This window comes from Leifsonia sp. Root112D2, from assembly GCF_001424905.1.
GTDB lineage: Bacteria > Actinomycetota > Actinomycetes > Actinomycetales > Microbacteriaceae > Root112D2.
The window spans coordinates 675,233-1,136,605 of the sequence record NZ_LMCU01000001.1; the positions used below are offsets into that span (position 1 = coordinate 675,233).

Sequence of the window (461,373 nt, forward strand, 5' to 3'; positions counted from 1 at the left end):
CTCCAACGACATCCTGCTGTGCCATGTCGACGAGACCGAACGCCGCGACCTCTACCGACTCCTCCGCAAACTCGTCGAACCCGACGAGGAAATCACGGAACCCACACACAATCGCGGTTTCCGAACTCGTGATCTGGTCGGGCATCTTCTCCGAGTGAGCCAGGCGCGGGCCACCGCCCTCTGGAGCCGCGAACTGCAGAACGGCCTAACCTCCACTCAATTCGCCGTCTTGCACGTCCTCGCCATNTCTCCGAGTGAGCCAGGCGCGGGCCACCGCCCTCTGGAGCCGCGAACTGCAGAACGGCCTAACCTCCACTCAATTCGCCGTCTTGCACGTCCTCGCCATGCAAGACGGCATCGATCAGACCCGACTGCGACTGCGCGCCTCCCTGGACCGGTCAACCGCAGGCGACCTCATCCAACGCCTCGTCGAACGCGGCTGGATCACCCGAGTTCGCGACACCTCGGACACCCGCCGCAACAACCTCTTCCTCACTGATGCCGGCCGCGAGTTCTACCGCGATTCCGTCTCTCCAGCCCTCCGCTCCAACGACATCCTGCTGTGCCATGTCGACGAGACCGAACGCCGCGACCTCTACCGACTCCTCCGCAAACTCGTCGAACCCGACGAGGAAATCACGGAACCTCCAACGACATCCTGCTGTGCCATGTCGACGAGACCGAACGCCGCGACCTCTACCGACTCCTCCGCAAACTCGTCGAACCCGACGAGGAAATCACGGATTGGACGTCGGCAACGAAGGCGGCGCCCTCCTGACCGGATCAGTACTCGCCTGGTGGGAGACCGACACGCTTCAATAGTCGACCTGGGATGCCCGCGAATTGACGAGCCATCTGCTCGGCGGTCTCGCGCAGCCTCTCCTTCGGCACAACCGCGTGGAGCAGACCGAAGGCCATCGCCTGCTCGGCGTCGATCCGCGCGCCGGTGGCGAGGAGGTACCGCGCCCGCTGCTCGCCGACTGCCCTCACCAGGGTGGCAACGGCGCGTGAGTCGGGCCGGACACCGAGTTGCAGCTCCGGCAGCCAGAACTCGGCATCCGGGGAACCCACTCGCACGGAGCAGGCTGCGGTGAGGAATGCCGCGCGTCCGACCGCCGGCCCGTTGATGGCCGCAACGATGGGGATGCGGGAGCACGCCACCACGCGGTGCAGCCTGTCCATTCCGCGCAGGTAAGCGATCCGCGAGCGCGGAGGAACCGCCTCCAACTCGACGAGATCCTGCCCCGAGGAGAAGACCTCACCCTCCGCCACGACCAACAAGGCACCGATCTCAGGGGTGGTGCCCGCTTTCTCGAGCTCCCGGCTGATCGTCTCGACCGTGGTCGCGTCGATCGCGTTTCGAACTTCTGGACGGTCGAAGGTCACGATCGCAACTCCGTCCCGGTGAGCGACGTGGGGCGAAACGGCCATCAGGCGTCGGTCGACGACACCAACAACCGATCAAGGAGCACGCCCCATCCCGGCGTAACAGGCGAGCGACCGATCTGGTCCAAGAAACCCCAGAGGCTTGCAGCGATGTTGCTGACGACCGGCACCCCATAGCGCTGCTCGACCTGCTCGATGGCCGGGAGGACGAACCAGGCCCCGCCTCCGAGAACGAGGCAGTCGACCGGATCGCCTGTTCCCAGCGCGCCGTCCGCCAGCTCGAGGGCGATGCGAAAACCCTCCTCCGGCTGCAAAGCGACGACCTGCTGAGCGGTGTGGGGCAGCGCAAAGTCGCGGACGACCTCGATCCCGCCGTCGACGAGATGCTCCCTCACCCCGGCGACGACGTCGGGAGACCACTTCGTCGCGAGGGCGACCCGACGAGCGCCCAGCGCTCGCACGGCCATGACGGTGTCCTCCGCGTCGGAGATCACCGGGATGCCGAAATGCTCGGTTGCCTGCGCACAGAGCTCATGGACGAATGCCGGCGGTGCGGATGTCGTCACCGGCAGTCCGCCGATGACGATCCGATCGACACGCCGCTCAGCGAGGAACTCCATCGCCGGCCAAGCGGACTCGAGGGCTCGTTCCCCGTCGGCGCGCGAAAATGCGGCAAGAACGCCCGGGTACCCGACCATGTTGACCTCAAGGCCGCAGACGGAGTAGAAGGCATGATGCACACCGTCGGCGACACCGACGGGTAGGACGTATCCGAGTTGCTGCTCGGGAATACCTGGAATCATCTAACTCTCCCTCCGATTACCATCAGTATACGGATTATCTCTGGAAACGCAGCTAAGGCAGCTAGACGAAGACGGTCGTGTGGTTGCCATGCCGGATGATCCGGTCGTCTGAATGCCAGCGCACCGCCCGCGTCAGCACCGCACGCTCGACATCGGCGCCGCGTGCCTGCAGCTCGGCGACGGTGTCGGCGTGCGTCACGCGCACGACGTCCTGCTCGATGATGGGGCCTTCATCGAGCCCCTTCGTGACGTAGTGCGCCGTCGCGCCGATCAGTTTCACCCCGCGATCCTTCGCCTTCGCATACGGAGCGGCGCCGATGAATGCGGGGAGAAAGGAGTGGTGGATGTTGATGATCGGCGCCCCGACCGCCTCGATGAAGTCCTCCGAGATAATCTGCATGTACCGCGCCAATACCACGAAGTCGACAGCGTCGGTCAGCAGCTTGAGGCTCTCCGCCTCGGCCGCAGACTTGTCGGGGCCTTGCGACGGCACGTGGAAGAACGGGATACCGAACTGCTCCACCTCCGGCTGCAAATCGGTGTGGTTCGAGATCACCATCGGGATATCGACCAGCAACTCGCCGCGGCGATGCCTCCAGAGCAGGTCGACCAGGCAGTGATCGGTCTTCGACGCGAAGATCGCCATCCTTTTCGGCACTGCGCGGTCGAGCACGGTGACCGAGAGTTCGAAACCATCCGCCAGCTTGGCGTTCAGCATCTGTTCCAGCTCGGGGATCGCGCGGCTCGCCCCCGGCAGATGGATGACCGTGCGCTGGAAGAAGTTGCCGCCCTCCGCATCGTCGCTATACTGATCGAGCGAGACGATGTTCGCACCGAAGGACGTCAGCACCTGGGTGATCGTCGAGAGGATGGCCGGCTGGTCACGACCCGAGACCAGCAGCACCGCCTGGTCGACCGGCAGTCGGCTCCTGTCGGCTTCGATCGGCATCAGGTGCGCTCCCGCTCGAAGCTGGTGATCCACTCCTGTGTCGCGCGAAGACCGCCAAAAGTGTAGAAGTGCAGCTTGATCTCGCCGTGCGAGGACTCGAGACGCCGGTCGAGCTCGCGGATGAAACGATCCGGTCCCGCAGTCCCCACCAGATTGGTGAGCGAGAAACCGTACTTCTTGGCGATGCCGGCGCTCGAGGCGACGCCGAAGCGTGATGCGTAGCTGATGAGGCGCTTGATGCCGGCCGGGCCGGGAACGCCGATGCGGATGGGCAGCTCGATGCCGCGCCCGCGCACCGCCTCGATCCAGGTGATCACCGCATCGACATCGAAACCAAACTGGGTGATGATCGTACCGGGCAGTCCCGCTACGTCGAGCGCCGCTGACTTGCTCTCGATGGCTTCCCAGAGCAGGGTGCTCGAAATGTCCGGGTGGCCCTCGGGGTAGCCGCTGATGCTGACGTGCTCGCAGCCGAATTGCTGCAGCAAGCCGGTCCGGATGACCTGCAGCGAGTCGGAGTATGGTCCTTCCGGAGTCGACGGGTCGCCGCCGACGACGAAGACGTTACGCACGACCCCATCGGACTGCAGCGCGCCGAGGAACTCCTCGAGTATCTCCTGCGACGCGAGGCGACGTACCGAGATATGCGGCACGGGGGTGAATCCCGATTCTTTGACCGCGCGCGGCGGTGAGTCGCATCCGCAGGTTCTCGTTGCCGAGGAAGGTCACGTTAATGCGCGTGCCGGTGGGGATGAACTCACGGGCTTCGTCGAGCCTCTCGACATCTTTCCCGGTCATCTCCAACGAGTAGTCCGACAGGACGGTGAGCGTCATGATCCGAGGCCTCCTGGCCCTCGATGCGGTGTGCTCAGAGCAGCACCGACACCGACTTCGACTGGGTGTAGCTGATCAACTCGTCGATGCCCTCTTCGGCGCCGAGGCCGGAATCCTTCCAGCCGCCGTAGGGCAGGCCAAGGTAATGCGGACCGGCGCCGTTGATCCACACGAAACCCGTCTCGAGGGCACGCGCCACGTGGTGGGCGGTGCGGATGTCGTTGGTGAATACGCTGCCGGTGAGGCCGTAGTCCACGCTATTCGCGATGCGGATCGCCTCGGCCTCGTCGGTCCAGCGCAGCACCGAGACGACGGGGCCGAAGATCTCCTCGCAGGCCACGGGCCAATCGGGCGCGACGCGGTCGAGGAAGGTCGGCTGGATGAACAGTCCACCGCCTTCGCTATCGACCTTGGCTCCGCCCGTGACGAGTTGCGCACCTTGAGCAATAGCGCCGTCGATATAGCCGAGCGCCCGCTCGAACTGCTTGCGGTTCACCATCGTGCCCTGCACGGCAGCCGGGTCGAGCGGCGAGAGGAACTGCCGTCCACGCAGCTGATCGGCGATATGACCCAGCACCTCGTCGGCGATGTCCTCGTGCACGATGAGTCGCGACGTGGACCCGCAGGACTGGCCCGACCATGTGAAGTTCATGCCCATGATCGCGCCGCGCGCGACCTCCACCGGGTCCGCATCCGGGAAGGCGATGAGGGCGTTCTTGCCGCCCAGTTCGAGCGTGATGTTCTTGACGCCGACCTCTGCGGCCGAGCGCTGGATGGCGCGGCCGACCACGTCGCTGCCGGTGAAGCCGATGCGGCGCACGAGCGGGTGGCGCACCAGCGCGTTGGGTACCTCCGGTCCGTCGCCGACCACCACCGAAACCAGGCCCCGGGGCAGCATCTGGTCGCACAACTCGCCGAGCATGAGAGCCGACAGCGGCGTCGCCTCAGCCGGCTTGAGCACCACGGCATTGCCGGCGGCCAGTGGCGCCGCGATCTTGCTCGCGGCGAAGAGGAAGGGGTGGTTGAAGGGGACGATCTTCACGACCACACCGAAGGGGTAACGCTCGGTGAAGTGGAAGTTCTGGGTGGACCGCACCGTGAAGCCCTTGGCCTCCATGCCGAGCCCGGCGAAGTAGCGCAGGGCCTCGACGGCCATCGTGACGTCGAGCTGCATGATGCCGATCGGGGCGCCGCCATCGATGGCATCGAGCAAGGCGAAGTCGAGCGCCCGCTCCTCGATCGCGTCGGCCAGGGCCATCATCTTCGCCGCACGCGATAGGACGGGCTCGCGAGCCCAGGCCTCCGCCGGGCCGCACGCCGCCTCGACGGCCCGCGCGGCATCCGCCGTGGCGCCGTCCGGAACCTGGGCGATCTCGCGCTCGCCATAGGGCGTGGTCAGGGTGTAGATGGCGCCCGTGACGGCGGGTACGCCGACTCCGCCGATGCTCAGCCGCCACTCCCGATCCAGGAGATCGGCGACGCGTGCCTCATTGTCGGCAAGGGTTCTCGGTCCGGTATTCATCCCGTCTTCTCCTTCGATCTTCTCCTTCGACAACGCCGAGAGCATATGTGCACGGAGAGATCTTCTCCCTACCCGACCACGCCGGCACGCCTGCGTCACGCGGATTCTGACAGGTGGAACCTGCGTCGTCGTACTTCTCTACTTCTCGACGTAGTGGCCACTGGCGCAGCTCAACTTCTGCTACACCTTCCGGCGCAGCTCCATATGCGCGATCAGCCGCGAGCCCGCTCGGGGATGCCACGCTCCCGATAGTCGGCGAGCACATCCTCCCAGGGGATCACACCGTTCGCGCGCGCCCAGACCGTCCACTCCTACTCGAGCTCGGTGACGAGGTCGGGCTTCTCCGCCGATCTGTCGCGCGTCTCCCCGCGACCTGCTTCGACGTCGTAGAGCTCCCACGCTCCGAGCGCCTCACGGACCAGCTTCCATGGTTCGCGGCGAATCGCCGCGTTGCCGATGTGCTCCCAGAAGAGCGCGGCGTGATCACGCGGCGGCAGCGTCTCGGTCTGGCGCAGATCGAGCTCGGCCTGCCGCTCGAAGCGTGCGGCACGGCGTGCGCGAAGTACAGGAAGAACAGCAATCCGGCGCCGGCCGAGCGCCGCACGAAGTTGACGGCATAGTCCGAGATGTCATCAGTGAAATAGTAGCCAGCGCCGGCATAGCTCTCGGTAGGGACCTGCTCCTCCCCGCGCATGAGGCGTGGCTGGAAGTAGCTGCCGCATCCGGGGAGAGATGCCACTTGCCGACGAGGGCAGTCGTGTATCCCCTCTCCTTGAGCCGCTCCGCCAAGTTCGGCGCCGCGGTGTTGAGGGCGCTGCGGTAGCCGTGCGGCCGATCGTCATTCGTGAGGATTCTTACGCCAACCGAGTGCGGGTACCTCCCCGTAAGGAGCGATGCCCGCGACGGACTGCAGCGCGGGGCAGACCCTCTGTGCCGGGTGAACTCATTGTTCGCGAGTCGTCGGTACGGCAGGCCGCAGTGCGGGCGTCTGCACGCTGATCGGAGCAGATTGTCGTCGCCGGCGTTCGGCCTACGGACATCGACGAATTTCTTGAGAGGCCGTGCAGCGGGGTGTCGGCTAGCCGGCCGCGCAGCGCCGCTAAAATTGGTGTATGTCCAACGAGCCGGCTTCTGACTGGGCCAGGCTACAGATGTTCGAAATACTTGCTGCGGAGTTTTTCGCTGTCGATGATGCTCTGCACTTCCCGAGTTTGAGTGAAGTGACCAGCGATAGCGAGAACTCAGCGGCACATTGGCTGCAATTCCTTCGAGTGGCGATGCTGCGAAAGTTCGACGCCAAGTGTGATCAAGTGCAGCTTTACAGGGTAGCCGGTGGTCTGCGGGCCTGCAGGCTCACGGACGACCCGGGTCTAGACAACGCAGCCGCAGCCATAGAGTAACAATTCAGCCAGTTCAGCGACGATGAAGCGACTTCGTGGAAGGCCCTTCTATCTTCGGGCGGATCCGACGCGTTCGACGACATGATCTACTGACGACTCCTCCATGCCGACGCAGATAAGTTCATGCGAACGGAGGCGATGCCCGGCGCCGACAAGCGACTCTCACTCTTCATTGGCGCGGCCTCCCTCCAAAAGGCCCTGGAGCTAGCGCTCTACAACGTAAGAGTATGCGTGGCGAACGGTTGGGTGGCTGTGCAACACGACGAATGGGAGGCCGGCGATCGCCGCTATCTTTCCGAAGCATCCATGGCCGCCCTCAGCGCCCTGAACACCCCCACGGACAAGCCCATCGAGGAGGTGATTTCGCTCCCAGAACTTGTCACGGCATAATCAAACCAACTGACCCGCACGGTGTCGAGAAACTCCACACTCAACGGGACGTGACCGGTTCTCAAGGTCGGGCACGAAGACGCCTATCGTCTGCGTCCGGCCAAGTGACAGGTTGCGCGCAGTAGCGCTCGGATTGAAGTCGAGCTCGTCAATCGCATTTCGCACCTGCTTGACTATCTCAGGATTCACCGTCGGATAACCGTTCAGAACGCGCGAAACGGTCGCCTTTGAGGCTCCAGCCAGCATGGCGACCTGAAGGATGGTCGCTGGCCGTTCACCAGACGGATTGCTGACCACTTTCTCCCCTACGCGGCGACGGTTCGGACCGTGACGGTCTTTCAAGGCCAGGACCAGCGTGCTGAATACGTCCGGACTGAGCCAGTTCTCACTGTCGAAATCGGGAAGCCGGTGACATCCCGGGAGAGCAAACTACGACGTTTCCCCGTCCACCAACTGCGAAGCGAGAGTCATCGGCGCGAGGACAGCTCCGCGTCGATTGCCGCGAATTCGGCTCGACCCAGATCGAGCTCAGTTGCGGCCGCGGAATCGACGGCCGACTCCGCCCTCCGGGTACCCACGATCGGGATAATTGTCGGCGAGAGGGCTAGCATCCATGCGAGCGCAATCCGCTGCACCGAGACTTTGCGATTGTCGGCCGCAGCAGCGAGCGCTGGTGAGAGTTCGCCCAGTGATCCAGATCGACTCGAACCGCCTAGAGGAGAGTATGCTAGGTAAGTCACGCCCGTGCGATCGCATTCGGCCACCATTGGCGAGTCATCGGTCTTGTGTGGAGAGAATTCATTCTGGACTGAGACGATGGCGCCCACCGACTGCGCGGCTCGCAGTTGTTGCGCGTTCACGTTCGAGACACCGATCATCCGGATCTTTCCCTCCTGTTGAAGTTCAACCAGGGTCTGCATGCTCTCTTCGATCGGTGTCGACGGGTCGGGGTGATGAAGTTGATACAGGCCGATGCGTTCTACTCGAAGGTGACGGAGGCTTGCTTCGCAGTGTGCTCGCAATGTTCTCGGGCGACCGTCGACAGGGAAGTCGCTAGGACCGGCCCGAAAGTGGCCGCCTTTCGTCGCCACGAGGACCTCGTCGCGCAGCGGATGCCCGGCGAGTGCCCGGGCCACGACATCCTCATTGTGGGATTCGTCAACCAACGTGGTGTAGGCGCGAGCGGTGTCGATCAAGCGGATGCCTGCATCCAGCGCTGCGTGGATCGTACGAATCGATTGATCGACGTCGAGGTGATCCGTTATAGACCAGTGGACCCCACCGAGTCCGATTGCGCTTACGGGCGTATCGCCCACGTGGCGTGTTTTCATTGCTTGGTTGCTCCTCATGATTCGTGGTTCGTGACTGGGGATAATTCGATGTCGTGCGCTCGGCGTCAACCCTGCCGATGATCATCGGGATAGACAACGCCGATCTGCGAGCGGATCTGGTCCATGGTTCGCATTATCTGGAGCGTCTCCAGTAGCGGCATCGCAGGGCTCTCGACTAGGCCGGCGCGCACGCAGCGGGCGACTTCATGTGCCTGATAGCGGAGTCCCTGTCCGATGCGCGTGTAGCCGTGTCTTTCCGTGCGGCCATCGGGCCAAATCACGCTGAACGACGATGGCACGTAGAACTTTCCATCGATCTCGACCCGGGCCTCGGTCCCGATGATCGCCGCGCGGTTCGTACCCTTGGCCTCGAGCGATGTCGTCAGAACAGCCTGACTCCCGTTGGCGTGGCTGAGAACCGCAGAGGTCTGCGAATCGACTCCGTTCGTTAGGCAGCCCACAGCTGCGATCTGCGAGGGCGACCCGAGCACCATTGAAGCGAACGAGACACAATAGACTCCGAGATCGAGGAGGGCCCCACCAGCTCGTAGAGGATCGAAGATGCGCTGGGATCCGTCTTCGACCCGGTCCGCGTGGTCAACGATCACTGTACGGACATCACCGAGGCCTCCAGCGCTTAGAAGCATTCGAAGATCCACGATGTGCGGAACAAACCGTGTCCACATCGCCTCCATCAAGAACACGCCGCCCTTCTGAGCCGCGGAAATGACGTCGAAAGCTTGTTCCGCGTTCACCGTGAACGGCTTCTCGACCAGTGTCGGTTTCCCTGACTGCAGAGCTAGGAGCGTCACATCGTGGTGTGCGCTCTGAATCGTTGCGATGTACACGGCGTCGATATCCGGATCGGCGAGAAGTTCGCCGTACGTGCCATAAGAGCGAGGAACACCGTGCGCTGCGGCGAACCGCGAGGCGTCTGCAGTATCTCGAGAAGCGACAGCAACGAGATCTGCATCTTCCAACAGCGCCAAGTCCTTAGCGAATTCGGCTGCGATGTAGCCGGTCCCCAGAATTCCCCATCGGAAGGGGGTATCGGTTTTGCCGGGCTGAGTCATCTCACTCCTTCAGGCTCGTCTCTCGTATCCGCCCGCGAACTGCAGCTGGAAGTGCGCCGACCGCTTCGACCAGGGCGTCGTAAGTAGCATTGACAGATTCATCGACAACCTTGCGTGCGGGATCATCGTCATGCCATTTCACGACCTCACGGGCGCCGATCCACAATGGCGTGCTGACCGAAAATCCTAGGACTAGAGCCTTGATCTTGGTGTTGTCGAACACGACCGAGTCCGATTTGGTGCCGAGCAGGGACTCCGCCAGCAATGGATCCACAGCGGCTATCGTTTCGGATGCGATGTGGACGATACGAGGCTCCTCGACTCCCGCAGCCGCACCGAAGATGCGGTAGATCTGATCCCACGTAAGCAGTTCGTCCGACGTGATGTGGAAGGTATCCCCGACCGCCTGAGGATTCCCGAGTAGCCCGACGAACGCTCGGGCGAAATCAAGGTGATAGGTCATCGTCCACAATGACGTGCCATCGCCATGGACGACGACCTCTTTGCCGCGCCTCATTCTGTCGATCTCGGTCCACCCTGCAAGCAACGGTACTGAGGTGTGGTCGTACGTGTGCAATGGCCGCACAATTGTTATCGGAAAGCCGGTGCGTCGATATTCTCCGACCAGGAAATCTTCGCAAGCGATCTTGTTCTGTGCGTACTTCCAACGAGGATTCTGCAATGGTGTCGACTCGGTGATCGGCTGGCGACGCGGTGGCGTCTGGTATGCTGATGCGGTGCTGATGAACACGTACTGCCCGATCCGGCCAGCAAAGTGTTCTACCATCGCCTCGACATGTTCAGGAAGAAAGGCCTGAAAGTCCACGACTACGTCGAATGTTCGATTCCGAAGCGCTCGATCAATCTCCGTGCGGTCGTGTACGTCTGCCGTGAGAAGCTCGGCCCCATCTGGCAGCGGCCGTTTCGTATTCAGTCCTCGGTTAAGGATCGTCACCTCGTCGCCTCTAGCTATGGCGAACCTGCAGCACGCCGTGCTCACTATGCCGGTGCCACCGACGAACAGAACTTTCATCAGGCCGGCGTCAACTCGTCGACCACACGGCGCGGTGCCTCAGCGCGGAGGCTTTCGCTCAAGGTCGCGACTCGTTCGCCATCAAGCAGCATGTACACCGGATAGCCGAAGTCGGTGGATCGGTAGAACTCCTTCAGCTTGTCTGCGAGAGCATCCAACTCCTGAACAGTGCGGGACCATCGTTCGACGAAGCGGGACTCGACCGGCTGACCAGCGCGATCCTGATCCACCAGATGACGCGTGAGGAATACTCCCTGCACCGACAGCTGGAAGATCTGAACGTAGCGACGGAACAGATCCCATGCCTCCACCAATTTGGCCGCCCCGAAGGAAGACAACGCTGGATGACCGATCGCCAGCCGTCTCCCTAAAGCTATGACCTCCCTCATCGCCTCATCTTCCGATTCCACGATTCCCCAGACGTTCGTCGCGTCGGAGGAGAGGGCATCTCTCGCTGTCGGATCCCAATCCATCAGCCCGTCCTTGACCTCGCCAACCCATACTGCGTCGGCCATGCTTACCGGTACGCAGCTCGACTCGGAGAAGACACAGTCGTTGACGAATAGGGAGCGAGAGATTATGGGCCAGGTCCTCCCAATGATCTCCTGTGCCCAACCGGCGAGATCATCGATGTCCGCGTCGCTGGCTCCCGGAGCGACGATCGTTTGTTCCTCGAGCCAGTTCCGATAGATGCTTCGATCCGTTGTCGAAAGATCGCGGGAGAGAGCGGCGCCGCCGGCCACATTGATCCAATTGAGTGTGTCGAAGGCGGTGTGACCCTCCAAGCCCTCCCAGTCAGTGCGGAACATGACACCGGTTGCACCTCGATCGCGGCCATACTGCATCCGTTTCCGCATGTCATCGAGCATCACACTGGCGCCGATACCCCACCCGTAGAACTGGCCCATGCAGTCGATCTCGATCCATTGATCGTGATCACCGACGGCGCCGATCCTAGGGTTGTTGGGAAAAGTCGGATAGTAATCGTGCGGAGTATTCTTCAGCGCGATCACGATGTCAGAGGGCAGATCGACCACGGCGTCGACCATGGCCGTTTGATCGCTCGATGTGAAGGTGAAATCTCTGACGATGAGCCTTTTGCCCGCCGCACTCAGCGGCTCGTGGATGGCGGTCAGGATGTTCTGATACCACTGCGCTGGCGTCATCACCTTGCAGTCATCGCACTCGCACTTGTTTGCGGCAATCGATACTCTGCTTTCGGCTGTGGCGGGAGCGACGATGAGACCGGCGAGCCCTGGGCACTCGACCATCAATTCCTCGTATTTGACGCGCACGAATTCCGGCCAGAACGGATGGCTCGCACAAAGTCGGCCATTCTTGATCACCTCAGGGTGTATCTCCGGGATGGTGTCATCGAAGTAGATCTCTTTGTTCTCGAGATAGACCTTCAGCCCGCGCTGTGCTGCCTGATCGATGAGGCGGTTGACGTATGTGCGTGCACGGCATGGCCGATCTGCTCGCTTGGGAGCGACGAAGGCGCGCACGTAGGAGTCACGGTAGCGTTCAAGGTTGTTCGAGTACTTCTCGCCACCCGCCCCGAAGTACTCTCCGGGGTAGACAATCAGATCGACGATGTCGTTGCGGTGCAGGACAATGCCCGTCATGTTGTGGGACGCCGCGAAATCCAGCGCGAACTGCATGTGCTGGTGGTCCCATGCGTAGTTGCTGTGCACCTCAAGCAGACGCTCATCGAACATTTGATACCTTTCCTCGTGCCGTAGCTGTGTCGAAGTTGTCATTGCGATAAGAGTTGACGGGCCTGCCATCGGAACGCGAGCTGGTACACACTGTCATCCTTTGATCCCCTGAGCAGCGATGCCTTGAACAAAGAATCTCTGCAGCGCGAAGAAGACGATGAGGACCGGAATTACCGAGAGAAGAGACATGGCCATGATCGGCCCGATGCTGAGATCGGAGCTGTTGCCCAGGTTTGCCAGCGCCAGGGCCAACGTGTACTTGCTCTGATCATGAAGGAAGAGCAGGGGAAAGAGTAGATCGTTCCAGGCCCAGAAGAACTGGAAGATCACATTTGTCACGAGTGCGGGTTTGACCAACGGTATGACCACCTGTCGGAAGATCCTGAACTCCGAGCAGCCGTCCATTCGAGCTGCATCGAGCAACTCGTCCGGGACCGTACGCACATACTGAGTCATCAGGAATGTGCCGAAAGTCGCACCGACGCCTGGGAGGATTACGCTGGCGTAGCTGTTGACGAGACCCACGGAATTGAACATCTGATACAGGGGCACCATGCGAATCTGGTCGGGCACCATCATTGCGGCGAGCACCAGGACGAAGAGCACCTTCTGACCACGGAATCGGTATTTGCCAAATCCGAAGCCGGCGAGGGCATTGATGATGACAGTCAACATCACCCGGAACACAGTGACGACTGACGTGTTGACGTAATACTCGAGGAACCCGCCCTGATTCCATCCTGTGATGAAGTTGTCGAGCGTCGGATGCATCGGGATCAATGAGGGCATCTTCGCGTAGATCTCGCTCATGGGCTGGAACGCCATCGAGATCATCCAAAGAATTGGGAACATCATGATCAGTCCACCGATGATTAGCACGATCAGTGTCAGGTGCTTACGCGTCCCTTCGATGAGCCTCATTGTCAGCGGTGGGCGTACCCGCTGAATCGGCATGGCTTTCTGCGCCGCGACCTCGGCGATTGCTGCCTGGCTCATATCAATCGTCTTCCTTGCCCATTAGCCGCTGCATGATCAAGGTCACCACGAGGATTCCCGCGAAGAGAACACAAGCCACCGCGGCCGCATAGCTCAACGAGGAGTCAGCGAACGCCTTGATGAAGATGTACAGAACCATCACGTAGGAGGCGTCACCCGGTCCTCCTCCAGTCATCACGTAGATGCTCTCGAAGACGCGGAACGACGCGATGGTGCAGAGGATCACAACGAGCATGGTGATGGGTCGTAGGCCGGGCAATGTTATATGCACGAACTGCTGCCACGACGACGCGCCGTCGACTCGAGCCGCTTCGTATCTTTCGAGCGGGATTCCTTGCAAACCGGCCAGATAGATCACCATGTAGTAGCCCAGACCCGCCCAGATCCCGACGATCGCGAGCGACGGGATCGTCATGTTCGGGTCGAGAAGCCAGCCGGACGTCGGCAGCCCGAACGTCTGCAGGATCGTGTTCAGGATTCCGTTGTTGGTTTGATACATCTGCCGCCACACCAACCCGCTGACCGACCACGACAGCAGGTAGGGCATGACGTACATAGCTCGCAACACACCCTTGAACCGCCGAACCTTGTTCATGCCGGTCGCGATGAGCAGGCTGAGAACAACCGTTATCGGCACGAGAAGGATCGTGTAGTAGACGGTGTTGCGTACGGATGCCAGAAACGCCTCGTCGTGAATGAGTGCGGCGTAATTGGCACCCCCGATGAAACGATTGGTCCCATCGTCGCTGGTAAAACTGAGCACGATGTTCTCGATCAGCGGGTAGATCGCAAACAACAGAACGACAACAATATTCGGTGCAACGAACAGATAGGGGGCGATGCCGCTCGAACGAAGCGGGCGTCGTCGCCTGACCGGCCTGGTGATCGTCAAGATGCAGCCTTGGCAGCCACTAACACCTTGTTCATATTGTCGGCTGCGGCCTTGGGGGTCTCGCTGAATATCACCGCCGACTGCAATTCGCGAAGCAGCCCGGTCTTTGCCGCCCCGTACATCGGGGTCAGGAACTGTTCTGCAACAATCGGATCAAGATACTTCTTCACCTGAGTACTGAAGACGGCTAGCACATCCGAGATCGACGAATGAGTGGTCTTCAGGTCATCGCGGGGGAGCAGACTGGCGACGGCCGTCGTGTAGATCTGCATCTGGTCAGGTCGTGAGGCGAACAGGATGAAGTTTGCAGCGTGTTCGGCATTCTTGCCTTTAAAAGCGATGAGGTCACCGCCCCCGTTCACAGTGGTGGCCTTGACCTTCCTGGGCAGGAAGGTGGCGCCCCACTTGAAGTTCCTGACCTGCGCCGCAAGCGCGGGCGCCATGTCGGAGCCTGCGGAGAGCCAGATGCCTACTTGCCCGGACTCGAACAAGGTCAATGGATTGACGGTTCCTTCGATCACGCCGGGAGCCGCCAGTTTCTGCTTGTACAGATCGACTGTCCACTCCAATGCTCCGACGCCTGCAGCATTGTTGATGTCAGGATTCCCCTTGGCATCCAAAAGGCTTCCACCGTTCTGGAAGAGAAACGGGATCCAGCCATCGAAGCTGGGTTTCTCGAACATTAAGCCGTTGGTAACTCCGCCTTCGGCTTGAACCTTCTTTGCCGCGGCGACCAGCTGGTCCCATGTCCACGGCTCATCGTTGACGCCGGGAGCCTTGATGCCGGCCTTCTGCAGCGCCGTCTTGTTGTAGATAACGGCACGCACGGAATCGGCCATCGGGACACCCGCGATCGTGCCGTGCGGCCTGTCGATCTTGGTTCGTTTCTCATCGAAATGAGCGAAGAAGTCCTTGGGCAGATAGGGCGTCAGATCTGCGTAGTATCCCTTGGCCGCATAGGTCGGGATGATGGGCAATGGCATCATCGCGAGGTCAGGCGGGTCACCGGCCGCCATGCGAGTTTCGAGCTGCTGATAGAACAGATTCTGCGCGAGCGACTGGATTTTGACAGTACTTCCCGGGTTCGCCTTCTCATAGTTGGCGGCGATCGTGAGCATGGCCTGCTTCTCGGTGTTAGACGAGTACTGGTCCATGATCGTCAGGGTACCGGTGGAGCCCCCCTTGGTGCTCACGGCGGTCGAGGTGGCCCTTATGGTTGGGCCGCTCGAGCACGCCGCGAGAGTGAGCCCGATGACGCCGAGGCCTCCGGCCGTCAAGAATCCGCGGCGGCTCAATGCGGATGAAGAACTGCTGAATGTAATCGGAGCGCGGGGTGATGGCGACTCTGACATAGGAACCCCTTTCATTGATTTTGGACGCAACAGACGATCCGGATGATCGAGGCTGCAATTACACAAACGATCTGAATATTTACTAGGGACTACTTCAACGCATCGGGTCTATTTCACTGCTGAGTATTACTTCTCCTTCGCTTCGCCGGTAGAGCCGCGGACCAGCAGACTCGTTGGAAGTTCTCGATGCATTTGCGCGGCAGAGTCTGGCTGAGTCAGCAGATCCAAGAGAAGATCAACGGAAGCACGGCCGGCTCGCTCGATGGGCAGCGCCACGGTCGTCAGTGTGGGGCTGCCCATCGTGGAGAAGAGCAGGTCATCGTTACCCACAACGCTGATATCCGTGGGCACCGCGATTCCCCGTTCGAAAAGGCGACGCAGGATCCCCATCGCCATCAGGTCGTTGTAGGCCAGCACTGCGGTCGCCTGCGAAGCGAGCACGAGATCGGCCGCAGCTATGCCGCTCTCAAAGCGCGGAACGAAGGGACCGAACTCCAACAACTCGAGGCCCGTCTCTTCCACCGCGATTTTGACACCCCGAAGCCGTTGTCCCTGCGACCAGGAGGCCTCAGGTCCGCCCGCCCAGGCTAAGGTCCGGTGTCCGAGAGAGCGCAGATGCATCGTGGCTTGTCGAGCCCCTTCTTCGTCATCGAACACCACGGACGGGATGCCATCAGCGGCACGGTTCACCATGACCAAGGGAATCTCTTTGGCCAATTCGTGAAGGTCTCTCTCGGACATTCGCGGCGAGCAGAGAATCATCCCATCGACTTGACCGGTCAGTTCGCCTATCAACTCGGCCTCAGCATTACCGTCCTCGTCTGAATCCGAGACGATCGCCGAGTATCCGCCTGCGCGGGCGCGGGACTGTATTCCCTTCACCATGCTGGCAAAGAACGGGTTCCCCAAGTCCGGAACGATGATTCCGATAATGCTGGTGCGCCCGGTGATCAATCCACGCGCAGCACGGTTGAGTCGGTAACCCAGTCGATCGGCGGCCTGCCGAACGGCCTCCGCCGTCTGAGGATTGACTATCTTCGGCGATGACAGGGCACGAGAGACGGTGGCGGGGGACACGCTAGCCGCCTTTGCCACGTCTCTCATCGTTACTGCCATAACACCCCCCCCTCATCGCGGTGCGGTGACGCTACCAGTGAGCGTCTTCACCCGGCTTCAAATCGGAATAGGGTGCCTTGAAAAGAGACGCTACCAGTCATGATGAATCTCTGCAAACGTTTTGCTTATATTTGTTATGGGCCTCGTAGCCGTAAGAAGATTGTCCGTAAAATACCCGTAGTCAGTCGAATTTGGGTAATGAATACGGTTTCATATGTACGGGTTCTCCATCTTGGCATCCTTGACGGATGGTCGTGAACCGTGCTGCTGGGCGTGAATATCCGCGGTCGTATGCGCAGATGCGTGCGTGGTTTGACGAGGACTGGAAGTGTCTGGATTATCCTGGATCCACCGATGCGGGGTGGGTTGGGGGGTCACGGCGCGTTAAACGGAGAATGCCTTTCTCATCAGGGAAAATGGAGTTTGTCTAGAACAACACTCGTCTGAAACGAAAGGCATCTCGCAGATGCAAGTTTCTCACGCCGCCAAGGCTGCTTTCGCGTCATTCGATGACCCCAATCTTGTGACGTCCGCCGGGCTGCTCCCGATCATGCGGCTCGCCGAGAAAGCCGGCCTTCGGACCCTCGCCGACCGATGGCTGAGCGTCCCGACGGACAAGGGCGCCAACACAGGGTTGAAAGTCGAGTTGATCGTTGCCGGAATGGTGGCCGGGGCGGACTCGATCGATCCCCTGGCGGTGCTGCGTCACTGCGGCATGAACCGGGTCTTCACTTCCTGTTATGCCCCGTCGACGTTGGGATCGTTCCTGAGGTCGTTCACTTTCGGTCACGTCCGGCAACTCGACGCTGTTGCGAGCCGTCTGCTGGTGAATCTCGCCGGTGAAGCGCCGATCGTTCCGGCCGCACCGGAGGGCGGGTTGGTGTTCGTGGATGTCGATGACACTTTTCAATCGAGGTCCACGGGCACCAGAAACAGGATGCCGGGTTCGGCTACTCCGGCGTCCGAGGCATCAACGCTCTGATCGCGACCGTCTCGACCGAGACCACGGCCCAGGTGATCATCGCCCAACGGTTGCGGAAAGGAGCATCTGGATCGCCCAGAGGTGCCGCTCGAATCGTTGCGGACGCCCTGAAAACCGTGACCCGCCTCCCTGGCATGCCCGCAGCACCGGTGGCGCTGCGGGCGGACTCCGCCTACTACGGGCACGCGGCTATCAATGCGGCCCTCAACGTCGGCGCTGATGTGTCGGTCACTGCCCGGCAAGACCCCGCCGTGAAACGCGCCATCGGCACAATCCCGGACTCTGCGTGGCAGAAGATCAAGTACACGAACGCTATCTTCGACCCCGCCACCGGCACCTGGGTTTCCGACGCGGAGGTCGCCGAGGTTCCCTTCACCGCGTTCACCTCCCGGGCCAGGAAGGATCACGTTCACGGTCGCCTCGTCGTCAGGCGCATCTCGGAACTCAACAAAACCAAGCTCTCCCAGCCGGCCCTCTTTGACACGCACCGGTTCCAAGCCTTCTTCACCACCACCGCTCTCGACACGCTCACCGCGGATCAGTTACACCGTCGGCATGCGATCATCGAGCAGGTCCACGCGGACTTGAAGGGTTCGGCCCTCGGGCACCTGCCCTCGGGCCGGTTCACCGCGAACGCGGCCTGGCTTGTTCTCGCGGTCATCGCGTTCAACCTCACCCGCACTGCCGCCACCATCACCGGGCCAGCGCTCAAGTCGGCGACGACCGCGACGATCCGCCGGAAACTGATCACTATCCCCGCGCGGGTCGCGTCTTCCGGACGACGCATCACGTTGCACCTGCCCCGCGCCTGGCCCTGGGAGGCCGCCTGGACAACCCTTTTCAGCCACGCCCTCGCGCCCCCACAAGGCTGAGCACCCCGACCGACCAGCCGACAAGGCGCGAGCAGGAACACACCGTGGAACACCCAGGGCAGCGAGGCCCACGGCTCCGCCGCGCCCATCAAGCACCACCAGCTCAAACAGGGATCGACGGCCCCTCACCCGAAAACATCGGTGGATTCAGGCTTAGCCTGGATCCACCGGTCGGCTTGAGTGGGAGTGGTGGCCCGCGTTTGATCTGAGCTTTCTGTTGGCGGGCATGATGGTGCTTCCGGCCTTGCTGCCGGTGATGTTCCTGGTCCGGTCGTGCCGTGTGGCTGGGTGGTCAGATGGTCGCTGTTCGGGGCGGCCCGCAGGCGGCCGCGAATAGTGTGTTCCATCCGGTTTCCCAGGGCCAACGCTCGGGCAGGTGCAGCACGATTCTTCTGGCCGAGGTCGAGAGGCGTGCCGGGATGTTGATGAGTTTGCGGCGGATGGTGCTGCTGCGCGCTTTGCCCAGCTCGGTGCCGGCGAGAGTGCCGATGGCGCGGGAGAGGTTGAACGCGATCGTCGCCAGCACGAGCCAGGCCGCGTTCGCGGTGAAGATCCCGGAGGGCAGGTGTGCCAACGCGGAGTTTTTCAAATCGGCGTTGACCTGTTCGATGACGGCATGCCCGCGGTGCGTTTTGTCCGCCGTGACCGTGTCCAATTCGCTGGTGGTGAAGAAGGCGTGGAAGCGGTGGGTGTCGAACAGGGTGGGTTGCCCGTCGCCGTCGAACGGGTTCAGTTCCGGGATCCGCCTGACGATCAGGCGTCCCGTGATGCGTTCGCTGGTCTTGCGTGAGCTGAACGCCGTGAACGGTATCTCGGCGACCTCGGCGCAGGAGATCCAGGTTCCGGTCGCCTCGTCCCGGATCGCGTCCGTGTAGTCGATCGTCGTCCAGGCATCGTCGGGGATGGTGGTGATGGCCCGTTTCACGGCCGGGTCCATCCGGGCGGTGATCGATACTTTCGCGCCAGCATGGTGCGCCGCGGAAACGACCGCGTGGCCATAGAACGCACTGTCAGCGCGCAAGAGTACGAGCCCCGACGCGGACGCGGAGCGCACCCGGCGGATGGTGGCGAGGATGTCGCCGACGAACTTCCCTGCCCCGCGCGGGGATCCGGTCGCGCCTTTGCGGAGCCGGGAGCCGATGATCACCGGCGCGGACGTTGTCGTGGAGAGGATGCCGAGCAACGCGTTCAACCCGCGCACTCCGGAATAGCCGTATCCGGATCCCTGCTTCTGGTAACCGTGGACTTCCTTGATCGTGTCGTCGATATCCACCAGGGCATACTCGTCGATCCCGGCTGCGATCGGAGCTGCCGCGGCGACGTTGACCAACCATCGGCAGGCGACCGCGTCGAGCTGGCGGACATGGCCGAAGGTGAACGCCCGCAGGAACGAGCCGAGCGTCGATGGCGCATACGTCCCGACGAACACCTTCTTCATCCCGCCGTGGCGCAGGATGGCCATGTCGTCGATGGAATCGGCTCCGGCCAGCATCCCCGCGACCAGAGCGGTGACCTTCAGCCCGGCGTTCGCGCCGAAGTAGCCGGGCAAGCCCAGGTGCTTGTTCGCCAGATCGCCGAGCCCGGTGTTCGCCGCCAACGCCATCGCCGGGACGAGCCCGGCGGCCGACACGAGATTCGTTTCCTCGAAGGTCGCTGACGGGGACGCGGATCTATGGAAAAGTTGCATCTACGAGATGTCCTCTTGGGATGGTCAATAGTTGTTGTGGTAACCACTATTTTTCCTGATCAACAGGACATTCTCTGTTTAACGCGCCGCTCCCGACCCAAGCCGACCGGTGGATCGAGGCTGAGCCTTATCCCTCTGAGTTCCGTGACGACGTGGTGCGTGTCGCGCGCAGCCGTGAGCCTGGAGTCACGATCGAGCAGATCGCGAAAGACTTCGGCGTTCATACGATGACGTTGCAGAAGTGGTTGCAGCGCGCGGCGGTGGACGACGGGACCAAGCCTGGCCAGTCCCGGGCCGAGTCCGGGGAGAACCGTGAGCTGCGCAAGCGAGTCCGGCTTCTCGAGCAAGAGAACGAGGTCCTGCGGCGGGCGGCGGCGTATCTGTCGCAGGCGAACTTGCCGGGAAAAGGTTCTACCCGCTCGTGACAGAGCTCGCCGCATCGGGGATCCCCGTGACGGCGATGTGTCGGGTTCTCAAGCTCTCTCGCCAGCCCTACTACCGGTGGCTCGCAAACCCCATCACCACCAGCGAGATCGTGGAGGCATATCGCGCGAACGCGCTATTTGACGCTCACAAGGACGACCCGGAGTTCGGGCACCGACTCCTCGCGGACGAGGCCCGCGACGCGGGAGAGGCGATGGCGGACCGCACCGCGTGGCGGATCACGTCGGGGAACCAGTGGTGGTCCGTGTTCGGGAAGAAGCGGGGTAAGAGCGGCAAGAAGCCGGGAGCTGCGGTTCACGATGATCTCTGCACCGTGACCGACGAGAACGGCCGGGTGAGGCATGAGTTCACGGCCTCCGGGCCGAACGAGTTGTGGCTGACGGACATCACCGAACACAAGACCGCGGAGGGCAAGCTCTATCTCTGCGCGATCAAGGATGTGTTCGGGAACAAGATCGTCGGGTACTCGATCGACTCGCGGATGAAGTCAAGTTTGGCCGTCCGAGCGCTCAAGAACGCTGTTCAGATGCGTGGTGAGGTTGCCGGCTGCGTGATTCACAGCGATCGTGGGTCGCAATTTCGAAGGCGGAAGTTCCTGCGCGCTCTGGCCTGCCACCGCCTGGTCGGATCCATGGGTCGAGTTGCCTCGTGCGGAGACAACGCGGCCATGGAATCGTTCTTCGCCCTGTTGCAGAAGAACGTCCTCGACCGCCGCTCCTGGACCCCCCGCGAGCAGCTGCGCATCGCGATCGTGACCTGGATCGAAAGGACCTATCACCGTCGCCGCCGGCAGGCCGCTCTGGGCCGTTTGACGCCAGTCGAATTCGAGGTCATCATGAACACGACCGTCGCACTGGCGGCGTGACTACAACCTGTCACCTAACCGTGCAGCAGACCCGTTTGACCGAAGTTGTCGGTCGTCAGGATGGTCAGCGGTTGCTCGCCTGTCCACTCGATCCCGATACGCACGTCGTATTCGTCGTTGTCGGTCGTTTCTGCGGTCGCGCGGACGAGTCCCATGAAGTCGGCGATGGCACATTCGATCCCCGACGATTGAACCTGCGATCCGTCAAAGTAGTTATCGCTGCTCATGCGATGTCCTCCCACCGCGGCTGCGAGAGTGACGGAACCATCGTGGTGAATGCTCAGTCCCGCTTCCTTCCACGTTGATCGCTCGCCGGTCGCGGTATTGATCGCGACCCATCGCCGCAGGCCCGGTCGAGGGTTGTGCCTTTCCACGCTCTCCAGCAGATGAACGCCGCCTCGACCCGCGTAGGTAAGGCCAGTCCTTCGGTCTTGGACAGCACATCACGGGCCTCGTCACGGGTCAGTCGATTCCGGAACCGGGGAAGACGAGGATGGGCAACGGCGATCAGCCAAGCGTGCTTGTCCGAGTCGCGGCCGCCTGCGGCTTCGGCGGACAGGTTGTCCAGGGCTTCGGCGGCGTGGCGTCGCTCATCGAATCGTGCCCGATACATCGCCTCGATCTGGCGCTCCTTCATCCACACGGTGTCCGAGCCGTTGCGCACAGGCGCGCCGAAGAAGTCATTCCTGTAGATCAAATGCGGGCCGTCGACGCTCGCCGGAATCTCGACCACTATGGCACGCTTGCCCTGGCCTCCGAGCCGATGCACGTTCAGTCCGAACACCGGCGGGGAGATGGCGGTGATCGCGGCGCTACGTAGCGACCGCTCGCACGCCTCATCGAACTCGCCGACATCGACCCGCTCCGACGCGGCCTTCTGCGTCTCTCGGACGCCGAAAACGATGACCCCTCCTCCGCTGTTCGCCATCGCGGCAACATCCTTCGGAAAGTCCGTTAGCGGCAGCCCTTTCGCAGGCGGCAGCTCAGACTTCCAATCCAAGTCGTTCGCCTCCAAAACGCCGTCGCTCACCGCCGTGTCAAGCAGTTCATCGGTCAATGGCCCCGGCACGATCCCGATGGCGCGATGCAGTGCAGTGAATGTCATGCTCCAAGCGTAGGGATGCGCAACAACAACGGGCTTGCGTCAGCTGACACAGCTACGGGAACGTTCCGGCCGCCGCGGGAAGCAGCTATCGGGGCCGAGAGGGGCATTCAGCAAGTTCAATTAAGCACGCTGCCAACAATGGGTACCGGCCGCGCCGCCAACGAGCTGAAGGTCCGGGCGCAGCCAATGAGCCTCACCGACGACGTGCTCGACCCCGCGCATCACCCCATCTACCGGCCGGCGGACCCACTGCCGATGCGGCGTGGGAGCGGTTTCCGGAGGCGGTGATCACGCAGGATGGTGAGGCGATCACCCAGGCCGACCGGGCCATGCCTGCGCAGTTGACGTCGGTGGGCGGCGACCCGGGACGGGTTTGTCGACCTGCCACCGACAAAATGCGAGGCGAGCCGAATTCTGATTTTATCCCACGCGAGCAAAGACGGGCAGATAAGAGGGCCTCTCGAGCGAAGAAGAGGTCGAAGACGAATTCCTAAGCACAACGCCTAAGAGCGATGCACGCAGGCACTCTTCGAGTGTGCGCGCCTCCAGCGCGCCAAAAGTAGCGCGCGACGGGAACGTGTGTATGTGCGAGGTGGTGTGGCTCGATGGAAACGAGGGAAGGCTTCCCAAGGGGTGAAGCAGGCGATCGCGTACGCCTTCGGCGGGGTTTGCGATTCGACGCTAACCGCGAAGACTGCGAACGGTGTACTCGCGGCCGCGGGGTATGCGGATGCGATGATGACCCGCTACATCGTCGAGAACGGCGCCATCCGCGACGATCTCCTCTCCCGCACCCAGTTGCAGGACTGGGTCGACGGACTCGACCCGCTGACCGGTGAACGCCGCGGCTACGACCTCGAGTCTCCTGTCGCGGATCTCGTCTTGGATGCGACGATCAACGCGCCAAAGTCGTTCTCGATCGCGGCCATGCTCGATGGCGAGTTGAACGTGGCGTATGAGGATCTGCAGGACCGGTTGCGGGATCGGATCATCAAGCTGTGGCAGACGGAGCTGAACGCTCGGCGCGGGAAAGGCGGAAGCATTCGGGAAGACCTTGCCCGGGTCGAGGTGGTGGAGTTGAAGCATGAGCGGTCCCGGTCGTTGGATCCGCACAAGCATCGTCACCTGTGGTTGAACGTCAAAGTGAAAGGCGTTGACGGCAAGTGGTCGAACGTGGACACCCGGGTTGCTTTGCGGTTTCAGAACGTGATCAACGCCGAAGGCGACCTCGCCTCCCGCACCGACCCGGCGTGGATCACCGCCCTCGCGGCCAAGGGGTTCACCCTCAACAGCCAGGGTGAGATCGAGCAGCTCGAGAAGTTGGTGCGACCGCTGTCGAAGCGGTCCGCGCAGATTGAGGCGAACAAGGCTGTCCGAACCCAATGGTGGAAGAGCCAGTACTCTGGTCAGGAGCCGTCGCGGGATGTGCTGAACCAGATTGACCGGTGGGCATGGGCACAAGGCCGACCGAACAAGCCCGGAGAACTGGACGAGGACGTTTGGCAGAACACGATCGTGACCGAGATTGCGGCCGTTGACTCAACCGTGGCCAACCAGAACCGGGCCCCTGTCCGGCCAACGCCGGTGGCGCTGTCGGCGGTTGACCGAGAGTTAGTGGCCGCGAAAGCGGTCGTGGACGCCGATCGCCGGTCAACCGGCACCGGTGGCAGATTCTCGGTGTTCGATGTCCGCGCCGGCGTCCTCCGCGCCCTCGCCGCATCCGGAGTCATGGCCGAACGCGAAGACCTGGCCGACTTGGTGGACACGCTTACGGATGCGGCAATCTCGACTCACACGGTCAATCTGCTGGATGAGACTGACAGCCCACAGCATGTGAAACGGTTGATGGCCACCAGCACTGCGATCGCAAAAGTATCGCTTGCCCGCCAACTCGAGGCTATGCCGGACACCGGTGCTGGTTTGGCCGAGGCGAAGATCGAACGACTCGCCAAGATCATCGAACCGGATCGGATGCTGGACAGCGGTCAAAGGTTGGGTGCGGCAGCGATCGCCGGAACCCAACCTTTGGTGACGATCTCAGGTGCGGCCGGTGCCGGGAAGACGACCATGCTGAAGGTCGCGTCCGCTGCTCTGCGTGGTGGGGGACGACAAATGATCATCGTCGCCCCGACGAAGAAGGCGTCATCGGTCGCTGGACGGGAGACAGATAGCAAAGCATCATCGCTTCACCAGCTACTACACGAATACGGATGGCGGTGGAATGCCAATACCGCTGGGCAACCCGTCTGGACAAGGCTGAATATCGGCGAAACCGATCCGATTTCAGGGATCACGTATTCAGGTCCGCGCCATACACGGCTCCGCTCAGGCGACCGGATCGTGGTCGACGAGGCTGGCATGCTCGAGCTCGAGGCCGCCAACGCATTGGTCACCCTCGCGCGACAAACCGGGACCGGTATCGCGGTGGTCGGCGACGAGTACCAAGCCATGCCCGTCGGGCATTCCGGCGCGATGGCGGCGATGAAACGCCGCTCAGGAACATACGTCGAACTAACGAATATCCACCGCTTCAAAGATGCCGACTGGGCAAAGCTAACGCTCGAACTCCGCAACGCTAATGGCGCAGAGGCAGCGTGGATGGTGGCAAACAAGCTGATATCGACGACTCATGTCGAATTGAGCTCGGATAGCGAATCCGCCGAAAAGCTTATGGTCGACCACTGGTTCGAGACGACTGGTAAGAGCGAAACGATCGCTCTGGTGACAGCTACCAATGAACAAGCCCAGACTGTGAGCGAAGCGATACAACGGCGGCGAATCGAATCCGGTGCGATCAAGGCGGACCGTATAGCGGTTGGAAGAGATAGCCAGCCGTTACACGAAGGCGATGTCGTCCAGACCCGACGTAATCAATCGTCGTCCGGAGTCCAAAACCGACAGCTCTGGACCGTCAAGCGCATAGACGACGCGGGTCTTGTGCTGGCGTCGACAACCGACACGGGGGATTTGCACCGCGTCGACCGTCGATACGCCGCTGAGAACGTCCAGCTTGGGTATGCGACTACCGTATACGGGATTCAGGGCGAAACCACGGACCGCTCGATTGTCGGACCTGGCGTGGATGCGGCCGGACTGTACGTCGGGTTGACACGAGGACGCGCGGACAATCGTGTTGTCGTGGTGAGTCCGAGCGTGAACGCGGCACGAAATGATCTCGTCGACATGATGTGCCGTGGCACGGTCGAGGATTCAATTGACGCGTCGAGAATTGCAGCGCGATTCGACTTGGCGCGAAGCGCACGCCAAACTGCCGCGATCCACCATCCCGAACGGCGGCAGAATTCGAACACGCTTCAGTAGTACCTCTAGTGAATCGGCTCCCGATCTCGTACGAACCGGCGGCCGACGGGCGTGCGTCCAGAGATCGAGCGATTCCGCGCCTCATATTGAATCACCGCGACGCCCTTTTCCTCGGCAAGGCGTTGTGCTTCGCCCGCGCACCCGCCTGAAATGAAAATAAGCGGCCGTCGACCATCAGAAGCCGTGAGCGCTATCGCCCTCAGAACGAGATTCGTCTCCAGATTTCCACGTCGGTTGTCTACCCAGCTCAAATATCGCGCGCTGTACAAGTCACAGGCGTGTACCTCTTGGGTGGCGCTCACGACAGTGTCCGGTTCACCGAGATAAACCATCCACTCGCGGCACAGCTCGACTGCTTCGATGTCCGAGACACCGTATGGCCTGGCAGCAGGAGGCTCCCTATACATCCTTCAATTGTGCGCTTAGACCGGGTCGACAGGTGTGGATGGCCGCCCCCTGCAAGTACCAAAACGTTGGAGTTCTTCGAACGCGCGTGATAAATTCGGGGAATGGCCTTCCTCCGCTGCCGTCGGAATGGAAGCCTTCTCCGAATGAACGGATGAGAATGATCGAGGAACCACCGCAGTCCAGCGAACAGGTCTGGCGACGCGCAGCCGAACTATTTCGGAACCGGCTTCCGGCGGGATGGGTCCTCGAGACGCTCGACGAAGCTAGCGATCTGCCCGCGCAGCGGCCCGACTTCACGGCCCTGCTCACAGCACCCGACGGGAGCACCGTCTATCTTTCGATCGAGACGAAACGAACCATCGAGAGGCGTGATCTCGGGCGCATAGGAGACGTGATCCAGCAACAGGCTGCCTCTATGAAAACCAACACGGCTGGCGTCCTTGTAGCGCGCTACCTCTCTCCCCCAGTGCGCGCAGAACTCACACAGCTTGGCCTCTCCTACATCGATGCGACCGGCAACATGCGGATCTCGCTGGATGCCCCAGCCCTCTACATAGGTGACCGTGGCGCCGACAACGACCCGTGGAGAGGAGCCGGCAGGCCGCGGGGAAGCCTCAAAGGAGCGCCCGCCGCGCGCGTGGTTCGAACTCTCCTCGACAATGCCCGCCCGTGGCGCATAACCGAGCTTGTGAGCGCAGCGGGCGCCTCTGTCGGTGCCACTTATCGGGTTGTCAATTACCTCGAGGCTGAGGATCTCATTTCGCGCAGTGACGTGGCCGGAGACGTCATAGTCAAGGACTGGCAAAAGCTCCTTCGAGAATGGAGCACCGACTACAACACCCTCCAAGAAAACCAGGTTCGCCAATATATCGAGCCTCGAGGGCTCGAGAGCTTTCTTGCGCGGCTATCGACTTCTGCAGATATTCGTTACGCGGTGACGGGATCCGTCGCTGCTGCGAACTGGGCACCCTACGCACCGTCGCGATCCGCATTCGTCTACGTAAACAACGCCGAAATGGCGGAAGAGGAGTGGGGATTGCGTCGCACCGAGGCGGCCGCAAACATCGTTCTCATTGAACCGAAGTCGTCGAAGGACATTGTGTTCGCGAACACCGTCCGGAACGAAAACGGAGTCGCATTGGCCGCTCCCGCGCAAGTAGCCGTGGATCTCATGAATGGACCCGGCCGAAATCCGGCAGAGGCGGAAGAGCTCTTGACATGGATGGCGGACAACGAGAAAGGGTGGCGCAAATGATCGACGACCAGGTTGTGCGCGCGCGTCGGGCGCTACTTGATGCGCTCGAGGCGCTAGGTGTACTGGGTCATGAGGTTGGTGACACTCGTTTGATGGGTGTCGTTCCGATGCCTGTGTGGATGCGTTCAGTGTTGTAGTAGTTGAGCCAGGGGTCAAGGGCTGCTGCTCGTTCCTGGTTGCTGGTGAAGGGTTGTCGGTAGGCCCATTCGGTGGCGAGTGTGCGGTTGAGGCGTTCGATCTTGCCGTTGGTCCAAGGGCAGTGGGGCTTGATGAAGCGCTGCTGTGCGCCGAGTTGGGCGACCGCTGCCTTGAAAGCTGCAGATTTCCGGTAGGCGAAGGCGTTATCGGAGATGACTCTCTCGATCTTCGGTATCCCGACGGAGGCGAAGAACTCTGCGGCCCGCAGGAGCACTCCGGCTGCTGTGGTTCCTTTTTCGTCGGGATGGATCTCGGCATAAGCCAGGCGCGTGTGGTCGTCGATGACGCCATGGACGTAGTCGAAGCCGACGCGACCATGGCCGGTTTCGTGATTGCGGCGGTTTTGCTCAGGGTCACCTCGCCAGCCTCCTCCGTCAGGGATGCGGCCGAGTTTCTTCACGTCGACATGGACCAGTTCTCCCGGTCGCTCTCGTTCGTAACGGGCAGCAGTGGCGCGTGAGGAACGGATGAGCTGCCCGGTGACCGGATCGCACCAGGCCAGAGGGGGAACGTGATACCGGGCCAGGATCCGTGACACCGTCCTGGTCGGCACCCCGGTGGCAAGCGCGATCCGGAACGAGCCGGCCCTCAACTGCTTGCGAGCAGCGAGCACTTGCTCTTCGTGTTCCAGGCTTGTGCGTCGAGGGCACGAATGAGGTCGGGAGGATCTTTCTCTCAACCCGTCGATGCCGGAATGCCGATATCGGTGCAGCCAGCGATGAGCGCACTGTCTCGAGATCCCGAGCTCTTTAGCGACGTGAGAGACAGGCCTGTTATCCACAACAACACGGTGGATGAGGATAACTTTCCCGCGAATAGTCAATGGCGCATTAGCGTGACCCATGAGAACCTCCGGTGACTTGAGAAGATGTCAGATATCTCCACTAAGCCCGGAGGTTCTCGCTATTCGCAAGCCCTAAAGTGTCACCAACGTCATGGCCAAGTACAGCTAGGCCCGCATCGGAACGCAATCATTCTGGTTGGCGCCCAGGCTATCTACCTCCACACGGGCATGGCAGAGGTCGCGCTCGCGGAATTCACCACTGACGCCGATCTCGTGATCGACTCCCGCGAACTCAGCGACGCCCCACTCGTCGAGGCAGCTATGAAGGCGGGCAGATTCCTTCATCCGGTGGACCGCAACCCTGGGGTATGGGTATCACGGGACGGGGTACAAGTGGATCTCATGGTGCCGGCGGCCATTGCTGGCACCGGGAGGCGTGGCGTAGATGCGCCGCCTCACGACCGGACCTCGATGCGGAAAAGTATCGGCCTGGAGGCTGCCTTGGTTGACAACTCAGAAATGGAGATTGGCGCGTTTGACCCGAACGACGCTCGACGCTTCGGAGTCCTGGTAGCGGGCCCGGCTGCCCTCTTGGTGGCAAAACTTCACAAGCTCCACGAGCGAATCGACGAGGCTCGCGCAGTCGAGAACAAAGACGCGCACGACATCTACCGAATATTGGTAGCGATCAACACGGAAGAGCTCGCCTCCGAAATCCAGCGTCTCCTTGGTGACGATCTCAGTGCGAGTGTCACCGCAGACGCATGTCGGTTCCTGACCGAACTGTTCAGTGCTGGCCCAGACGCAGCGGGCTCAACAATGGCAGGCGCAGCGGAGTTCGGGATCGGCAGCCCTGAGCTCGTGGCGCAGTCGGTGAGCTTGCTCGCCGCGGATCTTGACGCGCAGCTCGCGGCCGGATGATTGGCGAGGCCGCATCATGCACACCAGCGCGTGCACCTCGCGGCCATGCATGTTCTTTGATGAAATGGAGCGTGTGGCGCTATCTCGACTAACGCCATCCTGACAGAATTTTGTGGGAGCAAAATATGGGCTCAATCACTGCATACAACTCGGCTTCTGGAAAGCGTTATCGAGTCCGCTATCGAAAGCCCGATCACAGTCAGACGCAGAAACGCGGATTTCGGACGAAGAGAGATGCTGAGCTCTACCTCGCTGACGTCGAGCTGAAAAAGGCGACGGGCGACTTCGTGGATGCCTCGACATCCAAGGAGACAATCTCATCCTTGGGCCAACAGTGGCTGTCGACGCAGACGCAGTTGAAACCATCCTCCCTTCGCCCAGTCGAAATCGCGTGGCGCCTTTACGTTCAGCCTGCATGGGGAGGCTATCCAGTCGGCCAAATTCGACACAGCGACGTGCAGTCTTGGATCTCTGAGCTTTCGAAGGATCGCTCAGCGACTACCGTCCTGAGAATTTATGGCGCCCTCGCGGCAATTCTCGATGTCGCCGTCCGCGATCGCCGCATCCGAGCGAACCCAGCCCGTGAAATCAACCTCCCGCGAAAGCTCAGGAAAGAACACGTCTATCTCTCCCATAGCGATATCGAGACCCTCGCTAACAACTCCGGAGAACATGCCACCCTCATCTTCGTGCTTGCGTACACCGGCCTCAGATGGGGCGAGGCCACCGGGCTCCGTGTGCGCGATATCGACCTCGAGCGACGCCGCATCAACGTCAGCGTCAATGCCGTAGAGGTCGGCACTGAGATCGTTGTGGGAACTCCGAAGTCATACAAACGACGAGCGGTTGCGTTCCCTCGGTTCATCGCCACGATGCTGGCAAATCAATGCGCCGACAAGACCCCGGACAGCCTCGTCTTCCCGGCGGCGGACGGCGACTATCTTCGACGAGCAACACGAGGCACCCGAACCTGGTTCAAGTCCGCTCTCAACGCCTCGCACCTCTCGCCAATGACAATTCACGATCTACGGCACACTGCGGCGAGCCTGGCAATCAGTGCCGGAGCGAACGTCAAGGCAGTCCAACGGATGCTTGGCCACGCGTCCGCGGCCATGACACTCGATGTATACACCGACCTCTTCGACGATGACATTGACACCGTCGCCGACGCCCTGGATGACGCCAAAGCCGAATCAATTGTGGCCAAAATGTGGCCAAATGAATGATTTGACGAAACCCTGCGGGCCCCGATCCCAGTAAAACAAAGGGAACTGAGACAATAATTACTGCGGAGGGCGTGGGATTCGAACCCACGAGACATCTCTGCCCACCAGTTTTCAAGACTGGCTCCATCGGCCGCTCGGACAGCCCTCCCGGCGCAGCGCACGCATCCGGAGCCGAACAGGCTGGATGCGCGCGAGTTGCGCGCCGCACGATTCTAGCCGACCCGGATCACAATCCGAGGAGCGCGGCTATTCGATGGTTGGCGAGGCGATGGTGATGACCGCACGGTCGAAGTCCATCAAGCCGGAGACGACGGGCGCGATGGTCTCAACCCACTCGGGGTTCTGGTAGATCGCCTCGTACTTGCGCTCCCGATCCGACTCGTCCTGGAATGAGCGAATCCAGATGTAGGCGTTCTCGTCGGTCTGGTCCAGGAGGGAAGCTGTGACCTCGACGCCGCGAGCTTGGACGAAGGGGATCACAACTCGGTCCATGTACTTGGCGAGTTCGGCACGCTTGCCCGGGTGCGCGATGTACCGGCGAATCTCGACGACTGCGCCGTTCACTTGGCGACCTCGATGACGATCTTGCCCTGGGTGCGTCCGGTCGCACCGGCGTCCTGCGCGGCCCCGGCCTGCTCGAGGGGGAACGTCTTGTCGACGACGACACGAAGCTTGCCGGCGTCGATCAGCTCAGCGATCGACACGAGCGCGGCGTGGTCCGGCTCGACGAGGAACCCAGTCGCACGGACACCGCGCGCCGTTGCTGCGGCAGCGACCTCCGGGCCGACGCCGGCGGGAATGCCGACAAAGATGCCGCCCGGCTTCACGACCTCGATGGAGCGCAGGTTCGTCTGGTCCGCGGCGCCCACCAGGTCGATGACGACATCGACATCCTCAACTTGCTCCTCGAAGCGTGTGGAGCGATAGTCGACGAACTCGTGCACCCCGAGCGAACGGAGGAACTCCTCGCGAACGGCGCTCCCGGTACCGATCACATACGCGCCGCGGGCGGCGGCAATCTGGACTGCGAGGTGACCCACGCCACCGGCGGCGGCGTGGATGAGCACACGCTGCCCGGGCTGCACGTCCGCCGTGTCGACGAGCGCCTGCCACGCGGTGAGCGCGGCAAGGGGCAGCGCCGCCGCCGCGATGTGCCCGATCGACCGGGGCTTGCGGGCGAAGTGGCGCGACGGTGCCGTCACGTAGTCGGCGTAGGCACCGGCGGCGCGGGGAAACCACGGCATCCCATAGACCTCGTCTCCAGGCGCCACGGTGGTGACGCCGAAGCCGACCGCGTCGACCACGCCCGAGACATCCCAGCCCATGCCGATCGGCGGCCCCCCGAGGACGCCCGCCATACCGCCACCCTCGCGGGTCTTCCAATCCACCGGATTGACCCCGGCGGCGTGCACGCGCACACGAATCTCGGTTGGCAGGGGCTCGGGCACCGGCTCCTCTGTGAGCTGCAGCACCGAGGAGTCGCCGTACGCGTTCAGTCGGATTGCTCGCATGAAGTTCTGGGTCATCGTGTTCTCCTTCCGGACGGTGTCTCCGCCCGACGACCACGACCATATACTTTCGGTAGTGGTTACCCGCAAGGGCGTCTACTTACGAATAGATACCAGGAGCGCGGATGGAAGCCTGCCCGACCGGGAAACACCACGATCACAACGTCTACGAGGCGGAGTGTCCGTGCCGATCACTTCTCGAACTGCTGGCGAACAAGTGGACCGCGCTCGCCATCGGCGGGCTCGAGGCGGGCCCGATGCGATTCGGCGCCCTCAAGCACTTGCTGTCCAACGTGAGCCCGAAGATGCTCGCACAGACGCTACGACGCCTCGAGGACTCCGACCTCGTGACTCGCACCGTCTATCCGTCCGTCCCCGCGCACGTCGAGTACGAGCTCACCGACCTCGGTCGCAGCGTGGCGGAGCCGCTGCGGAGTCTGCGGGTCTGGGTCGAGCACCACCTCGACGACGTCATCGGTCACGACCGCGAACGGGACCTGTCGCTGCTCGAGGGCTGAGCACCGTGTGCGGGGCAATGGTTTCGAGAGGGCCCCCCTTCGTCGGACCTTCTCGGCAATGGAGTTAACCGCTGTAGGCCTTGGAGCAGGTGTACTGGTTCGCGGTCTGGCCGTGCACGTCGCTCGGCAGTTCGACTCCGCTTGCCGGTGTCGTGGGCACCGCCGTCGACGTCGAGCTCGGCGGGGTTGTCGCCGCGGGCGCGTTCGGGTTGGCTTCCGAGCCGACGCCGGTGTCGCCGGTGAGCTTCAGCGGGGTGTCGGTGGAGAGCGCGGAGAACAGCTGCTGCGCAGCATCCGTCGTCGGGAGCACCTCGCCGCCACCGTCGATGTAGTGGTTCGGATACTGAATGAAGAGCACATCGTTGAGGTTGATGTTCTTCAGCGCGAAAGCCATCGACGCCAGAGTGGTGGCATCGAGCGAGTCTGAGAGCGTCATGTTGCTCACGGCCGCCTTGGCCAGCCCGAACACTTTGGCGGGGTTGGCGAGCGTGTCGGCGCTCTTGATGGTGCGCACGAGAGAAGAGAGGAAGACCTGCTGGTTGCTGATGCGGCCCAGGTCGCTGCCGTCGCCCACGCCGTGGCGGGTGCGCAGAAACTCCAGCGCCTGCATGCCCTTGAGCGTGTGCTCGCCGGCCGTCAGGTGCAGGCTCGTGTACGGATCGTCAATCGCGCCGGCCACGCACACGGGCACTCCACCGACGGCGTTCGACATCTCGACGACACCGTTGAACTCGATCATGGCCGCGTAGGGAATGGTCATCCCGGTGAGCTGCTGAACCGTGAGCACCGAACAGGAGAGCCCACCATAGGTGAGCGTGGTGTTCATCTTCTGCCCGCTCATGGCGCTGTACGAGCCGCCCTTGCCGTCGGGGCATGACGGAATAGGAACGATCATGTCCCTCGGAAAGCTGACCACCGTAGCGGCCTTGTGGTCTTTCGACACGTGCAGCAGCATGGTCACGTCGTTGAGTCCGAGCCCCGAGCTGTCTGCGGTGCTGCCGTAGCCATCGCCCTGGCCGGTGCGGGTATCCGTGCCGACGAGAAGCATGTTGAAAGCGCCGTCGATGGCGCCGACCTGCGGAATCGGATTACCCTTCGCGTCAACCAGATGCACGGCCTTCTTGCCGCTCGATGCGACATCCCACACGGCATACGCAGCAACGCAGGTGGCACTCACGAGCAGCACGCCGACAGCCGCGGCAAGCAGCTTGAACAGGGTGCGAGCAGGGCCGATTCGGCGCAGACGGCCGTGGCGCGCTATCGCACCCGCGGCGGGGCGTGCACCGTGTCTCGCCTCCCGGCGTGGTCGCAGCTCGCTCATTCACTCCCTCTCATACACGGTCACGCAACGTGCAGGAACGTCACGTGTTGCACGGGTCCAGACTCGCCGCGCAGGCTTTCTAGAGTGACAGCGGATGCTGGCAAGCTGCTGAGCGGCAGATTACAGAGTAGCGAGAACGCGTGCAACGCCATCGTCATCGACCGAGGCCGTGACTTCCGTTGCCGCGGCAGCCACGTCATCCGGTGCCTGCCCCATGGCCACCGCCCGCCCGACCGCACCCGCCCAGCGCAGCATGTCGATGTCGTTGCGCCCGTCGCCCACGGCCATCACGTCGGCGAGGGGAATGTCGAGCCAGCCGCGCACCCGCTCGAGTGCGGTGGCCTTGTTCACGCCGTCGGGCGCGATGTCGAGCCAGGCCGTCCAGCCGATCGAGTAGCTCACCTTGTGCAGTCCCATGCGCTCCACGACGGCGAGAAACTCCTCCTCATCGTGCTGCGGAGAAACAACGACAACGCGTGTGGCCGGATGCTCGGCCAGCTGTTCGAACGACACCATGCGGGCGTTCGTCAGCTCCCAGTCGGTCATGCCGTCGGTGTACCGGCGAAAGCCGGTGGCATCCTCCACCATGAAACTGCCGGTGGGCAGGTGCGGTCGGATGGTTTCGAGCACCTCGGTGGGATCAAACGTCTCGACGTAGAAGCGTTCGTATCCGTCGGGCTGCGACGGGTTCTTCTTCATGGTGAGCGCGCCGTTCGCACACACGACGTACTCGGGGTTCAGCTCGAAGCGCTGCAGAATCGGACCGGCCGTCTCCCAACTGCGCCCGGTGGCCAGCGTGACCTCGTGGCCGAGCGACTGCGCGCGACCGACGGCGTCGAGTACCGCATCGCCGATGCTCTCGTCTTCATGGATGAGGGTGCCATCGACGTCAAGCGCGATGAGCATGCGGTTCTGCGGGCTCACCTCAGGGCACCGGTTCCAGTCGCTCGAGACCACCCAGGTAGGGGCGCAGCACCTCGGGAACCGTCACCGAGCCATCCGCCTGCTGGTGGGTCTCGAGTATCGCGACGATCCAGCGCGTGGTGGCCAGCGTGCCGTTGAGGGTGGCGACCGGCGCGGTCTTACCCCCCTCGACCCGGGAGCGGGTGTCGAGGCGACGCGCCTGAAAGGTCGTGCAGTTGGAGGTGGAGGTGAGCTCGCGGAACGCGTTCTGCGTGGGAACCCAAGCCTCGACGTCGAACTTGCGGGCCGCACTCGAGCCGAGGTCGCCGGCTGCCACATCTATCACGCGATAGTGCAGGCCGAGCGATTGCAGCATCTTCTCCTGCAGGGCGACGAGCCTGTCGTGCTCCGCCTCAGCGTTCTCGGGAAGCGTGTAGACGAACATCTCCAGCTTGTTGAACTGGTGCACCCGAATGATGCCCCGGGTGTCTTTGCCGCCCGATCCCGCCTCGCGTCGGTAGCACGTCGACCAGCCGGCGTACCGCAGCGGCCCACCGGTGAGGTCGAGGATCTCGTCGGCGTGGTAGCCGGCGAGCGCCACCTCGCTCGTGCCCGTGAGGTAGAGGTCGTCGCCCGGAAGGTAGTAGATCTCGTCGGAGTGCTCGCCGAGAAAACCGGTGCCCTGCATGATCTCGGGCTTGACCAGGGTGGGCGTGATGAGCGGCGTGAAGCCCGCCTCGAGCGCGGTGTCGAGGGCCAGGTTCATGAGAGCAATCTCGAGTCGCGCCCCGACGCCCCGCAAGAAGTAGAAGCGAGCGCCGGAGACCTTCGCGCCGCGGGACATGTCGATGGCCTGCAGCAGCTCGCCGATCTCCAGGTGATCGCGCGGCTCGAAGTCGAATGTGGGCTTCTCGCCGACCGTGCGCAGGGTGACGAAGTTCTCCTCACCGCCGGCCGGCACGCCGTCGATGATGGGGTTGCCGATGCGTCGAATGGCCTCGCCGAAGCGTTGCTCGGCCTCGCTCGAGAGCTGCTGGGCCTCCTTCACCCGCGCCGCAAGCTGCTGCGCCTGGGCGACGAGCTCCTTCTTCTGCTCTTTCGGAGCCGCGGCCACCTGCTTGCCGAAGAGGTTCTGTTCGGCGCGCAACGCTTCGAACGCGGTGATGGCGGAGCGACGCTCGGTGTCGGCGACCAGGGCATCGTCGACGAACTGTACGGAGTCGCCGCGGGCCTCCTGGGAGCGCCTGATCTTCTCGGGGTCTTCACGCAGCAGAACGGGATCGATCACCGTGCCAGTCTAGGGCGCACGCAGCTTCGTCGTTCGAACGACGGATGCCGCGAGCTCGAGACGCGCGGTACGGTGAGTCTCGTGAGCGCAGACACCGCAGCATCCGGCCGCCATGCGGCAGTCGTCTACAACCCGGTCAAGGTCGACGTGAAGAGACTGCGCTCGGCCGTGGAGCGGGCATCCGTCAACGCCGGCTGGGGGCCCACCGAATGGCTCGAGACGACACTGGATGACCCGGGACAGCAGGTGAGTCGGCGCGCGCTCGACGGCGGCGCATCCGTCGTTATCGCGGCGGGAGGCGACGGCACCGTTCGAGCGGTCGCCGAGGCCGTGCGCGGCTCCGGAGTGCCGCTCGCGTTGGTGCCGGCCGGCACCGGAAACCTGCTCGCCCGCAATCTGGACCTTCCGCTGAACAGCCTGGAGGCATCCGCTCATCTGGCGTTCGAGGGCGTCGAGCGCACCATCGACATCGGGGTGGCAACGCTGACGCCGGTCGATGACGGCGACGACGAGGAACACTGTTTTCTCGTGATGGCCGGCCTCGGCCTCGACGCGGCCATGATCGCCAACACCAGCTCGAGCCTGAAAGCCAAGGTGGGCTGGCTCGCCTATGTCGACGGAACGGTGCGCTCGCTGCCGACGCTCACCAAAGTCAAGGTTCGCTATTCGATAGGGGATGCACCGGAACGCACGGCGCACGTCAGCACCATACTTATTGCCAACTGCGGATCGCTGCCCGGCAACATCGAGCTGATTCCCGACGCCAAGATTGACGACGGCCTGCTCGACATTGCCGTGCTGCAGCCCAAGACTCTGCTGGGCTGGCTGATGATCTGGCGCAAGGTCACCTGGGAAAACCGGGTTCTGCGGCGCACCGCGCTGGGCCGCAGCATCATCAAGTTCTCGGGCACGGACAAGCGCAGCACCATGACCTACCTGCGCGGTGAGACCGTGCGCCTGGCCGTCGACGAGGTGCAGCCGTTCGAACTCGACGGCGACGCGTTCGGCGAGGTCACCGGCGTGACGCTCTCGGTGGATGCCGGCGGGCTGGTCGTGAAGGTGGCTGCTGCGCCAATTGACTTTGTCAAGTGAGTTAATTAAGCTGGGCGGGCGGTCGAGCGCACGATGACCGACCTTTCGATCGATGAGGATTCTGCCACCCATGCCGCACTTCGACTGGATCACGCCCAGCCTCCGACTGACATTCTCGATGGATGCCGACGCGCCGGTGGCGCTCGCGTCGATACGCCCGAGCTCGTCCGGCGCGCTCGGTGCTATCGATCCGCTGTTGCTGCAACCGCTCGTCGAGATCTCCACGATTGGACATGGGCGTTTCCCGGGCGGATTTCGCCATGTGGACACCACGCTGGGCGCCGCGTTACGCCTCGTCGACCACAGGGAGACCGTTGTTGAGGGAGTGCACGAGCTGCGCATCCGTCAGCTGCACGCCGGCACCGGATTGATTGTGGTGAGTGTGTTGCGCGCCCATGCCGAGGTGGCCGGGTTCCAGAGCTGGACCGAGGTGAGAAACGCGGGAGGAGCACCGGTGACGCTCGACTCCGTTTCGTCATTCGCAACCGGGGCCTTTCTAATCGACACGAGTGCAACGGTCGACGATTTCGATCTCGTGCACGGCGACAACGACTGGGTTGCCGAGAGCCGCTGGCAGAGAAAGCCGCTGCGTGACGTCGGGCTGGCCCGCATCGACCGCGAACTGCAGCACCACCCACCACGCAGCCGGTGTTCCATTTCGAACCGCGGCTCTTGGTCTACTGGAGAGAAGCTCCCGACCGGCGTGCTGCTGGCACGCGATCAGCCGTATGCGCTCGCCTGGCAGATCGAACACAACGGCCCGTGGACCTACGAACTCGGAGAAAGGCGTCACGGCGCGTATCTGCTGCTCAGCGGGCCGACCGACCAGGAACACCACTGGTCCAGGCAACTCGCGCTCGGCGACACCTTCACCTCGGTGCCAGCATCCGTCGCTGTGGCCGCGGGCGGTCTCGAGGACGCATTCGCCGTGCTCACCGAGCAGCGCCGCGCCATCCGTCACCGGCGCGAGGCGGATCGCGCGTTGCCGGTGATCTTCAACGACTACATGAACACCCTCATGGGCGATCCGACCACCGAGAAACTGCTGCCGCTCATCGACGCGGCTGCTGCGGCGGGAGCCGACTACTTCTGCATCGACGCCGGCTGGTACGCGGAGGGATCCTGGTGGGATTCCGTGGGCGAGTGGCAGCCCGTGGCGCGCCGATTCCCGGCCGGCATCACCGAGGTCATCGAGCACATTCGCGCGCGCGGAATGGTGGCGGGGCTGTGGCTCGAGCCCGAGGTCATCGGCATCAACTCGCCGCTGGCTCGCACCCTCCCCGATGACGCGTTCTTCTCCCGGGGTGGCGTGCGAGTTGCCGAACACGGCAGGCACCTGCTCGACCTGCGCTCGCCCTCCGCGCTCGCGCACGTCAACGAGGTGGTCGATCGACTCGTCTGCGACTACGGCGTCGGCTTCTTCAAGATGGACTACAACACCATGACCGGCCCCGGTACGGATGCCACGGGCGGCTCACCTGGAGACGGTCTGCTCGAGCACAACCGCGCAGTGCTTGACTGGCTCGATGACGTGCAGGTGCGGCATCCGCATCTGCTCATCGAAAACTGCGCATCCGGTGCCATGCGCATGGACTACGCGATGATGAGCCGGCTGCACCTGCAGTCAACCTCCGACCAGCAGGACCCGGTGAAGTATGCGCCCATCGCGGCCGCCGCACCCGCCTCACTGCTGCCGGAGCAGGCCGGCAACTGGGCGTATCCACAAACCGGCATGGATGCCGAGCTGCTCACCTTCTCGCTCGCCAATGCCGTGCTCGGCCGCATGTATCTCTCGGGGTACCTGAACCGCATGAGCGAGGCCGAGGTGGCGGTGGTGCGCGAGGCCGTGCGTGCGCAGAAGACAGTGCTCACCGACATCGAACGCAGCCATGCCGTCTGGCCGCTCGGCCTGCCCGGCTGGGAGGACCCGTGGCTGGCCATGGGCCTGGGCGTTGCCGACGGCGCGCTGCGCCTCACCGTCTGGCGCCGACCGGGTGCCGAGGCGAGCGTGGTGCTGCCGCTGCCCACCCTGCGGGGCGAAGCGATTGAGATCGAGCCGTTCTTTCCCGCCGCGCAGCAGGGCTGGGCGTGGAGCTGGGATGCCACCGCGGGCGAGCTCACACTCACCGCCACCGTCGCGGCACCGACCGCGCGCGTTTTCTCCATCAACCGTCACTGATCCGCGCACGCCGCGTTCATTTCCGAGAGGCACATGTACCCCTTCATGACCGAGAAGAATCTGACCCCTGTTGCATGGCCGAGCGATGGCATCGCCTTCGGCGGAGACTATAACCCCGAACAATGGTCGGCAGAGACCGTGCGCGAAGACATGAAACTCATGCGCGAGGCCGGTGTGAACCTCGTGACGCTCGGCGTGTTCTCCTGGGTGGTCTACGAACCGACGGAGGGCCGCTTCGACTTCAGCTGGCTCGACGGCATGCTCGACCTGCTGCACGAGAACGGCATACGCGTCGATCTCGGCACTCCCACGGCCGCCGTGCCGATGTGGCTGCACCGCCTGCACCCGGAGATTCTGCCGCAGGATACTCTCGGGCATCCGCTCGCCCCCGGCGGGCGCCTCGGCTTCTGCCCGTCCTCGCCCATCTACCGTCGCTTTGCGCTGCGCGTTGTGGAGCGGCTGGCCGAGCACGTCGCGGGCCACCCGGCGATAGCCATGTGGCATATCAGCAACGAACTCGGCGGCGGCAATGCCCGCTGCCACTGCCCCGTCTCCACCGAACACTTCCAACGCTGGGTGCAGCGCAAATACGGCAGCATCGAGGCCGTCAACGCCGCGTGGGGCATGACCTTCTGGGGCAATAGCTACTCCTCGTTTGAAGAGATCGTGACGCCGGGCGGCATCACGGCACATAATCCGGGCCATCTACTCGACTTCGAGCGCTTCTCCTCGGATGCCCTGCTCGAGCAGTACCGCGCCGAACGCCAGGTGCTCAAGCGGCACACCCCCGCGCTGCCCGTCACGACAAACTTCATGGTCGGCATGGGGCCGGATGTCGTCGACTACACGCGCTGGGCGCCCGAGATGGACATCGTGGCCAACGACCACTACACGTACGGCCTCGACCCACTGCGCCATCAGGACATCGCCTTCTCCGGGGACCGCATGCGGGGCATGAGCGACGGCGGCCCGTGGATGCTGATGGAGCACGCCGCGAGCGCGCCCAGCTGGCACCCCATCAACCTGGCCAAGAAGCCCGGCGAGCTCACCCGTCACGCCTTCGCACATCTGGCGCGTGGCTCCAACAGCGTCATGTACTTTCAGTGGCGGGCCTCGAAGTCGGGAACCGAGCAGTTCCACTCGGCCATGCTTCCGCACGCCGGCAGTGACACGCGAGCCTTCGCGAGCATCCAGCAGCTGGGTTCTCAACTGGCGCGGCTGGGCGCCTTGACCGACACCATCGTCACCGGGGCGCAGGTCGCGTTTCTGCACGACAACGAGGCGGGCTGGGCGTTGCGCAGCGGCCTCAAACCCATCAACAATCCTCCGTATGCCGCCACGGCGCGTGCGCTGCACAACGCACTCTTCGAGAAGAACGTCACGGTCGACGTTGTGGCCCCGTGGGCGCCGCTGCACGGGTACGCACTGGTCGTCGTGCCCGGCCTGTTCCTGGCTTCCGATGAGACCGCACAGGCAGTGACCGACTACGCGAAGGCCGGCGGCACGGTGCTCATCACCTGGTTCTCCGGCATTGTCGACCCCAGCAACACCGTGCGCACCGGTGGCTACCCCGGTGCGTTCCGCGAACTGCTCGGCGCACGCGGCGAGGAGTTCGTTCCGCTTGCCGAGGGCACGAGCGTCACGCTCGACAACGGCTGGCGGGCCGAGCGCTGGAGCGAACTCGTGCACGCCGACTCCGCCGACGTCATCGCGCGCTATGCCGACGGCGACCTCGCCGGGTTCCCCGCGATCACGCGACGCACCCTGCCCTCGGGCGGCGCGGCCTGGTACCTCTCGACCGATCTGGTCGGTGACGGCCTGCGCGAGTTCACCGAGCATCTGCTGGCGGATGCCGGAGTGCGGAGCGTGTGCGCGACGTCGGCCGGAGTCGAGGCCGTGCGGCGGGCATCCGACACCACCTCGTACCTGTTTCTCATCAACCACGGCGAGGCGGAGGGCTGGGCCGAGGCGAGCGGAACCGATCTGCTCACCGGCACCCGTCACGAATCACGCGTGACGGTGCCCGCTGGCGGCGTGGCGGTCGTTCAGGAAGTCTGAACTGTCAAGAGAGCCGAGCAGTCGGAAGCCGCGGTCAGACCACGGCGGCCGGCGCCTGAATGACGGCCCCGTCGGCCGAACTCCACTCGCCCGTGTAATGGTTGTACGTGACGGCGTTGTCGAGCTTCGCGCGGTCGACAGGGGCTGAGGCGACAATCTTGCCTGAGCTCTCCGGGTCGGGTGCGGCGAGCGCGAGCAGCTTCGTGTACGGATGCTGCGGGTTGAGAATCACGTCATCCGCTGGCCCCCGCTCGACGATGCGACCGTGGTACATGACCAGGATCTCATCGGAAAAGTGCCTCGCCGTCGCCAGATCGTGCGTGATGTACAGCACGGCGAGATTGTCTTCGCGCTGCAGCCGCCCCATCAGGTTGAGCACCTCCAGCCGAATGGAGACGTCGAGCATCGAGACGGGTTCGTCGGCGACAAGCACCTGCGCGCCTGGCGCCAGCGCGCGCGCGATGGCTACCCGCTGCCGCTGGCCGCCAGAGAGCTCGTGCGGGCGTCGCGCTGCCATCGCCTCTGCTGGCTCGAGATTGACGCGTCTCAGCATCTGCAGCACGCGCTCGTGGGTCTGCGCCGCACCCTTCGTGCGGTGATGGATCAGCAGCGGCCGGGCGATGTGGTGCTCGATCGAGTGGAACGGGTTGAGCGAGGCAAACGGATCCTGGAAGACCATCTGCACGTGACGCCGATAGATGGATCCGCCTACCCTGGCGCCATCGTCGAGGGTGACGTTGATCTCGCCGGAGGTCGGCTTCTCGAGGCGCGCCAGCATGCGGGCGATGGTCGACTTGCCCGATCCGGATTCGCCGACGAGCGCGACGGTTCGCCCCGGCAGCAGGTCGAACGACACCCGATCGACGGCCTTGAGCGTGGTGCGCTTCAGCCCCTGGCGAAGCGTGAAGTTCTTACTGAGGTTCTTGACCTCGATACTGGTCATTTCGTCTCCACCTCATCGTTCGATTCGCCAGTGCGAATGAAGTCTCCGCGCTCTCCGGTCAGGCTCGGGAAGGCACGAAGGAGTTTCTTCGTGTACGGATGCTGCGGCGACTCATAGAGCTTTCTCGCCTCGCTCATCTCCACGATCTCGCCCTTGAGCATGATCGCTATCCTGTCGCTGATCTCCAGCAGCAGGGGAAGGTCGTGCGTGATGAAGATCACGGCGAAGTTGAGTTCGTCGCGCAGACGCACGATCTCGCGCAGAATATCGCGCTGCACGACGACATCGAGTGCCGTCGTGGGCTCATCCATGATCATCACCTGGGGCTCGAGCAGCAGCGCCATGGCTATCATGACCCGCTGGCGCATTCCGCCGGAGAGTTCGTGCGGAAAAGAGCTCAGGCGCGAGCGGTCGACGCCGACGCGTTCCAGCACATCCCCCGCGAGCGCGCGACGCTCGCGTTTGCCCAACTCGGGTCGGTGTGTGGTCAGCACGTCCTCGAGCTGAGCACGAATGGAGATGACCGGGTTCAGGGCGTTCATCGCGCCCTGGAACACCATGGAGAGCTTGTCCCATCGGAATGCCCTCAGCTGCTCCTCTCCGAGGTTCAGCAGGTCGATGTCGGTTCCGTCCCTGTCGTGAAAGACAACGGTTCCGGATGCGATGCGCGCCGGCGGCTTGTGCAGCCGGTTGATGGCGTAGGCGAGCGTGGTCTTGCCGCATCCGGATTCACCGGCGAGACCGAGGATCTCCCCGGGCGCGAGCGACAGGGAGACATCGTGAACGGCGGTGACGGGGCTCTCAACCTCGTAGACGACCGTGAGATTCTCAACGGCGAGCACGGGCTTGCGCGGCGCGACAGCAGCAGGCGATTCGGCGGCGTTCGTAATCACAGTCATGATGCGTTCCTCAGCGCGCGCTTGTTGCGCTTGCGATACAGCCGAACGTTCTTCAGCTTGGGGTTGATGATCTCGTCGATGCTGAAGTTGATCAGCGCGAGTCCGCAGCCGAACAGGGCGATGATCAGGCCCGGCGGAATGAACCACCACCACGCCTGCAACTGCAGGGCGAACCCATTCTGGGCATAGAAGAGCATGGTGCCGAGCGTGGAGGAATCGGCCGCGCCGAGACCCAGGAACGACAGGCCAGCCTCTGAGAGGATGGCGGCTATCACGGCGAACACGAACTGTGAGGCGAGCACCGGCAGCAGGTTCGGCAGAATCTCCACGGCGATCACCCGCGGCGATCTCTCCCCGGCCACGCGAGCGGCAGCCACATAGTCCCGGTTGCGGATCGAGAGTGTCTGCGCGCGCAGAACGCGAGAGGATGCCGCCCATCCGGTGATTGCCAGCACGACAGCGATAGTCCAGAGCCCACGCTGTTCCTTCGGCACAAACCCCGAGATGACGATGACCAGCGGCAGTCCGGGTATGACGAGGAAGACGTTGGAGAACAGGGAGAAGGCCTCGTCTGTGACGCCCCCGGAATAGGCACCGAAGATGCCGAAGAACGCGGAGAGGATCGTGGCGAGAACGCCGACGATCAGGCCGATCTCCAGCGAGCCGCGCGTGGAGTATGCAAGCTGCGCAAGCACATCCTGGCCGGTCTGGGTCGTGCCGAGAAGATGGGCGCCCGACGGTGCCGCCAGACCGGCGTTGCTGATGGTGGAGGGGTTCTGAACGAGCAATGGGCCTATCAGGCCGAAGAGCACAACCAAACCGGTGAGTATCAGTCCGATCATGAGGGCCGGCGTGAGGCTGGGCAGCATCGCGCGCCACGCCGAGCGAGGCTTCTTCGCCAACGTCGCGGTCTGCGCCGCCATCGCGGAGGTGTCCTCCGCGACGGACGGCTCGGTCGTGGGGGTCAGATTGGTCATCGTCTTCCTCCGTTCGAGGCGCTCAACTCTTGGCCCGCGTTCGCGGATCGATGACACCGTAGAAGATGTCAACAATGAGGTTCGCGCCGAGCACAGCCAGGGTGATGTACAGGAAGATTCCCTGCATCAGGGCATAGTCGTTGTTCTGCACGGCCGAGAGCAGCTTCGAACCGATTCCCGGGTACGAGAAGACCTGCTCCGTGACGATGGAGCCGGAGACAACGAATCCGAGCGAGATGGCAAACCCGGCGACGGAGGGCAGAACGGCGTTGCGCGCGGCATAGTTGCGCATGATGCGGCGATTGGTCAGTCCCTTCGCCTGCGCGGTGAGAATGTAGTCCTCCGACAGCGTCGAGACCATCATGTTGCGCATGCCGAGCACCCACCCACCGATGGATGCGAGCACGATCGTCAACGCCGGCAGGAAACCGTATTGCACGGCGGAGAAGATGAAGTCCCAGCTCCATCCTGGATTGAGCGCCACGTCGTATCCGCCCTGGGCGGGGAAGAGATGCACAACTGTCGCGAGCAGGTAGACCAAGATCAGGGCGAGCCAGAAATAGGGCACGGATGCCAGCAGGGTCGTTGCCGGCACGAGCGAGTCGAGCCAGCTGCCAGGCTTCCAGCCGACTATCGCCCCCAGTCCGACGCCGAGGACGAAAGAGATGATGGTGGCGAGGCCCACCAGCACGATGGTCCACATCAGTGAAGTGTTGATGACGTCGAGCACCTTGGTGGGGAAGTAGGTGACCGAGACGCCGAGATCGCCGTGGAACACGTTGACCAGATAGCCCCAGTACTGCGCGATGAGGGGTTCCTTGGTGTCACCGCCAAGGAGGATTTCGTAGGAGTGGCGAGCGGCCGGAGATGCTATCCCGCCATGCTGCTGGAGCTTGGCCAGCAGAATGTCGACCGGGTTGCCGGGCAGAAGCCGTGGAATCAGGAAGTTCAGGGTCAGGGCCGCCCACAGGGCGACCAGGTAGAACCCCAGCTTCCGCACGAAGTAGTTCACGAATTCCTGCCTGTCGTCTCTACGAAATCCTCCTCGAACATGGTGGCTACTTACCGGTGGGTGTCAGCGCCTTGAATATCTCCGAATTGTCCGGTGACGCCCAAATGGCGGGGAACCCGTACAAGTTGTCGAGTGTCGGCCATCCGGTGAACTTCGTTGCGTTGAACTCGCTCGTCGTACCACCGGTGACCACCGGAATGTACGGCATGTTCTCGACGATCTTCTTCTGGATGATGTCGAACTGCGCCTGACGGGCGGCCTTGTCCTTGGGGTTCGTTGCCGCCAGCGTCTTCAGCGCTGCATCGACGGCTGGGTCGCTGTAGCGCGCAACGTTCAGTGAGACCGAGGTGCCCACCTTGGCCGTGTTCGCCGTGCTGAAGTAGTTCGAGTACAGGTAGTACGGGTCGGATGCCGGGCCCTGACCGAGCGAGTCGATCGCCAGCTGGAATGTTCCCTTGCCCTTAGTGTCCGTCCACTCGTTCCAGGAGGACTGAGCGGAGGTCAGCTTGATGCCGACCTTCTTGAGCTGCTGGGCCATGACGCTGATGGAGGTGATGTAGTCGGTCCAACCGCTGACAACCTGAACCGCCAAGGAGAGCTGCTTGCCGTTCTTCGCGTAGTAGCCGTCGGAACCTTTAACCCAGCCATCGCCCTCGAGCAGGGACGTCGCTGTGCTGTCATCCGCAGTCATCGGTGCCACGCTCTGCGGAATATCCTTGGAGATGAGATCCTTCTGCGTGGTCGTCAACGCGAACGTCGGCGAGATCTCGCCGGAGGTCTTGTTGAGTGCCAGGGTGTCAATCTGCGTGCGATCAAGCGCCGCGTAAATGGCCTTGCGCACATTGACGTCGGTCTGCGGTCCTGTGCAGCCCAAGGCCGGGTTCGAGCAGGTAATCAGCACGACCTGGTTGGCCTTGACGGTGATTGCCTTGTAGCCCGGGTAGGTCTTCGACACATTGGGAATGTCCGGAACGGGGCCGGTCTGCCAGTCGATGGTCTTCGCGGCGAGCCCCTGCACTCCGGCCTGATTGCCCGACAGCGAGAGGAAGCGAATGGCCTTCACCTTCGGCGCGCCGCCCCAGTACGTGGCGTTGGCAGTGAGTGTGTATGCCTGCGGCTTGAAGTTGCTGAGCACATAGGCGCCGGTTCCGACCGGCTTCGACATCACATCCGTGGTGGGGTTGACGCTCTTCCACAGGTGCTCAGGAACGATCGGGATGCGACCGAGAACGTTGGGGCCGTTGAGGAACGCGGCAGCCGGGAACGCGATAGTGAGATGCGTGTCGTCCTTCACCGTTACCGTGCCGTTGTAGCCGGTGGTGTTGATGGCCGGCGTCTTCTTCACCATGTCGAGCGTGAACGCGACGTCCTTCGCAGTGAACGGTTTGCCGTCCGACCATTTCACACCGGAGCGGGTCGTCAGCGACAGCTCGGTGCCGGCGTCGTTCCACTTGTAGTCGGTGGCCAGTAACGGCTTGTAGGCATTGCTGTTGACGTTCGTGACGAAGAACAGCGACTCGAAGATCGTGCCGATTCCGCCGATCTGCGAGGGAGAAAACGGGTTGAAGTTGATCTGATAGTCGCCGGCCTGGCCAGTGAACGCGAGCAGAGTGTTCGAGGCTGTCACGGCATTCGATCCGCCGTTTGCCTTGTCGCCGCCGCCTGATGGTGTGCAGCCCACGAGGGTTACCGCCGCGAGTGCCGCTGTGATGGCGAGGGCCACCCTGCGACCTTTCTTGCTGCTGAGGAACATCCTTGATCCTTCCATGATGCCGGTCGTCTGGGATCGGCTGCCTTATGCAAAGCGCGACCGAGCTGATCTGCCCGAGCCATTCAACATTCTTACCGGAGTAAATTAAGCTAGTCAAGTTTCTTTTCAGACTCGCCGCGCCCGCTAGACTCTGGCGTGAGTTGGAGAACGAAAGTGGCCTCATGAAACCCGCACCCTCGGCACTGAGCCGTCTCCGCACGCGAGGAGTCGTGCTGGACCTCATTCGTTCGGCCCGAACCATCAGCCGCGTTGAGCTCGTCGACGGCGCGGGCCTGACCGGCGCCACCATCACCAACGTGGTGCGGGAGCTGATCGATGACGGCCTCGTCATCGAGGTCGGACGCGGTGCGTCGACCGGCGGCAAACCGCGCACCCTACTGGAACTCAATGCGAGCGCCCGATACGCGGTGGGCGTTCAACTGGATCGCGGCAGCGCCGTCGTCGTGGTGCTCGACCTGGCCGGTCAGCTTGTCGCGCGCACGGCACTCGGAGGCTCGGGAACCCGGTCGCCCCACGATTACCTGCTCGTCGTCGCCGAGCATGTCAACGCCCTTCTCGCGACGACGGGCATCGATCGCGAGAAGATCATCGGCATCGGTCTGGTCAGTCACGGCCCGCAGGACCGCACCGAGGGCCGACTCCAGATCGATGCGCCGACCGCGGACTGGCTGAACTATCCGCTGGTCGCCGACCTTGAAGAGATCCTGCACCTGCCTGTGCTCCTCGACAACGACGCCACTGCTGCCGCCATTGGAGAGTTCTGGCTCGGCGGCGTGCATCCGGCGAGCACCTATGGGTCAATTTATATGGCCAGCGGCATCGGCGGCGGCGTCGTTGTTGCGGGAGAGGCGTATCGCGGCGCCTCGTCGAACGGCGTGGAAATCGGGCACATTTCGCTGGATGTCAATGGCGAACTCTGCGGATGCGGCAACCGGGGTTGCGTGGAGGGGTTTGCCGGGCCGCCGGCCACAATCGACGCAGCACAGGCGGTACCCGGTCTCGCCGCACGTCTGGGCCTCACGGGCGACAGGGACAATACGGTCGCCGACTTCGCCCGTATCGGCCGGGCCGCGGCATCCGGTGACGGCGAGGCGCACGCGCTCATCGAGACATCCGCCCGCTATCTCGGACATGCCGCCGTCACGCTGGCGAACCTCTTTGATCTCGACCGCATCGTTCTCGCCGGTCCCAGCTTCACGACAGCCGGTTCCATCTATCTGCGTGGCGTGCAGGCAGAACTGGAGAAGGCAGCCTTCATTCGCCGCGTACGGCCGGTGACCGCGATGCTCTCCGCCAGCGGGGCCAATGCCGCGGCGGTCGGCGGCGCCGTGTTGGTACTCAAGAGCGAACTGACACCGATGAGTCGCCAACAGCCCGACGGTCGCGCCCTGAACTACACCTTCAGCTGAGCTCTCGCACCCGGCTCAGCAGGCTCAGCGTCGAGACGCTGTCGTGCCCCGCTCAATGAAATGTGAGGGGGGCGCCTGCAGAATCGTCTCCGGATCACCCGTGATGACGGCAAGAAGCGATCGAGCCGCGAGAGCGCCAAGCGAGTGCACATCGCTGCTCATCGCCGACAGAGGCGGCACCGCGAGCCTGCACAGGGTCGAGTCGTCCCACGCGAGAAGGGAGAGCTGGCCGGGCACATCGATCTTCAGCTCATAGGCCACCCCGAGACCCGCGACGGCCATCACATCGTTGTCGTAGATGATCGCGGTCGGCGGGTCGTCGTGGTCCAGCAGTGCCCGAGTTGCGCTCTCGCCACTCTCCTCGGTGTAGTCGCCCTCAATGTTTCGTCCCGATACGCCGATATCGGCCGTCGCCGCCTCAAACGCCTGCGTGCGCAGCCGCGTGTGAAAGAGATGTTGAGGCCCGGAGACACGGTCGATCCTGGTGTGCCCCATGGCCCGCAGGCGCGTGACGGCATCGAGCATCGCACCATAGTTGTCGACCCGTATTGCAGAGACGCCCGGCGGCAAGGCTGGCTCTCCGAGAACAAGGGTAGGAATCTTCAGTTCATGCAGAAGTGCGGGGCGGGTGTCGTCGTCAATCAGGTCGCCCACGATGACTCCGGCTACCTGCGCGGATGCCGCCCAGCGCTCATAGCTCTCGACTTCTTTCTCCAACGTGGGAACGATCTGCAGCAGCACAGAGCGGCGCTGGAGCGAGAGCACCTCCTCCATGCCTGCAATGAACTCCGCGTAGAAGGGCTCGATTCCGAGCATGCGGGGAGAGCGGCGAAGGATGAGCCCCACCGGGGTCATCGCGGAATTCGCATCGTCATCGTCTGCACGTGCCACTGATGAAGTATCCCGCACATTCGTCACCGTCACGGCGCTACCTCCATGAGCGAGCCATCACGGGCAGCAGATCGTTCGCCGACCGCAACACGAGGGGGTGGATGAAAGCCTCGGGATTCAGAGCCTCCTCGCTGGTAACCCGCAATCGTGTGCTCTCCCCCGGCAGCAGTGTGACCAGGCCCTTGTCAACCCGTGCGCGTGAATCGGCCCTGTCGGCCTGCAGGAAGATGTCGCGCGCATACGACGACGCCGTGACCTCCACGAGGTACCCACCATCGACGGCGGAGGCGGTGGCGGTGAGCGCCTCGGCATCGAGGCCCTGGTTGACGACCTCGGCGAAATCGAATGTCGCACGGGCGAAGTCGCTTTCCGCGCCGTCTGCGCCGGTGACCTCGGCGACCAGCACCTCGCCGGCCGCATCATCCGTTGCTGCGACATCGGATGCGATGGCCACGGTGCTCTCGCCGCGTGCCGCCACCTCGAGGTGCAGGCTCTGCTCTGCCACGACGCTGCCATCGAAACGCAGTCGACGCACACGCACCTGGCCGCCGAAGGCATCCGCCGTGTCGTTGAGAAGAACGAGCGAGAGCCCGTCGGGCCGCGGCTGAATGGTGGCCAGTCGAGGGCTGTAGACGTCGCGCAGGGCATACCAGAGCGGCTTGCGGTGCTCGGCAAAGTCGACGGCTGCCCACGAGATCACCGGCCAGTTGTCGTTGAGCTGCCACACGATGGTGCCCATGTTGTGCGGGGCGAGGGAGCGGAAGTGCTCGATGCCGAAGCGCAGGGCGTGGGCCTGGTTGAGCTGAGTGGCCCAGTGCCAGTCGTCAATCGAGCGCGGCTCGGGAAGATGGCCGCGCATGCCGCGCTCCAGCTTGAGGTTGCCGTCGTGGGCCTTCTGATGCACGAGCATCTGCGACCCGTACGGCTCGAGCGGCTCGTCGTGCACCACCGCGGCGAGCGTCGACCACGCGGGTGGCGCCTGAAAACCGAACTCGGAGACGAAGCGCGGCGTGTAGTCGCGGTAGGCCGAGTAGTCGCGCTCGTTCCAGACATCCCAGATGTGCATGGTGCCGTTGTGCTGATCGTTCGGGTGCAGGTACTCGCCGAACGAATAGGGACTTGCCGGCGAGTACGGGCGCGTCGGGTCCAACTCGGCGAGCAGATCGGGAAGCAGCTGGCGATAGTAACCGTTGCCCCAGGTGCGGCCTTCGAGTCGAGAACGCCAGCCCCACTCCACGTAGCCCCAGATGTTCTCGTTGTTGCCGTTCCAGATGGCCAGCGAGGGGTGAGGGCTCAGACGCGCGATGTTGTCACGCGCCTCGGCCTCCACCTCCTCGGCCAGCCACTCCTCCTCCGCATAGGCGGCGCAGGCGAAGAGAAAGTCCTGCCAGACGAGAATTCCCTGCTCGTCGCACTCGTTGTAGAAGTCGTCGGACTCGTAGATTCCGCCGCCCCACACGCGCAGCAGGTTCATGTTGGCCTCGGTGGCGTCGGCGATGCGGCGCGCATACCGCGCGCGATCCAGACGGGTCAGAAAGGCGTGCTCGGGAATCCAGTTGGCGCCGCGCACCTGAACGGCCTCGCCGTTCACGCGTACGACGAACGGCGTACCCGCCTCGTCGGGCCGGGTGTCGACCTCGATGGTGCGAAAGCCGATGCGGCCGGACCATTCGTCTTCTGCCGAGCCCGTGGCGATACGCACCGACGCCTCGTACAGCGGCTGCTCGCCGTGCCCTCGTGGCCACCAGAGGCGCGCATCCGGCACCCGAACGACGGCCGTGGCCACAGTCTGGCCGGCCTCAATGCGAGCGGATGCGAGAACACCGTCGACCGTCGCCGTCACCTCGACGACGCGCCCGGCCGACGCATCGTCGCGCTGCACCTCGACGTGGGCGTTGAGCACTCCCGTCGAGAAATCCACATCGACGAGTGGGCGCACCGAGGCGACGCGCACGCCCGACCAGCTCTCCAGGAAGATCGGCTTCCAGATGCCGCTCGTGGCGACATCGATACCCCAGTCCCAGCCGAAGTTGGCCGCCATCTTGCGCAGGGCGTTGTAGGGGTGGTGATTGGTGTGCGGAAGCTCTCCGTGCTCTTCGGAACGCGCCTCGGCGGCATCCACCGGCGCCTCGAAGGTGATGACGAGGTGGTTCGTTCCCTCGGCGAGGGCGGCCCGCACGTCGAAGCGGTAGCCGCGATGCTGGTTCTGCGTGTGACCGACGAGCACGCCGTTGAGCTCGATCGTGCTGACGGTGTCGAGCCCCTGGGCGACAAGATCATGCCGACTCGATCCGTCGTCACGCCAGTCGAAGTCGACCTCATATCGCCAGCTCGTGTTACCGATCCACTGCTGCGCCGCTTCGTTGTCGGCATCGAATGGGGCGTCGATGAGGCCGGCATCGAGAAGATCGGTGTGCGCGCATCCGGGAACGGTCGCATGAATGCTGCGGCCGACGATCTCGGGGGGAACGGGGCCGTGCACGGCCATCACCGTCCAGCCATCGGCCGGAAATTCGAATGTGTTCGCAGACACTGGCAACCCTTCGCGTACGCGGAGACTCGAGCACGCGGATCGCCTGTGAGGAGAACGTGTCGAAATCTTTATTAGCTGACTTTATTAAGCCGCTGTTCTCTAAGCTATCCGAAGAGGGACGAAAGGAGCAACATGGGAAATCCACGCATTTCTCTCGCGACGGCGACCAGCCGTGGCCTCGTCCTGGACATGATTCGAACGCTGGGGCCGATCAGCAGGGTTGAACTCGCGGAACGCACCGGGCTCACGCAGGCGACCATGTCGAACGTTGCCCGTCAGTTGCTCGACGATGAGCTCGTCATCGAGGCCGGCCGCAGTGATTCCACCGGAGGAAAGCCACGGGTGCTGCTCGGCATCAACCCGACCGCACGATTCGCCGTCGGAGTGCAGGTGGGCGCTGACACCCTCACGTATGTGGTGGCGAACCTGGGGGGCGCCATCGTCGGGCGCACCCGCACGGGCGGTGCCGGCGAACGCGAACCCGCCGCGATGGTGCAGGCCATCGCGACCCGAATCGATCGTCTGCTGCAGAGCCTCGGCGTGGATCTGCACCGAGTGATGGGCATCGGTATCGTCGCGCCCGGGCCACTGGATCTCGAGAACGGAAGCATCCTGGCCCCACCGACGCTGGGAGCGTGGAAGAACTATCCACTGCGCTCGAAGCTCTCCGAACTCACCGGACTGCCTGTCGCACTCGACAACGACGCGACGGCCGCCGCCGTCGGCGAATTCTGGAGCGGGAAGATCGGCACCTCCGCAGCGCACTGCACCGTGTACATGGGGGCAGGGATCGGCGCGGGGATCGTGCTCGGCGGCTCTGTGTATCGGGGCGCCAGTTCCAATGCGGGAGAGCTCGGCCAGATGAGTCTGCACGCGCGCACGGGCGGTGAGCGGCGAACCGTGGAAGAGTTGGCCGGCCCGAAAGCCATCGTCGAACAGGCCAGGATCGCGCTCGGACTGGGCCGAGAGAGCAGCATCAGGCTCTCATCTGACACCAACCCATTCATCGCTTTCGAGAACATTGCCACTGCTGCCGTGCGTGGCGACAGGCTGGCCCGCGAACTATTGATCAGCTCGGCTGAGTACCTGGCCGACGCGCTCGTGGCCATGGCGAACCTGCTCGATCTCGATTCGATTGTTCTCGCCGGGCCGTCATTCTCTACGGCCGGAACGCTCTATCTCCGCATCATCCAGCGACGACTCGACGAGGAATTCTTCGCGCGGGCCAAGCACTCGGTGACGGTACAGCTCTCGGTGCAATCGGCCGATGCCGCCGCCGTGGGGGCAGCATCCCTGATTCTGCAGCAGCAGCTCGCGCCACGACAGCTCGGCCTGCCGAGCCTCGTCGGCGTCGCCACGTAACGTCCGCCGTTACTCCGCAGCGATGTGCACGAGTGCCGCGTGCTCGGGCTGCAGGGGCGGGGCCTGGATACCGACGGCTGCGAGCATCCGGCCGGTGAGCACGACGCCATCGCCCCCCTGCCAGCTCGGGGCGTTGCTCTTCGTGGTCAGCGCCGCTCGCGGGCCGACCGCGCTCACCCGGTAGCGACGATCCGCCTCGAGCCCGGGAATGCGCACGAAGCCGGGCGGCCAGGTCGACGGGCGGCTGAGCAGCGCGAGGCAGAAGAGCGCCTCGCTTGCATCCGCCGCCACAACCCCGTGAGCCCACAGCTCGTCGACCGGGTGGTCGATGCGCACCGTCGTGCCGGTGTGCAACAGGGGGCGAAAGCGCTTGTAGAGCGCGACCCACTCGGCCAGCTCGGCGCGCTCGGCATCCGTGATCTTCGCGATGTTCCACTCGATGCCGAAGTGCCCGAACAACGCCGTCGCGGCTCGGAACGACAGCTCGTGCGTGCGCCCGGTGGTGTGTGAGTGCGTGCTGCCGACGTGGCTGCCGATCAGTTCGGCGGGCAGCAGCTGGCCGGTCCAGCGCAGAATCTGCTGGCGCTCGAGCGGATCGATGCAGTCGCTCGCCCACACCCGGTCGGTGTGTTCGAGCACGCCGAGATCCACGCGGGCGCCGCCCGATGAGCAGGACTCGATCTCGAGCCGCGGATGCTCGGCCTTCAGCGCCGCAAGCAGCCGGTAGACCGCGAGCGTCTGCTCGTGTACCCCCGCCCGATGCGTGACCGTGGAGCCGGCGTCCACCAGATCGCGATTGTGGTCCCACTTGATGAAATCGATGTCGTATTCGGTGACGAGCCCCGAGATCGCGGCGCGAATGTACTCCCACGCCTCAGGAATACCGAGGTTCAGCACCTGCTGCTGCCGGGCTTCGAGCGGCATGCGGCCGCCCGTCTGCATGATCCACTCCGGATGCGCGCGCGCCAGCTCCGAATCCGGGTTCACCATCTCCGGTTCGAACCACAGCCCGAACTGCATGCCGAGTTGCTTCACGCGGTTCACGAGCGGATGCAGCCCCTCCGGCCAGACATCCGTATCGACGCTCCAGTCCCCCAGCCCCGCATCGTCGCTGCGGCGCCCCAGGAACCAGCCGTCGTCGAGCACGTAGCGCTCGACGCCCACCTCGGCGGCGCGCTCGGCGAGCTCAAGCAGGGTCGGCAGATCGTGGTGAAAGTACACCGCCTCCCAGGTGTTGAGCACGACCGGGCGCTCGCTTGTCGGGTGGTTGGGCCGCTGCCGCAGGTAGTCGTGAAAGCGCGTCGCCTGCGCATCCAATCCGTCGCCGTATGCGAAGAACAGCCACGGGGTCGCATACTCCTCGCCAGGGGCGAGACTCACCTCACCGGGCAGCAGCAGCTCGCCGCCCCACAGCAGCGTTCTGCCGTTCGTCGCACGTTCGAGCGCGCTCACGTGGTTGCCACTGAAGCCCACGTGCAGGCCCCACGTCTCGCCGGCGCGAAAGCCGAAACCGCCGGCTCCCGCGGTGAGCACGGTGGCGGCATCCGCCCCGGTGCGCCCGCGCCGATTCTCGCGCAGGTGTGTTCCCACGGTGATGGCGCGGCGCTGCGGCACGCGCTCCTTCGCCCAGCGGCCCGCCTGGTCGAGAATCTCGGTCGCGGCCTGCGGCACGGGCAGCGCGAGCGACAGTCGGCCGAGTGCGTAGTCGCCCCCGCCGGTGTTGCGCAGCGTGGCGCGCGCCATCACGAGGCCCGAATCGGTCAGCCGAAGCTCGGTTGTGAGGGCTAGACCGGCCGCAGCATCGATAGCGCGCGCTGTGATGGTGCGCGAGACGGCATCCGTCTCGTAGCTGGTGTCGGTGAAGAGGGTGGACCAGTCATCGCCGGCACGGTGGCCCTCAAGGCCGGGGGTACCCATCCAGCCGGCGCTGCCCTCCGGCAGCACGCTCACCTGCACGGGCACGTCGACCGAGTTGTCGAGCAGCGGCACCGCACCGGATGCCAGCGCCTGCACCTCGGCATCGCTCACGTCACCGAGGTCGGCGCCCCAGTGCAGCACCGTCGGTAGCCCGTGCGCGGGCAGCTCGAGCACGAGACTCACCCCGGCGGCGCGCAAATGGGAAATGGTGGATGGCGCCGTCGTCATGTGTGCTCCCGAGTGAGGTCTGCTCGGTGTCGCGCTTCGATGCGGCCGAGTCGAACGCCACTATATTAGGTCACTGATGTAACTCGCTCGCGGCCGCGCCAGCGGATGCTGAGGCAGATCACGGCGCGTTCGCATGCCGCCCTCTCCCGGGCGTGGGTGCGCTGCGATACCGGGGTGATCTGCGGGCGCGGCGTCAGCGGCGCGAGCGGCGCCAGCGGACGGCGTGAGCGAAGACGAGGCCGGCGATGCAGGCCAGGGCGATTGTCGACAGGGCCGGCGCGACACGCATGGCCAGCTGTGCGAGCACGACAGTGAACGGCGGATGTCCGTTGACTGCAAAAGGGGCGGCGGTCATCGCCTGGTAGATGCACGCGGCGACGGCGAGCGCAAGAAACAATGCCGCCACAGGGATCAGCACCCGCTCGAGCGCCGTCATCACCCGTTCTGCTCTCGCCGTGACCTCCAGCGTGAACCGGCGAGGAACACCAGGCCTGCGAGAATGGCTAGTCCCACGGTGATCAGCGGCCCCGCCAGAACATAGCTGACATTCTGCATGATCATCGACGACACCCCCGGTGCGCTAAAGCCGTTCTGTCCGGAAAGTGAGCTATAGGTGGTCGTCCCCTCGATGCCGATGCCGCCGATTACGAAGAGCACGCCCATGACGCCGAGGGCGTACGCGTATGGATTGGTTCTCAGTGGCGGCCGGCCGTCTCGCAGAGGTGCGGCGGCTATTTCGGTGCCGCAGGCATCCGTGCCAGCGTCGTCGAGGTCGAGGTCGGTCTCGCTTCGAGGCGGGACGGATGAGTGTGCCTCACGCGCGACCGGATCCTGCGTCATAGGCACTGCCGCGGCCGGCGCCTGCTCGCTTGGACCCGCGGGCTCGGATGCGGCCCCTCGACGCCTCGGATCCTCGGCAGCCGGGCCTTGATACCCCCGCTGAAACGCCGGATCGTAACGGGGGTCGATGTCCTTCTCGTCTTTGTCGGCCACGCTGCCTCCTGTTCGTACCGCTCGTATCGCTCGCCTCGTCGCTGTCGATTCGTGCTCAGTCGACGGGAAGTGCCTCGCCGCGCAGAGAGGCCAGCCACTCGCGCGCTTCGGTGAACACCTCGTTGCGGTAGCGCTGGTCGAATTCGACCGCAACGCCATCCGCGCGCGGATACGATCCAAGAAAAATGACCTTGGGGCTGAAACGCCGCAGCCCCAGTAGTGCATCGGCGACCCGCTCATCCGCGAGGTGACCGTCGATGTCGATGACGAAGCGGTACCGTCCGAGTGCGTCGCCAATGGGCCGCGATTCGATGAGGCTCATGTTGACGCCACGGGTCGAGAACTGCTCAAGCAGGCCAAGCAACGTGCCCGCAACGTCGTCGGGCAACTCGACAATGATGCTGGTCTTGTCTGCCCCGGTCGGTGCGTCGACGGTGCCGGTGCGCGCCACAAGAACGAAGCGGGTCATGGCGTTGGCGTTGTCGGCGATGCCGTCGGCGAGTACCACGAGCTCGTGGCGGTCGACGATGCTCGGTGGGGCGATGGCGGCATCCGCGTGGCCACCCGGCGCCTGCGGGTCGCCGAGCGCGGCGGCCGCAGCGACATTGCTGGAGGCGGGAACGTGTTCGTGAGCCGGCAGCGTCGCATCCAGCCACCGATGGCACTGTGCATAAGCCACCGGATGCGCGTTGATGACCCTCACATCGGCCAGCGCCGTGCCCGGTCGTGCCACCAGCACGAAACTCACCGGCACCAGATACTCGCCAACAATGCGCAGATTCGGGATGTTCGCAAGCGCGTCCTGCGCGACCGAAACACCGCCCTCGATCGAGTTCTCGATGGCGATCATGGCAGCAACGCTGCGCCCATCCACCACGTCGGCGAGCGCCTCGCCCACGTTGTTGACGGGCCGCCAGGTCTTGCCAGCCGCCTCGGGCACCTGTGCGAGCGCGGCCTCGGTGAACGTGCCGGACGGCCCCAGAAAGCTGTAGGTGTTCGCGGCGTCCGTGCTGATCTCCATGCCCAGAAGCTTAAGGCACCCCACGAACGCCCTGCGGCTCAGCGCGCGGGCTGTTGTATGCCGAGAGCTCGCGCAAGATCATATTTAGAGGCCTCGTCGGAACCGGGCTCCACCGTGTAGGTGATGATCCGCAGATCTTTCCCGATCGTGGTGTACACGTCGCAGTCGACGGTGATTGGACCGACGATTGGATGCAGGAAGGTCTTCTCCTCCGACCGTTGCGCGACGGAGGTGCCCTCCAACCAAAGTTCTTCGAAGCGGTCGATACGGCGCAACCGTTGTAGAAGCTGCTGAACGGAGCGGTCCTTGGGATACCGCAGCGTCGCGTTTCGCATATCCGTCACGAGCGCGCGCTCGAAACGTTCGATGTACGCCGCACTCATCAGCACATTGGGCGCTGTTCCGGTGAACTGGGCCTCGATGAGGTTGTAGCCGCGCGGCGGTTGCCCGAGCAGGGCCTGCCAGGACGCGTTCACGGTGAGCAGGGACCAATGCGCCGTATAGACGCCGATCGCAACATCGGGAGCGCGCAGGAGAAGCCGCTGCACGCTTCGCGGAATATGGGTTGGCACGTTCGTCGGCAATGGGATCGGCAGACCCGCCGCCTGGAACAGCTGATCGCGTTCTTCGTCGGACAGCTGTAATGCGCGGGCCAACGCGCCGGCGACCTGCACCGACGGATTTTGGGAGCGGCCTTGCTCAAGTCGAACGAGATAGTCCACGGACAGCCCTGCCAGCATCGCCACCTCCTCCCGACGGAGGCCCGTCAGTCGGGCGGACACCGCAGGAAGACCCACGGTCGCGGGCTTCAAACGGGCGCGCCACATGGTCAAGAGGTTGCTGAGTTCGCCACGGTCGGTCATGGCTCCAGTGTGCAGGAGGCCTCGCAATGGCGACTGGTGCCGGGAGTCCTACCCACATTCTCTCGACCGCCGCGATGCTGGTCACATCCACCGAGAAAGGCAACCCATCATGGCTGAAATCTTCACCGTCGAGTACTCCTACCCGACCGATACCACCCTTCAGGACGAGCACCGTCCCGCTCACCTGGCCTACTTGCGAGAGCGTCTGGAACAGGGCGAACTCCTGGTTTCCGGGCCGCGGGGCGAACACGAGGCTCCCGGCGGGCTCCTCATCTACAAGGTCGAGGACCGCGCCAGCATCGACAACATCGTCGACAACGATCCCTTCGTCGTCAACAACGTTGTCGTGCACAAGCGCGTGCACAATTGGCGTCCCATCGTCGGACCGGCATCATCCGCATTCGCTGACTAAGTCTCGGCCTCGCCGCGTTGCAGCGGCGGCGGGGATCACAATCCTTCGCCGCCGCTGAATCCTTCGCACATTCCCCATCCACCTCGAACGATCGGACTCCTCCCGTGCGACCACCTCGCCACAAATTCGCCCTCATCAACTGGCTAGCCGTGTACCCACTCATCACGCTGATTCTCTGGTTGCTGCTCCCGCTCTTGACCGAGTACCCGCTGTGGATTACTACTCTCATCGTGTCTCTCATCCTCGTGCCGCTGATGAACTTCCTTGTGATGCCCCTCCTGCTGAGTCTGTTCGCACCGTGGCTTACCGATCGAACAAGCGCAAAGGGCAGACCAGACGCTCAAGGGCGGCAGGTCGGTGCCAGACTGGGGGAATGAACGATCGCGCGGGAACCCAGGCACAGGCATCCGATCTGATCGATGTGGAGGCGCTCGTTCGGGCGTATTACGAGCTGAAACCGGATGTGAGCGTGCCCGCGCAGCGCGTGGTCTTCGGCACGTCGGGGCATCGCGGTAGCAGCTTCAACACGGCGTTCAATGAAAACCACATCGCCGCAACCACGCAGGCGATTGTGGAGTATCGCGCGTCGCAGGGCATCACGGGGCCGCTGTTTCTGGGCGCAGACACGCACGCACTCAGCGCACCCGCGATGACCACGGCGCTCGAGGTGCTCGTGGGCAACGGGGTGCGCGTGCTGGTCGACGAGTTCGGCGACTTCGTGCCGACGCCGGCGCTGTCGCACGCGATCATCACCTACAACCGCGGCAAGAGCCTCGACGGTGATCGACACGGCGCCGATCTGGCCGACGGCATCGTCGTGACGCCCAGCCACAACCCGCCCGCGGATGGCGGCTTCAAGTACAACCCACCTCACGGCGGCCCGGCCGATAGCGACGCGACGGGCTGGATCGCGAAGCGCGCCAACGAGCTCATCGAAGGCGGGATGCACGAGGTCACGATGAGCGAACCGAGCGCCGTTGAGACATATGACTTTCGCGGAATATATGTAGACGACCTCGAGAACATCATCGACATCGACGCAATCAAGGCCAGCGGCATCCGCATCGGGGCAGACCCGCTCGGGGGCGCGAGCGTGAGCTACTGGGCAGCGATCCGCGACCGCTACGGCCTCGACCTCGAAGTCGTGAACCCCGCCGTCGATCCGCAGTGGGCGTTCATGACTCTCGACTGGGACGGCAAGATTCGCATGGATCCCTCGAGCCCGTCAGCCATGGCATCCGTGCTGAAGCGCAAGGACGACTTCGACATTCTCACCGGCAACGACGCGGATGCCGACCGGCACGGCATCGTGACGCCTGACGGCGGTCTCATGAACCCCAACCACTACCTGGCCGTGGCCATCGACTACCTCTACCGCAACCGCACCGGCTGGCGTTCGGATGCCGCGATCGGTAAGACCCTCGTCTCCTCCTCGATCATCGACCGGGTGGCCGAGTCGCTCGGCCGCCGCCTCTGGGAGGTGCCGGTCGGATTCAAGTGGTTCGTTCCCGGCCTCATCGACGGCTCGGTCGGTTTCGGCGGAGAGGAGAGTGCCGGCGCAAGCTTTCTGCGCAAGGACGGCACCGTGTGGACCACCGATAAAGACGGCATCCTGCTCGCGCTGCTCGCGAGCGAGATTCGCGCGGTCACGGGCAAGAGTCCGAGTGCTCTCTACCGCGAACTCACCGAGCAGTTCGGTGACCCCGTTTACGAGCGGGTGGATGCCGCGGCCAGCCCCGAACAGAAGGCCGCGCTCGGCAAGCTCGACGGCGACGCGATCGAGGCAGGCGAGTTGGCGGGCGACGCCATTACCGCGAAACTCAGCCGCGCACCCGGAAACGATGCAGCCGTCGGCGGCGTGAAAGTGGTCACCGAGAATGCATGGTTCGCGGCCCGGCCCAGCGGCACCGAAGATGTCTATAAGATCTACGCGGAATCGTTCGTGGGCCTCGACCACCTGCACCAGGTGCAGGCCGAGGCAAGGTCGATTGTCGACGGCGCGCTCGGAGCGTGAGCTCAGCCCGCGTAGCCGCCGCCCGTGATGCCGAAGAACTCCTCGAGCGTCTCTACGCCACGGCGATGCATCTCGGCCGCGAGCTCCGTGCCGATGTAGCGGTAGTGCCACGGCTCGAAGGTGTACCCCGTGACCTGCTCCTTGTCTGAGGGATACCGCAGCAGAAAACCGTACTGCCAGGCGTTCGCCGCCAGCCATGTGCCCTGTGCGGTGCCGGCGAAGCACGCATCCAGCGAGCAGTTCGCGGGCAACGCGCTTAGATCGACCACCAGACCCGTCTGATGTTCGCTGAATCCGGGGCGGGCCGTGTCTGTATCGGCGGATGCTCGCCCGTATGCCGCGACGTTCTGGTTGTATACAGCGACCTGGGTCGAATAAGAGCGGTACCCGCTCTGCAATTGAAACCGCAGGCCGGCCGTTTGGCGCGCGGCCGCGAGCATCCTGCTGAGAGCGGTGGCAGCCTCTGCCCGCACCGGCTGCCCGTTCACGTTGTGGATATCAGGGTCGACGAGGTCACTCGGCGCGTAGTCGACCGGGATGAGTGGATGCTTCTTGTTCACGATCACCCAGATGCTTGCGGGGTCGATTCTCGAGTGAGCGTTCATGGGGAACGGTGGCGGCCCCGGGGGCGCCGACGGCGTGGCCGACGGCGGCGGCCCGGCCGTGTGCACGACAGCGGCAGCCGTAGAGCTGTCGGGCGCCGTCGGTACGGTTGTCGTGCATCCGGTCAGAACGACGGCGAGCAGCGCGGCGAGAACAAGGCTGCGACGTCGCGGTGGGGGCACGGCTCACAGCCTAGGGGTAATGACTGCGTGAGCCACGGCCCCTGCGTCGGCGAGGTGCGTTACTTCGTCAGGTGCCAGAAGTGCATGGCGCCGCCGGGGTGCTGCACGGTGAGCGTGTTGTCGAGATCGCGGTAGTCGTAGTCGTCGTTGTGGCTGGCGAACTCGACCTTGATCTTTCCGTCGACGTGTTTGATGGCGGTGACGACCTGCACGTGGTCGCGATCGCCGTCGCCATCCCAGTCGAAGATGCCGATGTCACCGAGCGCCACCTTGTCGCGCTGATCGGAGGAGAGCCGCACGAGTCCGAGCGTCTTGGCGTTCGCCGCGAAGTAGTCATCCATCGCCGGCACGTAGCCCCACTGCGGGCTCCATGAGCCCGCCGCGTCGTGGTTGTACCAGGTGTCGTTCATCTTCCAGCCGCGAGCGATGAGTGTCTGGCTCACGAAATTGGCGCAGTCGCCCCCGACTGAGTTCAGGTCTCCGTAGGCGGCCGTGTTGTAGTTCTTCCAGTACGTCAGGGCGTACGCGAGCTGCTTCGCTACCGGCGTCGTTGCCGTGTAGGTGTAGGGCTTCGCGGCCGTAGCGATTGACTTGCCAGCCTTGTCGAGAAGCGTGACCTTCACCGAGGCGGGCTGGTAGTTGGCGGCCGCTGGCGCCTTCACGACAACCTTCTGATCGTTCGAGGACTTCGCAACAGGGGCCACCGCGGCGCCGAAACTGACCGACGCCACCTCCTCGAGTCCTTTGCCCTTGATCGTGACGGATGCGCCGCCGGTCACGCTGCCGATCGCGGAGGTGAGTGTCGCACTGGAGCCCGTGACTGCCGCATCTGTCGAGGGACTGGCCGTGCAGCCGGTCAGCACGAGCGCGGCGGTGAATGTCGAGGCGAGAGCGAGCACAAACGGCCGGCGGAGCGCAGAGCGGGAACGGAACGGCATGAATCACTTTCACTTCGGCACGGACTTCTCAACCAGCGACGATACGCCGCGTTTCAAGGACGACGCTGAGAACGCACCGTCGACGAACATCTCCAGGGGTGCGCGCTCTCGCGCAGGCCACAGGCGCCCCTGTTCGCCTGTGGCGAACCCGGGAAAATGTTCGGCGCCACGGCGTTGTCTATGACACTCAAGGGGTGTAAATTTGCACTCTGCGCAAGATTTTGCGTTGAGCCCACACCGCCGTGACGCCGGTGATCGCGGCGCCATTCCAACACTTTTGAGGTCGCATGTCTAGCGAAAACTCCGCACAAACAGCACCGGGTTCCGGCGCGATTGCCAATGTCGTCATGAACCACCGGCAGATCCTGTTCGTGATCTTCGGCCTGATGGCCGGCATGTTCCTTTCGGCGCTCGATCAGACCGTCGTGGGAACGGCCATCCGCACCATCGGTGACGATCTGCACGGCCTGAGTCTGCAGGCGTGGGTGACCACCGCATATCTGATCGTCTCGACGATCTCGACACCGATCTACGGCAAGCTCTCCGACATCTTCGGACGGCGCCCCCTCTTCATCTTCGCGATAGTCATCTTCATCGTCGGATCCGTGCTGTCGAGCTTCTCGACATCCATGATTGAGCTCGCGGGCTTCCGCGCCCTCCAGGGTCTGGGCGCCGGCGGCCTGATGTCGATGCCGCTCGCGATCATGGGCGACATGCTCGCCCCGCGTGAGCGGGCGAAGTATCAGGGATACTTTCTGGCGGTGTTCGGCGTTTCGAGCGTGATCGGCCCGCTGATCGGTGGCCTGTTCTCGGGTACCGATCAGATTCTGTGGATCGCCGGCTGGCGCTGGGTGTTCCTCATCAATGTGCCCATCGGCATCGCCGCTCTCGCGATGGTCATGCGCTTCCTGCACCTTCCCAAGGTCGATCGGCACTCGGTGCGCATCGACTGGTGGGGGGCCGCCGCGGTCATCGTGGCCCTCGTGCCGCTTCTGCTTGTGGCCGAAGAGGGACAGACCTGGGGCTGGACGAGCCCGCTGGCCATCGGAAGTTACGTGGTCGGCGTGGTCGGTGTGATCGCGTTCATCCTCATCGAGATCCGCATGAAGGATGACGCGCTGATCCCGATCAAGCTGTTCCGCTCCTCGACGTTCTCGATGGCCACGATCATCGGCGTGCTCGTCGGATTCGGCATGTTCGGCGCCATGATGACGATTCCGCTCTACCTGCAGATCGTGCTCGGCTCGACGCCGACCGAGAGCGGCTTCCAGATGCTGCCGATGATTCTGGGACTGATGATCGCCTCGATCGGAAGCGGCCAGTTGATCGCTCGCACCGGTAAATACCGCATGTTCCCGATCCTCGGCACCGGTCTGATGTCGGCTGGATTCCTCTATCTCACCTTCCTCAGGTATGACTCGTCATTCTGGTTCGTGGCGGGTGGAATGCTGCTGATAGGCCTCGGCCTCGGCCAGCTCATGCAGACTCTGACCATCGCGAGCCAGAACTCGGTGGGCCTGCGCGACATGGGTGTGGCGACGAGTGCGTCGACATTCTTCCGCCAGATCGGTGGAACGCTGGGCACGGCCGTCATGCTGTCGCTGCTCTTCACGATCATGCCGCTGAACATCCAGAGTTCGCTCACCGACAGCTCGAGCCTCAAGAGTGCGCTGAATGCGGCCATGACCCCCTCTGTGGCCAGCGATCCCGGCAACGCGAAGATCATGAAACTGATCTACAGCAAGCTGGTGACCCCCATCGAAAAGGGTGCCCAGGAGGCAGCGCACGCCGCAGGCGTGAAGAAGCTGGTCGCCACCGGAGTCCCGCAGGCCACGGCCGAGACGAGCGTTCCAGCACAGCCGCTCGACTTTTCCGACCAGGGCGTGCGCAGCCAGGTGATCGATCAGGTCGCCCCCGCTATCGCGAAGAACCTCAAGGAAGCGAAGGGCACCTCGTCGGTCGGTGGCAGCAGCGCGATCAACGACACGTCGTTCCTGAACGGTGCGGACCCGCGCCTGACGAAGCCGTTCCTGACCGGGTTCACCGCGTCGTCGATCGCCATCTACTGGCTCGCGCTCATGGTGGTGATATTGGCCTTCGTGCTCGCGCTGTTCTTCAAGACGCCGCCACTGCGCGCCAAATCAGCCTTGCAGGAGGCCGCCGATCAGCATGCCCAGAACACGGCAGACGCCGAGGTGGCTGCCGAGCGGGAGTCTGTGCTGCAGATGCAGAGCTCGGCAGACCGCATGGGCACTCTCATGGAACCGGGCACCCACACCTCGGAGATACCGGCGCAGGACCCGCACCCTCTCTCCTAGAGATGCTCGCACCGCTTCTCCCGTGAGGGGCAAGTTTTGGCCCCAGATTTCGCGATCTGACGGGCCAAAGCTTGCCCCTCACCGCATGCGCTCCGACTCGTGGTGGGACCGAGAGCGAGGTCACGATTTGGTCACGGGCGGGCGACGGATGCGCGCGAGTCGCGCGAATTCACGCGGCCCGAGGGCGGCATCCGCTGCTCGACGCGTCACGGAGACGCTCGCCCACTTGACAAGCACCCTTCGACATCCATAGTCTCTGTCTCAATCCGTGAGAGCGCTCTCACGTTCACAAATGAGAGCGCTCCCACGGCCTGACCATTCTGTCCACGCACACAAGGGAGTGACCGTGAAGCTTTCACGACGCACCACCGTTGCCGCCGTCGTAGCCGGCGCAGCATCCTTTGCCCTGATCGCCTCCGGATGCGCAAGCACCAGCGGTGACGGCGGCTCAGGCAATTCCAACGAGAAGATCACGCTGACCGTCACGACGTTCGGCACCATGGGTCTCGACGACAACTACAAGGCGTACGAGAAGCTTCACCCGAACATCACGATCAAGGCGACGAACATCGACACCGGTGACAATGCCAAGACCGACTGGCAGACCAAGCAGGCTGCCGGCGCCGGACTTCCCGACGTTCAGGCCGTGGAAGAGGGCTGGCTGAGCGCGGTCATGCAGGTCTCCGACCAGTTCCAGGATCTGCGCGACTACGGCATCGACAAGATCAAGGACCGCTGGGTCGACTGGAAGGTCGGGCAGGTCACCGCCAAGAACGGCGCCATCATCGGCTACGGCACCGACATCGGCCCGGAGGGCCTGTGCTACAACACCAAGCTGTTCGCCGCGGCAGGACTGCCCAGCGACCGTGACGGCGTAGCCAAGCTCTTCGGCGGAGACGACGCCACCTGGGACGACTACTTCAAGGTCGGTCAGGAGTACAAGGACAAGACGGGCAAGGCGTTCTACGACCAGTCCGGCTTCATCTGGAACTCCATGGTGAACCAGCAGAGTCAGGGGTACTACACCTCTGACGGCAAGCTCAACGTCGAGAACAACTCGACGCTGAAGAGCCTATGGGGCAAGCTCGCGACGGCTACCGCCAACGGCCAGTCCTCGAACCAGACCCAGTGGGACTGGGGCAAGGGCAAGGCATTCCTCGACGGCAGCTTCGCCACGATGGTCTGCCCCGGCTGGATGCTCGGCAACGTCAAGGGCAGCGTGACACAGGGCGGCGGTGACTCCACCAGCGGTTGGGACTTCGCCAACGTCTTCCCCGGCGGCCCGGCCAACTGGGGCGGCAGCTTCCTGACCGTTCCCAAGCAGTCGAAGCACCCGAAGCAGGCTGCAGCACTGGCCGCATGGCTCACGGAGCCTGCCCAGCAGGTGAAGGCATTCCAGGCCGCCGGCGTGTTCCCGAGCACGATCAAGGCGCAGAGTGACCCCGGTGTGACCGGCCCGAACGAGCTGTCGAAGTTCTTCAACGACGCCCCGATCGGTGCGACTCTCGCGGCTCGCGCCAAGGGTGTCGTCGCTCAGTACAAGGGCCCGGATGACTCCGTCATCCAGTCCCAGGTATTCGGCCCCGCCGTGCAGTCGATCGACTCCAAGAAGGCGAACGGCGACAAGGCGTGGGCAAACGCCATGAAGCTGCTGAATCAGCTCGTCGTCAACAAGTAACACCAATGTGAGGTCCTCGGGGGCACCCACCCCCGAGGACCTCACCCTCGCAGGAGAGCAGCATGACCACCACACTCACCCCACCGAAGCAGGCGGCACCGCCCGCCGGTCGCGCGGGACGCAACGACGGGCTCACGTTCAAGCACCGCCTCGGCCGGCTCGATGTGAAGTATTCGCCGTACGTCTACGTTGCGCCGTTCTTCGTGCTGTTCGGCCTCATCGGGCTCTTTCCGCTCGTCTACACCTTCGTCGTCTCGCTGAACAAGTGGAACCTGCTCACCGGGCCGGGTGCATGGATCGGCCTCGACAACTACGCGGCAGAGCTCGTCGATCCGTTCTTCTGGAACTCGCTGTTCAACACGATGAGCATCTTCCTGCTCTCCGCCATCCCGCAGCTCATCGCCGCCACGTTCATCGCCGCGATTCTCGACCAGAACATTCGCTCCAAGACCTTCTGGCGCATGAGCATCCTGCTGCCATATGTCGTCACACCGGTGGCCGTCACGCTCATCTTCTCCAGCGCGTTCGACGAGAAGTACGGTCTCATCAACAACTTCCTCACCGCGTTCCACATCGACCCTGTCATGTGGAAGACCGAGGTCTTTCCCTCGCACATCGCCATCGCCACTATGGTCAACTGGCGCTGGACCGGCTACAACGCACTGATTCTGCTCGCGGCCATGCAGGCCGTGCCGCGTGACGTGCACGAGTCTGCGGCTCTGGACGGCGCCGGCTCGTTCCGTCGCTTCTTCTCGATAACGCTGCCGAGCATCCGCCCCACCATGATCTTCGTGATCATCACGGCCACGATCGGCGGACTGCAGATCTTCACCGAGCCCAAGCTGTTCAACGCCACCAGCGCGACACCGGGCGGGCCACAGCGGCAATACCAGACCACCGTGCTCTACCTGTGGGACATGGCGTTCAATCGCCAAAACTTCGGCAAGGCATCCGCCATCGCCTGGCTGTTGTTCATTCTGATTGTGCTGATCGGTTTACTCAACTTCTGGATCTCCAGACGCATCGCCGGCACCGAGGCCCGCGTGAGCCGAAGGCGCACCGCACGGCGACTCACGGCCCACAATGCCGAAAGAGCCGCGAATGCGGCATCCACCGCGGTCGGCATCGGTCATCTCACCGACCGACCAAACGCAAACGCCCCCGAGGCCGGCGACACCCCGGAGAGGAAATCATGAGCGCCACCACCACGGAACGCCCAACGACCGCAACACCCAGCGCGCCAGTGAAGTCGAAGGCGCCCCGCCGCAGGTCGATGGGCATCGATCGCCGACCCGGCTGGTTCACCTATGCCGTTCTCATCGTGATCTTCGTCGGCGGCGCGTTTCCGCTGTGGTGGTCGTACGTCGCCGGCAGCAGCCCGAGCTCAGTGCTCAGCGCCCAGTGGCCCCCGCTGCTACCCGGCGGACTGTTCTGGAAGAACGTCGGCGAGGTCCTCGACACCGTGCCGTTCTGGCTCGCGCTGGGCAACAGCATCATCGTCTCGACCATCATCACCGTCTCCGTCGTCTTCTTCTCGACACTGGCCGGTTACGCCTTCGCGAAGCTCAAGTTCCGCGGGCGCGAGGGGCTCATGGTATTCGTCATCGCGACGCTCGCGGTGCCCACGCAGCTCGGCATCATCCCCCTGTTCATGGTGATGAAGCAGTTCGGCTGGACGGGAACCCTCGGCGCCGTCATTATTCCGACGCTCGTGACCGCGTTCGGCGTATTCTTCATGCGCCAGTACCTGGTCGACGTGATTCCTGATGAGCTCATCGAGGCCGCCCGGGTCGATGGCGCCAACATGATTCGCACGTTCTGGCACGTGGGCATGCCCGCCGCGCGCCCCGCCATGGCCATCCTCTCGCTCTTCACCTTCATGACGGCGTGGACCGACTACCTGTGGCCGCTGCTCGTCGTTCCGCAGAATCCCACCCTGCAGGTGGCGCTCAGCCAGCTGCAGTCGGCCAAATACGTGGACTACTCGATTGTGCTTGCCGGCGCGGTGATGGCCACGATTCCGTTGCTCGTTCTGTTCATTCTCGCGGGCAGGCAGCTTGTCTCCGGCATCATGGCGGGCGCGGTGAAGGGCTGATGGCCGCTGCGCACAACCCCCTCGACGAGATGACGTGGCCGCCCGGCTTTCTCTGGGGCTCGGCTACCGCCGCCGCACAGATCGAGGGCGCCGCCCACGAGGACGGCAAGGAAGATTCCATCTGGGACCACTTCGCTCTTCTGCCCGGTGCGGTCGCCAGCGGCGACACCCCCGAGAAGGCGGTCGACCACTACCACCGGATGCCGGCCGACGTGGCTCTCATGAAGAGTCTCGGTCTGGACTCCTACCGCTTCTCCACAAGCTGGGCACGGGTGAAGCCGGGTGATCGCACGGTGAACGCCGCGGGGCTGGACTTCTACAGTCGGCTCGTCGACGAGTTGCTGGCTGCAGGCATCCTGCCGTGGCTCACGCTCTATCACTGGGATCTGCCGCAGGCGCTCGAGGAGCGTGGCGGCTGGGCCAACCGCGACACCGCCTACCGCTTCGTCGACTATGCCAACGCGATCTACGACGCACTCGGCGACCGCGTTCGCCACTGGACGACGTTCAATGAACCACTCTGCTCCTCGCTCATCGCCTACGCGGCCGGCGAGCACGCACCCGGGCGCCGTGAGCCGGATGCCGCCCTCGCGGCGGTGCACCACCAGCACCTCGCGCACGGCCTCACGGTGGCCTCACTGCGTGACCGCTCCGCATCCGAATCGACGTCACTCGAGCTGGGCATCACGCTCAACCTCACCAACGCGGTGCCGAATGACCCGAGCGACCCGGTGGACATTGAGGCCGCACGCCGCATCGATGCGCTCTGGAACCGCATGTACCTGGACCCGATCCTGCGCGGCGCGTACCCCGACGATCTGCTCGCGGATGTCGCCGGGCTCGGACTGGCCGAGGTGATTCGCGACGGCGACCTGGCCGTCATCGCCCAGCCGATCGACTTTCTGGGCGTGAATCACTACCACGACGACAACGTGAGCGGGCACCCGGCACCGGCCGACGCGCCGGTCGGCCTGCAGCCCACCGAACGCCCGAAGAGCTCGCCATTCGTGGGCAGCGAGTACGTCACGTTCCCGCCGCGCGACTTGCTACTCACGGCAATGGGCTGGGAGGTCAACCCCGGCGGACTGCGCACGCTGCTGACGCGACTCGGCGATGAGTACACGAATCTGCCACCTCTATATGTCACCGAAAACGGCGCGGCGTACGACGACGAGGTGTCGGCGGACGGCGCCGTGCACGATGCCGAGCGCACCGCGTACATTCTCGATCACATCCGGGCAACCGGTGAGGCGATAACCGATGGGGCGGATGTTCGCGGCTACTTCGTGTGGTCGCTGCTCGACAATTTCGAGTGGGCCTGGGGATACAACAAGCGCTTCGGAATCGTGCGGGTCGACTACGACAGCCAGCTGCGCACCGTGAAGGACAGCGGGCTCGAGTATGCGCGCGTCATCGCGACCGTGAAGCGCCGCGCTGGCGAGATTGCAGAGAATTGGGCCGGGACCGACTCCGTGACCGCCTAGCATGGAGGTCGTGACACAGAGCGGTACACAATGAAGGTGGAAGCGCGCCATAACGCCGTCGTGCCGACGCTGGAGATGGTGGCCGCACGCGCCGGCGTCTCCCGGGCGACGGTCTCCCGGGTCGTCAACGGTTCCCCCAAGGTGACCGCCGAGGTGGTCGAGACGGTGACGGCGGCGATCGCCGAACTCAACTATGTGCCGAACCGCGCGGCCCGCTCTCTCGCGAGCCGGCGCACGCAGGTTGTGGCGCTGGTGGTGCCTGAGAGCACCGCGCGCGTCTTCGCCGACCCGTTTCTGGCATCCATCGTTCAGGGCGTCGCACTCAACCTTGCCGAGACCGATTACACGCTGAACATGGTGATAGCCAGCGAGTTGAACCCCGACAAGACGAGGCGTTATCTGATGGGCGGCAACGTCGACGGAGCGCTGATCGTCTCACACCACAGTGGCGACCATTCCTATGCACGGCTCAGCGAGTCGCTGCCGATCGTCTTCGGCGGGCGGCCGCTCACCGAGAGCGAGCAGACCAGCTACTTCGTGGATGCCGACAACACGGCGGGTGCGATACTCGCCACCGAGCACCTCATCGACCGCGGGCGGCGGGCCATCGCCACGATCGCCGGTCCGCAAGACAAGGCACCGGGCGTCGACCGTCTCTCGGGCTGGCGCACGACGATGGAGACACACGGCCTCGATCAGTCGATCGTCGAGTACGGCGACTTCTCCCCCACCTCGGGCACCGCCGCGATGCATCGGCTGCTGGCACGCGGCGTGCCGATCGACGCGGTATTTGCGGCCAACGACCAGATGGCTGCGGGCGCGTACATGGCCATTCGCGAGGCCGGGCTGCGCATTCCACAGGACATCGCCATCGTCGGCTTCGACGACGACTACTTCGGCCTCACCGCCACCCCGCCGTTGACCACCGTGCACCAGCCGTCCATCGGGCTCGGTGTCGCGATGGCCGAGGCGCTCGTGAAACTCATCGAAGGCAAGGACGTCGCGCACGTGATGATGCTGCCGACCGAGCTGGTGGTGCGTCACTCCAGCTGAAGACCACCGGACCGCGTCACCGCAGCCAGCGGAAGAGGCGCGTGCCCGCCCACGCGAGGGCGAAGCCGATGGCTGCTATTGCCGCGACACCGCCTGCGTAGGCGATGAACAGGTGCGAGGTGGTGTCTGCGGTGTCACTGGCCGTGACAACGAAGCCGATGGCGGCGACGATTGCGCAGGCCACGGCGAGCCAGGCGAGCCAGGGCATCCGGATGCCCGACTGCCGTTCGGCACGCGCCGAACGCGAACCCACGAGCGCGAATCCTGCCGCGCACCCCCAGAATCCCACCACGAGCAGCGCGGCTATCACGTCGCTCGGGCGATGCCACTGGTTGACAAGCGTGGCGGCGCCGGCGGTGACCGAGAAGACGGAGCCGATCACGGCGACAAGAGGGCGCATGCGGGGTGAGCACACGAGAAAGACCGCGAGTGCAGCGGATGCCGCGGCCGTGGTGTGACCGGACGGCAGCGAGTTGCTGAGACCCTCGGCCACACCGCGATCGGGGCGGCTGAGCACGAGATATTTCAAGAGCTGCGTACTCGCATTGGCGGCGACAGCCGCCACGACCGCGGCGATGAAAACCGTTCCGTTACGCCGCACTATCGCCACGACCACCGTGATGGCCAGCGCCAGCCCGACCGAGAGGGCGGGCAACGCGTCGAGCAGCCAGCGGGCCGCGTCGATGAGGCCGCCACGCCAGGCCGCGGCTCCGGTGAAGGCGCGTTCGTCGATGACCTGCCCGAGATGCGTGGTGACGAAGAGCAGGTAGACGCCGGCGAATGCGACCGCAAGAATGAGCGCGCCGCCGACGAACGGGGCGCGTTTCGGAGTGCTCACGCTACGCATAGGTCACCCAGCTTCTCACGCGTTGGTGGGGGGAGACTCCACGTCGGCTGTGCTGCCGGTGTGCTCCTCGATGAAAGCGACATCGAGGCTGGCACGCTTGCCGAATCGCGTGCGCATGACCGCAACCGCCTCGTCATTGCGGTCGATCAGCACGAAGCGACGGCCGAGCGCTCCGGCGACCGCCCCCGTCGTGCCGCTGCCCGCGAAGAAGTCAAGAACCCAGTCCCCCTCCCGGCTGGATGCCTGCACGATGCGCCGCAGCACCCCTTCCGGCTTCTGGGTAGGGTAGCCGGTCTTCTCGCGACCGGTGGGTGAGACGATCGTGTGCCACCAGACATCCGTGGGCAGCTTGCCGCGCGCCGCCTTCTCGGCGGTGACCAGCCCCGGTGCCATGTACGGTTCACGATCGACGGTCGTTGAGTCGAAGTAGTAGCCGCGCTCGTTCTTCACATAGACGAGAATCGTGTCGTGCTTGGTGGGCCAGCGGCTCTTCGATTTGGCACCGTAGTCGTAGGCCCAGATGATCTCGTTGAGAAAGTTCTCGCGACCGAACAGCGCGTCGAGCAGCACCTTGGCGTAGTGCGCCTCGCGATAGTCGAGGTGCAGGTAGAGCGTGCCGTCGTCGGTGAGCAGCCGCCAGGCTTCGATCAGGCGCGGCTCGAGGAACTCCCAATAGTCCTCGAAACGGTCGTCGTAGCGCAGCAGGTCGCCCTTGATGCGCTCGTAGCTCTGGCCCTTGAACCCTGTGATAGAGCCGGATGCGTGCTGCGCCCCGTTCTCGCTGCGCACGTGCGTCGTGCTTTGCCTGGCCTGCGAACGACCCGTGTTGAACGGCGGGTCGAGGTAGATGACGGTGAAGGATGCGTCGGGCAGCGCAGGCAGAATCGCGAGGTTGTCGGCATGAATGACGGTGTTGGGCGAATCCGGAGTCCACGCAGCGCCCATGCTCACTATTCTGTCAGCGCCGCGGGTGGGCAGCGGCACTCACCGTGGAATAGGCGAGGCCGCGAGAGACGAGAGCCATGCCAGGGTTCCTTCGGTCATCCAGCTGGGCGTGCCGAGCGAGTGCACGTAGTCGAGGTCATCCTGAACCTCGTGAGCGCGCCGCGCGGCGTGAGCGTGACTGCCCGTGACCAGTCGCTCGACAAGGTCGGCACCGTGCGGGCCGAGCTCCTGGGCCATCTGATCGCGGATCCAGTCTTCATCGTCGGCGGCGCGCCCCGCGGCGACGCTCTCCAGGACGACGCTGGCCAGGCCCTTCATGAAGACGCTGCGCAGCAGCTTGCGAGCGGCCGCGACCCCGGCCTCGCCGGGAATGGCCTCGACCGGCACGCCAAGGGGGGCGACGAGATCACGAAAACGTTCCGAACCCGGGCCACTCGCCATCAGCGAGGTGCCGCTGCCGGAGCGGGGCACGGGTGCGAGCACCGCGACATCGACAAAGGGGATGCCCGCTGCCGCCGCAGCCCGCGCGAGCGTCTGCTTGGCCGCGGGCGAGGAGGTGTTGAAGTCGGCGAAGACCGTGCCGGCGCTCAGGCGCGGCAGCGCCTCGGCCGCCACCCCCGCTGCGGCATCGGCGCCGACAAGGCTGATGACCACGTCGGCGTTCTCCACGGCTTCGGCCAGCGCGGTGGACTGTGTGAAGAGCGGATTCGCGGTGTCGACGAAGGGATCATAGCCGCGCACCACGGCGCCAGCCTCACTGAGCCCGGTCGCGTAGAGCGTTCCCGCCTCGCCGAGTCCCAGGACTGTGAGGGTGATCATCCGCCGTCTCCATTGTCAACAATATTGTCAATCATTTACCGTACAGAATCTACTCTTCTCCTGCGGCGTACGCTCAATCCATGGCAACAACCGTGAGCAACGAGCCCGAGAACGACCGCTACGTCGTCAGCCGCGACGGCGATCTGCTCGGGCGCGCCGAGTATCGCGTCGACGGTGACACCATCACCTTCACGCACACCGAAATCGATCCAGAGCGCCGCGAGCGCGGACTCGCGAGCCAGCTGGTGCAGGAGGCGCTCGATGACGTGCGCGCGGCATCCGATCGCCGCGTCGTGGCCGAGTGCCCCTACGTCGCGAAGTGGATCGACGAGCATCCGGAGTATCAGGACCTGCTGACGCGTTAGCCCGCTGCAGCTTGCGCGCCGACGCGCGCAGTCAAGGCGTCGCGCACCGAGGCCCACGATCGCAGAATCTCGGCGACGGCGGGATCGGTCTCGGCGGCAATGGCCTCACCGTGCCAGGCAGCGAGAGCATCGTCGATGAGAACCCGCTCTCCCGTTCGTGCTGCCGTCACTGCCGCCTCCACCATGGCGAGGCTCATGATGTTCTCGTGAATCTCCCCCATCGGGGCCACGCCGGTGCGCAACGCCGTCACGAAGTCCGCGAGCGAGCCCGCGATGCTCTCACCCGGAGGAACCGGTGAGGCGATCCGCTGCGTCTCGCCATCACCCGCGACCGGTGCATGATCACCGTCCCAGAGCGCCGTACCGTTCTCGCCGCTGAGACGCCATTCTCCGTTCCAGGATGTCTGCAGCCCCGCACTCGCCCAGCTCGCGTTGTAGAGAAAGCGCGAGCCATCGCTCATCGTGAAGTTGACCGCTGCCGCCGCATCGCCTGCGAAAGCGCTCCACACCGGGTTGAACTCCTCAGCGACGACGGAGACGGGGTCGGTTCCCAGAAGGAAGCGCACGCTGTCGAAAGGGTGGATCGCCATATCGAGCAGGAGCGGGTGATCCATCTCCTCTCGGAACCCTCCGAAGCGCGGGTCGCGGAAGAAGCCCACGTTGACAATTCCCACCGCCCCGAGGGTTCCTGCCAGGTACTTCAGGGCGAAGATATTCTCGTCGTACCTCCTGGACTGACTCACGACGAAGAGCTGGTTGCTCAGCTCGGCGGCCGCAGCCAGCGAGAGAGCCTCACTGACCGTGGCGGCCGCCGGTTTCTCCCCGATGACAGCGAAGCCCGCTGCGAGGGCCGCGGTCGTCACGGGATGGTGGGCCGCGGGGATGGTGACGTTGATCACGGCATCCGCACCGACCCGTCGAGCGAGGGCGACGGCGTCCCCTGCGCTCGCACATTCCTCGAGTTGCAGCTCGGCGACAGCACGTTCCGCTGCGGCCTCGACGACGTCGGCAACGCCCACAAGACGCACATCGGAGTTGCGCGTCGCGTTCTGCATCCACTGGCGGCCCATGGCGCCTGCGCCGGCGATCACGACTCGGATCGGCTCGGCGCCGGTCAGTGTTCTGAACCCGCTCACGCGTTGGCCCCGTGCTCCTCGAACCAGCCCTGCGGGTATCGGTTCAACGTGGGGATAGCCCGTGGCTTCTCACCCGGGTCGGTCCACCGCACCGCATTCGCCAGGACCCGCCGCACATCCTTGTGGAAATATACCGGGTAGTCCTGATCGCCCGGGCTGAAGAAGAAGATTCGTCCGTTGCCGCGGATGAATGTGCATCCGCTGCGAAAGACCTCGCCACCGGAGAACGAACTGATGAACACCAGTTCGTCCGGTACCGGAATGTCGAAGAATTCCCCGTACATTTCCTGCTCGGGAATCACTATCGGGTTGGGAACGCCTTCGGCAATCGGATGGTTGGGGTTCACCGTCCACACCAGCTCACGATCGGCCTCGTTGCGCCATTTCAGGGTGCACGTCGTGCCCATCAGCGACATGAAGATCTTCGACCAGTGCCCGGAGTGCAGCACCACGAGCCCCATTCCGCTGAGCACATGCGCCTTGACACGTGCGACGACCTCGTCGGACACCTCCTGGTGCGCCACGTGCCCCCACCAGAGCACGACATCGGTTTCGGCAAGCACCTCTTCGGTGAGCCCGTGCTCGGGCTCATCGACACTCGCGGTACGGATGCTCAATGGCCCGTCGAACTGCTCCTCGAGTCCCTCGACGATCGCCTGGGCCATCCCGTCGGGATAGATCTTCTGAACCGTAACGTCATCCTGCTCGTGACGCCCCTCCATCCAGACAAGAACCCGGATCGTGCGTTCAGCTGCTTCAGCCATTGCTCATTTCTTTCTTCGTGATGCGGGGTGGTTCAGGGTTGTGCCGGCCGCAATGTCCTTGTGGGCGAAGATCAGGAAGATCACCGTCGGGATCGAGGCAAGCACGGCCCCGCCAACTACCCAGAGGTTACGGAACGCGGTTCAGCCAGGCATCCGTTGCGAACTTCTCGGTGACGAGCGTCTCGGCCTTGGCGTACTCGTCGTCGGTGATGTCACCGGGGGTCGCTCCGTAGAGACCCGTGAACGTCGCCTTCATGCGGTCGATGATCTCGGCGCGGCTCAGCCCCGTCTGGCTGCGCAGCGGATCCACGCGCTTGGCCGCGCTCGTGATGCCCTTGTCGCTGATCTTCTCGCGCCCGATACGCAGTACCTCGACTAGCTTCTGGCCGTCCATGTCGTAGCTCATGGTCACGTGGTGCAGCACCGCGCCGTTGCCGAAGCGCTTCTGTGCAGCGCCGCCGATCTTGCCGGCGGGGCTGGCGATGTCGTTGAGCGGCACGTAGACGGCGTCGATGCCCAGCGACTTGAGGGCCTCGATAACCCATTCGTCGAGGTAGGCGTAACTTTCGGCGAAGGTCATGCCCTGCACCAGTTCGGCGGGTGCGTAGATCGAGTAGGTGACCACCGAGCCCTTCTCCATCATCATGGCGCCGCCGCCGGAGATGCGGCGCACGACCTCGAAGCCGTACTTGGCGGCCCCCTCGGGGTCGACCTCGTTCTTCACGGACTGGAAACTGCCGATGACGACGGCCGACTCGTCCCATTCCCAGATGCGCAGGGTGGGCTTGCGGCGGCCCTCCCCTACCTCGTTGGCGAGAACCTCGTCCAGGGCGAGATGGGTGGCGGGAGACACAGCCTTGCTGTGCACGAGCTGCCAGTCGTAGTCGCGCCAGCTGGTGGCCCGCGAGAGGGCGCGTCGCACCGTGACGGCGACCGCCTCGGGCGAGAAGCCGAGAAGTGCGGCATCCGGGGGCAACGCAGAACGCACGGCCTTGGCGATGGCGGTGGCATCGGATGCCTCGGGCAGGCCGTTCACGGCCCTGTCGATGGCCTCGAGCGCGGTATCCGGTTCGAGGAAGAAGTCGCCCGCGAGGCGAAAGTTGGCGATGACGCCGTCGACCACATCAAGATCGACCACGACGAGTTTGCCGCCGGGCACCTTGTATTCACCATGCATGCCTTAAGCCTATTGCTCTCGCCCTCCTCCCCCCTGCTACTCCTGTTCCTCGCCCAGCCCCTCGCCCCCGTGCGCATAACTCATGCAATTTGACGGCGGCGCTACCCGGATGCCCGCGATTCCGCGGATCGGTACCGACGGCATCCGCAAATTGCATGAGTTATGCGCACGGGGCGGGCGGGAAGGCGGGGCGGCCGGGGAGAAGATCAGGGGCGGGGCGGGAAGCGGGCGTCGAGCCAGGCGACGAGATCGGCGATGACCTCGTCGCGGTTGGTCTCGTTGTAGATTTCGTGACGGGCACCCTCGTAGACCTGCAGCGTCACATCCGTGAGCCCGGAGCGGCTGCGATACGACTCGGCGAGTCGCTCGTTGCTGCGGATGCCGCCCACCGGGTCGTCTGCGCCCACTTGAATGAGCAGCGGCAGCCTCGCGGGCAGCCCTCGCGCGGGTCGGCCCAGGATGCGCAGGGTGTCGGCAGGCCCGAACAGCTTGGCGAGCGGAGTCAGCGTCGTAAGCGCGTCGTCCACGAAGCCCTGCGCAACCGCCGGATCGCGACTCAGCCACTCGGCACCGGTCGTGCCCAGATGCTTGTGCCGCGCGTTCAGGTCGCCGCTGTTGAGCGAGCCGACCATGCGGTACGCGCTGCCCGAGAGCACCACGGCGGCGTAGTCGGCGGCGTGCCGGTTGACCACCATCTGCGCCATGAAAGAGCCCCAGCTGTGCCCGATCAAGACGAGCGGGGCATCCGGATGCTGCGCCCGAATGATCTCGCTGAACTGGTGCACGTCGCGAACCGCGGCCCGCAGGCCGCCCACGCCGAGCCTGCCCAGCCGGGACGCGTCGCCACCCCACTGGTCGAGGCCGGTCTGGCCGTGCCCACGATGGTCGTCGGCGTAGACCGTGTAACCGGCGGTGTTCAGCGCCTCGGCAACGTGAGCGTAACGCCGCGCGTGCTCTCCCACTCCGTGCGCGATCTGCACAATGGCACGCGGATGCTCGACCGGCCACACGTAGTAGCTGATGGCGACGCCGTCTTCATCGGTGAATTGGGGCACACCGCGATTCTGCCACGCCGCGGCAAGGACGCTGGTTGAGAAGCCGTCGAGGAACGAGGCGGCGTCTCGAAACCTGCGCTTCGAGCCATGACCAATTTACTTAGGGAGGCTAATTTGCTAGGCTAACTAAATATGACGAACGATGCAGATGAGCCGGGTGCGACGCCCATCACGGAACTCAGCATCAACCTGCGCATCGGCGTGTCCCGCCTCAGCCGCCGCATCCGCGCCGAGAAGGCCGCCGAAGACATCAGCGACACCCAATACACGGCGCTCACACTTCTCTTTCGAGACGGCCCGCACACCATCGGGGAGCTGAGCGACGCCGAACGTGTGAAGCCGCCGTCGATGAACCGCACCGTCAACTGTCTGGTCGATGCCGGCTATGCCGAGCGCACCAGCGCCCCGGATGACGGCCGCAAGGTCGTCGTTCAGGCCACCGCGACCGGCCGCGCGCTCGTCACCGAGACCCGACGCAGACGCAACGCCTGGCTGGTCGGCCGGCTGGAAGAACTGACACCGGAGCAACGCGACATGCTCACCGAGGCGGCCGTGATCATCCGGGAACTCGCCGACTCATGAGTTCGATGTTTCGCTCCCTGACCGGCCACAACTATCGCCTGTGGGTGGGAGGGTCGCTCGTCTCGAGCGTCGGCACCTGGATGCAGCGCACCGCCCAGGACTGGCTGGTACTGACCGAACTCACCCACAACGACGCGATAGCCGTCGGCACGGTGATGGCGCTGCAGTTCGGGCCCCAGATCGTTCTTCTTCCGGTGACGGGCTATGTCGCCGACCACTTCGACCGCCGCAAGATTCTCATGACGACGCAGGCGAGCATGGGCACTCTCGGGCTGCTGCTCGGGCTGCTCACCGTGACGGGCGTCGTGCAGCTGTGGCACGTCTACCTTTTCGCGCTGCTGCTCGGATGCGTCGCAGCATTCGATGCACCGGCCAGACAGGTGTTCGTCTCCGCCCTCGTGGACACCCCGAACCTGCCCAACGCGGTTGCACTGAACTCGGCGACATTCAACATCGCGCGCCTGATCGGCCCCGCCGTCGCCGGCCTGCTGATCGCGGCGGTCGGCACGGGCTGGGTGTTCCTCATCAATGCCGCCACCTTCGGCGCGGTACTCACCTCGCTGATGCTGCTGCGCAAAAATGAGCTGCACTATTCGTCGCGCTCCAAACGCGGCAAGGGCAACCTGACCGAGGGTTTCCGCTACATACGCAAGCGGCCAGACATCATCGCAATTCTGGTGATGATCTTCATCGTCGGCACCTTCGGGCTGAACTTCCCGATCTTCACCTCAACCATGGCGAGCATCACCTTCCATAAGGGCGCGGGCGAGTTCGGGCTGCTCTCCTCGATCATGGCGATAGGCTCGGTGGCCGGTGCACTGCTCGCCGCCCGCCGCGAAAGGCCGCGGGTGAGCCTGCTGTTCGCCTCGGCTACGCTGTTCGGCATCGGCTGCGCGGTCTCGGCGATCATGCCCACCTACTGGAGCTTCGCCTTCTCGCTCGTGATCATGGGCATCGCGGCGCAGACCCTGATGACCACGGCGAACGCGACCGTGCAGATCTCGACAGCCCCCGAGGTGCGCGGGCGGATCATGGCGATCTACATGGCGATCTTCATGGGCGGCACCCCCATCGGCGCACCCATCGTGGGCTGGGTCGCGAACACTCTCGGGCCCCGCTGGGGCCTTGGCGTCGGGGCAATGAGCGGATTCGCGGCCGCGATCGTGGGCCTGATCTACCTGGTGAAATACCGCAATCTGCGCCTGCGCTTCGTGGGTCGCCGCCTGCTGCTCACCCTCGGCGACCGCGAAGAGGCGAGCGAGGATCTCGCCGCAGACGAGGCCGCGGCGACCCGGGGGTGAAGCGAGCGCTGCGTAAATCCTCGACCTTTTCAACCAGCGAGCGCAGCGTCGTACACTGCACGAAGCCGGGGAGCAATGCGCTCGGCCATCAACGCGTACCCCTCCTGGTTAGGATGCAATCCATCGGGCATAAGTTTTGGGTCATCCTCTAACGAGAATAGATCGCGTCCATCGATGAGGTGAGTAGCGTCGTCTCCGGAGCTCTGAAGCGCCTGAACCGCGTGAACGACCACGCCCCGCACCCCATCGAGGGTCAGGCCGACATTGTTCGGAGTAGACTCCCGCGTACCCGAAAAGATCGGGCTGATTACGGCGATTGGAATGGTCGGCTGACGCTCCCGAATCCGGTCAATGAATCCCACCAAACGCGGCCCGAGAGTACGTCTCGACAGCGATGCTGCGCCATAGATGTTGATTCCGATGCAAAGGGAAATCATCTCCCCCTTCGTGTCGCGGAGGTGCCGCGCAACGACATCGTCCAGGTGACACTCACTGCCGAATCCCAAACACGTGAGGTCCCAGGCGTTTTTACGCGCAACCAATGCTGGCCATGTCTCAGATGGCCCATCAGCTGTACGACACTGCGTAATGGAGCTTCCATACGAAAGCCATCGGGGCCGCTGCTCACCGTTGCTCCTCACCGAGCTGGCGTCAGACAGAGAAAAAAGACCGACTGAGGTCATTCCGAACTGTGGCCACCAAATAGCAACCAGATGTTCCCCCTCAGGCAGCGTCAGCTCGAAGAGGTTGCTACCTTCGAGGATTTGTTGCCGAATTGCCCTTACTCCGTCAACCTCGACATCGACGGGTGAGGAATCGACGCTGCCCACCATCTCGATCTGGATCCCGCGAGCATCGGTAACGAATTCACACCGCACGCCCGTCGACATGCCAGCGCGGAATTTCAAACCCTCAGCGAGCTGAAGTTCAACGCTCTCCGGTGGCAACCGCCAGGGCACGACATATCGCCCATCTGAGGAAGGCACAAGTCGGGCCATCCCCCGCCACCCGAGCTCTGGGGCGTCCGGACGCAGAACAAGCACCCGCTCAGCCTTTGACAGCACCGGCACTCAAACCCTGAACAAGGAACTTCTGCACATAGGCAAAGAGAATCACCACAGGAACGATTGCAATGACTCCACCCGCAGCCAGGGCACCAAAATCTACACCGTATTCACCGATCAAATAGCTGAGGCCCACCGGCACGGTGAAGAGGCTCTGATCGTTAAGGAACATGAGCGCGAAGAGAAAGACATTCCATGCTTCGATGAATGCAAACGATCCGATCGCCACAATCGCAGGCCGCAGGAGAGGAAGTACTACAGCACAAAACCCACGAATCCGAGAGCATCCATCGATCCAAGCCGCTTCTTCCAACTCGATCGGGACATTTCGGATGAAGCCAGCCATCAGGATTAGTGACAACGGCAGCTGAAACACCGAAACAACGATAATGAGACCCCAGAGGCTGTTGATGAGATTCAACGTATTCAACACTTGGAATAGCGGAATCAGCATCATCGCGCCGGGCACGAACTGCGTGCAGAGCAGCACGATGAGAAGCACAGTCTTACCGCGGAAGGCAAACCTTGCCAGAGCATATCCCCCAAGCACAGAAAGCACGCTGGTGATGAAGAGTGCGGCAATTGCAACGTAAACACTGTTAACGAAATAGATCCCAAAGCCTGAACCGTTCCAGACGGTCGCGAAATGGTCCAGCGTGAAGGGAATGGGGAGCAGCGAAGTTGAACCGTTTGCGCGGAAGGCGAAGAGAAAAAGCCAATAGAACGGGATGAGCGTGAAGAGAAGGAGGAGCGCGGCGGGGACGAGGATCAGAGCGCGACCAATATGGTCCTTCCTCTTCTTGACTCGCGGACCCTGCCTCTCCGCTGCGGCTCTCGGCCGCTCCACGATGACCGTCATTATGCGTCCTTCCCGAACTTACTGAAGAAGAGGTATGCGAGCGAGAAGAACAAAAGGATAAAGAACGCCAGCACAGTAAGCGCTGAACCGTAGCCGAAATCCTTGGCTGAGATCGCGAGGTTTGCAACGTACAACGGCAAGGTTGTCGTCGAGCCGCCCGGGCCGCCTCCAGTCAACGTGTACAACAGGTCCACATTGTTGAACTCCCAAACTGCCCGCAGCAGAGTGGTCAAAATAATCGCGCTCTTAAGATGCGGAAGCGTTATATGGAGGAAACGTTGTAAGCGACTCGCACCATCGACATGTGCCGCCTCATAGAGATCTTTCGACGCCGACTGGAGATCGGCAAGAATAAGGATGGCGAAGAAGGGAATCCCCTTCCATAGCTCAGCGACTATTGCTCCCCAGAAGGCGCCCTCCGGCGAGGAGAGGATGCTAGTTCCGTAGTCGACCAAACCCGCGTCCGCAAAATAGTGCGTCCATCCTGAGATCGGGTTGTAGATCAGGATCCAGATCGTCGTCGTGAGCACTCCCGAAACTGCCCAAGGTGAGAACGACAGTGCGCGTACCAGTCCGCGCCCCTTGAATGCCTCGTTAATCACGAGCGCGAGGATGAGGCCAAGAATGAGTTGTAACCCGACCTCGACGACCACCCACCGTCCCGTGAAGAGAAGCGTGCTCCCAACTTCAGGGTCGGCGAGTAGCCGCTGAAAATTCTCTAGACCAGCGAATCCGTTGTCCCACGGCTTCGTGACGTTGTAATTCTGGAGGCTGTAATAGAAGACGCTGCCGACCGGGTAGACAAGGAACACCATGATCAACACAACGGTCGGCCCCACGAGAAGGTAGGGCACGATGCGCTGTCTGCGAAGCGCCCAGCGCACAGGCTTCCTGAGAGTATTCGATGTCATAGTCTTTTCGCTTCCGCCACACGCTCGAGCAGTGGTCAGTGTTGACGGGCTTTATAGCTTGCTTGGGCGTCATCGATCAACTTTGCCCATGTATTCATGAGATCTTTGGCACTCGCTTTACCGAGCAAGACCTTCTGGAAAAGTGGATCGATCTTGGTGTCCATGATGCTCGCCCAGTCCGGGAGGTAGACCGGCGCCGAGACGAACACGGTTTTCGGATCGTTGAAGAGCTTAAGCGCGACATCCACTGCGGGCTGTGCCGGTGACCAGCCCGCAACTTGGACATCCTTATTCGCAGGTATGCCGCCAGCCTGTTCAGCCAACTTGCTGTCGTTCTTGGTCTGAAGCGTGAACTCTAGGAACTTCCACGCTGCATCTTGATGCGACGAGGACTTGAAGATTCCCATACTTGGCAAGAAGGCCGACGGCACAATCACACTTGGCGCTCCGTCTTTGGATTTCGGAAGCGGCAGCGCCTTGATCTGCGAATCGTTAAAGGTCTGAATCAGTGTCGGATAAGAGCCGAGATTGTGCTGCATCATCGCGACCTTTCCTCCCTGGAATTCAGCCTGCATCTCGGGATAGCCGTTCGTCACATCTGCGCTGGGCGTGTTCTTGCCATACAGCGACACAAACCGTTCAAGGGCTGCAATGTTCTTCGGATCGTTCAGGGTCGACTTGCCTGAAGAATTGAAAAAGGAGGTGACCCCCGACGCCGTATACAAATCTGGAAGCAACTGATAGGGAGCCCCAGCGCCACCCCTCATCGTGAAGCCATATTCACCCTTCTTCGAGTTTGTCAACGCACTCGCCGCGCTGTAGAACTCGTCCCATGTCGCCGGCGGGGTCACACCTGCAGCCTCGAACAATTGCGGTCGATACCAAAGGATGTCCGGAACATAATGGGTCGGAAGGGCGTACAGCTTTCCATCGGAAACATAGCCGCGGGTCGTATCCAGGAAATTCGTACGGATCTGATCAGATACAGAGCTGTCCTTCAGATACTTGTCGAGCGGTACCAGCGCATTCTGGGCATAGTAGTTCGGCACATTTCCTCGAGGTAGCACGCCGAGGTCGGGAGCCGAATGCGTCGCTATCGCATTGTTGAATTTCTGCTCGCCTGTGTCTTGGGGCAACCCGACATACTTCACCGTGATGTCTGGGTTGACCTTCTCGAAGTCCGAGATGATCTGCTTCCAGACCACCGTTCTTTCCGGAATCGCATTGCCATCCCAAAAGGTGAGTTCGGTTTTACTGTTCGATGATGATCCCGCGGCGCAGGAACTCAGCAGGGCTGCTGCCGTCACCGCGGTGAGAAGCGCTCCAATAATCTTCGTTGATTTCATTGCTGTCTCTTTCTTTTTGTTCGTACGTCAAGTTGTTAAGTCGCCTACCATGTTGCGACAGTGTGGGAGTCGATGTAGTCGAAGTCATAGTCGTCGCCGAGTCCTGGCTGAGACGACATAGCCACATTCCCGTCACGATCCACGGGATCGATAATCGAGTTCAGATGAGGAGGTACTTCGTCGAAGTCGTAGTGCGGGTGCAGTAAGCCACGCTCATACCAACGCCCGTTGAGCATGGCACCGAGAATCGCGAGATTTCCTGATCCACCACCGTGTATTTCGCAGTCCATCCCAAAAGCCTCCGCGACATGAACACTCTTCATGGTCGGCCCGATGCCTCCGCCGGTGGAAGCGCCTGCGCGGAGAATGTCACAAGCGCCGCTCACCGCCCATTCCGCACGCACATGGAATTTGCCGAATGCCGTTTCCGGGCCGATGACAGGAATTTCGAGTTGGTCAGCAAGCCATTTGTATGACTGCATCGAAGCCTCATCCATCGGCTCCTCATACCAGGTGAAGCCCAGATCCTGAATGGCCTTGCCAAGGTACAGGGCGTCCACTCGGCTGTACCAATGGTTGGCATCAAGCATGAGGGGCACATCGGGACCAACCGCTTCCCGTACCGCCGCACATGCCGCAACGTCCATCTTCACGTCTGGCGCGAATGAGATCGGAGGCATCCAAGTGTGCAACTTGATTGCCCGATAGCCCTGTTCAACCAACTGCACGGCAAAATCACCGTATTCGCCGGGCGTACTGAGCCCACCTCTGACATCATCGCCGCACATCGTGCTCGCGTAGACAGGCACTTTGTCACGGGCTCCGCCAAGCAGTTTCCAAACGGGGAGATTCAACTTTCTTCCCGCGAGATCCCACAGCGCCTGTTCCACCGTGCTTAGCGTCCGGTCGAGCAATGCCCCTACCGCACCTCGCTGCTCCCGAGCCATTCGCTGCCAGAGCTTTTCCCGATCAAATGGGTCTTCACCCACGATGATTGGCTTCACGTAGTGCTCGATCAGCGAGCGCTCCACCGCGAAGCCAGGAGCAGCGAGGCAATATCCAGCCGCCCCATCACTGTCGGTGATAGCGAGCAGCGCGGCCGTCGCAGCTCGGGCCGGCCCGGGATGCACGTGGCCATCGCTATCAACGAATGTCTTCGACACAGTCTCAAATTCTGTGACCGTCACATCGGTAATCATCGAGCTCACAGCAGGTTCTCCATCGCTATCTCGTCAGCAGTTTCCATATCATCCTCGATCAACCGCAGTGGCGAACCGACCCGAGGAGGACCGACATCCACGTGAGAGGTCCAGACGCACGGATACAGGTCGTCTAATCGGATCGGCGGCCGTGACTACGTATGCTCACCATAGAGACGACGACCAATGCTCGTCCAAGATTTATTTTGGATACTTCGATACCTAAATTGGATCAATTGACGAGGTCGCCCGCACCGATCCTGCTATTCTCCGAGCATCGTGTACTCACTTGATCAACTTCGCGGGTTCGTGGCCGTCGCCGAAGAACTGCACTTCCGCCGTGCAGCTGAGCGCCTCAACATGACGCAGCCGCCACTGAGTCGGCAGATTCAGAAGCTCGAGCAGGACATCCAGGTGAAGCTGTTCGAGCGGGATGCGAGGAGGGTCACGTTGACCCCGGCCGGCGCCGCGTTCCTTGAGGATGCCCGGCGGCTCCTCCAGCTGGCGGCCAGCGCACCCGACCTCGCCAAGCGCATCGCCGAGGGCGCGGCCGGAACCGTGCGGATCGGCTTCACTGGCGCATCCACGTATGCGGTACTCGGACCCCTGCTGAACCTGCTCGGCGCCCGACTGCCGGATATCAACATCGACCTCAGCGAACTCGTCACCTCCGAACAGCTCGAGGCGCTGGCCGGCGGAACCATCGATCTGGGCTTCGCTCGTCCCCCTTTCGACGCCGAGCTCTACGACTCGATGCTCATTCAGCAGGAAGCACTGGTGGTGGCCATGCCCACGACCCATCGCCTCGCCGAGCTGACGCGCCCCCTCACCGGCGAAGACCTCAGCAACGAGAATTTCATCACGCACTCCCCGATCAAGGCGAAGTACTTCTACGATCTGACGGCGTCCGTGCTGTCGACCCACGTGCGAACGGTGCACACGGTGACCCAGGTGCTCACCATGGTTCTGCTCGTGGCCGCACACCGCGGCATCGCGGTGGTGCCGGCATCCGCCAGCACACTCGGCGTCGACGGACTGCATTTCGCCCCGCTGCACACAGCCAACCCGAAGCCCGTCGAACTGCATGCGATCTGGCCGCGCGGCTCGCGAAATCCGGCGCTGCACAAGGTGCGGGCACTTCTGGGAGAAATCCTTGTTGATGCCGACTAGGTATCAAATCATCCAATAATAATCTTGGACGCGCATCGCTCGGGGTTTCTAGGCTGGCCCCACCTACACGATCGCGCGCCGCACATCCTGTGACCTGGGCGCCCCAGATAAGGATGTTGTTGCATGGCTCTTTTCAGCCCGACCGAGCTTGCCGAGAAGTTGAAAAGCGGCCTGCTGTCCTTTCCGGTCACCCATTTCGACGCCGCGTTGGACTTCGACGAGGCTCGCTATCGCGAACACCTTGCGTGGCAGTCCCAGTTCAACATTGCCGGACTGTTCGCCGCCGGCGGCACGGGTGAGGGCTTCTCGCTCAGCTCGTCTGAGATCGACACGGTGCTGCGGGTTGCGGTGTCGGAGGTGGGAGACCGCGCCCCCGTCGTCGCCCCGGCCACCGGGTCCATGGTGCAGGCGGTCGAGCAGGCCAAGGCGGCCGAGGCTGCGGGGGCCGCCGGGGTGCTCCTCTTTCCGCCCTACCTCACCGAAGCCGGCCAACGCGGTCTTGTCGCCCGCGCGGATGCCGTCTGCGCGGCGACCAATCTCGGCGTCGTGATCTACAACCGCGCGAACGGCGTCTTGAACGACACCTCGGTTGCCATTCTCGCCGAGCGCCGACCGAACTTCATCGCCCTGAAAGACGGGATGGGCAACATCGAGAAGCTCGCCCGCATCTACGCGCGCGTCGGTGAGCGCCTCGTCTACATCGGTGGCCTGCCGACGGCCGAAACCTTCGCGCTTCCGTTGTTGCAGCTCGGCCTGAGCACATACTCCTCGGCCATTTTCAACTTCGTTCCCGAGTTCGCCCTCGGCTTCTATGACGATGTGCTCGCTCAGGATCGCGAGGCGGTCTATCGAAAACTGAACGATTTCGTGATTCCCTACCTGAACATCCGTGATCGCATGAAAGGGTACGCCGTCTCGATTGTGAAGGCTGGGCTGACCGTGACTGGCCGCAACGGAGGACCCGTGCGGCCGCCCCTGCAGGATCTCACCGAGAGGGACCTTGCAGACCTGGAAGAGCTCGTGAATCGCTCGACACATCTGGCGGCCACCACCCCGACGCTCACATCCGCCACGACAGCATAGGAGTGCCATGATCTCCCTCCACGAAGCAACAGCCGGCGCCGCACAGGCGGCGGCAGCAGCGGCCGCTGCCGACGACGAGACCCGCGCACGCTGGCTCGAGGCACTAGCCGATGCGCTCGACGCCAACGCCGGTGAACTCGTGGGCCTGGCGGATGAGGAGTCGCATCTCGGCGCGCCGCGGCTCGGTGGCGAGGTCGCCCGAACCACCGGCCAGCTGAGACTGTTCGCCGGTGTCGTGCGCGAGGGCTCCTACCTGGAGGCGGTCATCGACCACGCGGATGCGACGGCCACACCGCCGCGGCCCGATCTGCGTCGCATGCTTCGACCGATCGGCCCCGTCGCCGTCTTCAGCGCCTCCAACTTTCCTTTCGCGTTCTCGGTGCTCGGCGGCGATACCGCCTCGGCACTCGCCGTCGGATGCCCGGTGGTCGTGAAGGCGCACTCCGGGCATCCGCGACTGTCGGCCCGCGTCGGGGCACTCGCCAGCCAGGCCCTCGACGCCGCCGGCGCCCCTCGGGGGCTGCTCTCTGTGATCGAGGGAAGGCAGGCCGGAATCGATCTCGTGCAAAGCCCGACCATCAAGGCCGTAGGTTTCACCGGTTCGCTGAGCGGGGGCCGCGCACTCTACAATTTGGCCGCGGCGCGAGACGAGCCCATTCCCTTCTACGGCGAGCTCGGCAGCATTAATCCGGTGGTGATCACCGCCCGTGCCGCAACCGAACGCGGGCACATTCTCGCGGAGGGCCTGGTCGGCTCATTCACTCTCGGCGTCGGCCAGTTCTGCACGAAGCCCGGCGTCGTCTTCTACCCGGCGCACTCGGGTTTCGACGAACGGGTGATCCAGGCCCTCGGCGAGCGCCCCGAAGCGCGAATGCTCACCGAGCACATGGCGGATGCCTTCGACAGCGGCAGCAGCACGCTCGGCTCGCACCCCGATGTGGACGTTCTGGTGCAGACATCCGTCACCGCTGACACTGCAAGCCCCGCGCTCTACCGCACGAGCGCCCAAGCCGTCTCGCGCGACCCCGCAACCCTCCTGGAGGAGGTCTTCGGTCCGGCCGCACTGCTCGTCTCCTATGCCGACGACGCGGAGCTCGACGCCGCGCTCGATGCGATCACGGGCACTCTCACCGCAACGCTGCACTCGCAGCCCGACGAGAACGTCACCGACCTCGTCGACAAGCTCACCGCGCTGGCCGGACGGGTGCTTTTCGAAGGCTGGCCGACCGGCGTGGCCGTCACCTGGTCGCAGCAGCACGGCGGACCGTGGCCCGCCACGACGAGCCTGCACACCTCCGTGGGCGCCACCGCCGTTCGCCGCTTTCTACGCCCGGTCGCCTGGCAGGATGCGCCGGAGCGGTACCTGCCCATCGCCCTTCGGGACGAGAATGGGCTGGGGATACCGCGCCGCGTCGACGGTCGCCTGCAACTACCGAGGGGTTGAGACAACCGCCATGCGGATAACGGACCTGATCATCACACCCATCGCGTTCAGAAGCTAGTCCGCTCGTTCACCGACGCCGAGTTGGCGAGAGCCGCGTGCGACGGAGTAGACCTCATCGTCCACCTGGGCGGCCACAGCAAGGAACAGTAGTGGGGCGAGATCGGTTCCGACAACACACGCGGCTGGGTGGATCTGCAGCCGGGCCGCGACATCGGGTATTTTCCCGAGGACGACGCTGAGATTCTCGCGCCGCGCAGCGTCATCGATGCGGCGACCGACACCGTCACGGGCGCTGGGACACGCGAGCGCCACGCCGGTCCGCTGATCGGCCCGGACTTTCCCTGGGCCCCCGGTGCATCCCCGAAGGGTGACGGCTCTCTGACGCCCCATCGAAATGCCCAGTATGGATCCGTCCAAATGCTCAATACAAACTTATCCAAATGCTCAGTTTGGTGTCGTCCACCGGGTGTCTAGGGAACGCCCGCCGTCGAGGCCCGCACGACCAGCTCCGGCTGGAACACCACGTGCTCGTGGGCGAAGTCACCCTCCGAGGCCGCCTCGCGCAGCAGCAGGTCGACGGCCGTCGAGCCGATCAGCTCGCTCGGCTGACGAATCGACGATAGCGGCACGACCGACGACGAGGCGAACGCGATGTCGTCGTAGCCGATCAGGGCGATGTCCTGCGGCACCCGAATATCGCTCAGCATTATCAGACCCTGCAGCAGACCGACGGCGAGCAGATCATTGGCAGCGAAGATCGCATCCGGTCGGTCCTTCTCGGCCCTGGCACGCATCGCTTCACCGACGGCGCGCCCCTGCAGCACCGTGAGCGACTCCGTCTCGATCAGCTCGAGCGTGACATCCGGATGCTCCGCGACAGCCCGCCGGGCGCCCTCCAGTCGGTCGGCGACCTGACGGATGCCGTGCGGCCCTCCGACGAAGGCGATACGCGTGCGACCGGTTTCGATCAGGTGGGCGACGGCCATATGCCCGCCCGCCACGTCGTCGACGGCCACGGAGGAGAAGAGCGAGTTCTCGGCCTGCCTGTCGACCAGCACCGTTGGCGTGCCGCGTTCTCGCAGTCGTTCCAGTCGCGCCGTGGCGTCGCCGACCGGGGTGATCAGCAGGCCGGCGACCCGCTGCTCCTCGAACAGATCGAGATAGGACGCCTCGCGCGCGGCATCCTCGTCGCTGTTGCCCAGCAGTACGGCCAGTCCGTCTTTCAGGGCGCGCGCCTCCGCGCCCCGGGCGAGGTCGGTGAAGAAGGGGTTCGCGGCGTCGAGAACGACCAGGCCGATGCTGCGGCTGCGACCGGCGCGAAGCTGCCTGGCCGCGTCGTTGCGCACGAATCCCAGCTGCTCGATGGCGTCGCGCACGCGCGTGACCGTGGCGTCGGCCACCTTGTCGGGCCGGTTGAGAACGTTCGACACCGTACCGACGGAGACCCCGGCAAGAGCGGCGACCTCACGAACACTCACCGTCACCGTCGCTCCGTTTCGCTCAGACCCGATTCGCTGCCCACGCATGACGGGCGAACGTGCACCTCATTGTAAGGATTCAGCCACGATCCGCATAACGGCGCCCGCCTTCACCACCGTTGACGGCGTTTCTCGCAATATGATACGTTTCAGCTCATACTGGCCGTCACCACGGATGCGACCCGCACGTCTGGACATTCTGCTCGCGCACCGCTAGACAGAGCCTTCAGCGTTGAAAGGGCGACACAGGTGGCAGATCAGTCCGAAGCCTCCCCGGCGCCGGTCCATCTTCGGGCAGATGGCCTCACCCCGTCGAGCCCTCGATCCCGGATGCTCAGCATCATCAGCGTCGACCGACCACGCCTGTCCTGGGTGGTTCCGCTGGTCAGAAACGGCCAGGAGCAATCCGGCTACCAGGTGGTGGCCTCGTCGCACGAGCACCCGAGCGAGGATCCCGAGCTCTGGGACAGCGGGATGGTCGATTCGCCGGAAAACACCGGGATCGCCTGGAACGGCGGTGCGATTCCCCCGCACACCCGCGTCTGGTGGACAGTGCGCATTCGCGACGAGAAAGGAACGATCTCCGAGTGGGCGCCGGCCGTGCCCATCGACAGCGCCGCCTACTCCCGGGCCGACTGGAACGCGGAATGGATCAGCATGCCGCCGACCCATGCGGCCCACATTGACGTGACCCCCGCAGACTCCCCCGTGGCCTCGGCGCGCCTCTCGATCGCCGGGTGGGGTCCCGCGCGACTATCGGTGAACGAAACCGTCATCAACCCCGACGAACTCGATCCCACCGATTCGTCGCTGGCTCGTGCCACCGCCCGAACATACGACGTGACCGAACTCGTCGCCGCCGCGACAGCCCCGTTCGCCGTCTCGATCGTGGCATCGCTTGGCCACTACCGGCTGGTGCTCGATCGGCCGCGCGTGCTGGCCGAACTGCGCGTGCAGCTCGCCAACGGGGAGGAACGCGTGGTCGGCACATCCGGTGAGTGGAGCAGCTCCCCGAGCAGCCTGGTCACCGATGAGCCGTTCTACCTCGAGGAGCACGACCCGACCGCGCTGTCGTCGAGTCTCCAGCAGACTCCCGTCACCGTCGTTCCTCACGACGCCACACCCCCCTCGCCCTCGATCGTCGTTCCCAACGTCGGGCCGCCGGTGCGTGTCGTGCGAACCGTCACCGGTGCGCTGATCGGGGAGCCTGCCGTCGGCATCCGCGTGTTCGATCTGGGCGAGAACGTGGCCGGGCGCGTGGCGCTCGAGCTCGACGGCGTCTCAGTGGGGCAGCGCATCACCTCGATTCAGGGCGAGAAGCTCACGGCAGACGGCCGGGTGGACACAAGCAACATCAGGCTGCCCGACGACAGCGAGCGGGAGCGGCAGGTGTTCGCCGTCGTCTGCGACCGCGGGCACCTCGTCGCGAGCCCCTGGTTCGCGGTTCACGGCTTTCGCTACGTCGAGGTCGCCGGGCTCGATGATCGCTCGACGGTGACACCACCGACAACAGCAACAGTGACGGTATCTGCCCGCGTTCTGCATTCCGACGTCGATCGGGTGGGCACGCTGACCACGAGCGTCGCCGAGCTGGACCGGCTCGTCGATTACGCCGTGCGCACCCAGCTCAACAACACTCACGGCCTTCCGGAGGACTGCCCGACGCGCGAGCAGGGCGGGTGGACGGGGGATGCCTCGGTCTCGGCAGAGGCCGCGCTCGCCCACCTCGACATGGCGGGCGTCTACCGCAACTGGCTTGCCGATGTTGCGCTCGATGCCGGCGACGACGGTGACATACCGGGCATCTCGCCCCAACTGCAGGGCGCCCTGGGGCGGCAACCCGCCGATCCGGTCTGGGGATCGGCCATCACGGAGATTCCCTGGCAGCTCTGGCAGAACACCGGGGAGACCTGGCCGATCGAACCGCTGCTGCCGACGATGCGACGCTGGGCCGACTGGCAACTCTCCACGCTCGTCGACGGGGTGGTCAGAAACGCCGCCATCAGCTTCGGCGCCGACTGGCTCGCCCTCGAGCAGACGCCGCCGGTCATTCTCCAGACCGGGACTGTCGTCGTCTCCCTGCGCGCCCTGGCCGACCTCGAGCAGGCGCTCGGCAACGCGGATGCGGCTGCAGAGCGCCGCTCGCAGGCGGATGCTGTCGTCGCGGCAGCGAGAGAACAGTTGCGCGACCCCGTTGAAGGTATCTGGGGTAACGACTCCCAGGGATCGAGCGCGGTAGCGCTCGTCTCAGGTCTCGCCGACACGGGCGACGTCGAGAGACTGCGCGCTCGCCTGGGTGCGGCGGTGCACGAACGGGGAGACCGGCTCGCGAGCGGATTCTCCGCGACGAAGGCCGTCGTCCGAGCCCTCGCGGACGCGGATGGCGGCTCGAGCCTGCTTGCCGCGGTGCGACAACGCGAGCAGCCCGGAATCGGCGCCATGCTCGTCGACGGCCCCGGAACGTTCTGGGAGACCTGGTGGATCGACGACGAGAACGTCGGCGTCGCCTCGCTCGACCACATCGGCCTCGGCGGGCCGTTCGCCGCGTGGGTGTGGCGGGACGTTGCAGGTCTTCGCATACTCGAGCCGGGCTTCCGGCGATTCGCCCTCGATCCAAGGCTGCTGTCGGCGGTGACGAGCACGGAGTTCAGCAGAGAGACCGCTCGCGGCACGATCGCCGCATCCTGGCGCCTGGCCGATGGCGTCTACCGCGCCGAGCTCACCGTGCCGGTGGGCAGCATCGCCGAGCTGAGCTGCCCCGGATCCAACGACGCCGTACTCGATGGCCTTCACGCTGAGACCCACACGGATGCCTCCGGCCGACGGTTCGTCGCGGTGGAATCCGGGCGGCATGTCCTCACTGTCCACCACCGCGAGCCCGACGCGGCAGCCGCTCCCACTCGACCACCCGCGAAGCGAGTGGACGTCGGGGAGGTGTGGCTTTCTGACGGAAACACCAGCCACTGGATTCCGCGCAACAGCGAGATCACCGTCTCCGTGGCCGACACCGACGTCATCTGCGCTCCTGTCTTTCACGAGCCCATCCCCGCACCGACGCTCGATGTCAGCATCCCTGACTTCGCACCGGATACGACGCAGTGGCTCGTTCTCGAGCCTGACCCCGACCATCACGGCGTGCTCGACCTCAGCGCGGCATCGTTCGCCTTCGCGAGCTTCGACACCGATAATTCGGAAATCGTCGGTCGCGCGGTGCGCATCGTGATGCGACTCACGAGCGTGGACGGCGAGTATCGCGAGGCGATAGCGCGGCCGCTCCCCATCGCGTGGAATCGCGTGGCGGTCGAACTGGCCGACTGGCCGGGGCGATCCGCCGTGACCGAGGTGAGCGTCGGCATCCGCTGGACGGACGAACTCGATACCGCGCTCGGACCACCCGTGCCACTGCCTCCCGCGCCGCGCCGATTCTCGTTCCGCCTCGGCCGGATCGGGTGGACGAGCGCCCCACGAACATGGTGATGATGAGAGAACTCGACGAGATAATTCGCCGTCGCTGGGACAGCGACGTCGTCACCGCGAGCGATCCTCGACGGCAATCGGTGCAGTCGATAGACCTGCCGTTTCCCTACGTCGCTGGCGCGGCCCCGACCTCGCCCGACTGGTACACGACGATGTTCAACTGGGACACCTACTTCACGAATCTCGCCCTCATGGTTCACGGCCGCTTCGATCTCGTCAGGGGCCACATCGAGAACTATCTCGCCATGATCGAGCGATTCGGCTACATGCCGAATGGCAATGAGGTTCCACTCGCCACACGATCACAGGTCCCGCTGTTTCCGGACAGCATCCTGCGCTACATCGACGCGACGGGGGACGACGATCTGCTTGTGCGCTCATATCCCCTGCTCGTGCGCGAGTACACGGGGTACTGGCTGGCGGATCACCACGCCACCCCGACGGGCCTCGTGACCAACCGTGATCTCGGCGACCCCACGCTCGACCCGAGGCTCGCCGCCGAGGCGGAGACCGGCCTGGACTGGACGACCCAGTTCGACGGCGACATCACCGCGACCAACCCGGTCATGACCAACGCGGCGCTCGTGATGTATGCGCGAGTTCTCGCCGAGCTGGCCGACCGGCTGGGTCGCGGTGGCGAGCGAGCCGCCTGGCTGGCGGATGCCGCCGAGCGGTCGGAGCGCATCCGGCAGTATTGCTGGAGCGAGAAGCGCGGCCACTTTCTCGACTACAACTTCGTGACGGGTGAGCACGTCTCTGTTCTGGGCGCGACGTCATATTGGGCGATGCTCGCGGGCGTTGCGACCCCCGAGCAGGCTCGGCGGATGGTCGAAGGGCTCGACCTGCTGCTGCGTGAGCACGGCCTCGCATGCACCGAGGAGTCGTTGCCCTCCCCCGGGTTGTTCGAGCTCGAGTATGCCGACCTCCAATGGACGTATCCCGCCGGCTGGCCGCCGCTGCACATCACCGCGTGCTGGGCGCTCGATCGATACGGCTTCTCGAGCGAATCGGACCGGATCGCCGAACGTATCCTTGCCACCATCCAGCGCAACTACGACGTCACCGGCGAGACGTACGAGAAATACAACGTCGTGGATGGTTCGCTCGTGCTGCCCAATAGCCGTTACGGCACCATCACACTGCACGGCTGGACGAGTTCCACCGTTGTGCTGCTCGGGCGCAAGCTTGCACAGGGCGTCGGAATCGACGAGTTGCTCACCACGGTGCACAAATGAGTGTTTCCCCATGACCGTATCTGATCGTCCGATCCAGCTGGGGCTCGCCGTTCCGATGTTCGCCGCCCCCGGCATTCCGAACCTTCGCACACCCAGCGTCGAGCGGCTCGACTGGCCGCAGACGCTCGAGGCCATTCGTTCGGCCGAGGCACTCGGTTACGATTCCGCATGGTTCTCCGACCATCTCTTTCACGGGCGCGATGGCGAGTTCCTGGAGAGCTGGACGACGCTCGCGGCCTCAGCGGGCGCAACGACACGCATCCGGCTGGTGAACAATCACCTCGGGATCGGCTTTCGCGCCGCGCCGCTCATTGCGAAGATGGCGGCGACCGTCGACGTGATATCGAACGGCCGCTTCGAGCTGTTCGTCTCCCACGGGATGCGCGAGCGGGAGCACACGAGCTACGGCTTTGACTGGCAACCGGATGTCGACCGACGGATCGCGAGACTGGCCGAGGCGACCGGGGTGATTCGCGAGCTGTGGACCGGCCGGCCCGTCGACCACGATGGCGAGTTCTACCAGCTGCGCGGCGCGTTGAGCACTCCGGTGCCCACCCACGACATTCCGATCTGGCTCGGCGGCCCCCTCAGCGAGTCGGTCGTCGAACTGATCGCTGCGAGCGCGGACGGGTGGAACGCGCTGCCCGCATCGCTGAGCGACTATGCCTCACAGGCCGCGCGCATCGACGCGGCGTGCGTTGCCATCGGACGGGACCCCCGAGCGCTGCGCCGCAGCCTCGAGACCCAGGTGCTCGTGCTCGACGACGCCTCTGAATGGGACGAATGGATGCTGCGCTGGGCCGCGCTGCGCGAGAAGGCGCCCCTCGGCTTTGCGACCTCGGACATGTTCCCGAACGGAACGGCCATCGACGATCCGGACACGTTCAGGACCGCCTGTTTCGACAACTTCATCATCGGCACCCGGGATGAGGTGGCGGCGAAGCTCGCCGCCTATCGTGAGCTCGGCGTCGATGAGGTCGTGTGCTGGTTCATGGATTGGCCGCTGGGCAACTCGCTACGATCCCTGGCCGAGGATATCCGGCCGATGCTGGATCGCGCGTAGAGGAATCGAAACGTTTCAGATAGCATGACTGCATCATCGATATTCGCGAGGAGGCGACGGTGCGAAAGCTTGGCATCGCTCTGGTGGGAGCGGGCTTCATGGGCACTCGTCACATTCACGGGTACGCGGCGCTCCACGCGGCCGGAATAGCGAAGGCCGACGTTGTAGCGATTCTCGATCTCGACCGGGGAGTGGCGGAGCGCGCAGCTGACGAGGCGGAGCAGCTGCTCGGCAGGCGGCCAGCGGTGTACACCGAGTTGGCGGAGCTGCTCCGCGATCCGGCGGTCGAAGCCGTCGACATCGTCACCGACCCCCGAACCCACCATTCCATTGCGATTGCGGCGATGGAGGCCGGGCGCCACGTTCTGTGTGAGAAGCCGCTGGCGCTCACGATCCGCACCGCCAGGGCGATGATCGATGCTGCCGAGCGCACGGGCACCATCCTGGCAACCGGCGAGAACTATCGGCGCGGCGGCGCGAACCGTCTCGCCCGCGCCGTGCTCGATGCCGGACTTCTCGGCACCGTTCATCTCATGCGCGAGGTGCGCATCGGGGGCGACAGCACAGTCATCATCAGCAAGTGGCGTCACATGAAGGCGAGCGGCGCGATAGGGCTCGACATGGCCATCCACTATGCGGACATCATCGAGTATCTGCTCGGTCCTGTCGAGCGGGTGTGGGGGCGGGGCATCATTGCAGAGCCGCTGCGCTACCCGGCTGACGGCAGCGATGCGATAGTGCCGGATGGCGAAGACTCGATCATCGCCTCGATGCGCACGCGTTCGGATGTCGATGTGCAGCTCGCGTATCTGCCTTCCGGCCCCGGCACCCGCTTCAGCGAGCGCACCGTGCACGGCACCGAGGGCTCGATGTCGATCCCGCCCGACCGCACCGACGGCGACGTCGTCGTCACGCTGGGAGACCGGGTGCTCAGCGGGCCGGAACTCGTCGAGGCCGTCGGCGATCACCTGCAGCTCTCGCCGGCGACCGTCGCGGTTCTCGGCCCGGACGGAACCGGCGGCAAGGGCGCATCCTGGTCGGTCGTCGACTCCGGCTACCTCGCCGTGGAGATCGACGACTTCGCCGATGCTGTGCTGTCATCTCGTCAACCGGAGGTCGATGGAACAGGCGGCATTCGCGCCCTCGCGGTGGTGCTCGCTGTCTTGGAATCGGGCGTGAGCGGGCGCGAAGTCACGGTCGACGAGGTGCTCGATGGCACGGTGCACGCCTATCAGGACTCCATCGATGCGACGCTGGCGGCGAGTTCACGATGACCGCGTTGCCGACAGGTCCACTCTCGCTTGGGCAGCCCCTGCGCTTTCACCAGACCGCCTTCGTCGTGCGCGATCTCGACGCCGCCGTGCGTCAGTGGGCGGATGAACTCGGCATCGGCCCCTGGAGCGTGTTCACGATGCGTCCCCCGCAGTTGCACGACACCGTGTATCACGGCGAGTCGGTGCCCTTCGGCATCCGGCACGCGCTGGCGTGGAGCGGCGAGGTTCAGTTCGAACTCGTCGAACCACTCGAGGGCCCCAGTATCTTCGCCGACCAGCTCGAATCGATCGGCGAAGGCCCCAACCACATCGGGGTGGTCGTCGAGGATCACGCCGCCGCGAGCGCAAACGTCTTCGAGCGCGGCTTCGTGCCGCTGCAGAGCGCACGATTCGGCGCAAGCGAAGACGGGCTGTTCGCCTACTTTCAGCCGCCGGGCATCTCCACCATCGTCGAACTCATCCACCCGCCGAGCGTGCGCTTCGCACCCGATTACATCTACCCGTAAGAGCTGACATGACCGAGTCAATGTGCATCGCGCAGGTGGAGACCTTCGCCTCGAACACCTCCGTCTTCGTGCGCCTCACGACCGAATCCGGCCTGACCGGCATCGGCGAATCGACAGCCTTCGCGTTTCCCCTGGCCGTCGTCGAGGTCGTCAAGGCGCTCAGCGACTACCTGGTGGGAGCCGACGGCATGGATGTCGAGGCCCACTGGCTGCGCATGTATCGTGCGCTGGGCTGGCGCGGCATCACCCTCGGCGGCGCAATCAGCGCGATAGACCAGGCCCTGTGGGACCTGCGCGGCAAGCGCTTTGAGGAGCCGGTGTGGCAGCTGCTCGGCGGCCGCTCACGCACCGGAGTTCGCGCCATGAAGGTCGTGCCGACCGGCACGACCGAGGAGGTCGTGGCCGGCGCACTCGCCGCCCAGAATGCCGGATACACGGCCATCAAGGTTCTGCTGTTCCAGCACGAGCACCACGGCATGCGGCACGCCGAGCGCACGGCAGACCTGGTGGCGCGCTTCGCCGCCATCCGCGACGCCGTCGGTGACCGGATGGATGTCGGCATCGAGCTGCACAGAAACATGCAGCCGGGCAATTCGATAGCTCTCATCACCGAACTCGCGAAATACCGGCCCCTCTTCGTCGAGGACCCGATCCCCCCGGACAGCGCCATAGCCTTCGGCGAGGTGTCGGCGAAAGTGACCGTTCCCATGGCCGCGGGAGAACGCAACACCACAATCTACGAGTTCCGCGAATACATCGAGCACGCAGGCATCTCCTTCATCCGCCCGGATGTCGGCATCGCCGGCGGCTTCACCCACGTGCGCAAGATCTGCGCGATGGCCGAGGCGCACCACATGGGTGTGATCCCGCATTGCGTGCCATCCGGAGCCGTGGCGACAATGGCTCATGTGCATCTGGGCATCACGATTCCCAACTGGGAAGTGCAGGAACACGTGGAGCAGAATGTGGAGCCCATCCGTTCGATGGTCGAGCAGATCACCCCGCTGATCGACGGCTATCTCTACCCCTTCGACGCTCCAGGGCTCGGCATGGCACTGAACGACGCGGCGCTCGAGGGCGCCCCGGTTGGAGTGTTCCCCATCGCACCCGCCCTGCGCGAGGACGGATCGGTGGCGTACCGATGACCAAACTCAGGGTGGGAATCGCCTGCAGCCCCGAGCTGCGCAACCACTATCTCGGCCCCGTCGACCTCGCCCGCCTCGACGCGATAGCCGAGGTCGGCATCGCCGACTTCGATGTGCCGGGCGACACCTGGGGCCAGATCGCGGTGGTGCCCGAGTTCGAGCAGCGCCTCGCCGCGTTCGCCGCCGACAAAGATGTTCTGCTCGTGTTCCACGGAGCTCCGCGTGTGACGGAGCGGGTATTCGCCGCGGCACCGAAACTCAGGATCGTCGGCGACATCGAGGGCGACCGATTCGCCGGCCGCATCGACGTGGCCGCCGCCCACGCCGCCGGGGTGCTCGTTGTGGACACGACCCACGCCTCGTCGTGGCCCGTCGCCGAGTGGGCGCTGGCCCTCATGCTGATCGGACTGCGCCAGAACGCCCGCTTTCGCCAGATCATCGCGGGGCAGTACATGAGCCAGCAGGACTATCGGGCCCGCCCGCCCGGCCGCGAGCTGACCGGCAAGACGGTCGGACTCATCGGCTACGGGCATATCGGATGGCGGTTGCGCGAGTTTCTGATTCCCTTCCAGTGCCCGATCATCGCGCACGACCCATACGCACCCCGTGAACTCGCCGACGCACAGGGCGTCGACTTCGCCTCGCTGGCGACGGTGATGGGATGCGATGTGGTGGTCTGCCTTGCTCCGGCGACAGCGCAGACCACCGGCATGGTCGGTGAGGCGGAACTGGCCCTGTTGCGTGAGGACGCGGTCTTCGTCAACGTGTCCCGCGGCACCGTCGTCGACGTCGACGCGCTCATCGCGCGCGCGGAGCGCGGCGACGCCTGGTTCGGGCTCGACGCACACGACCCCGAGCCGATTGCCGTGGGCTCGCCCCTGCGCGGTATGTCGAATGTATTCCTCTCGCCGCATATAGCCGGAGTCACCGCCGAGGCGCAGCCCCGCTTCTTCGCCCTCATGGTCGATGAGTTGCTGCGTTTCGCCTCCGGTCTGGAACCGCGCGCGCAGATCACCGATCGGGTCGTAGCGGGCCGGGGAGGCAGCTGAGATGCTCTTCGACTCGCACTGCCACGCCTGGAGCCGCTGGCCGTATGACACCGCTGTGCCGGATGCGGAAAGCCGGGGAAGCATCGAGGCCCTGCTCTACGAGATGGATACGCACGGCGTCGAACGCGCGGCCGTCGTGTGCGCCCGTATCGGCGGCGGGCGCGGAGGTGACGGATTCGGCAACGACGACAACAACGAGTACGTCGCGCGATTCGCAGCGGCGCATCCGGACCGGATCACAGCCGTGCTCGACGTCGATTGCGTCTGGCGCCCCGAGCACCACAGCTCGGGTGCCGCCGGCCGGCTCATGGCCTCCGTCGAGCGCAGCAACGCCATCGCCTTCACCCACTACGTGAGCGCGCAGAACGACGGGTGGTTTCGCAGCGATGATGCCGGCGAGTTCTTCCGGGCGGCCGCCGATGCCGGCCTCATCGCGTCGCTGGCCGTCTCGGCACCCTGGTTCGACGATCTCCGATCCGTCGCGGCGGCGAACCCCACCCTGCCGATCCTGATCCACCACCTGGGGCAACCGTCGTCGAGCGCTGAACTCGACGGGCTGCTCGCGCTCGCCGCGATGCCGAACATCGGCGTGAAGGCCTCCGGCTTCAACTACAACGCGAGCAGGAACTGGGACTTTCCCTACCCGGAATCGCAGGCGATCTTCCGTTCGATCGTCGACGGTTTCGGAGCAGAACGGTTGTACTGGGGCAGCGATTTTCCCGCCTCGCGCGACCAGCTCAGCTACCGGCAGTCGATCGAGGTTGTGCGCTCGCACGCAGACTTTCTCGAGCCAGACCAGCTCACCGGCATCCTGGGCGGCAATCTCGCTGCGCTCATCGCGCAACCCCGGCTGGCCACGCGGCCCCCCACCACAGACACGGCCACAAACACGAGCACAGACCCGACCGCAACAACCCCCAACAGGAAAGTGACAGAACCATGACCTCAGCCCTGATCGCCCGTTACCACGTCGTCCCCGGAAACGCGGCACGGGTGGAAGACGCCCTGCGCGCCATGGCAGAACGCGTGAAGGCCGATGAACCGGCCTGCCTGATCTACAACGCGAACGTCGACCCGGACAACGAGAACCTCTACTGCCTCTACGAGGTGTACACCGACGAGGATGCCGTCGCAGCGCACCGCGAGACACCGCACTTCAAGGAGTTCATCGAGTCGATCATCGTGCCCGTGCTCGAGAAGCGGGAGCGTGAGCTGTACCGCCAGGTCATCGGATGAGACTCGTCTCCTTCGAGACAGCCGGCGACCAGGGTCGCAGCGCCCATCTGGGCGCGCTCGTCTCGGGCGATGCCGACGGCGGCGAGCTCATCGATCTGACCGCCGCGACACGCGCGCTGCTCGCCTCCGAGGCGATAACGGCCGAGGGCGTGCATCGCATAGCGGATGCCCTGGTGCCGGCTTCCCTGCTCGGTCTCATCGAGGGTGGCGCCCGTTCGCGCGACCTGGCAGACCAGGCCGTGGCGGCGACGCTCGAGCGCGGCTGGGAGAGCGATGCCGGCGGAGCACGCATCCGCTACGCCGCGAACGAGGTCACGCATCTGCCCGCCATCATGAACCCGCCCCTGCTGCGCGATTTCATGGCATTCGAGAAGCACCTCGTGAACGTCTTCCCCACGCTCGGACGGGAGATTCCGGAGGAGTGGTATCGCCGGCCGGTCTATTACAAGGGCAATCCCTCTGCCATCGGCGCCCACGGCCAGACCGTGGCCATTCCGTCGTATGCCGATCGGCTGGATCTCGAGTTCGAGTTCGCCGCGATCGTGGGGCGTGCCGGGGTCGACATCGCCGAAGAGGATGCCCGTGCGCACATCTTCGGTTACACCGTGTACAACGACTTCTCGGCCCGGGAGATTCAATCGGCCGAGATGACCGTGGGCCTCGGCCCCGCGAAGGGCAAGGACTTTCTCGCCGGGCACGTACTGGGCCCCGTGGTCGTGACAGCGGATGAACTGGGCGATCCATACGCCCTCGACATGGCCGCGCACATCAACGGCGAGCAGTGGACCAGCGGATCGACCTCCGACATGCACTGGCGCTTCGAGCAGATGATCGCCTATGCCTCCCGCGACGAACGGGTGCGGGCCGGCGAGGTCTTCGGCTCGGGCACCGTCGGTGACGGTTCGGGTGCCGAACAGGGCAAATGGCTCGAGGCCGGCGACGTCGTCGAGCTCAGCATCGAGGGAATCGGAACACTGCGCAATCGCGTCGTCGCGACGCGCGAGGCACACTGGGAGTGAGAGCCCACCACCGAACGAGAACGCAAGAAGAGAGACATCATGAGCATCGACACCGCAGCCACCGCGCACAAGGCGTCCGGCGAACTGCACGCCGTCGTCGATCCGAGCGACGGCTCGACCATCGAGCAGATTCCCGTTTCGAGCGAGGCCGATTGCGATGCGGCCGTCGAGAGCGCAGCGGCCGCCTTCCCTGCGTTCGCGGCCTCGTCGCCACGCGCTCGGGGAGAGATGCTGCGCAAGGCATATGAGCTGATGACCGCCGAAAGCGAGCAGTTCGCGCGCCTGGTCTCACGCGAGAACGGCAAGATCCTGGCCGACGCGCGCGCCGAAGTGGCCTACGCGGCGGAGTTCTTCCGCTGGTTCTCCGAGGAGGCTGTGCGAGTCGCAGGCGACTTCCGGCTGGCGCCCAACGGCGACAAGACCATCGTCGTCACGCACGAGCCCGTCGGGGTTTCCCTGCTCATCACACCCTGGAATTTTCCGGCGGCGATGGCCACCCGCAAGATCGGCCCGGCGATCGCGGCCGGCTGCACGGTCATCCTGAAGCCGGCGATGGAGACGCCGCTGACGGCGCTCGCCATCGTCGATCTGCTCGCGCGAGCCGGTGTCCCCGATGGGGTTGTCACGATAGTGACGCCGTCGCCGGCGGGGCCGGCGGTGTCCCGGATGCTGCGCGACTCCCGGGTGCGCAACCTCTCCTTCACCGGCTCCACCGAGGTCGGCAGACTGCTGCTGAAGCAGGCTTCCGACAGGGTCATCCGCACGTCGATGGAGCTCGGCGGCAATGCACCGTTCATCGTGCTCGACGATGCCGATCTCGACGAGGCCGTCGACGGGGCGATGGTGGCGAAGCTTCGCAACGGCGGTGCGGCCTGCACCGCCGCCAACCGGTTCTACGTCTCACGGCCGATCGCCGCGGAGTTCTCCGAACGCCTGAGCGAGAGGATGTCGGCGCTACTCATGGCGCCCGGACTGACGGAGGGTGCGGGCCTGGGTGCCAGCGTGTCGATGGGCGAGCGGGACAAGATCGCGGAGCTTGTGGACGCATCCGTCGCCGCCGGTGCACAGCTGCTCACCGGCGGCGCCACACCCGACGGTCCTGGGGCGTTCTATCCGGCGACCGTGCTGAGGCTCGATCGCGACAACCCGATTCTGGCGCAGGAGATCTTCGGCCCTGTGGCGCCGGTGGTGACCGTGGACTCGGATGACGAGGCGATAGCCCTGGCGAACGCCTCTGAGTTCGGGCTCATCTCCTACGTCTTCTCGGGCCAGCTCGCGCGAGCGATGCGGGTGGCACGATCTCTCGAGTCGGGCATGGTGGCGATCAACAAGGGCGTCATCTCCGATCCGGCCGCGCCGTTCGGCGGCTACAAGCAAAGCGGGCTGGGACGCGAGGGCGGATTTGCCGGAATCCACGAGTTCCTCGAGAGCAAATACATCGGCGTCGACATCTGACGGTCGCCGACCGTCGGGCAATCGTGATCTGAAAGCCGCGATTTCCCATTGACATCGGAAGGGAGCAATGTCACACTCGGTACATTCTGAAACGTATCAGAATGCACCGAACCACCGAGCCACACCGCTCGGGAAAGGAATCCACTGGGATTCCATCTGCAATTACATCGACACAACCGAACGACAAATGGAAGGGTTGACATCGTGGTCACCAAAAAACGCCTCATCACCCGGATCGCAGCAGTGTCCGTCGCGGCGCTGCTCACAGCGAGTTTCGCCGCGTGCACCAGCAGCAATGGAAGCAGCGGTGGCACAGACGCCAAAGCGGGCAAGAACATCCTGATCGGCATGAACTCGGGCCTGGTTCCGCAGTTCGAGCGGTATGCGAAGGAGTTCGAGAAGACCCACAAGGGCTTCAAGGTCACCGTGAAGGCGGTGCCAGACGCTCAGCCGGAATACATCCAGCAGCTCGTCACCCAGGGACTCAGCAAGTCCCTGCCCGACATCATCTTCAACTACGACACGCTGAACCAGACGCTCAACGCGAACCACCTGCTCTACGACATCAAGCCGTGGCTCGATGAGGGTCACGACGGACTCAAGGCTTCCGCCTTCATTCCGGCCTTCCTCGACCAGTACAAGGTGGGCAAAACCATCACCGGCCTCCCGGTGAGTGCAGATACCAGCGTCGTCACCGTGCACACGGCGCTCTTCGAGAAGTACGGCGTTCCCGTTCCGACGGCCGACTGGACCACCGACGACATGTACGCCGCGGCGAAGGCGATCACCGAGAAGTCCGGCGGAAAGGTGTACGGCATCAAGACGCCGATCGGCGACGGCAGCGCCGTCTTCACCTTCTACCCGACACTGGTCGCCTACGGGAGCAACCTCTACGACCCCGACACGAAGAAGTTCATCTTCGCGAACGAGGGCGGCCTCAAGGCCTGGAAGGAAGTCCTTCTCCCGTACACGGAGAAGTTCGGCACGCCGTACTCGCTTGCGACCAACAACACCCTGTTCGAGAGCAACCAGGATGCGATGGGAGTCGGCTCAACGGCCGGCGTCGCGGGTCTGCGGGTGAAGATGAAGGACGCCTGGGATGTTCTTCCTGCACCGACGGTGAACGGCAAGTCGGGCACCGGCGGTGGTTCATACTCGCTCTCCATCAGCGCGAAGTCGGACAACAAAGAGGGCGCATACCAGTTCATGGCGTGGTTCTACTCGACCGATGGCGGCCTGAAGGCCGCACAGCCCGACGGCGTCATCCCCCCCACCAAGGAGGGCATCGACAGCGGCGCCTGGCTGACCGAGGCACCCCCGGTTCCGCCGAGCTTCGTCGCGACCATCAAGGCATCCGTTCCGAAGGCCATCCTGCCGAACACCATCCCGGATGACGTGCAGCCGAAGGTCGTGCCCGCCCTGCAGACCGCACTCCAGCAGGTGGTGCTCAAGGGCGTGTCGATTGAGAAGGCGTACACGGCCGCGCAGGACCAGCTGAACGCTCTGCTGAAGTAGGAGCATCTTGACCGTCCTCGAGACCAAGCGGGGTGCCGACGCCACGCGCCGGCACCCCCGGTCATCACCTCGCAAAAAGTCCAAGTATCGCAAAGCCGATGCAGCGTCGGCCTGGCTGCTGCTCGCCCCGGTTCTCGTCCTCTTCATTCTGTTCATCATCATTCCCACCATCGTGGGCATCGGGATGAGCTTCTACGAGTGGAACTTCTTCGACACTCCCACCTTCGTCGGCTTGGCGAACTTCGCGAAGCTCGCCACCGATTCGGCGGCGTGGAACTCCCTGGGAGTCACCCTGCTCTTCGTGGTCCTCGGCGTCGTTCCGACAATCGCCATCGGCTTCATGCTGGCCGTTCTGATCAACGCGAACATGCCCGGCGTCGGCATTCTGCGGGTGCTCTACTTCGTGCCCGTCGTGCTCTCCGTCGCCGTCTCCGCGGTGCTCTGGGCCTTCATCTACGACCCTCGGCAGGGGCCGATCGGGTCGCTGCTGCGCCTATTGGGCCTGCCCCCCGTTGACATCCTCAACGACAGCACACTGGCCCTGCCGGCGCTGGTGCTCATGATGATCTGGCTGGCCCTGCCGATCGTGATCATCCTGTACCTTGCCGGGCTGCAGCGCGTTCCCGAGGACATCTACTCGGCCGCTGCCCTCGATGGCGCAGGCCCGTGGCGCACGCTGTGGCAGATCACCTGGCCGAACGTGGCATCCACGACCTTCGTGGTGGCGATTCTCCAAATCGTCAACTACGTGGCCAGCTCTCTCGACGTATCACTGATCATGACCAACGGCGGGCCACTCGGCGCGACGACCGCCCTCAGCCTCTACGCGTACCGGCAGGCCTTCTCCAACCAGGATGTCGGCTACGCCAGCGTGCTCTCCGTGGTCCAGATGGTCATCATCGTCGCCGTCATCGGCTTCAGCCGCCTCATGACCAGGAGACTCTCACGATGAAACCCGCCCGTTTACGCATTGGCCGCTACTCGACGATCATCCTGCTCGGCCTGGTCATCGCCTTCCCGATGCTGTATCTGCTCTCGGGTTCACTGATGTCGTTCAGCGACATTGCGCAGTATCCGCCGAGGCTCTTCCCGACCACGCCGATCTGGGACAACTTCGTGCAGGCCTGGAGCTATCTCACCCCACGAACGATTTTCAACACCTTCGCCTTCGTTGGCAGCGTTCTGCTCATCCAGCTGGCCATCTGCCTGCCGGCGGGGTTCGCGCTGTCGAAGATCAGGTTCCGCGGCTCCAACATCGTGTTCGGACTCTTCCTCGTGCCCGTGCTGCTGCCGACCAACCTGCTCCTGATCCCGACATTCGTTGTCACCCTGCAGCTCGGGCTCGTCGGCACGTTCCTGGGACTGGTCCTTCCGATCGCCGGGCAGGCATCGGTGGGAGTGCTGCTGTTCCGACAGTTCTTCTCCACGCTTCCCGATGGCCTGATCGAGGCGGCGCGGGTCGACGGCGCCAACTGGTTCCGAACGTTCTACAGCATCGCTTTACCACTGGCGCGACCGATCATCGCGGCGTACTCGGTCGTCACCTTTCTCACCGCCTGGAATCTCTACATCTGGCCGCTGCTCGTCGCGCCGGGAGAGCAGACCAAGGTGCTGACGCTCGCGCTCGCGCCGCTCGCCACGACGCAGTTCTCGAACATCTCGCCATCCGTCGGATTCGCCGCCGCCGTCATCGCGATGGTGCCCGTGCTTGTCGTCTTCGTGGTGTTCCAGAAGTGGTTCACCCGCGGTATCGCCGGCACAGGACTCGAGTAGGCGGCACGATGAACAGGGACTCCGCGCAGGACGCGGTGCGTGCCGGCGTGCGCATCGATGGCCCGATCCGGTTCGAACAGTCGAACCCGTCGGATCGGATGCCACCAGGGCACCCCCCGGTCACCTTCGTCGGTGTTCCCCGCCCCCGGCTCAGTTGGCGCATCGACAGCGCTCCCAGCGGATGGCGACAACGCGGTGCCGAAATCGAGGCGAGCTATCCAGACGGCAGCACCGTCGTCGTGCCGCTGGAAGGCGACGGGCAGATTCTCGTCGATTGGCCGTTCACGCCGCTCGGCTCGCGAGACCGGGCAGTGCTGCGGGTGCGCGTCTCCGGCACGAACGGCTGGAGCTCCTGGAGCCCGAGCGCCGCCGTTGAGGCCTCCCTGCTGCACCCCGCCGACTGGTCGGCACACTGGATCACCCCGGTCGCCGGTGCGGACTCCGCTGATCCGGCGCCACTTCTGGCAACCACCTTCGCGGTGGACCCCGGCCTCCTGCGCGCCCGATTGCACGTGACGGCGCTCGGCATCGTGGTGCCACACCTCAACGGCGAGCGGGTGTCGGAGGATCACTTCACCCCGGGGTGGACGACGTACGACAAGCTCATCCGCTTTCGCAGCTACGACGTGAGGGCGCTGCTGGGCGAGGGCGAGAACGAGCTCAGCGCGCTGCTGGGCAACGGCTGGTATCGCGGACGTATCGCTTCGCTGCCCATCCACCGCGCCCAGAGCTACGGCGACAGGCTCGGCCTGCTCGCCCAACTCGAGCTCGAATACGCCGACGGCCGGCGCGTCACGATCGGCACAGACGAGAACTGGCGAACGGCGCCGTCGCGCATTCTCGCCAACGACTTCTACGACGGCCAGACGACAGAACTGCGGATGCCCGCCCGGCCACCGCTTCAGGCCCCCGTCGAGCGGCTCCACGCCGAAGTCGGCCGGCTCGATCTTGCCGTCGCGCCGCCCGTTCGCGAACTCGAGGCGATAGCCCCTGTCACCCTTCTCGACGGCTCCCCCGCCGTCATCGCCGACTTCGGCCGCAACCTCGTCGGCTGGGTGCGCCTGCGCGTCACGGCGCCCGCCGGAACGACGGTGACCATTCGTCACGCGGAAGTTCTGGATGGCGGCGCGCTCTCGATCCGCCCGCTGCGCTCCGCCGAGGCGACCGACCGCTACATACTGGCAGGGCACGCCGGTGAACTGCTCGAGCCGGTCTTCACCTACCACGGCTTCCGCTACGCGGAGATCTCCGGCCTGCCTCCCGAGGCGATAGTCGAGCTCGAAGCCGTTTCCCTCGGCAGCGCGCTGACACGCACCGGCTGGTTCGAGTGCTCCGACCCGGCGCTGTCGCAGCTGCATCAGAACGTCGTCAACAGCATGATCGGCAACTTTCTCGATGTTCCCACGGACTGCCCGCAGCGCGATGAGCGTCTGGGCTGGACCGGCGACATTCAGGTGTTCGCACCGACGGCATCCACGCTCTTCGATGTCTCCTCCTTCCTCGGAGGATGGCTCGAGTCGCTCGCTCTCGACCAGTTGCCCGATGGCACGGTGCCCGCCGTGGTGCCGCGGGTCTTTCCCGAGGAGACCACTCTCGCCGGCTGGGGAGACGCCGCCGTCGTCGTGCCGTGGGTGCTGTACCAGCGCTACGGTGACACCGGAGTGCTTCGGCGGCAGTATGCCAGCATGGTGGCCTGGGTCGAACGCGTACGCATTCTCGCCGGCCCCGAACTGCTCTGGCGCGGCGGTCAGCAACTGGGCGATTGGCTCGACCCGCTTGCCCCGCCGAACGATCCTGCCGCCGCTCAAGCCGATCCGGACGTTGTGGCCACCGCCTATTTCTTTCACTCGGTGGATCTGCTCTCGCAGAGCGCCGCGGCACTCGGCCTCGGTGATGACGAACGGCGCTACGCGACGCTGGCCGAACGCATCCGCTCTGCATTCTCTGCCGCGTACGTGCACGATGACGGACGCATCACGAGCGACTGCCAGACCGTGTACGCGATGGCGCTGGCCTGGGAGATGATCGACGACGCGGCGGTTCGATCGCGCTCCGGTGAGCGCCTGGCCGAACTCGTCGAGTCGCAGGGCTTCACCGTGGCGACGGGTTTTCTCGGAACGCCGGTCGTGCTGCTTGCGCTGAGCCTGGCCGGCCGCACCGATGACGCCTATCGCATGCTGACGACGCGCGCCTTCCCGAGCTGGCTCTACGCCGTGGACCTCGGCGCAACGACGATCTGGGAGCGCTGGGACAGCCTGCTTCCCGATGGTTCGGTCAATCCCGGGGAAATGACCTCGTTCAATCACTATGCCTTCGGTGCCGTGGCGAATTGGATGCACCGCACGATAGGCGGGCTGACCTCGCTCGCGCCCGCGTGCCGCACGGTGCGGGTGGCTCCGGTGCCCGGCGCGGGCCTCACGAGCGCTGTGATGAGCTACGACTCGCCCTACGGTCGCATCACCGCCGGGTGGAAGCTGGTCGAGCGCCGATTCGAGCTCGAGCTGCGCGTGCCGGTCGGCGTGACGGCGACGGTGGAACTGCCGGACGGCGCTGTCATCTCCGCCGTCGAACACGGCAGCTACAGCTACGCGACAGAAGTGGATGCCGCGGCACCCGCGGCGTGACGGCCCGACAGCCGAATAGCGGGCTCGACGAGCGAGCGCCGGTATGCTGCACCATATCCCCATGATCAATCTGGCACCCATCACATGAGAACCAACGTAGGCATCCGCGACGTCGCCCGTGCCGCCGGCGTGTCCGTGGGCACGGTCTCGAACGTGCTGAACTACCCGGACCAGGTGAGTGCGAAGACACTGGCCAAGGTGCAGCAGACCATGCAGTCCCTGGGCTTCGTGCGCAACGATCTCGCCCGCCAGCTTCGCATGGGCAGCGGCACGGCGATCGGCTTCGTCGTCGTGAACGTGGCCAACCCGTTCTTCGCCGATCTCGCCCACGAACTCGAGGCGGCGGCCGAGGAGGCCGGTCACACGGTCGTGCTCGGCTCCAGTGACCAGAACGCCGACCGCGAACAGCGCTACATCGATCTGTTCGACGAGCAGCGCGTGCGCGGACTGCTCATCGTTCCGCAGCAGGGTCTCACGCCACGGCTCAGCCGCTTGCGCGCGAGCGGCACTCCTGTGGTTCTCTTCGACGGCAACATCGATTCGAGCGAGGTGTGCTCGGTCGGGCTCGACGGCGAGGCGGGCGGATACATGGCGGTGCGGCACCTCGTCGACGAGGGCAGGCGACGACTGGTGGTCGCCGGTGGCCCGCTCACCCAGATCGGCGACCGCCTCTCCGGGGCATCCCGTGCCGCGCAGGAAACGCCGGGCGTGACGCTCTCCATCATCGAGACGGATGACCTCACGGTCGAAGAGGGAAGGCACGTCGCCGAGCGCATTCTGGCGATGCCCGCCGAACATCGACCGGATGCCGTCTTCGCCGCGAACGACCTGCTCGCCATCGGCCTGGTGCAGGCCCTCATCCTCGACCGAACGCTCTCGATTCCGCGGGATATCGCGGTGGTCGGTTACGACGACATCGACTTCGCGGCATCCACCGTCGTGCCGCTGAGCACCATTCGCCAGCCGCGGGAATCCCTGGCCCGTGCCGCGCTCGAATTGCTCGAGCAGGAGGTCGCCGGCGAGGAGCACCACACGCACGGCCGGCACCTGCTCAAGCCTGAACTGATCGTGCGCGCGAGCAGCAGCTAGCGCTCCCTCCCGAGGGTGTCGCGAAAGGTTTCCGTAAGCGAGCGCTGCTGCATCGCATCCAGTCGATCGGTCAGAGGAGCAAAGACGAGGCGCACATCGTGCTGCACCTTCTCGGCCAGTTCGTGCCCCGCATCCGTCATGAAGACGTCGACGGCCCGCTTGTCCTCGGTATTGCGGGTGCGCGCGACCAGGCCGCGCCGCTCGGCCCTCTCAATAAGGCCGGAAAGAGTGGACTTGTCCAGCCCCAGATAGTCCGCCAACTGGGCCATGCGCAGTCGGCGATCCCGCAGAATTCCAAGTACGCGCAACTGGGTGAGCGAGAGATCGTGCTCCGCCGCGATTCGGGTGAACGCGCCCATGGCCACGAATGTGCCCTGGCCCAGCGCGTCAATGAGGGCGGTCTGCGCGGCAGCGGACTCATCGTTATCACGGTCTGAGTGCTGCGGATGCCTGCTCGACGTCATGACGCCCAGTCTAGCTTGACATAGTTTGTTATACCAACTAATAATAGGTGGTAATACAAACCAATCTTGAGGAGACGTCATGCACGCGGCCGTTGTCACATCATTTTCTGCTCCACCTCGCTTCGCCGAGGTCGCGGAACCCATCGCCAGCCGCGAAGGGGAAGAGGTCGTGGAGGTTCTCGCCGCGGCGCTGTATCCCCTGGTTCGCTCGAAGGCGAACGGCTCGCACTACACCAGCACGCGCGACCTCCCGCTGGTGCCGGGGATGGACGCGGTGGTGCGCGATGCCCAGGGGCAGCTCCGATACGCGGTGCTCGACGACACCGTTCTGGGAACGATGGCCGAGCGCACCGTCATTGATATGGACCGCAGTGTCGTGCTTCCCGAGCATGTCGATCCGATAGCCGTCGCCGCGGGCATGAATCCCGTCATGTCGTCGTGGGTGGCACTGCGGCGTCGCATCGATCCGCAACCGGCACGACGCATCCTCGTTCTGGGTGCGACAGGAAATGCCGGCCGCATGGCCGTGCAGGTCGCCAAGCGCTTCGGTGCGTCACAGGTGATTGCGGCCGGTCGAAACCAAGCCCTCCTCAACGAGTTGAGCGCGCTTGGCGCCGACGTCACCACCACACTCGACGAGCTCGCTGTCGCGGCCGATGTCGACATCGTGCTCGACTATCTCTGGGGCGAGCCGACCGTGAGCGCCCTGCGAGCCATGATTCCGCAGAGAACAGCTCGCAGCGCACCGTTGACGTGGATTCAGATCGGCTCTGTCGCCGGCCAAGACGCCGCAATTCCGTCGGCTGCGCTGCGATCCACGCAACTCCAGTTCCTCGGCAGCGGCATGGGATCCGTTGCCGGACACGTCTTTGCCGAAGAGCTTCCGGCGATCGCCCAGGCGATCACCGACGGAGAATTCGACATTCGAACGCGAGTCGTGCCACTCGCCGAGGTCGAAACGGCGTGGGCACAGAGCGAGACCGGGTCCGCTGCCGAGAGGATCGTGTTCGTGCCGTGAGTGCACTAGCCGTACTGAGCTGGCCGTTGTTAATGCCACGGGTATGCCCATGGGCGGCTGGCGCTAGCCGTGCGGGCAGGGGCGCGCGGCACACCGCCCGCGCGTGCCCGCACGACGAGCGCGACTGGCAGAGACGCACACGCCGGGACGCACACGAGCGCGGCTCCGACCGGCGGTCACATGCCGAGGCTCTCGCCGCCGTCGACGTAGAGGTCGTGCAGGCTGATGTGCGCCGCCTTCTCCGAGAGCAGAAACTCGATGGCATTCGCCACATCCTGCGGCTGCGCCACCCGGCCATCAGGGATGCGCGGGCGCCAGGCCTCCAGCTCGCCCTCCCACAGCTGGATTCCCGTATGGTCGGCGGCAAGTTCGGCCATCATCGGGCTCTGCGTCGGTCCGGGAGCCACGAAGTTGATGCGAACGCCCTGCTCACGCACCTCGAGTCCGAGCACGCGCATGGCCTGCCGCATGCCGGCCTTCGACGCGCTGTACGCGGCCTGGCGCAGTCGCGGCATGCGCGCCGCGATCGAGCCGATGGCCACTATCGCGCCGCCGCCCGATTCGATCATCGCCGCCGAATACTGGCGCGCAACATCGTAGGCACCCACGAGATTGATGCTGAGGATGCGCGTGAACTCGGCAGACTCCAGCTCGAGTGACGGCCCGGCAGAGAACGCTCCGGCAACTATCGCGAGCCGCCGCGTTCCCGGCGTCGCCGCCACGAGTGCCGCGACGGACTCCGGGTTCGTCACGTCGACGCCGTGGGCCCTCGCCTCGGCACCGCTCGCCGTGAGCTCAGCGGCCAGCTCGGCCGCGGCATCCGCACGTATATCGGCGAGAACAACGGGGCCGGATCGCGCCAGCGTGCGCGCGACCTCCGCGCCGATTCCCTGTGCTGCTCCGACGATGACGGTGAGTGGCAACTGCGCCATGGGGTGCTCCTAACTCGTCTCAATCTCGCCGCGACGAACCTCGACCGGTCGATGCTCGGCCGCCGAGGTGTATGCGGCTTCAATAAGGGAGACGGATGCCGCGGCGACATCCGCCGGTGCCGGGTTGGTGGCCTCACCCCGCACGAGACGCACAAACGCCGGCACCGGCGCAGACCGCGCATATGCGGGCAGCTCGGACGCATTCTCGATGTGACGGATGCCGCCCCCTGCCTCAAACAGCCACGCCTCGGCCTTGAGCAGATCGTGTTCGAGAACAGCGCGCGTGCCGTGATAGCGAATGCGGTGACGAACCGGCGAGCCCTCCGGCGTGGTGCCCGTGGAGGTGGCGGTGCCGATCGTGCCCCCGTCGAGGCGGAAGGTCAGCGCGTTGACGACGTCGACCGTCAGGCCGCGATTGTGCATGTAAGCGAACACCTCCTCCGCCTGCTTTCCGGTGTTCCAGAGCAGGCTTCCGAGAAGGTGGGTCAGCTGGGTCTGCCCCTGGCCTCCGCCGGAGAGCAGCGGATTCGAATACGTCGTTCCGTGCGGCTTGCTCGCGTCGTCCAGTTGGGCGGAGAGCGGGTCCACCGTGCTGAACAGCCCCTCGGTCTCGGAGGAGAACTCGGCATTGACGCACACGAGCTCGCCGATCTCGCCCGCCACCACCTCCCGCACTTGCGAAGCGGTCGCCGCGTATTGATAGGTGAGGCCGACCGACAGGATGCGATTCAGATCGCGGGCGAGCTGCACCAGCGCCCACGCATCCTCGGCCGTGGTGGTCATCGGTTTCTCCACCAGCACGTCGACCCCGGCGCGCAGCAGGGCTTCGACGACGGGCCGATGTGTCGTGTGCGGAGTGGCGACGACCGCACAGTCGATGTCGACAGCGGCGAGCATCTCCGCGACGTCGGTGAAGGCGGCGGGCGCGCCGAACTCGCGCGCCGCCGCATCCGCACGCGCGGCATCCGGGTCGCAGACCGCCACGAACTCGATTTGCGGATGCGCCGCCAGCGCAGGCAGGTGCGCCGCGTGCGCCCACCACCCGGCCCCGACCATCGCGAAGCGAAGCCGCGTGCTCACGCGTAATCCTCGAGCTGCTCACGCTTCACCGGACGCACCAGTTCGAATTCCGGGTTCAGCTCGAGCCCGAAGCCGGGAGCCGTGGTCGGCGCAATACGACCGTTGACCGGCAGCGGTTCGCCGGTGAGCAGCGGCCCCTGGAACGGCACGATGGTGTCGCCCATGCCCACCATCACCGGGAACTCCACGAACGTCGTCTCCCGGTACGCACTCAGAAAGTGGTAGCTGTAGACGCCCCCGACGTGAGGGATGATGCGCTTTCCGTACGCCGAGGCCACGGCGGCGATACGTTTCATTTCGGTGATGCCACCGCACCACATGGGGTCGGGCTGAATGATGTCGACGCCGGCCTCACACAGCAGCCGAAAGCCCGCTGCCGTGTACTCGTGTTCGCCCGTATTCAGCGTCATGGATGCGGGCATGCGGCGACGCAGTTCGGCGTGCCCCGCGTAGTCGTCCGGCCGCAGCGGCTCCTCGAGCCAGCGGAACCCGAGGGGCTCGACCGCCTGCGCGAGCCGCACCGCGTAGTCGACGTTGAGAGACATCCAGCAGTCGAAGTAGAGCGGAAAGTCATCGCCGACCGCCTCGCGGGCACGCGTGGCCCGCTCGACATTGCGCCGGAACCCCTCCTCGCCCTCGCTCGGCCCGTACGTCAGGGGCAGCTTGGCTCCGTAGAAGCCGAGCTTCTCGATCGGTCCGGCAAGCGGGCCGGTGGCGTACATCGGGATGTCGGCGCACGTCGGGCCGCCGAGCAGCTCGAAGACCGGCTGGCCCGACAGGCGCCCGTGCAGATCCCAGATCGCATTGTCGACGGCGGATATCGCGTGCAGCACGACGCCCTTGCGGCCGTAGGCCAGGGTGCTGGCGAACATGCGATCGGCTATCGTCTCGTGCGCGTATGCCGACTGGCCCTCCACGATGTCGGCCAGGTGGAGTTCGATGATCGCGGCGGCGGCGACACCGCCGTTGGTCATGCCGATGCCGATCTCACCGGATGCGCTCTCGACCTTCACGATGACGGTGCGGCCGGAGTCACGACCGGTCGCCGAGGGGCGGTCGTCGCGAAACTCCGGATACTTCGTCATGGGGTTGGCGACCTTGCCGCGGCGCCAGTCTCGAACATCCTCCGGGGCATCCGGTACCGGCTCGCGGGCGCGCTTCGGGGATGTCACTACGAAAGCTGTGACAGAAACGACGGTGTCTTTGTCTGTGCCGGGCATTGTTCTCAGGCTCCTCTGCGTGTGGTGATCGTGTGTTTGTACCAGTCGAACGATTTCTTCGGCGTTCGCACCAGCGTCTGCGGGTCGACGCGCACGAGTCCGTACTTCATGGTGAAGGCGGCGCCCCATTCGTAGTTGTCAAGGAGGCTCCACAGGTAGTAGCCCCGCACATCCGCCCCCTCGTCGATTGCGACGGAGATCCAGTGCAGAAACCCGTCGACATAGGCGATGCGCTCATCGTCGTCGAGCGAGTTCGCCGACTCCAATGACGGGGCGTCGGGAAGACCGTTCTCGGTGATGAAGATCGGCCCGCGCCAGCCATAGTCGTCGCGAACCATCTCGATGGCCTCGTAGACCGCGCGCGGATAGAACTCCGCCCCGCTCTCCAGAAAGTTGCCGCCCGGCTGCGGATGACTCTCCGCCCAGGAACCGGGTTCCTGCTGCGTCGAGTCCACGACCACCCGCGAGTAGACGTTGAGGCCGAGGTAGTCGATAGGCGATTCGATGAGCTGCTGGTCCTCCGGCTCGATCTGCGGGAATGTGCCGGCCTTCTCCAGACGACTCCTCAGCCGGTCGCTGTAGCCGCCGCCACGTAGCGTGTCGAGAAAAAACCTGAAGCCGTCGTCTTCACCTTCGTCGGCGAGCGCCCGGTCTTCTGCCGAATCCGTGAGCGGCTGCCGCTTCCAGATGTCGAGAACTATCCCTATCTGGCTGTCGGCGTCGGACGCCGCACGAAATGCCTGCACACTCGTGCCGTGCGCGAGCATCGCGTTGTGCATCGCCTGCCTGCCAAGCTTCTCGTCGCGCAGCCCAGGCGCGAAGGCGCCGAGCGCGTATCCAACCCAGAGTGCAATCGGCTCATTCAGCGTCGACCACTGCTTCACGCGATCACCGAAGAGCCCGAATGAGGTGGCGGAGTATTCGCCGAACCACGCTGCTACATCGCGGTTGGGCCAGCCGCCGCGATCCTCGAGCGCCTGCGGCAGATCCCAGTGATAGAGGGTCACATTCGGCCGGATGCCTGCGGCAAGAAGGTCATCGATGAGCCGGTTGTAGAAGTCGACACCCTTCTGGTTGACGGCGCCGACGCCGTCGGGGATGAGCCGTGACCAGCTCAGCGAGAACCGGTAGCTGTCGATGCCCAGTTCCTTCATCAGCGCGATGTCTTCGGGATACCGGTGGTAGTGATCGCAGGCGATATCGCCGGGCATATCGCCGCGGGTGTTGCCCGGGGTCTGGCTGAAGGTATCCCAGATCGAGGGGCCCTTGCCGTCCTCGTTCCACGCGCCTTCGATCTGGAACGCGCTGGTCGCGACGCCGAATTCAAAGTCGGGCGGCAGCAGGAGTTCGGCCATTGAATCCATCTCTCGGGAGCGTTCGGTAGTAACGTTGGATGAATCGTTTCATAGATGCTGTCGCTTGTATAGCATCCGTTTGCTCTACGAAGAAGGTCACATGAGCGCATCCGATCGCCAACGCGTCTGCTTCCAGCTGCAGGTCAAGCCCGAGCGACTCGCCGAATATCGCGTGCGGCACGCATCCGTGTGGCCGGAGATGCTGCGTGCGCTCAAGAGTGCCGACTGGAACAACTACTCGATCTTCGTGCGCGACGACGGCCTGCTCATCGGCTATTTCGAGACGCGCGACCTGGCCGCCGCGCAGAGCGCCATGGCCGCAACCGAGGTGAACGCACGCTGGCAGGAAGAGATGGCCGACTTCTTCGACGACCTCGAGGGCGCCCCGGACGAGGGATTCCTGCAGCTCACGCCGATCTTCAACCTCGAGGATCAACTCGAGTCGCTGGAGAGCTGAAGGGTAGAACGGTAAGGATTCGGTCACGATCGGCGCGCACGACATGAACGCGTTGGCGATCTGTGAACTGTGTATTAGATTGCTCTAACCATCGTCGTTAAATCGATTCAAGCCGCACGTCATTTCGACGTCTCGATAACTCGAAGAAGAGCAGCCAGGCCCCTCAATGTCGACCAGCCCCGAAGCCACAGCACCGCCGGCCCTTGAGCTGCGGTCCGTCGCCAAGTCGTTCGGCTCTGTCGTCGCCCTCACCTCGGCGAACCTGACGGTGCACATGAACTCCATCCACGCGCTGGTCGGCGAGAACGGTGCGGGCAAGTCCACGCTCGTCAAGATCGTCGCCGGGCTCTACCAGCGGGACTCCGGCGATTTTCTGTTCCGTGGAGAATCCGTCGATTTCCGCACCACGGCCGAAGCCAAGGCCGCCGGAATCGCCGTGATCTACCAGGAGCCGACGCTCTTTCCCGATCTCAGCGTCACCGAAAACATCTTCATGGGCCGCCAGCCTACCGACCGACTGGGGCGCATCGACCGCAAGGCGATGCGCGCCGAGGCGAACGAGATCTTTGCCCGCCTCGCCGTGCGCATCGATCCCGACCGGCCCGCAGAGGGCCTGTCGATCGCCGACCAGCAGATCATCGAGATCGTCAAGGCCATCTCGCTCGACGCACGGTTGCTCGTCATGGACGAGCCGACCGCGGCCCTGAGTGGCGTCGAGGTCGAGCGCCTCTTCGCCGTGGCCCGCAGCCTGCGTGACGAGGGTCGGGCCATCGTCTTCATCTCGCACCGCTTCGACGAGGTCTTCGCGCTCTGCGACACGATCACGGTTATGCGTGACGGCCAGTACATCTCGACGGATGCCATCGAGACGGTCACCGAAGACGAGATAGTTCGCCGTATGGTCGGCCGCGATGTGACAGACCTGTTTCCCAAGGAGGAAGCGCAGATCGGCGAGACGCTGCTCACCGTGGAGAACCTCACCTCGGCGGGCGTGTTCCACGACGTGAGCTTCACGGTGCGTTCCGGTGAGATCCTCGCCCTGGCGGGCCTCGTCGGCGCGGGCCGCAGCGAGATAGCGCGCGCCATCTTCGGCGTCGATCCATACGACAGCGGTCGGGTGCAACTGAATGGGCGCACCGTGCCCGGGCGCAATCCCGCCGCCGCGATGGATGCCGGACTCGCGCTGGTTCCCGAGGACCGGCGCAAACAGGGGCTGGTGCTCGAGACATCTGTCGCCCGCAATTCGACGCTGGCCATTCGCAACAAGCTGGCCGCCTTCGGTTTTCTGCGATCGGCGACCGAGAACGAGGCCGCCCGCGTCTGGGCGAGCCGCCTGCAGTTGAAGTCCAGCGCCCTCGACACCGAGGCTGGCACGCTCAGCGGCGGCAACCAGCAGAAGGTCGTGCTCGGCAAGTGGCTGGCCACCGATCCCAAGGTGCTCATCATCGATGAGCCCACCCGCGGCATCGATGTCGGCACGAAGGCCGAGGTTCACAGGCTCATCTCCCAGCTGGCCGGTCGCGGCATGGGCATCCTGATGATCTCGTCCGAGCTGCCCGAGGTGCTCGGGATGGCCGACCGCATCCTGGTGGTGCGCGAGGGCCGCATCACGGCCGAGATCGACCGTGCGGATGCCACTGCCGAATCCGTCATGTATGCCGCCACCCACGCACAAGGAGCGGCACGATGACCGCCGTCCCCACTCCCGGTCGCGGCGGCGCCGTCGGCCGCGTGCTGAACCGCTTCCTGCACTCGCGCGAGATCGGCATCCTCGCCGCCCTGGTCATCGTGGTGATCATCACGACGATCGTGAACCCGTCATTCCTGTTCAGCAGCGACGGATTCCGCGACCTGCTGCTCACCCCGTCGATTCTCGTGCTGGTGGCCGTCGGCCAGGCCATTGTCATCATCACCCGCAGCGTGGACCTCTCGGTTGGCTCGGTCGTGGGGCTGACCGCGTATCTCGCCGGTCGTTTGTTCGTGGATGTGCACGGCATCCCGATCGTCGTGGTGTTCATTGCCTGCATCGTCTTCGGCGGCGTGCTCGGTCTCGTGAATGGGCTGCTCGTCGCGTACGGCAAGGTTCCCGCTCTGGTGATCACGCTCGGAACGCTGTATGCCTACCGCGGCATCAATGTGCTCTGGGCGGGCAGCAGCCGCGTCAACGCATCCGATATGCCCGACCAATTCCTCGGCCTCGGCACCGGTTCGTTCCTGTACATCCCCTTTCTGGCCATCATCGCCCTGGTCGTCGTGCTCGCCACCGGCTGGTATCTGCGCAATCGCCGCGGCGGTCGCGAGTTCTACGCCATCGGATCCGACCCCGCCGCCGCCGAGTTGTACGGGCTGAAGGTCACCCAGCGCATCCTCGTGGCCTTCGTGCTCTCCGGCGCCCTCGCCGGCTTGGCCGGGCTGTTGTTCGCCGCGCGCTACGGCACGATCGACTCGCAGACCGGCACCGGGCTTGAGTTGCAGGCCGTCGGCGCGGCGGTCATCGGTGGTGTCGCGATCTTCGGCGGCAGCGGCAGCGTCTACGGCGCGGCCATCGGCGCCATGCTGCTGCTCACGATCAACCGCGCCCTTCCCATTCTCGGCATCCCGGACTTCTGGCAGCAGGCCGTGGTGGGCGTGTTGATCATCGGTGCGATTGTGCTCGACCGGGTGCTTGCCCTGCGCGTATCCAAACGGCTCATCACCGAACGAGATACCAGCAGCGATACCGTCTCCGTCACGGCGGGAGGAGAGCGATGACCGCCCTCGATTCGGCGCGCCCCGTGACGGCGAAGGCGATGCCCAGCTATTCCCGACCCGCGTGGCGGCGGGCGCTGCTCTCGCGAGAGAGCGCCGTGATCGCCGCTCTGATCATCGTCGCGGTCGGCGCATCCATCATGGTCCCCAACTTCGGCACGACGACCACCCTCGGGTTCCTGCTGCTCGATGCCACGCCGATTCTCATGATCGCGCTGCCGATGACCCTCGTGATCGTCACCGGGGAGATCGACCTCTCGGTCGCCAGCACCATCGGACTCAGCAGCGTGATGTTCGGCCTGCTCACCCAGGCCGGGCTTCCCGTACTGGTTGCACTCGTCGTCTGCCTGCTCGTCGGGCTCGTCGCGGGCGCCATCAACGGCTTCCTGGTGACCGTGGCTGGCCTGCCGTCGCTGGCGGTCACCATCGGAACGCTGGCGCTGTTTCGCGGCATCGCCGTCGGCCTGCTGGGAACCACGGCCATCACCGACTTTCCGTTCTTCTGGCAGAACCTGGTGCAGTCGCGCTTCGGCACCACCGGCATCCCGGTGATCATGGTCGTTGTGGCAGTGCTCGTGGTGATCTTTGCCGCTCTCCTCCACTTCACGCCGTTTGGGCGCGGGCTCTTCGCCCTGGGCCTGAGCAAGGATGCCGCGCGCTTCTCGGGCGTCAAGGTCAATCGCGCCAAGTTCATCGCTTTTCTGCTCACCGGCCTGGTCTCCGCTCTGGCCGGCGTGTACTGGACGCTGCGTTACGGCAGCGCCCGGGGTGATAACGCGAACGGCCTCGAGCTCTCCATCATCGCCGCGGTGCTCCTCGGCGGGGTCTCGATCTTCGGTGGCAAGGGCGCACTGCACGGTGTGATCGGCGGAGTGCTGCTCATCGGCGTGCTGCAGAGCGCCCTGCGCCTGGCGAACGTCAGCTCGGATGCCATCAACATCGTCACCGGTGCGCTGCTCGTGCTGTCGGTGCTCTCCCCCAGGATCATCGCCTGGTTCAAGACGGCCTTCGGCCCGCGACGCGCGCGGCGAAGATGACCGGCCCCATGCACCGGGGCGATTCCTGCAACACCGGGTCTTCCGACTCATCATCCACAGAAAGGAAGAACAAAGATGTCACTTCACAAGATCGGGCGTAAGGGCGTTAATCGCGCCCTCAGCCTCAGCGCGGGCGTGCTCGCGTTCGCGCTCATTGCCACCGGATGCTCCGCGGGAGGCGGCAGCGGCGACGGCGGCTCCACGAAGCCGGGCGGCGACAAGAACTACAAGATCGCCTTCCTGCCCAAGAACCTCGGCAACCCGTACTTCGACACCTCGGACAAGGGCGGCAAGGAGGCCGTCGAGAAGTTCGGCGGCACCTATTCCGAGGTTGGCCCGTCGACGGCAACCGCCGACGCGCAGGTGAGCTACATCAACACGCTCACCCAGCAGGGTGTCGGAGCCATCGTGCTCTCGGCGAACGATCCCACGGCACTCGGCAGCGCGCTCACGCAGGCACGCTCAGCGGGTACGAAGATCGTCACCTTCGACTCCGACACCGACGCCAAGTACCGCGACGTCTTCGTCAATCAGGCATCCTCGGAGGGCATCGCCAAGGTGCAGGTCGACCTGATCACCAAGCAGATCGGTGACGCGGGCGACATCGCCATTCTCTCCGCCTCGGCCAACGCGACGAACCAGAATGCCTGGATCGAGCTCATGAAGAAGGACCTCGCTGCCAACCACCCCAACGTGAAGCTCGTCGACACGGTGTACGGCAACGATGATGACCAGACCTCCTTCGACAAGACGGCGGCACTGCTGCAGAAGTACCCGAACCTGAAGGGCATCGTCTCGCCTACCACGGTCGGTATCGCCGCGGCGGCACGCTACCTCTCGACGTCGCAGTACAAGGGCAAGGTCGCGCTGACCGGTCTCGGCACGCCGAACCAGATGCGCAAGTTCGTCACGAACGGCACGGTCACCGCGTTCGCGCTGTGGAACCCGGCCGACCTCGGCTACCTCGCCGCCTACACGGCGAAGGCCCTGATCGACGGAACCATCACGGGCAAGGACGGCGACAAGTTCACCGCCGGCAAGCTCGGCGACTACACCGTGGGGAAGGACGGCACTGTACTGCTCGGCGACCCGTTCACCTTCGACAAGTCCAACATCGAGAAGTTCAACTTCTAAGCGAACCGCAAGGAGAGGGGCTGATCGACGTGACGCGTCGGTCGGCCCCTCGCCTGTGTAACCCTCGCCTGCCCGCTCACAGATGCGGCCCCATCACCATGTATGGATTGACCTGCCGCCCAATCCGCTCTATATTGATTGAAACGATTCACGACGTCCGCTCGATTCCCACAGATTCGATTCACACAGAGAAGTGACAGCATCATGACGACCTTCGCCTCCATCACCCCGCTGCTCGAGCAGCAGGCCATCGAACTCCCGTCCTGGGCTTTCGGCAACTCGGGCACGCGATTCAGGGTGTTCGGCACTCCGGGCACGCCTCGCACCCCGCAGGAGAAAATCGCGGATGCCGCCCAGGTGAACACCTACACCGGCCTGTCCCCGACGGTTGCCCTGCACATTCCGTGGGACAAGGTCGACGACTACGCGGCGCTCGGGGCGTTCGCGAAGGATCACGGCGTCGCCCTCGGCACTGTCAACAGCAACACGTTCCAGGACGACGATTACAAGTTCGGCAGCCTCACGCATTCCGACCCGCGCATTCGTCAGAAGGCCATCGACCACCACTTCGAGTGCATTGACATCATGGGCGAGACCGGGTCGCGTGACCTGAAGATCTGGCTGGCGGATGGCACGAACTATCCCGGCCAGGACGACATCCGTGCCCGCCAGGATCGCCTGGCCGAGTCACTCGCCACGATCTATGCGCGCATCGGTGAGAGCCAGCGCCTGGTGCTGGAATACAAGTTCTTCGAGCCCGCTTTTTACCACACCGATGTTCCCGACTGGGGAACCTCCTACGCGCAGGTCGCGGCCCTCGGCGAGCGCGCACTGGTCTGCCTCGACACCGGCCACCACGCGCCCGGCACAAACATCGAGTTCATCGTGGCCCAGCTACTGCGCCTCGGCAAGCTCGGTTCCTTCGACTTCAACAGCCGCTTCTACGCCGACGACGACCTCATCGTCGGTGCGGCCGACCCGTTCCAGCTGTTCCGTATCCTCTACGAGGTCATCCGCGGCGGCGGCTACGGCACCGACTCGGGCGTGGCCTTCATGCTCGACCAGTGCCACAACATCGAGAAGAAGATTCCCGGCCAGATTCGCTCCGTGCTCAACGTGCAGGAGATGACCGCGCGCGCCCTGCTCGTCGACACCGAGGCCCTCAAGGCCGCGCAGGCGGAAGGCGACGTGCTGGGTGCCAACGGCATTCTCATGGATGCCTTCTACACGGATGTGCGCGGCCCGCTTGCCGAGTGGCGCGAGTCTCGCGGACTGCAGGGCGACCCGATGGCCGCATACGCGGCATCCGGCTACCAGGAGAAGGTCGAGGCCGACCGCGTCGGCGGCACCCAGGCGGGATGGGGAGCGTGACCGACGAGGTCTCGGTCACCGACCGCACGATTGCGGGCCCGCACGGAGAGGTTCCCGTGCGTATCTACCGCGGCGCGGCATCCGCCGAGCCGACGGCACCTGGTCTCGTCTGGGTGCACGGCGGCGCCTTCATGGGCGGCGACCTTGACATGCCCGAGGCCGACTGGGTCGCCCGCCAACTCGCCGAACGAGGCATCCGCGTCATGTCGGTGTTCTACCGCTTGGCGTCACTGCTCGACTTCGGCAACCCGGATGCGACGCCGCCGACCGAAGGCGTGCATTTTCCCGTCGCATCCGACGAGATCGTTGCCGCGTTCCATTGGACTCTCGAGCACGCGAACGAGCTGGGCATCGACGCGGCTCTTCTCTCGCTCGGCGGCGCGAGCGCGGGCGCGAACCTCTCGGCCGGAGCCTCGCTGCGCCTGCGCGATGCCGGTGGCGTGCAGCCCCATACGGTGCTGCTGGCCTATCCGGTCGTTCATGCGCGGCTGCCCGAACCCAGCCGCGAACTTGCCGAGAAGATCGCGGCGCTGCCGCCGGAGGCATCGTTCCCACCCGAGCTCACGCTCGCGATGAACCTCAACTATGTCGGCGACGAGACGCAGCTGGCCAATCCCTACGCGTTCCCCGGCGGCCACGCGCTGCAGGGGCTGCCGCCGACGTTCATCCTGAATTCCGATCACGACAGCCTGCGCTCCTCGGGCGAGGCATACGCGAGCGAACTCGCAGCGGCCGGCGTCGACGTGCTCGTACTTCGCGAAGATGGCACCCGTCACGGCCACCTCAATGACCCGCAGAACCCGGCGGCCGCGCTCAGCATCGAGCGCATGTCGGCCTGGCTGCACCCCAATCCACTCGTCGGCCACCAGCACACCGACGCCGCACCCGCCACCGAGCAGAAAGCATCCTCATGACGAATTCGACCGCTGCAGAACTGATTGCCCGATCGAACCGGCTGGGCGCCGACGCGCGCAACACCAACTATGCCGGGGGCAACACCTCGGCCAAGGGCAGCGAGACCGACCCGGTGACGGGCGAGCCCGTGGAGCTGCTGTGGGTGAAGGGCTCAGGCGGCGACCTCGGCACCCTCACCGAGGGTGGCCTGGCCGTGCTGCGCCTCGACCGGCTGCGCGCGCTCGTGGATGTGTACCCCGGCCTTGAGCGCGAGGACGAGATGGTCGCGGCCTTCGACTACACCCTGCACGGCAAGGGCGGGGCCGCCCCCTCAATCGACACGGCCATGCACGCCCTGGTGGATGCGGCGCACGTCGACCACCTGCACCCGGATTCGGGCATCGCGTTCGCCACGGCGGCCGACGGCGAGGCGCTGACGGCGAAGGCATTCGGCGGCAAGGTCGTGTGGGTGCCCTGGCGCCGCCCCGGTTTCCAGCTCGGGCTCGACATCGCCGAGATCAAGGCGGCGAATCCGCATGCGATCGGCTGCATTCTCGGCGGCCACGGCATCACCGCGTGGGGCGACAGCAGCGCGGAGGCCGAGGCCAACTCGCTGTGGATCATCGAGACCGCCGCGGCGTACATTGCCGAGCACGGCCGGTCGGAGCCGTTTGGCCCGGCACTCGAGGGCTACGCGCCGCTCGCGCAGGCCGAGCGCCTGGCGAAGGCTGCCGCGCTGGCTCCCGCCATCCGGGGACTGGTTTCGACAGACAAGGCGCAGGTAGGCCACTTCACCGACGCGGATGTCGTGCTCGACTTTCTCGCGAGCGCCGAGCACCCGAGACTTGCAGCGCTCGGCACCAGCTGCCCCGACCATTTTCTGCGCACCAAGGTGAAGCCGCTCGTGCTCGACCTGCCGGGGGATGCCTCGATCGAGGATTCGATAGCGCGGCTCGAGGAGCTGCATGAGGCATATCGGGTGGACTACCAGGGCTACTACGACCGCAACGCGACGGCGGATTCTCCCGCGATGCGCGGCGCCGACCCGGCGATCGTGCTGATTCCGGGCGTGGGCATGTTCAGCTATGGCGCCAACAAGCAGACCGCGCGCGTGGCCGGCGAGTTCTACATCAACGCCATCAACGTGATGCGCGGCGCCGAGGCCATCTCCACTTACGCTCCCATCGACGAGGCGGAGAAGTTCCGCATCGAATACTGGGCACTCGAGGAGGCCAAGCTGCAGCGCATGCCCAAGCCGAAGCCGCTCGCGACGCGCGTCGCGCTGGTGACGGGTGCGGCATCCGGAATCGGCAAGGCCATCGCCACCCGGCTGGCCGCCGAGGGCGCCTGCGTCGTCATCGCCGACCTCGATGCGGCCAAGGCGCAAGCCGCCGCGGCCGAACTCGGCAACAGCGATGTCGCGATAGGCATCCAGGCCAACGTCACCAACGAGGCCCAGGTGCAGGCCGCGATCGATGCCACCGTGCTCGCCTTCGGCGGCCTCGACCTGGTCGTCAACAACGCCGGACTGTCACTGTCGAAGTCGCTGCTGGAGACCACCGTCGCGGACTGGGACCTGCAGCACAACGTGATGGCCAAGGGCTCGTTCCTGGTCTCGCGCGCCGCCGCCCGCGTCTTGATCGACCAGAAACTCGGCGGCGACATCATCTACATCTCGTCAAAGAACTCGGTCTTCGCCGGCCCGAACAACATCGCCTACTCGGCCACAAAGGCCGACCAGGCCCACCAGGTGCGCCTGCTCGCGGCCGAACTGGGTGAGTATGGCGTGAAGGTCAACGGCATCAACCCGGATGGCGTCGTGCGCGGCTCCGGCATCTTCGCCGGCGGCTGGGGCGCCAAGCGCGCCGCCGTCTACGGCGTGCCCGAGGAGGAGCTCGGCGCCTACTACGCCCAGCGCACCCTGCTCAAGCGCGAGGTGCTGCCCGAAAACGTGGCCAACGCGGTCTTCGTGCTCTGCACGAGCGACCTCTCCCACACGACGGGCCTGCACATCCCCGTCGACGCCGGCGTCGCCGCCGCCTTCCTGCGATGACGGGCACGGTCGCGGCCGTCGACCTGGGGGCCACGAGCGGACGGGTCATGCTCGGCCACGTTGGGCCGGGCGAGTTGCGACTTGAGGCGGTGCATCGCTTTGCGAACACCCCCGTGCACACGGTGGACGGCCTGCACTGGAACATTCTCGAGCTCTACCGCTCGGTCATCGAAGGACTTGGCCAGGCCGCCCGCCGCTCCCCCGGACTGGCCAGCGTCGGCATCGACTCCTGGGCCGTCGACTACGGTCTGCTGCGCGGCGACCGTCTGCTCGGCGCCCCTTTGCACTACCGTGACGCGCGCACCGCGACCGGCGTCGCATCCATTCATGAGCGGATGCCATTCACCGAGCTCTACGCCGAGAACGGCCTGCAGTTCCTCCCCTTCAACACCCTCTACCAGTTCGAGGCCGAGCGGCTGAGCGGCATGCTCGAGCTGGCCGATCAGGCGCTGCTCGTGCCCGACCTCATTGCCTTCTGGCTGAGCGGTGCCCGGGTTGCGGAGAGCACCAACGCCTCGACGACGGGCCTGCTCACGCTCGGCGGCGAGCCCCGGTGGAACGACGCCCTGATCGAACGTCTGGGACTGCCGCGCGGCATCCTGCCACCGCTTGTTCAGCCCGGCGAGCGCATCGGCACGCTGTTGCCGCACGTTGCGGATGCGACGGGGCTGGATGCCGCGACCCCGGTCGTCGCTGTCGGCTCGCACGACACCGCGTCGGCCGTCGTTGCGGTTCCCATGACAGATGCGGATGCCGCGTACATCTCTTGCGGCACGTGGGGGCTTGTGGGTGTCGAGCTCGAGCATCCGGTTCGCACTGAGGCCAGCCGCGCGGCCAACTTCACCAACGAGGGCGGCGTCGACGGACGCGTGCGCTTTCTGCATAACGTGATGGGCACCTGGTTGCTGAGCGAGTCGGTGCGCACCTGGCAGAAGAGCGACCCCAGCGTCGAGCTGCTTCCGTTGGTGGCGGCGGCAGAGGCGGTGAGCACTGCGGTCGCGGTCTTCGACGCCAACGATCCGCGCTTCCTCGAGCCGGGCGACATGCCGGCTCGCATCGCCGCGTGGTGTGTCGAGCACGATCAGCCGGTTCCGCAGAGCCCGGCGGAGTGTGTGCGCAGCATCATCGAGAGCCTTGCCGAGGCGTTCTCGGATGCCGTGCACACCGCATCCGCTCTCTCGAACAAGACGGTGCGCACGATTCACATCGTGGGCGGCGGCTCACAGAACGCGCTGCTCTGCCAGCTGACGGCCGACCGCTCGGGGCTGCCCGTGCTGGCCGGCCCCGTCGAGGCGACCGCTCTGGGCAATGTGCTCGTGCAGGCGCGCGCCGCTGGCCTCATCTCGGGCGACCTCGAGTCACTGCGCGCCCTCGTCGCCGCAAGCATCGAGCCGCTGCACTACGCCCCCCACCCCCGCTAGCGCGTCGCTCCCTACGCGCCCACGCCCCCACTCGCCGTCGCTCCCGTGTCGCTCCCGTCGCTCCCCTCGCCCCGTCGCTTCCGCCCCTCAGCGAAAAGTGGATGCGTGAGGTGAGCCCCCAACGCAGCGCACCCCTCAGCGAAAACCTGACACGCGGAAGACCTCGCTCAGAGCGGCGGGCCGGGCTGCACGCATCCGCATGACTCGCGGTGCTGAATTGTCGGCTCGAGCCGACGGTGACGGGGGGCCATTGTGCGGTCGCCGAGCCGCTCGAGCAGCATCGAGACGGCTTGCGAGCCGAGCGCATCCACCGGCTGCGAGATGGCGGTGAGGCGCGGATGAAAGAGGTCGGCCCACGCGAAGTCGTCGAAGCACGCGATGGCGATGTCCCGAGGCACCTCTAGGCCGCGCTGCCGCAGGGCGCCCATACCGCCGATCGTCACCTGGTTGTTGCCCATGATGATGGCGGTCGGCGGTAGCGACAGCTCCAGCAGCGATGAGATGGCCCGCGTCATGGCCTCCGGCGATCCGCCGTCGCCCACCTGCACGAGCTCGGAGTCGTCTTCCAGGCCGTTGCGCTTCATGCCCGTGCGGTAGCCCTCGAGCCGCTCGATCGTGGTGGTGAGGTGCGGGTTGCTCGTGATGGTCGCGATGCGGGTGTGCCCGATCTGTGCGAAATGATCGACGAGCCTGGCGTTCGGTTCGTCGTTGACCACGCCGATCGCATCCACACCGGGCCGCAGTTCGGCGGGAACCCGGTCGATGAGCACCGTGGGGATCGCGCGCTTGGCCATCCTTTCCAGCATCGCTCCCGGATCGGCCGAGGGCGCCACGATCATGGCATCCACGCGGTGCGAGAGCAGATCGCTGATGGCCCGCTTCTCGCGCACCGGGTCGTCGTGCGTGTCCGCCAAGAGCAGCGAGTAGCCCGCATCGGTCACGTTGCGTTCGATGGCGTGCACGAGGTCGCCGAAGTACGGGTTCGAGATGGCCGACATCGCCAGGCCTATCGTCTCCGTCGTTCCGGTGCGCAGCGAGCGCGCGATGCCGTCGCCCGAATACCCTGTCGCCTCGATCGCCGCGAGCACGGCGCGCTCGGTTTCGGGCTGCACCTTGCGGGTCTTGTTGAGCACGTGAGAGACGGTGGTCGCCGAGACATTCGCCACGCGGGCGACATCCGCCATCGTTACCACCGCACGCACCTCGCCGTCAGGGACGCGCTCGCGTCAGTCTCATCGCCAGTGCCATCGTATGGCGCAGTCATCCCCGCGCCGCACCGGTCATGATCGCCACAGCGTCGGTCATCGAGTGCGACTGCGGCGTGATGGTGGCCGCCCGCTTGCCCAGCCGCTGAATGTGGATGCGATCGGCCACCTCGAAAACCTGCGGCATGTTGTGGCTGATCAGAATCACGGGAATGCCGGTGTCGCGCAGCCTTCTGACCAGTTCGAGCACCTGACCGGATTCGCGCACGCCGAGCGCCGCGGTCGGCTCGTCGAGCACTACGATCTTCGAGCCGAATGCTGCCGCACGAGCCACCGCGACGGCCTGGCGCTGTCCACCGGAGAGATTCTCGACCGGCACCGTCACGTCCTGCAGCGTCGAGATGCCCAACGTGATCAGCTCGGCCTTTGCGCGTTTGCGCATTCCGGCGGTGTCCATCATGCGAAAGACCGAGCCGAGAATGCCGGGGCGGCGTTCCTCGCGCCCGAGATAGAGATTGGATGCGACGTCCAGCGCCGGTGACACTGCCAGGTTCTGGTAGACGGTCTCGATTCCTGCCTCGCGCGCATCCTGCGGTCGCCTGAAGTTCACCTTCTTGCCGTCGAGCAGAATCTCGCCCTCGTCGGGAACCTCGGCGCCCGTGAGGCACTTGACGAGCGTGGACTTGCCCGCGCCGTTGTCTCCGATGATGGCGAGCACCTCACCGGGGTAGAGCTCGAGGCTCACCCCGTCAAGGCCGACGACGCGGCCGTAGGTCTTGACGAGTCGTTTGGCCTGCAGAATGGGCTGGCGGGTCTCGGCGGGTGCGCCGCCAGAGACGGTCGAGTCGATGACGGTCATTTGCGTACCTTTCGAATCCACTGGTCCAGGGAGACAGCGACGATGATGAGGATGCCGACGGCGAGCGTCTGGTAGAGCACGTCGAGTCCGGCAAGCGCGAGCCCGTTGCGGAAGACGCCGACGATGAGGGCACCGAGCAGGGAGCCCCAGATGGTGCCGCGCCCGCCGAAGAGGCTGGTGCCGCCGATGACGACGGCGGTGATGGAGTCGAGGTTGATGTCGGTTCCCGCGTTCGGGCTGGCAGCATCCGCTCGCCCGATTTGAATCCAGGCGCCGACGGCGATGATGGCGCCCGCTGTCACGTAGACGCTCATGAGCACGCGGTTCACGCTGATGCCGGCCAGTCGCGCCGCCTCGGGGTCGTCACCGACCGCGTAGACGTGCCTGCCCCAGGCGGTGGTGTTCAGAATGAACGCCAGCACGATGTAGAGCACGAGCATCATCACCACGCCGTAGGTGATGTTGACCCCGCCGACACTGAAGGTGGTGCCGGTGCCGGTGATGAGATCCGGAATGCTCTGGCCCGTCACCGAGGCGCTGTTCGAGTACAGCAGCGTAAGCGCCAGAAAGATGCTCAGAGTGCCCAGTGTGACGATGAATGGTGGAAGTTTCAGCCGGGTGACGAGCACGCCGTTGAGGGCGCCTGCGGCGAGACCCACAACGAGACCGATCAGCAGCGCGAGTATGGCGGGCACGTTATTCTGACTGGCCGTCTGGGCCATCACCATCGAGACGAGCACCATAATGGCGCCCACCGAGAGGTCGATGCCCGCGGTCAGGATGACGAGTGTCTGTGCGATGGCGAGCGTTCCCACCACGGCGACCTGCTGGGTGATGAGCGAGAGGTTGTTCGCGTAGAAGAACCTCGGGTTAAGCAGGCCGAACACGATGATCGCCACGATGATCACGATGCCCGGGCTGAGCGCCGGGTACTTGTGCAGCATCTGGCGCACACGGCCCAGCGGTGTCTGCCGGTCGAGGAACTCGGTGGCGAGATCCAGTTGGTTGGTGGGCGGGTTCGCTTCAGTACTCTGCTGACTCACGATGATCTCCTGAACGGCTGTGTTCTGTTCACAGTATGACGGGGTGGCGCGGGCACCGGGGCTCACGCCACCCCTTCATCTCTTCGGTCTTACTTGCCCCAGCAGATCTTCGAGCCTTCGGCGCTCGTGATGCTCTTGAGCCCGTCGACGCTCTTGTCGGTGACCAGCTGCGATCCGGTGTTGAAGAAGTCGAGACCATCGGATGTCTTCGGCTTCTCACCCGTCTTGGCAAGCTTCACGATCGCGGCCATTCCGAGCTCCGCCATCTTCGACGGGTACTGCTGGCTGGTCGCGCCGAAGATGCCCTCCCCGACCTCCTTGACGCCGGTGCAGCCACCGTCGATGGTCACCAGCAGCGTGCCCTTTTCCTTGCCAGCGGCCTGCAGCGCCTGGTATGCCCCATACGCGGCCGGCTCGTTGATGGCGTAGACCACGTTGATGTTCGGGTTCTTCGACAGCAGCGTCTCCATCGCGGTGCGGGCATCCGCCTGGTCACCGTTGGAGGCCTGGCTGCCTGCTATCACGTAGTCGCCACCCATACCACCGGTGTATTTGCCGGTCTTGGCCTCGTCGCCGTTCTTGTTCGGGTCGCCGAGCGGAATACCCATGCCCTTGAGGAATCCCTGGTCGCGGTCGTAGTCGACGCTCGCCACCTGGTTGTCGAACAGGTCGACCAGACCGATAATGGCTTTCTTGCCATCGAGCTGCGCGGCGGTCCACTTGCCGATCGCCACCCCCGCGGCACGGTTGTCGGTGGCGAAGGTGATGTCGACGGCATCCGCGGGGTTCGGCGCCGTGTCGAGCGCGATCACGTAGATGCCTGCCTTGCGCGCCTTGGCGATGGCCGAGTTGACGGTCTCGTCGGTCGGCGTGATGAGAATGCCCTTGTCGCCGCGCGAGATCGAGTCCTCGATCGCCTGAATCTGGGTGGTGGCGTCGCCGTCCTTCTTGCCAGCGGCCAGCGTGAGCTTCACGCCGTCCTTCTTCGCTGCGGCCTTGGCGGCGTCATCCATGGCGACGAAGTAGGGGTTGGTGGTCGTCTTCACGATGAGCGAGATGCCGACCTCGCCGGAACCGCCACCCGTGCCGCCCGAGGAACCGGAGTCGGGCTGGCACCCGGTGAAGGCGAGCGCGGCGACGGCCGCGATGGAACCGGCTGCGAGCAGCCGCTTCGACAGAGAGCGTGGTGCCGTGAATTTCATCAGTGGATCTCCTTTGATCGGCAGGGTACGTAATTGGGTACTTCGAGTAGGAAAGCACAAAAGCTTCCGTTTCGCAATCGTATGCGCATACGATTGCGTACCGATATGATTTCGTTGCAGGCCGTCATCACGTCGCGCACAACCGACGCAGCCCCAGGGAGCCCACCAGTGACAACGCAGTCTCGGATCTCATCCGCGCAGATTCCCGATCTGGTCGATCAGATTCGTCGTCGCGCCGAGGAATCGGGCATCCGACAGATCATCGGCATCGTCGGCGCTCCCGGCGCAGGCAAGTCGACCCTGGCCGATCTCATCGGAGCGCAGCTCGGTCCCCAGAACTGCGCCGTCGTGCCCATGGATGGCTTTCACCTGGCCAACGCGGTCATCGAGGGAACGCCGCTGCAATCCCGCAAGGGCGCCATCGACACCTTCGACGTCGGCGGCTACCTCTCGCTGCTCGCCCGCCTGCGAGCGAACGACGAGCCGGTCGTGTACGCGCCGTCATACCGGCGGGGCCTGGAGGAGCCGCTGGCGGCATCCATCGCGGTGCCGCAGTCGACGATGTTCGTGCTCACGGAGGGCAATTACCTGCTCGCCGATGAGCAGCCGTGGAATCGCATCCGAGGGCTTCTCGACGAGACGTGGTTCATCGATCGTGGTCGGGATGCCCGCATCGCCCAGCTCATCGGGCGCCACATGGAGTTCGGAATGGATGCGGCGCGCGCCGCAGAATGGGCGAACGGTTCGGACGAGGTCAACGCCCGCCTCGTGGAATCGACGCGCGAGCGCGCCGACCACGTGATCAGGCTGTAGGGGCCAAAGTTCGCCCCTCAACGAACATCAGGCCTCCGGAGCGACCCGTGAGCTCAGGACAGGCGGATGTTCGAAGCTGCCCACTGAGCGCGCTACTCCGTTCATAACTCAGGCTATTTGCGCGCCCGCAAGTGGCGAGCTCCGTGTTGGCGGGGGCGGGATCGACCCCTGCGCGCAAACAGCCTGAGTTATGCGCACATCACCTCGCCGCGGGGGGTATAGGCTGTGGTCAGACCACATCAACGACGACGAGCGGCACGGAGGCAGCGGATGGCGGACACCAGACGCGCCTGGGAGGTCGTGCTCGAGACCATCGAGACCGAACTGCTCAGCGGGCGCCTCAAGCCGGGCGATCATCTGCCGCCCGAGCGCACCCTTGCCGCCGATCTGAGGGTCGGCCGCTCTTCGGTGCGCGAGGCGATCCGTGTGCTCGAGGTGCTCGGTCTGGTGCGCACCGCCACCGGATCGGGGCCACACTCCGGCGCGATCATCGTGGCCACGCCCTCCGGCGGCATGAGCGCGCTCATGCGCCTGCAGGTCGCCGCCCAGGGATTCCCCGTGGCCGATGTGGTGCGCACCCGCCTGCTTCTCGAGACGGCGGTGGCCGCGGATCTCGCCGAGCGCGCCGACGCGAGCGGCGCATCCGCTGAGCTGGAAGCGGCCACTCAGCTGCTCGACGCCATGGATTCCCCCTCTCTCACGCAGCCTGAGTTTCTTGCGCTCGACGCGCAGTTCCATGTGGCGCTGGCGGAGGCATCCGAAAATCAGGTGGTCACGGCCATGATGGCGGGCCTGCGCAATTCGATCGAGGGCTACGTGCTGGCCGGTGCCCCCGCGCTGCCCGACTGGGACGCGACGGTCACGCGCCTGCGCCACGAGCACCGTGGCATCCTGTCGGCGATCGAAGCGGCGGATGTCGCACTCGCCCGCACGCGCATCCACGACCACATCACCGGCTACTACGCCGAGTCACACCTGACCGGCCCCTCCGCCCATCCCCTCTCGCTCCCTGAGACGACGTGAATCGACCGTCACGAGACTGACGACGGTCGATTCACGTCGTCTCACCCCCAAAGACATCCACACACCGAGGCAACAAAAAGTAAGGAAGAACCATGGTTGAGAGACGATTCCCCAAGGTGCGCGATCTCGCGCCGCTCATGAAGTTCAAGGCGCCCGAACTCAACGCGAAGAAGCGGCGGCTGGATGCTGCGCTCACCATCTACGACCTGCGCGCGATCGCGAAGCGGCGCACCCCCACCGCGGCCTTCGACTACACCGAGGGTGCCGCCGAGGCGGAGATCTCGCTGGCCCGCGCACGGCAGGCGTTCGAAGACATCCAGTTCAATCCGTCGATTCTGCGCGACGTGTCGAAGGTCGACACGAGCCGCGAGGTGCTCGGCGGGCCCACCGCGCTGCCATTCGGCATCGCGCCCACCGGCTTCACCCGCATGATGCAGACCGAGGGTGAGATCGCGGGAGCATCGGCGGCAGCCGCCGCGGGCATCCCGTTCTCGCTGTCGACCATGGGCACCGCGGCAATCGAAGATGTGAAGGCCGCGAATCCCACGGGGCGCAACTGGTTCCAGCTCTACATGTGGAAGGACCGCGACCGTTCGATGGCCCTCGTCGACCGCGCGGCGAAGGCCGGATTCGACACCCTGCTCGTGACCGTCGACGTGCCCGTGGCCGGCGCCCGCCTGCGTGACAAGCGCAACGGCATGTCCATTCCGCCGGCGCTGACGCCGAAGACGGTTATCAACGCCATCCCCCGCCCCGAATGGTGGATCAATTTTCTCACCACCGAGCCGCTCGCCTTCGCGAGCCTCGACCGCTGGAGCGGCACCGTCGGCGAACTGCTCGACAACATGTTCGACCCCACCGTCACCTTCGAAGACCTCGCCTGGATCAAGACCCAGTGGCCCGGCAAGATCGTCGTCAAAGGCGTGCAGAACCTCGACGATGCGCGCAAGCTCGCCGCCATGGGCGTCGACGGCATCATCCTCTCCAACCACGGCGGCCGCCAACTCGACCGCGCCCCCATCCCGTTCCACCTGCTTCCGGATGCCGTGCGCGAGGTCGGCGCCGACACCGAGATTCTGCTCGACACCGGCATCATGAGCGGCGCAGACATCGTGGCCTCGATAGCGCTCGGCGCCCGATTCACGCTCGTGGGCCGCGCCTATCTCTACGGCCTCATGGCGGGGGGCCGCGAGGGCGTCGACCGCACCATCCAGATTCTCGGCGACCAGGTGGCGCGCACCATGCGCCTGCTCGGCGTGGCCACGCTCGATGAGCTCACGCCGGCGCACGTGACGCAGCTGGCACGGCTCACGCCGATTGCCCGCACCGTGACGGATGCCGCCGCCGCGGCTCCCACGCGCGCCGCAGCATCCGCTCGTCGCGCCCCCGCACAGGCTGCTGCCGCGGCCGCGCCCGCGAAGGCGCCTGCCGCGAAGACGCCTTCCTCGAAGGCGCCTTCCTCGAAGACTGCCCCGGCAAAGACTGCGCCCGCGAAGGCCACGCCCACAAAGACGGCTGCCACGAAGGCCGCGCCGCGCACCCGCGCACCGCGCGCATCCGCAGCCCCCAAGAAGTAGCTCACCGGGCCAGATCACCCCGGTTTCGCAGAGCACCCACGCCTCAACGAGGGTGCGCCGCGAAACCGGGGTGATCTGCGTTAGAGCGCCGCCGGTCGCGCCGCCTGCAGCGCCACGTAGTCGCGGTGCATGGATGTCTGCGACAAGGCCGAGTAGACGAAGAACCCCGTGAGGTTCTGCCAGCCGGCCGTCCAGGTGAGGCGCGAGGCGATCTGCCAGATCGGCAGCTGCGGGTCGGATTCGAGTAGCTGGGCCACCTCCCGGGAGCGCCGCAGATGGTGCTCGGCCGATTGGTTGGCCCTGTCGGCCAGGCCAGCGAAGCGGTAGCCGTGCCCGGGTAGCGCCTCGTGGGCGGGGTACCGGCTGATGCGCTCGAGGCCGTCAAGGTAGTCGCTCAGGGCGTTGGAGGCGGTCGGGCCGCCGAGCCCCAGCCCCGGATGCATCGTTGGCAGCAGGTGATCGCCGGTGAACATGATCGACCGCGCGTCGTCTCGCAGGCAGATGCTGCCGTGCGTGTGGCCGGGCGTCCACATCACCGTCAGATCGAAGCCCGGGATGTCCAGCCTGTCGCCGTCGGCGACCGTCGTATCGCAGACGATGGAGGGTGCGGCAGGGGCGCTGCCGGCGAATTGCGCGAATTCGCCGCGCCGAGCATCCGGAACCTGCCAGTCGTCCAGTTGGCGCGCCAGCGATTCTTCACTCCAGCGAGTCAGGTGCTGCGCGTCGAGCGCATCCTGTTCCGCGTGGTGCAACGCGAGCGGGGCGCCGGTGGCCTCACGCATGCGGCCGGCCATGGCCAGGTGATCCGGATGCAGGTGGGTCGCAACAATGGACCTCACGTCGCGCAACTGCGCGGCCATGGTGGCAAGCGCGGAGACGAACAGCTGCCAGTTGTCGTCGGTCTCCCAGCCGGGGTCGATGACGTGAATGCCGCCATCGGCATCCTTCAGCAGGTACTGAAAGGAGTACGGGATGTGCCCGCGGGGCATCGGCACGGCCAGAGCGAAGACATCATCGCGAAGCTGCTCGAGTGGCGGCACCGATCCATTCTTCGACGCCTCGAATTGTGCGGTGCTCGTGGGTTCCACAGCTTCGACCGTACACGGCGGCGGTGTGCCCGTGCGTTACGCCGTGTGACTCGGCCGTTGGCGGGCGCGCGACGCGTTCATAGGGTGGGAGAACATCCGTAGCCGCATGAAGAAAGGCCCACCATCGTGTCTCTCACCGACGTCACCACCGCATCCGTTCCCGCCGTCAGCGCAGAGGAACGAGCAACCCGATTGACTGAGGCGGGCGCGGCGTGGGGCGAGCGCATCACCGCGAACCCGGCGAGCGCGCAGCTCACGTACACGGTCAAGGGCCAGGGCGAGGGCTCGGTGGCCAGCACCATCACGGCCGGCAAGCACAGCTTCACCGTCGACGAGCCGGCCGCCCTTGCGGGCGATGACGTGGCGGCAAGCCCCGTGGAGTTCGCGCTCGGTGCGCTCATCTCCTGCCAGATCGTTGTCTACCGTCTCTACGCGCAGAACCTCGGAATCGAGATCGACTCGATCACCGCGAAGGCCGAGGGCGACCTGGATGTGAAGGGCCTGTTCGGCATCGACGCCTCGGTGCGCCCCGGCTTCTCCGCTATTCGGCTGGCCATCAACGTGACCGGCCCCGAGAGCGACGAGCGCTACGCAGAACTGCACGCCGCGGTCGACGCGCACTGCCCCGTGCTCGACCTGTTCGCGAACGCCACCCCGGTCGAGGTCACGCTCGTCGCCAACTGACGGGTTGGCGCCGGTTCGCGGCTGCGCGCATCCGCTCGCTCCTGCCGCGGCTCGCTCCTGCCGCGGCTCGCTCCTGCCGCGGCTCGCTCCTGCCGCGGCATGCTCCTGCCGCGGCATGCCCGCACCTGCAACTGTGAGACGACGTGAATCGACCGTCGTACTCGATGCGATGGTCTATTCACGTCGTCTCACGGATGCGTGCGGGTTGCGGATGCCCACCAGCCCGCCGGCAACGTCGCACGCGCGTGGGAGCATGGGGTAATGCCGAGCTCCGACCTCCCCTTCGTGGATGCGGCGCACATTCGCAAGTTGGTGGGCGTCGGCGCGTTCGAGCGGGCGCGACCATACGCGCGTGGCGGAGCTGTGCTCGACCTCAACTGGATTGCGGATGCCGGTCGACTCACCGCGGTCGTGCAGGGCACCGCCAACCTCCCCTACCGCTGCCAGGTCACCCTGGAGCCGACCGGTCGTGACGGCTATCGCCCGGTCGATTCTGCCTGCGACTGCCCAATGCGCGAGGACTGCAAGCATGTGGCCGCCGCCCTGCTCACCGCTAACGCCCGCCGCGTCACCGCCGAGCACGACGCGACGGCGGCCGCGGCTGCGAGGGCGCCCGCATCGGATGCCCCCGGGCCACGCAACCCCGCCCCCACCCCCGGCTGGAAATCGACGCTCTCTGCCGTGACGCCGGGGCGCGCGCACGGGCCGGGCGGGGCATCCGCTCTTCGCGGCACCGGCAGTGGCACCGGCGCAGACTCGGGCAACGGTTCGGCCCCGCTTGGCGTGCAGTTCGAGCTGCGCGAGAAGTCGCGGCGCGACCGCGGGCGCTGGCAGCGCACCTCCGCGGTGACGGTGGCGGCCACCGCGAATACTCCGGCCGACCGGCTGCGCGTCACGCTGCGCCCGGTGACCCTCAGCGCGAGCGGCCGTTGGGTGGCCGGCGGCCTCAGCTGGTCGTCGATGCAGTTCCAGCTGAACCGCATGAGCCTCGACGAGCGCCAGGTGCGCTGGTTCGGCCAGCTTGCCGCGCTGGCCCGCACGCAGGCCAGCGTCTACACGGGCAGCGACGCCGACCGTCTCGTTCTCGACGACTACCCGAGCCCACTGCTCTGGCGGCTCTTCGGCGAGGCGCAGCGGCTCGGCATCCAGCTGGTGGGCGGAGGCAAGGGTGCGGGACTCACCGTGGCGACCCAGGCCGCGATCGGCCTCGACGCGGCATCCGCAGAGGATGGCACGCTCACGCTCAGCCCGACCGTGCGCTTCGACGAGACCGCCGTCGACGCCGAAACCGTGCGATCCATTGCCGACCACGGCCTGTACGCGGTCGCCTGGGAGCACGCCTCGGGCGCGGTTCCCCAGCTGCAACTCGGCCCGACGGATGCGCCGCTCACCGCCGAGCACCGCCGCCTGCTCGCGGCTGGGCCCATCGAGGTTCCGGCCGCCGAGGTGCCCGAGTTCTACGCCGACTTCTTTCCTGCACTCAGCAGGCTGGTGCCGATTTCGACGACGGATGCGCAGCTTCAGCTTCCCGAACTCGTGCCGCCACTGCTCGTGGTCACCACTACATTCCTTGCGGAGCATGTAGTGAAGCTCGGCTGGGAGTGGGAGTACCGCAGCGGGGATCGCACCGTGCGGCATCCGCTGGAGACACCCGGTGAATCTCGGGGCAGGATGACGCGCGCCGCGGCCGCCGGGCGGGATGCGCCGTTCGAGCAGCACACGCTGGCCGCCGTCGTCGCGGCGTTGGCCGGCTTCACCACACCGGCGCGAGCCGGCAACACCCTGCGCGACATCGAGGCTGCCGAATTCACCGAGCATGCGCTGCCCGTGCTCGAGTCCCTGCCCGGCGTGCGCGTCGACATCGTTGGCGAGCGGCCCGACTACCGTGAACTGCACGACGCACCGACGCTGCGGGTGACCACGATGGAGACCGAGCAGCGCGACTGGTTCGACCTGGGCGTGCTCGTGGAGATCGAAGGCAGGCAGGTGCCGTTCGCGCCGCTGTTCAGCGCGCTTTCCAAGGGCCTGCCCAAGTTGCTGCTCATCGACAAGACGTACCTGTCGCTCAAGCAGCCCGTGTTCGACCGACTGCGTGAGCTCATCATGGAGGCCCAGTCGCTCGACGAGTGGGAGACCGGGCCTCGCATCAACCGGTATCAGGCCGCGCTCTGGGCCGAGTTCGAAGATCTCGCCGACGAGTCCGAGCAGGCCGTCACCTGGCGCGAGAGCGTGGGCGGACTGCTCAAGTACCTGCAAACGGATGCGACGCCCGGTGAGAACCCCGGCGCTGCCCCCGGCGCGCTCCCCGGGCTCACCGAAGAACTGCCCTCGGGCCTCAACGCAACCCTGCGCCCGTACCAGCACGACGGCTACGCCTGGCTTACATTCCTCTGGCGGCATGCGCTCGGCGGCGTGCTGGCCGACGACATGGGCCTCGGCAAGACCGTGCAGACGCTGGCTCTGGTCGCGCACGCGCGCACGGCCGCGCCCTTTCTCGTGGTCGCTCCCACCTCCGTGGTAGCCAACTGGGTCAGCGAGGCCGAGCGGTTCACGCCGGGGCTCACCGTCGCATCCATCACCCAGACGCAGGCCAAAAGCGGCACGCCGTTGGCCGAGACCATCGCGGGCGCCGACATCGTCGTCACCTCGTACACGCTGTTCCGCCTCGACTTCGACGAGTACCAGAAGCAACAGTGGGCCGGCCTCATTCTGGACGAGGCGCAGTTCGTCAAGAACCACGCCTCCCGCGCGCACCGCTGCGCCCGCGACCTCGACGCCCCGTTCAAACTGGCCGTCACGGGAACACCGATGGAGAACAATCTCACCGAGCTCTGGTCGATGTTCGACATCGTGGCGCCCGGGCTCTTTCCCTCGCTACGCCGCTTCACCGAGGACTACGTACGCCCGATCGCGGCCGCCGCGAGCCCCACGCAGGCCACGCCGGCCGCGCACGGAGCCGAGCTGCTTGCGCGGCTGCGCCGTCGCATCCGGCCGCTGATGCTGCGCCGCACCAAGGAGCTCGTCGCGCCCGAGCTGCCCGCCAAGCAGGAGCAGGTGCTGCAGATCGAGCTGGCCCCGCGGCACCGCAGAATCTACGACACGGTGCTGCAGCGCGAGCGCCAGAAGCTGTTGCAACTGCTCGATGACGACCTCGACAGCAGCCGGTTCATCGTGTTCCGCTCGCTGACGCTGCTGCGCATGCTGAGCCTGGATGCCTCCCTCATCGACGAGGCATACGCATCCGTGCCGTCGAGCAAGCTGGATGCCCTGCTCGAGCAGCTGGAGGACGTGCTGGCGGAGGGCCATCGCGCGTTGATCTTCAGCCAGTTCACGACGTATCTGCGCAAGGTGGCGACCCGGCTCGAGGAGCGCGGCGTCGACTACGCGTATCTCGACGGCTCCACCACGACGCGCCAGAAGGTCATCGACGGTTTCAAACAGGGCAGCGCCCCTGTGTTCCTGGTGAGTCTGAAGGCCGGCGGCTTCGGACTCAACCTCACCGAGGCCGACTACGTTTTTCTGCTCGACCCGTGGTGGAACCCGGCGAGCGAGGCGCAGGCCATCGACCGCACCCACCGCATCGGCCAGACCAAGAACGTGATGGTCTATCGGCTCGTGGCCACCGGCACCATCGAGGAGAAGGTGATGGCGCTCAAGGCGCAGAAGGCGCAGCTCTTTGACGCTGTTCTCGACGCGGATGCCGCGTTCGGTTCCGCGCTGACGGCCGACGACATCCGCGGGCTGCTCGAGTAGCGGCGCTGCGGATGGCCGTGGCCGGTTGCATCCGGCGGCATCCGCAGTCGGGCAGCTCGGGCTTTACCGACGAATCTGCACGATGGTTCAGGATGCTCGCGCGAGCGGCGCGATCTCCGGGCGAGGTCTCTGCTGCTCTGTCCACAGATCGTACGCATTCTGCATGCCGAGCCACAGCTCGGCGCTCGTGTTGAACAACAGGCTCAATCGAATCGCCATATCGGCGGTGACCGCCGCATGTCCATGCCGGATGCGCGACAACGTTGCGCGCGTCACCCCAAGCCGGCGCGCGGCTTCGGCCAAGCTCACATCACCGAGATAGTCCTCAAGCAGCGTGCCCGGGTGCGGCGGGTCATACATTCGAGTCATTGTGTCCTCCGTCCTCGGTCAGTGATAGTCCATGTAGTCGAGCAGAATGACGTCGCGGCCTTCGAACGCAAAAGTCAGCCTCCAGTTTCCAGACACCCAAATCGCACAGTGTCCTTCGACATCGCGACCCGATGGTGTCGTCCCACGCAAGCCATGTGGTTGCCAAGTCGATGGGACATCGTCAATGGACACGGCATTGTCCAGTACTGCCAATTGCCGTTGGAGTCGAGCGGCATGTTCGGGTCGGATTCCAGCTTTGCTCCCCGACTCGAAGAATCGCTTGAGCCCCTTGTGTCGAAAAGAAACGATCACAATGAATCGTATACTCTAACTATACGAATAGCAACGCTATACGACTTGGGCCTGGTCATCATGGAACGAGATTAGGGCGCCGAGCGCGACCGCGTACGCGAACAGCGGCTATCTGTGGATAGCGCATCTTGGATCGGGCCGACCGGCCAGAGGCGACGGCGACGGCGACGGCGACGGCGACGGCCAGTAAAAGCCCACCGAGAGCGACCTTGCGCGCCGATCAGCCGCGCACCAGGCGCGGCCGCCACCCGCACCGGCTATCGTGAAACGGTGACCACTGACACACCCGATGCCGGCCTTTCGCCGCGCTTCCCCGCCCTGGGCATCCTCGTCATCATCGGTGGAATGCTGTTGGCAATCTGGATCGGCTTCGGCCACGCCCTGTTCGGCATCAGCGGAGATCTGAGTCTGCTCTTCGTGCTGATGGCCGCCGTCGTCGTCACGCTGCAGCTCTTTCTCGGCCGCGCTGTCATCCTCACCGCCCGTCACGGTTACCGAACCCGGCCTCGTACGATGGTGATCATCACCCTCGGCTGGGCATGCGGCGTGCTCTTCGGGCTGACGGTGCCGGATGTCACCTCTCACGGCCCGCAGACAATTCTCACCGGATCCCACGAACCGGCACTCGGAATCGCGATCGGCGTCACGAACCCCGCGGGCATCATCTGCCTCGGCCTGACGATTGCGGCCCTTGTGCTCGCCCACGGGGACGCGCGCGGAGGCCGCCCCCGCTACGACGAAGACGCGATTCTCGACGCGCAGGGCCTCTGAACGCCACACCGTGGCAGGCGCTCTTCGCGCCCGCCGCGCCCATCGACGTCTCCCCGCTCGTGATGCTCGCCATCCTCGCCGCGGCGGCCGCGCTCAGCATCCCCCGCGCCAGCTGGCAGTGGTTCGGCCTCTTCACCACGCTCGTGCACGAGCTGGGCCACGCGGTCGCCGCGATTCTCACGGGGCGGGTGGTGCGTGGCATCCGGCTGCATCGCAATCATTCGGGCGACGCGCTCAGCACGGGGCGCGGCGGCCTCGGCATCGTGATCAGTGGCCTGTTCGGATACCCGGCTCCCGCCCTCGTGGGCGCCGCCCTGCTCGTCAGCGTCTTTCGCGGATACACCGCCATCGCCCTGTTCGCCGGCGGAGTCATACTGGTGCTCACCCTGCTGGTGATCCGCAACCTGTTCGGCGTTCTCGTGGTGCTCGCCTCCGCGGCGGTCAGCGCGTTGCTCTGGTTCTACGCGACGCCGGTGGTGCAGAGCTACGCGCTGCTCGTGCTGGGCACGGCCCTGCTCGTCGGCGCCGTGCGCGGCCTCGCCACGGTGATCGGCGTGCACATTCGCCACCGCAACCACCTGCAGTCGTCGGATGCCTACCTGCTGTACCGCAGAACCGGCGTGCCGTCGCCCGTGTGGCTGGCCCTGTTCACCATCCTGATCGCCGCCGCCCTCGTGGCCGCGGTCGCCGCGTACGTCACGCGGCCCGGCGGGTGAGGGCGCGGGCCGAAGTAGAGCGGCTCAGCTGAGCGTTCGTGCCCTATGGCACCCTCTCTTAAGTGCAGAATCGACTCATGACTCTTCCCCCTACCGCCGATCCCGGCGCGGCCCTTCTGAGGCGGGGCAAGGCCCTCGAGTGGTTCACGCTGGCCTGGAACATCGTGGGGGTGATCGTGCTCGCCGTGCTCGCGATCACGGCGTCGTCGGTGGCTCTCGCCGGGTTCGGGCTGGACAGTTTCATCGAGATCGGCGCCTCCACGGTGGTGCTGTGGGAGCTGTCTGGCACGGGCGAAGCCCGCCAGCGGCGCGCACTGCGGTTGATCGGCGTGGCGTTCATCCTGCTGGCGCTCTATCTTCTCGCCCAGTCCGTCGTGGCACTTCTCACCGCCCACCACGCTTCGCCCAGCGTCGGCGGAATCATCTGGACGGCCGTGACGGCCCTCATCATGTTCACCCTCGCCGCGCTCAAAGCGCGCACCGGGCGGGCGCTGAACAACCCGGTGCTGGTCACCGAGGGGCGCGTGACGTTCATCGACGGGCTGCTCGCCGTGGCCGTTCTGCTCGGCATCACCCTGAATTTCGCACTCGGATGGTGGTGGGCAGACACTGTGGCCGGGTTCGTGATCGTCTACTACGCGGTGCGCGAAGCCATCCACATCTTTCGAGACGAGCAGTAGCAGCCCGCTCCTTACTCCACCACCTCCCCAACCCGCAGCAGCAGCTCATGCAGCGTCGCCATCTCGGCCGGCGACAACGCCGCGAACGACCTCGCCGAAACCCGCTTCGCCACATCCTGCCCGGCCGCCAGCACCACCGAGCCCGCGCTCGTGAGTCGATGCTCAACCCGCCGCCCCCGGCCCGATGAGCGCTCGATGAGCCCCTGCTTCTGCAGCCGGTTCGCGAGGGTGCCGAATGCCTGGTCGCTCTGGAAGGTCGCGACGGCCAGTTCGTGCGCCGACGAGTCGGGCATCTCCGAGATCACGCGCAGGGCATCCCACTGCACGAGAGTGGTGCCCACGGCGGCGAGCGACACGTCCATAGCGCGATGGTTGCGGTACTGCGCGCGCTTGAGAATACGGCCGGTGGCCTGCGGATGCGTCATGCCGCCCAGCATATCAAGTTGCGTATATAAACATGTTGATATAACGTTCACGTCATGACAACTCCCCCGCCGTTTGAACTCGCCGTCACCGAATCCGGCACCGGCCGCCCCGTGCTTCTCCTCCACGGCGGCGGCGGCCCGCTCACCGTTGCGCCGCCCGCCACCCACCTGGCCGAGACCGCCCACGTGATAGCCCCGACGCATCCGGGATTCAACGGCACCGAGCGCCCGGCCGCCATCGACAGCATGCGCGCGCTGGCCGATGAGTACGCGCGCTATCTCGAGGCTCGCGATCTGACGGACGTGCTCGTCGTCGGATCCTCGATCGGCGGCTGGCTGGCCGCCGAGTTGGCCCTCGGCAGCGCCTCCGACCGCATCAGCGGCCTGGTTCTGATCAACGCGGTGGGCATCGATGTCGCCGGCAACCCCATCCGCAATATCAGCGACCTGCCACCGCAGCAGCTCGCGCAGTACAGCTTTCACGACCCGTCCAGGCTGAAGCTGCCGGCCCCGACCCCCGAGGGCATCGCCATCGCGCAGGCCAATGCCGCAACGCTCAGCGCGCTCGCGGGCGACCCCTACATGCACGACCCGACGCTGCTCGGCCGCCTCGGCGCGATGCACACCCCGACCCTCGTGATCTGGGGCGCCTCCGACCGCGTCGTCAACGCCGACTACGGCCGCGCCTTCGCCGCCGCGATTCCGGATGCCCGCTTCGAGCTCATCCCGGATGCCGGCCACCTGCCCCACCTGGAGAACCCGGCCGCGGTCTTCGCCGCCCTGGACCCATTCGCTGAGTCGCGGGTCAAGTAGCGGCGCTGGCAGCTCTCGCGGCTCGGTCGAGCTGCCGGCTCCTTCGGCAGCCGAGCTCGAGCACCCGCGAGGCGTGGGCCGCGCGGGTCCCGATAACAGGTTCGTGGCACCACCGAGTGACGAATCACGGTGCGCGCAGCGTAACGTGGAATCAGCGCAACGGACGTTGGATGGTACTTCGAAAGCATCCAGACCACTGAGATGCGGCGGAGCGGCGCAACGGATAAGACGGAGAGGCGACGGGGATGGCGGACGAAATTGCAAGGGTCGACGACTGGACGGTCCTCAACGCCAGCGGCGCACGCATCGGGCAGCTGGCCCACCATCCCGACCATTACCTCAAAGCAGTTTTCGCCCGCAGGCACCAAGAGCTGATGAGGTTCCTAGTTTGACCGGCCGTGCAGCGCCCTCAAGATGTCTTTTCTGTGGTACGACCAGCGGGAAACGCACCCGCGAGCACATTTGGCGCAACGCTCTCCGGGACAGGTTTCCCGTTGTCGAGTCGCTCGCTTTCTGGCAGCAAGGAGGCCCGGGGCCGCCCGTTGTCACCCGGCCGATCTCACAATTTGACATGGCACTCAATGCTGTTTGCGGAGAATGTAACGCCGGTTGGCTCAACGAGCTTGAGGAATGTGCCATGCCTGCCATCGACTTCTTCGCCCTCTCCGTAGGGGCGGTTCCGACGCAGCCTCAACTCCACGACTTCGCGTTCTGGGCAGTGACGCGCGCTCTACTCCGCACGCACTACAGTCCGCGTGGCCACGCACCGGAGCGCTTGTTCCGTATGATCTACGAGCGCCGGGTAAGCCGCAGTGTTCCGGAGGGATGCATCGTGTCGATCGCGCTGACCGAGCCAGTCGCCATGGAGGCCGGGGTCCACCAATCCGTCCAGTTGGACGGACATTACATCGGCCATGTCGCGGTTAGCTGGGGCACCCTCCTCATATCCATACTCTTAGCTGATCCGGACCGCTCTACCATCGCACTTGCCCACCGCGCTTCGGCCCAACTGCAAATTTGGTTCCCGGAGACCTTCTGGCTAATGGGACCCGACTTCGAGGCGCCGGCGCACAGCGCTCATGTCCTCCGCCCCTCTGAAACCTTGGTCGCTGGCGCGTTGCTTGGATTCCTGCTGGACCTGCACCCGGCTGACCAGTTCGGAACCAAGATCGACCTCGACGCGGTCGTGCCGTCGGCTCGTCAGGCCGGGGTCCCGTGGCCGGAGGCGACGAAACGGGGATGATTCGGCGTACAACTATTCGGTCGTCTACCTGTGGCGCTCAACAATGCACCCAATGAGCAGAACCTCAACGCGCAGTTCTGCCTCAAATAGTTCCCGGCCGGGAGCCCATAGACGGTTGTCCGCACCTCGGCTGCACCGCACCCGGGACGCGTCTGCGTGGAAGACACGACCTCGTTATCGATCGCCATGGCATGCCCGCCTACACGACACGGTTGACGCGATTGAGAAGGCAGTCGATCACCGCGGCGAGTCACCAGCCAGCCAGTTTAATTGATCAACGAAGCCGCTCAAAAGTGAATACAGCCGGAGCACTCTCGGTGCTGGCACGGTAGCTGAATCGGCCTTCATATTTGAACCCCGCACCTGGATGTTCGAACTTGTCGCGGCGATAGAACAGAATGATCTCCGTACCGTACGCTCCATGATTTCTCAGCTTCTCGTCATTTCGCGCAGACGGTTGGCTCTCCATTGTGAGGATATCGCCGTTCAGCTCGTCTCGATATTGAGTGCGGTCAGGCGTTTTGAACTGGGTGACGAAAAGCCATATTGAAGCATGATTGTTCGGCTGGAAAATTCCATTGTTGATCGTCGCGTCCGTGATGTTGAATGCCTCGCGCAGCTCCGCACGGGTGTATACATCGTCGACCGACAGGAATCGGGAAGTGGTTACTGGCATATTGCGATGTTATGGGCACTGGCCGATTTGACCGGTCAGAGCACCGATGCGAGCTGTCGCGCGATCGCTTCTCCGAGAGGAATCGGCACCGCATTGCCAATCTGCCGCGCTATCGCTGTCTTGGATCCCATGAACTTGTGATCGGCGGGGAATCCCTGCAACACCGCCGCCTCGTAATGCGTAATCGCACGGTCCTCGGTCGGGTGCAGGTACCGTCCCTTCTCCGGCTTGAAGAACTCTGTGCGGATCGTCACTGAAGGCTTCTTCAAGTGAAGTCGACCCATGACATCACCGGAACCTGTTTTGTGCTTCTTCCAACACTCAGCCTGAAGCTCCAGCGGAAGATTGAACCGGTTTCCCCCTTTGGGAATCGCGGCAAACCGCTTGAGCGACTCGGGCCGATACCGTCTACCGAGGTGGAGCTGGCGAGCTGTGAACGGCCCGGCAAACATCTTCCCGGCAAACGGCGTTTCACCCATCGGCAGGTCGATGCCATCAACGCTCAGGCCGATACCGTCAAATGCCTCCTCGACTGTCCGATACTCGCTCGCTTCGTGCGTGACCGGAGGAAAGCCGGGGAAGCCGAGCTCCTTCCGGAATCCGACTATTACCGTTCGCTTGCGAGCTTGAAAAGCACCGAAATCAGCCGCGTTGAAGATGTCGAATTCGAAGTCGTATTCCTCAAGGAGACCGCCGGGTGCAGTTGCCTCCTTGAAATCCTGGAACTGCCTCGAATTAGCGAAAGCGGCCACGTTCTCAACGATGAAGTACTTCGGCCTAGCGCGAACGATCGCCTCCGCGTAGTAGCGCCACAACGTATTCCGCTCGTCTTCTTCATCCTGCTTGCCCAGCGTTGAGAAACCCTGGCACGGTGGGCCGCCCACAACCACATCTACCTTTGGCACCTTTTCGGATGCCAGCCAATCCTGGATGCTTCCTGCGTAGACGATGTCCTCACCGAACGTCGCCTCGTACGAAGCGGCGGCGGCAAGGTCCATCTCCACCGCACGAACAGTCTCATATCGTGTCGATGCGGCGTGAAATCCCGCGGTGAGTCCACCCGCGCCTGCAAACAAGTCGAGAACTCGGATCTTCGGCACAGTAGTCACACTCGCGAGTTTAGCCGGCAGGGCAGACATCATGTCGATGCCCCGCGAGAGCGACCGTCGTCAATTCGTGGATTCTCGATGGAGTGCACGAATGAGCTTCTTCGGAACGCGAATGGGACGCTTGGGGCTGTCCAATAACTGCCAGGCCACTGCGAAAGGCGTACGCCCGAGGTCCCGCGCGACCCGGCTCAGTGAATGGCCGTTTCCGTACGCGGTGAGTAGTCGGGCCCTCTCATCCGGCGTATAAGGAAGACCATGGCGTGGGGCAAGGGATTCGTCGTCGAAGTCAGCGCCGACTTCGAGCAGCAACGCGGACAGCCGCTCGACGACGAATCGAGCCGTGACATCAGCTTCGGCAGCAATTGCAATGACGCCCAGTCCCCCTCGATAATTTTCGATAATTTGCTGATCAATGGGTTTAGTTTCCGGCAATGCGACCGTTGGCGCACTCGGAAGATTTGGACCGACAACAGGAGGGTACTCGTCGTCGAGTGGGGGCTCGATGCCGACCCGCTGAGATTTCACCGCTGGCGGTTCTCTACTGGGCTCGGTATCGGTTAATAGTCTGCCCACCGCGAAGAAGTCTCCCCAGAGCGCTCTCCACGCGGGGTCTGCACTGAGCTTCTTTACGGTCGCCTTCTCGATCTGTCGAATCCGCTCGCGAGTCACGCCTAGTGCGTCGCCGATCTGATCGAGGGTCTTCGGAATCCCGTCGTCTAGGCCGTGTCGCGATCTCAAAACCGAACTCTCCCGGCTCGGAAGCGCTTCGAGAAGCTCATTGCACTGTTTTCGGAGCGATTCGGAGAGGAGGCCCTCGTCAATTGGGAGTTCATCGTTATCGACGAAGAGCTCGCCACGGGTGCGCTCACCTTCGCTCACATCGACCTGAACTGTTTCGTCCAACGACAGAGGAGTTGAGTCCCATGCCAGCATCCGGCGAAGCTCGTGCACTGAGACTGCCGCCCGTGCTGCCACCATATCGATCGGGACCACGTCCGAGGTGGTCCGATCAAGTTCGCGCATCACGTTGCGAACTTCGTTGATCTGTTCGACCATATGCACCGGGACACGGATCGTACGAGACTGGTCGGCCAGAGCCCGCGTAATAGCCTGACGAATCCACCACGTGGCATATGTCGAGAACTTGTTACCTAGGGTGTTGTCGAATTTCTCGACAGCGCGGATCAGCCCGATATTGCCCTCCTGGATCAGGTCCAGGAACGGCATCCCGCGGCCTACGTAACGCTTGGCGATCGATACGACTAGCCGCAGGTTCGCACTAACGAGATGCGTCATCGCGCGGTGGCCGTCACTGGCGACCGATCTCAGTTCCCGCTCTAGCGCCCGGGTCAGCGTCTGCGAATCTGCGAGCCGCTCTTCCGCGAAGAGTCCTACCTCTATTCGTGCCGCCAAAGCCACTTCCTCGACGGCAGAAAGGAGGGGGACCGTGCCGATCTGCCTCAAATAGTCCTTGACGGGATCGACGGTACCACCGACGATATGGTCATACTTCGATGCAGTCTCCGCTGGGTCGTCGTCGGGCGAGTCCTCCTCAGCGTTCGGATCCTCAGTCATAAGCGCGATCAGCTCTGTCGCCTCATCGAGTCCTTCGTGATCCTCTTGATCCTCAGCGCTCTCAGAAGACACGATCAGATCGGCACGCACGGGAGTACCGGTACCTATGCGTGCCCTACGAGCACGTTTGGCGACGTCGAGGGGAGAAATTGCGGGGCGCTCCGTGGCAAACGCCTCAGGAAGCGCATCCGACTCTTCAAGACCATCCATTTCGACGGCAACCGGCTGATCGGCCAAGTCGACTGCGCCAACACGCCGATCCACATCCTCTGTAAGCGGGTTGAACCCCGACCGATCGACCTGCTCAGCCAACGCCGCCGCAAGCACGGACTGCCAAGCATCGATCTGATCACGTGTGCCCTGTTGCAACCGGGTCAATTTGAAGTTGGATTCAACAAGGAGGAATAGTGCGAGCTTCAGCAGCGGCGCATCGCCGCTCTTTCCAGACAATTGAGTCCGATACCCCGCATTGAGCCATAAGGTATGAGCCAAATGATCGAACTCGAAAAGCCTCTCTTCATCGAGCACTCGCCAAAGGATTGCTGCCGGTCGCGTATCGTCCCTGAGGCCGAGCGTTTCCGATACGACCTCCGTCACCGAGTCCGGCAGCCCATAGTTGACTTCAGTGATTGGCTTCGTCGATACGTGCCGGGCGTTCGCTCGCTTGATAGTCGCCCGTGCGTCTTCCAAGTAGGAACGGAAAGTCGCCCCGAACTCCACGTCAACGGCGCTTTCGATGGCCCGTGTGAAATCCGGCCGGAAGATCACCCCGCGCTTCTCTGGATTCATGCGCAGAGTACTGAGCATCTCCGGGGTCACATCGATGATGACCCGTGCGAGCTGATAGTCGCGACTGTGCTCTGCAAGCATGGAATTCCAACCACCGGCCTGTAGAAGACGATCGTTGCGATAGATGTAAAAACCCTGCCATTCAGTGCGGCGCCTGCCGAGCAGCCGTGCGGCCGGCGACTCGGAATTGGGCGGCAATATGTGGCATGTGGCCGCCACAGCGCTCCCACCGGGGATTTCCCCGATTAAGGTGCGCGGATACCCGGTCATGCCCCAAAGGCTGAAGGAGAACGGATCGACGGCGTCGACGACCCGAGGCACGCCGGAGGCCCGATACGCGAGATCATATTGGTCGATTTCGATACGAAGATTCCGCGCTGCGATGAGTCGGTGGAAAATCAGGCCCAGCTCACCGCGCAGCTCGGTGATCACTGAATCCAGCCATCTCTGGCGAACAGACGGGATATCCGATGTCGAGACCGAATCGAGATCGGACCATTCGACTACAGTTCCTGTTGATTGCAATTCACCGGAACCGTCGTCAAAGCCGTGCCATGCAGCATCGTCGGTGAGCACGTCAATTGGAAAACCACCGCCGGGCGCTGTCCGACGCATGCGTGCTCCACAGACCGGTTCGAATCCACAGCTCGTATAGACAGTGAAAGAGGCGGCCTGGCTGAGCGAACTCGCTTTGAGTCCAATCCCGAAATGACCGAGTGAGTCACCGTCGTAGGCACGACGCTTCCCCAGCGTCATGGCGGTCATCAGCTGGTCACCACTCATTCCGACTCCGTCGTCGCTGAGACGGATGCCACGGACGTATCCGTTATCGACGACGAACCGGATTCGAATCCGCTCCGCTCCGGCATCGATGCTGTTGTCGACGATATCGGCGATCGCACTGCTCAAGGTGTGACTGCTGCCGATCGCGCTGAGCACAGAGGGGTCGGGCTCAAGTTCGACCACACGAGCGATATCGCTCAACCCATCGACGGACAAATCGGTCATAGACGGATGCTACCGACGAGTCAAGACATTTCCGATGGCGAGTAGCGGAAGTTGACTGTGTGGACGCGTCCCATAGTGTGTCAAACGCACCCCCAATGAAGGGGAGGGCCGCGTCAACTATCTGGTCTGGGTCGAATGCTATAAACGCGAACCTGAAAGGTATGGCGCATAGGCGAATGACTACTCGCTCTGCCGATTCGGCGCATAGGCATGCGTCTCATCCGCGTTCACATAGGAATGAATTGAGTGCTGACACGATGCACCCCGAAGACACCTCATCGGATCGATCAGGTCCAACTTGGCTACCCTTCAAGACATATCCAATGAAAAGAGCCCCTATTGAACGACGACGATCACCTTGTGTTGAAGTTCGATCCTCAGACAGTCGATCACCTCGGCGCCAAAATGTACTCGCATCTGCCAAATGCAATTGCCGAACTGATAGCTAACGCATACGACGCCGACGCCGAACACGTTGTTGTCCGAATAGGCGACGGCGAGATAAGCATCGAGGATGACGGCCACGGCATGTCGCGGAGCGATGTCGCGGACAAATACCTGCGCATCGGCCGGAATCGCCGCCATGTGATGAACACCGACAGCACAGAAGGTGGTGCGCGGCGCGTATCCGGCAAGAAGGGCCTCGGGAAGCTCGCCCTGTTCGGAATCGGCGGGCGCGTCGAGCTGATCACGTCGCGTTCGGGTGAGACCAACGCAACGGTGGTCGTGCTCGAATACGACGACATGATGTCGGCCGAAGGCGAGTACAAACCTGTCGAATCACAGCAGTCCTCCAACGAGTCTAAACATGGCACCACGGTGCGGCTGGGCAAACTCAAACGCACGTCGCCTGTTGAACCTGAAGCCCTCGCAGACAGCCTGTCAAAGCTTTTTAATTATACGGACCAGGACTTTGAAGTGCGCGTTGTCACTGCGGATGATGGCGAGTACGCGATCACGGCCGAACGCCGGCTGGCCTCGATCAATCTTCAGTTCTCCTGGGATCTTCCTGAAGACCTCGTCGAGGCCGATACTTTCGCCCATGCGCACGAGATCGCAGGGCGGATTGTCTCTTCGAAATCTCCTCTGCGTCACGGCCTCCGCGGCATAACCCTCTATGTGAATGGGAGACTCGCAAACGAACCCGAGTTCTTTGGAGCCTCTGAGTCGAGCTTCGCGTTCTCATACCTCACCGGGTACCTGCAAGTGGATTTCCTTGACGAGATTGAGCCAGATGTCATTGCGACAGACAGGCGCGCGATTGATTGGGAGACTGAGCTCACCGAGCAGCTAAGAAAGTGGCTGCAATCGTTAATGACCCGGCTAAGTCAGGACTGGCGAAGACGGAGAGCAGAGCTAGGCCGAACGACTGTTGAGAAGTCGATCGGTGTCTCAACAGAGGCATGGGTCAGTTCTATCAAGAGCGACGAAAGGGAACACGTGAGGGCGATCGTCGAGGCGGTCACTTCGGACGAAGCCGACATTGCAGTTGAGCAGCAGGGTGAAATCCTGGGGCTCGTCAAAGGTCTGGCGCCATTACATGCCGAATTTGTCTGGCGGCATTTGCACGCCGAGATCCAGCGGGTCACAAAGCCTTATTACGAAGGTGGAGACTTCTACACTGCAGTGATAGAAGCGATAAAGAGGTATGTGAATAGCGTCCGGGCAAAACATGCAGACTTGGCATCGATACAAGAGCACGCGGTTTTGGAGGCAGCCTTTGCATCGGTGGGCAAATTGGATGTGTTCCAAAAATTCATGTCGTTACATGGTTTTTCCGAAGACACATCCAAGAACATCCAAAGCGGACAGAAAAGCCTTTCTATCGGGGTATTGGCGGGCTTCCGAAATCCTCTCAGTCATGAAGAGATCGACCTGTTGCAATCAAGCGGGGCGTTTACATACGAGGACTGCCTCGATGCATTGGCCATCATTTCGCACTTGATGCGGCGATTAGATCAGGCAGAAGTGCGCTCGATTTAGCTCGGATCGACTCCAGCATTGGGGCCATACCAATGTTCGTGACATTTCGAGCCGGTGAACTCCTCTCCAGTGGGATAGAAAGGAGGCAGCGCCTTCGAAGCAACGCTTCGCTATACGCGCCCCGAGGGCTCCGACGGAGAATCTTTGTGCCGAGTGAGCTCGGGAGACAGGCGCGTGAGATCGGAGAGACGAATGGCTGAGATCGAGAACCCTCAACACCTGGACCCCGCGGCGGTCGAGGATTACTTTCGATTGGGCGTGCGCGCGGCCTTCACAATGAATGAGGAACCCCCAGTTCGCCTGACCATAGACCCAGGCAGGGATCAGCTACAGGTGCTGACCCCAGTGCGCGGAAGCGAGCCAGAGGTGACCGCATACGAACGACTTGAGCTGAATCGGGTCACTCCGGATGGCGATTCGACGGAATGGTACGAGCTTGTCGTCGACGCATCCGATATGCACTACGAGGCGTACGTTCTCTTGGAATCGGTGGTGGACCAGCTTCGGTCCGGCGCTTCGTTCCGTCATGCGGTTTCCGAGTCAGTTGAGACGCTGAAGGAGCTTCTCGTCGGCCGCAAGCGGCTGACTGAAGAGAAGGTCGCCGGGCTCATCGGAGAACTCCTCGTACTCGACCGCATTATCGATCACGACGGGGAAGACGCGGCGATAGCAGCCTGGCTGGGGCCGCTCGCTGAGGAGCACGACTTCGGGCTGCCCGGTTACGATGCCGAAGTTAAGACGACGAAGTCCGAAGCCCGCGTGCATGTCATCGGATCCGAGACGCAGCTGGAGCCGGTTCCCGGAAGGGACCTGTATCTGATATCCGTTCAGATCACCCGCGCCGGGACGGCGATTGCCAGCTTCACTCTGCCGGAACTCGTCGCGTCGATAAGCGTAAAGCTGCGACGAACACTGCGAGCCTTCGACGCGGCACTCGACGGTATCGGTTGGCGTGACGCGGATGCAGATCTCTATGGGACTCGCTTCCAGCTGCGATCCGAACCACGGGCGTACCTCGTCGACGACGGGTTCCCTGCAATCACATCGTCAAGGCTTGACGAGGTAGTGCCGCAGCGCCCGCTTGTCGTGGGCGTCTCGTACCGTGTTGATGTCACCCATTTGATCCACGCGGCGATCCCTTCACCGCTCGATGAATTCTGCGAGGAGCCCAAGTGACCAATTCCGTAGATGCGGTGATTTCGGAAACCGCCCGTGAATCCTTAATCAGTATCCGCGATTCTGGGCCCGAACCGCTGGTCGAGCTGGTCCAGTTCAAACTTCGGCGAGCCGAAATCCACGTAACCGAAGCCGCGATCGTCGACGCAGTTACGGTTTCGGATCTCTCAGACGAAACACGTCGTGCAATGCACATGGCGCTCGCGTCTTGGGATGCGCTTGCAAAGCCGGCGTGGGCCGCTGACACCGCCGAATGGAGTGCGAACCGACGCCAACGTGCCTATGAGTTACTGGAGCTTGACGACGCAGCGCGACAGCGGCTGGACAAAGAGTTCCCGAGCGCGTCGCGCATGGACACGATGATCGTCGATCCGGAGAACTGGATCCCGTGGTACGACGAGAAACGTCGGAGCTCCCACGACTTCTACTGGCGTGCATACCGGCGTGTGCTGGAGGGTAAGGGATGGGATGCCGATGCCATCGCGACCCTGGATCGCTCGACGGCGGAGATCGTCGGCAGGCTAGCCGACCCCAGCGCTGAAGTGGGCTACCAGACAAAAGGTCTCGTAGTCGGATATGTCCAAAGTGGTAAGACGGCTAATTTCACCGGCATCGTGGCGAAGGCGATAGACACCGGATACCGGCTGGTGATCGTGCTCACCGGCACGATTGAGCTACTTCGAGCACAGACACAACGTCGCCTCGACATGGAACTAGTCGGCGAGGAGAACATCCTCGACGGCGCCGACCGCACAGACGACGATTCCATCCGTGACATCGACTACATCGGCACGCAAGACGCAGACTGGCACGGAGACAAATTCCTAAAGCACGGCATTGACGTACACTCGATGCCTGGTGTGCCAGCGATCAAGCGGTTGACGACAGCTGGCAAAGATTATCGCAAATTGCGTCTCGGCAAAGATGCGCTCGACTTCCGGCGTACCGGCGAACTCCGCAACCCGGCCAAGCCGGTGTTCGACCCGGAGAACATCCACGCCGTGGACGCTCGTATCGCGGTCATGAAAAAGAATACAACTGCTCTGAGGAACCTCCTCCACGATCTTCGAAACATCCGGGCGGACGGTCGCGAAATCCCTGTTCTGATCATTGACGACGAGGCCGACCAAGCTTCGGTGAACACGGTGAATCCTCGTTCCAAGGCCGCAGCAGCCGCAGAATCGAAGAAGCGCAGCGCGATCAATGCACTTATCCGGGACCTCCTCACAGTGATGCCGCGCGCCCAATACGTGGGATATACGGCGACACCGTTCGCGAACGTATTCATTTCGCCGGACGACTCGGAAGACGTCTTTCCGAAGGACTTTCTCGTTAGCCTCAAACCTTCGGACAAATACATGGGAGGCCCGGAATTCCATGATCTGTGGGGTATCGACGCCGACGACAAGGGCAATCCGGGGCGATCGAACGAGGCCGCTTTCGTCCGGGACCTTCGCGCTGACGGCGAGCACGATCCAGCGGCCGAACGTGCCGAGATCCTCGAGGCGATCGACGCGTTCGTACTCAGCGGTGCAATCAAGAAGTGGCGGGAATCAAACGACAAGCGCTTCTCGTACCGGCATCACACGATGCTTGTGCACGAGTCGGTGCGCACATCGGAGCATTCGGAACTCGCCGCCACATTCCGTTCGGTCTGGGCACAGGGAGCGTATTCGAGCCCTGCCGCATTCGGGCGGCTCCGGCAATTGTATTCCGATGACTTTCTGCGCGTGCACCGTTCGCGGTCGAAGTGGGATGAGCTGCCGATTCCTAACCTGTTCGATCAGCTCAAATCTTTCATCGGTGCGACAGTTGACGCAATTACCGTTGACAATGATCCGGTTGTAGTGGTTAACGGCACGAAGGACAGCGATTACAGCGCAATGGACTTCCTGACTCGGCCATACTGGCGGATCATGATCGGCGGCGCCAAATTAAGTCGAGGCTTCACCGTCGAAGGGCTGACGGTCTCGTACTATCGCCGTCGCACAGCTGCGGCCGACACGCTTATGCAGATGGGGCGGTGGTTCGGGTACCGGGCCGGGTACAGCGACCTCGTACGCTTGTACATCGGCCGCCAGGTCCTCGACGGCAAGAAGAAATCGTATGACCTCTACGACGCGTTCACCTCAATCATCGAAGACGAGGAAGAGTTCCGCGAACAGCTGAGCAAGTTCTCCGAGCTCACCGAGGACGGCAAGCCTGTTGTGCGGCCGATCCACGTGCCGCCGATGGTCTTCCAGCAGTTGCCGTGGCTCAGACCGACCGGCTCGAACAAAATGTACAACGCTGTGCTCAAATACGAGGGCGAAGGCGGCATTGTCAAAGACTTCAATGCCCACGACTATCGCGGCGACGGCACCCGCAATACGAAGCACTTCGCTGCCGTGGCCGGATGGCTCGAAGGGCTATCTGCGCCGGAGCATTTCAAGGGCGTGAACGGTACCTCGTTCGAGGCGCGCACTGTGCTGTTGCCGACTGAATATGTTGTCGCTGCGCTGAGTCAGTTCGAATTGCTCTCGCGTGATCAGCTGCTCCCGACAATCAGAATGATCGAGAAGGCAGAGCGGGAAGGATCGCTGAAGGATTGGGTTGTCGTCGTCCCTGAACTTGACGAGTCATATCGCAGGGACGTCGAAGGCACCACTGTGTCGCTCATCGAACGCCAACGCAGGCCAGATCGGCCCGGATACTCTGGCAGCGAGCGTCGACACCGAGCAACGCTCGAAGTGATTGCTCAGAATGCGCACAATTCGATAGACGCTGGAGACGCTGCAAGACGACTTAGCAGTGCGACCCGCGGCGCTCTCTTGCTCACATTCGCGTTTGACCCGGCTGTCTTACCTGAGGAGAAGAGTGATGACGGCAAGGGGCGGGCAGACTCCGGACGTGTTAAGCGGGGTGCGTGGCCCACACCGGTCACAAGTGCCGACGTCGCCACACTCATATCGCTGGCCGTGCCATACCTCTCCGCACCGCGGGGACGGATCGGCTTCGGCGTGCGCCGAGAAGACCTATCGAATCAGGCGATCATCGACACCGGACACTGATATCGGGGCGAGAATCGAAGCGAGGCAATGGGTGAATCTTGGGCGTCGTCCGATGCGACGCGCCGATCGATGCGGTCCAACCGCGGCAGTAATACTCAGCCGGAACTCGCCGTGCGGCGGCTACTTCATGCATCCGGCCTCCGATTCAGAGTGAACTGCCGGCCAATACCTGACCTGCGTCGCACAGCCGACATCGTCTTCACCCGGGCCAAGGTCGCGGTCTTCATTGACGGCTGCTTTTGGCATGGTTGCCCTGATCACTATCAGCGCCCAGCTTCCCACCGCGACTACTGGGATCTGAAGGTTGTACAGAACCGTGAGCGCGACGCCGAGACCGACACTCGGCTCACCACCGCCGGCTGGCGAGTAATCCGCCATTGGGAACATGAGGATCCCCGCGCAGTTGCCGATGAAGTCGAGGCCTGCTGGCGGTTGGCTGTGCACGGAGGCAGCAAGGCTGGCTAGGTTCCCCGCCAACCAACCGCCAGAGAGCCAAACAACCCGGTCAATGCCGATACGAACCATGCGGTTCCGCCGCCCATAACGAGGGCCCAGGCTGCGCCGAATATGGCGAGCGTTCCGGCAAGCGACCACACCACGCGCCGCGTGTGGGCCGAACGGGCCTCTGCGTGCAGCGCCTCGAAGCGAAGGCGCGCGTCACCGGGATCGCCTGCAGATTCTTGACGCCAGCTCGCGGGGTTGTCGAAGATCTCGACGAGTTGAGCGAGATCCTGCGACGACAGGATCGCAGGTCGCTTCGTCAGCCAGCGTCGCAGTTGTTGCGCGGTGAGAACCGTGACCATTTCGGGCCTCTCCTTGATGGTGAGAGACTTCGGGTCGACGACAACGATGAGCGGTCGCGCGGGCGCGGGCAGCGGCATCCGCTCTTGTATGAGCTTGGTCACCTTATTGGCCTCGCTCTCGGCCGCACGAAGGTATGGGTGCTTCCGACCGTTGATCATTACGGTGCGCTTGCCGACCCACACAGTCTTGCCGCTGTGGTACTTGGTGTTGATGGTGAAGACGCCGCCCGGACCAACAACCAGGTGGTCGAGGTCGGTGTTCTTTGTACCGATTGGCAGGGCGTGGAAGACAGTCCACTCCGGTGGGAGCTGCGCCAGGATGCGACCGACTTCGATCTCCCCGGTGGCGCCGAGGTACCAGGAGACACTGTCGGCGGCCAGAGGCGAGACTCCGAAGAAGCGAGCGAATGCTGAGCGCGGCGGGGTCGCGCCGTGCTGGCGAAGCAGCTCGTCGATGACAAGCTGCGCCGGGCGACGGCTGCGCATTGAGACGGGGTCAGTCATCGGGCTCCTCACGGGTCGCTTGAATCTAGCGAAAGCGCGGGGTGCTGCGGGAGCCCCAGAACGGGCCGGGCGTCAGCGCTTTCTGCGGCCGAACAACCCCAGGAACGTCGGGAAGCGACCTTTGCTGGTCTGTCGAACGACGCGCGCGGCCGGCGAGTAGAGGCCGACCTTCTGCTTCGCCCTCTGCTTGACGCGGCTGGGCTTGGTCCACGCTTGCACCTGCGAGATTCCGAGCCCGCGCTTGACCGATCGCTTCGCGGCGGTCACCCCGAGCATGGTCTTCATCGACGGCGCCCGGTAGCGGAACATCTTCATGGCAAGCCTTTCGTGCGGTGACACTCCCGAGGCTATTCCCGCATCGTGGCGCTCGCCTTCCCCAATACGGGGAAACATCGAGGGATCAATAACCAGCAGGCAGAGCGGTCAGGCAGCGATCCATCGCTGCCGTCTCTGCGAAGGGGCGGTTTAGAGACGGCCGCGGGCGGCCTCCTTAACCGGCATAGGTATGTGCGGAGGGGTTGACACGGCTTGGGTGCCGACGTATCTTTAGTCAACCAGTTAGTTGATCAAGGTTGAGGTTGATAAATGCGTGAGAATGCGGATGCCGACGGGCGGCTCGACCGGGCCTTCATGGCCCTGGCCGATCCGGTGCGGCGCAGCATCATTGCGCGGTTGAGCCGGGGGCCCGCCACGGTCAACGAGTTGGCCGAGCCGTTCGTCATCAGCAAGCAGGCGGTGTCGAAGCACATCCAGGTGCTCGAGCAGGCCGGGCTCGTCACGCGAACGCGCGATGCGCAGCGCCGGCCGGTGCACCTGAACGCCGCACAGCTCGAGGCACTCACCGCCTGGATCGACCGCTACCGCCTCATCCACGAGCAGCAGTTCCGCAGTCTGGATGCGCTGCTCGCCGACAGCACGAACACCAGCACCACAACAAACAGCACGACAACAAACAGCACCACCGATCAGAAGAAAGAAGCAGGACAATGACAAACGCACTCAGCATCACGGCGCCCGACGGCGTTCCCTTCGTCGACTTCGAGCGCCAGATCGACGCCCCCGTCGCCGCGGTCTTCAATGCATACAAAGACCCCGAACTCGTCAAGCAGTGGCTCGGCCCGAACGGGTACGAAATGGAGGTCGAACGCTACGACTTCACCACGGGCGGCGGTTACCGCTATGTCCATCGCGGCCCCGACGGTGACGAGTACACGTTCAACGGCGTCTTCCACGTGGTTCGCGAGAACGAGTTCGCCATTCAGACCTTCGAGTTCGAGGGAGTTCCCGGCGTCGTCAGCATCGAATCGATCACCTTCGACGATCTCGACGGCGTGAGCACGCGCATCCGCGTTCATGCCGTCTACCCGTCCCTGGAGGCGCGCGACGGCATGGTCGCAAGCGGCATGGAGCACGGCGTGCGCGAGGGATTCGAGCGCCTCGACGCGCTGGTGGCGCAGTCATGAGCGCGACCGACGCCGCGGGAAAGCAGGGCGAGCAGGGCAGGCCCATGGACTGGACCCTGGAGGTGGTCATTCTGCCGGTGAGTGACATCGGCCGCGCCATCGAGTTCTACCGGGACAAGGTGGGCTTCGAGCTCGACCACGACACGCAGATGGGCGACCAGCGCTTCGTGCAGCTCACCCCGCGTGGCTCCGGCTGCTCCATCGTGATCGGCACGCTGCCGGCGCAGAACGAGATGGCGCCCGGCTCGCTCAAGGGGGTGCAGCTCGTGGTGGCGGATGCCACTGCGGCCCGCGCCGAACTGATCTCGCGTGGTGTGGATGCCAGCGAGCTCATGGTGATCGCCCCGGGCGACGGTGGCACCTTCTTCGGATTCAGCGATCCCGACGGCAACTCCTGGGCGGTGCAGGAACTGCGCGTGCGCGGCGAGAAGCCGCTGATCCCGCTGGAGGCGCGCGGACGCTTCGGGGCGGAGGGGTAAGCCGGGCCGAGCGCGCCCTGACGTCTAAACCCTGACGCTTAAGCTGGGTGGATGACCTTCGAACAGACATACCGATGAGCTGGCTCGAGGTCATCCTGCTCTTCGTGGCCGGCACCGCCGCGGGCACCATCAACGCGGTCGTCGGCTCCGGCTCCCTGATCACCTTTCCGACGCTCGTTGCGCTCGGCTACCCGCCGGTGCTGGCGAACGTTACCAACAACATCGGCGTGCTGCCTGGCGCCATCAGTGCCGTTTTCTCCTATCGGCGCGAGATGAAAGGTCAGTGGCGGGCCATTCTGCCGCTCGCCATCTGCTCGGCCGTGGGCGGCCTCACCGGGGCTTTGCTGCTTCTTGTGCTGCCGGCATCCGCGTTCGATGCGATAGTGCCCGTGCTGATTCTGCTGGCCTGCGTGCTCGTCATCGCGGGGCCGTGGCTCAAGCGCGTCTCGGCGGCACGGCAGGCGAAGGCCCAGCGAGAAACCGCACCCGGCGAGCGCGCCACGCTGCTCACCGGCACCGCCCTCACCGGCGTCTACGGCGGATACTTCGGCGCGGCCCAGGGCGTGATTCTGCTGGCGATTCTCTCCATTCTGCTGCGCGGCGGCATGCAACGCGCCAACGCCTACAAGAACGTGCTGGCCGGGGTGGCCAACGGCGCGGCGGCCGTCGTCTTCGTGTTCTCCACACCGGTGGCCTGGCTCGCGGCGGTCGTCATTGCGGTCGGCGCTATCCTCGGTGGTCAGATCGGCGGCAGTGTAGGCCGCCGCCTGCCGCCCATCGTCTACCGGGTGATCATCGTGGCCATAGGCATAGCGGCGATCGTCTACTTCTATGTGAAATAGACCGGCGCAACGCGCGCCTTACCCGCGCGCTCGCCCTGCCGACAGTGGATAGTGGGCGGTGGCTTCGGTCTGCGCCCGTGCCCGCCCACCCACGAGGTGAGAGACCCGGCACAGAGCAGCACTGACAAGCGCGCAGCACTCGGCAGCACACACCAACACAAGGAGCACGCCCATGATGGGTGGAACGATTCAGACCAGGATGGTCACTCGCACGCCGGGCGTCGCATCGTGAGGGTACTCCGCGGCATCCTTCTGAAGCTGTTCATGAACAATCCGGCCCCCTGGATCAAACAGCTCGCCACCGCGATCTGCGTGGCGCTCGCCACCGCCCTCACCCTCACCATTCCTGCGGTCGGTCCCTCAAACCTTTCCCTGGCGCTCATCGGAGTAGCTCTGGTTGCCGCGTCCACGATCTTCGCCATAGCGATCGGATCTCGTGCACTGCGCGACCGGTTCACACTGCTCATCCCTGTTGTCTCCCTCTTCGGCATCGGGCTGTTCCGCGCCGGAACGGGCGGCGCCGATTCCCTCTACACGGCGCTCATCATTCTGCCGATCATGTGGATCGCATCGAATGCGGGACGTCAGTACATCTGGCTCGCTATCGTCGGATCATCCGCCGCCCTGCTGCTGCCGTATATCGTGGCCGTGCATGTGCCACAGGATGTCGGCGAGTGGCTGGTGGGCGTGTTCCCTCCCATCGTGTTCGGCTTCGCGGCCATCATCGTGAACGAGCTGGCCCGGCAGGCACGGCGCCAGTTGCGCAGCACCCGTCGGCTTGCCGAGGAGCGCAAGGCCATGCTCGACGACATGATGCGCTACGCCCGAAAGATCGAAGAGAACGAGGGCAGGCTGCGCACGGCCAACCGGCTCACCTCGAGCGTGCTCAACTCGGTGACGGAGCAGTCGATCATCGGCACCGACCTCACCGGCCTCATCGACGTGTGGAACCCCGGCGCATCCGCGCTGCTCGGGCTCGCCCCCGCCGAGACCGAGGGCAGCCGCTACGTCTTCGAGTTTCACCTGCCCGAAGAACTGGAGCAGCGTTCGCGCGAGCTGAACCACCCGCCGGGAGCAACCGTGCTCAATCCGGGCTTCTCGGCCCTCGTGGAGCCGGCTCGCCAGGGCGGCTCCGATGTGCGCAACTGGACCTACCTGAAGGCCGACGGATCGCGCGTGACCGTGGAGGTCGCCGTCACCCCGCGCTCCAACGAGAACGGTGAGACGGTCGGATACATCTTCGTGGCCGCCGATGTGACCCACGCCATCAAGCTGGCGCACCTCAAAGACGAGTTCGTGGGAATGATCTCGCACGAGCTGCGCACCCCGCTGAGCTCAGTGCTCGGCTACCTCGAACTGCTGCAGGACGACCAGGAATCGCCCATGACCGCCGAGCAGAAGCAGTACCTCAGCGTTGCCGAGCGCAACGCCAAGCGCCTGCTGCACCTGGTGGGCGATCTGCTGTTCACCGCGCAGGTGGAGTCGGGCATGTTCCCGATCGTGCAGACCGAGCTGGACCCGCGCCGGCTGGTGGCCGCGGCGCTGGAGACGGCGCGACCGGCGGCATCCGGGGCGGGTGTTGAGGTGAACACGGTGCTCAGCGAGCAGGCGCTGGTGGTGAGCGGCGACCCGGGGCGGCTGGCGCAAGCCTTCGACAACCTCATCTCTAACGCCATCAAGTTCACGCCGCGCGGGGGCTCGGTCACCGTGTGCCTCTCCGAATCGGTGGGCGAGGTTGTGGTGAGCGTCAAAGACACGGGCATGGGCATTCCCGCCAACGAGCTCAGCCGGCTCACCAATCGCTTCTTCCGAGCCTCGACCGCCACGCGCAACGCCGTGCCGGGAGTGGGACTGGGCCTCTCCATCACCAAGGCCATCGTTGCCGCGCACGGCGGACACCTCGACGTGCAGAGCACCGAGGGCGCCGGCACCACGTTCACGATGCACCTGCCGATGGCGGGGCAACCTTCGCTGTCGCACATGTACGACAGCGAAGATTCGCTGCAGCGGTAATGGGGCGGATGCTGCGCTGCCGCGATTGAGAAGCCGGGCCGCACAATCGCATCCGTCTGCGCTGTTGGACACATGACGCATCCGGGTGCACTCTGAGGTGATGGAGTACACACACCTCGGCCGGTCCGGCCTCAAAGTCTCACGTCTCGTTCTCGGCACCATGAACTTCGGTCCGCAAACGGAGACGGCCGATTCGCATTCGATCATGGATGCCGCGCTCGAGCACGGCATCAACTACTTCGACACGGCCAACGTCTACGGCGGCCGTCTGGGCCGTGGCATCACCGAAGAGATTGTGGGCGACTGGTTCGCGCAGGGCGGCGAGCGGCGCGAACGCGTCGTGCTGGCCACCAAGCTCTACGGCGACATGACCGACTGGCCGAACAACGGCAAACTCTCGGCGCTCAACATTCGACGCGCACTGGATGCCAGCCTCAAGCGGCTGAAGACCGACCACATCGACATCTACCAGTTCCACCACGTGGACAGGGAGACGCCGTGGGACGAGATCTGGCAGGCCATGGAGACGGCCGTGGCACAGGGCAAGATTCTGTACGCGGGCTCAAGCAACTTCGCCGGCTGGCACATCGCCACCGCGCAGGCCGAGGCACGCAAGCGCAACTTCACCGGCCTCGTCAGCGAGCAGTCCATCTACAACCTGCTCACGCGTGACGTGGAGCTCGAGGTGCTGCCGGCCGCCGTTGCCAATGGGCTCGGCGTCATTCCGTGGTCCCCGCTTCACGGCGGACTGCTCGGCGGCGTTGTGCGCAAGCAGCGCGACGGGGTGCGCAGGCTCGAGGGTCGCGCGGCCGAGACCCTGGAGAAGAATCGCGAGGCCATCGAGGCCTACGAGGAGTTCGCCGAGCAGTTGGGCCACGAGCCCGGCGACGTTGCGCTGGCGTGGCTGCTGCACCAGCCCGCGGTCACCGGGCCCATCATCGGCCCGCGCACGCAGGCCCAGCTCGACGCAGCGGTGCGCGCCCTCGACGTGAAGCTCGACGCGGATGCCCTCGCCCGGCTTGACGAGATCTTCCCCGGCCACAAGACGGCCCCCGAGGACTACGCCTGGTAGCGCGGTGGAGCTCAGAGAATCGCGTCAGCGATTCGCGACCCCAGCGCCGAGCGAGCTTGCGAGCGAGGGGAACCTCATGATCGGTGACCGGTCTCCCTGCTAAGCGGCGAGCACGATGTTGTCGAACAGCTGCTCGAGAAAGTCCGTGGCGGCGGGGTTCGGTTCCTCCGCCACGGCGACCGCCACCGTCCACTCGGGCATGCCCTCGTGCAGCGGCACGGCGCACAGCTGCTCCGGCCGCTTGCTCGCGAAGCTCTCGGGCACGATGGCGACGCCCAGGTTGTAGCCCACCAGGTCGAGCAGGGGGTGCACGTCGTTGACCTCCATGGCCGCCCGGTAGTCGAAGCCGGCCGCCGCGAACGCGCGCTGCGAGAGCACGTGAGCACCCCATCCGGCTTGAAAGCCGATGAGGGTCTCTGACCGCAGATTGTCGAGATCAACCTCGCGCAGCTGCGCGAACGGATGCTTCGGGTGACACAACACGATGAGCTTCTGCGTGCTGAGGCGGCGCAGTTTCACCCCCGGCGGAGTGTCTCCCGTCTCGACGACGAGGGCGACGTCGGTGCGCCCGGTGGCGACATCCTCGATGAGATCCACTGAGCCGGCGAAGCGCAGCCGCACCTCGACGCCCTGGTTGCGCGTGCGAAAGCGGGCGAGCTCGGCCGGCAGATCCACGTAGCCGAGGCACGGTTCGGCGCCCACGGTGAGGCGACCGCGCAGCAGGCCCCGCACGGCGGCGACGGCGTTCTGGGCAGCGGCGGCCGCGGCGAGGGTGCGCAGCGAGTCGGCCAGCAGCGCCTGCCCGGCAGCGGTCAGCTCGACCCGGCGGGTGCTGCGCGTGAACAGGGAAGTGCCCAACTCGGTCTCGAGCGAGCGAATGGATGCCGACAGCCCCGACTGCGAGATCTGCAGCAACTCGGCGGCGCGGGTGAAGTGGCGTTCTTCGGCAACGGTGACGAAGTGTTCGAGCTGGCGCAGTTCCATTCAACGATCGTACTGCTGAATCGGCCCTCGTCCAGAAGTTTCACTGGCCGAGCAGGGGCGCTATTCGGGCAGGATGCGGGTGAAGTGGATGCCCATCGGCTGCCACACCGACACGGCCTCGATGCTCACCGTGCGACCGGTGGCCGGCGCATGCAGCACCATGCCGCTACCGAGGTAGATGCCGATGTGCTCTTCGTCGTCGAAGGTGACGAAGTCTCCCGGCTGGGCCTGGGCCTCGGTGATGCGCACGCCCATCGCATCCTGCGTGGGAACGTAGTGCGCCATCGAAATGCCAACCGCCGCATACGCGCGCATGGTGAGCCCCGAGCAGTCGATGCCGGCGTGATCCGCACCGCCCAGAACGTATGGATCGCCGAAGTAGTCGAGGGCCGTGCGCACGATGGTGGCGCGCACCCCGCCGGCGTTCAGCGCCATTGCCACCGCGCTCGCTCCGTCGTGACCGCCGCCATCGGCTGCCGCAGAAACGATGCCGACAAGCTGGTTCGCCGAGTAGTCGTCGAGCACGAGGCGTACGCGCGCCACATCGCCGGCGACCCGGATGCCCTGCGTGTGCTCCGCCGCCGCGTCGAACCCGTGAACGGGGGCGGCCTGGGCAGGACCGGCGATGATCAGGCTGGCGGCGAGACCGAATGAGCTTGCGACGGCGGTGAAGATGGCGCGTCGGTGACCGGCCCGGTTTACGCCGGCGCGCGAGGCATCCGCGCGCTCTGCAGCACGGCGAGAGACGTGCTCGGCGCGCGCAAGACGCGCAGCCGCTTCGGCGCGCTCGATGCGAGCGGCTCGGGTCACCCGTGCCACATGGGCGACGCGTTCGGCACGTTCCACGCGCGCGGCGCGGGCCGCCTTTCGCGCGGCGCCTCGAGGCATGCGGTGCGAACCCCTGTGGCGAGACTCCTGCTCACGAATTGCGCGCCGGGTCATCACCTCGACGGGTTCGTGCTGCATGCGTTCCTTTCGGCGGCCAGCGTGTCACAATGCTCGCCTGCCCCCGCGACGAATGCGTTTTGCCTGTTCGACCCTACTCGATTCGCAGGGTCCCTGCCTGAAAAGTCTCCCAGCTTGGCGCGATGCGGATGCGTCGGCGCAAGTGCCCCGCCGGGCGTCAGGCGCCGAAGACCTCGCGCAGCACGGCGAGCGACGCTTCGTCGTCGAAGACCTCGCCGCTCTCGTGGCCGTTGTACGGCCACACCCGCATCTGCTTCGGGCCCGCATAGTTGTTGTACGCACCGAACACGGTCGACGGCGGGCAGGTGGCATCCATGAGCGCGCTGGTGAACCACGCCGGCGCACTCGCGCGCTTGGCAAAGTTGACCCCGTCGAAATACGCGAGGGTGTCATGCACGCGCTCCACGGCATCCCGGTGCGTGGAGAGGTACATGCCGATCTCCTTGTATGGAAACCCGTCCGTAATCACGGTGGCCCGGCGGTAGTCGCACAGAAACGGTACATACGCGATGGCCGCCGCGAGGTCGGGCACGAGGCCCGCCACCGCGAGCGCCGTGCCGCCACCCTGGCTGCCGCCCAGAACGGCGATGCGGGAGGCATCCACCTGCGTAAGCGTGCGGGCGGCATCGACCGCACGCACGGCATCCGTGAACAGGCGCCGATAGTAGTACGTCTCGCGACTGTCGATGCCCCGGGTCATGAAGCCGGGCGTCTGCGGCCCCGTGCCCTCGGGGTCGGCCGTGACTCCGCCTCCACCCCACACGGACCCCTGGCCTCGCGTGTCCATGTGCAGATGCGCGAAACCGGCGGATGCCCACAGCAGGTTCTCGAGGGCGTGACCGCGCCCGCCGCCGTACCCCACGTACTGCACGACCGTCGGCAGCGGCCCCTGCGCGCCGGCGGGAACACGCAGCCAGGCGCGGATCGGCTGCCCGCGAAACCCGGGGAACGTCACATCGAAGGTGTCGATGGTGCGCAGCCCCGTCTCGACACGGCTGAGGGTGACCGGCGAATCGAACGCGCGGCTCTCGGCAAGGGTGTCTGCCCAGAAGGCGTCGAAGTCATGCGGATCGGTCTGGGCGCTGCGATATTCACGCAGCTCACCCTCGGAAAGATCGGTGAACATGAGCCAAGCCTAGGGCGCCTCGCCAGGCCCGCCGCACTCAGCGCACGCCGCGCATGAGCCGCAGCACCCACGGGCTGATCACGGCCAGCACCACGCCGAATGCTATGGCGATGCCGCCGAGCAGGCCGAAGTATGCGCCTTCGGTCTTCGGGTCGTAGAGCGCCGCGAGCTGACCCGAGATGGCCGTGCCCAGCGCCACCGAGAGAAAGAACAGCGCCACCATCTGGGTGCGGAACGCGGCGGGCGCCAGCTTGGTCGACACCGACAGCCCCACCGGAGACAGGAACAGTTCCGCGACGGTGAAAACGAAGAGGATGCCCACCATCGCCAGCAGCGGAGTGCTGTTCGCTCCCCCGCCCACGAACGGCAGAAACAGCAGGAACGCGACACCCATGATGGCCGTGCCCAGCGCGAACTTGATGGGCGTCGACGGCTGGCGTCGGCCCAGCTTCGTCCAGATGGCGGCGAAGACCCCCGAGAGAATGATGATGAAGATCGGGTTGATCGACTGCACCCAGGGAATCGGCATCTCCCAGCCGAAGAGGTTCCGATCCAGCCGCTCGTCTGAATAGATCGTCACCACGGTGAACTGCTGCTGGTACAGCGACCAGAACGCGGTGCTGGCGATGAAGAGCGGAATGAACGCGTACACGCGCTTGCGCTCATCCGACTGGATGCGCCGGCTCGAGAGCATCACCACAAAGTAGGCGATGGTCGCCGCGATGGTGAGCACGATGACATCCAGCGCCAGAGTATCGGCCGTGATCACACCGAGCAGTACGAGCACCACGATGATCACGACGGCGACGAGCGCTATGCCGATCCACAGCGGGCGACGGGCGCGAGGCAGCGGGTTGGGCACGGCGCGAGCGGCCTCGGGAAGCGCGCGGCGCCCGAAGGAGTACTGCACGAGCCCCGCGGCCATTCCCACCGCGGCGAGCGCGAACCCGTAGTGGAAGCCGATGGTGGACTGCAGCAGCCCCGTCAGCAACGGGCCGATAAGTCCACCGAGGTTGATGCCGAGATAGAACAGTGAGAAGCCCGCGTCGCGGCGCGTGTCATCCGGCGCGTAGAGCGTGCCCACCACGCTGGTGGCGTTGGCCTTCAGCCCGCCGCTGCCGAACGCCACGAGAATCAGGCCGACGCCCACCCCCGTGAACCCGGGAAGCAGCGCCAGCGAGAGATGGCCGAGCATGATCACTATCGCGCTGTAGAACAGCGTGCGCTCGGAGCCGAGCAGCCGGTCGGCCACCCACGCGCCAACGATGGTGGAGAGGTAGACCGCGCCGCCGTACGCGCCGACGATTCCCGCCGCGGTGGCCTTGGGCACGCCCAGCCCGCCGTCTGCGACGGAGAAGTACAGGTAGAGCAGCAGGATACCCTGCATGCCGTAGAAGGAGAAGCGCTCCCACATCTCCACCCCGAAGAGATGCACGAGTGCCCAGGGCTGCTCGAAGAAGGTGCGCTTGTGCTCGGCTGCCTCAGGCGTCGAGTGCGGTGTCGTGTCGGCTTCTCTCCCCATACCCGTACAAGTTACGCTCGCGCCCTCGCACGCGACACCCACGCTCGAGACTTCGGATGCGACAGCTCGACACCGCGCGTCGGTTACGCTCCCCTGTTACGCGCCGCGGCTCAGTTCGTAGACCACCGAACGATGGCCGGCCCACGACTGCTGCACGCGGTAGCCGAGGGAACGCAGCGAAGCCATGCCGTAGGCATCTGCAGCCTGGCCGGGCAGGTGGTACTCGATGAGCCACACGCGTTGCACGCCGGTGAACCGGCCCGCGACCGTGCCCACCTTGTATGCGCGATCCCACCACCACGTGTTGTTCGTGAACGGCACCTTCAGGGTGAGGTCCCGCAGGCCCTCGAACGCCTCCGGGTAGGTGTGCATGGCCAAGCGCGGCCGGCGCGAGGGCTGCACCGCCTCGTCGAAAACCACCGCGTCGCCGACCGTGGCGTGATCCTGCACCGTGTCGGCGATCTGTGCCCAGTCGCTCTCGTTCTTGGCGAACGGCGTGCGTTGGCTCACGTAGGTGGGAATCGCCGCCAGAGTGAGCACCATGAGCAGCCCGACCCCCAGCCGCCGCGCCGACACGAGCGAGAGCGACCAGCCGATCAGCAGGGCCACGACGGGCGCGTTCATCGCGAGGTAGCGGTCGGTGTACACCGGGTAGAACACGTTCACGGCGAGCAGAATCGCCATGGGAACGAACGCCACGCTGCCGGCCACCAGGGCGGTGCGCGGCGTGGTCGGCGTGAGGCGCGCGAGCAGACCCGACTGCTCGGCGACGCTGTTCGGGTGGCGCGAGCGCCAGCCCCTCACGCCGACCACGACTGAGGTGAGCAACACGCCCCACGCGAGCGCGGCGTAGACGGGATTGCCGAACCATTGCTCAACCGTCCACACGCCGAAGGCCGCCGCGTCGCGGTTCGACAGATACGAGATCTGGTGCCGCTCAATGAAGCCCCACACGATGACGGGGCCTGCCAGCAGAACCGCCGCACCGCTCGCGATGAGCCAGGAGCGCAGCATGCGCCGATGGGGGCGCGAGGCGAGCACTATGACGCCATGCGCCACCACGATGAGCAGCGAAAACAAGAACATATAGGCGGATGCCGCGGCCAGCACCGCGTACAGCACCCAGCCCGCGCGCTGCCGGCTCACGCCCGCGTTCGTGCCCGAGATCGTGTCAGCCCGCGCTCCCCGCTCAAGCAGAACGACGAGGAGCAACGTGAGCCACACGGCGAACATCGCCGTGAAGGCGTACGAGCGCGCCTCCTCGCCCACATACGTCAGCCGCGGAAGCAGCAGCACGACCACCGCGGCGAACACGGCGGCGCGGTATCCGACCAGTCGATGGGCCAGGACCACCGTGCCCGCAGCGGCAAAGCCGATGGCCACGGCGCTCGGCAGCCGCATCGAGAGTGGGGAGGCGCCGAATGCCTGTACCCAGAAGTGCATCATCAGGTAATAGCTGCCGTGCACCGCGTCCACATTGCCGAGCATGGTGAACAGGCTCGGCAGCGGGCGCTCGGCCGACATGACGCTCGCCGCTTCGTCGCCCCAGAACGACGGAATCCATGAGCCCGCAATCGACAGGATGAACCCCAGCACGCCCACGACGAGAGCGGTGGGGCGGATGCGACGCTGCAGCCCCGCGGGCGCCGCAGACCCCGACCCGGGCGCGCTCGCCCGCGGCGAGTGAACCAGGTTATCGAGCACGAGTGCGCCCCCACGACGATCAACGAAAGTGGCGCACCAGTGCGGTGCCCCGATTCCATTAGAGGTCGCGAAACGTAACGAAAGCCGGGACGGGCGCCCTCGTTAACTGAACGTTCTCACAGCGTTAGCTGGGCGAGCCCGCGCGTAGCTCCTGCAGCACTGCCTCGAGCTGGGCGACCGCCCAGTCCACGTCGGCCGGGTCTATCACCAGCGGGGGCGCCAGGCGAATCGTCGAGCCGTGCGTGTCCTTGGCCAGCAGGCCGCGTTCCATGAGCCGCTCGCACACCTCGCGCCCCGTCGCGAGCCCCGGGTCCACGTCGATGCCCGCCCAGAGCCCCGCACCGCGCACGGCCACGATGCCGTGCCCGACCAGCCGGGAGAGCTCCTCGTGCAGCCGGGCACCGAGCATCCGGGCCCTCTCTTGCATTTCACCGGTCTCGAGCAGTTCGACCACGGCGAGGCCAACGGCCGCCGCCAGCGGGTTGCCGCCAAAGGTCGAGCCGTGCTCGCCCGGCCGCAGCACGCCCAGCACGTCACTGTCGCCGACGACCGCCGACACGGGAATGATGCCGCCGCCCAGGGCCTTGCCGAGCAGATAGAGGTCGGGCACGACACCCACGAGGTCGCAGGCGAAGGTCGCCCCGGTGCGCCCGAGCCCCGACTGAATCTCGTCGGCGATGAGCAGCACGTTGTTCACCGTGCACAGTTCGCGCACGGCGGGCAGGTAGTCGGCGGGCGGCACGATGATGCCCGCCTCGCCCTGGATCGGCTCGATGAGCACGGCCACCGTGTTCTCGTCGATGGCGGATGCGAGTGCCTCGGCATCCCCGTACGGCACGCTGCGAAAACCGGGAGTGAACGGCCCGAAGTCGTTGCGAGCCACCGGGTCGTCGGAAAAACTGACGATGGTGGTGGTGCGCCCGTGAAAGTTGCCAGCGGCCACGATGATGTTGGCCTGGTCGGCTGCGACGCCTTTCACCCGGTACCCCCAAGCCCTGGCTACCTTGATGCCGCTCTCCACCGCCTCGGCGCCCGTGTTCATGGGCAGCACCATGTCTTTGCCGGCGAGCGCGCCGAGGCGCTCGACGAAGGGGCCGAGCTTGTCGTTGTGAAATGCCCGACTCGTGAGGGTGATGCGGTCGAGCTGCTCGCGCGCGGCATCCAGCAGCACCGGGTTGGAGTGACCGAAGTTCACCGCCGAATACGCGGCGAGACAGTCCAGATAGCGGCGACCGTCGACATCCGTCACCCACGCGCCGTCACCGGATGCCACGACAACCGGCAGCGGGCTGTAATTGTGCGCCGCGTGCTCGTTCTCTACGTCTATGGCGTGCTGCTGTGTCGTCGTCGTCGAACTCGATGCGGAAGTCATTTGCGTAGCTCCAGGGTGCAGCACTTGACGCCGCCGCCGCCGAGCAACAGCTCGGAGAGGTCGACGCCGATGGGGTTGTAGCCGCGTTCGCGCAGCGAGGCCTCGAAGCCCGTGGCCCGCTTGGCTATCACCACGTTGAGGCCATCGCTGATGGAATTGAGGCCGAGCACCGCGGCATCCTCTGGGCTCACATGGATGGCGTTCGGGTAACGCTCGGCGAGGATGCCGCGACTGGCCTCGTCGAAGGCACTCGGCAGGTACGCGATGTTGGCATCGTGGTCGCCGGTGAGCGGGTCGAGCACGGCAATGGCCGTGTCGAGGTGGTAGAAGTTCGGGTCGACGAGGGTGAGGCTCACGACCTCACGACTGTAGAGATCGGCGACCTCGCGGTGGCTTTCGGTGGCGGTGCGAAAGCCGGTTCCGGCGAGAATTGTGTCGCCGACGAGCATGAGGTCGCCCTCGCCCTCGTTGATGTTCTTCGGCTCGGCCACGCGAAAACCGTGCTCACCAAACCACTGCATGTACGCGGGGCCCTCGGGCTGACGCTCGGCGTAGGTGAAGTTCGCACCGTAGGCAACGTTGTCTATCACGAAGCCGCCGTTGGCCGCGAACACCATGTCGGGCAGGCCGTCGATGGGGTCGATCAACTGCACATCGTGTCCAAGACCGATGAATGTGTCGTACAGGCTCTGCCACTGGCGCACGGCGAGCGCGGTGTCGGTGGGCTGTTGCGGATGCATCCACGGGTTGATGCGGTAGCTCACCGTGAAGAAGTCGGGTCGGCACATGAGGTAGCTGCGGGGGGTCGCCCTGCGCGCGGTGGTCGGTGCGGTGGTCGCCGCCAAAGTTTCGGACATGCTTCCAGTGTCACACGCTGATATCCGGTGTTTCTCGCCTACATGCGCGATATTTTGGCGCATATAGGCGCGTTGACGCAATGATTCCCCATAAGATGAGCGGATGGACAACCTCGATCGCAGCATTCTCGACCTGCTCCGCAAGAATGCCCGCGCCGGCTACGGAGACATCGGCGCCGTGGTGGGGCTTTCGGCCTCGGCCGTGAAGCGCCGGGTCGACCGGCTCGTCAGCGACGGCGTCATCCGCTCGTTCACCATTCAGGTGGATCCGACCGTGGACGGCATGAGCACCGAGGCCTACGTTGAGCTGTTCTGCCGTGGCACGGTGGCTCCCGAGGAACTGTTCCGCATTCTCTCGGCCGTGCCCGAAGTGGTGGATGCCGGCACCGTGAGCGGCAGCGCCGACGCGATAGTGCACATTCGGGCGCGCAGTATTCCGGGGCTCGAGGCCGCCCTCGAGAAGGTGCGGCTCGCACCGAACGTGGACCACACCCGCAGCGCGATAGTGCTCTCCCGCCTCATCCAGCGCACCCTCGACTGACGCACCCGGCCCGCCGGTGGTCGGGTAGCGCGTCTGAGAGTCCTCTCACGCACGGGGATTTTTCGGCTTTCGCGCAGCATCCGTTCGGTAGCTTCACTCCTGACACAGGGGAAAGGCATACCGCATGAGCCAGCTGAGCTACCTCGAGGCGATAGTGATGGGGGCGATTCAGGGCATCACCGAGCTGTTCCCCATCTCGAGCCTCGGACACTCCGTGATCATTCCCGCACTGATCGGCGGGCAGTGGGCGAAGGATCTCAACGTCTCCACGCCGGAATCCCCCTATCTGGCGTTCATCGTGGGCCTGCACGTCGCCACCGCGTTCGCGTTGCTCGCCTTCTTCTGGCGGGACTGGGTGCGCATCATCGGCGGCTTCTTCACGTCGATTCGCTACCGGCGCCTGCAGACCGGTCCCGAACGCATGGCGTGGCTCATCATTCTGGCGACCATCCCTGTGGGCATTGCCGGCCTGCTGCTCGAACACCTCTTTCGCACGCTGCTCGGGCAGCCCCTGCCGGCCGCCGCATTCCTCGCCGTCAACGGTCTCGTGCTGTTCTTCGGAGAATGGCTGCGGCGGCGGGCGGTGCACGCCGAGGGTGAGCGAGCGCTTGCGGCGGCGCATCGTGCCGACGTCGAATTCGATGCGGATGACACGACGGCCGACGAGCGCCTCTCGCGCATGCCGCTTCGTCGGGGCGTACTGATCGGCTCATCGCAGATTCTTGCCCTCGCCGCCGGCATCAGCCGTTCCGGCGTCACCATGGTGAGCGGCATGGCCGCGGGGCTCAGCCACCGCGAGGCGGCGCGGTTCTCGTTCCTGCTCGCCACCCCGGTGATTCTCGCGGCGGGCGTGCTCAAGCTGCCCGACCTGTTCGGGCCGCTCGGGGCGGGCATTCAGGGGCAGGTGTGGGCAGGCAGCGCCGCTGCGTTCGTGGCCGCGCTCGTGTCGGTCGGATTTCTCGACCGCTACTTTCGCACACGCACGCTCACACCATTCGCGATCTACTGTTTGCTCGGTGGGATCGCCGCGTTCGCGATCCTCGCCCTGCGCTGAGCGGCATGCGTACGCACCATGAACAGCAAGGCGTGGCACGATGAAGCCATGACGCTTCTGGTTGTGGAAGACGACGACGAGATGGGCCGCGTGCTGAAGCGCGGGCTCACCGCCGAGGGCTACGAAGTCACCGTGGTCGACAACGGCATGGATGCGCTGATCGCGGTGCGCGACGGCGACTTCCAGGCCGCGGCCATCGACGTGATGCTGCCCGGCATGAGCGGCTTCGAGCTCTGCAGACACCTGCGCGAGGGCGGGCACAGCCTGCCGATCCTGCTGCTGACCGCTCGTGACGCCGTACAGGATCGTGTGTTCGGGCTCGACTCGGGCGCAGACGACTACCTGACCAAGCCGTTCGCGTTCGCGGAACTGACCGCACGCATCCGGGCACTGCTGCGGCGGGAACCACCAGGCAGCCGTCCGCACGTCACGGTGGGGGAGCTGACGATCGACTCGCACGATCATCGGGCGAGCGTCGGCGGGCACGAGCTGCCGCTGAGCCCACGGGAGTTCACGCTGCTGCGCCTGCTCGCCACGCACGAGGGCGAGACGCTGTCGCGCACCGTCATTCTCGAGGAGGTGTGGGGCACGACCGAGCACATCGGCCACAACGTGATCGACCAGTACATCTCCTACCTGCGCAAGAAGCTGGATGCCTCCGGTTCCGGGCTGCAGATCGTCACCGAGCGCGGGCGCGGCTATCGCATCGACGCCCCATGAGCCGAACGGGGTTGGGTTGGCTGCGCCGCCTGTCGATCACGGCGAGGATCGCCATCGGCAGTCTCATCGTGGCGGTACTCTTCGGCGCGGTCGCCCTCGTGGGCCTGCGGCTCGGCGTCGCGGCCATTCTGAACAGCACGAGCACGACGCTGCTGCGCGCCGATGCGCTTCCCTACATCGAGGCGCTGAAGCAGAACCCGCGGCAGCCCGTCGACACACCGGTCGAAGGCCAGATCGTCGCGGTCGTCGACCCCGGTGGCACCGTGCTCGCCTCCACCCTCACCAAGGGCCTGCGGCCCAAGCTGCACTGGTTCACGACACTTGACGACGACTCACCGCGGCACGTACGTACCGGCACCGCCGAATATCTCGTGCTCTCGCAGCAAGTCGACACCCCCTCGGGCTCATTCACCGTGGTCGCGGCGCGCAACGACGAGACCAGCGAAGCCATTCTCAACCGGCTGACCGTGGCGATTCTCATCGGCGCAGCCGTTCTGGTGCTCGGTTTCGGCGCGGCGTCGTGGCTGCTCGCGCGCACCGCGCTTCGTCCGGTGACACGCATGCGACGGCAGGCCGAGGCCCTTGCCGAGGAGACCTCTGCGGCCCCGCTCGCCGCAGGGCCGGCGCACGATGAGCTGGCCGAGCTGGCGACGACGCTCAACTCCCTGATCGGGCGGTTGCGGGCATCCGCCGAGCGCGAACGACAGATGGTGTCCGATGCCAGCCACGAGTTGCGCACACCGCTGGCCGTACTGCAGGGCCAGCTCGAGCTGGCCGAGCTCGACGCCGGCAATGCGGATGCCCTGCTCACCGATCTGCGCTCCTCGCGCGCCACCGTGCTGCGGCTCTCGCAGCTCGCCACGAACCTGCTGGAGCTCTCGCGCATCGACGCGGTGGCTGGCGAGGGCACCGCGCAGGCCGGGCAGGCGAGCTGGCGCGAACTCACCACCGAACTCGCCGACGCGATAGACCGTGCCCGCACGCTTGCCGAGGGCGAGCCGCTGGCTATCGACTTCGACTACGCACCGGAGGCTTTCGGCACTGCAGCACTGTCGGCCCGCGACTTCGGGCGCGTGCTCGACAACCTGCTCGGCAACGCGGTGGCCGCCGTGCGCGGCACAGGTGACGAAGGCACCATCTCAGCCCACCTCGGGCGCCGCAACGGCCTCGCGGTCCTGACGATCGTCGACAGCGGGCCCGGTATGCCCGCGGCCTTCATCCCCGTGGCCTTCGACCGCTTCACTCGGGCGGATGCCGCGCGCAGCTCCTACTCGGGCGGCGGCCTCGGCCTCGCCATCGTTGCAGCGCTTGTCGCGGCCGCGGGCGGCACCATCACGCTGGCGAACGAGACGCCATCCGGCCTGTGCGTCGAGGTCTCCCTGCCCCTGAGCTGACCCCCTCGCCCTCGCCGTAACCGCTCGGCCCCGAGGTACTGAGACGACGTGAATCGGCCTTCCCCATGCTGGGGAAGGTCGATTCTCGTCACCTCACGGGGTAATCGCTGCCGCTAGGCGTCACCGCGTAACGTCGCTATCGCCTTGGCGATGCGGCGTTCGCGGGTCTCTGGGGTCTTGGCGCCCTCGACCGCGAGTGTGTGCACCCGCTTGCCGCTGTACGACAGAGCGTCGAAGGCTGCGCTGGCCGCGGCATCCGCTTCGAGGGCACCGGCGAGGTCTGCCGGAATCTCGACAACACGGGGCGCCGAGTCGAGTTCGAGCGTGACCTCGACCTCTTCATCGCCGGTCAACCCGGCCTCGTCCCGGCGTTCGGCGCTGAGTGGGATCAGGTACTGGCCGCGATACGGGCCCACGGTGCTGCGGTAGCTATAGTCGCCGATCGTGACGACGACCGGCACGCGCTTGCCCGCACCCAGGCCCAACACCGCGTCCTCCGGTGCCGGGATGCCGGTGGCGTTGCCCGAGCGCTGAATCTGTGCACGAAAGGTAACCATCACTTGGCCTCTCCGAAGAACGCGATGAGTTCGGGGGCAATTGCCTCGTCTTTCACCTGGTGGGTCTGGCCGGCAAGGGTTTTGCGCACCGAGCCGGGCACGGCATCCGCAACGCCGTTCACCGCCGCCACCATGTTCGGCTTGGCCTTGCTGCCGCCCATCACCAGCGTGGGCACGGTGATTCTCGCGAGCAGCGCGGTCGGCACCTCGAAGCTGCCCATGACCGTCGCGTCATTGGTGAGCGTGTGGGCGACGCCCTTGAGCTGCTTCCACACCTTCGGGAACAGGCGCATCATCACCGGCAGAAAGAAGGGGCCGCCGACCATCTTGACCATGAAATAGCCGACCGCGCCGCCGCGATCATCCTTGGCGATCAGCCCCTTGAGGTGCCCCAGATAGTCGGGTTTGACGCCTTTGACCTGCTTGAGCCCGATGTACGGCGCCTCGTACGACGCCAGCCGCCGCATCTTCACGCCGGATGCCGCCGCCTGCAGCGCCAGCGCCGCCCCCGACGAGAAGCCGGTCACGAATGCGTCTCCTCCCGTCGCGTCGATCACGGCGGCAAGGTCTTCGTACTCGCGCTCGGGAGCATACGGAGCGGCTCCGGGGCCGTCGCTCGGCCCGCTTTCGCCGCGCCCGCGCCGGTCGTAGAAATAGACGGTGAATCGGTCGGCGAGGTGGGTGGCGAGGCTGCGGCACGGGCCGAACTCGCGGTAGCAGAGAGCGCCGTCGACCAGCACGAGGGCAGGTCCGGTGCCGACCTTCTCGTAGGCGATGGTCGTGCCATCTGCGGAGGTGACGGTGTGGGTCTGCGTGGTGGGGGCATCCGCGCTCATGCGCTTGCCCCCGTTTCGTCCGCCGTTCCCGCGCCGCCGCCGCCAGCGAGCACCGTGTCGAGCTTGTCGAAGGAGCTGACCCAGCCGTCTCGCGTCATGTCGCGGAACTGCGGCGTGAACGGGCCCTGATGCAGGGTGATGCGGGTCTTCTCACCGTGATCGTGAAACTGCAGGCGCAGAATCTCGTTGTCGAGAAAGCCCACGCTGGTGTCTGAGCGCATGTGCAGCTCGAGGTATTCGTGCTCGACCAGTCTGGTGATGGTGGCGGTGATGGGGTGGTCGCCGTTGTCGTCGCGCATGATCAGGTTCCAGGTGCCGCCCTCGCGGGGGTCGACATCCATCAGTTCGGCCGGCGCCGAGACCGTCTCGGGGCCGAACCATTGGGCGATGTACTCGGGCTGGGTCCAGAACTTCCAGACCACGTCGATGGGCGCGTCGAAGCTGCGGGTGATGTAGACGTCACGATCGGTGACCTCCGGCAGGGCATAGTCAGTCATTGTTCGTCTCCTTCTGCGTGGTGGTATTGCTTGTCGTTGTATGCGGTTTCGCGTGCGGTGCGCCGGTGCGGATGCCGGTGGTGTCGGAATCCGGAGTCGCCTGATATTCGGCGAGCGCCGCATCGAGGCGGTCGAAACTGCTGTTCCAGAAGCGGCGATACTTTTCCATATACTCGACCGCCTCCTTCAGGGGCTCGGCCTCGAGATGGCTGAAGTGAGCCGTCGCAACCCGGGTGCGCGAGATGAGTCCTGCACCCTCGAGCACCTTGAGGTGCCGTGAGACGGCCGGTTGGCTCATCTCGAACGGCTCGGCAAGCTCGGCGACGTTCGCGTCACCGCTCGTGAGCCGCTGCAGAATCGCGCGCCGGGTCGGGTCGGCGAGCGCCGCAAAGATGCTCGTGAGTTGCTCGGTGGTCTGGGACTGCATCACATTCATAACCATTTCATTCTAGAAGCAATTAGTTACAGAGTAGTGCTCTCGCTGCGGATGTCAAGGGGTGGCCCAATGCCCGCATTTTGTACTGATACAGTGCTCGCATGACCACACGGAGTGTCGGTGCCCAAATGCGGGTGATCGACCCGAAGTCGGCGACGCCGCCGTACGAGCAGCTGCGGGTGCAGGTAATCGAGGCGGTGCGCGCCGGCGAGCTCACGCCGGGAACGCGGCTGCCGACCGTGAGGCGGCTGGCCGACGACCTCGGGCTGGCACCCAACACGGTCGCGCGGGCGTATCGCGAGCTCGAGCGCGACGAGGTCATCGAGACGCGCGGACGCAACGGCAGCTTCATCGCGGCGACGGGCGACGCCACGCATCGGCAGGCGCAACTGGCCGCCACCGTCTATGCGGAGCGCACGGCTCAGCTGGGCGTGACGCGGGCCGAGGCACTCGCGATAGTGACGGCTGCGCTCGGGGCGAGCCCGGCATCCGGCGCCTGAACCGCCTGAGTCCACACTCGATTCGTTGAGGGGCAAGCTTTGGCCCCTGTTTTCGCGAAATGAGGGGCCAAAGCTTGCCCCTCAGCGATGGAGATGGCTGGATGCGACCAGCTGAAACCGGATGCGACCGGATGCGACGCGCGGTCGCCCGGCACAGCATCCGTTACGACCCCGGCTCGCGTCAGTGGCCGACGGAGTCCGAGTCGACGCCGGGCTCAGCGCCGATGGCGAGCTGGTCGATGGCGAGCAGGTCGGCCGGCGACAGCTCGAAGTCGAAGACGTCGAGGTTCTCGGCCATGCGCGCCGGGTTCTTCGACTTGGGAATGGCCACGAGCCCGTTCTGCACGTGCCAGCGCAGCACGATCTGCCCGGGAGTCTTGCCGTACTGCTCGCCGATCTGCGCGAGCGCGGGCACCGAGCGCAGGCCGCCGTCCGAGCCACCGAGCGGGCTCCACGACTCGGTGACGATGCCGTGCGCCGCGTCATAATCGCGGTGGTCGAGCCGCGGAATCTGCGGGCTCAGCTGCACCTGGTTGACGGCTGGCACGATGCTCGTCTCGGCGCGCAGCGTCTCGAGGTGGGCCGGCTTGAAGTTGGAGACGCCTATCGCGCGCGTCTTGCCCTCGGCCAGCAGCCGCTCGAAGGTGCGCCAGGTGGAGACGAACTCGCCACGAGCCGGCAGCGGCCAATGGATGAGCAGCAGGTCCACGTAGTCGAGTCCGAGCCGCCCGAGCGACTCGTCGAGGCCGGCGAGCGCACGGTCAGAACCCTGGTGCTCACCGTCCAGCTTCGTGGTGACGAACATCTGCTCGCGCGGCACGCCGCTGTTGCGGATGCCACGCCCCACGCCGGTCTCGTTGCCGTATTTTCTGGCCGTGTCGACGTGCCGATAGCCCGCCTCGGCCGCCGCGATGACGGCCTGCTCGACCTCGTCGTCGTTCAGCGGCCAGGTGCCGAGGCCGATCTGCGGAATGTGGGTGCCGTTGTTGAGTTCGATGAGGGGAGCGGTCATGGGTTCAAGGCTAACGCTCAGAGGAGGCCCTCGGAGAGGGCACTCGGCGTACCGAAGCGGTGCGCCGTGATGGAGACGGCCTGCTCGCGCAGGAACGGCAGCAGCTCGATGCGACCGGATGGCGTCACCTCGCCGGCGTACACCGCGACATCCGCATCGCCGCCCAGAACCCGAGTGACAGCGAGCGCATCGTCGCCGATGTAGCGCACCCGGCTCGCACCCAGACCACCGGTCGATGCGCGCGCCAGCCATTCGGCATCCGATTCGACGAGCAGCGTCACATCGCGGGCTCGCAGCACCTGGCGGATGTCGCGGGGCAGCTTCACGGAGCTTGAGACCGTGAAGCGCGAACGGGCCAGCGTGGCTGCCGCCAGAATGCGCAACAGCTCGGGCAGCCGACCCGACTCGGCGAGGCGCACGGCAACAGGCATCGGCCGGTAGCGGAACAGGTTGCGCTCGACCCCCACGGCGGCGGTGTCCTTCGCCACCGCGTAGTCGTTCGCGTATGCGATGGCATCGCTCAGCGCCGAGCGGCGCACCACGTCGAACTCCTCATAGCCCATCGACGACTGGCCGGATTCGATGAGCTCGGTCACCCGCGCATCGAGGCCGCGCAGGTGCAGGCTCGTGCTCGACTTGCCATGATCGGCGCGCCACCCGCCCAGGCCCAGCAGATAGTTGGGGCCGCCGGCTTTGTATCCGGTGCCGACCGAGGAACGCTTCCAGCCGCCGAATGGCTGGCGCTGCACTATCGCGCCGGTGATTCCACGGTTCACGTAGAGATTGCCGGCCTCAACGGTCTCCAGCCACAGCTCCAGCTCGTCGCGGTCGAGCGAATGCAGCCCCGAGGTGAGTCCGTAATCGACGGCGTTCTGCAGCCGAATCGCCTCCTCGAGCGTGCGCGCGCGCATGACGCCGAGCACCGGCCCGAAGAACTCGGTGAGGTGAAAGTACGAGCCGGGGGCGACACCGGTGCGGATGCCGGGCGACCACAGCCGCCCGCTCTCATCCAGCTGCTGCGGGGCGACGAGCCATTCCTCTTCGGCGCCGAGCACCGTGAGGGCGTGCAGCAGCTTGCCGGTCGGCGGCTCGATGAGCGGCCCCATCTGCGCGGTGGGGTCGGTCGGGTAGCCGACGCGCAGGCTTGTCGTCGCATCCACGAGCTGGCGCAAAAAACGCTCGGATTTACCCACCGAGCCCACCAGGATCAACAGGCTTGCCGCCGAGCATTTCTGCCCCGCGTGCCCGAACGCGCTGTGCACCACGTCGGCCACGGCGAGGTCGTAGTCGGCGCTCGGCGTCACGATGATGGCGTTCTTGCCGCTCGTCTCCGCCTGCAGCGCCAGCTCGGGCCGCCACGAACGGAACAGCTTCGCCGTCTCGAACGCACCCGTGAGAATCACGCGGTCGACGCGCGGGTCGGAGACAAGCGCCTGCCCCAAACTGCCCTCGCCGGATGCCTCGTCGCGCAGTTCCACGAGCGCCAGCAACTCGCGCGGAATGCCCGCCTCCCACAGCGCCTCGACCACCACGGCGGCCGTGCGCCTGGCCTGGTGCGCCGGCTTGATGATCACGGCGCTGCCCGCGGCGAGCGCACCCAGCACGGATCCCGCCGCGATGGACGCGGGAAAGTTCCACGGCGGCGTCACCACGGTGAGTCGTGCCGGCACGAATGTGGCACCCTGCACGGTGTCGAGTTCGCGGGCGCGGGCCGCGTAATAGTAAGCAAAATCGATCGCCTCGCTCACCTCGGGGTCGGCCTCGGCGATGGTCTTTCCCGTCTCGGATGCCATCACTTCGATGAGGCGGTCCCGGTTCGCGGCGAGCGCGAGCCCGGCGCGGTCGAGAAGGGTGGCACGGTCGAATCCGCTGCGGGCACCCCACTCAACCCCGCGCGAACGCACGGTTTCGATGACCCGCCCGAGAACACCCTGGTCGTCGATGGCGGCGGCATCGAGCGTGGCGACACCGATTTCGGATGCGGCAACGCGAGCGAGGATGTGCTTTCCCCAAGCCCGGTTCGCGGGCAGCGCCGGGTCGGTATCGAGCGCGTTGCGGAACGCTGCCGGCTCTTCCGCGGAATCACCGACGGTGGCGGACGCATCCGAAGGCTCCTCAGTCAACATGCCGTCCCCGCCGCTGCCCCGGCTCAGCCCGAGCACGATGTTGGTGAGGCCCGGGTCTTCCGGCCCCTCGACGGGCTCCGGGATCGCGGGCGCCGGCGCCTTGAACATGGCGGCGTTATCCCACTCGCGCTGACGATCCTGGGTGCGATGCGGCAGCGGGGCCAGCCCACGCGGCGCGTTGTCGGCATCCAGAATCGCGACGGCGGCGAGAAAACGCTGCTTCTCGCGTTCGAACAGTGCCGGGTTGGAGTCGAGTTCGAACACGCTCGACATGAAGTTCTGCGGGCTCGCATTCTCCTCGAGCCGGCGGATGAGGTAGGAGATGGCCACGTCGAACTCGGCCGGGTTGACCACCGGCGTGTACAGCAGCAGCTCACCGACGGTCTTTCTCACGGCATCGGCCTGCGCGGTGGCCATGCCCAGCAGCATCTCGTATTCGACGCGATTCTCGACGCCACGAGATCGAGCGAGCAGCCACGACCAGGCCACGTCGAACAGGTTGTGCCCGGCGATGCCGAGCTTCACGGCGTGCGTGTGATCGGGGGTCAGCGCCCAGTCGAGCACACGCTTGTAGTTGGCGTCGGTCTGTTCCTTGGTGGCATATGGGGCAAGAGGCCAGTCATGAATGGCTGCGTCCACGCGCTCGAGTGGCAGGTTCGCGCCCTTCACCAACCGCACCTTGATGGCGGCGCCTCCGCCGGCGCGCCTGGCCATCGCCCACTCGGTGAGCCCCTGAAGCGCGTCGAGGGCATCCGGAAGATAGGCCTGCAAAACGATGCCGGCCTCGAGATTCTGAAACTGCGGTTTGCCCAGGATGCCGCGAAAGACCGCGAGCGTCAGGTCGAGATCGCGGTATTCCTCCATGTCGAGGTTGATGAACTTGGGGCGCGCATCGCTGATCACACCGGTGAACGAGCCGCTACTGTTTGCCTGGTTTGCAATCTCATACAGCGGCGTCAGCGTCTCAACCACGCGCTCGACGGTCTCGTCGAACGACCACATCGAGAGCTGGCTGGCGATGGAGGAGACCTTGATGGAGACGTAGTCGACGTCATCGCGCTCGAGCAGGGCGCGCGTGCCGGCGAGTCGGCGAGCGGCCTCGGCCTCGCCGAGTACCGCCTCGCCCAGCAGGTTGAGGTTGAGGCGGGGCCCGCCTCGTCCCTCGCTCGTAGGCCCGCTCCGCGCTGGCGCCCGCAGCTTCTCCAGCGCCGCTCCGAGTTTCTCGGGCGTCGCATCCACGATGAGGTGCCCCACCATGCCGCGCAGCACGCGCCGCGCAATCGGCACGACGACCCACGGCAGCACGGGCCCGAGCACGCCGCCGACGCGCAGCGCCGCCTTCATATACCAGGGCAGAAAAGCCGGCACGCGCCTGGCGATGCGCTGCAGGTTGTACCCGGCCACGAAGAGATCCTGCGGGCGGGCAACGCCGTCAACGAAGCCGACCGTGAAGTCGAGCCCGTTCCTGTCGCGCAGAACCTCAGCCAAGAGGGCGGCCGTGTCGCGCCTGCGGGGCTTGCCACCGGCATCCGCTGGAACGCTGGAACTCTGCTCGAGCCACGCCCGAACGAGATCGACCGCGTCTGTGGAGAGCGTCGCCGGACGCGATCCGATTCCCTGGGGCAACTGGGTCATTCTTCGAGGATATGCGCAGATCCCCCGCAGATTCTCGGGCAAACGCGCAAGACTTCGCCGATTCACCGGGCCGTGGCGCATGGGAATTGCTGAGGCGGATCGGCACCGATTCGGGTGAGAGCTGCGATCACTCACAGCAGACACTCACAATGTTCCCACCTTCGCGAGCGGCACCGCCCGAATGCGCGGGGCTATGGTGGAGAAGAGCGGGAGGTTCATCATGACTCCACAACCGACGGGCCGGCTGGTCCGGCACAGTGATGGCGTTTACATTGTTCTCGACCGGGTGTTCCTGTCACCGATTGACGATGTCTGGGGCAGCCTCACGCGGCCGTATCGACTGCACCGCTGGCTCGGAGAGTGCACGGGAGAGCCACGAACCGGCGCCGTGCGCATCCGCAAAGCAGGTATTCCGGATGCGCAGTGGGATGACGTTGCGGTTCTGCAATGCGACTCGCCTCACCGGTTCCGCGGCGAGATCGGGCCGAGCGGCGCGTCTCGCCGGGTGTACTTTCACCTCAGCCACGCGAGTTCGTACACGACGGTCACCTTCGGCGAACGGGTGAAGCCGCTGGCCACCGAGGCAGGCGTCGGCGTGCTGGCCGAGTACGTTCTGGACCGTCTGGTGGCAGGCCGCACCAAGCATGCGATGCCCACATGGGACGCGTACACCGCCGCCCTGCTGCCCTACTACGAGAAGCTGCTGCGCGAGCCCCCGATCCCGCGCGCACCCGCCCCCGCGGCCTCGGCGCTGGTCGAGTAGCCGCCAGCCCGGGCCCCAGCTGAGACGACAAGAATCGACCCTTGCCTTCACGACGAGGGTCGATTCTCGTCGTCTCAGGAGGGCATCGGCCGAGGAGGTCTGCACGGGCGCTGCCGGCGGCTTCAGTGCCCGCGGTGGTCCTGGATCGTCGCCCGCGGTCCGTGCCGCTCCCGTCGCACGCCGCTGGCCAGTATCAGCCGCACCACGCGCTGCCGCTGCCCTGCCCACGGCTCGAGCAGTTCGAGCATGCCGTCGTCGTCAACGTCGCGACCGATGAGGGCCGTGCCCACCTGCTTCGCGAGATGATAGTCGCCCACGCTCACGGCATCCGGGTCGCCGTGCGCTCGCTGCGCCGTCTCGGCGGCGGTCCACACGCCCACGCCGGGCACGCTGCGCAGGCGGCGGGCGATCTCGGCGCCGCTCAGCGCCGCATCCGTCGTTCTTTCCAAACCGGATGCCACGTGGCACGCTTCCAGCGCCGCGCGCGACCGCCGCGGGTCGACCCCCGCCGCATGCCACTGCCACGACGGCACCAGCCTCCACGCGGCCGGCGACGGCACGACACGCATGCCCTCGGGGGCCGGCCCCGGAGCCGGCTCGCCGTGCGCACGCACCAGGCGCGCCCAGGAGCGGTACGCCTCGATGCTCGTGACCTTCTGCTCGATGATGGCCGGAATCAGGGCCTCAAGCACGCGGCCGGTGCGCATGAGGCGCAGCCCCGCGTTGCGGCGCAGCGACTCGCTCAGCAGCGGGTGGCCAGCAACATCGAGGTCGCTCCAATCGTCGCCATCGCCCAGCAGGGCGGGCAGGGCGGCGATCATCCATTCGGCCCCCGGCCCCCATGCCGCCGCCTCGATCTCACCGACCGACGCTGCACTCGGATGCTCGGTGAGCCGCAGGGTCACCGCGCCGTGCGGCGTGCGAAAGGTGCGCCAGACGCCACGGTCACCCCACACGGTCGTGGGATCGTACGGGCCTCGCCCGAGGGGCGCAAGCGTGTGGCGCAGGCTCACGGGGCGCCGCGGCCGGTACACGGTGATCAGCGGTGCGGCGCTCGCGGAGCCGGGCGCGGCATCCGTCTCGTCGCGCACGCTGGTCTCGGTGCGGGCGTCCATGCAGGAAGACTACGACAGAGCTACCGACAATGAGGGCCCCCGGCCAACCCCCGTACGCTGTGAGCGATACTCACTTCCGCAATGTCGGTGGGCGGGCCTAGTCTCGGCGCCATGACAACCGAAACCCTCAGCTCTGCGGAATCGCTCGCCCCCCTTCGCGCCGCCGTGGACGGCCCGGTGCTGTTCCGCGATGACGCGGCCCTCGCCGAAGAAGTGCTCGGCTTCAACACCGCCGTCTCCAGCCTGCCCGATGTGGTGGTCGGCGCCACGAGCGAGGCAGACGTCGTTCAGGCGGTGCGCTTCGCCGTCACGGCGGGGCTGCCCGTGCATGTGCAGTCCACCGGCCACGGCGTGTTCGCGCCGGTCAGCGGCGGCATGCTCATCGTGACCAAACGAATGGATGCCGTCACGATCGACCCCGAAACGCGGCTGGCAACCGTCGGCGCCGGGGTCAAATGGGGCGCCGTGATAGCCGCGGGAGTGGAACATGGCCTGGGGCCCATCGTTGGCTCGTCCCCCACCGTCGGCGCCATCGGGCTCACGCTCGGCGGCGGCCTCGGCCCCCTGGCGCGCAGCCACGGCGCCACAGTGGACTGGGTGCGGGGGTTTCGCGTCGTCACGGCAGACGGTGAGGTCGTCACCGCGAGCGCCGAGGAGAATGCCGAGCTGTTCTGGGCTCTGCGCGGGGGCAAGGGTGGCTTCGGGGTGGTGACCGAGATGACGCTCGAACTGGCGCCGTTGCGCACGATCTATGCCGGCGGCCTGTTCTTCGACGGTGAGGAGAACATCGAAACGGCGCTGCGTGCCTGGGCCGAGTGGACGCAGACCGCTCCCGACACCGTCACCACCTCCGTCGCCATCATGCGCATGCCCGACTTCGAGATGGTGCCCCCACCGCTGCGGGGCCGCACGCTGCTGAACCTGCGTTTCGCCTATCCCGGTGACGCGGCCGAGGGCGAGCGGTTGATCTCTCCGTTGCGCGCCAGCGCGCCCGTGTATATCGATGCGGTGGCCGAGATTCCATACTCCGCCGTCGGCACCATCCACAACGACCCCGAAGAGGGCAGCCCCGCCTGGGTCTACGGAACCGCGTTGACCGGCATCGACCAGGATGTGCTCTCCGCCATGCTGGAGCACGTCGGCCCCTCCGCCGATTCGCCGTTCCTCATGGCGGAGTTGCGCCACATGGGAGGCGCGGTTCGCCCCGCGGATGTCGCCGCAACCGCCACCGGCGGGCGTGACGCCGCCTATCTGCTCACCCTGATCGCGCTCAACCCGACCACCTTCGGCGAGATCGCCCCGCGCGTCGCCGGCGCGCTCATCGCGGCCATCGCGGCGTCGCTCGCGCCCGTGACGAACGTGAACTTCTCCGGCAACCCGGCCGACCCGATCATCTTCGAGCGGTCATGGACCGAGCAGACGCGAACCCGGCTGGCCGCCGCCCGCACCCAGTACGACCCGAACCGTGTGTTCCCCTTCGGCCCGCCTGCCACCGTCGCGTAACCGCCCGTAGCCCGCTGGTTGAGGAGCGAGGAACGAGCGTCTCGAAACCTGCGTGGCGCCACGCGGGTTTCGAGACGCGCTCGTACCTCGCGCTCCTCAACCAGCGCTGTTCCTCACTCCCACACGCTGGGGGCCGCGGCGCGCGTGGGCGGCAACGCGGCATCCGCGCCCCAGCGTTCGATCCATGTCGGCACGGTGAGTTCGGTGGGAACGACGCCGAGTGCGTCGAGCAGCTCGGCGATCGACACCGTGCCCCCGGTCTTCTTCAAAAAGCGACCCTTGATGAATGCCTGCGCATAGATCTCACCGTGCACCACAAAACGCTGCTCCACGAAGACGGCCTTGTCGTCGAATCCGAGCACGCGCGACTCCACCGTGAACCGCTGCCCCAGTGTCAGCGACTTGCGAAAGGTGATGGTCTCGCTGGCCACCACCGGGTACCAGCCGCGTGCCGTGAAGATGGCCCACACGCCGCTGCGGTCCAGCATGTCGAAGCGGCCGATGTCGGCTATCGACAGGTACACGCCGTTGTTCATGTGGCGCAGAATGTCGAGGTCGGTGGGCAGCACGCGAAAGCGCGTGCGCGCCACGTCGTAGTGTCCGAGCCGCGGGCCGAAGCGGGAAATGATCGAATGGAGGAAGGTTCGAAAGATCATGTGCACATGGCGATGCTAACGACGGATGCCTCGCTCGGCATCCGCGCTGTGGCCACCCCACAGACCGGCTCGCCTCTTATCCGGGCTACCCTCAGAGGTTCTACAGTCGTCGCATCCCCCCCAAGGAGACACCATGCCTTCGCTCACCGTTCCCGGCCTGCCCTTCGCCCTCGAGCCGCAAGGGCCGGCATCCGGGCACGAGCCCCGCCTCCTGTCCGACGGTGTGGAACTTCGCGCAGCCGCGCACACCGATCTCTTCCTCAGCCCGGCCGGTTTCGAGACGGCGCCGGATGCCGAGCGCTATCTGGCCTCCGTCACCGGCGACTTTCAGCTGAGCGCCCACGTCGACGTCGACTTTCGCAGCCTCTTCGACGCTGGCGTGCTGCTTGGCTGGGTCGATGACGACAACTGGTTCAAGCTCTGCGCCGAGTTCGATCCCACCGGGAGGCCGCGAATCGTCTCGGTGGTCACTCGCGACGGCGTCTCGGATGATTGCAACAGCTGGGCCATCGCCGGGGGCGGCGCGGCCCTGCGAATCTCCCGGCAGGGCAGCGCGTTCGCCCTGCACGCCGCCCGTGAGGGCGGGCCGTGGGAGCTCGTGCGGCACTTCTCGCTCGGTCTCGGCGCCCGCGAGCCGATAGCAATCGGCCTCCTGGCACAATCTCCAACGGGCGAGGGCAGCACCACGCGGTTCACCCAACTGAGCTTCGCCGCCGAGGCACCCGCAGACATCCGCGATGGCTCCTGAGCTCTCACCCTGCGTGCCGAGTTGCGTCAAATGGTCCTTCCGGCGGTGCGGGAAGGACCATTTGACGCAACTCACCGTGCATCCACGGTGAGCGGGAGGAATCCAGCAGCGCTCAGCTGAGGTGGCGCTCCTCCGGCCCGTTGTAGACCGAGAGCGGGCGGATCAGTGAGTTCGACGCGAGCTGCTCCATGATGTGCGCGGTCCAGCCGGTGATGCGCGCCGCCGCGAACAGCGGGGTGAAGGTCTCCGTGTCGAAGCCCATGAGGTTATAGACGGGCCCTGACGGGTAGTCCAGGTTGGGCTTGATGTTCTTCCGCTCGGCCATCGCGCCTTCCAGCGCCGTGTACAGCTCGAGCAGCTCGGGGCGGTCGTAATGCTCGACGAGCGTGTCGAGCGCCGCCTTCATGGTCGGCACGCGCGAGTCGCCGTTCTTGTACACCCGGTGGCCGAAGCCCATGATCTTGCGTTTGGCGGCGAGTGCGTCATCAAGCCAGGCCGCCGCCTTGTCCGCCGATCCGATCTCGTCGAAGGCGTGCATGACGGCCTCGTTGGCGCCGCCGTGCAGCGGCCCCTTGAGCGCGCCGACCGCGCCGGTCACCGCCGAATACAGGTCACTGAGAGTGGATGCGATCACGCGCGCCGTGAAGGTGGATGCGTTGAACGAGTGCTCGGCATAGAGCACGAGCGAGACCCGGAACGCGTCGACCACAACATCGTCGGGCACCTCGCCGAACGTCATGTAGAGAAAGTTCTCGGCGTAATTGAGGTCGTCACGCGGCTCGATCAGCTGCTCGCCACGACGGCGGCGCTGATCGTATGCGACCACCGCGGGCAGCTTCGCAAACAGACGCACGGCCTTGTCGAGATTGGCCTCGGGCGAGCTGTCCTCGGCGGCCGGGTCATTCGCGCCGATCACGCTCACCGCGGTGCGCAGCACATCCATCGGGTGGGCGGATGTCGGCAGATCGTCTATCACGCGCCTCACGTTGTCGGCGAGCGCGCGCTGCACCCGCTCCTGCTCCTCGAGGTCGGCGAGTTCGACATCCGTCGGCAACTCACCGTGCCAGAGCAGGTAGGCGACCTGTGCGAAGGAGCAGTTCGCCGCGAGCTCCTGCACCGGGTAGCCGCGATACAGCAGGGAGTTCGTCTCGGGGTTCACGCTGGAGATCGCCGTGGTGTCAACCACGACACCGGCCAGGCCCTTGTGAATCTCGGGTGTTGCGTTCTCACTCATGCTTGCTCCCTTGGTTCCGCCGGTTGAGGTATGCAGGTTGAGGAGCGAGGAACGAGCGTCTCGAAACCCCCGCCGCCACGCTGGTTTCGAGACGGACCCTCCTTCGTCGAGTCCTCCTCAACCAGCGTAGTTCTCACTTCTCGATGCGAAAGTTGAAGACGGACGAGTCGAAGGCGTTGTAGCCCTCGTAGTCGATGAGGTCGTAGAGCTCGGCGCGGTGCTGCATCTCGCCGAGCAACGGGGTGAGCGAGCCCTGTTCAGTGATGGCGTCGAGCCCGCGGGCGGCGGCCCCCATGGCCAGACGCAGCAAAGACACCGGGTAGATCACGATGTTGATGCCGATGCCGGCCAGCTGCTCGGTGGTGAACAGCTCGCTCTTGCCGAACTCGGTCATGTTCGCCAAAATCGGCACGTCCACGGCCCGGCGCACCGCCTCGAACTCGGCCAGATCGGCCATGGCTTCGGGGAAGATCGCGTCGGCCCCGGCATCGACGAGCGCCTTGGCTCGGTCTATCGCGGCGGCAAGCCCATCGACCGCGCGGATGTCTGTGCGGGCCATGATCAGCAGGTTCGGGTCCCTGCGCGCATCCGCCGCAGCCCGGATGCGCTTGAGCGCCGTGTTCTCGTCGACCACCTGCTTGCCGTCGAGATGACCACAGCGCTTGGGGTTCACCTGGTCTTCGATGTGCAATCCGGCTACGCCGGCATCCTCGAGGGTCTGCACGGTGCGGGCCACGTTCATGGGCTCGCCGAAGCCCGTGTCGGCGTCAACGAGGGCGGGCAGCTCGGTCATGCGCGCGATCTGCTGCGAGCGGCCGGCCACCTCAGTGAGCGTGGTGAGGCCGATGTCGGGCAGGCCCAGATCGGCCGACAGCACAGCGCCCGAGATGTAGACACCGTCGAAACCCTTGCGCTCGATGAGCCGGGCCGACAGCGGGTTGAAGGCCCCGGGAAAGCGCAGCAGTTCACCGCTGGCCAGTCGCTCACGCAGCGCGGCGCGCTTGGCGGCCGGCGTCGTCGTGGCGTACAGCATCAGAACAAGCCCCGGGTTGTCTCGACGGATGCGAGCACCCCGATCTCGGCGGTGATGGTGAGCCCCGCAAGCTCGGCGGCGCTCAGCTCGGGCAGCCGCTCGGCGGTGGCGAGGAACCGCTCGATCTCGGTCTCGTCGAGCACGCGCTCGGCGAGCCGGCGGAACTTCGCGACGTAATCCGCTCGCGCGAAGGGGTGTGCGCCCAGCGGATGCGCATCCGCCACCGCAATCTCCTCGACGATGCGGGCCCCGTCGACGAGGTCGATCTCCACGCGTCCGCCGAAGGCCTGCCGCCCGGGCGCGGTGGAGTGGTAACGAGCCGTCCACGCCTCGTCCTCGACCGTCGTCACCTTCTTCCACAGCTCCACCGTGTCCGGCCGGTTCGCCCGCTCGGGCATGTACGAGGCCACGTGATCCCAGCTGCCGTCCTGCAGCGCCACCGTGAAGATGTAGGGAATCGAGTGGTCGAGCGTCTCGCGCGAGGCCGACGGATCGTATTTCTGCGGATCGTTCGCCCCCGATCCGATCACGTAGTGCGTGTGGTGCGAGGTATGGATGACGACGCGCTCGATCTTCGAGACGTCGTCGAGAATGAGCGGGTAGTCGTCGTGCAGCTTGCGGGCCAGGTCGATCCAGGCCTGCGCCTGGTATTCGGCCGAATGCTCCTTGGTGTAACTGTCCAGAATGGCGCGGCGGGCCTCTCCACGCTCGGGCAGCGAGACGTCGTATGAGGCATCCGGGCCGTCGAGCAGCCAGGCGATCACGCCGTCCTCGCCCTCATAGATGGGGGTCGGGCTGGTCTCGCCGCGCATGGCACGGTCGACGGCCTCGATGGCCATCTTGCCGGCGAACGCGGGAGCGTATGCCTTCCAGCTGGAAATCTCGCCCTTGCGCGACTGCCGCGTGGCCGTCGTGGTGTGCAGGGCCTGACCTATCGACTGGAAGATGATCTCGGTGTCGAGGCCGAGCATTGCGCCGATGCCGGCCGCCACGCTCGGGCCCAGGTGCGCCACGTGGTCGATTTTGTGTGCGTGCAGACTGATGGCGCGGGCCAGGTCGATCTGGATCTCGTAGCCGGTGGCGATGCCACGCACCAGGTCGCGGCCGCTCAACTCGCGACCGACCGCCACATGCTGGGCCACCGCCGTGATCGGCGGGATGTTGTCTCCTGGATGCGAGTATTCGGCCGCAAGAAACGTGTCGTGATAGTCGAGCTCGCGCACGGCAACCCCATTGGCCCACGCGGCCCATTCGGGCGAAACGCGCCGCGCGGCATTCGTGCCGAACACGGTCGAACCGTCTCCGCCGATCGAGACCGGATGCGCCAAAGCCTGCGAGCGCGCACTGGCCACCGGGCGGCGGGTGAGGGACGCGGCAGCGACCGCCGCGTTGTCGATGATGCGGTTGATCACCATCTCGGTGACCTCGTCGTCGACCTCGATCGGCTCGGCGGCGACCTCGGCAATTTTGAAGGCCAACTGGTCTTCTCGGGGCAAATTCTCGTCGCTGCGATGCACGCGCACGTTCTGGACCTTCACATCAGCAACTTACCGTGATGGGCTGCGAATCGCGCCCTTCACCGCATTAGACGGTCTCGGGCAGCTTGTCGCCGAACGAGGCGGTCGGCACCAGAATCGCACGGGCCAGCGTGTGGAAGTGCAGGTTGAAGCCGAGCACCGCCGGCGTCGACTGCGCGTCGATATCGAGAGTGTCAACATCCACCGCGTGCACGACGAAGAAGTAACGGTGGATGCCCGTTCCCTCGGGCGGTTCTGCGCCCGAATACTGCGTGAGGCGCATCTCGTTGGGCAGGGTCACGGCGGCGTCGGGCAGCACCGTACTGGCCCGCGCGCCGGCGTTCGTGGGCAGGCTCGTGACATCCGCCGGAATGTTGAAGACGGCCCAGTGCCAGAAGCCACTACCGGTGGGGGCATCGGGGTCGAAGCAGGTGAGGGCGAAGCTGCGGGTCTCGTGAGGGAAGTCGCTCCAGCTCAGCTGCGGGGAGGCATCCGCGCCCCCGAGCGAGGGGGCGCGATGCACAGTCGGGATGGGCGTGTTGTCGGCGGCGTCGTCGCTCGTCAGCGTGAAGGAGGCAACGGGCGTGAGGCGCGCGTACGGGTCATAGTCAGCCATGGCTCCACGCTACTCGCCCAGCGGAATCGGCGGCTATTCGACCAGCGACGGTGCCGCGCGGCGCCTGCGGCGCAGCCTGCTCGGCAGCGACGTGACTGCCCAGCCCGTGACGCGCAGCATGGCCTCCAGCACGATGTCCATGGTCATCTTCGAGCTGCCGCGCTCGCGCTCAACAAAGGTGATGGGCACCTCCACCACGCGCAGGCCCTCCACCACGGCGTGCCAGATCATGTCGATCTGAAAGCAGTAGCCCTGGCTCTGCACCACATCAAGCCGGATGCGCCGCAGCGCTTCGGCCGTGAACACCCGGTATCCCCCGGTCACGTCCCGAAGCGGCACCCCGAGGGCGAAGCGCGCGTATGCACTGCCCCCGCGTGAGAGCAGCCTGCGATGCGCCGCCCAGTTCTCTACGCCGCCGCCGGCGACCCAGCGCGAGCCGACCACAACGTCGGCGCCCGCGTCGGATGCCTCCAGCAGCCGGTGCAGTTGCTCCGGCTGGTGCGAGCCGTCGGCATCCATCTCGACAACGCGGTCGAATCCGGCGGTCAGCGCCCAGCGGAATCCATCGCGATAGGCGGCGCCGAGACCTTCCTTGCCGGCCCGGTGCAACACCCGAACGCTCGTGTCTGAGGCGGCAAGCTCGTCTGCCAGTGCGCCCGTTCCGTCGGGCGAGTTGTCGTCGACGACGAGCACCGTCGCATCCGGGGTCGCGGCGCGCACGCGCGAAACGATCCACTGCACGTTCTCGCGCTCGTTGTAGGTGGGAATGATGACGACGGTCTTCACGCAGCATCTCCCCTGGCTTGCTCGAAAAAGTTATGGAACTGCATTCTTGCAGCCGTGGGTGAATGACGCATCCGCCGGCGCATGAGAGCCCGCTCAGAAACGAGCGGGCGAGCGGATGCCGGCTCCTGCCTACACTGAAGCGGTGGCCGTTGCAAAGATTCTGCTCTATTACGTCTTTGCGCCCGTGGCCGATCCCGAGGCCGTGCGACTGTGGCAGCGCGATCTGTGCGCCTCGCTGGGGCTGCGCGGGCGCATCCTCATCTCGAAGGACGGCATCAACGGCACGGTCGGCGGCGATCTGCCCGCGGTGAAGCGTTACCTGCGCACGACGCGCGAGTACCCACCGTTTGCGCGGCTCGACGCCAAGTGGAGCGAGGGCAGCGGCTTCGAGGCGGTGCCACCCGCCGAACTCGAGTCTGCGGTGAGGCACAGCGGATGGGTGCCCCGCACTCCCGAGGGCGCCGCACTCCTCAGCGCCGATTTTCCGCGACTCTCGGTGAAGGTGCGCGAGGAGATCGTGAGCTTCGGCGCCCCCGACGAGCTGCGGGTCGACGATGATGGCGTGGTCGGCGGCGGGATGCGGCTGGCGCCCGAGGACGTGAACCGACTCGTCGCCGAGCGAGGTGACGACGTCGTCTTCTTCGACGGACGCAACGCCTTCGAGGCCGAGATCGGCCGCTTCGCCGGAGCCGTCGTGCCCGACGTGGCGAGCACTCGCGAGTTCGTCGCCGAACTCGACAGCGGTAAATACGACCATCTCAAGGGACGGCCGGTCGTCACGTACTGCACCGGCGGCATCCGCTGCGAGGTGCTAAGCGGTCTGATGGCTTCGCGCGGATTCGGCGAGGTCTACCAGCTCGACGGCGGCATCGCCCGCTACGCAGAGCAGTTCGGCGACGAGGGACTCTGGCAGGGCTCGCTCTATGTCTTCGACAACCGCGTCTCGCTCGACTTCAGCGATCACGCCGCCGTTCTGGGCCGTTGCGTCGGCTGCGACTCCCCGACCAGCCGCATGCAGAATTGCGCGGATGCCTCCTGCCGCACCCAGCTCGTCGTCTGCGCCTCATGCGCCGCCGCCGCACCCCGCTGCGCGGAGCACTCCGCTCTGGCTGGTTGAGGAATAGGCTGGCCCCATGAGCATTCAGGACAAGGCCGCCGAACTTCTGCGCCTGCACACTGTTCCCGAACTGCTGAGCGTCGTCAATGTGTGGGACGTCATCAGCGCGAAGGTCATCGCCGATCTGCCGGAGACGAAGGCCCTCGCCACGGCGAGCCACTCGATAGCGGCCTCCTGGGGATACCCCGACGGCGAGAAGATTCCGCTCGACATCATGATCGAGAGCGTCGGCCGCATCGCCGCCGCCACCGAGCTTCCGGTCTCAGCCGACCTTGAGGGCGGGTACGGAAACGCCGGGGAGACGGTGCGCCGCGCCATCGGCGTGGGCATCGTCGGCGCCAACATCGAAGACCAGATGAAGCCGTTGAACGAGGCGGTCGCATCCGTCGCCGCGGTCGTTGCGGCCGCGGAGCAGGAGGGCGTGCCCTCCTTCGTGCTGAACGCCCGAACGGATGCCTTCATCAAGGCCGGGGACCGCTCCCGCGACGAGGTCATAGCGGACGCGATCGAGCGAGGCCTGGCGTTTCTCGAGGCAGGCGCAGCCTGCTTCTTCGTGCCGGGCGTTCGCGGCGAAGAGGAGATCACCCGCCTGGTCGACGCCATCGGCGAACGCCGGCTGAGCGTGATCGGCGGCCCCACCTCGCTGCCGCCCGCGCGATTGGCCGAACTCGGTGTGACCCGCGTCTCGTACGGCCCGTGGAGCCAGCGTCTCGCGCTGACCGCGCTGGCGGATGCCGCGAGCGCGCTCTACGCGGGAGGCACGCTCCCCGAGACCACCCGCGCACTCAACTAGCCCCCGAGGCAACATCCGGGCGAACCGGGTACGCTTAACCACCGTGTTAAGAACCATGCTGACGGGAAAGATCCACCGTGCGACAATCACGCACGCGGATCTCAATTACGTGGGCTCCATCACCATCGATCGCGCCCTGTTGGACGCCGCGGACATCCTCCCCGGCGAGAAGGTCAGTGTCGTCGACATCACCAACGGCGCGCGCCTCGAGACCTACACGATCGCGGGTGAGGCCGGCAGTGGCGTCATCGGCATCAACGGTGCCGCAGCGCACCTCGTGCACCCGGATGACCTGGTCATCGTCATCGCCTACGCCCAGTTCGAGACCGACGAGGCCCGCGCCTTCGAGCCGCGAATCGTTCACGTGGACGCCGAGAACCGCATCATCGCCGTGAACGCCGACCCGGCATCCGCTCTCGCCGAGGGCCTGCAGCGCCCACCGATGGCCGACCTCGCGCTCTAGCCAGACCCTGCATTCATCTGTACTGTAACTAGTAATACAGATTGAAAGGACTCGCATGGCGACCGGAGTGCCCATCGAATTCGCGGCTGTGACCAAACGCTTCGGCGCTGTCGCGGCCGTCTCCGATCTCTCCTTCGGCGTCGAACCCGGGCGCGTCACCGGCTTTCTCGGCCCGAACGGCGCCGGCAAGACCACCACGCTCCGCATGTTGCTGGGGCTCGTGCAGCCCACCTCCGGCACCGCGACCATCGGCGGCAAGACCTACGCACAGCTGGAGCGGCCGTTGTCCACGGTGGGCGCGGCCCTCGAGGCGGCAAGCTTCAACCCCGGTCGCAGCGCCCGCAACCACCTGAAGGTGTACGCGCAGGCTGCCCGGCTTCAGGCATCCACGGTGGACGTCGCACTCGCAAAGGTGGGCCTCACCGATTACGCGGACCGGCGCGTGCGCGGGTACTCACTCGGCATGCGCCAGCGGCTCGGCCTGGCGTTCGCGCTGCTCGGCGACCCCGGCGTGCTCGTACTCGACGAGCCGATCAACGGGCTCGACCCCGAGGGCATCAAGTGGATCCGCACCTTCCTGCGCGAACTCGCCGCAGAGGGCCGCACGGTGCTGGTCAGTTCGCACCTGCTCTCCGAGGTGCAGCAGAGCGTTGACGAGGTGGTCATCATCGCCAAGGGTGAGCTCGTGCATCGCGGCGATCTGACGAGCCTCGACCCTGAGGGCAATGTGCAGGTGATCGTCGACTCCCCCGATCGCACGGCGCTGGCTGCGGCCCTCACCGCGGCGCAGCTGCCCTTCACCGACATGCGCGGCGGCTACCTCGTCTCGGGCGTCGAGGCCGCCCACATCGGCCACGTGCTCTTCACCGCCGGCGTGGAGGTGAGCGCCCTGCACCGACAGAAGTCCGGGCTCGAAGAGTCGTTCCTGCACCTCGTCGGCGAGGGGGGATCACTGTGAGCGCGTTCATCGCCGGGCTGCGTTCCGAGCTCACCAAGCTTCTCACCACGCGCATGTGGTGGATTCTCGCCATCGTGCTGTTCCTCTACATCGCCCTGCTCTCGGGCGGGCTCGGCGCACTGTTCGGCGCCATCACGACGGGCAAGATCGAATCCACCGGCAATACGCCGCACTTCGGAACGCTCGCCCCTCTCATCTACAGCTTCGCGACATCCGTGGGTTATGTGTTCCCGCTTCTGCTCGGTGCGCTGTCGTCGACGGGCGAATTCAAGCACCAGACACTCACGCCCACGTTTCTGGCGAACCCGCGGCGGGCGCAGGTGCTCGCCACGAAGGCAGTCTCGTCACTGGGCATCGGCGCCGTCTATGGAGTGGTGGCGCTCATCGCCTCGGTGGGGGCCGGTGCCGTCGCGCTGTCGGCGTTCGGCGTCGACACCACTCTGGGCTCCGGCGACACGTGGGCGCTCATCGGCCGCGCAATTCTCGCGATGGCGCTGTGGGCGGCGATAGGCGTCGGCGTCGGCGCGGTCATCCCCAGCCAGGTCGGTTCGATCATCACGGTGCTGGCCTTCACCCAGTTCGTGGAGCCGCTGCTGCGTCTGGCCGCATCGTTCAGCGCCGCGACGGCTTCGATCGGCAAGTTCCTGCCCGGCGCAGCAAGCGACGGTCTCGTCGGCGCGAGCTTCTTCACCATTTCGTCGCCTGGGTCGAGCACTCTCGACTGGTGGCAGGGCGGACTCGTGCTGCTGGGCTATGCGGTCGTTCTCACGATCATCGGGCACTTCGTAAGCTGGCGCCGCGACGTGACGTGACCTGAGCCTGACGTGACGTAGGCATCCGCCTAGGGTGGAAGCATGAGCGGATTCCGGGCGATTGTCATCGAGCAGCAGACGGATGCGGGGCGCATCACCGCGCACACCGCCGAGGTGCGCATGTTGAGCGAGGATTTTCTGCGGGACAACGCCGGTGATGCGAGCGACGACACCGGAAGCGTGAGCGTCGACGTCGAATACTCGTGTCTCAACTTCAAGGACGGCCTCGCGCTCACCGGTCGGCCCCGCATCATCAAGGGTTCCCCGCGCATTCCCGGCATCGATCTCGTGGGCACGGTTAGCGCATCCGACGACCCGCGCTTTGCCGCAGGCGATCGCGTCATTCTCAACGGTGACGGCATCGGCGAGGGCCGCAACGGGGGCCTTTCCGAGCGCGCGCGCGTGCGCGGCGGAGCCCTCGTGCATCTGCCCGACACGATGAGCTCCCGCCAGGCCGCGGCCATCGGCACCGCCGGTTTCACGGCGATGCTCTCGGTGCTCGCCCTCGAACGCGGCGGCGTCACCCCGGATGCCATAGCGAACTCCGAGCACCCGGCCCCCGTTCTCGTCACCGGCGCGTCGGGTGGCGTTGGCTCGGTTGCCATCGCCCTGCTCGCGAAGCTGGGTTACCCGGTCACGGCCTCCACAGGGCGCGCCGCCGAGCAGTCGGACTACCTGCGTCGGCTGGGCGCATCCGACATCATCGACCGCGCCGAACTCTCGGAGCCGGGCAAGCCGTTGCAGAGCCAGCGCTGGTCAGGTGTGATCGACGCCGTCGGCAGCCACACGCTCGCCAACGCGCTGGCGCAGACGCGCTACGGCGGCATTGTCACCGCCTGCGGGCTCGCCCAGGGCAACGACCTGCCGACCACCGTCGTGCCGTTCATTCTGCGCGCGGTCACCCTCGTCGGCATCAATTCCGTGGATGCTCCGCTGCGCGAGCGTGAGCTCGCCTGGCAGCGTCTGGCCACCGATCTCGACCCCGCGATGCTGGAGGAGATGACCATAGAGGTCAGCCTCGCGGATGCGGTGGGTGCGGCATCCGCATTCATGGAAGGCCAGGTGCGCGGCCGCATCGTCGTCAACGTGCGCGCCGAGGATTCAAGCGTGCAGCCCTCCAATAGGCTGACCGCATGATCATCATCGCGACCCTCATCGTCACCCTCGCGGCGGCGCTGCACGTCGGAATTTTCATCATGGAAAGCGTGAGCTGGACCAGGCCGGCCATCTGGAAGCGCTTCGGCGTCGCCAGCCAGGAAGACGCGAACACTACCAAAGCACTCGCGTACAACCAGGGGTTCTACAACCTGTTCCTCGCCATCGGCGCTTTCATCGGCGTGATCTTCTTCGGCGTCGGCTGGCACTACCCCGGGCTCGCGCTGGTGGTGTTCACGCTGGGCAGCATGCTCGCGGCATCCATCGTGCTCGTCTCGACCGGCCGTGGCTACATTCGCGCCGCCATCACGCAGGGCATCCTGCCGCTGGCCGGCCTGGTGCTCATCCTGCTGAGCTAAGAACCGTCAGCGGGCACGCGGACGGCGCCGCACGCTAAATAGCTTCGCCGTCGGCGGTCAACTCGTCGGGGGCCACGAGCCGCAGCACCTCGATCAGTTTGCTGGCGTGCAGCGTGGAGACGATCACGCGCGCAAAGCCGGTCGTCGCATCCGCGCCGGCACCTGAGCCTGCCGCAGCTTCGTCCGCCGTCTCCAGGTCGATCACGACCGCCGAGCGCTGCTTTCCCTTGATGAGCAGGAAATCCTTGCCGCCGTGAAACTTCCAGGTTCCCACCGCGAGGGTCAACGGCACCATCGCGCCGGGCGCCCGGATGCCACGAATCCAGATCCACGGATCCGCCGTGATGGCGACGGACTTGATGTCGTCGCGCGCTATCACGAGGTCGTCGCGCCGCAGCGACAGCACCTTTTCCGCCCGGGTGAGACGGATCTCGAGGCGGTCGGGGTACACGTGCAAGTCGGCCATGTCTCTAGTCTGCCGTGTCGCCCCATTTCCCGTCGTCTCGAATCGCTCACAATCGTGCGTCAAACCGCGGGTGAACTCACCCGCGCAGAATTCGACGATGCCCAATCGGCGGCGGCCATGTATCTTGTTCTCGTGGCAGAGACGCGGCGGACTCCCGGTTCGCAGACTTCACTTCGTGAAGCCAACAGGGCGCGGATCGTCGACGCCGTCAAGAAACACGGCGGTCTGACCCAGGTGGAACTCGCCGGGGCCACCGGACTTTCCGCAGCCACCGTCTCGAATATCGTCAAAGAACTGACCGGCACGGGCGTTCTGCACACGGCGCCGAGCACGCGCAGCGGCCGGCGAGCGCAGTACGTGACGCTGGCCCACGCCCTCGGTCTGGTCGTCGGCGTGCACTATTCGACCCGTCATCTGCGCGTTGCCCTCTCGGATGTCGCCCATACGGTGCTCGCCGAGCATCACATGCCGCTCGCCAAAGACCACCGCGCCGACAACGAACTCGACCGGGCGACCCTGCTGATCGCCGACATGCTCGACAGCGTGGATTCCGGCATGAGCGAACTGCTGGCGGTCGGCATCGCGCTGCCTGCGCCCCTGAAATCGGCGACGGGAACGACGGCCCGCGGTGGAATCCTGCGCGGTTGGGATGCGGTACCCGTGGCCGACGTCATGCAACGTCGGCTGCAGTGCCCCGTCTTCGTCGATAACGCCTCCAACCTTGCCGCCCTTGCCGAGGCGCGACTCGGAGCAGCTCGCGGCAAAGAGAACGCGGTCTTCCTCGACATCGGCGACGGAATCGGTTCGGGCCTGCTGCTGAATGGGCGCCTGTTCCGCGGCCACAACGGCAGCGCAGGCGAGTTCGGCCACATCACCATCCGCGAAAATGGGCCACTGTGTCGCTGTGGAAACCGCGGATGCCTCGAGGCCATCGCCGGAGGCCCCGCCATTCTCGAGGCCCTCAAGCCGACGTACGGACCGCTCAAGCTGGGCGATCTGGTCATCCGAGCAATGGCGGGTGACGACGCCTGCATTCGCGCGATAGCCGACGCCGGAAAGCACATCGGCGTCGCGGCGGCAAACCTGTGCAATCTGCTCGATCCGGAGCGCATCGTGGTCGGCGGCGACCTCGCGCGATCCGGCGAGTTGCTACTCGGCCCGTTGCGGCACGCGATCGAGCGCTCGATCATCGTCGATGACGAGTCGATTCCCGATGTGGTGCAGGGCCAACTCGGCAATCGGGCCGCCGTTCTGGGCGCGCTCGTCTACGCCATCGATCAGGTGAATATCGCCACCGATGAGCCCGCGCGAAGCTGAGACCAAATCGTTGCCTTCAAGACTTGACGCCAACGCGCGTAAATGACAAGCTCATGCCAGTCGCCAAAGTAGGCGACCCTTGAACCGGAGGTTTTTCAATGAAGATCGCCACCACGAGAGCGATTGTTGCGACAGCCGCGCTCTTGCTCACAGCGGGCACACTCACCGCATGTTCGAACGGCGCGGACACCGCGACGAGCAACAAGCCGGCCGATACGGCCAAAGCGAAGATCGGCCTCCTGCTGCCCGACTCGGTAACCGCCCGCTACGCGAGCGCAGACAAGCCGTACTTCGAGGCTCGGGTCAAGGAGCTCTGCCCCGACTGCACCGTGCTCTACGCCAACGCTGACGGCGATGCCGCCAAGCAGCAGCAGCAGGCCGAATCGATGCTGACCCAGGGCATCAAGGCCATGGTGCTCGACCCGTTCGACGGCCAGGCCGCAGCAGCCATCGTCAACGAGGCCAAGGCCAAGAACGTTCCGGTCATCTCCTATGACCGCCTTATCAACAGCGCCGACAGCAGCTACTACATCTCCTTCGACAACGTGAAGGTCGGTGAGCTGCAGGCAACCGCGCTCGTCAATGAGCTGAAGAAGACCAACGTTCCTGCCGGCAGCGGCATCCTGATGGTCAACGGTTCGCCCACCGACAACAACGCAACCCAGTTCAAGAAGGGTGCGCACAGCGTCATCGACGGAAGTGGCTACAAGGTTCTCGCCGAGTTCGACACACCCGGATGGGAGCCGCCGAAGGCGCAGGACTGGGTCTCTGGCCAGGTCACCAAGTTCGGCAAGCAGATCAAGGGCGTCTACGACGCGAACGATGACACCGCAAACGGCGCCATCGCAGCCCTCAAGGCTGGTGGAGTTGTTCCGCTTCCTCCCGTCACCGGTCAGGATGCCTCGCTCGCCGGAATCCAGCGCATTCTCGCCGGAGACCAGTTCATGACGGTGTACAAGGCCTTCAAGCCGGAGGCATACAAGGCCGCCGAGCTGGCCGTTGACCTGATCAAGGGCAACAAGCCGAAGGGCGACACGACCACCAAGACGGCCGGGGGCGCCGACATCCAGTCGTTCTTGCTGACGCCCGTCGCCGTGACGACCGCCAACATCGAAGACACCGTGGTCAAGGACGGTCTGTACAAGGCATCGGACATCTGCACCGCCGCCTACGCAGCCGCCTGCACCAAGTACGGCATCAAGTAATTCGCCGCCCGGGCGGGGATCACCACCGGTGATCCCCGCTCGGGTGTACTTTTGCGTCAACCCGACGAGTCTCGTCGATTCAAAGGAGAAATCGTGACCTTGGAAGCTCCCGCCACCGAGCGCAGCACACCCGGGAGGGAGCCGATACTTTCGATCAGGCGCATCTCGAAGGGATTCGGTGCTGTTCAGGCCCTGACCGACATCGACATGGATGTCTATCCCGGCGAGGTTGTGGCCATCGTCGGCGACAACGGCGCCGGCAAATCGACGCTGGTAAAGATTCTGGCCGGCGTGCACCCGGCAGACTCGGGCGAGATCTCCTTCGAAGGTCGGCGCGTCTCGATTCCCACCCCGGCGGCTTCGCGCGCCCTCGGAGTCGCCACGGTGTTCCAGGATCTCGCGCTGTGCGACAACCTCGACGTCGTCTCCAACCTTTTTCTCGGTCGTGAGCTCGGCACAGGAACACTCGACGAAGAACGCATGGAGCAGCAGTCGTGGACACTGTTGCGCCAGCTCTCGGCAAAGATCCCCTCGGTACGCATCGCGGTAGCTTCGCTCTCCGGTGGACAGCGCCAGACCGTGGCCATCGCGCGATCACTGATCGGCGAGCCACAGATCGTGATCCTGGACGAGCCGACGGCCGCACTCGGCGTTGCGCAGACCGCCGAGGTGCTCAACCTCATCGAACGACTGCGAGAGCGCGGCCTCGGGGTTGTCCTGATCAGCCACAACATGGCCGATGTGCAGGCCGTCGCCGACCGCGTTGTCGTGCTGCGGCTCGGGCGCAACAACGGCGACTTCCGTGTGCCCGACGTGAGCTACGAGGAGATCATCGCCGCCATCACCGGCGCCACAGACAATGCCGTCACCCGCAGGGCCACCGCCCGCCCCACCGAGGAGACTCCGAACGCATGACAACCGCGAATAACGAAACCCCCGCCGCACGCGCCGCCGACCTGCAGGATGAGCGCCTCATTCGTGAAGAGGGGCTCATCGGTGCGGCTCGAGCATTCGGGCGCCGTGTGCGCGCCGGCGACCTCGGATCGCTGCCCGTGGTCATCGGCCTCGTGTTGATCTGGGCCATCTTCCAGATTCTCAACCAGAACTTCCTCTCAGCAAACAACCTCGTCAACCTCAGCATTCAGTGCGCCGCGGGCGGCACCATAGCCATCGGCGTCGTGCTGGTGCTGCTTCTGGGCCAGATCGACCTCTCGATCGGCTCGGTCAGCGGCCTCGCCTCGGCCATACTCGGCGTGACTTTCGTGCAATTGCACTGGCCTCTGGTCTTCGCGATTCTGGGGGCGCTGGCAGCCGGTGCCGTGATCGGCCTCATCTACGGCTTTCTCTTCACGCGCTTCGGAGTTCCGACGTTCGTGATCACCCTCGCCGGCCTGCTCGCGTTCCTCGGCCTGCAGCTCTGGGTGCTCGGTGCCAACGGCACCATCAACCTGCCCTACACGTCGTGGATTGTGCAGTTTACGACGTCGATATTCCTGCCACCCTGGCTCGCCTATGCGCTGGCCGCACTTGCCGTCATCGGCATGGCCGGATCGGACATGCTGCGTGCACGACGACGCGCCCAGGCCGGGCTGTCGACCGGCTCCCGCACGATCATGCTCATCAAGGCGGTTCTGCTGCTCGCGCTGCTCGTGATCGTCGTGGCCTATCTCGCGACGGATCGTGGCATCGCCATTTCGTTCCTCCTGTTCGTCGTGCTGGTCATGATCACCAACTTCTTTCTCACTCGCACCAGGTGGGGCCGTTCGGTCTACGCCGTCGGCGGCAACGTCGAAGCCGCACGGCGCGCGGGCATCAAGGTGAACCGCATCTACATCTCCGTGCTGATGTTTGGTTCGCTGTTCGCCGCCCTCGGCGGCCTGCTCGCCGCCGGCCGCCTGACCGCCGCGAGCATCTCGAGCGGTGGCGGCGACGTCAACCTGAACGCCATCGCGGCGGCAGTCATCGGTGGAACCAGCCTCTTCGGCGGACGTGGAAGCGCGTGGTCTGCACTGTTGGGTGTTGTCGTCATCCAGTCGATCTCCAGCGGTCTGACCCTGCTGAGCCTCGACTCCTCGGTGCGCTACATGGTGACCGGCGCCGTGCTGCTGCTCGCCGTGATCATCGACTCGCTGTCGCGCCGCTCGCGCGCCAGCCACGGCCAGGCGTAACGCCCGGCACAAATGGGGCCGCGACGAACCCGAAGAGCGTCGCGGCCCGGTTTTTCTCCCCGTGAGGGGCGCGAAATGGCCCCTCAAATTGCCTTCTGAGGGGCCATACTTCGCCCCTCACGAAAAGGACCCCGCCTGACCTCGGCCCGGTGCTGTCTGGTTCGAGCGCGTCGGCAGGCAGCCTTCAGCGCCTCCAGCGCGCCGGCGGCCATCATGTCGTTGGCGGCGAACACCGCGTCGAGCTCGGGCGCCCGCTTGAGCAGCTCGGCCATCGCACGCACCCCGCTCTCACGCCCGTAGTCCCCATACGCCACGAAGCGCTCTTCGAAGTTCTCACCCTGCTCGGCGCGGTACGCGTCAAGACGACGGATGCCGCCCGAGGTGTCCTGCGGGCCAGCGATTTACGCGGATGCGGAGCCGCGCCGCGACACGCCGTGCCCGGGCGCACGACGCGCGATCAGGCATCCCGGTCTCTGCCGTTCGGTAAAGGTTTCGACGCCGATGCCGATTGCGCCGAGAGCGTTAGCTCGCGCCAAAAGTGCCAGGCTAACCGGCTATCTCGGCACGACCTGGCACTCTGAGCGGCTGAGTAGCCGGCGGGTCAGGACGCGGGGTGAGCGGATGCCGCGGCGCGGGCCGCCGCGGGCAGAGCCTCGAGGATGCGGGCTATCGCCGCCTCGTCGTGGGCGGCCGTGACGAACCAGGCCTCGAAGACGCTTGGCGGCAGTGAGACGCCGGCGTCGAGCATGGCGTGGAAGAACGGGCCGTAGCGGAACGCATCCTGGCGCTGCACCTCGGCATAGTTGCGCGCAGGGCTCTCGCTGAACAGGATGCTGAACAGGTTGCCGGCGTACTGAACGTGATGCGCGACACCGGCGGCGGACAATGCCGCGGATGCCGCGGCGGAGACCGTGGAAGCGGTGGTGTCGAGGGCGGCGTACACGCTTGCATCCGCGGCCCGAAGCGTGGCGATACCGGCGGCGACGGCGACAGGGTTTCCCGAGAGCGTGCCGGCCTGGTAGACGGGGCCGACCGGGGCGAGATGCTCCATGATCTCGCGGCGACCGCCGAGCGCGGCCAAGGGCATGCCGCCGCCGATGACCTTGCCGAAGGTGATGAGGTCGATCGGATAGGTGGCGTCCAGCCCCCACCAACCGGCTGGGCCGACGCGGAAGCCGGTGAGCACCTCGTCGAGGATGAGCAGGGCGCCGTGGGAATGGGCGGTCTGCGCCAGGAAGGCGTTGAATCCGGGCTCGGGCGGCACCACGCCCATGTTCGCGGCAGCGGCCTCGACGATGATGCCGGCGATGCGGTCGCCGAACTCGGCGAAGACGGCGGTCACGGCGTCACGGTCGTTGTAGGGAATCACGAGCGTCTGCGCCGCGATCTCTGCGGGGACTCCCGCGGATGCCGGCAGCGCGAGCGTGGCAAGGCCGCTGCCGGATTCGGCGAGCAGCCCGTCGGAGTGGCCGTGGTAGTGGCCGGCGAACTTCACCAGCAGAGAGCGCCCGGTGAAGCCGCGTGCAAGGCGGATCGCCGTCATGGTGGCCTCGGTGCCCGTGGAGACGAGGCGCAGCTCGTCGACGGCGGCAACACGGTCGATGACGAGCTCGGCGAGTTCGGTCTCGGCGGGGGTGGAGGCGCCGAAAGAGAGGCCGCGGGAGGCGGCATCCTGAACCGCCTTCACGACGTCCGGATGCGCGTGCCCGAGAATCGCCGGACCCCACGAGGCCACGAGATCCACGTACTCACGCCCCTCGGCATCGGTGATGTACGGCCCGCGGGCGGAGACCATGAATCGCGGCGTGCCGCCCACGGAGCGGTAGGCGCGCACGGGCGAGTTGACGCCGCCGGGAATGACGGCGCGGGCGCGGTCGAAGAGCGAGTCGTTCGTGGTCATCGCAGGCTGTTCGCGATCTCGAGCGCCCAATACGTGAGAATCGCGTCGGCGCCGGCGCGCTTGATGCCGATGAGCGACTCCTCGATGGCGCGACCGCGGTCGATCCAGCCGTGCGCGGCGGCGGCCTCGATCATGGCGTATTCGCCCGACACCTGGTACGCCCAGACGGGCACATCGCTGATCGCCGCGACGTCGCTGAGCACGTCGAGGTAGCTCATCGCCGGCTTCACCATGAGCACGTCGGCGCCCTCGGCGAGGTCGAGCGTGGCCTCGCGCAGACCCTCGCGACGATTGGCAGGATGCTGCTGGTAGCTGCGGCGGTCGCCGCTCAGCTGCGAGTCGACGGCCTCACGGAACGGACCGTAGAAGGCGGATGCGTACTTCGCGGCATACGCGAGAATCGCGGTGTCGATGTGGCCGGCCGCGTCGAGCACCTCGCGCACGGCGGCGACCTGGCCGTCCATCATGCCGGAGAGTCCAAGCAACTGCGAGCCGGCCTCGGCCTGCGCGAGCGCCATGTCGCGGTAGCGCAGCAACGTGGCATCGTTGTCGACGCGGCCCGAGGCATCCAGCACGCCGCAGTGCCCGTGGTCAGTGAACTCGTCGAGGCACAGATCAGTCTGCACGACGAGAGCGTCGCCGACTTCTTCGACCACCGCCCGGGTTCCGATGTTCAGGATGCCGTCGGGGTCGATCGCGCCGGTGCCGGTCGCGTCGCGCCGCTCGGGAACCCCGAACAGCATGACGCCTCCGAGACCGGCGGTCGCGGCATCCGTCACCGCTCGCCTGAGCGAGTCGATGCTGTGCTGCACGACACCCGGCATCGACTGGATCGGCAGCGGCTCACTCGTGCCCTCGCGCACGAACAGCGGCAGAATCAGCTCGGCCGGGTGCAGCCGGTTTTCGGCGGTGAGCCGACGCATCGCTGCGGTCGTGCGCAGTCGGCGCGGACGGACGGTGGGATGCAGCGGGTCATTCACCCGATAAGCCTACGTCCGCGCGGCTGGGCACTTCCCCGGCGCGGGACAGCTTCGATGGCCACCAGATGGCGCGACCGATGTCGTAGGAGACGGCGGGAACGAGCAGCGAGCGCACAACCACCGTGTCGAGCAGCACGCCGAACGCCACGATGAACGCGATCTGCACGAGGAACAGAATGGGGATGACCGCGAGCGCCGCGAACGTGGCGGCGAGCACGACACCCGCCGAGGTGATCACGCTGCCGGTCACGCCGAGTCCGCGCAGGATGCCCGGCCGGGTTCCGAGACCGAGAGACTCCTCCCTCACCCGCGTCATCAAGAAGATGTTGTAGTCGACGCCGAGCGCAACCAGGAAGACGAAGCCGAACAGCGGCACCGCGGCATCCGCCCCCGGAAAGTGGAAGAGGTGGTTGAAGACAAGGGCCGAGACCCCGAGCGCCGCCGCGTAGGAGATCACCACGCTGCCGATGAGCAGCACCGGCGCGAGAATCGAGCGCAGCAGAAGCATCAGGATGAGCAGAATGACCACGAGCACTATCGGAATGATCTTGATCAGGTCGCTCTGAGCCGTGACATTGGTGTCGAGCGCGATGGCGGTCACTCCACCGACGAGCACCCCGGAATCCACGGCGGGAAGTGTGCGGCGCAGCTCGCGCACCACGTCTTCGGCCTGCTGCGAGTCGGCCTCGGAGGCCAGCGTGGCGTTGATCAGCACCCGCCCGCTCTTCTGCACGGGTTGCGGAGCGGGTGGCGACATGGCTGGCGACGTTGAGGCCGGCCTGCCGCTGCCGGTGTAGAGCGTGGCCGTCGTGATGCCGTCGGTTTTCTTCACCGCCGCGAGCGTCGCATCCGCCTTGTCACTGTCGCTGATGATGACGACCGGGCTGCCGGAACCGGCATCAAAGTGCCGTGCGAGCACCTTCTGCCCCTCGGCCGCATCGGAGTGGCTCAGCACCACATCGGTCTGGGAGACGCCGTTGGCCTTGAGCTGCAGCACGCCGGCCCCGCACGCGAGCAGCAGCACGAGCGCGACGACCCACGTGACACGCGGACGGCGCGCGACGACGGTGCCCACGCGGCGCCACAGACCACTGATGCCCTCCAGACCCGCCACGCGCTCCTGGCTCACGTGTGCGTGCGGATGCGCGTCATCCGGCGCATATTTCGGCCGGAACGGCCAGAACGCCACCCGCCCGAACAGCACGAGCAGCATCGGCAGCAGGGTGAGCGCGGAGAACAGCGAGAACACGATGCCTATCGCCGCAATCGGGCCGAGGCTCTTGTTGGAGTTGAGATCGGAGAACAGCAGGCAGAGCAGGGCGATGATCACGGTGACTCCGGATGCGACGATCGGCTCCAGCGCCGCCTTCCACGCCCTGCCCAGCGCGGCCCACTTCGATTCGACGTGTGCGAGAGCCTCTCGATATCGCGCGACAAGCAACAGCGCATAGTCTGTCGCGGCACCTATCACGAGAATCGACAGGATGCCCTGGCTCTGCCCGCTGAGCGCGATCCAGCCCCAGCTCGCGAACGCGTAGACCACGAGAATCGCCGCCGTGAGCGCGAAAATCGACGTGAAGAGCACCAGGAACGGCAGCACTATCGATCGGTAAACCAGCAGCAGAATCACGAAGACGGCGCCGACAGCGACGAGCAGCAGAATGCCGTCGATACCCCCAAAAGCGTTCACGAGGTCGGCGGTGAGCCCCGCCGGCCCGGTGACGTACCCGCGCACATCGGCGCCCGTGTTGTCGGCGACGACGGTGCGCAGCTCGGCGATGACCGACTTGACGTTGTTGCTGTCGGCAACCGGCACGATGAACTCGACGGCCTTGCCGTCCTCGGAGGGGATGGGCCCGGCAACGGATGTCTTCGCCGAGCCTTCCGGCGCCTGCACGCCGTCGACCGCACCCAGCTTCGTGCCGAGCTGCGCGAACGTGGCGAGGTCGCTCTTCGGTATGGTCGCGTCGGATGCCAGCACCACGATGGCGGGGATCGCGTTCGAGTCGGTGAACTTCTGCTGCCATTCGTTGACCTTGGTCGACTCGGCGCTGGCCGGCAGAAAGGCCGCCTGGTCGTTCTTCGACACCGACGAGAGCTTGCCGAACGTCGGCCCGCCGAAGCTCGCGGCCAGCAGCCACACGATCAGCACGACCGCCGGCAGCACGATGCGCAGCCAGCGGGCGGGTGTCCAGTCACGACGGGTGGATTCGGTCATCTCAACGGCCTTTCGAGCGAGTAGACAATCAGCAACAGGGTAACGAGAAAACCACAGAGGTAGTTCAGCCAGATGAACCGCTTCCAGCCACGGTTGGCCGATGCAGACCGCCCATCGGCAACGGCGCGGAACGGGAGGGCCACCACGATATACGGCAAGGCGAGCAGTCCCGCGAGCGGCGCCGGCCACGGGGTGGCGAGCATCAGCAGGCCCGCCAGCAGCCACGCAGCGATGGCGAAGCGCACGGTCCACGCGGCCCCCATGACGGTGGCGATCGAGCGGATGCCGCCCTCCCGGTCCGGCATCACATCCTGCACCGCTCCGAACGCATGGCTGGCCACGCCCCACAGGAAGAACGAAACGAGCACAGCCACCAGCGCGGGAGTGACGACGACAGCGGCGAGCGCGAGCCCGAACACGGCAGGGCTGACAAAATGCACGCTCGAGGTGACGGAATCGAGGAACGGCTTCTCCTTGAAGCGCAGGCCAGGTATCGAGTATGCCGCGACAGCGAAGAGGCTGATCGCCAGCACCACTGCCGAAACCCAGGTTCCCGCGAGCACAAGCACGACCACGAAGGGCACGCACAGCCCTATCGCCACCACCAGCGTCACACGATGCAGGCCGCGATCGAGCAGCGCGCCCTCGAGGCCGCCCTTGCGCGGATTGGCCAGATCGGATTCGTAGTCGAAGACGTCATTGATGCCGTACATGGCGAGGTTGTATGGCACGAGAAAGAAGAGCGTGCCCACGATCAGGGTGGCGTCGAGATGGCCCCGACTGAGATAATACGCGGCCGCGAAGGGAAAGGCCGTGTTGATCCAGCTCACGGGCCGGGAGGACACCGTCAGCTTCGCGAGCGTGCTCGTGCGCAGGGCGGGGATCATGCCGCCGACCGTTTTCGACTTGCGCCCAACAGGCTCCAAAGGGCAGGCAACACGATGAGTGCCGCGAGGGGATAGGCGAAGTCCTCGATCGGAGCGGCGCCGACGGAGAGTCTCGAAAGGTGCTGCGGCGCGTACGACATGAGCCCGATTCCTATCATGACGTTGTCGAAGACCGCGGTGAGCGCCATAACGACGACCCCGACAAGAGTGAATGGCACGACCCATTGGGCGATGGTTCGGCGCGCGCGGTCTTCGCTTCCATCGCGCCTGCGCCGCCTCAGCCGCAGAATCGACAACGCAGCCACGGCGAGCGACACTGCGAGAAACACCAGACTCAGCCACAGGTAGGTCATGGGCGCCTTTCGCTGGCTGCGGCACGCATCCGCTCAACGCCGAGGAGAAGAACCATGACGAGGTAGCAAAGGAACGTCAGGAAGAACACCTCTTCCAGAGGCAGTTGCGGCGCCAGCAGAATGCCCGTCATGAACGAGGTCTCGCCGCGAAAGAAGATGCCCAGGCCGATGCCGCACAGGTCCCAGGCGAGAAAGAAGAGCACGCCGAGAACGAGCGTGGCGGTCGCTCGCAGAGCGCCGCGCCAAAAGAAGAGCCGAAAGCGTCGGTCGAGCAACACCATGCAGCCGAGTCCCCCGAGCAGAACAAGCAGATAGAGCATGCTCATAGCGGCTCCGGCAGCGCTGTGCTCGACGTGTCGCCCCGCAGCCGCTTGATGACCAGCTCCGCGCTGATCAGGCACATCGGAAGACCGACGCCGGGAACCGTGGTGCCGCCCGCGTACAGGAGACCGCCAACCTTCGATGAGACGTTCCTGCCACGCAGAAACGCGCTCTGGCGCAGGGTGTGTGCGGGCCCGAGCGCGCTGCCCTTCCATGAATTGAGGTCGTTCTCGAAGTCCGCCGGCCCGATGGTTCGGCGAACCACGATGCGCTCGGCGAGATCAGAGATACCCGCCCAGGTGGCGATCTGTTCGATCACCGTATCCGCCACGGCCTCCACGAGTTGCGTTCCCGTGCCGGACTCGCCGCCGAAGCCGATCGCTGGATCGGCCGGCACCGGAACCAGTACGAAGAGGTTCTCGTGTTCGGGCGGGGCTACCGAAGGATCGGTCTCGCTGGGCTTGCACACATAGATGGAGGCCGGATCTGGAACCGACGTCGGCGCGGTGAAGATGCGCGCGAAGTTCTCGTTCCAGTCCTCAGTGAAGAAGAGGCTGTGGTGGGCAAGCTGAGGGAGCTTGCCACGCACCCCGAGAAGGAGAAGCACCGCACCTGGGCCGGCAACCCGCGAATCCCACCATGATTGCGGATAGCTGCGCAGTTGCGGCGGCAACAACTCGGTCTCCGTGTGATGCAGATCCGCAGCCGAGACCACAATTTCGGCGGCCACCTCGCGCACGGAGCCGTCGGGGTGGGTGACGCTCACCCCGATGACGCGCGGGCGCGTGCCTTGCGTCGTATTGATCGCGGTGACGTGTGCCCCCGTCTCGATGCTGACGCCCTCGGTTCGGGCCAATACTGCGATGCTGCGGATGATCTCGCCGAAGCCGCCCATCGGATAGAAGACACCCTGTTCCAGGTCGAGATGACTCATCAGGTGGTACATGCTGGGCGTCATCGACGGGGAGGCGCCCAAGAAGACCGCCGGATAGCCGAGCACCTGGCGCAGCCGCGGGTCGCGTACCTGTTTGGCGATAAGCCTGTCCAGAGGCTGAAGCAGCAGCCGCGCCAGCCTGCCTGCACGTCGAAGCACCTCGCCGACGAAGAGCGGGCTGTATGACGCGAAGGTGCTGTAGAGAAAGCGCCGCAGCGCAATCCGGTACGCATCGCGAGCGGAATCGAGGTACCGGGCGATGGCGCGGCCTGCTCCAGGCTCGATGCGCTCGAACGCGCTCAGGTTCGCGTCCTTGTCTCCCACGATGTCCAGCGGTTCTTTCGTGTTCTCAAAGAAAACACGGTAACCAGGGTCGAGTCGACAGAGTTCGAGTTGCTCGGCGGCGCTGGTTCCCAGCAGCCTGTAGAAGTGCTCGAACACCTCGGGCATGAGGTACCAGGATGGGCCGGTGTCGAAGCGGAAGCCATCGCTCTCCCAGTTTCCCACCCTGCCGCCCAGCTGACCTCGGGCTTCGAGTACTGTCACCGCCAGGCCCTCGCGGGCGAGCAGGGCGGCAGCGGCCAGCCCGGCGATTCCGCCGCCGATGACAACGGCGCTGCGCTGCTGCGCGCCGCGGTTCCGCCGTCTCCAGCCTGCGGAGCTCACGCTGGCGTCCTTTCGGAACCCGTGACGACTACCCTTGCCAGCAGACGCACCCTGGTCGCCGCCGGGACGCGCACGCGTGTTCGCATCAGCGAATCGACTGGGGTGCGCCGAATGCGGTGCGTCAGTTCGGCGAAGAAGTCGTGTGCGGCCCGAACGGCTCTCCTGCACGGCTGCGGCAGCAGCGGGATCGTCACCGCGGCCGCAGCCAGATCGGCCTCGATGTCGGCCACCAGTTCACGCTTGTGCGATTCGGTGAGATCGCCCTGACAGACACCGGGAAAGTAGCTGCGGCCAAGCTCTTGCCAGTCGGTCGAAAGGTCGCGGAGGAAATTGATCTTCTGGAATGCTGAGCCGAGTCGTCTCGCACCGTTCTCGAGCTCGGCGCGCTGCCGGGCATCCGGATCGGTGTCGCGCAGAAAGACTCGGAGGCACATCAACCCGACGACCTCGGCCGAGCCATAGATGTACTCACGCAGCTCGGCCTCAGTGAACGCCACCGGGCTCAGATCACGGCGCATGGAGCGAAAGAACGGTGCGGTGAGATCGGAGTCAATACCGCTGGCCCGCGCCGTCGTGGCGAAGCCATGCACCACGAGGTTCGTGCTGTATCCATGCGCCACGGCGCGTTCGGTCTCAGCCTCGAGAGCGTCCAGCAGCGCCTGTTGCTCGGTGGCATTCAGTCCCGCCTCCTGCGCGGCACCGTCGACGACCTCGTCGGCGATACGCACGAGAGCGTAGATGTTCTCGATATGGGGCCGGTCTGCGCGATCCAGCAATCGGCTCGCCCCGGTGAACGAGGTGGAGTACTCGCGAATGACGCGCGCGGAGCTTTTCTCTGCCGCGCGCGTGTAGAGGCCCAGGTTCGTCGATTCTCGCGCGTCCGGGCACGTCGATGTGGATCTCATCACGCGGAACGATCCGCGGCGAACCGGGCGATCTCGGTCAGTTGCCGCTGTAGTTCGGCGGGAAGGTGTGCACTTTCGGCACGCTCAATGGCACTGCGCACATAGTCGTCGATCATGTCCTCGACGAATCGGCGTGCCCCACACTGCTCAAGTGCGCCGCGGAGAACTACCCCATCGCTCTCGGTCAGTTCCGCTCGACCCAGCAAGCCGGAAATCGCGTTCCACTGGCTTGTCGTGCGCGCATAGGCGATGAGGGGGGTCATTTTTCCGCAGCGCAGATCGGTCATGACACTCTTACCCGTCACCTCCGGCGACCCGAAGACACCCAGCTCGTCGTCGCGCAATTGAAAGGCTATGCCGATGAGGCGCCCGATCTCACCGAGTGAACGCACCGTCTCGGGCGCCGCTCCCGCGAGAATAGCCCCTGCTTTCAACGGCGTGCTGAACGAGTAATTGGCGGTCTTCATCTCGCACATCTCCAGCACCTGGCCAAGGTCTGCGTGCTCGACGTGCAGACTGAACGCCACGTCGGCCAGTTCGCCCGCCGCGGTGACAAAGATGCTCTCGCTCAGGAGGTCAAGTAGGTCAAAGCGTCGTGCCTCCGGCACCTCGATATCGACGATCATTCGCTGTGCAGCATGAATGAGAAGATCGCCCGCAAGAATCGCGGATGCTTGCCCCCACTGGGCGCTTCGCTCACGATCGATGCCCTGACCTTCAGCACCGGTCGCAAATAGTCCCGCGAGGTTCGGATGCCCGCGCCGCATGAAGTCCCCGTCGAGCACGTCGTCGTGCAGGAGGAAGGCCGTATGCAGAAGTTCAAGAGCACTCGCCACACGCACCACGCTCGCATCCGCCGACTCCCCCTGCGAAGCGGAGAGCTCTCGATAGGTGCTCAGCACCAGAACGGGGCGATGCTTCTTGCCACCGATCGCCGCATCCCGGGCAGCGGCCCAGAGCTGACCGTAGCGCACACCGAGATGCGACGCGGCCGCCAGTCGCTCGGTGAAGAACGCATCGATACACGCCGTTATCTGATCGATCTCCACCGTCCCCGGCAGGGTCGCCGTCGCCATGCTCACGACGGCACCCCCGCCCGCTGCTCGATCGTCGCCTCCGCATTTCCACCGAGGAACGGCAGGAGCTGCGCCTGCAACACCATCCACGGGCTGAAGGCCCAGGGAGTGCGGCGCATGGATTCGGCAAGATCAAGCGGCTCAATCCAGCGCGTCTCCATGACCTCGCGTGGGCGCGGATCGGGCTCGCTCGCACTGACCGCAAGGTACACCGGGCACATCTCGTTCTCCACGACACCGGCCGCATCTGTTGCACGGTAGCGAAAGAGGGGCAGCGCAAGCTCGATCTCACTCAGAGTCATGCCAAGTTCATACGCGGCACGAGTGCGCACGGCATTCAGCATTGTTTCGGCCGGCTGCGGATGGCCACAGAAGGAGTTGGTCCAGACCCCGGGCCACGCCTTCTTGAGCAGCGCGCGTCGGGCGATCAGAACCTGCCCTTCCGCGTTGAACACGTAGCACGAGAATGCAAGATGAAGAGGAGTCTCCCGCCCGTGAACGCTGGATTTGTCCGCCGTGCCGATCTCCCTCCCCTCCTCATTGAGGAGCACAACCTGTTCACTGCCGATCATGAGATCCTCCTTTTAAATAGCTTGTCTAGTAAATAGCTTAGCTTGCATCATGCCACAGCACTAGGATGTGTGCATGCCCGGACCGCCGAAACCATCGCGTTCAACCCCAGATGCGATGCTGGACCCGCGGGTGATCGACCCACACGAGGAACTGGTCTCATACGAGGGAATGGATCAGGCGGAGATTTCCCAGATCGTGCGGGTTCTCATTGCCGTGAGGGAATGGCGAGAGGCGGAGCAGCGCCTTCGCTTCGAATCGCGCACCGAGATGAAGCTCAACGAAACTGATATGAAGGCATTGAGATTTCTCGTGGCATCGAAGAATCTCGAAGAGAATGTGACGCCGGGTGCCCTGGCCGAGCATCTCAGCATCTCCACGGCATCGACCACGAAACTGTTGGATCGGCTCGAAACTGCGGGACACATCGAACGCGCGCCACACCCTACGGATCGCCGCGCGCTGACGATTTCCATCACGCAGAGCACCCATGACGCGGTGCGCGATTCGGTCGGAAAGGTTCATGCGAAGCGATTCGTTGCCGCAGCACGGCTCAGCCCCGACGAGCGCGAAACAGTGATTCGCTTTCTCGCCGAGCTCAGCGGCATGGAGACGACCGTCAGCCTCTGATTCGCTCCCAGTCGGCCACCGGTCCAGGCACCACCGAGAACAGCGGATGCGCCTCGGGCTGGCGAATCTCCCGCCACCTGAGCGCAACCTCAGGACTGCGCCGTTCGAGCTTCGCGCGCAGATGCGACCACTCGTAGGCCACCTGCCCGTCGGTCACCGCGATCAACGCCACACCGACGGTGCTGGCCACCATCTTCTCGCGATCGAAATGATAGCCACGGGCATCCGCCTCATCAACGATGCCCGCAAGGTAGGCCGCAGCTGCTCGCTCCGGATGCTCCTGCTCGCTGAAGCGACGCAACTGCGGATGCGCGGTGTACCCCCGGGTGCGCCCGAGAATCACCGCCTGCGCGAGAAGAGCCTCACGCCAGCACGCGGTCAGTGCCTGCCGATCGAAATATCGCGGATGGAGCGACCAGAGCCTCACTGCGAGGCGTCACCACGCGCGGCCCGCACGAGCGCGTCGATGAGCGACTCGGCCGAGCGCTCGTCGGCGATCACGTCGACGCGCAGACCGGCGGCGCGGGCATCCTTCGCGGTACGCGGACCAATCGCCGCCACGACCGTGCCCTCGGGCACCGGTCCGAGCTGCTGCTGCACCTGTTCGGCGACACTGCCCGAGGTGACCAGGATCGCGTGAACGCGACCGGATGCGACGTCCGCCACCACAGCATCCGCCGCCGGCACTCCCACGGTGCGGTAGGCCACCACCGACGACACCTCGTGACCGATGCGCTTGAGCCCCTCGGTGAGCAGCGGCTTGGCGATCTCGGAGCGCAACGTGAGCACCCGCAACGGCACGACACCCTGTGTCGCGGCCTCCCACTCGGAGAGCAGCCCTCGTGCGGAATTGTCTTCGGAGGGGACCAGGTCAACCTTGTATCCGGCGGCAACGAGCGCCGCAGCCGTGGTCTCGCCGACGGCCGCGATGCGGGTCGTCGACGGCACGCTCGCGCGCCAGGCGGAGATCACGTCAACGGTCGTGGCGCTCGTCACCGTGAGCCAGTCGAAGTCTCCCGCCGCGAGTCGCGCGAGCGCCGCCTCGAGGGCGGGAGCATCGTGCGTCGGCGCGAAGTTGATCATCGGTGCCACCACCGGGGTGGCCCCCTCGGCGCGCAGATCGGCGGCGACCGTGTCGCCCCACGGTCCGCCGCGCGGCACCAGCACGCGCCATCCGGCCAACGGTTTGTCAGCGGGGCCCTGCGATCTGGATGTCACTGCGCGACACCTCCCACCGGTGCAAGTTGCGCGGCTCCCGCGGCCAGCAGCTCGGCCACGACGCGCTCGGCCACCTCGGCCGCGACCTCGGCGAGCTGAGCGGCGGCCATGCCGTCGGGCGTGGCCGCGTGCGAGGAGGTGAGCTTCTGCGTTCCGTCGGCGCTGTAGACCGTCGCGGTGAGAAAGAACAGGCCATCGTCGATCTGGGCGGTCGCGCCGACGGGGGCGGAGCATCCGGCCTCGAGACCGGCAAGAACGGCGCGCTCGGCCAGCACCATCGCGTGCGTGGTGACGTGGTTGACGGATGCGAGCGCCTTGGCGAGCGCCCCGTGCCCGGTCACACCTTCGGTGCGCACCTCGATGGCGAGCGCGCCCTGGCCGGGTGCGGTGGGCCACTGCGACAGCTCGAAGAATTCGGTGACGACCTCGCGTCGCCCCAGTCGGCCGAGGCCAGCGGCGGCGAGAATCACCGCGTCGAGGCGATCGTCGGCGCCCTCGGCGATGCGGGCCAGTCGGGTGTCGACGTTGCCGCGAATGTCGACAACCTCGATATCGGGGCGCGCTGCGCGCAGCTGCGCCACACGGCGAGGCGAGCCGGTGCCCACCTTTGACCCCGCGGGCAGGGTCTCGAGCGTGAGGGCGTCGCGGGCGACGAGCGTGTCGCGCGCATCCGCCCGCTTGGGCACGGCGCCGATGACGAGACCCGGGTGCTCGCCCGTGGGCAGATCCTTGAGGGAGTGCACGATGAGGTCGCAGTCACCGGCGAGCAGTGACTCGCGCAGCGCACTGGCGAACACGCCGGTGCCACCGAGCTGGCTCAGCGACTCGCGTGAGGTGTCACCGTGCGTGGTGATCGGCACGAGCTCGACACTCAGGCCGGATGCCTTGGCCACGGCCTCGGCCACGACGCCCGTCTGGGCCATCGCGAGCGCGCTGCCGCGGGTGCCGATGCGCACGATGTCGGTCATGGCGCGATTCCCGCCAGCGCAGGCTTGAAGCCGAGTCGCGTGTTCTCGCAGCAGCCGGGCCGGCAGACGTCGTACCACGGACCGAGTTGCGTCACGGCCGCGCGGTCGGTGACTGCAGTGCCGTTGATCCGCTCAAGCGTCAGGTCGACGAGTCCGTCGACATAATCTGCCTGCACGCCGGGCGTCGGCACTCGCACGCAGACGATGCCCGCCTCCCGTGCCGTCTCGGCGGCCTCGTTGTCGAGATCCCACAGCACCTCCATGTGATCGCTGACAAAGCCAATGGGCACGATCAGCACCGCACGGATGCCCCGCTCGGGCAATGTGCGAATCACGTCGTTGATGTCTGGCTCAAGCCACGGCATACTTGGCGGCCCGGAACGAGACTGGTACACCAATTGCCACTCTGGGCGCGCACCGGTCTGAGCGGCCATAACCGCTTCGGCCACGGCGCGATGCTGCGCTCCATATGCGCCCTCGGGACCCAGATCTCGCTCGGCAGGACCCGAGGCGGCAGCATCCGTCGAGGGGATGGAATGCGTCGTGAAGAGCACCTCAACCTCACGGGCGACATCGAGATCACTCAGCTGCACCCGCAGGTCATTGAGCGCCTCGCGCACACCGTCGCTGAATGGGGTGACAAAACCAGGGTGATCGAAAAATTGCCTCACCTTGTCAATCTGGATCTCGTCGCCCACGCCGGTGTCGACGAGGGCATCGGCAAAGTCTTCCCGATACTGACGGCAGCTTGAGTACGACGAATACGCGCTCGTAGCGATCGCCAGAAGGCGCCGATGGCCGTCATCGTAAGCCGCACGCACGGCGTCACCCATGTATGGTTCCCAGTTGCGATTGCCCCAATACACCGGCAGGTTAACGCCACGTGCGGTCAAACGCTCTTCAAGCGCTGCCCGCAATGCACGGTTTTGCGCATTGATGGGGCTGACTCCGTCGTAGTGACGATAGTGATGGGCCACCTCTTCGAGCCGCTCATCAGGGATTCCGCGCCCGCGCGTGACGTTGCGCAAGAAAGGGATGACGTCATCTTGGCCTTCCGGGCCGCCGAAGCCCGCCAGCAGGATCGCGTCGTAGCGTGTCGGCTCCTGAACGTGCTCGCGACCCGACCGGGCCGCCGCAGTGGCACCCGGCACCAGCGCGCCCGGCGCGAACGGCACGGCGCTCGCGGCCGGCGATTTCCGACCGGTTCTGCCCAGATTGACGGCAGCCACTACGAGAGCACCTCCGGCACGTCGGCGACGGAGATACGCCGGCCGGTGAAGAACGGCGTCTCCTCCTTCACATAGAGACGGGCATCCGTCTGACGCAGCGCCCGCATGAGGTCGACGAGATCGGTGAGGCTGTCGCTTTCGAGCGGAAGCACCCACTCGTAGTCGCCGAGTGCGAAGGCGGCGACGGTGTTGGCGAGCACCGAACGGAACGCGGCACCCTTGCGACCGTGATCGGCCAGCATGCGGCTGCGTTCCTCGTCGGGCAGCAGGTACCACTCGTGGGTGCGCACGAACGGGTACACGGTGATCCAGGCGGCGGGGGCGACACCGCGCAGGAAGGCCGGCACATGCGCCTTGTTGAACTCGGCGTCGCGGTGCACGGCCATGTAGTTCCAGGTGGGCAGCAGCGCACTGATGAGCGCGGTGCGGCGCAGCACGCGCAGCGCCGCCTGAATGCCTTCGGCGGTCGGGCCGTGCAGCCAGAACATCAGGTCGCTGTCGGCTTTGAAGCCCGAGACGTCGTAGATTCCGCGCACGGTGACGCCGGATGCCTCTACCTGCGTAACAGCGGCCCGCAGCTCGTCGGCACCGCCGGCATCCGTCACGGAAGAGCGCAGCGGGTCACGGCGGAACACGGCCCAGAGCGTAAAGCCCTGTGGAGGTTCTTCGTCGGGGTGAGCTGTGTGGTGGGGGGATGCTGCCACGGCGGCAGCCGGGTTAGTCATGACCTCCATCCTCCCTCGTTAGACGCGGGAGAGCAAAAGCACGGCTACTTCAGCGGTCAACTATCAGCGACGGCGCACCGCGCGCACGCCGGCCCACACTGCCGCGACCGCGAGCGAGGCGAGTACCGTGGCCGCGGCGGCGGATGCCACCGGATGCTCATGGCGAAGACGCGTGAGTTGCTTGCGGGGATTGAGCTTGTCTTCCAGGGAGGTGAGAGTTGTCGCGAGCCGAGCTCGGGCCCGCGCCGCCTCGATGGCCGCGTCGGTGCTCGGAGCCACGACCGGAATCGGCTCAAGTCCGTGGGTCGATACCGGGTTCGGATTCGTGGCCCTCAGGCCGGGTGCGACGGCGCCTCGCGTGCCCGGGTGTCGCGACGGAGTGTGTTCAGTGGTCATACTTGCCCACCCCCTTGATGGCATTCACGTCTTGCTTCACGCTGGCGATCGTCTGCTGGGGAACAGGTGGCATGGCTTTCTTGAACCAGCGCAGTCCGACCAGCACAAGAATCACCACGAGTATGAGCAGGCCGGCGGCCGCCAGCAGGGCGGCCAGCCACCCCGGGAACACCAGCGCAAGCCCGAGCACACCCGCGGCGACAAGCGTCGCCAGCATGAAGAAAGCGAGAAGTCCCGCAAACGCGAACAGTCCTATGCCGACTCCGGCATGCACCGCCTTGCTAATCATCTCAGCCTTCAGCTGGTTCAGCTCGGCCTTCAGCAGCGCGATCAGTTGCGCAGGCAGATCCCTGATCAGTCCGAGAAAGGAACGCTTGCCCGCGGCTTCGGGTTCATCGGTCACTTGAGGTCACCGTCCTCTCGAGGAGCGTCTTATTCGGTCTCGTCCGCGGTGGCGCTGGCGGACTTCGCTGTGGACGATCGAGTGGACGCCGACGTCAAGGCGGCCGACTTCTTCGCGGCGGGCTTCTTGGTCGCAGGCTTCTTTGTCGCAGGCTTCCTTGTCGTCGATTTCGCGGCCGGCTTCTTCGCGACTGTTGAGCCTGTCGTGCTCGCCTTTGACGCATTCGCCGATTGTGCGCTCGGCTTTGTCGTGCTCGGCTTTGTGGTGCTCGTGGTGTTCGAACGCTTCACGACGGAGGAGACGGCCTTCTTTGCTCCCTCGATCAACGCATCCGGAATGTCGCCGATTTTCTCGGCAGCGAAGTCCTGCACCTGGTGCACCTGCTTCTGCACGCCCGGTGTCTCCCACACCTTGTTGGCCGCGGCCACGATCTGCTCGTACCGCTTGCGGCCCGCACGCGCCCCCAGCACGTAACCGATCGCCGCGCCGGTGACAAAAAGTATCTTGCCCTTCATCGTCACTACCCCTTTAAGAATCGCTTTCGCGATTCGTGTCGGTGATTCTTAGGTCAATGCCTTCCAGCGTAACCCCCGGATGCGGCGCGCCGCCTCCCGAGTATCAGGAACCACGGAGGCCAGGCCGGTACCGGTGAGCCAGGCGCCGCAGACCTCGAGACCGTCGATGTCGTCGATAGCCGAACGGACGGCGGCGATGCGCTCGCGCTGACCGAGCGCGGCAAACGGCAGCGCGTTCGTCCACCGCGTGCGGGCGAAGCCGAGCACGGCGGATGCCTGCAGCGGAATATCCAGCAGCGTCGCGGCATCCTTCAACGCGAGATCGCGGAACGTGTCGTCGTCGAGGGCCGCCGTTCGACTCGGCTCACCCGCACGGCCGTACGAGAGGCGCAGCACGTGGCGACCGCTGCCAGCGGCTTCGGCTAGCCAGGGCCACTTGGCGGTGGCGTGCGTGAGGGCCTTGGCGGTAACGGCCGCGCTTCCTGCGGCCTCGCCCTGAGCGTCTTCGGCGACGAGCAGACCGGTGCCCCGGGGGGCGGAGTCGAGGGCAGGGGCGTCGAGCACGAGCGTGGCCAGCTCGACGCTGGATGCCTCGGGCCAGTCGAGCTCGGCAAGATGCGCCGCGTCGGCGGATGCTCCGCTCAGCACCCTCAGCGCCGCGTCACCCGGCAGCGCCACGAGCACCGCATCGGCCCACAGGCTCTCGCCGCCCGCGAGGCCGACCCGCCAGCGGCCCGCTTCGGCACCACTACCGCCCTCCTCGCCCTCGACGCCTGTCGAAAACGACGGAGAAATCGATGATTCGGGATGATTCGGGTCGTTTTCGGCGGATTCGGGCAGTTTTTCCGTCGTTTTGGTTAAGGGCGCGAGGCCCGCGGGGGTGAGAGATTCGACGCGGGCGCCCGTGCGGATCGTGCCACCGCGGGCCTCGATCTGGGAGACGAGTTCGTCGACGAGCCGCGACATCCCGCCGCGCAGCCCGCCCACGGCCGAGCCGGCCTTCGCGGCACCGCGCAGCTCCATGACGGCACCCGAAAGCGAGCCCTGCCGGGTGAGCGCGCTGTTCAGCCCGGGCGCGACGACGGCGATATCCAGTTCGTCGGGCTGGGCCGAATACACCCCCGAGGCCACCGGGGCGACCAGCCGATCGTGCACGGCCCGCCCCATGCGACGCCGCACGAGCTGGCCGAGATTGCGTTCGTGCCCGATCTTCATCACGGGCATGATTCGGTCGAGATAGGCGCGCAACGCGCCGCCCCAGCCGATGGCCCGTACCACATCACTCGCCAGCGGCGAGCTCGGAATGCCGAGCAGCCCGGCCTTCGGCAGCGGCACCGTGCGGTCGGCCAGGCGCAACCACGCCCCGGCCGGATTCGGCTGCACGACGGCGTCGTCGAGACCCAGATCCGAGATGAGCTGCGCCACCGCGCCGCCACGGGTGGCGAAGCTCTCTGCCCCCGTATCGAGCCGGATGCCTGCCACCTCGTGCGTGGCTACGCTGCCGCCGACGACATCCGCCGCCTCGAGCACCGTCACGGCGAAGCCGGGGCGGGCAATGTCACGCGCCGCAACCAAGCCGGCGATGCCCCCGCCGAGGATCAGGACGCGCGTCGGTGCGAGCGAGGCCGGCTCTTCGTCAGGTTCGTCACCGCGCATGAACGAACTCGACGAGTCGGGTGAGAACATCCGGGTCGGTCTCGGGCGGCACGCCATGGCCGAGATTGAGCACGTGGGAGGGCGCGTGCGCGCCGCGCTCGAGCACGTCGAGCACATGGGCCTCGAGCACCGGCCACGGGGCGTCGAGCATGGCGGGGTCGATGTTGCCCTGCACGGGAACGACGTGTCCGAGGCGCCTGCTCGCCTCATCGAGCGGCACGCGATAATCGACGCCCACCACATCGGCGCCCACGTCGTGCATGGCCTTCAGGAGCTCGCCCGTTCCGACACCGAAGTGCACGATGGGCACATTGCGCCGCTCGGCCGTGCTCGTCGAAAACGACGGAGAAACTGAGCTATCAGCTCCAAATCCAGCATTTCCGGCCGATTCGCGCGATTCTTCCGTCGTTTTGGTTAAGGGCACCTCAGGCCGGGTTGTGTAGGTGAGGCCGCGCACGTGGGCGAGTGCACGAGTGGATGCCGGCGCCACGTACCGCACGTAGTCGGCGAGCGACAGCGCTCCCGCCCAGGAGTCGAAGAGCTGCGCGGCGCTCGCACCGGCGAGAATCTGGGCGCGCAGGAAGGCGCCCGTGACATCCGCGGTCCACGCCATGAGGGCGGCCCAGGCATCCGGTTCGGCGTGCATGAGCGTGCGTGCACGAATGTGGTCCTTCGACGGGCCGCCCTCCACCAGATAGGCGGCGAGAGTGAACGGCGCGCCGGCGAAGCCGATGAGCGGGGTCGAGCCGAGCTCGGCGACGGTGCGTCGCACGCCCTCGATCACCGCGGAGAGCGGGCCGTTCGGGTCTTCCGGCAGCAGCGAGGCGGGGTCGAGCGCGGTCAGTGCCGCGACATCCGCCGCGGTGCGAACGGCATGGCCGAGCACCGGGCCCTTGCCCGGGACGATGTCCACGTCGACCCCGGCGAGTCGCAACGGCACCACGATGTCGCTGAAAAAGATGGCAGCATCGACGCCGTGGCGACGCACCGGCTGCAGGGTGATCTCGCTCGAAAGCGCCGGGTCGAGGCAAGCGTCGAGCATGTGGGTGCCCACGCGCAGTTCGCGGTACTCGGGAAGCGAGCGCCCGGCCTGGCGCATGAACCACACGGGCGTCACGGGCTGCCGCACCCCCTGATACGCGCGAACCAACCGCGAGTCCGCGGTCAGGGCGTCAGCGAGTGGATGCCCCGGGGCGAGAGCGAGGGCGGCGGGCGTCTCAGCGATGGTCACCCCGCAATTCTGTCAAAGCTAGCTGAGTGCTGCTCTCCCCGCCCGGTCGGCAAGCTCAGGGAACGACGCGCGCGATTCGGAGTCGGGCGTTCTCGAGCGTAGGCTCAACCCCGTGCTTCTCTGCTTCACCTCGAGTCACCGCAACGCCGGATTCGACCTCCTCGAACGGCTCGAGCGGCGCGCCCCCGACATCATCGACGCTCTCGACGCGCGCGGCGAACAATTCAGCGGCAGCGTGGTTCTCGCCACCTGCAACCGCTTCGAGGCCTATCTCGATGTCGACGAGCCGCTCCGTTCCACCCACGCGGATGCCGCCGAGACCATCATCGAGACCATGAGCGCTGCGACAGGGATCGATGCAAGCGAGCTGCGCGCATCCAGTGCCGTCAAAAGCGGCCACGACGTTGCCGAGCACCTCTTCTCGGTCTCCAGTGGCCTGGAATCGGTGGTCGTCGGCGAAGGCGAAATCGCCGGACAGGTGCGTCGCGCGCTCGAAGCAGCCCGGACAAGGGGCACCGTCTCGCGAGAACTCGAGCGGCTGTTCCAGGATGCCTCGCGCACCTCGCGCGGCGTGAAGAACCGCACGGGAATCACGAGCGCGGGCCGTTCGGTCGTTCGGCTCGCCCTCGACATGAGCGAGAGCCGCATCACCGACTGGGCCGCCACCAGCGTGCTGCTCGTGGGCACGGGCGCGTACGCCGGCGCGACCCTGGCCGCCCTGCGCGACCGCGGCGTCACGAATGTGCGGGTGTTCTCCCGCACCGGCCGGGCCCAGAAGTTCGCGGCAACCCACGACATCGATGCGGTGGCCGTCGACGGGCTCGTGGAGGCCGTCGCGGCATCCGACCTGATCGTCGCCTGCAGCGTGGCGCCCACGGTCATTGTGGATGCGCAAACCGTGAGCCTCGCGAGCAACGTCAAGGGTGCACTTGAGCGGCGGCTCATCGTTGACCTGGGTCTGCCCCGCAACGTGGACCCCGCCGTCGCCCTCGTCGATGGCACCGAACTGCTCGACCTCGAGACCATCAGCAAGCACGCGCCGCTCGCCGAGCTGAACGCCACCGATGATGCCCGTACGCTGGTCGGCGAGGCCGTCGCGGAGTTCCGCGCGCGCTCCAGCGAGCAGGCCATCACCCCTGCACTTGTCGCCCTGCGCACGCACATTTTCGATGTGCTGGACGGCGAGATCGCCTGGGCCAGGCGGCGTGGCGATACCAGCGAGAAGACAGAAGAAGCGCTGCGGCACCTCGCCGGGGTTCTGCTGCACACCCCCTCGGTGCGCGCGCGCGAACTGGCCCGGGAGGGTCGCGCCGACGCCTTCATCGAGGGCGCCGCAGCACTGTTCGGCATCGATACGCCGGATGCGACGGCTGGTCTTCGCCCCGTCGCCCGCGCCGACACCAACACCAACACCAACACCAACACCAACACCAACACCAACACCAAACGTTCCACAGCCGAGAACAGCACCACGGAGTCCGAGGCGTCCTAAGAACCAGGGCCCTCGCAAACAAGGGGAGAAACACGTGAGCAATGACGCACACACGCAGGGGGCCGCGACCGACACGGTCGAGGCATCCGGCTTGAAGAATCTGCCCTACGAGGCCGTCGAGGTGAGCACCGATCGTCTGGTGCTGCGCCCGCTGACCGAAGACGACATCGAGACGGCACAGTCGTATCGCAATCGCGAAGGCGTCGCCCGTTACCTGTTGTGGGAGGTGCACGAGCGCGAGCAGGGCGAAGAACCGTTCGCGGGTCGGCGCGCGCTGCGCAGGCTTGAGCACGACGGAGACGGCCTGGTCTTCGCGGTCGAGATGCCCGATGCGAATGGCGGGCACTCACGGGTGATAGGCGACATGAGCGTGTTTCTCAAGAGCGCGGCGGATGCCCAACTCGAGGTCGGTTGGGTGTTTCACCCGGCCGTGCACGGTCGCGGCTATGCGACCGAGGCCGCCCAGGCCCTGCTGCGTGTGTGCTTCGAGACGCTCGGTGCGCACCGCGTCGTGGCCGAGTTGGACCCGCGCAACGAGGTTTCCGCCCGCCTGTGCGACACGCTGGGGATGCGCCGCGAGGGGCACTACCTGGAGAATGTGCTCGTCGACGGGGCGTGGACCGACACCTGCATCCACGCGATTCTCGACCGGGAGTTCGCCGCGCTGACGACGTAGTCGACGTTGGTTGAGGAGCAGTCGAGGTACGAGGCTGCGTCTCGAAACCAGCGTGGCGCCACGGGTTTCGAGACGCTCGTTCCTCGCTCCTCAACCGGCAGAGGTCAGTAGCGCTGGGGCTGGGTGAAGAGGCCGCGGGGGTCGTACTTGCTGACGACGGCTGCGAGCTGGGCCGCGTTGTCGCCGAAGTAGGCGGTCGCGGGGTCGGTGAGTTCGGCATCCGCGTAATTCACGTATGCACCGTTGCCCCAGTGCGGCGTCATCGCCGCGCGGAATCCGCGCACGTAGGCGTAGTAGGGCTCGGGTGCCGCCCCGACCGCGAACGTCGAGGTGTACTGCACGCTCGCGAGTGCGCTGCGGTGCACGAAGGCGGTGGCATCGGGGGCGACGGATGCGACGGCGCCGCCGAGCGCATCCATCGAGATGCCGCCCTCGGTCATGCCCTTCACCTTCTGGGCCGCCTGCACCTGGGCGATCAGATCGGCGATGCCCTTGTCGTCGAGCACGTCGTTCGCGATGTGCGAGGTGTTGGCGTATGGTTCCCGCGTGAGCTTGCCGCCCGTGCCGGTCTGGCATTGGTCGAGGGAGAGTCCGGCGCATCCGGCGTAGCGCATCATGGCGTCGCCGTAGTTGTGGGTGCCGGCATCCTGCTCGCTGGGGGCGGTGCCGACCGCGTCCAGGAACGGGGCGAGCTGGGCGTCGAGACCGGTGCCGTTCGCGTCGCCGAGCCAGGTGCCCGAGACGGTCAATTGCGGGCCTGACGGATGCTGCTCGCCGCCGAGCAGCTTGAGCGTCGACCACAGCTTCGGGTTCGCCTTCGGCGCCCAGTTCTGCCAGGCCTTGATCACCTGTGCGGCCCGGGTCATCGGCCAGCTGAGGAAGAACATCGTGACGAAGGGCGCCGGCACCGTGGTGAAGGTGAGGCGCGTGACCACGCCGAGGTGGCCGCCGCCGCCCCCACGGCAGGCCCAGAACAGATCGGCGTTCGTCTTCTCGTTGGCGATGCGCACCTTTCCGTCAGCGGTGACGATCTGCACCTCGGTGAGCGCGTCGCAGGTGAGCCCGTACGCGCGCACGAGCACGCCGACCCCGCCGCCGAGGGTGAGTCCGGTGATGCCGACGGTCGCGCAGGATCCACCCGCCAAGGCCCGGCCGGCGTTGCCGAGCGCGTCGTAGACCTGCGCGAGTGACGCGCCGGCGCCCACCGTCACGGTCTGGTCGCTGTTCACGGTGACCGTGGACATCCCACGCGAATCGAGAATGAGGGAAGCCGGCATGCCGGTTCCCGGCGCACCACCCGACGACCAACCGGGGTAGCTGTGTCCGCCCGAGCGCAAGGCGAGCGGCACGGCGTATTTCCTGGCAAAGGCGAGCCCGGCGGCAACATCGGCCGCGGATGCCGCGGTCAGCACCGCGAGCGGCTGCGCGTCGTCGTATTCGGGGTTCTCGGTGAGCTTCGCCGTGTCGTAGCCGGCGTCACCCGGCCTGTTCAGCGTGCCAGTCGTCGTGCTGGCGAGGGCAGCCCAATCCGGCGGGCTTCCGGGCGTCTTCGTCGGGGTGTGGCTCGGCGAAGGATGCTCGGGCGCACAGGCGGCGAGCAGCCCGACAACCCCGATTGCCCCCAGCCCGAGCGCGGATCGACGCGTGATCTCGGCCATGGGGCCAATGCTAGCCGTCGGCTCGTTTCGCTGGTTGAGGAGCGAGGAACGAGCGTCTCGAAACCTGCGTGGCGCGGCGGGTTTCGAGAGGGGGCCTCATTCCTCGACCCCTCCTCAACCAGCGGTGGCTGGCAGGCGCGCTCGAGTGGCCCGGGTGATGTACGGGAGGGGCAGGGGGTCGCGACCGGCGACATCCGGATGCGTGTCGAGCAGTTCGCGCACGCGGCCCAGCAGCGCCGTACGTCGTTCTTCGGGCAGCACAATCACGTAGCTGCGCGAGGCAACGAGGTCGAGCAGTGCCGCGCGGGTGATGCGGTGCGTCCAGCGCACCTCGTGGTGCTGCGCCTCACCGAACGGCGCACCGATCGTGGGGTCACCGGCGTCGAAGTCATGCTCGCGCGTCTCGGTGATGAGCTCGCCGAATCGGGCCACCCACTCAACGCTCTCGTCGCGGATGTTCCACACCAGTCCCAGCGTTCCGCCGGGCCGCAGCACGCGCGCCGCCTCGGGCACGGCGCGCGCGGGATCGACCCAGTGCCAGGCCTGGGCGACGAGCACCGCGTCGACGCTCGCAACGGGCAGCGGAATCTCTTCGGCGCTGCCGGCGAGTGCCGTCGCGCTCGGCAGCGCGCGCTCCAGCTGCGCCCGCATGCCGTCGAGCGGCTCGACGGCCACCGTGTCGAGGCCGCGTGCGAGCAGCGAGCGGGTGAGCTTGCCCGTTCCCGCGCCGAGGTCGAGCACGCGGGTGGCGCCGGGCGGCAGCATCCAGTCGACCGCGGCATCCGGATACCCGGGCCGGCCGCGCTCGTAGGCCTCTGCGGCCGCCCCGAACGAGTGCGCGTGCCGGTCTTTCGATGCAGCATCCATGCCCCCAGCCTGCCACCGCCACGCCCGGCCCGCTGAGGGTTCGCCCATCTACCTGCGCATAACTCATGCTGTTTGCCGCGCGGGGTCTTGGCTTCCCGCGCCAATACGCGGATGCCGCCCTCCCCTGTCGCAAACTGCATGAGTTATGCGCACGACGCACGGCGGGGTGGCCGTCCACGGACGGGTTCCGCGCGTGCGGCAGCGACGGCGGGTGCGGCTCAGTGCACCTGGGTGCCGAAGAGGTACCCGAGCGCGTAGGTGACCGCGGCGGCCGCGTAGCCGATGAACAGCTGACGCAGCGCACGGCGTAGCGGCGGCGCGCCCGAAAGCAGGCCGACGATCGCGCCCGTGCCCAGCAGGGCAAGACCAACGAGCACTGCAGCGACGATCACCGCGACGAGGCCCTGCAGCCCGAACAGATACGGCAGAACGGGAATGATGGCGCCGGATGCGAAGAAACAGAAACTCGAGATCGCTGCACCCATTCCGGTACCTATCGCCTCGTGTTCGTCGGCGGGCCCCTCGGCAAGCTCAGGGACCGAGATCGGCACCGACCCGGTCTGCGTCTGTTGCGCGGCCAGTACCACGCGAGCGTGCTCCTCAGCCTCCTCGGCGCTCATGCCGCGCGCACGGTAGACGAGCGTCAACTCGTTGGCCTCGAGATCCAGGTGCGGAAGCGCGGTCTCCGTCTCGGTTCCAGGCTGGGATGCCTCCAGCAACTCCCGCTGCGAGCGCACCGACACGTACTCCCCCGCACCCATCGACAGGGCGCCCGCGAGCAGGCCTGCGATGCCGGTGACGAGCACGATGGAAGAGGACACGCCCGTCGCGCCGATGCCAAGAATCAGGGAGAGGTTGCTGACCAGGCCGTCATTCGCGCCGAACACGGCGGCGCGGAAGGTACCCGAGAGCCGCTGCCGGCCGCGGGTGGCGAGCCCCCGCACGACTTCCTCGTGGATGCGCTCGTCTGCCGCCATCGCATCCGTCGCGTCGTCGTCTGCCTCATACGGCGAGCGCGATTCCGCGCGCTGGGCGAGCGCGAGCACGAAGACCGAGCCGAAGCGGCGGGCGAGAAGACCGAGCATGCGGGTGCGGATGTCGCCCTTGCGCGGTTTGCCCGCGTGCTCCCCCAACAACTCGAGCCAGTGCGCCTCGTGCCGGCCCTCGGCATCCGCCAATGCGAGCAGAATCTGCTTCTCCTCGCCGTCGCGACGGCCCGCCAAGTCGCGGTAGACCGCGGCCTCAGCGCGCTCATCGGCGAGGTATTGGCGCCAGCGGCGAATCTGCGCCGGGGTCGGCCGCGCGGGCGAGGCGGGCATGGGCTACGCCCCCACCAGCCGCACGGCGAGGTAGTTCTGCAGTTCGGCGAGCGGCACGCGCTCCTGCGCCATCGAGTCGCGGTCGCGCACGGTCACCGCGTTGTCGTCGAGCGAGTCGAAGTCGACGGTCACGCAGTACGGCGTGCCGATCTCGTCCTGCCGACGGTAACGCCGCCCGATGGCCCCGGCGTCGTCGAAGTCGACGTTCCAGTTCTGGCGCAGGGATGCCGCCACCTCACGGGCAAGCGGCGAGAGACGCTCGTTGCGGCTGAGCGGAAGCACCGCGGCCTTCACGGGAGCCAGGCGCGGGTCGAGCTTGAGCACGGTGCGCTTGTCGACGCCGCCCTTCGCATTGGGCACCTCCTCCTCGTGGTAGGCGTCCACCAGGAACGCCATGAGGGAGCGCGTCAGGCCGGCCGCCGGCTCGATCACGTACGGAACCCAGCGCTCGTTCTTGGTCTGGTCGAAGTACGAGAGGTCTTTGCCGGAATGCTCGGCATGCGTCGAGAGGTCGAAGTCGGTGCGGTTGGCCACGCCTTCGAGCTCGCCCCACTCGCTGCCCGTGAAGCCGAAGCGGTACTCGATGTCTATCGTGCGCTTCGAGTAGTGCGAGAGCTTCTCGGCCGGGTGCTCGAACAGCCGCAGGTTCTCGGGGTTGACGCCGAGGCCCGTGTACCAGGCCCAGCGATAGTCGACCCAGTACTGGAACCACTCCTCGTCGCTGCCCGGCTCCACGAAGAACTCGAGTTCCATCTGCTCGAACTCGCGCGTGCGAAAGATGAAGTTTCCCGGCGTGATCTCGTTGCGAAAACTCTTGCCGATCTGGCCGATGCCGAACGGCGGCTTCATGCGTGCCGCCTGCAGCACATTGGCGAAGTTGGTGAAGATGCCCTGCGCAGTCTCGGGCCGTAGGTACTGCAGCCCCGACTCATCCTGAACCGGGCCCAGGTAGGTCTGCAGCATCATATTGAAGTCGCGGGGCGGGGTCCACTGGCCGCGCGTGCCGCAGTTGGGGCAGACGATGTCGGCCATGCCGTTCTCGGGCGAGCGGCCCTTCTTCTCCTCGAAGGCCTCGATGAGGTGGTCCTCGCGAAAACGCTTGTGGCAACTCAGACACTCCACGAGAGGGTCGGTGAAAACACCGACGTGACCGGATGCCTCCCACACCGCCCGGGGCAGAATCACGCTCGAATCGAGCCCGACCACGTCTTCACGACCGGTGACCATGTACCGCCACCACTGCTTCTTGATGTTCTCCTTGAGCTCGGTGCCGAGGGGGCCGTAGTCCCAGGCGGAGCGGGACCCGCCATAGATCTCACCCGCCTGAAAGACGAACCCGCGGTGACGGGCGAGGGCGATGACGGCATCGAGACGAGAAGAAGGCGCGGCCATGGTGGCTCCAATGGGGTGCTTGGTGGTGCATGTGCTGCTCTCACGGACGGGTGCGCCCGGGGCAATCCACCCATTTTACGGTGTCAGCAGTATTTCGCTCCCGCAGCACTCCGCGAGCGTAGCGTGAAGGCATGAACGTCGACGAGGCCGAAGAGCTGAACGCCCCGACCCGCACGGCCGTGATCATCGGCGGAACCGGTCAGATCGGGGTGGCGTCAGCCCGCAGGCTTGCCACCAGCGGATTCTCGGTGATGCTGCTGCATCGCGGCGCGCATCCGGGGTCTCAGAATGCCCATCAGGGCGACCCGACGCTCACCGAGCTCGATGTGACCGTCGTGCGCCAGGATCGCGACGACACCGAACGGCTGCTCGAATTCGCCCGCGGGGCCGACCTCGTGGTCGACGCGGTCGCGTACACGCCCGAGCACGCCGATCAGCTCACACGGCTCGCCGGCGAGGTGGGCTCACTCGTGGTCATCTCCACGGGATCCGTGTACACGGATGCGCACGGGCGCAGCCTCGACACCGCCACCGGCCCGCATGACTTTCCCGACTTTGCGGTGCCGCTGCACGAGAGCGACCCCATCATCGAGGCGGATGTCGGCGATGCGGCCTTCCAGACATACTCGCCTCTCAAGGCGGCGATGGAGCGCCGCCTGCTGGCGACCCCGGATCTGCCGGTGAGCATCCTGCGCCCGGGAGCCATTCACGGGCCATTCAGCGAGGCGCTGCGCGAGTGGTATTTCATCAAACGCGTGCTCGATGGGCGGCACGAGGCCGTGCTGAGCTACGACGGCGGCAGCCAGTTCAGCCCGATCGCCACGGCCAACCTCGCCGAGCTGATCGCCCTGTGCGCCGACAAACCGGGCCGCAGGGTGCTCAACGCCGCAGACGACGAGACGCCGACGGTGGCCGAGATCGGCCGCACCATCTTCGCGGCCATGAACCACGACGCCGAGATCGTGACGTTTGCGGGGCCGCCCGAGGGCACGCTCGGCCAGACACCGTGGTCGCTGCCGCGCCCACTGCTGCTCAGCATGGATGCCGCCCGTGCCGAACTCGGGTATGCCCCGGTCGTGAGCTACGCGGATGCCGTGGCAGGCGACATCCGTTGGATCACCGCCGCCGTGGAATCGGCCGCCCACAACCTCGAACAAGACTGGCAGCAGCTCTTCCCGGTGCTCGCCGAGCGCTACGGCGCCGCCAACTGGTTTGACTACGAGGGCGAGGATGCCTGGCTGAAAACACACTCTGCCGGTCGATCAACGCCTAGCTAATGCACGTACTCCAGCACGTCGAGGCCGACCGTGCGCATGGCGTCGAGCACCGTGAGCCTGGCCTCGAGGGTGGCGTCGTCGAAGTAGGTCGACACCGCGTAGGAGACGCCGGCGCGTGGCCCGCGCAGCACGCCGGCCTCGCTGTGCACGCCCGGCTCCGTGCCGGTCTTGTTGACGAGCAGGATGCTGTGGTCGGCCGTGCGATGCGCAAACGGATCGAGACCGAACGCCCCGGCAACCATGGAGACGTCGGTGTTCAGCGAGAGCCAGCCGATGACCCGCTGGCTCACCTCGGGGCCGATGATCTCGCCGCGCGCGAGAGCGCTGAACAGCCACGTGAGCTCGTTGGAGCTTCCGACGGAAAGCTGTGGGGCATCATCCGGCCCGCGATGGTCGCGCACCAGGTCGAGCAGCGCGGTGCGCGTGAGCCCCAGCGACTGGGTGCGCGCCGCGACCGAGTCGAGGCCGACGCGACGCAGCAGCACATTGGTGGCCAGGTTGTCGCTGGTGGCACCGACGAGGGCGGCCAGATCGGCCACGGGCAGTGAGGGCGCCTGCAGATGCTGCCAGATTCCGGCGTCGCCGACCGCGTCTTCTCTGGCGCGGTCGAGCAGGGCGAGCCCATACGCCGGCTCCTGCTGCATGCGCGCGGCCACCTCGACGAGCAGCAACACCTTGCCGATGCTGGCCGTGGGCATGATGATGTGGTCGTCGATCGAGAGCAGCACCGTGCCGGTGGCGAGATCGGTGGCCCGCGCTGACACCTGCACGCCGTTGAGGGCAAGGTGCGCGAGAGCCCCGAAGCCACGCGAGAAGTTGTCGTTGCTGTCGACCCCCCGGTGCCGCCCGCGCCGGGCGCCGCGACGCGTGCGGCGTTCGGATGCCTGGGTGGGGATGGTCACGACGGGGAGTAATCCTTCAATCCGATTTCGGATGCGTATCCCCCCAGATACCTCAGTGTCGCTGCCGTTCGGGCGGCATCTCGACACAGTCGATGCTAGCCAATCATGCCAGCGATGTCGCGTTCATCGGCGCGTCGCGCGCGGTGGTTTCGAGACGCTCGTTCCTCGCTCCTCAACCAACGCTGGTTGAGGAGCCGTCGAGGAACGAGGCGGCGTCTCGAAACCCGCTTTACCAGATGGTGACGCGCTCCGCGGGGTCGAGCCAGAGGGCATCCGTCTCGGTCACAGCGAACGTCTCGTAAAAGTCGTCGATGTTGCGCACGATCTGGTTGCAGCGGAACTCGTTGGGCGAATGCGGGTCGATCGCGAGCAGGCGAATGACCTCCTCGTCGCGCCCCTTCAGCTGCCAGGCCTGCGCCCAGGAGAGGAAGAAGCGCTCGGCACCCGTCATGCCGTCGATCACCGGTGACTCTGCCCCGTCCAGCGAGATCAGGTAGGCCTGCCACGCGATCGACAGCCCGCCCAGGTCGCCGATGTTCTCGCCGATCGTGAGCGCACCGTTCACGTGGCTGTCGGGAACCTGCCGCGGGGCGAGCGCGTCGTACTGCGCGATGAGCGAGGCGGTGCGCTTCTCGAAGGCGGCACGATCATCCGCGGTCCACCAGTCGATGAGCCGCCCGTCGCCGTCGTACTTGGAACCCTGGTCGTCGAAGCCGTGCCCGATCTCGTGGCCTATCACCGCGCCGATGGCTCCGTAGTTGGCGGCGTCGTCGCGCTCCGGATCGAAGAAGGGATGCTGCAGAATCGCCGCGGGGAACACGATCTCGTTGAAACCCGGGTTGTAATAGGCGTTGATGGTCTGCGGGGTCATGAACCACTCGTCGCGGTCCAGGCTCTTGCCGATCTTGCCCAGCTCGCGGTCGAACTCGAACGCGCTGGTTGCGCGCACATTGGCGATCAGATCGCCGGCGTCGATCGACAGCGCCGAGTAGTCGCGCCACTTCACCGGAAAACCGATCTTGGGCGTGAACTTCTCGAGCTTGTCGATGGCGCGCTGCCGAGTCTCCTCGCCCATCCATTCCAGGCCCCGGATGCTGCGCCGATACGCCTCGATCAGGTTGCCTACCAGCACATCCATGCTCGTCTTCGCCGCGGGCGGGAAGTGCCGGTCGACGTAGGTGCGGCCGACGGCCTCGCCCATTGCACCCTCGACGAGAGAGACGCCGCGCTTCCAGCGGGCACGCATCTCGGGGGTGCCGGAGAGGGTGCGACCGTAGAAGTCGAAGTTCTCCTCCACGAAGGCCTGCGGCAGGTAAGGAGCAAAGCCGTGGATGACCTGCCAGGCGAGCCAGTCCTTCCAGGCGTCGAGACGGTCGTCGGTGAGCAGGGCGGCGAGGCCCTCGGTGAAGCTCGGCTGGCGCAGCACGATCTCGTCGAGCGACGCGGCCGGAGCGCCGAGCGCGGTGCGCCAGGTGTTCAGGTCGACGCCTGCGGCGAGCGCGGCAGCGTCGGCCCAGGTGCGCAGGTTGTAGGTGGCCTCGCTGTCGCGGCAGCGCACATTGTCCCAGTGCACGGCGGCGATGGCGGTCTCGAGCTCGAAGACGCGGCGAGCGCGGGAGGCGGCATCCGCGAGCCCAGCGAGCTCGAACATGCGCTCGATGTGGCCGAGGTAGGCCTCGCGCACGCTGGCGAACTTCTCTTCGCGGTAGTAGCTCTCATCGGGCAGCGAGATGCCCGACTGCTCCACGAAGACGAGGTAGCGCTCGGGGTTGCCCGGGTCGTTGTCGACGAAGAGCTGGTAGAAGCCGGAGAGCCCGCCGCGCTCGAGGCGACCGACAGTCTCGAGCAGGCTGGGGATGGAGTCGACGGCGGCAGCCGCGGCCAATTCGGTCGCAATGGGCTCGGTGCCGCGAGCCTCGACCCGATCCGTGTCGATGAAGCTCGAATAGAGATCGCCGAAGGTGCGCTCCTCGGTGCCCTCCGCCGCGGTCTGCGCCTCGACGATGATGTCGCGCACGGCCTTCTCGGCCTCCTCGGCGAGCACCGTGAACGAGCCGTAGCGTGCCTTGTCGCCGGGAATCTCGGTGCGATCGATCCAGCGCCCGTTCACGTGGCGAAAGAGGTCGTCCTGGGGCCGGATGCCCTCGTCGAGTTCTGCGGTATCGATGCCGGATGCGAGCGCCTTGTCAGTCATCCCCCCAGCCTATTGTTTTGTGCCTGTCTGTTTCGTGCCTGCCCGTTTCCTGCTGACGTAGCCCGCAGAGACGGCGGGGTCGAACCAGTTCAGACCGGGGTAGCGGGCGAAACCGCGGTCGGCGGTCGCGAATCGGGCGCCGTGTGCGATGGCGGCGGATGCGAGGTAGGCATCCGGAACCAGATTGGCCTTGAGCGCGGGGTCATCGGCGGCAAGCTGCGCGAATGTACCCCACAGCGCCCCGGATGCCGGCAGCCAGCGCGCGCTCGGCGCACCGATCAGCGCGTTCACGAACTCGACCGCCTGCCCCGTCGGGGCCGGCCTGGGCATGATCTTCGGATGCGTCACGATGCGCACGAAGCCGGAAAGCACCGTGTCGAGCAGGGCGAAGTCTTCGGGGCCGGCGAGAGCACGTTCGAGCCAGGCCGCGTACGAGGCGTGCTGCGCGGCATCCGCATCGAAGGCGTAGACCAGCACGTTGACGTCGGCCAGAATCACGAGCGCTCGTCCAGCACGGCCCAGACGGCGTCTTTGTCGGTGACGTCGATGAGGTAGCCGTCGGCGCTGCCGCCACGCCACGTCGGCAGACGAACGGAGGCTTCAGAGCTCTGGCCGGATGCCGCGATCCGCGCCCGTAGCGCCGACTCCACGAAGCTCGTCATCGTGACCCCCTCGGCTGCGGCACCCTGCTTGGCCGCTGCGAAGAGAGCGTCAGGCAGATTCAGCGTCGTCTTCATACATACAAGCATAGCCACCGATATGGCTATATGGGCAGGGGACTATCGCTGCGCCTCCCACTCGGCCATGAGTTCGGGCATGCGCCTGTCCAGAAAACGGTAGAAACCCACCATCTCTTCCAGGCGCCTGGATGCCTCCGACTCCGGCTCGTCTATCGCGACGAGCGCCGCTTCCCCTTGCGCCGCAAGCGCCCGGTAGACGGGCTGCTCCTGGGCAATGGTCGACGACCACATGTTCTCGGGAGTCTCATAGCTGTCGCGTCGGCTGCCGGCCCTGGCCAGACGCCGCACGATACCGATTCCCTGCAGGTAGCGCACCGCTCCGGAGATCGCGGCGGCGCTCACGCCGAGTCGCTCGGCCAGCTCGACGGCCGTCATGCCACCGCCGTCGGCGACGGTGAGCGCCATGAGCACTCGCGAGGGCATCCGAGGCATTCCCGCCGCGGTGAGGATGGCGGCGGACTGCTCGATCATGTCGCTGAGTGCCTGGTCGTCTCGGGGCATGGGGTCAGTCTTTCAGGTGTCGGGCGGGGTGGGGCCGGGGTCACGTCGTCACGACGTCTCGACGACGGATGAGCAGGCCGGCCACGGTCGCCGCGACGACGGCGATGGCCAGCATCCAGATGCCGCCGCTCCAGTCCTGCGACGGGCCGACCGTCACCGGCGTGTGGGCGAACGGCGAGAGGTCACGCGCCCAGTCGGGCAGGCCGATGAAACCGGCGAAGAGCCCGAAGAAGGCTCCGAGGCCGAGCAGCGACCACGCAAGCGGAATCGTCCACGACGGCAGCAGCACGAACACCAGGGCGAGCACGCCGAGGTAGATGAATGCCGCGGGCAGTTGGGCGACAGCGGCCCTGAACGATCCTCCCACCGCGTCACCTCCGGGGGCGCTGAGCGCCGACGCGACCGCCGCGACCGCCGCGACCGTGAGCACTATCACCACGGCAACCACCCCCACCAGCAGATAGTCGAGCAGCCACCGGATGCGTGCCAACGGTGTGGCGAGCAGCACCTCGGCCGTTCCTGCGGCCTCCTCCTGTCGCATCCGGATGATCACCTGCGTCGCGCAGGCAGCCGCCAGCACCCCGATGAGGGAGAAGATGGCGCTGACGAAGAGGGCGTCGAGCGAGCCGGAGCCGCCGGATCCCATCGTCTTCAGGCCCTGCTCCACCGCGTTCAGATTCGCATCGGCGGCGACCTTGGAGACGAGGCTGCCCAGCGAGCCCGCGAGCAGGCCCGAGAGCGCGCCGCCGATCGCCCAGCCCACGATGGTGGGCCACTGCAGGCGCCAGGCGAGGCCGAGGGAACCCGAGAGCGTTGCGCGAGCATCCGCTCGACCGGCACGCTGCGGCACCAGGCTGGCCCCGCTGTCCCGTCGCGATTGCAGCGCGAAGACGATGCCGACGAGCAGCGCGGTGAAGGCCAGGCTGAGCAGCAGCGGCCACCACAGGTTGCTGTCGTAGACGCTGGCCTGTTCGCCCCAGCCGATGGGCGAGAGCCAGCTCGGCCACGCCGCGGTCATGTGCACGCCGTCGGCCGTCGGGGTTCCCGCCGCATCGCCGATGCCGCGCAGTACATAGGCGAGCACCACCGCTGCGGCGGCCACGCCGTTCGCACCGCGCGAGGTAACCATGAGTTGCGAGGTCAGGAGACCCACGCCCACGAAGACGATGCCGGTGGCGGCGACGGCCGCGCCGGCCAGGATCGAGCCGTCCACGGGCAGCTTCGAGGAGGAGAACCCGACGACAACAACGATGCCGATCACCAGGTTGGCCAGCACGCCGTGCACGAGAGTTGCAACGGTCGGCGTCAGGCGCGCGGCCGGGGTCGAAGCGATGAGTTCGGCGCGGCCCGACTCCTCCTCGGCACGCGTGTGACGCACCGCGAGGAAGGTGCTCATGAGACCGGCGAGCAGTGCCAGAAAGGTGAAGATCTCAAAGTAGGTGACGGCCGCGAGGCTGCTGCCCTGGGGCAACCCGCGCAACATCAGAATCGCGGGATTGGAAACCGCGAGCTTGAGCACGGACGCGCGACTCGCCCCGCTCCCATACGTGGAGCCGACTGAGGTGGTCGCGACGAACGCGAGCAGGGCGATGCAGGCGATCCAGATGATCAGCTGCCAGCGGTCGCGACGCAGGCGCTGCATGAGCAGCACGCCGAAGGTGTTCATCGCCGCGACGCCCCCTGGCGCTGACGCACGGCCGGCTGCGCGGAGTGCTCCGACCGCCCCGACCGCTCCGACTGCTCCGACCGCCCCGACTGCTCCGACTCGACGAGCTCGTCACTGCTGAGCTCGTCGCCATAGTGACGCAGAAAGAGCTCCTCGAGCGAGGGCGGCGAGACCGTAAGACTCTTCACGTCGAGTTCGGCCAACGCCCTCAGCACCCCGGAGAGCCTGTCGCTGTCTGCCGTGAAGCGCACACGAGAGTTGGCCGTCTTCAGGTCGTGACTGTCGGGAATGCGCGCGAGGGTCGCATCCGTTGTGCCGTCGGCGGCGAAGGAGATCTCGGTGCGGGTGAGGTGCCGCAGTTCGGCGAGCGTGCCCGATTCGACCGTCTTGCCGGCGCGGATGATGCTCACTCGGTCGCAGAGCTGCTCCACCTCCGAGAGGATGTGGCTGGAAAGCAACACGGTGGAGCCCTCGGCGGATGCGCGCCGGATCTCCTGGTTGAAGACCTCCTCCATGATGGGGTCGAGGCCGCTCGTCGGCTCATCGAGAATGAGCAGATCGGCGCGCGTGGCGAAGGCTGCGATCAGCGCCACCTTCTGGCGGTTGCCCTTGGAATAGGAGCGACCCTTCTTGCTCGGGTCGAACTGAAAGACCTCGACGAGACGCGTCTTGCGCGCGGCGTAGCCCTTCTTGTCGGCCGTGCCGCCGCGCAGGCGGCTGAGCAGGTCGATGGCCTCGCCACCGGAGAGGTTGGGCCAGAGGCTCACGTCGCCGGGCACGTAACCCATGCGTCGGTGTAGCTCGACGGCATCCGTGAACGGGTCTCGGCCGAAGACGGTAGCGCGACCGCCATTCGACCGCGCCAGGCCCAGCAGCACACGAATCGTCGTGGACTTTCCCGCGCCATTCGGGCCGAGAAAACCGTGCACCTCCCCCTCGGCCACCGAGAGGTCGAGGCCGTCGAGCGCACGCACGCGACCGAATCGTTTCTCGAGGCCGACGGCCTCAATCACTGTGTTCATGAATCGGATGCTACGCCTGTTTTCACAAATTTGTGAAACTTTCGAAATATATGTTGAGCTGAGCCGAATCACCCCCTCTCCACCACTTCACGCTGGACCGGATCTTTTGAGCAAGACCGGAGTATTTTCTGGATTCTTCCGGTCTAGCGTCAAGAGTCCGGTGCAGCGTCTTGTTTGGATCACCGCGTTACGCTCGAACCCATCAATGTTCTTCGCCGCCAACCCGTGGATCGCGAGATCCTGCGTCTTGCCGTGCCCGCGCTCGGCGCCCTCGTCGCCGAGCCGTTGTTCCTGCTCGCCGACTCGGCCATGATCGGGCATCTCGGCGCCGTCCCTCTGGCCGGCCTCGGCATCGCGAGCGCGGTGTTGCAGACCATCATCGGCCTGATGATCTTTCTCGCGTACAGCACCACGCCGACCGTCGCGCGGCTGCTCGGTGCCGGCGACACACGCTCCGCCGTCTCGGCCGGCGTCTCGAGCACCTGGCTGGCACTCGGCCTTGGACTGGTGCTGGCGGTCGCGGGCTGGGTGAGCGCCCCGGCGCTGGTGGCCGCGTTCGGGGCGGCACCGGATGTCGCGGTGGCGGCATCCGCGTATCTGACGGTCTCGATGCTCGGACTGCCCGCCATGCTCATCGTCTTCGCCGCGACCGGCCTGCTGCGCGGTCTACAAGACACACGCACGCCGCTGCTCGTTGCGGGTGTCGGCTTCGCCGCCAACGTGGCCCTGAACTTCGTGTTCATCTACGGACTCGGCCTGGGCATCGTCGGCTCAGCCGTCGGCACCGTGGTAGCGCAGTGGGGCATGGTGGCGGTATATGCCGCTGTCGTCATACGACACACTCGTCGCGCGGGAGCCTCACTGCTTCCGCATCGAGCGGGCCTGTTGCATACGGCCGGATCCGGCGGATGGCTGTTCGTGCGCACCGCCAGCCTGCGCGCGGCCATGGTGCTTGCCGTCGCGGTCGCCACCCGACTCGGATCCCCGGAGCTCGCCGCATTCCAGGTGGCGATGACGGTGTTCGGCACGCTGGCCTTCGCCCTGGATGCACTCGCTATCGCCGCGCAGGCGCTGATCGGGCGCGCGCTGGGCGCATCCCGACTCGATGAGGTGCGGGCCGTGCTGAGGCGCTGCCTGCAGTGGGGTGTGCTCGCCGGGCTCACCCTCGGTCTGGTGACGGTAGCGCTGAGCCCCGTCGCGGCGCGAGCGTTCACGAACGACCCGAGCGTCGTGGCCCTGCTGCCGATAGCGCTGGTGATTGTGGGCATCGGTGTGCCCTTGGGCGGCTACGTGTTCGTGCTCGACGGCGTGCTGATCGGCGCGGGAGATGCGCGCTATCTGGCGTGGACGGGCGTGCTGAACGTCGCCGTGTTCGTGCCGCTCGCCATCGCCGTTGCCGTGTGGTCGCCGGGCGGGGTGATCGGCCTGGCCTGGCTGACGGCGGCCTTCGCCCTCGGCTACATCGGAGCGCGCGCCGTGACCCTCGGGCTGCGCTCACGCGGCTCACGCTGGATGGTCGCCGGCGCCCGCCGCTGACCGGACCACGCAGATTTCGAGACGCTCCTTCGTCGCTCCTCAACCAGCGGAACGGGGCGGCGCCGTTGTATTCCCGAGGTGGAATGTACTCGTGAACGCCACGGGCTCCGGATGCCCGCCCGCGAGCATTTCCCGAATCACGCGCCCCGAGGCGCGCCCCTTCTCGACCGCCGGCTGCACCATCGTGGTCAGGTCGTACGGCCACAGACCCTCGACCCGCGCACCATCGAAGCCGACGACGCTGAGTTCGTTCGGCACCTCGATGCCGAGTTCCTCCGCGGCCCGAATCACGCCGGCCGCCAGCAGGTCGCTCTGCGCGATGATCGCCGTCGGGCGTTCTGCGAGAGGAACATCAAGCAGCGCCGTCGCGGCGAGCGTGCCCTCCTGAACGGAACTGCCCGCGGCAACGAGGCCGCCGATCGAGGGGTAGACATCGCGCGCGCCGGCCAGGCGGCCCAGAGTGGTGTCCGCCGTGCTCGCGCGCTCGCGCTCGAGGCTGAGCGATCCACGGGTGCGCTCCCGGTCCAGGGGCAACGTCACCACGGCAACGCGTTCGTGCCCGAGTTCACGAAGGTGCTCGGCCACCCGCCTCGTCGCCTCGCGATTGTCGAGCGAAATCGTGAGTACCCCCTCGGAGGGGTTGCCCTCGATGGCGACCAGCGGAATCCCCCGCTGGCGCAACGTGGCGATGGAGTCTTCGAGACGGGGGCTGCAGCCGATCAGCACCACCGCATCCATCGACGCGTCACGCATGCCCACGCCCCCGTCGCCCTCGTCTGTCAGCAACAGCAGACCGGCATCCATCTCGCCGAGCTGCTCGGAGAGTCCGTCGAGAATTGCAATCTTGATCGGGTCGCGAAAGGCGTCGCGCACGCGCTCTTCGATCACCACACCGACGATGCCCGAGCGGCCGCGGCGCAGGGAGCGCGCCCGCGGATCCGGCCCCGCATAGCGCAGTTCGTCGGCAGCCGCGTGCACGCGGGCCCGCGTGGCTTCGGAGACCGGGCCGGTGCCGCTGAACGCCAGCGATGCCGTGGAGGCGGAGACGCCGGCCAGCCGCGCAACATCGGCGAGTGTCGGTCGCTGTGCGTCCATCGGATGCGTCCCTCCTGCCGGCCCCTGCGTCGAAGTGTCAAAGAACGGCAACCAGGTGACGGCCGAGTCAGCAGTCTGCGGCCCTTCGCGCTTGACCAGCCAGTTGCTCTTGGATAGCTTAGTCGAGTCGTATCGAATCGATTCGATGTCCGCACGCCGCCGTCTCGCTTCCTCTTCGAACACTGGATTCACCATGCAGCACACCACCCCGAGGCCGGTTGACGCCCTCTCCCGCGCCGAACTGCATTCGTGGCGCAACGCGATCTTCGTCGTCTTCGTTCTCAGCGGAGTCTGCCTGGCCTCCTGGGTGGCCCGAATTCCGGCCGTGCGGGACGACCTGCAGCTGAGTACGTCCGGGGTTGGGCTGCTGCTTCTGTGCCTCTCGGTCGGCTCGGTTCTCGGGCTCGTGGCTGCCGCCCCGACACTCGCCCGCGTCGGCGCCAGGCGCGGCATGATGCTCGCGATCCTTGTGGTGGCCGTCGGTCTCGTTCTCGTCGGTATCGGTGCTGCCGTGCTGCCGTCGATTCCACTGGTCGGTGTCGGTCTCGCGCTGCTCGGCTTCGGCAACGGTGCCTGCGACGTGATGATGAATGTCGAAGCGGCAGCCGCCGAGAAGGCGATCGGCAAAACGATCATGCCGCTCATGCACGCCTGCTTCAGCATCGGCACCGTTGCCGGTGCGGGTATCGGCGCCGGGGCTGCGGCGCTCGCCATTCCGGTGTCCTGGCACCTGATCGGTACGGCGGTAGTGGTGGCCGTCACGGTTGTGATCGTGGTGAGATACGTGCCGCTGCGCGAGGAGCTCGGCGACGAGGAACCGGGCGGGGCATCCGCGGATCAGCCGAAGCCCGACTGGCGCGCCCGCCTGAAGGACAGCCTGTCGGTGTGGGCCGACATGCGCCTCATCCTGATCGGCATCGTGATGCTCGGCATGGCGTTCGCCGAGGGCTCGGCCAACGACTGGATCGCGCTGGCGACCGTCGATGGACACCACCAAGACAACGCGACGGGCGCGGTCTTCCTCGGCATTTTCGTGGCGGCCATGACGGTCGGTCGCGTGGTCGGCGGGCCGTTCATCGACCGATTCGGGCGGGTTGCTGTCATTCGCGCGACGGCCGTGCTGGGCGTGATCGGACTGCTGCTGTTCATTCTCGGGGGCAGCACCTGGATCGTCGTGGTCGGCACGATCCTGTGGGGAATGGGCGCGTCGCTGGGCTTCCCCGTCGGCATGTCCGCCGCGGCAGACGACACTAAGCGGGCCGCGGCGCGGGTGAGCGCCGTGGCGATGATCGGCTACTGCGCGTTCCTGGTGGGCCCGCCGCTCATCGGCTTCCTCGGCCAGACCTTCGGCATCCTGAACGCCCTGTTCGTGATCCTGGTGCTGCTGGTGCTCTCGGGTCTCGCCGCGCCCGCCACCCGCGAGGCCTCCCGCCAGAAGCCCACCGCCCCCTGACCCCACTGCGGCGACGACTCACACAAGTCGCTCAACTGGATGAGCCGCTCTTAAATCTGTTTCACCTAGCGAAGACGCGCCTTTCGTATTACGATGAGTTTTATGAAGCGCATCATCCAGGGTCGCGAGATTGACGAGTCACAGGTTGACGAGTGGGTCGCTGAGGCCGAGGCTGGCTATGACGTCGACACTCTGCGTGCGCGCTGGGGTCGCGTTCCGCGAGGTGCAACGGCCGCTCAAGTAATTCCGGTCCGCCTGACGGAGGGCGAGCTCGCCGCGCTCATGGCTCGAGCTAAGCGTGAAGGCCTGAACCGGTCAGAGGCGATCCGTGCCGCTCTGGACGGCTGGTCGCACGTCGCACCGAAGAAGTCATCCACGCGATGAAGTGCCGACCACAATATCGCGACCTGCTCGGCTGAGTCGTCTCAGCGAAGGGTTGGAGTCGATCCCTGTCAGAGAGCCTTTGTCGAGCTGTTGCCGAGCGGGCAGCGCTTCGCGGGTACAGTGGTCGGGTGCGTCTCGTCATTGCCCAGTGTTCCGTGGATTACGCGGGCCGGCTGAGCGCGCATCTGCCGCTCGCCACGCGCCTGCTCATGGTGAAGGCCGACGGCAGCCTGCTCGTGCACTCCGACGGCGGCTCGTACAAACCGCTCAACTGGATGAGCCCGCCCTGCACGCTCAGCGTCAGCGAACCCGACGAGGTGCAGGCGGATGCCGGCATCACCCAGCTCTGGACGGTCACCCAGAAGAAGACCGACGACAAACTCATCGTGTCGATCCACGAGATTCTGCACGACTCGAGCCACGAGCTCGGCATCGACCCCGGGCTGCAGAAGGACGGCGTGGAGGCACACCTGCAGAAGCTGCTGGCCGAACAGATCGAGCTGCTCGGTGAGGGGCACACGCTGGTGCGCCGCGAATACATGACGGCGATCGGGCCCGTGGACATCCTCGCCCGCGATCAGAACGGCGCGGCCATCGCGGTCGAGCTCAAGCGCCGCGGCGACATCGACGGCGTGGAGCAGCTCACTCGCTACCTCGAACTCATGAACCGCGACCCGCACCTCGCGCCCGTCACCGGCATCTTCGCCGCCCAGGAGATCAAACCGCAGGCGCGCACGCTGGCCGAGGATCGCGGCATCCGGTGTCTCGTTCTCGATTACGACGCGATGCGTGGCCTCGACGACGCCCACATGCGGCTGTTCTGACGGCTCGCCGCACGGCGACGACAGCGACAGCGACAGCGAAGATCCGATCCGATCTAAAACGGCCCGATGCTGGCCGTGTGACGGCCCCGTTGTCGCCGAGCCCTCAGCTCTCGTCTGGGCTGCTCTCGTGCGCCCGCAGCGCGCTGGAGCCCGTGTTTTCGACCGCCACGGTTGCCAGTGACCCGAGCAGACGGAGCTTTTCTGCGCTGTCACTGTGCGCATCCGGGTAGTAGATGACGAGAACGAGGCCGTCGACGGGAAGCTTTTCCCGGTGGAGGCTCAGAGCGCCGACCGTGGGATGGTTGACGGTCGTGGTGCCACCCTGGAGCTGGCGAACGTCGTGCCGCGCCCACAGGGTGCGGAAACGTGCGCTGGCAAGTGAGAGTTCTCCGACGAGTTCGACCGCGCGCGGGTCGGCGAGGTCGTCGCCAACGGTGCGCCGAAACAGTGCCACGAACTCGGTCACGGCGGCGCTCCAGTTTTCGTGGAACTCGCGTTCTTCCGCATCCAGCAGAAGAGACCGCAGCCGGTTCTGCCCGGGCGTGAGACGAGGCGAAAACGCCACGGCGAGAGGGTTGGAGGCGAGCACATCGAAGTACCGTCCCTCGATGAAGGCAGGCACATCAAGGGCGATCAGAAGCTGATGCAAGCGGTCGGGCACCCGCTCGGTGCGCACCTGCCGTTGTGCTCGCGGGCGGGAAGCGCCAAGGGCCACCAGGTATTCGGCCTCGACCTCGTCGAGCTGCAGAACGCGAGCGAGGGACTCCAGCACCTGCGCGGACGGATTGTGGTCACGGCCGCGTTCGAGCCTGAGGTAATAGTCGGCGCTGATGCCCGCGAGGAGTGCGACCTCTTCGCGTCGCAGCCCCGCCACGCGACGGTGCGAGCCAGCCGGGATGCCGAAGCGTTCCGGTGCGACCAGGGCTCGCCGGGCACGCAGGTACTCGCCGAGTCGATTCGCCTGACCAGCATCATCCATAGGGTTCACGCTATCCCTGACGCGGCGATCGAGGGGGCCCGAGAGGGGGCCCTGTCGCTCCCCGGAACAGCAGGGGCCTTCCTGACTGCGGCCCTTCGGCGCGATCATTCTGATGTACCGGTCATCGGATGTACCGGTCATCAGATAGAGAGAAGTCAGACCATGGACATCACCAATCGCACCGTTCTGATCGTCGGAGGCACCTCCGGCATCGGCAATGGGTTGGCGCGACGCTTCGTTGCGGCGGGCAGCACCGTCATTGTCGGAGGGCGCAACACGAACAAGGTGAAGGATCTCGAGACGGTCGAGATTGATGTCGCCGACCCGCACTCGGTCATCCGTGCCCGCGACGAGGTGCTCACCAACCACCCCGAGCTCGACGTCGTGGTGACGATGTCGGGCGTGATGCTCATCGAGGATCTCCGCGACCCCGCACACCTCGCCCAGGCGGAAACCACTATCACCGTCAATCTCCTCGGCACCATCCGCGTGATTGACGCATTCACCTCGCACCTGATCAACCGCGGTGGTGGCCATATGATTACGGTCAGCTCCGGTATCGGCTTCCTCCCGTTCCCGCTGATGCCCAGCTACGGCGCATCCAAGGCGGGCGTGCACGCATACACCGAGTCGCTTCGGGCGCAGCTCGCCGGTACCGGCGTCGAGGTCACCGAGCTCATTCCGCCGGCCGTCGCCAATGCCGGCCAGGAGAAGCTCAACCCCGCCGCGCTGCCGCTCGACGACTATCTCGACGAGGTCATCTCGCTCATCACCGAGAACCCGACCCCAAACGAGGTAGTGGTGAAGGCGGCCAATCGGCTGCGCTGGGCTGAGCGCGACGGCACCTACGCCGACCTCATGCGGCTTCGCTCCGAATCACTCAGCGCCCTTCCCGCCCGCTGAGCGGGCGCTGAGCGGCCGCCCCTCGACCGCGGTACAGACGCGCCACAGGCAGATTCCGTAAGATAGAAAGGTTATGACTACCCCCACTGCAACGCTTACCCGAACCTGGACGTGCGTGCTCTTCGACCTCGACGGCACGCTTACGGACTCCGCACCCGGCATCACCGCATCCCTCGCCGAGACCTTCACGCGTCTCGGTCGCCCCGTTCCCGACGAGCAGGAACTGCTCAACTACGTCGGCCCGCCGCTTCTCGATTCGTTCCGCATCTTCGCAGGCATGAACCCCGACGAGGTGCTGCAGGCCGCGGATGTCTACCGTTCTGTCGCAAGCGAGACCTCCAGCGACATCAACAACAACGCCGTATTTCCCGGAGTGAAGGGTGTGCTGAAGCGTTTGCACGACGCGGGCATTCCCCTCGCCATCGCCACGAGCAAGCCCGAGACCCGCGCGCGCCTCATTCTCGACCACTTCGGCCTCAGCGAATACTTCACCGTCATCACCGGAGCCAGCGACGACGAGGTGCGCAGCAGCAAGGCGGATGTCGTGGCCGAGGCCCTGCGTCGGCTCACCGAACAGGGCATCGACCTCGAGCAGACCGTCATGGTGGGCGACCGCCTGCACGACGTTCTGGGTGCCGGCGAGCACGGTGTGCCGACGATTCTCGTCGAGTGGGGCTACGGCTCCCCCGCCGAGGCGACAGGAGCCATCGCCACCGTGTACTCCGCCGATCAGCTCAGCACCCTGCTGCTCGGATAGGGCGCCGCAGCAGGCGGACGCCCGCACTCAGCTTCTCAGGTACGCCAGCACCGCGAGAACACGGCGATGGCCGTGATCGCTGTTCGAGAGTCCGAGTTTCGCAAAGATATTGCCGATGTGCTTGCTCACCGCCGTCTCGCTGACGACGAGCCGCGCCGCGATGGTGCCGTTGTCGAGGCCCTCCGCCATGAGCCCCAGCACCACACGTTCGCGTGGAGTGAGCGACTGGATCGGGTCATCCGCTCGACGCCTGCTCAGCAGCTGTGAGATCACCTCGGGGTCCATCACGGTGCCCCCATCGGCGACCCGGTGCAGGGCGTCGATGAACTCGGCGACCTTGCCGACGCGCTCCTTGAGCAGATAGCCGAGGCCCCCGACCCCTTCGGCCAGCAGCTGTGACGCGTAGCGATCTTCGACGTACGCGGAGAGCACCAGCACCGGAAATCCCGGGCGACGCAGACGCGCCTCTACCGCAGCCTTCAGCCCCTCGTTCGTGAACGTCGGGGGCATGCGCACGTCGAGCACCGCGGCATCCGTGTCGTCGAGCAGCGCCAGAAAGTCGTCGGCATTGTCGACAGCCGCCACCACATCGAATCCCTCGCTGCGCAGCAGCAGGGCAAGCCCCTCGCGCAGCAACGCATCGTCTTCCGCTATCACCACCCGCATGGCAGTTCCACCTTCATTCTCGTCGGCCCACCGACCGGGCTGGTCAGCTCAAGCGTTCCCTCGAAGGCCTCGATGCGGCGCCGGATGCCCGCAATGCCGCCGCCCACGCGCTCCACGGCGCCGCCGCCTCCGTTGTCCTCGATGACTATCAGCAGTCGCTCGATCGCGGCGGACGTGTCAGAGACGACGGAAACCGTCGCTCGCGTCGCACCACTGTATTTATTGATGTTCGTCACCGCCTCCGCGACAATGAAGTACGTCGCGGACTCCACGGCCGTCGGCACCCGGTGCAAGCCCGACACCTCGAGGGAAAGCGGCACGGCCGACCGGCCGGCCACCGCGGAGAGGGCGCCCTCCAGCCCGAGCTCGTCGAGGATGGGCGGGTAGATGTCGTGAACGGTGGTGCGCAGCCCGGCAAGCGCATCCAGTGCCGCATCCTGCGCGCGACGAAGCTGCGGCAGCGCCTCCGCCGGGTTCGTCTCGAGCGACCGTTCCGCGATTCCGAGCATCATGACGACGCTGACCAGACGGTTCTGCGCCCCGTCGTGCAAGTCACGTTCGATGCGCCGCAGCTCGGCCGAGTGCGCGTCGAGCGCCGCCGCCCGACTGGCCGTCAGTGCCGTGACGCGATCGACCAGTTTCTCGTTGCGGCCGGGGGTGAGGATGCTTGCCTGCGCCCACCGCAGCACAAATGCGACGCCGGGAACCAGCCACCAGGAGACAAGCGCGTAGCCGACGGCGACGAGAGGTGTCCAGGCGGCGGCGCCCCATGACGCCACGGGGAACGGGCTGGAAATGGGGTCATCGGCAGGCGCCAGGTACCAATACGCGGGCACGACCAACGCGTTGACGGCGGCGAGCGGCAGGGCGATGGTGAAGAGGCTGACGAGGGGCATTATCACGCCGTGCCCGATGAGCCAGAGCAGGTCTCGAGCCGTCGATCGCGAGAATGCGAGCCGCAGGCTCTCGGCGTACGTTGGGGACGCGGGAATCGGGCCGTAAGCCGACTCCACGATCCGCCCGGAGTAGCGCTCGCTGCGCGTACGTGCACGGATGGCCCACCACCGCAATGGTCGAACTATCAGCGGCACAATGAGCCATCCGCCGCTGAAAACCAGCAACGGCACCATGACGAGACCGGCTATTACGTAGGCGAGCGAGACGAGGCCGACCCCGAGTTCGACCACGAGATAGCGCAGGGCGCGCCACCATCGTCGAAGTCGGTCGCGGCTCATCCGTTCAGTCTGCCGTAGTGGGCACCGCAACGCGGTAGAGCCAGGTACACCATCAAGACGGTGGCAGGCAGGATCGTCGCGGCGAGCGCGCATCCGTAACGTCGGTGACATGAGCATTCAGGCATTCACGGCACGGAATTCCACGCTGCGGGCATCCGCAGCAACGGCACCCCCCACGGGCCAGGCGTTGCGCCTCGAAGCTGTGGTCAAGAAGTACGGAACGGGCGTCTCTGCGGTCATGGCACTGCGCGGCATCGATCTCACTCTGGCGCGCGGCTCCTTCACCGCCATCATGGGGCCGTCCGGCTCCGGAAAGAGCACCTTCCTGCACACGGCGGCCGGGCTCGACACCCCGTCGAGCGGCTCCGTCCGGATCGGCGACACCGACATTTCGCGCATGAGAGCGAACAAACTCGCCACATTCCGGCGCAAGCACGTCGGATTCGTGTTTCAGGCGTACAACCTGCTGCCCGCGCTGACAATCGAGCAGAACATCACACTGCCGCTCATTCTGGCCGGCAGCAGGGTTGAGAACGCCTGGCTCGAGCACATCATCCGCTCGGTCGGTCTGAGCGAGCTGCGAGAGCGGCGCCCCGCTGAGCTCTCGGGCGGCCAGCAACAGCGGGTGGCCATCGCGCGCGCATTGATCACGCGACCGGATGCCGTCTTCGCCGACGAGCCGACCGGCGCACTGGACTCGCGAACGAGCCGCCAGGTGCTCGACCTGCTCGCGCAGATGACCCGCGAGTTGAACCAGACCGTCGTCATGGTGACGCACGATCCGGTTGTCGCATCACACGCCGACCGCGTCATCTTTCTGGCCGACGGCGCATTCGTCGGATATCAGGACGGCGCAACAAGCCAGCAGATCGTCGATCGCATGAGCAGCTTGGGGGAATGGTGAACACTCTGATTCGGGCGGAGATCCGCCAGCACAAGGGCACACTGACCGGGGTTTTCGTGGCAGTGCTTGCCGCGACGATGCTCGTCACCGGACTCGGCGTACTGATCGAGTCCGGCACGCGCGGTGGCGTGAGCGTTGAACGCTACGCCGGCGCCGATGTGATTGTCGGCGCGCCTCAGACCTTCGAGTCACCCGAGCACGTGTCATATCCGCTTGTCGAACGGGCACCCCTGCCTGCCGATGCACTCTCGACGATTCGAACGCTTCCGGATGTTGCGCGAGTCGTCCCCGACACAACGATTCCGCTGGTCTGGGGCGCATCGCCGATCGAGGCCCACGGATGGGGCTCCGCGGCACTGACCCCCTATCGGATCAGTCGCGGTCATGCTCCCCACGCAGCGAACGAGGTGGTCGTCGACACGAAGCTCGCCTCACGCACGAAGCTCGGCGCCACCATCACTCTCGCGCACGGCGGAATCGACGCACGCTACACGGTGGTCGGGGTCGCCTCGGCTGCCTCGGGCGACCAGCCCGCGCGGGCGGAGCACGTCTTTCTGACGGATGCCGCGGCATCCGCTCTGGCACCGCACGGGGGCGCGCCCACCGTTGCCGGTGTCTTCGCGCGAGACGGTGTCTCGCCGGATGATTTGGCGAGCGCCATCCGCGAAAAGGTGAGCGGCGTCGCGACGTATACAGGCAACGATCGAGGCAATGCTGAGTTTCTCGATTCCGGTGCCGCCCGAGCAACCCTGGTGCAAATCGGGTCGTCCTTTGCCGGCATAGCCATCTTGATAGCGCTCTTCGTCGTTGCAAGCACGCTGTCGCTGTCGATTCAGAACCGCAAGCGGGACTTCGCGCTGATGCGCGCCATCGGCTCAACGCCCGTGCAGATCATTCAATTGATCGCGCGCGAGGTGCTCCTTGTCGCCGGCGCGGCTGCGCTTGTCGGCGCCATTCCCGGCTACTTTCTGGCGGCCGCGATGCGCGCCGGATTCGCGCAGGCAGGGGTGATCCCTCCCGACTTCGCCCTCACCCTGAGTCCGATTCCGGCGATTGTCGCCATCGCGGTCGTTGTCGCGGCAGCCCTGCTCGCGGCGGTGGTCGCTGCCCGGCGGCCGGCCCGTATCAATCCGATCGAGGCGCTGCACGAGGCCTCGACCACCCCCTCTCGGCTGGGAGCCGGCCGCACCATCACGGGGATCATCCTGGGAGTAATCGGCTTGCTCGCCTCCACCGTTCCTCTCTTTGTACCCGGCACGCTCGCCATCGCCGGACCGGCTGCGGCGGCCCTGTTTCTCATCGTGTCCGTTGCCCTGCTCGGCCCGCGCCTGGTGCGCGGCGCCCTGGCGGTCGTCGGCGCACCGATGCGGCACTCGCGGTCGTCATCCTCCTTCCTCGCGGCCACGAACGCCCGAAGCAACTCTCGGCGACTGGCGGCGGCGATAGTTCCTATCGCTCTCGGCATCGCACTGGGTCTGGTGCAACTGGGAACGCAGTCGATCGTCGCGGCGGAGGCCACCGCCCAGTCCCACGCCGGGGTCGCCGCCGATTTCATGGTGACGGGCGGAGCATCCGGCCTCTCAGGCGGCGCAGCCGACTCCGTTGCTGGCACGCCGGGCGTGCGCGAGGCCAACCCGGTGGTGCGCAGCCAGGTGGTCCTCAGCTACGAGCAGCTGGGCGATCCGACATCCGAGCAGTATGCGGCGCAGGGAGTGGACCCCGCTGCCACAACCTTGACCATGGACGCGCACGTCGTCTCGGGCTCCTTCCGTGCCCTGACAGGCGAGAACACCGTGGCGTTGAGCACGGATGCCGCGCTGGCGGCGGGCGCTCACGTCGGCGACACGGTGCGCGAACGTCTGGGCGACGGAACGCCGATCACGGCGCGGGTGGTGGCAACCTACACGCGCGGTCTCGGCTTCGGCGATGTGACGATGGCCAACGCGGCACTGCGTGCCCACACCACCACCGGCCTCAACGATTATGTGCTGGTGACGGCGCAGCCGGGAAAGCAGGCAGAGGTTCAGAAGGCGCTGAGTGCGGCCGGCTTCACCGTGGCGGATCGCGACACACTGCGGGCTGCTGGTGACAGCGCGCGCAACGCGAACCCGCTCGTCAATCTGATCGCTCTCGCCGTGATTCTCGGCTACATCGCCATCGCCGTGGTCAACACCCTGGTGATGGCCACCGGCGAGCGCCGACGGGAGTTCGCTCTGCTGCAACTGATCGGGGCGACCCGGCGTCAGGTGCGATCCATGATGCGCGCCGAGTCGGTCATGGTGGCCGCGATAGCGGCGGTGCTCGGAACGCTGGTGGCCGCGCCGCCGCTGATAGGCATCAGCCTCGGCGTCTCGGGGCAGCTGCTGCCGAGCATCTCGCTTGTCGCGAGCATCGCGATTGTCGCTGCGCTGAGCGTGCTCGCGGTGATTGCCCTCTCTGCGGCCACGCGTTCGACGATGCGCATCGCGCCCATCGCGGAGATCGGGTCGCGCCAGTGAGATCCGCGTGCACGCGGGTCTCGATACGGCCGCGGGCGGCCAACTCGACCACCGGGGCCTCACCGGGCGAGGCGCTCGACGACCGTGCCGAAGAGGCGCGGGCTTCGGGCGGCCGCGGGCACGATGCGTGACCGCAGCGGCGACCGTGACGCGGCGAGCAGGCCCGAGGTGAGCAGGCGAAAGTCTCGCGTGGAGTCGGCCCAGGCGCGCTCGTAAGCGGCCGCATCGTTCGTGACAACGGCCGAAACCGCCGCGCGCGCCTGGGCGAAGCCGACACGCAGGCCCTCGCCTGTGAGCGCGTCGACGTAACCGGATGCGTCCCCCGCCAGCAGCACGTGGCCGGCGGTTCGCCGCCGGGTGCGCTGCAGAAGTGGGCCCGCGCCGCGGAGTGTGCCGACCGGGGCCGCCCCGCTCAGTCGCGCCGCGACATCCGGTGACTGCTCGATCACGCGGGCGAAGTCGAGACCCCGACGGCCGAGCACGGCGACGCCCAGCAGTTCGGGGCCGAGCGGGGTGATGTAAATTTCGGCGGTCGGCGTCCAGTGCACCTCGACGAACTCGCTCCACGGGGCGAGCGCGAAGTGCCGGCTCACGCCGAATCGACTCGGCTTGCGCGAATCCGGCACGCGCGCGAGGCCGGTGAGGCGCCGCACCGTCGAATGCAGGCCGTCGCACGCGATCATCCACGGTGTCAGCAGGTCGCGTGAGGCGCCGAGCGCGACACGCACGCCGACGGCATCCTGCCTGAGGCCGGTGACCTTGCCGACGATGCGGCGGACGCCAAGTTGGTGAGCTCGATCGGCGAGCGCCGCGTGCAACACCGTGCGCCGGATGCCGCGCCCCGGCCCGCGCTGAAAGCGATGCTCGGCCCGCGTCTCACCGTCGAGATAGGCGATCCCGGCCAGGTCGCAACCGTCTGCGTGCACGCCGAGTCGATCGAGGGCTGCGACCGCTCCCGGCATCAGCCCCTCTCCGCACGCCTTGTCGATGGGTCCCTCGCGCGGCTCGACAACGATCACGTCGAGACCGGCCAGCCGTGCCTCGATCGCCGTCGCCAGCCCGATCGGCCCACCGCCGACGACCACGAGATCGGCATCCGCGCTCATTCGGCTCCGACCTCGAGCGAGGCCAGTGCCTTCTCCTCACACGGGATGCGCACCGCGAGCAGCAGCACCGCGTTGAGCACCGTGAACGCGATCGCGGTGATCCACGCCGTGTGCACGAGCGGCAGCGCGAAACCCTCGACCACGACCGCCACGTAATTCGGATGCCGCAGCCAGCCCCAGCGATACGGCCCCCGCCGCACAAGCGGCAGCCCCGCGACGACTATCACCCGGGTGTTCCAGCGCGGCCCGAGCGCCGCGATGCACCACCAGCGCAGCGCCTGGCTTGCGACGACGAGGGCGAGCATCGGCCAGCCGAGCCACGGCAGAAACGGGCGGGCGGTGAAGAACACCTCGGCCAGGCAGGCGAGCAGCAGGCCCGTGTGCAGGGCGACCATGGGAGGGAAGTGCCCGCGCCCGTACTCGACGCCGCCGCGCGCGAACGACCAGCGCGCGTTGCGCGCCGAGACCACGAGTTCGGCGATGCGCTCGCCCCCGGTGGCGAGGATGAGCACGAAGTACCAGATCATGCGCTGGGCAGGTTTCGAGACGAGGCCTCGTTCCTCGACCTCTCCTCAACCAGCGGAACCTCAGCCGGTTGAGGAGCGAGGAACGAGCGTCTCGAAACCAGCGGAGTCTGAGCTCCAGCGCGCCACTTGAGCAGCACGAGTTCGGCGGCGACGCCGGGGCCGAGGGCGAAGAGCAGTCCGTTCGTGCCGGCGGGCGGTGCGCCGGCCATCACGTCGGCCAGGATGTGCAGCACAGCCGCCGAAGACAGGTTGCCTGCGCGAGCGAGCACAGCCCAGCTGGCCGCGAACGCGGCATCCGGTATCTGCAGCGCCGCCGCGAACGACTCAAGCACCTTCGGTCCGCCCGGATGCGCGACCCACGCCCCGACATCGGCAACAGTGAGGTCGTGCTCGGCGAGCAGCCCCAGCGCATCCGCTCGAAAGTTCGTGTCGATGACCTCGGGAACGCCCGCGCCGAGCACGATGCGAAAGCCGGTGCCGCCGATGTCCCAGCCGAGCACGTCGCGTGAGTCGGGGTAGAGCCGACTGCGGGTGTCGACGATCTCGGGACCCGGCAGCCCGAGACGCTCGGCCCGCTCGTCGCCGAGCATCACAACCGCAGCGGCGCCGTCGCCGAACAGTCCGCTGGCCACAAGGTTCGCCATCGAGTCGTCGTCGCGCTGCACGGTGAGCGAGCAGAGTTCCACCGACACCAGCAGGGCGACGTCGTTCGGATGCCCGAGCAGATAGTCGTGCACCCGCGCGATTCCCGAGGCACCCGCAACGCAACCGAGCCCGAACGACGGCATGCGCTTCACGTCACTGCGCATGCCCAGTCGCGCGATGAGTTCCGCGTCAAGTGACGGGGCACTCACCCCGGTGACCGTCGTGAACAGCAGGTAGTCGACATCCACCGCCTGAAGACCGGATGCCGCGAGCGCGTCACGCACAGCCCGTTCGGCCAGCTTCGTTCCCTCGGTGATGAAGAGGTCGTTCGACTGCTGGAACGAGTCGATCTGTTTATATGCCTCAAGCGGCATGACCAGGTGTCTGGTCTCAACGCGGCTGGATGCGTGCAGGCGACGCATCACGGACTGCCGCCCCGGGTCATCCGTGATCATGCCAGCGAGCGCGCTCGTGATCTCCGCCTGCGTATACGTGTGGGCGGGGAGGGCTGGCGCAACCGCCACGATACGGGACACCTGCGCAACGTATCACCCTGCGCCGTGGTGCGCCCGATTACGCCGCTGGTTGAGGGGCGCGTGAAATGAATGCTCAGGCTGCCCGCACGGCTCGAACGACGCACCGGGTGCCTTTGGGTGGTGTGAACTCGCTGGACGCTTCCCAGTCCCGCGTCGACCCGGCCGGCACGGTGACGGTCGTGGCGGCAGAGTCGACCGTGCGCGCCTGCGCATCGGTGAAAAGCACGACGATGCGGTAGTCGAATGATTTGCTTGTTGCATTGTGCGCGGTGCCGGCACTCTTCCATCCGCCGACCGAAGCCGCGCATCCGGTGAGCCGTACCTCTTGGTAGCGTTCCGGCACATTCTTCAGCGCGGACCCGGTCGGCAGCGGGTGCTGCACGCCTGAGAACGTCGGTGGCGGGTTGACGGTCTTGCTCGACCCGGCTGCGGCGGGCGGGGTTTCGGTGTGCTGTGTGCCGCCTTCGCCGCTGGTACATGCGGCGAGGGCGGCGGCAATCACGAGTGCACACGCGGCCGCGACCAGTCGCGCAGCCCAGCGTGGCACCCGATCATGTGACATGGAGATCCCTTGATGCTGGCGGGTCAGGCCCGACGACGACGACGAGCGAGGAACAGCGTGCCCGCCCCTGCAAGCATCAGCAGCAGTGCGAGTATTCCGGTTGGAGCCGCGTCGACACCGGTCCTGGCGAGCCCACTCGGGGCAGACGTCGTCGGGTCGACGTCGGCCGGCGCCGTGATCGTCGCCGTCGCCGTGCCCACGTTGTTAGACAGATCCGGATCGTAGCTGTCGGCATACACCGGCGCCTGGTTCAGGATCGTGCCGCCCGGCAGCGCAGCGGGGTCGACCGTGCCAGTGATCGTGTCGTGCACCGTGGTGCCCGAAGGAATCGACGGGTAGCTGCAGTCGACCACCTGAGGATAGGCGTCGATCGTGTAGGGGCCACTCGCCGGGTTCAACCGTGCGAGATCGGCGGTGGTGGTCGGCCGGGTGAGGCACAGGCCGCCTGGCACCGAGGCATCCGGAGTGCCCTTCGCGTGCATTACACGCTTGTCGATCGGGTCGATGCTGTGCACATTCGTCGCGGTCCATGGGCCGCTGTTGTGCAGCATCGCGGTGTAGCTGACCGGCAGTCCGGGCACGACAGTCGCGGTGTCGAGCGTCTTGGTGCTCACCAGGTCGGCTATCGCGACGACCGTCACCGTGATGGTGCCGGTGTCGCAGGCTTGCGTGGGCGAACCGGTGTCGCACACGGTGTAGGTGAACGAATCCGAACCGACGTAATCCGTCTCAGGGCCGTAGCTGATCGTACCGTCGGCGTTCACGACGACCGTGCCGTGGCCGGGCTGATCCGTGATCGTCGGGTTGCCCAGCGGCTGACCGGATGCTGAGGTGGCTGTGGTCAGCACGTCGACCGGGTCGGCGTCGGTGTTGACCCGAGTGCCGATGGTGGCATCCTGCACCACCACCACATTCGCGCCAACGGACACGCTCACCGGCGAGTTGTGGCAGACGCCATCGGTGTCGCAGACCTGGATCGCGTAGGAGTCGTCACCGGTGTAGCCGGCAGTGGGCGTGTATGTCACCGCACCACTGTGCGGGTCGATCGCGATCGACCCGTGGGCAGGCGCAGTCTCCTGCGTCACCTGGGTCGGGTCGAGCAGCAGCCCGGTGGTCGTCACGATGTCCGCGAGCGGCGTGGTCACCGGGGCGTTTTGCGCGGTCGGGATGCTCGGGGTCGCGTCGAGGAAGACGTTGGCCACCGTCACCTGCACCGTGGCGGTGTCGCACACCGGGGTGGGGGTGGACGTGTCGCACAGCTGGTAGCCGTAGGAGTCGGTGCCAGACCAGGCAGCAGCAGGGGTATAGGTGATAGTGCCGTCTCCGTTCACCACGGCGCTGCCGTGCGTGGGCGAAGTCGGCACCGTCGGGTGGGCCAGCGGCTGCCCGCTCTGGGTCGTGTCGTTGCCGGTCACATCTGTCGTCACCGGTGTGACAGCGGTCGTGGCGTCGGTGTCGTTGACGGCGTCGACGACGTTGACGCCGACGGCCACCGTCACGGTTGACACGTGGCACTGTGCAGGGCTGGACGTGTCGCAGACCGTCACCTCGTACGAGTCGGCCCCCGAATACCCCGGCGCCGGGATGTAGGTGACCGCGCCGGTCGTCGTGTCGATGGTGATCGACCCATGCGTCGGTGCGGTGTTCTGCGCCACGCTCGCGGGATCCAGCGATGCGCCGGTGGTGGTCACGATGTCGGACAGCGGCGTGTTGATCGACTGGTTCTGGGGGGTGGCGATCGCCGGGTCGAGGTCGGTGAACACGTTGCGCACCGTGTCCGTGTCGGTTGCACCATCGGTCAGCGTGGGGCCACCGGCCGGGTCGGGCGCTGAGACGGACGCAGTGTTGAACAGCGTGTCCTGCGTGCCGTCGTCGATCTGTACGGTAACCGTGACGGTGATCGCGGCGCCACTGCCACCGGTCGTGTCGCTGCCGTCGGCGCTGGGCGCGCCGGTCGGGTTCAGCTCGGCGAGGTTCCAGGTCACCGTCTGCCCGCTCGCGGTGCCGCCATCGGAGGCGCTAACGAAGGTCTCACCGGCCGGCAGCGTGTCGGTGAGTACCGCGCCGGCCACCGCCTCACTGCTGAGGTGGCTGGCGACTGTCAGCGAATAGGTGGTCTGCTCGCCGACCGTCACACTCGTGGTGTTGTCGGTCTTGTCGAGCGTGATGAGCGGCAGGGTTGAGTCGGCGACCGCGGCGCAGAAGGACGTGTCGTTGTTGGTCAGATCGGGGTCGTACAACGTGCCGGTGACCGAGGCGTCGATGCAGCTGGGACCAGTTGCATCCTCATCGACGAGTACCGGAATGCTCAGGGTATCCGGGGCGTCCAGGCTCAGGTTACGCACGGTGCCATCGGGTTTCTGCGTCACGCAGCTCAGCGTGACCGGTCCGGCGATCGGCGCGGAGTCACCAGCCGCATCCGAGCAGGCGTAGCCGATCGGAGCGAGGTCGGTGACGCTGAACCCGGCCGGGATCACCGCGGTGACTGTCGCCGGCGACAGCGGCGAACCGCCGTGGTTGATCACGGTGAAGTCGGCCGCCCCAGGTCGGCCCTGCTGCATCGGCAGGTGAGCCGGCGCGGTGATCTCCAGATCAGCGGCCTGGGTCGACGCGCAGACCGCTGCCGGTTCGATCGGCGCCAGCGTGGCGGCGGTGGCGGCGATCGAATTGCACGCCACCAGGTTGGCGGTGCCGTCGACGAGGGAGGCCTCGTAGTCGAAGGTGACCGACGCGCCAGCGGCCAGGCTCGTGACCTGGGCGCGGATTGCTTTCGCCTCGGTAACCGTGGTCCCCCAGTCGTCGGCGTCGGTGGTTCCCGTGTACACCTGTGGCCGGGCCGGGTTGGTCGAGCCGGAGTAGCTCAGGTCCACGCCGGCCGACACGTCGCTGACGGTGGCGAGGACTTCCTGCACGGTGCTGCCACGCGGGGTGCTCGCGGTGCCGTCGGTGAGTCCGGTGTCATTTTTGTAGGGGAGCACGTCGTAGGCGACCACGTTGTTCAGGTCGACGTTGCCGCTGTTGGCGAGCGTGACGCGGTATTTGATCGCGGTGGCGTTCGGTGGCACCCCGACGGTGATGTTGGAGTCGGAAATCCAATCGCAGCCGTCTGCCTGCTCGGCATCCGGGTGGCAGATCTGCTTGGTCACCGCAATGGACTTGCTCGGAGCCAGGCTTGTGGTGTTCGAGCGCCACGAGTACTGCTCGGTGGCGTTGCCGTCACCGTCGAAGTCGCTCGCGTCGGTGTAGGCGTTCGGGTAGTAGAGCGCGACCGGGCCGTTGTTGACGTCACCGAGGAACAGGTAGGCGGTCTGGTTGTTCGTCCCCGCCGTCGCCGCCCCGGTCGGAACGGTGTCGACCGTCATCGTCGGTAGGTTGAACTTTCCGACGTCGGTGACCGCGGCGGGCCAGGTGGCCAGCACTGCGTCGTAGGATTCGCCGTTGTAGGTGACCGTTTTGTAGTCGTACGTCATGCCCGGCACGCCACTCACCGCGGCGCTGCCGGCAGTGATGTTCCAGTCTTTCGGTGCAAGGAACACATACTGTGGGCGATAGTTCGCGCCGGCCGCGACGTTGTCCATCGCTCCGCTCATTTTCCAACCCACGGTGCCACCGACGATCGGCGTTCCGGTGGCGGTCACGGACGGGCCTCCCGCGTTCAAGGTCACATCCGCGTTCACCTGCAGCGTTGCAGTGGCTGTCGTGGATCCGAGATCGAGCGTTCCGAGCTCCGGCTGGTCGGGGTAGGCGATACTGGCCGTGGCCGTGTTCGTCCGCGGACCAGGGGTCGTGCCATCGTGCACGCTGAAGTTCAGCCGGATGATGAACCGGGTGACTGCGGTGCCGGACTCCACCGAGTTGGGGCCGACGAGCAAGGACGAGGTCGCGCTCACTCCGGCGATCGTATGGCCGCTCGGCGGGGTCCAGGTGGCGCCCTGTGCCACGGTGGCCGATCCGGTCGTGGCGTCGTCGAGGGTGTAGTTCACTGTCGCGGGGCCGCCGCCGACGATCCGGATGCTGGTGATCGGCATGTCGTCCTGGCCCAGGTCAGCATCCGTGATGGTGGCGACCCCGGCCACGTTCGCCTGGTTGTCCGCTTCGACCTGCCAGTACTTGTTGTTGACTCCGCCGGGAGTCAGGGGGATGTCGACGATCGCGTCGGTCGGCGTCCCGCCATCTCGGCCGCCGATGGCCTTGGACAGAGCGCCCTTGGCGAACGGGGTGCAGTTCTGCACTTTGATGGCCGTCGATGCCGGATCGGCGGTGCGGACCGTGCCGTCCAGGTAGGTCATAGTCTCGGTGACGGAGAACACTTCGCTCGCGACACAACCGTCCCCCGAGGTGGGAAACGCGTCGCTGGGGAAGACGATCTGGAACGTATTGTCGTTGAAGGCCAGGCCGCCGGCCGCCGCCGCGCCCGTCTGGCTGAACGTGACCGTGCGGGTCCCGGCGTTGTAGCTGCCGCCGCTACCGGCAACATACTGGGCGTCGGCGGGCAGCGTCACCGGAGCTGTGTAGTCCTTCGCGCAGGTGAGCCATGGGATGCCGAGCAGGACCCCGGCCCCGTTGTAACTCAGGCACCGAGAGTCACCCTCCGCGGTGATCGTCACCGGTGTATCCGTTCTGATCGACGCCGGAGCTGACAGCCGTGCAGTCGGCGCCGCCGGAATGCTGGACACCCAGTTGGCGCTTGCCGTCCCCACCGCGGAACTGTCCGCGTTCGACGCGCTGACAGTGGCCCGCGCAGTGATCGGTGACCCGTCGAGGAAGAACGAGCCCGGCTGGGGCCCGGAATACCGGGCATCGATCCGGTAAGCCAGCTTGAAGCTGCCGCCCGTGCCCACCGCGACTGTACCCAGATCGACGGTGTACCCGGCACCGAGACTCCCGGTGAACGACGGCGCGGGCGAGAACGGTGGCGTAAACGTCACCGCCGTCTCCTTGCGGTACTGCCCGTAGATTGGATCCAACACGGTCGGGTCGATCACCACTTGCACGCCCGTGCAGTCGGCGACACTGCAGCTGTAGGCCACGTTCACCGAATAGTTCGCCATCGACGACGCGTCGACCTCAGATACGACCGCGCCCGTGGGATCCGTGATCGACACCGTCACTGCGACGACCGCCGGGCCGGCGGCCTCAGCCGCCAGCGTGGGGGCGAGCGAACTTGCCAGAACGAGCAGGCTCGCGAGGATGGCAACCACGCCGCGGGTGCGAGACCACCCGTTACGCAGCCGTCGCCTTCCATGGGCTTTTTTCGACGGGCGAGCGGCAAAGGCACGACGATAATCCATTGAATACGATCCCCTAAAGTCTGCAGCGACACGGTGCGGTCGGCATGGCTCCCGCCGGAAAGCTACCAGCGGAACGATGCACGCTGGCAGGCTTGACGGCATCTTTCACCCCGGGGTTCACCCTTTTTTGTCCCGGACAAGCCCCCATTCGGGAAACCGATAGGCTCGCAATAAGAGGTGTCCGATGCAGTCAACAGGGGGTGTGGGCGATCCCGTGCGCGCTCAAAGCCCCGCCGCCGCCGACCGGGATGGTGTCATTTCTCACTGGAGCCGGGCGCTTCCTCGGCCACCCGAGAACGTCATCCGACGTGACCGGCTGCATGCAGTTATCGACAAAAACCGCGCGCTCACGGTTGTGCAGGGTCCTGCAGGATTCGGCAAGACCACACTTGTCGCCGAATGGGCGAACGCCCGCGATGAGCACAGCGACGTTACCGTCTGGATGGATGCGACGCACTCAGATCCGCGCACCTTCTGGTCGGATGTGGCGACCGCATTCGCCGAAAGCGGCATCCTGCTCGAGAGCTCGGCTGACTCCCCGTACCTCGCAATTCTCGCGTCCGTCCACGCCCGGTCGTCCGAGCTGACGCTCGTCATCGATCGCTTCGACACGGTCGCCGATCGGCAGATCCAAGACAGCCTGCACGAGCTGATCATGCGCCGCCGTTGGCTGAGGGTCATTACGTGCGTTCGACGCGGTGACATCTTCACATCGGTGCTCTGGTCCGACCTCAGCGTCAGCACCATTCGCGCACACGACCTGGCCTTCACCGCCGATGAGACGGCCCAGCTGACACGCGAGCTGGGAGTAGAACTCGACAACGACGACATCCGTTCATTGCACAATGCGGGTCAAGGCTGGCCGGAGCCGACCCGGGCGCTCGCATTGGAACTGGGCCGTCCTGCGCAGCGAGTCACTGATATTGAGACAGCCGCCGGGCGTGTTGCACGCGAGTATCTGCAGCGCCGCTTGCTGCCGGAGTTTGAGAACGATGAACAGTTGGACTTCATTCTCGCGACAGCGGTGCCCGAGTCGGTGACCGAGGAGATCGCGGCGATGCTGACCGGAGACGCCCAGTCCGGACGCCACCTCAGGCATCTCGAAACCGAAGGGGTGCTCACTGCGAACAGGGACGACGATGAGATCGTCTATCGTTGGCCTTCCGCTGCGAGGGCGGCCCTCTGCGAAGAATTCAGCCGGCGAAAACCGCAGCGTGCGACGGAGCTCAACTCCCGGCTTGCGGCGTGGTATTTCACCCGCCAGTCATTCGTATCGGCGATCAAACACGCCATGGTGGCAAACGATGTGGAACTCGCGGTACAGATCATCGAGCGCGGTTGGCCGGAACTGCTCAAACTGCACGTACCGGAACTCGATGCGGCATTGACTGCGATTCCCTTGGAACTCATTGCCGCTTACCCGCAGGCGGCCGCCATACGCGACATCCGATTGCACCTGGCTGCGCAGGGAGACGATTTCTTGCTCTCGCTGCCCGATCCGCTGCCGAACGACCCTCAGCACCTCGAGTCGCTGGCCCGGTCGGATCGTTCTCTTCAGGCCATGAACACTGCGACGGCGATGATGATTGCCCTGCGCGTGCGCGGCAGGGTCGCGAAAGCCGCCCACTACGGGAACATGGTCGAGCAGATCGGACGCGTCGGGCGGTTCCATCAGCCAGACACCATGGCTTCCTTCGTGCCGAACGCCTTCTTGCAGCTCGGGATCACCCGGGGCTTCGCCGACGACCTTCCCGGTGCGATACAGATTCTCCGAGTCGCCTACGAGCTCGCTCCGAGCTCCGAGTCAGAGCACGTTCTGGTCGACTCGGCCGGCAAATTGGCGCTCTTCTCTGCGCTGCGCGGCAACACCGCACAGACGATGTTCTGGCTCGATCGCCACGATCGCCCCTATCGGAAGAGCGACTGGATGGCGCGGTGGGTCTCGCTCGGCGGCGCAATCGCGAGAACCCTCGCGGCGATCGAGGGGCTCGATCAGGCCGCAGCGACGGATGCGATACCCCACATGAAGCTTGCGAGCCGTGAAGAACAGAATTGGAGCCCCTTCGTCACATTCGCCGGTTCGCGACATGCACTGCATTGGGGGGATCGACTCGGCGCACTTGCCCTGCTGCGCGAGGAGAGAGCGCACCATCGCGCCTGGCTGCGCAAGGGGTCCACCATGCGGCCCCTGCTCGACGCCGCCGAGGCGGAGCTGCTCATCGCCCTGGGCCTGGCCAATCAGGCCGAACATTTGTTGACGAATGCACCACGCCACAGCGCCCTCGACGCGCCACGAGCCCGATTCGCGCTGCTCACCGGGCAGCCCGAACGCGCGCTTCGCAGAGCGACCGCCGGTCTGGCTCGCGCAGGCGCGCACCCGTCGCAGGCGGAGCTGCTGCTGATATCCGCCAGCGCCGAGAACCGAATGGGCAATACGACAGCGGCCCGTGAATCGTTTCGCGGTGCGTTCGACAACGCGCGAGCCACTGGCTCACTGCGCTCGCTCTCGACCATGCCGTCTGACGAGCGCTCCGCTCTTGCGGCAGGGGTGAGCGGAATCTCCGAGCTGCTCCGTCAGATCGAAACGACACCGAACCCGTTCCCGTCCGAGTTGCGGCTGATTGAACTCACCGAACGTGAACAACTGATTCTCGAACGCATCGCGAAGGGAATGAGCGTGCAGGCCGTTGCCGAAGACCTCTTCGTCTCACGCAACACCGTCAAAACCCAGATGCGCAGCCTCTACCAGAAGCTCGACGTGAGTTCGCGCGATGAGGCTGTTGCGCGTGCGCACGAATATGGCCTTTTCGGCGCTCCAGCTCACCGAGACGACGACTGAAGCTACGCCTATGCGGGTTGAGGAGGCCGCCCGCGGCCGTCTCGAAACCCCACGCGTGGGCAGGTTTCGAGACGCAACCTCGTACCTCGGCTGCTCCTCAACCAGCGGGATTAGGCCAGCTGTTCGCGCACGAGTGGGGCCACCTCGGTGCCGTAGAGCTCGATGCTCGTCATGAGCTTCTCGTGCGGAAGCGCCCCCATGCTCACCTTGAGGTCGAAGCGGCTCAGCCCCAGCGTCGCGGCGGTGCGCGCGATCTTGGCGGCGACCGTTTCGGGCGAGCCGACGAAGAGCGCGCCATCCGGCCCGGCAGTCTGCTCATACTGCTCACGGCTCATCGGGCCCCAGCCGCGCTCGCGCCCGATGCGATCCTGCATGGCCTTGAAGTACGGCCAGGCCTCGTCGAGCGCCTGCTGGTCGGTGGCCGCAATATAGCCCGGTGAATGCTCGCCGATCGGCTGCGTCGGCTGGCCGAACTGCTCCAGCGCGCGGTGGTAGAGCTCGACGAGCGGCGCGAAACGCGCGGGCTCGCCGCCGATGATGGCCAGCATGAGCGGCAGACCGTAGCGGGCAGCGCGCACCACCGATTCGGGGCTGCCCCCGACGCCGACCCAGGTGCGCAGCGCGCCGGATGCCGTCGGCGGGTAGACACGCTGCTCGCTCAGCGAGGCGCGCGTACGCCCCGTCCATGTGACAGCATTTTCGTTCCGCAGCGCGGCGAACAGCTCGAGCTTCTCGTCGAAGAGCTGCTCGTACTGATCGAGTTCGTAGCCGAACAGCGGGAACGACTCGATGAACGAGCCGCGCCCGAGAATCACCTCGGCGCGACCGTTGGAGACGGCATCCAGCGTCGCGAAGCGCTGGTACACGCGCACCGGGTCATCGGAGCTGAGCACCGTGACGGCCGAACCGAGCCGGATGCGCTCGGTCTGCCCCGCGATCGCCGCCAGCACCACATCGGGCGCCGAGATCGCGAAATCCTCACGGTGATGCTCACCGAGGCCGATGAAGTCGAGGCCCACCTGATCGGCGAGCACCGCCTCCTCCACCACGTTGCGCAGAACCTGCGGCAGGCTCAGCGGCGTGCCGTCGGGCCCGTCTGTGACGTCGCCGAAGGTGTCGATCCCGAGTTCCAGGTGCTGTGTCATCAGAGGCCCTTCCGCGATTCCATGCGTATGTATACATCAGGCAACCGGATGCTGTGGCTCACTATTCCACGCGGTGAGACTAGCCCGGCGTCGTGCGGTGAGTGCGTGCTGTCCAGCGGCCCTCGTCGCGGGCGATGGCGATCGGGTAGTTCAGGGTCTCGCTGACGAGTTCGCTCGTGAGAACGACATCCGCCTCGCCCTGCGCCACCACGACGCCGTCGCGCAGCAGCATGGCATGAGTGGTCGAGGCGGGCAGTTCCTCGAGGTGATGGGTGACGAGCACGCTCGCGAGATCCGGATGCTGCCTGCGCAGCTCGTCGATGCGGTCCAGCAGGTGCTCCCGCGCCGCGATATCGAGCCCGGTGCTGGGCTCATCGAGCAGCAGCAGGTGCGGATCGGGCTGCAGGGCGCGGGCGATGAGGGCGCGGCCACGCTCGCCCTGGGAGAGGGTCGGCCACGCGGCATCCGCCCGCTCGCTCATGCCGAGCAGCTCGATGAGTGCGTCGGCCCGCTCGAGCTGGGCATCGCTCGGCTGCCAGCGCAGCATGAGGTCGTTGGTGCCGGTGACACCGGTGAGCACGACCTCGCGCACGGTGAGCGGCGAGCGCACCTGATGCCTCGGGTCGACGTGCCCGATCAGGCCACGCAGCTCGCGCAGATCGACGCGCCCGAGCCGGTGGCCGAGCACCTCGACGGTGCCGCGCGTGGGGTGCACGAGCGCGCCGCACATGCTCAACAGCGTGGACTTGCCCGCGCCGTTGGCCCCGATGAGCGCCCAGTGCTCGCCGCGGTTCACGGTGAGCGAGACGCTGTCGAGGATCACCCGCCCCTGTCGCACGAAATCCACGGATTGCACGTTCAGGATGGGGTGGGTCACCGAACTATTCTGCCTCTGCGCGCACTTCCGCCTCCGCCAGCAGCACGCAGGTGCACAGGCCGTCGAGTGCGGCCCGCAGATCGGCCACCGAGGCGAACGTCGGCGCGATGCGAATGTTTGCGTCGGCGGGGTCGTCGCGATACGGGTAGGTCGACCCGGCGGGCGTGAGCGCGATCCCCGCTGCCGCAGCCAGCTCAATGGCGCGCCGGGCGCATCCGCTCTGCACCATGAGGCTCACGAAGTACCCGCCAGAAGGCCGCGTCCACTTCTCGGGGCCGGATGCGCCGAATCTCGCGCTCAAAATCTCCTCGACGGCGGCGAACCGCGGCTCCAGGATGCGACGATGCTCGCGCATCAGCGCGCTCACCCCGTCGGCATCGCGCAACATGCGCACGTGCCTCAGCTGGTTCACCTTGTCGGGCCCAATGCTCTGCGCGGCCATGATCTTCAGCAGCCACGCGATGTTCTCACTGGAGGCGCCCACGAACGCGACGCCGGCACCCGGGAAGGTGATCTTCGATGTGGAGGCGAACACGACCGGCCGGTTCGCGTGGCCGGCCTCGGCGGCGAGCGCCAGCACGTCGATGGGCGCAGGCACGTCGTCACTGAGGTGGTGCACGGCATAGGCGTTGTCCCAGATCAGCCGAAAATCGGGTGCGGCTGCCTGCATCGAGACCAGCTCGCGCACGACCTTCTCGCTGTAGACGGCGCCCGTCGGGTTGGAGTGCACGGGAACGCACCACATGCCCTTGATCGAGGCATCCGCCGCCACGAGAGCCGCCGCGACCGCGGTGTCGGGGCCGTCATCCGTCATCGGAATCGGAATCATGCGCACGCCAAGCGCCTCGCACACGGAGAAGTGCCGGTCGTAGCCGGGCACGGGGCAGAGAAAACTGACGGTGCCGGAGTCGCCCGAGCGCCACGGTCCTGCCCCGTCGGGAACCCCGTGCAGCAGCGCATGCGCCACAAAGTCGTACATGAGGTTCAGGCTGGAGTTGCCGAGCGCCAGCAGCTGCGGCACCGGCACGCGCAGTACCTCGGAGAAGATCGCGCGCAGTTCGGGCAGGCCCTGAGCCCCGCCGTAGTTGCGCAAATCCGTACCGGATGCGTCGCGAAAGTCGTCGACGCCCGGCAGCCCCAGCAGCGCATTCGAGAGGTCGAGCTGCTCGGGCGAGGGCTTGCCGCGCGTGAGGTCCAGCGTCAGCCCCCGCGCGACGAGCGCGTCGTATTCCGCGCGCAGTTCGGTCATCTCAGCCATGTACAAATCGTAGTTCTTCGCGGTGGGTACAGTTGATCCAGTGACTGCCGCGCCCCAGCCCCTGACCGTGTGGGGCGCACTTCGAAGCCCTCGTGCCCTGAGCGTCGAGGTGCTGGCCGGTATCGTCACGACCCTCGCACTTATTCCCGAGGTGATCTCGTTCTCGGTGATAGCGGGAGTCGACCCGCGGGTCAGCCTCATCGCATCCGTCGTTCTGGCGGTCTCGATGTCGTTTTTGGGCGGCCGGCCCGCCATGATCACTGCTGCAGCCGGATCCGTCGCGCTCGTGATCGGCCCGCTCGTGAAGGAGCACGGCGTCGAATACCTACTGCCGACGGTCGTGCTCGCCGGCCTGGTGCAGATCGCGTTCGGGCTCGGCGGGCTGGCGCGGCTGATGCGATTCATTCCGCGCTCGGTGATGATCGGCTTCGTGAACGCCCTCGGCATTCTCATCTTCGTGGCGCAGGTGCCGCACCTGCTCGGCGTCTCGTGGCTGGCGTATCCGCTGTTCGCCCTCGCCGCACTCATCGTGCTGCTGCTGCCACGACTGACGACAGCGGTACCGGCGCCGCTCGTCGCGATCATCGTCGTCACGGTGATAGCGGTGATCTTTCATCTGCAGGTGCCGACCGTCGGAGATGAGGGAGCCATCGGCGGCGCGCTTCCGGGCATCACGGCGCTGACCGTGCCGCTGAATCTGCACACCCTGGGCCTGATCTGGCCGACAGCTCTGAGCGTGGCGTTCGTGGGCCTCATGGAGACGCTGCTGACCGCCAAGCTCACGGACGACATAACCGAGACGCGCTCGCACAAGGGCCGCGAATCATGGGCGCTTGGCGTCGCGAACATTCTGGCCGGCTTCTACGGCGGCATCGCCGGCTGCGCCATGATCGGCCAGACCGTGGTGAACGTGAAGCTCGGCCGCGCGCGCACCCGCATCTCCACCCTCGTCGCCGGGCTGTTTCTGCTGCTTCTCGTCACGCTGCTGAGCGGAATCATGTCGCTGATTCCCATGGTCGCCCTCGCCGCGGTCATGATGATCGTGGCGATCAAGACCGTGAACTGGCACAGCGTAAACCCCGGCACCCTCAAGCGGATGCCCCTGCCCGAGACCCTCGTGATGGTCGTCACCATCGCCGTCGTGGTCGCCACCAACAACCTGGCGATAGGCGTCGGCGGGGGCGTGGTGCTGGCGATGGTGCTCTTCGCCAGGCGCGTGGCGCACGTTGTGCGCGTGCATCGCCTGCTCGAACCAAATGGCGAGCGGGTGCGCTACCGCGTGGTGGGTCCGCTCTTCTTCGGCAGCAGCAACGACCTCGTGGAGCAGTTCTCCTACGCGGATGACCCTGCCGAGGTGCTCGTGGACCTCAGCGAATCGCAGATCTGGGACGCCTCCACCGTTGCGGCGCTGGATTCGGTGGAGGCGAAGTACGCCCAGCACCGGGCATCCGTCACCTTCGTCGGCCTCGACGACCGCAGCGTCGACTTTCATGCGCGACTGACCGGGCGGCTCGGCGAGTAGCGGCCCCGTTAGTGGCGGGTCAGCTGCGCTGCGAGCTCGCGCGCACGATCAGCTCGGGCTGAATCACGATGCTGCGCACCGGAAGCGCCTCGGACGACTCGGCCTGGTCCCTCACCAGGTCGACGGCGCTGCGGCCGAAGACCTCCCGGGGACGGCGAACCGTTGAGAGCGGCACCGCTGCGGATGACGCGAAGTCGATGTCGTCGTAGCCCACGACGGCGAGGTCTTCGGGAATGCGAATGTCAGAACCCGTCGAGATGGCCTGCATGATGCCCATGGCCAGCGAATCGTTCGCCGCGAAGATGCCGTCTGGCCGGTTTTTCTTCGCCCTCGCCAGCAGCTGCTCCCCGGCGTCGAGCCCGGCATGAACGGAGCGCTCGACGGTCGGGATCACCTCGAGGCGAACACCCGGATGCGCATCGACGGCGGCGCGCGCGCCACGCAGGCGCTCGGAGATCTGATGGATCTGAATCTCGCCACCGATGAACGCGATGGAGCGGCAGCCCTGTTCGATCAGGTGGGTGACCGCCCGCATCGCTCCGAGAAAGTCATCGACTGATGTTGACGAGAAGCGATCGGTCTTGCCATATGCGTCAACGAGCACCGTCGGTATTCGGCGCGTGAACAGCAGATCGAGCTCGCGCTGCCTGGTCATGCCCGACGCGAGAATCACCCCGTAGACGCGCTGCTGCGCGAACATCTCGATGTACTGGCCCTCACGGTCGGCATCGCCGTTGCTGCTGACGATGAAGAGGAAGAGCCCGTTCTCGGCGGCGCGGCGCTCCATCGCATCCGCAAACTCCCCGAAAAATGGGTTGTTCAGCTCGAGGGCGACGAAGGCCAGGGTCTTACTCTCGCCTGCACGCAACTGCCGCGCGGCCTCATTGCGCACATAGCCGAGATCCTTGATCGCCTTGCTGATGCGCTTCTTCGTGTCGGGTGCCACGCGATGCGGCGTATTCAGATATTTGGAGACGGTTCCGATGGACACACTCGCGCGCAGCGCCACGTCCCGAATGCTGACCACTGTTGCACCGCTCCCGTGAATCGGGCGAATTCTCGTGAGCCCGAAGGGCTATCGCCGTGGACTGATCATATCGATTACTCCCGTGTTTGCCAGTGCGAACAGGGAGAAGTCGAGGTGCAAACCGATCACTATCTGTGATACGTTTCACCGCATCCAGCACACACAGCTGCTGACAATGACGTCGAGTGACGAGGAACGCACCGCACATGATCCACCCGAGCGTCAGCGAATCACTCGATCACGCGGCACCCGATGCCGGTGACATTCGCCGAGTGCGCGAGCCTTTCGCCCTCGTCGCCGACGGCCAGTCCCAGGCGCGGGCAGGTGACGAGCGGATCGTCGCAACCGTGGCGTCGAGCCGGCCGTCGCTCGGCTGGAAGATCGCCCCCGAACTCGGCCCACGTGGCGCCGACGCGTTCGAGGTCGAAGTCCGCGATTCCTCGGGGCTGCCGTTCTGGGGCTCGGGCATCATCGCCTCTGACGCCACCGAGGTAACCATCGCTCGCGAACTGGCAGCGCACTCCTTGTACGAATGGCGCGTGCGGGTGACGGATGACGGCGGGCAGTGGTCGCCGTGGGCCGCCGCAGCCCTGGAGACGGGCCCGCTGGCCTACTCGGACTGGCAGGCACGGTGGCTTTCCGTGCCCCATCGCGCGCTCGTCTCGACGCCGTTCCATCTCACGCGCCCCATCGTCAGGGCCCGCCTCTACGTCACAGCGCAAGGACTCGTGCGCGCCCGGGTCAACGCTGACACCATCAATTCCGACAGGATGGATCCGACGAGAACAGACTTCGTTCGGGCCCTCTTCAGAAGCTACGACGTCACGGCATCGCTCGCCTCCGGCGAGAACGTGCTCGAGCTCGTCACCGGTCTCGGCGAATGGGCGCGCACCGGCGAGGCCCCTCGGGTGCTGGCCGAATTGGTGGTGTGGCACGACGACGGCACGACGACGCGCATCGCTCCAGGAGCAAACTCCGCGGTGACCGAGTCTGAGGTCACGATCGATGAACCGTTTTACCTTGAACGCCACGATTCGCGTGCGCTTTCGGCCGCGGCAACGCCACTGCCCGCTCCCGTCGTCCTCGACGCTGCGGCGACGCCGGCCTCACCCGCGACACCTCCCACGAATGTCGCCTCGGACCCCACACCACCCCTGCGCACGGTGCAGACCTTCACCCCAACGCAGATCGGGCGCACGGCAGGCTCCCGCGTCTTCGATGTCGGCGTGAATATCGCGGGTCGATCGCGGCTGGTTCTGGGGCGGAACGTGCCCGCCGGCACGGTCGTCAGCGTGCTGCACGGCGAGCACATCGGCCCAGACGGGCATATCGACACGACCAATCTCACGATGCCCTATGACCATGGGCGCGAGCGCCAGTTGACCCAATACGTGACCGGCGGCGTCGCGGGAGAAGCGCACGAACCCTGGTTCGCGTACTACGGCTTTCGCTACCTGGAGGTGCGCGGGCTTGCCGAGGACGCCGACGTGAGCGTCACCGCATACTCGATGCACACCGCGCTGCAGGCCTCGGGCACGCTGCGGACCGACAGTCCCACGATCGATCGACTGCTGGCCGTGGCGGCGCGCACGCTTCTGAACAACGTGCACGGTGTGCCCGAAGACTGCCCGACCCGCGAGCAGGCGGCGTGGACCGGAGACACCGCATCCGTGGCCGAATACGAACTCGCCGCCTTCGACAGCGCCCGCTTTCTCGACAAGTGGATCGCCGACCTCGAGACCAGCCAGCAGGCCGACGGCCAGCTGCCCGCTATCTCGCCCGATCTGCACGCGACCCGCATGCCCTCCGACCCCGTCTGGGGTTCGGCGCTGCACCGCATGCTGCGGGGCCACCTGCTGCACTACGGTGACCTGCGGCTCGTGCGGCGAGCACTGCCGGCGCTACGCCGCTGGGCGGACTTCCAACTGGGCTGCGCCGACGGTGACGGCATCATCTCGCGCTCGCCCATCAGCTACGGCCACGACTGGCTGGCGCTCGAGCAGACACCGCCACCCATTCATCACACGGGAGCCGTGATCGATTGCCTGCTGGCGCTCGCCGATCTCGAAGAGGCCACCGGTGATGCGGATGCCGCAGCACACCGCCGCGCGTCGGCCGACGAACTGCGCGCATCCGCCCGCCGCGCCTTCTTCGACCCGGCCACGGGCACCTTCGGCAACGGCTCACAGGGGTCGTACGCCATCGCCATCGAGGCCGGCATTCTGACGGGTCATGAGGCGCTGAACGCGGGCGAGCGACTCGTGCGGCTCGTGCGGCAGCGGGGCAATCGCGTCTCGAGCGGCTTCGCCACCACCCGCAGCGTGGTGCGGGCGCTCACCATGCTGGGCGCGTCACAGCTGGTCTACGACATTCTGCAGCAGCCCGAAGAGCCTGGCATCGGCGCCATGCTCAGCTCGGGCCCCGGCACGTTCTGGGAGTGCTGGTGGATCGACCCGAGCAACACCGGCACGGGGTCGCTCAATCACGTGGGACTCGGCGGGCCCTTCGCCGCCTGGGCATGGGAGGCGCTGGCCGGACTGCGACCGACCGCGCCCGGATACACCCGCTTTCGGGTCGCGCCGCAGTTCATCGACGACGTCAGCCGACTCGAGCTGCGCACCGAGACCGTGCGCGGCGAGGTCGCCGCGGGGTACACCCGCAGCGGGTCACGAGCGCGGGTCGAGATCACCGTGCCTCCCGGCAGCGAATGCACGCTGGCGTTCGTGGGCAGAGCGGATGAGATCCTGCAGCCGGGCACACATGTGATCGATGTCGAGATGGCGGCCTCCCCCGCCTCGCCCCCGTCGTCTTCCGCGAGGCCTTCCCGCGCATCCGTCGCACCGACCGCCGCAGATGTGGTGGGCTCACGAACCCTGCTCGCCGAGTCGCGCGTTGTGGCCGGCCGCGGCGATCCTCACATCGAGACTCTCGAGACGCTGCGCTGCATGCCCGTTCCCCACGAGCAAGCGGACCACGCGGTGCTGAAGATCGTCGGCACCGCCCACGGTCTCTCCGACGAAGCCCCGACGGTGACCGTCACGCCTCACGCCGCGGTACCCCTCGCCGGGGTCACGTTCGTCTACGCCCTGATCGACCAGTGCATCGAGGGACCGGAACGAACCGCGACGCCGGTTCTCCTTCTCCATCTCAGCGATGGAACAACGCTGCGGGGCTCGTCGACGGGCTGGCCCGCGGGCTGGAATCGGGTCGCGGTCGACACGAGGCACCTGGGCCGCAATGTTGAGGTCACCGCTCTCGAGGTGGGCCTGGAGTATGGCGACGAGCCGGCCGACAATGCGCTGGCCGTCTACCCAAGCGAGAATGGCATCCGCACCGGATTCCACCTCGGCGAGGTGGGGTTCAGCACGAGTGCGCGTACGTGGTGAGGCTCAGGCCAATGAATCGATTTATTCAAGAAAAGTACTTGACACAAGGGATGGAATTGAGACACTATGATGAAACGTTTTATTCGAAGTCAAACTCGATGGTGAGGTGTTGATCGTGGTGGTTACCCTCGACGCACCCTCTCTCGTGCCCTCCTCGACCAGCCCTCGCAAGGCCGACCGCTCCCCGCGCAGGCGCGTCGTGCGCTGGTGGCTCTATCTGGCGCTGCTGCCCCTGGTGATCATCATCGGCTGGTTCGCGTACTACCCCGCCGTCTCGGCCATCTTCTGGTCGTTCTTCCACTGGCAGCCGGCGGCGGAATCGACCTTTCTCGGTTTCGGCAACTACGTCACGATGCTGGGCGACCAGATCTGGTGGACGTCGTTCCGCAACCTCGGCTTCATCTTCCTGTTCGCCGTGGTCTCGTGGATTCTGCCGTTGCTTGCAGCTGAACTCCTGATCTCGCTGCGAAGCCAGCGCTGGCAGTTCACGATGCGCACCCTGCTCATCATTCCCATGGCGTTCCCCGGCGTGGTCACGGCTTTGGTCTGGGGCTTCTTCTACAGCCCCAACGACGGCGTGATCAACCAGACGCTCAAGGCGCTGGGGCTTGGGGCGCTGGCCCAGAACTGGACGGGACAGAACAGCACGGCGCTGCTCTCGCTGCTCTTCGTCGGCTTTCCCTTCATCGCTGGCCTGCCGTTTCTGATCTTCTACTCCAGCCTGCAGAACATTCCGACCGAGGTGCTCGAGGCGGCCCAGCTCGACGGCGTCGGGCGGTTCGCGCGATTCTGGCAGATCGACCTTCCGCTGATGGCCAGCCAGGTGCGCATCCTGCTCTTCCTCGCGGTCGTCGGAACGCTTCAGTACGGTTTCGTCGCCTATGTACTCACGCAGGGCGGCCCAGACAACGCAACGATGGTGCCGATTCTGCGCATGATCAACGTGGCCTTCTCGGGCGGCGACTGGGGATACTCCGCCGCCCTGTCGACGACGCTGTTCGTCATCACCGTCATTATCAGTGCCGTCGTCGTGATGGCACGCAAACGCGGTTCGGAAACGACCGACGGAGGTGCAATGTGACCACGGTCCAAGCCCGCAATGTGGCCACTGCTCGATCCGTAGCCCGGCCCGACGGTACGTCGCGCACGTCCCGACAGATCGGTCTGAAGACGATCCTGATCATTCTGGCCGTCGTTTCTCTCGCGCCCTACCTGTTCATGATCGTCACCTCGTTCAAGACGAACCAGCAGTTCGCCGACAGCTTCTGGCAGATCTCCTTTCCCCTGCACTTCGAGAACTATGCGGTGGCCTGGAACCAGATCGCACCATATCTGTTCAACACCGCCGTCGTCGCGGTGATCTCCATCGTGCTCATTCTGGCCATCGCCTCGATCTCGGGATTCGTGCTCGCGCGGTATCGCTTCCTCGGCAAGGGCTTCATCTACGGCGCAGTGCTCGTGCTCATGATGGTGCCCGGGCTCGCCAACCTCATTCCGCTGTTCATCATCATGAAAGACCTGGGCCTGCTCAACACCTACATCGTTCTCGTCATTCCGTACACGGCGGGCGGTGTCGTGCTCGGCACGATTCTCATTCGCAACTTCGTGGAGGGCATACCGCAGACACTCTTCGATGCGGCACGCCTCGACGGTGCCAGCGGGGCGCGGATGTATCGCTCGGTCATGCTGCCTCTCTCGCTGCCCGTGCTCGGCACGATTGCGCTGATCACCGTGAGCGAGGTCTGGAACGACTTCTTCTGGCCGCTGCTGGTGATCTCAGACAACAACCTGCGCACCGTGTCTGTCGGCCTCCAGTTCTTCCAGGGGCAGAATGTCACCGACTACGGGCCGCTCATGGCCGGTTACCTGCTGGCCAGCCTGCCCCTCGTTCTTCTCTTCACCTTCCTGTCGAAGTACTTCCTCGCCGGAGTGCAGGGAGGCGTACCCGGCGCCCACTGAGCCGCGCTCGCCCAGAGCGATCGGACGGTCCTTTTACGACCGTGAATGAAACGATTTACTGATGTTCCTGAACCACATGAACCACACCAAGAAAAGAGGAAGCATGCTAGTAACAACGAAGACGTTGCGACGGAAGCGGATCCGCCTTGCGGCGCTCGCATCCATTGCCGCGTTGGGCACAGTGGCCGCGCTGGCCGGATGCTCACCGTCGTCAAGCGATTCGGGCAAGGTGACGATCACCCTCTCCGGGCCCAACCAGTTCACCAGCGACGCGAACACGTTCGGCCCTGCCTGGGAAAAGCTGGTTGCCAGTTTTGAAAAGGACAACCCGAACATCACGTTGAAGACCAACGTGCTGCCGCTCACCTCGTGGGCACAGACATCCGCCGCGCAACTGACCGCAGGCACGGCTCCCGAGCTGATCTTCAACCAGACGCAGCACACGCCCGAGCAGGTCCTCTCGCTGGATGATGCGCTCAAGAAGAAGAACCCCTTCTCCGACAGCGGCAAGTCCTGGAACGACGACTTCATTCCGCAGTACTGGAAGGACTCTGACCAGCTCATCAACACGGCCGGTCACCACGAGGCGATTCCGTTCAACCTGGTCGCGGTCGGCATGTACTTCAACAAGGACATCCTCGCGAAGGCGGGGGTGAAGGAATCGGATCTCAAGACGTTCGATGGATTCCTCAGCGCCTGCAGCGCCATCAAGAGCGCGGGCTTTGCGCCGGTCGCAACGGACAACGGCAACCTGCCCGCCGGCTGGGCTTACGTGGCGCTGGGCTCCATGCTGCTGAACCCCGAAGCGGAGAAGATCAACCAATTCGCCTCGGACGGCAGCGCGGGCACGGCCAAGATCGTGACGAAGAAGAGCATTGCCCACGCCTACCTCACGGGTGAGCTCAACGTCACCACCGATCCGGGATCAGCCGAGGTGCTGAAGCTGATGAAGAAGTTCTACGACAGCTGCGCAACTCCGAACTGGTCGGGAATCAAGTCGCAGGGCGCCTTCACCGGCGGAACGGACTTCACCGGCGGCAAGGCTGCGATGGCCTGGGGCACGAACTTCGCCACCACGGGGCTCGCCGACGCGGGCTTCAAATACGGCACGGTGCCCTTCCCGACGCTCTCAAAGAGCGACTCGAGTCTCGCGACCGGAGACCCGGCCAAGTTCGGCGTCACCGCTGGCGGAACCGCCTACATGATTCCGGCCTACATCAAGGGCGCGAAGCGGGATGCGGCCATCAAGTTCCTGCAGTACGTTTCGAGCCCCAAGATTCAGTCGTGGCTCAACAAGACCGGTGGCATCCCCGCCGCGAATGGTCTGACGGCCCCTCCCGGACTCGAAGCCATGAGCACGGGAGACTGGGCGACCGTTCCTCCGCTCGGCCAGGGTGGGCTCTTCCAGGTACCCGCCGCTATCGCCGCGCAGAACAAGTACGAGGGCTATCTCCTCGGCAGCACGTCGCTGAAAGACACGCTGAAGACGCTGAATGCCAACGGGATCGCGTGGAGCAAGGAGCAAGCAGTACAGGGCAAGTGGACCGAGGACTGGGCCACAAAGAAGTAGGGCGCGACTGACTCGCGCTGTGCACGACAGGGGCGGGCCATCGGCAACGGTGGCCCGCCCCTGATGCAAGACCAGCTTCAACGACGAAGGGGATGTCATGAAACGACGAATGATCGCGGCCCTGACCGCGGGAACACTGGCGGCGCTGGCGCTGACCGGAGTGAGCCAGCCCGTCTGGGCGGCCAGCAACACCTTTTACGTGAACAACCAGACGGGCTCCAATTGCAGTGACGCCGGACCGGCGACGCAGGCACAGCCCTGGTGCACGTTCACCCCCATCAACTCACACGGCGCATTCAGCGCTGGCGACCAGATTCTTCTCGCCCGGGGCGCAACCTGGAACCAGCAGATGAACCTCTCGGGCTCGGGCACCGCATCCGATGGCATCTCTGTCAGCGCATACGGAAACGGTGACAACCCGAAGATCAGCAGAAACGGATCGGTAGACGATCGGGGCATCAAGCTCGTCAACGGAGACTACTGGAGCTTCAGCCACCTGGAGGTCTCCAATGCGGCCTCGGGCATCCTGGCGTTCTACGACACCACCGGCCACAACGGCCTGAGCTTCACCGACATCTATGTGCACGACATCAAAGGCGTGATCTACTACGCGGCCAACGGCACCGGCGACAAGGTTGCCAGCGCCGTGGCAGACAACGTGCGCAACTCCTCCGGCATCCAGATCACCGGTAAGCACACGACGTTCTCCGCATCCGATTACTTCATCAGGGGCGTGCGGATGGATAACATCAGCGGCGACCACAACCTGAACACCGTCGGCATCGACATGCTCGGAGTGGGCGAACAGATCACCTCCAACGTGGGCGGCAGTGGCGGAGCCGGCGCGAACATGGTGCAGGACGTCGTGATCAATCACCTTGCCAGCCACCACGACAACTGGCAGTGCGACGAGGCCCTGCGCCTTTTCACCGTCAAGCACGCGGTCATCATGAACTCCGACCTGAACGACGAGGCGCCCTGCTGGAACGTCGGCGGCACAACGACAGTGATTCTGGGGCACCTCGAAGACGTGTCGATAGTGAACTCGATGTTCACCAACGTGAATCACACCGGCTCGAACGATGAGAATGCGCTCGACTTCGAGATCTTCAACAACAACGTGAGGGCCCAGAACTCTCTGTTCGCGAACACCGCTGGCTCGGCAATGTCGTTCCTGCGCCTCGGAGGCCGCCCCGGCGACTATTCGACGAATAACGAGGCGTCATCCAACGTGATGATCAACAACGGGGTGGCTCAGAACTTCGGGCCGATTCTGGTGCTCAACGGCGCCGACGCCGCGTCTCCCATCACGGGAACCATCAAGGACAACATCAACGTCAACAGGAACTTCCTCTACGACCAGGGCAACGGCTTCGCCGGCTTCTCGACCACGAACAACACGACGCTTTCCAACGGAAGCGGAGACGTCTACTTCTCCGCGGCCGATTTCAGCGGAACGCAAGGCCTGAACGGCTGGTCGTACCAGTCGCTCAACGGCAACAAGTATGTCGACCTGGTCTATGACGCCGCGGGCAAGAAGTGGACCCCGTCCGACAGGTCGGTGCCCGAGATCACCCAGTTCGACCAGAATCCCGACACCTCGGCGGCGCACTGGGTTGCCCGAGCGTGGACCGCACCGAGCACCGGAACGGTGAGCCTGCGCGGGCGCATTCTCAAGTCGGATAACACCGGCAAGGGCAATGGAATCCTTGCCCGCATCACCAAGAACGGCAAGCAGATCTGGCCGGCGAGCGGCACGCAGGCCGTCGCCGCAGGGGACGAGTACACGGGCGTCAATTACGTGCTCGACAACCTGTCGGTGAACGCCGGCGACATCATCCGCTTCGAGACGAACTCGGGCAAGGCGCAGGGCGGCACCGATGCCCAGCAGAACAGTTCAGGCAACGGCAAGGCGGCATACGACCAGGCGAGCTGGACGCCGAGCGTGAGCTATACCTCACGCCCGAGCCAGGCGTATAACTGGGGCTTCAACGGCGGTCACGAAGCGGGATGGGCCGTCTACGGGGCGGCATCGTCAAACGCCCCCGGCACGGATCTCAGTGCACTCAACCTGACGTCCAGCGGAAACGACCCGCGCATCGAGTCGCCGAATCCGCTGCACCTCAACGCCGCTGCGGCCACGACAGTGACAGTGCGAATGAGCAACGATACGAGCAGCACCACCGGGCGAATCTACTTCACCACCACGTCCTCGCCCGGCGCCAGCGAATCGAAGGCTCTACCCTTCACGGTGAAGCCGCACAGCGGATACACGACGTACACGATAGACATGGCGTCGAATCCGTTGTGGACCGGTGAGGTCAACTGGATGCGTGTCGATCCGATCGACACGACCGGTAAGACGAATATCGACAGCATCGTGGTCTCCGGAACCGGCGACCTCTACGTGAACCGTTTGCTTGACGGCAGTTTCGAGGACCAGTCGGCAAACTTCTACACGTACCGGCCGACCGGCGTGTGGCAGTACAGCGGCAGCGCCGGCGTGCAGCGCAATCACAGCGCCTTCAGCGGCACACAGGGCGCGGCTTCAGGCCAGCAGACGGCCTTCATTCAGGGCACGGACTCGGTAAAGCAAACGCTGAACCTGTCGGCCGGAAGCCACACCGTGACGTTCGCGGTCGACCAGCGCACGAACAACGGTGGCGCCCAGGCGCTCGACTTCTACGTGGACGGTGCCAAGATCAATACCACGCCGTTCACGCCGCCGTCGGGTGGAGGCTTCCGAAGCTTCACAACGCCAAGCTTCACGACGACGGCAGGGCAGCACACCATTCAATTCGTGGGAGCCAACGCCGGGGACAACACCGCATTCCTCGACGCGGTCGCGATGCATTGAGGCGTCACTGGCGCGGCAGTGCCGGTGAATACAGTGCCCATCAACACAGTGCTCGTGACCACAGAGAAGGAGAACGATGAACGACGTGGATGCCGCAACCTCCTTTGCCGCCGTCATCCGCAGTCTTGAGGCGGGCACGTCGGGCCCTGATCCGCGCACGGATGTGGACACCGCCTCGCTCGTCGAGCGGTATCCGCAGCTGGGCACGGTGAGCGTGCGAGACATCCGTGTGCCGGTGCGCCACGGAGACATCGCCGCACGGCTCTATCTGCCGACGGGGGCGCCGCGGGGCGCCCTCGTCTGGGCCCACGGCGGCAGCTTCATCGGCGGCAACCTCGATATGCCCGAGGCCAACTGGGTTTCGCTCGCCTTAGCTGCCCGCGGCTTCACCGTGCTGTCGGTCGAATACACCAAGGCGCTGTTCGGGGTGCACTTTCCCGTGCCGTCGCTCGACCTGCTCGACGCATGGAACTGGGCCGTCGCCGAGCTCGGGGTGAGCGTCGATGCCATGCATCTGGGCGGCGCCAGTGCGGGCGGATGCCTGTCCGCCGGCGTCGGCGTGCGGCTGCGCGACGGCCAGGGGCCGTTGCCAGCCTCGCTCGTGCTTGTCTATCCGCTGGTTCACACTGTGCTTCCCGATGGTTCGGCCGCCGCCCGCGCGGCGGCCGAGACGCTGTCTCCGGGCGACCGGTTTCCGCAGAGCATGGTGACGGCGATTGCCGACAACTATTTGGGCGCCGAGCAGAGTGCCACCGACCCCTATGCCTACGCGGGCAATGCGCAACTCACGGGCATGCCGCCGATTTTCATTCTCAATTCGGAGCGCGACGAGCATCGCTATTCCGGGGAGGAATTCGCGCGCCAGGCGATGGATGCCGGCGTGCCGGTGAACGTCACCTATGAACCGGGCAGTCGGCACGGTCACCTCGATCGACCGCACACGGTCGAGGCGCAGCGCAGCATCGCCCGCATCGCCGACTGGTTGGACCGGTTTTCGACAGACGCCTCGCTGTAAGGAGTTCAGCATTCGCAATCGTGCGCGCATCCGCCCCCAGCCTCTCGACGCCGCGCCTCTCGACCCCGCGCGATTTGCCAACCCCACCGCGGATGACCGGCCGGGCATCCGCTGGTGGTGGCAAAGCCCGGTCTCGAACGCGCAGCTCACCCGCCAGCTGCACGCGATAGCCGACGCGGGCTTTCGCGAGGTGGAGATCGCCTTCAGCCGGGGATTCTGGGGCGATGACAGACAGCGCGATGCTCTCACGGCAATTCTGACGGAGGCGGAGCGCCTCGGCGTCGGAGTGGCCATGACGCTGGGCGCCTCGTGGCCGCTGCAGACGCCGAACACCGAGGTCGGCACCGGTTTCAGCACCCAGGAACTGCAGTACGGCTCGGTGGCGATCCCCGCCGGACAATCCGGTACGGTGCGCGTTCCGGCGGCGTTCGACGACCTCGACGGCGAACGCCCCTCGACACTCGTGCGCGTCACCGCGGCCCGGGTGCTGCAACGGAATGAGCCGCCCACCATCGTGCCGCTCGACGATCCGTATGCACCGCCTCGCGGAGTCATCACGCCGCCCGACGCATCCACCGTGCTGGAGGCGGAATCCCTTCTCGACCTGACCTCCCAGCTCGTCGACTCCGCTGTCGACTCCACTGTCGACTGGGAGGCGCGCGACGGCGACTGGATGCTCTTCGCCTTCTGGATGCGCGACTGCGAGCAGGGCGAGACGAGTTTTCTTGATGGCCACGCCGCTGTCGCCGCCACCGAATATCTCGACGAGCATCAGATCGGCACCGACAATCGTGAGCTTCTGCGCCGGGCCGGCACCGAACTCTTCGAGGATTCCCTTGAGCTCAACGCGGACTCGCTGTTCTGGACATCCGGGTTGATCTATCGCTTCGCACAACGTCACGGCTACGACGTGACGCCCTACCTGCCGCTGCTCTTCGCGCACGGCATGTGCAGGTTCTGGGTGCCGAACGAGGAGCCGGTGGCCGACTTCGAGCTCGACACCGGCATCGGCGCCCGGGTGCGCCGCGACTACTACCGCCTGCTGACCGACCTCTACATCGGCGAACACCTGCTGCCGCTGCAGGAGTGGTCGGCGGCCCATGGCCTGCAGCACAAATCGCAGCTGGCCTACGGCCAGAACCTCGAAGCGATCCGCGGCAATCGCGAGTTCGTGCGAGCCGGTGGTCGAGCCGAGGGCGAGTCGCTGAACGCCGGCGACCGAGCGCCGATCGACCGCACGGATGCCACGTGGCGCTTTGCGCTCGACTGGCAGCGTTGCGTCGTGGCCGGCGCACATCAGGGCGGTGCGGTGCGCGTCAGCACCGAGCTCGGCGCGCAGTTTCGGGCGGCCTACGCCTTCACGCTTGGGGACCTGCAGCAGATGCTCGCCAAGGAGTGGGCGGTCGGCATCACGAAGCCCTTCGTGCACGGGGTGGCCACGCAGCAGCCGGGATCGCCCTGGCCCACGCAGACGCGCTTTCAGCACATCGTCTCGGACAGCTGGAACGATACGCATTTTCCCGAATGGGCGAACTGGAAGCCCCTCACCGACTACTGGGCTCGGGGAACCGTCGTGCTCGAGACCGGGGTGCCGCGCACAGACATCGCCATCTATCGCGACGGCTTTCTCACCACCGCCGCGCGCGGCGTGCGGGACGAGACCCTGGACGCGACGGCGCCGTCTCGCCTCGCCGACACGGAGGCGCTCGAGTTTGCGGGTTTCACCGTGCAGTTCATCGACCCCATCGGGCTCGCGGAGGCGGGTGCCATTGGCGATGACGGCACCGTGTTTTCCGAGGGGCCGGCCTACCGGGGCCTCATCGTCGACGAGCGGGCCATTTCGCCCGAGGCGGCCGAGGCGCTCGCAGACGCGGCCGAGCAGGGCGTGCGCGTCGTCATCGTCGGCGAACCGCCGTCGGTCGATTCCGGCTTCGGTCACGGCCCGGCTGGCGACGAACGCGTGCGGGTCGCTCTCGCGCGTGCGCTCGCGCAGCCATCGACCGTGCGGGTGCAGACCATGTCGCAGGCGGCCGCGGCCTTCGCGCGGCTGGGGTTGACGCCGAGGCTGACCGTGGACGGCGCGGCCCTGCTCTCGCAGTGGCGGGAGGCGGGATCGTGTCGCTACGTGCTCGTGTACAACACGCTGGCGTATCCGGTTTCTGCGCGGTTGTCACTCGAGGGAGTCGGTCGGGTGCGCGAGCTCGAGTTGTGGGGCGGCAGCATCCTGCCCGCCGAGCACCTGGCGCAGGATGCTCGCACGCTCGTGCCGACGCAGATTCCCGCGCTCGGCGTGCGGGTGTTCGAACTCGATCTGGCCGTTGCGCCGTCGACCGTAGCCGCGCTCGGCGAGCACACCGTCCCGGATGTCGAGCTCGGCCTCGAAGACTGGCACCTGCATGTGGTCAGCGAGGAGCCGGACGGCCCCCGCACCATCGAGCTCGACGGGGCAGGCCCGGGAGACTGGCGCGGGATCGAGGAGCTCAAGGACGTCTCGGGCGTGGGCCGCTATACGGCGCGGGTCGTCGTGGGCGACCAGCGTCTGGCCTCTCGCTCGGCCGCAATCGAGCTCGGAGCGCTCGCGGGGTCCGCCGTGGTTCGTGTCGGCGGCCGGGTCTTCGGCACCGCTTACGTCAGCGACACCGCCATCGACCTCGGCGACGCGCTCGCTGGTGCCCTCGATGGCGGCGCCGATACCGGAGCCGAGATCGAGATCGAGGTGCGCACCGCCCTGCGCAACGCCGTCATAGCGCACGACGTCTCAGACCTCTTCGACGAGACCTCGTCTCGGCCTCAGGGCCTGATCGGCCCCGTGACGGTTCGACTCACCTCGCGCAATTCAGGAGTGGAGCGGCGTGAGTGACACCGGAGCGCGGCCCGGGGTTACGCCCGAGCAGCATCCGGGGAATCGAGCAGTTCGGCGAGGAGCGCCGCAACGCGCGCCTTGATCTCGTCGCGGATGGGGCGCACGGTCTCGATGCCCTGGCCGGCCGGATCGTCGAGCTGCCAGTCTTCGTAGCGCTTGCCGGGGAAGACGGGGCAGGCGTCGCCGCAGCCCATCGTGATGACCGCGTCGGCCTGACGTACGGCATCCGTCGTCAGAATCTTGGGCTGCGCACCGGCGATGTCGATGCCCACCTCGGCCATGGCCGCTATGGCCACCGGGTTGATCTGCTCGGCCGGCTCGGAGCCCGCGGAGAAGACGTCGACCGCCCCTTCTGAGAGGGAGGCAGCGAAGCCGACGGCCATCTGCGAGCGCCCCGCATTGTGCACGCAGACGAAGAGGATGGCGGGCTTTTCGGTCATGGGTCGATGGTATCCCGGTGCTCTCGCTTGCTCACTCCTGAACCACGCAAACGGATGTGACGGCAATCAGGCCGCCATGCGCTCGCCCTCGCGAACGCCGGCGGTGACGAGCAGCGCGTCGTCGTGAGCATCCAACCGCACGACGCCGCCATCGGTGAGCTCACCGGTCACCAGAAGGTCGGCGATGCGGTCGTCGATCTCGTGCTGGATCAACCTGCGCAGCGGACGCGCGCCGTACTCCGCCTCGTAACCGTGCTCGGCGATCCAGTCGATCGCGGCATCGTTCGTATCGAGTGTGATGTCGTGTTGACGCAGGCGCGCCGAGGTGGCGTCCAGCAGCAGGCGCACGATGTCGCGCAACTGCGCGGTGTCGAGCTTGCGGAACAGCACTATCTCGTCGATGCGGTTGAGGAACTCGGGGCGCATGGCCTCTCGCAGCTTGCCCATCACCCGGTCGCGCAGATCCTTCTCGGAGGAGAACCCGCTCGCGTCGGCCGAGGCTCCGACCGGCACGAATCCGAGAGCACCACTGCGGGATGCCAGGAACTCCGAACCGAGGTTCGAGGTCATGATGACCACCGCGTTGCGGAAGTCGACGGTGCGCCCCTGACCGTCGGTCAGGCGTCCGTCGTCGAGCACCTGCAGCAGCAGGTTGAACACGTCTGGATGAGCCTTCTCGATCTCGTCGAAGAGAATGACCGAGTACGGGTTGCGGCGAACGCGCTCGGTCAGCTGACCCGCCTCGTCGTAGCCGACGTATCCCGGAGGGGCACCGACCAGTCGCGCGACCGTGTGCCGCTCGCCGAACTCGCTCATGTCGAAGCGCAGCATCGCCTTCTCGTCGCCGAACAGCGAGGCGGCGAGGCTCTTCGCCAACTCGGTCTTGCCGACGCCGGTCGGTCCGAGAAAGAGAAAGCTGCCGACCGGGCGGTTGGCGTCGCCGAGTCCCGTACGGTTGCGGCGAACGGCCCTGGCGACCGCCGTGACGGCGTCGTGCTGTCCGATCACACGCTCGTGCAGTTCGGTCTCGAGCAGTGCGAGGCGTTCGCGGTCGGCTTGCCCGATGCGGCTGACCGGGATGCCGGTGGCACGTGAGAGAACCGCGGCGATCTCCGCTTCGTCCACGACGGCGTCGAGCTGGGGCGTGCCGCTGATCGAGTCGAGCGAGTGCTGCACCGATTCGATCTCATCGCGCACTCGAGATGCCTCCTCGTAGTGCTCGGCAGCGACGGCGGAGTTCTTCTCCGACTCGAGCTCGGCCAGGCGCTCCATGAGGCTGGATGCGTCGACCCGCTTGCCCAGCGACAGGCGCAGGCGCGCGCCCGCCTGGTCAATCAGGTCGATCGCCTTGTCCGGCAGGAATCGGTCGCTCACGTAGCGCGCCGAGAGCTCGACGGAGGCGCGGATGGCGTCATCCGTGTACCGCACGCCGTGGTGCTCTTCGTAGGCGCCGCGCAGCCCCGAGAGAATCTGTACGGCGTCCTCGATGCTCGGCTCACCGACCGTCACGGGCTGGAAGCGGCGCTCGAGAGCGGGATCCTTCTCGATACGGCGGTACTCCTTGAGCGTCGTCGCACCGAGAAGGTGCAACTCACCGCGGGCCAGACGGGGCTTGAGGATGTTGCCGGCATCCATACCGCTGCCGTCTCCCGCGCCGCCGGTACCGACGACGGTGTGCAATTCGTCAATGAACACGACGAGCTCATCGCGACGGGCGCTGATCTCGTCCATGAGCGCCGTCAGGCGCTCCTCGAAGTCTCCACGGTAACGGGTGCCGGCGAGCATCGCGGCCAGGTCGAGCGCTATCACGCGCTTCTCTCGCAGCTGCTCGGGCACGCCACCCTCGACGATGGCCCGCGCGAGACCCTCGACTACCGCCGTCTTACCGACGCCGGCCTCGCCGACCAGCACCGGGTTGTTCTTGGTGCGCCGCGAAAGAATTTCGACGGTCTGCTCGATCTCGTCGAGGCGCCCGATCACCGGATCGAGCTTGCCCTCGCGTGCCAGCTGGGTCAGGTCGGTACCGAACTTGTCGAGCATCGGGGTCTCATATTCGTCGTCTGACCGCGCATCGTCGGACTCCGGCGCCCCCACGGTGGCCGATTCACGCATCGCGGAAGTGAGCGCCTCCGGCGTGACGCCCGCGGCCTGCAACACCTGCCCGGCGGGTGAGTCCTGGGCTATCACGAGCGCGAAAAACACGTGTTCCGGATCGATATAGGTCGAGCCGGATGCGCGCGCCACCTGGAAGGCGTGGAACAGCACGCGCTGCGTCGACGGCGTGATGGCAGCCGAATCGACGTCGAGGCGCGAGACACCATCACGCGGGAGGCGCTGCTCGGCGGAACGGGCGATGGCGGCCGGGTCGCCGCCGATGCGGCGCACCGCGTCGGATGCCGGCTCCTGGGTGACGAGCACGCGCAGGATGTGCAGGGCGTCGAGTTCACGGTGACCGTGGCCGAGCGCGAAGCGACCGGCCTCGGCGAGCACCTCCTGGGTGCGTCGGCTGAGGTAGCGGCTGATGTCGACGGACTGCGTGGCGCGCGCACGCTCGCCCGCGAGATAACGGGCCAGAAACTCGTCGAACGAGTTGCCGCCGTCACTTTCCGGAGTGAAGTTCTCGGGCACGAATTCTCCTAATTGCTCAAGTTGAGTCGTCCTTACTCAACTTTTAACAAGGAGGGTCGCGCGGTATTCCCGCGGCCTCGCCGCGGTGCCGGCTGCGGCATCCGTCGTCACATTCTCCTCGTGCGCAATTCCGGAGCGGAGCGGCGTGTCGTGGCCGGCCATGCGGATGCGCGGGGTGCGACACGCCTCCACTCCTGAATTACGAGGGTGTTCGTGCGGGTTTCGAGACGCTCGTTCCTCGCTCCTCAACCGGCATTAGCCCCGAGCTCAGTAACGGTAGACGGTGGCGGCGGTAGGCACACCGCGGGGACCGTAGGGCGCCTTCTCGAGCCAGGCGGATGCCGCGGCGTCTTCGGGAGCGCGCCCGGCCGCCTCGGTGATGCGCGCCTCGGTCTCCGCATCCGGTCGCAGATGGGTGAGCGCCTCGCCGGCTGCCGCGCAGTTGAACTGCGCCGCCGAGCGCCGCGCCAGGCTGAAGGCCTCGACGGCGCTCGCGGCCAGGGCCGGGTTGGTTGCGGTCAACGCGGTGTTGATAGCGAGGGCCGCGCTCTCGGCATCCGGAACACCGGAGTTGAGTCCGCGCGCCCCGAACGGCGCAAACAGGTGGGCCGCCTCGCCGACCAGCAGCACCCTGCGGGCCGGGTCGGCGAAGTCGTGCGCCACCAGCTGCATGAACTGGTAGGTCGACACCCAGGTGATGCGCTCGGCATACTCGGGCGGCATCACCTTGCTGAGCCACACCTTCACGCCTTCTTCACCACTGAAGCGCTCGGGGTCGTCTTCGGGCAGGCACTGCAGGTCGACGCGCCAGCCGCCGGCGAAGGGCACGATCAGAATGTTGCGGCCATCGACGGCGGGGTGCTCGTAGTGGAAGATGCGCTCGGTGGCCAGCGTGGGGTTCTCCAGCTCGGCAACGTCGACCACGACGTACCAGCCGTCGTCTCTGTCGCCCTCCATGCGGGCACCGATCTGCTTGCGCACCACCGAGCGGGCGCCATCCGCGCCGATCACATACTCGGCAGTCCAGGTGGTGCCGCCCGCCGTCGTAAGGGTGACCCCGGCATCCGTTGAATCGACGCCCGTCACCTCCTGCGAGAACGCGAATTCGACACCGGATGCGACGGCGCGCTCCAGCAGATACTTCTCGATGTGCACCTGCGGCAGGCTCGTGAAGTGCGGCCGCGTACCGGGAGCGGGGTCGGGGTACGTCTTGGCGTACACCTCCTTGCCGCGGTGGAAGGTGCGCTGCGTGTTCCAGTAGTCGCCGTGCTCGCTGAGCTCATCGGCGAGGCCGGGGCTGAGCCTGTCGAGCACGTCGAGAGTGTTCGTGTGCGTGAAGATGGCACGGCTTCCCGGTCGACCGCGGCCCTCGGGACCGGCTTCCAACACCGTGACGTCGCGGCCGAGCGCGCGCAGGGCGAGCGCAGCGGTCAGGCCGACCGGGCCAGCGCCGACGATGAGAATTTGGCGGTGTTCAGACATGCTGCTCCTGGGTGCTGGTCACGACGAGTGCGTCGAGAACGATGGGGCCGGTGCCGGTGAGGCGCACGGGGTTGAGGTCGATTTCCTGAATGTCGTCGTGCCGGCAGATCACATCGCCCACGGTGACGATCACGCGGGCGAGAGCGTCACGGTCGACGGCCGCGCCGCCACGGTGCCCGGCACGGATGCTCTCGGGCAGCCGGTCGATGGCGTGCAGCGCCTGCGCGGTGCTGACGGGAGCAACGGTGAGAATCGGCTCGCCGCCGAGTTCCACGTCCACCCCGCCGACGCCGAGCAGCACGACGGGGCCGAAGGCGGGGTCGCGGGTGGCGCCGACGATCAGCTCGACGCCGCGCTCGGCCTGCGCCTCGATGAGGTACCGGCGCGGGTTCGCGCCGGGAATGCGGTCTATCGCGTCCAGCGCCTGCGCGAGCTCGACCGCCGTGCGCACGCCCACGTGCACGCCGCCGACATCCGACTTGTGCGTGATGGAAGCGTCGAGCACCTTCACCACGACGGGCCCGCCCAGTTCGGCCAGCGCCGCTTCGGCGGCGGCGCGGTCAGTGGCGACCCGGCGCGCGGGCAGCAGCAACCCCTCCGCCTCAAACAGGGCCTTGCTCTCGTCTTCGTCGAGCACGCGACCCAGTGGCTGACCGTGCGCGGGCGTCTCCGAGCCGGCGGATGCCTGCCCTTGTCTCAGCTGCGCCCTCGCGTCGTCGATGACCGCCGCTGCACCGCGAGCCAACGCATCCGGTGAATCGAAGAGCGGCACCCCGATGGCCTGCAGCGCGTCTCGCCGCGCGTCGAGAGCGGCGGTCGTGCCGCCCGAGGCGAAAAGCGCAGGAACCGATGAGTTGTGCAGGGCGCCTGCAGGATCGAGCGCGCCCGGCTCGTCGAGCGCGTAGACGGCGAGCAGGTCTACCGCCGCATCGCCGGTGACCGCCGTGACGATGGCGGGGAACGTCTCCCCCGGCCGGCCGGTGTCGACGGGGTTCTTCTGGTAGGTGAGCGGCGGCAGCAGCGTGGCGATGGTGGCCCGGCTGGCATCCGACAGCGTGGGCACGCTCACGTGGCGTGAGGCCAGTGCGTCGGCGATGATCAGGCCTGGTCCGGCCTGGCCGGTGATGACGCCGACGCCCGCGTGGTCGCCCGCGGGCAGTCGCACCTGGCTGAGCGCCGTGAGCGCGTCGACGAGTTCGGTCGGGTTGTCCACCACCACGGCGCCGCTTTGCGCGAGCGCCTGCCGTGCGGTCTGGTACGAACCGGTCAGGGCTCCCGTGTGCGATTTGGCGAAGTCACCCACGTCGTTCTTGCCCACCTTGAGCACGACTATCGGCTTACGCTCTGCCACCCGACGCACGGCGGCCATGAGCGCGCGGCCGTCGCTGACGCCCTCGACGTGCAGGCCGACGGCGGTGGTCGCGTCGTCCTCGGCGAGGTAATCGAGCACGTCGACGAAGCCCACGTCTACCGCGTTACCGAGGCCGGCGGCGAGCCGCAGCCCCACGTTCGCGCGGGCAAGCATGAACGACAGCGCCAGGTTCACGCCGCCGCTCTGCGCGACTATCGAGACACCCCCGGCACGCAGTTCGGTGACCGAGGGCATGAAGTTGGCGCACACGCCGTCGACGGGGTTGATGAAACCGGAGGTGTTGGGGCCCAGCAGCCGGATGCCGCCGGCACGCGCCGCCTGGATCACCCGCTCCTGCAGCGCCGCGCCTTCGTCACCGCTCTCGGCGAAGCCGCCCGAGCAGATCACCGCCGCGCGCACGCCCGCCGCGCCGCACTGCTCGAGCGCAGTCGGAACGGCTCCCGGCGGCACGACAAGCACGGCAAGCTCGGGCGCCTCCTCGAGGTCGGCGACGCTCGCGTATGCTCGACGGCCGAGAATCTCGCCGCCCCGAGGATTGATCGGGTACAGCCGCCCGGTAAAGGTCGCCAGCGATTGCATCATCGCGTATCCGGCCTTCTCGGGAGAGGCACTCGCGCCTATGACGGCGATGCTTTTCGGCGCGAAAAGCGCATCGAGAGAACTGGTCATGGGGGAGCTGCTCCTACCGGCGTTGGTCAGTTGACATTATCATCAACGAGCGCCGAGGCAAATGTCAAGTAATGAAAAAGGGCGCACGTGCGGCAGGTTTCGAGACGGCGGCTTCGCGCGCCTCCTCAGCCAGCGAAGAGGCTCTGCTGGTTGAGGAGGGCTCGACGAAGGAGGGCCCGTCTCGAAACCAGCGGCCCGCGAGCCCCTACGCAGAGGTGGTGTGCACGCTCACGCTGTCGGTGAGCTCGGGCGCGTGTGCGCCCACGATCTGACGCACGCGCACCGTGGCGGGGTCGCCGAGGCCGTCGTAAACGGCGCGGAAGATCGCTCGGGCATCCGCTCGTGGCCATTCGGCAGGCAGCAACTCGCCCGGCAGTTCCGGGTCGATGTTCGGCATCGAACGCCATTCGTCCATCACCTGGGTGCGGGCATGCAGCGCCTCCGACGGCGACACGCTGCCGGCGAGCAGCCGCGCCTGAATCGGCTCCATGCGGGCAATGAATGCCTGGTACTCGCCGCGCACGGCCTGCAGATTCCACGCGTCGATCGGGTGACCATACTCGACACCAGTGCCCAGTTCGCGACCGACGAGAACCGTCGCGGATGCCACCGCCACCTCATCGAGAATCGCCTGCACCTCAGAGCTCAACGGCCGCGGCGACACCCACAGCCCGTCGTAGAGCGGAGCGAATCCGAGCCAACGCAGCCGGGCACGCAGCTGATGCCGGATGCTGCGCTGATGTTCCGGCACAGAGAACGCCACGTAGGTCCACTGTCCGTCCCACGGTTCGGGGTCGGAGCCGAACGAAACAATACGATCGAGTCCGGTCGTCAAAATGTGGCGCGCCTGTTCGGTGAGCCTGTAGTACGTTCGGCGACCGATCTTGCTCGAAGACAGCAGGCCCCTGCGGGAGAGTCGACTCAGCGCGGCCCTCGCGCCCGGGGTCGAGACGCCGAACTCCGCGAGCAGATCCACCAGCGCCCCGGAGGGAACCACGGAGTCCCCGGAGATCCAGTAGTCGCCCAGCAGGGTGAGCAAAAGGTGTTGCGGATGCTGGCCATCCCGCACGCTCGCGTTGGGGGGAAGGTTCGCATCCGTCTCGTCGTCGAGAGCGATGGAGGGCGCTGAAGTCACGAATCGAGTGTATCGCCGCGCCCGATCCGGTCAGCGTTGCGCGCGTGGCATTGCTGGCGATCAGATGTTTTTAGTTGACTCTCTTCTTAACGATCGTTAGTGTGAATGCACACTGGCAGTTGCCTGCACCCGCTGCCGCCACCCGAACACATCCGTCGTTCGAGCTATCAATGGAGATAAGAACATGGCCAAACGCAGTATTACCGCCGCGATTGCTGTCGCCGCGGCACTCGCCCTCCTCACCGGCTGCTCATCTGCAGCAACCCCCGCCGCGACCGCAAAGACGGTTTCAGACCCCGCCCTTGCCTCGCTCATCAAGGCCGCGCAGAAGGAAGGCTCGCTCACCTTCTACTCGGTTCCCCCGGAGGCAACCGCCCAGGCTCTCGCCGACAAGTTCAAGGCGGATTACGGCATCGAGGCCAAGTTCGTGCGCGGCACGGCCGGAACCCTCGCCACCCGCATCTCTTCCGAGGCGACCGCCGGAGCCCTCGCGGCCGACATGGTCATGATCTCCGATTCGGACTTCGTGACCCAGGCCATCGACAAGAAATGGCTCGAGACGCCCAAGGCCGCCGATCTTCCCGGCTATCCCTGGTCCATTCCCAAGGGCTCCCTGCACGACGACGGAAACGTCACCATCCAGTACGCACCATCGGGATTCTCCTACAACACCGACGCGGTGAGTAAGTCCGACGTTCCGAAGGTGTGGGACGACCTGCTCAAGCCCATGTTCAAGGGCAAGGTGCTGGTGCCGAACCCCGGCTCCTCCCCCGCCGCCGTTGAGTTCTGGTACATGGTGGAGCAGAAGTACGGTATCGACTTTCTCAAGAAGCTCGCTCCGCAGATTCCTCGCTTCTACGACAGCGTCGTTCCCATGACCGAGTCGCTTGCCGCAGGCGAGGGCGCGATAGGTGTTCCCAACGTGGCCGCCGCCGTCGGACCGGCCGCCGCCAAGGGCGCCCCGGTCGACATCGTCTACCCCGACCTCACCACGGGCCCGGAGATCGTGCCTCTCATCGCAAACAAGGCAGCCCACCCGAACGCCGCCAAGCTGTTCTCGATCTTCCTCATGTCAAAGGAGGGCAACGCCATTCTGAACAAGGACCCCGGGCTGGTCGGACCGTACGACACCGACAAGCTTCCCAAGGACTGGACACGCGTCGACCGTGATGCTGCCGCCGCAGCCAAGTCGGAGATCATGAACGCCCTGGGCGCGAAGTAACGGCAAACGACACGACGCCGACCAGGGAGAAGGACACGAAATGAGCACCCAACTGCGCGAGGCACCCGGTAGCCCGGGCCCCGACACGCACGGTTCCGATGAGAACGGTGTCGGGGCATCCGACGCCGCCCTCGTCAGGGCACGCAGGCGCTCGTTCACGCCCTTCTCCCTGGGCAGCGTCGTTCTCGCCCTGGCGCTGGCGGCCCTCGCCGTCTACCCGCTCATCGCCCTCGTCGGCAGCATCGCCGCCCAGGGCGGGGCACCCGTCGTCGGGGCCTTCACCCAACCCGACCTCGGCGAGCTGGTTCTCAACACGCTCATTGTCGTGGGCGTGAGCACGGCCATCGCGCTGGTGATAGGCGCCCTCCTGGCGTGGGTCAACGAGCGAACGGATGCGAGCCTCGGCGTCATCACCGATGCGATGCCGATGATTCCGTTCATGCTGCCGCCCATCGCCGGCGCCATCGGCTGGGTGCTGCTGCTCTCGCCCCAGGCCGGCTACCTCAACGGCTTCATCCGTTCGGGCCTCGACCTCGTCGGGGTGCACCTCGACAAAGGCCCGTTCGACATCTACACCTGGTACGGCCTGATCCTCGTCTACACGATCTACGCCGTGCCGTACAGCTTCATGATGTGCAGCGCGGGGCTGCGCAACTTCGATCCGGCCCTCGAAGAGCAGAGCCGGGTGAGCGGCGCCGGCCTCTGGCGCACACTGCGCAAGGTCACCATTCCGGGAATGCTGCCCAGCATCCTCGGCGCCGCACTGTTGATTCTCTGGAGTGGATTCGGCCTCTTCTCCATTCCCGCCGTCATCGGCAAGGGCGCCAACATCAGCATCCTCTCGGTGCGCATCGTCGACCTGCTCTCGTTCACCTTTCCGCCGAAGATCGGCGCGGCCGTTGGCTTGTGCCTCATCGTCGTGGTGTTCGTGGCCATTGCCTGGTGGCTGCAGAGCCGGGTTCTCAAGGGCGGCAGGTTCTCAACCATCGGCGGCAAGGGCCAGCGGGCAACGCGCATCAAGCTGGGCAAGGCCAAGCTGCCGGTGCGCATTCTGGTTCTGGCATATGTGGGCGTCACCACGGTGCTGCCCATTCTGGCGCTGGTCATCGTGGCGCTGAACGGATACTGGACCCTCAACATCCGCTGGGCGAAACTGAGCCTCAACGCCCTCTTTCAGGCTGTCTTTCAGGATGTCGCAACCCAGCAGGCGCTGCAGAACAGCCTCATGCTCGGACTGTTGGGTGCCACCATCGGCATCGCTGCCGCCGCCATCGTCTCGCTCTACGTGGTGCGCTCACACAGCAGGCTCGCCCGGTTCATCGACGGCGCCATCAAGCTGCCCTCGACGCTTTCGCACATTGTCATTGCCGTGGGATTCGTGCTGGCCTTCGCCGGGGCGCCGTTCCATCTGGGCGGCACCATCCTGATTCTGTTGCTGGCCTATATCGCGCTCTACCTGCCGCAGGCCGCCGTCTCGGCCGACACGGCGGTGGGTCAGGTGGGCCCCGAACTGGCCGAGGCGTCGCGCGTCGCCGGCGCCGGAGAGGGACGCACCTTTCGCAAGATCTATGCCCCACTCATGCTGCCCGGCCTCATAGCCGGTTGGGCACTGCTGTTCGTGCGCATGATCGGCGACCTCACCGCGTCATCCATTCTCGCCGGCACCAACAACAACGTCGTGGGCTTTCGCATTCTGGAGATCTACCAGAACGGCTCGTTCTCTCTTCTCGCCGCGCTCTCCACGGTGCTCACCGTGATCAGCGCCGTGATCGTCATCGGCGTGCTGGTGGTCTCTCGCAGGAGCGAACGCCAGGGCCGCAAACTGAACTCTGGAGGCCCCCTTGCCTAGCGCCGTCGACACCCAGTCCCAGCCGCAGGGCCGTGGCCTTGTGGCAACCGACCAGGTTCCCGTCGTACGCATCACCGATGTGGTCAAGCGCTTTCGCCGCGGCGACGGCACCGTGGCCAACGCCATCGATGGGGTGTCGTTCGATGTGATGCCGGGCGAGTTCGTGGTGCTCTTGGGGCCCAGCGGATGCGGCAAGACGACGCTTCTGCGCACCCTCGCCGGGCTGGAGCAGGCCGACAGCGGCGAGATCGAGATTCGCGGCGCCACCGTTTATTCGGCAAAGAAGGGGATAGAGCTCGCTCCCGAACGCCGTCGGCTCAGCATGATCTTTCAGTCGTACGCGCTGTGGCCGCACATGACGGGCTTCGACAACGTGGCGTACCCACTGCGCAGTCGCAAGACCGACAAGCTCTCGAAGGATCAGATTCGCGAAAACGTTGACCGCGTCTTCGCGATGGTGGGCGTGAGCGAGTTGCGCGGCCAGTATCCGGGCCAGATGAGCGGCGGCCAGCAGCAGCGCGTCGCGCTCGCTCGCGCCCTCGTCGGCGGTGACGACCTGGTGCTTTTCGACGAGCCGCTCTCCAATGTGGATGCGAAGGTGCGCGAGTCCCTGCGCCGGGAACTGCTCGAGATGCAGCGCGAACTCGGCTTCGCCGCGGTGTATGTGACTCACGATCAGAACGAGGCCATGGAGCTCGCCCATCGCGTGGCGGTCATGGGCAACGGCAAGGTGCAGCAACTCGGCCAGCCGCACGAGGTCTACCTGCGGCCCACCAGTCGCTACGTCTCGAAATTCGTCGGCACCACCAACGAGATTGCCGGCACCGTCGCATCCATCGATAACGGCGCCGTCGTCGTCACGACGGAGGTCGGCGAGGTGCACGGCCTGGTCGGCAATGACTCGCTCGAACCGGGCATGCAGGTCGTCGCGTCGTTCCGGCCCGAGCAGGGCGTGGTGACCGCCGCCGACCCGGGGCCCGGCGTCAACCGCTGGTTCACCGTGGTCGACCGCATGTTGTTTCTCGGCGCCCAGACCGAGCAGATCGTGCGCCTGGGTGGTTTCGAACTGCGACTCGTCACGCTCGGCATGGTCGATCGGCACAGCGGAGACTCCGCGTGGGTGACCGTGGCACCCGAGAACGTGCGCGTGCTGCCCGCGAGCTGAACCGACGTGTGCGTAGCGATATCAAGGAGAACAGGCGATGAAGCATCCGAATTTTGACGTAGACCTCGAGGCAGACGAGCGCCGCCGTGCCGCACACGACTTCGATCCGGTGACGCCCGGTGAGACCTTCACGAGCGCGCACGAGGAATTCGAGGCGTTGCGGGCCCGGCGCCCCATCGCCCGCAGCCAGGAATATGAGGGGTTCTGGGCACTGCTGGGCTACGACGAAGTGCTGACCGCCATCACCGACATCGAGCACTTCACCACCTCGAAGCAGAACGCCATTCCCAAGTTCGCCTTCACGGGAGTGCGACCGCCCCTGCACCTCGACCCGCCCGAGCACACCGAGTACCGCAGGGTGATCAACAAGGCGTTCACCCCGCCGAAGATACGCGAGCTCGAATCGACGGTGCGCGCATCCGCCGTTGGACTGCTCGACCCGCTCATCGATACCGGCTGGGCGGATGTCTGCAAGGAATACGCCCAGCGCTTTCCGGCCTTCGTCTTCGCCGACTTCTTCAACCTCGACCTGGAGACGTCGGAGCTGATCAAGTCGGTGACCCGCACCTATGTGGATGCCATTCAGGTGCTCGACCATGAGGTGGTCAAGAGTCTCAGCGGCAAGCTCTACGAGATAGCCCAGACCATCATCGACGACCGGGCCGCCGGCGGATACGACCCGGAGGAAGACCTCACGGCCGCACTGCTGGCCGCCCGTCCCCAGGGCGAGCCATTGCCCGACCATCTGGTGCTCGGATGCGTGCGGCAGCTGATTGTGACCGGCATGGTCGCGCCGAGCGTCTTCATCGGCAATATGTTCGTGCACCTGAGCCGTGACCCCGAGTTGCAGGACCAGCTTCGTGCGAACCCGACCCTCATTCCCGCCGCGGTCGAGGAGTTCCTGCGCCTGTACTCCCCCTATAGAGGAATGGCCCGCACGGCCCGCGAAGACGTCATGCTGGGCGGCCAGCTCATTCGCAAGGACGACCCGGTTGCCCTGGTCTATACCTCGGCCAACCGCGACGAACGGGTGTTCCCCGACGGTGAAACATTCGTGCTCAATCGACCCAACATCAGCAAGCACATTTCCTTCGGGCGCGGCACACACAGCTGCCCGGGCGCACCCCTCGCCCGCATGATGATGAGCATCACCCTTGAGGAGGTGCTCTCGCGCAGCGCGAGCTTCACCGCCGCCGGTGACCCCGAGATGGCGATCTGGGCCGAGTGGGGCACCCGCTCGGTGCCGCTCGACTTCGTGCGAGCGTGACGACGACAAGCCCGACGCCTCTCGCGGAGATTCCGCGGGGTCGCCCCGGCGCGAATTCCCAGCGCCTGTTAGCAACGCTCGTCGCCGACTACCGCTTCACGGCGGGCGGATGCTTTCCCTCCACCGCGATAGTGCGACTTCTCGGCGAGTTCGGTATCAGCGAGTCGGCAGCACGGGTGGCGCTCAGCCGTCTGGCACGGCGCGGTCTGCTGGTGCAGGAACGACGCGGAAGGCAGTCCTTCTATTCGGTCAACGAGGAGAATCTCGCCGGGCGCGATAAGCGGCTGCGTCTCTATCTCGACTTCGGTGGTGATCGCGAACCGTGGGACGGCCTGTGGACCGTCGTGGTCTTCTCGGTCTCCGAAGATCGCCGCAGCCTGCGCCCCCGGCTGCGCACCGGCCTCGACAGGCTCAAGTTCGCGCCGATGACCGACGCCGTCTGGGTTCAGGCGCGCGACCACCGTGACGGCGTCGCGGCCCTGGGCGCCGAGCTCGATGTGAGGCTCGCCGTGATGCGTGCCACCTTTCACGATCTCGACCACGACGCCATGGACCCCGTCGACGCCTTCGATCTGGTGGCGGCCCGAGAGCGATACACGCAGTTTCTGAACAGCTTCGAGCACCTGGTGCACCGAGCCCACGCGGGCGATATCGCGCCCGCCGAGGCGTTGATCGTGCGCACCACCGTGCTCGCGGCGTGGAGAGACATCGCGCTTCAGGATGCCGATCTGCCGCACGAGGTGCTTCCGACCGACTGGCCGCAGCCCCGCGCGCGCGATGTCTTCACCGAACTGTGGACGACGATGGGCGCGCTCGGGTTGATCCGCATGCGCGAACTCGTCGCCGAGTTCGACCCTGCGGCTGCTGCGCAACTGGATTACTACCGCCCCGCCATTGCGTCACGGAGTACCCATTAATGATTCCGATCGCCGTAGATTTGTAAGCGATGCTGAGCCCCGAAGACACGCCGCCCTGGTTCGACCCGAGCCTTTTCGACGACGCCGAACGGCGGGAAGTTTCGGTCGCGGGGGCGGGCATCCGGTATTTCTCTGCGGGCGAGGCCTCACTGCCGACGCTGCTGTTCGTGCACGGTGCCCGGGCCCACGCCCGCTGGTGGGAGGCCGCGCTCTCGCTGCTGGTGCCGCGCGGCATCCGTTGGCTGGCGATGGATCTCTCGGGCCACGGCGACAGCGACTGGCGCGAGTCGTATTCGGTTCAGCGGTGGGCTGATGAGGTGCGTGCTGTGGCGCAGGCCGAGGCTGGCCGTACGGGAATCACCATCATCGGGCATTCGCTGGGCGGGGTCGTCTCGCTCGCGGCTGCCGCGCACGGGGCGGCAGAGATCGCATCCGTCGTCAGCGTGGATGCGGTGCCGCGTTCGAAGCCGGCCTCCGCCGCCCCCTCCGGCCGACCCACCTGGTTTGCCTCCCGCGAGCAGGGTGCCGCCGAATTCGCGTCCCGCGATGCCCGCAGTAGTTGGCCGCGATGGCTTGCCCTGCGCGTCGGTGAGCAGAGCCTGCGGGCGAGCGACGGCGGCTGGGCGTGGAATCACGACGTGAAAACCCGCGGCATGGCGCATCCTCCCGATTCGGAATTCGACGGGCTCGACCCGTCTCGCGTGGCGCTGATCACGGCCGGGGACTCGTTCATGGCGAGCGCCATCGACGCATCCGCATTCCTGCACCTGATGGGCGAGCGGATGCGCCGGGTGAACATCCCCGGCGCCGGTCACGACGTCATGATGGAGCGCCCCGCTGAGTTCGTCGAGGCCCTGCTGCCGCTCCTGTCGCCTACTCGTCCAGCCTGAGGTTCGTCGTCGTGTGGTGGGTCACGAGGGTGGCGAGCCCCGGATCGACGGCGCCGAGAATCTGGCGAAAACGGCTCTCGGCGGTGGCGCCGACGCTGTCGTAGATGCTGATGAAGACCTCGTGGGCACGCCTTCTCGGCCAGTCGGCGGGCAGCAGCGATTCTGGCAGCTCAGGGTCCTTGACCCGGAACGAGAGCCAGTCGCTCATGAGCCCGGTGCGCAGTACGAGCGCCTCCGACGGAGTCACCCTGCCCGAACGCGCGACCTCGACCATCGGCTCGTGGCGGTCGATGAACTCCAGGTAGTCCGTGCCCAACTGCTCGAGCTCGAAGACATTCGAGAAGGACATCGGCTGCGAGGCACGGGGCAGCAGTTCGGCGCGCATGATGCTGGCGTCGGCCACCCCCAGCCTGTCGAGCAGCGCCTCGGCGTCGGCCACCCGATCGTGCGGCGATACCCAGATGGCGTCGTTGAGCAGGCCAAACTTGTGCGAGCGCAGCCCATTGCGCAACCACCGGCGCACGTCGCGAGCCTTCTCCGGAACCGAGAACGACACGACGGTCCACTTGCCATCCCAGTCCGGGTAACGCGAACCGAAGCCGACCGCCCTGCGCAGCCGCTCCGCGGTCACCGCGGAACTGTTGCGCCGGGAGCCGTAGTACGCGGTACGGCCCACGCGCTCGTGCACGAGCAGGCCGCGCGTCGCGAGCCGCCTCATCGCCTGTCGCGAGCTGCTCTCTGACACGCCGAACTCCGCAAGCAGTGCCACGAGCGCCGCCGACGGAATGAGCTCCTCGCGGCCGAACCAGTAGTCGCCGAGCAGCGTAATCAGCAGGTATTGCGGCTCATTGCCCACCTGCGAGCGAGGCAGGCTCGGGGCGGATGCCGGTGCGGCAGCTTTCTGCGTCATACGGCACCTTTCACCTGTTCTCGACCGCCCCAGTGCGATCTCGCGGGTTTCGAGACGGGCCCTCCTTCGTCGAGTCCTCCTCAACCGGCATAAGCCATCCGCTGGTTGAGGAGCCGTCGAGGAACGAGGCGGCGTCTCGAAACCCGCGCGCGATTCACCCTAGCGCAGCACCGTCGAGGACAACCATTCCGCCACCGAGCCGCGGAACGCATCCACGTCGTAGCTGCTGCTGTCGGCATTGTCGGCCTTCACCTCTATCACCGGAATGCCGGCCGCCTCGAGTGCGCGCGTGGTGGCCCAGTTGCCGCGCGGATCATCCGACACCAGGTGCACGACGCCATCGACCCCGTGCCTGCGCGCCTCATTCACGTACCACTCGGCCGACATGGGTGCCACGTAGAGGTGCTCATGAAAGCCCACGAATCGTGAGGCGAGCGCGCGCAACGGGTCTCCGCCGTGGCGGGCGTAGCCGTCTGCCGCGATGGCCAGGTACATCGACCACACGAAGACGGCGCCATACTCTTGCTCAAAGTGGCGATAGAAGCCCAGGTCGAACCAGAGTCCACGGCCTATCCACATGAGCCGCGCGCGCTCCGGTTCGGCGTATGAGCGCCCCTCTTCGACGCGCTGCAGCACCTCCTCGTACAGCCCCTTCGCGGCATCCCGCCCCCATTCGGTGCCGCGATGCCACTGCGGCAACATGACGGCCGGAATGCTGTCTGTCACGCTGATCGGGCACGGCCGTACCTCGGCGATCAGGTTGCGGGTGCGCGTGTTCCACGCGGCCTGCTCGTTGCCCAACTGCATGATGCGCTCGAACTTTGCCTGGTCGAAGGTGGTGCCGGTCTTCTCTTCGAGAAACGCTATGAGCTCCTTCATTTCACCGACCATCAGGTCGATGCGTTCCGTGCCGCTCAGTTCTTCCCAGTCGTCGGCCAGGCGGTCCCACCACACCGACTCGGCCTGGGCCTCAGAGGCGCTCTCAAACGGAAAGAATGTCACGCCCTCCTGCTGGTCCCACACATCGAAGACCTTGCCCGACGCATCGCCGGTCAGCTCGCCCAGCACCAGGAACGGTCGTGGCAGCCCTCCCCACGGCGCGGTCTCGGGGTCGTCGTCGAAGGCGCTGCCGAGCCCTATCGCGTTGTACTGCTCCGAGTCGTTCGGGTAGCCGCGCTGCTCAATCAGCGACAGGTATCGCTGGGCGCCCTGCTTCGAGGCGGCGATGGATGCCCACCACTGGTTCACGATGTACGGAATGTCGAAGGCGCGCAGAATCTCGTGGGGCGTGTCCGCATTGACGAGCGCGACCAGGCCGCCGGATGCCGCGTGCTGCTGCACCGACTCGAACCATTCCCGCTGGTGCCGCAGCGCGTTGCGTGCGGAGACGAGGCGATCGGGAACCGGCCTCGTCGGGGCGGCGGCGGAATCAGTGGCGGTGGAATTGGTGGCGGTCATGCGGCATCCCTGGGCTCTCGGAGAAGATCGAGGGCCTCGGCAAGGTCCCCGGCGTCGATGGCCCCGTAAGGCTGGCGCGACACCATGACGGCGGGCATGCCTGCGGCGGCCTGTTGGGCAGCGAAGTCCCAGAGCGGCGCCTCGTCTTTGTCGCGCGTGTAACTCAGCAGCACCTCGGCGCCGGCGCCGGCGGCCGCCGTCGCGGTGTGCGTCGCGCGCTGGCGAATGGATGAGCGCTGCGAGGTGGGCCCGTTGTGCTGATAACGCTCGGCGATGGCGTCGAGTGTGGCCGCGCCCACCTCCCGTTCGGTCAGCAGTTCCCCCCAGTCGTGGTCCTCGCCGACTATCACGGCACCCTGCGCCTCGATCGCGCGGTACACGCCCGGGTCGTCATGGCTGCTTCCCGTGAGAAAGACCCGCAGCTCATCGTGCACAGGCAACTGATCGGTACTGGCCAGGAGTGTGGTCAGCAGCACACGATATTCGTCGAGCGGCAGACGCGTGGCCGCGCCCATCACCGCCAGGTATTCGCTGCCGGTGAGTCGAGCGGGCTGTGCGTGCCGCAGTGCCGACACCTTGCGCTGCAGCCAGCGAATCTCGTCGTGGAGCCTCACCGCGTTCTCCAGGGCCGTGTTGGTGATGCTCGCACCCGTCCAACCCTGCAACACGTCGACGAGCTGCCCGACGCGCACCCGGTTGTAGCGTGTTGTCGTGGCACGGGGAAGGTGCAGGATGTCCACCAGATACACCGGCGGAATGTGCGTCTGCGGCTCCACCCGGATTATCTCGCGCAAGACGTAGTACAGGCGCAGGGAGGCGTCGCAGTCTGCGGAGACGACCACGGCATCCAGCGTGCCGAACTCGCGGCCGAGCAGCAGGGTCAAGAGTGAGCGGGTGGCGGGGTCGAGCCCCGTTCCCAGGTAGTGATCGGCCACTGCCGTGTCGCGGCCGGGCTCCCCCCGCAGGCGCAACGCCGTGGCGCCGACGGCGGTGATCAGCTCGCCCGGCACGTCCTGGCCGACCATGCCTATCACCGGTCCAGAAGGCTCCCGCAGCGGGGCATGGCTCGCGTACGCAGCCTCGAGCGTGGCGAGCGTCTCGCTCAGCCGAGATGTTTCCAACGTCATTGTTCTCTCCTCATATAAACCTTAGCGTGACGCTCGTCATTTTTCGAGAGTCCTATTGAGCGATGCGCTGTTCGGCTCTTCTTCTGAGTGCGACAAAGACCAGCGAGGCGCACACGGCGCAGCTGGTTGCGCCGACCCCCAGTGCCAGCTGGCCCGAGGTCGCATCGATGAGCACACCGACGGCGAGCGCGCCGAGAGGGGCCATTCCGATGTTTCCCAGGGTGACGAGCGACATGGTGCGCCCTATCGCGTGCGGCGGACTGGCCCCCTGTGCCGCGCTGTTCAACACGCCCTGATAGAGCCCCAACCCCAGCCCGAGCAGCGGGGCGACGACGAGAAATACCGCGAGGCTCGGGGCGAGCGCATTCACGGCGAGCGCCGCGGCGAACACCAGGCACGCCGGCACCAACGTCAGCACCCGCACCAGGCGGATGCGCGTCACGAGCAGCCCGCCCACTATCGCGCCGACGGCGTTGAGCGCATGCGTTGCGCCGAGGGCAACGGCGGTGCCCGCAAAGCTCAGCGTGACCACCGAGGTGAGCACCACATTCATGTTCAGCGCGGTCAGGGTGATGATGACGTTGACGACAAGCAAGACGAGCAGCGGCCTGTTGAAGCGCACCTGTTTGATCGTCGACCAGGTGGAGACGGGGCCGCTCTCCACGCGCGGTCGGGGGTGCAGCATCCGCGTTCTGATCAGCAGCAGGGCGAGAAACACACCAGCGTACGAACAGGCGTTGATAAGCAGGCACGCGGCTGGGCCGAAGCCGGCGTACGCGAAGCCCGCGAGACCCGGCCCTATCGAGCGAGCGGCGGAGATATAGACGGTGCTGAGTACAACCGCGTTCTGCAGCAGCGTCGCACCGACCAGTTCGAAGATGAACGCCTGCGCCGCCACCCGGTCGAACACGTTGATGGTGCCCGAGAGCACGATGAGCCCGTAGATCACCGGCAGCAGCGGATGCTCGACCGACACCGCCCACGCCAGCCCCAGCGTCACGAACACCGCCGCCGCCGAGGTGCACAACAGTATGGTGCGCGGCGAGACCGAGTCGGAGATGCGCCCGGCAACCGTGGCCAGCACCAGCGTCGGCCCGAACTGCGCCACCGTCACGAGCGCCAGGGCGCTCGCGCTTCCCGTCAGCTGCAGAACCAGCAGCGAGATGGCCAGGTTCTGAAACCAGGTTCCCGTCTGCGAGACGAGCTGACCGTAGAAGTAGAGCGCGAAGTTCGGCAGCCGCAGCGCGTCGAATGTACCGGGGCCGGTGCGCCTAGCCACCGATCACAGCGAGCCGTCGCTGCGCAGCGCCGCGACCTTCTCGGTGCTGTAGCCGAGCAGCTCTTCCAGAACCGCCCCGGTGTGCTGGCCCAGCCGGGGCGCCGGCTCGGTGAGCGTGGCCTCGGTGCTCGAGAAGCGGATGGGCACACCCGTGCCGTACAGTCCCTCGGGCGCACCAAAGAGCGGATGCTCCAGCTGCACGACCTCGCCGCGCGCGAGCACGAGAGGGTCACGCACCGCATCAGCGGTGCTGCGCACCGGCGCGGCGGGAACGCCCGCCGCCTCGAGCCGGGAGACGATGTCGGCCACCGGCAGGTGCTGCGCCCACTGGGCAATCATGGTGTGCAGTTCGGCGGCATGGGCGACCCGGCCGTCTCGATGCTCGAAGCGCGGGTCGTCGGCGAGCTGGGGCATCCCCACCGCCGTGAGAACCCCGCGAGCGAAGGCGTCGGTCGGCGCACACAGCGCGAACCATCCGTCGCTGGCGGTGAAGGTGCCGAACGGTGCCAGCCGCGGCACGAACTGGCCGGTGCGCAGCGGCAGGCCGATCTCCTCAAAGGCGTCGAACGGCTCGCAGGCCACCAGGGAGGTGAGCGCCCCGAGCATGGAGACGTCGACGTGCTGGCCCTCACCGGTGCGCTCGGCGTGCACGACCGCGGCGAGCGTGCCTATCACCCCGAACAGCGGGGCGACCAGGTCTCCGACGGGCAGGCCGAAGCGAATGGGTCCCTCGCCAGGCATGCCCGCCGTCATCATCACGCCACTGAGGGCCTGAATGATGGTGTCCATCGCCTTGCCGGTGCCGCCCGCGGTGCCCTGCGCGCCGAATCCGCTGATCGACGTGTAGACCAGTGCGGGGTTGAGCTCGCGCACCGACGCGTAGTCGATACCGAGCCGCTCGGTGACGCCCGCGCTGTAGTTCTCCACGACGATGTCGGCATTCTTCACGAGATCGTGAAAGATCTCCCGCCCGTTCTCGCTCTTCAGGTTGAGCGTCATGCTCTGCTTGTTGCGCCCGCGCAGCATCATCGAGACCGACATGTCGTCGGGGCTCTGCCGGGTGACCTTGAGACCATCGGCGGTGACGTATGGCGAGTTGTTGCGCGAGGTATCTCCCCCGTGGGTGGGATTCTCCACCTTGATCACGCGGGCGCCGAGCCCGGCGAGCAGCAGCGTGGCATACGGCCCGGCCAGCGCGGTCGTCAGGTCGATAACGGTCTTGCCCTCAAGCGGACGTGTCGTGGTCATGGTTTTCCCCCTGCTGATGGTGCGGATGTCTGTGGCGCGGATGCCTGCGGCGCGGATGCCTGCGGCGCGGATGCCTGCGGCGCGGCTTCAACGCGTACCTCGCCGCCCTCCCACCGGAAGACGGTGTCGAGCTCGACCTCCCGCGTGATGTTCTCGATGTAATCGGCCACCCGGCGGCCGTCGGCGGTGTCTGCCAGCGGAATGGGCCGGGCATCCTGGTCGATCCAGCACGGCACGAAGCCGGCCGTGACCTCGCCGCTCGCGTCGACGCGAATGACGGCTACGGCCGTGTTGCGGCTCTCGGGATGGAACGCGTATGTGGGCATGCTGGGGTCGGGGCTGAAGCCGAAAAGCTTCTTGCGCCGCTTGGCCCAGGCCTGCCGCTCGGGCGAGTTGTCGTCACCACTGGAGAGCGCCATGGTCACGGTGACGAAGTTACCGAGACCGTGAAAAATGGGCTTGCCGTTGTAGATCTCGATGCCGCGCATGATGTGCGCGTGGTGCGCAATCACGGCGGATGCTCCCGAATCGATGGCCGCGTGCGACACCTCGTATTCATAGGCCGCGATCTCGGCGGGCATGTGCCCGATGCCCTTGTGCAACGCCACAATCACGACGTCAACGTCGGCGCTGAGCGAGCGGATGTCTGAGCGCATCGCCTCGAGACTGGCCGGGTCGCAGAACGAGTAGATCGAGGGCGGTCCGCCCGGGTTCGCACTGTCGAGCTCGTAGTGGGTGAGCACTTTGACGAATGCGGCACCCGGCTTCTTCGAGGTGGCCCAGGATTCGCGCGGCCCGACACAGTTGTAGTCGAGCACGCCAATACGCTGGCCGCCGCGCTCGACGATGGCGGGCATCCGCGCCTCGGCCAGCGTCATGCCGGCGCCGGTCGTGAGCATTCCGGCCTCGGTGCTGAACTGGATCGTCTCGGCGATGCCCTGCGGGCCGCAGTCGTAGACGTGGTTGCCGGCGAGCGTCGCGATGGCGATGCCGGCATCCGCTGCTGCCTTGAGGTTCTCGGGGTCAGCGGGCGGCGCAGGCACGTCGACGCTGGCTGTCTCGGTCGAGTACGAGTGCGGAACCTCGATCTGCCCGATCGTGAGATCGGCGGAACGCAGCAGCTCGCGGCTCGGCTCGAAGAAGAACGGCGCGTTCGGCTCGTCGAGCACGAGGTCGCCCGTTGCCATGATCGTGATGGAATTCTTCATTCGGTGAATGCTCCGCCCGTGGACGAGGCCGGCCGGCGGGGCCGACGCGGCAAAGCGGTGCCGTTGAGCTCGTCGACGTACAGCTTCACCTCCCGAGCCAGTCGCTCGGGGCTCTCGCTGCTGATGAAGTGTCCTTCGTCTTCGAATAGCACGGCCTTCGCGCCCCGCACGAACTTCGCCCCTCGCAGCGACGATTCGGGCGAAATCACGCCGTCGCGCATCGACGCGAGAATCAGCACGGGCACGCGGATGCCACTGAGAATGGCCTCAAGCTCCTCGTCGGTCTGCGCCTCGGGAAACGGCTTGCCCTGGTTGATCCAGGCCACGTCCTCGCTGCGATTCATGTGCTCGGTGACGCGATTGGCGTAGCTGATCTCGCGTTCGGCCAGCCGCACGGGGTCGTCGCTGAAGCCGCCGAGAATCTCGATCTGCTCGCGAACGATCTTCGGGTCGTGGCGACCCTCGATCATTCTGCGACGGCCCTCCGACGAGTCGGTGCCGCCCGCGCGATCGTGCGGCGTGCCCACCACAGAGACGAATGCCTTCAGGCGATCGGGATTGCGCTGCGCGATGTACCAGCCGATTCCGCCGCCGTGCGATGCTCCCGTGTAAATGAAGGTGTCGATTCCGAGCGCGTCGGCCACCGCGCACACGTCATCGGCCCACTGTGCCAGCCAGCCGATCGCCGGCGCCTCACTCAGGTGGCTGGACTTGCCGAATCCGCGCGTCTGAATCGTGATGACCCGATAGTTGGTGGGCTCGTCTGCCAGCAGCTCGGGGTACGCCCAGCCCGAGAATCCGTTGGCCGAGGCGAGCACAACCTCGTCACCGCTGCCGTACTCCTCGTAATACAGATCGACGTCGTCGAGAGTGATGGTGGGCATGGTTGTTCCTTCCTTATACCTGCGTGGGCTGCGCGGCGGCCGCCCGAAGGCGCGCCTGGTTACGCGCTCGTTGCTCATCGGGATCGGGCACCGGCGCCGCCGCGAGCAGCGCTCGCGTGTACGGATGCTGCGCCGACTCGTAGATCTGCGTGGCGTCACCCTGCTCCATGATCTGGCCGCCCTTGAGCACGACGACGCGGTCGGAGATGTGACGCACCACCGACAGGTCGTGAGAGATGAACAGGTAGCTCAGGGCGAGTTCGCGCTGCAGCTCGGCCATCAGGTTCATGACCTCCGCCTGAATGGAGAGGTCGAGCGCGCTGACCGGCTCGTCGCAGATCACCAGCCGTGGAGAGACGATGAGCGCGCGGGCGATGGCGATGCGCTGGCGCTGGCCGCCGGAGAACTGCGAGGGGTACCGGCTCGCGGCATCCGCGTTCAGTCCCACCCGGGTGAGCATCGCCTCGATACTGGCGCTGTGCGACTGCCGCTCGTGCGGTCGGTGCACCCGCAGCGGCTCGCGCAGCGTGTAGCCGATGGTCTTGGTGGGATCAAGCGAGCTGTACGGGTCCTGAAAGATCACCTGCAGCTCACCGGTGAGGCCTCGGCGCGCTCGGCGCCCCACGCCCGCGATCTGCCGCCCGTCATAGTGGATGCTGCCGCTGGTCGTCGGCACCAGCCCCAGAATCGCCTGCCCGATGGTGCTCTTGCCCGAGCCCGATTCACCGACCAGCCCCAGCGTCTCGCCGGGGTGAATCTGCAGGCTCACCGTGTCGACCGCGCGGTTGCGCTGGCGCCCCGTGCCGTATTCAACAACAAGATCGGTCACCTCAAGCAGAGGCGGGTTCGCGTTCTCGTTCGCGTTCATCGCGTGCTCGCCATCAGCTCATCGATTCGGATGCACCGGCTCATGCGGCCCGTCTCGAGCGCGTGTTCCGCGATCGGCGCCGCCGCGCATTCTTCCGTGGCGAAGGGGCAGCGTGGGGCGAAATGGCACCCCGTCGGCCACGCTCTCGGCGGCGGAACGATGCCGCCGATGGTCGGCAGCGGCTCGCCCTTGCGCGCCAGGTGCGGGCTCGACTCCAGAAGCCCCTTGGTATACGGATGCTTCGGCGCAGCGAACATCTCGCGCACCGAGGCGCGCTCCACCACCTGGCCGGCGTACATGACAACGGACCGCGTGCAGATATCGGCGACCACGGCCCAGTCGTGGGTGACCAGCAGCATCGCCATGCCCGTCTCGGCCTGCAGCGAGCGCAGCAGATCGAGTATCTCGGCCTGCACCGTCACATCCAGTGCCGTGGTCGGCTCGTCGGCGATCAGCAGCCGGGGACGTCCGGCAAGGGCGATGGCAATGGCAACGCGTTGGGCCATTCCCCCCGAGATCTGGTGCGGATAGAGCCGGGCGACCTTCTCCGGGTTGGGCAGTTTCACCGCACGCAGCAGTTCCAGAACACGCGCCTTCGCCTGGGAGCGGCTGCATTTGTCGTGCGTGCGCACCGCCTCGGCGATCTGGAACCCGACGCGGAAGACCGGGTCGAGGGCCACCATGGGTTCCTGCGAGATCATGCCGATCTCGGAGCCGCGCAGGCCGTGAAAGTCGTGCCCGGTGTACGAGGCGATGTCGGTGCCGTCGTAGACGACCTGCCCGCCCGCCACCCGACCATCGCCGGTGAGTAGCCCCAGGATGGCGAGGGCCGTCACGGTCTTTCCGCTGCCGGACTCCCCGACCAGACCCACGGTCTCGCCGTGCCCGATGTCGAAGTTCACGCCCTCGACGACCGTCAGGGCCGATGCCCCGGCGCCGAAGGCAACGGTGAGATTGCGCACCGACAGCAGCGCGCCGGCATCCGCGGCCTCGACCTCGATCGGCGTCACCGCACGCCGGGTGCGCTTCACGGCGCGCGCGGGAGGCGCGGAGTACCGCTCGGCGTTGGCGTCGCGAACCGCGTCGCCCAGCAAGCCGAACGCCATGGTCGTCAGCGCGATGATGCCACCGGAGGGAACCAACAGCCAGGGGTCCTGCTGCAGCAGGCTCGATGCCTCGGCAACCATTCCGCCCCAGGTCGGGGCTGGCGGCTGCAGGCCGAAACCCAGGAAGGAGAGACCCGTCTGCACGCCAAGCGCGATGGCCGAGAGCATCGAGGCCTGCACGATGATCACTCCGACGGTGCGCGGCAGAATGTGACGCACGATGATCTGCGGCCGGGTGAGCCCGATGGCGACGGCCGCGTCGACGTACAGTTCCTCGCGCACGCCGAGAACCGTGCTGCGAATCATGCGCACCAGCCCGCCGGATGCCATGATTCCGAAGGTGATCATGGCGGCGGTCATGCTGTTGTTGAAGATCGCCAGAACGGCCAGGGTGAGAATGATGCCGGGAATCGCCATTTTCAGGTCGATGATGCGCATCACCACCCGGTCGAAGGTGCCCCCGAGAAAACCGGTGGCCACCCCGAGCGGTACGCCGATGATCAACACCACCACCAGGGCCTGCACGACACCCAGCAACGAGTCCTGGCCGCCGACGAGCAGCCGGCTCAGCACGTCGCGACCCAGCGAATCTGTGCCGAGAAGGTGTGTGGCCGATGGGGCGCCCTTGACGTTGAGCAGGTCCTGCGTCAGCGGATTGAATGGTGCGATCTTCGTGGCGAAGATCGTGAGCAGAATGACCACCGCGAGAAAGATCGAGGATGCCAGGCCGAGCGGCTTGCTCAGCACCGCGCGAACCATTCCGCGCCGAACCCGAGGCCTGCCCGTCGGGCCGGCCAGGCCCGCCGACCCGGGTTGCGTCAGTTCGGTCATGTGGCACGCACCTTCGGATTGAGAATGCCGTATGTGAGGTCCACCAGCAGATTGATCACAATGACAATCACGGTGAAGTAGACGCCGAGGCCGAGCATTACCGGCAGATCATGGTTGAGGGTGGACTGGGTCGCCAGTCCGCCGAGGCCCGGCAGCACGAAGACGCTCTCCACGAAGACCGTCGCGGTGAGCGACGCCACCGCGCCCAGGCCGACGATGGTCGTGGAGGGAATCGAGGCGTTCTTCAGCACGTGTCTGAAGAGAATGGAACGCTCGCTGATGCCGTTGGCGCGCAGCACGCGCACATAGTCGCGGCTCAGTGCGTCCAGCGCCGAATCGCGCATCTGTTTGGCCACCAGGGTCACGCCCGAGAGGCTGAGCGCGGCCACAGGCAGAATCAGCGACATGATCCACCCGCCGGGCGAGTCTGAGTTGTATCCGGTGGCGGGAAAAACCCTGAAGGTGACGGCGAAAAGCCACACCAGCAGAACCGCCACGGCAAAGCTGGGAATCGCGAGGCCGACCAGCGAGAGGGCGTCGAGAGCCCGACCCAGCCATCCGCCCTTGAAGGCGCTGAGAAGACCCAGCGACCCCCCGATCAGCGCGATGACTATCGTCGAAAGCAGAATCAGCGACCCGGTCACAGGCAGCCTGCCGTTGAGTAAGACAACGACAGACTGCCCGCTGTAGATCGAATTACCGAGATTGCCCTGCACCGCGTTGACCGCCCAGTTCAGGTACTGCTGGTAGAGCGGCAGGTTCAATCCGAGCTGGGCCCGCAGCGCCTCCACCGCCGTCGGAGTGGCGTTCTCCCCCAGGATCGTCTGGGCGGGGTCGCCGGGCACGATCGAGGTGAGCAGGAACATCACTATCGAGACCACCACGACCATCGGCACCGACAGGGCCAGCCGACGCAGGAGCATTGCGATCATCGTTCTCGCCTCTCTTCACGTCAGCGGGTCAAGTGGGTGGTGCTGGTGGCGTCGCGTCCTGGCGACGTTCGCGTGCGGTGCTGGCTACTTCACCGGCTGCCACGCATACTTCGCGTCGGGGCCGGTGGGCATCGGATTCGGGTTGAGCGCCGTCGCCTTTACATTGGTGACCTTCGGGCCGACATAGGTCATGTTGTCATCGGAGTACACCGGTATCACCATGGCGTCATCGGTCAGCTGCGTGGTCATCTTCTGGTAGATCTTCGTGCGGTCGGCACTGTTCGCGACAAGTGACTGCGTGTTGAGATCTTCCAGCTTCGGGTCGAGGTAGCCGAGTGGGTTGCGCATGCCCGACTGCAGACTCGCGTAGGCGTCGCCCATGTTGGTACCCGTCACGGGAAAGACGAGCGCAGCGTATTTCTTCGACAGCGCCTCGGTGATGAATTGCGGAACTCCGGTGGCGATCGTCTTCAGCGTCACCGTGATGCCGAGCTTCTCGATGCTGCTGGCGATGGCCTGCGCGCGCAGTGCCTTTCCGTCGAGCGAGGATTCCGCGAGGATGGTCATCGAGAATCCGTCGGGGTATCCCGCTTCGGCAAGCAGACTCTTGGCCTTGCTGAGGTCGTATGTGAAGCCCGCACCATCGAGGTAGCCGTCGGTTCCCTTGTTCATCACCTGACCATTTGCCTGGCCGTAGCCGCCGCCGATGCCCTTGGCAATGGCCTCACGGTCGATCGCCATTCCGATGGCCTGGCGCACCTTGGGGTTCTTGAGCGCGGGAGTAATCGTTCCATCCATGTCGGCGAGGTACAGCGCCCAGTTGAAGAACGGCGCCGTCACGATCTTGAGGCCTGCAGACTTCGCCGAGTCGACGGTTGTGGCCGAACCGCCGACCACGTCGACCTGTCCGGTCGAGACGGCAGAGAGCACAGCGTTGGGGTCACCGATGATGCTGACGGAGACCGTGTTGTACAGTTGCGCATCCGGGGCCCAGTACTTGGGGTTTCGCTCGTAGACGTACTTCGAGTCGGGTACCGACTTGGAGGCGTTGTAGAGGTACTGCCCCGTTCCGTCCATGCTCGTCAGCAGCGACTTGGGGTTCGCCAGCGCGTCGGGCCCGATGATGTTGCCGAACATCATGTACTGGCTCAGCGAGGTCGCAGCGTTCGGGTATGAGGTGGAGTAGTTGATTCGAACCGTTGACGAGTCGACGGCCTCGATCGAGCCGATCTTGCCGACCTGAGTGGCCAGACCGCCACCCGCCTTGAGGAAGTACTCCATCGAGGCTTTCACGGCCGCCGCATCCATCGGCTTGCCATCGGCGAAGGTGACGCCGCTGCGCAGCTTGACTTCGAAGACCTTGTTCTCTGTATCGGTGTACTTCCATGAGGTGGCGAGATCGGGCACCAGGGAACCATCGGACGCCATGAAGATCAGCGGGTCGTATGCAAGTGAGGCGAAGACGGTGCTTCCTCCATTGCCTGCAAGCGCCGGGTTGAGGCTGATCGGCGAGCCGACGAACTGCAGTTTGAGTTCTGCCGCCCGCTCAGCGCTGCCGTTCGAGTGCGAGGTGTTATCGGATGCCGACGAACAAGCAGAGACTCCAACGAGCAAGACGGATGCGGCGGCGAGCGCCACCGCCATCTTCACTCGTGTTCCAAAACCAGACATAAGCGTGCTCCTTTGCTACTGCGCTGTCTTCATGCTCGGAATGAGCCACCCGCTTCAGTACGAGTGACATGCGAGAACATATCAGGTAGCTTGACACTAATGCAATACACCTTTGATAGCGAACGCTACGAGAAAGGCATTGAATCAACGATGATCGCGACTTTCACTCTCCTGCACTCGACCCCCTCTTCTCGCCCGTTCGGCACGGCCTACCTTCCGGCCATCGGTCAGGGCGTCGATCTCGTGCCGAACGGCTACATCGAAGAGGAGTACCTCGTCGCCGGAACGGCGGGTGAATGGAGCTACGACGAGGCGGGTGCGGCATCGCTGCACACCGCGGATGTGCCGTACGTGACGCGCCTTCTGGTGCGGCGGCCCGCCGAGGCGGCGCGGGCCAGTGGAAGCGTGCAGCTGGAGCCGCTGCATCCGAATCTCGACACCGCGCCCACCTGGCGCTCCCTGCACGAATGGATCATGCGCAACGGCCACACGTGGATCGGCGTCACCCAGGATGCGCCGATCTCGGAGCAGCTGCGCACTCGCTTCGGCGAGCGCTACGGCACCCTCTCACTACCCGTTGCCGGACTCGGCTACGACATTCTCGGTGACGTCGCGATAGCCGCGCGCCAGGGGCGTCTCGCCGGCGTCAGCGCCGAGCGGGTGATCCTCTCGGGGTGGTCGGCCACCGGAAGCTTCTGCCGGGTTTACCTTGGCGACGGCTTTCATGACAGGCATCGACTGCCCGGCGGCACGCCCGCGGTAGACGGCATCGTCATCGGAATCTCCTCGGGCGCGGCAGATACGGCCGGCTACCCGCCCCTGTCGGCCGCGTGCCCACCACTGCCTGCCGGCGACCCCCGCAGAGTCGTTCATGGCGACGAGACGCCGGTCTTCGAGATACTCAGCGAGCTGGAGTCGGAGACGAACGCCGCCAGCCTGCGCCCCGACAGCGACGAGGCCGACGACCGCTACCGTCTTTACCAGGTCGCCGGCACCTCCCACTCCAGCGCCCAGAAGGATGTGCTGACCAATGGTGCACAGTTCGAGCTCAGCGGCGAGGCGCTGCCTGGCACTCTCACCAACGAGGCGCCATCGGATGCGCGCATGGACTATGTCGCGCGCGCCCTATTCGAGCTTTTCGAGCGTTGGGTCACCGACGGCACCGCGCCACCGCGCGCGCCACGCTTCACCTTCGCGCAGCAGCCGGGTGAGCCGGGCAAGCCGGTAGCACTGACGCGAGACGGCGCCGGAAATGTCGTGGGAGGCATCCGCCCGCCGTGGATCGAGGTGCCGCTGGCCGTGTACTCGCCGCACAGCACGCCCGTGCCCGGCTCATGCCTGGCACCGTCGTGGACCCCGCTGGGTTTTCCCGAAATCGTCGCGGGGCTCATCGGCTACTCGACCCCACTGTCGGACGACACGCTGCGCTCACTGCACGGGTCGCGGCAGGGCTACCTGGAGGCCTTCGCGGCGAGCGCCCACGCTCTCGTGCGCGACGGGTTTCTTTTGAACGAGGAAGCTGAAGCTCTCATCACCCGCTCGCACTCGAGCTGGCCTGCCTAGCGATTCTGCATGCGCAGGGCCAGCGCGGCGGACTCCGCCTCGTCGTCACCGAAGTATCCGCCCGCAATCACCTCGGCGCTGTGCAGCAACGACGGTATCAGCGCGGTGCGCTCGGCCGGGTCGAGGCCCGAGAGGATCCTGCTTTCGATGGCTGTCACCTCGGCGAAACACTCGCCCAGCACTCGCCAGCCTTCCTCGGTGAGGCTGATAAGCCGGATGCGCCGGTTCGTCTGGTGCTCATCGCGTTGCGTCAGACCGCGCGCCGTCAGCTCGGTGACCACCTCGTGCGTCGCCTGTGACGAGACGAAGGTGCGGCGGGCGAGCTGGGCGTTCGAGATGGCGTGGCCCTCGCCCAGCACCTGGAAGACCATGAACTCGGGCGGCGTCAGGCCGTGGGTCAACGCCACATTGTCCATGGCGCGGTTGAGCGCTCGCGCCAGCCGGCTGACCAGATAGTGGAGGCGATCGGTCGCAGCCCGCCCACGAGCATCCACCGGTTCCTCGAGCATTCCCTCAGAGTATCAAGCAGCCTTATACCGCGTTGCTCTGCTCCGAGTAGCGGGACAAGAAGCTGCGCAGCCGCGCCGTCTGCGGCCTGGCGAAGAAGTCGGCGGCGGCTCCCTCTTCAATCACGGTGCCCTGCGCCATGAACACGCAGCGGTCGGCCACGTCGCGCGCGAAGTTCATTTCGTGGGTCACCACGACCATGGTCATCTTCAGTTCGGCCAGGTCTTTCATGACCGACAGCACCTCGTCGACCAGTTCGGGGTCGAGCGAGCTGGTCGGCTCGTCGAAGAGCAGCACGCGCGGCCGGGTGGCCACGGCACGCGCTATCGCCACGCGCTGCTGCTGTCCGCCCGAGAGCTGGCGCGGGTGCGCGAGCGCCTTGTCGGAAAGTCCCACGCGCTCGAGCAGGTACATGGCGCGGTCCTTCGCCTCGGCCGCGCTCTGCTTGTGCACCTTCACCGGCGCTTCGGTGATGTTGCGCAGCACACTCCAGTGCGGCAGCAGGTTGAACTGCTGAAACACCATCCCCATCTGGCGGCGCTGCAGCTGGATGCGACGCTCCGGCAGCGGCCGCAGCCCGCCCCTGTGCTGCTCATAGCCGAGCAGTTCGCCGTCGAGGTACATGGCCCCGCCATCGATGGGCTGCAGCTGGTGAACGCAGCGCACGAGCGTGGACTTGCCCGAGCCGGATGGCCCGAGAATCGCCACGACGTCGCCCTCGTTCACCTGAAGGCTCACGCCGTTCAGCGCCTGGTTGTCGCCGAAGCGCTTGCTCACGTTCTGCACCTCGAGCACCGGTGTGCCGGTCGCTGACGCGCTCATGCTCCCGCCCCTTCCGCAACCATTACGCGCTTGGCGGCACGCTTCTTGCCGCCCGCCCGGTCATAACCCCGCCCGAAGTACTTCTCGAGCTGGCGCTGGCCGAACGTCAGAATCGTCACGACCACGAGGTACCAGATCACCGCCACCATCAACAGCGGCACCACCTGATACGTGTTGTTGTAGATGACTTGAACGGCATGCAGCAGGTCGCCCATGGCTATCACGCTGACGAGCGAGGTGCCCTTCAGCAGGCTGATGAACTGGCTGCCGGTCGGCGGAATGATCACCCGCATCGACTGCGGCAGAATCACCTTCCAGAAGGTCTGCATGCGCGAGAACCCCATGGCGCTGGCCGCGTCGCGCTGACCGGGATCCACCGACAGCACGCCGGCCCGCACGATCTCGGACATGTACGCCGCCTCGTGCAGGCTCAGCCCCACAATCGCCGCGGTCAGCGGGCTGATCACGTCGTTCGCGTTCCACGAGAACAGCTCGGGTCCGAACGGCACGCCCACAATGATGCGCGGCACGAGATAGGCCAGGTTGTACCAGAAGATCAACTGCACCAGCGGCGGGATGCCTCGAAAGATGCCCACATACAGCTGGCACACCCAGCGCACCGGCCCGAAGTCGCTGAGCTGCCCGGCCGCGAGCAGTGTGCCCAGCACCGAGCCGATGACCATGCCTATCACCGTGAGAAACAGCGACATGCCCAGCCCGGCCATGACGGCAGGGTTGAAGAGATACTCGCCCACGATCGGCCAGCCGAAGCGCTTGTTGGTCACGAGGAACATCACGATCTGCACGAGCACGAACAGGATGATGAGCGCGATCAGAATGCGTCCGGGCCGAAACCGGGCCTTGGCGGTCGAGACGTCCAGCGCTGGACGGCGGCCGGCGTCGGCCGGGCGGGCGCCGGCATCCGTCATCGACGTGGTCATGAAAACTCTCCTCAGAATCGTCAGGCGAATGCCGGCGGGGCGCCGCGTGGCCGACGACTTAGTCGGTGACGGTGGGGTTCAGCTGCGGCTTGTCGAGCATCACAGACTCCAGCCCCCACTTCTTCATGATCTTGGCGTACTCGCCGTTGTCGAAGAGGTTCTGGAAGGCGTCGAAGAGCACGGTGCCGAGTCCGCTGTCCTTGGGGGTCAACAACGCCATGAGGTCGACGCCGGCACCCTGCTCGTCGGTCTGGCTCACGTATTTGAAGGTGTCCGGTGTCTTCTTCACGACGTCGATCGCCGCGGTCTTGGTGGTGGCCATCGCGTCAACACGGCCGGCCTGCACCGCGAGCACCGTGGAGTTGGTGTCGGCGAGCCCCACGAAAGAGGCCGCCTTCTTGCCCTCCGCGTCGCACCAGGTGTTGAGGCGCTTGACCTGCACCTCGGTAACGGATCCGGCGACGCCGGCGATCTTCAGCCCGCACAGCGCGGCGCTGTCGGGAATCTTGTTCGCGTTCTCCTTGAGGAACACATACGAACTGCGGGTGGTCATCCACACGACATTGTCGAAGTCGGCCTCCCGGGCCGCCGTCGCCTTCACCGGTCCGTTGAACGCGTGGTAGCGGCCCGACTGCATTCCGGTGAGAAGTGCCGGCAGGCCGGAGGTGATCTCGGTTTTGATCTTCACGCCGAGCTGCCCCTCGAGAGCCCGCTGAAAGTCGGGGTCGATGCCGGTGATGGGGCCGCCGTCGGATGCCTGCGAGCGATACGGCGGGTGATTGTCACCGCCGAAAATGATCTCGCCGCTCTTCTGGATGTCTTTCGGCAGCTCGCTGAAGAGGGGGGCCTTGTCGGCGGCAGGCGCGGAGGATGCCCCGCCGTTGTCGCCGTTCGAGGAGGGTGTGCTGGCGCATCCGGCCAGAAGAAGGGCGGAGGCGGCGAGGGCGATAAGCGCGGTGGCTCGGGTAGCGGTCGTGCGAGTTGCAGTCATTGGAACTCCAGTCAACGGGGAATGTGAGGGGAAGCCGTTGACGCAGGGAGTATGAATCACGTCCCGACCTCTTCGGCGGCTGTACTCAAGCAGCACCAATGTAACTCATTGTCGTGACGATCGTCAATTTTTCTGATGAATGTCACAGCGCGTTCTGCCGCGCGTTCTGCACCAGATCACGGCGCACTCGCAGCGCACCCACACCGAGGCGTGGGTGCGCTGCGCAAACGGGGTGATCGTGACCCGAGCAGGTCAGGACTGCACCGGCAACCACACGCGCATAGTGGACGGCCCGCGGTTGGCCCACCGAAAGTACGGAATGAGGTCGACCATCGCGGCCGCGGGCAGCGCGGGCGCGTCTCTCGCCCCGTACGGCCAGCCCTCGCCATGCTCCGGCTGCTCCGAGGCCAGTCGCATGCGGGCGCCGGCCGCGGTGGTCTGCACGCCGGCGCGGATGTCGACGCTCACCCCATTTACGCTGCGCGCGCCGGGCAGATCGGTCGACTCCATCGCCAGCACGAGCGGCCCGCGCTCCACGGCGATGGTGCCGCGCACCGCGTCGATCCGCGGATCGGGGCGCACGATGCGGGCATCCATCGGCAGGCTCAGCGTCACCGTGTCGCCGGCGCGAAAGCGCCGCGTCAGCTGAACCGTTCCCGCGGAGGCGGCCCGCACCACCTCGTCGTTCACTGTCACGGTGGCCCCGCCACCCGCCCAGGCCGGCACCCGCAGCGTGATGCCGATCTCGGCATCCGGCGCCTCGGTCACCGTCACCACAACGTCGCCCTCGAGCGGGTAACCGGATGCGACGCGCAGCGCGACCGGGCCGGCATCCAGCTCCGTGCTCACCTCATAGTCCCCGTACTGATGCAATTGCACGGCACCCGACGAGGCGGTGGCGAAATACAGCCCGACGCTCGCCAAAGTTCGGGCAACGTTGGTGGGGCAGCACGAGACCTGAAACCAGGGCGCGCGCATGCTGGACTCTGCCCGCTCGCTCAGGGCATCGTCATCCGGTGCCTCACCGACCGTGCGCTGGTGCAGGGTGTTGGCGTAATAGAACGCGCGCCCGTCTTCACGCGGCGAGGCCAGCACCGTGTTGAGCAGGGTGCGCTCCATGAGGTCGGCGTACTTGCTCTCACCTGTCTTCAGCAGCAGCCGCCAACTCAGCATCACCGAGCCGATGCCCGCGCACGTCTCGGAGTATGCCCGGTCGGGGGGCAGCTCGTAGTCTTCGCCAAATGCCTCATTCTGGTGATGAGACCCCATGCCGCCGGTTATATACGTGCGCCGGTATACCGTGTTCTGCCACTGCGTCTCGATGGCGGCGGCCAGTTCGCCGTCGCCTGTCTCGACGGCAACATCGAGCGCACCGCAAGCCAGATAGAGTGCGCGCACCGCGTGCCCGCGCAGCACGCTCGCCTGGCGCACGGGCATGTCGTCGAGAAAGTAGTCGTGACCCTGCTGAATGCTGGTGCGCAGCGTGCCACTCCCCCGGCGCTGCACGAACAGCTGCGCCAGTTCGAGATACCTCTCATCGCCGGTGGCGCGGGAGAACTCGGCGAGCGCCGGCTCGATCTCCGGATGCCCGCACACGGCATCGCGCCCCGTCGGCCCGAACTCGCGGTACACGTGGTCGGCGAGCCGCCTCGCAACCCCCACCAGCCGATCGTTGTTGCCGTTGCCGTTGCGCAGCCGGGCGACGGCGGCCTGAATCAGGTGGCCGAAGCAATACAGCTCGTGGCCCCACTCCAGATTCGAGTACCGCGCGGGCTGACCGTCGCGCCCGAAGCTCGTGTGCAGGTAACCGTCGGCTTCTTGGGCGGCGGCGACGCGCATGACGAGGGCATCGTAGCGGCGCTGCAGCGCGGCATCCGGCTGCCGGCCGAGCTCCCACGCCATGGCCTCGAGCAGCTTGTAGATCTCCGAATCAATGAACTCGATGCCCGAGTGCCGGCCGGCGATGCTGCCATCGGCGGCTCGGTCGAAGTTGGCTATCCAGCCGATGCGCTCCATCCACCTCTCGCAGTGCCCGAGAATCGTCGAGGCGTTGAGTTTCTGCCGTTCTCCCCAGAACCCGCCGGTGAGGCGAACTTCCTGCGGCCCGAGCGGGCGCAGCAGCGAGTGGGAGGGGACCACAGGGCCGCCCGTCGTCTCAGCGCCCAAGGTTCACCTCGGCTCCTTCGCGCAGAAAGACTGGAATGCGCTCGATCGGCGCATCCACGCTCACGCTCACCCCACCCTCGGTCACGGTGCCGTCGAACGCATCGACCCAGCGGGCGCCGAGCGGCAGGTACACCTCGCGCGAACGCTGCCCTGCCCGGCTGATCGGGGCAACGAGAATGTCGGGGCCGAAGAGAAACTCGTCCTCGACCTGCCACGCACCTGAGTCATCTGGGTAGTCGACGAAGAGCGGCCGCATGGGCGGCAGCCCGGTTGCGGATGCTGCCCGCATTTGTTCGTGGATGTACGGCCGCAACCGCTCCCTCAGATGCAGCAGTTCGGAGATGATGCCATAGGCCTGCTCGCCATACGACCACACCTCGTTCGGGCCGCCGGTCTGCGCGGAACTCGTGGGCGTGCGCGGTTCGCGGTCCCCGTGCAGGCGGAACAGCGGACAGAACACCCCGAACTGGAACCACCGGATCATGAGCTCCTGGTAGGCCGGATCGCTCGCGTTGCCGCCATGGAACCCGCCGATGTCCGTGGTCCACCACGGGATGCCCGAGATGGCGATGTTGAGCCCCGCCCTGATCTGTTGCTCCAGCGACTGCCACGTGGCGGGAATATCCCCCGACCACACGGCGGCGCCGTATTTCTGTGCCCCGGCCCAGGCCGAACGGCACAGCAACACGGTGGGCTGCTGCCCTGTGGCGGCCATGCCCTCGGCGAAGAGCCGCGCATTCTCCTTCGGGTATATGTTCGCCACCTCGGCCCCGGACCCGGCGTAATACATGGTATTCCCCGGATGCGCAGGGTTCAGTTCCGGCTCGGAGGCGTCAAGCCAGAACACGCGAATTCCCTGATCGAGATAGTTCTTCTTCACCAGATTCCAGATGTATTCGCGGGTCTCGGGGTTCGTCGGATCATAGAACGCCAGGGGCATCGGCGTGGACATGCCCTTGTCCTGGATGGTCTGCTGAAACTCGACGCCCTGGTCGGCACCGACGAGCAGTCCACGGTCGCGATAGTCGGCGAAGTTCTCGGACAGCGGCGAGATGGTCGGCCAGATCGACACCATGAGTTCGATGCCGAGCTCCCCGAGTTCGCTCACCATCGCCGCCGGGTCCGGCCACTCGGCGTCATCGAAGCGATAGTCCCCCATCGCCGACCAGTGAAAGTAGTCGGCGACGATCACCGAGAGCGGCAGCCCGCGCCGCTTGTGCTCGCGCGCAACCCCCAGCAGTTCCTCCTGATCGAGGTAGCGCAGCTTGCTCTGCCAGAACCCGCTCGCCCACTCGGGCAGCTCGGGAACGTGCCCCGTCACATCCGCGTATCGCGCCAGAATGTCGGCCGGACTGGGCGCCGCCGTGAACCAGTAGTCGATCTCACGGGCCTGATCGGCCTGCCAACGTGTGGCGTTCGAGGCGAACTCCACCCGGCCAACGGCCGGCACGTTCCACAGCATTCCATAGCCGCGGTCAGAGAGCACGAAGGGAATGTTCACCTCGGCATTGCGTTGCACCAGGTCGAGCGACAGGCCCTTGATGTCGAGTCGCCCGTGCGTGCGCTGGCCGAGACCGTACAGTTTTTCGCCCTCGTAGGCCTCGAACTGCTGGTGGATCTCGTACGCGCCGGAACGGTTGCCGAGATAGACCCGCGCCCCGGGCATCCAGAAGTGCTCGCGGCTCTCGGCGAGCAACTCGGCACCCGTGCTCGTGCGGGTGAAACTGAGCTGCGGCTCGGGGTAGGCGAGCTCGGCATCGAAGCGCACCGTCACGGTGAGCTCACCGTTCACGAGCGTCGCGTCATCGGTCTGCACCGTCACCGCCGCCGATCCTGCCGGCGCCACATCCTCCAGTGCACCGGCACTTTCGCTCGGAATGCGATACTGACTGCCTCGCACGCGCACGCTGTCGGCACCCCACGCCTCAATGCGCAGAACCTCGTGCCGGTGCCGTACCTCGAGCGCGTTGTCGAGTGGTCGAAATGTCACCATGAGTGAAGAAGTCTCCCGTCAGAACAGATAGAACGAATAGCGGATGCGAGCTCGACGCTCAGTCCTTCACGGCCCCCGCCGTCACCCCGGCCGCGACATAGCGCTGCGCGAGCACCAGCAGCACGGCCGCGGGAATGGATGCGACGACCGCGGTGGCCATGATCGAGTTCCACTCTTGGTTGTTGTTGCCGATGTATGCGTAGATTCCGAGCGTGATGGGCCGGGCGGATCCGCCGCTGTCGAGTGTCGAGGCGAAGATGAAGTCCGACCACGCCCACAGGAAGGCGAACAGCGACACCGTCACGATGGAGTTGCGGCTCACCGGCATGACTATCGAGATGAAGGTGCGCCAGGATCCGGCGCCGTCGATCTTCGCCGCCTGCATCAGCTCGTTCGGAATGCCCGACATGAATGCCGTGAAGATCAGCACGCCGAACGGAACGGCGATGGTCGAGTCGGCGAGAATCAGGCCGGGAATCGAGTTGAGGATGCCGAGATTCAGGTAGATGGCGTAGAAGCCCATTGCCATGATGATGCCCGGAATCATCTGCGCGATCAGCAGGATGAAGTTGAGCGCACCACGCCCGCGAGGGCGCAGCTTTGCCAGCGAATACGCCGCCGGTGCCGCCAGCACCACCGTCAGCACGACCGTGCCGAGCCCTATCACCAGGCTGGTGGCGAGATAGGGCAACTGCTGGCTCAGCACCGCCTGGTAGCCCTCGAACGTCGCGTTGAACGGAAACCATGACGGCGGCGACTTGCGCATATCCTGCGCCGGAGTGAGCGAGACGTTGATCATCCAGTAGACGGGAAAGAGCATGATCGCGGTCAGCACGATGCCTATAGCGGTCTTCCACCAGGGGCGCTTGCCGTTCATGACACATCCTGCTTTCGCTGGGTGCGAATGTAGATGAGCCCGAAGATGAGCGCGAGAACGATCAGCAGGTTGCCGACGGCCGCCGCCGGGCTGAAGTCGGGCAGCACCGATCCGAAGCCGAGCTGGTACGACCAGGTTGCGAAGGTGGTCGAGGCGTTGGCGGGGCCGCCACGGGTCATGATCCAGATGATGTCGAAGACCTTGAGCGTGTAGACCAGGCCGAGCAGAATCGTGATGGCCGAGACGGGCCGCAGCAGCGGGAATGTGACCCGCCAGAACTTCTGCCAGCCGTTCGCCCCGTCGAGGGCCGCTGCCTCATAGATGTCGCCCGGAATGTTCTGCAGCCCGCTGTAGAGAATGACGAGGTTGAATGGGATGCCTATCCAGATGTTCGCGATGATCACCGAGGTCAGCGCCCACTGCGGTGAGGTGAGCCAGTTGACCTGGCTGATCCCCATGGATGCGAGCACCGAGTTCACGACGCCGGAATCGCTGTTGAGCATCCACGACCAGGTGCTCGCCGAGACGATCAACGGAAGCAGCCACGGCACCAGGAACAGTGCGCGCAGCGTGGCCGAGAGCCGAAAGTTCTGGAAGAAGAACACCGCCAGCACCATGCCGATGGCGAACTGGAACACGATGGAGATCACCGTGAACAGGGCGGTATGCAGGAACGCCGGCCCGAAGGTCGGGTTCTGAAACACCCTGATGTAGTTGTCGAACCACACGAACGGGGCGTTGCCCTGAACGAAGGACCGCACCGTGTAGTCCTTGAGACTCAGCTCCAGGTTGCGGTAGAGCGGATACGCGTAGAAGACGGCCATATAGATGACGACCGGGGCGAGGAACGCCCACGCCGCCCATTGCCCGGACCGGCGGCGACGCGTGCTGTTCCCGCGGCCGGGTGGGGCGACATCCGTTGCCCCACCCGTGCCGCGCACAGATCGCCTGGGTGCGCTCTGTGTCAGTGCCATGGAATTACCTCGTTGTGTGTGGTGTGTCGTGTTACTTGATGGCGGCCGCGGCTGCGGTCTGCGCGGCCTGAAGTGCGGCCTTCGGGGTCTGCGTGCCACTGAGTGCATTCTGTACCGCACCCCACAGTTGCTGCGAGATCTTCGGGTACTTCGTGCCCAGGTTGTCACTCGTGCGACCCTTGGCTGCGGCGACGGCCTTCACCCACGGTCCGAGTTCGGCGTTGCCCGCGACCTGCTCCTTCTGTGCGGCCTCGGTGGGTGCGATGTACGACAGCGTGTTGTCGGTCTTCACGAAGTTCGCCGTGCTGGTGAGGCACTTCGCGATCTTCGCGGATGTCGCATACCGAGCCGTGTCCTTCTGCACCGGGATGGTCATGAACTCGCCGCCGGTGGGCACGGGTGCATCTGGGCCGCTTTCGCCGGGAATGTTGAGAATGCCGTAGTCGATTCCGGCCTTCTTCACATTGCCCAGCTGCCAGGTGCCGTTCTCACCGAACGCGTAGTCACCGGTGGCGAATTCCTGCCAGCTGGTGGTCTGCGTGTTGTTGATGACCGAGTTGGGCGCGTAGCCCTTCTTTACCCAGTCGGTCCACAGGGCCAGCGCCGAGACGGCCTTGTCGCTGTCGAGCTTCAGCAGGTCGGCTCCGGAACCCCAGAACCAGGGCAGGAACTGGAAGCTGCCCTCTTCGGTGCCGATGGCAGAGAAGGTGATGCCCTTCTTGCCCGCCGCCTTCACCTTGGCCAGCGCCGCAGTCAACGTGCTCCAGTCGGTGATGGATGCGACGTCGACGCCGGCAGCGCTCAGCACCTTCTTGTTGTAGTAAAGCGCCAGCGTGTTCGCACCGATCGGAACACCGTAGGTCTTGCCGTCCACGATGCCCGCATTGATGATGTTTTTCTGAATGCCGGTGGTGTCGAGTTTCGACTCATCCGTTGAGGTCAGGATGCCGGCATCCGCCAGCGTCGAGACCACGGGGTTGTCGACGAGCAACAGGTCGGCAGAACTCTTCTGCTGCCCGGCGAGCAGCGCCTTGTTGGTGAGAGCGGTGGTGTCGTAACCGGTGCGCTTGATGGTGACGCCGGCGTCCGTTCCGCACTGGTCGATGAGCTTCGTCCAGTCGCTGGATGCGTCGAACTGGGGGTATGGATCCCAGAACGTGTACGTTCCTCCGGCGCTGCTGCCTCCTCCGCTGCCCGATGACGAACAGCCGACGAGGCTGGCGACAACGGCCGCGGTCGCGACAGCGGCGCCGATGAGACGGGCCTTTCGTGCGTGTGCAATCACAGTATTCCTCCTTGAATCAGTGCTAATGGTGCGTATTTTCGAACCGGTTCGACGTGGGATCCGGGTGAACCCGGGCCGATCCGGTTGCTCTTTTAGTGGGTGCTTCCCCGGTTCACGAGTTCGGGTGCGATGAATCGGGTCACCGGTGCGCCGGTGGCCTCGGGGTTCAGGATTCGTCGCACCAGTTGCTGAACCGCCTGGCGGCCCAGCGCATCCGGAGACGTCTCGATCGCCGTGTACGGCAGCGAGAACGATCGTCCGAAGTCTTTCGAGTAGAGGCTGACGACCGAGAGATCGTCGGGCGCCGTCACACCGCGCTCCATCAGCACCGACGGCAGTGCGGCGATCGACGCGTCATTGTGCACGATGAGAGCGGATGCCTCGGGCCGGGCATCGAGAACCGCGTGCAGGCTGCGCGAGATGGCCGGCTGCTGAGACTCGCCGTAGTAGGGGAAGATCTGGATGCCGTACCGGGCCGCGCGCTCCAGTGCCGCGTCGCGGAACCGCCATCCGTACGCCCCACCGCGGTCGAAGACGTGCTTGGGCGGGGAGATGAGCACGATCTCGCGGTGGCCGAGGCCGTAGAGGTGGTCGACGAGCATGCGGGCGGCCTCGCCGAAGTCGAGGTCGAACACGTCGAGCCCCTCGGTGTCACCGGGCAGGCCGACGAGAGCACCGGGCTGAGCTGCGGCGCGCAGGGCCTCGAGGCGCGGATCGCGGTGGGTCACGTCGAGCAGAACCACGCCGTCCACCATGCCCGAGCCGGTGATGCGTGTGAGCGCGGCCGGGCCGTCGGCCTCGGTCACCATGAGAATGTCGTAACCGAGCTCGCGTGCCGTGTCGGAGATCGGCAGAACATACTGCAGCATGGCGGGCGCGAACTCGTCTTTGTGGAACTGCAGGAGCAGGCCGAGAACCATGGTCTGCGAGGTGGCCAGGGCCCGGGCGCCCGCGTTGACGGTGAAGCCGAGGGCGGCGATGGCCCGCTCGATGCGCTCACGCGTCTCGCGGGAGATGGTGCGCTTGCCACTGAGGGCATATGACACCGTGCTGCGTGAGACTCCCGCCTCACGCGCCACATCGCTGATCGTCGCCATTGCCGTCCTTCGCACTCTTTCGAACCGGTTCGATAAATGTAGCGCCAGAATCGCCGTCGCACAAGTCGAATCGGTTCGATTCAAAGTTCAGCGCCTTTCCGCGGCCGCCCGCAGCCTCGCGCGGGGTTTGCGCCGCTTCGCGGGAAGCCTGCCACCCGCGAAGCGGCGCAAACCCCGCGGAACGCAGAAGTCGGGGATCGCCGTGCAGCCCGGCGTCAGCGCCCGGGGAGGAAGCGAGCGCGCCCCGCGAGCACGCCCATCACGAGCTGCCCCAGGATCACGGCAATCAGCACGAGCAGCGACGCAGTCCACGAGCCGGTGATGTCGCGCAGCAGCCCGATCACGATCGGCCCGGCCGCCGCCAGGAGGTAACCGACCGACTGCGCCATGCCCGACAGCGCGGCGGCCTGCACGTGGTTCCGGGTGCGCAGCCCGAACAACGACAGCGCGACCACAATGGAACCTCCGCCGGCCACGCCCGCCATCATCATCCAGAGCAGAGCGAGCGCCGGCAGGAAAAGTTGCCCGATCATGGCGACCAGAATGAAACTTGCGAGCGTGGCGATGAGCATCCGCTGGTCTCGAAGCCGGTGCAGCAGTGCCGCCGCCGAAACGCTGCCCAGGATGCTGACGGCCTGAAAGGCGAACTGGTGCCACCCGGCCGCCGCAGCCGAGGTGCCCTGTTGCCGCTCGATCGTGGGCCACCACGTGATGATCGTGTAATAGACGGTGGACTGCAGCCCCATGAAGATCGTCACCTGCCAGCCGAGCGCCGTGCCCCACGGTGATCGCGAGAGCGTCGGATGCCTGCCCAGCTCGCCAGGCACGGCCACCGCCCCTGGAACGATCGGCTCGTCGGGCGCGCCGACCGCCGCCTGTCGGGCCGGCTCGTCGGCCGGTTCCCGGGCGCCTCCTGCCCTCGTCTCCGCGCGCCTGCGCAACTGCGGCAGGAACACGGCGAGGCCCACGACGGCCAGGCCCGCCCAGATGCCGAGCGAGAGCCGCCAGCCCTCCTGCGCGATACCGGAGATCGGAACGGCGATGCCCGCCGCCACGGCGGCCGCGGCGCTCTGCACGGCGGAATAGAGCCCCGTGGTCGGGCCGACACGATCCGGATAATCGCGTTTGATGAGCGAGGGCAACAGCACGTTGATGAGGGCGATGGCCGCCCCGAGCGCGACGGTGCCGACCCAGATGGCGCCGGCGAGGGGAAGAGAGCGCACCACTATCGCTATCGACAGCAGCAGCAATGCCGCGGCGAGCGTGCGCTCGATTCCGAAGCGCCGGGCGATCGCGGGGGCGATCGGCGAGACCGCAGCGAAGCCGATCAGCGGAATGCTGATGAGAACGGATGCCGCAACGCCGCTGATGCCGACGTCGGCCTGGATCTCGCCGAGTACGGGCCCGACCGCGGTGATGCTGGCGCGCAGATTCGCTCCGATGAGCAGGATGCCCACCAGCAGCAGCCCCGAGCGCGCCACGACCTCGGTGCGGGCGGACCCCGGCCCCCGCCGATCGCTCATGCTCGCCAACGCTACGTCGCTGACGGGTGACCGAGCAGGCTCACCCAGGCTTCGGTCAGCACCTCGAGTGCCGGATCGGAGTCGATATCCCACTGATGTCTGATCCAGTGCTGGGTTGTGCGGTCGAGCATCTCGAACGCGAGAACGCCCCGGAAATGCCTCGTTGTCGGTTCGAAGCGGTCGGCGAGATCGAGACCTTCCTGAATATCGTCGGCCACCTCCTCCGACCACACGTCGACGAGCTCACGTATCTCCGGCTCAACGGCGGCGGCGACAACCGCCGACAGGATATAGGGGCGGATGATCGGCCAGCGAGTGGACTGCCGACGGAGCCAGTCGGCGATTCCGGCAGCACTGCCGGCATGCACGACGTCGACAAGCGCCGACGCGGTCGAGGCGCGCGCCGGTGACTCGTGACGCTCGAGGATGGTGTTGAGATCCGCTATGAGCGCGGACATGACCGCGCGGCGCGAGGGAAAGTGCGCGTAGAAGGTGACCCGTGTCGTGCCTGCCGCGGTCGCGATGTCGTCGATCGTTGTCGCCGCGTAGCCCTTCGACTGGAACAGCTCGAGTGCTGTCTCGAGCAGGCGCTGACGTGTCTGCTCCTTCTGCACTACACGGAGATTTGCCATGCTTTCAGACTAGCAACGAGGCAGACGATCACTCATTGCGTAAAGTCACTTGACATGGTGTAAATCTAGTGTCACTCTATGCCATAGAGTTCGGCGCGGTTCGGCGGCCTGGGGCCTCGATTGGCTCGGCTATTCCACCGAAACCGAACACCCCGCACCACAGAACAAAGGAGTTCTCTGCAATGAGCAGCACCACCGCCGGTGCCGGATCGGCCAAGGCAACGTTCGTCGCCGCGTATATCGCGGTCACCCTCGCCCAGATCACCAATGCGTTTCCCGGAGCGCTCAACGGCCAGTTCGCCGCCGAGTTCCATACATCGGGCGCCGGCCTCACCTGGATCTCATCGATCTTCGTCATAGCCATCGTGGTCTTCGAGCTCACTTTCGGCGTTCTCGGCGACCTGTTCGGCCGCAAGAAGCTGTTGTACGCGGGGGCGGGCTTCATCTTCATCGGCACGCTCGTCGCCGGCTTCGCCACAACGACGGGAATCATGATCCTCGGACAGGCGATAGGCGGCATCGGGGCGGGCGTCCTCTTTCCGATCTCGCTGTCGATGATCGCGGCCATCACACCGGATCTGCGCGCCCGGTCCCGCGTCATCGCGACGTGGGCCGGATTCCTCTCGCTCGGGGCGGTGATCTCGCCGGTCGTCGCGGGTATCGCCGTGCAGCTGTTCACCGTTCCCGGCGCTACGGCCGGCGCGCCGAATGCCTTCAGTGGCTGGCGTGTCACCTACTATTTCGCCGCAGCGATAGCGGTGATCGTGTTCCTCATCGCCCTCAGGTCAAAGGACTCGTCCGCGCCCGAGGGACGCAAACTCGACATCCCGGGCCAGGTCACGCTCGCGCTCGGCCTGATAGCGGCACTCTGCGCCACCGTGCAGGCAGTGGATGCCGGCTTCGGCGCACCGGAGGTCATCGCCGGCTACGTCATCGGCGCCGTGCTGCTGGTCGCATTCGTCATCATCGAATTGAAGGCGAAGGTGCCTCTTATTCACCTTTCGCTGTTCAAGAACCCCTCCTATGCCATCACCAGCATCGTCGCCGTCACGGGCATGTTCGCGTTCCTCGCCATCGCCTTTTCGACGAGTGTGGCCGTCGGCGCTCTCGGCGGCGTGGAGACCTGGATGATGGCCGTGCTCTTCGTCTTCATTCAAGGGCCGGCGTTCCTCCTGATCCCCGTCGTGGGCTGGCTCATCCACCGAGTCTCACCGCGCTGGATGCTCACGGCCGGCTTCCTCCTGATGGCCGCGTGTGGGTATTGGATGGCGAGCCTTCACCTGGGCACACCGCAGGCATTCGGCGGCACACCGTGGACGGCGTTCATCATCCCGCTGTTCCTGCTCGGCATCGGCTTCGCGCTCACCGTGGGTTCGATCACGGCCGTCGCGATCAATACCGTCGAGCCGAACTACATCGGCATGGCGTCGGCCACGACGAACCTGCTTCGCGACCTCGGATTCGCGCTGGGTCCCGTCGTCGGCTCCGCTATCGCATTCAGCGTCGGCGCCGCAATCTTCGCCCCGCAGCTCGGCGGCGTTCTCACGGGTGCCGCGCTGCCGCCGGAGGCAGTCGCGGGCCTGTCGCATGTTCCGCCGCTCGGCTTTCTCTCCGGCTGGGAGGGCGTCATCGCCCAGTTCTCCGCCGGAATGCATGCAGGCGGGGCGCCCCAGCAGGCGATAGACGCGGCGGCGGCCGCCCTCGCTCAGTCCAAAGGATCCATTCAGGGTGCGGCGGGCGTCTCGCTTGGCTCCGGCTTTCAGATGGTCTACATGATCGCCGGCATCGCAGCGACAGCGTCGGCAGCGCTCACCCTGTTCATCAGTGGCAGGAAGGCGGACGTGCCGGTCACCGAGGCAGAACTCGAAGAGACGATCACAGACGAGGTGGTTGCCTGAATCCGGCATCCGGAGTGGGGGCCCGGCGCACGTCGCGCCGGGCCCTTCGTCTTGGCCTGGCGACTCATTCAGCGACGGGGGTTGCCGTTATGCGGCGGCGTCACAGAGGCGACGAAGGCGCGGGATCGGAATTCGATAGTTCACTGAGACCACGGTTGCTGTACCGTCGTCGTGCCGCCACCGCATCAGAGAGGGCCCGGCCGGGCCGCCGCCGTCAATGAGCTCCGGCTCACCGACAAGCGGGGTTCTGCCGGCAACGCGGAGGTTGAGCTCGAACTGCTCTGTCCAGAAGTATGGTCGTGCCTGGAATTCCGGCGCGGCATCCCCGTGAAGCAGCGCGCCCGCAGCGATCCGGGCCTGCTCGATCGCACTCTGCCAGATCGGGCTCCGCGCGTGCCCGAACGCGGTCGGCATCGCGGCGACATCGCCCACCGCGACGATCTCCGGCCGGAGTCTGCCGCGCGAGTCGACCGCGAGCGCGCCGCCTCTTCGCGGACCTGACCCGCCGAGCCATTCGGTGTTCGGAATGTCGCCAACCGCCGTGAGCAGCATCTCCCCTTCAACAACGCTGTCGTCGGCGAGCGCCACCACAGATCTGCCGCCCCGCTCGACGACATGGGCATCCGGTGACACGACAATGGTGAGACCGCGGGCGACGGCCGCTGCGGTGATCATTGCGCTGAGATGGCTGCCGAGGTGACGCACCATCGGGCGCTGTTTGGTCACAAGGGTCACGTGGCAGCCCGCCGCGAGGGCGCCCGAGGCGACCTCCATACCGAGCGGCCCACCGCCGACGATGACAACGTCAGGGCGTGACGCTATGCGTGCGCGAAGGGCGAGCGCGTCGTCGAGGGTGCGCAGAACGAGCTCGTCCGCAGCGGTTCCCAACCGTCGCGCCCGCGAGCCGCTCGCAATCACCAGCCCGTCGTATCCGAGCTCCGAGCCGTCGTCGAGCGCCAGCACGCGACGCTGCGGGTCGAGCGCGACCGCGGCGACGCCGAGCAATTCGGTCGCCCCGTGGTACGGCGCGGGGAGTTCGTGCGCCGTGAGATCGGCATCGTTGCGCAGCAACGCCTTGGACAGTGCGGGCCGGCTGTATGCGGCCCGAGTCTCGGCGCCCACGATCGTCAGCTCGCCATCGAACCCTCCGGCTCGCAGCGAATCGGCCGAGGTGAGCCCGGCGATGCCGTTGCCCACCACGACGATCCGACGCAGTGGTGCCACCATCGACGGATGCTCAGACGAGCCGGAGTGCGGCGACCGGGCAGACGCGCACGGCGGCACGAGCCCGCTCAAGCGCGTCGTCGCCGACCTCGGGAACATCGATGACGAGCTCCCCGTCGTCGTCCAGGTGCATCAGCTCTGGCGCAGCTTCCTCGCACAGGCCGTGGCCCTCGCAGCGCACATTGTCGAGCTCGATTCTCATGTCTTCCGCTCCAGTTAGTGCGAGCTCAAGCCGGAACGACGTCGAGGACGTCGAGCTTCTCGATGCTCCGGGTGATGTTGCTCGGCACGCGCAGCTCGTCGCCGAGGCGGAAAGACCGCACATGGTTCGCAAGTGCCTTGATGACCGCGTGTCCCTCCATGCGCGCAAGCCCCTGCCCGGCACAGCCATGCGGCCCGTAGCCGAACGACAGATGGTCGACGGGATTTCTCTGTATCTGAAAGCTGTCGGCATCGACGTAATGACGCTCATCGCGGTTGCCCGCCCCGAACAGGATGGCGATCTGGGCGCCGGCCGGCACCACTGCGCCATCGATCTCGACGTCCCTGGTGGTTTTGCGGCCCCATGCGTGGATCGGGATCCAATAGCGCAGCACCTCGGCGAATGCCGCTGGAACGAGCGAGGCATCCTGACGCACCAGTTCGAACTGCTCCGGATGCCGGCCGAAGAGCGCGACGATGTTCCCGATCGCGGCGATGGTTGTATCGACGCCTGCGCCCAGGTACTGGTGAATGATGTTGCCGGCGAAGCCCTCAGGAATTTCACCGCGCGACTGCGCGTCGAAGATGCCGCGCCCGATGGATCCGTCCGCAAGGTCATCCGCAGTGACAGTGTTGCACCAGCCATAGAGCTCACCGGCAATCTCGAAGCTCTCCATCGTGCGCTGGTTCATCGGGCCGATGACCTGCATCGCGGCCTGGCCCCAGCGCAGCATATTGGCCTTGACCTGACCGGTGAAGCCGATGAGATCTGCGACGATCTCCAGTGGGAACGCCCGGGCGAGTGCATCTATCGCCTCGAAGTCGCCGCCTTCGGCGAGCTGCGCGACGAGCACATCCGCCTTCTCGTTGATCTGCACCTCAAGGCCGCGCAGCGCGCGCGGGGTGAGATTCGCAGACAGCGTCGCTCGCAGCTGTGTATGAGTGGGCGGGTCGGATGCCAGCGAGGTGCCTTGCAAGGCCTCGTTGACGCCGGGATTGAAGCCGATTGCCTTAACGGAGGAAAAAGTCCCCGGGTCGCCGAGCGCCTCCCGGATCGTGTCATAGCGGGTGAGCGCGTAGACGTCATTCGCGGGCACGTGCACAACAGCGCCCAGGTCGCGAAGCTCCGTAAACGTCGGATACGGGTCGATCACGATGTCATCGGCGAAGAGGTCGATGTCTGCTGTAACGGGTGTGGTGGCCATGGTTCCTCATCGTTGAGTTGGCGGCTGTCGTTGCCGACATTTTGACTTAACACTAAGTAAAGCCAATTCGAGCACAATGCGCAAGCAACAAACCCTCGGCGTCGTGATTTCACTTAACATCGTGTAAAGTGTCCTCCAGATCAGGCTCGAGTTCGCACAAGCGATGCGGCCTCGAGGTTCAACTCAACGAGGAGCAGAGCGGTGAACAGCTTCGCAGGCGCCGAGCATGGCGGCATTGTCCACACAGTTCTCGGCCCGGTGCCCGCTGACCAACTCGGAGTCACCTCAGTTCACGAAGCGCTGCTGTCTGTGGTGCCAGGGGCCGAGTACGCGTTCGACGTCGAGATCGACCGCGCCGAGATCTTTGAGATTCTGGCGCGAAAGCTGACGGATTTCCGCGACCACGGCGGGCGCACGATAGTGGACAGCACCGGCATGTTCCACGGCAGGGACGTGAGACTCTACGAGACCCTCTCGCGCTCGACGGGGGTGCACATCGTCGCCTCCACGGGAATGGGCCCCGAGGAGATGCTCGGCGGCTACTTTCTGACGCCTCAGACCAACCCACCGACGCCATGGCCGGCAGAGAAGTTCGCCGAGCTTTTCACCAGGGAAATCACCGAGGGCATGGTCGTGCCGCGCATCGAAAGGCGCGGCGCCGCGGGGCTCGTGGCCGCCGCCGCGAATCACAAGGGCATGACAGCCACGGAGGAGAGCCTGTTCCGTGGTGCCGCCCGCACCGCCCTGCACACGGGAGTCGCGCTCTCCATCCGCTACGGAAATGACGTCGTACACGACCTCGAGATCGTGCTGGATGAGAGCCTGCCCGCCAGCCGGGTCGTCGTCGGCGCGCTCGACCGCACGGATGCGGTGGCCGCTGGCGCGCCCCATGACATCGCGCGCCGCGGAGCTTTCATCGCCGTGGATCACGTCGGGCTAAACAACAACGACGCGTATCTCACGGATCACAAACGGGCTGCACTTGTTGTCGAGTTGGTCGACGCCGGTCTTGGCGACCGCATCCTGCTCTCGAGCAACGCCATCGGCGTGGCCAAGGGCCAGCCCGACTACGAGGTGCCGTACAGCTTCGTGCTGTCGACGTTCGTTCCCCTCCTCACGTCCCAGGGGCTCAGCGACGAGGATGTGCGGCGCATCCTGGTGGACAACCCGCGCACGCTTCTGTGCGTTACGGAAAGGTGAATGCTGTGTCGAGAGTGAATACGGTTCTGGGGCCGATTCCGGCCGAGGAGCTGGGGGTCGTGGCCGTGCACGAGCACATCGGCTACGGCATGCCCGGATCCGAGCTCGATACGCGGTGGTGGAAGACCCCCGAGGAACGGTACGAGGAGACCGTTCCGAAGCTGCGCAAATTCCACGAGCACGGAGGCGGCACCTTCGTCGACGCGACCGGCATCTGCAACGGTCGTGACGTCGACTACTACAAGTCACTCTCTGCGAAGACCGGCGTGCACATCGTCGCCTGCACCGGCTTTGTGGGTGGAGACACAGCGCTGCCGTTCTTCGCGCGGGCGAGTGTGGAGTACTTGACCGAGCAGTTCGTCCACGAGATCACCGTCGGCATCGCAGGCACCGGCAGTCGTGCCGGCGTCATCAAGGTCGGCGTGAGCCGTGGCGGCCGCATGACCGAGCTGGACAAGCGCATCTACCGTGCTGCCGCTCGCGCCGCCCTCGCCACCGGCGTGCCGATTCTCACCCATCTGGCGATCGACGCCGAGAACGCCATAGCCATCTTCAACGAGGAAGGCCTTCCTCTACACCGGGTGCTGTTCGGCCATGTCGACGATGGAGTGAACGCCGAGAAGACACGCGACCTCTGGATTGCCGAGCAGGGCGGTCGGGTCGGCTTCGACACCTTTGGATACGAAACCGAACTCGAGGATCCGCCGTTCTGGGCCCGCCCGCGCAAGGAACGCCTTGACCACTTCCTGCGCTTCATCGGCCAAGGCAACCTCGGCAAGGTGCTCGCCTCCGCCGACGCCAACTGCAGCCCATTGGGCTGGCCGGGCGTCAAGGGCCACACCGTCAACTACATCTTCGAAGACCTGATGCCGGACCTCCGAGCCGCCGGGCTCGACGAGGCCGCCATCCGCACTATTTTCGTCGACAACCCCGCCGGCTTCCTGGCCATCCAGAACTGAGAGAGAAGAACAATGGACGTCACCGATACGAAGATCGCCATCGTCGGCGCGGGCTACGCCGGCGCCGCCGTAGCGAAGGCCTTGAGCCTGCTCGGCGCCGAGGTCGCGGTGTACGAGCAGGCGAGTCAGATTCGAGAGGTCGGCGCCGGCATCGGTCTGCGCCCCGCCACCATGCACCGGTTTCGTCAGTGGGGAATCTTCGATGCGATAGCGAGCGTGAGCTCGGCCAGCGACAACTTCCAGATCCTCACGGCCACCGGCGAGCCGATCATGCAGGAGAACTGGCCTGCGTTCGCGGAGGAGACCAAGACCCAGCTGATCCATCGCGGTGACTTCATCGACGCCCTCCTCGGCGTGCTCCCCGCGGGCATGGTGCGCCTCGGCCACAAACTGTCGAGGATCGACAATATGCGCGGCAGCTCGGTAGTCACCTTCACCAACGGCGAGAGAGTCGAGGCCGACCTGGTCGTCGGGGCCGACGGTATCAAATCGGTGGTGCGCGAGCAGCTGTTCAGCGACAAGGGCCCGGTCTTCTCCGGCGAGCATGCGTACCGCGTGGTGATCTCTGCCGACGACGCCCACGGGCTCATCGTCGACGACAACCTGCGCATGTACGTCGGCAACGGTGCGAAGGTATACCTGCTGCCGCTGCGTCACCGTAATCAGGCATCCTTCGACATCACGGCGCTCAACCCGGACAGCACCTGGGCGCCGACGATCACCAAGGATGACATCGTGGCGAGCGTTGAAGGCTTCGACGAGCGCATCGTGAATATCGCCCGCGAGCTCGATATCGACACCGTCAGCATCCGCGCGGTCTACGACATCGACCCGGTCGACACCTGGCACTCGGATTCCGTCGCGCTCGTGGGCGACGCGGCCCACGCGATGCTGCACCACCAGGGGCAAGGCGCGAACTCCGCGATCGAGGATGCCGGCGCTCTCGCCGACGCCCTCGCTCAGGCCGACTCCATCCCCGAGGCGCTCGCCCTCTACCAGGCGGTCCGCAAACCGGTGACCGACGAGTTGCAACGCATCTCGCGAAATGGCTGGACCGAAGAAGAGCTCAACGAGGTCTTCCCCGGCCAGAAGCCCGTGTCTCAACTGCAGGCCTGACACCATGCCCCTGCATCCCGAGATCGCCAGAATCCTCGCCGAGCTGCCCGCGCCTGCCCCCGGCCCGATCGACCCGGCACAGTTACGAGCCGCCGAGGAGGCAATGGTTGCCCCGCTGGCGGCGCGCCTGCCGCTCCGTTCGGTGGAGGACGCGACCGCGCAGACACCATCGGGTGGGGTGCCGATACGCATCTACACGCCGGTCGACACCGACTCTTACGGACTGCTGCTGTACTTCCACGGCGGAGCATTCTTTCTCGGCAGCCTTGAGACGCACGATCACGTCGCGCGGTCGCTGGCGGCAGCCACCGGGCTCAAGGTCGTCTCCGTCGGCTATCGACGGGCCCCGGAGGCCGCCTTCCCGGCTGGCCTCGACGACTGTTATGGGGTGGTGCGCTGGGCCGCGGAGAACGGCGAGCACCTGAGCTGGAACGGCACGACCCTGGCGATCGCTGGCGACAGTTCGGGTGGCACCTTCGTCGCGGCCATCGCCGCGAGAGCACACGACGATAGCTTCGACCGCATCACTCACCAGCTGCTGTTCTATCCGTCGCTCGACCTTGATTTCGACATCGACCGGTATGCCTCCCTGCGGGAGAACGCGCGCGGCTACGGGCTGGAAACGGCCGGGCTGAAGCCCTTCAACGCGTTCTACATCGACAGTGGCGCGAACCCGGCCGATCCGCTCGTTTCCCCGATCAAGCGCGAGAACCTCGGCGGGCTGCCACCGGCACTGATCATCACGGCGGAATACGACCCGCTGCGCGACGAGGGCGAGCAATACGGGCGGATGCTGCGCGAGGCCGGCGTGCCGGCCGCTGTCACCCGATACGCCGGCGCGAACCACGGCTTCGTGCAGAACTTCTCCTGGATCCCCGAGTATCACCAGGTCTTCGAGCAGGCGCGCGACTTTCTGAACCAGCACTGATCAGACCCCGACCGGCCACAAAAGCGAAAGAGCAGTCATGACCCAGCAGACAGCCGTGCATCCCCTCGTCTCGCCGTGGGGTCGATTCGGGCTCTACAGCTACTTCATCGACGCCCCGGAGCCGGCGATCGTCGACACCGGGATCGCGTCGTCGCCGGCAGAGGGGATGGCGCCCGCGCTGGAAAAACTTGGACGGCACATCGAGGACGTGCGCTGGATCCTCTTGACCCACGGTCACATCGATCACGTCGGCGGCGCCTTTGCGCTGTGGGAACTCACCGGCAGGCGAGCGCAGATGGTGATCCACGAGGCCGATGCGGACTTTCTGCGCTCGCGACGCGCCCACGTCGAGGAGTACCTGGGCGGTCGGGGCCGGTACATGCACGACTCCGCGGGAGAGTCGAAGCAGACGGCGGCCGCGAACGCGGTGATCTCCGGGGAGCTGGAGCCGACGGTCCTGGTGGAAGACGGTGAGACGCTCTCGCTCGGGGGCAACGTGACCGTCACGGCCCACCATCTTCCCGGCCACACTCCCGGCGCCGTCGCCTACGTCATCGACGGCCAGAACGACGTGTTCGTGGGCGACGCTGTGCAGATCCATGGCGCCGCGAACGGTTTCCCCGGGTATGAGAACCCGACGGCCTACCGCTCCAGCCTGGAGCATGTGCGGGATGACATCCGGCCACGGCGCCTCTACCTGGGGCATCCGTACCGCGGGGCGAACGGGGTGCCGTACGGGGTCGAGCTCGACGCTGAGCAGGCGCAGCGTGCGCTGACTGAAAGCCTGGAGATTGAGGCTCGCGTCGGCGACGCCGCTCGCCGCAACCTGCACGACGGCCTGCGGGAGACGAATTCGGTGTACTCGCCGTTCGCCCAGGCCGCGGGGCAACTCGGCTACGAGGGGGACCCGACACTGGAACCTTCACCGTTCTTCACCACCATGCACGGCTACCGCACCGAACACGACGCCAGCAACAAGGAGCCACAGCGATGAGCAGAACCGAAACACTGAACGCCGGCGGCACGACCATCGTCGTCGAGAAGGACCTCCGGGTTCCGATGCGCGACGGGGTCACCCTCGTCGCCGACGCCTACCAGGCGGCGGGCAACGAGCCGCGCCCGGCGCTGGTGGCGCTGAGCCCATACGGCAAAGAGTTGCAGGCCCTCGCGCTGACCATGCCGCCGCAGCGGCGGCCCAGCCCAATGTGGGACGGCTGCATCGAGGCGGGCGACATCGCGCGCGTCGTCGAGGAGGGCTACGTGCACGTCATCGGCGACCTGCGCGGCTCCGGCGGGTCCGGCGGCGAGCACATCGGCAACTACAACGCCGGCGGTGTCTCGCTCGGCGAGGACGCATACGACTTCATCGAGTGGGTAGCAGCGCAGCCGTGGTGCGATGGAAACGTCGGCATGATCGGCATCTCCTATTTCGGCTCGATGCAGGTCATCGCCGCCGCCGAGCGTCCGCCGCACCTCAAGGCCATCTTCGTCTCCGGCGGGCATTACGACTTCTACGAGACCACTTACCACGGCGGCATCATGTGGTTCATGCCCCGTGCCGCGCGTGAGGGGCGCGGCGGAGACTCCGGCTGGGCATTCACCGACAACGTCAAGTCCCGCATGCTCGAAAGCTACTCGCCGGAGCAGATCAAGGCGCGCGTCACCGAACGTCTGGCAGACCCGGATGTCGCCGCCTGGCCGAATCTGTTCCACGTGCTGAACTATCCGAAGAACCATGAGGCCTGGTTCGACATCGTGACGAACGAGGTCGACGGCGACTGGTACGAGGAGCGCAACCCGGTCAACCTCGCGAAGAACATCGACATCCCCGTCTGGCTGCAGATCGATCAGGGTCGCGGCTGGACCGTGGACGGCACAATCGAGCTGTTCAACACCCTGAAGGGTCCAAAGAAGTTGGACATCGGCCCGTACCCACCGATGCAGTCGCGTCCCTTCGTCGAAGAGCACGACAAGATGTTCCGCTGGTATGACTACTGGATCAAGAGCATCGACAACGGAATCATGGACGAGCCGGCCGTGTCGGTCTTCGTCGAGGGCTCACGAGAAACCGTGACCGCAGCCCAGTGGCCGCCGAAGCAGATCGAATACAGGCCGCTGTACCTGCGCCCCCGCGGCAAACTCTCCGTTGAGCCCGAACCGATGGACGCCGAGTACGCTGCGCCCGACGGTTTCTATCAGGCACCGCTCACGGTCACCGACAAGGTCGAGATCCTGAGCTGGAGCACGGCGCCGTTCGAACAGCCCACCGAGCTGATCGGCACCGGCGCGGCCCACATCTTCGCCCAGATCGACCAGGACGACACGAATTTCATCCTGCGGCTGTGGGATGCCGCTCCCGGCGGCACACGCCAGCTGATCACCACCGGCTATCTGAAGGCCTCGCACCGCGAGCTCGACGATCGCAGCACCGAGGGCGACCCGCACCACCCGCACACCCACGCCGTGCCGGTCGAACCGGGCAAGATCGAGGAGTACGTGCTGCGCCTCTACCCGTTCGCCGCAACGTTCAACCCCGGACATCGACTGACGGTGGAGCTGTCGAACGACGAGCCCCTGGCCGACGAGCACAACGCGCTGCTGCCGCCGGATGCCTTCCATCTGCCCGTGGGCCGCCCCGTCACGCACAAGATCTACCGCGACGCCAGCCACCCGTCCCGGGTCGTGCTGCCCTTCACGACCCGCACCCTTCAGGCTGAGTGAAGAGACCGGCTTGACTATACAGAGGGCATGATAAACTGACGGTCTGTCTGGCTCGTTGGCCAGAGCGGTCACGAAACCTTATGTGCTTCGTCGGTCCGAGGCTTGAAACCTCCGGCATCCTCACCGATCCCCGGAGGTTTTCTTATGTCCACATCCCTGTCCGCATCAACCCGGTGGTGGGCGCTGGGCGTGCTCTCGCTCACGCAACTGGTCGTCGTGCTCGACGGCACCATCGTGAGCATCGCCCTGCCTCAGGCTCAACAGCAGCTCGGGCTGTCCGACAGTGGGAGACAGTGGGTCGTCACGGCCTACGCATTGGCCTTCGGCGCCCTGCTTCTTCTCGGCGGCAGAATCGCCGACTACTGGGGCCGCAAACGTACCTTCCTCGTGGGCATGCTCGGGTTCGGGGCGGCATCCGTCTTCGGCGGCGTGGCGCAAAGCGGAATCGAACTCATCATCGCGCGCGGGCTTCAGGGCCTCTTCGCCGCCATGCTCGCACCGGCCGCTCTGGCACTGCTCACCGTGAGCTTTCCGCACGGCAAGGACCGCAACACCGCGTTTGCGGTATTCGGCACCGTCGCGGGCGCGGGCGCGGCGGTCGGCCTGCTCCTGGGCGGCGTGCTCACCGAGTTCGCCGATTGGCGCTGGTGTCTGCTGGTGAACGTGTTCTTTGTGATTGTCGGCTTCGTCGGCGCGCTGCTCTTCGTCGCGGAAAGCAAAGCCGACGGCAACAACCGTTACGACGTTCTCGGCGCCATCACCGTGAGCCTCGGCCTCGGCGCACTTGTCTACGGCTTCAGCCTTGCCGAAAGCGGCTGGGGTGAACCCCTGACCATCGGATTCCTTGCGCTCGGCGTCGTGCTCCTGGCGTTGTTCGTCTTCATCGAGTCGCGCGTTGCGCAGCCGCTGCTGCCGCTCCGCATCGTTGTCGACAAGGTTCGCGGCGGGGCGTTCCTCATCCAGGCGGTCGCCGGAAGCGTGATGATCGGGGCGACTCTCTATCTGACCTTCCACCTGCAGATCGTGCTGGGAATGCCTCCACTTGAATCCGGGCTCGCGAGCCTGCCCCTGACGATCGCCATCATGATCGCGGCTCCGGTGGTGACAAGGCTGCTGCCGGTCATCGGCCCGCGCCCGCTGCTCATCGCCGGTCCACTCATCGTGGCCGTTGGCCTGATCTACCTGAGCCGCATCACTGCCGACGGGAGCTACTTCGTACAGGTGCTGCCCGCGCTCATTGTCATGGGGATCGGGATGGGAGCAATCTTCGTGCCCGTGCAGAATCTCGCTCTGACCGGTGTCGCCTCGCACGATGCCGGCGCAGCATCCGCAACGGTGAATGCGGCCATGCAAATCGGCGGGTCGGTTGGTCTCTCGATATTCACCGCGGTCTACGCGGCGAGCGTTGGAGCGCCGGATGCTCTGGGTGGCGCGTCTCGGCTCACCGCCTTCGCAACGGGCTACTCGGCCACCTTCCTTGCCGCAGCGGTGGCAATGGCGCTCGCGTCGATCGTGGCAATATTTCTTGTTCGCGGACCGAAGTCATCGCTCCTTCCCCAGGGCGACCTGCCGGTTCTGGCGCACGCGGGATAGCGGGCCGCGGCCCGTCGATGTGCATGGCGCGCGAGGCCGATGAGTGCCCGCGCGCCGCGCTCTCAGCCCTCGTCTGCAACTGGCAGATAGAGCCAGTCGTTGTACTGGAAGTTCCCGTCGCCGCGGCTCGCAAAGAGCAGGTTGCGCAGCGTGCGGCCGATGCCGGAGACATGCCACGAGGCGCCCCACACCCGCGCGGTGCGCTGCACCCGAGCCGTGCGCGGCGCACGGCGCTCGGCGAACTCGCGCAGGGCGTCGTCCCACGCATCCACGTCGACGCCGCCACCGGACCCTTCACCCGGGAAAACCGTGCCGCGGGTGACATCCTGCATCGTCGCGGCATCCTCGATCGCCTGGCAGGCGCCCTGGGCGAGATACTGCAGCATGGGGTGCGCGGCGTCGCCGGTGAGCACCATGCGGCCCGTGATCCAATTCTCTATCGGCTCGCGGTCATACATGGGCCAGCGCACCTCGAGACCCACGTTCGCCAGCGCGTTCCTGACGGCGGGAACACAGTCCACGTAGGCGTTCTGAAGCTCATCGACTCCGCCGTACTGTTCCTCGCCACGCTCGAAGGAGGGCGACTTGAAGACAGCGACGGTATTGAGCAGCTCACCCTTGCGCAGCGGGTACTGCACGAGGTGGCAGTTGGGCCCGAGATAGACGACCACATTCTCCAGGTCGTCCTGCGGGGTCTCTTCGGTAATGGGAACGGTGCCGCGGTAGGCGACAAAACCGGAGATGACGGGTTCATCGTCGCTGACCTCGCGTCGCATCCTCGACTTCAGTCCGTCCGCCGCCAGCACGGCATCCGCTTCGTATACCGCCCCGGATGCCACGCGCGCCGTCGCGCGCCCGTCGACCGTCTCGACGCTGGTCACCGCCGCGTCGGTGACCAGCGTCACACCGGCCTCCCGGCAGGCGTCGAGCAGAATGCGGTGCAGGTCGCTGCGGTGAATCACGATGTACGGGGCTCCGTAGCGCTTCTCGAATTCGCCGCCGAGCGTCTGTCGCGTGAGCTCCTCGCCGGAGATCGCGTCGCGAAAGATGAGGTGCCTGGGCTGCACGCCTATCGCGCGCGCCTTCTCCAGCAGGCCCCAGCGCTGCAGGATACGCGTGGCGTTGGGGGCCATCTGCAGGCCGGCGCCGACCTCGCCGAATTCGCGGGCGCGCTCCACCACCGTGACGGATGCCCCGTTCCGGCTCAGCGCGAGTGCGCTGGCCAGGCCGGTCATGCCGCCGCCGATGACGAGAACCTCGGTGATTGCTGCCTCGGTGGATGGTTCAGGTTCGAACATGGGGTGGCTCTGCCTTCGTCGTCGTTGATGCGGTCGTTGCTCACCACTGTCCGTTCTGCGCGACGCGAATGACAATAGAATTCTGATATGCAGAATGTGCCGCTGCGGGCCAAGCCCGCCTACCCGATCGAGGCGGTCGACAACGCCCTGCACCTGCTGCAATTACTGCGCGACAGCGGCACCCTGCGGCTCAAGGATGCCGCGGCGGAGTTGCACGTTGCTCCGTCGACCGCGCATCGCCTGCTCGCGATGCTCGTCTATCGAGGCTTCGCGGTGCAGGATGACTCGCGCGGCTACCTTGCCGGCCCCGCGATGGGAGTCGCCCCGGCGGGCCTGGCGGGAACCCAGCTGCTGCGCTCGCTCGCCCAGACTCCCCTTGAGCTGTTGTCGCGTCGCGTCAACGAGAGCGTCAACCTCATGGTGCGCGTTGGCACGAAGGTGCGCTTTCTCAGCACCATCGAGAGCACCAACGCGTTGCGGGTCGGCGACCGCCAGGGCGCCGTGCTGCCCGCACACAGGGCCTCCGGCGGCAAGGCGATGCTGGCGGAGCTCGACCCGCACCTTCTCGAGCAGCTGTTTCGCAACCCGAACGCGGAGCCCGGCGACGACAGCATCTCCGACGAGGAGTACCCCTCCTTTTTGCGCGAGCTCGACGGCATCCGTTCTACCGGCTTTGCGGCGAACCTGCAGCAGACCGAAGACGGCATCAACGCGATAGGCATGGCCTTGCACGGCCCCGATGGGCTGGTCACCGCAGCCATCAGCGTTGCCATGCCCGCGGCACGCTTTCGCCCGCTCTTCGACGGCGGGCTGGTCGCGACGATGCACGCGACGCGGCTGCAGATCGAGGAGCAGCTCGCGTCACGGTGACCGGCGGCGGTTACGCCGTGACGGCGGCCTGGTTCGCATGTGGCGCGTCGCCGACGTCGGCCTGCGCCCGGCTGAGCTTCACCTGCATCTCTGCGAACACCTCGGCGTAGTCGGGGTCGTGTGCCACGTTGTGAAGCTCGTCAGGGTCGCGTTCGAGGTCATACAGCTCCCACTCCCCCGCATAGGCGAACGGCCCGGTGCCGGGCAGCCCGAGGCCGTCGTTGTAGAAGTAGATCAGCTTGTACCGTGACGAGCGATAGCCGTAGTGGGCCGGCGCCTTATGAAAGACGTCGTCGTGCTCCCAGTACCGGTAGTAGAAGCCCTCGGCCGGCGGCTCGCCATCGACCGCGTTCGTGACATCCGACCAGAAGCTGCGGCCCTGCATCCGCGGATGCGCCGGCACGCCTGCCGCCTCGAGAATCGTGCGCGCAAAGTCCACGTTCGTGACGATGCCCGTGGCGACGCCTCCGGGCGCAGCCGCCCGCGGATAGCTCATGAGCAGGGGCATCCGAATGGACTCCTCGTACATGAAGCGCTTGTCGAACCAGCCGTGATCACCGAGAAAGAAGCCCTGGTCGGAGGAATACATGAGCAGGGTGTCGTCGAAGTCGCCGCGTTCGCGCAACCAGTCGATCACGCGACCGACGTTGTCGTCGACCGAGGCAACGCAGCGCAGGTAATCCTCCATGTACCGCTGGTATTTCCACAGCGCCTCCGCCTCGTAGTCGAGCCCGGCAGGCGGATCCACCTTGAGGTCGTCCGCATTCAGGTGCTCGGCGATGCGCATTGCCGCCCGCCTGGCCGACGACGTGCGGGTGGAGTAGTCGTCGGTGAAGGTCGCGGGCACCGGGATCGGTTCGGAGTACATTTCCGCGTGTTTCGCGTCGGGCTGCCAGGGCCGGTGCGGGGCCTTGTGAAAGATCAGCACACACCACGGCACGTCGGGTTCGAGCTGCTCGACCCAATTGAGTGCCAGATCGGTGATGATCTCAGTCGCGTATCCGCGCTCCGTGCGCAGGCCGTCGACCGAAAGAAATGTCGGGTCGTGGTACTCCCCCTGCTCGATGAGAACGTCCCAGTAGTCAAAGCCCTGGGGATCGTGCCCCTCGCCGTCGCCCATGTGCCACTTGCCGACGATGGCCGTGCGGTATCCGGCCTCACGCAACTGCGAGACGAACGTCGGCTGGCTCGCGTCAATGGGCGTCTCGAGCGTCGTCACGCCGTTCACGTGACCGTACGTGCCGGTGATGATCGACGCACGGCTGGGCGAACAGAGCGAGTTCGTGGCAAAGCAGTTGTCGAACCGCCAGCCCTCGGCCGCGATCTCGTCAATGCGAGGGGTGGAGTTGACCACCGAACCGTAGGCGCCGACGGCATGCGCGGCGTGGTCGTCGGTGAGAATCATGACCACGTTCGGCCGACGTGCCTGGCTCATCAGGCGGTTCTCCTCGCTGTCTCGATCTGCTCAACGGATGCGACGGGTGCCGCCGGTGCCGCCGCCCCGCGTTCTGCGGCACGGTACGTCGTCTCGTCGAGCCCGCTCTGCGTGGGGTCGTAGTCCACGTCGCCGACGTCGTACATCGTCGTCATCCAGTGATAGAAGTTGTCTCCGCGATCCCGCAGCCTGCCGTACAGGCGCGTCATCATTCTTCGACGAATGTCGTTCATCTCCGGGTGCTCATAGACGTTGAGCAATTCGTCGGGATCGATGTGCAGATCGTAAAGCTCGTTCACCGAGTCGGGATTCACAATGAGCTTGTAACGGTCGTTGCGAAGCATCCGCTGTGGGTAGGGAAAGTGGTGCCCGTGGAACTCGCAGACGATGTCGTCGTCCCACTCGACGCGTTCACCCTGAACGAGCGGCACGAGGCTGCGGGAGTCGACGGCGGGGGCCGGGTCGATGCCCGCGAGTTCGAGAATCGTCGCCGTCGAGTCGAGCAGGCTCACGAATTCCGTGCGCACCTGGCCCGCCGGGGCGCCCGGAATTCGCAGGATGCCCGGCGTGCGATAGATGTCCTCGTACATCGCCGGGCCCTTGTCGTGCAGGCGATGCGAACCGGTGAACTCGCCGTGATCGCACGTGAAGAACACGGCCGTCTCGTCAACGAGCCCCAGTCTTTCGAGCGCCGCCACGACGCGCCCGATCTGCTGGTCGATGAGCGCGACATAGCCCCAGTAAATGGCGATGAGCTTGCGGGTCACCTCGATGGGCATGGTGTCGAAGGTCCAGTGGGCGCTGTAGTTGCGCTGCACCGGGGGCTTGCCCTCGAACGTCTCGGAGATCGATTTCGGCAGCTCGATGTCTTCGGGGTCGAACATGTCGAAGAACTCATCGGGCACGATGTACGGCAGATGAGGTCCGAAGAAATTGAGCTCGAGAAAGAACGGGGTGCCGTCGCTCTGCCCCTCGGCCGCGTACCGCTCGAGCAGCTCGATGGTGCGCGTCGCGAGGTAGTACTCGAACGTCGCCTCCACCGGCTGGTGGAGCCGGGCGGCCAAAAGGTTGCCCGGCCCACCGTTGGGGAGCGTGCCGCGGATGCGATCGCTGATCGCGTAGGGCGGCAGGTCATGCTCCTGGAGATAGCCGAGGTAGTCCTCATTCTCAACGGGGTTGTGCCACCCGGGGAGGTCGGGGCCGTCGAACCCGAAATCGGCGGCCTTCTTCTCCGTTCCCGCGTGCCACTTGCCGACGAGCCCCGTGTTGTACCCCTTCTCACGCAAAGCCTCGACGAACGTGAACGTTCCGTCGGCGAGGTCTTCGAGATATCCGACATTGCGTTCATGGTTGGCAAGCACGCGATGACGAAACGGGGCCTGACCGGTCAGCAGGCTCGCTCGAGCCGGCGTACAGATGGCCGTCGGCGTGTACCAGCGATCGAATCGCGTGCCCGTGCGGGCAAGTTCATCGAGCACCGGCGTTGCCGCCAGCTCGTTGCCGTACGCCCCGAGCGTGTCTGCCCGGTGCTGATCGGTCATGAGAAAGAGGATGTTGCTCGGCTTCATGGTGAAACTACTCGCCTGCTTTAAGGTAAAGGTCGCCCGTGTAGAAAGTGGTCGGGTCTACAGCCTTGGGCAGCTTTCCAGCCTGCACGAAGTAGTCGACCATTCCGCTGAGCCAGGTGTTGACCGTGCCGTCCTTGGTGAGCTTGTCGATCTCATCGAGGCCGAGAATCTGCACATTGCCCGCGTCTGCCTTGACCTGCGCCGGATCCAGCTGTGAGAACGAGGCGGTCAGCTTGATCGCCTCATCCGTGTGCTTGGCGCGAAAATCGGTGGCCTCACGCAGAACCTTCAGCACACGATTGAGCTTCTCGGGCTGGTCTTCGACAACCTTGTTACCGGCGACGAAGGCCGTCGGAAAGGAGACGGTGTCCTTGAAGTCCTTGTTGCTGGCAAGCTCGACCAGATCGGGCACCCGCTGCTTCACGGTGGCGAGGGCCGGGTACCAGAAGCCTGCGGCATCGACCTTCTTCGAAATGAGGGCGGCGACGATCGACGCCGGCTCCATGGGAACGAGTTTGATGTCGGCCTTCGTCATTCCCGCGGACTTGAGCGCAAGGGTGAGGATCATGTCGCCGGAGGTGCCCTCCGGCACCGCCACGGTCTTGCCGCGCAGGTCCTTGATCGAGTTGATCCCCTTCTGCGCCACCACCCTGTCGGCCTGGCCGAGCGTGTTCATCGCAACGAGCTTCGCCTTACCGGAGGCCGGCAGCCAGAACGCTCCCGGGCCGATGTAACCGAAGTCGAGGTCACCGGTGCCGAGCGCCTGAATCTGCAGCGGCCCGTTCGTGAACGACGTCGTGGTGATGTTCACGCCGTTCTTCTTCCACAGGCCCTGATCGTCGGCGATCGCAAGCAGGCTGGTGCCATTGAAATCCGGGATGTAGCCGAAATTGACATCGATCGGCTTGACCTCTTTGCCGGATGCGTCGCTCTGCTGTGCGGAACCGCCGCCTCCGGCGCATCCGCTTATCGCGATGGCCAGCGCGACGCCCACGGCTACGGTGCCGAGCATCTTTCTGGTGAATGACATGTGCAGTCCCTTTCTCGGGGGTTTAGGCCGTCTGTGAAGACGACGGGTTTCCGGCGTTGGCGCCGGGCTCTTGGTGGTACACCGCGTGCCACACGCGATTACGCAACTCGCCGAATTCGGGGCTGAGTCGCAGATCTTCGGTGCGGGGGTATGGAAGGTCGACGTCGACGATGTCGTAGATGCGACCGGGGCGCGCCGCCATGATGACGACGCGGTTCGCCAGGAACACGGCCTCGTCGACGTCGTGCGTGATGAACATGACCGTGCGCTTCTCCCGGTTCCAGGCCTCGAGCAGCTGCTCCTGCAGCTTCACCCGGGTGAGCGCATCGAGGGCACCGAACGGCTCGTCCATGAGCAAAATAGACGGGTTCACCGCGTAGGCGCGGGCAATAGCACAACGCTGTTTCATGCCGCCCGAGAGCATCTTGGGCAGCGCGTCGGCGAACTGTTCGAGCCCGACCATGCTGATGAAGTAGTCGGCACGCTCCCGACGCACGGCCTTCGGCACGCCGGCGACCTTGAGCCCGAACTCCACGTTCTTGCGCACGGAAAGCCACGGAAAGAGCGCGTACTGCTGAAAGATCACGCCGCGCTCGGGTCCGGGGCCAGAGACCTCGCGGCCGTCCACGAGGGCGCGACCGGATGTCGGCTCCTCCAGCCCGGCGAGAATGTTCATGAGCGTCGACTTTCCGCATCCGGAAGGGCCGACCACCGTGACGAACTCGTTGTCGACGATGTCGAGATCCACGTGTTCGAGAGCGACGAACTCCTCGTTCTTCAGCGGGAAGGTCTTGTGCACTCCCTGCACCGAGATCTTTGCCGTGGTGGTTTCTGTCGTGGGGGTCATCGCCGTTCCTGCCATCCGGTGAGCTTGGCCTCTGCCAGCAGAAGAAGCCGGTCCATGATCAGGCCGAGAATGCCGATCATGACGATGCCGACGAAGATCGTCGCAAGGTCGTAGTAAAGCTGTGCCTGCTGCATGCGATACCCGAGGCCTGCCTGCGCGGCAAGCAACTCCGCCGCGACCAGGGTGGCCCATGCCGAGCCGAGGCCGACACGCATGCCCACCAGAATGAACGGGGTGGATGCCGGCACAACGACACGAGCGAAGATCGCCCCGTCTTTTGCGCCGAGCACCCGGGCAGCGTTGATGAGCGTCCGATCGACATTCACGACGCCCTGGTACGTCGAGATGACGCACGCGAGGAAGGCCGCGAGAAATATGACGAAGATCTTCGGCACCTCACCGATGCCGAGCAACACGAGCACGAGCGGCAGCAGCGCCAGGGGCGGGATGGTGCGGAAGAACTGAATCCACGGCTCGAAGAGGCCGCGGGCGATTGTGTACCAACCCATCAGGAAGCCAACGGGGATGGCCACAGCCGATCCGAGCAGGAAGCCACTGAGCACGCGGCTGAGGCTCGCGAGAATGTCCTTCTGCAGTATTCCGGCGTTCCAGAGCTGGATGCCCTTCGCAACGACCTCCGGCGGCGTCGGAAACTGAAACCCGCTGAGCGCCAGGATCCACCAGATCGCGATGCCGCCCACAACCGAAATCACGTTGAGGGCGAGCAGCTTGCCGCGTTTGCTGATCTTCTTCGTGCGTGGCGCGCCCTGCCGCCCGAATGAGTGCGCGGGCATTGCTGTCACATCCGTGCCGCCCGCTGCGACGGAGCGCGCGCTGGCCTGCTCTGCTGAATCGGTCATGTCGATCACTCGTTCCATGACGGGCCTCGATGGGGGCTGGGTCGGTTCACTGTGTGCTCCTTCGCTTCTGCGCGGCTTCGTCGGGTATCGCCTGTTCGGGATACCCGGCGAGGAGAGGGGACTGATGGAAAATGGCGGCGATGGCGCCGAGCGCCCCGTCGGTGTCGTGCAATTGCGCCGCCCGCACGATGATGGGTTGCGCGGAGGGAATCGGATAGAGCTCGTACCGCAGGGTGGCCGTGGCCTGCTCGACGAGAACCGGGGCGATGCGCACGATCTCGCCGCCGAGAACCACCTCTCCCGGGTTCAGGGCCATCGCGGCCGCACCGAGAACACGACCGATCATCGTGCCTGCCTCGCGCAGCACCGCGTCGACCGTCGGGTCGCCCTTGCTCACGGCCTGCGCAAGCTCGTCGAGGGATTCGAGCGGCACGCCCTGCAAGCGGCAGGCCGCCAGAATGGCGGGCACGGATGCGATCGTCTCCAGGCAGCCACGCTTGCCGCAGCGGCAGCTCGCACCCGCCGGGTCCGCAACGACGTGGCCGAGCTCACCGGCGAAGCCCTGCGCTCCGGAGACGAGCCGGCCAGAGACCACCAGGCCGCCGCCGACACCGTCGGAGAGCCGCAGATAGATGAGGTTGTCCACGGCGTCTCGACGGGTGATCGCCTCGGCGAGCGCCGCAAGTCGCGTGTTGTTATCGACGAAGACGGGCGCGCCGAAGCGTTCCGCGAACGCGGCGTCGACCCCGTCGGGCGCCAGCTGCTTCTTCCAGCTCACGGCCGGGATGCCGGCCCGCTTTCCCGTGTATGGCCCCGGCACCCCGATGCCGATGGCCTGCAGTGCACCGTAGTGCACGCCCGTCTCGAGGCTCAGTCGCTCGATCAGCTCGAATGCGATGGCAAGCCGCGCCTCCCAACTCGTGTCGTCGACGTATCGCTCCACGCCCGACGCAATGACCTCGTGCGAGGCGTCGGCAACGGCAACCTGCACGCGGCGGTGACCGAAGTCCACTCCGAGAAACTGGCCCGAGGCGGGGTCGAGCGCGAGCCGATCGGCGGGGCGTCCGCTTCCGGTGCGATCCGCGGCATCCGTGTCGGCCACAATGATCGCGCCGCGCTGAAGCAGCTTGGCGGTGATCTCCGAGAGGGTCGTTCGTGAGAGGCCGACCCGTTTGGCGAGGTCGCCTCGACTGAGCGCTCCGTGGGCGCGCAGCGCGGCGAGAACACGCTCTTCGTGGGTTCGCCGCACGAGCGCGTGAACACCGATCGTCGTTGACATAGGAGACAGATTAGGCAGGCCTTAATTTTTCCGTCAACTATCCGGCAGAAAAACTTCTGGAATATGTCCGAGTCGTGACAAAACACACCGCGCACACGCGAACGGCGCCCACCCGAGGGTGAGCGCCGCGCGCCTGACGAGCCGCGTGTCAGTCGGAAGACGCCTCCGCCGCCGGCCGCGCTGCGGTGAGCAGTCCGCCGAGCGGTCCGGACTTCTCCAGTCGAACGATGCCCGCTACCGCCGCCTGATCGAGGCGATCGGGCGCCGACCAATAGCCGGCGTTGGGGTTGTTGAAGAACGTCGCCCACACCGTTCCGCTCTCGTCGGTGAACATGTTGTTGTGTCCGGCTCCGACGGCGGCCGTGTACCGGGTGGAGTACGGCCCCTCGAACGAATCGGAGACCGCAACGATGGCGTCGTACTGGTCTTTCACCCCGCTGTTCGACAGATACGACCATTTCGGTGACGCGGCCGGGCCGGACTTGAACGACCAGGCCGCGTGCATCAGGTAGTACTTCTTGCCGATCTTCGACACGGTCGCACCCTCGAGATACGGCTCGGGTGAGAATTTCGTCTGCTGGAACTGCGGCAGATTGGTCGGGGTCTCCAGATTCTCCATGTCGGCGGTCATCTTGGCGTACAGATCGTTGTGCAGCACGAGATACTTCGCATCCCCATCATCGAAGAGCCCGCCGTCGATGTGGTAATACTGCGGGTTCGTCGCCCGCACCGGCTCACCGAGCGGATGCTTCACGCTGCCCTCGATGTTGCGGTACGGCCCCTGCACGCCACCGTCGCTGACGAGCATGAACGAACCGGTGAGCGTGGACTGGTCTCCCATGCAGGCGACGATGTACCACTTTCCGTCGACATAATGCACCTCCGGCGCCCACACGTCGCCCGCCCGCGTGGCCGGATCATCCGGGTTCTTGTACTTCTGCCAATCCGCCACCACGACCCGATCCGCCGTGTTCTCTCCGACGAATTCGGGTGACCACACCTTGCCCTTTGTCTGTCCCGGCCGCAGCGTTGTCGTATCGACAAGCGTCCAGGGGCCGTCGAGCGACGGCGCCGTCCAGATATAGATTCCGTCGTTGTACGGCGCCGCCTTGTCGAGCCCTGCCGCCTTCGTGGTGCCGGATGCGACGTACAGCGTCTTTCCGTCGACCTCGAATCGATTGACGTAGGTGTCACGCATCCACACGCGTCCGAGCTCGCTGTCCTGGGGCCGAAGCTCCAGATCGAGAATCTTCGAGTTATCGGGGCGCGGGGTGAGCGCGGTGCGGGCATCCGCCGTGCCGTACGGCATCGGTAACGGCCAGCTCCTCGGGAACGGCGAGACCTCGCCGGGCATCTCGTAGCTGCGCACATAGTCGAACGTCGCCGTCGCTCCCGGTGTGTTCATCGACACGAGCCCGATGCGCAGATTGCCCTGCACGGGCAGCGACCACACCCCGCCCCACTGCCATGACTCACCGTCGGTGCTCGACGCCATGCGCACGTCGTACTCGGAGTTCTGCTCGTCGAGTTGCACGTAGAGCCGCAGCCAGGTTGTCGCGGCCGGAGCCGCCCCGAACATCGGCCCGTTCGCCACCGCCATCGGCGGAGTGGTTGTCGGCCGCTCAGCCTCCTTGCCGAACTCGGTCTGGTGCAGAAACTGCCCCTTGCGATTCAGCGGCAGAATCGAGTGCGCGAGCTTGAGGTACCGGTCATCATTCTCGTAGAGCACAAGACCGGCCTGCTGGTTGCCGCGGGTGCCGTCAAAGGTGAGCTTCGTCTCCACCACGTAGTCGCCCTTCGGTGCGTCGCGCACGAGCACGGACGCGGTGTTGTTGCCCGTGTACAGCTCGGCGGCCTGCGTCGGCCACACGAGCGATCCGTCGGTGATCGTCGAACCGGGTGCCCTTCCTCGTATCCAACTCCACGCATCGTTTGCCACCTCGGGCGCGCCGGCGGTGGTGAACTCATCGGAGTATTCGGGCAGCAAGGCGCCGAGCTTCGGGTCTGCCACTCGCTTGGTCACAGGCGAGAACAGGCGCGCGGCGCTCAGGTTCGCGGCGTCAACGGATGCCGCACTCGCCGCGACCCCGATCGAACCGTTCGATCCTGCCTGTTTCGGGGCGGAGACGCGCACCGTCGCGAGCGGATCGCGCAGCCCGTCTGACGAGACCTCGGCGGTGACCTCGGAACCCCGCCACTCGATCACGACGACGTGCCAGGAGTCGTAGTCAAAGTTCGCCGGCAGCGCCGACGCTTTCTCTTCGATCGTGCTGCCATGCGTGACCTCGAGACGAAGCTCCGCTGTCGCGCGGTCGATTCGTGCTGTCGCGCCGTTCTTTCCGTTGGCACCCATGACCAGGCCGATCGCACCGGTGGCGGTGTCGGCATCCGCGGGGCTGAAGCGCAGCTCGCCCTGCACGCGCAGATCGCCCGATGCCTTGTCGCGGCTGGTCACGGATGCCGTCTGCTTGCCCGCAGCAAGGCGCAGGTGTGTGCCCGCATCCGTGTCTGTTGCCAGCGTGGCCGTGCCGTCACCATTCGTCTTCCAGCCATCCAGCGACGAATCGGCGAAGTCGGTGCCGATCAGCGACTGTGTGACCGGGGCGGTCTGCTCGCCGCTCGAGGGGCCCGCTCCGGCCCGCACAACCGGCCAGCCGTCGATCCAGTCGAGGCGGTCGATCATGAGCGGTCGCTTCGACAGGTGCAGACTGCCGACGGGAGGAAAGTCCGGATCCGAGGTCGGGATCGCGTGATAGACGAGCCAGTCCTGGCCGGCCAGATCGGTCTGGATCGTGTTGTGCCCCGGGCCGGCGAATCCGTTGCCGTTCGAGGTGAGCACGAAGCCGCCCTTGCTGCTCAGCGCCATGAGGTCGATGCCGTGGTCGTCGACGAACGGGCCGCGCGGGCTGTCGGAGCGACCCACCTTCACGGTGTAGCCGCTGAAGGCACCGTCGCAGCATCCGGCGTCCGAATACATCAGGTAGTACCTGCCGTCATGCTGCATGACGATGCTGCCCTCCATGCGGCGCCCCTGCGCCACCTGGGTGACCTCGCCCGTCAGGGCCGTCGCGTCGGCGTTCATCTTCGAGACGCAGACCACGTCGTAACTGCCCCAATAGATGTAATGGGTGCCGTCGCTGTCGGTGAACAGCGCCTGGTCGATGTTGCCCGTCGGGCATCCTGCCACCGCCGTGCCGCCGATGAGAAGACCGCGATCGGTCCACGGTCCGGTCGGCGTCTTCCCGGTGAGCAGAGCCACCCCGCCGTTCGAGAGCGAGTACGTCAGGCGGTACTCTCCGTCGATGTACCGGATGTCGGGTGCCCACGGTCGGGTGCCGGCCGACCAGTACGTGGGGCGCGCGGCATCCGCCGGGTAGACGTCACCGACGTACTTCCAGTCGACCAGATCTGTCGAGCGCAGGATCGGCAGGATGTGCTCACCCTTCTCCCCCTTGCTGTTGAAGATCGGGTTGGTCGTGCCGTATGCGTACCATGCACCGTCCTTGCCGCGAATCATCGCGGGGTCGGGAAAGGTGTCCACAACCCCGGCGCTGACCGGGTTCGTATACGTCGCGGATGCCGCGGGTGCTGGCGCTGCCACGGGCGCTGCCGCAGCGGGAGCCGCACCCGCGAGCGCAGGCATGCCGCCTCCGACGAGGGCTGCCGCGGCGAAGATCGCCGCCGCCCCAAGACTGACTGGTCTCCATCGCATCAGATCTGCTCTCCTTCTTCATCGAAGTCGCGGCGCGGGCGCGCAACGGTGTCGACGCGCCCGAGGCAGGGCGGCACGATCGACGAGGATGAGGTAGTCAGCCCGCCCGTCGGCACAATGCCTGGGCAACCGGCCCCCCGATTTACCTGCTTAGGCCCCCATCCAAGGGACTCGTCATTTTTCCGTCAAGACTCCGACGAAAAGATCGCAGAAATTGGGCACGTCACTTTCGATGACGACGCCGCGCCCGGCAACAGCAAAGGGCCGGCTGCGACATTTCTGTCGAGCCGACCCTTCTCGTGTTCGCTTCGGTCTTTTCGACCGCGTGGGTGCTTCAGCAAATTCGGGATCCCTTGAGCCGACTGGGCAACTGTCAAAGTTCCAGCGAGGCTTTCCAGGCTAAGGTCTTAAGTTTTCCAGCAGTTCGACAAATTGCCGGTCAGCTCACCAATTTGTACCCGCTCGAAAGGCTGCTGTCTGGACTTCAGAACGGCGACTACGGTGGGCGTCAGCGCTCACCCGCACGGAGGTGGTGTTCGCACGCCACTCTTGTCTGAGGAAGGGAGGGCGTCTGATCGCCGGTTGGAAGTGCCGTCCAGCCTCCCCTCGGCATTCCGTATATACGAGTGCCACTCGCGCCTCTGCCCGTACTCGCGCTCTTCATCGATCACGGAGCGGGTGCCGTCAGGCGCCGTGCCGTGATCACCGCTCCATTCGATGTTTCCTACATCGTCCCCTGTCTTCGAAACAACAACCGAGACTACTGGGGTCCACAACACACATTGACATTCGCTCAGCTTGCTCGCGTGTCGGCATCGACTGCCGTTCTCCCGGGTGGATGATGTTGGCGACAATTCCACGGCGACCACTAACTATCTGGTGGCTGGATCGACTACACGGCGAGACGCGGCACCAGTCGTGTCGAGGACTGAGAGCGAATGGTACCGACTAAGCCGGACTGGGGTCCGCTGTACGAGGCTCACCGCCGGGCCATGTACTTGGTCGCGCTTTCGATCCTTCGACAGAGAGAGCTTGCGGAAGATGCAGTGCAGAATGCGATGGTCTCCTTGATGAACAACCCGCCGTCCAATGTCAAGAACTGGGAGGCCATGATGGTCAATGCCGCAAAGATGCGCGCCCTAGACATAGTCGGCTCGGCGGCGGAGCGGCATCGTGGGGGCGCGCTGGATCCCCAGCGCGATCCCGAAAGTGGCAAGCTCGCTCCTGAGGAGGCTGTGGAAGCCCTTGACGTGGTGACGAAGGTGCGAAAACTTGAAGACGCGATGAATGTGCTAACGGATCGAGAAGGACGGGTGCTCGTTAGGCGCGTACTGCGGGAGGAGTCTCGCGATGCGATCGCCGCCGACCTGGGGGTGTCGCCATCCCGGGTGAGTCAGATAGTCACCGCTGCGCTTTCGAAACTCCGTGACGCACTCGACGACGAGGATGCGGCGTGACCGATTCAAGCGAGCACATCGAGGCCGCCTTGTCCGGCCTAGCTCGCCACGAGTCCCTGGATGAGGACACCCGAGAACTGCTCGAGGTGGCAGAGCTCCTCCGCCTCGACAATGACGTTCCACCGCTCGAACAGGACCCGGTTGCTGCCATGCTCGGGCTGATTGTCGACCCATCCGTGGTCCTATCAAGCCGAGCATTTACGACCGCACGCAGGAACTCCGGAATAGCCCCAAGTGCTCTGGCGGCCAAGCTTCGTGACCGCGGCTGGCAGGTGAGCGCAGCGGACGTAGCTCGGTGGCAATCACACGCTCCGACCGACTTGACTCCCGCCCTGCTCGCAGCAGTCGCCGACGAGCTCCACACCGAACTTGGAACGATAACCGACAGCGCTCCGGCAAGGCCGGACTGGCTGATCGCGGCCACAGCCACGGGTAAGTTCGCGAACCTGTCTACGAGATGGGCGCGACTGAAATCGCTGTCTCTGCCGGCCGCGTCCGCGATTCTGGAATCGCGTCTCCTCGCGACTGTCAACCGCGGCGATCGCCCAGAAACGGACGACCTACTTGAAACGCTAGATGCCTTCGTCTCGACTCTGGAGCAGCGCGACGGCCAATGAAGACTACACGCTGGGTAGACCGGGCCCTAGGGCGGGTGAGCCTCGCCCAGCGCGCTTCGTTCGCAGCCGATCCGCTCGGATCGCTCACGAGGGACTTCGGCTTGCAGGTTCAAGCCGCAACCCAATTGGGCCAGCACAGAGAAGGCAAGGGAAGTTGTGATGGAGTCTCGTTCCTCGCGGACGGTGTCGTGCTTTACTCCCCGACCGTGTCGAGACGGGAGAATTTCACCCTCGCGCATGAGCTCGCTCATCACCTCCTCGAACTCGACGACCCGTTCCAGGACATGTTGGCGGATCAGGACTACCCGCAACCGCTGCTTGAGACCGTCTGCGATTCGTTTGCGCAAGAGCTATTGGTACCCACCGATCTGATCGACACGGTTGTGTCCGACGATGCGGTCCGCGCATCGCACCTTCTTGATCTCTTCGAGCGCTCTAGCGCCAGCCTTCACGCAAGCGCGATCGCGCTCGCACGGCGACTTCCGGTGCTTGGCGCCGTCCTCGTCCTTGAACGTGAGCCGAGCGTCGTCCGGCACGCCAGCGTCCAACCGGATCCTGTTGAGGGTTGGCCCAAGGTGTACCCGTGGCGCGGACAGTCCGCCTTGGCGCACCCCCTGCTTTCGATACCCGACGGCACCGAGGCCGTGAAACGCATTCGGTGGCGTATGCCCTGGGGCGCGGACGCCGAGTTCTTCGCGAACGCAATGGGGCAGACCAATACGGTGGTTGCCGTCTTCGCGGACAGAGACCTCTGGACCGACGAGGCAAGCCACCTCAACATCCTCCGCGAATACGATGATCGCCCTCGCCTCCACCTCGTGTGCTGTGGTCAAGACAAATGGATTCGCGCCTACCCATGCCTGACCTGTCACCAACCGTTCTGCCCCAAGTGCGGAGACTGCAAGTGCAACCGCGAGAAGGCAGTCGTCTGCACCGAGTGCGGTCTGCTCAAAGGGGCTGAACTCGTGGTGAACGGCGTTTGTGTGGACTGTCGCTAACGAATCCTGGGCTGCATCGACTACAAGGTGAAGGGCTCACTCGGAGTCCTCACCAAGAGGAAGCAGCAACATGTCTGACAGCGAGAAGCGCAAGCTGATCCACTTCACCATCGACGGCAAGCAGTACACGACACGCGACGACGACCAGGAGGCCGCGTCTCTGCTGCGGCTCGCCGGCATAGACCCGATCCAGTACGACCTCGCCCGCAGGAAGAAAGACGGGGAAACCAAGACGATCAAGGACGACAAGATCGTCGAGATCAAGGACGGCGACGTATTCTTCACCGTCCGCCAGAACGCGACGGTCGGCTAGTGGAACCGCGACCCGTCCGGGACGGCGTCGAAGGGTTCGTCGCCGACCTCGGCGAGTTCGGGGTGAAGGCAGCGCGCGAAGGTCCTTCCGTGATGTACGACCTCGAGATCCTCGACGGTTCCCGGGCCGGAACGCCAATCCGCACTGGTGTCAGCATCAACGAACTCGGCGCATGGCCTGCAGTCCCGGCACACTGGCTCCACTTCGAGGTCGGCACGCATTTCTCTCAGCAAGGCAGCACCGACACTAGTGACGTCCTGCCCGGCTACATCCGCCACTCCTGGGATACCAGCTTCTGGCTGCCCACAGAGCATCCGGGTCGGCTCTGGATCGCGCACGTCCGGTCAGTACTTGGAAAGGTGATCTAACATGCCTCGGCACTCCGTCGCGATGACTGCCCAAACTGCGGACGACCTCCGCAAGCATCTGATCCGAGTCGACGGCGACGAAGACCTCTGCTTCGCCACATACTCGACCTCCACCGGGGCAACACGGACCACCTACGTTCTGACCTCCGTCGTCCTCCCCGAACACGGTGAACGAGACGTTCACGGCAACGCGAGCTTCACCGGCGATTTCGTGCTTCGTGCGGCTGACATCGCCTCCTCACGCGGGGAAGGTATCGCCCTGTTGCACTCTCACCCCGATGGCAGAGGGTGGCAGGGGATCAGCCACTGGGACCGGGATGCCGAAAGCTCATACGCCAACCTGGCCCTCGGTCTCACCGGCAGCCCCCTCCTCGGCCTGACCCTCGCTGGCGCTGACATGACGTGGTCTGCTCGTGCCTGGCTCGACGCCAACGAACCCATGTGGGCGGAGAATGTCCGTGTTGTCGGGCGATCCCTCCGCGTCTCGTGGAACAACAGGCTTCGACCGCCGGCGGCCGCCACCGTGTTCCAGGACCGCACGGTCTCTGCCTGGGGCGATGCTGTCCAAGACGACATCACTCGACTCCGCGTGCTCGTCGTCGGAGTCGGCAGCGTCGGTCTCGATGTCGCGAGCAGATTGGCGGCAACCGGCCTCACGCACGTGGGGGTAATGGACATGGACTGCGTCGAAGAGGTCAACCTCGATCGCATGATCGGCGCCACGCGCGAGGACGCAGCTCAGAGAACGCCGAAGGCCGAGGTCGCCAAGCGACTCATGGAATCAGCATCGACAGCTCATGAGGCAGACTCCGCAGCCTACGTGTCGAGCGTGACCACCGCTGAGGGCATCGCCATCGCCCGCGACTACGACCTCGTGTTCTCATGTGTAGACCGGGCATGGCCTCGCGCCATGCTGAACCAACTCGCGTACAGCGACCTCATCCCTGTGATCGATGGCGGAATCGGCATCGACGTCTTTGACGATGGAACAATGCGCGGAGCAACTTGGCGTGTACAGACCGCAACCCCGGGCCTGCCGTGTCTGCAATGCAACCATCAACTCGACATGGGCGAAGTGCAGAAGGAGCGTCTCGGCCTCGCCGAGGATCCCGAATACATCAAGCGCTCTGGCCGAGGTCGCCACCAGCGACAGAACGTCGCGATCCTCGCCGCCTCCGTCAGCGCCGGCCAGCTCGCCCAGTTCGTGAGCCTCGTCGTCGAACCTGGTGGCGAGGGTGTGCCTTTGCCTCAGCGATACCTGCTCGGTCCCCACATCCAGGAGCCGCTACACCATGCCACGGGCCCCTACTGTCGGTTTGAGGCGGAGATCGGTGAAGGAGATCGTCGGTTGGGTCTGCTGTGAAAACGGCAGGAACACACCGGTTGATGTTCTCAAAGGCTAGAGCAGATCGTGCACAGCCTTAGCCACATCTTCCGCGTCCCGTCGCGCCAGATAGTCAACGAGAAAGTAGCGGGAGCCTATCCCGTTGAAGGACGCTCCCAGGAGGATCCCGGCTGTGCCATCCGCAACGATGAACCGATCGTGGAACAAGCCGGTCTGCGTCAGGGCTATCTCGCCGGCAAAGCCACGATGCGCGAATACGGATCGGAGTTCGTCGCCTACGCCGGTGGTGTCGGGTTTGTCGTGAATAACGCGCACGGACGATACCCGGGTGGCGGCGGGGAACATTGCGTCGGCGATTCGGCCCGCCTGTTCCGCGGCATTCGTTGCTTTCAACGCGTATGGATCGACGAGGATCAATTCCTCTATGGGTTCGAGGTCGCTGAGCATCTGGGATAGAAGCGAGGTGACCTTCATCGGGTCGACCTTCGGGGAAACGAGATCTTCTTGGACCCGGTAGCGTCTGAAAACTTCACTTACACCCTGCGAGCGCACGATACGCCTGATCTCCTGCTCAGCCAGGTTTTGGGCGCTCGCGATATACATCGCGACTCCTCGGTCGGCCAATGCAGCGAGAAGCTGGGTATGACCCTCCTCGTCAAGAGGCTCCTGCAGGACGAACATGTCGCCGGTGTTCCAAAGGTTAACCTCAGCCATAACGTCGAGCGTATCGCCGTCATTGACGAGTGCTTCTGCGCGGCATCCGCAGCACCACTACTTGGAGTCACGCAAGCCCGAACTAGGCCGGGTCCAGCACTCCCGCTCCAAGCAGGCTTAGTACGCGATCGGAGTCCGTATCCCACTGGAATCCCTCGGCGAGTTCGCGGCCGGCTGTTGGCGCCCGGGTGTACACGCCGTCGTCGTCGGGCACCCAAGCGTTCAACTCGTCGCGCGGATACGCACGGTAATCGAACGAACGATTTTGACCAGCACGGATGCGCCGAACGGCTGCGATTAGCTCGATATGCGATGCCGTCGACGAGCCAGAAAGCTCGCCGACCGGAAGAAGGAACTCGGCCGTCCGATCGAAAGCATCTCCGCAGGTCTCCATCTGCACCCAGAAATCGCGCCATCCGGTGAGCTGAACCCCCTGCAACGCGCCGGGTATCCAAGCGAGTGCGCCGCCGTTGATCTCAGCCAGTCGCATAGGCTTCTTTGGGGGTAGCAGCGTGGGGAGCGCCGCGAGCTCGGCCCTTAGCGCTCGTCGCAGCACCTTGCCGGACACGACCACCGTCCACTCGGCGAACCATAGGTCTCCGCTCTGCGACTGATAAGCGATCGAAGTCCGGTCGAGACCGCTGAGCCACGTTTGGCTGCCGCCCACGCCAAGTACATCAACCCAGGGTGGGACAGGAAAGACGTAGTAATCCGGGATGGGGTTCATTCCATATGCGTACAGTTGAGCCAAGTCGATGTACAGGTCATGACGGTTCTTCTTGGCATTCCACTCCGTCGTCTTGAGCTCAAGCCAAACGCGCTTTCCCGGTGCGAGCGGGCCCCCAGCCACGTCGATGTCTGCGGTGGAACTGGGCCACCACATCTGCAGATGTGCGCGATAGCGATAGCTGAGGTGCATTGCGCACCAGTGCTCGAAGGTCTTCTCCGGGACCGAACGCATCACTAACCCCATCCCATGACTGTGCCAACTCTTACTCTCGGACATTGGCCTGTCAGCGTTAGAGGGCCGGGATGGCCTGTCACTTACCCACGTGTCATCGAAAGTAAGAGCGCGCTCGACCCCCTCGAGAGCGATGGGTCTATTTGCCAGGCTCCCGGATTCAGTTGGCGTCGATCATTTCGCAGCAGCTGCCCCGAACTCCTCGATGCGCAGCCGGGTCTTGGCCCACGAGAAACGTGGATCCTGAGGTGGCCAATGGACACCTCAGGATCATTTAGCTTGGGAACTCAAGTGGCGAAATTTTCGTTTCCCTTCAGCGAGCCGCGCTCAGTAGCTGTAGCAGAACCACGTATAGGGGTTGTTGTAGTCGTTATACCCGGCGTGCACTCTGCCGTTGTACTGCCGATATTGCTCTAGGCAAGCCTGCTCGGCGTAGAAGTTCCTGTCCCCTGTCGGAGTTGCGCACCTCCACCCATAGACCGGGTTGAACCGGACTACGGCGTTAGACGTAGAGCCGTAGTGAGCCCGGCAATACGTCTGCACACTGATCCCGCCGACGACCGAGCTGGCTTGGGCTGGCGGACCAACAAGCGCCACGCCGCCCAGCGCGAGAAACGCACCTAGATGAGTGAGTCCTAATGGTCGTAGGCGATGAGGGATCGCTTGTTTGGTGCGCCGATGGCCCAGTTGTGCCAGATTCCGGCGGCGAGGGCCAGTAGGCGTGCGGCGATGCGGGAGTAGACGCCGCTGATGGTGCGTCCGCCGTGGTCTTCGAGGGTGAGTTGGCCTTTCATGGTGTCGAAAACGGATTCGACTCATTGGCAGATTCCGCCGAGTTTGAACCGCCAGCAGCATCACCATTCCTCTGTCTGCCGGCGTTTCGAAAGCCCGCTCGTCGAAGGAACAAATCCCCGCAATCAAGCATGTGCAGAAATACGCGTACAAGTCACCCGAACACAAGGCGTACTACGGCATGCGCAGCCTCGTTGAATCATCGAACAAAACCCTCAAAGCCAAGAAATTCGAAGCACTCGGACACACCGCAACACGCTCAGGGCGTGGATTCACGTTCAACTACATCGTCGCAACCCTCGCCGCGGTTTCTTCCAACCTGCGCAAAATTCGCCAGTTTTACGGCAAAATCGCCAAACAAGCACTCGGCGGCAAACTCCCTCGCGAACGCCGACGCAAGACCGAAGCCGGAACACCGCTTGCCGCCACCAGCTCGCCCCCCGCGCTCGCGCCACCGCGGTGAGCACAAGAACCTACCGATTCCGCATCAGAACCCGCACACAGAATGCTTTAGCCTGCCCGGAAGCAGGCCGAATGTCGTTAATGTCGCCGTTGCGACCCACATGGCGCACAAACAGAAGAAACAAAGAAGGCTCGGTCCGACATTTCTGTCGGACCGAGCCTTTTCTCGTTCGCTTCGTGCTATTTCATGAAACCGGAACCCGGATTACCTGAAAGAGACCGCGTGCGCGAGGGGGGACTTGAACCCCCACGCCCTTTCGAGCACTGGCACCTGAAGCCAGCGCGTCTGCCAATTCCGCCACTCGCGCGAACTTACAGAGATTAGCATTTCGCGCCCGCAAACTCCATTTCGTGCACGCCGCTGCACCCGGATGCCGGCCGCCGGCATCCGCACGCCCGCGCACCCGTCGCCGAGAGTGTCACTTCGCGCCGAGAGTGAGCGGTGCACGTGGCGCTCTCGGCACCACCTGGCACTCTCGACAGATCGAGCACATCGAGCGCGATCAAGCACGCCGGGCGTCATCCGCGGGAGTGACTTTGGGCCGTAAACTCCTCCCAAACCCCACGAGATTACGCCCGGCTATCGGCCTTCACACCTCAGCCGACTAACATTCTCATAGTCACGCGAGCCGGATCGGGAGACCTGTGGGCATACTGGACAACTTCGAGAAGGGTCTTGAGCGCGCCGTTAACGGTGCATTCGCCAAGACCTTCCGTTCGGGGCTGCAGCCGGTGGAGCTCTCGAGCGCACTGCGTCGCGAGCTCGACACGAACGCCGCCGTCGTCTCACGCGACCGCATTCTGGCGCCCAATCGCTTCACGCTGCGCATGTCGAGCACCGACTTCGCCCGCATGCGCCGCCTCGGACCCACCCTCATCGACGACCTCGTGCAGTTTGTTCAGGAGCACGCCGCCGCGCAGCACTATCAATTCGCCGGGGGCATCTCCATCGAGCTTGCCGAAGACTCCGCGCTCAGCGAGGGGCTGTTGAACGTCGAATCCGAGAACGTGCAGGGCTCCGTCGACTGGACCCCCGTGCTCGACATCGGCGGCAAGCGCTACCCCATCGTCAAGGCCCACACCATCATCGGCCGCGGCTCCGAGGCCGACATCACGGTCGACGACACCGGCATCTCGCGCAAGCACGTCGAGGTGGTGTGGGATGGCTCGCACGCCCAGGCGCGCGACCTCGGCTCCACGAACGGTTCACAACTCAACGGGCAGCCTCTCAAGAAGGCCATCCTCGAGCCGGATTCGGTGATCTCCATCGGTCGCACCCGCATCGTCTTCAAGGTGCTGCCGCAGGCATCCACCCCCAGCCGGCCCGCCGACCGCGGCGACGATGTCACGCGTCGCCACGACCTCGGCGATCTCGACGGATTCTGGGACAAGTCATGAGCGATCCCGGCGCCCTCACCCTGCTCATTCTGCGCATCGGCTTTCTGCTGCTGCTCTGGTTCTTCGTCTTCGGCATCGTCTACGCGCTGCGCAGCGATCTCTTCGGCCAGCGGGTGCGCAAGATGCCTCGGGATGCTGCGGCAGCGCCGCGCGCAGCCGCAGCGTTCCCGAGCGCTTCGGCAGGCGCAGGGGCCGGCAGCCCCGCCACCGCGCCGACGGCGGCCGGCGGCATCGTCATGCAGCACGCGCCCCTCTCCACCATGCCCCGCGCCGGCGGTTCGGCCGGCGCAACCTCCCCGCTCGCCACCACGGCGAGCGCCACCCGCCTCGTCATCACCTCCGGCGCCAAGCAGGGCACCGAACTCGAGCTCGGCCGCGACCCGATCACCATCGGCCGCTCCTCCGAATCGGGACTGATCATTCGCGACGATTACACCTCAACGCACCACGCACGCATCCTGCTCTGGAACGACACCTGGATGCTGCAGGATCTCGACTCCACGAACGGCACGTTTCTTGATGGCACGCGCGTCAACATGCCCACGCGCATCCCCCTGAACACCCCGATCAAGATCGGCACGACAACGTTCGAGCTGCGGCGGTAGGCGGTGGCAGAGGTCAACCGCGCCGTCGCCGTCTCGCACGTCGGCAAGATTCGGTCGAACAACCAGGATTCCGGATACGCCGGCACCGAGCTCTTCGTGGTCGCCGATGGCATGGGGGGTCATGCCGGTGGTGACGTCGCCTCCGCCATCGCGCTGCAGCGCATCCGCGAGGCCGACCGCGTTTACGCCAGCGCCGAGGAGGCCGAGTTCTCGCTTCAGGCGGCGCTGATCGCCGCGAACGCGCAGCTCGCCGAGACCGTTTTCGAGCATCCGGAACTCACCGGCATGGGCACCACCGTGAGTGCGATCGCGCGCGTGGGCGACCAGGTTGCCCTCGCCCACATCGGCGACTCGCGCATCTACCTGTTCCGCGAAGGCGTGCTCAAGCAGGTCTCCACCGACCACACCTTCGTGCAGCGCCTCGTCGACAGCGGGCGCATCACCGAGGAAGAGGCCATGGTGCATCCGCGCCGCTCGGTGCTCATGCGGGTGCTCGGCGATGTGGACTCGCACCCCGAGATCGACACCTGGAGCCTCGACACGAAGCCCGGCGACCGCTGGCTCATCTGCTCCGACGGGCTCACCGGCGTCGTCAAGGACCCCGCTCTCTCCTCGGCCCTCGCCGTACCGGATTCACCACGCATCGTCGCCGAACGCCTCGTGCACATGACACTCGAGGGCGGCGCACCCGACAACGTCACCGTCGTCATTCTCGACATCGCCGACGACGAGCCCGGCGCCACCCCCTCCGCGCCGGTCACCGTCGGTTCGGCCGCAGCACCCCTCGCCTTCGAGCAGGAGCTGGGGCGCAGTCGCGCGCTGCGCCTGCCGTCGCTGCGCCTACATCCGCGGCCCGCGGCCGGTCCCACCCACTTCGAGCCGGATTCCGAGGACTACCTCGACGAGCTCATCGAGGAGGACGCGCGGCGCGCCCGCCGCCGCAAACTCACCTGGCTGGTCGGCAGCATTCTGGTCGTGCTGCTCCTCGCCCTCGGCGCCTTCCTCGGCTACCAGTGGACCCAGTCGCACTACTACGTGGGCGTGCAAGACGGCCGCGTCACCATCTACCAGGGCGTGCAGCAGGGCATCGGCCCGATCTCGCTCTCGCACGTCTACGACGAGACGAGCACCACCGTCGACCAGCTCAGCAACTACGACCGCCAACAGGTGCAACAGACCATCAATGCCGAGTCGCTGGCCGAGGCCCAGCGCATAGTGAAACAGTTGACGGATGCCGGCACCCAGTAACAACGCAGGGATAGTTCTCGACACCCCGGCCCCCGCCGCGACGGCCCGGCGACTGCATCTGCCCGCCAAACTGCGCAACCTCGAGGTCGGGCTGCTGCTCGTGGCGTGCGTCATCAACGCATCCGCGATTCTGCTCGTGCAGCTCGGCGCGCTCGGCCACATCGATTTCTCGCTCGTCTATTTCGGCGCGGGGCTCTCTGCCCTCGTCTTCGCCATGCACATCGCCATGCGCGTTGTTGCCCCGAACGCCGACCCGTTCATTCTGCCCATCGCCACGGTTCTCAACGGCATTGGCATCGCCGAGATCTACCGCATCGATCTGGAGGAGCATTTCAGCGGCTGGAACAGCGCCGCCGTCAGGCAGATCGTCTGGAGTGCGATTGCGATCATCATCGCCATCGCGGTGATCCTCATCATTCGCAACCACCGCCTGCTGCAGCGTTACACCTATCTCTTCGGCCTGCTCGCCATCATCCTTCTGCTGCTGCCGATGATTCCAGGGCTCGGTGTCACCCAGTTCGGCGCCCGCATCTGGATAGCCATCGGCCCGTTCAGTTTTCAGCCCGGTGAGATAGCCAAGCTCGCCCTGGCGATCTTCTTCGCCGGTTACCTGGTGCAGCATCGCGACTCGCTCTCCATCGTCGGCACCAAATTCCTGGGGATGCGTTTCCCGCGCCTGCGCGACCTCGGCCCGATCCTCGTGCTGTGGGCCATCTCGATGGCGGTCATCGTCTTTCAGCGCGACCTCGGCACCGGCCTGCTCTACTTCGGTCTGTTCCTGGTGATGATCTATGTGGCCACCGCGCGCATCAGCTGGGTGGTTCTCGGCCTGGTGCTCTTCATCGGTGGAGCCCTCATCGCCAGCCAGACGCTCAGTTACGTGGGGGGCCGGTTCGAGAACTGGCTGAGCCCGTTCTCCCAGCACGTCTACGACGCCACGGGCGGCAGCTTCCAGCTCGTGCAGGGGCTCTTCGGCATCTCCTACGGCGGCCTGCTCGGCACCGGCCTCGGCCAGGGCCGACCCTCGACAACGCCGCTGGCGCAGAGCGACTACATCGTCGCAAGCCTCGGCGAAGAACTCGGCCTCATCGGCCTGTTCGCCATTCTCATGCTCTACCTCCTGTTCGTCTCGCGCGGCTTTCGCATCGGTTTCGCCGGGCAGGATGACTTCGGCAAGCTTTTGGCCGTCGGTCTGGCCTTCACTCTGGCGCTGCAGTGCTTCATCGTGGTGGGTGGCATCACCCGGGTCATTCCGCTCACCGGCCTGACCACACCGTTCCTGGCCGCGGGCGGCTCCTCCCTCGTGGCCAACTGGATCATCGCCGCCCTGCTGCTTCGACTTTCCGACACCGTGCGCAACCAACCCCGGCTGGTGGTGTGAGATGAACCGCGAACTGAAACGCGTGAGCATCCTGGTGCTCGCCATGTTCGTCACGCTGCTGGTGTCGACATCCATCATCGGCGTGTTCCAGGCCGACTCCCTCAACGCGGATGCCCGAAACAGCCGGGTGCGCGAAGACAGCTACCTGGCACAGCGCGGCGCGATTCTCGTGGCAGGCCAGCCGGTGGCCCAGTCGGTGGCCTCGAAGGATCACTACAACTACCAGCGCGTCTACTCGAACGGCCCGCTGTATTCCTCGGTGACGGGCTTCTTCCCCATCAATGGGGCGCCGACGGGCATCGAGGGCGCCCTCGGCGACAAGCTCAGCGGCACCTCGAACTCGCAGTTCTTCGATCGCATCAACAGCATTCTCACCGGCAAGAACCCGCAGGGGGCATCCGTCGAGCTCACCATCGACCCGGTGGCGCAGAAGGCGGCATTCGACGCCCTCGGCAATCTGCAGGGCGCGGTGGTGGTGCTGCAGCCCAAGACCGGCCGCGTGCTCGCCATGGTCTCCAAGCCCGATTTCGACCCGAATGTGCTGGCCGTGCATGACACGACAGCGGTCGACGCGAAGTATGCCGCGCTGCTCAAGGCACCGGGCGACCCGCTCATCAACCGCACCGTCGCCGGCAACCTCAACCCCCCCGGTTCCACCTTCAAACCGATCGTCAGCTCGGCCGCCTTCGAGAGCGGCGACTACACGAAAGACAGCCTGCTGCCGGATGTCGCCCGCCTCACCCTGCCCCAGACCGATCACGTGGTGGAAAACGACAACGGCGGCACCTGCGCTGGCGGCGGCACGGTGACCATCAACCTCGCGCAGATCAACTCGTGCAACATTCCGTTCGCCGAGCTCGGCATGAAGCTCGGTGCCGACACGATTCGCAAGCAGGCCGAGGCCTACGGCTTCAATAAGGAGTTGTCGATCCCGATCCCCGTGACCCCCAGCGTCTACCCCACCGGCTACAACGAACCGCAGACCGGCCTGAGCGCTTTCGGGCAGGCCAGCGACAGGGCAACGCCGCTGCAGATGGCCATGGTTTCCGCCGGCATAGCGAACGGCGGAAAGGTGATGTACCCGAACATGGTGGACTACATCCGTTCCGCCGATCTGACCACGACGGAGCACTTCACACCCAGGCTGTTCAGCCAGGCAACGAGCCAGAAGACCGCCGCAACCGTTGCACAAATGATGGTAGACGGGGTCAATAGCGGCGTGGCGAGTAATGCGAGAATAGACGGGGTCAGCGTGGGCGGAAAGACGGGCACAGCAGAGAATGGGCCGGGCGAGCCGTATACGCTCTGGTTCACCGGCTTCGCCCCTGCTGACAACCCGGAGTACGCCATTGCAGTCGTGGTTGAAAATGGCGGTGGACACGGTCAAAGCGGCGTCGGCAACACGGTTGCGGCCCCGATCGCGAAGAAAGTACTAGAGGCGGTGCTGAACAAATGAGACCCAATACAGGCCTCACCTTCGGGGGACGATACGAGCTGCAGTCGCGCATCGCGATCGGCGGCATGGGCGAGGTGTGGAAGGCCACCGACAACGTCATCGGCCGCACCGTCGCCATCAAGATCTTGAAGGACGAGTACCTGGGCGATCCCGGATTCCTCGAGCGATTCCGCGCCGAGGCGCGCCACGCCGCCCTAGTCAACCACGAGGGCATCGCGAACGTCTTCGACTACGGTGAGGAGGACGGCAGCGCCTTTCTCGTGATGGAGCTCGTTCCGGGCGAGGCACTCTCCACCATCCTCGAACGCGAACATGTTCTCTCCACCGACAAGGTGCTCGACATCGTGGCACAGACGGCGGCGGCACTGCACGCCGCGCACGCCGCGGGTCTCGTTCACCGCGACATCAAGCCGGGCAACCTGCTGATCACCCCGGATGGCCGGGTCAAGATCACCGACTTCGGCATCGCCCGCATCGCCGACCAGGTTCCGCTCACGGCCACCGGCCAGGTGATGGGAACGGTGCAGTACCTCTCGCCCGAGCAGGCATCCGGGCACCCCGCCTCGCCCACGACCGACATCTACTCGCTGGGCATCGTGGCCTACGAGTGCCTGGCCGGCCGCCGCCCGTTCACGGGCGAGTCGCAGGTGGCCATCGCGATGGCCCAGATCAACGAGGCGCCCCCCGAGCTGCCCGTCACGGTCTCCGAGCCTGTACGCAATCTTGTTTTCTCCTGCATTGCCAAGAACCCCGCGGATCGGCCAACGTCGTCGGCCCACTTGGCACGCGCCGCGCAGGCGTTGCGACGCGGAGACCTGCAGGCCGCCACTGCCGCCGTACCCACCATCCTCGCCGGCGTCGCCCCGACCGCGGCAACCCTTCTTTTTCCCCGCGGCGATGCTACCCAGGCAACGACGGTACTGCCGTCTGCGGCCGGCGCAGGCCTGCCTGCGACCACCGCCACACCCACCACAACCAAGCGGCGCAGTCCGTGGACCTGGCCGCTCATTGCGCTGATCGTGCTGCTGGCCATCGTGCTCGCCGGCACGATCTTCGCGCTCGTCAACCAGACCGGAACCACGAAGCCGCCGCCCTCGAGCAACACCCAGTCGACCGTGAAGACCCCCGAGTCGCCGCCGGTGACGCAGAGCGATACGCCTCCGCCGAGTACCACCGTTCAGCTGAATCTCGACGACTACAAGGGTCTGAGCTACGACGTCGCCGCCACGAACCTGAAGAACGCGGGCATGGTTGCCGCGCCCAGCAAGAACGTGGGCAAGGCCGCTACGACCGACAAGCAGGTCGACACCGTCTATGACATGAATCCCGTGGGTAATGTGCAGAAGACCACCGCGGTGACCTTCTTTGTCTACGGGCCCGTGGTCAAGCCGAGCCCACCGACGGATGCGCCGAGCGCCCCCGCCACGGCCCAGGTCGGCACGCCCGTCACCGTCACCTATGGCACCGCCACCTGCCCGGCCGGGCAGAATCTCACCGGGCGCCAGCTCTATGTCGACGGAAAGGCATTCGGCTCCCCCACCGGCAAGGATGCGAAGACCGTCACGTGGACGCAGCCGGACACGACGCCACCGATGACGGCACCGGCCGACCACAAGCTGACGTACACGATCTTCTGCGGTGAATCGGTGCAGTCCGGCCAGTCGGAGCCGACAACCGTGACCCTCACGCCGGCTCCGGCGGCCCCCGGCGCCCCCGCAGCCCCATAGCAGGCGTTCAGACGCCTGCCGCTACACTGACCTGAGATCTGACCAACCTGGAGACAACCGTGACCGAAGAGAGCCGCCTGCTTGCCGGCAGGTATCTTATCGGTGAGTTGCTCGGCAGGGGCGGCATGTCCGACGTGCACCGCGGCACAGACACGCGGCTCGGGCGCACCGTGGCCATCAAACTGCTCAAGCCCAGCCTGGCGATCGATCCGGCGTTCCGCACCCGCTTTCGACAGGAGGCGCAGGCGGCGGCGCGCATGGCGCATCCGACCATTGTGCGTGTCTTCGATGCCGGCGAAGAGACGATCCGCGAGCCCAGCGGGCGTGAGGCGCAGCTTCCGTTCATCGTGATGGAATACGTCGACGGCCGCCTGCTGAAGGACATCATCAAAGAAGGCCCCGTCGAATCGACCGAGGCCGTGCGCATCACCGAGGGCATTCTGACCGCCCTGGAGTACTCGCATCGGGCCGGGGTCGTGCACCGCGACATCAAGCCGGGCAACGTCATGATCACCAAGACCGGCCAGGTCAAGGTGATGGATTTCGGCATCGCCCGCGCCATCGGCGACTCCTCGGCCACCGTGGCACAGACCACCGCCATTCTGGGCACCGCCAGCTATTTCTCGCCCGAGCAGGCCAAGGGCGAGTCCGTGGATGCCCGCACCGACCTGTACTCCACCGGTGTCGTGCTCTTCGAGATGCTCACCGGCCGCGCGCCGTTCCGCGGCGACACCGCGGTCGCCGTCGCCTACCAGCACGTCAGCGAAAAGCCGGCCATCCCCAGCACGATCAACCCACGGGTCTCTCCCGCCCTCGACCTCGTCGTCGAGCACGCGCTGGCCAAGGACCGCTCGCAGCGTTACCAGAATGCCGCCGAGTTCCGTGACGAACTCGAAGCGGCCGGCGCGGGCCGCATCCCCGTGCACACGAAGCCGGACTCCTTCGCCGACACCCTCTTCAACCCGCCCACCGGTGTGATCTCCAGCCCCGAGGCCGCACTGCGCCAGCTCACGGACGACGACACGATGGTGCGTACCCAACGCCGTCCTCCCGTGGTGTGGATCTGGGCGGGCATCGCCGTCGTGGCCGTCATCATCGTCGCGGTCTTGTTCTGGGTCTTCAGCCAGTCCCCCAGCGAGTCCCTTCCGGATGCCTCCCGCCGGGTTCCGGCCGTCGCCGGCCAGAACTACGACGCGGCCGTCGCAGCCCTCAAGAAGGTCAACCTGGAGGCCGCCCGCGTCGACGAGCCGAGCGCCGACACCAAGGAGGGCGTCGTCACCCGCACCGACCCGAAGGCCGGCGATGTGATGACCCGCGGCGACACGGTCACCGTCTACGTCTCCACGGGCAAGAAGACCGGAGCAGTGCCCGACACCACCAATATGTCCACCTCGGATGCCGAGAAGGCCATCACCGACGCCGGCTTCACGGTGGGAGAGATCAACAAGCAGGATTCACCGACCATCGTCGCGGACACGGTGCTTTCCTCCGATCCCGCCGCGAACTCGACAGCGCATCTGGGCGACACGATCAATCTCAACGTCTCCAACGGCATGGTGACCCTGCCCGACGTGACAAAACAGTCGCTTCCCGCGGCGACCGCGCTCCTGCAGGATCCGAAGACTCAACTCACCGCGAATCCTGTGCCCGATAAGAGCTGCCCCAGCGAGGGCACCCCCATGGTCACGGCGCAGTCACTGCCGCCCGGCGAGGTTCCGCAGGGCTCGACGATCGATCTCACGTACTGCTCCGGCTGACGCTTCCGCGACAAAGTTCCCCTCGCTCGCAAGCTCGCTCGGCACTGGCGTCGCGGAAACGCTGGCGCGTTTCTCAAAGCTCCAGCGTGCTACTCCAGTCGCACCATCGGGTTCAGCTCGCGCGACGCTTCCCGTGCACCCGCCAGCCCGGCCGACTCCAGCCAGTTGCCGAGCATGCGATAGCCGCCCTCGGTGAGCACCGATTCGGGGTGGAACTGTACTCCCACGATCGGTGCCGTGCGGTGCCGCAGGCCCATGATGACGCCGCCCTCAGTGCGCGCCGTCACCTCGAGCACCTCGGGCACCGTGCCGTCCACGACGGCAAGCGAGTGGTACCGAGTTGCCGTGAACGGCTGCGCGACTCCGTCGTAGAACGGATCGTCATCGTCGTGCGTCACCAGCGACGTCTTGCCGTGCATGAGCTCTTCGGCATTCGTCACCACCGCGCCGAAGGCCTCTGCTATGGCTTGGTGCCCGAGGCATACGCCCAGGAGTGGCGTGCCGCTCTCGAGCGCTGCCTTCACGAGCGGGATCGAAACACCCGCGTCCACGGGCTTTCCGGGGCCGGGGGAAAGCAGGATCGCGTCGTACTTCGCGATCTGGGCCGCGGCATCCGCTGTGTCGAACGCATCGTTGCGCAGCACCGTCGTCTCTGCCCCGAGCTCACGCAGGTAGCCGTTGAGCGTGTAGACAAAGCTGTCGTAGTTGTCAATAACGAGTACGCGCGTCATGTGCCTACCGTGTCTCCCTCTTTGACTATGAATGAATCGACCCAGGGAAAGACCCAGGTCACCAACGCGTACAGCACCACCGCGAGAAGCACGAGAAGAATCAGGATGCGCACCCACACCGGACCGGGCAACACTCGCCACAAAGCCGCGTACATCTATTTTCCTCCCGCAGCGGCGACGTGCGCCGCGATGGCTGCCGGCGGGCCGGCACTGAGCGGCTGCCACGAATCGAATGTGCTGTATGCAACGAGCCGTTCCCCCGAATGCCAGGGCGGGTTGCACGTCGTCAGGGTCATGATGCGGTCGGTGGGTGTGAGATTCGGCTCACGGGGCACGGGCAGCAGCACGGCCACCGCATCGGGCTGCACGTATTCGAAGTCGCGAAAGCTGTAGGTGTACCAGCCGTCCTTGGTCTCAATGTAGATCTTGTCGCCGAGATGCATCCTGTGCACGTCGATGAACGCGTTGCCGTAGCCGTTGACATGACCCGCTATTGCGAAGTTGCCCACCTGGCCGGGCATCTGGGTTCCGGTGTAATGGCCGACGCCCGAGGTCTCTGAATTGAGCACCTCCGGAACGCTCACGGTCTCCCTGATCACGCGTCGCCAGTCCGCGCCCAGTCGTGGGGCGTAGATGACCGCGAACGGCTGGTAATCGGCCACCGGCTTCATCACCGGGGGCGTGCCGTCTTTCGTGCCGTCCTCCGCCGCGCCGGGGGCGGGCGTCGCATCCGGGGTCGCCCTCGATTGCTCGAGCCAGAGCCTGGACTGCGTGGAGGCCGCAGACGCCTGGGCATTGGAGAGGATGAGGCTGTTCCACCACACCTGCCAGCCCAGAAAGAGCAAGACCAGAACGCCCACCGTGATGAGCACCTCTCCAAGCACGCCGATCACACTGGTGCGCGGACGGGGGCGTTGCCCACGACGACGAGCGGATGCCGACGCCGACGCCGGCGTCGCAGAATCTGCGGCTGTCGGCTCCGGCTCGGTCATGCGACCAATCTTATCGGCGCCGGCCTGTGCGCCCATCGCGGTCTCAGGCCGGGCATCCGGGGCGTTTATATACTCTGACCGGCTAGACTATGGAACCATGGCACGCACCAAGACCCGCACCAAGCCCGAGCGCACCGAAACGGAACAGCGCTCGCGCGAGGACATGCCCAATCCCGTCTGGTTCAAGCCCGTCATGTTCGGCTTCATGCTGTTGGGCCTCGCGTGGATCATCGTCTTCTATGTCAGCGGCAGCCTGTACCCGATTCCTGCGCTGACCAACTGGAACATTCTGGTGGGATTCGGAATCGCCTTCATCGGCTTCCTCATGACCACGCGCTGGCGCTGACCGGCACTGTCCCCCGCCGGTCCTCCACAGTGAGGACAATTACACGGCTGTAATTATCCCCAGTGTTAATAACCCTGTGGATAACTTTCGCGCCGCGCTATGCGATGTACTGCCAGCAGCTCGCGACCACGAGCACGACGCTGAGCGCGACCAGCAGCCCGATCTGCAACCGTCGGCGTGACTGCGGTCGGGTCTCCACAAAGATCAGGCCGACGAGCGCACCGACGACGAGTCCGCCGACGTGCGCCTGCCACGCGATCTGAAAGCCGGGAATGAAGCCGATGACCAGGTTGATACCCACGAGAATCAGCAACTGCGTGGCGTTGCCGCCAAGCCGCCGCTGGATCACGAGGAATGCGCCCATCATGCCGAAGATGGCACCGGATGCGCCGATCACCCCTTGCATGGGCGAAGCAAGCAGCAGCACGGCCAGCGAGCCGCCGAATCCACTGATCAGGTACAGGGCAAGGTAGCGCCCTTTGCCCAGCAGCGGCTCGAGAATCTGCCCGAAGATCCACAGCGTGTACATGTTGAGCCCGATATGAATGATGTTCGCGTGCGCGAACAGGCTCGTGAGCATGCGCCACGGTTCGAATCCAAATACCGGATTGGGTATCGAGTAGATACCGGCGTACTGCAGCGCATTGGTGATCGAGCCGCCGATACCCGGAATCGACTGAAGAATGAAGAAGAAGACCGACAGGCCGATGATCGAGTACGTCACCACGGGCGCACCCGACCCCGACACGCGCCTCACCCGGGTGAGCACCCGCGGCCTGGTGCGCGGCGCGCTGGCCCGCTGCTCGCGCATGCACTCCGGGCACACCACGCCGACCGCGGCCGGCGTCTGACATTCGCCACAGATGGTTCGCCCACAGCGCTGGCAGAGCACGAAACTCTGCCGATTCGGATGCCGGTAACAGACCGAATCCGACGCCTGACTCACCTGGATCGAGCCGAGCCGCTAGACGTTTTCGACGGTGACCGACTGGATCACGGCGTCGTCGAGGGGGCGGTCGCGGGCATCCGTCGGCAGTTCGGCGAGCTTGTCGACGATCTTGCGCGAGGCCTCGTCTTCGACGGCGCCGAAGATGGAGTGCTTGCCCTGCAACCACGTGGTGGGGCCGACGGTGATGAAGAACTGCGAACCGTTGGTTCCCTTGCCCTGCTGGATGCCGGCATTTGCCATGGCGAGAATGTAGGGCTCCGTGAAGTCGAGCTCCGGGTTGATCTCGTCGTCGAACGCATAACCGGGGCCGCCGATGCCCTGGCCGAGCGGGTCACCGCTCTGAATCATGAAGCCGGGGATGATGCGGTGAAAGACAACGCCGTCGTAGAGCTTGTCGTTCGACTTCACCCCGGTGGCGGGGTGAGTCCACTCGATCTCGCCCGTGGCGAGCCCGACGAAGTTCTTCACGGTCTTGGGCGCGTGGTTGCCGAACAGGTTGACCTTGATGTCGCCATAGTTGGTGTGCAAAGTGGCGACGGCGGTGTGCTTAGACATGAACTCAATTCTTGCATGCGTCACGGTACTCCCCGGGCATACTCAGGGCTTTGGTGGCAAGATGGAGGCTGTTCGCCATACGACGCAATGGAGGTCCGCATGAGTCTGACACGCAAGCGCAAGAGGGAACTCAAGCGGCTGCGCGGGAGCGCCGAGGAACTCTGGGAGCAGCAACAGCTGATTCTGGATCGTGCCAACGCCGTCGCACGGGAGGCCAGCCGCCAGGTGAGCCACCTCACCCGCGAGGAGGTCGCCCCCCGCGTCCGCGAGGGTTACCAGAACTATGTGCGCCCCGGGGTTGAAAACGCCCGTGGGCTCGTCCGTCAGGCTGGGCGCACCTTCGAAAAGACGGTGATTCCCGCCGTCGGCACCGCCCTCGGTACGGCGATGTCGGTCGCCGATATCGCCAAGGATGCCCGAGTGAAGGCCGCCGCCGAGCGCTTCGGCGACGTGAGAAAGTCCATCACCAGAAAGGCCGCCCCGCAGAAGTCGGGCCCGGGAGCCGGCACCTACGTGGCCCTCGGCTTTGCCGCCGCGGCCGCTGTCGGCCTCGCATACGCCGTGTGGCAGACGTTCCGCGCCGACGATGAGCTCTGGGTCTCCGACGAAGACCCGAACGACAACAGCACCACTGTCGGCAACCTCGAGTAGACGAGCCTCCAGATACACGCTGAGGGCGGCATCCGATTGGATGCCGCCCTCAGCTGTGTCAAAACGTGGAGCCTAGGAGAATCGAACTCCTGACCTCCTGCTTGCAAAGCAGGCGCTCTACCAATTGAGCTAAGGCCCCTCAAACCCGATTAACGGGCCGTGCGTGGGGATACGAGGACTTGAACCTCGGACCTCTTCGTTATCAGCGAAGCGCTCTAACCGCCTGAGCTATATCCCCGATTGGGCAGATAGAAGACTACCTGACCCTGCCGATTCTCGCGAATCGAAACCGTCTCGAATCAGTTGTTGGTGAAGCCCACCAACAGGCCGCCGGTGATCTTCACGCTGAGGTTGTAGAGCAGCGCGAAGACGGCGCCCAGCACCGTCGTGACGACGATGTCCAGAATAGCGACGACTATCGAGAAGCCCATCACGTTGCCCAGGCCCACGATCGACTTCAAATCGGTACCCTGAGTGCCCGAAATGTCCTTGAAGACACTGTTGAGCTGGTCGAAGATGTGGAACTGGTTGAGCATGGTCCAGATCAGGAACATGCCCACAATCGCGATGATCGCCAGGCACAGCCCGACCAGGAACGACAGCTTCACACTCGACCAGAAGTCGATGTAGACCAGCTTGAGCCGCACCTGCTTGGAGTTCGGCTTGCGCGTGGAGGACTTGCGGGCGAGCTTCTCGGCGACGCTACTACTCATCTGCGGTCTCTTCCTCTCCGGATTCGTCTTCCGGCCCAGTGTGTTCGGCAACAGCCTCGTAGGCGGTCACGGTCTCGTCGGCGTCTTCGGCGACCAGGTTGCGTTCGGTGTTCTTGGCCAGAGCGATGATCTTGTCGGACTCCGCGAAACGGGCGAAGACGACGCCCATCGTGTCCCTGCCCTTGGCGGGAACCTCGGCCACGGCAGAGCGTACCACCTTGCCGCTGGCAAGAACCACAAGAACCTCATCGTCTTCGTCAACAATGAGGGCGCCCACGAGGTCACCCCTGTCGTCATTGAGCTTGGCGACCTTGATGCCCAGACCGCCACGGTTCTGCAGGCGGTACTGGTCGGCCGAGGTGCGCTTGGCATAGCCGCCCTCGGTCACCACGAACACGAATCCGTCATCGGTGACCACGGATGCGTCCAGCAGGCTGTCCTCCGCGCGGAAGTGCATGCCTATCACGCCCGAGGTCGAACGCCCCATGGGGCGCAACGTCTCGTCGGATGCCGTGAAGCGAATGGACATGCCCTTGTGCGAGACAAGCAGCAGGTCGGAGTCCTCCTCCACCAGCAGCGCCGAGACGAGCTCGTCGTCCTCGCGCAGCTTGATGGCGATGATTCCACCGGTGCGATTGGTGTCGTATTCACTGAGGGCGGTCTTCTTGATCAGCCCATCACGGGTGGCCAGCACCAGGTACTTGGCCGTCTCGTAATCCCGGATGTCCAGAATCTGGGCGATCTCCTCATCCGGCTGCATGGCGAGCAGGTTGGCGACGTGCTGGCCCTTGGCGTCGCGGCCGGCCTCCTGCACCTCGTACGCCTTGGCGCGGTAGACCCGCCCCTTGTTCGTGAAGAACAGCAGCCAGTGGTGGGTGGTGGTGACGAAGAAGTGCTCCACCACGTCATCCGCGCGCAGCTGGGCACCCTTGACGCCCTTGCCGCCGCGGTGCTGCGAGCGGTAGTTGTCGCTGCGCGTGCGCTTGATGTAGCCGCCGCGAGTGACGGTGACCACCATCTCCTCTTCGGGAATGAGGTCTTCGATGGACATGTCGCCGTCGAAGCCGAACATGATCTCGGTGCGGCGGTCGTCGCCGAACTTGTCGACGATCTCGCTGAGTTCTTCACTGACGATCGTGCGCTGGCGTTCCGGCTTGGCCAGGATGTCCTTGAAGTCGGCGATGCGGGCCTCGATCATCTCGTTCTCGTCGATGATCTTCTGTCGCTCGAGTGCGGCCAGCCGGCGCAGCTGCATCTCCAGAATGGCGGTGGCCTGCAGCTCATCGATGTCGAGCAGATCGATCAGGCCGTTGCGGGCATCCTCAACGGTCGACGACCGGCGGATGAGTGCGATGACCTCGTCGAGCGCGTCCAGCGCCTTGAGGTAGCCGCGCAGAATGTGGGCGCGCTCCTCGTCTTTGCGCAGACGGTACTGCGTGCGCCGAACGATGACCTCGATCTGGTGGTCGACCCACGCGGTGATGAAACCATCGAGAGGCAGCGTGCGCGGAATGCCGTCGACAATCGCCAGCATGTTGGCGCCGAAGTTCTCCTGCAGCTGCGTGTGCTTGTAGAGGTTGTTGAGCACGACCTTGGCCACGGCGTCGCGCTTGAGTACGATCACCAGACGCTGGCCGGTGCGACCGGAGGTCTCGTCACGGATGTCCGCGATGCCGGAGATCTTGCCGTCCTTGACCATGTCGGCGATCTTGATCGCCAGATTGTCGGGGTTGACCTGGTACGGCAGCTCGGTGACGACCAGGCAGGTGCGGCCCTGAATCTCCTCGACGCTGACGACGGCGCGCATCGTGATGGAGCCGCGCCCGGTCGTGTACGCGTCGTGGATGCCCTTGACACCCAGAATCTGGGCGCCGGTGGGAAAGTCCGGTCCCTTGATGCGCTGCATCAGTGCCGTGAGCAGCTCCTCGCGCGTCGCATCCGGATTGGCAAGGTGCCACAGGGCGGCGTCGGAGACCTCGCGCAGGTTGTGCGGGGGAATGTTGGTGGCCATGCCCACGGCGATGCCGACCGAACCATTGACGAGCAGGTTGGGGAACCGACTCGGCAGCACGAACGGCTCCTGGGTGCGGCCGTCGTAGTTGTCGACAAAGTCGACGGTCTCCTCGTCGATGTCGCGCACCATCTCGAGCGCGAGCGGGGCCATCTTGGTCTCGGTGTATCGCGGGGCGGCGGCGCCGTCGTTGCCGGGCGAGCCGAAGTTTCCCTGGCCGAGCGCGAGCGGGTAGCGCAGGCTCCACGGCTGCACGAGGCGCACGAGCGCATCGTAGATCGCCGAGTCACCATGCGGGTGAAACTGGCCCATCACGTCGCCGACCACGCGGGCGCACTTGGAAAAGGCCTTGTCGGGGCGGTAGCCGCCGTCGAACATGGCGTAGATCACGCGGCGGTGCACCGGCTTGAGGCCGTCGCGCACCTCAGGAAGCGCGCGCCCCACGATGACACTCATCGCGTAGTCGAGGTACGAGCGCTGCATCTCCAGCTGCAGGTCGACCTGGTCGATTCTGCCGTGCACGCCGAAGCGCACCGCCTCAGCGGCCGCGGCTTCTGCCTCGTCGGCCGTCTGGTCCGGAGTATTCGTGTCGTCTGCCATCAGTTCTTCTCTTCAGTAGTTGTCGTCGATTGCGCTGCGCTGGCAGGCGATCAGATGTCGAGGAAGCGCACGTCTTTCGCGTTCTTCTGGATGAAGCTGCGTCGCGACTCGACGTCCTCACCCATCAGCGTGGAGAAGATCTCGTCGGCCGACGCCGCGTCATCCAGCGTCACCTGCAGCAGCGTGCGGGTCTCCGGGCTCATGGTGGTCTCCCACAGCTCCTTGTAGTCCATCTCGCCGAGACCCTTGTAGCGCTGAATTCCGTTGTCTTTCGGGATGCGCTTGCCGGATGCCTGCCCATCGGCCAGAAGCGCGTCGCGTTCCGCATCCGAGTACACGTACTGGTGCGGCGAGTTGCTCCACTTCAGACGGAACAGCGGCGGCTGTGCCAGGTACACGTATCCGAGCTCGATGAGAGGGCGCATGTAGCGGAACAGCAGCGTGAGCAACAGGGTGGTGATGTGCTGACCGTCGACGTCGGCATCCGCCATCAACACGATCTTGTGGTACCTGGCCTTCTCCGGGTTGAAGTCTTCGCCAATGCCGGCGCCGAACGCCGTGATCATGGCTTGCACCTCGTTGTTGCCCAGGGCACGGTCGAGGCGAGCCTTTTCCACGTTGAGAATCTTGCCTCGCAGCGGCAGAATCGCCTGGGTCTCGGGGTTGCGCCCCTGCACGGCCGAGCCGCCGGCCGAGTCACCCTCGACGATGAAGATCTCCGACAGCGACGGATCCTTCGACTGGCAGTCCTTGAGCTTGCCCGGCATACCGCCGCCCTCGAGCAGGCCCTTGCGCCTGGCCGTTTCACGGGCCTTGCGTGCCGCCATTCTGGCCGTGGCCGCCTGCAGCGACTTGCGAATGATCTCCTTGGCCTGGTTGGGGTTGCGGGCAAACCAATCGCCGAGCTGATCGCCGACGACCTTCTGCACGAATGCCTTGGCCTCGGTATTGCCCAGTTTGGTCTTGGTCTGGCCCTCGAACTGCGGCTCGGAGAGCTTCACCGAGATGACCGCGGTCAGACCCTCGCGCACGTCGTCACCCGAGAGGTTGTCATCCTTCTCTTTGAGAATCTTGTTCTCGCGCGCGTACTTGTTGACCAGAGTGGTCAGTGCGGCACGGAAACCCTCTTCGTGCGTGCCACCCTCGTGCGTGTTGATGGTGTTCGCGTAGGTGAAGACGCTCTCGGTGTATGCCGTGGTCCACTGCATAGCCACCTCGAGCGCGATCTTGCGCTCGGTGTCTTCGGTCTCGAAGGAGATGATCTCGTCGTTGACGACATCGGCCTTCTTGAGCTTGTTGAGGTACTCGACGTAGTCGACGAGACCCTTCTCATACAGAAAGACCTCGGAGCGGGAGTCTTCGCCCTCCTCGGGTGCGCGCTCGTCGCGCAACGAGATACTCAGCCCCTTGTTAAGGAACGCCATCTGCTGGAATCGAACGCGCAGCGTCTCGTAGTCGAACTCGACGGTCTCAAAAATCTCGGCGTTGGGCCAGAACGTAATGGTGGTTCCGGTGTCGTCGACCTTTTTGCCCTCGGCCAGTGGCGCGTTGGGAACACCGTCGTGGAACGACATGCTCCACAGATGATCGTTGCGCTTGACCTCGACCTCGAAGCGGGTCGAGAGCGCATTCACCACCGAACTGCCCACGCCGTGCAATCCGCCGGAAACCGCGTACCCGCCGCCACCGAATTTTCCGCCGGCGTGCAGCTTCGTGAGTACGACCTCGACGGTGGAGATCTTTTCGATCGGATGCTCCGCCACGGGAATTCCGCGCCCGTTGTCGACAACGCGCACGCTGCCATCCGTGTTGATCGTCACCTCGATGGTGTCGCAGTAGCCGGCCAGCGCCTCGTCTACCGAGTTGTCAACGATCTCGTAAACCAGGTGGTGCAGTCCGCGTGGACCGGTTGACCCGATGTACATGCCAGGCCGCTTGCGCACGGCCTCAAGCCCCTCGAGAACCTGGATGTCGCTGGCGCCATAACTGTGATCGGTGTGGCCACGGTTGATCGGGGTCGCGCTCTGTATTTCGGGGGTTATTTCCTCCCCGGGAGTATCTTCTGGGAGAGCGTTGTTCGATTCCGACGTCATATGAAATTGGGCTCCTGACCGCACAAAGTGTGACCTCCACAGTCTACCAAGAGGTGGCAGTAACACAGGCCAAAAACGCGCGTCTGACGGCCTTTTATGAACCCGGTGACCTGATTTGCATCCTCAGCCGTAGGTATCGCGTGGACCACGCCCTGGAATTGATCTGGGGCCTCTTTTCCATGAAGGGGCGTCGGGGCCCTGAAAACGTATTGACTGAATGCCCGCATCGGGGAATCTCTCGGCGATGTGCTTCAGCAGCTCCGAGCGCATGAGTCGCAACTGCGTCGCCCATGCCGTCGACTCGCAGCGCACCGTCAAGACACCGTCGTCGATTCCCACCGGATCGGAATGTTTTGCGGTCTCGTCGCCCGCCAGCTTGGGCCACGATGCCATGAGCTCGGAGCGGGCCAGTGGCGAGCTCCAACCCAGCTCGGTCGTGAGCACATCCATGACGCTGCCCAGCCCGTGGGGGTCTCGCCCTGCCCCGTACGGCACGGTCGCACCCTCCGCCGGCGGCTTGCGCCTGCGACTCGACCGGTGAGAATTCGTGCCCCCGAGCAGCGCCTTGAAACGCAGATATACGGATGCCGCCTCCGAGAGGTGCGGCTCGGTCCCGTCTGTGTTTTCCTCGCCCGCGTCACCTGTCGGACCGGACTCACTCATCGATGACCGCCCCCGCCTCGATACGCACGGTGTGCGCGGTCAGTTCTTCGGGCACGTCGTCGAACACGGCGGCGGTGATGAGCACCTGCTCGTAATCCTGCACCGCTGCCGCGAGCATCCGGCGCCTGGCCTGGTCGAGTTCGGCGAAAACGTCATCGAGAATCAGTACGGGATCGCCCGTCGCCGAGTTCTGTCGCAGCAGTTGCGCCGATGCGAGCTTCAGCGCGAGGGCGAACGACCAGGATTCGCCGTGACTGGCATATCCCTTTGTCGGCAAGCCATTGAGCTCGAAGAACAGGTCATCGCGGTGCGGACCGACCAGGGTGATGCCACGTTCGAGTTCTCTGGGGCGCAGCCGCACGAGAGCATCCCGAAAAGCACTTGCGGTCTCGGTGGTGCCGAAGACTGGAACCTCGCGCGCAGGCTGGCTCGGCGCTGGGGTCGCTGGATCGCTGGCACGATCCTCTGAGCTCCACCGCTCTGGGACCGACTCGGGATAAATACTCTGCACGGCATGTATCAGTGGGTGATGATCATCGCCGGCAACCGACCGGTACGCCAGGCGCAGAGGCTCACTCAAGCGAACGATGAGGTCGAGCCGAGCATCGATGATCTCGGAGCCGAGCGCCACGAGTCGCTCGTCCCAAATGTCCAGTGTCGACAGCCGATCACCCTTCACCCCGGATGACCGCGCCGACTTCAAGAGTGTGTTGCGTTGCTTGAGCACACGGTCATAGTCGGCCATGACCCCGGCCAGCCGCGGGTTGCGTTGAACAAGCAGTTCGTCGGCGAAGCGTCGACGAGTGGCAGGTTCTCCGCGGATCAGCGAGAGGTCTTCTGGCGCGAAGAGAACGCTGGAGAAGTAGCGCGGGAGCTCACGTGGTTTTACCGCCGATCTGTTCACCTGCGCGCGATTGGCACCGGCACGGTTCAGTTGAACCTCGACAAGAAGTTCGCGTTCGTCGTGCCGGATGCGACAGCGCACTATCGCGGCATTCGCACCTTGGCGAATCATCGCTGTATCGCTTGAAACACGATGGGAGCCCAGCGTGCTCAGGTAGCCCAACGACTCAACGAGGTTGGTCTTGCCCTGCCCATTACGCCCGACGAACAGATTCGGGCCCGGCATGAGGGCCACGTCGGCGCGCTCGTAATTACGAAAATCACTGAGGGAGAGATGCACAACTCGCATGTGCCTTTACCCGCTCCTCCCGCTGGTCGAGTAGCGCCGCGAAGCGCGCGTATCGAGACCACAGTCTATGAATTGCGGGGTCTCAATACTCTCGCTGACGCTCGTTAACCGACCACCGATGTCTGTCAGTCGACGGCCTTGACCGCGTGTCCACCGAACTGGTTGCGCAAGGCGGCGACCGCTTTCATCGCAGGCGAATCTTCCTGCCGCGAGACGAAGCGAGCAAAGATCGACGCACTAATGGTCGGCACCGGAACCGCATTCTCGAGCGCCTCTTCGATGGTCCAGCGACCCTCACCCGAATCCTGCACGAAACCCTCGATGTGCTCGAATTCGGGATCCTGCTCCAGCGCTCGCACGAGAAGTTCGAGCAACCAGGAGCGCACCACGGTGCCACGCTGCCACGCCTTGAAGGTTCCCGTCACGTCGTTGATGATGTCTTTGCGGGTGTCGAGAAGTTCATACCCTTCGGCGTATGCCTGCATGAGCGCATATTCGATGCCGTTGTGCACCATCTTCGCGTAGTGGCCGGCGCCAACCTCACCGACGTGCACAAAACCCTCGTCGCGGGGACCTTCGGGGCGCAATGCGTCGAAGACGGGCATGACCCGCGCAACCTGCTCCTTGCTGCCACCGACCATGAGGCCGTAGCCATTGTCGAGACCCCAGACCCCGCCGGAGACGCCGGCGTCGATGAAGTCGATGCCCTTCGGCTTGAGCTGCTCGGCGTGCTTGAAGTCTTCGGTAAATCGGGAATTGCCACCATCAATAACGAGGTCACCCGTCTCAAGCAGCGGCTCGAGTTCCGTGATCACCCCGTCGGTGATCTTTCCGGCCGGGACCATCACCCATACGGTGCGCGGCGCAGGAAGCGCCTTCACCAGTTCGGCAAGAGACTTCACATCGGAGACATCCGGATTGGTGTCAAAGCCGGTGACCTCGATCCCCTTGTTCTCCAGGCGGGAACGCATGTTCTTGCCCATTTTTCCGAGGCCGATCAGACCGATGTGCATGACTTTCCTTACGTTGATTCCGCCGTGCTAGCGCAGCAGCAGGTTGGGCTGCAGCAGGTACTTGTAGTTATCGCTGCCCGATTGGTCCTTGCTCGACTGGCTCGTAATGAGAACCGGGCCTGGCTTGTTGGGGTTGTCGGTCTTGGTGAACGAAATACGCACGAACTCGGAATGCACGGCACTGAGGCCATCGAGTAGAAACTGCGGCTTCAGCGAGACAACGGTGTCTTGCCCGGTCAGCAGGGCATCAATGCTTTCGGATGCCTGCGCCTGCTCTGATCCGATCGCCTCGAGAGTGAGGCCGTCGATCGAGAAGGTGAAGCGCAGAGCGGCCTCACGCTCCAAGACCAGGGAGACACGACGCACCGCCTCGATGAGCTCGCCCGTGTTGATGACCGCGTAATTTTCCACGGACTCCGGAAACAGCCGACGAACCGGCGGAAAGTTGCCCTTGATCAGAAGGGACGTGATGGTCTTCTTCTCAGCAGTAAAGGCGATCAGTTCACGATCATCCTTGTTCGTAATAGAGATGGAGATGTTTCCGCTGTGGCCCAGGGTCTTACCGATCTCCTGCAGCGTGCGTGCCGGCACCAGTGCCGTCGCCTGCTCCGGACCGCCGGTGGATGCGTCCCAATCAATCTCGCGCACCGCCACCCGGTAGCGATCGGTCGCCACCAGGCCGATCGTGTTGTTGCTGATCTCCAGCTGCACACCCGTGATAACCGGTGTCACATCGTCGCGAGATGCCGCGACCGCGACCTGCGCGACCGCCGCGGCAAAGTCCTCGGCGGGCACAAGACCCGATTGCGCATCGATCTCGGGAATGCTCGGATATTCCTCAACCGGCATGGACAGCAGTGTGAAACTCGCCGAACCACTCTTCACCACAACGTGCGAGTCTTCGGTCGAGAATTGCACGGGGGCGTTCGGCAGCTTGCTCGCAATCTCGGCCAGCAGCCGGCCTGAGACCAGGATGCGACCGGGTTCCTCAACCTCCGCGGCGATTTCCGTTCGTGCTGAAACCTCGTAGTCGAATGACGACAGCGTGAGCCCCGTGTCATTCGTCTCGATCAGCACCCCACTGAGTATGGGGAGGGTGGTGCGCTGAGGAAGAAGCTTCACCGCGAACGAAACCGCCTCGCTGAAGACGTCCCGATTGGCTTGGAACTTCACGCGTTTCACCCCTGTCGAATGGAGGACATAATCCTGACCATGTTAGCGCGTGCGTGGAGCGCTTCCGGGGGCCTCTGCCCCCGCCATCGCTTCAAGGTTATGGAGTCCCCCCAATTAAAGAATTAAGGATTAAAAGTCTTAACCCGTGTGGAAACTGTGGATAACTTTGATCCGGCCAATCAAACAGTCGAAACTACAACCGTGTGAGATGTGTGATCGCGGTGGTGAGTACGTGTCGACTGGCCTTCGAGCATTCGTGGTTCTACAACCGAATTCACAAGCAGCCCGAATTCGTCAACACATCTATGGGTGAAAGTCCGCACGTTATGCACAAGTTATCCACAGTGTGAATATCGTCGGGCGGTAGGGTACAGACCGACCGAGGTGACACGCAAGAGCAGAACAAAAACCGGACGGAATTCAGTTCTTGTCGTAGCGGTGATTTTGCTTGATGCGGCTCGTCAGCTCGGTGACCTGGTTGTAGATCGAGCGTCGTTCTTTCATGAGTTCGCTGATCTTCTTGTTGGCGTACATCACGGTGGTGTGGTCGCGGTTGCCGAAAAGCTGCCCGATTTTGGGAAGGGAGAGATTGGTCAACTCCCGGCAGAGGTACATGGCGATCTGCCTGGCCGTAGCGACAGCCTGCGAGCGAGATGAGCCGTACAGATCGTCGACGGTGAGCTTGAAGTAGTCGGCGGTGTTGGTAATGATGTCCACCGGTGCGATCACATTGTCTTCGTCGAGGGTAATCAGGTCTTTCAGCACGGTCTGCACCAGGTTCATGTCGACCGGGGTGCGATTGAGACTGGCGAATGCTGTGACACGAATGAGAGTGCCTTCGAGCTCACGGATGTTGGACGAGACCTTCGATGCCATGAACTCAAGAATGTCGTCGGGAACCTGGAGCCGCTCGCTCTGCGCCTTCTTGCGCAGAATGGCGATGCGCGTCTCGAGGTCGGGCGCCTGCACGTCGGTGATCAGGCCCCATTCGAACCGGGAACGCATGCGATCTTCAAACCCGGTGAGCATCTTGGGCGGCAGGTCGCTGGTGATCACTACCTGTTTGTTGTGGTCGTGCAGCGTGTTGAAGGTGTGGAAGAACGCCTCCTGGGTCTCCGCCTTTCCCTGCAGAAACTGGATGTCGTCGATGAGAAGAATGTCGATGTTGCGATAGCGGGATTGAAAGAGGGAACCCCGGTTATTGGCGATTGAGTTGATGAAATCGTTGGTGAACTCTTCGCTGGAGACGTAGCGCACGCGGATGCCCGGATAGAGGCTCATCGCGTAGTGGCCTATCGCGTGCAGCAGGTGAGTCTTTCCGAGCCCGGATGATCCGTAGATGAACAGCGGGTTGTATGCCTTCGCGGGTGCTTCCGCTACGGCCACCGCTGCGGCATGAGCGAATCGGTTGGACTGGCCAATGACGAAGTTGTCGAAGCTGTATTTCGGGTTGAGCCTGGAGTCGTTGTTGCGTGCCGGTGCGGTGATCTCGGTGATGACTGCCTGCGGCACCGGGGTTTCGATGTAGGACTGGTCCGCGGGATCCTCTTCGATCTGTGGAATGTCCTGAGTGATTTCGGGGTTAACAACTATCGCGAAATTGGTGACGGCGAGCGACTCGTCGAGGTCGGAGATGGCATTGAGCAGGGGAACCCGGCTGCGCTGCTCGATCATCCCCCGGGTGAATTCGTTGGGCACCTCGAGGTAGAAGGTTCCGGTCATTATGCCTTTCGGCTCGACCAGGCTGAGAAAGCCATACAGCTGTGGGGTGATGCGTTCGTCGTCGTTGAGTCTGGCGAGCACTGAGCGCCACGCCTCACCGATTGAAATTTCGCCGTCCGTCATTTGTCCCCAATTATCCACAGAGTTATCCACCGCCGTGTGCTCATTACCGTAGCGATCTCCCCCACTACGTGGCCAGAGCTGGGGATAACTTAGATGCTCACGCTAGCCAATGGAAACCACAACCATCAAATTGGAATCGGCATCAACGGCGCGTCATGCTCAGTGTTAGTACTGATTGCGGAGATAATCAACGCTTTTTGCCCGCCCGGTTTGACCTGAAGGCATACACCACGTAGTTTTAAGCGGTTGACTTCAGCCATTTCAGGCTGCCCAGAATCTTTTTCGAGAAGAGAACCCCCAATGAGCAAGAGAACCTTCCAGCCGAACAATCGCCGCCGCGCCAAGGTGCACGGTTTCCGCCTGCGTATGCGCACCCGTGCCGGCCGCAGCATTCTCTCCGCTCGCCGCCGCAAGGGTCGCACGGAACTCTCCGCTTAGTCCGTCCATCCTTCCACCGTGCTGGCCAAAGCTCACCGCATCACGCAGGGGGCCGACTACAAAATGGTGGTTCGCCGGGGACGTCGTGTGGTCCTACCACACACGGTCACTTACGTCCGGCAGGACGCATCCGGTTCTCTCGTGCGCTTCGGTTTCATTGTGGGTAAGTCGGTGGGTAACGCGGTACATCGCAATCGAGTACGTCGACGCATGAAGGCCGTGTGCTTTGATTTACTCCCAGAGATCGGGCCCGGTACTGACATCGTCGTCAGGGCATTACCAGCGTCTGTGGATGCCGGGTGGACTACCCTGCAGGAAGAGATATCCCGCGCCGTGACCAGAGGCACCTCCCGATCATGAATTCAGCTCTCAACGCTGCAGTATTGCTCCCGCGCAACGTCGCGGTGCTTGCGTTGCGTGGATATCGGGCTGGAATCTCTCCTCTCTATGGCGATGTCTGCCGGTACTATCCCTCGTGTTCGGCCTACGCCTTGAAGGCCGTTCAGGAACACGGTGTGGTGATCGGATCAGCCTTGGCCGCACGCAGAATCGCCCGGTGCCACCCGTGGGCCAAGGGCGGAATCGATGATGTTCCATTGAGGCACGTGCATCGGTACCACACGACCCCATTCGGATTTGTCGTCGCTGGCGACCACAGAAAGGCCTGACTCAACACCATGGACATCATCGGCACAGTTCTTTGGCCCATCAAATGGGTCGTGGAACTCATTCTCGTGGCGTTCCACTGGTTGTTCACCAATGTGGGCATGGATACCGCGGGCGGGCTCACTTGGGTGTTGTCCATCGTCGGGCTCACCGTCGTCATTCGTGCCGCTCTGATACCCATCTTCGTCAAGCAGATCAAGAACCAGCGCCGCATGCTCGAGGTGGCGCCGCAACTCAAGAAGATCCAGGAGAAGTACAAGGGTAAGAAGGACCAGTTCTCGCGGGAGGCCATGAGCCGCGAGACGATGGCGCTCTATAAGGAAACGGGCACCAACCCACTCAGTTCGTGTCTGCCGTTGCTGTTGCAGATGCCCATCTTCTTCAGTCTGTTCTCCGTGTTGAACGATGCACAGAAGGGCAAGGCCGGCGTCGGTCCCCTCGACGCCCATCTTGGACAGCTGTTTGCGCACGCGCAATTGTTTGGTTCCCCTCTGCACCAGAGCTTCTCTGGCGCAATGAACCACCTTCCGCATCAGCAGACCGGTGTCATGGTGATCGCCGCGATCATGGTCGTGTTGATGACCGGATCCCAGTTCTTCACGCAGCTGCAGATCGTCTCCAAGAACATGTCGGCCGAGACCAAGGCGAGCCCGCAGTTCAAGCAGCAGCGCATCCTGCTCTACCTGCTCCCCTTTGTGTTCCTGTTCTCCGGCTTCGCTTTCCCGCTGGGCGTCATGTTCTACTGGCTCACCTCGAACATCTGGACGATGGTGCAGCAGTTCATCGTCATCCGCAATATGCCCACTCCTGGAAGCGATGCGGCGAAGGCCCGTGAGGCGCGCCTGGCGCGCAAGGGCAAGCTCGTCTCCGAGAGCGGCGACGTGGTGGTTTCGATCGAGGAGCCCAAGAAGACTCAGCGCGAGCAGCCGATTAGCAAGGCGCGTGCCAAGAAGCAATCCGGCGGAAACAAGTAAGGGACTTATCCGAAAATGACCGACACACAGTCCACCCAGACCGAAGAAATCGAGCAGTCGGGCGACGCCGTCGCGACGGTAGTCGAGGAGCAGGGTGCCGACACTCAGAACTCGGGCTCGCTGGCCCCTGACGCCGAGGTTGAGGACGAGGGTGATATAGCGGCGGACTACATCGAGGAGTTCCTCGACATCTGCGACATCGACGGTGACATCGATATCGATGCACGAAATGGACGTGCCTATCTCTCCGTGCACGCGGAAGAGGATGCGAACCTCCGTCTTCTTTCCAAGCCAGACACGGTGAATGCGCTCCAGGAACTTACGCGCCTCGCGGTCCAGAGCAAGACCGGGGAGTTTTCGCGACTCATCCTGGACATCGGTGGATCGCGTGAGGCCCGCCAGGCCGAACTCGCCACGCTGGTCGACCGCTCGATAGCTCGCATCGAAGAGGGCGCGGCACAGGCGGCCCTGCCGGCAATGTCTTCGTATGAGCGCAAGCTTGTTCATGACCTCGTGGCCGATCGTGGCTATGTCTCCAACTCCGAGGGCGAAGGTCGTGACCGCCACACGGTGATCACCGCGGCCTCATAGTTTCACGTGAAACATTGACGGTAACTATCGAGAACGAACCGGCTGCGGCAGCGGTACTTTTCGGCGATCGCATCGAGCTGGCTCGTCAGTTCACCGCGGCCCTCGGCGCTCAGGGTGAGGAGCGCGGGCTGATAGGCCCGTTGGAGCTCCCCCGCCTCTGGAGCAGGCACGTCCTGAATTGCGCCGTGGTGGCGCCGCTACTGAAGCCGGGAACGGTGGGCGATGTTGGCAGTGGCGCTGGCTTGCCCGGACTGGTTCTGGCCATTGCACGCCCGGATGTCTCCTTTGTCTTGATCGAGCCGATGGAACGTCGGGTGACCTGGCTGAACGAGCAGGTCTCCGAGTTGGGCCTGTCGAACGTTTCGGTGCTGCGCGCACGGGGCGAAGAGGCCCAATTGGCCGAGCCGTTGGATCAGGTGACCGCTCGTGCGGTGAGTGCTTTTCGCAAGCTGATCCCACTGACCGCTCCCCTGCTGCGCCGCGGCGGAGAACTGGTGCTCATGAAGGGCGCGGCGGCCCCTACCGAGGTAGAGGCGGCGAGGCAGGCGATCCGCAAATATCGGCTCCGCGATGTCGAGGTTCTGACCCTCGGCGAGGGAATTCTCGACGAGATTACCCGGGTCATTCGGGCTACAGTGGATTGATTGCGCGGGTCATGCTGAGGCACCCGCGCATTTGACCGGAAACACCCGTCATCGGCCCTTGAATCCGATGGACAATCGACAAGGTTTCACGTGAAACATCCTGAACAGAGCATCCGCGCAGAAGACAATGCGGCGAGCTATGACGGATCGACGCCACTTGCACGGGAGCTCGCCGACCTGGTGCGTCGGCGCCAGACCCTCTCGGCCGCAACACTCCCCCTTCCTGCGCGTACCCGTATCTTCACGATCTCCAATCAGAAGGGCGGGGTGGGAAAGACCACGACCGTGGTCAACCTCTCGGCCGCGTTAGCGAAGTCCGGTGCTCGTGTTCTGGTGATCGACCTGGATCCGCAGGGCAACGCATCCACCGCTTTGAGCGTGGAACACCGTGAGGGAACGCCGAGTGTCTACGACGTCATTGTCAACGACGCCGAGATGGAAGACATCGTGCAGAAGAGCCCCGAGTTTGAGGGTCTCTACGTTCTGCCTGCCACCATCGACCTCGCCGGCGCGGAAATCGAGTTGGTATCCATGGTTGCGCGGGAGCAGCGGCTCGCGCGCTCCCTCTCCACTTTTCTCGAGCAGGTCCACGAGGGTATCGACTACGTTCTCATCGATTGCCCACCGTCGTTGGGCCTTTTGACGATCAATGCATTCGTGGCGGCGACCGAGGTTCTCATTCCCATCCAGTGCGAGTATTACGCGCTGGAAGGCCTGAGCCAGTTGCTGAAGAATATCCAGATGATCGAGAAGCACCTTAATCCACAGCTCAAGGTCTCGACAATTTTGCTCACAATGTTTGATTCGCGCACCAATCTGGCTCATCAGGTGGCGGATGATGTACGTGCGCACTTCCCCAAGGAGGTGCTGGAGGCTGTGATTCCGCGTTCGGTACGCATTTCTGAGGCCCCCAGCTACGGGCAGAGCGTCGTGAGCTACGACACGAATTCATCGGGTTCGCTGTCGTACATGGAAGCAGCGGCCGAGATCGCACGAAGAGGAGTACCCCGCTAATGGCAGCCAAACGCACAGGTCTGGGCCGTGGAATCGGCGCACTGATACCCACCGCGGACTCCGCCGCGCGGCCCGTCGATGTGTTCTTTCCCGACAGGGGCGCTGTGGTCACCAATCTTGTCGCCGTTCCTGGTGCGCGCCTGGCCAGCCTCTCCCCCAACGACATCGTGCCCAACGCGCAGCAGCCGCGCACCGAATTCGATGCCGAAGCCCTCGACGAGCTTGTCGCGAGCATTCGCGAGGTGGGCGTTCTGCAGCCGATCGTCGTACGCCCAATTTTGGGTCAGGTCGATAAGTACGAGCTGATCATGGGAGAACGCCGCCTTCGCGCGAGTAAGCGTCTCGGGCTCGAGACGATTCCGGCCGTCATCAAGGACACCGCCGACGAGAATATGTTGCGGGATGCTCTGCTGGAGAACCTGCATCGCTCCGAGCTGAATCCGCTGGAGGAGGCATCCGCCTACCAGCAGCTGCTCGCGGACTTCGGTATCACCCAGGACGAGCTGGCGAATCGCATCGGACGGTCGCGGCCACAGATCACCAACACCCTGCGGTTGCTGAAGTTGCCGGCGGCCGTGCAGACCCGCGTCGCAGCGGGGGTGTTGAGCGCCGGGCATGCGCGCGCGATTCTTTCCGTCGGGGATGTCGAGGAAATGCAGCGACTGGCCGACAAGATCGTCAACGAGGATCTGTCGGTGCGCGCCGCGGAAGCAGCCGCGACCGCGACGCCACGGGTGAGTAAGCCGAAGCCGGCCGCCGGCCGCCGCCAAGGACACCTCGATGAGATCGCTGAGCGCCTCGGCGATCGCCTGAACACGCGAGTCAAGGTTTCGCTCGGCGCACGAAAAGGCCAGGTCGTGATAGATTTCGCGACAATCCAGGATCTTAACCGTATTCTTGCCGAGCTTGGAGACACGGGCTTCCAGCCGTAGCCGGTCGGGCGATCTGGCGCTCATGTTTCACGTGAAACATGGGTGAGCTGCAGAAGTGCGCCAATGTTTCACGTGAAACATGAGCGCGGGGCAGGCTTCGAGACGCTCGTTCTACGATTCGAAGCTCACTGCGTTCGGCCGGAGCCATTCAGCGTGCTGACGCACGCTGCTCCTCACGCGGTGATCGTCGGTCGGTTAAAGCGCGCGGTGGAGCTTGGAGAACCGCGTCAGCGATTCGCGACCCCAGCGCCGAGCGAGCCTGCGAGCGAGCCCCAGCGCCCGCGGTCGTCTCGAAACCAAACATCGTGGATTCTGCCGGAGCGCCGGGCCCTTCGGCACGCTGAGGGATCCGCACTAGGCGTGGTCGCGGATGGCTTGCTCCGCAAGGCCGGCGTAGACGGCACCCTGTTCGAGGCCGGCGGCCTCGAACGCCTGGGGAACGAGCGAAGTCTCCGTGAGGCCGGGCAATACGTTCGCCTCCAGGAACCAGGCCGTCCCTTCCGCGTCTACGATCAGGTCGATGCGCGACACGTGTCGCAGACCGAGTGTCTCGTGGGCGAGAACTGCCGTGCGCGCGGCCGCGTCAGCGACATCCGCGTCGAGACGTGCCGGCGTGTAGAACCGTGTCTCCCCCGCGTTGTAGCGAGCCTCGAAGCTGTACACCCCGGCGAGAGGAACGATCTCGACGGCGGGAAGCGCGGTCGGGCCGTCCCCCGTGTCGATGACGGTCACCGCGATCTCGGTGCCGACGATCTTGCGCTCTATGAGGGCAACGTCAGCATAGGTGTACGCGTCGACCATGGCGCGCGGCAGGTCGGCCGGGTCGTCGACGATGGTGACACCCTGGGCCGATCCGCCCTGAGCCGGCTTCACCACGAGCGGCGTGCCCAGATTGGCCAGGATGGTATCGAGCACGCTCGAGGCGCCGAGTTCTCGGAACGCCTCGGTGGGAAGGGTGACCGACTCGGGCGTGGCAATTCCAGCCCGGCCGACCAGGGTCTTTGCCGTCGGCTTGGACCAGGCGAGTCGAGCGGCATCTGACTCAGAGCCGACAAAAGCGATGTCCGCCTGGGCTAGCAGCGCGCGCAGCGCGCCGTCTTCGCCGCTGGCTCCGTGCAGCGCGGGCCAGATCACGTCGGGGCGGTTCTCGGTAAGGAAAGCCAGCAAAGACGCATCCGGTTCGCGCATGGTCACGGTGTGGCCGAGAGCTGTCAGTCCGTCGGCAACCCGGCGCCCCGAGCGCAGGGAAATGTCACGTTCGTGGGAAATGCCGCCCGCAAGAACGACCACGGTAAGGGGAGAAAAACTAGTCATGATCAGGACTTTCTCTAGCGTAGGTCGGATGGCGGATTGGCGTTGCTTCGACCCGTGCGCACCGGGCTCAGCGAGCCGGTTCCTGCGAAGGTGTCGAGAAGGTCGAGCTCGCCGTTGATCACCGTCGCGAGCCGTCGAATGCCGACACGGATGCTCTCCGGCGTTGGATAACAGAACGAGAGTCGCATGTTCTGCCGCCCATCACCATCCGCATAGAAGGCCGTGCCCGGTGTGTACGCGACAAGCTCCTTGACCGCGCGCGGCAGCATGGCCTTCGAATCGAGACGTTCGGGAAGAGTGAGCCACACGTAGAAGCCGCCGGTGGGATTCGTCCAGCTGAGCTCGGGCAGATACTCCCCCAGCGCCGAAAGCATCGCCTCTTTGCGCTCCCGGTAGACGCCACGAAAGGTATCGATCTGCGCCTTCCAGTCGGCATCCTTGAGATACTCGGAGACCACCAACTGGCTGAACGAGCTGGGGCTGAGCACGGCGGCTTCGTTGGCGAGGATCAGCTTCTCGCGAATCGCGTGCGGGGCGAGCGCCCACCCGACCCGGAAACCGGGGGCGAGGGTCTTGGAGAAGGTGCCGAGATAGACGACCCCCTCGTCTTCGACGGAACGCATCGCATCCGGTGCCTTCTCGCCGAAATAGAGCAGTCCGTATGGGTTGTCTTCGAGCACCAAGATGTCGTTCTGCCGGGCGATCTGAAGGATCTCGAGGCGGCGCTCCCACGTGAGCGTCACGCCGGCGGGATTGTGGAACGTCGGCACGGTGTAGAGAAACTTCACCCGGCGCCCATCGGCCTTCAGCCGGGCGATGTGTTCGCGCAGCGCCTCGGGTATGAGCCCGTGCTCGTCCATCGGAACGTGGTCGACCTCGGCCTGGTATGAGCCGAAGATCACCATCGCCGTGACGTAGCTCGGCCCCTCGGCCAGCACCACGTCACCGGGGTCGATGAAGAGCTTGCTGAAAAGCTCGAGCGCGTGCTGCGAGCCTGTTGTGATCACCACGTCGTCGGCGCTGGCCGAGATGCCCTCGAGCGCCATGACCTCGAGAATCTGCTCACGCAGCACGGGAACGCCCTGTCCGGAACCGTATTGCAGGGCAACGGCGCCCTGCTCATGCATGACACGGTCCATGGCGCCGATGACGAGGTCTTGCGGCAGTGCGGAGACGAAGGGCATTCCACCGGCCAGCGAGACCACCTCGGGCCGTGAGGCCACGGCGAACAGGGCGCGAACCTCGCTGGCGGCCAGGCCGCTCGTGCGCGCGGCGTAGTGGTTGTACCACGGGTCGAGATTGTTGCCCGGGTTCTGGGTGCTGCCCTGCTCTGACATGTTTGTCCTTCAGATACGTCTCTTCAATGCTATGGGATGCGTCCGTGCGGATCGCGCGAAGGTTTCACGTGAAACCCTCGTTGTGGCGCACCGGAGTGCGCCGCTCACCAGGAGACGCGTCCGCTACGGAGCACGAGGAAGAGAATCAGGCCGACGATGGCAAGACCCGCGAACAGGACGCCCAGGCCCACGTTGTTCGCGATGAATTGCAGCACCGCGCAGATTCCGAAGAGAATCGCGGCGCCCGCGAACAAGACGAGCGGGATGTGCTGGAGCTTCATACATACAGGCTAGCTTTCGTGGGTACAAAAAAAGACCCGCCCGGCGTGTGCCGGACGGGTCTGGAAACGACGGTCGGCTACGCGAGGTAGGCGGCCAGGTCGGCTTCGAGTGCGGGCTTCGGCTTGGCGCCGATGACGGTCTTGACGACCTCACCCTTCTGGTACACCTTCATCGCGGGGATGGAGGTGATCTGGTACTTCGCCGCGGTCTGCGGGTTCTCGTCGACGTTCAGCTTGACAATTTCGATCTTGTCGGCGTGCTCGACGCCGATCTGGTCGAGGATCGGGCCGACCGCGCGACACGGGCCGCACCACTCAGCCCAGAAGTCGACAAGAATCGTCTTCTCGCTGTTCAGGACATCCTGCTCGAACGTGGCGTCGGTGACGCTGCGTGCTGCTGACATTGTTTTTCTCTCCTTATGGGGGCTGTTATGGGGTGGTCGTGAGCTGCAGATCGGCGCTGGCTTCAGCCAGCAGATCTTTGGGGAGGCTGGCCAGGAATGCTTCGGCGTCCAGCGCCGCAACGGTTCCGGATGCCGCGGCCGTTGCGGCCTGACGGTAGTGCGGATCAATCACGTCACCGGCAGCAAAAACCCCGGTCAGATTAGTTTTCGAGCTTCTACCCTCGACCGCGATGGTGCCGTCTGAGGTGAGGTCGAGCTGCCCGTGCACAAGGTGGGTGCGCGGGTCGTTGCCGATGGCGATGAACAGGCCCTGCAGATCGAGGGCGCGCTCCTCACCGGTGACGGTGTCGCGCAGCACGACGCCCGAGATCGCCTCGTTGCCGGTCATGCCCACGACCTCGGAGTTCCATACGAACTCGATCTTCTCGTTCGCGAACGCCCGATCCTGCATGATCTTCGAAGCGCGTAGGCTGTCTTTGCGGTGGATCACGTAGACCTTCGACGCGAAGCGGGTGAGAAAGTTCGCCTCTTCCATGGCCGAGTCCCCGCCACCGACCACGGCGATGGTCTTCTCACGGAAGAAGAAGCCGTCACAGGTGGCACACCAGGAGACGCCGTGACCGGAGAGCCGCTCTTCGTCGGCCAGGCCGAGCTTGCGGTACGCGGATCCGGTGGCGAAAACCACGGAAAGCGCCTCGTGCACCGCACCGGAGCCGAGCGTGACGGTCTTGACCTCGCCCTCCAGGTCGACACTGGTCACGTCGTCGAGAACGACCTCGGTGCCGAACCGCTCGGCCTGTGCCTGCATCTTCATCATCAATTCGGGGCCCATGATGCCCTCGGGGAAGCCCGGGAAGTTCTCCACTTCGGTGGTGTTCATCAACTCGCCGCCGGCCTCAACCGAACTGGCGATGAGCAGGGGGTTCAGATTGGCGCGGGCGGCGTAAATGGCAGCCGTGTAGCCAGCGGGGCCGGATCCGATGATGATAATTTGCCGCACGTGGCGCTCCCTGAAATACCTGCCGAAATGGTACTGCCGAGTCGAATTCGACTCACTGATGCTTACAACACATCCTCAATGCATGCTATTCCGTCGTCAACTGCTCTTCGTCACCGACGCCGCAAACGGTTTGCCAGAGGCGCCAGTACACCGCGCAACTCGGGCACCCGCATCACTATCAGCATGCCGAAGTACACGACCGCCATGGCGATGCCGACAATCACCATGGTCACTATCGCCTGGCCCTTGCCGCTGACCCCGAAACCGCCGACGGTCACGCCGCCGAGGGCGAGCAACACCAGGTAACCCACGACGGCGGTCGGCAGCGCCGCCACGAGATAGCGCAGCAGGCTGGCGGCGACGCGCCGCCCCTCGAAGCGACCGATGCGTCGGCGCAATAGGTACCAGGCCAGCGCCATCTGCACCGTGGTGGCGAACCCCTGTGACAGCGCGATGCCGATGGCAATGTACGGGCTCGGAAGCAGCGCGCATCCGAGCACCAACAGGCTGAACAGCACGGCCTCAACGAGGGTGAAGAAGAACGGCGTTCGGGTGTCTCCCAGCGCATAGAAGGCGCGCTGAACGATGAAGAGCAGCGTGAGCGAGATGAGGCCGGCGACCGTGGCGATGATCACGAGGCCCATGGCCTGCGTCTGCGCGAAGGTATCGGTGAAGACGCGCGCAAACGGGTAGGCGAGCACCGCCAGAACGGCGGTGGCGCCCACGATCAGCAGGCTCACGCTGCGCAGGGCGGCCGAGATGTCGACGCGCAGGTCGTCGATGCGACCGGATGTTCCCGCCTCGCTCATGCGGGTGAAGTACGCCGTTGCTATCGAGACCGTCACTATCGAGTGCGGCAGCATGATGATGAGCCACGCCTTCGCGAGCACGTTGACCGAGGCGTCACCGGAATGGGCGAGCGAGGCGACATTGCTATCGACCAGCCCGGCGAGGGTGGTGATGATGATCATGCCGAAGGTCCAGCTGGCCATGCGGCCCGCCTCGCGCAGCCCCACGCCGCGCCAGTGGAAGTCGGGCCTGTAGCGCAGCCCGGCACGGCGCCAGAACACGATGAGCACGAGCGCCTGCACGGCGACGCCGACTGTCGCGGTGGCGCCGATGGCAGTGGTCATGCCCGCGGACCATTCCTGGGGTGTGCGGACGCCGGCGGCATCCGCACCGAAAATCAGGATGAAGACACCGAAGCCCGCGATGGCAACGACGTTGTTGAAGACGGGAGCCCAGGTGAAGGGGCCGAACACCTTGCGAGCATTGAGAATCTCGCCGAGCACCGTGTAGAGGCCGTAGAAGAAGATCTGGGGCAGGCACCAGTACGCGAAGACCGTGGCGAGGTCGAGCTTGGCCGGGGAGAAGCCGGAGATGGTGATGCGCACGAGCACGGGAGCGAGCGCGAAGGCCACGATGGTGACCACGGCGAGGATGATGATGGCCAGCGTGAGTAGCTTGTTGATATAGGCGCGACCGCCGTCGGCGTGCAGGCCAGCTTTGACGATCTGTGGCACGAGCACGGCGTTGAGCACGCCGCCCGCGACGATGAGATAGATGGTGTTGGGGAGTTGGTTGGCCGCGGCGAAACCGTCGGCGGCGGCGCCGAAGGAGCCGATCGCTATCGCGAGCACGAACATGTTCACGAAGCCGAGCACGCGCGAGACCATGGTTCCCGCGGCGAGTACGGCGCTCGCGCGGCCGACCTCAGCCACGAGGCTCCTCTTCGGGCCCTTCGGCAGGCTCAGGGACCGAGGCGACCGGGGGGTCATCGCGCTCGCGGCGGCGGCGCAGGATGTTGCGCACAACGCCGAATCCGAACAGCAGTATCAGCAGGATCGCCACCACGAGCGCGCCGAGGCCTTCCCAGTCGGCATGCACTTCGACGGGCAGCACGGCGGGGCTGCCGATGGACACGCCCGTCGGGCTCGTGAGGGAGAGCGACAGCTTCACCTTGCCGTTACCGAGCGTGGCCTTCACTGGAACTATCAGCGTTCCGCGGGAATCCGCCTGCACGGTTTTCTTTGTGCTGCCGTCGATCTCCAGCCGGCCATTCGAGGGCGAGGCCCAGAGCAGGATGTTCACGCGCTGCTTGAGGGAGTTCTCGATGGTGATGGGCAGTGGCGCCTCGGTGCTGGCGACGTTCACCGGACTGCCGGGAATGATCTTGACCGACTGCAAGGTGGTGGTCGTGGTCTTGAGGCTCGCGCCTGTGGCGGCGGCCCAGTCATTCTTGCTGTTCTGCCAGGAGACCGAGAGCAGGCTGAGCAACTGCACCCGCGTCGGCCCGGTCAGGGTGCTGGGGTCGTCGAGAATGGTGCTGAATGCGGAGATTTTCTTCTCGGCATCCGTGAGTTTGGTGATGGTCGCCACGCGCGCGGCCGGCTCCGGAGAGTTCTTGATGCTGATTCCGGGGGTCGGCGTGGCGGCGATGGCCTGAGGCAGGGTGACGGATGCGACCCACGGCGCCGAATCCAGCGCCGAGAGGGTGCGTGGCAGCGTCACGGCATCGGAGGGCCAGCCGCGGTCGAGCGTGGCGAGAATGGTGCGGGTGTCCGGCCCGTTCTCCTGGCCGATCAGCACGAGCTGCGAGTTGACCTCGGCCATGGCCTGGTTCCAGGCGGCGTCTGAGCTCGAGGTCACTGCCTGGCGAAGCGCCGCAGAGATTGTCGCGTCTGCCACAACGGCCGAATTGGCGCCCGCCTTGAGGGCGGCGTTCGGTGTGGTGCTTACATCGCCCGTTGAGGTGTTGGCGCTGGAGAGAATCGTGGTCGTGAGTCCGTTGGCGGCGAAGACGGGCAGATCCGCCGCCCGCACCGTGTTGTCGGCCGGCCAGACGATGCCGCTCATCGTGTATGGCCAGGAGAGCAGCTTCTCGAGGGTGGGCAGCTGGGGGCCGCTCGTCGAGGTGGGCGTGGGGGTGGATGTGTCGGTGGGCGCGCCGGTGCTGGGCGGCGTTGCGGGAGGGGTCTCGCCAACCGTGTCCGGTGTCGTGAAATTGGCGGCGTCGAGCGCCCAGTTCAGTGTGGTGGGGGCGAGGAGTTTCGTGATTCCCGACTGAACCTCGCCCGCGGCATCCGCATCGCCGTAGCGCAGCGGAAAGATGTCATTGGGCACGCCGAGCAGTTGCTGCCGCCACGCGATGGCCGACGCCGGTGCCGAGGATCCGAGAACGCGAATCGAGGCGAGAATCATCGGGTCGAGCCCGATGGCGACGTTTGGGTGCCCGATGAGGCCGTCGAGCTGGCGACTCAGCAGGCCGTTGGGGGCGGTGTAGCTGGCGAGATCGTCGCTCGAGATGAGCCCTGTCGCCGTGGCGGGCGTGGTGATGGGAACCGCGATGGCAAGGTTGGTTGCCTTGTTCGCTCCCCCCGGGCTCCAGACCAGGCTTCCGCGGTCCATGGCCTGGGTCGAGCCGCCACTTGAGAGTGTTGCACCGACGCCGAAAACGGCCGTGGTCTGGTTTTTTACCAGGCCGACGGATGCCGCCGGCACCGAGATCTGTACTGTTGCGGTGGTACCAGGCTCGAGGCGCTCGGTGTGGGTGCTGCTGAGCACCCGGGCACCGGCATCCGCGTCTTTCGCCGTCAGCCAGCTGTCGAGGTCGGTGCGGGTCGAGATTCTGGTGTCATCGATCCACAGGCTCAGGGTGCCGGCGGCGAGGGCGACGGAGCCGCCGTTGGTGATTGTTGCTGTGGCCATCAGCGGCTGCTGCGTGGTGAGCCTGCCACCGTCGTCGACGGCGATAGAGAGGGTGACGCCGGTCTCGACCGCGGCGTGGGGGGCCGTCGCGGAGTGTGCTGCTGATGCATGTGCTGCAGAGAGAGAGGCCGGGGCGACGCCGAGCGAGCCTGCTGCGAGCGAGGAGATTCCGAGGGCCAGGGCCAGGCCCCGGGCAAAGCGCCCGATCATCGAGCGGACGCGTCGCGCGCGGAACCGCACGACTCCAGCTCGGCCACCATGTCGGCAATTCTATGGGGTGCCTTCTGTGAGACCGCCCCTGTTGTGCAGGTTAAACTGGCCCGACCATGCAGAGCGTTGCCGATTCCCTCGCGCGGCTGGGTGATCTCGCGGCCTCCGCGACCGTCTCCCGGCTGGCTGCCGCGTTCGCCGACGCCGGTTACGAACTCGCGCTCGTCGGCGGGCCTGTGCGGGATGCGTTGCTCGGCCGCGGTGTGCACGACCTGGACTTCACCACGAATGCCAGGCCCGACGATATTCTGCGGGTCGTCAAGCCCCTCGCCGATGCGCACTGGGACATCGGTCGCGCCTTCGGCACCATCGGCGCACGCGTGAACGGTGAGACGGTGGAGATCACCACCTACCGCGCCGACAGCTACGACGGCGAGACCCGCAGGCCCGATGTGGTCTTCGGCGACAGCCTGGAGGCAGACCTGATGCGGCGAGACTTCGCCGTGAACGCGCTCGCGCTGCGGCTTCCCGCGGTCACGCTCGTCGATCCGTCCGGCGGCGTCGAAGACCTGCTGGCCGGGGTGCTGCGCACTCCCAGCAGCCCGGAGATCTCCTTCGGCGACGACCCGCTGCGCATGATGCGTGCCGCACGGTTCACCGCCCAGCTGGGTTTCACCGTCGACGAGGCGACCCGGTTCGCCATGGCAGAGATGGCCGAGCGCATTGAGATCGTGAGTGCCGAGCGGGTGCGCGACGAACTCGTGAAACTGCTGGTCAGCGACGACCCGCGTGCGGGCATCGAGCTGCTCGTCGACAGCGGCCTGGCGGCGAGGGTGCTGCCTGAGTTGCCCGCGCTGCATCTCGAGGTCGATGAGCACCACCATCACAAGGACGTGTACCAGCACAGTCTCACCGTGCTGACGCAGGCCATCGGGTACGAGCGGGAGCGGCATCCGGGCGAGGCGCCCGACGTCGTACTGCGTCTCGCTGCCCTGCTGCACGACATCGGCAAGCCGGCAACGCGCAAGCTCGAGGCCGGCGGTGTGGTGAGCTTTTACCACCACGACGTCGTCGGTTCAAAGCTGGCGCGCAAGAGGCTGCGTGCGCTGCGCTTCGACAACGCGACGGTGGATGCCGTCAGCCGGCTCGTTGAGCTGCACCTGCGTTTCTTCGGTTACAGCGAGGCCGCGTGGACGGATTCGGCGGTGCGCCGCTACGTGCGCGACGCCGGCGACGAGCTGGAGCGCCTGCACATGCTCACCCGGGCCGACGTGACCACGCGCAACCAGCGCAAGGCGGATCGGCTGGCCTTCGCCTACGACGACCTGGAGCAGCGCATCGCCGCCCTTGCCGAGCAGGAGGATTTGGACAGTAAGCGGCCCGACCTTGACGGCGAGCAGATCATGGCGATTCTGTCTCTGAAGCCGGGGCCGGATGTGGGCACGGCGTATCGTTTTCTGCTCGAGTTGCGCCTCGACGAGGGGCCGCTCGGCGAGGAGGAGGCCACGCGCCGCCTGCGGGAGTGGTGGGCCGAGCAGGCTGGGCAGCTCAGGCCTGAGTGACCTGCCGCAGGCCGATGCTCGTGGTGATGGCCTCGCGCTGGCCGCCGGAGTGCACGATGTGCTCGCCATCCACGCTCAGCTGGGTGGCGTGGCTTCGAAGCGCGTTCTGCACACCGGCGAGGTGCCTTCTCAACTCCAGCCATTCGAGATCCGGCGCCTCGGCGGAGACGAATTCGGCGAAGGTGACGGTCGAGGCGGTGGCGGCCCGCAACGCGGCATCCCGAATTCTGCGATGGTCCGGATGCCCGTAGCCGCCATTGTCGTCGTAGCTGAGAACGAGATCGGGGCGTACGAACTCGATCAGCGCGCGCACATCGTCGACGACCTCGTTCAGGGGGGCGTTCGACAGCGCGTACGCAGCACGCTCGGTCGCAACGTCGGTCGCCGGTCCGGCGAGACCAGGACGTATCCAACGCATCCCCGAGTCCTCGTAGCGGCGTGCCGGGAGGCCGGCGGCGCGCGCGGGCGGGGCTCCGAGCAGGTAGGCCTCCGAGATGCCGAGGCGCTCGATGGCGCTGTCGAGTTCGCGCACGCGGATGCGTTCCAACGACTGCTCGTCTGCCTCGACGGCGGAGCGGAGGGCGGGGACTACCTCGCCCTGCTCACCACGGGTCGCCGTGAGCAGCACGACCCGCATGCCGCGCTCGACCAGCTCGAGAATCAGCGCGCCCGTCGAGATCGTCTCGTCGTCCGGATGCGCGTGCGCGAGCAGCACGACGCGCGCATCGTGCAGCAGGCTCATACCGGGGCCGGCGTCGGCATTCGCGCGTCGCAGGCGCGGGGCAACAGCGAGGCGTAGACGGCGAGCGTCTCGTCGGTGGAGCGTGACCAACTTCGCGTCTCGGCGTAGCGGCGGGCGCTGGAGGAGAGCCGGGTGAGTCGCGGGGCATCCGTCAGAAGGGCGGCGAGTTGAGCGGCCCAGTCACGCGGGTTGCGGGAGTCGAGAAGAATGCCGCTGTCGGCGGTGACGGCCTCGCTCAGTCCTCCCGTCGGCGTGGCCAGAACGGGGATGCCGCTCGCCGCAGCCTCGAGCGCGACGAGCCCGTACGTCTCCGAGTGCGAGGGGATGAGCGCGGCCGAGGCGTGCGAGAGCAGCTCGGCGAGGGCGTCGCGTGACTGCGGGCCGATGAAATGCACTCGTTCTGCGACGTCGAGTTCGACGGCCAGCGCCCTGAGCTCATCCAGGGTGTGATCGGCGCCGTCGGTCGGACCGCCCGCGATCAGCAGATCGGGCCGGATGCCTGCGTCGATTTCGGCGATGGTGCGGATGGCGAGATCGAGACCCTTGAGCGGTTCGATTCGTGCCGCGGCCACGACGTAGCGGCGCGGCCGGGTGGTGGGTTCTGCGGGATGGAAGAGGGAGGCATCCACCCCGGGCAGCACGACGTGCACGCGTTCGATCGGCGCGCCGAGCCGCTCGAGAATGGTGCGTTGTTCGGCGTGGCTCACGGCAACTATCGCATCCGAATTCTGGGCCAGCCAGGCCTCACCGGGCATGCGGCCCGGGCTCTCCGCACGCTCACCGTGCGACAGGTCGGTCGAGGTGTGCGCGGCGATGCTGTGGAAGCTTTGGATGTGCGGCACGCCGCGGTTGCGGGCGAACGGCAGCGCGGCCATGCCCGACAGCCAGTGCTGCGAATGCACGAGGTCGACGTGGCCGAGAGCGTCGAGCCCGGCCTGGAATTCGTCGACGAAGCCCTCGTGGTCGGCCTTCGGGCGGGGTTCGGGCGGGCCGGCGTCGATGTAACGCAGCGTCAGCCCGGGGGCGAGGTGCTCGGTGATCGGCTGGTCGCGGTCGTAACGGCGGGTCACCACCTCGACCCGGTGGCCGGCCGCCGCCATCCGCTCTGCCGTAGCGCGGATCAGCACGTTCATGCCGCCGACATCGCCCGAGCCGGGGGCGGCGTATGGCGAGGTGTGCAGAGCGATGACCGCGACAGAGAGTGGGGGCGTTGCGGGCATGTGGCCAGTTTAGGTCGTGCGCCGGGTGCCCGATTCGGACAGCGAGAGTTCGGCGATGAGGCAGACGTCGTCCGGCTCACCGACCGGCGGATGCGCCCAGAGCTGCACTCTGCTGAGCCGCAGACCGGCGGCCGCCGCGAACCGATCCAGCGCATCCGGCAAGCGGGCGGCAATCTCGTCAGGCGACTCCATGCCTCCAGATTAGCGAGCAGGCGAGGCGCCGAATGGCGCCGGGGCGAGGCATCCGGTAGGCTATGCAGGTTGTCTGGGTACTCCTGTACCCGCACAGAATGCATAACCCTCCTGTTACAGACCGTCTGTAACCGTTTGAGTCCAAAGGAGGTGGGTTAGTCATGCATCAGTACGAGTTGATGGTCATCCTCGATCCTGAGATCGATGAGCGCACCGTAGCTCCCAGCCTTGACAAGTTCCTCAATGTCGTTCGTAACGACGGTGGAACTATCGACAAGGTCGACATCTGGGGTCGCCGCCGTCTCGCATACGAGATCAACAAGAAGTCCGAGGGCATCTACGCCGTCGTCGACTTTACCGCCAACGCGGATGCGACGGTCGAGCTCGACCGCCAGCTGAAGCTTTCCGAGGCCGTCATGCGCACCAAGGTGCTGCGTGCCGAAGAGGCCATCGCCCAGGTTGCCACCGCCGCGAAGCTTGCCGAGGAGAAGGCGGCCCGCAAGGCTGCTGCCCCGACCAAGTCGTCCGCCGCGAGCTCGACCTCGTCGGCGTCGTCCGCTTCTGTCGCCGCCGCGCCCGCGAAGGCCGCCGCCCCGAAGGCTGCGCCCGCCAAGGCTGCTGCCGACAAGGACGAGGCCCCCGCCAAGGCTGCCGCTCCTGCCAAGACCCCCGCACCGGCGAAGGCCGACGTGGCGTCGAAGGACGCCTAGAACTCATGGCCGGCGAAACCGTAATCACCGTGGTGGGCAACCTCACCGCAGATCCCGAACTGCGTTACACGCAGAGCGGGCTGGCGGTTGCCAACTTCACCATCGCATCCACGCCGCGCAGTTTCGATCGTGCGGCGAACGAGTGGAAAGACGGCGAAGCGCTCTTCCTTCGGGCGAGTGTCTGGCGTGAGTTTGCGGAGCACGTGGCTGGTTCGCTGACGAAGGGCTCCCGCGTCATCGTGACCGGGCGCCTTAAGCAGCGCAGCTACGAGACGAAGGAGGGCGAGAAGCGCACCTCCATCGAGCTCGAGGTCGACGAGATCGGCCCCTCGCTTCGCTACGCCACCGCGGCGGTCACGAGGGCGCAGTCGTCCTCGGCACCGCGTGGCTCCTCCTCCGGCTCGGGCGATGAGCCCTGGGCTGCCAGCGCGCCGGCATCCAACTCCTCCTCCCCCGCGGGTGGAGACGTCTGGAATGCGCCCGGCAGCTTCAACGACGAGACGCCCTTCTAAAGCGCTCGCTCACAACACTTCTTATAGAAAGCAAAGGAAATCATGGCTGGAAAGTCGAGCGGCGATCGCCGCAAGCCAATCCGCAAGGGCAAGGACGGCAAGAACGCCGCCCCCGCGAAGTCCATCCGCGTCGGTGTCATCGACTACAAGGATGTCGCAACCCTGCGTAAGTTCGTCTCCGAGCGTGGCAAGATCCGCGCTCGCCGCATCACCGGTGTCTCCGTGCAGGAGCAGCGCCTCATCGCCCGCGCCGTCAAGAATGCGCGCGAGATGGCGCTTTTGCCCTACGCCGGCTCGGGCAGGTAAGGAACAGACATGTCGAAAGTTATTCTGACGCACGAGGTCACCGGCCTCGGCCAGCCCGGAGACGTCATTGACGTCAAGAACGGCTACGCACGCAACTACCTCATCCCCCAGGGCTTCGCCGTGTCGTGGAGTCGTGGAGGCGAGAAGCAGGTCGAGCAGATCAAGGCGGCTCGTGTCGCCCGTGAGCACGCCACGATCGAAGAAGCCCAGGACCTCAAGTCCAAGCTCGAGGCAACCAAGGTGAAGCTAACCGTCAAGGCTGGCGCCGAGGGCCGTCTCTTCGGTTCGGTCAAGACCGGTGACATTGCGGATGCCGTCGCGGCAGCCGGCATCGGCTCCGTCGACAAGCGCAAGATCGAGCTGAGCGGCGCCATCAAGGCCGTCGGTGAGCACGAGGCGACAGTTCGTCTGCGCGACGACATCACGGCCACGATCACCCTTCAGGTGGTCGCTGCCAAGTAGCAGTCTTCTTGCGATGAGTGGCGGCGGGGAAACCCGCCGCCACACATCATTTAAGCCGCGGATTTGTGCTCATTGGCGCGGTCACTATGCACAGGGCGACCCACTGAACGGCAAAGCTTCAACACAGTGTCTAAACATCTTTCTACACACAGGGCTGTGCAAGTGAAACCCCTGATCAAGTGCATATTGTGCGAGGAAGATTCTTTTTATTCCACAGCTTTATTCACAGCTTCTGCACACGGCGCACGGCGTTTCGCGCAGTTTGTCCCCAGCGTTGTCCACAGGGCGGCTTGTGGCCGGGCATGCCTCCTCCATATCGTGGAGCAGCATCATTCGGCGGGTCGAAACTGCGCACTGCATCGGGGCGCACCGCTATGCCCTGGGCCATATGTCGGTGGTCGCTGAAACAATGCATTAACCGTTCATTGAAGGGGGCCGAGTGTCGATCGCTCATTTGGGTTTGGCTGAGACGCGCACCTCCGGTGAGACTCGTCAGACCGAGCGCACTCCCCCGCACGATCTCCTGGCCGAGCAGAGCGCCCTGGGCGGCATGTTGCTGAGCAAAGATGCCGTGGCAGACGTCGTTGAGGTCGTGCGTGGCGGCGACTTCTACATTCCCAAGCACGAGATCATCTTCGATGCGATTCTTGCGCTGTATTCACACGGTGAGCCCACGGACGTCATCACGGTCACCGACGAGCTCACCAAGGCCGGTGAGCTCTCCAGGGCCGGCGGTGCCGAGTACCTGCACACGCTCACCGGAGTCGTGCCCACCGCCGCGAACGCCGGCTACTACGCCGCCATCGTTGCCGAGCGGGCGCTGCTGCGCCGGCTGGTCGAGGCAGGCACCCGCATCACGCAGATGGGCTACGCCGCCGAGGGCGAGGTGCTCGATCTCGTCAACAATGCGCAGGCGGAGATTTACGCGGTCACTGGCTCCACCGACAGCGAAGACTATGTTCCGCTGACGGATGCCGTCACCGTCGCCATCGACGAGATCGAGGCGGCCAAGCACAAAGACGGCTCCATGACGGGCGTGCCCACGGGCTTTGCCGAACTCGACGAGTTGACCAACGGCCTGCACCCCGGGCAGATGGTCATCGTTGCCGCGCGCCCCGCGCTCGGTAAGTCCACGCTCGCGCTGGACTTCGCGCGCGCCGCCGCCATCAAGCACGACATGCCCACCATTTTCTTCTCCCTGGAGATGGGGCGCAGCGAAATCGCGATGCGTTTGCTCTCGGCCGAGGCATCCGTGCCCCTGCAGAGCATGCGCAAGGGGACCGTCGACAGCCGCGACTGGACCACTATCGCGTCCACCCGCGGGCGCATCAACGATGCTCCGCTCTACATCGACGACAGCCCGAACCTCACACTGGTGGAGATTCGCGCCAAGTGCCGCCGGCTCAAGCAGCGCATCGGCCTGAAGATGGTCGTGATCGACTATCTGCAGCTCATGACGAGCGGTAAGCGCGTGGAGAGCAGACAGCAGGAGGTCAGCGAGTTCTCGCGGGCGCTCAAGCTGCTCGCGAAGGAGCTTCAGGTGCCCGTGATCGCGCTGTCGCAGCTGAACCGTGGCCCTGAGCAGCGTCAGGACAAGCTGCCGGCGCTCAGCGACCTGCGCGAATCCGGCTCGATCGAGCAGGATGCCGACATGGTGATCCTGCTGCACCGCGAAAGCGCCTACGAGAAAGACAACCCGCGCGCGGGCGAGGCCGACCTGATCGTCGCCAAGCACCGCAACGGCCCCACCCGCACCATCACGGTGGCGTTTCAGGGTCACTTCTCGCGCTTCACCGACATGGCGCCGGTGTAGTCAGCTGCGGATGCTGTGGCAGAACGTGCCGGCGCGCATCCCTACCCATTGGGGTGTATCGGGCTCGGCGGATTCGTTCAGCGATTCGATTACCGCGTGGCTCGTGTGCCTGGCATTTGCCGTCGGCGCTCTCGTCGCCGCGGGCACGCGTCACGAGGTGCGGTCGACCGCCGCAAGAATGACCCCGCCAAGGTCGACTGGCCGCGTGAACTGCGGCCAGTGACCGGTGGGCAGATCCACGAATTCGACGTCACGGATGCGTCCGAGCTCAGCCACATAGGGATGACCGGCGGCGAGCCACTCCGCGAGCTGCGCTGAGGGGAACTCGCAGGCGATGACGGTTGCCGGCACCTCGTAGCGGCGGTCGTCGCTGAGGTGTTGCTGGTCGGATGTGACGCGGCGCGGTTCGGCGACGGCGCGCGCCCTGAAAGCGGTGCGCAGCTCTTCGGTGAGGTCGACGAGATCGGGCTCGTCGAAGAACTCCCACGGCGGAAGCGGCACATCCTCACCCTCGGCCGGTAGTTCGTCGTTGATGACGCCGCCCTCGCCGAGTGGGCCGCTGTCGACATACACGGCGCGCGCGACACGCAACGGTCGCGCATCAACGGCACCATGAATGATGGCGCCGCCGCCGGAGTGGCCGACGAGCACGACAGGCCCGTCGATGGCGTCGATCGCGGCGGCGACCGCCTCGATGTGGTCACGCAGACCGATGCCATCGCGTGGCGCATCCGGTGACTGAAGCCCGGGCAGCGTGAGCGGGTGAACCCGGTGCCCCGCAGCGACGAGGGGTGGGGTCACCTGCGACCACGACGATGCATCCAGCCAGAACCCGGGAACCAGAACGATATCCATGGCAGCACGATACGACGCACCGCCGACATGCGCTACGGGGCGGCCTTGACCCGCGGGCGCCACCTGGCTGCCGCCGTGAAGAGCGTGCCGATGAGCATGGCCAGGCCGGCGCCGATCGGAAGCGCGGCCGGTTGCATGTGCCAGCTGTAGCGGGAGGCGAAAAGCAGAACGTAGTTCGGGTAGAACAGCGGGTTGGTCGTGGTGGTGCCGGTGGCATCCATCGTTACGTTCGGACGGGCGAGGGTCGCGCCGGTGTGCAGCGACTGCGAGAGGTACGCGCGGGTCAGGAGGAGCTCCTCGGCACGCACGGCCTGCGGGTCGGCGGCAACGCCCTTTTGCACCAGGATGTGAATAACGGATGCCTCGGCCCGATGTTGCGCCTCACCGACCAGCAGTGCTCCTCCGAGCATTGCCAGCAGTGCGCAGCAGGCGGCGATGAGGGCGACGATTCGGCGTGACATCTGCGTGCTCAGCGTCTGGCCTGGCCGGGGGCGCGTCGTTTGCGGGGAATCCACCGCCACGCCACAAAGAAGCCGACACCGAGCAGCGTGAGCACGCCGGCGACGGCGAGCAGCGGCCCGAGCGCCCACATCACCTGCGGGGTGATCAGGTCGGGCTGAGCCGAATTGCTGGTGCCGCCGGTGTAACTCGGGGTGATCTGGCTCACCGCCCATGTGTAGCGGTCGACGCCGAAAGCTATCAGCGCAATGCCGATAACAACCAGGCCGATCAGGTACGGGTTGCGCCAGACGGGCGGCGGTGTCGGCGCAGTAACGGGCGGCTCGGGTGCGGTTGTGGCAGTGGAGGCGGCGGCATCGACGTCGCCGAACGCGTCCTCCGTGTGGTTCGTGGCCGGGCTCGCTGGTGTGAGGGGGGCACCGCGGCGCGCAGTCTCCGGTGCGTGCGACGGCGCATCCGATTGCTCGGGCTCTGCTGCGGGTGTGGAGCTCTCGACGGCGCCATGCACGCCGGGGTCGTATCCGCGCTGGAACTCGGGACGGTACCGCGGATCGAGGCGGTCGTGCTCAGACATCCGAGTCTCCTTCCGCGCAGCGAGGCAGCCTGAGGCTGTGCATTCGAGCATAGCCATGGGCCTGACGCACGCCACGGGCAGCCGGCTCAATCCCCGGCGACGCGCGGCTAAACTGGGAAGCATCCCCGCTTACGAAAGAGGTCGCCGCGTGGCCGCCGCCCCCACTGCCCACCTGCAGGACCGTTACTGGACGGTTCCGATCGGGCGCGCCCTGGTGGCACTCGTCGCCGCCGTGATCATCACCTTCGCGGCCGACCACTCCCCACAGCTCGGTCTGGTGGTCTTCGGAGGGTTCGCGATTCTCAGCGGCATCATCGTGGCCGTCGCCTGCTTTTCGACTCTTCCGGCCGGCGTGCTGCGTACCCTGTTCACGATTTCGGGCCTCGTCAGCGCGATTCTCGGCATCCTGGCCTTGCTGCTTCAGCTTGGCGGGCTCGGCTGGTTTCTCGTGCTGGTGAGCGCCTGGGCGGCCCTCACCGGCTTCATCGAACTTTATGCGGGTCTGCGCGCGCGCCGGCGGCATCCGGCGGCACGCGATTGGTTGAGCATGGGTGCGCTGACCGCGATTCTCGCGCTCGTCTTCCTCGTCATTCCGCCCGATATCGCACAGCATTTCACCGGGCCCGACGGCGTGGCGCGCAGCCTCACCTCATCCGTGATTCTGGTCGGCATCTTCGGCGCGTATAGCGCGATCCTGTGCGTGTATCTGGCGATCGGCGGTTTCTCGCTGAAGTGGGGAACGCAGAAACCGGCCGAGGCACAGCAGAAGGTTGAGGGAACGGCATGAGTGACGACGACAAGCAGCCGGATGCCGCGGCGGGCGCCCCGGATGCGCCGGAGACCACCGGAGACGGCGCCGTACAGAACGACGCCGCGCAGAATGGTGCCGCGCACGAGACTCCGGATGCCGCGCCCGCGGGGGCGTCGCCGCTGCCCGTGCCCGGAGTGAGCTACACGCCCAGTCGCAAGGATCGGCTGCGGCCCGCCGAACTGATCGGCTTCGCCGCCATTCTCGCCTTCTTCGTGGGGCTCGTCTCGCTGATCGCGACGCGGGAGTTCGTGCTCGCGGGTGTGGCATTCGGCGTGGTCTTCATTCTTTCGCTCATCGTGCTGGCGATGTTCTCGCTGAGCTTCAAGCCGGGCACCGACGAGGTGCGCGACCTCAGGGAACAGAACCGCGAGCACTGAGGCTCTGCCCTCTAGACTGCCGAGCATGCTTCCCGCTGCTGTCTATTCGTGGTTTGTCTCTCTCGAGATCGCACTGGCGGTTGTAACCTTCGTTGCGCTGTGCTTCATCGTCGCCCCGTACGGCGGCAGACACGGCCGCGCCGGATGGGGGCCGACCGTGCCCGCCCGCGTCGGATGGGTGATCATGGAGGCGCCGGCATCCATTCTCTTTCTCATCTTCTATCTGCTGGGCGATCACCGCGGTGAGCTTGTGCCGATCATTTTTCTCGTTCTTTGGCAGGCGCATTACCTGCAGCGAGCGTTCGTGTACCCATTCCTCATGCGTTCGGGCAGTCGGATGCCCGTCGTCGTGATGCTCATGGCGATGGCGTTCAATCTGCTCAACACCTGGGTGAACGCGCGGTGGATCTCGCAGTACGGCTCGTACCCGGCATCGTGGCTGGGTGACCCGCGGTTCTGGATCGGGGTCGTGCTCTTCGTGGGCGGATACGCGCTGAACGTGACCTCGGACCGAATCCTGCGACGACTGCGCCGGTCGAAGACGGCAGGCGCCGCGACGGGCGGGTATTCGATCCCGCAGGGTGGCGGCTACCGCTTCGTCTCGAGCCCGAACTATCTGGGCGAGATCATCGAATGGACGGGCTGGGCGATCGCCACGTGGTCGATCGCTGGGCTCGCGTTCGCCCTGTACACGTTCGCGAACCTTGCGCCGCGGGCCATGGCCAACCACCGCTGGTATCAGCAGACCTTCGACGACTACCCCGCCGAGCGCAAGGCGCTCATCCCCTACGTCATCTGAGGCGTCGGCTGGTCAGTCGGTACGGCGGTTTCGAGACGCGCTCGTTCCTCGCGCTCCTCAACCAGCGGGAGCGTCACCGCGTTCAGTCGAGGTAATTGACGAGGGCGTCGGCGAGGCCCGCGTAGCCGGCGGGGGTGAGCGCGAGCAGGCGCGCACGCGCATCCTCGCCGATGTCGAGCGCTTCAACGAAGCGGGCCAGATCGCCGGCCCCGATGCGCTTGCCGCGGGTGAGCTCCTTGAGCATCGCGTACGGGTCCTCGATCGAGGAGCGGCCGGCGGTGACCTCCGCGCGAATCACGGTCTGAATCGCCTCGCCCAGAATCTCCCAGTTCGCGTCGAGATCGGATGCGAGCAGGCCGGCATCCAGGTCGATCTCGCCCAGCCCGCGCTGCAGGTTATCGAGCGCGAGCAGCGAGTGACCGAGGCCGACGCCGATGTTGCGTTGCGTGGTGGAGTCGGTGAGGTCGCGCTGCAGGCGGCTGGTCACGAGGGTCGCGGCGAGCGAATCGAGCACGGCAGAGCTCAGCTCGAGGTTCGCCTCGGCGTTCTCGAAGCGGATCGGGTTGATCTTGTGCGGCATCGTGGAGGAGCCGGTCGCGCCTGCCTGCGGAATCTGCCTGAAGTAGCCGAGCGAAATGTAGGTCCAGACATCCGTCGCCAGATTGTGCAGCACACGGTTGGCGTGCGAAACGCGGGCGTACAACTCGGCCTGCCAGTCGTGCGACTCGATCTGGGTGGTCAGCGGGTTCCAGTCGAGGCCGAGCGACTCGACGAACTCGCGAGAGATGGCCGGCCAGTCTGCCGAGGGATCCGCGGCCAGATGCGCCGCAAAGGTGCCCGTGGCGCCGCTGAACTTGCCCAGGTATTCGGTGCCCTCGATCTGCGAGCGGATGCGCTGCAGCCGGTACACGAACACGGCAAGTTCCTTGCCCATTGTGGTGGGGGTTGCCGGCTGGCCGTGGGTGCGGGCGAGCATGGCATCCGCCCGGTGCTTCTCCGCCATCTCGCGCAGCACGGCGAGAACGGCGTCGAGCTTGGGCAGCCACACGGCGGTGACGGCCGCCTTGACCGTGAGCGCATAGGAAAGGTTGTTGATGTCTTCGCTGGTTGCGGCAAAGTGGGTGAGCTCGGCGATGGCATCGAGACCCAGCGCGTGCAGGCGTGAGCGCACCAGATACTCGACGGCCTTCACGTCGTGGCGCGTTGTGGCCTCGAGCGTGGCGAGTTCGTCGATCTCGGGCTGCCCGAAGTCGGTAACCAGGCCACGCAGCGAGGCGATCTTGGCATCGCTGAGTGGCTCGGCGCCGAACATGCGGTGCCCGGTGAGGTAGATGAGCCACTCGACCTCGACGTGCACGCGGGCACGGTTGAGCCCGGCCTCGGAGAGGTGGTCGCCGAGCTCGGTGACGGCGGCACGGTAGCGGCCGTCGAGCGGGCTGAGGGGTTGCGGGGGCAGGGTGGTCATGAGGCGGTGCCTTTCGTGGGCGACGAGCCCGTCGGGGGCGTGGCGGCGCGGGGTGTGGCGGCGCGCAGGGCCGGTTCGAGCTGGGCGAAGAGCGAGCGTGAGGCGGTCTCGATGGTTGCCAGCACCGAGTCGAACATGGCCGCATCCGAGTAATACGGATCGGGAACGTCGCTCTGGGCGGCCAGCGCAGGGTCGAAGGAAAGCAGCAGCTGCACCTTGCTGGCCTCGACGTCGTTCGGTGCCCAGGTGCGCAGCACGCGCTCGTGGCTGCGGTCGAGCACGACCACAAGGTCGAGGCGTTCGAACCACTCGGTCTCGAACTGGCGGGCACGGTGGAGTTCGCCGTCGTAGCCGCGACGGGCGAGGGCTGCGATGGTGCGGGCATCCGCCTTCTCGCCCACATGCCAATCGCCGGTGCCGGCGGAGCTCACCTGCACGCGGTGCTGCAGGCCGGCCTTGCTCACGATGTCGCGAAAAACCACCTCGGCCATCGGGGAGCGGCAGATGTTGCCGGTGCACACGAAACAGAGCCGGAACGGCGCGGGCTGCTCGTCGGCGTCCGGCGCAAAGGTCATGTCTCTATTGTGCTGCAGATTGAGAGGCGCGGGTGCGCGGGTGCCGGCATAGCTCATCCTCCCCAGCGCCTCTCAACGCCGGGTTCTCCACCGATCAGCCAGGATCCCGCCCCGACGGCGGGTGGCACGGGCAGGCTCTGAGGTGAGCAAAGGAGGCCCGCGAGTGGCGGCAGGGCAGGGCGACTATCTAGACGGGGTGCTCGGCCTGGGTTTAGGGCTAGGGCCGGGAACGGCACTGGCCTCGGCGTATCAGGAGCGCGCGCGTCTCCACACCCAGAGGGCAGCCGTCGCCCGACTCATCGACGAGGTCAGCCGGGGGCGATCAATGGTTCCGCCGGATGCCGGCAGATTCTGGCAGTCGGATGCGCAGCGCGCGTACTCCGCGCGACTGCAGCAGTTGCGCGGCCAGCTTGCGCTCGCCCAGCTGAGTCTTGACGACGCGCGAGACTCGATAGATCGCGCCCTGGAGCGTGTCGCGCTCGCCGTGACCGAGGCGCAGGCGGCAGCGCCATCGGCAGCGCAGGTGGGCCGCGATGGGTGATCTCATCATCTCCGGCGGCGGACTCACCACCGTCGGCACCGACGAGATGCTCGAACACGCCCGGGAGCTCTCCGCGCTCGCGCCGCAGATCGAAGGGTGGGTTGTCACGCTTCTCTCCCCGGCGGCGCAACCGCCGGGCACGGCTCCGTCGCCGCAGTGGCGCGCAGACAGTCCGGAGGTGTACATGCTTGCGGCGCACACCGCGCTGCGTGAGGCGGAAGAACAGGCGAAGCAACTGGCATCCGAACTGAATGAGGCTGCGGAGGGATACGGTCGCACTGAACGCATGATCCAGCAGTCCTCGCAGTTCGGCGGCGCGGCGCTGGGCTGGGTCATGGGGTTCGCGTCACCCATGGTGCTGCTCGCCGCGGTGTCTGCTGCGCTCTCCAGCGCTGTGGGGGTCCTTGCCGCAACGGCCTTCACCGGCTCGCCCGCCGCCACGCTGAAAAGGCTCAGCCTTGTCATTCGCCACAGCGGCATTCTGAGCAACCCGATGTTTGTCGCATTCGTGCGCACCACTATCTCGTCGGTCGACGACGGCATGCTCGGGGCGGCGCACCTGCCCTTGCCTCTTGCGCTCGGGCTCGATGACGACGCCACCGGTTGGTTCGGTCTGCGCGGCGCGGCCACGGCGGTGGTGGCGCTCGCCGGGCCACGACTGCTCAAGGAGACAGCCGTCACGGCCACACCCTCGGGTGCGGCGGCTGCCGGCGGGCCACCGGCGGCGGGCGGATTCTCCGACCTGGCCGCACGCATCCCGCCGGGAGGAGTGGGCAAGCCGCAGGTGCGCATCGAGAAGTATCTCGGTGACGATGGCACGCCGCGCTGGATCGTCTACGCGGGCGGCACCGTCGACGGCGGCTTCGCGGCCACAACCGAGCCGTTCGACGACACCTCCAATGTTCAGGGTGTCGCCCAGCTCGACCCCGGTTCAGTGCGGGCCACGCTCGACGCATTGAGACAGGCCGGGGCAGAGCCCGGTGACGCGGTTCTCTCCGTCGGGTACTCGCAGGGTGGCATCGTGGCGACGGATGTCGTCACTCGCGGCGGTTACACCAACGCCGGCCTGGTGACATTCGGCTCCCCCACCGGCCAGATGGACGTGCCGCCGGAGGTGCCGAATGTCGCCGTGGAGATCAACAACGACACGGTGCCGAGCCTCGGTGGCGACCCGAAGGATGCGCAGCACGGTGGGCTGGAGCGCACGGTCGTGCGGCGCACGATCTATGACGACACGCATCCGCCGCCGGCCGACCAATGGCTGCCCGCCCACAACATCGCGAACTATCGGGACACGGCGCGGCTGATGGACGACTCCGGCGACCCGCGCCTGAACGACATGCGCTCACGCATCGCCGATTTCACGGACGGCCGGCCGCCCGAGGTGAGCATGTGGCGCGCCGACCGAGTGCCTGCTGCGTCGCACGAAATCACGCTCGCGCCGGGACCAGCGCCCGCATTAACCCCTCACCCGGTGCTCTAAGTGGCAAAAGAGGGCGGAGAAGAGAAGGCGGTGGCTATCGTCTCGTGAGCGGCCGGGCGAAGAGGCCGATGATCCAGCTGATGATCGCCAGCACCAGAGCGCCGAGCACCCCGGCCCAGAATCCGGAGACGGTCAGGCCGAAGCCCATCAGGCCACTGATCCAGGAGACGAGCAACAGCAGCAGGCCGTTGACGATAAGCGCAATGAGGCCCAGCGTGAGGATATACAGCGGGAACGCCACCACACGAATGGCGGTGCCCACCACGCCGTTGACCACGCCGAAGATCAGCGCGACCAGAAGATACGTCAGAAGGGTGGGCAGCGTGCCGCCGGGAGAAAATGGCGTCACGGTGACTCCCGACACGATGAGGGTCGTCAGCCACAGGGCAAGGGCGTTGATGATCAGCTTCACCAGGAATCTCATGGCTCCACTATGTCAGCGTCGCGCGAGTAAGTTAACCCTGTGACCACGCCCGAGCCTCTGCCCGTGAAAGTGCGCCCCGAAATCGCTGCGACGGCCGCGTATGCGCAGGGCCGCACGCCTTCTGCCGACGGCTTCAAGCTGTCGAGCAATGAGAATCCGTATGCGCCGCTGCCGGGGGTGCTCGCGGCGGTGGCAGCGGCATCCGCTCTCAACCGGTATCCGGATGCGCAGGCCACCGCGCTGCGAGCGCGGCTTGCCGAGCGCTTCGATGTGGCCATCGAGAGGGTGCTCGTCGGCTCGGGATCGGTGGCGCTGCTCGCGCAATTCATCTCGGCAGCGGCCGGAGCCGGCGATGAGGTTCTCTACGCGTGGCGGTCGTTCGAGGCCTACCCCGGGCTGGTCACTGTCGCCGGCGCGACGAGCGTACGCGTGCCCGTGCTCGCCGACGGAAGACACGACCTGCCCGCGATGGCCGCAGCCGTCACCGAGCGCACCCGGGTGATCATCGTGTGCACGCCCAACAACCCCACGAGCACCATCGTCACAAAAGACGAGTTCGCCACGTTCATGGCGGCCGTGCCCTCCGACGTGCTCGTGCTGCTCGACGAGGCGTACGGCGAGTTCGAGACCGACGCGGATGCCGTCGACGGCACGCCGCTGCTCGCCGACCACCGCAATCTGGTGGTGCTGCGCACCTTCTCCAAGGCGTACGGCCTCGCGGCGCTGCGCATCGGATACGCCGTCGGACACCCGGCGATTCTCGCCGCCGCGCACTCGGCTGCCATCCCGCTTTCCGTCACCGAGGTCGCCCAAGCCGCCGCCCTGGCATCCATCGACCTCGAAGAAGAACTCATGGAGCGGGTCGCTCGCATTGCCCTGCAGCGTGATCACACGCGGCAGGCGTTGCTCGAGCAGGGCTGGAACATTCCCGAGGCGCAGGGCAACTTCGTCTGGTTGCCGACCGGTGAGGCCACAAATGCCGCCGCCGACGCCTTCTTCGACGCCGGGCTCTCCGTGCGGCCATTCCACCCCGACGGCATCCGCGTGAGCATCGGCGAGCCGGAGTCTGTGGAGAAACTCCTAAAGATTTCGCAGGAGATTGTGCGGACGCTACCAAATGGGCATCCGGGCAAGCGGTTAGGTTAGATGGGTGTCTGCCACCTCTGAGAACCACAGAACCACGCCGACGGTCCAATTCCTCACCGTGGACGGGCGGTTCGCGCCGAGCGAGAGCGCAGACGAATACCTGCCCTACCTCGAGCGGCTGAGCGAAGACGACCACCGCCGGTTCTACCGCGACATGGTCGTGATGCGGAAGTTCGACATCGAGGCTGCCAACCTGCAGCGCCAGGGCCAGCTCGCACTCTGGGTGCCCAGCCACGGCCAGGAGGCCGCCCAGGTCGGCTCCGCCTACGCGGCCCGTGCGCAGGATCACATCTTTCCCTCCTACCGCGAACATGCCATCGGCATGATTCGCGGCATCGACCTCGTCGACATCCTGCGGCTGCTGCGCGGCATCACCCTCGGCGGCTGGGTTCCCGAGGAACACGGCAACTTTCACCTCTACTCACTCGTGCTCGCCTCGCAGACGCTGCACGCCACCGGCTACGCCATGGGTATGCAGCTCGACGGCGCGACCGGCACCGGCAACCCCGGGACGGATGCCGCGGTGCTCGTCTATTTCGGTGACGGCGCCTCCTCGCAGGGCGACGTGAGCGAGTCGCTCGTCTTCGCCGCCAGCTACCAGACCCCGCAGGTCTTCTTCCTGCAGAACAACCACTGGGCCATCTCGGTTCCTGTCGAACGCCAGTCGCGCACTCCCCTGTATCTGCGCGGCAGCGGATTCGGCGTGCCGGGTACGCGCATCGACGGCAACGATGTGCTCGCGGGCTTCGCCGTCACCTCCAAGTGGTTGGATGACGCGCGAGAGGGCCACGGTCCGGCGCTCATCGAGGCGCTCACGTATCGCATCGGCGCGCACACCACCGCCGACGACCCCACGAAGTACCGCACCGACGACGAACTGCAGTCCTGGATCCAGCGCGACCCGATAGCCCGCTTCCGCACCTATCTGCAGGGCCGTGGCGTCGAGCAGGAGTTTCTCGACTCCGTCGAGCAGGAGGCGGACGATCTCGCCTCGGATGCCCGCCATCGCACTCTCGCGCTCGGCGTTCCTCCCATCGACACCGTGTTCGACAATGTGTACGCGGAGCAGCATCCGCTCATCGACGAACAGAAGGAATGGCTGCATCGCTACGAGGCGTCGTTCGGGCAGGAGCAGGCATGAGCGACGGCCAGATGACGAGCGAAGCGCAGCCGGTAATCGAGACGGAGCCGCAGACGCACGAGCAGACGACGGATGCCTCCCCCACGCAGCAGCAGACGGGCATCCGCTCGATGCCCTTCGGCAAGGCGCTGAATGCCGGGCTGCGCGCCGCGCTGACGAACGATCCCCAGGTTCTGCTGATGGGCGAGGACATCGGCCCGCTCGGGGGCGTCTACCGCATCACCGAGGGTCTGCACGCCGAGTTCGGTGAGAAGCGCGTGCTCGACACTCCACTCGCCGAATCCGGCATCGTGGGAACAGCGATCGGTCTGGCCATGCGCGGATACCGACCGGTGTGCGAGATTCAATTCGACGGATTCGTCTTCCCGGCCTTCGACCAGATCACCACGCAACTCTCACGCATGCGCAACCGGCACGAGGGTGCGGTGTCGATGCCGATAGTCATTCGCATTCCGTTCGGCGGCGGCATCGGCTCCATCGAGCATCACTCAGAGAGCCCCGAGGCGTACTTCGCGCACACCCCCGGACTGCGGGTGGTTGCCCCGAGCACCCCGAACGACGCGTACTGGATGATTCAGGAGGCGATTGCCTCCGACGACCCGGTGATCTTCTTCGAGCCGAAAAGTCGCTATTTCGCCAAGGGCGAGGTGGACTTCTCGGCGCCCGTCGCGCCGCTACATGCCAGCCGGGTGGCCCGCGTCGGCAGCGACGTCACGCTCGTCGGGTACGGCGCCATGGTCGACACGATGCTGCACGCCGCCGAGCTCGCGAGCCAGGAGGGCACGAGCATAGAGGTCATCGACGTGCGCTCCATCTCCCCCCTCGATTTCGCGCCGATCCTCGAGTCGGTGCGCAAGACCGGCCGTCTCGTGGTGGCGCAGGAGGCGTATGGCTTCGTGAGCGTCGCATCCGAAATTGCCGCAACGGTCGCCGAGAAGGCGTTCTACTCGCTCGAGGCACCCGTGCTGCGGGTGGCGGCGTTCGATACTCCGTACCCGCCGTCGAAGCTCGAGAACAAGTACGTGCCCGACGCCGACCGCATTCTCGAGGCTGTCGACCGCAGCCTGGCCTTCTAACGGGTCCGTACCCGTTTCGCGCACCGCTAAGGAGTCACCATGAGCGAGTCACAGTTCCGCCTTCCCGACGTGGGCGAAGGCCTGACCGAGGCCGAAATCGTCGCCTGGAAGGTGGCACCCGGCGACACCATCGTGGTGAACCAGGTGATAGTCGAGATCGAGACCGCCAAGTCGCTCGTCGAGCTGCCGTCGCCGTTCGATGGGGTCGTGGGCCGGTTGCTCGTTGACGAGGGCCAGACCGTCGAGGTTGGCACCGCGATCATCACGGTGGATGCGACGGGTGACGAGGCCGAGCTCTCGGCAGGTTCAGGAACCGCGGACAGTGTCGAGACGGACCTCGTGCAGGATACGGCGGCGAGCGTCTCGCAGGACGAAGAGGCGACAGCGCCGCTGGTTGGGTATGGGAGCTCCGGTCACGGTTCGTCCAGGAGGCGCGCGCGGTGGAGCTCAGGGGATCGCGCCGGCGATCCCGCGACCCCAGCGCCGAGCGAGCGCGCGAGTGAGGGTCGCCTCCAGCGGACAACAGCATCCGCCGGCACGGTCATCGCGAAGCCGCCGATCCGCAAGCTCGCGAAGGATCTCGGGGTCGACCTGGGCCTGGTGACAGCAACCGGGCCGATCGGCGACGTGACCCGTGACGACGTGCTGCGCGAGGCGACGCAGGCGGGCGTGTTCCACAACATCCAGACGCCGGAGTGGCCGGAGACCCGCGAGGAACGCATTCCGGTCAAGGGCGTGCGCAAGGCCATCGCCACGGCCATGGTGTCGAGCGCGTTCACCGCCCCGCACGTGAGCGTCTTCGTCGACGTGGATGCCACGCGCACCATGGAGTTCGTCAAGCGCCTCAAGAACTCCACCGACTTCGCCGGCGTGAAGGTCTCGCCGCTGTTGATCATGGCCAAGGCCATGATCTGGGCGGTGCGCCGTAACCCCACGGTGAACTCGGCGTGGACCGATGAGGAGATCATCGTGCGCCACTACGTAAACCTCGGCGTGGCCGCGGCGACCCCGCGCGGACTGATCGTGCCCAACGTCAAAGAGGCGCAGTCGATGTCACTGCTCGAGCTTGCCGGGGCGCTGGAACAGCTGACGCTGACGGCGCGAGACGGCAGAACTCCCCCGGCGGACATGGCGAACGGTACCATCACGGTGACCAACATCGGCGTCTTCGGCATGGACACCGGCACCCCGATTCTCAACCCCGGCGAGGTGGCGATCGTCGCGCTCGGCACCATCAAGCAGAAGCCGTGGGTGGTCGACGGCGAGGTGCGGCCGCGCTACGTCACGACCATCGGCGCCTCCTTTGATCACCGCGTGGTCGACGGAGACGTTGCCAGCCGCTTCACCGCCGATGTCGCCGCCATCATGGAGGAACCCGCACTGCTGCTCGACTGAGTACGTGGCTGCTTAACGGCGGATGCGTCCGCCCGGGTGGGCGGACGCATCCGGTTACCGCGAGTGCGGCTGGGCGCTACTTGGTCTTCGCGTTGTCGGCGAAGGTGGTGTCGACGTACGTGCTCGGCTTGAGCGGCGTCGTGTACTGGATCGCCTTGGCGTCGATCCAGACCTTCTCCATGTCGGCAAGCTGGTCGGGCAGCGGAGCCAGGTTCGGCAGCCACGAGTACAGCGGCACCGCCTTGAGGGATTCCACCGTCTGGTCGGTCGCCTTCGCGATGATCTTCATGTTCTCATCGGAGTACTTCTTGTCGCCCTGCAGGTCGGCCGAGGCGCGCACCATGGCGTTGAAGAAGGGCTGGGCGAGTTTGGACTTGACGAACTTGCCGCCATAGATCACGCCAGTGCCCGAGGTGCCTGCCGGCGTCTGCCAAAGCTTGACAGCGGTGCCATCGTTGACGGCGTTGCTCCAGAACGGTGCAGAAACGAAGGCGCCGTCGATGCTGCCGTTCTTGATGGCCGTGGGAATGTCCGGGCTGCTCAGCTGAACGAAGGTCACGTCCTTGTTGCTGAGGCCCGCCTCCTTGAGCGCCATGCTCACGTAGAACGCGCTCGTGGCGCCGCCGCCGCCCAAGGCACCGATGCGCTTGCCCTTCAGGTCCTTCACCGAGGTGATGGTGCCGTTGTCGTGCTCCTTCTTGGAGACGATCAGGGCGGATGCCGGCTCGTCGCTGTCGTCGGAGACACCCATCGAACCGACGACCTTGATGTCCAGGCCCGTCTGCACCGCGCTGAACATGCCGGCCGCGAAACCAGCCGCCACGACGTCGAGCTTTCCGCTGGAGGCCAGCGGAATCGCATCCTGACCGGACTTGACGTTCTGCAGGTTGAGCTTGATGCCCTCGTCCTTGAAGTAGCCCTTGGCCTCGGCGATGTAGATCGGGGCGAAGATCGAGAGCTGAACGATGCCGACATTCACGGTCTGGAGCCCCTTCGCTCCCGAACCCGTGTTGCCCGAGTCGTTCGATGATGCGCAGCCGCTGAGCGCGAGGCCCGCGGCCGCGACGACGGCAACGACCGCCATGGTTTTCTTCAGGGGATTCTTCACTGTGATTTCGCCTTCTTTCGATGGTGGTTCGAGCGCTGCCAGGGCAGTAGCGCTCGTTCGAGCAGAATGATCAGGCCCGTGACAATGGCGCCGACCAGGGATACGGTGATGAGCCCGACGAACATCGTCGCGGGCTGGAAGAGCTGCCAGGAGTTCCAGATGAGGTAGCCGAGACCCGTGTTGGACGCCACGAACTCCACCGCCGTGATGACGATGACCGCCATGCCGGCTGAGACCCGCAGCCCCGTCATGATGGAGGGCATCGCCGCGGGCAGCAACACGGTGCGGAACAGCTTCCAGCCGGTGGCATTGTATGCACGCGCAGCTTCGAGGATGCGGCTGTCGATCTGGATGATTCCCGCCAGCGTGTTGATCTGCACGACGAAGAACACCGAGATGACCACGGCCAGGACCTTCGGGGTCTCGGTGAGTCCGAAAATCAGCAGCAGCAGGGGCAGGATCGCGATCTTGGGCAGGGCGTACAGGGCCGTGAACATCGGCTCGAGTGCCGCTCGAACCGGGCGCCAAACGCCCATCAGCATGCCGGCGATGATGCCCAGAATGCTTCCGATGACAAACCCTGTGAGCAGGCGGGCGACCGTGGCGGCGAGGTGTCCGAACAGCTCACCGCTCGTCACCATCTCGGCGCCGCGAACGGCGATCGCCGAGGGCGGGCTGAAGAGCCGCCCGTCGATGACGCCCGTATCGGCGGCGACCTCCCAGGCCACGAGCAGCACGAGGGGCGTTGCTATTGCCAGCAGCACGTCGCGGGTCTTGAATCGCCGCTCGCGTGCGTTCTCTCGATCGATCGCCGCCTCGAGCTCGGGGTCGGTGCCCGCGGCTCCGCGCGAGTTCGGCATCTTCGTGGTCTTCTGTGTGTCGGTCATTGTCGGTACCCCGCGTGTCGCATCCGTCATGAGAACTTCATCGAGGCCTGCACCTCGTCGCGCAGCGACTCCCAGATGTCCTGCTTCATTCGCGCGAACTGCGCGGTGCCCTCGACCTCGATGTCGCGAGGCCGGCCGAAGGGTACGTCGATAATCTCCTTGACCCGCCCGGGGCGCGAGGACATCATGACGATCTGATCGCCCAGCAGCAGCGCCTCCTCGATGGAGTGGGTCACCAGCACGACGGTCTTGCGCTCCGCCTCCCACAGGCGCACGAGCTGCTCCTGCATGAGGATGCGCGTCTGGGCGTCCAGTGCTCCCAGCGGCTCGTCCATAAGCAGGGCCGGCGAGCCGGTGGCGAACGCCCGCGCGATGGCGATGCGCTGGCGCATGCCGCCCGAGAGCTGGTGGGGGTAACTGCTCTCGAATCCGGTGAGGCCGACCTCGGCGATCCAGCGACGCGCGTTCTCCAGCCGCTCCTTCTTGGGAACGGATGCCATGTTCTCGCCGAATGCCACATTCTGCAGCACGTCGAACCACGGGAACACGCCGTGCTCCTGAAAGACGAAGGCCGACTGGGGAACCTTGGTCTTCGGGGCGTTGTGCTGCACGTCTCCGACGGTCGCGGTCTCCAGCCCGCCGAGGATGCGCAGCAGGGTGGATTTGCCGCATCCGGATGGGCCGACGATGCAGGTGAACGAGCCCTCTTTGAGATTGAGGTTGATGTCGCTCAGGGCCTGCACCCGCTTGACGCCGGTAAAGACCTTTGAGAGGTTTCTCACCACGAATGCGTCGACATCGGTGGCGACTGGTGTTTGAGTCATTTCTACTTTCGTCTGGATGGTATTCGAGGGCCGTCGGGCATTGTCAGGTGCCGTGCGGGCGGGAATCGTCGAAGTCTAGATCAGTGCTCGCTGTTCTTCGAGACGGCGCCGGGTCTCCGGGAGGTCGTGCGCGCCGGCCTCGGCGTAGACGGCGGCGGCCACTCCACAGGCGTGGCCTGTGGCAAACGAGGTGCCCATGACACGAAGGGATGCGTATGCGCGGTTGTCCGAACTCACCAGGCGGCCGCCGGCCCAGAGGTTGTCGTGCGTGCTCGAGCAGATCGCGCCATAGGGAATGTGGTACCAGCCCTTGTTCCTGATGCCGCCGTATTCGGTGATGCCGGGCGCCACGTGATTCTCCATGGGCCAGCCGCAGCGCGCGATGGCGTCGTCTTCGCGCTTGCGCCCCTCGGTGACATCGTCGGAGGTCACTTCATCGAGGCCGTGCAGCCGGCGTGCCTCGCGAATGCCGATCTGCGGGCCGGTCGCCGCAAGAAAGCTCGACGCCCAGCCGGCGTATGAGTCACGGAATGCGGCCAGGTAGTGCCAGCTGAGCTGGCGGGCCTCGATCTCGGCGCGGGTGAGCTCGGCCACGTCCAGAACGTCACGATGCTGGTCGGCGAGCAGCAGCATGACCTCCCGGGTCACCGGCATGCGCACCGCGATCCCGCTCGTGCGCACCAGCTCGACGCCCGTCTTCTCGCTGTACTTCTCGACGGCACGCCGCATGCCCGACGGTGAGAGATCCGCGCCCTCTTCGACGCCGCCGATGCGGATCACGAGGGTGCTCGCCTGGCGTTCGACGAGATCGGAGAGTCGTGCTGCAGCGCCGGCGGCGTGAATCAGCGCCCCGTCTCCGCTCGCGTCGATGAACGTCTTCGCCCGCAGAACGGTGGATCCCGCGCGATGGGCGAACTCCACACTCGTGATGATTCCGTCGTGGGTCTCGGCCGAAATGAGCTGGCTGTGCAGGTACAGGGTGATTCCGGCTTCGGCGACCAACTCGTCGAAGACGCTCTTCGTGGTCTCCATGTCGAGCAGAACGACGGTGTTTCCTGATTCCTCCATCGTCTGCGTCTGGTACACATCGCGCTGGCTGAAGCGGTCGAGAAGCTGCTGGCCTACTCCCTTCACGACCTGCTCTTTGCGCTGGTCGAAGAAGCCGCAGTGGGTGAGAACGGAACTGATCGTCGCCGCCCCACCCAGGAATCCGTACCGTTCCACGAGGCACACCGTCGCACCGGACTGGGCGGCGCCAACGGCAGCCGCGATTCCCGCGGAACCACCGCCGATCACAATGACATCGAAGTCGAAGGGGTTGTCGTCATTGACGTGCTGCAAAAGGCTGGTATCTCTTTCGTTCCGTGCCCCGTCTCGTGCGGGCACGCATCCGGTGTCGTCTGTGAAACTCTGCCGTGAGGCGGTGCATACGTCAAATACCCGTTGGGCTTGGTGTGTATGCCTGCGGGGCATAGGCTCGCACAATGGAGCTTCGACACCTCAGGTATTTCGAGAAGGTGGCCGGCTACGGCTCGGTCAGCAAGGCCGCCGCGGCCCTCACCATGACCCAGCCCACCCTGAGCCGACAAATTCTCGAGCTCGAGGCCGAACTGGGGCACGATCTGTTCGAACGCACGGCAAAGGGGGTGACCCTCACCGCTGCGGGCGTCGGGCTGTTTCGCCACCTGGAGGTGGTGTTCGCACAGCTCGAACGCATCCCCGAAGTCTTGGAAACCTCGAGTCGCTCGCAGGAGCTCGTGCGGGTCGGCATCCCCCAGGGACTGCCGCACGCCTGGTTTCTGGCCCTGCTCGACGCGGTGCGCACCGAGATGCCGGATGCCTCCATCTCGCTTCACGAGGCCACCACCTACGACCAGCAGCAGCTTCTGCAAAACGGTCTCATCGACGTCGCTGTTCTGCACATGCCTCCGCCCGAGCTGGACTCGGTTCAGGTGCTCTCGCAGAGGATCGGCCTTGCCGTGCCAATGGATTCGCCGTTGCTCAACCGAACCATGCTCGGTTTTGGCGACCTCGCCGGGCTGCGCATCATGGCGCACGCGACGGGGGCCATCACGATTGAAGAGGCGCGGCTGCGCGCCGAGTCCGCAAAGGCGGGCGTGGAAACATCCTGGGTCTTCCGCAAGTTCTCGGAGCACAGCAGCCTCATCGCCATCAGCTCGGGGGTCGACGGGGTGCTGGTGACGCGGGCCACCGCGAACCGCCACCTGGCCGACTGGGGATGGATTCCGATTCGCAACCAGGACGACGAAGGTCACACCACCGAGGTGCGCAGCTGGCTCACTCTCACGCCGTCGGCGCGACCGTACCTGCGCCGTCTCGTTGCGGTCATGGTTGCCGCCGCAAAGCGCCTCGAGGTCGAGCTCGACCCATCGTGAGCGGCGCTGTGCGTTGTCGCCGACATCCGACAGCCGCATCCGCTGAGGGGCAGACTTTGGCCCCTCAACCGCCACTTTGAGGGGCCAAAGCTTGCCCTTCAGCGAAAGGGCTGGTGCACACGCTGTGACGCCCTGATCACCGCGCAGCGGTCTGGCTCAGGCGAGCGCGGCACCACGCTTGAGGAGCACCGAGCGGATGCTGCGCACCAACTCCTCGGGGTTGCACAGGTCATCGGCGTTGATCTCGATCACAAACCAGCCGTCGGCCTCGAGCCGACGCCGGCGCGACATGTCCTTGCGCCACTGACCCTTGTTCTCGCGGTGGTAATCGCCCTGATACTCAATCGCCACCTTCTCGCGTCGATAGCGCAGGTCGAGGCGCGCGAACACCGTGCCGTTCGCCTCGACGATGTCTCGGTTGATCTCCGGAACGGGCAGCCCGCCGAGCACCAGGATCACTCGCAGCACCGACTCCGGGTGCGACTCCGCCCGGTCGTTCAGCAGCCCGAGCGCCTGCCGCAGCAGCCGCCGCCCGCGCCGACCCGGGTAGCGCTCGACGGCAGCGGCGAGCTCCTCGATCGTGACGATGGGCAGGCGCCAGTGGATGAGGAAGTCTCCGACGGCGACAAGATCGTGCAGGGTCAGTACGGATGCGAGGTCGCATCACGTGCGCGCCGGTGCTGTCGTGCGCAAGCCGCGCTGCAGCATCCGGTCGCCGTCAGACAGCTGGAGCTTGTGGCCGATCACCCCGCGTGGGGACATCGCGCGCTGCGGCGCCGGCACGCTCACGTGCAGGCGCGGCTCGTGCTCATGCCGTGGCGGCAAGGGCGCACCCAGGAGCAGCCCAGCGGTCGCATGGCTGAAGACTGCATCGGAGGGGAGTCTCGCCTGAAGCGCCAGGCACTTCTGACGCAGGGCGAGCTCCCCGGCAAACGCGATGCGCGTGCCCCAGAACGGCGCGGAGAGATCGGAGCTGCGCAGGCGCTTGCGGGTCACGCCACTGTCGAGAGCGGCGCGTACGTTGAACGGTGCGCGAGCGAGTGCGTGGGGCAGGGGCTGACGATCGGGCATGCGTTCCATGATGTCGAGTGCGCGCGCCGGCCACCGAAGTTATCCACAGCTGCGCTGAATGCGACGGGACCGCATCCGTCGATTCACGCGTCTTCTCGGTTGAGGATCTTCGTTGAGGGGCAAACTTTGGCCCCTCAATCGCCACTTTCAGGGGCCAAAGCTTGCCCCTCAGCGAAAGAACCGAGGTGCACGAGATGCGGATGCGATCGGTGCGCAGACCGCACCGCGCTATCCGCCCCACAGGCGCATGTAGCGGGCGCGGGCGAAGAGATAGAGGCCGTACGCGATGAAGCCGATCGCCACTATCGCGAGCAGCCACGTGCCCAACGGCAGCGTCGCGAGGTATTTGAGGGCGCCGTCGAGCCCCGTCACCTGCGCCGGCTCGTCGAAAACCACCGCCGCAAGCAGAAGCGCGGCAACCACGAACAGGCCCGCCGCCTTGGCGAGGTGCCCGAAAGCGCCGAGGGTAAACACGATGATGCGTGTCGCCCCGGTGAGCGGCGTGAGCTCCTCGCTGAAGTGGCGACTCACTCCGCGGATCAGATGCGCGGTGGCAACGGATGCGACGACAAGCGCGACAGCGACGAGCAGCACGGCTCCTCCCGGCGTCTCGAGCAGCCAGACGCTGAGGCGATGCGCATCTTCCGTCTCCCGCGCGCCCCCGCCGGTGCCCGCACCGCCGGCACCCGTTCCACCAGCGGCGCGCCCCCTGCCGCCCCCGAGCGCGAACAACAGTGTCGCCACCCCGATGCCCGCGAATCCCAGCGCCTTGCCCACATCGGTGGCCCGTCGCATCAGTCGGGTGCTTTGCCTGGGGGCGGTGACCCACGCGGCATCCGTCAGCTGCCAGAACGCCAGCCCGAACAGCGAGACGGCGGCCACCCAAAGCACGAGAAAGCCGCCCGGCGTCTCGGCCACGGCGGTGAGCGCGCCCGACTGGTCGGCGCGCGCGTTGACCCCGGCGGCCACGCTGACCGCGATGGCACCGATGATGATGTTGACGACTCCGTTGGCCACGAGCCCGCCCCGGGCGAGCCAGCGAACGGGGGTGCTTTGGTTGGCTCGGCGTGCTGCGGCGCGAAGCCGTTCGCGGTCGTCCTCCACACGAATCGGCATGGCTCAATCCTATGGATGCGTGTTCGCCTGTAACGAAAGGGCAACGATCGAGACGGGGCTCAGATCGGCATGCTGACGGGGCGTACAGGGATGTTCACCGCCGAAAAGTGGCGGATTTCCGCGGATTTCGACTGGACGCACCCGCCCAGCCTTGATACGTTGTTCGATGGCCTTCGGGCCAGGAACCAGTCCGCGGCCACGCATTCCCGCTTACCCGGGAGAGCGTGGACGTATGGTTTTGCAAGGTTGAAGCGGCCCCATGGTCGCTCCCGCTTTACGGTTCGAATCGCCCTGGCTCATGCACGCTGATCGTGTGGCCACCGCTTGATGGGCAACCGGAGCATTCCTGGCAAAACCCGGCCGACAGAAACGAAAGCCGCAGCGCGAGACCCGACGTTTTGCGCGCGTGGGCGGAGACACGTGACCGAAACGATTGCAGTACAGGCGAAGCACCTCTATAAGGTCTTCGGACGGCGTCCCAAAGATGTCGTCAAGAAACTCGAGGCCGGCGCCAGCCGCGAATCGGTGGCGAATCTGGGCACCGCGGCCGTCATCGATGCATCCTTCGAGGTGCGCACCGGCGAGATCTTCGTGGTGATGGGGCTCTCGGGCTCCGGTAAATCCACGCTGATCCGCATGTTGAACGGATTGCTCGAACCGACATCCGGCAGCGTCGAGGTGATGGGCACCGCCATCAGCGGCATCGCCGCGTCGCGCCTGCGCGAGGTGCGCAAGCGCAGCGTCTCCATGGTCTTCCAGCACTTCGCCCTCATGCCACACCGAACCGTGCTCGACAACGCCGCATACGGGCTCGAGGTGCAGGGCGTGCCCCTGCCCGAGCGTCGCGAGCGGGCGCTTGCCGTCGTCAAGCGCGTCGGACTCAGCGGATGGGAAGACAAGCTGCCCAGCGAGCTCTCCGGTGGAATGCAGCAGCGTGTGGGCCTGGCCCGCGCGCTGGCCAGCGACACGGACATCCTGCTCATGGATGAGGCGTTCTCGGCGCTCGACCCGCTGATCCGTCGCGAGATGCAGGAGCAGCTCGTCGAGCTGCAGGCCGAGCTCGGCAAAACCATCATCTTCATCACGCACGACCTCAACGAGGCCATGTTCCTCGGCGATCGCATCGCCGTCATGCGTGACGGCCGCATCGTGCAGACGGGCACACCCGAAGAAATTCTCACCGACCCTGCCAATGACTACGTGGCTCAGTTCGTGCAGGATGTCGACCGGGCACGGGTGCTCACCGCGGCCAGTGTGATGGAGCCGGTGAAGGCCCTCGTGACGGTGGCCGCCGGTCCGCGTGCCGCGCTGCGCGTGATGCGCGACCTGCAGACATCCGCCGCCTTCGTGGTCGGAGACGGCCGCAAATTCCTCGGCGTTGTGCGCGACAAAGACGTGATGCGTCAGGTGAAGGCCTCCGAGACCGACCTCTCCAAGGTGCTGCTGCACAGCGGCGGAACCGTGACGGGTGAGACCCAGCTCTCCGAGTTGTTCGAGGCATCCATCGAGAGCGACCTGCCCGTGGCAGTGATAGACGAGAAGCAGCGCCTGCTCGGCGTGATTCCCCGCGTCACGCTGCTGAGCGCGCTCGGCAACATTCCGACGAATACCGCCGAACTTCCCATCATTGAGCCGCCCGCGACCATTCCCATGGATGTGATCACCGAGACGCTGCTTGCGACCGGCGGCCCCAGCGACGACGACTCGCTCGTCGGCGCGGAAGGAGGCGCACGATGAACGACGTTCTCTTCCGTATACCGCTCGGCGACTGGGTCAATGTCTTCGTCGACTGGGTGACGAGTGCACTCAAGGGCCTCTTCGACGTGATCAGCATGATTTTCGGCGGCTTCTACGAAGGCGTCGACTGGGTTTTCGCCACGCCGCCGTTCTGGCTCATCATGATCATTCTCGTTGCGCTCGGGCTCTGGGCGCGCGGCCTGGTCTTCGGCGTCGGCACGGCCATCGGCCTGCTGCTGATCTATGGCGTGAACCAGTGGGACAACGCGATGCACACCATAGCGCTGACCCTGGTGGCGACGATCATCGCCGTCGTGATCAGCATTCCGGTCGGCATCTGGATGTCTCGATCGTCTCGCGCGTCGACGGTGATCAGGCCGGTGCTCGACTTTCTGCAAACGATGCCGGCGTTCGTCTACCTCATTCCCGCGATCATCCTGTTCGGGATCGGCGCGGTTCCGGGCATCGTTGCAACCATCCTGTTCGCCATCGCACCCGGCGTGCGGCTGACCGAGCTCGGTATCCGAGGTGTGGACAAGGAGGTCGTCGAGGCGGGTCACGCCTTCGGCGCCTCCCCGGGTCGCATCCTTCGGCAGATTCAGCTGCCGCTGGCCATGCCCACCATCATGGCCGGTGTCAACCAGGTGATCATGCTCTCGCTGTCGATGGTCGTCATCGCCGGCATGGTCGGATCCCCGGGTCTCGGCAAGCCGATCGTCGCCTCGTTCCAGACCATCGACGTCGGCCTGGGCTTCGAAGCCGGCCTCTCCGTCGTGATCCTCGCGATTCTGCTGGACCGCCTCACCGGATCGCTGGGCAGCGGCCGCGTGAAGCGGCTGGGGACCCGCAAGGCGGCAGGTGATGCCTCGAGCGCGGATGCGCCCGACTCGCCCGTCGAGCGCGTCGAGCAGGCAGATCTCGACTCCACCCAGACATCGGTCGGCGTCTAACCGCCCGGTTCAGCGTCGACGCCGCCACGAACGCGTGGCGCCGGCGCACACCCAATCACCTGGTTCACAGCACCAGGACGAAAGGAAAGTATGAAGAAGCGTTTCTTGACAACCATCGCCGTGGGAGTCGCGACAGTGTTCGCACTCACCGCGTGCGCGGCCGGCGATTCCGGCAGCGGCGGCTCCAGCAGCAGCGGATCGGACAGCGGCGACAAGAAGGACCTGACGATAGCCGTCTTCAGCGGCTGGGCCGAGGGCGAGGCATCCTCGTACCTGTGGCAGCAGGTGCTTGAAGACAAGGGCTACAACGTGAAGCTCGAATCCGCCACCGCAGGCCCCGTCTTCACCGGCCTGGCTCAGGGCGACTACGACCTCACCTTTGACGTGTGGCTGCCGAACACCCACAAGGAGTACTGGACGAAGTTCGGCGACAAGCTCCAGAAGCTGGGTTCCTGGTACAAGGATGCCCCGTTGACCGTTGCCGTCAACAAGGATGCGCCGATCGATTCGCTGGCAGATCTGGCCAAGAACGCCGACAAGTTCGGCAACAAGATCGTCGGCATCGAGCCGGGCGCTGGCCTGACCAACGTCATGAACACGAGCGTCATTCCCGACTACGGCCTCAAGGGCATGGACTTCCAGACGTCGTCCACTGCGGCCATGCTGGCCGCCCTGAAGAAGGCGACCAAGGACGGCACGAACATTGTCGTGACCCTGTGGAAGCCGCACTTCGCGTACAACGCGTTTCCGATCAAGGACCTCAAGGACCCGAAGGGTGCGCTGGGCAAGCCTGACAGCATCTACTCTGTTGGTCGCGACGGCTTCGCGACGGACTACCCGCAGGTCACCACGTGGATGAAGAACTTCACCTTTGATGACAAGCTGCTGGCCGACCTGGAGAACAAGATGTTCAACAGTGGCGCCGACGAGTCGGAATACCCGAAGATCGTGAAGACCTGGATGGCCGACCACAAGGACTTCGTGGACGGTCTCACGAAGTAGTCGCCACTTCGCTGGTTGAGGAGCGAGGAACGAGCGTCTCGAAACCTGCGTGGCGAGCGCAGGTTTCGAGACGAGGCCTCGTTCCTCGACCTCTCCTCAACCAGCGGCCATCTGCTTTTGACAATCATTATCAATAGCGAGTAGCGTCGTCGTCAGTGGTGAACAGGTCACCACTTAGACAGGCTCCTCATGCAGCACAAGTTCCTCGCCATTCCCGCGCTCGCCGCGGCCGCAGCCCTCGCTCTGACGCTCGCCGGATGTGCGACCGACACCTCTGCACGCGCCTCGGATGCGACATCCGGCCCGGTCACGGTGGTCGCCTCGACCAATGTGTACGGCGATATCGCCAGGCAGGTGGGCGGCGACCTCGTCAGTGTGACCTCGATCATCGATGATCCCGACAAGGATCCGCACGAATACGAAGCGGATGCCCGCAACCAGCTCTCCCTCTCCAAAGCCCGCATCGTGATAGAAAACGGTGCCGGCTACGACGATTTCATCGACACCATGCTGAAGTCAGCGGGTGCCAATGAGGCCACGGTGCTGAATGCCGCCGACCTTTCTGGCTACGACCAGAAGCCAGCCGACGGTGAGTTCAACGAACACCTCTGGTACGACTTTCCTACTATCGAGAAGCTGACCGCCTCGCTTGTCGGCGCGCTCTCGAAGGCGCAGCCGGCATCCGCTGAAACCTTTGCCGCGAACGGCAAGGCCTTCACGGCGAAACTTGCGGTGCTGGAGGCTACCGAGGCCTCGCTCAAGGCGAAATACGCGGGCACGGGTGCGGCCATCACCGAGCCGGTGCCTCTCTATATGCTCAACGCGATAGGGCTCGAGAATAAGACGCCAGAGAAGTTCAGCGAGGCCATCGAAGCAGACACCGATGTGGCGCCGAGCGTTCTCAAGGCCACGCTCGGGCTGTACAGCAGTCACGCCGTCGCGGTGCTCGCCTACAACGCGCAGACCACCGGCGCGCAGACCGAGGCCGTGCTGAAGGCCGCGCAGAAGAACGGCATTCCCGTCGTCGCCGTCACCGAAACCATGCCGGCCGGCAAGAACTACATTTCGTGGATGACCGCGAATCTGGATGCTCTTTCGGCGGCGTTAGGCAAGTGACGCGGGCAGCGCATAGCCTCTCTCCTGTGGAGTCATCCGTTCTCAGCCTGCGCAACGCCACGCTGCGTTTCGGCGAACGTACCCTCTGGGGCGGCCTCGATCTCGACGTCAAGCCCGGCGAGTTCATCGCGGTGCTCGGAGCAAACGGCTCGGGCAAGACCAGCCTGCTCAAGGTGATTCTCGGGCGGCAGGGGCTCAGCAGCGGCCAGGCACGCTTTCTGGGCGAGGATGTGCGGCGCGGCAACCGGCGCATCGGTTACATCCCGCAGCAGAAGCTCGCCGACGAGGGCACGCCGCTGCGTGCGCGAGACCTGATTGCGCTCGGACTCGACGGGCACCGCTGGGGCCTGCCGTGGCCGTCGAAGGCCCGGCGCGCCCGCGTCGACGCAGTGCTCGACTCGGTCGGCGCCTCGCACTATGCCCGGGTACCCATCGCCACCCTGAGCGGCGGCGAACAGCAGCGACTGCGGGTAGGGCAGGCGCTCGCCGACAAGCCCCGCCTGCTGCTCTGCGACGAACCGCTGCTCTCGCTCGACCTCGCGCACCAGCGGGCGGTGAGTGAGCTGATCGACGAGAACCGGCGCGCGAGCAACATCGGAGTGCTCTTCGTCACCCATGACATCAACCCGATTCTGGGCATGGTAGATCGGGTTCTCTACCTGGCGGGCGGGCGGTTCCGCATCGGCACGCCCGACGAGGTGCTGCGCAGCGAGGTGCTGAGCGAGCTCTACGGCTCGCCCGTCGACGTGATTCGCACCCGGGGTCGCATCGTGGTCGTGGGCACGGCCGAGGCGCCGCACGCGCATCCGGACGGTTTGCACGCCCAGCACGACGAGCACCACGACCCGGGCCACGCCGACGAATACCACGAGGAGGTGAAGCCGCTATGACGATGGCCAACGACCTCTGGTCGCAACTCTTCAACTTCGCCGACTACGGCGAACTGCTCGTGCTGCTGCAGAACTCGATCCTCGCCGGCGCCGTTCTCGGCCTGGTCGGCGGCCTCATCGGCATCTTCGTGATGTCCAGGGACATGGCATTTGCGGTACACGGGGTCAGCGAGCTGTCGTTCGCCGGGGCATCCGCCGGTCTGCTGCTGGGCGTTGGAGTCGTCGAGGGCTCGCTCGTCGGCTCGGTGATAGCGGCACTGCTTATCGGCATCCTGGGCTCACGGGCGCGCGACCGCAACTCGATCACGGCCGTGCTGATGCCGTTCGGGCTGGGCCTGGGCATTCTGTGCCTGGCGCTGTACCCAGGGCGCAGCGCCAACAAGTTCGGCCTGCTCACCGGTCAGATCGTGGCCGTCGACAACCCGCAGCTCGGCTGGCTCGTGGCGATAGCCGCCATCGTCATTGTGGGGCTGCTTCTGGTCTGGCGCCCGCTGATGTTCTCCAGTGTCGATGCGGATGTCGCCGCCGCGCGAGGCGTTCCGGTGCGGATGCTCTCCATCGTCTTCATGCTGCTGCTGGGTCTGGCGGTGGCCGTCTCGGTGCAGATCGTGGGAGCGCTGCTCGTGCTCTCCATTCTTGTCACGCCGGCCGCGGCGGCGCTGCGCATCTCCTCCTCCCCCGTGATCGCCCCCCTGCTCAGCGTGGTGTTCGCCGTGGTGTCGATGGTGGGCGGCATCATGCTGGCGCTGGGCGGCAGCATCCCGATCAGCCCGTACGTCACCACCATCTCCTTCCTTATCTATGTGGTCTGCCGTGTGATTGCCGCGGTGCGGGCGCGGCGTGGGCTCAGCGGGCGTCGCCCGGCGGCGGTCTCGGCCCGGCCCGATATGCGTGCCCGCGGCTATTCTTGAGGACATGAAACGCAACACCTGGCAACGCGAAGCGGTGCGTGAGGCCCTCGGCTCACGCGACGACTTCGTGAGCGCCCAGGGGTTACATCTGAGCCTGCGCGAGGGTGGCTCGCCTATCGGCCTGGCCACCGTGTACCGCGCGCTCGCTGACCTCGCGGTGGAGGGTGAGGCCGATTCGCTGCAATCGCCCGAGGGCGAGAGCCTCTATCGCGCCTGCACGAGTGGCCATCACCATCACCTGATCTGCCGCAATTGCGGCCTCACCGTTGAGATCGAAGCGGATGCCGTCGAGCAGTGGGCGCGCTCCGTCGCCGCGCGCAACGGCTTCACCCAGGCGCAGCACGTCGTCGATGTCTTCGGCCTCTGCGCTGCCTGCAGTTTGCGTGAGACGCCTCGAACAACGTAAGCTTGATCTTTGGCTGAATGGACTCCTTCCGTTCAGATCGTACGTAACTCCCCTCTTTCACAAGCAGGTGGATGAATCGTGCCGACAAGAGATCTTGGGCAGAGCATCTGTTCTGCGGTATTGATGGAGGAAAATCATGGCAGCAGTGTGCCAGGTGACGGGAGCCGTTCCAGGCTTCGGTCACGCAATCTCGCACTCGCACCGGCGCACCAAGCGTCGCTTCGACCCGAACGTGCAGAAGAAGACGTACTACGTGCCGTCGCTTCGCCGTAACGTCACCCTGACGCTCAGCGCCAAGGGAATCAAGGTCATCGACGCGCGCGGCATCGAGCGCGTGGTCAAGGACATTCTGGCCCGTGGGGAGAAGATCTAATGGCTAAGTCACAGGATGTTCGTCCGATCATCAAGCTTCGTTCGACGGCAGGCACGGGTTACACCTACGTGACCAAGAAGAACCGTCGCAACAACCCCGACCGTCTCGTGCTCAAGAAGTACGACCCCGTAGTGCGCAAGCACGTTGAATTCCGTGAGGAGCGCTAAGACATGGCTAAGAAGAGCAAAATCGCCCGCAACGAACAGCGCAAGGTGATCGTCGACCGCTACGCCGCCAAGCGCCTGGAGCTCAAGAAGGCTCTCGTCGACCTGAACGGCACCGACGAGTCCCGTGAGGCCGCTCGCGTTGGCCTGCAGAAGCTGCCCCGCAACGCTTCGCCGGTGCGCCTGCGCAGCCGCGACGCCATCGACGGCCGCCCCCGTGGTGTGCTCACGAAGTTCGGTGTCTCCCGTGTGCGCTTCCGCGACATGGCACACCGTGGCGAGCTGCCCGGCATCACCAAGTCGAGCTGGTAACGCTTCACACACGCATCCAATAAAAGGGGCGACGACTACGGTCGGCGCCCCTTTTTGGTGTCTGCGACGCGACACACCGGGTCAAACTGCGCTAAAGGTGCGCAAATCCGCGAGATCTCGCGGGATTCTGATACATTCAAGGCGGTCGAACAGACCAAACGTTATGGCCTTCGTGGTCTCAACCGTTCCACTGAATAGAGCTGTTTCACACAGCAGAAGGTCCGAGGAGGACACTCAATGGCTGACAAGTCGCTTAACAAGACCGAGCTCGTTGCTGCAGTTGCCGCTGCATCCGGCCAGAGCCAGGCTGCCGTCGGTGGCGTGCTTGACGCATTCTTCGCCACGGTCGCAGACACCGTTTCCAAGGGCGGAAAGGTCACGATCCCCGGTTGGCTCGCCGCCGAGCGCACCGCGACCGCTGCCCGCACGGGCCGCAACCCGCAGACCGGTGCCGAGATCAAGATTGCTGCCGGCCACCGCGTCAAGCTGACCGCTGGCTCGAAGCTCAAGGCTTCCGTCAAGAAGTAACTTCGCACGCTTGTACCGCGAGGGGTACCGACTTCGGTCGGTACCCCTCGCGTTTTTTAGGCCCCCTGCGTCGGGCCGGCGCACAGCGTGGCGCGCTTAGGCTTGTGTGGTGATCAGAGCACTCCGCGTGACGGCCCCCGCCGTGCTCATCGTGGTCTCCTTTCTGGCCCTGTTGGCCGCACTCGCCTTCGGCGGTGGGGCGGATGCGCCGCTCCTGTCAGACCCCGGCGCACCGGTGCGCTACGGTCTGCCCATCGCGAAGCTCCTCGTCAACCTCGGTGCGGCGGGAATGATCGGTTCCCTCGTGCTGGTCTGTTTCGGGCTGAGCCCGGAACGTGGGGAGCAGAACGCGGCACTCGACGTGGCTGCGGCATCCGCTGCGGTGATGACGGTGGCGAGTGCGGTCACCGGCTTTCTCACCTATGTGAGCGTCACGGGCATTCCCATCGCGCCAACCCAGGAGTTCGGTGACGGGCTCAATTCGTTCATTACGAGCGTTTCGCTGGGCCAGGCCTGGCTGTGGACCACCCTGATCTGTGCAACCGTCACGGTGCTGTGTTTCGCCGTGCGCAACCAGACCGCGCTCATCTTCGTCACCGTGCTGGCGCTTGGCTCATTGCTGCCGATGGCGCAACAGGGGCACGCGGCCGGCACCTCCGGCCACGATGCAGCCGTCACAGCGCTGGGCCTGCACCTCGTGTTCGCGGCGGTCTGGGTCGGTGGGCTGCTCACCATCGTGCTCCTGCATCGCACGCTCGACCGTGCGCGGCTGGTGACGGTGATCGAGCGCTATTCGACGTTGGCCATCGTGTGTTTCGTGGTGGTGGCGGCATCCGGATACGTCAGCGCCGAACTGCGCATCGGCACGCTGGACAAGCTGCTCACCCCGTACGGGGTGCTGGTGCTCGTGAAGGTCGCCGCGCTGTGTGCACTCGGCCTGTTCGGGCTCATGCAGCGCCGCTGGCTCATCGAGCGGCTGAAGGCGAAAGGTACGCGCGGCCCGTTCTGGTGGATGGTCGTGGCCGAGCTCGCCTTCATGGGCATCGCGTCGGGGGTGGCGGCGGCCCTGGCCCGCACGGCGACGCCCGTGGCCCAGGTGTTGGGCAACGCCCCGACGCCCGCGGAGATTCTCACTGGCGACCCGTTGCCCCCCGCGCTGACGCCGCTGCGCTACCTCACCGCATGGAACTTCGATCTGCTCTGGCTGCTGGGTTGTGCCTTCGGCCTGTTCTTCTATCTGGCAGGGGTCTGGCGGCTGCACCGCCGCGGCGACCGCTGGCCCGTTCTGCGCACCGTGTCGTGGGTGGCCGGCATTCTGCTGCTGTTCTACATCACCAACGGCGGCGTCAGCGTGTACGAGAAGTACCTGTTCTCGGCACACATGACGGTGCATATGGTGCTGGCCATGATGGTGCCGCTGTTGCTGGTGCCGGGGGCGCCCATCACCCTGGCACTGCGCAGCATCCGTAAGAGAGCGGATGCGACGCGCGGCCCCCGCGAGTGGATCATGCTCGCCGTACACTCGCGCATCGCCGGTTTTCTCGCCAACCCGCTCGTCGCCGCAGTGTTGTTCGCCGGCTCCCTGTGGGTGTTCTACTACAGCCCGCTGTTCAGCTGGGCCACGACCGACCATATCGGCCACGAGTGGATGATCGCGCACTTCCTGGTGACGGGCTACCTGTTCGTGCAGTCGCTGATCGGCGTGGACCCGGTGCCGTACCGGGCGCCGTATCCGTTCCGTCTCATCCTGCTACTGGCCACCATGGCGTTTCACGCCTTCTTCGGGCTGGCGATCATGAACGCGAGTGGGCTGTTCCTGGCCGACTGGTTCGGCGCGATGGGGCGCACGTGGGGAGCGAGCCCGCTCGCCGACCAGCAGACCGCCGGCGGCATCGCGTGGAGCATCAGCGAGATTCCCACGGTGATTCTCGCCATCACGGTCGCCGTGCAGTGGAGTCGCAGCGACGAACGCGAGACGAAGCGGCGCGACCGCAATGCCGACCGCACCGGCGAGGCCGAACTCAACGAGTACAACGCGCGCCTCGGCAGGCTCGCCGGTCGCGACTAGCGCCATTGCGCCACTTCGTGTCGCGTGCGCCAGTCGGGGTGGCGCATCCGGCGCGAACTGGCGCATACGCCGCCCGAACTGTGGCTGCGGCTACACGCGGTCTTCTGCGTCGAGCACGGCGCCGGCCGCGGCGAGCAGGGGTTCGGCCTTCAGCAGCGTCTCGGCGAACTCCGCCTCGTCCTTGGAGAGTGCGGTGATTCCGCCGCCCACGCCAATCCAGCTCGCGTTCTCGGTGATCACCATCGATCGGATGATCATGGCCAGGTCGACCCGGCCGGTGTCGGCCATGTAACCGAAGGCGCCCGCATATGGGCCACGCGGACCCCGCTCAAGGCGGTCGATGATGGTCATGGCGCTGTGTTTGGGTGCTCCCGTCATCGACCCGCCGGGCAGGCACGACTCGAGCACATCCACCCAGAAGAGCCCGTGGGCGAGCTGCGCAGAGACCGTGCTGACGAGTTGATGCACGTTGGCATACGACTCCACCTTCAGCAGATCGGAGACCTCGACCGTTCCCGGCTTTGCGATGCGGTTCAGGTCGTTGCGCATGAGGTCGACGATCATGATGTTCTCGGCGATCTCCTTCTCGTCGTTCGCCAACTCGACCCGAAGGGCCTCGTCGTGGGCGTCGGTGTCGCCCCGCGGCCGAGTTCCCTTGATCGGCCGCGTTACGACACGGCCGGCGGGGGAGACCTCCAGAAAACGCTCCGGTGTCGAGCTGGCGAGCGCGAGCTCCGGCGTTCTGACGAAGCCGCCATGATGGCTCGCATTCGTGCGCCTCAGGCGCCGGTACACATCCAGCGGATCGAGCGCCGTCTCAATGGTGATCTCGTTCGTGAGGCAGATCTGGTAGGCGTCCCCCCGGTCGATCGCCTCCCTGCATTGCCGAACCATGTCGAGATACTCGGCCCTGTGGTGGCGAAGGTGTGCGCGCGACGGTGCCGCCGGCGGCGGCTCGGCCGCCGAGCGTCCGACGAGAGCGGTGAGCTTGCGTTCCGTCTGCTCAATCCAGCGCAGCGGATGCGTCGACGTGCGTGAGGCGCGCATCGTGACGGTGCGTCGCGTGTGGTCGAAGGCGAGCGTGCGGTCGGCGAAGATCAGCGCGGCATCCGGTGTCACGGCGCGATGGTGCGGCGAGCCGACGAGCGCCGCTCCGAGCTCGTATCCGAACCATCCGACCCAGCCGAGGGTGAAGCCGTCGGGCTGCGGAACAGGTCGAGCATTCTCGCGTTCCGACTCGCGCAGCAGATCGAAGATCGATCCCGGGTATGGCTTCGAATCTGAGTCGTCGCCCACGCGTCGAACGGTGACCTCACCTCCGGGTGATGCCACGGCGGTGACGGATGCCGGGGAGGGCGAGCCGAGATAGCTCACGCCCGTCGTCGCATCCGCACCACTGTCGAGCCAGAAGGCATTCGTCTCCTTCGAGAAGAGCGTGACGAACGCGACTTCCGGGTCGACCCAGAACCCGAGAGTCAACTCGTGATGGCCTGGCGGAGAATTGTCCAGCTGCATGGGTCGGGCGCCTGTTCCGTGTCTTATCCTGATTGTAGACATTAATGACAAACAAACGTGTCGTGTGCAACGGGTGGATGCCTGCACCGTTTACTCTCGTCAAGGGACCACATGCGTGTCGAGAAAGGTCGAAGATCTCATGGCTGACGCCACAACGAGCCGATCGGACGAAATGCAGGCGACGATGCCTCTTCGGGAGCTGACCCAGGTCATTCGTGACGCGATCATGGACGGCGAATACGCGCCCAATCAGCGACTCATCGAGGCCGACCTGAGCCTGACGTTCGGGGCGAGCAGGGCGGCCGTGCGAACGGCGCTGCTCGAGCTCGCCAACGACGGCCTCGTTGACCGTGTGCCGAATCGCGGCTCTCGGGTGCGAGCCGTCACGCTCGAAGAGGCGGTGGAGATTCTCGAGGTGCGCATCGAGCTCGAAGGGCTCTGCGCGGCGAAAGCGGCCGAGCGCATCACCGACGAGGAAATCACGGAGCTGCAGTCGCTGCGTCGTCAGATTCTCGCAACCGTCGACGACTCCGACCTGCTCGAATACTCCACGCTCAATCAGCTGCTCGACCGCAGAATTCGCGACATCAGCCAGCACCGCACCGCCGTGAGCGTTCTCGAGCGTCTGCGTGCGCAGGGGGTGCGCCACCAGTACCGGCTGGCGTTCCGGGCCGGGCGCGCCGCCGTATCGGCGCCGGAACACGCGGCCATCATCGACGCGATCATCGCGCGCGACCCCCAGGCGGCCGAGGCCAAGACTCGCGATCACCTGCTCAGCGTGATCAAGGCGCTCAAGGTCCTCGCCTAGCGACAGCACTCTCCGCTGGTTGAGGAGTCCGAGGAACGAGGACATCTCGAAACCAGGGCGCGGCCGGATTTCGAGACGCTCGCTGGCGCTCGCTCCTCAATCAGCGATGACCCGCCCAATCCCGACCATAAATGTATACAATCTTGTTGACCAAGATGGTTTCACGAGGTAGCGTCGAATCCGAGGCTGTGGCGCCGCTGCGCCGGCCCGGGCGACGGCTGCGAGAGGCACGATCAATGAGTATCGGGGAGAGCGTGGGATCCGCCTCGCGCGTGCCCGTGATCATGGGCATCCTGAATGTCACCCCGGATTCGTTCAGCGACGGCGGCTCGTGGCTGCCGCATGATGCGGCGGTACGGCACGCGCTCGCGCTGGTCGAGCAGGGTGCAGACATCATCGATATCGGCGGGGAGTCCACACGCCCCGGCGCGGTGCCGGTCGATGCTGTGACAGAGACGGCGCGCATCCTGCCCGTGGTCAGGGAGCTGGTCGCGCGCGGCGTTCGGGTGAGCGTCGACACGCTTCATGCGAACACGGCACAGCTCGCCATTGACGAGGGCGTCGAGTTCATCAACGACGTGTCCGGGGGCCTGGCCGATGCCCGCATGGCCGAGGTGGTCGCCGCATCGCGGGCGACGTTCATCGCGGCACACTGGGGGGGCGGTGCGGATGCCCGCTACCGGCATCCCGACATCGCCGCCGGAGTGCGCTGGGACCTTCACGATCGCGCAGTGGCACTGCACGGCGCGGGGATAGGACGTGACCGGCTCATTCTCGACCCTGGCCTCGGTTTCGGCAAAGACGGTGACGCAAACTGGAGACTGTTGAGCCGGCTCGACCAGCTCACGATTCTGGGATTTCGCGTGCTCGTCGGCCATTCGCGCAAGAGGTTCGTCGGGGCGCTGCTGCCCGAGAGTGCACCTATGGGCCTGCGCGACGCACCGTCTGCCGTCATCAGCGTGCTGGCCGCCCAGGCGGGCGCGTGGGGCGTGCGCGTTCACGATGTGGCGGCGACCCGATTGGCGTTCGACGTGCTCGCTCGCTGGCAGAATGCGAGTGTGCCCGAGTTGCTCCCCGAGGAGCCCGATCTGCAGACCGAGCTGATCGGCCTGGGCCATGCCTGACCATCCCTGTTCATGACGACACGAAGGGGCCTTATGCCGACCTCAAACCCAGTGAAGCAATCCGCCGATTCCTCGAGCGCGCGAGCCGACCACATCCGTCTTCTCGTGTCGGGCCAGGACGGGCCGGGCATCGTGGCCGCGGTCTCGACGATTCTGCGTTCCTTCGACGCGAACATTGTTTCGCTGGACCAGTACTCGACCGATCCTTCCGGCGGCCGATTCTTTCAGCGCACCGAGTTTCACCTGGAGGACTTCAGCGCCGTTCGCCTGGATCTGGAAAAACAACTCGAAGAATCGCTGGGCACGCAGCTCGGGCTGAGCTGGAAACTCTCGCCGGCCGATCAGCCCAAGCGGGTGGCGATCTTCGCATCCAAATCGGATCACTGCCTGCTCGAATTGCTCTGGCGCCACCGGCGCGGTGAGCTTCAGATGAACGTCGTCATGGTGATCTCCAATCACCCGGATCTTGCCGAGGATGTGCGCCAGTTCGGTATTCCGTTCATTCATGTTCCCGTAGACCGGAACGACCGCTCGGTCGCCGAGCAGAGGCACCTGGAACTGCTGCAGGGAAACGTCGATCTCGTTGTGCTCGCGCGGTACATGCAGATCATCACCGGAGACTTTCTGCAGCGCGTCGGAGCGCCCGTCATCAACATCCATCACTCTTTCCTGCCCTCGTTCATCGGTGCGGGCCCTTATCAGAAGGCGAAGGACCGCGGAGTGAAACTGATCGGCGCGACGGCTCACTACGTGACGGAAGACCTCGACGAGGGCCCGATCATCGAGCAGGATGTCGTGCGAGCCACGCACGCGGACACCGCAGCTGATCTCACGCGGCGGGGGGCGGATGTCGAGCGCCAGGTGCTCGCGCGGGCCGTCGCCTGGCACTGTGACGATCGCGTGATGCGCGATGGAAATTCGACGGTGATCTTCTGATGTCCGCGATAATCATCGACGGCAAGCAGGTGGCTGCGGGCATTCGCGAGCAGCTCAAACACGAGGTCGCGGGGTTCGTCGCCGAGACCGGCATCCAGCCCGGTCTCGCCACGGTTCTGGTCGGCGGGGATCCGGCCAGTGAGGTCTACGTGGCGAACAAGCGGCGCTCTGCCACGGCGGCAGGCCTGGCCGATCTGCACGTTCATCTCGACGGCGCAGCGTCGTCGGACGAGATTGCGCAGACCATTCGTGAGCTCGGCGAGAACCCGGCCGTCTCCGGAATTCTTCTTCAGTTGCCGCTCCCGGGCGGCATGGATTCCGGCCCGCTCATCGATCTCATCGAACCGTTCAAAGACGTGGACGGCCTGACGACCACCAGCGCCGGGCTGCTGGCGCGGGGCAAGCCCGGGCTGCGCCCGTGCACTCCGAGCGGCGTCGTCGCACTGCTCGATTCCGCCGAGGTGCCGCTTGAGGGCGCAGAGGTCACGATCATCGGGCGCTCCGAACTCGTCGGTGCTCCACTGGCGCAGCTGTTGATTCAGCGGAATGCGACGGTCACCGTCGCTCACTCGCGAACGCGGGACCTGGCATCCGTCACTCGGAGGTCGGACATCGTCATCGCGGCCGCCGGAGTCCCCCGACTGATCGGCGAAGCGCACGTCAGGCCCGGTGCCGCGGTCATCGATGTCGGCATTCACCGCACCCCGCAGGGTCTTGTCGGTGACGTCGATTTCGAATCGGTGAGCCGTGTGGCCGGCTGGATCACGCCCGTACCGGGCGGGGTTGGCCCGATGACCATCGCCATGCTGCTGCGAAACACCCTGCTCGCCGCCCGCCTGCAACACGGCTGAACGTCTGGTGAGCGGATGCGTCACGCGCCTCTGTGAACGTGAAGCGGCCCGGCCGGGGGAACCCGGCCGGGCCGCGACTGCTTACGCTCTCGTCACTCCCACGAGGTGACAGTGGCGTAGCCCTTGCCGTTGTACTTCTGCACGAGCACCGTGGAGACGGCTGGCTGGCCATCCTTCGTGGTGTCGACCGCGGTGTCGGGCAGCATGAGCGGGGCCTTGTAGTTCGAGATCGAACGCAGCTCCTTCATGAAGTCGGCCCGCGTCGGCGAGGTCATCTTCTGGAAGACCTGGTCGAGCGTCGCGCCGCTGATGTAGCTCCACGCGCAGTGCGGGAACGCCGGAACGTTCGGGTAGTTCGCGTAGGTCTTCAGGTCGGACAGGAACGTCTTCATGTCCTCGTCACCCGCGAACGCCGGGCTTGCCGCCGCCTTGGAGAACGAGACCGAGTAGACCCCGGGGAACGCTGTTGCGTTGCCCGGCTTGAGAATCGCGTCAGGGCTCGACGTGTTCGACGGCAGGAACCAGCTGGGCTTCCAGTTCAGTTCCTGTGCCTTCTTCAGCGATGAGATCACGAGCGGCGTGATGGACATCGCGTTGAAGAACACATCGGCGCCGGTGGCGGCCAGCTCGGTCAGCTGTCCATCCACCGAGCTGTCGGTGGCCTCGTAGGTGAGCTCCTTGGCGATGGTGATGTTCGATGCGCCCTCGATGCCCTTCTTGAAGCCTTCGACGTAGCCCTTGCCGTAGTCGTCGTTCTGGGAAAGGATCGCTACCTTGTGGTTCGCCTTCGACGTCGCCAGGAGCTTGCCGAACGCTTCACCCTCGTTCTGGTAGATCGGCACGAAGCCCAGCTGCCAGGGGCTCTGCTTCTGGTCGCTGAAGATCGGGTCACCGGTCTCTACGAGCACCTGTGGAACCTTGTCGGCGATCGCGGCTTCGCGCCAGGCGCGGTTGGTCGGCGTACCCAGGCCCGCCGTCATGGCGAAGACGCTGCCCTTCAGCTGCTGGTAGTTGGATGCGGCCTTCTGCGGGTCGTATCCGTCGTCGAGCGCTTTGATGTTTACCTTGCGCGTCTTGCCGTCGCCGAACTTCACGCCGCCGGCGGCGTTCTTGGCGCCGAAGTAAGCCGTGATGCCCGCGACCGTGCAGGTGCCGGGTCCGGCCGTGGCGCCGCTCAGCGGCGTCGTAATGCCCAGCGTGATGGATGTGTCTGTGATGCCTGGGCTCGCAGCTGCGGCTCCGCCGGAGGAGTCGTTCCCGCTTCCACCGCGTGTACAGCCGGTGACGGCGAGCGCGACGACCGACGCCATGGCGACAATGCCGACGACGCCTCTCATACTCTTGCGCATTTTCATGCCTCTCCTTGCCTCTCTGTTGGGGATCCCTTCGTCGAACTGTTCGACGCTGTGGTCGTCGACGAAGCGGTCTGGGGTGCGGCGGCCGGAACGCCGTCGCCGATCATCGGTACGTGGCCCGTGGGTGTTCCGCCGCGGCGCGAGCGGGCCACCAGGCGGCCTATCACGCGTGGCAGCGACACCAGACCACCGGGCAGCACGAACAGCACGGCCAGCAGGATCGCGCCCTGCAGCACGGCGGTGAGGTTCGGGTTGATGAGGTTCGTCAGCTGCGGAACAAGCACGTAGTACGCGCCGCCGAGCACGGAGCCGAAAATGCTGGCCGCGCCGCCGATGACCATGGATGCCAGGAGCGTGATCGAGTGTCCGAAGCTCATCGTCTCGGGCGAGGTGTACTGCACGACCACCATGTACAGAAAGCCGCTGACGCCGCCGATGATCGAGGCGACAGTGAACGCGAGCACCTTGTAGCGGTAGGGCGAGACACCCAGCGAGCCGGCGACCGCCTCGTTGCCCTTCACGATGGCGAAGGCGCGACCGTACTTGCCGCGAACCAGGTTGCGGGTGAGCAGGAACGTGATGGTGCCGATGATCAGTACGAGGTAAAACTGCCACTGGTCGTCGGCCAGCCCGGCCCAGGCGGGAGCATCCGAGAAAATAGCCGAGAGCCCCTGGGACCCGCCCGTGAACTCGGAGAGCCGCTTCGCGAGCGGACCGCCGACGATGGGCAGGGCTATTGTGACCATCGCTATCGCGAGGCCTCCGAGTCGTGCGGCGGCGAGGGCAACGAGCAGCCCCACCACCCCGGGGATCACCAGCGAGAGTATGAAGACGATGATGATGTTCCAGCCCTGCGAGACGCCGTAGGCCGTGACATAGGCGCCGAGGCCCAGAAAGAAGATCTGGCCGAGCGAGACCTGGCCGGTGTAGCCCATGACCACGTTGAGGCCGAGCACCGCAACGGCGAAGACCCCGATGCGCGCGAGCGTCTGGTTCGCGAAGACCGGCAGACCGAGCGGCAGCACGATGAGCAGTATGGCGACGATGGCGATGCAGGCCCAGCGCACCCAGGCCTTCGACCAGGCGTTGGACAGGAATTCGGTTGCAGTAGACATCAGACGCGCACCACGGCTTTCCGGCCGAACAGGCCCTGGGGGCGCACAATCAGCACGACGAAGATCAGAATGAACGGCACCGCGATCTTCAGGTCGTAGCTGATGAAGCCGACGTAGGCGGCCGCGAGGTTCTCCAGCACACCGATCAGCCACGCCGCGACGACGACGCCGACAGGGCTGGAAAGGCCGCCGAGAATGACGGCCGCCAGGGCGTACACGAGAGCGTTGTCCATCATGCCGGGCGTGAGTGTGAGCTGCGGGGCCACGAGTGCGCCGGCGACAGCGCCGAGACCGGCCGCGAGGGCCCAGCCCACCATCAGCAGACGTCCGACGGGAAGACCGGAGAACGCCGCCGACTGCGGGTTGATCGCCACGGCTCGCAGCGCGAGGCCGAGTTTCGTGCCGATGAACAGCACCTGCACCAGAATCATGATCGCGACGATCACAAGGAAGGTGCCGAGCGAGTTGATGCTGATCACGGCACCGAAGAGCTTGACCGTGCCCACGGGGAACAGCGACGGAAACTGCAGGTTGTTGTACGACCAGATCCAGGCGCAGACGCCCGTGATCAGGGTGAGCAACCCGATCGTCACCACCACGGCGGTGTCGGGATCCCCGCGCTCGAATCTGCGCATCAGGTAGCGCTCGATGAGGGCACCGAACAGGAACGAGACGAGGATCGAGCCGAGAATGGCAAGGACCAGCGGAACGTGCAGCTGGGTCAGCTCGAAGGCGACGTATGCGGAAAGCACCGCCATGCCGCCCTGCGCGAAGTTGACCAGGCCGGTTGCCTGATTGACGAGCACGATGGCGAGCGCGAGAACGGCGTAGATCGACCCCGTCGACAGCCCGTCGACCACGAGTTGAATGAACTGGCCCATTTCTCAGCCTCCCAGGTAGGCGCGGCGAATCTCGTCCATGCCCTTGAGTTCGGCCGTTGATCCGGCGAGTACATTGCGACCGGTCTCGAGCACGGTCGCCGAATCGACGAGAGTGAAGGCGAGATTGGCATTCTGCTCCACGACGAGCATGGCTATGCCTGACTCGACGCGCAGGCGCCGGATTGCCTCATACACAACCTTGGCGGTGCCTGGCGCCAGGCCGAGGGATGCCTCGTCGAGAAGCAGCAGGCGCGGCTTGGACATGAACGCACGCGCGATGGCCAGCATCTGCTGTTCACCGCCGGAAAGCGCCGAGCCGTTGGAGCGCACCCGATCCTGCAACTGCGGAAAAAGGTCGAGGCAGTACTCCATGTCGGATGCGATGGCTTTGCGATCCTTGCGCAGATACGCTCCGATGCGCAGATTCTCACGCACGGTGAGATCCGTCAGTGTGCCGCGGCCTTCGGGCACGTGGGCGATGCCGAGCGCGGCTGCCTTCTCGGGCCGCAGTCCACGGATGTCCTTGCCGTCGTATCGAATCACGCCGCCGGCCCGCACCGTGCCGACTATCGCACGCAGGGTCGTGGTCTTGCCCGCGCCGTTGGCTCCGAGGATGCCGACGGCGCCGCCCTCGGGAACCGACAGCGAGACGCCGTCGAGCACCCGCACCGGTCCATAGAACGCGGTAACGCCGTCGAGCTCAAGCAGCGTCATCCGCGGCATCCTTTCCGAGGTACGCCTCGATCACCCGTGGATCGGACTGCGCCTCGGCGGCGGTTCCTTCCATCAGCTTTCGGCCGTGATCGAGCACGACGACATGATCGGTGATGGCGGAGATGAGACCCATGTTGTGCTCGACGATGACGATGGTGATGTCATCGTCGGTGCGGATTCGTCGCACGGTCTCGATGAGCTGCTCGACCTCGGCGTGCGGCAGTCCCGCCGCAGGCTCGTCGAGCAACAGCAGCTTGGGGCGCATGAGCAGCGCACGGCACAACTCGATGCCTTTGTGCAGCCCGTGCGACAACTCGTCGGCACGCGTGTTCGCGGCCCAGCCGAGGCCCAGGCGATCCAGCAGCGTCAGGGCCTCTGCCCGCAACGCCTTCTCGGCGCGAGCCGTGCGGGGCAGGTGCAGGGACCATTCCACCGCCCCGCCGGGCAGGCGCGTGTGGGCGCCGAGCAGCACATTCTCGAGAACCGTCTCGCGAAGCTGAAGGGCGGGATGCTGAAAGGTACGTGCGAGCCCGTGACGGGCCAGCGATGCGGGTCGTGACCCGGTCACCTCGACATCGTCGATGCGGATCGATCCATCGCTTGCCGCGTAGTGCCCGCTGATGCAGTTGAACAGAGAGGTCTTGCCGGCACCGTTCGGTCCGACGAGGCCCACGATGGTTCCGGCTGCTGCGGAGAAGGTGACCTTCTCCAGAACGCGGATGCCGCCGAATGACAGGGACACATCGGAAATCGTCAGTTCAGCGGCCATGCTCATCCACTCCCTATCGCGTCATTGCCATGGAGATGTTTCGAGCCCCTATGGACAGGCATATAGGCACGTTACGTATTGCGAACTAAATTGTCAACGATCTTGGTTGATCGTTTGTTCTCATTATGCCGTATCGTTACGGCCCGACCGTGAGATCGAGCGAACCGTCCTCGCGAATCACCACGCGCGTCAACGAGATCGTGAACGGTTCATCGTCGTCGCGCAGGCTGATGCTGCCATCGAAGAGCGATTGCACCTTCACCTTCAGGTGCGCCATTCCGGCCGTTGTGGGCATGACCCAGCCCTGTGCCCCCGCGGTGATGGTGACCTCGGGGTACGTCTTCATGCTCCAGACGGGGGTCCCGTCAATCCTGTCGTCGATGACGACACCCATGGGGCATCCCGCCGGCTGCAGCACCTGCTGCTTCACGCACTCGTCGAGATAGTCGCCGAGCTGGCTCTTCACCTGGTTCACGAAGGCGGCGGATGCGACTGTCGTCACGCTCACGTCGGTGACAGCGCCCGGTTTGGTGACGGCCTTCGTCACATCCGGTGCGGTCAGCAGCCGCGATTCGTGGCCGAGCCGCAGCGTGCTCGGTGTGAACACGAGATAGTTGGCGGCGTTGTTGAAGGCTCCGGAGACGGTGGATGCGGCGCGCGTATCGACGGTGTGCGTGCCGCCGGTGTTCGACGCGATGGTGAACGTCGTGGCATGCAGCACCGCAACGTGCGCAATGGCGAGGGGGCTCACCGCGAACCGCCATGAGGCGAAGATGCCGAGCACCGAGCCGTGGTTTGCGACGATGAAGTTCGAGCTCGCCGGCTTTCCGTCGAGCTCATAGTGGGCGGTGACCCGGTGCGTGCCGTCGGGCAGCCGGTCATCGTGCAGAATATGAACGTCGCTCAGCTGGCCCAGCACATCGGAGCGCAGCAATTCGTGTGAGGGCTTCATCGGCAACCCGGATGCCTTCAACTGCGCCGCACTCGGCCGGGTGCCGGGCATGGCCAGGGCCGCGCCGGTGTCGTGCCGGGCAATCGCGTTCAGGTAGGCGCCGACGAAGCCGCTCGGGCTGTACACATTCTGTTGCAGGGCGCCTATCGCGCTGCCGAAGGCCGCGAGCAGCAGAACGCCCACGAGCGACCAGATGACGACGACGCGGGTGACGGGGGTCATCCGCTCGAGATCGGGCTCGGCGTGCTCGGCGGACTCGGGCATGAAATCATCCTAAGTGCCTGCTGAGCGCTCCCTTTCTGCACAGCCGACGAAGCGGCATCCGGACTGTTGATAACCGGGATGCGCCGGGCTCGGCGGGTAGGCTGGATGCCTGACGAAAACCGATGCGCGCAGAAAGAGATCTCGGTGACCAAGCCAACCCTCTCTGCCGAGCAGGCCGCAGTCTACGACGCCATCGAGAACACGCGCCAGCATGTTTTCGTGACCGGCCGTGCCGGCACGGGAAAGTCCACGTTGCTGAACCATCTGGCGTGGAACACCGAGAAGCAGCTCGTGATAGCCGCACCCACCGGGGTGGCGGCGCTGAACGTGGGCGGGCAGACCATCCATTCGCTGTTCCGGCTGCCCATCGGCGTGATAGCCGACCAGGAGATCGACCAGAGCGGCGAGCTGCGCAAGCTGCTGAACACCATAGACACCCTCGTGATAGACGAGATTTCCATGGTGAATGCCGATCTTCTTGACGCCATCGACCGCTCGCTGCGGCAGGCGCGCGCGCGCAAAACTGAACCGTTCGGCGGGGTGCAGCTCGTGCTGTTCGGCGACCCGTACCAGCTTGCGCCCGTGCCGGGCGATGGCGACGAGCGCGCCTACTTTGCCGACACCTATCGCTCGATGTGGTTCTTCGACGCCAAGGTGTGGCAGGAGGCCGATCTGCGCATCTTCGAGCTGGCCGAGATCCACCGCCAGAGCGACGCCGAATTCAAGTACATGCTCAACGCGGTGCGTCACGGGTACGTGACCAAGGAGATCGCCGATCGCCTCAACGCCATCGGCGCCCGCCCCGCCCCGAACGACGGCACCATCACCCTGGCCACGCGCAACGACACCGTCAATCGCATCAACGCGCAGCAGCTGGCGCTCTTGCCGGGGCGGGCGCTCACGGCCAAGGCCGAGGTGACCGGTGACTTCGGTGGTCGAACGTTTCCGGCCGACGAGAAGCTCGAGCTCAAGATCGGGGCGCAGGTGATGTTTCTGCGCAACGACACCGGTCAGGGAGACGGCGCCCGCTGGGTGAACGGCACCATCGGCACCGTCACGCGCATCGACAACACCGTGTATGTGGATGTCGACGGCGAGATCCACGAGGTGGAACCGGCCGTGTGGGAGAAGTACAAGTACAGCTACGACGCCTCCAGCAAGAAGCTGACGAAGAACGTGGTAGCCGAGTTCACCCAGTTTCCACTGCGGCTGGCCTGGGCGGTCACCATTCACAAGTCACAGGGCAAGAGCTACGACCGCGCCATCGTGGATCTCGGTTCGCGGGCGTTCAGCCCCGGGCAGACCTATGTGGCGCTCAGCCGTCTCACGGCGCTCGACGGGCTTTACCTGACACGCCCACTGCGCCCGGCAGACATCATGGTGGATGCCGACGTGGAAAGGTTCATGACCGAGAGGCGCGCTCTCGCGGGTACCGCCTCCTGAGGGAACGGGGAGGGCAGAACCGGCGGTCTATCCAACTCCGGTTAGAATCGCTACACGATCACACGACGACCATCGGGGGATGGGCTGATGCGGCTGAGACGGCAGGGTAAACGCGCACTCATCGCCGCCTGCGCCGTGGTACTCGCCGCCCTCGTCACAAGCGCGTGCACGGGGCCGGCGCACGAGTTGGTCCCGGGCCCGACGCAGGCGAACGGATCCCTGCCGTTAGGGGTCGAAAAGCAGTTGAAGACCGCGGTGACGGATGCGATGAAGCTGGCGGATGCATCCGGTGCGATCGCGGGGGTCTGGGCCCCGTGGAGCGGCAGCTGGACGGCGGCCGAGGGCACGACCGCCCGCAAAGGCGGCAAGCCGATGACGACGCAGATGAGGTTTCGCATCGGCCAGAACACCCGGTCGATGACGTGCACCGTGCTGCTCGCACTGGTCGATGCCGGCACGGTGAAACTCGACGACCCGGTCACGAAGTATCTGCCGGACATGTCCGACGTGGATGACATCACGCTTGAGCAGCTCTGCCGCAACACCGCCGGGATCGGCGACTACACCACCGCGCTCGCCGCGCAGTTCGTGAACAATCCCACCCGGTCCTGGCCGCAAATGGAGTTGCTGACCGACGGGCTCGCCGAGGCGCGTCCGGGGCGACCGGGGGAGAAGTTCTCGAGTTCAGACGCCGGTTATTTTCTTCTGGGTCTCGCGCTGCAGAGGGCGAGCGGTACAAGCTGGACCGAGTTGTACCAGAAGTACATCTTCGACCGTCTCGGCATGACGGCGAGCTCTTTTCCCGAATCGAACCCGTTCTCGTTTGCGGGAACGCACCCGCAGGGATACGCCACCGCGCTCGAAGCAAGTGGGTCGCCGCGGTGCGGAACCGTGCTCACCGAGACGAATCTCTCCGCATCGATGGCCTGGACGGCGGGCGGCGTGATCTCCTCGCTGGCCGACATGCGGGTGTACGCGCAGGCGCTGGCCGCGGGCGCCCTGGTTTCGCCTCAATCGAAGAAGGCGCAATGGGCGACCGTTGCGCTCGGCGGTGACGCACCCACCTGGGAGGGGTATGGGCTCGGAGTCGAGACCTTCGGGCCGCTGCGCGGGCACAGCGGCCAGATACCGGGATTCATCACCGCGACCCTCAGCGAGCCGAAGAGCGGGCTCACGGTGGTGGTGATGCTGAACAACTCCTCGCCGGGCGCTGAGTTCGCGCAGACGCTGGCGCGGCAGCTCGCATCCATCGCATCGAAGGCGCCGGCCACGAAGGGCTCCGCCCCGGTCATTGCGCTGCCGTGGTCGAGCGAGCAGGCGGCGGCCGACCTCACGGGACTTGCCGTGTGCCAGCAGCCCGCGACATCGACCCCGGCGCCCTAGGCTTCTACCGGGGTCGAACTCGGGAGGTCGGCGGATGTTCAAGAACAGGCTCGAGGCGTTCAGTGATGGCGTGCTGGCCATCGTCATCACGATCATGGTTCTCGAACTCCGCACCCCGCAGGAGGCGAGCTGGGCGGCACTGGCGCAGAGCCTTCCCACCTTTCTGAGCTATCTGCTCAGCTTCGTGTACGTGGGCATCTACTGGAACAACCACCACCACATGATGCAGCTGGCCGAGCGGGTGAATGGCGCGGTGCTCTGGGCGAATCTGCACCTTCTGTTCTGGATCTCCCTGTTTCCGTTCAGCACCCGCTGGATGGATGAGACGGGGTTCGTTCAGGTGCCCGTCATCGTCTACGGCATCAACCTGCTGTGTGCCGCCATCGCATACTTCATTCTCGTGCGGGCGCTGATCAGGCTGCAGGGCGCGCGGGGCGCGCTGCACCTCGCGGTGGGGAGGGACTGGAAGGGCACTCTGTCGCCAGCGGTCTATCTCATAGGTCTGGTGCTGGCCTGGCTCGGCCTGCCCGCCGTGGCGCTGGGCCTGTATACCGTCGTCGCGCTGCTCTGGCTGGTGCCCGATCGGCGCATGGAGCGGTACGTCGCCGACCACGCCGAGCGGAGTGCTCCCGGTGCAACCGCTGAATAAGGCGACGGCCGGCCCCGGTCGTAGACTCGCGACATGGCGATAGCTCCCGATACGAAGAACTGGACCTGGGTGGTGGAGCGGGCGTGCCCCGAGTGCGGCTTCGACGCATCCGCCGTCGCCTTCGAGGAGATTCCGGGGCTGCTGCGGGAGAACGCAAGCCGCTGGGGGGCGGTGCTGGGGCGGGCGGATGTGCGCATCCGGCCGAACGATGCGACCTGGTCGCCGCTCGAATACGCCGCGCATGTGCGCGATGTCTTTCGCGTCTTCACCGGCCGCTTCGAACTCATGCTGGCCGAGGACGACCCCGCGTTCGCCAATTGGGACCAGGATGCCACGGCGATAGCCGAGCGCTATGACCAGCAGGACCCGGCCGTCGTCAATGCCGAACTACTCGCGGCGGCCGAGGATTCGGCCACCACGCTTGAGGCGATTCCGGATGCCGCGCTCACCCGCACGGGCCGCCGCAGCGACGGTTCGGTCTTCACGGTGGAGAGCCTCGCCCGCTATTTCGTGCACGACCCGACGCACCACTTCTGGGACGTGACGCACGCCTGAAGGCGTGGCGTCTGACGCGTCCTCCAGCGCAACTCCCGTGCGTGGCAACCCGCGGCGCACGATAGGCGCGAGGCAGCCAGCTGCCGGAAGGTGCTTGACTTTACGTTGAACTTGCTTCTATTCTTTATTTAGTTCTAAACAAAGGTCACCAATGCCGCTTACCTCTCCCTCGCGTACCGACGTCAATCGTTCCGCGATCCTCGCGCATCTCGGCGCGCAGGGCCCAGCTTCGCGAGCAGATTTGGCACGGATGCTCGGCGTCTCGCCGGCTCTCGTCACCCAGTTGACGAGGGAACTGATCGCTGACGGGTTACTCCAGGAACTCGAGCACTCGCCCTCGCAAGGAGGCCGGCCCGCGCGAATGCTCGGAGTCACTTCGGCCGCGGCACGCGCCGTCGGGGTCAAGGTCGTCGCCGACCACGTGGCGTTCGTCGAGGTGGGCATCGATGGCGTGGTCGTACGTTCGGGCACGGAACCGTTCGATGCGTTCTCGACCATGGCGACATCCACGCTCGTTGGGTTGCTGCGGCGGTTCATCGACGGTGGAAGTGACGCACCGCTGCTCGGCATCGGAGTGGGCATTCCAGGGAACGTCGACGAGCAGGGTGACGGTGTCGTGGATTCGACGCAACTTGGTTGGAATCAGGTTCCTCTCGGTGCGATTCTGCGGCGTGCACTCGACCTTCCGGTGGTGGTCGACAACAACGTGAACGCGCTCAGCATGGCCGAGCGGCTCTTCGGGCAGGGGCGCAACTACCGCGACTTCCTCGTCGTGACGATCGGCACAGGTGTGGGTGCCGGAGTCGTTGCCAGCGGCTCGGTCTTCCGGGGCCACGCCGGAGGGGCAGGGGATATCGGGCATATCCCAGTCGTGGATGACGGTCCCGTGTGCCAGTGCGGAAACCGAGGTTGCCTTGAGGCCTTCATCGGGGAGAGCGCGCTCGTTGCGACGGCGCGGGAGCGGGGCGTCATCTCGGCGCGTGGAACCATTGACATGCTCTCCCGTGCGGCAGCCGCGGGGGACCTTGCCGCTCAGACGATCTTCGGCGAGGCAGGCCACCTGCTCGGTCGCACGCTTGCCGGCGTCATCAATGTGCTCGATCCCGAGATCGTCATCCTGCTCGGCGAAGGCGTTGTCGCGTGGACACATTGGTCCTTCGGCTTCGAGCCCGCACTTCGTGCCGCCCTGGTTCCCGGCAAGCGAGGCATTCCGATCGCGGTCGAGACCTGGCAAGACGACAGTTGGGCGCAGGGCGCCGCAGCACTCGTGCTCGCGACGCCCTTCGATGCCGATGGCGTGGCAGGGGAGCAGGGCCGATTGGTACGTGAGCGCCTCTTCACGCACACGCGGGCCGGAGAGGCACCGCCGACATGACACTCTCCGCACCACGAGCGGCTGATGCTCCCGTCGTCACCACGGTAAAGACTCCTGGCTCAGTCCGCAGGCCTGGTCGCAGCAGGCTTCGCTATGCGGTGATCGTCGCCGTCTTCCTCCTGCCCAGCCTTATCCCCCTGCTCATGTTCACCATCGGCCCGATGATCGCCGCGGGCTGGGTGAGCCTGCATGAGTGGAATCTGATCGGACCCATGAGCTGGGTCGGGGTGAGCAACTACACGGCTCTTCTCGCCGACCCCGGCACGCAGCAGGCGTTCCTGCACACGCTCTATTACATCGTCGGGTACCTGCCGCTGGTCTATGTGGGCGGGCTGGCGTTGGCGCTTGCGCTCAACAGTCGCATCAAGGGTCGAGCCTTCATGCGTGGAATCTACTTTCTCCCCGTCATTTCCAGCTGGGTCGTCGTCGCGCTGGTCTGGCGCTGGTTGCTGAACCCCAGCGTGGGAATCGTCAACTGGGCGCTCAGCATCATCGGAATTCATGGACCGGGCTGGTGGACAGATCCCTCGTGGTCGATGCCATCGATCATCCTCGCGTCTGCGTGGAAAGACCTTGGATTCGTGATGGTGATTCTGCTCGCAGGCCTGCAGACCATCAATCCCGACCTGCATGAAGCCGCGCAGATCGACGGGGCGGGCTGGTGGCGCCGACTCTTCAGCATTACCTTGCCGATGCTCTCACCATCAACGTTCTTCGTGGTCGTGCTCTCGCTCATCAACGGCTTCCAAGTCTTCGACCAGGTCTTCGTCATGACCGCGGGGGGACCAAACAATTCCAGCCGGGTTGTCGTGCAGGAGGTTTACGATCTCACCTTCCGCTACGGCCAGGCGGGTCAGGCTTCGGCCCTGTCATGGATTCTCTTTGTCGTGATCCTCATCGTCACGCTGATTCAGTTCCTCGGGCAGCGAAAGTGGGTGAACTATGCGTAGGCGCCTGTCACATCCGGTTCTTTATGTTGTGCTGATCATCGGCGCGCTCATCATGGTCTTCCCCTTCCTGTGGACGCTCGTGACGTCTATCAGCCCCGGTGCGAGCCTGACCGCAACGCCGAAACTGATCCCGGACAACCCCTCGCTGGCCCCCTACTTTGAGCTCTTCAGCCGCGTGCCGTTTGCGCGAGTCATTGTCAACAGCCTGATCATTGCGGTCATCAGCACCGTGTTTCAGCTCGTGACGAGCTCGATGGCCGCTTATGTGTTCTCACGGATGCCCTTCAAAGGGCGCGGCGGTATCTTCGCGCTCTACCTGGCGACCATGATGATTCCCTTCCAGGTGCTCATCGTTCCGCTCTTCGTCGAGATGAAGAACTTCGGACTGATCAACACATATTTCGGGGCCATCCTGCCGACGATCGCATCGGCGTTCGGAGTCTTCTTGCTTCGCCAGGCGATGAACTCGGTTCCGATCGAACTCGACGAGGCCGCCACGCTCGATGGGGCCGGACACTTCAGGCTCTTCGGGCAGATCATTCTTCCGCTCGTGCGACCGGGCCTCGCCACATTGGCTGTGTTCGGCTTTCTGAACACATGGAACAGCTTCCTCTGGCCGCTCATTATCTTGCGCGACCCGACGATGCAGACGCTGCCTGTCGCGCTGTCGAGCCTTCAAGGGCAGTACAGCACCCAATGGGATGTGCTCATGGCGGGCTCCGTAGTCAGCATCATTCCCATGTTTGCTCTCTACGTCTTCGCCCAGAAGTACATCATTCAAGGCGTCGCCGGCACGGGAATCAAATGACCGCGCCATCTATCACCCACAACCGCACGACCCTCACCAACACAGGTATCAAAGGAGATAGCACTCACATGAAAAAGCACATCACCGCGGCCGTCGGAATGGCGGCTCTCGCGGCACTCACCCTTGTCGGCTGCAGTTCACCTGCCGGCTCGTCCGGCGGCTCAAGCAACGACAAGGTCACGATTACCTATTCGAACTTCATCTCCAATGGAGGCAATGAGAAGAATCTGACAACCATCGTCGACGCCTTCCACAAGGCGAACCCGAACATAACGGTCAAGGTCACCACTGCGGCATACGCCGACTACTTCACCAAATTGCAGACAGATCTCGCCGCGGGCACTGAGGCCGACGTTTTCGATGTCGACAGCGGCAGCTACCCGACTTACCAGGCGGATGGCGCTCTCGCGCCGTTGAGCGGTGTCGATGGGTCGAAGTACCGCACATCCGTTCTCGACACCTACAAGACGGATGGCAAGCAGTATGGGCTTCCCACTTCCTTCTCCGACGTCGTGCTGTTCTACAACAAGAACCTGTTCGACAAGGCCGGTGTGGCTTATCCCACGAAAGACTGGACCTGGGCGGATGAGACCGCAGCGGCGAAGAAGCTGACGAACGCATCCGCCGGAGTCTTCGGCGACTATCAGCCCATCAGCTACAACGAGTTCTACAAGGCGGTCGCCCAGGCTGGCGGATCCTTCCTCAGCAAGGACGACAAATCGGCGGCATTCGACTCGGCCGAGGGCATCGCCGCAGCGAAGTGGATAGCGGGGAAGAGCGGTACCACCATGCCGACCGCAGCCCAGGGCGCAGGCACTCCCGACTTCGACACGAACCTGTTCAAGTCGGGAAAGCTCGCCATTTGGCACACCGGCATCTGGATGTTCAGCACGCTCGGGACGCTTCCGTTCGGATGGGACGTCGCTGTCGACCCCGGTGACACACAGCACGCCAGCGCTGTGTTCTCCAACGCGGTCGCCGTCTCTGCCAACGCGAAGAATAAGGATGCGGCGCAGAAATTCGCCACCTATCTCTCCAGCTCAAAGACGATGGTCGACACGCGCCTGAAGTCGGGCTGGGAGCTTCCGGCCATCTCCGACGACGCACTTCTGCAGCCGTACCTGACAGCCGGCACGCCGGCCAACCGCCAGGCCGTCTTCGACTCGCTGGAGAAAATCGCGGATGCACCGGTGCTGGGTCAGAACTCGCAGAAGATCCAGGACATCGTCAATAACGCGTTGGGCGAGATCGCCGCAGGGCGTCAGGGCGCAGATGCAGCCCTCAAGGGCGCAGCGAGCCAGGTCGACGCGCTCCTGAAGTAGAGCACCACCAGGGTGGCTCCGGCCTCAGCACGCCGGAACCACCCTGCCACGACGACCTCGAAGAGAAAGTTCCCCGTGAGCACCGAAGAGTCCATCCCCATGGCATCGAATGCCCTGACGGCGCCATCGCTGCCGCGTCTTTTCGATGCGAGCATGCAACTCATCCTCGAGTTGCAGACGCCCGAGGGAGCCTACCCGGCCAGTCCCACGTTTTCGGCCTACACCGGATATTGCTGGTTTCGCGATGGTGCCTTCATCGCGGACGCTGTCTCCGCGGCAGGTGGCATCCAGTCCGCTTCGGCGTTCTTCGACTGGTGTGCGCGGGTTCTTTCAAGCCGTGCGGAGCAGATCGAGGCGATCGTGCGTGAATCACAGGCTGGTAACCCACCCCTGAATGAGCGGATGCTGCCGGCACGATTCACCTTCGCCGGCGGTGACGGCAACGACGACTGGTGGGACTTCCAGCTCGACGGCTACGGAACCTGGCTGTGGGCACTCGTCGCTCACGGCGACCGTCATGGGCTCGGCCTTGAGCGCTGGCAACACGGTGTAGAGCTGACCGTCGACTACTTGCTCAGTTCATGGGCGCGCCCCTGTTATGACTGGTGGGAGGAGAACCAGGAGCACATTC

At 65.4% G+C, this 461,373-nt stretch carries 414 protein-coding genes, 4 tRNA genes and 10 pseudogenes (1 of these 428 running past the window's edge); 201 read left to right on the forward strand and 227 right to left on the reverse strand.

The window, feature by feature from the left end:
• Positions 1-344: 344 nt before the first annotated feature.
• Positions 345-452 (forward strand): annotated as a pseudogene (locus ASC63_RS16835) (hypothetical protein); the annotation flags it as partial.
• On the opposite strand, the gene ASC63_RS16610 reads toward ASC63_RS16835, so the two are convergent.
• The 6 genes from ASC63_RS16610 to ASC63_RS03140 form a co-directional block, all read right to left on the reverse strand.
• Positions 399-569 carry a hypothetical protein gene (locus ASC63_RS16610; RefSeq protein WP_235491756.1) on the reverse strand — a complete coding sequence of 57 codons (171 nt, stop codon included), beginning with the start codon at positions 567-569 and terminating at the stop codon, positions 399-401. The pseudogene ASC63_RS16835 and the gene ASC63_RS16610 overlap by 54 nt on opposite strands.
• Positions 570-783: 214 nt before the next feature.
• On the reverse strand, positions 784-1,431 hold the full coding sequence (locus ASC63_RS03120; RefSeq protein WP_055809774.1) for an enoyl-CoA hydratase/isomerase family protein: 648 nt from the start codon (positions 1,429-1,431) through the stop codon (positions 784-786).
• Entirely contained in the window at positions 1,431-2,189 is a 759-nt protein-coding gene (locus tag ASC63_RS03125) for an aspartate/glutamate racemase family protein (protein ID WP_055809777.1), read from the reverse strand. The genes ASC63_RS03120 and ASC63_RS03125 overlap by 1 nt, the downstream gene beginning before the upstream one ends.
• Before the next feature lie 61 nt (positions 2,190-2,250).
• Entirely contained in the window at positions 2,251-3,138 is an 888-nt protein-coding gene (gene purU, locus ASC63_RS03130; protein ID WP_055809780.1) for a formyltetrahydrofolate deformylase, read from the reverse strand.
• Positions 3,138-3,791: a methylenetetrahydrofolate reductase gene (locus ASC63_RS03135; protein ID WP_327063325.1), complete on the reverse strand. Its 654-nt coding sequence runs from the start codon at positions 3,789-3,791 to the stop codon at positions 3,138-3,140. Before ASC63_RS03135 ends, purU (ASC63_RS03130) begins: the two co-directional genes overlap by 1 nt.
• Positions 3,792-4,006: 215 nt before the next feature.
• Positions 4,007-5,494: an aldehyde dehydrogenase family protein gene (locus ASC63_RS03140; RefSeq protein ID WP_055814754.1), complete on the reverse strand. Its 1,488-nt coding sequence runs from the start codon at positions 5,492-5,494 to the stop codon at positions 4,007-4,009.
• 479 nt (positions 5,495-5,973) lie between these two features.
• Here ASC63_RS03140 and ASC63_RS16615 point away from each other — a divergent pair, with 479 nt between their 5' ends.
• Positions 5,974-6,114, forward strand: coding sequence for a hypothetical protein (locus ASC63_RS16615; protein WP_235491758.1), 141 nt, complete (start codon positions 5,974-5,976; stop codon positions 6,112-6,114).
• Between the two features lie 148 nt (positions 6,115-6,262).
• Here ASC63_RS16615 and ASC63_RS16840 read toward each other — a convergent pair.
• Positions 6,263-6,502 (reverse strand): annotated as a pseudogene (locus tag ASC63_RS16840) (sulfatase-like hydrolase/transferase); the annotation flags it as partial.
• 104 nt (positions 6,503-6,606) lie between these two features.
• On the opposite strand from ASC63_RS16840, the gene ASC63_RS16620 reads away from it, so the two are divergent.
• Positions 6,607-6,894, forward strand: a complete 288-nt coding sequence (locus tag ASC63_RS16620; RefSeq protein WP_055809782.1) for a hypothetical protein — start codon at positions 6,607-6,609, stop codon at positions 6,892-6,894.
• Between the two features lie 246 nt (positions 6,895-7,140).
• Positions 7,141-7,284: pseudogene (locus tag ASC63_RS16205) on the forward strand (IS256 family transposase); the annotation flags it as partial.
• On the opposite strand, the gene ASC63_RS03155 reads toward ASC63_RS16205, so the two are convergent.
• From ASC63_RS03155 to ASC63_RS03195, 9 genes are all read right to left on the reverse strand, one after another.
• Positions 7,285-7,581 (reverse strand): LacI family DNA-binding transcriptional regulator, encoded by a 297-nt coding sequence (locus ASC63_RS03155; protein WP_055809788.1) that lies wholly within the window; start codon positions 7,579-7,581, stop codon positions 7,285-7,287.
• Between the two features lie 170 nt (positions 7,582-7,751).
• On the reverse strand, positions 7,752-8,615 hold the full coding sequence (locus tag ASC63_RS03160; protein WP_055809791.1) for an aldo/keto reductase: 864 nt from the start codon (positions 8,613-8,615) through the stop codon (positions 7,752-7,754).
• A gap of 65 nt (positions 8,616-8,680) precedes the next feature.
• Positions 8,681-9,688, reverse strand: coding sequence for a Gfo/Idh/MocA family protein (locus ASC63_RS03165; protein ID WP_157487559.1), 1,008 nt, complete (start codon positions 9,686-9,688; stop codon positions 8,681-8,683).
• A 1-nt stretch (position 9,689) separates the two neighbouring features.
• Complete coding sequence (locus ASC63_RS03170) at positions 9,690-10,721, reverse strand: SDR family oxidoreductase (RefSeq protein ID WP_055809795.1); 1,032 nt, start codon at positions 10,719-10,721, stop codon at positions 9,690-9,692.
• Positions 10,721-12,439, reverse strand: a complete 1,719-nt coding sequence (locus ASC63_RS03175; RefSeq protein WP_055809799.1) for a hypothetical protein — start codon at positions 12,437-12,439, stop codon at positions 10,721-10,723. The genes ASC63_RS03170 and ASC63_RS03175 overlap by 1 nt, the downstream gene beginning before the upstream one ends.
• A 93-nt stretch (positions 12,440-12,532) precedes the next feature.
• Entirely contained in the window at positions 12,533-13,435 is a 903-nt protein-coding gene (locus ASC63_RS03180; protein ID WP_055809803.1) for a carbohydrate ABC transporter permease, read from the reverse strand.
• Position 13,436: 1 nt separating this feature from the next.
• Positions 13,437-14,327 (reverse strand): carbohydrate ABC transporter permease, encoded by an 891-nt coding sequence (locus ASC63_RS03185; RefSeq protein WP_055809806.1) that lies wholly within the window; start codon positions 14,325-14,327, stop codon positions 13,437-13,439.
• Positions 14,324-15,481: an ABC transporter substrate-binding protein gene (locus tag ASC63_RS03190; RefSeq protein ID WP_162242871.1), complete on the reverse strand. Its 1,158-nt coding sequence runs from the start codon at positions 15,479-15,481 to the stop codon at positions 14,324-14,326. Before ASC63_RS03190 ends, ASC63_RS03185 begins: the two co-directional genes overlap by 4 nt.
• Before the next feature lie 324 nt (positions 15,482-15,805).
• The gene (locus ASC63_RS03195; protein WP_055809811.1) at positions 15,806-16,795 is read right to left on the reverse strand and encodes a LacI family DNA-binding transcriptional regulator; all 990 of its coding nucleotides are present in this window, start codon (positions 16,793-16,795) and stop codon (positions 15,806-15,808) included.
• 466 nt (positions 16,796-17,261) lie between these two features.
• Between ASC63_RS03195 and ASC63_RS03200 the strand changes: the two are divergent.
• Positions 17,262-18,649: pseudogene (locus ASC63_RS03200) on the forward strand (IS1380 family transposase).
• A gap of 292 nt (positions 18,650-18,941) precedes the next feature.
• On the opposite strand, the gene ASC63_RS03205 reads toward ASC63_RS03200, so the two are convergent.
• Entirely contained in the window at positions 18,942-20,336 is a 1,395-nt protein-coding gene (locus ASC63_RS03205) for an IS1380 family transposase (RefSeq protein ID WP_055809815.1), read from the reverse strand.
• A 113-nt stretch (positions 20,337-20,449) separates the two neighbouring features.
• Here ASC63_RS03205 and ASC63_RS03215 point away from each other — a divergent pair.
• A protein-coding gene (locus ASC63_RS03215; RefSeq protein WP_442915063.1) for an IS3 family transposase occupies positions 20,450-21,645 on the forward strand; the annotation gives its coding sequence in 2 pieces (ribosomal slippage) (positions 20,450-20,737 and positions 20,740-21,645; 1,194 coding nt in all).
• Positions 21,646-21,659: 14 nt separating this feature from the next.
• Here the strand turns inward: ASC63_RS03215 and ASC63_RS16455 are convergent.
• Positions 21,660-21,872, reverse strand: a complete 213-nt coding sequence (locus ASC63_RS16455) for a hypothetical protein (RefSeq protein WP_200936755.1) — start codon at positions 21,870-21,872, stop codon at positions 21,660-21,662.
• Between the two features lie 53 nt (positions 21,873-21,925).
• Positions 21,926-22,750: an AlbA family DNA-binding domain-containing protein gene (locus ASC63_RS03220; RefSeq protein ID WP_200936757.1), complete on the reverse strand. Its 825-nt coding sequence runs from the start codon at positions 22,748-22,750 to the stop codon at positions 21,926-21,928.
• A 633-nt stretch (positions 22,751-23,383) separates the two neighbouring features.
• Here ASC63_RS03220 and ASC63_RS03230 point away from each other — a divergent pair.
• Both ASC63_RS03230 and ASC63_RS03235 read left to right on the forward strand, forming a co-directional pair.
• Complete coding sequence (locus ASC63_RS03230) at positions 23,384-26,071, forward strand: AAA family ATPase (protein WP_235491762.1); 2,688 nt, start codon at positions 23,384-23,386, stop codon at positions 26,069-26,071.
• A 565-nt stretch (positions 26,072-26,636) separates the two neighbouring features.
• Positions 26,637-27,734: a hypothetical protein gene (locus tag ASC63_RS03235; protein ID WP_200936759.1), complete on the forward strand. Its 1,098-nt coding sequence runs from the start codon at positions 26,637-26,639 to the stop codon at positions 27,732-27,734.
• Positions 27,735-27,801: 67 nt separating this feature from the next.
• Here the strand turns inward: ASC63_RS03235 and ASC63_RS16025 are convergent, their stop codons facing one another.
• Positions 27,802-28,776: an IS481 family transposase gene (locus ASC63_RS16025; RefSeq protein WP_082487133.1), complete on the reverse strand. Its 975-nt coding sequence runs from the start codon at positions 28,774-28,776 to the stop codon at positions 27,802-27,804.
• A 24-nt stretch (positions 28,777-28,800) separates the two neighbouring features.
• On the opposite strand from ASC63_RS16025, the gene ASC63_RS03245 reads away from it, so the two are divergent.
• Positions 28,801-29,637, forward strand: coding sequence for a GSU2403 family nucleotidyltransferase fold protein (locus tag ASC63_RS03245; RefSeq protein ID WP_055809827.1), 837 nt, complete (start codon positions 28,801-28,803; stop codon positions 29,635-29,637).
• A gap of 125 nt (positions 29,638-29,762) precedes the next feature.
• Positions 29,763-30,863 carry a site-specific integrase gene (locus ASC63_RS03250; RefSeq protein WP_055809831.1) on the forward strand — a complete coding sequence of 367 codons (1,101 nt, stop codon included), beginning with the start codon at positions 29,763-29,765 and terminating at the stop codon, positions 30,861-30,863.
• Positions 30,864-30,926: 63 nt separating this feature from the next.
• Here ASC63_RS03250 and ASC63_RS03255 read toward each other — a convergent pair.
• The 3 genes from ASC63_RS03255 to ASC63_RS03265 form a co-directional block, all read right to left on the reverse strand.
• A tRNA-Ser gene (locus ASC63_RS03255) sits at positions 30,927-31,011 on the reverse strand.
• A 98-nt stretch (positions 31,012-31,109) separates the two neighbouring features.
• On the reverse strand, positions 31,110-31,427 hold the full coding sequence (locus ASC63_RS03260) for an NIPSNAP family protein (protein ID WP_055809834.1): 318 nt from the start codon (positions 31,425-31,427) through the stop codon (positions 31,110-31,112).
• Complete coding sequence (locus ASC63_RS03265; protein WP_055809837.1) at positions 31,424-32,389, reverse strand: NADP-dependent oxidoreductase; 966 nt, start codon at positions 32,387-32,389, stop codon at positions 31,424-31,426. Before ASC63_RS03265 ends, ASC63_RS03260 begins: the two co-directional genes overlap by 4 nt.
• A 107-nt stretch (positions 32,390-32,496) precedes the next feature.
• Here ASC63_RS03265 and ASC63_RS03270 point away from each other — a divergent pair, with 107 nt between their 5' ends.
• Positions 32,497-32,889: a winged helix-turn-helix transcriptional regulator gene (locus tag ASC63_RS03270; protein WP_055809839.1), complete on the forward strand. Its 393-nt coding sequence runs from the start codon at positions 32,497-32,499 to the stop codon at positions 32,887-32,889.
• A gap of 64 nt (positions 32,890-32,953) precedes the next feature.
• Here the strand turns inward: ASC63_RS03270 and ASC63_RS03275 are convergent, their stop codons facing one another.
• The 3 genes from ASC63_RS03275 to serS all read right to left on the reverse strand — a co-directional run bounded on the left by ASC63_RS03275 (position 32,954) and on the right by serS (position 36,401).
• Entirely contained in the window at positions 32,954-34,210 is a 1,257-nt protein-coding gene (locus ASC63_RS03275; RefSeq protein ID WP_055809842.1) for an LCP family protein, read from the reverse strand.
• A 120-nt stretch (positions 34,211-34,330) separates the two neighbouring features.
• Complete coding sequence (locus ASC63_RS03280; protein ID WP_055809845.1) at positions 34,331-35,134, reverse strand: HAD family hydrolase; 804 nt, start codon at positions 35,132-35,134, stop codon at positions 34,331-34,333.
• 1 nt (position 35,135) lies between these two features.
• A complete protein-coding gene (gene serS, locus ASC63_RS03285; protein WP_055809848.1) occupies positions 35,136-36,401 on the reverse strand; it encodes a serine--tRNA ligase in 1,266 nt (421 codons plus the stop codon).
• 81 nt (positions 36,402-36,482) lie between these two features.
• Between serS and ASC63_RS03290 the strand changes: the two genes are divergently transcribed.
• The 3 genes from ASC63_RS03290 to ASC63_RS03300 all read left to right on the forward strand — a co-directional run bounded on the left by ASC63_RS03290 (position 36,483) and on the right by ASC63_RS03300 (position 41,730).
• The gene (locus ASC63_RS03290) at positions 36,483-37,493 is read left to right on the forward strand and encodes a diacylglycerol/lipid kinase family protein (protein ID WP_055814769.1); all 1,011 of its coding nucleotides are present in this window, start codon (positions 36,483-36,485) and stop codon (positions 37,491-37,493) included.
• Positions 37,494-37,563: 70 nt separating this feature from the next.
• Positions 37,564-39,672, forward strand: coding sequence for a glycoside hydrolase family 36 protein (locus tag ASC63_RS03295; protein ID WP_055809853.1), 2,109 nt, complete (start codon positions 37,564-37,566; stop codon positions 39,670-39,672).
• 45 nt (positions 39,673-39,717) lie between these two features.
• On the forward strand, positions 39,718-41,730 hold the full coding sequence (locus ASC63_RS03300; RefSeq protein WP_055814772.1) for a beta-galactosidase: 2,013 nt from the start codon (positions 39,718-39,720) through the stop codon (positions 41,728-41,730).
• Positions 41,731-41,764: 34 nt separating this feature from the next.
• Here ASC63_RS03300 and ASC63_RS03305 read toward each other — a convergent pair whose 3' ends face one another.
• The 5 genes from ASC63_RS03305 to ASC63_RS03325 are packed head-to-tail and all read right to left on the reverse strand — an operon-like array spanning position 41,765 to position 47,314.
• On the reverse strand, positions 41,765-42,673 hold the full coding sequence (locus tag ASC63_RS03305; RefSeq protein WP_055809855.1) for an ABC transporter ATP-binding protein: 909 nt from the start codon (positions 42,671-42,673) through the stop codon (positions 41,765-41,767).
• The gene (locus ASC63_RS16460; RefSeq protein WP_055809858.1) at positions 42,670-43,572 is read right to left on the reverse strand and encodes an ABC transporter ATP-binding protein; all 903 of its coding nucleotides are present in this window, start codon (positions 43,570-43,572) and stop codon (positions 42,670-42,672) included. Before ASC63_RS16460 ends, ASC63_RS03305 begins: the two co-directional genes overlap by 4 nt.
• The gene (locus tag ASC63_RS16465) at positions 43,569-44,549 is read right to left on the reverse strand and encodes an ABC transporter permease (RefSeq protein ID WP_055809861.1); all 981 of its coding nucleotides are present in this window, start codon (positions 44,547-44,549) and stop codon (positions 43,569-43,571) included. The genes ASC63_RS16460 and ASC63_RS16465 overlap by 4 nt, the downstream gene beginning before the upstream one ends.
• A gap of 22 nt (positions 44,550-44,571) precedes the next feature.
• Entirely contained in the window at positions 44,572-45,561 is a 990-nt protein-coding gene (locus ASC63_RS03320; protein WP_055809864.1) for an ABC transporter permease, read from the reverse strand.
• A gap of 46 nt (positions 45,562-45,607) precedes the next feature.
• On the reverse strand, positions 45,608-47,314 hold the full coding sequence (locus tag ASC63_RS03325) for an ABC transporter substrate-binding protein (RefSeq protein ID WP_157487560.1): 1,707 nt from the start codon (positions 47,312-47,314) through the stop codon (positions 45,608-45,610).
• Between the two features lie 179 nt (positions 47,315-47,493).
• On the opposite strand from ASC63_RS03325, the gene ASC63_RS03330 reads away from it, so the two are divergent.
• Positions 47,494-48,741, forward strand: coding sequence for an ROK family transcriptional regulator (locus ASC63_RS03330; RefSeq protein WP_055809867.1), 1,248 nt, complete (start codon positions 47,494-47,496; stop codon positions 48,739-48,741).
• A 24-nt stretch (positions 48,742-48,765) separates the two neighbouring features.
• Here the strand turns inward: ASC63_RS03330 and ASC63_RS03335 are convergent, their stop codons facing one another.
• Entirely contained in the window at positions 48,766-49,632 is an 867-nt protein-coding gene (locus ASC63_RS03335) for a LacI family DNA-binding transcriptional regulator (RefSeq protein ID WP_235491763.1), read from the reverse strand.
• 37 nt (positions 49,633-49,669) lie between these two features.
• A complete protein-coding gene (locus tag ASC63_RS03340) occupies positions 49,670-52,165 on the reverse strand; it encodes a glycoside hydrolase family 2 protein (protein WP_235491764.1) in 2,496 nt (831 codons plus the stop codon).
• A 132-nt stretch (positions 52,166-52,297) separates the two neighbouring features.
• Between ASC63_RS03340 and ASC63_RS03345 the strand changes: the two genes are divergently transcribed.
• Positions 52,298-53,527 (forward strand): ROK family transcriptional regulator, encoded by a 1,230-nt coding sequence (locus tag ASC63_RS03345; RefSeq protein WP_055809871.1) that lies wholly within the window; start codon positions 52,298-52,300, stop codon positions 53,525-53,527.
• 9 nt (positions 53,528-53,536) lie between these two features.
• On the opposite strand, the gene ASC63_RS03350 is transcribed toward ASC63_RS03345, so the two are convergent.
• From ASC63_RS03350 to ASC63_RS03370, 5 genes are all read right to left on the reverse strand, one after another.
• A complete protein-coding gene (locus ASC63_RS03350) occupies positions 53,537-55,672 on the reverse strand; it encodes an alpha-galactosidase (RefSeq protein WP_055809875.1) in 2,136 nt (711 codons plus the stop codon).
• A 193-nt stretch (positions 55,673-55,865) separates the two neighbouring features.
• The gene (locus ASC63_RS03355; RefSeq protein ID WP_055809878.1) at positions 55,866-56,108 is read right to left on the reverse strand and encodes a hypothetical protein; all 243 of its coding nucleotides are present in this window, start codon (positions 56,106-56,108) and stop codon (positions 55,866-55,868) included.
• A complete protein-coding gene (locus tag ASC63_RS03360) occupies positions 56,108-56,665 on the reverse strand; it encodes a hypothetical protein (RefSeq protein WP_055809881.1) in 558 nt (185 codons plus the stop codon). The genes ASC63_RS03355 and ASC63_RS03360 overlap by 1 nt, the downstream gene beginning before the upstream one ends.
• 55 nt (positions 56,666-56,720) lie before the next feature.
• Positions 56,721-57,686: a prephenate dehydratase gene (gene pheA, locus ASC63_RS03365; protein WP_055809884.1), complete on the reverse strand. Its 966-nt coding sequence runs from the start codon at positions 57,684-57,686 to the stop codon at positions 56,721-56,723.
• A 38-nt stretch (positions 57,687-57,724) separates the two neighbouring features.
• The gene (locus tag ASC63_RS03370; protein WP_055809886.1) at positions 57,725-58,549 is read right to left on the reverse strand and encodes a helix-turn-helix transcriptional regulator; all 825 of its coding nucleotides are present in this window, start codon (positions 58,547-58,549) and stop codon (positions 57,725-57,727) included.
• A gap of 109 nt (positions 58,550-58,658) precedes the next feature.
• On the opposite strand from ASC63_RS03370, the gene ASC63_RS03375 reads away from it, so the two are divergent.
• Together ASC63_RS03375 and pgm are read left to right on the forward strand one after the other, a co-directional pair.
• Positions 58,659-58,961 (forward strand): YciI family protein, encoded by a 303-nt coding sequence (locus ASC63_RS03375; RefSeq protein WP_055809887.1) that lies wholly within the window; start codon positions 58,659-58,661, stop codon positions 58,959-58,961.
• A gap of 373 nt (positions 58,962-59,334) precedes the next feature.
• Positions 59,335-60,975, forward strand: a complete 1,641-nt coding sequence (gene pgm / locus ASC63_RS03385) for a phosphoglucomutase (alpha-D-glucose-1,6-bisphosphate-dependent) (RefSeq protein WP_055809889.1) — start codon at positions 59,335-59,337, stop codon at positions 60,973-60,975.
• 2 nt (positions 60,976-60,977) lie between these two features.
• Here pgm and ASC63_RS03390 read toward each other — a convergent pair whose 3' ends face one another.
• Both ASC63_RS03390 and ASC63_RS03395 read right to left on the reverse strand, forming a co-directional pair.
• Positions 60,978-61,760 (reverse strand): M15 family metallopeptidase, encoded by a 783-nt coding sequence (locus ASC63_RS03390; RefSeq protein ID WP_055809890.1) that lies wholly within the window; start codon positions 61,758-61,760, stop codon positions 60,978-60,980.
• 59 nt (positions 61,761-61,819) lie between these two features.
• A complete protein-coding gene (locus ASC63_RS03395) occupies positions 61,820-62,698 on the reverse strand; it encodes an amidase domain-containing protein (RefSeq protein WP_055809891.1) in 879 nt (292 codons plus the stop codon).
• Between the two features lie 287 nt (positions 62,699-62,985).
• Between ASC63_RS03395 and ASC63_RS03400 the strand changes: the two genes are divergently transcribed.
• The 6 genes from ASC63_RS03400 to ASC63_RS03425 all read left to right on the forward strand — a co-directional run bounded on the left by ASC63_RS03400 (position 62,986) and on the right by ASC63_RS03425 (position 71,326).
• On the forward strand, positions 62,986-65,016 hold the full coding sequence (locus ASC63_RS03400) for an MDR family MFS transporter (RefSeq protein ID WP_055809897.1): 2,031 nt from the start codon (positions 62,986-62,988) through the stop codon (positions 65,014-65,016).
• Positions 65,017-65,362: 346 nt separating this feature from the next.
• Positions 65,363-66,694 (forward strand): ABC transporter substrate-binding protein, encoded by a 1,332-nt coding sequence (locus ASC63_RS03405; RefSeq protein ID WP_055814784.1) that lies wholly within the window; start codon positions 65,363-65,365, stop codon positions 66,692-66,694.
• A 62-nt stretch (positions 66,695-66,756) separates the two neighbouring features.
• On the forward strand, positions 66,757-67,890 hold the full coding sequence (locus tag ASC63_RS03410) for a carbohydrate ABC transporter permease (protein ID WP_082487137.1): 1,134 nt from the start codon (positions 66,757-66,759) through the stop codon (positions 67,888-67,890).
• Positions 67,887-68,789 (forward strand): carbohydrate ABC transporter permease, encoded by a 903-nt coding sequence (locus tag ASC63_RS03415; RefSeq protein ID WP_055809900.1) that lies wholly within the window; start codon positions 67,887-67,889, stop codon positions 68,787-68,789. Before ASC63_RS03410 ends, ASC63_RS03415 begins: the two co-directional genes overlap by 4 nt.
• Entirely contained in the window at positions 68,789-70,273 is a 1,485-nt protein-coding gene (locus tag ASC63_RS03420; protein ID WP_055809903.1) for a GH1 family beta-glucosidase, read from the forward strand. The genes ASC63_RS03415 and ASC63_RS03420 overlap by 1 nt, the downstream gene beginning before the upstream one ends.
• Before the next feature lie 75 nt (positions 70,274-70,348).
• Positions 70,349-71,326, forward strand: coding sequence for a LacI family DNA-binding transcriptional regulator (locus tag ASC63_RS03425; RefSeq protein ID WP_235492279.1), 978 nt, complete (start codon positions 70,349-70,351; stop codon positions 71,324-71,326).
• Positions 71,327-71,342: 16 nt separating this feature from the next.
• Here the strand turns inward: ASC63_RS03425 and ASC63_RS03430 are convergent, their stop codons facing one another.
• Genes ASC63_RS03430 through ASC63_RS03440 form a run of 3 tightly spaced genes read right to left on the reverse strand, consistent with a single transcriptional unit; the run spans position 71,343 to position 73,937 of the window.
• On the reverse strand, positions 71,343-72,164 hold the full coding sequence (locus tag ASC63_RS03430; RefSeq protein WP_442915050.1) for a phosphatase PAP2 family protein: 822 nt from the start codon (positions 72,162-72,164) through the stop codon (positions 71,343-71,345).
• Positions 72,165-72,188: 24 nt separating this feature from the next.
• Positions 72,189-73,118, reverse strand: coding sequence for a DNA-methyltransferase (locus ASC63_RS03435; RefSeq protein ID WP_055809913.1), 930 nt, complete (start codon positions 73,116-73,118; stop codon positions 72,189-72,191).
• Positions 73,119-73,157: 39 nt separating this feature from the next.
• A complete protein-coding gene (locus ASC63_RS03440) occupies positions 73,158-73,937 on the reverse strand; it encodes an NAD(P)-binding domain-containing protein (RefSeq protein WP_055809916.1) in 780 nt (259 codons plus the stop codon).
• An 80-nt stretch (positions 73,938-74,017) separates the two neighbouring features.
• On the opposite strand from ASC63_RS03440, the gene ASC63_RS03445 reads away from it, so the two are divergent.
• Positions 74,018-74,302, forward strand: coding sequence for a GNAT family N-acetyltransferase (locus ASC63_RS03445; protein ID WP_055809919.1), 285 nt, complete (start codon positions 74,018-74,020; stop codon positions 74,300-74,302).
• On the opposite strand, the gene ASC63_RS03450 is transcribed toward ASC63_RS03445, so the two are convergent.
• From ASC63_RS03450 to ASC63_RS03465, 4 genes are all read right to left on the reverse strand, one after another.
• Positions 74,299-75,438, reverse strand: coding sequence for a Gfo/Idh/MocA family protein (locus tag ASC63_RS03450; RefSeq protein WP_055809921.1), 1,140 nt, complete (start codon positions 75,436-75,438; stop codon positions 74,299-74,301). The genes ASC63_RS03445 and ASC63_RS03450 overlap by 4 nt on opposite strands.
• Complete coding sequence (locus ASC63_RS03455; protein WP_055809925.1) at positions 75,435-76,202, reverse strand: ThuA domain-containing protein; 768 nt, start codon at positions 76,200-76,202, stop codon at positions 75,435-75,437. Before ASC63_RS03455 ends, ASC63_RS03450 begins: the two co-directional genes overlap by 4 nt.
• Before the next feature lie 127 nt (positions 76,203-76,329).
• Entirely contained in the window at positions 76,330-77,379 is a 1,050-nt protein-coding gene (locus ASC63_RS03460) for a lipoate--protein ligase family protein (protein ID WP_055809928.1), read from the reverse strand.
• A gap of 206 nt (positions 77,380-77,585) precedes the next feature.
• Complete coding sequence (locus ASC63_RS03465) at positions 77,586-78,434, reverse strand: alpha/beta fold hydrolase (RefSeq protein ID WP_055809930.1); 849 nt, start codon at positions 78,432-78,434, stop codon at positions 77,586-77,588.
• A gap of 132 nt (positions 78,435-78,566) precedes the next feature.
• Between ASC63_RS03465 and ASC63_RS03470 the strand changes: the two genes are divergently transcribed.
• Positions 78,567-79,016, forward strand: a complete 450-nt coding sequence (locus ASC63_RS03470; protein WP_055809933.1) for a MarR family winged helix-turn-helix transcriptional regulator — start codon at positions 78,567-78,569, stop codon at positions 79,014-79,016.
• The gene (locus ASC63_RS03475) at positions 79,013-80,317 is read left to right on the forward strand and encodes an MFS transporter (protein ID WP_200936761.1); all 1,305 of its coding nucleotides are present in this window, start codon (positions 79,013-79,015) and stop codon (positions 80,315-80,317) included. Before ASC63_RS03470 ends, ASC63_RS03475 begins: the two co-directional genes overlap by 4 nt.
• A 29-nt stretch (positions 80,318-80,346) precedes the next feature.
• On the opposite strand, the gene ASC63_RS03480 is transcribed toward ASC63_RS03475, so the two are convergent.
• From ASC63_RS03480 to ASC63_RS03500, 5 genes are all read right to left on the reverse strand, one after another.
• A complete protein-coding gene (locus ASC63_RS03480; RefSeq protein WP_157487561.1) occupies positions 80,347-81,315 on the reverse strand; it encodes a GDSL-type esterase/lipase family protein in 969 nt (322 codons plus the stop codon).
• A gap of 49 nt (positions 81,316-81,364) precedes the next feature.
• Positions 81,365-82,240 (reverse strand): carbohydrate ABC transporter permease, encoded by an 876-nt coding sequence (locus ASC63_RS03485; protein ID WP_055809938.1) that lies wholly within the window; start codon positions 82,238-82,240, stop codon positions 81,365-81,367.
• Positions 82,240-83,094 (reverse strand): carbohydrate ABC transporter permease, encoded by an 855-nt coding sequence (locus ASC63_RS03490; RefSeq protein ID WP_235491768.1) that lies wholly within the window; start codon positions 83,092-83,094, stop codon positions 82,240-82,242. Before ASC63_RS03490 ends, ASC63_RS03485 begins: the two co-directional genes overlap by 1 nt.
• A 92-nt stretch (positions 83,095-83,186) precedes the next feature.
• The gene (locus ASC63_RS03495) at positions 83,187-84,497 is read right to left on the reverse strand and encodes an ABC transporter substrate-binding protein (protein WP_055809943.1); all 1,311 of its coding nucleotides are present in this window, start codon (positions 84,495-84,497) and stop codon (positions 83,187-83,189) included.
• 44 nt (positions 84,498-84,541) lie between these two features.
• On the reverse strand, positions 84,542-85,696 hold the full coding sequence (locus tag ASC63_RS03500) for an enolase C-terminal domain-like protein (protein WP_055809946.1): 1,155 nt from the start codon (positions 85,694-85,696) through the stop codon (positions 84,542-84,544).
• A 279-nt stretch (positions 85,697-85,975) separates the two neighbouring features.
• Here ASC63_RS03500 and ASC63_RS03505 point away from each other — a divergent pair, with 279 nt between their 5' ends.
• The 3 genes from ASC63_RS03505 (at position 85,976) to ASC63_RS03515 (ending at position 89,393) form a co-directional block, all read left to right on the forward strand.
• Positions 85,976-86,866 (forward strand): LysR family transcriptional regulator, encoded by an 891-nt coding sequence (locus tag ASC63_RS03505; RefSeq protein WP_055809948.1) that lies wholly within the window; start codon positions 85,976-85,978, stop codon positions 86,864-86,866.
• Positions 86,867-86,989: 123 nt separating this feature from the next.
• Positions 86,990-87,949 carry a 5-dehydro-4-deoxyglucarate dehydratase gene (locus ASC63_RS03510; protein WP_055809951.1) on the forward strand — a complete coding sequence of 320 codons (960 nt, stop codon included), beginning with the start codon at positions 86,990-86,992 and terminating at the stop codon, positions 87,947-87,949.
• 7 nt (positions 87,950-87,956) lie between these two features.
• A complete protein-coding gene (locus tag ASC63_RS03515; RefSeq protein ID WP_055809953.1) occupies positions 87,957-89,393 on the forward strand; it encodes an aldehyde dehydrogenase (NADP(+)) in 1,437 nt (478 codons plus the stop codon).
• Positions 89,394-89,447: 54 nt separating this feature from the next.
• Here the strand turns inward: ASC63_RS03515 and ASC63_RS03520 are convergent, their stop codons facing one another.
• Together ASC63_RS03520 and ASC63_RS03525 are read right to left on the reverse strand one after the other, a co-directional pair.
• Positions 89,448-89,705 (reverse strand): hypothetical protein, encoded by a 258-nt coding sequence (locus ASC63_RS03520; RefSeq protein WP_055809956.1) that lies wholly within the window; start codon positions 89,703-89,705, stop codon positions 89,448-89,450.
• A gap of 158 nt (positions 89,706-89,863) precedes the next feature.
• Positions 89,864-90,877, reverse strand: a complete 1,014-nt coding sequence (locus ASC63_RS03525; protein WP_235491770.1) for a LacI family DNA-binding transcriptional regulator — start codon at positions 90,875-90,877, stop codon at positions 89,864-89,866.
• Between the two features lie 243 nt (positions 90,878-91,120).
• Here ASC63_RS03525 and ASC63_RS03530 point away from each other — a divergent pair, with 243 nt between their 5' ends.
• The 16 genes from ASC63_RS03530 to ASC63_RS03605 all read left to right on the forward strand — a co-directional run bounded on the left by ASC63_RS03530 (position 91,121) and on the right by ASC63_RS03605 (position 111,331).
• Positions 91,121-94,348: a family 78 glycoside hydrolase catalytic domain gene (locus tag ASC63_RS03530; RefSeq protein ID WP_157487562.1), complete on the forward strand. Its 3,228-nt coding sequence runs from the start codon at positions 91,121-91,123 to the stop codon at positions 94,346-94,348.
• Between the two features lie 2 nt (positions 94,349-94,350).
• On the forward strand, positions 94,351-95,583 hold the full coding sequence (locus tag ASC63_RS03535; protein ID WP_235491772.1) for an alpha,alpha-trehalase: 1,233 nt from the start codon (positions 94,351-94,353) through the stop codon (positions 95,581-95,583).
• 10 nt (positions 95,584-95,593) lie between these two features.
• Positions 95,594-96,646: an LLM class flavin-dependent oxidoreductase gene (locus ASC63_RS03540; protein ID WP_055809967.1), complete on the forward strand. Its 1,053-nt coding sequence runs from the start codon at positions 95,594-95,596 to the stop codon at positions 96,644-96,646.
• A 59-nt stretch (positions 96,647-96,705) separates the two neighbouring features.
• Positions 96,706-97,920, forward strand: coding sequence for a Gfo/Idh/MocA family protein (locus tag ASC63_RS03545; RefSeq protein ID WP_055809970.1), 1,215 nt, complete (start codon positions 96,706-96,708; stop codon positions 97,918-97,920).
• Entirely contained in the window at positions 97,917-98,426 is a 510-nt protein-coding gene (locus ASC63_RS03550; protein ID WP_055809973.1) for a VOC family protein, read from the forward strand. The genes ASC63_RS03545 and ASC63_RS03550 overlap by 4 nt, the downstream gene beginning before the upstream one ends.
• A gap of 8 nt (positions 98,427-98,434) precedes the next feature.
• Positions 98,435-99,571 carry a mandelate racemase/muconate lactonizing enzyme family protein gene (locus ASC63_RS03555; protein ID WP_055809977.1) on the forward strand — a complete coding sequence of 379 codons (1,137 nt, stop codon included), beginning with the start codon at positions 98,435-98,437 and terminating at the stop codon, positions 99,569-99,571.
• Positions 99,568-100,620: an NAD(P)-dependent oxidoreductase gene (locus tag ASC63_RS03560; protein WP_055809980.1), complete on the forward strand. Its 1,053-nt coding sequence runs from the start codon at positions 99,568-99,570 to the stop codon at positions 100,618-100,620. The genes ASC63_RS03555 and ASC63_RS03560 overlap by 4 nt, the downstream gene beginning before the upstream one ends.
• Before the next feature lies 1 nt (position 100,621).
• Positions 100,622-101,563 carry an amidohydrolase family protein gene (locus tag ASC63_RS03565; protein ID WP_055809983.1) on the forward strand — a complete coding sequence of 314 codons (942 nt, stop codon included), beginning with the start codon at positions 100,622-100,624 and terminating at the stop codon, positions 101,561-101,563.
• Positions 101,560-101,856, forward strand: coding sequence for a putative quinol monooxygenase (locus ASC63_RS03570; RefSeq protein WP_055809986.1), 297 nt, complete (start codon positions 101,560-101,562; stop codon positions 101,854-101,856). Before ASC63_RS03565 ends, ASC63_RS03570 begins: the two co-directional genes overlap by 4 nt.
• Positions 101,853-102,875: a fumarylacetoacetate hydrolase family protein gene (locus ASC63_RS03575; RefSeq protein WP_055809989.1), complete on the forward strand. Its 1,023-nt coding sequence runs from the start codon at positions 101,853-101,855 to the stop codon at positions 102,873-102,875. The genes ASC63_RS03570 and ASC63_RS03575 overlap by 4 nt, the downstream gene beginning before the upstream one ends.
• Before the next feature lie 39 nt (positions 102,876-102,914).
• Entirely contained in the window at positions 102,915-104,330 is a 1,416-nt protein-coding gene (locus ASC63_RS03580) for an NAD-dependent succinate-semialdehyde dehydrogenase (protein ID WP_055809992.1), read from the forward strand.
• Positions 104,331-104,534: 204 nt separating this feature from the next.
• Positions 104,535-105,845, forward strand: coding sequence for an ABC transporter substrate-binding protein (locus ASC63_RS03585; protein WP_055809995.1), 1,311 nt, complete (start codon positions 104,535-104,537; stop codon positions 105,843-105,845).
• 7 nt (positions 105,846-105,852) lie between these two features.
• On the forward strand, positions 105,853-106,797 hold the full coding sequence (locus tag ASC63_RS03590; RefSeq protein WP_055809998.1) for a carbohydrate ABC transporter permease: 945 nt from the start codon (positions 105,853-105,855) through the stop codon (positions 106,795-106,797).
• Positions 106,794-107,618 (forward strand): carbohydrate ABC transporter permease, encoded by an 825-nt coding sequence (locus ASC63_RS03595; RefSeq protein ID WP_055810001.1) that lies wholly within the window; start codon positions 106,794-106,796, stop codon positions 107,616-107,618. The genes ASC63_RS03590 and ASC63_RS03595 overlap by 4 nt, the downstream gene beginning before the upstream one ends.
• Positions 107,619-107,626: 8 nt before the next feature.
• Entirely contained in the window at positions 107,627-110,242 is a 2,616-nt protein-coding gene (locus tag ASC63_RS03600) for an alpha-L-rhamnosidase (protein ID WP_200936765.1), read from the forward strand.
• An 84-nt stretch (positions 110,243-110,326) separates the two neighbouring features.
• The gene (locus ASC63_RS03605; protein ID WP_055810004.1) at positions 110,327-111,331 is read left to right on the forward strand and encodes a LacI family DNA-binding transcriptional regulator; all 1,005 of its coding nucleotides are present in this window, start codon (positions 110,327-110,329) and stop codon (positions 111,329-111,331) included.
• On the opposite strand, the gene ASC63_RS03610 is transcribed toward ASC63_RS03605, so the two are convergent.
• Positions 111,328-111,795: a MarR family winged helix-turn-helix transcriptional regulator gene (locus ASC63_RS03610; protein WP_082487145.1), complete on the reverse strand. Its 468-nt coding sequence runs from the start codon at positions 111,793-111,795 to the stop codon at positions 111,328-111,330. The two genes, ASC63_RS03605 and ASC63_RS03610, sit on opposite strands and share 4 nt — an antisense overlap.
• A 79-nt stretch (positions 111,796-111,874) precedes the next feature.
• Between ASC63_RS03610 and ASC63_RS03615 the strand changes: the two genes are divergently transcribed.
• Positions 111,875-112,813 carry a quinone oxidoreductase family protein gene (locus ASC63_RS03615; RefSeq protein ID WP_055810006.1) on the forward strand — a complete coding sequence of 313 codons (939 nt, stop codon included), beginning with the start codon at positions 111,875-111,877 and terminating at the stop codon, positions 112,811-112,813.
• Positions 112,814-112,989: 176 nt separating this feature from the next.
• On the opposite strand, the gene ASC63_RS03620 is transcribed toward ASC63_RS03615, so the two are convergent.
• Genes ASC63_RS03620 through ASC63_RS03635 form a run of 4 tightly spaced genes read right to left on the reverse strand, consistent with a single transcriptional unit; the run spans position 112,990 to position 117,400 of the window.
• A complete protein-coding gene (locus tag ASC63_RS03620; RefSeq protein ID WP_055810008.1) occupies positions 112,990-113,745 on the reverse strand; it encodes an SDR family NAD(P)-dependent oxidoreductase in 756 nt (251 codons plus the stop codon).
• Between the two features lie 9 nt (positions 113,746-113,754).
• Positions 113,755-114,825, reverse strand: a complete 1,071-nt coding sequence (locus ASC63_RS03625) for a Gfo/Idh/MocA family protein (protein WP_055810011.1) — start codon at positions 114,823-114,825, stop codon at positions 113,755-113,757.
• On the reverse strand, positions 114,822-116,045 hold the full coding sequence (gene rhmD, locus ASC63_RS03630; RefSeq protein ID WP_055810015.1) for an L-rhamnonate dehydratase: 1,224 nt from the start codon (positions 116,043-116,045) through the stop codon (positions 114,822-114,824). Before rhmD ends, ASC63_RS03625 begins: the two co-directional genes overlap by 4 nt.
• 5 nt (positions 116,046-116,050) lie before the next feature.
• A complete protein-coding gene (locus ASC63_RS03635; protein ID WP_082487150.1) occupies positions 116,051-117,400 on the reverse strand; it encodes a GH1 family beta-glucosidase in 1,350 nt (449 codons plus the stop codon).
• A 100-nt stretch (positions 117,401-117,500) separates the two neighbouring features.
• On the opposite strand from ASC63_RS03635, the gene ASC63_RS03640 reads away from it, so the two are divergent.
• The 9 genes from ASC63_RS03640 to ASC63_RS03680 all read left to right on the forward strand — a co-directional run bounded on the left by ASC63_RS03640 (position 117,501) and on the right by ASC63_RS03680 (position 128,515).
• Complete coding sequence (locus tag ASC63_RS03640; protein ID WP_055810018.1) at positions 117,501-117,857, forward strand: L-rhamnose mutarotase; 357 nt, start codon at positions 117,501-117,503, stop codon at positions 117,855-117,857.
• A gap of 166 nt (positions 117,858-118,023) precedes the next feature.
• On the forward strand, positions 118,024-119,547 hold the full coding sequence (locus ASC63_RS03645) for a sugar ABC transporter ATP-binding protein (protein ID WP_055810021.1): 1,524 nt from the start codon (positions 118,024-118,026) through the stop codon (positions 119,545-119,547).
• A complete protein-coding gene (locus tag ASC63_RS03650) occupies positions 119,544-120,608 on the forward strand; it encodes an ABC transporter permease (RefSeq protein WP_055810023.1) in 1,065 nt (354 codons plus the stop codon). Before ASC63_RS03645 ends, ASC63_RS03650 begins: the two co-directional genes overlap by 4 nt.
• Positions 120,605-121,642: an ABC transporter permease gene (locus tag ASC63_RS03655; RefSeq protein ID WP_055810027.1), complete on the forward strand. Its 1,038-nt coding sequence runs from the start codon at positions 120,605-120,607 to the stop codon at positions 121,640-121,642. The genes ASC63_RS03650 and ASC63_RS03655 overlap by 4 nt, the downstream gene beginning before the upstream one ends.
• 75 nt (positions 121,643-121,717) lie before the next feature.
• On the forward strand, positions 121,718-122,776 hold the full coding sequence (gene rhaS / locus ASC63_RS03660) for a rhamnose ABC transporter substrate-binding protein (RefSeq protein ID WP_055810029.1): 1,059 nt from the start codon (positions 121,718-121,720) through the stop codon (positions 122,774-122,776).
• 204 nt (positions 122,777-122,980) lie between these two features.
• Positions 122,981-124,147, forward strand: a complete 1,167-nt coding sequence (rhaI, locus tag ASC63_RS03665) for an L-rhamnose isomerase (protein WP_055810032.1) — start codon at positions 122,981-122,983, stop codon at positions 124,145-124,147.
• Positions 124,144-125,061: an alpha/beta hydrolase gene (locus tag ASC63_RS03670; protein WP_235491775.1), complete on the forward strand. Its 918-nt coding sequence runs from the start codon at positions 124,144-124,146 to the stop codon at positions 125,059-125,061. The genes rhaI and ASC63_RS03670 overlap by 4 nt, the downstream gene beginning before the upstream one ends.
• Positions 125,058-127,094, forward strand: coding sequence for a bifunctional rhamnulose-1-phosphate aldolase/short-chain dehydrogenase (locus ASC63_RS03675; RefSeq protein WP_055810038.1), 2,037 nt, complete (start codon positions 125,058-125,060; stop codon positions 127,092-127,094). Before ASC63_RS03670 ends, ASC63_RS03675 begins: the two co-directional genes overlap by 4 nt.
• Positions 127,091-128,515, forward strand: coding sequence for a rhamnulokinase (locus ASC63_RS03680; RefSeq protein WP_055810040.1), 1,425 nt, complete (start codon positions 127,091-127,093; stop codon positions 128,513-128,515). The genes ASC63_RS03675 and ASC63_RS03680 overlap by 4 nt, the downstream gene beginning before the upstream one ends.
• A gap of 167 nt (positions 128,516-128,682) precedes the next feature.
• Here ASC63_RS03680 and ASC63_RS03685 read toward each other — a convergent pair whose 3' ends face one another.
• The 4 genes from ASC63_RS03685 to ASC63_RS03700 all read right to left on the reverse strand — a co-directional run bounded on the left by ASC63_RS03685 (position 128,683) and on the right by ASC63_RS03700 (position 132,824).
• Positions 128,683-129,699, reverse strand: a complete 1,017-nt coding sequence (locus tag ASC63_RS03685) for a LacI family DNA-binding transcriptional regulator (protein ID WP_157487692.1) — start codon at positions 129,697-129,699, stop codon at positions 128,683-128,685.
• Between the two features lie 76 nt (positions 129,700-129,775).
• On the reverse strand, positions 129,776-130,579 hold the full coding sequence (locus tag ASC63_RS03690; RefSeq protein ID WP_055810043.1) for an ATP-binding cassette domain-containing protein: 804 nt from the start codon (positions 130,577-130,579) through the stop codon (positions 129,776-129,778).
• Entirely contained in the window at positions 130,576-131,622 is a 1,047-nt protein-coding gene (locus tag ASC63_RS03695; protein ID WP_055814800.1) for an ABC transporter permease, read from the reverse strand. Before ASC63_RS03695 ends, ASC63_RS03690 begins: the two co-directional genes overlap by 4 nt.
• A gap of 89 nt (positions 131,623-131,711) precedes the next feature.
• Positions 131,712-132,824, reverse strand: coding sequence for a substrate-binding domain-containing protein (locus tag ASC63_RS03700; RefSeq protein WP_055810046.1), 1,113 nt, complete (start codon positions 132,822-132,824; stop codon positions 131,712-131,714).
• A 168-nt stretch (positions 132,825-132,992) separates the two neighbouring features.
• Between ASC63_RS03700 and ASC63_RS03705 the strand changes: the two genes are divergently transcribed.
• The 3 genes and pseudogenes from ASC63_RS03705 to ASC63_RS03715 form a co-directional block, all read left to right on the forward strand.
• Positions 132,993-133,637 carry a nucleoside/nucleotide kinase family protein gene (locus tag ASC63_RS03705; protein ID WP_235491777.1) on the forward strand — a complete coding sequence of 215 codons (645 nt, stop codon included), beginning with the start codon at positions 132,993-132,995 and terminating at the stop codon, positions 133,635-133,637.
• Between the two features lie 270 nt (positions 133,638-133,907).
• Positions 133,908-134,660: a FadR/GntR family transcriptional regulator gene (locus tag ASC63_RS03710; RefSeq protein WP_055810049.1), complete on the forward strand. Its 753-nt coding sequence runs from the start codon at positions 133,908-133,910 to the stop codon at positions 134,658-134,660.
• Between the two features lie 92 nt (positions 134,661-134,752).
• Positions 134,753-135,985 (forward strand): annotated as a pseudogene (locus ASC63_RS03715) (alpha-hydroxy acid oxidase); the annotation flags it as partial.
• 332 nt (positions 135,986-136,317) lie between these two features.
• On the opposite strand, the gene ASC63_RS03720 reads toward ASC63_RS03715, so the two are convergent.
• Positions 136,318-137,325: an MBL fold metallo-hydrolase gene (locus ASC63_RS03720; RefSeq protein WP_055810052.1), complete on the reverse strand. Its 1,008-nt coding sequence runs from the start codon at positions 137,323-137,325 to the stop codon at positions 136,318-136,320.
• A 126-nt stretch (positions 137,326-137,451) separates the two neighbouring features.
• Between ASC63_RS03720 and ASC63_RS03725 the strand changes: the two genes are divergently transcribed.
• A complete protein-coding gene (locus ASC63_RS03725; protein ID WP_055810056.1) occupies positions 137,452-138,009 on the forward strand; it encodes an OsmC family protein in 558 nt (185 codons plus the stop codon).
• A gap of 261 nt (positions 138,010-138,270) precedes the next feature.
• Positions 138,271-141,762 (forward strand): DEAD/DEAH box helicase, encoded by a 3,492-nt coding sequence (locus ASC63_RS03730; protein ID WP_055810059.1) that lies wholly within the window; start codon positions 138,271-138,273, stop codon positions 141,760-141,762.
• Between the two features lie 87 nt (positions 141,763-141,849).
• Here ASC63_RS03730 and ASC63_RS03735 read toward each other — a convergent pair whose 3' ends face one another.
• Together ASC63_RS03735 and ASC63_RS16035 are read right to left on the reverse strand one after the other, a co-directional pair.
• Positions 141,850-142,131, reverse strand: coding sequence for a HigA family addiction module antitoxin (locus ASC63_RS03735; protein ID WP_055810062.1), 282 nt, complete (start codon positions 142,129-142,131; stop codon positions 141,850-141,852).
• An 18-nt stretch (positions 142,132-142,149) separates the two neighbouring features.
• Positions 142,150-142,443: a type II toxin-antitoxin system RelE/ParE family toxin gene (locus ASC63_RS16035; protein WP_082487156.1), complete on the reverse strand. Its 294-nt coding sequence runs from the start codon at positions 142,441-142,443 to the stop codon at positions 142,150-142,152.
• Between the two features lie 270 nt (positions 142,444-142,713).
• Between ASC63_RS16035 and ASC63_RS03740 the strand changes: the two genes are divergently transcribed.
• From ASC63_RS03740 to ASC63_RS03750, 3 genes are all read left to right on the forward strand, one after another.
• Positions 142,714-143,214: a hypothetical protein gene (locus tag ASC63_RS03740; protein ID WP_055810064.1), complete on the forward strand. Its 501-nt coding sequence runs from the start codon at positions 142,714-142,716 to the stop codon at positions 143,212-143,214.
• Positions 143,215-143,276: 62 nt separating this feature from the next.
• Positions 143,277-143,930, forward strand: a complete 654-nt coding sequence (locus ASC63_RS03745; protein WP_055810068.1) for a M50 family metallopeptidase — start codon at positions 143,277-143,279, stop codon at positions 143,928-143,930.
• A gap of 77 nt (positions 143,931-144,007) precedes the next feature.
• Positions 144,008-144,610: a cation transporter gene (locus ASC63_RS03750; protein WP_055810071.1), complete on the forward strand. Its 603-nt coding sequence runs from the start codon at positions 144,008-144,010 to the stop codon at positions 144,608-144,610.
• 11 nt (positions 144,611-144,621) lie between these two features.
• On the opposite strand, the gene ASC63_RS03755 is transcribed toward ASC63_RS03750, so the two are convergent.
• On the reverse strand, positions 144,622-145,035 hold the full coding sequence (locus ASC63_RS03755; RefSeq protein WP_055814805.1) for a MarR family winged helix-turn-helix transcriptional regulator: 414 nt from the start codon (positions 145,033-145,035) through the stop codon (positions 144,622-144,624).
• A 54-nt stretch (positions 145,036-145,089) separates the two neighbouring features.
• Here ASC63_RS03755 and ASC63_RS03760 point away from each other — a divergent pair, with 54 nt between their 5' ends.
• The 3 genes from ASC63_RS03760 (at position 145,090) to ASC63_RS03765 (ending at position 147,091) form a co-directional block, all read left to right on the forward strand.
• The gene (locus ASC63_RS03760) at positions 145,090-145,848 is read left to right on the forward strand and encodes an alpha/beta fold hydrolase (protein WP_055810074.1); all 759 of its coding nucleotides are present in this window, start codon (positions 145,090-145,092) and stop codon (positions 145,846-145,848) included.
• Between the two features lie 245 nt (positions 145,849-146,093).
• Positions 146,094-146,240 (forward strand): hypothetical protein, encoded by a 147-nt coding sequence (locus ASC63_RS16210; RefSeq protein ID WP_157487566.1) that lies wholly within the window; start codon positions 146,094-146,096, stop codon positions 146,238-146,240.
• Between the two features lie 245 nt (positions 146,241-146,485).
• Complete coding sequence (locus ASC63_RS03765) at positions 146,486-147,091, forward strand: hypothetical protein (RefSeq protein ID WP_055810076.1); 606 nt, start codon at positions 146,486-146,488, stop codon at positions 147,089-147,091.
• A gap of 274 nt (positions 147,092-147,365) precedes the next feature.
• Here the strand turns inward: ASC63_RS03765 and ASC63_RS03770 are convergent, their stop codons facing one another.
• The 4 genes and pseudogenes from ASC63_RS03770 to ASC63_RS16850 form a co-directional block, all read right to left on the reverse strand.
• The gene (locus ASC63_RS03770) at positions 147,366-147,767 is read right to left on the reverse strand and encodes a hypothetical protein (RefSeq protein WP_055810078.1); all 402 of its coding nucleotides are present in this window, start codon (positions 147,765-147,767) and stop codon (positions 147,366-147,368) included.
• Positions 147,768-147,802: 35 nt separating this feature from the next.
• Positions 147,803-148,876: a DNA cytosine methyltransferase gene (locus tag ASC63_RS03775; RefSeq protein WP_235491779.1), complete on the reverse strand. Its 1,074-nt coding sequence runs from the start codon at positions 148,874-148,876 to the stop codon at positions 147,803-147,805.
• Between the two features lie 618 nt (positions 148,877-149,494).
• Positions 149,495-150,376, reverse strand: a pseudogene (locus ASC63_RS16845) (sigma-70 family RNA polymerase sigma factor); the annotation flags it as partial.
• Between the two features lie 1,521 nt (positions 150,377-151,897).
• Positions 151,898-152,248: pseudogene (locus ASC63_RS16850) on the reverse strand (ATP-binding protein); the annotation flags it as partial.
• Positions 152,249-152,587: 339 nt separating this feature from the next.
• Between ASC63_RS16850 and ASC63_RS03790 the strand changes: the two are divergent.
• The 4 genes from ASC63_RS03790 to ASC63_RS16040 all read left to right on the forward strand — a co-directional run bounded on the left by ASC63_RS03790 (position 152,588) and on the right by ASC63_RS16040 (position 158,922).
• Complete coding sequence (locus ASC63_RS03790) at positions 152,588-154,231, forward strand: TIGR02391 family protein (protein ID WP_082487163.1); 1,644 nt, start codon at positions 152,588-152,590, stop codon at positions 154,229-154,231.
• A gap of 192 nt (positions 154,232-154,423) precedes the next feature.
• A complete protein-coding gene (locus ASC63_RS03795; RefSeq protein ID WP_055810088.1) occupies positions 154,424-155,407 on the forward strand; it encodes a PD-(D/E)XK motif protein in 984 nt (327 codons plus the stop codon).
• Positions 155,404-158,457 (forward strand): Z1 domain-containing protein, encoded by a 3,054-nt coding sequence (locus tag ASC63_RS03800; protein ID WP_055810090.1) that lies wholly within the window; start codon positions 155,404-155,406, stop codon positions 158,455-158,457. Before ASC63_RS03795 ends, ASC63_RS03800 begins: the two co-directional genes overlap by 4 nt.
• Before the next feature lie 27 nt (positions 158,458-158,484).
• The gene (locus ASC63_RS16040) at positions 158,485-158,922 is read left to right on the forward strand and encodes a very short patch repair endonuclease (protein ID WP_082487166.1); all 438 of its coding nucleotides are present in this window, start codon (positions 158,485-158,487) and stop codon (positions 158,920-158,922) included.
• On the opposite strand, the gene ASC63_RS03810 is transcribed toward ASC63_RS16040, so the two are convergent.
• Both ASC63_RS03810 and ASC63_RS03815 read right to left on the reverse strand, forming a co-directional pair.
• A complete protein-coding gene (locus ASC63_RS03810) occupies positions 158,919-159,764 on the reverse strand; it encodes a nuclease-related domain-containing protein (protein ID WP_082487168.1) in 846 nt (281 codons plus the stop codon). The two genes, ASC63_RS16040 and ASC63_RS03810, sit on opposite strands and share 4 nt — an antisense overlap.
• Before the next feature lie 72 nt (positions 159,765-159,836).
• Positions 159,837-160,079 (reverse strand): hypothetical protein, encoded by a 243-nt coding sequence (locus tag ASC63_RS03815; RefSeq protein ID WP_055810096.1) that lies wholly within the window; start codon positions 160,077-160,079, stop codon positions 159,837-159,839.
• A gap of 270 nt (positions 160,080-160,349) precedes the next feature.
• Here ASC63_RS03815 and ASC63_RS03820 point away from each other — a divergent pair, with 270 nt between their 5' ends.
• From ASC63_RS03820 to ASC63_RS03845, 6 genes are all read left to right on the forward strand, one after another.
• On the forward strand, positions 160,350-160,754 hold the full coding sequence (locus tag ASC63_RS03820) for an ArsR/SmtB family transcription factor (RefSeq protein ID WP_055810098.1): 405 nt from the start codon (positions 160,350-160,352) through the stop codon (positions 160,752-160,754).
• Positions 160,751-161,227, forward strand: a complete 477-nt coding sequence (locus tag ASC63_RS03825) for an SRPBCC family protein (RefSeq protein ID WP_055810100.1) — start codon at positions 160,751-160,753, stop codon at positions 161,225-161,227. Before ASC63_RS03820 ends, ASC63_RS03825 begins: the two co-directional genes overlap by 4 nt.
• Positions 161,224-161,706, forward strand: a complete 483-nt coding sequence (locus ASC63_RS03830; RefSeq protein WP_442915051.1) for a VOC family protein — start codon at positions 161,224-161,226, stop codon at positions 161,704-161,706. Before ASC63_RS03825 ends, ASC63_RS03830 begins: the two co-directional genes overlap by 4 nt.
• A 74-nt stretch (positions 161,707-161,780) precedes the next feature.
• A complete protein-coding gene (locus tag ASC63_RS03835) occupies positions 161,781-162,548 on the forward strand; it encodes a sulfite exporter TauE/SafE family protein (RefSeq protein ID WP_055810101.1) in 768 nt (255 codons plus the stop codon).
• 264 nt (positions 162,549-162,812) lie between these two features.
• Positions 162,813-164,561: a sensor histidine kinase gene (locus ASC63_RS03840; RefSeq protein WP_082487679.1), complete on the forward strand. Its 1,749-nt coding sequence runs from the start codon at positions 162,813-162,815 to the stop codon at positions 164,559-164,561.
• A 100-nt stretch (positions 164,562-164,661) separates the two neighbouring features.
• Positions 164,662-165,633, forward strand: a complete 972-nt coding sequence (locus tag ASC63_RS03845; RefSeq protein ID WP_055810104.1) for an aldo/keto reductase — start codon at positions 164,662-164,664, stop codon at positions 165,631-165,633.
• A 99-nt stretch (positions 165,634-165,732) separates the two neighbouring features.
• On the opposite strand, the gene ASC63_RS03850 is transcribed toward ASC63_RS03845, so the two are convergent.
• From ASC63_RS03850 to ddaH, 7 genes are all read right to left on the reverse strand, one after another.
• A complete protein-coding gene (locus ASC63_RS03850; protein WP_055810106.1) occupies positions 165,733-166,617 on the reverse strand; it encodes a LysR family transcriptional regulator in 885 nt (294 codons plus the stop codon).
• 60 nt (positions 166,618-166,677) lie between these two features.
• Positions 166,678-167,583: a C40 family peptidase gene (locus ASC63_RS03855; protein WP_235491780.1), complete on the reverse strand. Its 906-nt coding sequence runs from the start codon at positions 167,581-167,583 to the stop codon at positions 166,678-166,680.
• A gap of 157 nt (positions 167,584-167,740) precedes the next feature.
• The gene (locus tag ASC63_RS03860; protein WP_055810108.1) at positions 167,741-168,709 is read right to left on the reverse strand and encodes an acetylxylan esterase; all 969 of its coding nucleotides are present in this window, start codon (positions 168,707-168,709) and stop codon (positions 167,741-167,743) included.
• Between the two features lie 37 nt (positions 168,710-168,746).
• Positions 168,747-170,231 (reverse strand): peptide MFS transporter, encoded by a 1,485-nt coding sequence (locus ASC63_RS03865; protein WP_055810110.1) that lies wholly within the window; start codon positions 170,229-170,231, stop codon positions 168,747-168,749.
• A 96-nt stretch (positions 170,232-170,327) separates the two neighbouring features.
• Positions 170,328-171,935 (reverse strand): glycosyltransferase family 39 protein, encoded by a 1,608-nt coding sequence (locus ASC63_RS03870; RefSeq protein WP_055810112.1) that lies wholly within the window; start codon positions 171,933-171,935, stop codon positions 170,328-170,330.
• A gap of 124 nt (positions 171,936-172,059) precedes the next feature.
• The gene (gene rocD, locus ASC63_RS03875; RefSeq protein ID WP_055810114.1) at positions 172,060-173,307 is read right to left on the reverse strand and encodes an ornithine--oxo-acid transaminase; all 1,248 of its coding nucleotides are present in this window, start codon (positions 173,305-173,307) and stop codon (positions 172,060-172,062) included.
• Entirely contained in the window at positions 173,304-174,164 is an 861-nt protein-coding gene (gene ddaH / locus ASC63_RS03880; RefSeq protein WP_055810117.1) for a dimethylargininase, read from the reverse strand. Before ddaH ends, rocD begins: the two co-directional genes overlap by 4 nt.
• 103 nt (positions 174,165-174,267) lie before the next feature.
• Between ddaH and ASC63_RS03885 the strand changes: the two genes are divergently transcribed.
• From ASC63_RS03885 to ASC63_RS03900, 4 genes are all read left to right on the forward strand, one after another.
• A complete protein-coding gene (locus tag ASC63_RS03885) occupies positions 174,268-174,705 on the forward strand; it encodes an Lrp/AsnC family transcriptional regulator (protein WP_055810118.1) in 438 nt (145 codons plus the stop codon).
• Between the two features lie 124 nt (positions 174,706-174,829).
• Entirely contained in the window at positions 174,830-175,759 is a 930-nt protein-coding gene (locus ASC63_RS03890; protein WP_055810119.1) for an undecaprenyl-diphosphate phosphatase, read from the forward strand.
• 48 nt (positions 175,760-175,807) lie between these two features.
• Positions 175,808-176,479, forward strand: a complete 672-nt coding sequence (locus ASC63_RS03895; protein ID WP_055814815.1) for a response regulator transcription factor — start codon at positions 175,808-175,810, stop codon at positions 176,477-176,479.
• Positions 176,476-177,873 carry a sensor histidine kinase gene (locus ASC63_RS03900; RefSeq protein WP_055810121.1) on the forward strand — a complete coding sequence of 466 codons (1,398 nt, stop codon included), beginning with the start codon at positions 176,476-176,478 and terminating at the stop codon, positions 177,871-177,873. Before ASC63_RS03895 ends, ASC63_RS03900 begins: the two co-directional genes overlap by 4 nt.
• 113 nt (positions 177,874-177,986) lie before the next feature.
• Here the strand turns inward: ASC63_RS03900 and ASC63_RS03905 are convergent, their stop codons facing one another.
• From ASC63_RS03905 to ASC63_RS03920, 4 genes are read right to left on the reverse strand one after another with little or no spacing between them, the layout of a single operon-like run.
• A complete protein-coding gene (locus tag ASC63_RS03905; RefSeq protein WP_055810123.1) occupies positions 177,987-178,430 on the reverse strand; it encodes a YdeI/OmpD-associated family protein in 444 nt (147 codons plus the stop codon).
• Entirely contained in the window at positions 178,430-179,266 is an 837-nt protein-coding gene (locus tag ASC63_RS03910; RefSeq protein WP_055810125.1) for an alpha/beta fold hydrolase, read from the reverse strand. The genes ASC63_RS03905 and ASC63_RS03910 overlap by 1 nt, the downstream gene beginning before the upstream one ends.
• Positions 179,263-179,763, reverse strand: a complete 501-nt coding sequence (locus tag ASC63_RS03915) for an SRPBCC family protein (protein ID WP_055810127.1) — start codon at positions 179,761-179,763, stop codon at positions 179,263-179,265. The genes ASC63_RS03910 and ASC63_RS03915 overlap by 4 nt, the downstream gene beginning before the upstream one ends.
• Positions 179,756-180,199, reverse strand: coding sequence for an ArsR/SmtB family transcription factor (locus ASC63_RS03920; RefSeq protein ID WP_235491786.1), 444 nt, complete (start codon positions 180,197-180,199; stop codon positions 179,756-179,758). Before ASC63_RS03920 ends, ASC63_RS03915 begins: the two co-directional genes overlap by 8 nt.
• A gap of 101 nt (positions 180,200-180,300) precedes the next feature.
• On the opposite strand from ASC63_RS03920, the gene ASC63_RS03925 reads away from it, so the two are divergent.
• Positions 180,301-180,699: a GntR family transcriptional regulator gene (locus tag ASC63_RS03925; protein ID WP_235491788.1), complete on the forward strand. Its 399-nt coding sequence runs from the start codon at positions 180,301-180,303 to the stop codon at positions 180,697-180,699.
• Positions 180,700-180,880: 181 nt separating this feature from the next.
• On the opposite strand, the gene ASC63_RS03930 is transcribed toward ASC63_RS03925, so the two are convergent.
• Positions 180,881-181,711, reverse strand: a complete 831-nt coding sequence (locus ASC63_RS03930; protein ID WP_055810133.1) for an aldo/keto reductase — start codon at positions 181,709-181,711, stop codon at positions 180,881-180,883.
• A 17-nt stretch (positions 181,712-181,728) separates the two neighbouring features.
• Complete coding sequence (locus ASC63_RS03935) at positions 181,729-185,472, reverse strand: proline dehydrogenase family protein (RefSeq protein ID WP_055810135.1); 3,744 nt, start codon at positions 185,470-185,472, stop codon at positions 181,729-181,731.
• A 220-nt stretch (positions 185,473-185,692) separates the two neighbouring features.
• Here ASC63_RS03935 and ASC63_RS03940 point away from each other — a divergent pair, with 220 nt between their 5' ends.
• Positions 185,693-186,235: an SRPBCC domain-containing protein gene (locus tag ASC63_RS03940; protein ID WP_157487567.1), complete on the forward strand. Its 543-nt coding sequence runs from the start codon at positions 185,693-185,695 to the stop codon at positions 186,233-186,235.
• Between the two features lie 122 nt (positions 186,236-186,357).
• Here the strand turns inward: ASC63_RS03940 and ASC63_RS03945 are convergent, their stop codons facing one another.
• Positions 186,358-187,350: a DNA-3-methyladenine glycosylase family protein gene (locus ASC63_RS03945; RefSeq protein ID WP_055810139.1), complete on the reverse strand. Its 993-nt coding sequence runs from the start codon at positions 187,348-187,350 to the stop codon at positions 186,358-186,360.
• A gap of 111 nt (positions 187,351-187,461) precedes the next feature.
• Between ASC63_RS03945 and ASC63_RS03950 the strand changes: the two genes are divergently transcribed.
• A complete protein-coding gene (locus ASC63_RS03950) occupies positions 187,462-188,853 on the forward strand; it encodes an FAD-binding oxidoreductase (protein ID WP_055814820.1) in 1,392 nt (463 codons plus the stop codon).
• A 113-nt stretch (positions 188,854-188,966) separates the two neighbouring features.
• Here the strand turns inward: ASC63_RS03950 and ASC63_RS03955 are convergent, their stop codons facing one another.
• Positions 188,967-189,509 (reverse strand): acyl-CoA thioesterase, encoded by a 543-nt coding sequence (locus ASC63_RS03955; RefSeq protein WP_082487173.1) that lies wholly within the window; start codon positions 189,507-189,509, stop codon positions 188,967-188,969.
• A 133-nt stretch (positions 189,510-189,642) separates the two neighbouring features.
• Between ASC63_RS03955 and ASC63_RS03960 the strand changes: the two genes are divergently transcribed.
• Positions 189,643-190,257, forward strand: coding sequence for a DUF1349 domain-containing protein (locus ASC63_RS03960; protein ID WP_055810143.1), 615 nt, complete (start codon positions 189,643-189,645; stop codon positions 190,255-190,257).
• A 112-nt stretch (positions 190,258-190,369) separates the two neighbouring features.
• Here the strand turns inward: ASC63_RS03960 and ASC63_RS03965 are convergent, their stop codons facing one another.
• The 5 genes from ASC63_RS03965 to ASC63_RS03985 all read right to left on the reverse strand — a co-directional run bounded on the left by ASC63_RS03965 (position 190,370) and on the right by ASC63_RS03985 (position 195,443).
• Positions 190,370-191,491, reverse strand: a complete 1,122-nt coding sequence (locus ASC63_RS03965) for a bifunctional 2-methylcitrate synthase/citrate synthase (RefSeq protein WP_055810145.1) — start codon at positions 191,489-191,491, stop codon at positions 190,370-190,372.
• A gap of 133 nt (positions 191,492-191,624) precedes the next feature.
• Positions 191,625-192,524 (reverse strand): methylisocitrate lyase, encoded by a 900-nt coding sequence (prpB, locus tag ASC63_RS03970; protein WP_055810147.1) that lies wholly within the window; start codon positions 192,522-192,524, stop codon positions 191,625-191,627.
• Positions 192,524-194,062 (reverse strand): MmgE/PrpD family protein, encoded by a 1,539-nt coding sequence (locus tag ASC63_RS03975; protein ID WP_055810149.1) that lies wholly within the window; start codon positions 194,060-194,062, stop codon positions 192,524-192,526. Before ASC63_RS03975 ends, prpB begins: the two co-directional genes overlap by 1 nt.
• A 46-nt stretch (positions 194,063-194,108) precedes the next feature.
• Positions 194,109-194,657, reverse strand: coding sequence for a YbhB/YbcL family Raf kinase inhibitor-like protein (locus tag ASC63_RS03980; RefSeq protein WP_055810151.1), 549 nt, complete (start codon positions 194,655-194,657; stop codon positions 194,109-194,111).
• A gap of 33 nt (positions 194,658-194,690) precedes the next feature.
• Positions 194,691-195,443 carry a polyprenol monophosphomannose synthase gene (locus ASC63_RS03985; RefSeq protein ID WP_055810153.1) on the reverse strand — a complete coding sequence of 251 codons (753 nt, stop codon included), beginning with the start codon at positions 195,441-195,443 and terminating at the stop codon, positions 194,691-194,693.
• 142 nt (positions 195,444-195,585) lie between these two features.
• Here ASC63_RS03985 and ASC63_RS03990 point away from each other — a divergent pair, with 142 nt between their 5' ends.
• The 7 genes from ASC63_RS03990 to ASC63_RS04020 are packed head-to-tail and all read left to right on the forward strand — an operon-like array spanning position 195,586 to position 201,100.
• Positions 195,586-196,560: a tRNA uridine(34) hydroxylase gene (locus tag ASC63_RS03990; RefSeq protein WP_055814823.1), complete on the forward strand. Its 975-nt coding sequence runs from the start codon at positions 195,586-195,588 to the stop codon at positions 196,558-196,560.
• Positions 196,561-196,576: 16 nt separating this feature from the next.
• Positions 196,577-197,353, forward strand: a complete 777-nt coding sequence (locus ASC63_RS03995) for an isocitrate lyase/PEP mutase family protein (protein WP_055810155.1) — start codon at positions 196,577-196,579, stop codon at positions 197,351-197,353.
• A gap of 43 nt (positions 197,354-197,396) precedes the next feature.
• The gene (panD, locus tag ASC63_RS04000; protein ID WP_082487176.1) at positions 197,397-197,816 is read left to right on the forward strand and encodes an aspartate 1-decarboxylase; all 420 of its coding nucleotides are present in this window, start codon (positions 197,397-197,399) and stop codon (positions 197,814-197,816) included.
• 55 nt (positions 197,817-197,871) lie between these two features.
• Entirely contained in the window at positions 197,872-198,774 is a 903-nt protein-coding gene (locus ASC63_RS04005; RefSeq protein ID WP_055810160.1) for an ATP-binding cassette domain-containing protein, read from the forward strand.
• The gene (locus ASC63_RS04010) at positions 198,771-199,586 is read left to right on the forward strand and encodes an ABC transporter permease (protein WP_235491790.1); all 816 of its coding nucleotides are present in this window, start codon (positions 198,771-198,773) and stop codon (positions 199,584-199,586) included. Before ASC63_RS04005 ends, ASC63_RS04010 begins: the two co-directional genes overlap by 4 nt.
• A 42-nt stretch (positions 199,587-199,628) precedes the next feature.
• Positions 199,629-200,723: an MDR family oxidoreductase gene (locus ASC63_RS04015; RefSeq protein ID WP_055810162.1), complete on the forward strand. Its 1,095-nt coding sequence runs from the start codon at positions 199,629-199,631 to the stop codon at positions 200,721-200,723.
• Positions 200,720-201,100 carry a DUF1304 domain-containing protein gene (locus ASC63_RS04020; RefSeq protein ID WP_055810164.1) on the forward strand — a complete coding sequence of 127 codons (381 nt, stop codon included), beginning with the start codon at positions 200,720-200,722 and terminating at the stop codon, positions 201,098-201,100. The genes ASC63_RS04015 and ASC63_RS04020 overlap by 4 nt, the downstream gene beginning before the upstream one ends.
• 34 nt (positions 201,101-201,134) lie before the next feature.
• Here ASC63_RS04020 and ASC63_RS04025 read toward each other — a convergent pair whose 3' ends face one another.
• Positions 201,135-201,566 (reverse strand): hypothetical protein, encoded by a 432-nt coding sequence (locus ASC63_RS04025; protein ID WP_055810166.1) that lies wholly within the window; start codon positions 201,564-201,566, stop codon positions 201,135-201,137.
• Between the two features lie 54 nt (positions 201,567-201,620).
• Here ASC63_RS04025 and ASC63_RS04030 point away from each other — a divergent pair, with 54 nt between their 5' ends.
• The 4 genes from ASC63_RS04030 (at position 201,621) to ASC63_RS04045 (ending at position 206,256) form a co-directional block, all read left to right on the forward strand.
• Positions 201,621-202,883 (forward strand): ROK family transcriptional regulator, encoded by a 1,263-nt coding sequence (locus ASC63_RS04030; protein WP_235491792.1) that lies wholly within the window; start codon positions 201,621-201,623, stop codon positions 202,881-202,883.
• Between the two features lie 98 nt (positions 202,884-202,981).
• Positions 202,982-204,088, forward strand: a complete 1,107-nt coding sequence (locus ASC63_RS04035) for an ABC transporter substrate-binding protein (RefSeq protein ID WP_055810168.1) — start codon at positions 202,982-202,984, stop codon at positions 204,086-204,088.
• Between the two features lie 93 nt (positions 204,089-204,181).
• On the forward strand, positions 204,182-205,003 hold the full coding sequence (locus ASC63_RS04040) for an ATP-binding cassette domain-containing protein (RefSeq protein ID WP_082487179.1): 822 nt from the start codon (positions 204,182-204,184) through the stop codon (positions 205,001-205,003).
• A complete protein-coding gene (locus ASC63_RS04045; RefSeq protein ID WP_055810170.1) occupies positions 205,000-206,256 on the forward strand; it encodes a sugar ABC transporter permease in 1,257 nt (418 codons plus the stop codon). The genes ASC63_RS04040 and ASC63_RS04045 overlap by 4 nt, the downstream gene beginning before the upstream one ends.
• Before the next feature lie 83 nt (positions 206,257-206,339).
• Here the strand turns inward: ASC63_RS04045 and ASC63_RS04050 are convergent, their stop codons facing one another.
• The 11 genes from ASC63_RS04050 to idi form a co-directional block, all read right to left on the reverse strand.
• A complete protein-coding gene (locus ASC63_RS04050; protein WP_082487181.1) occupies positions 206,340-206,657 on the reverse strand; it encodes a substrate-binding domain-containing protein in 318 nt (105 codons plus the stop codon).
• A 200-nt stretch (positions 206,658-206,857) separates the two neighbouring features.
• The gene (gene hemL / locus ASC63_RS04055) at positions 206,858-208,156 is read right to left on the reverse strand and encodes a glutamate-1-semialdehyde 2,1-aminomutase (protein ID WP_055810174.1); all 1,299 of its coding nucleotides are present in this window, start codon (positions 208,154-208,156) and stop codon (positions 206,858-206,860) included.
• Positions 208,153-209,079 carry a porphobilinogen synthase gene (gene hemB / locus ASC63_RS04060; protein ID WP_055814834.1) on the reverse strand — a complete coding sequence of 309 codons (927 nt, stop codon included), beginning with the start codon at positions 209,077-209,079 and terminating at the stop codon, positions 208,153-208,155. Before hemB ends, hemL begins: the two co-directional genes overlap by 4 nt.
• Before the next feature lie 49 nt (positions 209,080-209,128).
• On the reverse strand, positions 209,129-211,354 hold the full coding sequence (locus ASC63_RS04065) for an MMPL family transporter (RefSeq protein ID WP_055810176.1): 2,226 nt from the start codon (positions 211,352-211,354) through the stop codon (positions 209,129-209,131).
• Positions 211,351-212,241 carry a prenyltransferase gene (locus tag ASC63_RS04070; RefSeq protein ID WP_055810178.1) on the reverse strand — a complete coding sequence of 297 codons (891 nt, stop codon included), beginning with the start codon at positions 212,239-212,241 and terminating at the stop codon, positions 211,351-211,353. The genes ASC63_RS04065 and ASC63_RS04070 overlap by 4 nt, the downstream gene beginning before the upstream one ends.
• Positions 212,238-212,594 (reverse strand): lycopene cyclase domain-containing protein, encoded by a 357-nt coding sequence (locus ASC63_RS16215; protein WP_055810180.1) that lies wholly within the window; start codon positions 212,592-212,594, stop codon positions 212,238-212,240. Before ASC63_RS16215 ends, ASC63_RS04070 begins: the two co-directional genes overlap by 4 nt.
• A complete protein-coding gene (locus ASC63_RS04080) occupies positions 212,591-212,920 on the reverse strand; it encodes a lycopene cyclase domain-containing protein (protein WP_055810182.1) in 330 nt (109 codons plus the stop codon). Before ASC63_RS04080 ends, ASC63_RS16215 begins: the two co-directional genes overlap by 4 nt.
• Complete coding sequence (gene crtI / locus ASC63_RS04085; protein WP_055810184.1) at positions 212,917-214,515, reverse strand: phytoene desaturase family protein; 1,599 nt, start codon at positions 214,513-214,515, stop codon at positions 212,917-212,919. The genes ASC63_RS04080 and crtI overlap by 4 nt, the downstream gene beginning before the upstream one ends.
• Positions 214,512-215,420 (reverse strand): phytoene/squalene synthase family protein, encoded by a 909-nt coding sequence (locus ASC63_RS04090; protein ID WP_055810186.1) that lies wholly within the window; start codon positions 215,418-215,420, stop codon positions 214,512-214,514. The genes crtI and ASC63_RS04090 overlap by 4 nt, the downstream gene beginning before the upstream one ends.
• Entirely contained in the window at positions 215,420-216,496 is a 1,077-nt protein-coding gene (locus ASC63_RS04095; RefSeq protein ID WP_055810188.1) for a polyprenyl synthetase family protein, read from the reverse strand. The genes ASC63_RS04090 and ASC63_RS04095 overlap by 1 nt, the downstream gene beginning before the upstream one ends.
• A gap of 2 nt (positions 216,497-216,498) precedes the next feature.
• Complete coding sequence (gene idi, locus ASC63_RS04100; RefSeq protein ID WP_055810189.1) at positions 216,499-217,068, reverse strand: isopentenyl-diphosphate Delta-isomerase; 570 nt, start codon at positions 217,066-217,068, stop codon at positions 216,499-216,501.
• A 73-nt stretch (positions 217,069-217,141) separates the two neighbouring features.
• Between idi and ASC63_RS04105 the strand changes: the two genes are divergently transcribed.
• A complete protein-coding gene (locus tag ASC63_RS04105) occupies positions 217,142-217,696 on the forward strand; it encodes a MarR family winged helix-turn-helix transcriptional regulator (RefSeq protein ID WP_235491797.1) in 555 nt (184 codons plus the stop codon).
• Here ASC63_RS04105 and ASC63_RS04110 read toward each other — a convergent pair.
• The 10 genes from ASC63_RS04110 to ASC63_RS04155 form a co-directional block, all read right to left on the reverse strand.
• Entirely contained in the window at positions 217,686-218,123 is a 438-nt protein-coding gene (locus ASC63_RS04110) for a pyrimidine dimer DNA glycosylase/endonuclease V (RefSeq protein WP_055810193.1), read from the reverse strand. The genes ASC63_RS04105 and ASC63_RS04110 overlap by 11 nt on opposite strands.
• The gene (locus tag ASC63_RS04115) at positions 218,120-218,914 is read right to left on the reverse strand and encodes a uroporphyrinogen-III synthase (RefSeq protein ID WP_055810195.1); all 795 of its coding nucleotides are present in this window, start codon (positions 218,912-218,914) and stop codon (positions 218,120-218,122) included. Before ASC63_RS04115 ends, ASC63_RS04110 begins: the two co-directional genes overlap by 4 nt.
• A complete protein-coding gene (hemC, locus tag ASC63_RS04120; protein ID WP_055810197.1) occupies positions 218,911-219,882 on the reverse strand; it encodes a hydroxymethylbilane synthase in 972 nt (323 codons plus the stop codon). Before hemC ends, ASC63_RS04115 begins: the two co-directional genes overlap by 4 nt.
• The gene (locus tag ASC63_RS04125; RefSeq protein WP_055810199.1) at positions 219,879-221,111 is read right to left on the reverse strand and encodes a ferrochelatase; all 1,233 of its coding nucleotides are present in this window, start codon (positions 221,109-221,111) and stop codon (positions 219,879-219,881) included. Before ASC63_RS04125 ends, hemC begins: the two co-directional genes overlap by 4 nt.
• Positions 221,111-221,836 carry a hydrogen peroxide-dependent heme synthase gene (gene hemQ / locus ASC63_RS04130; protein WP_055814838.1) on the reverse strand — a complete coding sequence of 242 codons (726 nt, stop codon included), beginning with the start codon at positions 221,834-221,836 and terminating at the stop codon, positions 221,111-221,113. The genes ASC63_RS04125 and hemQ overlap by 1 nt, the downstream gene beginning before the upstream one ends.
• 63 nt (positions 221,837-221,899) lie before the next feature.
• Positions 221,900-222,232, reverse strand: a complete 333-nt coding sequence (locus tag ASC63_RS04135) for a hypothetical protein (protein WP_055810202.1) — start codon at positions 222,230-222,232, stop codon at positions 221,900-221,902.
• Positions 222,222-222,635, reverse strand: a complete 414-nt coding sequence (locus ASC63_RS04140; RefSeq protein ID WP_055810204.1) for a phage holin family protein — start codon at positions 222,633-222,635, stop codon at positions 222,222-222,224. Before ASC63_RS04140 ends, ASC63_RS04135 begins: the two co-directional genes overlap by 11 nt.
• Positions 222,636-222,664: 29 nt before the next feature.
• A complete protein-coding gene (locus tag ASC63_RS16470; protein ID WP_200936767.1) occupies positions 222,665-223,150 on the reverse strand; it encodes a hypothetical protein in 486 nt (161 codons plus the stop codon).
• A 48-nt stretch (positions 223,151-223,198) separates the two neighbouring features.
• A complete protein-coding gene (locus ASC63_RS04150; protein ID WP_082487683.1) occupies positions 223,199-224,806 on the reverse strand; it encodes a protoporphyrinogen/coproporphyrinogen oxidase in 1,608 nt (535 codons plus the stop codon).
• On the reverse strand, positions 224,796-226,037 hold the full coding sequence (locus tag ASC63_RS04155; RefSeq protein WP_235491799.1) for a uroporphyrinogen decarboxylase: 1,242 nt from the start codon (positions 226,035-226,037) through the stop codon (positions 224,796-224,798). The genes ASC63_RS04150 and ASC63_RS04155 overlap by 11 nt, the downstream gene beginning before the upstream one ends.
• 112 nt (positions 226,038-226,149) lie before the next feature.
• On the opposite strand from ASC63_RS04155, the gene ASC63_RS04160 reads away from it, so the two are divergent.
• A complete protein-coding gene (locus tag ASC63_RS04160) occupies positions 226,150-227,529 on the forward strand; it encodes a glutamyl-tRNA reductase (protein ID WP_082487184.1) in 1,380 nt (459 codons plus the stop codon).
• A gap of 34 nt (positions 227,530-227,563) precedes the next feature.
• Entirely contained in the window at positions 227,564-228,205 is a 642-nt protein-coding gene (locus ASC63_RS04165) for a GNAT family N-acetyltransferase (RefSeq protein ID WP_200936934.1), read from the forward strand.
• A gap of 104 nt (positions 228,206-228,309) precedes the next feature.
• Here ASC63_RS04165 and ASC63_RS04170 read toward each other — a convergent pair whose 3' ends face one another.
• The 4 genes from ASC63_RS04170 to ASC63_RS04185 all read right to left on the reverse strand — a co-directional run bounded on the left by ASC63_RS04170 (position 228,310) and on the right by ASC63_RS04185 (position 233,441).
• Positions 228,310-229,863 (reverse strand): FAD-binding oxidoreductase, encoded by a 1,554-nt coding sequence (locus ASC63_RS04170; protein WP_055810208.1) that lies wholly within the window; start codon positions 229,861-229,863, stop codon positions 228,310-228,312.
• A gap of 114 nt (positions 229,864-229,977) precedes the next feature.
• A complete protein-coding gene (locus ASC63_RS04175; protein WP_055810210.1) occupies positions 229,978-230,730 on the reverse strand; it encodes a class I SAM-dependent methyltransferase in 753 nt (250 codons plus the stop codon).
• A 218-nt stretch (positions 230,731-230,948) separates the two neighbouring features.
• Positions 230,949-232,049: a VIT1/CCC1 transporter family protein gene (locus ASC63_RS04180; RefSeq protein WP_055810212.1), complete on the reverse strand. Its 1,101-nt coding sequence runs from the start codon at positions 232,047-232,049 to the stop codon at positions 230,949-230,951.
• A gap of 3 nt (positions 232,050-232,052) precedes the next feature.
• Positions 232,053-233,441 carry a glycine--tRNA ligase gene (locus ASC63_RS04185; protein ID WP_055810215.1) on the reverse strand — a complete coding sequence of 463 codons (1,389 nt, stop codon included), beginning with the start codon at positions 233,439-233,441 and terminating at the stop codon, positions 232,053-232,055.
• 131 nt (positions 233,442-233,572) lie between these two features.
• Here ASC63_RS04185 and ASC63_RS04190 point away from each other — a divergent pair, with 131 nt between their 5' ends.
• Positions 233,573-234,718, forward strand: coding sequence for an NAD-dependent epimerase/dehydratase family protein (locus ASC63_RS04190; RefSeq protein ID WP_235491801.1), 1,146 nt, complete (start codon positions 233,573-233,575; stop codon positions 234,716-234,718).
• On the opposite strand, the gene ASC63_RS04195 is transcribed toward ASC63_RS04190, so the two are convergent.
• The 7 genes from ASC63_RS04195 to ASC63_RS04225 form a co-directional block, all read right to left on the reverse strand.
• The gene (locus tag ASC63_RS04195) at positions 234,715-235,620 is read right to left on the reverse strand and encodes a serine hydrolase (protein WP_055810217.1); all 906 of its coding nucleotides are present in this window, start codon (positions 235,618-235,620) and stop codon (positions 234,715-234,717) included. The two genes, ASC63_RS04190 and ASC63_RS04195, sit on opposite strands and share 4 nt — an antisense overlap.
• A gap of 229 nt (positions 235,621-235,849) precedes the next feature.
• On the reverse strand, positions 235,850-237,814 hold the full coding sequence (locus tag ASC63_RS04200) for a M13 family metallopeptidase (protein WP_055810219.1): 1,965 nt from the start codon (positions 237,812-237,814) through the stop codon (positions 235,850-235,852).
• 9 nt (positions 237,815-237,823) lie between these two features.
• On the reverse strand, positions 237,824-238,312 hold the full coding sequence (locus ASC63_RS04205; protein ID WP_055810221.1) for a TA system VapC family ribonuclease toxin: 489 nt from the start codon (positions 238,310-238,312) through the stop codon (positions 237,824-237,826).
• A complete protein-coding gene (locus tag ASC63_RS04210) occupies positions 238,309-238,551 on the reverse strand; it encodes a hypothetical protein (protein WP_055810223.1) in 243 nt (80 codons plus the stop codon). Before ASC63_RS04210 ends, ASC63_RS04205 begins: the two co-directional genes overlap by 4 nt.
• Before the next feature lie 42 nt (positions 238,552-238,593).
• Positions 238,594-239,055: a GbsR/MarR family transcriptional regulator gene (locus ASC63_RS04215; RefSeq protein WP_055810225.1), complete on the reverse strand. Its 462-nt coding sequence runs from the start codon at positions 239,053-239,055 to the stop codon at positions 238,594-238,596.
• Positions 239,056-239,095: 40 nt separating this feature from the next.
• Entirely contained in the window at positions 239,096-240,721 is a 1,626-nt protein-coding gene (locus ASC63_RS04220) for an ABC transporter permease (RefSeq protein ID WP_055810227.1), read from the reverse strand.
• Entirely contained in the window at positions 240,718-241,743 is a 1,026-nt protein-coding gene (locus ASC63_RS04225; RefSeq protein WP_055810229.1) for an ABC transporter ATP-binding protein, read from the reverse strand. The genes ASC63_RS04220 and ASC63_RS04225 overlap by 4 nt, the downstream gene beginning before the upstream one ends.
• A gap of 225 nt (positions 241,744-241,968) precedes the next feature.
• Here ASC63_RS04225 and ASC63_RS04230 point away from each other — a divergent pair, with 225 nt between their 5' ends.
• Positions 241,969-243,279, forward strand: a complete 1,311-nt coding sequence (locus ASC63_RS04230; protein ID WP_235491803.1) for an MATE family efflux transporter — start codon at positions 241,969-241,971, stop codon at positions 243,277-243,279.
• A 39-nt stretch (positions 243,280-243,318) separates the two neighbouring features.
• On the opposite strand, the gene ASC63_RS04235 is transcribed toward ASC63_RS04230, so the two are convergent.
• Entirely contained in the window at positions 243,319-244,374 is a 1,056-nt protein-coding gene (locus tag ASC63_RS04235; protein WP_055814853.1) for a LacI family DNA-binding transcriptional regulator, read from the reverse strand.
• A gap of 193 nt (positions 244,375-244,567) precedes the next feature.
• Between ASC63_RS04235 and ASC63_RS04240 the strand changes: the two genes are divergently transcribed.
• From ASC63_RS04240 to nucS, 3 genes are all read left to right on the forward strand, one after another.
• A complete protein-coding gene (locus ASC63_RS04240; RefSeq protein WP_055810230.1) occupies positions 244,568-245,827 on the forward strand; it encodes an MFS transporter in 1,260 nt (419 codons plus the stop codon).
• Positions 245,828-245,929: 102 nt separating this feature from the next.
• Positions 245,930-246,211, forward strand: coding sequence for a ribbon-helix-helix protein, CopG family (locus ASC63_RS04245; protein WP_055810232.1), 282 nt, complete (start codon positions 245,930-245,932; stop codon positions 246,209-246,211).
• Between the two features lie 128 nt (positions 246,212-246,339).
• Positions 246,340-247,035 (forward strand): endonuclease NucS, encoded by a 696-nt coding sequence (gene nucS, locus ASC63_RS04250; RefSeq protein WP_055810234.1) that lies wholly within the window; start codon positions 246,340-246,342, stop codon positions 247,033-247,035.
• A gap of 103 nt (positions 247,036-247,138) precedes the next feature.
• On the opposite strand, the gene ASC63_RS04255 is transcribed toward nucS, so the two are convergent.
• Entirely contained in the window at positions 247,139-248,014 is an 876-nt protein-coding gene (locus tag ASC63_RS04255) for a helix-turn-helix domain-containing protein (RefSeq protein WP_055810236.1), read from the reverse strand.
• A gap of 162 nt (positions 248,015-248,176) precedes the next feature.
• Between ASC63_RS04255 and ASC63_RS04260 the strand changes: the two genes are divergently transcribed.
• Positions 248,177-248,917 carry an SDR family oxidoreductase gene (locus ASC63_RS04260; protein ID WP_055810238.1) on the forward strand — a complete coding sequence of 247 codons (741 nt, stop codon included), beginning with the start codon at positions 248,177-248,179 and terminating at the stop codon, positions 248,915-248,917.
• Positions 248,918-248,990: 73 nt separating this feature from the next.
• Complete coding sequence (locus ASC63_RS04265; RefSeq protein WP_055810240.1) at positions 248,991-249,674, forward strand: HAD hydrolase-like protein; 684 nt, start codon at positions 248,991-248,993, stop codon at positions 249,672-249,674.
• A gap of 27 nt (positions 249,675-249,701) precedes the next feature.
• Here ASC63_RS04265 and ASC63_RS04270 read toward each other — a convergent pair whose 3' ends face one another.
• Positions 249,702-250,340, reverse strand: a complete 639-nt coding sequence (locus ASC63_RS04270; RefSeq protein ID WP_055810242.1) for a LuxR C-terminal-related transcriptional regulator — start codon at positions 250,338-250,340, stop codon at positions 249,702-249,704.
• On the reverse strand, positions 250,328-251,575 hold the full coding sequence (locus ASC63_RS04275; RefSeq protein ID WP_055810244.1) for a sensor histidine kinase: 1,248 nt from the start codon (positions 251,573-251,575) through the stop codon (positions 250,328-250,330). The genes ASC63_RS04270 and ASC63_RS04275 overlap by 13 nt, the downstream gene beginning before the upstream one ends.
• Before the next feature lie 109 nt (positions 251,576-251,684).
• Here ASC63_RS04275 and ASC63_RS04280 point away from each other — a divergent pair, with 109 nt between their 5' ends.
• Together ASC63_RS04280 and ASC63_RS04285 are read left to right on the forward strand one after the other, a co-directional pair.
• The gene (locus ASC63_RS04280) at positions 251,685-252,479 is read left to right on the forward strand and encodes an ABC transporter ATP-binding protein (protein WP_055810246.1); all 795 of its coding nucleotides are present in this window, start codon (positions 251,685-251,687) and stop codon (positions 252,477-252,479) included.
• Positions 252,473-254,977 (forward strand): FtsX-like permease family protein, encoded by a 2,505-nt coding sequence (locus ASC63_RS04285; RefSeq protein ID WP_055810248.1) that lies wholly within the window; start codon positions 252,473-252,475, stop codon positions 254,975-254,977. The genes ASC63_RS04280 and ASC63_RS04285 overlap by 7 nt, the downstream gene beginning before the upstream one ends.
• A gap of 59 nt (positions 254,978-255,036) precedes the next feature.
• Here ASC63_RS04285 and ASC63_RS04290 read toward each other — a convergent pair whose 3' ends face one another.
• The 5 genes from ASC63_RS04290 to ASC63_RS04310 form a co-directional block, all read right to left on the reverse strand.
• A complete protein-coding gene (locus ASC63_RS04290) occupies positions 255,037-256,083 on the reverse strand; it encodes an NAD(P)/FAD-dependent oxidoreductase (RefSeq protein WP_055810251.1) in 1,047 nt (348 codons plus the stop codon).
• The gene (locus tag ASC63_RS04295) at positions 256,080-256,610 is read right to left on the reverse strand and encodes an isoprenylcysteine carboxyl methyltransferase family protein (RefSeq protein ID WP_055810252.1); all 531 of its coding nucleotides are present in this window, start codon (positions 256,608-256,610) and stop codon (positions 256,080-256,082) included. The genes ASC63_RS04290 and ASC63_RS04295 overlap by 4 nt, the downstream gene beginning before the upstream one ends.
• Positions 256,607-257,791 carry a type III polyketide synthase gene (locus tag ASC63_RS04300; RefSeq protein WP_082487186.1) on the reverse strand — a complete coding sequence of 395 codons (1,185 nt, stop codon included), beginning with the start codon at positions 257,789-257,791 and terminating at the stop codon, positions 256,607-256,609. Before ASC63_RS04300 ends, ASC63_RS04295 begins: the two co-directional genes overlap by 4 nt.
• A gap of 73 nt (positions 257,792-257,864) precedes the next feature.
• Entirely contained in the window at positions 257,865-258,353 is a 489-nt protein-coding gene (locus tag ASC63_RS04305) for a hypothetical protein (RefSeq protein ID WP_157487569.1), read from the reverse strand.
• A 23-nt stretch (positions 258,354-258,376) separates the two neighbouring features.
• Positions 258,377-263,554, reverse strand: coding sequence for an Ig-like domain-containing protein (locus ASC63_RS04310; protein WP_055810256.1), 5,178 nt, complete (start codon positions 263,552-263,554; stop codon positions 258,377-258,379).
• Between the two features lie 274 nt (positions 263,555-263,828).
• On the opposite strand from ASC63_RS04310, the gene ASC63_RS04315 reads away from it, so the two are divergent.
• Entirely contained in the window at positions 263,829-266,483 is a 2,655-nt protein-coding gene (locus ASC63_RS04315) for a LuxR C-terminal-related transcriptional regulator (RefSeq protein WP_082487192.1), read from the forward strand.
• Between the two features lie 110 nt (positions 266,484-266,593).
• On the opposite strand, the gene ASC63_RS04320 is transcribed toward ASC63_RS04315, so the two are convergent.
• From ASC63_RS04320 to ASC63_RS04330, 3 genes are all read right to left on the reverse strand, one after another.
• Positions 266,594-267,628, reverse strand: a complete 1,035-nt coding sequence (locus ASC63_RS04320) for an LLM class flavin-dependent oxidoreductase (RefSeq protein ID WP_055810261.1) — start codon at positions 267,626-267,628, stop codon at positions 266,594-266,596.
• A 79-nt stretch (positions 267,629-267,707) separates the two neighbouring features.
• A complete protein-coding gene (locus ASC63_RS04325; protein ID WP_055810263.1) occupies positions 267,708-268,505 on the reverse strand; it encodes an ABC transporter ATP-binding protein in 798 nt (265 codons plus the stop codon).
• 4 nt (positions 268,506-268,509) lie between these two features.
• A complete protein-coding gene (locus tag ASC63_RS04330; RefSeq protein WP_055810265.1) occupies positions 268,510-269,763 on the reverse strand; it encodes an aminotransferase class I/II-fold pyridoxal phosphate-dependent enzyme in 1,254 nt (417 codons plus the stop codon).
• 40 nt (positions 269,764-269,803) lie between these two features.
• On the opposite strand from ASC63_RS04330, the gene ASC63_RS04335 reads away from it, so the two are divergent.
• Positions 269,804-271,285 carry a SulP family inorganic anion transporter gene (locus tag ASC63_RS04335; RefSeq protein WP_082487194.1) on the forward strand — a complete coding sequence of 494 codons (1,482 nt, stop codon included), beginning with the start codon at positions 269,804-269,806 and terminating at the stop codon, positions 271,283-271,285.
• 19 nt (positions 271,286-271,304) lie between these two features.
• Here ASC63_RS04335 and ASC63_RS04340 read toward each other — a convergent pair whose 3' ends face one another.
• Positions 271,305-272,312 carry a LacI family DNA-binding transcriptional regulator gene (locus ASC63_RS04340; protein WP_055810269.1) on the reverse strand — a complete coding sequence of 336 codons (1,008 nt, stop codon included), beginning with the start codon at positions 272,310-272,312 and terminating at the stop codon, positions 271,305-271,307.
• A gap of 206 nt (positions 272,313-272,518) precedes the next feature.
• Between ASC63_RS04340 and ASC63_RS04345 the strand changes: the two genes are divergently transcribed.
• The 7 genes from ASC63_RS04345 to ASC63_RS16045 all read left to right on the forward strand — a co-directional run bounded on the left by ASC63_RS04345 (position 272,519) and on the right by ASC63_RS16045 (position 285,959).
• Positions 272,519-275,698, forward strand: coding sequence for a family 78 glycoside hydrolase catalytic domain (locus ASC63_RS04345; protein ID WP_055810271.1), 3,180 nt, complete (start codon positions 272,519-272,521; stop codon positions 275,696-275,698).
• 115 nt (positions 275,699-275,813) lie between these two features.
• Positions 275,814-276,779 (forward strand): carbohydrate ABC transporter permease, encoded by a 966-nt coding sequence (locus tag ASC63_RS04350; protein ID WP_200936769.1) that lies wholly within the window; start codon positions 275,814-275,816, stop codon positions 276,777-276,779.
• Positions 276,776-277,657: a carbohydrate ABC transporter permease gene (locus tag ASC63_RS04355; RefSeq protein WP_200936771.1), complete on the forward strand. Its 882-nt coding sequence runs from the start codon at positions 276,776-276,778 to the stop codon at positions 277,655-277,657. The genes ASC63_RS04350 and ASC63_RS04355 overlap by 4 nt, the downstream gene beginning before the upstream one ends.
• Before the next feature lie 103 nt (positions 277,658-277,760).
• On the forward strand, positions 277,761-279,227 hold the full coding sequence (locus ASC63_RS04360) for an ABC transporter substrate-binding protein (protein WP_162242875.1): 1,467 nt from the start codon (positions 277,761-277,763) through the stop codon (positions 279,225-279,227).
• A gap of 97 nt (positions 279,228-279,324) precedes the next feature.
• The gene (locus tag ASC63_RS04365; protein ID WP_157487573.1) at positions 279,325-282,084 is read left to right on the forward strand and encodes a hypothetical protein; all 2,760 of its coding nucleotides are present in this window, start codon (positions 279,325-279,327) and stop codon (positions 282,082-282,084) included.
• 76 nt (positions 282,085-282,160) lie between these two features.
• A complete protein-coding gene (locus ASC63_RS04370; protein WP_055810277.1) occupies positions 282,161-283,099 on the forward strand; it encodes an alpha/beta hydrolase in 939 nt (312 codons plus the stop codon).
• Entirely contained in the window at positions 282,984-285,959 is a 2,976-nt protein-coding gene (locus ASC63_RS16045) for a glycosyl hydrolase (protein WP_082487197.1), read from the forward strand. Before ASC63_RS04370 ends, ASC63_RS16045 begins: the two co-directional genes overlap by 116 nt.
• Positions 285,960-285,979: 20 nt before the next feature.
• Here the strand turns inward: ASC63_RS16045 and ASC63_RS04375 are convergent, their stop codons facing one another.
• The 5 genes from ASC63_RS04375 to ASC63_RS04395 all read right to left on the reverse strand — a co-directional run bounded on the left by ASC63_RS04375 (position 285,980) and on the right by ASC63_RS04395 (position 293,688).
• A complete protein-coding gene (locus ASC63_RS04375) occupies positions 285,980-286,402 on the reverse strand; it encodes an arsenate reductase ArsC (RefSeq protein WP_055810279.1) in 423 nt (140 codons plus the stop codon).
• A 66-nt stretch (positions 286,403-286,468) separates the two neighbouring features.
• Positions 286,469-289,030 (reverse strand): ATP-dependent Clp protease ATP-binding subunit, encoded by a 2,562-nt coding sequence (locus ASC63_RS04380; RefSeq protein WP_055810281.1) that lies wholly within the window; start codon positions 289,028-289,030, stop codon positions 286,469-286,471.
• 267 nt (positions 289,031-289,297) lie between these two features.
• Positions 289,298-290,512 carry an FAD-dependent oxidoreductase gene (locus tag ASC63_RS04385; RefSeq protein ID WP_055810284.1) on the reverse strand — a complete coding sequence of 405 codons (1,215 nt, stop codon included), beginning with the start codon at positions 290,510-290,512 and terminating at the stop codon, positions 289,298-289,300.
• On the reverse strand, positions 290,505-292,553 hold the full coding sequence (locus ASC63_RS04390; RefSeq protein WP_055810286.1) for an acetate--CoA ligase family protein: 2,049 nt from the start codon (positions 292,551-292,553) through the stop codon (positions 290,505-290,507). The genes ASC63_RS04385 and ASC63_RS04390 overlap by 8 nt, the downstream gene beginning before the upstream one ends.
• 205 nt (positions 292,554-292,758) lie before the next feature.
• A complete protein-coding gene (locus ASC63_RS04395; protein WP_200936773.1) occupies positions 292,759-293,688 on the reverse strand; it encodes a PaaX family transcriptional regulator in 930 nt (309 codons plus the stop codon).
• Between the two features lie 184 nt (positions 293,689-293,872).
• On the opposite strand from ASC63_RS04395, the gene ASC63_RS04400 reads away from it, so the two are divergent.
• From ASC63_RS04400 to ASC63_RS04425, 6 genes are read left to right on the forward strand one after another with little or no spacing between them, the layout of a single operon-like run.
• Positions 293,873-294,910: an ABC transporter substrate-binding protein gene (locus tag ASC63_RS04400; protein WP_055810288.1), complete on the forward strand. Its 1,038-nt coding sequence runs from the start codon at positions 293,873-293,875 to the stop codon at positions 294,908-294,910.
• A gap of 40 nt (positions 294,911-294,950) precedes the next feature.
• Positions 294,951-296,759 (forward strand): ABC transporter permease, encoded by a 1,809-nt coding sequence (locus ASC63_RS04405; protein WP_055810290.1) that lies wholly within the window; start codon positions 294,951-294,953, stop codon positions 296,757-296,759.
• Positions 296,752-297,924, forward strand: a complete 1,173-nt coding sequence (locus ASC63_RS04410) for an ABC transporter ATP-binding protein (protein ID WP_200936775.1) — start codon at positions 296,752-296,754, stop codon at positions 297,922-297,924. The genes ASC63_RS04405 and ASC63_RS04410 overlap by 8 nt, the downstream gene beginning before the upstream one ends.
• Positions 297,925-297,961: 37 nt before the next feature.
• A complete protein-coding gene (locus tag ASC63_RS04415) occupies positions 297,962-299,191 on the forward strand; it encodes a cytochrome P450 (protein WP_055810294.1) in 1,230 nt (409 codons plus the stop codon).
• A complete protein-coding gene (locus ASC63_RS04420; protein ID WP_157487574.1) occupies positions 299,188-300,108 on the forward strand; it encodes a PaaX family transcriptional regulator in 921 nt (306 codons plus the stop codon). The genes ASC63_RS04415 and ASC63_RS04420 overlap by 4 nt, the downstream gene beginning before the upstream one ends.
• A gap of 29 nt (positions 300,109-300,137) precedes the next feature.
• Positions 300,138-300,998, forward strand: a complete 861-nt coding sequence (locus ASC63_RS04425) for an alpha/beta fold hydrolase (RefSeq protein ID WP_055810298.1) — start codon at positions 300,138-300,140, stop codon at positions 300,996-300,998.
• Here the strand turns inward: ASC63_RS04425 and ASC63_RS04430 are convergent.
• From ASC63_RS04430 to ASC63_RS04480, 11 genes are all read right to left on the reverse strand, one after another.
• Positions 300,982-301,908, reverse strand: coding sequence for a PaaX family transcriptional regulator (locus ASC63_RS04430; protein ID WP_055810300.1), 927 nt, complete (start codon positions 301,906-301,908; stop codon positions 300,982-300,984). The genes ASC63_RS04425 and ASC63_RS04430 overlap by 17 nt on opposite strands.
• A gap of 159 nt (positions 301,909-302,067) precedes the next feature.
• Complete coding sequence (locus ASC63_RS04435; protein ID WP_082487199.1) at positions 302,068-303,366, reverse strand: 2-hydroxyacyl-CoA dehydratase family protein; 1,299 nt, start codon at positions 303,364-303,366, stop codon at positions 302,068-302,070.
• Positions 303,363-304,493: a 2-hydroxyacyl-CoA dehydratase family protein gene (locus tag ASC63_RS04440; protein WP_082487202.1), complete on the reverse strand. Its 1,131-nt coding sequence runs from the start codon at positions 304,491-304,493 to the stop codon at positions 303,363-303,365. Before ASC63_RS04440 ends, ASC63_RS04435 begins: the two co-directional genes overlap by 4 nt.
• Positions 304,494-304,545: 52 nt before the next feature.
• Complete coding sequence (locus ASC63_RS04445) at positions 304,546-305,772, reverse strand: MFS transporter (RefSeq protein ID WP_055810302.1); 1,227 nt, start codon at positions 305,770-305,772, stop codon at positions 304,546-304,548.
• A gap of 3 nt (positions 305,773-305,775) precedes the next feature.
• Positions 305,776-307,020 carry a CaiB/BaiF CoA transferase family protein gene (locus tag ASC63_RS04450; protein ID WP_055810304.1) on the reverse strand — a complete coding sequence of 415 codons (1,245 nt, stop codon included), beginning with the start codon at positions 307,018-307,020 and terminating at the stop codon, positions 305,776-305,778.
• Positions 307,017-308,228 carry a CapA family protein gene (locus tag ASC63_RS04455; protein ID WP_082487205.1) on the reverse strand — a complete coding sequence of 404 codons (1,212 nt, stop codon included), beginning with the start codon at positions 308,226-308,228 and terminating at the stop codon, positions 307,017-307,019. Before ASC63_RS04455 ends, ASC63_RS04450 begins: the two co-directional genes overlap by 4 nt.
• Positions 308,225-309,112 carry an alpha/beta fold hydrolase gene (locus tag ASC63_RS04460; RefSeq protein WP_082487208.1) on the reverse strand — a complete coding sequence of 296 codons (888 nt, stop codon included), beginning with the start codon at positions 309,110-309,112 and terminating at the stop codon, positions 308,225-308,227. Before ASC63_RS04460 ends, ASC63_RS04455 begins: the two co-directional genes overlap by 4 nt.
• Before the next feature lie 13 nt (positions 309,113-309,125).
• The gene (locus tag ASC63_RS04465) at positions 309,126-309,980 is read right to left on the reverse strand and encodes an ATP-binding cassette domain-containing protein (RefSeq protein WP_055810305.1); all 855 of its coding nucleotides are present in this window, start codon (positions 309,978-309,980) and stop codon (positions 309,126-309,128) included.
• Positions 309,977-311,917 (reverse strand): dipeptide/oligopeptide/nickel ABC transporter permease/ATP-binding protein, encoded by a 1,941-nt coding sequence (locus ASC63_RS04470; protein ID WP_157487575.1) that lies wholly within the window; start codon positions 311,915-311,917, stop codon positions 309,977-309,979. Before ASC63_RS04470 ends, ASC63_RS04465 begins: the two co-directional genes overlap by 4 nt.
• Complete coding sequence (locus tag ASC63_RS04475) at positions 311,914-312,849, reverse strand: ABC transporter permease (protein WP_055810307.1); 936 nt, start codon at positions 312,847-312,849, stop codon at positions 311,914-311,916. Before ASC63_RS04475 ends, ASC63_RS04470 begins: the two co-directional genes overlap by 4 nt.
• Before the next feature lie 84 nt (positions 312,850-312,933).
• The gene (locus tag ASC63_RS04480; RefSeq protein ID WP_082487211.1) at positions 312,934-314,520 is read right to left on the reverse strand and encodes an ABC transporter substrate-binding protein; all 1,587 of its coding nucleotides are present in this window, start codon (positions 314,518-314,520) and stop codon (positions 312,934-312,936) included.
• 150 nt (positions 314,521-314,670) lie between these two features.
• On the opposite strand from ASC63_RS04480, the gene ASC63_RS04485 reads away from it, so the two are divergent.
• Positions 314,671-316,083, forward strand: a complete 1,413-nt coding sequence (locus tag ASC63_RS04485; RefSeq protein ID WP_157487576.1) for an alpha/beta hydrolase domain-containing protein — start codon at positions 314,671-314,673, stop codon at positions 316,081-316,083.
• Here the strand turns inward: ASC63_RS04485 and ASC63_RS04490 are convergent.
• The 12 genes from ASC63_RS04490 to ASC63_RS04545 all read right to left on the reverse strand — a co-directional run bounded on the left by ASC63_RS04490 (position 316,080) and on the right by ASC63_RS04545 (position 329,891).
• Positions 316,080-316,592 (reverse strand): MarR family winged helix-turn-helix transcriptional regulator, encoded by a 513-nt coding sequence (locus ASC63_RS04490; protein ID WP_055810313.1) that lies wholly within the window; start codon positions 316,590-316,592, stop codon positions 316,080-316,082. The two genes, ASC63_RS04485 and ASC63_RS04490, sit on opposite strands and share 4 nt — an antisense overlap.
• 22 nt (positions 316,593-316,614) lie before the next feature.
• Positions 316,615-317,412 (reverse strand): amino acid ABC transporter ATP-binding protein, encoded by a 798-nt coding sequence (locus tag ASC63_RS04495; protein ID WP_055810315.1) that lies wholly within the window; start codon positions 317,410-317,412, stop codon positions 316,615-316,617.
• Complete coding sequence (locus ASC63_RS04500) at positions 317,409-318,353, reverse strand: amino acid ABC transporter permease (protein WP_235491806.1); 945 nt, start codon at positions 318,351-318,353, stop codon at positions 317,409-317,411. Before ASC63_RS04500 ends, ASC63_RS04495 begins: the two co-directional genes overlap by 4 nt.
• 58 nt (positions 318,354-318,411) lie before the next feature.
• Entirely contained in the window at positions 318,412-319,344 is a 933-nt protein-coding gene (locus ASC63_RS04505) for a transporter substrate-binding domain-containing protein (protein ID WP_082487212.1), read from the reverse strand.
• A 252-nt stretch (positions 319,345-319,596) separates the two neighbouring features.
• Positions 319,597-321,483, reverse strand: a complete 1,887-nt coding sequence (locus tag ASC63_RS04510; protein WP_235491808.1) for a glycoside hydrolase family 127 protein — start codon at positions 321,481-321,483, stop codon at positions 319,597-319,599.
• A 16-nt stretch (positions 321,484-321,499) separates the two neighbouring features.
• Positions 321,500-323,503 (reverse strand): glycoside hydrolase family 31 protein, encoded by a 2,004-nt coding sequence (locus ASC63_RS04515; protein ID WP_055810318.1) that lies wholly within the window; start codon positions 323,501-323,503, stop codon positions 321,500-321,502.
• A 58-nt stretch (positions 323,504-323,561) separates the two neighbouring features.
• A complete protein-coding gene (locus ASC63_RS04520) occupies positions 323,562-324,380 on the reverse strand; it encodes a carbohydrate ABC transporter permease (RefSeq protein ID WP_055810320.1) in 819 nt (272 codons plus the stop codon).
• A complete protein-coding gene (locus ASC63_RS04525; protein WP_082487214.1) occupies positions 324,377-325,354 on the reverse strand; it encodes a carbohydrate ABC transporter permease in 978 nt (325 codons plus the stop codon). The genes ASC63_RS04520 and ASC63_RS04525 overlap by 4 nt, the downstream gene beginning before the upstream one ends.
• 31 nt (positions 325,355-325,385) lie before the next feature.
• Positions 325,386-326,639 (reverse strand): sugar ABC transporter substrate-binding protein, encoded by a 1,254-nt coding sequence (locus ASC63_RS04530; protein WP_055810322.1) that lies wholly within the window; start codon positions 326,637-326,639, stop codon positions 325,386-325,388.
• Positions 326,640-326,731: 92 nt separating this feature from the next.
• On the reverse strand, positions 326,732-327,736 hold the full coding sequence (locus ASC63_RS04535) for a LacI family DNA-binding transcriptional regulator (RefSeq protein WP_055810324.1): 1,005 nt from the start codon (positions 327,734-327,736) through the stop codon (positions 326,732-326,734).
• 215 nt (positions 327,737-327,951) lie between these two features.
• Positions 327,952-329,259 (reverse strand): CynX/NimT family MFS transporter, encoded by a 1,308-nt coding sequence (locus ASC63_RS04540; protein WP_055814886.1) that lies wholly within the window; start codon positions 329,257-329,259, stop codon positions 327,952-327,954.
• Between the two features lie 11 nt (positions 329,260-329,270).
• The gene (locus ASC63_RS04545; RefSeq protein ID WP_055810325.1) at positions 329,271-329,891 is read right to left on the reverse strand and encodes a TetR/AcrR family transcriptional regulator; all 621 of its coding nucleotides are present in this window, start codon (positions 329,889-329,891) and stop codon (positions 329,271-329,273) included.
• Positions 329,892-330,073: 182 nt separating this feature from the next.
• On the opposite strand from ASC63_RS04545, the gene ASC63_RS04550 reads away from it, so the two are divergent.
• Positions 330,074-331,789 carry an MFS transporter gene (locus ASC63_RS04550; protein ID WP_055810328.1) on the forward strand — a complete coding sequence of 572 codons (1,716 nt, stop codon included), beginning with the start codon at positions 330,074-330,076 and terminating at the stop codon, positions 331,787-331,789.
• An 87-nt stretch (positions 331,790-331,876) separates the two neighbouring features.
• Here ASC63_RS04550 and ASC63_RS04555 read toward each other — a convergent pair whose 3' ends face one another.
• The 3 genes from ASC63_RS04555 to ASC63_RS04565 are packed head-to-tail and all read right to left on the reverse strand — an operon-like array spanning position 331,877 to position 334,419.
• Complete coding sequence (locus ASC63_RS04555; RefSeq protein WP_055810330.1) at positions 331,877-333,016, reverse strand: NAD(P)/FAD-dependent oxidoreductase; 1,140 nt, start codon at positions 333,014-333,016, stop codon at positions 331,877-331,879.
• A gap of 10 nt (positions 333,017-333,026) precedes the next feature.
• Positions 333,027-333,215 carry a ferredoxin gene (locus tag ASC63_RS04560; protein WP_055810332.1) on the reverse strand — a complete coding sequence of 63 codons (189 nt, stop codon included), beginning with the start codon at positions 333,213-333,215 and terminating at the stop codon, positions 333,027-333,029.
• A 25-nt stretch (positions 333,216-333,240) separates the two neighbouring features.
• Entirely contained in the window at positions 333,241-334,419 is a 1,179-nt protein-coding gene (locus ASC63_RS04565; protein WP_055810334.1) for a cytochrome P450, read from the reverse strand.
• Positions 334,420-334,620: 201 nt separating this feature from the next.
• On the opposite strand from ASC63_RS04565, the gene ASC63_RS04570 reads away from it, so the two are divergent.
• From ASC63_RS04570 to ASC63_RS04600, 7 genes are all read left to right on the forward strand, one after another.
• A complete protein-coding gene (locus ASC63_RS04570) occupies positions 334,621-335,619 on the forward strand; it encodes an aryldialkylphosphatase (RefSeq protein ID WP_055810336.1) in 999 nt (332 codons plus the stop codon).
• A gap of 5 nt (positions 335,620-335,624) precedes the next feature.
• A complete protein-coding gene (locus ASC63_RS04575) occupies positions 335,625-336,578 on the forward strand; it encodes a phosphotriesterase family protein (protein WP_055814888.1) in 954 nt (317 codons plus the stop codon).
• A gap of 12 nt (positions 336,579-336,590) precedes the next feature.
• Positions 336,591-337,694 carry an FAD-dependent monooxygenase gene (locus ASC63_RS04580; protein WP_055810338.1) on the forward strand — a complete coding sequence of 368 codons (1,104 nt, stop codon included), beginning with the start codon at positions 336,591-336,593 and terminating at the stop codon, positions 337,692-337,694.
• A gap of 4 nt (positions 337,695-337,698) precedes the next feature.
• Complete coding sequence (locus ASC63_RS04585; RefSeq protein ID WP_055810340.1) at positions 337,699-338,622, forward strand: alpha/beta hydrolase; 924 nt, start codon at positions 337,699-337,701, stop codon at positions 338,620-338,622.
• Positions 338,623-338,659: 37 nt separating this feature from the next.
• Complete coding sequence (locus ASC63_RS04590; protein WP_055810342.1) at positions 338,660-339,616, forward strand: MBL fold metallo-hydrolase; 957 nt, start codon at positions 338,660-338,662, stop codon at positions 339,614-339,616.
• Positions 339,613-341,343: a CocE/NonD family hydrolase gene (locus tag ASC63_RS04595; RefSeq protein WP_055810343.1), complete on the forward strand. Its 1,731-nt coding sequence runs from the start codon at positions 339,613-339,615 to the stop codon at positions 341,341-341,343. Before ASC63_RS04590 ends, ASC63_RS04595 begins: the two co-directional genes overlap by 4 nt.
• A 144-nt stretch (positions 341,344-341,487) precedes the next feature.
• Positions 341,488-342,936, forward strand: a complete 1,449-nt coding sequence (locus ASC63_RS04600; protein ID WP_200936777.1) for an MFS transporter — start codon at positions 341,488-341,490, stop codon at positions 342,934-342,936.
• A 62-nt stretch (positions 342,937-342,998) separates the two neighbouring features.
• Here the strand turns inward: ASC63_RS04600 and ASC63_RS04605 are convergent, their stop codons facing one another.
• Positions 342,999-344,234, reverse strand: a complete 1,236-nt coding sequence (locus tag ASC63_RS04605; protein WP_055810346.1) for an FAD-dependent oxidoreductase — start codon at positions 344,232-344,234, stop codon at positions 342,999-343,001.
• 87 nt (positions 344,235-344,321) lie between these two features.
• On the opposite strand from ASC63_RS04605, the gene ASC63_RS04610 reads away from it, so the two are divergent.
• Positions 344,322-345,104: an IclR family transcriptional regulator gene (locus ASC63_RS04610; protein ID WP_055810347.1), complete on the forward strand. Its 783-nt coding sequence runs from the start codon at positions 344,322-344,324 to the stop codon at positions 345,102-345,104.
• A gap of 10 nt (positions 345,105-345,114) precedes the next feature.
• On the opposite strand, the gene ASC63_RS04615 is transcribed toward ASC63_RS04610, so the two are convergent.
• From ASC63_RS04615 to ASC63_RS16475, 7 genes are all read right to left on the reverse strand, one after another.
• Positions 345,115-346,539, reverse strand: coding sequence for a sulfatase family protein (locus tag ASC63_RS04615; RefSeq protein WP_055810349.1), 1,425 nt, complete (start codon positions 346,537-346,539; stop codon positions 345,115-345,117).
• A complete protein-coding gene (locus ASC63_RS04620; protein ID WP_082487216.1) occupies positions 346,539-348,107 on the reverse strand; it encodes a sulfatase-like hydrolase/transferase in 1,569 nt (522 codons plus the stop codon). The genes ASC63_RS04615 and ASC63_RS04620 overlap by 1 nt, the downstream gene beginning before the upstream one ends.
• 7 nt (positions 348,108-348,114) lie before the next feature.
• The gene (locus ASC63_RS04625; protein WP_055810352.1) at positions 348,115-349,137 is read right to left on the reverse strand and encodes an aliphatic sulfonate ABC transporter substrate-binding protein; all 1,023 of its coding nucleotides are present in this window, start codon (positions 349,135-349,137) and stop codon (positions 348,115-348,117) included.
• A 22-nt stretch (positions 349,138-349,159) separates the two neighbouring features.
• The gene (locus ASC63_RS04630; protein ID WP_055810353.1) at positions 349,160-349,984 is read right to left on the reverse strand and encodes an ABC transporter ATP-binding protein; all 825 of its coding nucleotides are present in this window, start codon (positions 349,982-349,984) and stop codon (positions 349,160-349,162) included.
• Positions 349,981-350,844, reverse strand: a complete 864-nt coding sequence (locus tag ASC63_RS04635; RefSeq protein ID WP_235491810.1) for an ABC transporter permease — start codon at positions 350,842-350,844, stop codon at positions 349,981-349,983. Before ASC63_RS04635 ends, ASC63_RS04630 begins: the two co-directional genes overlap by 4 nt.
• A 46-nt stretch (positions 350,845-350,890) precedes the next feature.
• The gene (locus ASC63_RS04640) at positions 350,891-352,123 is read right to left on the reverse strand and encodes an ROK family transcriptional regulator (RefSeq protein ID WP_082487218.1); all 1,233 of its coding nucleotides are present in this window, start codon (positions 352,121-352,123) and stop codon (positions 350,891-350,893) included.
• Positions 352,124-352,271: 148 nt separating this feature from the next.
• Positions 352,272-355,835 (reverse strand): family 43 glycosylhydrolase, encoded by a 3,564-nt coding sequence (locus tag ASC63_RS16475; protein WP_082487220.1) that lies wholly within the window; start codon positions 355,833-355,835, stop codon positions 352,272-352,274.
• A gap of 938 nt (positions 355,836-356,773) precedes the next feature.
• On the opposite strand from ASC63_RS16475, the gene ASC63_RS04650 reads away from it, so the two are divergent.
• The 6 genes from ASC63_RS04650 (at position 356,774) to ASC63_RS04675 (ending at position 360,951) form a co-directional block, all read left to right on the forward strand.
• Positions 356,774-357,292, forward strand: coding sequence for an RNA polymerase sigma factor (locus ASC63_RS04650; RefSeq protein WP_055810357.1), 519 nt, complete (start codon positions 356,774-356,776; stop codon positions 357,290-357,292).
• Positions 357,289-357,909, forward strand: coding sequence for a hypothetical protein (locus ASC63_RS04655; protein WP_055810359.1), 621 nt, complete (start codon positions 357,289-357,291; stop codon positions 357,907-357,909). Before ASC63_RS04650 ends, ASC63_RS04655 begins: the two co-directional genes overlap by 4 nt.
• Positions 357,910-357,944: 35 nt before the next feature.
• Positions 357,945-358,907, forward strand: a complete 963-nt coding sequence (locus ASC63_RS04660; RefSeq protein WP_055810361.1) for an ImmA/IrrE family metallo-endopeptidase — start codon at positions 357,945-357,947, stop codon at positions 358,905-358,907.
• A 70-nt stretch (positions 358,908-358,977) separates the two neighbouring features.
• Positions 358,978-359,220, forward strand: a complete 243-nt coding sequence (locus ASC63_RS04665; RefSeq protein WP_055810363.1) for a multiubiquitin domain-containing protein — start codon at positions 358,978-358,980, stop codon at positions 359,218-359,220.
• Positions 359,220-359,588 (forward strand): hypothetical protein, encoded by a 369-nt coding sequence (locus ASC63_RS04670; protein ID WP_055810365.1) that lies wholly within the window; start codon positions 359,220-359,222, stop codon positions 359,586-359,588. The genes ASC63_RS04665 and ASC63_RS04670 overlap by 1 nt, the downstream gene beginning before the upstream one ends.
• A 1-nt stretch (position 359,589) precedes the next feature.
• Positions 359,590-360,951, forward strand: a complete 1,362-nt coding sequence (locus ASC63_RS04675) for a ThiF family adenylyltransferase (protein ID WP_055810367.1) — start codon at positions 359,590-359,592, stop codon at positions 360,949-360,951.
• Between the two features lie 36 nt (positions 360,952-360,987).
• Here the strand turns inward: ASC63_RS04675 and ASC63_RS04680 are convergent, their stop codons facing one another.
• The 3 genes and pseudogenes from ASC63_RS04680 to ASC63_RS16050 all read right to left on the reverse strand — a co-directional run.
• Positions 360,988-361,647 (reverse strand): hypothetical protein, encoded by a 660-nt coding sequence (locus ASC63_RS04680; protein WP_055810369.1) that lies wholly within the window; start codon positions 361,645-361,647, stop codon positions 360,988-360,990.
• An 82-nt stretch (positions 361,648-361,729) separates the two neighbouring features.
• Positions 361,730-362,653: a hypothetical protein gene (locus tag ASC63_RS04685; protein ID WP_157487577.1), complete on the reverse strand. Its 924-nt coding sequence runs from the start codon at positions 362,651-362,653 to the stop codon at positions 361,730-361,732.
• A gap of 590 nt (positions 362,654-363,243) precedes the next feature.
• Positions 363,244-363,423: pseudogene (locus ASC63_RS16050) on the reverse strand (IS982 family transposase); the annotation flags it as partial.
• A 110-nt stretch (positions 363,424-363,533) separates the two neighbouring features.
• On the opposite strand from ASC63_RS16050, the gene ASC63_RS04690 reads away from it, so the two are divergent.
• Positions 363,534-363,863, forward strand: coding sequence for a hypothetical protein (locus ASC63_RS04690; RefSeq protein ID WP_055810372.1), 330 nt, complete (start codon positions 363,534-363,536; stop codon positions 363,861-363,863).
• Positions 363,864-364,086: 223 nt separating this feature from the next.
• Here the strand turns inward: ASC63_RS04690 and ASC63_RS04695 are convergent.
• Positions 364,087-364,170 (reverse strand) — tRNA-Leu (locus ASC63_RS04695).
• Between the two features lie 337 nt (positions 364,171-364,507).
• Between ASC63_RS04695 and ASC63_RS04700 the strand changes: the two genes are divergently transcribed.
• Genes ASC63_RS04700 through pknB form a run of 7 tightly spaced genes read left to right on the forward strand, consistent with a single transcriptional unit; the run spans position 364,508 to position 373,434 of the window.
• Positions 364,508-365,260 carry an FhaA domain-containing protein gene (locus ASC63_RS04700; RefSeq protein WP_055810374.1) on the forward strand — a complete coding sequence of 251 codons (753 nt, stop codon included), beginning with the start codon at positions 364,508-364,510 and terminating at the stop codon, positions 365,258-365,260.
• Complete coding sequence (locus ASC63_RS04705) at positions 365,257-365,865, forward strand: FHA domain-containing protein FhaB/FipA (RefSeq protein WP_055810376.1); 609 nt, start codon at positions 365,257-365,259, stop codon at positions 365,863-365,865. The genes ASC63_RS04700 and ASC63_RS04705 overlap by 4 nt, the downstream gene beginning before the upstream one ends.
• Before the next feature lie 3 nt (positions 365,866-365,868).
• Positions 365,869-367,113 (forward strand): PP2C family protein-serine/threonine phosphatase, encoded by a 1,245-nt coding sequence (locus tag ASC63_RS04710; protein WP_055810379.1) that lies wholly within the window; start codon positions 365,869-365,871, stop codon positions 367,111-367,113.
• Positions 367,097-368,494, forward strand: a complete 1,398-nt coding sequence (locus ASC63_RS04715) for an FtsW/RodA/SpoVE family cell cycle protein (RefSeq protein ID WP_055810381.1) — start codon at positions 367,097-367,099, stop codon at positions 368,492-368,494. Before ASC63_RS04710 ends, ASC63_RS04715 begins: the two co-directional genes overlap by 17 nt.
• 1 nt (position 368,495) lies before the next feature.
• Entirely contained in the window at positions 368,496-369,950 is a 1,455-nt protein-coding gene (locus ASC63_RS04720; protein ID WP_055810383.1) for a peptidoglycan D,D-transpeptidase FtsI family protein, read from the forward strand.
• Positions 369,947-371,677 carry a protein kinase domain-containing protein gene (locus ASC63_RS04725; RefSeq protein WP_055810385.1) on the forward strand — a complete coding sequence of 577 codons (1,731 nt, stop codon included), beginning with the start codon at positions 369,947-369,949 and terminating at the stop codon, positions 371,675-371,677. The genes ASC63_RS04720 and ASC63_RS04725 overlap by 4 nt, the downstream gene beginning before the upstream one ends.
• Before the next feature lie 59 nt (positions 371,678-371,736).
• On the forward strand, positions 371,737-373,434 hold the full coding sequence (gene pknB / locus ASC63_RS04730) for a Stk1 family PASTA domain-containing Ser/Thr kinase (RefSeq protein WP_157487578.1): 1,698 nt from the start codon (positions 371,737-371,739) through the stop codon (positions 373,432-373,434).
• A gap of 89 nt (positions 373,435-373,523) precedes the next feature.
• On the opposite strand, the gene ASC63_RS04735 is transcribed toward pknB, so the two are convergent.
• The 3 genes from ASC63_RS04735 to ASC63_RS04740 are packed head-to-tail and all read right to left on the reverse strand — an operon-like array spanning position 373,524 to position 375,157.
• Entirely contained in the window at positions 373,524-374,165 is a 642-nt protein-coding gene (locus ASC63_RS04735; protein WP_055810387.1) for an anthranilate synthase component II, read from the reverse strand.
• A complete protein-coding gene (locus ASC63_RS16480) occupies positions 374,162-374,320 on the reverse strand; it encodes a hypothetical protein (RefSeq protein WP_200936779.1) in 159 nt (52 codons plus the stop codon). Before ASC63_RS16480 ends, ASC63_RS04735 begins: the two co-directional genes overlap by 4 nt.
• On the reverse strand, positions 374,321-375,157 hold the full coding sequence (locus ASC63_RS04740; RefSeq protein WP_235491812.1) for a class E sortase: 837 nt from the start codon (positions 375,155-375,157) through the stop codon (positions 374,321-374,323).
• Between the two features lie 97 nt (positions 375,158-375,254).
• On the opposite strand from ASC63_RS04740, the gene ASC63_RS04745 reads away from it, so the two are divergent.
• Positions 375,255-375,503: a cell division protein CrgA gene (locus ASC63_RS04745; RefSeq protein ID WP_055810389.1), complete on the forward strand. Its 249-nt coding sequence runs from the start codon at positions 375,255-375,257 to the stop codon at positions 375,501-375,503.
• Positions 375,504-375,600: 97 nt separating this feature from the next.
• Here ASC63_RS04745 and ASC63_RS04750 read toward each other — a convergent pair whose 3' ends face one another.
• Positions 375,601-376,230, reverse strand: a complete 630-nt coding sequence (locus tag ASC63_RS04750) for a rhomboid family intramembrane serine protease (protein ID WP_327063327.1) — start codon at positions 376,228-376,230, stop codon at positions 375,601-375,603.
• On the opposite strand from ASC63_RS04750, the gene ASC63_RS16625 reads away from it, so the two are divergent.
• Positions 376,211-376,354 (forward strand): hypothetical protein, encoded by a 144-nt coding sequence (locus ASC63_RS16625; protein WP_235492335.1) that lies wholly within the window; start codon positions 376,211-376,213, stop codon positions 376,352-376,354. The genes ASC63_RS04750 and ASC63_RS16625 overlap by 20 nt on opposite strands.
• A 113-nt stretch (positions 376,355-376,467) precedes the next feature.
• Here the strand turns inward: ASC63_RS16625 and ASC63_RS04755 are convergent, their stop codons facing one another.
• Positions 376,468-377,007, reverse strand: a complete 540-nt coding sequence (locus tag ASC63_RS04755) for a peptidylprolyl isomerase (RefSeq protein ID WP_055810393.1) — start codon at positions 377,005-377,007, stop codon at positions 376,468-376,470.
• 99 nt (positions 377,008-377,106) lie between these two features.
• On the opposite strand from ASC63_RS04755, the gene ASC63_RS04760 reads away from it, so the two are divergent.
• Entirely contained in the window at positions 377,107-377,658 is a 552-nt protein-coding gene (locus ASC63_RS04760) for a hypothetical protein (protein ID WP_055814903.1), read from the forward strand.
• Positions 377,659-377,724: 66 nt separating this feature from the next.
• Here ASC63_RS04760 and ASC63_RS04765 read toward each other — a convergent pair.
• From ASC63_RS04765 to dnaA, 10 genes are all read right to left on the reverse strand, one after another.
• Positions 377,725-377,797 (reverse strand) — tRNA-Ala (locus ASC63_RS04765).
• Positions 377,798-377,822: 25 nt separating this feature from the next.
• A tRNA-Ile gene (locus tag ASC63_RS04770) sits at positions 377,823-377,896 on the reverse strand.
• Between the two features lie 61 nt (positions 377,897-377,957).
• Positions 377,958-378,371, reverse strand: a complete 414-nt coding sequence (locus tag ASC63_RS04775) for a DUF3566 domain-containing protein (RefSeq protein WP_055810395.1) — start codon at positions 378,369-378,371, stop codon at positions 377,958-377,960.
• Positions 378,364-380,982 (reverse strand): DNA gyrase subunit A, encoded by a 2,619-nt coding sequence (gene gyrA, locus ASC63_RS04780; protein ID WP_055810397.1) that lies wholly within the window; start codon positions 380,980-380,982, stop codon positions 378,364-378,366. Before gyrA ends, ASC63_RS04775 begins: the two co-directional genes overlap by 8 nt.
• Positions 380,983-381,032: 50 nt before the next feature.
• On the reverse strand, positions 381,033-383,075 hold the full coding sequence (gyrB, locus tag ASC63_RS04785) for a DNA topoisomerase (ATP-hydrolyzing) subunit B (RefSeq protein WP_082487224.1): 2,043 nt from the start codon (positions 383,073-383,075) through the stop codon (positions 381,033-381,035).
• Between the two features lie 123 nt (positions 383,076-383,198).
• Positions 383,199-383,738, reverse strand: a complete 540-nt coding sequence (locus ASC63_RS04790; protein WP_082487226.1) for a DUF721 domain-containing protein — start codon at positions 383,736-383,738, stop codon at positions 383,199-383,201.
• Entirely contained in the window at positions 383,731-384,930 is a 1,200-nt protein-coding gene (gene recF, locus ASC63_RS04795; protein ID WP_055810399.1) for a DNA replication/repair protein RecF, read from the reverse strand. Before recF ends, ASC63_RS04790 begins: the two co-directional genes overlap by 8 nt.
• Before the next feature lie 125 nt (positions 384,931-385,055).
• Positions 385,056-385,943, reverse strand: a complete 888-nt coding sequence (gene gnd / locus ASC63_RS04800) for a phosphogluconate dehydrogenase (NAD(+)-dependent, decarboxylating) (protein ID WP_055810401.1) — start codon at positions 385,941-385,943, stop codon at positions 385,056-385,058.
• Positions 385,944-385,970: 27 nt separating this feature from the next.
• Positions 385,971-387,116, reverse strand: a complete 1,146-nt coding sequence (gene dnaN, locus ASC63_RS04805) for a DNA polymerase III subunit beta (protein ID WP_055810402.1) — start codon at positions 387,114-387,116, stop codon at positions 385,971-385,973.
• Positions 387,117-387,536: 420 nt separating this feature from the next.
• Complete coding sequence (dnaA, locus tag ASC63_RS04810; RefSeq protein ID WP_055810404.1) at positions 387,537-388,961, reverse strand: chromosomal replication initiator protein DnaA; 1,425 nt, start codon at positions 388,959-388,961, stop codon at positions 387,537-387,539.
• Between the two features lie 300 nt (positions 388,962-389,261).
• Here dnaA and rpmH point away from each other — a divergent pair, with 300 nt between their 5' ends.
• The 8 genes from rpmH (at position 389,262) to ASC63_RS04840 (ending at position 394,220) form a co-directional block, all read left to right on the forward strand.
• On the forward strand, positions 389,262-389,399 hold the full coding sequence (gene rpmH, locus ASC63_RS04815; protein ID WP_055810406.1) for a 50S ribosomal protein L34: 138 nt from the start codon (positions 389,262-389,264) through the stop codon (positions 389,397-389,399).
• A gap of 18 nt (positions 389,400-389,417) precedes the next feature.
• On the forward strand, positions 389,418-389,759 hold the full coding sequence (gene rnpA, locus ASC63_RS16055; protein ID WP_082487228.1) for a ribonuclease P protein component: 342 nt from the start codon (positions 389,418-389,420) through the stop codon (positions 389,757-389,759).
• On the forward strand, positions 389,756-390,067 hold the full coding sequence (gene yidD / locus ASC63_RS16060) for a membrane protein insertion efficiency factor YidD (protein WP_082487230.1): 312 nt from the start codon (positions 389,756-389,758) through the stop codon (positions 390,065-390,067). Before rnpA ends, yidD begins: the two co-directional genes overlap by 4 nt.
• A 9-nt stretch (positions 390,068-390,076) precedes the next feature.
• Positions 390,077-391,039, forward strand: a complete 963-nt coding sequence (gene yidC, locus ASC63_RS04820) for a membrane protein insertase YidC (RefSeq protein WP_055810408.1) — start codon at positions 390,077-390,079, stop codon at positions 391,037-391,039.
• Positions 391,040-391,054: 15 nt separating this feature from the next.
• Positions 391,055-391,630, forward strand: coding sequence for a Jag family protein (locus ASC63_RS04825; RefSeq protein ID WP_082487232.1), 576 nt, complete (start codon positions 391,055-391,057; stop codon positions 391,628-391,630).
• A gap of 14 nt (positions 391,631-391,644) precedes the next feature.
• On the forward strand, positions 391,645-392,274 hold the full coding sequence (rsmG, locus tag ASC63_RS04830) for a 16S rRNA (guanine(527)-N(7))-methyltransferase RsmG (protein WP_055810410.1): 630 nt from the start codon (positions 391,645-391,647) through the stop codon (positions 392,272-392,274).
• Between the two features lie 90 nt (positions 392,275-392,364).
• Positions 392,365-393,288: a ParA family protein gene (locus ASC63_RS04835; protein ID WP_055810412.1), complete on the forward strand. Its 924-nt coding sequence runs from the start codon at positions 392,365-392,367 to the stop codon at positions 393,286-393,288.
• Positions 393,288-394,220, forward strand: coding sequence for a ParB/RepB/Spo0J family partition protein (locus ASC63_RS04840; RefSeq protein WP_055810414.1), 933 nt, complete (start codon positions 393,288-393,290; stop codon positions 394,218-394,220). The genes ASC63_RS04835 and ASC63_RS04840 overlap by 1 nt, the downstream gene beginning before the upstream one ends.
• A 354-nt stretch (positions 394,221-394,574) precedes the next feature.
• On the opposite strand, the gene ASC63_RS04845 is transcribed toward ASC63_RS04840, so the two are convergent.
• The 7 genes from ASC63_RS04845 to ASC63_RS04870 all read right to left on the reverse strand — a co-directional run bounded on the left by ASC63_RS04845 (position 394,575) and on the right by ASC63_RS04870 (position 402,474).
• Positions 394,575-395,534, reverse strand: coding sequence for a D-alanine--D-alanine ligase family protein (locus ASC63_RS04845; protein ID WP_055810416.1), 960 nt, complete (start codon positions 395,532-395,534; stop codon positions 394,575-394,577).
• 14 nt (positions 395,535-395,548) lie between these two features.
• Positions 395,549-396,871 (reverse strand): aminotransferase-like domain-containing protein, encoded by a 1,323-nt coding sequence (locus ASC63_RS04850; RefSeq protein ID WP_055810419.1) that lies wholly within the window; start codon positions 396,869-396,871, stop codon positions 395,549-395,551.
• Positions 396,872-396,975: 104 nt separating this feature from the next.
• Positions 396,976-397,152 carry a hypothetical protein gene (locus ASC63_RS16225; protein ID WP_157487580.1) on the reverse strand — a complete coding sequence of 59 codons (177 nt, stop codon included), beginning with the start codon at positions 397,150-397,152 and terminating at the stop codon, positions 396,976-396,978.
• A 77-nt stretch (positions 397,153-397,229) separates the two neighbouring features.
• Complete coding sequence (gene trxA / locus ASC63_RS04855; protein WP_055810421.1) at positions 397,230-397,556, reverse strand: thioredoxin; 327 nt, start codon at positions 397,554-397,556, stop codon at positions 397,230-397,232.
• Between the two features lie 25 nt (positions 397,557-397,581).
• Complete coding sequence (gene trxB / locus ASC63_RS04860; protein ID WP_055810424.1) at positions 397,582-398,556, reverse strand: thioredoxin-disulfide reductase; 975 nt, start codon at positions 398,554-398,556, stop codon at positions 397,582-397,584.
• 110 nt (positions 398,557-398,666) lie between these two features.
• Entirely contained in the window at positions 398,667-400,277 is a 1,611-nt protein-coding gene (murJ, locus tag ASC63_RS04865) for a murein biosynthesis integral membrane protein MurJ (protein ID WP_055810426.1), read from the reverse strand.
• Positions 400,270-402,474 carry a DUF6049 family protein gene (locus ASC63_RS04870; RefSeq protein WP_055810428.1) on the reverse strand — a complete coding sequence of 735 codons (2,205 nt, stop codon included), beginning with the start codon at positions 402,472-402,474 and terminating at the stop codon, positions 400,270-400,272. The genes murJ and ASC63_RS04870 overlap by 8 nt, the downstream gene beginning before the upstream one ends.
• Before the next feature lie 116 nt (positions 402,475-402,590).
• Here ASC63_RS04870 and ASC63_RS04875 point away from each other — a divergent pair, with 116 nt between their 5' ends.
• Positions 402,591-404,036: a CCA tRNA nucleotidyltransferase gene (locus ASC63_RS04875; RefSeq protein WP_055810430.1), complete on the forward strand. Its 1,446-nt coding sequence runs from the start codon at positions 402,591-402,593 to the stop codon at positions 404,034-404,036.
• On the opposite strand, the gene ASC63_RS04880 is transcribed toward ASC63_RS04875, so the two are convergent.
• From ASC63_RS04880 to ASC63_RS04890, 3 genes are read right to left on the reverse strand one after another with little or no spacing between them, the layout of a single operon-like run.
• Positions 404,023-404,778 carry a PIG-L family deacetylase gene (locus ASC63_RS04880; protein WP_055810432.1) on the reverse strand — a complete coding sequence of 252 codons (756 nt, stop codon included), beginning with the start codon at positions 404,776-404,778 and terminating at the stop codon, positions 404,023-404,025. The genes ASC63_RS04875 and ASC63_RS04880 overlap by 14 nt on opposite strands.
• Positions 404,775-405,998 (reverse strand): glycosyltransferase, encoded by a 1,224-nt coding sequence (locus tag ASC63_RS04885; protein ID WP_055810434.1) that lies wholly within the window; start codon positions 405,996-405,998, stop codon positions 404,775-404,777. Before ASC63_RS04885 ends, ASC63_RS04880 begins: the two co-directional genes overlap by 4 nt.
• A gap of 9 nt (positions 405,999-406,007) precedes the next feature.
• Positions 406,008-406,190, reverse strand: a complete 183-nt coding sequence (locus tag ASC63_RS04890; protein WP_055810436.1) for a hypothetical protein — start codon at positions 406,188-406,190, stop codon at positions 406,008-406,010.
• Between the two features lie 161 nt (positions 406,191-406,351).
• On the opposite strand from ASC63_RS04890, the pseudogene rpsF reads away from it, so the two are divergent.
• From rpsF to ASC63_RS16855, 6 genes and pseudogenes are all read left to right on the forward strand, one after another.
• Positions 406,352-406,714: pseudogene (rpsF, locus tag ASC63_RS16780) on the forward strand (30S ribosomal protein S6); the annotation flags it as partial.
• 191 nt (positions 406,715-406,905) lie between these two features.
• Entirely contained in the window at positions 406,906-407,412 is a 507-nt protein-coding gene (locus ASC63_RS04900) for a single-stranded DNA-binding protein (RefSeq protein ID WP_055810440.1), read from the forward strand.
• Between the two features lie 42 nt (positions 407,413-407,454).
• A complete protein-coding gene (gene rpsR, locus ASC63_RS04905) occupies positions 407,455-407,718 on the forward strand; it encodes a 30S ribosomal protein S18 (protein WP_055810442.1) in 264 nt (87 codons plus the stop codon).
• Positions 407,719-407,727: 9 nt separating this feature from the next.
• On the forward strand, positions 407,728-408,180 hold the full coding sequence (gene rplI, locus ASC63_RS04910; protein ID WP_055810444.1) for a 50S ribosomal protein L9: 453 nt from the start codon (positions 407,728-407,730) through the stop codon (positions 408,178-408,180).
• A gap of 439 nt (positions 408,181-408,619) precedes the next feature.
• Positions 408,620-409,993: a replicative DNA helicase gene (gene dnaB / locus ASC63_RS04915; RefSeq protein WP_055810446.1), complete on the forward strand. Its 1,374-nt coding sequence runs from the start codon at positions 408,620-408,622 to the stop codon at positions 409,991-409,993.
• Between the two features lie 10 nt (positions 409,994-410,003).
• A complete protein-coding gene (locus ASC63_RS16855; protein WP_082487234.1) occupies positions 410,004-410,216 on the forward strand; it encodes a DUF1648 domain-containing protein in 213 nt (70 codons plus the stop codon).
• Here ASC63_RS16855 and ASC63_RS04920 read toward each other — a convergent pair.
• Genes ASC63_RS04920 through ASC63_RS04930 form a run of 3 tightly spaced genes read right to left on the reverse strand, consistent with a single transcriptional unit; the run spans position 410,144 to position 411,881 of the window.
• Positions 410,144-410,848, reverse strand: coding sequence for an alpha/beta fold hydrolase (locus tag ASC63_RS04920; RefSeq protein WP_055810448.1), 705 nt, complete (start codon positions 410,846-410,848; stop codon positions 410,144-410,146). The two genes, ASC63_RS16855 and ASC63_RS04920, sit on opposite strands and share 73 nt — an antisense overlap.
• A gap of 32 nt (positions 410,849-410,880) precedes the next feature.
• Entirely contained in the window at positions 410,881-411,309 is a 429-nt protein-coding gene (locus ASC63_RS04925; RefSeq protein ID WP_055810450.1) for a hypothetical protein, read from the reverse strand.
• Positions 411,310-411,317: 8 nt separating this feature from the next.
• Positions 411,318-411,881, reverse strand: a complete 564-nt coding sequence (locus ASC63_RS04930; protein WP_055810452.1) for a DUF3185 family protein — start codon at positions 411,879-411,881, stop codon at positions 411,318-411,320.
• 148 nt (positions 411,882-412,029) lie between these two features.
• On the opposite strand from ASC63_RS04930, the gene ASC63_RS04935 reads away from it, so the two are divergent.
• The 3 genes from ASC63_RS04935 to ASC63_RS04945 are packed head-to-tail and all read left to right on the forward strand — an operon-like array spanning position 412,030 to position 413,868.
• Positions 412,030-412,668 (forward strand): DUF308 domain-containing protein, encoded by a 639-nt coding sequence (locus ASC63_RS04935; RefSeq protein WP_055810454.1) that lies wholly within the window; start codon positions 412,030-412,032, stop codon positions 412,666-412,668.
• Complete coding sequence (locus tag ASC63_RS16630; RefSeq protein WP_235491813.1) at positions 412,665-413,069, forward strand: hypothetical protein; 405 nt, start codon at positions 412,665-412,667, stop codon at positions 413,067-413,069. Before ASC63_RS04935 ends, ASC63_RS16630 begins: the two co-directional genes overlap by 4 nt.
• A gap of 25 nt (positions 413,070-413,094) precedes the next feature.
• Positions 413,095-413,868 carry a methyltransferase gene (locus ASC63_RS04945; RefSeq protein ID WP_055810456.1) on the forward strand — a complete coding sequence of 258 codons (774 nt, stop codon included), beginning with the start codon at positions 413,095-413,097 and terminating at the stop codon, positions 413,866-413,868.
• Positions 413,869-413,950: 82 nt separating this feature from the next.
• Here ASC63_RS04945 and purB read toward each other — a convergent pair whose 3' ends face one another.
• Positions 413,951-415,333 (reverse strand): adenylosuccinate lyase, encoded by a 1,383-nt coding sequence (gene purB, locus ASC63_RS04950; RefSeq protein ID WP_055810458.1) that lies wholly within the window; start codon positions 415,331-415,333, stop codon positions 413,951-413,953.
• Positions 415,330-415,908 carry a low molecular weight protein-tyrosine-phosphatase gene (locus ASC63_RS04955; protein WP_055814918.1) on the reverse strand — a complete coding sequence of 193 codons (579 nt, stop codon included), beginning with the start codon at positions 415,906-415,908 and terminating at the stop codon, positions 415,330-415,332. Before ASC63_RS04955 ends, purB begins: the two co-directional genes overlap by 4 nt.
• Positions 415,909-416,071: 163 nt before the next feature.
• Here ASC63_RS04955 and ASC63_RS04960 point away from each other — a divergent pair, with 163 nt between their 5' ends.
• Entirely contained in the window at positions 416,072-416,449 is a 378-nt protein-coding gene (locus ASC63_RS04960; protein ID WP_055810460.1) for a hypothetical protein, read from the forward strand.
• Positions 416,442-417,932 carry a hypothetical protein gene (locus ASC63_RS04965; RefSeq protein WP_055810462.1) on the forward strand — a complete coding sequence of 497 codons (1,491 nt, stop codon included), beginning with the start codon at positions 416,442-416,444 and terminating at the stop codon, positions 417,930-417,932. Before ASC63_RS04960 ends, ASC63_RS04965 begins: the two co-directional genes overlap by 8 nt.
• A gap of 34 nt (positions 417,933-417,966) precedes the next feature.
• Here the strand turns inward: ASC63_RS04965 and ASC63_RS04970 are convergent, their stop codons facing one another.
• Positions 417,967-418,356: a phage holin family protein gene (locus ASC63_RS04970; RefSeq protein WP_055810465.1), complete on the reverse strand. Its 390-nt coding sequence runs from the start codon at positions 418,354-418,356 to the stop codon at positions 417,967-417,969.
• Positions 418,357-418,395: 39 nt separating this feature from the next.
• On the opposite strand from ASC63_RS04970, the gene ASC63_RS04975 reads away from it, so the two are divergent.
• The 4 genes from ASC63_RS04975 (at position 418,396) to ASC63_RS04990 (ending at position 423,114) form a co-directional block, all read left to right on the forward strand.
• Complete coding sequence (locus ASC63_RS04975) at positions 418,396-419,502, forward strand: histidinol-phosphate transaminase (RefSeq protein ID WP_235491814.1); 1,107 nt, start codon at positions 418,396-418,398, stop codon at positions 419,500-419,502.
• A 4-nt stretch (positions 419,503-419,506) separates the two neighbouring features.
• Positions 419,507-420,643 (forward strand): thiamine pyrophosphate-dependent dehydrogenase E1 component subunit alpha, encoded by a 1,137-nt coding sequence (locus tag ASC63_RS04980; protein ID WP_055810467.1) that lies wholly within the window; start codon positions 419,507-419,509, stop codon positions 420,641-420,643.
• A 110-nt stretch (positions 420,644-420,753) separates the two neighbouring features.
• Positions 420,754-421,719, forward strand: a complete 966-nt coding sequence (locus ASC63_RS04985; protein ID WP_055814924.1) for an alpha-ketoacid dehydrogenase subunit beta — start codon at positions 420,754-420,756, stop codon at positions 421,717-421,719.
• A 39-nt stretch (positions 421,720-421,758) separates the two neighbouring features.
• The gene (locus tag ASC63_RS04990) at positions 421,759-423,114 is read left to right on the forward strand and encodes a dihydrolipoamide acetyltransferase family protein (protein ID WP_055810469.1); all 1,356 of its coding nucleotides are present in this window, start codon (positions 421,759-421,761) and stop codon (positions 423,112-423,114) included.
• 76 nt (positions 423,115-423,190) lie between these two features.
• Here ASC63_RS04990 and ASC63_RS04995 read toward each other — a convergent pair whose 3' ends face one another.
• From ASC63_RS04995 to ASC63_RS05010, 4 genes are all read right to left on the reverse strand, one after another.
• A complete protein-coding gene (locus ASC63_RS04995; protein ID WP_200936781.1) occupies positions 423,191-424,222 on the reverse strand; it encodes an ABC transporter substrate-binding protein in 1,032 nt (343 codons plus the stop codon).
• Positions 424,219-425,109 carry an ABC transporter permease gene (locus ASC63_RS05000; protein ID WP_082487236.1) on the reverse strand — a complete coding sequence of 297 codons (891 nt, stop codon included), beginning with the start codon at positions 425,107-425,109 and terminating at the stop codon, positions 424,219-424,221. The genes ASC63_RS04995 and ASC63_RS05000 overlap by 4 nt, the downstream gene beginning before the upstream one ends.
• A 26-nt stretch (positions 425,110-425,135) precedes the next feature.
• On the reverse strand, positions 425,136-425,933 hold the full coding sequence (locus tag ASC63_RS05005; RefSeq protein WP_055810471.1) for an ABC transporter ATP-binding protein: 798 nt from the start codon (positions 425,931-425,933) through the stop codon (positions 425,136-425,138).
• Between the two features lie 75 nt (positions 425,934-426,008).
• Positions 426,009-427,274, reverse strand: coding sequence for an FAD-dependent oxidoreductase (locus ASC63_RS05010; protein ID WP_055810472.1), 1,266 nt, complete (start codon positions 427,272-427,274; stop codon positions 426,009-426,011).
• 143 nt (positions 427,275-427,417) lie between these two features.
• On the opposite strand from ASC63_RS05010, the gene ASC63_RS05015 reads away from it, so the two are divergent.
• Positions 427,418-428,329 (forward strand): LysR family transcriptional regulator, encoded by a 912-nt coding sequence (locus ASC63_RS05015; RefSeq protein ID WP_055810474.1) that lies wholly within the window; start codon positions 427,418-427,420, stop codon positions 428,327-428,329.
• Between the two features lie 156 nt (positions 428,330-428,485).
• Here the strand turns inward: ASC63_RS05015 and ASC63_RS05020 are convergent, their stop codons facing one another.
• The 3 genes from ASC63_RS05020 to ASC63_RS05030 all read right to left on the reverse strand — a co-directional run bounded on the left by ASC63_RS05020 (position 428,486) and on the right by ASC63_RS05030 (position 430,516).
• The gene (locus ASC63_RS05020; RefSeq protein ID WP_055810476.1) at positions 428,486-428,797 is read right to left on the reverse strand and encodes a DUF559 domain-containing protein; all 312 of its coding nucleotides are present in this window, start codon (positions 428,795-428,797) and stop codon (positions 428,486-428,488) included.
• A gap of 195 nt (positions 428,798-428,992) precedes the next feature.
• Positions 428,993-429,400: a hypothetical protein gene (locus tag ASC63_RS05025; RefSeq protein ID WP_157487582.1), complete on the reverse strand. Its 408-nt coding sequence runs from the start codon at positions 429,398-429,400 to the stop codon at positions 428,993-428,995.
• A 228-nt stretch (positions 429,401-429,628) separates the two neighbouring features.
• Complete coding sequence (locus ASC63_RS05030) at positions 429,629-430,516, reverse strand: DUF1206 domain-containing protein (RefSeq protein WP_055810480.1); 888 nt, start codon at positions 430,514-430,516, stop codon at positions 429,629-429,631.
• A 420-nt stretch (positions 430,517-430,936) separates the two neighbouring features.
• Between ASC63_RS05030 and ASC63_RS05035 the strand changes: the two genes are divergently transcribed.
• The 12 genes from ASC63_RS05035 (at position 430,937) to ASC63_RS05090 (ending at position 440,973) form a co-directional block, all read left to right on the forward strand.
• Positions 430,937-432,253 carry a quaternary amine ABC transporter ATP-binding protein gene (locus tag ASC63_RS05035; protein ID WP_055810483.1) on the forward strand — a complete coding sequence of 439 codons (1,317 nt, stop codon included), beginning with the start codon at positions 430,937-430,939 and terminating at the stop codon, positions 432,251-432,253.
• Entirely contained in the window at positions 432,250-433,203 is a 954-nt protein-coding gene (locus ASC63_RS05040) for an ABC transporter permease (protein WP_055810485.1), read from the forward strand. Before ASC63_RS05035 ends, ASC63_RS05040 begins: the two co-directional genes overlap by 4 nt.
• 105 nt (positions 433,204-433,308) lie before the next feature.
• Positions 433,309-434,205: a glycine betaine ABC transporter substrate-binding protein gene (locus ASC63_RS05045; RefSeq protein ID WP_235491815.1), complete on the forward strand. Its 897-nt coding sequence runs from the start codon at positions 433,309-433,311 to the stop codon at positions 434,203-434,205.
• A 189-nt stretch (positions 434,206-434,394) separates the two neighbouring features.
• On the forward strand, positions 434,395-435,321 hold the full coding sequence (locus ASC63_RS05050; RefSeq protein ID WP_055810488.1) for a metal ABC transporter solute-binding protein, Zn/Mn family: 927 nt from the start codon (positions 434,395-434,397) through the stop codon (positions 435,319-435,321).
• A 26-nt stretch (positions 435,322-435,347) separates the two neighbouring features.
• A complete protein-coding gene (locus ASC63_RS05055; protein ID WP_235491818.1) occupies positions 435,348-436,211 on the forward strand; it encodes a metal ABC transporter ATP-binding protein in 864 nt (287 codons plus the stop codon).
• Positions 436,208-437,122: a metal ABC transporter permease gene (locus ASC63_RS05060; protein ID WP_055810493.1), complete on the forward strand. Its 915-nt coding sequence runs from the start codon at positions 436,208-436,210 to the stop codon at positions 437,120-437,122. Before ASC63_RS05055 ends, ASC63_RS05060 begins: the two co-directional genes overlap by 4 nt.
• Before the next feature lie 4 nt (positions 437,123-437,126).
• Positions 437,127-437,528 (forward strand): Fur family transcriptional regulator, encoded by a 402-nt coding sequence (locus tag ASC63_RS05065; RefSeq protein ID WP_055810495.1) that lies wholly within the window; start codon positions 437,127-437,129, stop codon positions 437,526-437,528.
• A 136-nt stretch (positions 437,529-437,664) separates the two neighbouring features.
• On the forward strand, positions 437,665-437,901 hold the full coding sequence (gene rpmB / locus ASC63_RS05070; protein WP_055810497.1) for a 50S ribosomal protein L28: 237 nt from the start codon (positions 437,665-437,667) through the stop codon (positions 437,899-437,901).
• Positions 437,901-438,068: a 50S ribosomal protein L33 gene (gene rpmG, locus ASC63_RS05075; protein ID WP_055810499.1), complete on the forward strand. Its 168-nt coding sequence runs from the start codon at positions 437,901-437,903 to the stop codon at positions 438,066-438,068. The genes rpmB and rpmG overlap by 1 nt, the downstream gene beginning before the upstream one ends.
• 3 nt (positions 438,069-438,071) lie before the next feature.
• Positions 438,072-438,377, forward strand: coding sequence for a 30S ribosomal protein S14 (gene rpsN / locus ASC63_RS05080; RefSeq protein WP_055810501.1), 306 nt, complete (start codon positions 438,072-438,074; stop codon positions 438,375-438,377).
• A gap of 237 nt (positions 438,378-438,614) precedes the next feature.
• Entirely contained in the window at positions 438,615-438,905 is a 291-nt protein-coding gene (locus ASC63_RS05085) for an HU family DNA-binding protein (protein WP_055810503.1), read from the forward strand.
• A 109-nt stretch (positions 438,906-439,014) separates the two neighbouring features.
• Positions 439,015-440,973: a cytochrome c oxidase assembly protein gene (locus ASC63_RS05090; protein WP_055814933.1), complete on the forward strand. Its 1,959-nt coding sequence runs from the start codon at positions 439,015-439,017 to the stop codon at positions 440,971-440,973.
• 90 nt (positions 440,974-441,063) lie between these two features.
• Here the strand turns inward: ASC63_RS05090 and pabB are convergent, their stop codons facing one another.
• The gene (pabB, locus tag ASC63_RS05095) at positions 441,064-442,488 is read right to left on the reverse strand and encodes an aminodeoxychorismate synthase component I (protein WP_055810505.1); all 1,425 of its coding nucleotides are present in this window, start codon (positions 442,486-442,488) and stop codon (positions 441,064-441,066) included.
• A 139-nt stretch (positions 442,489-442,627) separates the two neighbouring features.
• Here pabB and ASC63_RS05100 point away from each other — a divergent pair, with 139 nt between their 5' ends.
• The 4 genes from ASC63_RS05100 to folD all read left to right on the forward strand — a co-directional run bounded on the left by ASC63_RS05100 (position 442,628) and on the right by folD (position 446,207).
• Positions 442,628-443,296: a GntR family transcriptional regulator gene (locus ASC63_RS05100; protein ID WP_082487242.1), complete on the forward strand. Its 669-nt coding sequence runs from the start codon at positions 442,628-442,630 to the stop codon at positions 443,294-443,296.
• A 236-nt stretch (positions 443,297-443,532) separates the two neighbouring features.
• Entirely contained in the window at positions 443,533-444,420 is an 888-nt protein-coding gene (folP, locus tag ASC63_RS05105) for a dihydropteroate synthase (protein ID WP_235491820.1), read from the forward strand.
• Positions 444,421-444,453: 33 nt separating this feature from the next.
• Positions 444,454-445,356, forward strand: a complete 903-nt coding sequence (purU, locus tag ASC63_RS05110; protein WP_055810507.1) for a formyltetrahydrofolate deformylase — start codon at positions 444,454-444,456, stop codon at positions 445,354-445,356.
• Positions 445,356-446,207: a bifunctional methylenetetrahydrofolate dehydrogenase/methenyltetrahydrofolate cyclohydrolase FolD gene (folD, locus tag ASC63_RS05115; RefSeq protein ID WP_055810510.1), complete on the forward strand. Its 852-nt coding sequence runs from the start codon at positions 445,356-445,358 to the stop codon at positions 446,205-446,207. Before purU (ASC63_RS05110) ends, folD begins: the two co-directional genes overlap by 1 nt.
• 92 nt (positions 446,208-446,299) lie before the next feature.
• Here the strand turns inward: folD and ASC63_RS05120 are convergent, their stop codons facing one another.
• The 6 genes from ASC63_RS05120 to ASC63_RS05145 all read right to left on the reverse strand — a co-directional run bounded on the left by ASC63_RS05120 (position 446,300) and on the right by ASC63_RS05145 (position 452,257).
• Positions 446,300-447,562, reverse strand: coding sequence for an ABC transporter substrate-binding protein (locus ASC63_RS05120; protein WP_235491821.1), 1,263 nt, complete (start codon positions 447,560-447,562; stop codon positions 446,300-446,302).
• Complete coding sequence (locus tag ASC63_RS05125) at positions 447,559-448,677, reverse strand: branched-chain amino acid ABC transporter permease (protein ID WP_055810512.1); 1,119 nt, start codon at positions 448,675-448,677, stop codon at positions 447,559-447,561. The genes ASC63_RS05120 and ASC63_RS05125 overlap by 4 nt, the downstream gene beginning before the upstream one ends.
• Positions 448,677-449,558, reverse strand: a complete 882-nt coding sequence (locus ASC63_RS05130) for a branched-chain amino acid ABC transporter permease (protein ID WP_055810515.1) — start codon at positions 449,556-449,558, stop codon at positions 448,677-448,679. The genes ASC63_RS05125 and ASC63_RS05130 overlap by 1 nt, the downstream gene beginning before the upstream one ends.
• A gap of 3 nt (positions 449,559-449,561) precedes the next feature.
• Complete coding sequence (locus tag ASC63_RS05135) at positions 449,562-450,272, reverse strand: ABC transporter ATP-binding protein (RefSeq protein ID WP_055810517.1); 711 nt, start codon at positions 450,270-450,272, stop codon at positions 449,562-449,564.
• Entirely contained in the window at positions 450,259-451,041 is a 783-nt protein-coding gene (locus ASC63_RS05140) for an ABC transporter ATP-binding protein (protein WP_055814943.1), read from the reverse strand. The genes ASC63_RS05135 and ASC63_RS05140 overlap by 14 nt, the downstream gene beginning before the upstream one ends.
• A gap of 136 nt (positions 451,042-451,177) precedes the next feature.
• The gene (locus tag ASC63_RS05145; protein ID WP_055810519.1) at positions 451,178-452,257 is read right to left on the reverse strand and encodes a hypothetical protein; all 1,080 of its coding nucleotides are present in this window, start codon (positions 452,255-452,257) and stop codon (positions 451,178-451,180) included.
• Between the two features lie 105 nt (positions 452,258-452,362).
• Between ASC63_RS05145 and ASC63_RS05150 the strand changes: the two genes are divergently transcribed.
• From ASC63_RS05150 to ASC63_RS05190, 10 genes and pseudogenes are all read left to right on the forward strand, one after another.
• Positions 452,363-453,700 (forward strand): ATP-dependent DNA helicase, encoded by a 1,338-nt coding sequence (locus ASC63_RS05150; protein WP_442915052.1) that lies wholly within the window; start codon positions 452,363-452,365, stop codon positions 453,698-453,700.
• A gap of 87 nt (positions 453,701-453,787) precedes the next feature.
• Positions 453,788-455,083, forward strand: a complete 1,296-nt coding sequence (locus ASC63_RS05155; protein ID WP_157487583.1) for a serine hydrolase domain-containing protein — start codon at positions 453,788-453,790, stop codon at positions 455,081-455,083.
• A gap of 34 nt (positions 455,084-455,117) precedes the next feature.
• Positions 455,118-455,732: a TMEM175 family protein gene (locus ASC63_RS05160; protein WP_055810520.1), complete on the forward strand. Its 615-nt coding sequence runs from the start codon at positions 455,118-455,120 to the stop codon at positions 455,730-455,732.
• 33 nt (positions 455,733-455,765) lie between these two features.
• Positions 455,766-456,287, forward strand: a complete 522-nt coding sequence (locus tag ASC63_RS05165) for a DinB family protein (RefSeq protein WP_055810522.1) — start codon at positions 455,766-455,768, stop codon at positions 456,285-456,287.
• Between the two features lie 151 nt (positions 456,288-456,438).
• A pseudogene (locus ASC63_RS16860) lies at positions 456,439-456,609 on the forward strand (winged helix-turn-helix transcriptional regulator); the annotation flags it as partial.
• Positions 456,610-456,648: 39 nt separating this feature from the next.
• Complete coding sequence (locus ASC63_RS05170) at positions 456,649-457,662, forward strand: ROK family protein (RefSeq protein WP_235491825.1); 1,014 nt, start codon at positions 456,649-456,651, stop codon at positions 457,660-457,662.
• The gene (locus tag ASC63_RS05175; protein ID WP_082487244.1) at positions 457,659-458,612 is read left to right on the forward strand and encodes a carbohydrate ABC transporter permease; all 954 of its coding nucleotides are present in this window, start codon (positions 457,659-457,661) and stop codon (positions 458,610-458,612) included. Before ASC63_RS05170 ends, ASC63_RS05175 begins: the two co-directional genes overlap by 4 nt.
• Entirely contained in the window at positions 458,605-459,420 is an 816-nt protein-coding gene (locus ASC63_RS05180; protein ID WP_055810528.1) for a carbohydrate ABC transporter permease, read from the forward strand. Before ASC63_RS05175 ends, ASC63_RS05180 begins: the two co-directional genes overlap by 8 nt.
• Positions 459,421-459,488: 68 nt before the next feature.
• Positions 459,489-460,742: an ABC transporter substrate-binding protein gene (locus ASC63_RS05185; protein ID WP_055810530.1), complete on the forward strand. Its 1,254-nt coding sequence runs from the start codon at positions 459,489-459,491 to the stop codon at positions 460,740-460,742.
• A 75-nt stretch (positions 460,743-460,817) separates the two neighbouring features.
• Positions 460,818-461,373, forward strand: partial view of a glycoside hydrolase family 15 protein gene (locus ASC63_RS05190; RefSeq protein ID WP_157487584.1) — the 5' end (the start) only. It continues 602 nt past the right edge of the window; 556 of the gene's 1,158 nt are visible here — the first part of the coding sequence; it begins with the start codon at positions 460,818-460,820; its stop codon lies off the right edge, out of view.

What these genes read in the sequence shown, in the direction of transcription:
- ASC63_RS16610 (WP_235491756.1), bottom strand. Translation starts at nt 569, where the DNA reads ATGGCACAGCAGGATGTCGTTGGAGCGGAGGGCTGGAGAGACGGAATC.
- ASC63_RS03120 (WP_055809774.1), bottom strand. Translation starts at nt 1,431, where the DNA reads ATGGCCGTTTCGCCCCACGTCGCTCACCGGGACGGAGTTGCGATCGTG.
- ASC63_RS03125 (WP_055809777.1), bottom strand. Translation starts at nt 2,189, where the DNA reads ATGATTCCAGGTATTCCCGAGCAGCAACTCGGATACGTCCTACCCGTC.
- purU (WP_055809780.1), bottom strand. Translation starts at nt 3,138, where the DNA reads ATGCCGATCGAAGCCGACAGGAGCCGACTGCCGGTCGACCAGGCGGTG.
- ASC63_RS03140 (WP_055814754.1), bottom strand. Translation starts at nt 5,494, where the DNA reads ATGAATACCGGACCGAGAACCCTTGCCGACAATGAGGCACGCGTCGCC.
- ASC63_RS16620 (WP_055809782.1), top strand. Translation starts at nt 6,607, where the DNA reads ATGTCCAACGAGCCGGCTTCTGACTGGGCCAGGCTACAGATGTTCGAA.
- ASC63_RS03160 (WP_055809791.1), bottom strand. Translation starts at nt 8,615, where the DNA reads ATGAAAACACGCCACGTGGGCGATACGCCCGTAAGCGCAATCGGACTC.
- ASC63_RS03165 (WP_157487559.1), bottom strand. Translation starts at nt 9,688, where the DNA reads ATGACTCAGCCCGGCAAAACCGATACCCCCTTCCGATGGGGAATTCTG.
- ASC63_RS03170 (WP_055809795.1), bottom strand. Translation starts at nt 10,721, where the DNA reads ATGAAAGTTCTGTTCGTCGGTGGCACCGGCATAGTGAGCACGGCGTGC.
- ASC63_RS03175 (WP_055809799.1), bottom strand. Translation starts at nt 12,439, where the DNA reads ATGTTCGATGAGCGTCTGCTTGAGGTGCACAGCAACTACGCATGGGAC.
- ASC63_RS03180 (WP_055809803.1), bottom strand. Translation starts at nt 13,435, where the DNA reads ATGAGCCAGGCAGCAATCGCCGAGGTCGCGGCGCAGAAAGCCATGCCG.
- ASC63_RS03190 (WP_162242871.1), bottom strand. Translation starts at nt 15,481, where the DNA reads ATGGACCAGTACTCGTCTAACACCGAGAAGCAGGCCATGCTCACGATC.
- ASC63_RS03195 (WP_055809811.1), bottom strand. Translation starts at nt 16,795, where the DNA reads ATGGCAGTAACGATGAGAGACGTGGCAAAGGCGGCTAGCGTGTCCCCC.
- ASC63_RS03205 (WP_055809815.1), bottom strand. Translation starts at nt 20,336, where the DNA reads ATGCAACTTTTCCATAGATCCGCGTCCCCGTCAGCGACCTTCGAGGAA.
- ASC63_RS16455 (WP_200936755.1), bottom strand. Translation starts at nt 21,872, where the DNA reads ATGAGCAGCGATAACTACTTTGACGGATCGCAGGTTCAATCGTCGGGG.
- ASC63_RS03220 (WP_200936757.1), bottom strand. Translation starts at nt 22,750, where the DNA reads ATGACATTCACTGCACTGCATCGCGCCATCGGGATCGTGCCGGGGCCA.
- ASC63_RS03235 (WP_200936759.1), top strand. Translation starts at nt 26,637, where the DNA reads ATGATCGAGGAACCACCGCAGTCCAGCGAACAGGTCTGGCGACGCGCA.
- ASC63_RS16025 (WP_082487133.1), bottom strand. Translation starts at nt 28,776, where the DNA reads ATGGGTCACGCTAATGCGCCATTGACTATTCGCGGGAAAGTTATCCTC.
- ASC63_RS03245 (WP_055809827.1), top strand. Translation starts at nt 28,801, where the DNA reads ATGTCAGATATCTCCACTAAGCCCGGAGGTTCTCGCTATTCGCAAGCC.
- ASC63_RS03250 (WP_055809831.1), top strand. Translation starts at nt 29,763, where the DNA reads ATGGGCTCAATCACTGCATACAACTCGGCTTCTGGAAAGCGTTATCGA.
- ASC63_RS03265 (WP_055809837.1), bottom strand. Translation starts at nt 32,389, where the DNA reads ATGACCCAGAACTTCATGCGAGCAATCCGACTGAACGCGTACGGCGAC.
- ASC63_RS03270 (WP_055809839.1), top strand. Translation starts at nt 32,497, where the DNA reads ATGGAAGCCTGCCCGACCGGGAAACACCACGATCACAACGTCTACGAG.
- ASC63_RS03275 (WP_055809842.1), bottom strand. Translation starts at nt 34,210, where the DNA reads ATGAGCGAGCTGCGACCACGCCGGGAGGCGAGACACGGTGCACGCCCC.
- ASC63_RS03295 (WP_055809853.1), top strand. Translation starts at nt 37,564, where the DNA reads ATGCCGCACTTCGACTGGATCACGCCCAGCCTCCGACTGACATTCTCG.
- ASC63_RS03300 (WP_055814772.1), top strand. Translation starts at nt 39,718, where the DNA reads ATGACCGAGAAGAATCTGACCCCTGTTGCATGGCCGAGCGATGGCATC.
- ASC63_RS03305 (WP_055809855.1), bottom strand. Translation starts at nt 42,673, where the DNA reads ATGACCAGTATCGAGGTCAAGAACCTCAGTAAGAACTTCACGCTTCGC.
- ASC63_RS16460 (WP_055809858.1), bottom strand. Translation starts at nt 43,572, where the DNA reads ATGACTGTGATTACGAACGCCGCCGAATCGCCTGCTGCTGTCGCGCCG.
- ASC63_RS16465 (WP_055809861.1), bottom strand. Translation starts at nt 44,549, where the DNA reads ATGACCAATCTGACCCCCACGACCGAGCCGTCCGTCGCGGAGGACACC.
- ASC63_RS03325 (WP_157487560.1), bottom strand. Translation starts at nt 47,314, where the DNA reads ATGTTCCTCAGCAGCAAGAAAGGTCGCAGGGTGGCCCTCGCCATCACA.
- ASC63_RS03330 (WP_055809867.1), top strand. Translation starts at nt 47,494, where the DNA reads ATGAAACCCGCACCCTCGGCACTGAGCCGTCTCCGCACGCGAGGAGTC.
- ASC63_RS03345 (WP_055809871.1), top strand. Translation starts at nt 52,298, where the DNA reads ATGGGAAATCCACGCATTTCTCTCGCGACGGCGACCAGCCGTGGCCTC.
- ASC63_RS03350 (WP_055809875.1), bottom strand. Translation starts at nt 55,672, where the DNA reads ATGACGACGGCGCCATCCACCATTTCCCATTTGCGCGCCGCCGGGGTG.
- ASC63_RS03355 (WP_055809878.1), bottom strand. Translation starts at nt 56,108, where the DNA reads ATGACGGCGCTCGAGCGGGTGCTGATCCCTGTGGCGGCATTGTTTCTT.
- pheA (WP_055809884.1), bottom strand. Translation starts at nt 57,686, where the DNA reads ATGGAGATCAGCACGGACGCCGCGAACACCTACAGCTTTCTGGGGCCG.
- ASC63_RS03370 (WP_055809886.1), bottom strand. Translation starts at nt 58,549, where the DNA reads ATGACCGACCGTGGCGAACTCAGCAACCTCTTGACCATGTGGCGCGCC.
- ASC63_RS03375 (WP_055809887.1), top strand. Translation starts at nt 58,659, where the DNA reads ATGGCTGAAATCTTCACCGTCGAGTACTCCTACCCGACCGATACCACC.
- pgm (WP_055809889.1), top strand. Translation starts at nt 59,335, where the DNA reads ATGAACGATCGCGCGGGAACCCAGGCACAGGCATCCGATCTGATCGAT.
- ASC63_RS03395 (WP_055809891.1), bottom strand. Translation starts at nt 62,698, where the DNA reads ATGCCGTTCCGTTCCCGCTCTGCGCTCCGCCGGCCGTTTGTGCTCGCT.
- ASC63_RS03400 (WP_055809897.1), top strand. Translation starts at nt 62,986, where the DNA reads ATGTCTAGCGAAAACTCCGCACAAACAGCACCGGGTTCCGGCGCGATT.
- ASC63_RS03410 (WP_082487137.1), top strand. Translation starts at nt 66,757, where the DNA reads ATGACCACCACACTCACCCCACCGAAGCAGGCGGCACCGCCCGCCGGT.
- ASC63_RS03415 (WP_055809900.1), top strand. Translation starts at nt 67,887, where the DNA reads ATGAGCGCCACCACCACGGAACGCCCAACGACCGCAACACCCAGCGCG.
- ASC63_RS03420 (WP_055809903.1), top strand. Translation starts at nt 68,789, where the DNA reads ATGGCCGCTGCGCACAACCCCCTCGACGAGATGACGTGGCCGCCCGGC.
- ASC63_RS03425 (WP_235492279.1), top strand. Translation starts at nt 70,349, where the DNA reads ATGGTGGCCGCACGCGCCGGCGTCTCCCGGGCGACGGTCTCCCGGGTC.
- ASC63_RS03435 (WP_055809913.1), bottom strand. Translation starts at nt 73,118, where the DNA reads ATGGGCGCTGCGTGGACTCCGGATTCGCCCAACACCGTCATTCATGCC.
- ASC63_RS03440 (WP_055809916.1), bottom strand. Translation starts at nt 73,937, where the DNA reads ATGATCACCCTCACAGTCCTGGGACTCGGCGAGGCGGGAACGCTCTAC.
- ASC63_RS03445 (WP_055809919.1), top strand. Translation starts at nt 74,018, where the DNA reads ATGGCAACAACCGTGAGCAACGAGCCCGAGAACGACCGCTACGTCGTC.
- ASC63_RS03455 (WP_055809925.1), bottom strand. Translation starts at nt 76,202, where the DNA reads ATGGCTGAAGCAGCTGAACGCACGATCCGGGTTCTTGTCTGGATGGAG.
- ASC63_RS03460 (WP_055809928.1), bottom strand. Translation starts at nt 77,379, where the DNA reads ATGCATGGTGAATACAAGGTGCCCGGCGGCAAACTCGTCGTGGTCGAT.
- ASC63_RS03470 (WP_055809933.1), top strand. Translation starts at nt 78,567, where the DNA reads ATGACGAACGATGCAGATGAGCCGGGTGCGACGCCCATCACGGAACTC.
- ASC63_RS03475 (WP_200936761.1), top strand. Translation starts at nt 79,013, where the DNA reads ATGAGTTCGATGTTTCGCTCCCTGACCGGCCACAACTATCGCCTGTGG.
- ASC63_RS03480 (WP_157487561.1), bottom strand. Translation starts at nt 81,315, where the DNA reads ATGGCCCGACTTGTGCCTTCCTCAGATGGGCGATATGTCGTGCCCTGG.
- ASC63_RS03485 (WP_055809938.1), bottom strand. Translation starts at nt 82,240, where the DNA reads ATGACGGTCATCGTGGAGCGGCCGAGAGCCGCAGCGGAGAGGCAGGGT.
- ASC63_RS03495 (WP_055809943.1), bottom strand. Translation starts at nt 84,497, where the DNA reads ATGAAATCAACGAAGATTATTGGAGCGCTTCTCACCGCGGTGACGGCA.
- ASC63_RS03500 (WP_055809946.1), bottom strand. Translation starts at nt 85,696, where the DNA reads ATGATTACCGATGTGACGGTCACAGAATTTGAGACTGTGTCGAAGACA.
- ASC63_RS03510 (WP_055809951.1), top strand. Translation starts at nt 86,990, where the DNA reads ATGGCTCTTTTCAGCCCGACCGAGCTTGCCGAGAAGTTGAAAAGCGGC.
- ASC63_RS03515 (WP_055809953.1), top strand. Translation starts at nt 87,957, where the DNA reads ATGATCTCCCTCCACGAAGCAACAGCCGGCGCCGCACAGGCGGCGGCA.
- ASC63_RS03535 (WP_235491772.1), top strand. Translation starts at nt 94,351, where the DNA reads ATGAGAGAACTCGACGAGATAATTCGCCGTCGCTGGGACAGCGACGTC.
- ASC63_RS03540 (WP_055809967.1), top strand. Translation starts at nt 95,594, where the DNA reads ATGACCGTATCTGATCGTCCGATCCAGCTGGGGCTCGCCGTTCCGATG.
- ASC63_RS03550 (WP_055809973.1), top strand. Translation starts at nt 97,917, where the DNA reads ATGACCGCGTTGCCGACAGGTCCACTCTCGCTTGGGCAGCCCCTGCGC.
- ASC63_RS03555 (WP_055809977.1), top strand. Translation starts at nt 98,435, where the DNA reads ATGACCGAGTCAATGTGCATCGCGCAGGTGGAGACCTTCGCCTCGAAC.
- ASC63_RS03560 (WP_055809980.1), top strand. Translation starts at nt 99,568, where the DNA reads ATGACCAAACTCAGGGTGGGAATCGCCTGCAGCCCCGAGCTGCGCAAC.
- ASC63_RS03565 (WP_055809983.1), top strand. Translation starts at nt 100,622, where the DNA reads ATGCTCTTCGACTCGCACTGCCACGCCTGGAGCCGCTGGCCGTATGAC.
- ASC63_RS03570 (WP_055809986.1), top strand. Translation starts at nt 101,560, where the DNA reads ATGACCTCAGCCCTGATCGCCCGTTACCACGTCGTCCCCGGAAACGCG.
- ASC63_RS03575 (WP_055809989.1), top strand. Translation starts at nt 101,853, where the DNA reads ATGAGACTCGTCTCCTTCGAGACAGCCGGCGACCAGGGTCGCAGCGCC.
- ASC63_RS03580 (WP_055809992.1), top strand. Translation starts at nt 102,915, where the DNA reads ATGAGCATCGACACCGCAGCCACCGCGCACAAGGCGTCCGGCGAACTG.
- ASC63_RS03595 (WP_055810001.1), top strand. Translation starts at nt 106,794, where the DNA reads ATGAAACCCGCCCGTTTACGCATTGGCCGCTACTCGACGATCATCCTG.
- ASC63_RS03600 (WP_200936765.1), top strand. Translation starts at nt 107,627, where the DNA reads ATGAACAGGGACTCCGCGCAGGACGCGGTGCGTGCCGGCGTGCGCATC.
- ASC63_RS03605 (WP_055810004.1), top strand. Translation starts at nt 110,327, where the DNA reads ATGAGAACCAACGTAGGCATCCGCGACGTCGCCCGTGCCGCCGGCGTG.
- ASC63_RS03610 (WP_082487145.1), bottom strand. Translation starts at nt 111,795, where the DNA reads ATGACGTCGAGCAGGCATCCGCAGCACTCAGACCGTGATAACGATGAG.
- ASC63_RS03615 (WP_055810006.1), top strand. Translation starts at nt 111,875, where the DNA reads ATGCACGCGGCCGTTGTCACATCATTTTCTGCTCCACCTCGCTTCGCC.
- ASC63_RS03620 (WP_055810008.1), bottom strand. Translation starts at nt 113,745, where the DNA reads ATGGCGCAGTTGCCACTCACCGTCATCGTCGGAGCAGCACAGGGAATC.
- rhmD (WP_055810015.1), bottom strand. Translation starts at nt 116,045, where the DNA reads ATGCCCGGCACAGACAAAGACACCGTCGTTTCTGTCACAGCTTTCGTA.
- ASC63_RS03635 (WP_082487150.1), bottom strand. Translation starts at nt 117,400, where the DNA reads ATGGCCGAACTCCTGCTGCCGCCCGACTTTGAATTCGGCGTCGCGACC.
- ASC63_RS03640 (WP_055810018.1), top strand. Translation starts at nt 117,501, where the DNA reads ATGAGCGCATCCGATCGCCAACGCGTCTGCTTCCAGCTGCAGGTCAAG.
- ASC63_RS03645 (WP_055810021.1), top strand. Translation starts at nt 118,024, where the DNA reads ATGTCGACCAGCCCCGAAGCCACAGCACCGCCGGCCCTTGAGCTGCGG.
- ASC63_RS03650 (WP_055810023.1), top strand. Translation starts at nt 119,544, where the DNA reads ATGACCGCCGTCCCCACTCCCGGTCGCGGCGGCGCCGTCGGCCGCGTG.
- ASC63_RS03655 (WP_055810027.1), top strand. Translation starts at nt 120,605, where the DNA reads ATGACCGCCCTCGATTCGGCGCGCCCCGTGACGGCGAAGGCGATGCCC.
- rhaS (WP_055810029.1), top strand. Translation starts at nt 121,718, where the DNA reads ATGTCACTTCACAAGATCGGGCGTAAGGGCGTTAATCGCGCCCTCAGC.
- rhaI (WP_055810032.1), top strand. Translation starts at nt 122,981, where the DNA reads ATGACGACCTTCGCCTCCATCACCCCGCTGCTCGAGCAGCAGGCCATC.
- ASC63_RS03675 (WP_055810038.1), top strand. Translation starts at nt 125,058, where the DNA reads ATGACGAATTCGACCGCTGCAGAACTGATTGCCCGATCGAACCGGCTG.
- ASC63_RS03680 (WP_055810040.1), top strand. Translation starts at nt 127,091, where the DNA reads ATGACGGGCACGGTCGCGGCCGTCGACCTGGGGGCCACGAGCGGACGG.
- ASC63_RS03685 (WP_157487692.1), bottom strand. Translation starts at nt 129,699, where the DNA reads ATGGCGGATGTCGCCCGCGTGGCGAATGTCTCGGCGACCACCGTCTCT.
- ASC63_RS03690 (WP_055810043.1), bottom strand. Translation starts at nt 130,579, where the DNA reads ATGACCGTCATCGACTCGACCGTCTCTGGCGGCGCACCCGCCGAGACC.
- ASC63_RS03700 (WP_055810046.1), bottom strand. Translation starts at nt 132,824, where the DNA reads ATGAAATTCACGGCACCACGCTCTCTGTCGAAGCGGCTGCTCGCAGCC.
- ASC63_RS03710 (WP_055810049.1), top strand. Translation starts at nt 133,908, where the DNA reads ATGGCGGACACCAGACGCGCCTGGGAGGTCGTGCTCGAGACCATCGAG.
- ASC63_RS03730 (WP_055810059.1), top strand. Translation starts at nt 138,271, where the DNA reads ATGCCGAGCTCCGACCTCCCCTTCGTGGATGCGGCGCACATTCGCAAG.
- ASC63_RS03735 (WP_055810062.1), bottom strand. Translation starts at nt 142,131, where the DNA reads ATGACTCGAATGTATGACCCGCCGCACCCGGGCACGCTGCTTGAGGAC.
- ASC63_RS03745 (WP_055810068.1), top strand. Translation starts at nt 143,277, where the DNA reads ATGCTCGCCATCCTCGCCGCGGCGGCCGCGCTCAGCATCCCCCGCGCC.
- ASC63_RS03750 (WP_055810071.1), top strand. Translation starts at nt 144,008, where the DNA reads ATGACTCTTCCCCCTACCGCCGATCCCGGCGCGGCCCTTCTGAGGCGG.
- ASC63_RS03755 (WP_055814805.1), bottom strand. Translation starts at nt 145,035, where the DNA reads ATGACGCATCCGCAGGCCACCGGCCGTATTCTCAAGCGCGCGCAGTAC.
- ASC63_RS03760 (WP_055810074.1), top strand. Translation starts at nt 145,090, where the DNA reads ATGACAACTCCCCCGCCGTTTGAACTCGCCGTCACCGAATCCGGCACC.
- ASC63_RS16210 (WP_157487566.1), top strand. Translation starts at nt 146,094, where the DNA reads ATGGCGGACGAAATTGCAAGGGTCGACGACTGGACGGTCCTCAACGCC.
- ASC63_RS03765 (WP_055810076.1), top strand. Translation starts at nt 146,486, where the DNA reads ATGCCTGCCATCGACTTCTTCGCCCTCTCCGTAGGGGCGGTTCCGACG.
- ASC63_RS03770 (WP_055810078.1), bottom strand. Translation starts at nt 147,767, where the DNA reads ATGCCAGTAACCACTTCCCGATTCCTGTCGGTCGACGATGTATACACC.
- ASC63_RS03795 (WP_055810088.1), top strand. Translation starts at nt 154,424, where the DNA reads ATGGCTGAGATCGAGAACCCTCAACACCTGGACCCCGCGGCGGTCGAG.
- ASC63_RS16040 (WP_082487166.1), top strand. Translation starts at nt 158,485, where the DNA reads ATGGGTGAATCTTGGGCGTCGTCCGATGCGACGCGCCGATCGATGCGG.
- ASC63_RS03810 (WP_082487168.1), bottom strand. Translation starts at nt 159,764, where the DNA reads ATGACTGACCCCGTCTCAATGCGCAGCCGTCGCCCGGCGCAGCTTGTC.
- ASC63_RS03815 (WP_055810096.1), bottom strand. Translation starts at nt 160,079, where the DNA reads ATGAAGATGTTCCGCTACCGGGCGCCGTCGATGAAGACCATGCTCGGG.
- ASC63_RS03820 (WP_055810098.1), top strand. Translation starts at nt 160,350, where the DNA reads ATGCGTGAGAATGCGGATGCCGACGGGCGGCTCGACCGGGCCTTCATG.
- ASC63_RS03825 (WP_055810100.1), top strand. Translation starts at nt 160,751, where the DNA reads ATGACAAACGCACTCAGCATCACGGCGCCCGACGGCGTTCCCTTCGTC.
- ASC63_RS03830 (WP_442915051.1), top strand. Translation starts at nt 161,224, where the DNA reads ATGAGCGCGACCGACGCCGCGGGAAAGCAGGGCGAGCAGGGCAGGCCC.
- ASC63_RS03835 (WP_055810101.1), top strand. Translation starts at nt 161,781, where the DNA reads ATGAGCTGGCTCGAGGTCATCCTGCTCTTCGTGGCCGGCACCGCCGCG.
- ASC63_RS03840 (WP_082487679.1), top strand. Translation starts at nt 162,813, where the DNA reads ATGAACAATCCGGCCCCCTGGATCAAACAGCTCGCCACCGCGATCTGC.
- ASC63_RS03845 (WP_055810104.1), top strand. Translation starts at nt 164,662, where the DNA reads ATGGAGTACACACACCTCGGCCGGTCCGGCCTCAAAGTCTCACGTCTC.
- ASC63_RS03850 (WP_055810106.1), bottom strand. Translation starts at nt 166,617, where the DNA reads ATGGAACTGCGCCAGCTCGAACACTTCGTCACCGTTGCCGAAGAACGC.
- ASC63_RS03855 (WP_235491780.1), bottom strand. Translation starts at nt 167,583, where the DNA reads ATGCAGCACGAACCCGTCGAGGTGATGACCCGGCGCGCAATTCGTGAG.
- ASC63_RS03860 (WP_055810108.1), bottom strand. Translation starts at nt 168,709, where the DNA reads ATGTTCACCGATCTTTCCGAGGGTGAGCTGCGTGAATATCGCAGCGCC.
- ASC63_RS03865 (WP_055810110.1), bottom strand. Translation starts at nt 170,231, where the DNA reads ATGGGGAGAGAAGCCGACACGACACCGCACTCGACGCCTGAGGCAGCC.
- rocD (WP_055810114.1), bottom strand. Translation starts at nt 173,307, where the DNA reads ATGACTTCCGCATCGAGTTCGACGACGACGACACAGCAGCACGCCATA.
- ddaH (WP_055810117.1), bottom strand. Translation starts at nt 174,164, where the DNA reads ATGTCCGAAACTTTGGCGGCGACCACCGCACCGACCACCGCGCGCAGG.
- ASC63_RS03885 (WP_055810118.1), top strand. Translation starts at nt 174,268, where the DNA reads ATGGACAACCTCGATCGCAGCATTCTCGACCTGCTCCGCAAGAATGCC.
- ASC63_RS03890 (WP_055810119.1), top strand. Translation starts at nt 174,830, where the DNA reads ATGAGCCAGCTGAGCTACCTCGAGGCGATAGTGATGGGGGCGATTCAG.
- ASC63_RS03895 (WP_055814815.1), top strand. Translation starts at nt 175,808, where the DNA reads ATGACGCTTCTGGTTGTGGAAGACGACGACGAGATGGGCCGCGTGCTG.
- ASC63_RS03900 (WP_055810121.1), top strand. Translation starts at nt 176,476, where the DNA reads ATGAGCCGAACGGGGTTGGGTTGGCTGCGCCGCCTGTCGATCACGGCG.
- ASC63_RS03905 (WP_055810123.1), bottom strand. Translation starts at nt 178,430, where the DNA reads ATGGTTACCTTTCGTGCACAGATTCAGCGCTCGGGCAACGCCACCGGC.
- ASC63_RS03910 (WP_055810125.1), bottom strand. Translation starts at nt 179,266, where the DNA reads ATGAGCGCGGATGCCCCCACCACGCAGACCCACACCGTCACCTCCGCA.
- ASC63_RS03915 (WP_055810127.1), bottom strand. Translation starts at nt 179,763, where the DNA reads ATGACTGACTATGCCCTGCCGGAGGTCACCGATCGTGACGTCTACATC.
- ASC63_RS03920 (WP_235491786.1), bottom strand. Translation starts at nt 180,199, where the DNA reads ATGAATGTGATGCAGTCCCAGACCACCGAGCAACTCACGAGCATCTTT.
- ASC63_RS03925 (WP_235491788.1), top strand. Translation starts at nt 180,301, where the DNA reads ATGACCACACGGAGTGTCGGTGCCCAAATGCGGGTGATCGACCCGAAG.
- ASC63_RS03930 (WP_055810133.1), bottom strand. Translation starts at nt 181,711, where the DNA reads ATGACCGCTCCCCTCATCGAACTCAACAACGGCACCCACATTCCGCAG.
- ASC63_RS03935 (WP_055810135.1), bottom strand. Translation starts at nt 185,472, where the DNA reads ATGACCCAGTTGCCCCAGGGAATCGGATCGCGTCCGGCGACGCTCTCC.
- ASC63_RS03940 (WP_157487567.1), top strand. Translation starts at nt 185,693, where the DNA reads ATGACTCCACAACCGACGGGCCGGCTGGTCCGGCACAGTGATGGCGTT.
- ASC63_RS03945 (WP_055810139.1), bottom strand. Translation starts at nt 187,350, where the DNA reads ATGGACGCCCGCACCGAGACCAGCGTGCGCGACGAGACGGATGCCGCG.
- ASC63_RS03950 (WP_055814820.1), top strand. Translation starts at nt 187,462, where the DNA reads ATGACAACCGAAACCCTCAGCTCTGCGGAATCGCTCGCCCCCCTTCGC.
- ASC63_RS03955 (WP_082487173.1), bottom strand. Translation starts at nt 189,509, where the DNA reads ATGATCTTTCGAACCTTCCTCCATTCGATCATTTCCCGCTTCGGCCCG.
- ASC63_RS03960 (WP_055810143.1), top strand. Translation starts at nt 189,643, where the DNA reads ATGCCTTCGCTCACCGTTCCCGGCCTGCCCTTCGCCCTCGAGCCGCAA.
- ASC63_RS03965 (WP_055810145.1), bottom strand. Translation starts at nt 191,491, where the DNA reads ATGAGTGAGAACGCAACACCCGAGATTCACAAGGGCCTGGCCGGTGTC.
- prpB (WP_055810147.1), bottom strand. Translation starts at nt 192,524, where the DNA reads ATGCTGTACGCCACGACGACGCCGGCCGCCAAGCGCGCCGCGCTGCGT.
- ASC63_RS03980 (WP_055810151.1), bottom strand. Translation starts at nt 194,657, where the DNA reads ATGGCTGACTATGACCCGTACGCGCGCCTCACGCCCGTTGCCTCCTTC.
- ASC63_RS03995 (WP_055810155.1), top strand. Translation starts at nt 196,577, where the DNA reads ATGAGCATTCAGGACAAGGCCGCCGAACTTCTGCGCCTGCACACTGTT.
- ASC63_RS04005 (WP_055810160.1), top strand. Translation starts at nt 197,872, where the DNA reads ATGGCGACCGGAGTGCCCATCGAATTCGCGGCTGTGACCAAACGCTTC.
- ASC63_RS04015 (WP_055810162.1), top strand. Translation starts at nt 199,629, where the DNA reads ATGAGCGGATTCCGGGCGATTGTCATCGAGCAGCAGACGGATGCGGGG.
- ASC63_RS04020 (WP_055810164.1), top strand. Translation starts at nt 200,720, where the DNA reads ATGATCATCATCGCGACCCTCATCGTCACCCTCGCGGCGGCGCTGCAC.
- ASC63_RS04025 (WP_055810166.1), bottom strand. Translation starts at nt 201,566, where the DNA reads ATGGCCGACTTGCACGTGTACCCCGACCGCCTCGAGATCCGTCTCACC.
- ASC63_RS04035 (WP_055810168.1), top strand. Translation starts at nt 202,982, where the DNA reads ATGAAGATCGCCACCACGAGAGCGATTGTTGCGACAGCCGCGCTCTTG.
- ASC63_RS04045 (WP_055810170.1), top strand. Translation starts at nt 205,000, where the DNA reads ATGACAACCGCGAATAACGAAACCCCCGCCGCACGCGCCGCCGACCTG.
- hemL (WP_055810174.1), bottom strand. Translation starts at nt 208,156, where the DNA reads ATGACCACGAACGACTCGCTCTTCGACCGCGCCCGCGCCGTCATTCCC.
- hemB (WP_055814834.1), bottom strand. Translation starts at nt 209,079, where the DNA reads ATGCGTCGGCTCACCGCCGAAAACCGGCTGCACCCGGCCGAGCTGATT.
- ASC63_RS04065 (WP_055810176.1), bottom strand. Translation starts at nt 211,354, where the DNA reads ATGACCGAATCCACCCGTCGTGACTGGACACCCGCCCGCTGGCTGCGC.
- ASC63_RS04070 (WP_055810178.1), bottom strand. Translation starts at nt 212,241, where the DNA reads ATGATCCCCGCCCTGCGCACGAGCACGCTCGCGAAGCTGACGGTGTCC.
- ASC63_RS16215 (WP_055810180.1), bottom strand. Translation starts at nt 212,594, where the DNA reads ATGACCTACCTGTGGCTGAGTCTGGTGTTTCTCGCAGTGTCGCTCGCC.
- ASC63_RS04080 (WP_055810182.1), bottom strand. Translation starts at nt 212,920, where the DNA reads ATGAGCATGCTCTATCTGCTTGTTCTGCTCGGGGGACTCGGCTGCATG.
- ASC63_RS04090 (WP_055810186.1), bottom strand. Translation starts at nt 215,420, where the DNA reads ATGAGATCCACATCGACGTGCCCGGACGCGCGAGAATCGACGAACCTG.
- ASC63_RS04095 (WP_055810188.1), bottom strand. Translation starts at nt 216,496, where the DNA reads ATGGCGACGGCGACCCTGCCGGGGACGGTGGAGATCGATCAGATAACG.
- idi (WP_055810189.1), bottom strand. Translation starts at nt 217,068, where the DNA reads ATGATCGGCAGTGAACAGGTTGTGCTCCTCAATGAGGAGGGGAGGGAG.
- ASC63_RS04105 (WP_235491797.1), top strand. Translation starts at nt 217,142, where the DNA reads ATGCCCGGACCGCCGAAACCATCGCGTTCAACCCCAGATGCGATGCTG.
- hemC (WP_055810197.1), bottom strand. Translation starts at nt 219,882, where the DNA reads ATGACCGACATCGTGCGCATCGGCACCCGCGGCAGCGCGCTCGCGATG.
- hemQ (WP_055814838.1), bottom strand. Translation starts at nt 221,836, where the DNA reads ATGACTAACCCGGCTGCCGCCGTGGCAGCATCCCCCCACCACACAGCT.
- ASC63_RS04135 (WP_055810202.1), bottom strand. Translation starts at nt 222,232, where the DNA reads ATGACCACTGAACACACTCCGTCGCGACACCCGGGCACGCGAGGCGCC.
- ASC63_RS16470 (WP_200936767.1), bottom strand. Translation starts at nt 223,150, where the DNA reads ATGAAGGGCAAGATACTTTTTGTCACCGGCGCGGCGATCGGTTACGTG.
- ASC63_RS04150 (WP_082487683.1), bottom strand. Translation starts at nt 224,806, where the DNA reads ATGCGCGGTGACGAACCTGACGAAGAGCCGGCCTCGCTCGCACCGACG.
- ASC63_RS04170 (WP_055810208.1), bottom strand. Translation starts at nt 229,863, where the DNA reads ATGGCCGAGATCACGCGTCGATCCGCGCTCGGGCTGGGGGCAATCGGG.
- ASC63_RS04175 (WP_055810210.1), bottom strand. Translation starts at nt 230,730, where the DNA reads ATGGATGCTGCATCGAAAGACCGGCACGCGCACTCGTTCGGGGCGGCC.
- ASC63_RS04180 (WP_055810212.1), bottom strand. Translation starts at nt 232,049, where the DNA reads ATGCCCGCCTCGCCCGCGCGGCCGACCCCGGCGCAGATTCGCCGCTGG.
- ASC63_RS04185 (WP_055810215.1), bottom strand. Translation starts at nt 233,441, where the DNA reads ATGGCCGCGCCTTCTTCTCGTCTCGATGCCGTCATCGCCCTCGCCCGT.
- ASC63_RS04190 (WP_235491801.1), top strand. Translation starts at nt 233,573, where the DNA reads ATGAACGTCGACGAGGCCGAAGAGCTGAACGCCCCGACCCGCACGGCC.
- ASC63_RS04200 (WP_055810219.1), bottom strand. Translation starts at nt 237,814, where the DNA reads ATGACTGACAAGGCGCTCGCATCCGGCATCGATACCGCAGAACTCGAC.
- ASC63_RS04210 (WP_055810223.1), bottom strand. Translation starts at nt 238,551, where the DNA reads ATGAAGACGACGCTGAATCTGCCTGACGCTCTCTTCGCAGCGGCCAAG.
- ASC63_RS04215 (WP_055810225.1), bottom strand. Translation starts at nt 239,055, where the DNA reads ATGCCCCGAGACGACCAGGCACTCAGCGACATGATCGAGCAGTCCGCC.
- ASC63_RS04220 (WP_055810227.1), bottom strand. Translation starts at nt 240,721, where the DNA reads ATGAACACCTTCGGCGTGCTGCTCATGCAGCGCCTGCGTCGCGACCGC.
- ASC63_RS04225 (WP_055810229.1), bottom strand. Translation starts at nt 241,743, where the DNA reads ATGAACACAGTGATTGAGGCCGTCGGCCTCGAGAAACGATTCGGTCGC.
- ASC63_RS04235 (WP_055814853.1), bottom strand. Translation starts at nt 244,374, where the DNA reads ATGGACGCACAGCGACCGACACTCGCCGATGTTGCGCGGCTGGCCGGC.
- ASC63_RS04240 (WP_055810230.1), top strand. Translation starts at nt 244,568, where the DNA reads ATGCAGCACACCACCCCGAGGCCGGTTGACGCCCTCTCCCGCGCCGAA.
- ASC63_RS04245 (WP_055810232.1), top strand. Translation starts at nt 245,930, where the DNA reads ATGAAGCGCATCATCCAGGGTCGCGAGATTGACGAGTCACAGGTTGAC.
- ASC63_RS04255 (WP_055810236.1), bottom strand. Translation starts at nt 248,014, where the DNA reads ATGGATGATGCTGGTCAGGCGAATCGACTCGGCGAGTACCTGCGTGCC.
- ASC63_RS04260 (WP_055810238.1), top strand. Translation starts at nt 248,177, where the DNA reads ATGGACATCACCAATCGCACCGTTCTGATCGTCGGAGGCACCTCCGGC.
- ASC63_RS04265 (WP_055810240.1), top strand. Translation starts at nt 248,991, where the DNA reads ATGACTACCCCCACTGCAACGCTTACCCGAACCTGGACGTGCGTGCTC.
- ASC63_RS04270 (WP_055810242.1), bottom strand. Translation starts at nt 250,340, where the DNA reads ATGCGGGTGGTGATAGCGGAAGACGATGCGTTGCTGCGCGAGGGGCTT.
- ASC63_RS04275 (WP_055810244.1), bottom strand. Translation starts at nt 251,575, where the DNA reads ATGAGCCGCGACCGACTTCGACGATGGTGGCGCGCCCTGCGCTATCTC.
- ASC63_RS04280 (WP_055810246.1), top strand. Translation starts at nt 251,685, where the DNA reads ATGAGCATTCAGGCATTCACGGCACGGAATTCCACGCTGCGGGCATCC.
- ASC63_RS04285 (WP_055810248.1), top strand. Translation starts at nt 252,473, where the DNA reads ATGGTGAACACTCTGATTCGGGCGGAGATCCGCCAGCACAAGGGCACA.
- ASC63_RS04290 (WP_055810251.1), bottom strand. Translation starts at nt 256,083, where the DNA reads ATGAGCGCGGATGCCGATCTCGTGGTCGTCGGCGGTGGGCCGATCGGG.
- ASC63_RS04295 (WP_055810252.1), bottom strand. Translation starts at nt 256,610, where the DNA reads ATGATCTGGTACTTCGTGCTCATCCTCGCCACCGGGGGCGAGCGCATC.
- ASC63_RS04305 (WP_157487569.1), bottom strand. Translation starts at nt 258,353, where the DNA reads ATGTCACATGATCGGGTGCCACGCTGGGCTGCGCGACTGGTCGCGGCC.
- ASC63_RS04315 (WP_082487192.1), top strand. Translation starts at nt 263,829, where the DNA reads ATGCAGTCAACAGGGGGTGTGGGCGATCCCGTGCGCGCTCAAAGCCCC.
- ASC63_RS04320 (WP_055810261.1), bottom strand. Translation starts at nt 267,628, where the DNA reads ATGACACAGCACCTGGAACTCGGGATCGACACCTTCGGCGACGTCACA.
- ASC63_RS04330 (WP_055810265.1), bottom strand. Translation starts at nt 269,763, where the DNA reads ATGGCTGAGATGACCGAACTGCGCGCGGAATACGACGCGCTCGTCGCG.
- ASC63_RS04345 (WP_055810271.1), top strand. Translation starts at nt 272,519, where the DNA reads ATGATCCACCCGAGCGTCAGCGAATCACTCGATCACGCGGCACCCGAT.
- ASC63_RS04360 (WP_162242875.1), top strand. Translation starts at nt 277,761, where the DNA reads ATGCTAGTAACAACGAAGACGTTGCGACGGAAGCGGATCCGCCTTGCG.
- ASC63_RS04365 (WP_157487573.1), top strand. Translation starts at nt 279,325, where the DNA reads ATGAAACGACGAATGATCGCGGCCCTGACCGCGGGAACACTGGCGGCG.
- ASC63_RS04370 (WP_055810277.1), top strand. Translation starts at nt 282,161, where the DNA reads ATGAACGACGTGGATGCCGCAACCTCCTTTGCCGCCGTCATCCGCAGT.
- ASC63_RS16045 (WP_082487197.1), top strand. Translation starts at nt 282,984, where the DNA reads ATGAACCGGGCAGTCGGCACGGTCACCTCGATCGACCGCACACGGTCG.
- ASC63_RS04375 (WP_055810279.1), bottom strand. Translation starts at nt 286,402, where the DNA reads ATGACCGAAAAGCCCGCCATCCTCTTCGTCTGCGTGCACAATGCGGGG.
- ASC63_RS04385 (WP_055810284.1), bottom strand. Translation starts at nt 290,512, where the DNA reads ATGTCTGAACACCGCCAAATTCTCATCGTCGGCGCTGGCCCGGTCGGC.
- ASC63_RS04390 (WP_055810286.1), bottom strand. Translation starts at nt 292,553, where the DNA reads ATGACCAGTTCTCTCGATGCGCTTTTCGCGCCGAAAAGCATCGCCGTC.
- ASC63_RS04400 (WP_055810288.1), top strand. Translation starts at nt 293,873, where the DNA reads ATGGCCAAACGCAGTATTACCGCCGCGATTGCTGTCGCCGCGGCACTC.
- ASC63_RS04405 (WP_055810290.1), top strand. Translation starts at nt 294,951, where the DNA reads ATGAGCACCCAACTGCGCGAGGCACCCGGTAGCCCGGGCCCCGACACG.
- ASC63_RS04415 (WP_055810294.1), top strand. Translation starts at nt 297,962, where the DNA reads ATGAAGCATCCGAATTTTGACGTAGACCTCGAGGCAGACGAGCGCCGC.
- ASC63_RS04425 (WP_055810298.1), top strand. Translation starts at nt 300,138, where the DNA reads ATGCTGAGCCCCGAAGACACGCCGCCCTGGTTCGACCCGAGCCTTTTC.
- ASC63_RS04430 (WP_055810300.1), bottom strand. Translation starts at nt 301,908, where the DNA reads ATGACGCAGAAAGCTGCCGCACCGGCATCCGCCCCGAGCCTGCCTCGC.
- ASC63_RS04435 (WP_082487199.1), bottom strand. Translation starts at nt 303,366, where the DNA reads ATGACCGCCACCAATTCCACCGCCACTGATTCCGCCGCCGCCCCGACG.
- ASC63_RS04440 (WP_082487202.1), bottom strand. Translation starts at nt 304,493, where the DNA reads ATGACGTTGGAAACATCTCGGCTGAGCGAGACGCTCGCCACGCTCGAG.
- ASC63_RS04450 (WP_055810304.1), bottom strand. Translation starts at nt 307,020, where the DNA reads ATGACCACGACACGTCCGCTTGAGGGCAAGACCGTTATCGACCTGACG.
- ASC63_RS04455 (WP_082487205.1), bottom strand. Translation starts at nt 308,228, where the DNA reads ATGAAGAATTCCATCACGATCATGGCAACGGGCGACCTCGTGCTCGAC.
- ASC63_RS04460 (WP_082487208.1), bottom strand. Translation starts at nt 309,112, where the DNA reads ATGCCCACCATCACTCTCGACGACGTCGATCTGTATTACGAGGAGTAC.
- ASC63_RS04465 (WP_055810305.1), bottom strand. Translation starts at nt 309,980, where the DNA reads ATGAACGCGAACGAGAACGCGAACCCGCCTCTGCTTGAGGTGACCGAT.
- ASC63_RS04470 (WP_157487575.1), bottom strand. Translation starts at nt 311,917, where the DNA reads ATGACCGAACTGACGCAACCCGGGTCGGCGGGCCTGGCCGGCCCGACG.
- ASC63_RS04475 (WP_055810307.1), bottom strand. Translation starts at nt 312,849, where the DNA reads ATGATCGCAATGCTCCTGCGTCGGCTGGCCCTGTCGGTGCCGATGGTC.
- ASC63_RS04480 (WP_082487211.1), bottom strand. Translation starts at nt 314,520, where the DNA reads ATGTCTGGTTTTGGAACACGAGTGAAGATGGCGGTGGCGCTCGCCGCC.
- ASC63_RS04485 (WP_157487576.1), top strand. Translation starts at nt 314,671, where the DNA reads ATGATCGCGACTTTCACTCTCCTGCACTCGACCCCCTCTTCTCGCCCG.
- ASC63_RS04490 (WP_055810313.1), bottom strand. Translation starts at nt 316,592, where the DNA reads ATGCTCGAGGAACCGGTGGATGCTCGTGGGCGGGCTGCGACCGATCGC.
- ASC63_RS04495 (WP_055810315.1), bottom strand. Translation starts at nt 317,412, where the DNA reads ATGAGCGCGTCAGCGACCGGCACACCGGTGCTCGAGGTGCAGAACGTG.
- ASC63_RS04500 (WP_235491806.1), bottom strand. Translation starts at nt 318,353, where the DNA reads ATGACCACGTCGATGACGGATGCCGGCGCCCGCCCGGCCGACGCCGGC.
- ASC63_RS04505 (WP_082487212.1), bottom strand. Translation starts at nt 319,344, where the DNA reads ATGACTGCAACTCGCACGACCGCTACCCGAGCCACCGCGCTTATCGCC.
- ASC63_RS04515 (WP_055810318.1), bottom strand. Translation starts at nt 323,503, where the DNA reads ATGGTGACATTTCGACCACTCGACAACGCGCTCGAGGTACGGCACCGG.
- ASC63_RS04520 (WP_055810320.1), bottom strand. Translation starts at nt 324,380, where the DNA reads ATGAACGGCAAGCGCCCCTGGTGGAAGACCGCTATAGGCATCGTGCTG.
- ASC63_RS04525 (WP_082487214.1), bottom strand. Translation starts at nt 325,354, where the DNA reads ATGGCACTGACACAGAGCGCACCCAGGCGATCTGTGCGCGGCACGGGT.
- ASC63_RS04535 (WP_055810324.1), bottom strand. Translation starts at nt 327,736, where the DNA reads ATGGCGACGATCAGCGATGTGGCGCGTGAGGCGGGAGTCTCACGCAGC.
- ASC63_RS04540 (WP_055814886.1), bottom strand. Translation starts at nt 329,259, where the DNA reads ATGAGCGATCGGCGGGGGCCGGGGTCCGCCCGCACCGAGGTCGTGGCG.
- ASC63_RS04545 (WP_055810325.1), bottom strand. Translation starts at nt 329,891, where the DNA reads ATGGCAAATCTCCGTGTAGTGCAGAAGGAGCAGACACGTCAGCGCCTG.
- ASC63_RS04550 (WP_055810328.1), top strand. Translation starts at nt 330,074, where the DNA reads ATGAGCAGCACCACCGCCGGTGCCGGATCGGCCAAGGCAACGTTCGTC.
- ASC63_RS04555 (WP_055810330.1), bottom strand. Translation starts at nt 333,016, where the DNA reads ATGGTGGCACCACTGCGTCGGATCGTCGTGGTGGGCAACGGCATCGCC.
- ASC63_RS04560 (WP_055810332.1), bottom strand. Translation starts at nt 333,215, where the DNA reads ATGAGAATCGAGCTCGACAATGTGCGCTGCGAGGGCCACGGCCTGTGC.
- ASC63_RS04565 (WP_055810334.1), bottom strand. Translation starts at nt 334,419, where the DNA reads ATGGCCACCACACCCGTTACAGCAGACATCGACCTCTTCGCCGATGAC.
- ASC63_RS04580 (WP_055810338.1), top strand. Translation starts at nt 336,591, where the DNA reads ATGGACGTCACCGATACGAAGATCGCCATCGTCGGCGCGGGCTACGCC.
- ASC63_RS04585 (WP_055810340.1), top strand. Translation starts at nt 337,699, where the DNA reads ATGCCCCTGCATCCCGAGATCGCCAGAATCCTCGCCGAGCTGCCCGCG.
- ASC63_RS04590 (WP_055810342.1), top strand. Translation starts at nt 338,660, where the DNA reads ATGACCCAGCAGACAGCCGTGCATCCCCTCGTCTCGCCGTGGGGTCGA.
- ASC63_RS04595 (WP_055810343.1), top strand. Translation starts at nt 339,613, where the DNA reads ATGAGCAGAACCGAAACACTGAACGCCGGCGGCACGACCATCGTCGTC.
- ASC63_RS04600 (WP_200936777.1), top strand. Translation starts at nt 341,488, where the DNA reads ATGTCCACATCCCTGTCCGCATCAACCCGGTGGTGGGCGCTGGGCGTG.
- ASC63_RS04605 (WP_055810346.1), bottom strand. Translation starts at nt 344,234, where the DNA reads ATGTTCGAACCTGAACCATCCACCGAGGCAGCAATCACCGAGGTTCTC.
- ASC63_RS04610 (WP_055810347.1), top strand. Translation starts at nt 344,322, where the DNA reads ATGCAGAATGTGCCGCTGCGGGCCAAGCCCGCCTACCCGATCGAGGCG.
- ASC63_RS04615 (WP_055810349.1), bottom strand. Translation starts at nt 346,539, where the DNA reads ATGAGCCAGGCACGTCGGCCGAACGTGGTCATGATTCTCACCGACGAC.
- ASC63_RS04620 (WP_082487216.1), bottom strand. Translation starts at nt 348,107, where the DNA reads ATGAAGCCGAGCAACATCCTCTTTCTCATGACCGATCAGCACCGGGCA.
- ASC63_RS04625 (WP_055810352.1), bottom strand. Translation starts at nt 349,137, where the DNA reads ATGTCATTCACCAGAAAGATGCTCGGCACCGTAGCCGTGGGCGTCGCG.
- ASC63_RS04630 (WP_055810353.1), bottom strand. Translation starts at nt 349,984, where the DNA reads ATGACCCCCACGACAGAAACCACCACGGCAAAGATCTCGGTGCAGGGA.
- ASC63_RS04635 (WP_235491810.1), bottom strand. Translation starts at nt 350,844, where the DNA reads ATGACCGATTCAGCAGAGCAGGCCAGCGCGCGCTCCGTCGCAGCGGGC.
- ASC63_RS04640 (WP_082487218.1), bottom strand. Translation starts at nt 352,123, where the DNA reads ATGTCAACGACGATCGGTGTTCACGCGCTCGTGCGGCGAACCCACGAA.
- ASC63_RS16475 (WP_082487220.1), bottom strand. Translation starts at nt 355,835, where the DNA reads ATGCGATGGAGACCAGTCAGTCTTGGGGCGGCGGCGATCTTCGCCGCG.
- ASC63_RS04650 (WP_055810357.1), top strand. Translation starts at nt 356,774, where the DNA reads ATGGTACCGACTAAGCCGGACTGGGGTCCGCTGTACGAGGCTCACCGC.
- ASC63_RS04665 (WP_055810363.1), top strand. Translation starts at nt 358,978, where the DNA reads ATGTCTGACAGCGAGAAGCGCAAGCTGATCCACTTCACCATCGACGGC.
- ASC63_RS04675 (WP_055810367.1), top strand. Translation starts at nt 359,590, where the DNA reads ATGCCTCGGCACTCCGTCGCGATGACTGCCCAAACTGCGGACGACCTC.
- ASC63_RS04680 (WP_055810369.1), bottom strand. Translation starts at nt 361,647, where the DNA reads ATGGCTGAGGTTAACCTTTGGAACACCGGCGACATGTTCGTCCTGCAG.
- ASC63_RS04685 (WP_157487577.1), bottom strand. Translation starts at nt 362,653, where the DNA reads ATGTCCGAGAGTAAGAGTTGGCACAGTCATGGGATGGGGTTAGTGATG.
- ASC63_RS04705 (WP_055810376.1), top strand. Translation starts at nt 365,257, where the DNA reads ATGAGCGATCCCGGCGCCCTCACCCTGCTCATTCTGCGCATCGGCTTT.
- ASC63_RS04715 (WP_055810381.1), top strand. Translation starts at nt 367,097, where the DNA reads ATGCCGGCACCCAGTAACAACGCAGGGATAGTTCTCGACACCCCGGCC.
- ASC63_RS04720 (WP_055810383.1), top strand. Translation starts at nt 368,496, where the DNA reads ATGAACCGCGAACTGAAACGCGTGAGCATCCTGGTGCTCGCCATGTTC.
- ASC63_RS04725 (WP_055810385.1), top strand. Translation starts at nt 369,947, where the DNA reads ATGAGACCCAATACAGGCCTCACCTTCGGGGGACGATACGAGCTGCAG.
- ASC63_RS04735 (WP_055810387.1), bottom strand. Translation starts at nt 374,165, where the DNA reads ATGACGCGCGTACTCGTTATTGACAACTACGACAGCTTTGTCTACACG.
- ASC63_RS16480 (WP_200936779.1), bottom strand. Translation starts at nt 374,320, where the DNA reads ATGTACGCGGCTTTGTGGCGAGTGTTGCCCGGTCCGGTGTGGGTGCGC.
- ASC63_RS04740 (WP_235491812.1), bottom strand. Translation starts at nt 375,157, where the DNA reads ATGACCGAGCCGGAGCCGACAGCCGCAGATTCTGCGACGCCGGCGTCG.
- ASC63_RS04745 (WP_055810389.1), top strand. Translation starts at nt 375,255, where the DNA reads ATGGCACGCACCAAGACCCGCACCAAGCCCGAGCGCACCGAAACGGAA.
- ASC63_RS16625 (WP_235492335.1), top strand. Translation starts at nt 376,211, where the DNA reads ATGATCGAGTACGTCACCACGGGCGCACCCGACCCCGACACGCGCCTC.
- ASC63_RS04755 (WP_055810393.1), bottom strand. Translation starts at nt 377,007, where the DNA reads ATGTCTAAGCACACCGCCGTCGCCACTTTGCACACCAACTATGGCGAC.
- ASC63_RS04760 (WP_055814903.1), top strand. Translation starts at nt 377,107, where the DNA reads ATGAGTCTGACACGCAAGCGCAAGAGGGAACTCAAGCGGCTGCGCGGG.
- ASC63_RS04775 (WP_055810395.1), bottom strand. Translation starts at nt 378,371, where the DNA reads ATGAGTAGTAGCGTCGCCGAGAAGCTCGCCCGCAAGTCCTCCACGCGC.
- gyrA (WP_055810397.1), bottom strand. Translation starts at nt 380,982, where the DNA reads ATGGCAGACGACACGAATACTCCGGACCAGACGGCCGACGAGGCAGAA.
- gyrB (WP_082487224.1), bottom strand. Translation starts at nt 383,075, where the DNA reads ATGACGTCGGAATCGAACAACGCTCTCCCAGAAGATACTCCCGGGGAG.
- ASC63_RS04790 (WP_082487226.1), bottom strand. Translation starts at nt 383,738, where the DNA reads ATGAGTGAGTCCGGTCCGACAGGTGACGCGGGCGAGGAAAACACAGAC.
- recF (WP_055810399.1), bottom strand. Translation starts at nt 384,930, where the DNA reads ATGCGAGTTGTGCATCTCTCCCTCAGTGATTTTCGTAATTACGAGCGC.
- gnd (WP_055810401.1), bottom strand. Translation starts at nt 385,943, where the DNA reads ATGCACATCGGTCTGATCGGCCTCGGAAAAATGGGCAAGAACATGCGT.
- dnaA (WP_055810404.1), bottom strand. Translation starts at nt 388,961, where the DNA reads ATGACGGACGGCGAAATTTCAATCGGTGAGGCGTGGCGCTCAGTGCTC.
- rpmH (WP_055810406.1), top strand. Translation starts at nt 389,262, where the DNA reads ATGAGCAAGAGAACCTTCCAGCCGAACAATCGCCGCCGCGCCAAGGTG.
- yidD (WP_082487230.1), top strand. Translation starts at nt 389,756, where the DNA reads ATGAATTCAGCTCTCAACGCTGCAGTATTGCTCCCGCGCAACGTCGCG.
- yidC (WP_055810408.1), top strand. Translation starts at nt 390,077, where the DNA reads ATGGACATCATCGGCACAGTTCTTTGGCCCATCAAATGGGTCGTGGAA.
- ASC63_RS04825 (WP_082487232.1), top strand. Translation starts at nt 391,055, where the DNA reads ATGACCGACACACAGTCCACCCAGACCGAAGAAATCGAGCAGTCGGGC.
- ASC63_RS04840 (WP_055810414.1), top strand. Translation starts at nt 393,288, where the DNA reads ATGGCAGCCAAACGCACAGGTCTGGGCCGTGGAATCGGCGCACTGATA.
- ASC63_RS04845 (WP_055810416.1), bottom strand. Translation starts at nt 395,534, where the DNA reads ATGACTAGTTTTTCTCCCCTTACCGTGGTCGTTCTTGCGGGCGGCATT.
- ASC63_RS04850 (WP_055810419.1), bottom strand. Translation starts at nt 396,871, where the DNA reads ATGTCAGAGCAGGGCAGCACCCAGAACCCGGGCAACAATCTCGACCCG.
- ASC63_RS16225 (WP_157487580.1), bottom strand. Translation starts at nt 397,152, where the DNA reads ATGAAGCTCCAGCACATCCCGCTCGTCTTGTTCGCGGGCGCCGCGATT.
- trxA (WP_055810421.1), bottom strand. Translation starts at nt 397,556, where the DNA reads ATGTCAGCAGCACGCAGCGTCACCGACGCCACGTTCGAGCAGGATGTC.
- ASC63_RS04870 (WP_055810428.1), bottom strand. Translation starts at nt 402,474, where the DNA reads ATGATCGGGCGCTTTGCCCGGGGCCTGGCCCTGGCCCTCGGAATCTCC.
- ASC63_RS04875 (WP_055810430.1), top strand. Translation starts at nt 402,591, where the DNA reads ATGCAGAGCGTTGCCGATTCCCTCGCGCGGCTGGGTGATCTCGCGGCC.
- ASC63_RS04880 (WP_055810432.1), bottom strand. Translation starts at nt 404,778, where the DNA reads ATGAGCCTGCTGCACGATGCGCGCGTCGTGCTGCTCGCGCACGCGCAT.
- ASC63_RS04885 (WP_055810434.1), bottom strand. Translation starts at nt 405,998, where the DNA reads ATGCCCGCAACGCCCCCACTCTCTGTCGCGGTCATCGCTCTGCACACC.
- ASC63_RS04890 (WP_055810436.1), bottom strand. Translation starts at nt 406,190, where the DNA reads ATGGAGTCGCCTGACGAGATTGCCGCCCGCTTGCCGGATGCGCTGGAT.
- ASC63_RS04900 (WP_055810440.1), top strand. Translation starts at nt 406,906, where the DNA reads ATGGCCGGCGAAACCGTAATCACCGTGGTGGGCAACCTCACCGCAGAT.
- rpsR (WP_055810442.1), top strand. Translation starts at nt 407,455, where the DNA reads ATGGCTGGAAAGTCGAGCGGCGATCGCCGCAAGCCAATCCGCAAGGGC.
- rplI (WP_055810444.1), top strand. Translation starts at nt 407,728, where the DNA reads ATGTCGAAAGTTATTCTGACGCACGAGGTCACCGGCCTCGGCCAGCCC.
- ASC63_RS16855 (WP_082487234.1), top strand. Translation starts at nt 410,004, where the DNA reads ATGCTGTGGCAGAACGTGCCGGCGCGCATCCCTACCCATTGGGGTGTA.
- ASC63_RS04920 (WP_055810448.1), bottom strand. Translation starts at nt 410,848, where the DNA reads ATGGATATCGTTCTGGTTCCCGGGTTCTGGCTGGATGCATCGTCGTGG.
- ASC63_RS04925 (WP_055810450.1), bottom strand. Translation starts at nt 411,309, where the DNA reads ATGTCACGCCGAATCGTCGCCCTCATCGCCGCCTGCTGCGCACTGCTG.
- ASC63_RS04930 (WP_055810452.1), bottom strand. Translation starts at nt 411,881, where the DNA reads ATGTCTGAGCACGACCGCCTCGATCCGCGGTACCGTCCCGAGTTCCAG.
- ASC63_RS16630 (WP_235491813.1), top strand. Translation starts at nt 412,665, where the DNA reads ATGAGTGACGACGACAAGCAGCCGGATGCCGCGGCGGGCGCCCCGGAT.
- ASC63_RS04945 (WP_055810456.1), top strand. Translation starts at nt 413,095, where the DNA reads ATGCTTCCCGCTGCTGTCTATTCGTGGTTTGTCTCTCTCGAGATCGCA.
- purB (WP_055810458.1), bottom strand. Translation starts at nt 415,333, where the DNA reads ATGACCACCCTGCCCCCGCAACCCCTCAGCCCGCTCGACGGCCGCTAC.
- ASC63_RS04955 (WP_055814918.1), bottom strand. Translation starts at nt 415,908, where the DNA reads ATGACCTTTGCGCCGGACGCCGACGAGCAGCCCGCGCCGTTCCGGCTC.
- ASC63_RS04965 (WP_055810462.1), top strand. Translation starts at nt 416,442, where the DNA reads ATGGGTGATCTCATCATCTCCGGCGGCGGACTCACCACCGTCGGCACC.
- ASC63_RS04970 (WP_055810465.1), bottom strand. Translation starts at nt 418,356, where the DNA reads ATGAGATTCCTGGTGAAGCTGATCATCAACGCCCTTGCCCTGTGGCTG.
- ASC63_RS04985 (WP_055814924.1), top strand. Translation starts at nt 420,754, where the DNA reads ATGCCCTTCGGCAAGGCGCTGAATGCCGGGCTGCGCGCCGCGCTGACG.
- ASC63_RS04990 (WP_055810469.1), top strand. Translation starts at nt 421,759, where the DNA reads ATGAGCGAGTCACAGTTCCGCCTTCCCGACGTGGGCGAAGGCCTGACC.
- ASC63_RS05000 (WP_082487236.1), bottom strand. Translation starts at nt 425,109, where the DNA reads ATGACCGACACACAGAAGACCACGAAGATGCCGAACTCGCGCGGAGCC.
- ASC63_RS05005 (WP_055810471.1), bottom strand. Translation starts at nt 425,933, where the DNA reads ATGACTCAAACACCAGTCGCCACCGATGTCGACGCATTCGTGGTGAGA.
- ASC63_RS05015 (WP_055810474.1), top strand. Translation starts at nt 427,418, where the DNA reads ATGGAGCTTCGACACCTCAGGTATTTCGAGAAGGTGGCCGGCTACGGC.
- ASC63_RS05025 (WP_157487582.1), bottom strand. Translation starts at nt 429,400, where the DNA reads ATGCCCGATCGTCAGCCCCTGCCCCACGCACTCGCTCGCGCACCGTTC.
- ASC63_RS05030 (WP_055810480.1), bottom strand. Translation starts at nt 430,516, where the DNA reads ATGCCGATTCGTGTGGAGGACGACCGCGAACGGCTTCGCGCCGCAGCA.
- ASC63_RS05040 (WP_055810485.1), top strand. Translation starts at nt 432,250, where the DNA reads ATGAACGACGTTCTCTTCCGTATACCGCTCGGCGACTGGGTCAATGTC.
- ASC63_RS05050 (WP_055810488.1), top strand. Translation starts at nt 434,395, where the DNA reads ATGCAGCACAAGTTCCTCGCCATTCCCGCGCTCGCCGCGGCCGCAGCC.
- ASC63_RS05060 (WP_055810493.1), top strand. Translation starts at nt 436,208, where the DNA reads ATGACGATGGCCAACGACCTCTGGTCGCAACTCTTCAACTTCGCCGAC.
- ASC63_RS05065 (WP_055810495.1), top strand. Translation starts at nt 437,127, where the DNA reads ATGAAACGCAACACCTGGCAACGCGAAGCGGTGCGTGAGGCCCTCGGC.
- rpmB (WP_055810497.1), top strand. Translation starts at nt 437,665, where the DNA reads ATGGCAGCAGTGTGCCAGGTGACGGGAGCCGTTCCAGGCTTCGGTCAC.
- rpmG (WP_055810499.1), top strand. Translation starts at nt 437,901, where the DNA reads ATGGCTAAGTCACAGGATGTTCGTCCGATCATCAAGCTTCGTTCGACG.
- rpsN (WP_055810501.1), top strand. Translation starts at nt 438,072, where the DNA reads ATGGCTAAGAAGAGCAAAATCGCCCGCAACGAACAGCGCAAGGTGATC.
- ASC63_RS05085 (WP_055810503.1), top strand. Translation starts at nt 438,615, where the DNA reads ATGGCTGACAAGTCGCTTAACAAGACCGAGCTCGTTGCTGCAGTTGCC.
- pabB (WP_055810505.1), bottom strand. Translation starts at nt 442,488, where the DNA reads ATGCAGCTGGACAATTCTCCGCCAGGCCATCACGAGTTGACTCTCGGG.
- ASC63_RS05100 (WP_082487242.1), top strand. Translation starts at nt 442,628, where the DNA reads ATGGCTGACGCCACAACGAGCCGATCGGACGAAATGCAGGCGACGATG.
- folP (WP_235491820.1), top strand. Translation starts at nt 443,533, where the DNA reads ATGAGTATCGGGGAGAGCGTGGGATCCGCCTCGCGCGTGCCCGTGATC.
- purU (WP_055810507.1), top strand. Translation starts at nt 444,454, where the DNA reads ATGCCGACCTCAAACCCAGTGAAGCAATCCGCCGATTCCTCGAGCGCG.
- folD (WP_055810510.1), top strand. Translation starts at nt 445,356, where the DNA reads ATGTCCGCGATAATCATCGACGGCAAGCAGGTGGCTGCGGGCATTCGC.
- ASC63_RS05120 (WP_235491821.1), bottom strand. Translation starts at nt 447,562, where the DNA reads ATGAAAATGCGCAAGAGTATGAGAGGCGTCGTCGGCATTGTCGCCATG.
- ASC63_RS05125 (WP_055810512.1), bottom strand. Translation starts at nt 448,677, where the DNA reads ATGTCTACTGCAACCGAATTCCTGTCCAACGCCTGGTCGAAGGCCTGG.
- ASC63_RS05130 (WP_055810515.1), bottom strand. Translation starts at nt 449,558, where the DNA reads ATGGGCCAGTTCATTCAACTCGTGGTCGACGGGCTGTCGACGGGGTCG.
- ASC63_RS05135 (WP_055810517.1), bottom strand. Translation starts at nt 450,272, where the DNA reads ATGACGCTGCTTGAGCTCGACGGCGTTACCGCGTTCTATGGACCGGTG.
- ASC63_RS05140 (WP_055814943.1), bottom strand. Translation starts at nt 451,041, where the DNA reads ATGGCCGCTGAACTGACGATTTCCGATGTGTCCCTGTCATTCGGCGGC.
- ASC63_RS05145 (WP_055810519.1), bottom strand. Translation starts at nt 452,257, where the DNA reads ATGCCCGAGTCCGCCGAGCACGCCGAGCCCGATCTCGAGCGGATGACC.
- ASC63_RS05150 (WP_442915052.1), top strand. Translation starts at nt 452,363, where the DNA reads ATGCCTGACGAAAACCGATGCGCGCAGAAAGAGATCTCGGTGACCAAG.
- ASC63_RS05155 (WP_157487583.1), top strand. Translation starts at nt 453,788, where the DNA reads ATGCGGCTGAGACGGCAGGGTAAACGCGCACTCATCGCCGCCTGCGCC.
- ASC63_RS05160 (WP_055810520.1), top strand. Translation starts at nt 455,118, where the DNA reads ATGTTCAAGAACAGGCTCGAGGCGTTCAGTGATGGCGTGCTGGCCATC.
- ASC63_RS05165 (WP_055810522.1), top strand. Translation starts at nt 455,766, where the DNA reads ATGGCGATAGCTCCCGATACGAAGAACTGGACCTGGGTGGTGGAGCGG.
- ASC63_RS05170 (WP_235491825.1), top strand. Translation starts at nt 456,649, where the DNA reads ATGCTCGGAGTCACTTCGGCCGCGGCACGCGCCGTCGGGGTCAAGGTC.
- ASC63_RS05175 (WP_082487244.1), top strand. Translation starts at nt 457,659, where the DNA reads ATGACACTCTCCGCACCACGAGCGGCTGATGCTCCCGTCGTCACCACG.
- ASC63_RS05180 (WP_055810528.1), top strand. Translation starts at nt 458,605, where the DNA reads ATGCGTAGGCGCCTGTCACATCCGGTTCTTTATGTTGTGCTGATCATC.
- ASC63_RS05185 (WP_055810530.1), top strand. Translation starts at nt 459,489, where the DNA reads ATGAAAAAGCACATCACCGCGGCCGTCGGAATGGCGGCTCTCGCGGCA.